This window comes from Hyphomonas sp. ske169 (assembly GCF_056850855.1).
In genome coordinates this window covers 739,041-1,197,282 of the sequence record NZ_CP096146.1, presented here as the reverse complement: position 1 = coordinate 1,197,282, position 458,242 = coordinate 739,041, and the positions used below count along the sequence as shown (strand labels likewise).

The 458,242-nt window shown below is 55.2% G+C and carries 433 protein-coding genes, 3 tRNA genes, 7 pseudogenes and 1 riboswitch (2 of these 444 only partly in view); of the genes and pseudogenes, 277 read left to right on the top strand and 166 right to left on the bottom strand.

Annotation, left to right across the window (positions count from 1 at the left end):
• Together MY069_RS05710 and recQ are read left to right on the top strand one after the other, a co-directional pair.
• Positions 1–282 carry the 3' portion of a PaaI family thioesterase gene (locus MY069_RS05710; RefSeq protein WP_482796108.1) on the top strand. 156 nt of this gene lie to the left of the window's left edge, so the window shows 282 of its 438 coding nt (coding positions 157–438); the start codon falls outside the window, past its left edge; its stop codon occupies positions 280–282.
• 54 nt (positions 283–336) lie between these two features.
• Positions 337–2,175, top strand: coding sequence for a DNA helicase RecQ (gene recQ / locus MY069_RS05705; protein ID WP_482796107.1), 1,839 nt, complete (start codon positions 337–339; stop codon positions 2,173–2,175).
• A 42-nt stretch (positions 2,176–2,217) separates the two neighbouring features.
• On the opposite strand, the gene MY069_RS05700 is transcribed toward recQ, so the two are convergent.
• Entirely contained in the window at positions 2,218–3,531 is a 1,314-nt protein-coding gene (locus MY069_RS05700) for an ammonium transporter (protein WP_482796106.1), read from the bottom strand.
• A 187-nt stretch (positions 3,532–3,718) separates the two neighbouring features.
• On the opposite strand from MY069_RS05700, the gene MY069_RS05695 reads away from it, so the two are divergent.
• Entirely contained in the window at positions 3,719–5,044 is a 1,326-nt protein-coding gene (locus MY069_RS05695; protein ID WP_482796105.1) for an MATE family efflux transporter, read from the top strand.
• Here the strand turns inward: MY069_RS05695 and MY069_RS05690 are convergent.
• Both MY069_RS05690 and MY069_RS05685 read right to left on the bottom strand, forming a co-directional pair.
• A complete protein-coding gene (locus MY069_RS05690) occupies positions 4,995–6,107 on the bottom strand; it encodes a quinone-dependent dihydroorotate dehydrogenase (protein WP_482796104.1) in 1,113 nt (370 codons plus the stop codon). The genes MY069_RS05695 and MY069_RS05690 overlap by 50 nt on opposite strands.
• Positions 6,104–6,463 (bottom strand): DUF952 domain-containing protein, encoded by a 360-nt coding sequence (locus MY069_RS05685; RefSeq protein ID WP_482796103.1) that lies wholly within the window; start codon positions 6,461–6,463, stop codon positions 6,104–6,106. Before MY069_RS05685 ends, MY069_RS05690 begins: the two co-directional genes overlap by 4 nt.
• Positions 6,464–6,583: 120 nt before the next feature.
• Here MY069_RS05685 and MY069_RS05680 point away from each other — a divergent pair, with 120 nt between their 5' ends.
• Both MY069_RS05680 and MY069_RS05675 read left to right on the top strand, forming a co-directional pair.
• Positions 6,584–7,204 carry a S24 family peptidase gene (locus MY069_RS05680; protein WP_482796102.1) on the top strand — a complete coding sequence of 207 codons (621 nt, stop codon included), beginning with the start codon at positions 6,584–6,586 and terminating at the stop codon, positions 7,202–7,204.
• A gap of 84 nt (positions 7,205–7,288) precedes the next feature.
• A complete protein-coding gene (locus tag MY069_RS05675) occupies positions 7,289–8,194 on the top strand; it encodes a LysR family transcriptional regulator (protein WP_482796101.1) in 906 nt (301 codons plus the stop codon).
• Between the two features lie 234 nt (positions 8,195–8,428).
• Here the strand turns inward: MY069_RS05675 and ttcA are convergent, their stop codons facing one another.
• The 3 genes from ttcA to rnhB all read right to left on the bottom strand — a co-directional run bounded on the left by ttcA (position 8,429) and on the right by rnhB (position 10,513).
• Positions 8,429–9,304: a tRNA 2-thiocytidine(32) synthetase TtcA gene (gene ttcA / locus MY069_RS05670; protein ID WP_482796100.1), complete on the bottom strand. Its 876-nt coding sequence runs from the start codon at positions 9,302–9,304 to the stop codon at positions 8,429–8,431.
• Positions 9,305–9,367: 63 nt separating this feature from the next.
• Entirely contained in the window at positions 9,368–9,883 is a 516-nt protein-coding gene (locus MY069_RS05665) for a GIY-YIG nuclease family protein (protein ID WP_482796099.1), read from the bottom strand.
• A 36-nt stretch (positions 9,884–9,919) separates the two neighbouring features.
• On the bottom strand, positions 9,920–10,513 hold the full coding sequence (gene rnhB / locus MY069_RS05660) for a ribonuclease HII (RefSeq protein WP_482796098.1): 594 nt from the start codon (positions 10,511–10,513) through the stop codon (positions 9,920–9,922).
• Between the two features lie 35 nt (positions 10,514–10,548).
• On the opposite strand from rnhB, the gene MY069_RS05655 reads away from it, so the two are divergent.
• Positions 10,549–11,520 (top strand): quinone oxidoreductase family protein, encoded by a 972-nt coding sequence (locus MY069_RS05655; protein ID WP_482796097.1) that lies wholly within the window; start codon positions 10,549–10,551, stop codon positions 11,518–11,520.
• Here MY069_RS05655 and MY069_RS05650 read toward each other — a convergent pair.
• Both MY069_RS05650 and MY069_RS05645 read right to left on the bottom strand, forming a co-directional pair.
• Entirely contained in the window at positions 11,517–12,419 is a 903-nt protein-coding gene (locus MY069_RS05650) for a M23 family metallopeptidase (protein ID WP_482796096.1), read from the bottom strand. The two genes, MY069_RS05655 and MY069_RS05650, sit on opposite strands and share 4 nt — an antisense overlap.
• The gene (locus tag MY069_RS05645; protein WP_482796095.1) at positions 12,420–12,629 is read right to left on the bottom strand and encodes a DUF2093 domain-containing protein; all 210 of its coding nucleotides are present in this window, start codon (positions 12,627–12,629) and stop codon (positions 12,420–12,422) included.
• Positions 12,630–12,786: 157 nt separating this feature from the next.
• On the opposite strand from MY069_RS05645, the gene recA reads away from it, so the two are divergent.
• On the top strand, positions 12,787–13,872 hold the full coding sequence (gene recA / locus MY069_RS05640; RefSeq protein ID WP_482796094.1) for a recombinase RecA: 1,086 nt from the start codon (positions 12,787–12,789) through the stop codon (positions 13,870–13,872).
• A gap of 104 nt (positions 13,873–13,976) precedes the next feature.
• Here the strand turns inward: recA and MY069_RS05635 are convergent, their stop codons facing one another.
• Complete coding sequence (locus tag MY069_RS05635) at positions 13,977–14,642, bottom strand: glutathione S-transferase (RefSeq protein WP_482796093.1); 666 nt, start codon at positions 14,640–14,642, stop codon at positions 13,977–13,979.
• Positions 14,639–15,595, bottom strand: coding sequence for an oxygen-dependent tRNA uridine(34) hydroxylase TrhO (gene trhO / locus MY069_RS05630; RefSeq protein ID WP_482796092.1), 957 nt, complete (start codon positions 15,593–15,595; stop codon positions 14,639–14,641). The genes MY069_RS05635 and trhO overlap by 4 nt, the downstream gene beginning before the upstream one ends.
• A gap of 291 nt (positions 15,596–15,886) precedes the next feature.
• Between trhO and MY069_RS05625 the strand changes: the two genes are divergently transcribed.
• On the top strand, positions 15,887–16,636 hold the full coding sequence (locus tag MY069_RS05625) for a hypothetical protein (protein ID WP_482796091.1): 750 nt from the start codon (positions 15,887–15,889) through the stop codon (positions 16,634–16,636).
• 21 nt (positions 16,637–16,657) lie between these two features.
• On the opposite strand, the gene MY069_RS05620 is transcribed toward MY069_RS05625, so the two are convergent.
• The 7 genes from MY069_RS05620 to MY069_RS05590 form a co-directional block, all read right to left on the bottom strand.
• Positions 16,658–17,833: a CaiB/BaiF CoA transferase family protein gene (locus tag MY069_RS05620; RefSeq protein WP_482796090.1), complete on the bottom strand. Its 1,176-nt coding sequence runs from the start codon at positions 17,831–17,833 to the stop codon at positions 16,658–16,660.
• A 69-nt stretch (positions 17,834–17,902) separates the two neighbouring features.
• On the bottom strand, positions 17,903–20,722 hold the full coding sequence (locus MY069_RS05615) for a phosphoenolpyruvate carboxylase (protein ID WP_482796089.1): 2,820 nt from the start codon (positions 20,720–20,722) through the stop codon (positions 17,903–17,905).
• A 101-nt stretch (positions 20,723–20,823) separates the two neighbouring features.
• Positions 20,824–22,335 carry an acetyl-CoA acetyltransferase gene (locus MY069_RS05610; RefSeq protein WP_482796088.1) on the bottom strand — a complete coding sequence of 504 codons (1,512 nt, stop codon included), beginning with the start codon at positions 22,333–22,335 and terminating at the stop codon, positions 20,824–20,826.
• Between the two features lie 103 nt (positions 22,336–22,438).
• Positions 22,439–23,170 carry a class I SAM-dependent DNA methyltransferase gene (locus MY069_RS05605; protein ID WP_482796087.1) on the bottom strand — a complete coding sequence of 244 codons (732 nt, stop codon included), beginning with the start codon at positions 23,168–23,170 and terminating at the stop codon, positions 22,439–22,441.
• The gene (locus MY069_RS05600) at positions 23,170–23,796 is read right to left on the bottom strand and encodes a CoA transferase subunit B (RefSeq protein ID WP_482796086.1); all 627 of its coding nucleotides are present in this window, start codon (positions 23,794–23,796) and stop codon (positions 23,170–23,172) included. The genes MY069_RS05605 and MY069_RS05600 overlap by 1 nt, the downstream gene beginning before the upstream one ends.
• Positions 23,796–24,494, bottom strand: a complete 699-nt coding sequence (locus MY069_RS05595) for a CoA transferase subunit A (RefSeq protein ID WP_482796085.1) — start codon at positions 24,492–24,494, stop codon at positions 23,796–23,798. The genes MY069_RS05600 and MY069_RS05595 overlap by 1 nt, the downstream gene beginning before the upstream one ends.
• An 88-nt stretch (positions 24,495–24,582) precedes the next feature.
• Positions 24,583–25,278: a helix-turn-helix transcriptional regulator gene (locus MY069_RS05590; RefSeq protein WP_482796084.1), complete on the bottom strand. Its 696-nt coding sequence runs from the start codon at positions 25,276–25,278 to the stop codon at positions 24,583–24,585.
• An 83-nt stretch (positions 25,279–25,361) separates the two neighbouring features.
• On the opposite strand from MY069_RS05590, the gene MY069_RS05585 reads away from it, so the two are divergent.
• Entirely contained in the window at positions 25,362–26,075 is a 714-nt protein-coding gene (locus tag MY069_RS05585; RefSeq protein WP_482796083.1) for a glutathione S-transferase family protein, read from the top strand.
• Positions 26,076–26,206: 131 nt separating this feature from the next.
• Here the strand turns inward: MY069_RS05585 and groL (MY069_RS05580) are convergent, their stop codons facing one another.
• The 5 genes from groL (MY069_RS05580) to MY069_RS05560 all read right to left on the bottom strand — a co-directional run bounded on the left by groL (MY069_RS05580) (position 26,207) and on the right by MY069_RS05560 (position 31,717).
• Positions 26,207–27,847, bottom strand: a complete 1,641-nt coding sequence (groL, locus tag MY069_RS05580) for a chaperonin GroEL (RefSeq protein WP_482796082.1) — start codon at positions 27,845–27,847, stop codon at positions 26,207–26,209.
• A gap of 48 nt (positions 27,848–27,895) precedes the next feature.
• Entirely contained in the window at positions 27,896–28,186 is a 291-nt protein-coding gene (gene groES / locus MY069_RS05575; RefSeq protein WP_482796081.1) for a co-chaperone GroES, read from the bottom strand.
• A 164-nt stretch (positions 28,187–28,350) separates the two neighbouring features.
• Positions 28,351–28,962, bottom strand: a complete 612-nt coding sequence (locus tag MY069_RS05570) for a pyridoxamine 5'-phosphate oxidase family protein (RefSeq protein WP_482796080.1) — start codon at positions 28,960–28,962, stop codon at positions 28,351–28,353.
• Positions 28,963–29,067: 105 nt separating this feature from the next.
• A complete protein-coding gene (locus MY069_RS05565) occupies positions 29,068–30,261 on the bottom strand; it encodes a serine hydrolase domain-containing protein (protein ID WP_482796079.1) in 1,194 nt (397 codons plus the stop codon).
• Positions 30,262–30,280: 19 nt separating this feature from the next.
• Positions 30,281–31,717 carry an MFS transporter gene (locus MY069_RS05560; RefSeq protein ID WP_482796078.1) on the bottom strand — a complete coding sequence of 479 codons (1,437 nt, stop codon included), beginning with the start codon at positions 31,715–31,717 and terminating at the stop codon, positions 30,281–30,283.
• Between the two features lie 144 nt (positions 31,718–31,861).
• Between MY069_RS05560 and MY069_RS05555 the strand changes: the two genes are divergently transcribed.
• The 16 genes from MY069_RS05555 (at position 31,862) to MY069_RS05480 (ending at position 43,949) form a co-directional block, all read left to right on the top strand.
• A complete protein-coding gene (locus tag MY069_RS05555; RefSeq protein WP_482796077.1) occupies positions 31,862–32,320 on the top strand; it encodes a hypothetical protein in 459 nt (152 codons plus the stop codon).
• A gap of 62 nt (positions 32,321–32,382) precedes the next feature.
• Positions 32,383–33,588 carry a DUF2336 domain-containing protein gene (locus MY069_RS05550; protein ID WP_482796076.1) on the top strand — a complete coding sequence of 402 codons (1,206 nt, stop codon included), beginning with the start codon at positions 32,383–32,385 and terminating at the stop codon, positions 33,586–33,588.
• Positions 33,589–33,693: 105 nt separating this feature from the next.
• Positions 33,694–34,188 carry a Na+/H+ antiporter subunit E gene (locus tag MY069_RS05545; protein WP_482796075.1) on the top strand — a complete coding sequence of 165 codons (495 nt, stop codon included), beginning with the start codon at positions 33,694–33,696 and terminating at the stop codon, positions 34,186–34,188.
• Positions 34,185–34,475 carry an MrpF/PhaF family protein gene (locus tag MY069_RS05540; protein ID WP_482796074.1) on the top strand — a complete coding sequence of 97 codons (291 nt, stop codon included), beginning with the start codon at positions 34,185–34,187 and terminating at the stop codon, positions 34,473–34,475. Before MY069_RS05545 ends, MY069_RS05540 begins: the two co-directional genes overlap by 4 nt.
• Positions 34,472–34,825: a monovalent cation/H(+) antiporter subunit G gene (gene mnhG, locus MY069_RS05535; protein ID WP_482796073.1), complete on the top strand. Its 354-nt coding sequence runs from the start codon at positions 34,472–34,474 to the stop codon at positions 34,823–34,825. Before MY069_RS05540 ends, mnhG begins: the two co-directional genes overlap by 4 nt.
• The gene (locus MY069_RS05530) at positions 34,822–35,442 is read left to right on the top strand and encodes a DUF4040 domain-containing protein (RefSeq protein WP_482796072.1); all 621 of its coding nucleotides are present in this window, start codon (positions 34,822–34,824) and stop codon (positions 35,440–35,442) included. Before mnhG ends, MY069_RS05530 begins: the two co-directional genes overlap by 4 nt.
• The gene (locus tag MY069_RS05525; RefSeq protein WP_482796071.1) at positions 35,439–35,891 is read left to right on the top strand and encodes a Na(+)/H(+) antiporter subunit B; all 453 of its coding nucleotides are present in this window, start codon (positions 35,439–35,441) and stop codon (positions 35,889–35,891) included. Before MY069_RS05530 ends, MY069_RS05525 begins: the two co-directional genes overlap by 4 nt.
• 2 nt (positions 35,892–35,893) lie before the next feature.
• Positions 35,894–36,439: a sodium:proton antiporter gene (locus MY069_RS05520; RefSeq protein WP_482796070.1), complete on the top strand. Its 546-nt coding sequence runs from the start codon at positions 35,894–35,896 to the stop codon at positions 36,437–36,439.
• Positions 36,436–37,968 (top strand): monovalent cation/H+ antiporter subunit D family protein, encoded by a 1,533-nt coding sequence (locus MY069_RS05515; protein WP_482796069.1) that lies wholly within the window; start codon positions 36,436–36,438, stop codon positions 37,966–37,968. The genes MY069_RS05520 and MY069_RS05515 overlap by 4 nt, the downstream gene beginning before the upstream one ends.
• Positions 37,965–39,482 (top strand): monovalent cation/H+ antiporter subunit D family protein, encoded by a 1,518-nt coding sequence (locus MY069_RS05510; RefSeq protein WP_482796068.1) that lies wholly within the window; start codon positions 37,965–37,967, stop codon positions 39,480–39,482. The genes MY069_RS05515 and MY069_RS05510 overlap by 4 nt, the downstream gene beginning before the upstream one ends.
• Positions 39,479–39,853 carry a hypothetical protein gene (locus MY069_RS05505; RefSeq protein ID WP_482796067.1) on the top strand — a complete coding sequence of 125 codons (375 nt, stop codon included), beginning with the start codon at positions 39,479–39,481 and terminating at the stop codon, positions 39,851–39,853. Before MY069_RS05510 ends, MY069_RS05505 begins: the two co-directional genes overlap by 4 nt.
• A complete protein-coding gene (locus tag MY069_RS05500; protein ID WP_482796066.1) occupies positions 39,850–41,628 on the top strand; it encodes a Na(+)/H(+) antiporter subunit D in 1,779 nt (592 codons plus the stop codon). The genes MY069_RS05505 and MY069_RS05500 overlap by 4 nt, the downstream gene beginning before the upstream one ends.
• Before the next feature lie 168 nt (positions 41,629–41,796).
• A complete protein-coding gene (locus MY069_RS05495; RefSeq protein ID WP_482796065.1) occupies positions 41,797–42,213 on the top strand; it encodes a Ros/MucR family transcriptional regulator in 417 nt (138 codons plus the stop codon).
• Positions 42,214–42,353: 140 nt separating this feature from the next.
• Entirely contained in the window at positions 42,354–42,854 is a 501-nt protein-coding gene (locus MY069_RS05490) for a PAS domain-containing protein (RefSeq protein WP_482796064.1), read from the top strand.
• Positions 42,855–42,948: 94 nt separating this feature from the next.
• The gene (locus tag MY069_RS05485; RefSeq protein ID WP_482796063.1) at positions 42,949–43,284 is read left to right on the top strand and encodes a helix-turn-helix domain-containing protein; all 336 of its coding nucleotides are present in this window, start codon (positions 42,949–42,951) and stop codon (positions 43,282–43,284) included.
• A complete protein-coding gene (locus tag MY069_RS05480; protein ID WP_482796062.1) occupies positions 43,281–43,949 on the top strand; it encodes a hypothetical protein in 669 nt (222 codons plus the stop codon). The genes MY069_RS05485 and MY069_RS05480 overlap by 4 nt, the downstream gene beginning before the upstream one ends.
• On the opposite strand, the gene MY069_RS05475 is transcribed toward MY069_RS05480, so the two are convergent.
• Positions 43,946–44,353 (bottom strand): SufE family protein, encoded by a 408-nt coding sequence (locus tag MY069_RS05475; protein WP_482796061.1) that lies wholly within the window; start codon positions 44,351–44,353, stop codon positions 43,946–43,948. The genes MY069_RS05480 and MY069_RS05475 overlap by 4 nt on opposite strands.
• Before the next feature lie 72 nt (positions 44,354–44,425).
• The gene (locus MY069_RS05470; RefSeq protein ID WP_482796060.1) at positions 44,426–44,782 is read right to left on the bottom strand and encodes a GntR family transcriptional regulator; all 357 of its coding nucleotides are present in this window, start codon (positions 44,780–44,782) and stop codon (positions 44,426–44,428) included.
• 135 nt (positions 44,783–44,917) lie between these two features.
• On the opposite strand from MY069_RS05470, the gene MY069_RS05465 reads away from it, so the two are divergent.
• The 4 genes from MY069_RS05465 to MY069_RS05450 are packed head-to-tail and all read left to right on the top strand — an operon-like array spanning position 44,918 to position 50,819.
• Complete coding sequence (locus MY069_RS05465; protein WP_482796059.1) at positions 44,918–46,294, top strand: efflux RND transporter periplasmic adaptor subunit; 1,377 nt, start codon at positions 44,918–44,920, stop codon at positions 46,292–46,294.
• Positions 46,295–46,305: 11 nt separating this feature from the next.
• Entirely contained in the window at positions 46,306–47,004 is a 699-nt protein-coding gene (locus MY069_RS05460; protein ID WP_482796058.1) for an ABC transporter ATP-binding protein, read from the top strand.
• Positions 46,997–49,465, top strand: coding sequence for an ABC transporter permease (locus MY069_RS05455; protein WP_482796057.1), 2,469 nt, complete (start codon positions 46,997–46,999; stop codon positions 49,463–49,465). The genes MY069_RS05460 and MY069_RS05455 overlap by 8 nt, the downstream gene beginning before the upstream one ends.
• Positions 49,458–50,819, top strand: a complete 1,362-nt coding sequence (locus MY069_RS05450) for an efflux transporter outer membrane subunit (protein WP_482796056.1) — start codon at positions 49,458–49,460, stop codon at positions 50,817–50,819. The genes MY069_RS05455 and MY069_RS05450 overlap by 8 nt, the downstream gene beginning before the upstream one ends.
• Positions 50,820–50,842: 23 nt before the next feature.
• Here the strand turns inward: MY069_RS05450 and MY069_RS05445 are convergent, their stop codons facing one another.
• Positions 50,843–51,292, bottom strand: coding sequence for a GNAT family N-acetyltransferase (locus tag MY069_RS05445; RefSeq protein WP_482796055.1), 450 nt, complete (start codon positions 51,290–51,292; stop codon positions 50,843–50,845).
• Positions 51,293–51,396: 104 nt separating this feature from the next.
• On the opposite strand from MY069_RS05445, the gene MY069_RS05440 reads away from it, so the two are divergent.
• Together MY069_RS05440 and alaS are read left to right on the top strand one after the other, a co-directional pair.
• On the top strand, positions 51,397–53,466 hold the full coding sequence (locus MY069_RS05440) for a S9 family peptidase (RefSeq protein ID WP_482796054.1): 2,070 nt from the start codon (positions 51,397–51,399) through the stop codon (positions 53,464–53,466).
• Positions 53,467–53,669: 203 nt separating this feature from the next.
• Positions 53,670–56,318, top strand: a complete 2,649-nt coding sequence (gene alaS, locus MY069_RS05435) for an alanine--tRNA ligase (protein WP_482796053.1) — start codon at positions 53,670–53,672, stop codon at positions 56,316–56,318.
• A gap of 5 nt (positions 56,319–56,323) precedes the next feature.
• Here alaS and MY069_RS05430 read toward each other — a convergent pair whose 3' ends face one another.
• A complete protein-coding gene (locus tag MY069_RS05430) occupies positions 56,324–56,794 on the bottom strand; it encodes an Lrp/AsnC family transcriptional regulator (protein ID WP_482796052.1) in 471 nt (156 codons plus the stop codon).
• A 134-nt stretch (positions 56,795–56,928) separates the two neighbouring features.
• On the opposite strand from MY069_RS05430, the gene putA reads away from it, so the two are divergent.
• Positions 56,929–60,573 carry a bifunctional proline dehydrogenase/L-glutamate gamma-semialdehyde dehydrogenase PutA gene (putA, locus tag MY069_RS05425; RefSeq protein ID WP_482796051.1) on the top strand — a complete coding sequence of 1,215 codons (3,645 nt, stop codon included), beginning with the start codon at positions 56,929–56,931 and terminating at the stop codon, positions 60,571–60,573.
• A 79-nt stretch (positions 60,574–60,652) separates the two neighbouring features.
• On the opposite strand, the gene ald is transcribed toward putA, so the two are convergent.
• Complete coding sequence (gene ald / locus MY069_RS05420) at positions 60,653–61,768, bottom strand: alanine dehydrogenase (RefSeq protein ID WP_482796050.1); 1,116 nt, start codon at positions 61,766–61,768, stop codon at positions 60,653–60,655.
• A gap of 132 nt (positions 61,769–61,900) precedes the next feature.
• Here ald and MY069_RS05415 point away from each other — a divergent pair, with 132 nt between their 5' ends.
• From MY069_RS05415 to MY069_RS05405, 3 genes are all read left to right on the top strand, one after another.
• Positions 61,901–62,362, top strand: coding sequence for an Lrp/AsnC family transcriptional regulator (locus MY069_RS05415; protein ID WP_482796049.1), 462 nt, complete (start codon positions 61,901–61,903; stop codon positions 62,360–62,362).
• 161 nt (positions 62,363–62,523) lie between these two features.
• A complete protein-coding gene (gene purU, locus MY069_RS05410) occupies positions 62,524–63,381 on the top strand; it encodes a formyltetrahydrofolate deformylase (RefSeq protein WP_482796048.1) in 858 nt (285 codons plus the stop codon).
• 30 nt (positions 63,382–63,411) lie between these two features.
• Positions 63,412–65,586 (top strand): FdhF/YdeP family oxidoreductase, encoded by a 2,175-nt coding sequence (locus MY069_RS05405; RefSeq protein ID WP_482796047.1) that lies wholly within the window; start codon positions 63,412–63,414, stop codon positions 65,584–65,586.
• Here the strand turns inward: MY069_RS05405 and mobA are convergent.
• The gene (mobA, locus tag MY069_RS05400) at positions 65,581–66,201 is read right to left on the bottom strand and encodes a molybdenum cofactor guanylyltransferase (RefSeq protein WP_482796046.1); all 621 of its coding nucleotides are present in this window, start codon (positions 66,199–66,201) and stop codon (positions 65,581–65,583) included. The two genes, MY069_RS05405 and mobA, sit on opposite strands and share 6 nt — an antisense overlap.
• A gap of 486 nt (positions 66,202–66,687) precedes the next feature.
• Between mobA and MY069_RS05395 the strand changes: the two genes are divergently transcribed.
• Both MY069_RS05395 and lacZ read left to right on the top strand, forming a co-directional pair.
• Positions 66,688–67,470, top strand: coding sequence for a 3-keto-disaccharide hydrolase (locus MY069_RS05395; protein WP_482796045.1), 783 nt, complete (start codon positions 66,688–66,690; stop codon positions 67,468–67,470).
• A 289-nt stretch (positions 67,471–67,759) separates the two neighbouring features.
• On the top strand, positions 67,760–70,939 hold the full coding sequence (gene lacZ / locus MY069_RS05390) for a beta-galactosidase, LacZ type (RefSeq protein ID WP_482796044.1): 3,180 nt from the start codon (positions 67,760–67,762) through the stop codon (positions 70,937–70,939).
• A gap of 51 nt (positions 70,940–70,990) precedes the next feature.
• On the opposite strand, the gene MY069_RS05385 is transcribed toward lacZ, so the two are convergent.
• Positions 70,991–71,536 (bottom strand): aspartyl/asparaginyl beta-hydroxylase domain-containing protein, encoded by a 546-nt coding sequence (locus MY069_RS05385; protein WP_482796043.1) that lies wholly within the window; start codon positions 71,534–71,536, stop codon positions 70,991–70,993.
• Between the two features lie 156 nt (positions 71,537–71,692).
• On the opposite strand from MY069_RS05385, the gene MY069_RS05380 reads away from it, so the two are divergent.
• Positions 71,693–73,717, top strand: coding sequence for a tetratricopeptide repeat-containing sulfotransferase family protein (locus MY069_RS05380; protein ID WP_482796042.1), 2,025 nt, complete (start codon positions 71,693–71,695; stop codon positions 73,715–73,717).
• On the opposite strand, the gene MY069_RS05375 is transcribed toward MY069_RS05380, so the two are convergent.
• A complete protein-coding gene (locus MY069_RS05375) occupies positions 73,714–74,631 on the bottom strand; it encodes a hypothetical protein (RefSeq protein WP_482796041.1) in 918 nt (305 codons plus the stop codon). The genes MY069_RS05380 and MY069_RS05375 overlap by 4 nt on opposite strands.
• 123 nt (positions 74,632–74,754) lie before the next feature.
• Here MY069_RS05375 and gcvA (MY069_RS05370) point away from each other — a divergent pair, with 123 nt between their 5' ends.
• From gcvA (MY069_RS05370) to MY069_RS05335, 8 genes are all read left to right on the top strand, one after another.
• Positions 74,755–75,696, top strand: a complete 942-nt coding sequence (gene gcvA, locus MY069_RS05370; RefSeq protein ID WP_482796040.1) for a transcriptional regulator GcvA — start codon at positions 74,755–74,757, stop codon at positions 75,694–75,696.
• Positions 75,697–75,874: 178 nt separating this feature from the next.
• On the top strand, positions 75,875–78,283 hold the full coding sequence (locus tag MY069_RS05365) for a TonB-dependent receptor (protein ID WP_482796039.1): 2,409 nt from the start codon (positions 75,875–75,877) through the stop codon (positions 78,281–78,283).
• 45 nt (positions 78,284–78,328) lie between these two features.
• Positions 78,329–79,525: a serine hydrolase domain-containing protein gene (locus MY069_RS05360; RefSeq protein WP_482796038.1), complete on the top strand. Its 1,197-nt coding sequence runs from the start codon at positions 78,329–78,331 to the stop codon at positions 79,523–79,525.
• A 47-nt stretch (positions 79,526–79,572) separates the two neighbouring features.
• Positions 79,573–81,153, top strand: coding sequence for a sodium/sugar symporter (locus MY069_RS05355; RefSeq protein WP_482796037.1), 1,581 nt, complete (start codon positions 79,573–79,575; stop codon positions 81,151–81,153).
• On the top strand, positions 81,153–82,235 hold the full coding sequence (locus tag MY069_RS05350) for a galactose-1-phosphate uridylyltransferase (protein ID WP_482796036.1): 1,083 nt from the start codon (positions 81,153–81,155) through the stop codon (positions 82,233–82,235). Before MY069_RS05355 ends, MY069_RS05350 begins: the two co-directional genes overlap by 1 nt.
• Positions 82,232–83,275, top strand: a complete 1,044-nt coding sequence (gene galK / locus MY069_RS05345; protein WP_482796035.1) for a galactokinase — start codon at positions 82,232–82,234, stop codon at positions 83,273–83,275. Before MY069_RS05350 ends, galK begins: the two co-directional genes overlap by 4 nt.
• A gap of 81 nt (positions 83,276–83,356) precedes the next feature.
• Positions 83,357–84,772 carry an ADP-ribosylglycohydrolase family protein gene (locus MY069_RS05340; RefSeq protein ID WP_482796034.1) on the top strand — a complete coding sequence of 472 codons (1,416 nt, stop codon included), beginning with the start codon at positions 83,357–83,359 and terminating at the stop codon, positions 84,770–84,772.
• On the top strand, positions 84,772–86,064 hold the full coding sequence (locus MY069_RS05335) for an MGH1-like glycoside hydrolase domain-containing protein (RefSeq protein ID WP_482796033.1): 1,293 nt from the start codon (positions 84,772–84,774) through the stop codon (positions 86,062–86,064). Before MY069_RS05340 ends, MY069_RS05335 begins: the two co-directional genes overlap by 1 nt.
• A gap of 38 nt (positions 86,065–86,102) precedes the next feature.
• Here MY069_RS05335 and MY069_RS05330 read toward each other — a convergent pair whose 3' ends face one another.
• Both MY069_RS05330 and MY069_RS05325 read right to left on the bottom strand, forming a co-directional pair.
• Entirely contained in the window at positions 86,103–86,672 is a 570-nt protein-coding gene (locus MY069_RS05330) for a hypothetical protein (protein WP_482796032.1), read from the bottom strand.
• Positions 86,662–87,180 carry a hypothetical protein gene (locus tag MY069_RS05325; protein ID WP_482796031.1) on the bottom strand — a complete coding sequence of 173 codons (519 nt, stop codon included), beginning with the start codon at positions 87,178–87,180 and terminating at the stop codon, positions 86,662–86,664. The genes MY069_RS05330 and MY069_RS05325 overlap by 11 nt, the downstream gene beginning before the upstream one ends.
• A 74-nt stretch (positions 87,181–87,254) precedes the next feature.
• Here MY069_RS05325 and MY069_RS05320 point away from each other — a divergent pair, with 74 nt between their 5' ends.
• On the top strand, positions 87,255–87,863 hold the full coding sequence (locus MY069_RS05320) for a TetR/AcrR family transcriptional regulator (RefSeq protein ID WP_482796030.1): 609 nt from the start codon (positions 87,255–87,257) through the stop codon (positions 87,861–87,863).
• 494 nt (positions 87,864–88,357) lie between these two features.
• Here MY069_RS05320 and gcvA (MY069_RS05315) read toward each other — a convergent pair whose 3' ends face one another.
• Entirely contained in the window at positions 88,358–89,314 is a 957-nt protein-coding gene (gene gcvA, locus MY069_RS05315) for a transcriptional regulator GcvA (protein WP_482796029.1), read from the bottom strand.
• A gap of 85 nt (positions 89,315–89,399) precedes the next feature.
• Between gcvA (MY069_RS05315) and MY069_RS05310 the strand changes: the two genes are divergently transcribed.
• The 3 genes from MY069_RS05310 to MY069_RS05300 all read left to right on the top strand — a co-directional run bounded on the left by MY069_RS05310 (position 89,400) and on the right by MY069_RS05300 (position 94,229).
• Entirely contained in the window at positions 89,400–91,049 is a 1,650-nt protein-coding gene (locus tag MY069_RS05310) for a tetratricopeptide repeat-containing sulfotransferase family protein (RefSeq protein WP_482796028.1), read from the top strand.
• A gap of 279 nt (positions 91,050–91,328) precedes the next feature.
• On the top strand, positions 91,329–93,635 hold the full coding sequence (locus MY069_RS05305) for a TonB-dependent receptor (protein WP_482796027.1): 2,307 nt from the start codon (positions 91,329–91,331) through the stop codon (positions 93,633–93,635).
• A gap of 141 nt (positions 93,636–93,776) precedes the next feature.
• Positions 93,777–94,229 (top strand): DUF3237 domain-containing protein, encoded by a 453-nt coding sequence (locus MY069_RS05300; protein WP_482796026.1) that lies wholly within the window; start codon positions 93,777–93,779, stop codon positions 94,227–94,229.
• 224 nt (positions 94,230–94,453) lie between these two features.
• Here the strand turns inward: MY069_RS05300 and MY069_RS05295 are convergent, their stop codons facing one another.
• Complete coding sequence (locus tag MY069_RS05295; RefSeq protein ID WP_482796025.1) at positions 94,454–95,632, bottom strand: DUF418 domain-containing protein; 1,179 nt, start codon at positions 95,630–95,632, stop codon at positions 94,454–94,456.
• Between the two features lie 551 nt (positions 95,633–96,183).
• Between MY069_RS05295 and MY069_RS05290 the strand changes: the two genes are divergently transcribed.
• The 7 genes from MY069_RS05290 to MY069_RS05260 all read left to right on the top strand — a co-directional run bounded on the left by MY069_RS05290 (position 96,184) and on the right by MY069_RS05260 (position 103,563).
• Positions 96,184–97,035: an SDR family oxidoreductase gene (locus tag MY069_RS05290; RefSeq protein ID WP_482796024.1), complete on the top strand. Its 852-nt coding sequence runs from the start codon at positions 96,184–96,186 to the stop codon at positions 97,033–97,035.
• 11 nt (positions 97,036–97,046) lie between these two features.
• Positions 97,047–98,039: an NADPH:quinone reductase gene (locus MY069_RS05285; RefSeq protein WP_482796023.1), complete on the top strand. Its 993-nt coding sequence runs from the start codon at positions 97,047–97,049 to the stop codon at positions 98,037–98,039.
• A 67-nt stretch (positions 98,040–98,106) separates the two neighbouring features.
• A complete protein-coding gene (locus tag MY069_RS05280) occupies positions 98,107–99,579 on the top strand; it encodes a carboxylesterase/lipase family protein (RefSeq protein WP_482796022.1) in 1,473 nt (490 codons plus the stop codon).
• A gap of 36 nt (positions 99,580–99,615) precedes the next feature.
• Positions 99,616–101,112, top strand: coding sequence for a BCCT family transporter (locus tag MY069_RS05275; protein WP_482796021.1), 1,497 nt, complete (start codon positions 99,616–99,618; stop codon positions 101,110–101,112).
• Positions 101,109–101,807: a CoA transferase subunit A gene (locus MY069_RS05270; protein WP_482796020.1), complete on the top strand. Its 699-nt coding sequence runs from the start codon at positions 101,109–101,111 to the stop codon at positions 101,805–101,807. Before MY069_RS05275 ends, MY069_RS05270 begins: the two co-directional genes overlap by 4 nt.
• A complete protein-coding gene (locus tag MY069_RS05265; protein ID WP_482796019.1) occupies positions 101,807–102,436 on the top strand; it encodes a CoA transferase subunit B in 630 nt (209 codons plus the stop codon). Before MY069_RS05270 ends, MY069_RS05265 begins: the two co-directional genes overlap by 1 nt.
• 41 nt (positions 102,437–102,477) lie before the next feature.
• Positions 102,478–103,563 (top strand): enoyl-CoA hydratase/isomerase family protein, encoded by a 1,086-nt coding sequence (locus tag MY069_RS05260; RefSeq protein ID WP_482796018.1) that lies wholly within the window; start codon positions 102,478–102,480, stop codon positions 103,561–103,563.
• A gap of 284 nt (positions 103,564–103,847) precedes the next feature.
• On the opposite strand, the gene MY069_RS05255 is transcribed toward MY069_RS05260, so the two are convergent.
• From MY069_RS05255 to trbB, 11 genes are read right to left on the bottom strand one after another with little or no spacing between them, the layout of a single operon-like run.
• Positions 103,848–104,162, bottom strand: a complete 315-nt coding sequence (locus MY069_RS05255) for a DUF736 domain-containing protein (protein WP_482796017.1) — start codon at positions 104,160–104,162, stop codon at positions 103,848–103,850.
• A gap of 3 nt (positions 104,163–104,165) precedes the next feature.
• Positions 104,166–104,402: a DUF2274 domain-containing protein gene (locus tag MY069_RS05250; RefSeq protein WP_482796016.1), complete on the bottom strand. Its 237-nt coding sequence runs from the start codon at positions 104,400–104,402 to the stop codon at positions 104,166–104,168.
• A 9-nt stretch (positions 104,403–104,411) separates the two neighbouring features.
• On the bottom strand, positions 104,412–105,650 hold the full coding sequence (locus MY069_RS05245; RefSeq protein WP_482796015.1) for a TraB/TrbI/VirB10 family type IV secretion system protein: 1,239 nt from the start codon (positions 105,648–105,650) through the stop codon (positions 104,412–104,414).
• A 5-nt stretch (positions 105,651–105,655) separates the two neighbouring features.
• Positions 105,656–106,648: a P-type conjugative transfer protein TrbG gene (gene trbG, locus MY069_RS05240; RefSeq protein ID WP_482796014.1), complete on the bottom strand. Its 993-nt coding sequence runs from the start codon at positions 106,646–106,648 to the stop codon at positions 105,656–105,658.
• Between the two features lie 4 nt (positions 106,649–106,652).
• Entirely contained in the window at positions 106,653–107,342 is a 690-nt protein-coding gene (trbF, locus tag MY069_RS05235) for a conjugal transfer protein TrbF (RefSeq protein ID WP_482796013.1), read from the bottom strand.
• 2 nt (positions 107,343–107,344) lie between these two features.
• Complete coding sequence (gene trbL / locus MY069_RS05230; RefSeq protein ID WP_482796012.1) at positions 107,345–108,670, bottom strand: P-type conjugative transfer protein TrbL; 1,326 nt, start codon at positions 108,668–108,670, stop codon at positions 107,345–107,347.
• Positions 108,671–108,673: 3 nt separating this feature from the next.
• Positions 108,674–109,381: a P-type conjugative transfer protein TrbJ gene (gene trbJ, locus MY069_RS05225; RefSeq protein ID WP_482796011.1), complete on the bottom strand. Its 708-nt coding sequence runs from the start codon at positions 109,379–109,381 to the stop codon at positions 108,674–108,676.
• An 11-nt stretch (positions 109,382–109,392) separates the two neighbouring features.
• The gene (gene trbE, locus MY069_RS05220; RefSeq protein ID WP_482796010.1) at positions 109,393–111,837 is read right to left on the bottom strand and encodes a conjugal transfer protein TrbE; all 2,445 of its coding nucleotides are present in this window, start codon (positions 111,835–111,837) and stop codon (positions 109,393–109,395) included.
• Complete coding sequence (locus tag MY069_RS05215) at positions 111,831–112,085, bottom strand: VirB3 family type IV secretion system protein (RefSeq protein ID WP_482796009.1); 255 nt, start codon at positions 112,083–112,085, stop codon at positions 111,831–111,833. Before MY069_RS05215 ends, trbE begins: the two co-directional genes overlap by 7 nt.
• Positions 112,085–112,384: a TrbC/VirB2 family type IV secretion system protein gene (locus MY069_RS05210; RefSeq protein WP_482796681.1), complete on the bottom strand. Its 300-nt coding sequence runs from the start codon at positions 112,382–112,384 to the stop codon at positions 112,085–112,087. The genes MY069_RS05215 and MY069_RS05210 overlap by 1 nt, the downstream gene beginning before the upstream one ends.
• A gap of 29 nt (positions 112,385–112,413) precedes the next feature.
• Positions 112,414–113,409 carry a P-type conjugative transfer ATPase TrbB gene (gene trbB / locus MY069_RS05205; RefSeq protein WP_482796008.1) on the bottom strand — a complete coding sequence of 332 codons (996 nt, stop codon included), beginning with the start codon at positions 113,407–113,409 and terminating at the stop codon, positions 112,414–112,416.
• A 305-nt stretch (positions 113,410–113,714) separates the two neighbouring features.
• Between trbB and MY069_RS05200 the strand changes: the two genes are divergently transcribed.
• From MY069_RS05200 to MY069_RS05190, 3 genes are all read left to right on the top strand, one after another.
• On the top strand, positions 113,715–114,554 hold the full coding sequence (locus tag MY069_RS05200; RefSeq protein ID WP_482796007.1) for a DNA -binding domain-containing protein: 840 nt from the start codon (positions 113,715–113,717) through the stop codon (positions 114,552–114,554).
• A 114-nt stretch (positions 114,555–114,668) separates the two neighbouring features.
• The gene (locus tag MY069_RS05195; RefSeq protein WP_482796006.1) at positions 114,669–114,914 is read left to right on the top strand and encodes a helix-turn-helix domain-containing protein; all 246 of its coding nucleotides are present in this window, start codon (positions 114,669–114,671) and stop codon (positions 114,912–114,914) included.
• Positions 114,914–116,227 carry a type II toxin-antitoxin system HipA family toxin gene (locus tag MY069_RS05190; protein WP_482796005.1) on the top strand — a complete coding sequence of 438 codons (1,314 nt, stop codon included), beginning with the start codon at positions 114,914–114,916 and terminating at the stop codon, positions 116,225–116,227. Before MY069_RS05195 ends, MY069_RS05190 begins: the two co-directional genes overlap by 1 nt.
• A gap of 252 nt (positions 116,228–116,479) precedes the next feature.
• On the opposite strand, the gene MY069_RS05185 is transcribed toward MY069_RS05190, so the two are convergent.
• The 10 genes from MY069_RS05185 to MY069_RS05140 form a co-directional block, all read right to left on the bottom strand.
• Entirely contained in the window at positions 116,480–116,707 is a 228-nt protein-coding gene (locus MY069_RS05185; RefSeq protein WP_482796004.1) for a Flp family type IVb pilin, read from the bottom strand.
• A gap of 185 nt (positions 116,708–116,892) precedes the next feature.
• Positions 116,893–117,270, bottom strand: coding sequence for a PilZ domain-containing protein (locus tag MY069_RS05180; protein WP_482796003.1), 378 nt, complete (start codon positions 117,268–117,270; stop codon positions 116,893–116,895).
• A gap of 331 nt (positions 117,271–117,601) precedes the next feature.
• The gene (locus MY069_RS05175) at positions 117,602–117,868 is read right to left on the bottom strand and encodes a hypothetical protein (RefSeq protein WP_482796002.1); all 267 of its coding nucleotides are present in this window, start codon (positions 117,866–117,868) and stop codon (positions 117,602–117,604) included.
• A gap of 135 nt (positions 117,869–118,003) precedes the next feature.
• The gene (locus MY069_RS05170; protein WP_482796001.1) at positions 118,004–118,153 is read right to left on the bottom strand and encodes a hypothetical protein; all 150 of its coding nucleotides are present in this window, start codon (positions 118,151–118,153) and stop codon (positions 118,004–118,006) included.
• Between the two features lie 155 nt (positions 118,154–118,308).
• A complete protein-coding gene (locus MY069_RS05165; RefSeq protein ID WP_482796000.1) occupies positions 118,309–119,061 on the bottom strand; it encodes a sulfite exporter TauE/SafE family protein in 753 nt (250 codons plus the stop codon).
• Positions 119,058–119,339 (bottom strand): lipopolysaccharide assembly protein LapA domain-containing protein, encoded by a 282-nt coding sequence (locus tag MY069_RS05160; RefSeq protein WP_482795999.1) that lies wholly within the window; start codon positions 119,337–119,339, stop codon positions 119,058–119,060. The genes MY069_RS05165 and MY069_RS05160 overlap by 4 nt, the downstream gene beginning before the upstream one ends.
• Positions 119,340–119,408: 69 nt before the next feature.
• Positions 119,409–119,837, bottom strand: coding sequence for a CBS domain-containing protein (locus tag MY069_RS05155; RefSeq protein WP_482795998.1), 429 nt, complete (start codon positions 119,835–119,837; stop codon positions 119,409–119,411).
• A 46-nt stretch (positions 119,838–119,883) separates the two neighbouring features.
• The gene (locus MY069_RS05150; RefSeq protein WP_482795997.1) at positions 119,884–120,402 is read right to left on the bottom strand and encodes an Hsp20/alpha crystallin family protein; all 519 of its coding nucleotides are present in this window, start codon (positions 120,400–120,402) and stop codon (positions 119,884–119,886) included.
• A gap of 396 nt (positions 120,403–120,798) precedes the next feature.
• Positions 120,799–121,266, bottom strand: coding sequence for a PAS domain-containing protein (locus tag MY069_RS05145; protein WP_482795996.1), 468 nt, complete (start codon positions 121,264–121,266; stop codon positions 120,799–120,801).
• A 259-nt stretch (positions 121,267–121,525) separates the two neighbouring features.
• Positions 121,526–122,377 (bottom strand): LysR family transcriptional regulator, encoded by an 852-nt coding sequence (locus tag MY069_RS05140; RefSeq protein ID WP_482795995.1) that lies wholly within the window; start codon positions 122,375–122,377, stop codon positions 121,526–121,528.
• A 115-nt stretch (positions 122,378–122,492) separates the two neighbouring features.
• Here MY069_RS05140 and MY069_RS05135 point away from each other — a divergent pair, with 115 nt between their 5' ends.
• The 7 genes and pseudogenes from MY069_RS05135 to MY069_RS05105 all read left to right on the top strand — a co-directional run bounded on the left by MY069_RS05135 (position 122,493) and on the right by MY069_RS05105 (position 130,768).
• Positions 122,493–122,855 carry a hypothetical protein gene (locus MY069_RS05135; RefSeq protein ID WP_482795994.1) on the top strand — a complete coding sequence of 121 codons (363 nt, stop codon included), beginning with the start codon at positions 122,493–122,495 and terminating at the stop codon, positions 122,853–122,855.
• Between the two features lie 36 nt (positions 122,856–122,891).
• The gene (gene groL / locus MY069_RS05130) at positions 122,892–124,520 is read left to right on the top strand and encodes a chaperonin GroEL (protein WP_482795993.1); all 1,629 of its coding nucleotides are present in this window, start codon (positions 122,892–122,894) and stop codon (positions 124,518–124,520) included.
• Positions 124,521–125,426 (top strand): type I pantothenate kinase, encoded by a 906-nt coding sequence (coaA, locus tag MY069_RS05125; protein ID WP_482795992.1) that lies wholly within the window; start codon positions 124,521–124,523, stop codon positions 125,424–125,426.
• A 33-nt stretch (positions 125,427–125,459) separates the two neighbouring features.
• Entirely contained in the window at positions 125,460–126,248 is a 789-nt protein-coding gene (locus MY069_RS05120) for a TerC family protein (protein ID WP_482795991.1), read from the top strand.
• Positions 126,245–127,225, top strand: a complete 981-nt coding sequence (locus tag MY069_RS05115; RefSeq protein WP_482795990.1) for a zinc transporter ZntB — start codon at positions 126,245–126,247, stop codon at positions 127,223–127,225. The genes MY069_RS05120 and MY069_RS05115 overlap by 4 nt, the downstream gene beginning before the upstream one ends.
• Entirely contained in the window at positions 127,222–129,588 is a 2,367-nt protein-coding gene (locus MY069_RS05110) for a DUF3772 domain-containing protein (RefSeq protein WP_482795989.1), read from the top strand. The genes MY069_RS05115 and MY069_RS05110 overlap by 4 nt, the downstream gene beginning before the upstream one ends.
• A gap of 146 nt (positions 129,589–129,734) precedes the next feature.
• Positions 129,735–130,768 (top strand): annotated as a pseudogene (locus tag MY069_RS05105) (IS110 family RNA-guided transposase).
• 295 nt (positions 130,769–131,063) lie between these two features.
• Here the strand turns inward: MY069_RS05105 and MY069_RS05100 are convergent.
• Positions 131,064–132,179: a mechanosensitive ion channel family protein gene (locus tag MY069_RS05100; RefSeq protein ID WP_482795988.1), complete on the bottom strand. Its 1,116-nt coding sequence runs from the start codon at positions 132,177–132,179 to the stop codon at positions 131,064–131,066.
• Positions 132,180–132,638: 459 nt separating this feature from the next.
• Here MY069_RS05100 and rimK point away from each other — a divergent pair, with 459 nt between their 5' ends.
• Entirely contained in the window at positions 132,639–134,030 is a 1,392-nt protein-coding gene (rimK, locus tag MY069_RS05095) for a 30S ribosomal protein S6--L-glutamate ligase (protein WP_482795987.1), read from the top strand.
• Positions 134,031–134,039: 9 nt separating this feature from the next.
• A complete protein-coding gene (locus MY069_RS05090) occupies positions 134,040–135,272 on the top strand; it encodes an MFS transporter (RefSeq protein ID WP_482795986.1) in 1,233 nt (410 codons plus the stop codon).
• A gap of 11 nt (positions 135,273–135,283) precedes the next feature.
• On the opposite strand, the gene MY069_RS05085 is transcribed toward MY069_RS05090, so the two are convergent.
• Entirely contained in the window at positions 135,284–135,727 is a 444-nt protein-coding gene (locus MY069_RS05085) for an SET domain-containing protein-lysine N-methyltransferase (protein ID WP_482796680.1), read from the bottom strand.
• A gap of 315 nt (positions 135,728–136,042) precedes the next feature.
• On the opposite strand from MY069_RS05085, the gene MY069_RS05080 reads away from it, so the two are divergent.
• The 9 genes and pseudogenes from MY069_RS05080 (at position 136,043) to MY069_RS05040 (ending at position 145,927) form a co-directional block, all read left to right on the top strand.
• Positions 136,043–136,357: a co-chaperone GroES gene (locus tag MY069_RS05080; RefSeq protein ID WP_482795985.1), complete on the top strand. Its 315-nt coding sequence runs from the start codon at positions 136,043–136,045 to the stop codon at positions 136,355–136,357.
• A 38-nt stretch (positions 136,358–136,395) separates the two neighbouring features.
• Positions 136,396–138,015 carry a chaperonin GroEL gene (gene groL, locus MY069_RS05075; protein WP_482795984.1) on the top strand — a complete coding sequence of 540 codons (1,620 nt, stop codon included), beginning with the start codon at positions 136,396–136,398 and terminating at the stop codon, positions 138,013–138,015.
• A gap of 252 nt (positions 138,016–138,267) precedes the next feature.
• Positions 138,268–139,651 (top strand): annotated as a pseudogene (locus MY069_RS05070) (transposase).
• A gap of 303 nt (positions 139,652–139,954) precedes the next feature.
• Positions 139,955–140,866 carry a hypothetical protein gene (locus MY069_RS05065; protein WP_482795983.1) on the top strand — a complete coding sequence of 304 codons (912 nt, stop codon included), beginning with the start codon at positions 139,955–139,957 and terminating at the stop codon, positions 140,864–140,866.
• Between the two features lie 242 nt (positions 140,867–141,108).
• Complete coding sequence (locus MY069_RS05060) at positions 141,109–142,557, top strand: hypothetical protein (RefSeq protein ID WP_482795982.1); 1,449 nt, start codon at positions 141,109–141,111, stop codon at positions 142,555–142,557.
• 44 nt (positions 142,558–142,601) lie between these two features.
• Entirely contained in the window at positions 142,602–143,492 is an 891-nt protein-coding gene (locus tag MY069_RS05055) for a hypothetical protein (RefSeq protein WP_482795981.1), read from the top strand.
• Positions 143,493–143,789: 297 nt separating this feature from the next.
• The gene (locus MY069_RS05050) at positions 143,790–144,542 is read left to right on the top strand and encodes a hypothetical protein (RefSeq protein WP_482795980.1); all 753 of its coding nucleotides are present in this window, start codon (positions 143,790–143,792) and stop codon (positions 144,540–144,542) included.
• A gap of 563 nt (positions 144,543–145,105) precedes the next feature.
• Positions 145,106–145,528: a hypothetical protein gene (locus tag MY069_RS05045; RefSeq protein ID WP_482795979.1), complete on the top strand. Its 423-nt coding sequence runs from the start codon at positions 145,106–145,108 to the stop codon at positions 145,526–145,528.
• A gap of 30 nt (positions 145,529–145,558) precedes the next feature.
• Positions 145,559–145,927, top strand: a complete 369-nt coding sequence (locus MY069_RS05040; RefSeq protein ID WP_482795978.1) for a hypothetical protein — start codon at positions 145,559–145,561, stop codon at positions 145,925–145,927.
• 185 nt (positions 145,928–146,112) lie between these two features.
• On the opposite strand, the gene MY069_RS05035 is transcribed toward MY069_RS05040, so the two are convergent.
• Positions 146,113–146,703, bottom strand: coding sequence for a UPF0149 family protein (locus tag MY069_RS05035; RefSeq protein ID WP_482795977.1), 591 nt, complete (start codon positions 146,701–146,703; stop codon positions 146,113–146,115).
• A gap of 139 nt (positions 146,704–146,842) precedes the next feature.
• A complete protein-coding gene (locus MY069_RS05030) occupies positions 146,843–147,478 on the bottom strand; it encodes a GGDEF domain-containing protein (RefSeq protein ID WP_482795976.1) in 636 nt (211 codons plus the stop codon).
• Between the two features lie 735 nt (positions 147,479–148,213).
• Here MY069_RS05030 and MY069_RS05025 point away from each other — a divergent pair.
• From MY069_RS05025 to MY069_RS05015, 3 genes are all read left to right on the top strand, one after another.
• Entirely contained in the window at positions 148,214–148,432 is a 219-nt protein-coding gene (locus MY069_RS05025) for a hypothetical protein (protein WP_482795975.1), read from the top strand.
• 340 nt (positions 148,433–148,772) lie between these two features.
• Entirely contained in the window at positions 148,773–149,138 is a 366-nt protein-coding gene (locus tag MY069_RS05020) for a PilZ domain-containing protein (RefSeq protein ID WP_482795974.1), read from the top strand.
• Positions 149,139–149,746: 608 nt separating this feature from the next.
• On the top strand, positions 149,747–150,721 hold the full coding sequence (locus MY069_RS05015) for a hypothetical protein (protein ID WP_482795973.1): 975 nt from the start codon (positions 149,747–149,749) through the stop codon (positions 150,719–150,721).
• Positions 150,722–150,764: 43 nt separating this feature from the next.
• Here MY069_RS05015 and MY069_RS05010 read toward each other — a convergent pair whose 3' ends face one another.
• Positions 150,765–152,774, bottom strand: coding sequence for a putative bifunctional diguanylate cyclase/phosphodiesterase (locus MY069_RS05010; RefSeq protein ID WP_482795972.1), 2,010 nt, complete (start codon positions 152,772–152,774; stop codon positions 150,765–150,767).
• A 279-nt stretch (positions 152,775–153,053) separates the two neighbouring features.
• On the opposite strand from MY069_RS05010, the pseudogene MY069_RS05005 reads away from it, so the two are divergent.
• From MY069_RS05005 to MY069_RS04970, 8 genes and pseudogenes are all read left to right on the top strand, one after another.
• A pseudogene (locus MY069_RS05005) lies at positions 153,054–154,391 on the top strand (IS3 family transposase).
• Positions 154,392–154,699: 308 nt separating this feature from the next.
• Positions 154,700–154,984 (top strand): hypothetical protein, encoded by a 285-nt coding sequence (locus MY069_RS05000; protein ID WP_482795971.1) that lies wholly within the window; start codon positions 154,700–154,702, stop codon positions 154,982–154,984.
• 143 nt (positions 154,985–155,127) lie between these two features.
• Positions 155,128–155,430: a hypothetical protein gene (locus MY069_RS04995; RefSeq protein ID WP_482795970.1), complete on the top strand. Its 303-nt coding sequence runs from the start codon at positions 155,128–155,130 to the stop codon at positions 155,428–155,430.
• Positions 155,431–155,905: 475 nt separating this feature from the next.
• Positions 155,906–157,693 carry a KAP family P-loop NTPase fold protein gene (locus MY069_RS04990; protein WP_482795969.1) on the top strand — a complete coding sequence of 596 codons (1,788 nt, stop codon included), beginning with the start codon at positions 155,906–155,908 and terminating at the stop codon, positions 157,691–157,693.
• Positions 157,693–158,457 (top strand): hypothetical protein, encoded by a 765-nt coding sequence (locus tag MY069_RS04985; protein WP_482795968.1) that lies wholly within the window; start codon positions 157,693–157,695, stop codon positions 158,455–158,457. Before MY069_RS04990 ends, MY069_RS04985 begins: the two co-directional genes overlap by 1 nt.
• 3 nt (positions 158,458–158,460) lie before the next feature.
• A complete protein-coding gene (qatC, locus tag MY069_RS04980; protein ID WP_482795967.1) occupies positions 158,461–159,777 on the top strand; it encodes a Qat anti-phage system QueC-like protein QatC in 1,317 nt (438 codons plus the stop codon).
• Positions 159,774–160,565 (top strand): Qat anti-phage system TatD family nuclease QatD, encoded by a 792-nt coding sequence (qatD, locus tag MY069_RS04975; RefSeq protein WP_482795966.1) that lies wholly within the window; start codon positions 159,774–159,776, stop codon positions 160,563–160,565. The genes qatC and qatD overlap by 4 nt, the downstream gene beginning before the upstream one ends.
• A 108-nt stretch (positions 160,566–160,673) precedes the next feature.
• Positions 160,674–161,708, top strand: a complete 1,035-nt coding sequence (locus tag MY069_RS04970; RefSeq protein WP_482793972.1) for an IS110 family RNA-guided transposase — start codon at positions 160,674–160,676, stop codon at positions 161,706–161,708.
• A gap of 385 nt (positions 161,709–162,093) precedes the next feature.
• On the opposite strand, the gene MY069_RS04965 is transcribed toward MY069_RS04970, so the two are convergent.
• From MY069_RS04965 to MY069_RS04935, 7 genes and pseudogenes are all read right to left on the bottom strand, one after another.
• Positions 162,094–162,495: a hypothetical protein gene (locus MY069_RS04965; protein WP_482796747.1), complete on the bottom strand. Its 402-nt coding sequence runs from the start codon at positions 162,493–162,495 to the stop codon at positions 162,094–162,096.
• Positions 162,496–162,522: 27 nt separating this feature from the next.
• A pseudogene (locus MY069_RS04960) lies at positions 162,523–163,473 on the bottom strand (serine hydrolase domain-containing protein); the annotation flags it as partial.
• 186 nt (positions 163,474–163,659) lie between these two features.
• Complete coding sequence (locus MY069_RS04955; RefSeq protein WP_482795965.1) at positions 163,660–164,058, bottom strand: VOC family protein; 399 nt, start codon at positions 164,056–164,058, stop codon at positions 163,660–163,662.
• Positions 164,055–165,044 carry a flavin-nucleotide-binding protein gene (locus MY069_RS04950; protein ID WP_482795964.1) on the bottom strand — a complete coding sequence of 330 codons (990 nt, stop codon included), beginning with the start codon at positions 165,042–165,044 and terminating at the stop codon, positions 164,055–164,057. The genes MY069_RS04955 and MY069_RS04950 overlap by 4 nt, the downstream gene beginning before the upstream one ends.
• Positions 165,041–165,478, bottom strand: coding sequence for a DUF1348 family protein (locus MY069_RS04945; RefSeq protein ID WP_482795963.1), 438 nt, complete (start codon positions 165,476–165,478; stop codon positions 165,041–165,043). The genes MY069_RS04950 and MY069_RS04945 overlap by 4 nt, the downstream gene beginning before the upstream one ends.
• A 144-nt stretch (positions 165,479–165,622) precedes the next feature.
• Entirely contained in the window at positions 165,623–166,417 is a 795-nt protein-coding gene (locus tag MY069_RS04940; protein WP_482795962.1) for a cysteine hydrolase family protein, read from the bottom strand.
• A 37-nt stretch (positions 166,418–166,454) separates the two neighbouring features.
• Positions 166,455–167,453, bottom strand: a complete 999-nt coding sequence (locus MY069_RS04935) for an alpha/beta fold hydrolase (RefSeq protein ID WP_482795961.1) — start codon at positions 167,451–167,453, stop codon at positions 166,455–166,457.
• A 222-nt stretch (positions 167,454–167,675) separates the two neighbouring features.
• Between MY069_RS04935 and MY069_RS04930 the strand changes: the two genes are divergently transcribed.
• From MY069_RS04930 to MY069_RS04905, 6 genes and pseudogenes are all read left to right on the top strand, one after another.
• The gene (locus tag MY069_RS04930) at positions 167,676–168,236 is read left to right on the top strand and encodes a TetR/AcrR family transcriptional regulator (protein ID WP_482795960.1); all 561 of its coding nucleotides are present in this window, start codon (positions 167,676–167,678) and stop codon (positions 168,234–168,236) included.
• A gap of 60 nt (positions 168,237–168,296) precedes the next feature.
• On the top strand, positions 168,297–169,391 hold the full coding sequence (locus MY069_RS04925) for a serine hydrolase domain-containing protein (RefSeq protein ID WP_482795959.1): 1,095 nt from the start codon (positions 168,297–168,299) through the stop codon (positions 169,389–169,391).
• A gap of 70 nt (positions 169,392–169,461) precedes the next feature.
• A pseudogene (locus MY069_RS04920) lies at positions 169,462–169,659 on the top strand (IS6 family transposase); the annotation flags it as partial.
• A gap of 275 nt (positions 169,660–169,934) precedes the next feature.
• Positions 169,935–170,969, top strand: a complete 1,035-nt coding sequence (locus MY069_RS04915; RefSeq protein WP_482793972.1) for an IS110 family RNA-guided transposase — start codon at positions 169,935–169,937, stop codon at positions 170,967–170,969.
• A gap of 536 nt (positions 170,970–171,505) precedes the next feature.
• Positions 171,506–171,955 carry a tetratricopeptide repeat protein gene (locus MY069_RS04910; protein ID WP_482795958.1) on the top strand — a complete coding sequence of 150 codons (450 nt, stop codon included), beginning with the start codon at positions 171,506–171,508 and terminating at the stop codon, positions 171,953–171,955.
• Between the two features lie 249 nt (positions 171,956–172,204).
• A complete protein-coding gene (locus tag MY069_RS04905) occupies positions 172,205–172,684 on the top strand; it encodes a hypothetical protein (RefSeq protein ID WP_482795957.1) in 480 nt (159 codons plus the stop codon).
• Here the strand turns inward: MY069_RS04905 and MY069_RS04900 are convergent.
• Both MY069_RS04900 and MY069_RS04895 read right to left on the bottom strand, forming a co-directional pair.
• Complete coding sequence (locus tag MY069_RS04900) at positions 172,681–173,769, bottom strand: hypothetical protein (RefSeq protein WP_482795956.1); 1,089 nt, start codon at positions 173,767–173,769, stop codon at positions 172,681–172,683. The two genes, MY069_RS04905 and MY069_RS04900, sit on opposite strands and share 4 nt — an antisense overlap.
• A gap of 135 nt (positions 173,770–173,904) precedes the next feature.
• On the bottom strand, positions 173,905–174,144 hold the full coding sequence (locus MY069_RS04895; RefSeq protein ID WP_482795955.1) for a hypothetical protein: 240 nt from the start codon (positions 174,142–174,144) through the stop codon (positions 173,905–173,907).
• 370 nt (positions 174,145–174,514) lie between these two features.
• Here MY069_RS04895 and MY069_RS04890 point away from each other — a divergent pair, with 370 nt between their 5' ends.
• The 9 genes from MY069_RS04890 to MY069_RS04850 all read left to right on the top strand — a co-directional run bounded on the left by MY069_RS04890 (position 174,515) and on the right by MY069_RS04850 (position 184,478).
• A complete protein-coding gene (locus MY069_RS04890) occupies positions 174,515–175,084 on the top strand; it encodes an antirestriction protein ArdA (RefSeq protein ID WP_482795954.1) in 570 nt (189 codons plus the stop codon).
• 41 nt (positions 175,085–175,125) lie between these two features.
• Positions 175,126–176,859 carry a ParB/RepB/Spo0J family partition protein gene (locus MY069_RS04885; protein ID WP_482795953.1) on the top strand — a complete coding sequence of 578 codons (1,734 nt, stop codon included), beginning with the start codon at positions 175,126–175,128 and terminating at the stop codon, positions 176,857–176,859.
• Positions 176,860–177,217: 358 nt separating this feature from the next.
• On the top strand, positions 177,218–177,541 hold the full coding sequence (locus MY069_RS04880; RefSeq protein ID WP_482795952.1) for a DUF736 domain-containing protein: 324 nt from the start codon (positions 177,218–177,220) through the stop codon (positions 177,539–177,541).
• 181 nt (positions 177,542–177,722) lie between these two features.
• On the top strand, positions 177,723–177,965 hold the full coding sequence (locus MY069_RS04875) for a helix-turn-helix domain-containing protein (RefSeq protein ID WP_482795951.1): 243 nt from the start codon (positions 177,723–177,725) through the stop codon (positions 177,963–177,965).
• Positions 177,962–178,462, top strand: a complete 501-nt coding sequence (locus tag MY069_RS04870) for a S26 family signal peptidase (protein WP_482795950.1) — start codon at positions 177,962–177,964, stop codon at positions 178,460–178,462. The genes MY069_RS04875 and MY069_RS04870 overlap by 4 nt, the downstream gene beginning before the upstream one ends.
• Before the next feature lie 151 nt (positions 178,463–178,613).
• Positions 178,614–179,657, top strand: a complete 1,044-nt coding sequence (locus MY069_RS04865) for an IS110 family RNA-guided transposase (protein ID WP_482795949.1) — start codon at positions 178,614–178,616, stop codon at positions 179,655–179,657.
• Between the two features lie 669 nt (positions 179,658–180,326).
• On the top strand, positions 180,327–182,039 hold the full coding sequence (locus tag MY069_RS04860) for a DUF3363 domain-containing protein (protein WP_482795948.1): 1,713 nt from the start codon (positions 180,327–180,329) through the stop codon (positions 182,037–182,039).
• A gap of 94 nt (positions 182,040–182,133) precedes the next feature.
• Positions 182,134–184,053, top strand: a complete 1,920-nt coding sequence (gene traG / locus MY069_RS04855; RefSeq protein WP_482795947.1) for an IncP-type conjugal transfer protein TraG — start codon at positions 182,134–182,136, stop codon at positions 184,051–184,053.
• Between the two features lie 2 nt (positions 184,054–184,055).
• Positions 184,056–184,478: a ribbon-helix-helix domain-containing protein gene (locus MY069_RS04850; protein ID WP_482795946.1), complete on the top strand. Its 423-nt coding sequence runs from the start codon at positions 184,056–184,058 to the stop codon at positions 184,476–184,478.
• A 155-nt stretch (positions 184,479–184,633) separates the two neighbouring features.
• Here the strand turns inward: MY069_RS04850 and MY069_RS04845 are convergent, their stop codons facing one another.
• From MY069_RS04845 to MY069_RS04830, 4 genes are all read right to left on the bottom strand, one after another.
• Positions 184,634–186,052 carry a DUF6538 domain-containing protein gene (locus tag MY069_RS04845; protein ID WP_482795945.1) on the bottom strand — a complete coding sequence of 473 codons (1,419 nt, stop codon included), beginning with the start codon at positions 186,050–186,052 and terminating at the stop codon, positions 184,634–184,636.
• Between the two features lie 127 nt (positions 186,053–186,179).
• A tRNA-Gly gene (locus tag MY069_RS04840) sits at positions 186,180–186,254 on the bottom strand.
• Between the two features lie 105 nt (positions 186,255–186,359).
• Positions 186,360–186,803, bottom strand: coding sequence for a low molecular weight protein-tyrosine-phosphatase (locus MY069_RS04835; protein ID WP_482795944.1), 444 nt, complete (start codon positions 186,801–186,803; stop codon positions 186,360–186,362).
• A gap of 11 nt (positions 186,804–186,814) precedes the next feature.
• A complete protein-coding gene (locus MY069_RS04830) occupies positions 186,815–187,849 on the bottom strand; it encodes an aspartate-semialdehyde dehydrogenase (RefSeq protein WP_482795943.1) in 1,035 nt (344 codons plus the stop codon).
• 121 nt (positions 187,850–187,970) lie between these two features.
• On the opposite strand from MY069_RS04830, the gene MY069_RS04825 reads away from it, so the two are divergent.
• Together MY069_RS04825 and MY069_RS04820 are read left to right on the top strand one after the other, a co-directional pair.
• The gene (locus MY069_RS04825; protein WP_482795942.1) at positions 187,971–188,342 is read left to right on the top strand and encodes a nuclear transport factor 2 family protein; all 372 of its coding nucleotides are present in this window, start codon (positions 187,971–187,973) and stop codon (positions 188,340–188,342) included.
• Positions 188,343–188,478: 136 nt separating this feature from the next.
• Complete coding sequence (locus tag MY069_RS04820) at positions 188,479–190,332, top strand: putative bifunctional diguanylate cyclase/phosphodiesterase (protein WP_482795941.1); 1,854 nt, start codon at positions 188,479–188,481, stop codon at positions 190,330–190,332.
• Positions 190,333–190,344: 12 nt separating this feature from the next.
• On the opposite strand, the gene MY069_RS04815 is transcribed toward MY069_RS04820, so the two are convergent.
• The 9 genes from MY069_RS04815 to MY069_RS04775 all read right to left on the bottom strand — a co-directional run bounded on the left by MY069_RS04815 (position 190,345) and on the right by MY069_RS04775 (position 198,704).
• On the bottom strand, positions 190,345–191,238 hold the full coding sequence (locus tag MY069_RS04815) for an ion transporter (protein WP_482795940.1): 894 nt from the start codon (positions 191,236–191,238) through the stop codon (positions 190,345–190,347).
• A 23-nt stretch (positions 191,239–191,261) separates the two neighbouring features.
• On the bottom strand, positions 191,262–193,655 hold the full coding sequence (pheT, locus tag MY069_RS04810; protein ID WP_482795939.1) for a phenylalanine--tRNA ligase subunit beta: 2,394 nt from the start codon (positions 193,653–193,655) through the stop codon (positions 191,262–191,264).
• Positions 193,652–194,269, bottom strand: coding sequence for a hypothetical protein (locus MY069_RS04805; protein ID WP_482795938.1), 618 nt, complete (start codon positions 194,267–194,269; stop codon positions 193,652–193,654). Before MY069_RS04805 ends, pheT begins: the two co-directional genes overlap by 4 nt.
• Positions 194,262–194,744 carry an ASCH domain-containing protein gene (locus MY069_RS04800; RefSeq protein ID WP_482795937.1) on the bottom strand — a complete coding sequence of 161 codons (483 nt, stop codon included), beginning with the start codon at positions 194,742–194,744 and terminating at the stop codon, positions 194,262–194,264. The genes MY069_RS04805 and MY069_RS04800 overlap by 8 nt, the downstream gene beginning before the upstream one ends.
• Positions 194,744–195,817: a phenylalanine--tRNA ligase subunit alpha gene (gene pheS / locus MY069_RS04795; protein ID WP_482795936.1), complete on the bottom strand. Its 1,074-nt coding sequence runs from the start codon at positions 195,815–195,817 to the stop codon at positions 194,744–194,746. Before pheS ends, MY069_RS04800 begins: the two co-directional genes overlap by 1 nt.
• A gap of 97 nt (positions 195,818–195,914) precedes the next feature.
• Positions 195,915–196,277 carry a 50S ribosomal protein L20 gene (gene rplT, locus MY069_RS04790; RefSeq protein WP_482795935.1) on the bottom strand — a complete coding sequence of 121 codons (363 nt, stop codon included), beginning with the start codon at positions 196,275–196,277 and terminating at the stop codon, positions 195,915–195,917.
• Between the two features lie 35 nt (positions 196,278–196,312).
• Complete coding sequence (gene rpmI, locus MY069_RS04785; RefSeq protein WP_070960108.1) at positions 196,313–196,519, bottom strand: 50S ribosomal protein L35; 207 nt, start codon at positions 196,517–196,519, stop codon at positions 196,313–196,315.
• Between the two features lie 397 nt (positions 196,520–196,916).
• Positions 196,917–197,459 (bottom strand): translation initiation factor IF-3, encoded by a 543-nt coding sequence (gene infC / locus MY069_RS04780; RefSeq protein WP_482796679.1) that lies wholly within the window; start codon positions 197,457–197,459, stop codon positions 196,917–196,919.
• A 66-nt stretch (positions 197,460–197,525) separates the two neighbouring features.
• Positions 197,526–198,704 (bottom strand): glycosyltransferase family 4 protein, encoded by a 1,179-nt coding sequence (locus MY069_RS04775; RefSeq protein WP_482795934.1) that lies wholly within the window; start codon positions 198,702–198,704, stop codon positions 197,526–197,528.
• Positions 198,705–198,796: 92 nt separating this feature from the next.
• Here MY069_RS04775 and MY069_RS04770 point away from each other — a divergent pair, with 92 nt between their 5' ends.
• Complete coding sequence (locus MY069_RS04770) at positions 198,797–199,549, top strand: alpha/beta fold hydrolase (protein ID WP_482795933.1); 753 nt, start codon at positions 198,797–198,799, stop codon at positions 199,547–199,549.
• Positions 199,550–199,609: 60 nt separating this feature from the next.
• Positions 199,610–201,040: a DUF1254 domain-containing protein gene (locus MY069_RS04765; protein WP_482795932.1), complete on the top strand. Its 1,431-nt coding sequence runs from the start codon at positions 199,610–199,612 to the stop codon at positions 201,038–201,040.
• A 46-nt stretch (positions 201,041–201,086) separates the two neighbouring features.
• Here MY069_RS04765 and MY069_RS04760 read toward each other — a convergent pair whose 3' ends face one another.
• Positions 201,087–202,331 (bottom strand): NAD(P)/FAD-dependent oxidoreductase, encoded by a 1,245-nt coding sequence (locus MY069_RS04760; RefSeq protein ID WP_482795931.1) that lies wholly within the window; start codon positions 202,329–202,331, stop codon positions 201,087–201,089.
• Between the two features lie 29 nt (positions 202,332–202,360).
• Positions 202,361–203,947, bottom strand: coding sequence for a lysine--tRNA ligase (locus tag MY069_RS04755; RefSeq protein WP_482795930.1), 1,587 nt, complete (start codon positions 203,945–203,947; stop codon positions 202,361–202,363).
• Between the two features lie 160 nt (positions 203,948–204,107).
• Here MY069_RS04755 and MY069_RS04750 point away from each other — a divergent pair, with 160 nt between their 5' ends.
• From MY069_RS04750 to MY069_RS04740, 3 genes are read left to right on the top strand one after another with little or no spacing between them, the layout of a single operon-like run.
• Complete coding sequence (locus tag MY069_RS04750) at positions 204,108–204,530, top strand: hypothetical protein (RefSeq protein WP_482795929.1); 423 nt, start codon at positions 204,108–204,110, stop codon at positions 204,528–204,530.
• A 3-nt stretch (positions 204,531–204,533) separates the two neighbouring features.
• Positions 204,534–204,971: a hypothetical protein gene (locus tag MY069_RS04745; RefSeq protein ID WP_482795928.1), complete on the top strand. Its 438-nt coding sequence runs from the start codon at positions 204,534–204,536 to the stop codon at positions 204,969–204,971.
• A gap of 1 nt (position 204,972) precedes the next feature.
• Entirely contained in the window at positions 204,973–205,191 is a 219-nt protein-coding gene (locus MY069_RS04740) for a helix-turn-helix transcriptional regulator (RefSeq protein ID WP_482795927.1), read from the top strand.
• On the opposite strand, the gene MY069_RS04735 is transcribed toward MY069_RS04740, so the two are convergent.
• The 3 genes from MY069_RS04735 to MY069_RS04725 all read right to left on the bottom strand — a co-directional run bounded on the left by MY069_RS04735 (position 205,188) and on the right by MY069_RS04725 (position 208,154).
• Positions 205,188–205,355, bottom strand: a complete 168-nt coding sequence (locus MY069_RS04735) for a hypothetical protein (RefSeq protein ID WP_482795926.1) — start codon at positions 205,353–205,355, stop codon at positions 205,188–205,190. The two genes, MY069_RS04740 and MY069_RS04735, sit on opposite strands and share 4 nt — an antisense overlap.
• Positions 205,356–205,424: 69 nt before the next feature.
• Complete coding sequence (locus MY069_RS04730; protein ID WP_482795925.1) at positions 205,425–207,422, bottom strand: alkyl/aryl-sulfatase; 1,998 nt, start codon at positions 207,420–207,422, stop codon at positions 205,425–205,427.
• A gap of 63 nt (positions 207,423–207,485) precedes the next feature.
• The gene (locus MY069_RS04725) at positions 207,486–208,154 is read right to left on the bottom strand and encodes a tetratricopeptide repeat protein (RefSeq protein WP_482795924.1); all 669 of its coding nucleotides are present in this window, start codon (positions 208,152–208,154) and stop codon (positions 207,486–207,488) included.
• 118 nt (positions 208,155–208,272) lie between these two features.
• Between MY069_RS04725 and MY069_RS04720 the strand changes: the two genes are divergently transcribed.
• The 12 genes from MY069_RS04720 to MY069_RS04665 all read left to right on the top strand — a co-directional run bounded on the left by MY069_RS04720 (position 208,273) and on the right by MY069_RS04665 (position 220,304).
• Positions 208,273–209,244 (top strand): oxidoreductase, encoded by a 972-nt coding sequence (locus tag MY069_RS04720; protein WP_482795923.1) that lies wholly within the window; start codon positions 208,273–208,275, stop codon positions 209,242–209,244.
• 48 nt (positions 209,245–209,292) lie between these two features.
• On the top strand, positions 209,293–209,631 hold the full coding sequence (locus MY069_RS04715; RefSeq protein WP_482795922.1) for an ArsR/SmtB family transcription factor: 339 nt from the start codon (positions 209,293–209,295) through the stop codon (positions 209,629–209,631).
• Positions 209,624–210,157, top strand: coding sequence for an SRPBCC family protein (locus MY069_RS04710; RefSeq protein ID WP_482795921.1), 534 nt, complete (start codon positions 209,624–209,626; stop codon positions 210,155–210,157). The genes MY069_RS04715 and MY069_RS04710 overlap by 8 nt, the downstream gene beginning before the upstream one ends.
• Entirely contained in the window at positions 210,157–210,558 is a 402-nt protein-coding gene (locus tag MY069_RS04705) for a DUF3052 domain-containing protein (protein WP_482795920.1), read from the top strand. The genes MY069_RS04710 and MY069_RS04705 overlap by 1 nt, the downstream gene beginning before the upstream one ends.
• A 66-nt stretch (positions 210,559–210,624) precedes the next feature.
• On the top strand, positions 210,625–211,341 hold the full coding sequence (locus tag MY069_RS04700) for a TVP38/TMEM64 family protein (RefSeq protein WP_482795919.1): 717 nt from the start codon (positions 210,625–210,627) through the stop codon (positions 211,339–211,341).
• Between the two features lie 175 nt (positions 211,342–211,516).
• A complete protein-coding gene (locus MY069_RS04695) occupies positions 211,517–213,049 on the top strand; it encodes a 2-isopropylmalate synthase (RefSeq protein WP_482795918.1) in 1,533 nt (510 codons plus the stop codon).
• A gap of 227 nt (positions 213,050–213,276) precedes the next feature.
• Entirely contained in the window at positions 213,277–214,317 is a 1,041-nt protein-coding gene (locus MY069_RS04690) for a rod shape-determining protein (protein WP_482795917.1), read from the top strand.
• A 48-nt stretch (positions 214,318–214,365) separates the two neighbouring features.
• Positions 214,366–215,226: a rod shape-determining protein MreC gene (gene mreC, locus MY069_RS04685; RefSeq protein ID WP_482795916.1), complete on the top strand. Its 861-nt coding sequence runs from the start codon at positions 214,366–214,368 to the stop codon at positions 215,224–215,226.
• Positions 215,223–215,774 carry a hypothetical protein gene (locus MY069_RS04680; protein ID WP_482795915.1) on the top strand — a complete coding sequence of 184 codons (552 nt, stop codon included), beginning with the start codon at positions 215,223–215,225 and terminating at the stop codon, positions 215,772–215,774. Before mreC ends, MY069_RS04680 begins: the two co-directional genes overlap by 4 nt.
• Positions 215,771–217,699, top strand: coding sequence for a penicillin-binding protein 2 (gene mrdA / locus MY069_RS04675; protein ID WP_482795914.1), 1,929 nt, complete (start codon positions 215,771–215,773; stop codon positions 217,697–217,699). Before MY069_RS04680 ends, mrdA begins: the two co-directional genes overlap by 4 nt.
• A gap of 2 nt (positions 217,700–217,701) precedes the next feature.
• Positions 217,702–218,865, top strand: coding sequence for a rod shape-determining protein RodA (rodA, locus tag MY069_RS04670; protein WP_482795913.1), 1,164 nt, complete (start codon positions 217,702–217,704; stop codon positions 218,863–218,865).
• 110 nt (positions 218,866–218,975) lie between these two features.
• Positions 218,976–220,304 carry a sodium-dependent transporter gene (locus MY069_RS04665; protein ID WP_482795912.1) on the top strand — a complete coding sequence of 443 codons (1,329 nt, stop codon included), beginning with the start codon at positions 218,976–218,978 and terminating at the stop codon, positions 220,302–220,304.
• A gap of 89 nt (positions 220,305–220,393) precedes the next feature.
• Here MY069_RS04665 and MY069_RS04660 read toward each other — a convergent pair whose 3' ends face one another.
• Positions 220,394–221,266, bottom strand: coding sequence for a delta-class carbonic anhydrase (locus tag MY069_RS04660; RefSeq protein WP_482795911.1), 873 nt, complete (start codon positions 221,264–221,266; stop codon positions 220,394–220,396).
• Between the two features lie 123 nt (positions 221,267–221,389).
• Positions 221,390–222,352 (bottom strand): prolyl aminopeptidase, encoded by a 963-nt coding sequence (gene pip / locus MY069_RS04655; RefSeq protein ID WP_482795910.1) that lies wholly within the window; start codon positions 222,350–222,352, stop codon positions 221,390–221,392.
• A 130-nt stretch (positions 222,353–222,482) separates the two neighbouring features.
• Here pip and MY069_RS04650 point away from each other — a divergent pair, with 130 nt between their 5' ends.
• Entirely contained in the window at positions 222,483–223,097 is a 615-nt protein-coding gene (locus tag MY069_RS04650) for a hypothetical protein (RefSeq protein ID WP_482795909.1), read from the top strand.
• Positions 223,098–223,120: 23 nt separating this feature from the next.
• On the opposite strand, the gene MY069_RS04645 is transcribed toward MY069_RS04650, so the two are convergent.
• Positions 223,121–224,785, bottom strand: coding sequence for a DUF262 domain-containing protein (locus tag MY069_RS04645; protein WP_482795908.1), 1,665 nt, complete (start codon positions 224,783–224,785; stop codon positions 223,121–223,123).
• A gap of 129 nt (positions 224,786–224,914) precedes the next feature.
• On the opposite strand from MY069_RS04645, the gene MY069_RS04640 reads away from it, so the two are divergent.
• From MY069_RS04640 to MY069_RS04575, 14 genes are all read left to right on the top strand, one after another.
• The gene (locus tag MY069_RS04640; protein ID WP_482795907.1) at positions 224,915–225,769 is read left to right on the top strand and encodes a fumarylacetoacetate hydrolase family protein; all 855 of its coding nucleotides are present in this window, start codon (positions 224,915–224,917) and stop codon (positions 225,767–225,769) included.
• A 22-nt stretch (positions 225,770–225,791) separates the two neighbouring features.
• Entirely contained in the window at positions 225,792–226,493 is a 702-nt protein-coding gene (locus MY069_RS04635; protein ID WP_482795906.1) for a hypothetical protein, read from the top strand.
• A gap of 268 nt (positions 226,494–226,761) precedes the next feature.
• Complete coding sequence (locus tag MY069_RS04630) at positions 226,762–227,919, top strand: Acg family FMN-binding oxidoreductase (protein ID WP_482795905.1); 1,158 nt, start codon at positions 226,762–226,764, stop codon at positions 227,917–227,919.
• Positions 227,916–228,383, top strand: coding sequence for a MarR family winged helix-turn-helix transcriptional regulator (locus MY069_RS04625; RefSeq protein WP_482795904.1), 468 nt, complete (start codon positions 227,916–227,918; stop codon positions 228,381–228,383). The genes MY069_RS04630 and MY069_RS04625 overlap by 4 nt, the downstream gene beginning before the upstream one ends.
• Before the next feature lie 96 nt (positions 228,384–228,479).
• On the top strand, positions 228,480–229,712 hold the full coding sequence (locus tag MY069_RS04620) for an EAL domain-containing protein (RefSeq protein WP_482795903.1): 1,233 nt from the start codon (positions 228,480–228,482) through the stop codon (positions 229,710–229,712).
• Positions 229,713–229,749: 37 nt separating this feature from the next.
• A complete protein-coding gene (locus MY069_RS04615; protein WP_482795902.1) occupies positions 229,750–230,607 on the top strand; it encodes a TIGR01459 family HAD-type hydrolase in 858 nt (285 codons plus the stop codon).
• 55 nt (positions 230,608–230,662) lie between these two features.
• A complete protein-coding gene (locus MY069_RS04610) occupies positions 230,663–231,094 on the top strand; it encodes a MaoC family dehydratase (RefSeq protein WP_482795901.1) in 432 nt (143 codons plus the stop codon).
• A complete protein-coding gene (ribF, locus tag MY069_RS04605; RefSeq protein WP_482795900.1) occupies positions 231,094–232,011 on the top strand; it encodes a riboflavin biosynthesis protein RibF in 918 nt (305 codons plus the stop codon). Before MY069_RS04610 ends, ribF begins: the two co-directional genes overlap by 1 nt.
• A gap of 150 nt (positions 232,012–232,161) precedes the next feature.
• Positions 232,162–235,107 carry an isoleucine--tRNA ligase gene (gene ileS / locus MY069_RS04600; RefSeq protein WP_482795899.1) on the top strand — a complete coding sequence of 982 codons (2,946 nt, stop codon included), beginning with the start codon at positions 232,162–232,164 and terminating at the stop codon, positions 235,105–235,107.
• A gap of 2 nt (positions 235,108–235,109) precedes the next feature.
• Entirely contained in the window at positions 235,110–235,649 is a 540-nt protein-coding gene (lspA, locus tag MY069_RS04595) for a signal peptidase II (RefSeq protein WP_482795898.1), read from the top strand.
• A gap of 11 nt (positions 235,650–235,660) precedes the next feature.
• Positions 235,661–236,134, top strand: a complete 474-nt coding sequence (locus MY069_RS04590; RefSeq protein ID WP_482795897.1) for a DUF3035 domain-containing protein — start codon at positions 235,661–235,663, stop codon at positions 236,132–236,134.
• Between the two features lie 45 nt (positions 236,135–236,179).
• Positions 236,180–237,541 carry a M16 family metallopeptidase gene (locus MY069_RS04585; protein WP_482795896.1) on the top strand — a complete coding sequence of 454 codons (1,362 nt, stop codon included), beginning with the start codon at positions 236,180–236,182 and terminating at the stop codon, positions 237,539–237,541.
• A 2-nt stretch (positions 237,542–237,543) separates the two neighbouring features.
• Positions 237,544–238,929, top strand: coding sequence for a M16 family metallopeptidase (locus MY069_RS04580; protein ID WP_482795895.1), 1,386 nt, complete (start codon positions 237,544–237,546; stop codon positions 238,927–238,929).
• A 57-nt stretch (positions 238,930–238,986) separates the two neighbouring features.
• A complete protein-coding gene (locus MY069_RS04575; protein ID WP_482796678.1) occupies positions 238,987–240,516 on the top strand; it encodes a BCCT family transporter in 1,530 nt (509 codons plus the stop codon).
• Here MY069_RS04575 and MY069_RS04570 read toward each other — a convergent pair.
• Positions 240,513–241,820 carry an AAA family ATPase gene (locus MY069_RS04570; RefSeq protein ID WP_482795894.1) on the bottom strand — a complete coding sequence of 436 codons (1,308 nt, stop codon included), beginning with the start codon at positions 241,818–241,820 and terminating at the stop codon, positions 240,513–240,515. The genes MY069_RS04575 and MY069_RS04570 overlap by 4 nt on opposite strands.
• 142 nt (positions 241,821–241,962) lie before the next feature.
• Between MY069_RS04570 and MY069_RS04565 the strand changes: the two genes are divergently transcribed.
• Positions 241,963–243,342, top strand: coding sequence for a class II 3-deoxy-7-phosphoheptulonate synthase (locus tag MY069_RS04565; protein ID WP_482795893.1), 1,380 nt, complete (start codon positions 241,963–241,965; stop codon positions 243,340–243,342).
• Between the two features lie 14 nt (positions 243,343–243,356).
• The gene (locus tag MY069_RS04560) at positions 243,357–244,775 is read left to right on the top strand and encodes an MATE family efflux transporter (protein ID WP_482795892.1); all 1,419 of its coding nucleotides are present in this window, start codon (positions 243,357–243,359) and stop codon (positions 244,773–244,775) included.
• Between the two features lie 23 nt (positions 244,776–244,798).
• Here the strand turns inward: MY069_RS04560 and MY069_RS04555 are convergent, their stop codons facing one another.
• The 4 genes from MY069_RS04555 to MY069_RS04540 all read right to left on the bottom strand — a co-directional run bounded on the left by MY069_RS04555 (position 244,799) and on the right by MY069_RS04540 (position 247,717).
• Entirely contained in the window at positions 244,799–245,065 is a 267-nt protein-coding gene (locus MY069_RS04555; protein ID WP_482795891.1) for an HU family DNA-binding protein, read from the bottom strand.
• A gap of 105 nt (positions 245,066–245,170) precedes the next feature.
• On the bottom strand, positions 245,171–246,085 hold the full coding sequence (locus tag MY069_RS04550) for a hypothetical protein (RefSeq protein ID WP_482795890.1): 915 nt from the start codon (positions 246,083–246,085) through the stop codon (positions 245,171–245,173).
• Between the two features lie 3 nt (positions 246,086–246,088).
• Positions 246,089–246,676: a hypothetical protein gene (locus MY069_RS04545; RefSeq protein WP_482795889.1), complete on the bottom strand. Its 588-nt coding sequence runs from the start codon at positions 246,674–246,676 to the stop codon at positions 246,089–246,091.
• A 15-nt stretch (positions 246,677–246,691) separates the two neighbouring features.
• Positions 246,692–247,717: an NADP-dependent oxidoreductase gene (locus tag MY069_RS04540; RefSeq protein WP_482795888.1), complete on the bottom strand. Its 1,026-nt coding sequence runs from the start codon at positions 247,715–247,717 to the stop codon at positions 246,692–246,694.
• Positions 247,718–247,882: 165 nt separating this feature from the next.
• Between MY069_RS04540 and MY069_RS04535 the strand changes: the two genes are divergently transcribed.
• Complete coding sequence (locus MY069_RS04535) at positions 247,883–248,800, top strand: Gfo/Idh/MocA family protein (protein ID WP_482795887.1); 918 nt, start codon at positions 247,883–247,885, stop codon at positions 248,798–248,800.
• A gap of 3 nt (positions 248,801–248,803) precedes the next feature.
• Complete coding sequence (locus tag MY069_RS04530) at positions 248,804–249,976, top strand: DegT/DnrJ/EryC1/StrS family aminotransferase (protein WP_482795886.1); 1,173 nt, start codon at positions 248,804–248,806, stop codon at positions 249,974–249,976.
• Positions 249,977–250,126: 150 nt separating this feature from the next.
• Here the strand turns inward: MY069_RS04530 and MY069_RS04525 are convergent, their stop codons facing one another.
• From MY069_RS04525 to MY069_RS04495, 7 genes are all read right to left on the bottom strand, one after another.
• Positions 250,127–250,816, bottom strand: coding sequence for an SOS response-associated peptidase (locus tag MY069_RS04525; RefSeq protein ID WP_482795885.1), 690 nt, complete (start codon positions 250,814–250,816; stop codon positions 250,127–250,129).
• Positions 250,817–250,838: 22 nt separating this feature from the next.
• Positions 250,839–252,248: an FAD-binding oxidoreductase gene (locus MY069_RS04520; protein ID WP_482795884.1), complete on the bottom strand. Its 1,410-nt coding sequence runs from the start codon at positions 252,246–252,248 to the stop codon at positions 250,839–250,841.
• A gap of 15 nt (positions 252,249–252,263) precedes the next feature.
• Positions 252,264–253,196 (bottom strand): L-threonylcarbamoyladenylate synthase, encoded by a 933-nt coding sequence (locus tag MY069_RS04515; RefSeq protein ID WP_482795883.1) that lies wholly within the window; start codon positions 253,194–253,196, stop codon positions 252,264–252,266.
• Between the two features lie 24 nt (positions 253,197–253,220).
• Entirely contained in the window at positions 253,221–253,922 is a 702-nt protein-coding gene (locus MY069_RS04510) for a VIT1/CCC1 transporter family protein (RefSeq protein ID WP_482795882.1), read from the bottom strand.
• A 69-nt stretch (positions 253,923–253,991) separates the two neighbouring features.
• Positions 253,992–255,206, bottom strand: a complete 1,215-nt coding sequence (locus MY069_RS04505; RefSeq protein WP_482795881.1) for a cytochrome b/b6 domain-containing protein — start codon at positions 255,204–255,206, stop codon at positions 253,992–253,994.
• Positions 255,207–255,209: 3 nt separating this feature from the next.
• Positions 255,210–255,917 carry a YceI family protein gene (locus MY069_RS04500; protein ID WP_482795880.1) on the bottom strand — a complete coding sequence of 236 codons (708 nt, stop codon included), beginning with the start codon at positions 255,915–255,917 and terminating at the stop codon, positions 255,210–255,212.
• Positions 255,918–255,974: 57 nt separating this feature from the next.
• Complete coding sequence (locus tag MY069_RS04495) at positions 255,975–256,595, bottom strand: YceI family protein (protein ID WP_482795879.1); 621 nt, start codon at positions 256,593–256,595, stop codon at positions 255,975–255,977.
• Positions 256,596–256,714: 119 nt separating this feature from the next.
• On the opposite strand from MY069_RS04495, the gene MY069_RS04490 reads away from it, so the two are divergent.
• Positions 256,715–258,484: an acyl-CoA dehydrogenase family protein gene (locus MY069_RS04490; RefSeq protein ID WP_482795878.1), complete on the top strand. Its 1,770-nt coding sequence runs from the start codon at positions 256,715–256,717 to the stop codon at positions 258,482–258,484.
• Positions 258,477–258,920 (top strand): GNAT family acetyltransferase, encoded by a 444-nt coding sequence (locus MY069_RS04485; protein WP_482795877.1) that lies wholly within the window; start codon positions 258,477–258,479, stop codon positions 258,918–258,920. The genes MY069_RS04490 and MY069_RS04485 overlap by 8 nt, the downstream gene beginning before the upstream one ends.
• Here MY069_RS04485 and MY069_RS04480 read toward each other — a convergent pair.
• The gene (locus MY069_RS04480; protein ID WP_482795876.1) at positions 258,917–259,549 is read right to left on the bottom strand and encodes a nitroreductase family protein; all 633 of its coding nucleotides are present in this window, start codon (positions 259,547–259,549) and stop codon (positions 258,917–258,919) included. The two genes, MY069_RS04485 and MY069_RS04480, sit on opposite strands and share 4 nt — an antisense overlap.
• Before the next feature lie 106 nt (positions 259,550–259,655).
• Between MY069_RS04480 and MY069_RS04475 the strand changes: the two genes are divergently transcribed.
• Genes MY069_RS04475 through MY069_RS04465 form a run of 3 tightly spaced genes read left to right on the top strand, consistent with a single transcriptional unit; the run spans position 259,656 to position 264,632 of the window.
• On the top strand, positions 259,656–260,315 hold the full coding sequence (locus tag MY069_RS04475) for a TetR/AcrR family transcriptional regulator (protein WP_482795875.1): 660 nt from the start codon (positions 259,656–259,658) through the stop codon (positions 260,313–260,315).
• Complete coding sequence (locus MY069_RS04470) at positions 260,308–261,495, top strand: efflux RND transporter periplasmic adaptor subunit (RefSeq protein ID WP_482795874.1); 1,188 nt, start codon at positions 260,308–260,310, stop codon at positions 261,493–261,495. The genes MY069_RS04475 and MY069_RS04470 overlap by 8 nt, the downstream gene beginning before the upstream one ends.
• A 5-nt stretch (positions 261,496–261,500) precedes the next feature.
• Positions 261,501–264,632 (top strand): efflux RND transporter permease subunit, encoded by a 3,132-nt coding sequence (locus MY069_RS04465; RefSeq protein WP_482795873.1) that lies wholly within the window; start codon positions 261,501–261,503, stop codon positions 264,630–264,632.
• A 76-nt stretch (positions 264,633–264,708) separates the two neighbouring features.
• On the opposite strand, the gene MY069_RS04460 is transcribed toward MY069_RS04465, so the two are convergent.
• From MY069_RS04460 to lysM, 4 genes are all read right to left on the bottom strand, one after another.
• Positions 264,709–266,931, bottom strand: coding sequence for a TonB-dependent receptor (locus MY069_RS04460; protein ID WP_482795872.1), 2,223 nt, complete (start codon positions 266,929–266,931; stop codon positions 264,709–264,711).
• A gap of 238 nt (positions 266,932–267,169) precedes the next feature.
• A complete protein-coding gene (locus tag MY069_RS04455; RefSeq protein WP_482795871.1) occupies positions 267,170–268,834 on the bottom strand; it encodes a hypothetical protein in 1,665 nt (554 codons plus the stop codon).
• Between the two features lie 238 nt (positions 268,835–269,072).
• Positions 269,073–269,744, bottom strand: coding sequence for a TlpA family protein disulfide reductase (locus MY069_RS04450; protein ID WP_482795870.1), 672 nt, complete (start codon positions 269,742–269,744; stop codon positions 269,073–269,075).
• 21 nt (positions 269,745–269,765) lie between these two features.
• A complete protein-coding gene (lysM, locus tag MY069_RS04445) occupies positions 269,766–270,212 on the bottom strand; it encodes a peptidoglycan-binding protein LysM (RefSeq protein ID WP_482795869.1) in 447 nt (148 codons plus the stop codon).
• Positions 270,213–270,378: 166 nt separating this feature from the next.
• Between lysM and MY069_RS04440 the strand changes: the two genes are divergently transcribed.
• Both MY069_RS04440 and MY069_RS04435 read left to right on the top strand, forming a co-directional pair.
• Positions 270,379–271,587 (top strand): acetyl-CoA C-acyltransferase, encoded by a 1,209-nt coding sequence (locus tag MY069_RS04440; RefSeq protein ID WP_482795868.1) that lies wholly within the window; start codon positions 270,379–270,381, stop codon positions 271,585–271,587.
• Between the two features lie 362 nt (positions 271,588–271,949).
• Positions 271,950–273,218 (top strand): glycosyltransferase family 87 protein, encoded by a 1,269-nt coding sequence (locus MY069_RS04435; RefSeq protein ID WP_482795867.1) that lies wholly within the window; start codon positions 271,950–271,952, stop codon positions 273,216–273,218.
• Positions 273,219–273,340: 122 nt separating this feature from the next.
• Here MY069_RS04435 and MY069_RS04430 read toward each other — a convergent pair whose 3' ends face one another.
• From MY069_RS04430 to map, 9 genes are all read right to left on the bottom strand, one after another.
• Positions 273,341–275,584: a S9 family peptidase gene (locus MY069_RS04430; RefSeq protein ID WP_482795866.1), complete on the bottom strand. Its 2,244-nt coding sequence runs from the start codon at positions 275,582–275,584 to the stop codon at positions 273,341–273,343.
• 68 nt (positions 275,585–275,652) lie between these two features.
• Complete coding sequence (gene msrB, locus MY069_RS04425; RefSeq protein WP_482795865.1) at positions 275,653–276,078, bottom strand: peptide-methionine (R)-S-oxide reductase MsrB; 426 nt, start codon at positions 276,076–276,078, stop codon at positions 275,653–275,655.
• A 43-nt stretch (positions 276,079–276,121) separates the two neighbouring features.
• Positions 276,122–276,577 (bottom strand): MaoC family dehydratase, encoded by a 456-nt coding sequence (locus MY069_RS04420; protein ID WP_482795864.1) that lies wholly within the window; start codon positions 276,575–276,577, stop codon positions 276,122–276,124.
• Positions 276,578–276,661: 84 nt separating this feature from the next.
• Positions 276,662–278,209 (bottom strand): acyl-CoA synthetase, encoded by a 1,548-nt coding sequence (locus tag MY069_RS04415; protein ID WP_482795863.1) that lies wholly within the window; start codon positions 278,207–278,209, stop codon positions 276,662–276,664.
• A 95-nt stretch (positions 278,210–278,304) separates the two neighbouring features.
• A complete protein-coding gene (gene thrB, locus MY069_RS04410; RefSeq protein ID WP_482795862.1) occupies positions 278,305–279,270 on the bottom strand; it encodes a homoserine kinase in 966 nt (321 codons plus the stop codon).
• Between the two features lie 3 nt (positions 279,271–279,273).
• On the bottom strand, positions 279,274–280,788 hold the full coding sequence (locus MY069_RS04405) for a spinster family MFS transporter (RefSeq protein ID WP_482795861.1): 1,515 nt from the start codon (positions 280,786–280,788) through the stop codon (positions 279,274–279,276).
• Entirely contained in the window at positions 280,788–282,263 is a 1,476-nt protein-coding gene (locus tag MY069_RS04400) for a spinster family MFS transporter (protein ID WP_482795860.1), read from the bottom strand. Before MY069_RS04400 ends, MY069_RS04405 begins: the two co-directional genes overlap by 1 nt.
• A 122-nt stretch (positions 282,264–282,385) precedes the next feature.
• The gene (gene radC / locus MY069_RS04395) at positions 282,386–283,114 is read right to left on the bottom strand and encodes a RadC family protein (protein ID WP_482796677.1); all 729 of its coding nucleotides are present in this window, start codon (positions 283,112–283,114) and stop codon (positions 282,386–282,388) included.
• Positions 283,072–283,893, bottom strand: a complete 822-nt coding sequence (gene map / locus MY069_RS04390) for a type I methionyl aminopeptidase (RefSeq protein WP_482795859.1) — start codon at positions 283,891–283,893, stop codon at positions 283,072–283,074. The genes radC and map overlap by 43 nt, the downstream gene beginning before the upstream one ends.
• A 171-nt stretch (positions 283,894–284,064) precedes the next feature.
• Here map and MY069_RS04385 point away from each other — a divergent pair, with 171 nt between their 5' ends.
• From MY069_RS04385 to MY069_RS04365, 5 genes are all read left to right on the top strand, one after another.
• Positions 284,065–284,484, top strand: a complete 420-nt coding sequence (locus MY069_RS04385) for a BLUF domain-containing protein (RefSeq protein WP_482795858.1) — start codon at positions 284,065–284,067, stop codon at positions 284,482–284,484.
• A 55-nt stretch (positions 284,485–284,539) separates the two neighbouring features.
• Positions 284,540–285,487 (top strand): hypothetical protein, encoded by a 948-nt coding sequence (locus tag MY069_RS04380; protein WP_482795857.1) that lies wholly within the window; start codon positions 284,540–284,542, stop codon positions 285,485–285,487.
• Positions 285,488–285,590: 103 nt separating this feature from the next.
• Complete coding sequence (locus MY069_RS04375) at positions 285,591–287,588, top strand: acetyl-CoA carboxylase biotin carboxylase subunit (protein WP_482795856.1); 1,998 nt, start codon at positions 285,591–285,593, stop codon at positions 287,586–287,588.
• Between the two features lie 66 nt (positions 287,589–287,654).
• The gene (locus MY069_RS04370) at positions 287,655–288,173 is read left to right on the top strand and encodes a DUF805 domain-containing protein (RefSeq protein WP_482795855.1); all 519 of its coding nucleotides are present in this window, start codon (positions 287,655–287,657) and stop codon (positions 288,171–288,173) included.
• A 97-nt stretch (positions 288,174–288,270) separates the two neighbouring features.
• The gene (locus MY069_RS04365; RefSeq protein WP_482795854.1) at positions 288,271–289,116 is read left to right on the top strand and encodes a hypothetical protein; all 846 of its coding nucleotides are present in this window, start codon (positions 288,271–288,273) and stop codon (positions 289,114–289,116) included.
• Here MY069_RS04365 and lipB read toward each other — a convergent pair.
• Positions 289,113–289,799 (bottom strand): lipoyl(octanoyl) transferase LipB, encoded by a 687-nt coding sequence (gene lipB, locus MY069_RS04360; RefSeq protein WP_482795853.1) that lies wholly within the window; start codon positions 289,797–289,799, stop codon positions 289,113–289,115. The two genes, MY069_RS04365 and lipB, sit on opposite strands and share 4 nt — an antisense overlap.
• Positions 289,800–289,874: 75 nt before the next feature.
• Here lipB and MY069_RS04355 point away from each other — a divergent pair.
• The 6 genes from MY069_RS04355 to MY069_RS04330 all read left to right on the top strand — a co-directional run bounded on the left by MY069_RS04355 (position 289,875) and on the right by MY069_RS04330 (position 296,644).
• Positions 289,875–289,959: transfer RNA gene (locus MY069_RS04355), tRNA-Leu, on the top strand.
• Between the two features lie 92 nt (positions 289,960–290,051).
• On the top strand, positions 290,052–291,428 hold the full coding sequence (gene mgtE, locus MY069_RS04350; protein ID WP_482795852.1) for a magnesium transporter: 1,377 nt from the start codon (positions 290,052–290,054) through the stop codon (positions 291,426–291,428).
• An 81-nt stretch (positions 291,429–291,509) separates the two neighbouring features.
• Positions 291,510–292,706: a lysozyme gene (locus MY069_RS04345; RefSeq protein ID WP_482795851.1), complete on the top strand. Its 1,197-nt coding sequence runs from the start codon at positions 291,510–291,512 to the stop codon at positions 292,704–292,706.
• Between the two features lie 49 nt (positions 292,707–292,755).
• Positions 292,756–293,928, top strand: coding sequence for an isovaleryl-CoA dehydrogenase (locus tag MY069_RS04340; protein WP_482795850.1), 1,173 nt, complete (start codon positions 292,756–292,758; stop codon positions 293,926–293,928).
• A gap of 86 nt (positions 293,929–294,014) precedes the next feature.
• Positions 294,015–295,427, top strand: coding sequence for an MBOAT family O-acyltransferase (locus tag MY069_RS04335; protein ID WP_482795849.1), 1,413 nt, complete (start codon positions 294,015–294,017; stop codon positions 295,425–295,427).
• A gap of 65 nt (positions 295,428–295,492) precedes the next feature.
• Positions 295,493–296,644 carry an alginate O-acetyltransferase AlgX-related protein gene (locus MY069_RS04330; RefSeq protein ID WP_482795848.1) on the top strand — a complete coding sequence of 384 codons (1,152 nt, stop codon included), beginning with the start codon at positions 295,493–295,495 and terminating at the stop codon, positions 296,642–296,644.
• Here MY069_RS04330 and MY069_RS04325 read toward each other — a convergent pair.
• Positions 296,630–298,435, bottom strand: coding sequence for a patatin-like phospholipase family protein (locus MY069_RS04325; protein ID WP_482795847.1), 1,806 nt, complete (start codon positions 298,433–298,435; stop codon positions 296,630–296,632). The two genes, MY069_RS04330 and MY069_RS04325, sit on opposite strands and share 15 nt — an antisense overlap.
• A 145-nt stretch (positions 298,436–298,580) precedes the next feature.
• Here MY069_RS04325 and MY069_RS04320 point away from each other — a divergent pair, with 145 nt between their 5' ends.
• The 6 genes from MY069_RS04320 (at position 298,581) to MY069_RS04295 (ending at position 303,670) form a co-directional block, all read left to right on the top strand.
• On the top strand, positions 298,581–300,188 hold the full coding sequence (locus MY069_RS04320) for a carboxyl transferase domain-containing protein (RefSeq protein ID WP_482795846.1): 1,608 nt from the start codon (positions 298,581–298,583) through the stop codon (positions 300,186–300,188).
• A 227-nt stretch (positions 300,189–300,415) separates the two neighbouring features.
• On the top strand, positions 300,416–300,700 hold the full coding sequence (locus MY069_RS04315) for an EF-hand domain-containing protein (RefSeq protein ID WP_482795845.1): 285 nt from the start codon (positions 300,416–300,418) through the stop codon (positions 300,698–300,700).
• Between the two features lie 159 nt (positions 300,701–300,859).
• Positions 300,860–301,162 carry an EF-hand domain-containing protein gene (locus MY069_RS04310; protein WP_482795844.1) on the top strand — a complete coding sequence of 101 codons (303 nt, stop codon included), beginning with the start codon at positions 300,860–300,862 and terminating at the stop codon, positions 301,160–301,162.
• A gap of 99 nt (positions 301,163–301,261) precedes the next feature.
• Positions 301,262–302,305 (top strand): acyltransferase family protein, encoded by a 1,044-nt coding sequence (locus MY069_RS04305; RefSeq protein ID WP_482795843.1) that lies wholly within the window; start codon positions 301,262–301,264, stop codon positions 302,303–302,305.
• A complete protein-coding gene (locus tag MY069_RS04300; RefSeq protein ID WP_482795842.1) occupies positions 302,302–303,096 on the top strand; it encodes an enoyl-CoA hydratase-related protein in 795 nt (264 codons plus the stop codon). Before MY069_RS04305 ends, MY069_RS04300 begins: the two co-directional genes overlap by 4 nt.
• 121 nt (positions 303,097–303,217) lie before the next feature.
• Entirely contained in the window at positions 303,218–303,670 is a 453-nt protein-coding gene (locus tag MY069_RS04295) for a hypothetical protein (protein ID WP_482795841.1), read from the top strand.
• A gap of 32 nt (positions 303,671–303,702) precedes the next feature.
• Here MY069_RS04295 and MY069_RS04290 read toward each other — a convergent pair whose 3' ends face one another.
• Complete coding sequence (locus tag MY069_RS04290) at positions 303,703–304,041, bottom strand: hypothetical protein (RefSeq protein ID WP_482795840.1); 339 nt, start codon at positions 304,039–304,041, stop codon at positions 303,703–303,705.
• A 107-nt stretch (positions 304,042–304,148) separates the two neighbouring features.
• On the opposite strand from MY069_RS04290, the gene MY069_RS04285 reads away from it, so the two are divergent.
• Positions 304,149–306,047, top strand: coding sequence for an acetyl/propionyl/methylcrotonyl-CoA carboxylase subunit alpha (locus MY069_RS04285; protein WP_482795839.1), 1,899 nt, complete (start codon positions 304,149–304,151; stop codon positions 306,045–306,047).
• 94 nt (positions 306,048–306,141) lie between these two features.
• A complete protein-coding gene (locus MY069_RS04280; protein WP_482795838.1) occupies positions 306,142–307,491 on the top strand; it encodes a DNA-packaging protein in 1,350 nt (449 codons plus the stop codon).
• On the opposite strand, the gene MY069_RS04275 is transcribed toward MY069_RS04280, so the two are convergent.
• Complete coding sequence (locus MY069_RS04275) at positions 307,488–307,931, bottom strand: hypothetical protein (RefSeq protein ID WP_482795837.1); 444 nt, start codon at positions 307,929–307,931, stop codon at positions 307,488–307,490. The genes MY069_RS04280 and MY069_RS04275 overlap by 4 nt on opposite strands.
• A gap of 3 nt (positions 307,932–307,934) precedes the next feature.
• Positions 307,935–308,843, bottom strand: a complete 909-nt coding sequence (locus MY069_RS04270; RefSeq protein ID WP_482795836.1) for a ParA family protein — start codon at positions 308,841–308,843, stop codon at positions 307,935–307,937.
• A 194-nt stretch (positions 308,844–309,037) separates the two neighbouring features.
• On the opposite strand from MY069_RS04270, the gene MY069_RS04265 reads away from it, so the two are divergent.
• From MY069_RS04265 to MY069_RS04125, 29 genes are all read left to right on the top strand, one after another.
• Entirely contained in the window at positions 309,038–310,147 is a 1,110-nt protein-coding gene (locus MY069_RS04265; protein WP_482795835.1) for a phage portal protein, read from the top strand.
• Positions 310,144–310,368 (top strand): hypothetical protein, encoded by a 225-nt coding sequence (locus MY069_RS04260; protein ID WP_482795834.1) that lies wholly within the window; start codon positions 310,144–310,146, stop codon positions 310,366–310,368. Before MY069_RS04265 ends, MY069_RS04260 begins: the two co-directional genes overlap by 4 nt.
• Positions 310,365–310,799, top strand: a complete 435-nt coding sequence (locus tag MY069_RS04255) for an HK97 family phage prohead protease (RefSeq protein ID WP_482795833.1) — start codon at positions 310,365–310,367, stop codon at positions 310,797–310,799. The genes MY069_RS04260 and MY069_RS04255 overlap by 4 nt, the downstream gene beginning before the upstream one ends.
• Positions 310,800–310,807: 8 nt before the next feature.
• On the top strand, positions 310,808–311,983 hold the full coding sequence (locus MY069_RS04250; protein WP_482795832.1) for a phage major capsid protein: 1,176 nt from the start codon (positions 310,808–310,810) through the stop codon (positions 311,981–311,983).
• 42 nt (positions 311,984–312,025) lie between these two features.
• On the top strand, positions 312,026–312,595 hold the full coding sequence (locus tag MY069_RS04245) for a head-tail connector protein (RefSeq protein ID WP_482795831.1): 570 nt from the start codon (positions 312,026–312,028) through the stop codon (positions 312,593–312,595).
• A complete protein-coding gene (locus tag MY069_RS04240; RefSeq protein ID WP_482795830.1) occupies positions 312,592–313,020 on the top strand; it encodes a DUF3168 domain-containing protein in 429 nt (142 codons plus the stop codon). Before MY069_RS04245 ends, MY069_RS04240 begins: the two co-directional genes overlap by 4 nt.
• 2 nt (positions 313,021–313,022) lie before the next feature.
• Positions 313,023–313,442 carry a phage major tail protein, TP901-1 family gene (locus MY069_RS04235; RefSeq protein WP_482795829.1) on the top strand — a complete coding sequence of 140 codons (420 nt, stop codon included), beginning with the start codon at positions 313,023–313,025 and terminating at the stop codon, positions 313,440–313,442.
• Positions 313,439–313,714, top strand: coding sequence for a GTA-gp10 family protein (locus tag MY069_RS04230; RefSeq protein ID WP_482795828.1), 276 nt, complete (start codon positions 313,439–313,441; stop codon positions 313,712–313,714). Before MY069_RS04235 ends, MY069_RS04230 begins: the two co-directional genes overlap by 4 nt.
• Positions 313,698–313,865, top strand: coding sequence for a phage tail assembly chaperone (locus tag MY069_RS04225; protein ID WP_482795827.1), 168 nt, complete (start codon positions 313,698–313,700; stop codon positions 313,863–313,865). The genes MY069_RS04230 and MY069_RS04225 overlap by 17 nt, the downstream gene beginning before the upstream one ends.
• Positions 313,858–314,235 (top strand): phage tail tape measure C-terminal domain-containing protein, encoded by a 378-nt coding sequence (locus MY069_RS04220; protein ID WP_482795826.1) that lies wholly within the window; start codon positions 313,858–313,860, stop codon positions 314,233–314,235. Before MY069_RS04225 ends, MY069_RS04220 begins: the two co-directional genes overlap by 8 nt.
• Positions 314,232–314,846, top strand: a complete 615-nt coding sequence (locus MY069_RS04215) for a phage distal tail protein, Rcc01695 family (protein WP_482795825.1) — start codon at positions 314,232–314,234, stop codon at positions 314,844–314,846. The genes MY069_RS04220 and MY069_RS04215 overlap by 4 nt, the downstream gene beginning before the upstream one ends.
• Before the next feature lie 8 nt (positions 314,847–314,854).
• Positions 314,855–315,499 (top strand): DUF2163 domain-containing protein, encoded by a 645-nt coding sequence (locus tag MY069_RS04210; RefSeq protein WP_482795824.1) that lies wholly within the window; start codon positions 314,855–314,857, stop codon positions 315,497–315,499.
• Positions 315,496–315,957 carry an NlpC/P60 family protein gene (locus MY069_RS04205; RefSeq protein ID WP_482795823.1) on the top strand — a complete coding sequence of 154 codons (462 nt, stop codon included), beginning with the start codon at positions 315,496–315,498 and terminating at the stop codon, positions 315,955–315,957. Before MY069_RS04210 ends, MY069_RS04205 begins: the two co-directional genes overlap by 4 nt.
• A gap of 76 nt (positions 315,958–316,033) precedes the next feature.
• Complete coding sequence (locus tag MY069_RS04200; protein WP_482795822.1) at positions 316,034–316,480, top strand: DM13 domain-containing protein; 447 nt, start codon at positions 316,034–316,036, stop codon at positions 316,478–316,480.
• Between the two features lie 70 nt (positions 316,481–316,550).
• Positions 316,551–320,234 carry a baseplate multidomain protein megatron gene (locus MY069_RS04195; RefSeq protein WP_482795821.1) on the top strand — a complete coding sequence of 1,228 codons (3,684 nt, stop codon included), beginning with the start codon at positions 316,551–316,553 and terminating at the stop codon, positions 320,232–320,234.
• Positions 320,235–320,270: 36 nt separating this feature from the next.
• Complete coding sequence (locus MY069_RS04190; protein WP_482795820.1) at positions 320,271–321,113, top strand: DnaJ C-terminal domain-containing protein; 843 nt, start codon at positions 320,271–320,273, stop codon at positions 321,111–321,113.
• A gap of 67 nt (positions 321,114–321,180) precedes the next feature.
• Positions 321,181–321,492, top strand: coding sequence for a PepSY domain-containing protein (locus MY069_RS04185; protein WP_482795819.1), 312 nt, complete (start codon positions 321,181–321,183; stop codon positions 321,490–321,492).
• A 10-nt stretch (positions 321,493–321,502) separates the two neighbouring features.
• Entirely contained in the window at positions 321,503–322,189 is a 687-nt protein-coding gene (locus tag MY069_RS04180; protein WP_482795818.1) for a response regulator transcription factor, read from the top strand.
• 109 nt (positions 322,190–322,298) lie between these two features.
• On the top strand, positions 322,299–323,624 hold the full coding sequence (locus MY069_RS04175) for an ATP-binding protein (RefSeq protein ID WP_482795817.1): 1,326 nt from the start codon (positions 322,299–322,301) through the stop codon (positions 323,622–323,624).
• Positions 323,625–323,673: 49 nt separating this feature from the next.
• Complete coding sequence (locus tag MY069_RS04170) at positions 323,674–324,108, top strand: cytochrome c maturation protein CcmE (protein WP_482795816.1); 435 nt, start codon at positions 323,674–323,676, stop codon at positions 324,106–324,108.
• A gap of 82 nt (positions 324,109–324,190) precedes the next feature.
• Positions 324,191–325,417, top strand: coding sequence for a bifunctional alpha/beta hydrolase/OsmC family protein (locus tag MY069_RS04165; protein ID WP_482795815.1), 1,227 nt, complete (start codon positions 324,191–324,193; stop codon positions 325,415–325,417).
• 83 nt (positions 325,418–325,500) lie between these two features.
• A complete protein-coding gene (locus MY069_RS04160) occupies positions 325,501–326,991 on the top strand; it encodes a Do family serine endopeptidase (RefSeq protein ID WP_482795814.1) in 1,491 nt (496 codons plus the stop codon).
• Between the two features lie 17 nt (positions 326,992–327,008).
• Positions 327,009–327,683 (top strand): response regulator transcription factor, encoded by a 675-nt coding sequence (locus MY069_RS04155; RefSeq protein WP_482795813.1) that lies wholly within the window; start codon positions 327,009–327,011, stop codon positions 327,681–327,683.
• Positions 327,680–329,074, top strand: a complete 1,395-nt coding sequence (locus tag MY069_RS04150; protein WP_482795812.1) for a sensor histidine kinase — start codon at positions 327,680–327,682, stop codon at positions 329,072–329,074. Before MY069_RS04155 ends, MY069_RS04150 begins: the two co-directional genes overlap by 4 nt.
• 8 nt (positions 329,075–329,082) lie before the next feature.
• Positions 329,083–331,785, top strand: a complete 2,703-nt coding sequence (locus MY069_RS04145; protein WP_482795811.1) for a bifunctional [glutamine synthetase] adenylyltransferase/[glutamine synthetase]-adenylyl-L-tyrosine phosphorylase — start codon at positions 329,083–329,085, stop codon at positions 331,783–331,785.
• A gap of 41 nt (positions 331,786–331,826) precedes the next feature.
• Positions 331,827–332,303 carry an EF-hand domain-containing protein gene (locus tag MY069_RS04140; RefSeq protein ID WP_482795810.1) on the top strand — a complete coding sequence of 159 codons (477 nt, stop codon included), beginning with the start codon at positions 331,827–331,829 and terminating at the stop codon, positions 332,301–332,303.
• Between the two features lie 99 nt (positions 332,304–332,402).
• Positions 332,403–332,951, top strand: a complete 549-nt coding sequence (locus MY069_RS04135) for a sigma-70 family RNA polymerase sigma factor (protein ID WP_482795809.1) — start codon at positions 332,403–332,405, stop codon at positions 332,949–332,951.
• Positions 332,951–333,409 (top strand): hypothetical protein, encoded by a 459-nt coding sequence (locus MY069_RS04130; protein ID WP_482795808.1) that lies wholly within the window; start codon positions 332,951–332,953, stop codon positions 333,407–333,409. The genes MY069_RS04135 and MY069_RS04130 overlap by 1 nt, the downstream gene beginning before the upstream one ends.
• Positions 333,410–333,412: 3 nt before the next feature.
• Positions 333,413–333,934 (top strand): periplasmic heavy metal sensor, encoded by a 522-nt coding sequence (locus MY069_RS04125; RefSeq protein WP_482795807.1) that lies wholly within the window; start codon positions 333,413–333,415, stop codon positions 333,932–333,934.
• Here the strand turns inward: MY069_RS04125 and MY069_RS04120 are convergent.
• From MY069_RS04120 to MY069_RS04100, 5 genes are all read right to left on the bottom strand, one after another.
• Positions 333,931–334,326, bottom strand: coding sequence for a GFA family protein (locus MY069_RS04120; RefSeq protein ID WP_482795806.1), 396 nt, complete (start codon positions 334,324–334,326; stop codon positions 333,931–333,933). The genes MY069_RS04125 and MY069_RS04120 overlap by 4 nt on opposite strands.
• Before the next feature lie 6 nt (positions 334,327–334,332).
• Complete coding sequence (locus MY069_RS04115) at positions 334,333–335,766, bottom strand: amidase (RefSeq protein WP_482795805.1); 1,434 nt, start codon at positions 335,764–335,766, stop codon at positions 334,333–334,335.
• Positions 335,767–335,836: 70 nt separating this feature from the next.
• The gene (locus tag MY069_RS04110; protein WP_482795804.1) at positions 335,837–336,448 is read right to left on the bottom strand and encodes a class I SAM-dependent methyltransferase; all 612 of its coding nucleotides are present in this window, start codon (positions 336,446–336,448) and stop codon (positions 335,837–335,839) included.
• Positions 336,445–338,598 carry a methylmalonyl-CoA mutase gene (gene scpA, locus MY069_RS04105; RefSeq protein ID WP_482795803.1) on the bottom strand — a complete coding sequence of 718 codons (2,154 nt, stop codon included), beginning with the start codon at positions 338,596–338,598 and terminating at the stop codon, positions 336,445–336,447. Before scpA ends, MY069_RS04110 begins: the two co-directional genes overlap by 4 nt.
• A 1-nt stretch (position 338,599) precedes the next feature.
• A complete protein-coding gene (locus tag MY069_RS04100; RefSeq protein ID WP_482795802.1) occupies positions 338,600–340,537 on the bottom strand; it encodes a methylmalonyl-CoA mutase family protein in 1,938 nt (645 codons plus the stop codon).
• A gap of 183 nt (positions 340,538–340,720) precedes the next feature.
• Here MY069_RS04100 and MY069_RS04095 point away from each other — a divergent pair, with 183 nt between their 5' ends.
• From MY069_RS04095 to MY069_RS04085, 3 genes are all read left to right on the top strand, one after another.
• Positions 340,721–341,713, top strand: coding sequence for an NAD(P)H-dependent flavin oxidoreductase (locus MY069_RS04095; protein ID WP_482795801.1), 993 nt, complete (start codon positions 340,721–340,723; stop codon positions 341,711–341,713).
• Between the two features lie 71 nt (positions 341,714–341,784).
• Positions 341,785–342,213 (top strand): D-Ala-D-Ala carboxypeptidase family metallohydrolase, encoded by a 429-nt coding sequence (locus MY069_RS04090; RefSeq protein ID WP_482795800.1) that lies wholly within the window; start codon positions 341,785–341,787, stop codon positions 342,211–342,213.
• Entirely contained in the window at positions 342,201–342,671 is a 471-nt protein-coding gene (locus MY069_RS04085) for a hypothetical protein (RefSeq protein ID WP_482795799.1), read from the top strand. The genes MY069_RS04090 and MY069_RS04085 overlap by 13 nt, the downstream gene beginning before the upstream one ends.
• Positions 342,672–342,698: 27 nt before the next feature.
• On the opposite strand, the gene MY069_RS04080 is transcribed toward MY069_RS04085, so the two are convergent.
• The 4 genes from MY069_RS04080 to MY069_RS04065 all read right to left on the bottom strand — a co-directional run bounded on the left by MY069_RS04080 (position 342,699) and on the right by MY069_RS04065 (position 353,574).
• On the bottom strand, positions 342,699–344,411 hold the full coding sequence (locus tag MY069_RS04080; protein ID WP_482795798.1) for an alpha/beta hydrolase family protein: 1,713 nt from the start codon (positions 344,409–344,411) through the stop codon (positions 342,699–342,701).
• A 372-nt stretch (positions 344,412–344,783) separates the two neighbouring features.
• The gene (locus MY069_RS04075) at positions 344,784–348,047 is read right to left on the bottom strand and encodes a TonB-dependent receptor domain-containing protein (RefSeq protein ID WP_482795797.1); all 3,264 of its coding nucleotides are present in this window, start codon (positions 348,045–348,047) and stop codon (positions 344,784–344,786) included.
• Between the two features lie 275 nt (positions 348,048–348,322).
• Entirely contained in the window at positions 348,323–350,263 is a 1,941-nt protein-coding gene (locus MY069_RS04070; protein WP_482795796.1) for an alpha/beta hydrolase family protein, read from the bottom strand.
• A gap of 134 nt (positions 350,264–350,397) precedes the next feature.
• Positions 350,398–353,574: a TonB-dependent receptor domain-containing protein gene (locus MY069_RS04065; RefSeq protein ID WP_482795795.1), complete on the bottom strand. Its 3,177-nt coding sequence runs from the start codon at positions 353,572–353,574 to the stop codon at positions 350,398–350,400.
• A gap of 481 nt (positions 353,575–354,055) precedes the next feature.
• Between MY069_RS04065 and uvrB the strand changes: the two genes are divergently transcribed.
• Positions 354,056–356,161 (top strand): excinuclease ABC subunit UvrB, encoded by a 2,106-nt coding sequence (gene uvrB / locus MY069_RS04060; RefSeq protein WP_482796676.1) that lies wholly within the window; start codon positions 354,056–354,058, stop codon positions 356,159–356,161.
• 148 nt (positions 356,162–356,309) lie between these two features.
• On the opposite strand, the gene MY069_RS04055 is transcribed toward uvrB, so the two are convergent.
• Entirely contained in the window at positions 356,310–358,277 is a 1,968-nt protein-coding gene (locus MY069_RS04055) for an ATP-dependent nuclease (RefSeq protein ID WP_482795794.1), read from the bottom strand.
• Positions 358,278–358,802: 525 nt separating this feature from the next.
• Here MY069_RS04055 and MY069_RS04050 point away from each other — a divergent pair.
• Complete coding sequence (locus tag MY069_RS04050; RefSeq protein WP_482795793.1) at positions 358,803–359,366, top strand: hypothetical protein; 564 nt, start codon at positions 358,803–358,805, stop codon at positions 359,364–359,366.
• A gap of 17 nt (positions 359,367–359,383) precedes the next feature.
• Here MY069_RS04050 and MY069_RS04045 read toward each other — a convergent pair whose 3' ends face one another.
• Positions 359,384–360,661, bottom strand: coding sequence for an aminotransferase class III-fold pyridoxal phosphate-dependent enzyme (locus MY069_RS04045; protein ID WP_482795792.1), 1,278 nt, complete (start codon positions 360,659–360,661; stop codon positions 359,384–359,386).
• 351 nt (positions 360,662–361,012) lie between these two features.
• On the opposite strand from MY069_RS04045, the gene MY069_RS04040 reads away from it, so the two are divergent.
• Entirely contained in the window at positions 361,013–361,216 is a 204-nt protein-coding gene (locus tag MY069_RS04040) for a hypothetical protein (RefSeq protein ID WP_482795791.1), read from the top strand.
• Between the two features lie 64 nt (positions 361,217–361,280).
• Here the strand turns inward: MY069_RS04040 and MY069_RS04035 are convergent, their stop codons facing one another.
• Complete coding sequence (locus MY069_RS04035) at positions 361,281–362,690, bottom strand: MATE family efflux transporter (RefSeq protein ID WP_482795790.1); 1,410 nt, start codon at positions 362,688–362,690, stop codon at positions 361,281–361,283.
• Positions 362,691–362,784: 94 nt separating this feature from the next.
• On the opposite strand from MY069_RS04035, the gene MY069_RS04030 reads away from it, so the two are divergent.
• On the top strand, positions 362,785–363,987 hold the full coding sequence (locus tag MY069_RS04030; protein WP_482796675.1) for a serine hydrolase domain-containing protein: 1,203 nt from the start codon (positions 362,785–362,787) through the stop codon (positions 363,985–363,987).
• A 50-nt stretch (positions 363,988–364,037) separates the two neighbouring features.
• Here the strand turns inward: MY069_RS04030 and fghA are convergent, their stop codons facing one another.
• Both fghA and MY069_RS04020 read right to left on the bottom strand, forming a co-directional pair.
• Entirely contained in the window at positions 364,038–364,877 is an 840-nt protein-coding gene (fghA, locus tag MY069_RS04025) for an S-formylglutathione hydrolase (protein WP_482795789.1), read from the bottom strand.
• On the bottom strand, positions 364,878–365,984 hold the full coding sequence (locus tag MY069_RS04020) for an S-(hydroxymethyl)glutathione dehydrogenase/class III alcohol dehydrogenase (protein WP_482795788.1): 1,107 nt from the start codon (positions 365,982–365,984) through the stop codon (positions 364,878–364,880). It abuts the gene before it with no gap.
• 198 nt (positions 365,985–366,182) lie between these two features.
• Between MY069_RS04020 and MY069_RS04015 the strand changes: the two genes are divergently transcribed.
• Complete coding sequence (locus MY069_RS04015) at positions 366,183–367,193, top strand: aldo/keto reductase (RefSeq protein WP_482795787.1); 1,011 nt, start codon at positions 366,183–366,185, stop codon at positions 367,191–367,193.
• 112 nt (positions 367,194–367,305) lie between these two features.
• Positions 367,306–368,202, top strand: coding sequence for a dienelactone hydrolase family protein (locus MY069_RS04010; RefSeq protein WP_482795786.1), 897 nt, complete (start codon positions 367,306–367,308; stop codon positions 368,200–368,202).
• A 13-nt stretch (positions 368,203–368,215) separates the two neighbouring features.
• Here the strand turns inward: MY069_RS04010 and MY069_RS04005 are convergent, their stop codons facing one another.
• The 12 genes from MY069_RS04005 to MY069_RS03950 form a co-directional block, all read right to left on the bottom strand.
• Positions 368,216–368,533 carry a helix-turn-helix domain-containing protein gene (locus tag MY069_RS04005; RefSeq protein WP_482795785.1) on the bottom strand — a complete coding sequence of 106 codons (318 nt, stop codon included), beginning with the start codon at positions 368,531–368,533 and terminating at the stop codon, positions 368,216–368,218.
• Between the two features lie 120 nt (positions 368,534–368,653).
• Positions 368,654–369,295: a hypothetical protein gene (locus tag MY069_RS04000; RefSeq protein ID WP_482795784.1), complete on the bottom strand. Its 642-nt coding sequence runs from the start codon at positions 369,293–369,295 to the stop codon at positions 368,654–368,656.
• A gap of 118 nt (positions 369,296–369,413) precedes the next feature.
• Complete coding sequence (locus tag MY069_RS03995) at positions 369,414–370,499, bottom strand: transporter family protein (RefSeq protein WP_482795783.1); 1,086 nt, start codon at positions 370,497–370,499, stop codon at positions 369,414–369,416.
• A gap of 55 nt (positions 370,500–370,554) precedes the next feature.
• On the bottom strand, positions 370,555–370,923 hold the full coding sequence (locus tag MY069_RS03990; RefSeq protein WP_482795782.1) for a hypothetical protein: 369 nt from the start codon (positions 370,921–370,923) through the stop codon (positions 370,555–370,557).
• A gap of 24 nt (positions 370,924–370,947) precedes the next feature.
• Positions 370,948–371,499, bottom strand: coding sequence for a P-loop nucleotide/nucleoside kinase family protein (locus tag MY069_RS03985; RefSeq protein ID WP_482795781.1), 552 nt, complete (start codon positions 371,497–371,499; stop codon positions 370,948–370,950).
• Entirely contained in the window at positions 371,478–372,128 is a 651-nt protein-coding gene (locus MY069_RS03980) for a putative ATP-dependent zinc protease (protein WP_482795780.1), read from the bottom strand. Before MY069_RS03980 ends, MY069_RS03985 begins: the two co-directional genes overlap by 22 nt.
• A gap of 47 nt (positions 372,129–372,175) precedes the next feature.
• Complete coding sequence (locus tag MY069_RS03975) at positions 372,176–373,798, bottom strand: GMC family oxidoreductase (protein WP_482795779.1); 1,623 nt, start codon at positions 373,796–373,798, stop codon at positions 372,176–372,178.
• Positions 373,799–373,808: 10 nt separating this feature from the next.
• A complete protein-coding gene (locus tag MY069_RS03970) occupies positions 373,809–375,098 on the bottom strand; it encodes a 3-hydroxyacyl-CoA dehydrogenase (protein WP_482795778.1) in 1,290 nt (429 codons plus the stop codon).
• 113 nt (positions 375,099–375,211) lie between these two features.
• Entirely contained in the window at positions 375,212–375,733 is a 522-nt protein-coding gene (locus tag MY069_RS03965; protein ID WP_482795777.1) for an REP-associated tyrosine transposase, read from the bottom strand.
• A 77-nt stretch (positions 375,734–375,810) separates the two neighbouring features.
• Positions 375,811–376,275: a thermonuclease family protein gene (locus tag MY069_RS03960; RefSeq protein ID WP_482795776.1), complete on the bottom strand. Its 465-nt coding sequence runs from the start codon at positions 376,273–376,275 to the stop codon at positions 375,811–375,813.
• Positions 376,276–376,740: 465 nt separating this feature from the next.
• The gene (locus tag MY069_RS03955) at positions 376,741–376,938 is read right to left on the bottom strand and encodes an RcnB family protein (RefSeq protein ID WP_482795775.1); all 198 of its coding nucleotides are present in this window, start codon (positions 376,936–376,938) and stop codon (positions 376,741–376,743) included.
• A 428-nt stretch (positions 376,939–377,366) separates the two neighbouring features.
• Complete coding sequence (locus MY069_RS03950; protein ID WP_482795774.1) at positions 377,367–377,879, bottom strand: hypothetical protein; 513 nt, start codon at positions 377,877–377,879, stop codon at positions 377,367–377,369.
• A 242-nt stretch (positions 377,880–378,121) separates the two neighbouring features.
• Between MY069_RS03950 and arfB the strand changes: the two genes are divergently transcribed.
• The gene (gene arfB / locus MY069_RS03945) at positions 378,122–378,556 is read left to right on the top strand and encodes an alternative ribosome rescue aminoacyl-tRNA hydrolase ArfB (protein ID WP_482795773.1); all 435 of its coding nucleotides are present in this window, start codon (positions 378,122–378,124) and stop codon (positions 378,554–378,556) included.
• Between the two features lie 6 nt (positions 378,557–378,562).
• Here the strand turns inward: arfB and MY069_RS03940 are convergent, their stop codons facing one another.
• Positions 378,563–379,177, bottom strand: coding sequence for a type III secretion system chaperone family protein (locus tag MY069_RS03940; RefSeq protein WP_482795772.1), 615 nt, complete (start codon positions 379,175–379,177; stop codon positions 378,563–378,565).
• Between the two features lie 188 nt (positions 379,178–379,365).
• On the opposite strand from MY069_RS03940, the gene MY069_RS03935 reads away from it, so the two are divergent.
• From MY069_RS03935 to MY069_RS03925, 3 genes are all read left to right on the top strand, one after another.
• A complete protein-coding gene (locus MY069_RS03935; RefSeq protein ID WP_482795771.1) occupies positions 379,366–379,908 on the top strand; it encodes a hypothetical protein in 543 nt (180 codons plus the stop codon).
• A gap of 138 nt (positions 379,909–380,046) precedes the next feature.
• A complete protein-coding gene (locus MY069_RS03930; protein WP_482795770.1) occupies positions 380,047–381,579 on the top strand; it encodes an acyl-CoA carboxylase subunit beta in 1,533 nt (510 codons plus the stop codon).
• A 12-nt stretch (positions 381,580–381,591) separates the two neighbouring features.
• On the top strand, positions 381,592–381,903 hold the full coding sequence (locus tag MY069_RS03925) for a DUF1330 domain-containing protein (protein WP_482795769.1): 312 nt from the start codon (positions 381,592–381,594) through the stop codon (positions 381,901–381,903).
• A gap of 24 nt (positions 381,904–381,927) precedes the next feature.
• On the opposite strand, the gene MY069_RS03920 is transcribed toward MY069_RS03925, so the two are convergent.
• Positions 381,928–382,557 (bottom strand): DUF2971 domain-containing protein, encoded by a 630-nt coding sequence (locus MY069_RS03920; protein ID WP_482795768.1) that lies wholly within the window; start codon positions 382,555–382,557, stop codon positions 381,928–381,930.
• A 63-nt stretch (positions 382,558–382,620) separates the two neighbouring features.
• On the opposite strand from MY069_RS03920, the gene MY069_RS03915 reads away from it, so the two are divergent.
• The 4 genes from MY069_RS03915 to MY069_RS03900 all read left to right on the top strand — a co-directional run bounded on the left by MY069_RS03915 (position 382,621) and on the right by MY069_RS03900 (position 384,375).
• Positions 382,621–383,013 carry a globin domain-containing protein gene (locus MY069_RS03915; protein ID WP_482795767.1) on the top strand — a complete coding sequence of 131 codons (393 nt, stop codon included), beginning with the start codon at positions 382,621–382,623 and terminating at the stop codon, positions 383,011–383,013.
• 82 nt (positions 383,014–383,095) lie between these two features.
• Positions 383,096–383,455 carry a DUF6249 domain-containing protein gene (locus MY069_RS03910; RefSeq protein ID WP_482795766.1) on the top strand — a complete coding sequence of 120 codons (360 nt, stop codon included), beginning with the start codon at positions 383,096–383,098 and terminating at the stop codon, positions 383,453–383,455.
• A gap of 23 nt (positions 383,456–383,478) precedes the next feature.
• Positions 383,479–384,003 (top strand): RNA polymerase sigma factor, encoded by a 525-nt coding sequence (locus tag MY069_RS03905; RefSeq protein WP_482795765.1) that lies wholly within the window; start codon positions 383,479–383,481, stop codon positions 384,001–384,003.
• Between the two features lie 12 nt (positions 384,004–384,015).
• Positions 384,016–384,375, top strand: coding sequence for a hypothetical protein (locus MY069_RS03900; protein ID WP_482795764.1), 360 nt, complete (start codon positions 384,016–384,018; stop codon positions 384,373–384,375).
• Here MY069_RS03900 and MY069_RS03895 read toward each other — a convergent pair.
• Together MY069_RS03895 and MY069_RS03890 are read right to left on the bottom strand one after the other, a co-directional pair.
• Entirely contained in the window at positions 384,372–385,265 is an 894-nt protein-coding gene (locus MY069_RS03895; protein ID WP_482795763.1) for a class I SAM-dependent methyltransferase, read from the bottom strand. The two genes, MY069_RS03900 and MY069_RS03895, sit on opposite strands and share 4 nt — an antisense overlap.
• Positions 385,262–386,077 carry a TrmH family RNA methyltransferase gene (locus MY069_RS03890; protein WP_482795762.1) on the bottom strand — a complete coding sequence of 272 codons (816 nt, stop codon included), beginning with the start codon at positions 386,075–386,077 and terminating at the stop codon, positions 385,262–385,264. The genes MY069_RS03895 and MY069_RS03890 overlap by 4 nt, the downstream gene beginning before the upstream one ends.
• An 88-nt stretch (positions 386,078–386,165) precedes the next feature.
• On the opposite strand from MY069_RS03890, the gene MY069_RS03885 reads away from it, so the two are divergent.
• The 3 genes from MY069_RS03885 to MY069_RS03875 all read left to right on the top strand — a co-directional run bounded on the left by MY069_RS03885 (position 386,166) and on the right by MY069_RS03875 (position 389,927).
• Positions 386,166–387,635 carry an OmpA family protein gene (locus tag MY069_RS03885; RefSeq protein ID WP_482795761.1) on the top strand — a complete coding sequence of 490 codons (1,470 nt, stop codon included), beginning with the start codon at positions 386,166–386,168 and terminating at the stop codon, positions 387,633–387,635.
• Positions 387,636–388,880: a hypothetical protein gene (locus tag MY069_RS03880; protein ID WP_482795760.1), complete on the top strand. Its 1,245-nt coding sequence runs from the start codon at positions 387,636–387,638 to the stop codon at positions 388,878–388,880. It begins immediately after the preceding gene.
• Positions 388,881–389,012: 132 nt separating this feature from the next.
• Positions 389,013–389,927: a M48 family metallopeptidase gene (locus MY069_RS03875; protein ID WP_482795759.1), complete on the top strand. Its 915-nt coding sequence runs from the start codon at positions 389,013–389,015 to the stop codon at positions 389,925–389,927.
• A 75-nt stretch (positions 389,928–390,002) separates the two neighbouring features.
• Here MY069_RS03875 and MY069_RS03870 read toward each other — a convergent pair whose 3' ends face one another.
• On the bottom strand, positions 390,003–390,356 hold the full coding sequence (locus MY069_RS03870; RefSeq protein WP_482795758.1) for a hypothetical protein: 354 nt from the start codon (positions 390,354–390,356) through the stop codon (positions 390,003–390,005).
• Entirely contained in the window at positions 390,353–392,014 is a 1,662-nt protein-coding gene (locus tag MY069_RS03865) for a S41 family peptidase (protein ID WP_482795757.1), read from the bottom strand. The genes MY069_RS03870 and MY069_RS03865 overlap by 4 nt, the downstream gene beginning before the upstream one ends.
• Before the next feature lie 287 nt (positions 392,015–392,301).
• Between MY069_RS03865 and rplK the strand changes: the two genes are divergently transcribed.
• Both rplK and rplA read left to right on the top strand, forming a co-directional pair.
• Positions 392,302–392,730, top strand: coding sequence for a 50S ribosomal protein L11 (gene rplK / locus MY069_RS03860; protein ID WP_482795756.1), 429 nt, complete (start codon positions 392,302–392,304; stop codon positions 392,728–392,730).
• 4 nt (positions 392,731–392,734) lie between these two features.
• Complete coding sequence (gene rplA, locus MY069_RS03855) at positions 392,735–393,427, top strand: 50S ribosomal protein L1 (protein ID WP_482795755.1); 693 nt, start codon at positions 392,735–392,737, stop codon at positions 393,425–393,427.
• 80 nt (positions 393,428–393,507) lie between these two features.
• On the opposite strand, the gene MY069_RS03850 is transcribed toward rplA, so the two are convergent.
• Positions 393,508–395,184 (bottom strand): M28 family metallopeptidase, encoded by a 1,677-nt coding sequence (locus MY069_RS03850; protein ID WP_482795754.1) that lies wholly within the window; start codon positions 395,182–395,184, stop codon positions 393,508–393,510.
• A 122-nt stretch (positions 395,185–395,306) separates the two neighbouring features.
• Here MY069_RS03850 and MY069_RS03845 point away from each other — a divergent pair, with 122 nt between their 5' ends.
• The 9 genes and pseudogenes from MY069_RS03845 (at position 395,307) to tuf (ending at position 411,477) form a co-directional block, all read left to right on the top strand.
• Positions 395,307–397,058: an amidohydrolase gene (locus MY069_RS03845; RefSeq protein WP_482795753.1), complete on the top strand. Its 1,752-nt coding sequence runs from the start codon at positions 395,307–395,309 to the stop codon at positions 397,056–397,058.
• Positions 397,059–397,368: 310 nt separating this feature from the next.
• Positions 397,369–397,884: a 50S ribosomal protein L10 gene (rplJ, locus tag MY069_RS03840; protein WP_482795752.1), complete on the top strand. Its 516-nt coding sequence runs from the start codon at positions 397,369–397,371 to the stop codon at positions 397,882–397,884.
• A 58-nt stretch (positions 397,885–397,942) separates the two neighbouring features.
• Entirely contained in the window at positions 397,943–398,323 is a 381-nt protein-coding gene (rplL, locus tag MY069_RS03835) for a 50S ribosomal protein L7/L12 (RefSeq protein WP_482795751.1), read from the top strand.
• 166 nt (positions 398,324–398,489) lie between these two features.
• Positions 398,490–402,608, top strand: a complete 4,119-nt coding sequence (rpoB, locus tag MY069_RS03830; protein ID WP_482795750.1) for a DNA-directed RNA polymerase subunit beta — start codon at positions 398,490–398,492, stop codon at positions 402,606–402,608.
• A 98-nt stretch (positions 402,609–402,706) separates the two neighbouring features.
• Positions 402,707–406,906 carry a DNA-directed RNA polymerase subunit beta' gene (rpoC, locus tag MY069_RS03825; RefSeq protein ID WP_482795749.1) on the top strand — a complete coding sequence of 1,400 codons (4,200 nt, stop codon included), beginning with the start codon at positions 402,707–402,709 and terminating at the stop codon, positions 406,904–406,906.
• 261 nt (positions 406,907–407,167) lie between these two features.
• Complete coding sequence (rpsL, locus tag MY069_RS03820; protein WP_070958849.1) at positions 407,168–407,539, top strand: 30S ribosomal protein S12; 372 nt, start codon at positions 407,168–407,170, stop codon at positions 407,537–407,539.
• 14 nt (positions 407,540–407,553) lie between these two features.
• The gene (rpsG, locus tag MY069_RS03815) at positions 407,554–408,024 is read left to right on the top strand and encodes a 30S ribosomal protein S7 (protein ID WP_482795748.1); all 471 of its coding nucleotides are present in this window, start codon (positions 407,554–407,556) and stop codon (positions 408,022–408,024) included.
• A 56-nt stretch (positions 408,025–408,080) separates the two neighbouring features.
• Complete coding sequence (fusA, locus tag MY069_RS03810) at positions 408,081–410,201, top strand: elongation factor G (protein ID WP_482795747.1); 2,121 nt, start codon at positions 408,081–408,083, stop codon at positions 410,199–410,201.
• A gap of 86 nt (positions 410,202–410,287) precedes the next feature.
• Positions 410,288–411,477 (top strand): annotated as a pseudogene (tuf, locus tag MY069_RS03805) (elongation factor Tu).
• A gap of 77 nt (positions 411,478–411,554) precedes the next feature.
• Here the strand turns inward: tuf and MY069_RS03800 are convergent.
• Positions 411,555–412,091: a carboxymuconolactone decarboxylase family protein gene (locus MY069_RS03800; protein WP_482795746.1), complete on the bottom strand. Its 537-nt coding sequence runs from the start codon at positions 412,089–412,091 to the stop codon at positions 411,555–411,557.
• Between the two features lie 116 nt (positions 412,092–412,207).
• Here MY069_RS03800 and MY069_RS03795 point away from each other — a divergent pair.
• Positions 412,208–412,283, top strand: a tRNA-Trp gene (locus MY069_RS03795).
• An 8-nt stretch (positions 412,284–412,291) separates the two neighbouring features.
• On the opposite strand, the gene MY069_RS03790 is transcribed toward MY069_RS03795, so the two are convergent.
• The 3 genes from MY069_RS03790 to MY069_RS03780 all read right to left on the bottom strand — a co-directional run bounded on the left by MY069_RS03790 (position 412,292) and on the right by MY069_RS03780 (position 414,413).
• Complete coding sequence (locus MY069_RS03790; RefSeq protein ID WP_482795745.1) at positions 412,292–412,885, bottom strand: hypothetical protein; 594 nt, start codon at positions 412,883–412,885, stop codon at positions 412,292–412,294.
• Positions 412,882–413,400 (bottom strand): RNA polymerase sigma factor, encoded by a 519-nt coding sequence (locus tag MY069_RS03785; RefSeq protein ID WP_482795744.1) that lies wholly within the window; start codon positions 413,398–413,400, stop codon positions 412,882–412,884. The genes MY069_RS03790 and MY069_RS03785 overlap by 4 nt, the downstream gene beginning before the upstream one ends.
• A gap of 62 nt (positions 413,401–413,462) precedes the next feature.
• Positions 413,463–414,413 (bottom strand): alpha/beta fold hydrolase, encoded by a 951-nt coding sequence (locus tag MY069_RS03780; RefSeq protein ID WP_482795743.1) that lies wholly within the window; start codon positions 414,411–414,413, stop codon positions 413,463–413,465.
• Positions 414,414–414,759: 346 nt separating this feature from the next.
• On the opposite strand from MY069_RS03780, the gene rpsJ reads away from it, so the two are divergent.
• The 27 genes and pseudogenes from rpsJ to rplQ all read left to right on the top strand — a co-directional run bounded on the left by rpsJ (position 414,760) and on the right by rplQ (position 428,939).
• Positions 414,760–415,080 (top strand): 30S ribosomal protein S10, encoded by a 321-nt coding sequence (gene rpsJ, locus MY069_RS03775; protein ID WP_070958857.1) that lies wholly within the window; start codon positions 414,760–414,762, stop codon positions 415,078–415,080.
• Positions 415,080–415,847: pseudogene (gene rplC, locus MY069_RS03770) on the top strand (50S ribosomal protein L3); the annotation flags it as partial. The gene rpsJ and the pseudogene rplC, both read left to right, overlap by 1 nt.
• Positions 415,848–416,122: 275 nt before the next feature.
• On the top strand, positions 416,123–416,764 hold the full coding sequence (gene rplD / locus MY069_RS03765; protein WP_482795742.1) for a 50S ribosomal protein L4: 642 nt from the start codon (positions 416,123–416,125) through the stop codon (positions 416,762–416,764).
• Between the two features lie 3 nt (positions 416,765–416,767).
• A complete protein-coding gene (locus MY069_RS03760) occupies positions 416,768–417,067 on the top strand; it encodes a 50S ribosomal protein L23 (protein ID WP_482795741.1) in 300 nt (99 codons plus the stop codon).
• A 9-nt stretch (positions 417,068–417,076) separates the two neighbouring features.
• A complete protein-coding gene (rplB, locus tag MY069_RS03755) occupies positions 417,077–417,907 on the top strand; it encodes a 50S ribosomal protein L2 (protein ID WP_482795740.1) in 831 nt (276 codons plus the stop codon).
• Between the two features lie 13 nt (positions 417,908–417,920).
• Positions 417,921–418,199: a 30S ribosomal protein S19 gene (rpsS, locus tag MY069_RS03750; protein ID WP_482795739.1), complete on the top strand. Its 279-nt coding sequence runs from the start codon at positions 417,921–417,923 to the stop codon at positions 418,197–418,199.
• Positions 418,200–418,201: 2 nt separating this feature from the next.
• Complete coding sequence (rplV, locus tag MY069_RS03745) at positions 418,202–418,591, top strand: 50S ribosomal protein L22 (RefSeq protein ID WP_482795738.1); 390 nt, start codon at positions 418,202–418,204, stop codon at positions 418,589–418,591.
• Complete coding sequence (rpsC, locus tag MY069_RS03740; protein ID WP_482795737.1) at positions 418,591–419,322, top strand: 30S ribosomal protein S3; 732 nt, start codon at positions 418,591–418,593, stop codon at positions 419,320–419,322. Before rplV ends, rpsC begins: the two co-directional genes overlap by 1 nt.
• Before the next feature lie 3 nt (positions 419,323–419,325).
• The gene (gene rplP / locus MY069_RS03735) at positions 419,326–419,742 is read left to right on the top strand and encodes a 50S ribosomal protein L16 (RefSeq protein ID WP_482795736.1); all 417 of its coding nucleotides are present in this window, start codon (positions 419,326–419,328) and stop codon (positions 419,740–419,742) included.
• Between the two features lie 2 nt (positions 419,743–419,744).
• Positions 419,745–419,951 carry a 50S ribosomal protein L29 gene (gene rpmC, locus MY069_RS03730; protein ID WP_482795735.1) on the top strand — a complete coding sequence of 69 codons (207 nt, stop codon included), beginning with the start codon at positions 419,745–419,747 and terminating at the stop codon, positions 419,949–419,951.
• Between the two features lie 9 nt (positions 419,952–419,960).
• Positions 419,961–420,206: a 30S ribosomal protein S17 gene (gene rpsQ, locus MY069_RS03725; protein WP_482795734.1), complete on the top strand. Its 246-nt coding sequence runs from the start codon at positions 419,961–419,963 to the stop codon at positions 420,204–420,206.
• Positions 420,203–420,571: a 50S ribosomal protein L14 gene (gene rplN / locus MY069_RS03720; RefSeq protein ID WP_482795733.1), complete on the top strand. Its 369-nt coding sequence runs from the start codon at positions 420,203–420,205 to the stop codon at positions 420,569–420,571. The genes rpsQ and rplN overlap by 4 nt, the downstream gene beginning before the upstream one ends.
• A 2-nt stretch (positions 420,572–420,573) precedes the next feature.
• Positions 420,574–420,894: a 50S ribosomal protein L24 gene (gene rplX, locus MY069_RS03715; protein ID WP_482795732.1), complete on the top strand. Its 321-nt coding sequence runs from the start codon at positions 420,574–420,576 to the stop codon at positions 420,892–420,894.
• Entirely contained in the window at positions 420,887–421,441 is a 555-nt protein-coding gene (rplE, locus tag MY069_RS03710; protein WP_482795731.1) for a 50S ribosomal protein L5, read from the top strand. The genes rplX and rplE overlap by 8 nt, the downstream gene beginning before the upstream one ends.
• An 18-nt stretch (positions 421,442–421,459) precedes the next feature.
• Positions 421,460–421,765, top strand: a complete 306-nt coding sequence (gene rpsN / locus MY069_RS03705; protein WP_482795730.1) for a 30S ribosomal protein S14 — start codon at positions 421,460–421,462, stop codon at positions 421,763–421,765.
• Between the two features lie 11 nt (positions 421,766–421,776).
• Positions 421,777–422,172, top strand: a complete 396-nt coding sequence (gene rpsH / locus MY069_RS03700; protein ID WP_482795729.1) for a 30S ribosomal protein S8 — start codon at positions 421,777–421,779, stop codon at positions 422,170–422,172.
• Between the two features lie 17 nt (positions 422,173–422,189).
• Positions 422,190–422,801, top strand: a complete 612-nt coding sequence (rplF, locus tag MY069_RS03695) for a 50S ribosomal protein L6 (RefSeq protein ID WP_482795728.1) — start codon at positions 422,190–422,192, stop codon at positions 422,799–422,801.
• Positions 422,802–422,803: 2 nt separating this feature from the next.
• Positions 422,804–423,166, top strand: coding sequence for a 50S ribosomal protein L18 (rplR, locus tag MY069_RS03690; protein ID WP_482795727.1), 363 nt, complete (start codon positions 422,804–422,806; stop codon positions 423,164–423,166).
• A gap of 10 nt (positions 423,167–423,176) precedes the next feature.
• A complete protein-coding gene (rpsE, locus tag MY069_RS03685; protein WP_482795726.1) occupies positions 423,177–423,764 on the top strand; it encodes a 30S ribosomal protein S5 in 588 nt (195 codons plus the stop codon).
• 18 nt (positions 423,765–423,782) lie between these two features.
• Positions 423,783–423,974, top strand: coding sequence for a 50S ribosomal protein L30 (gene rpmD / locus MY069_RS03680; RefSeq protein ID WP_070958875.1), 192 nt, complete (start codon positions 423,783–423,785; stop codon positions 423,972–423,974).
• A 3-nt stretch (positions 423,975–423,977) separates the two neighbouring features.
• Positions 423,978–424,460, top strand: a complete 483-nt coding sequence (gene rplO / locus MY069_RS03675; protein ID WP_482795725.1) for a 50S ribosomal protein L15 — start codon at positions 423,978–423,980, stop codon at positions 424,458–424,460.
• A 90-nt stretch (positions 424,461–424,550) separates the two neighbouring features.
• The gene (gene secY / locus MY069_RS03670; RefSeq protein ID WP_482795724.1) at positions 424,551–425,915 is read left to right on the top strand and encodes a preprotein translocase subunit SecY; all 1,365 of its coding nucleotides are present in this window, start codon (positions 424,551–424,553) and stop codon (positions 425,913–425,915) included.
• Positions 425,912–426,481 carry an adenylate kinase gene (locus tag MY069_RS03665; protein WP_482795723.1) on the top strand — a complete coding sequence of 190 codons (570 nt, stop codon included), beginning with the start codon at positions 425,912–425,914 and terminating at the stop codon, positions 426,479–426,481. The genes secY and MY069_RS03665 overlap by 4 nt, the downstream gene beginning before the upstream one ends.
• A 149-nt stretch (positions 426,482–426,630) precedes the next feature.
• Complete coding sequence (rpsM, locus tag MY069_RS03660; protein ID WP_482795722.1) at positions 426,631–426,999, top strand: 30S ribosomal protein S13; 369 nt, start codon at positions 426,631–426,633, stop codon at positions 426,997–426,999.
• Between the two features lie 12 nt (positions 427,000–427,011).
• Complete coding sequence (rpsK, locus tag MY069_RS03655) at positions 427,012–427,401, top strand: 30S ribosomal protein S11 (protein ID WP_482795721.1); 390 nt, start codon at positions 427,012–427,014, stop codon at positions 427,399–427,401.
• Positions 427,402–427,436: 35 nt separating this feature from the next.
• The gene (locus tag MY069_RS03650; RefSeq protein WP_482795720.1) at positions 427,437–428,480 is read left to right on the top strand and encodes a DNA-directed RNA polymerase subunit alpha; all 1,044 of its coding nucleotides are present in this window, start codon (positions 427,437–427,439) and stop codon (positions 428,478–428,480) included.
• Positions 428,481–428,516: 36 nt separating this feature from the next.
• Positions 428,517–428,939, top strand: a complete 423-nt coding sequence (gene rplQ, locus MY069_RS03645; protein ID WP_482795719.1) for a 50S ribosomal protein L17 — start codon at positions 428,517–428,519, stop codon at positions 428,937–428,939.
• A 96-nt stretch (positions 428,940–429,035) separates the two neighbouring features.
• On the opposite strand, the gene MY069_RS03640 is transcribed toward rplQ, so the two are convergent.
• Entirely contained in the window at positions 429,036–430,979 is a 1,944-nt protein-coding gene (locus MY069_RS03640) for a putative bifunctional diguanylate cyclase/phosphodiesterase (protein ID WP_482795718.1), read from the bottom strand.
• A 207-nt stretch (positions 430,980–431,186) separates the two neighbouring features.
• Here MY069_RS03640 and MY069_RS03635 point away from each other — a divergent pair, with 207 nt between their 5' ends.
• A complete protein-coding gene (locus MY069_RS03635) occupies positions 431,187–432,101 on the top strand; it encodes an SDR family NAD(P)-dependent oxidoreductase (RefSeq protein WP_482795717.1) in 915 nt (304 codons plus the stop codon).
• A 47-nt stretch (positions 432,102–432,148) separates the two neighbouring features.
• Complete coding sequence (locus tag MY069_RS03630; protein ID WP_482795716.1) at positions 432,149–433,159, top strand: histone deacetylase family protein; 1,011 nt, start codon at positions 432,149–432,151, stop codon at positions 433,157–433,159.
• Positions 433,160–433,298: 139 nt separating this feature from the next.
• On the opposite strand, the gene MY069_RS03625 is transcribed toward MY069_RS03630, so the two are convergent.
• Positions 433,299–434,033 carry an alpha/beta fold hydrolase gene (locus tag MY069_RS03625; RefSeq protein WP_482795715.1) on the bottom strand — a complete coding sequence of 245 codons (735 nt, stop codon included), beginning with the start codon at positions 434,031–434,033 and terminating at the stop codon, positions 433,299–433,301.
• A gap of 75 nt (positions 434,034–434,108) precedes the next feature.
• Here MY069_RS03625 and MY069_RS03620 point away from each other — a divergent pair, with 75 nt between their 5' ends.
• From MY069_RS03620 to MY069_RS03610, 3 genes are all read left to right on the top strand, one after another.
• The gene (locus MY069_RS03620; protein WP_482795714.1) at positions 434,109–435,098 is read left to right on the top strand and encodes an NAD(P)H-dependent flavin oxidoreductase; all 990 of its coding nucleotides are present in this window, start codon (positions 434,109–434,111) and stop codon (positions 435,096–435,098) included.
• Between the two features lie 75 nt (positions 435,099–435,173).
• On the top strand, positions 435,174–436,016 hold the full coding sequence (locus tag MY069_RS03615) for an SDR family NAD(P)-dependent oxidoreductase (protein ID WP_482795713.1): 843 nt from the start codon (positions 435,174–435,176) through the stop codon (positions 436,014–436,016).
• A gap of 410 nt (positions 436,017–436,426) precedes the next feature.
• A complete protein-coding gene (locus tag MY069_RS03610; protein ID WP_482795712.1) occupies positions 436,427–437,305 on the top strand; it encodes a fatty acid desaturase family protein in 879 nt (292 codons plus the stop codon).
• Between the two features lie 438 nt (positions 437,306–437,743).
• On the opposite strand, the gene MY069_RS03605 is transcribed toward MY069_RS03610, so the two are convergent.
• From MY069_RS03605 to rnhA, 4 genes are all read right to left on the bottom strand, one after another.
• The gene (locus tag MY069_RS03605) at positions 437,744–438,988 is read right to left on the bottom strand and encodes an RNA polymerase sigma factor (protein WP_482795711.1); all 1,245 of its coding nucleotides are present in this window, start codon (positions 438,986–438,988) and stop codon (positions 437,744–437,746) included.
• Positions 438,988–439,344 (bottom strand): YciI family protein, encoded by a 357-nt coding sequence (locus tag MY069_RS03600; RefSeq protein ID WP_482795710.1) that lies wholly within the window; start codon positions 439,342–439,344, stop codon positions 438,988–438,990. The genes MY069_RS03605 and MY069_RS03600 overlap by 1 nt, the downstream gene beginning before the upstream one ends.
• 109 nt (positions 439,345–439,453) lie before the next feature.
• Entirely contained in the window at positions 439,454–439,891 is a 438-nt protein-coding gene (locus MY069_RS03595) for a thioredoxin family protein (protein ID WP_482795709.1), read from the bottom strand.
• An 85-nt stretch (positions 439,892–439,976) separates the two neighbouring features.
• Positions 439,977–440,423, bottom strand: coding sequence for a ribonuclease HI (rnhA, locus tag MY069_RS03590; protein ID WP_482795708.1), 447 nt, complete (start codon positions 440,421–440,423; stop codon positions 439,977–439,979).
• A gap of 109 nt (positions 440,424–440,532) precedes the next feature.
• Between rnhA and MY069_RS03585 the strand changes: the two genes are divergently transcribed.
• The 5 genes from MY069_RS03585 to MY069_RS03565 all read left to right on the top strand — a co-directional run bounded on the left by MY069_RS03585 (position 440,533) and on the right by MY069_RS03565 (position 444,589).
• Positions 440,533–441,300 carry a competence/damage-inducible protein A gene (locus MY069_RS03585; protein WP_482795707.1) on the top strand — a complete coding sequence of 256 codons (768 nt, stop codon included), beginning with the start codon at positions 440,533–440,535 and terminating at the stop codon, positions 441,298–441,300.
• A 5-nt stretch (positions 441,301–441,305) separates the two neighbouring features.
• A complete protein-coding gene (locus MY069_RS03580) occupies positions 441,306–441,797 on the top strand; it encodes a hypothetical protein (RefSeq protein WP_482795706.1) in 492 nt (163 codons plus the stop codon).
• Positions 441,798–441,870: 73 nt separating this feature from the next.
• The gene (locus MY069_RS03575) at positions 441,871–442,647 is read left to right on the top strand and encodes an enoyl-CoA hydratase (protein WP_482795705.1); all 777 of its coding nucleotides are present in this window, start codon (positions 441,871–441,873) and stop codon (positions 442,645–442,647) included.
• A 239-nt stretch (positions 442,648–442,886) separates the two neighbouring features.
• Positions 442,887–444,116 (top strand): outer membrane beta-barrel protein, encoded by a 1,230-nt coding sequence (locus tag MY069_RS03570; RefSeq protein ID WP_482795704.1) that lies wholly within the window; start codon positions 442,887–442,889, stop codon positions 444,114–444,116.
• A 119-nt stretch (positions 444,117–444,235) separates the two neighbouring features.
• Positions 444,236–444,589, top strand: a complete 354-nt coding sequence (locus tag MY069_RS03565) for an Mpo1-like protein (RefSeq protein ID WP_482795703.1) — start codon at positions 444,236–444,238, stop codon at positions 444,587–444,589.
• Here MY069_RS03565 and MY069_RS03560 read toward each other — a convergent pair.
• Positions 444,586–445,488 carry a haloalkane dehalogenase gene (locus tag MY069_RS03560; RefSeq protein ID WP_482795702.1) on the bottom strand — a complete coding sequence of 301 codons (903 nt, stop codon included), beginning with the start codon at positions 445,486–445,488 and terminating at the stop codon, positions 444,586–444,588. The genes MY069_RS03565 and MY069_RS03560 overlap by 4 nt on opposite strands.
• Before the next feature lie 174 nt (positions 445,489–445,662).
• On the bottom strand, positions 445,663–445,965 hold the full coding sequence (locus MY069_RS03555; protein WP_482795701.1) for a DUF8200 family protein: 303 nt from the start codon (positions 445,963–445,965) through the stop codon (positions 445,663–445,665).
• A 207-nt stretch (positions 445,966–446,172) separates the two neighbouring features.
• Here MY069_RS03555 and MY069_RS03550 point away from each other — a divergent pair, with 207 nt between their 5' ends.
• The 11 genes from MY069_RS03550 to gcvPB all read left to right on the top strand — a co-directional run.
• Positions 446,173–447,489: an acyl-CoA dehydrogenase family protein gene (locus tag MY069_RS03550; protein ID WP_482795700.1), complete on the top strand. Its 1,317-nt coding sequence runs from the start codon at positions 446,173–446,175 to the stop codon at positions 447,487–447,489.
• A 117-nt stretch (positions 447,490–447,606) separates the two neighbouring features.
• Complete coding sequence (locus MY069_RS03545) at positions 447,607–448,980, top strand: pilus assembly protein TadG-related protein (protein ID WP_482795699.1); 1,374 nt, start codon at positions 447,607–447,609, stop codon at positions 448,978–448,980.
• Positions 448,981–449,192: 212 nt separating this feature from the next.
• Positions 449,193–450,467 carry a TadE/TadG family type IV pilus assembly protein gene (locus MY069_RS03540; RefSeq protein ID WP_482795698.1) on the top strand — a complete coding sequence of 425 codons (1,275 nt, stop codon included), beginning with the start codon at positions 449,193–449,195 and terminating at the stop codon, positions 450,465–450,467.
• A 39-nt stretch (positions 450,468–450,506) separates the two neighbouring features.
• The gene (locus tag MY069_RS03535) at positions 450,507–451,751 is read left to right on the top strand and encodes a hypothetical protein (protein ID WP_482795697.1); all 1,245 of its coding nucleotides are present in this window, start codon (positions 450,507–450,509) and stop codon (positions 451,749–451,751) included.
• A 155-nt stretch (positions 451,752–451,906) separates the two neighbouring features.
• Positions 451,907–453,127, top strand: a complete 1,221-nt coding sequence (locus MY069_RS03530) for a pilus assembly protein TadG-related protein (protein ID WP_482795696.1) — start codon at positions 451,907–451,909, stop codon at positions 453,125–453,127.
• Positions 453,128–453,191: 64 nt separating this feature from the next.
• Positions 453,192–453,279: riboswitch (glycine riboswitch) on the top strand.
• Between the two features lie 172 nt (positions 453,280–453,451).
• Entirely contained in the window at positions 453,452–454,600 is a 1,149-nt protein-coding gene (gene gcvT, locus MY069_RS03525; protein ID WP_482795695.1) for a glycine cleavage system aminomethyltransferase GcvT, read from the top strand.
• 13 nt (positions 454,601–454,613) lie between these two features.
• On the top strand, positions 454,614–454,985 hold the full coding sequence (gene gcvH, locus MY069_RS03520) for a glycine cleavage system protein GcvH (protein ID WP_482795694.1): 372 nt from the start codon (positions 454,614–454,616) through the stop codon (positions 454,983–454,985).
• A gap of 4 nt (positions 454,986–454,989) precedes the next feature.
• Positions 454,990–455,610, top strand: coding sequence for an FMN-binding negative transcriptional regulator (locus MY069_RS03515; RefSeq protein ID WP_482795693.1), 621 nt, complete (start codon positions 454,990–454,992; stop codon positions 455,608–455,610).
• Position 455,611: 1 nt separating this feature from the next.
• Entirely contained in the window at positions 455,612–455,980 is a 369-nt protein-coding gene (locus MY069_RS03510; protein WP_482795692.1) for a phosphopantetheine adenylyltransferase, read from the top strand.
• 3 nt (positions 455,981–455,983) lie between these two features.
• Positions 455,984–457,327 (top strand): aminomethyl-transferring glycine dehydrogenase subunit GcvPA, encoded by a 1,344-nt coding sequence (gcvPA, locus tag MY069_RS03505; protein WP_482795691.1) that lies wholly within the window; start codon positions 455,984–455,986, stop codon positions 457,325–457,327.
• Positions 457,327–458,242, top strand: partial view of an aminomethyl-transferring glycine dehydrogenase subunit GcvPB gene (gene gcvPB, locus MY069_RS03500; protein ID WP_482795690.1) — the 5' portion only. The gene runs 653 nt beyond the window's last position; the window shows 916 of its 1,569 coding nt (coding positions 1–916); the start codon lies at positions 457,327–457,329; the stop codon falls past the right edge of the window. The genes gcvPA and gcvPB overlap by 1 nt, the downstream gene beginning before the upstream one ends.

Here is a 458,242-nt window from a genome sequence, read left to right as displayed (position 1 = left end):
GCGCTGCATGGTGGGGCGATCGGAACTTTCCTGGAAATGACGGCGATGGCACAGCTGTTTCTTGTATCTGATGTGGAACGCCCCGCGCGCACGATCAATATCACCGTTGATTATCTCAGGCAGGGCCATGCCGAGGATCTGTATGGCCGCGCCCGTGTGATCAAACTCGGGCGACGCATGGCGTCTGTGACGGCAGAAGCCTGGCAGAGCGAACGGGACAAACCGGTGGCGGCTCTAAATGGGCATTTCTTGCTGAACCGAGCTGAGGCAAAGAAAGTATAGATTACCCGTTCTGATCGCTTGTTTTGCGCGGCGAGTCCTTTGAGACTAATCCGCATGACGTCGACTAATCATCTGACTCTAGATTCCGCGCGGGCGCTGCTGCAGCGGATTTATGGCTATGAGGAATTTCGCGGCCTTCAGGCGGATGTGATTGCTGATGTATTGGCGGGGCGCGATGGGCTCGCTGTCTTGCCTACGGGCGGCGGCAAATCGCTGTGTTATCAAATCCCATCGATGCTCCGCGAGGGCGTTGGCTTGATTGTCTCGCCATTGATCGCGCTGATGGCGGATCAGGTCGATGCTTTGAAAGCGCTGGGTGTGCGGGCCGAGCGGCTCGATTCTTCTCTGGATTATGAAAGCCGGGTCGCGGCACTTCGGGCGGCACGGAATGGCGACATGGATATGCTCTATGTTTCACCAGAAGGCCTATCCGGCGGCTTGTTCAATGCCTTGAGAGAGCTGAACGTCTCACTGATAGCCGTGGATGAAGCGCACTGTGTCAGCCAGTGGGGGCATGATTTTCGGCCAGACTATCGCGCTTTGGGACGGCTCAAAGATGCTTTTCCTGGTGTCCCGCGCCTCGCTGTGACCGCGACTGCCGACGCACGCACACGAGCCGATATTCTCGAGCAACTCGACCTCACAGATCCGTCGCTACATGTCGCGAGCTTTGATCGACCCAATCTGACTTTGGGCGCCGAGCCAAAGGCGGGGAACAAAACAGATCGCTTGGTCAGCTTGATCCGCGCGCACAAGGGCGAAAGCGGGATCGTTTATGCCGCCACCCGAAAAGGGACAGAGCAACTGGCAGAAGCTCTCGAGCGTAGCGGGATCGCAGCGCTCGCCTATCACGCAGGCCTGGAGGCAGACGTCCGAGCCGAACGTCAACGCCGCTTCCTGCTCGAAGACGGCTTGGTCATGTGCGCAACTGTGGCGTTTGGGATGGGCGTCGATAAGCCGGATGTGCGCTTTGTGATCCATGCTGATCCACCCAAGACGATCGAAGCCTATTGGCAGGAAGTTGGTCGCGCGGGCCGGGATGGGGAGCCTGCAGAGGGATATGCGCTGTTCGGGCCTGCCGACCTCCGTCGCAGCCTGATGTGGAGCCATGAAAGCGACGCCGAAGAAGCGATCAAACGCGTCCAGATCAACAAGACGCGACAGCTTTTTGCTTTGCTGAATGGCGAGGCGTGTCGGCGCCAGTCAGTCCGGCAGTATTTCGGTGAGGACACAGCAGAGCCTTGCGGCGTGTGTGACAATTGCCAGTCGGAAGCCGCCAACCATTATGACGCCTCGCGTTGGGCGCAAATGGCGCTGTCGGCGGTGTTGCGCTGCGGGCAAAAAATCGGGCGCGGACGTTTGATCGTGCATCTGCTCGGGCAGGCCAAAGACGGTTTTGACGAGGATCTCTCGCAACAATCGACCTATGGCGTTGGCACAGATCTACCTAAGACTGGCTGGAATGCGGTCTTCGATGAGCTGCTATTTACCGGCCTCTTAGCCGAGGGGGGCGAGGTCACGCGGCCCTTTATTTTCGTGCCTGATCATGAGCAGGCAAAAGCGGTTTTCCAAGGCGAACGAGAGGTGCTCTTGCGCGCAGATCCGACTGTGCGCCGAGCGAAATCGCGCGCCAGTAAGTCTTCTGCGGCGGCGTTTTCAGATCTTTCCAATCGCGACCGTGAGCTGTTTGATCTGCTCAGAAATTGGCGGGTCGAGATTGCGAAATCCAAAGGCGTGCCACCTTATGTGATTTTCCATGACAAGACGCTGGCGACGATCGCCACCGAACGCCCGATGGATCGGGGCGAGCTTCTGCAAATCTCGGGCGTGGGAGAGAAGAAAGCGGGCCGCTATGGCGACGATATCGCGCGCATTGTTCAAGAAGCGGCGTGAGCCATGGGGGCTAGCGTCTAGCCAGCCCCCGCTCGATTAGGCTTAGTGGCCGTAGGCTGACTCGCCGTGACTAGCTGTATCTAGACCCACCTCTTCGTCGCTCGCCGAAACACGCAGCGGCGTGATGAATTTGATGAGGAAGAGAAGCGCTGCGCTTGCGATTGCTGACCATGCGCAAACCGCCAGCACGCCGGTGGCTTGAACCGTGAATTGCTCGCCAATCGAGGTCTCGCCCAAGCCGGGGGCCATTGGGCCGACACCGGCCAAGAACGGGATAAGCAGCGTGCCTAAAATCCCGCCAACACCATGCACGGCGAACACGTCCAAACTGTCATCAATTTTCAGCTTGTTGCGGATCAGAATGACCGCATAATAACATGCCAGGGCGGCGATTGCGCCGATGATCATTGCGGCCATCGGGCCAACAGAGCCCGCTGCCGGCGTGATCGTTGCGAGGCCAGCAATCGTACCGGTTGCGGTGCCAACCAATGTTGGCTTTCCGAACTTCACCCAGTCCACAAACATCCAGACCAGAGACGCGGTCGCTGCGGAAATATGCGTGACCAGCATGGCCTGGCCCGCGCCGCCATTTGCGCCAAGCGCGGAGCCGGCATTGAAGCCAAACCAGCCGACCCAGAGCATACAGGCGCCGAGCATCACGAAAGCCGGATTGTGCGGCGGCCGCATTTCTTGCGGGAAGCCCGTGCGTTTGCCGAGCATAAAGACGAAGACCAAAGAGGTAATGCCAGCCGTCGCGTGCACGACTAGTCCGCCGGCAAAATCAGCGACGCCTTGGTCTGCGAGCCAGCCGCCGCCCCAGACCCAATGGCAAACCGGGGCATAGACCAGGACAAGCCAGAGCGCTGAGAAGAGCAGAACCGCGGCAAAGTTTACGCGCTCAACAAAAGCCCCAACGATCAAAGCTGGGGTGATGATCGCAAAGGTCATTTGGAACATTACAAAGACCGATTCTGGAATCGTGTCTGACATTGAATCGGTTGTTAGGTTGCCGAGGAAGGCATTTGAGAGTCCTCCCCAAAGCGCCCCTTTCCCGGGGAGGTCGCCATTACTGTCGCCGAACGCGATTGAATAGCCCACCGCAACCCAAACCAACGACATCAAACAGGCCAGGGCGAGGCATTGCATTAGAACAGACAGCACATTCTTGCCTTGGACCAAGCCGCCATAAAACAGGGCCAGCCCCGGCAAAGTCATAAACAAGACCAAGGCAGTCGATGTGAGCATCCAGGCTGTGTCGCCAGTGTCGGCGAACGCTGGCGCTGCAAAAATTGATAGGATTGTAAATAAAGCAAAGGTGCGTGCTGCGCGGACCGCCCCGTTATGTCGTGTTTTCATGTCTTCGCCCTCCCGAGACGATGACGGAGGCAATCGAAAAAATAGCGCCAACGACAAGGTTTGATGCGGCGTCCAGATGTATCTTGCGATGAGTTGATCGAATTTTATGCGGAGCTGCCCATTTGTTGGGCGAAAAAAGAGTCGACCAATTGCTGACACACGGTGCGGAGCAAGTTAAGCGGCGCGCATGTCAGACGCCACCTTATCCCGATCCCGCGTGATGCGGCTTGCCGTACCGGTTATGCTGGCCCAAGCCGCGATCGCAGCCACGGGCGTCGCGGATACAGCGGTTATGGGGCTGTATGGCGATAAAGCGGATCTCGCCGCGGTCGCCGTTGCCAGCGTGGCGTTCAGTTTCATCTATTGGGGCTTCGGGTTCTTACGCATGTCAACCACTGGGCTGGTTGCACAAGCCCTGGGGCGCGGGGATCAAGCCGAAGCGCGGGCGACCCTGCAGCGCGGCCTGCTAATCGGGGCGGCGCTCGGGTTCGCGATTTTTGCCTTGTCGCCTTTACTCGCTGGCGTCGTCTTCGCCCCGTTTGGCGCAGAAGCGGATGTTGTCGATCTGGCGAACGGGTATTTCGCAGCGCGAGTTTGGGGTGCGCCCGCTCTACTCACTCAATATGCGATTACCGGCTGGCTGCTCGGCACCGGGCGGACGGGTGCATTGCTCGCCATGCAGGTCGTGATGAATGGCGTGAACATCGCGCTTGATATCTGGTTCGTGGCCGGACTTGGTTGGGGCCCGGCTGGCATCGGGGCCGGTACCGCAATCGCTGAATGGGTCGCCCTTGCGTTCGGCCTGGTTTTGATCTGGCCAAGTTTGAAGAGAAAGGCGGGTCTATTCGACCGCGCCGCGCTGATCGGATTGTTCAACGCCAATCGAGACATTTTGATCCGCACCTTAGCCATGCTGCTCTGCTTTGCGTGGTTTGTGCGGTCAGGCGCGCAGCTCGGCACTGAATATGTCGCGGGAAATGAGGTCCTATTGCAATTCATCACCGTTGCCGCCTTTGTCTTGGACGGGTTCGCCTTCGTCGCAGAGAAAGAAATTGGTGAAGCTTACGGCGCGCGCGATCGGCGCAGACTGTTGCGGGCGATGCGGATCACAACGGAACTCGCTTTCGCTTTCGCGATTCTGATCAGTCTAGCCTATTGGATTGGCGGCGGCTGGGTAATCTCAACATTTATTAGCGATCCGGAAGCCCGCACAGTCGCGCTCGTCTACCTACCTTTTTGCGCATTGGTCCCATTAATCGGCGTCTTGGCCTATCAGTTCGATGGGTTTTTGCTCGGCGCGACCCGTGGCCAGGCTCTGCGTACCGCCGCGGCGGTGGTAACCGTGATCTATATCCCGCTGGATCTTCTTTTGCGGGATTCGTTCGGGAATACCGGTGTCTGGCTGGCTTTCTTGGGCATGTTCGTGGTGCGGGTTGCCGCGCATGGCGCGTTCCTGCCAGGGCTTATCCGGCAGACTGCAGATCAGCCCCAACAGCCGCCTCAACAGAACTAAACCCATCCGTCTTTAAGCAGACAGCGAGTTCCTCATTGAGCCGGGCGACCAAACCTGCACCATGATAAACGAGTGCGGAATAGAGCTGCACCGCATGGGCGCCCGCTCTGATCTTTCGATAGGCGTCAGCGCCAGATGTGACCCCGCCGCATCCAATCAGGTCAAATTCGCCCATCAGTTCAGAGGCAAACTCTTTCAGGACCCGCGTTGATTTTTCCATCAAGGGCGCCCCCGAAAGGCCGCCGGGTTGGGATTTGTCCGCGCTTTTGAGAGTTTCCGGCCGATCGAGCGTGGTGTTCGAAATGATCAGTCCAGACAACCAAGCCCCGGCGCTTCTGACCGTGTCGATGATGTCTTCGATTTCGCTGGTCTGTAGGTCCGGCGCGACTTTCAGAAAGACGGGTTTCCAGCCGTCCTGATCTTCGCCAATGTCCGTTTCGAACTTTTTCTGAGCCGCGGACTGGGCGGTGCCGCACCGCTCCAACAATTCAGACAGCGCCGACTTATCCTGCAAACCGCGCAAGCCTGGCGTGTTGGGGCTCGAAATATTGATGGTCATATAATTGCAAACTGGGTAGACCGCCGCGATCCCGGCCACATAATCGGCGATGAAGTCCTGGCTCGATTTATTCGCTCCAACATTTGCGCCAACTGGACAGGTAACCGAGGGCGGGGCGCGGCGCAGACGCCGAACAAAATAGTCGAGCCCATGATTGTTGAAGCCCATTCGATTGATCACACCCTGATCTTCGATCAACCGATACAAGCGCGGTTTCGGGTTGCCGGGTTGCGGGCGCGGGGTGACGGTGCCGCATTCGAGAAACCCAAAGCCAAACCGCGCCATAGGCGTGTGAACCTCAGCATTCTTGTCAAACCCCGCCGCGAGACCGATGGGATTCCAAAGCTGCAGCCCAGATCTCGGCAGCTTGATTGGCGTGTTCCAATGTGATGGCGCGATATTTGGCAGACCAATGCCGAGCTTTAGACCTTTAATGGTCGCCGTATGTGCCGCTTCCGGAGGGAGTTTCTTGACGAAAGGAAGGGCGAGGTCAGGTAGGCTCATATGTCTATGTCTTGGGGCAGTTTCGGCACGCCTTCAGTATCCAGATCTAATGTCCAGATACGCTTGGCGCCATCAATCCGCAAGGCAGCGTACAGGTGTGGGAACAATTGTCCCCCGCGGCTTTCTTCCCATCGGATCGGTCCGTTCATCTCTTCGGCAATATATTCGAGGAGGCGGACTTCGGTTTGCTTGAAGTAGTGCAGCGCGAGCGTTTCGGCGACTTGAGCGCGACTGGATAGGTGAACATATCCGTCGCCCTCATCGAGCGCAGTTTGAGTGTGTCCGAGCTGTTCAGCGACCTGCCAATCAGCAGCGCTTAAGATTTTATAGACGCGGGTTCGCTGTAACATCACCATAGCGCCGTCTTCACTCTGTTTTGTTGAGAAAATCAAGCTGCACCAGCTCAGGTTGATAAGATATTATTCCTATGTTAGGAAAATTTTCTTGAAAATTACTAGGTGCCGGGACTTTTTGTCATGCAGAACGGGGACGTATGGCGCGCATTAGACACAATTGCAACGCGGAACGGCCTGTCGCCGTCTGGGCTTGCAAAGCTCGCGGGGCTCGACGCAACCGCCTTTAACAAATCAAAACGCATCTCGAAAGAGGGCAGGCCGCGATGGCCTTCGACAGAAAGCATCGCGCGCGCGCTTATGGCTACTGGCGTGGATTATGTCGAGTTTGCTGTCTTGGTCTCGGGGCATTCGAGCCTCACGATGCCCGTAATTGAGTTTCCTGATGCAAGTGGAGACGATCTGTTCAGCGAAACGGGTATTCCAACCTCATCGCGCTGGGATCAGGCTGAGTTCCCCAGTTCAGAATTTGATGAGAGCTGTTTCGCTTTGGAGATTGTCGGAACTGGGTTTGAGCCAGCCTTTCGCGCGGGTGACCGGATCATCGCATCTCGGCGCACCGAGTTGCGGCGTCATGATCGGGTGATCGTGAAAACAACAGATCGGTCCCTCCATTTAGGAGCAATCGCTCGGCAAACCACTCAAAAGCTTGAACTTCGACCGCTTGTGGGTCGTGAACCAATTTCATCGCTGGAAACCAATCAAATCGATTGGGTGGCTCGTATTCTTTGGGCGAGTCAGTAATATTTCCGGTCAAACGGCCCGTTTTGAGGTTTTCGCGGCGGAATATGCTTGCGCAGATTATCCCTGATGTGAGAGGACGCCCTTATGGATTGGGACAAACTGAAATCCTTTCATGCCGCCGCAGAGGCAGGCAGCTTGACCGCCGCGGGTGAGCGATTGGGGATTTCTCAGTCCGCAGTCTCGCGCCAAATCGCGGCTTTAGAAGAGCATCTTGGCGTGTCCTTGTTTCAGCGTCATGCGCGCGGATTGGTGCTCACCGATGCGGGTCACACACTCCATCGCTCGACTGTCGACATGGCCACTGCTGCACAAGGAGCAAGCGCGGCATTGCGAGATCAACAAGATGTTGCGCAAGGCGAGCTGATCGTCACGGCGCCAGTAGCATTCGGATCGACTTGGTTGGTGCCGCGTCTCGGCGAATTTGTAAGCCAGAACCCGGAAATGCGAGTGGACTTACGTTTGGACGATCGCGAAAGCTATGACCTGCTCAAGCTCGAAGCGGAATGCGCGATCCGACTATGGGCCGCCGACAAAGCGGATCTGATCCAGAGAAAACTCGCAACCGTGGCGACCAATCTTTATGCTTCGCCAGAATATATCAAAGCGCATGGCATGCCGCGGACGCCACAAGATCTCGATAATCACCGGATTATTGCTTATGGCGCAATCGACAGCCCGCTCACGGCGATGAGTTTTGCTGAACGGGTCGGACGTGATGATGCAGGCCCGCGCAAAGCGGCGCTGACAGTGAATAATGTTCCGGCCATGCTGCGCGCCGTTGAGGCGGGCCTCGGGATTGCGGACCTGCCGGATTATATGGTCAGCGCTGTGCCCCGTTTGGTCCGCGTGCTTGAGGACTTTACCGGTCCGAGTTTTGATCTTTATTTTATCTATCCAAGTGATCTCAAGAGATCGAAACGTATTGGGGCGTTCCGAGACTTCCTAACTAGCCAAGTTGAGGCGTTTAGATCTTCACCTCTGCGTCAATGATTGTGACTTTTTGGTAATATATGCAAAAATGCATATCGATGATGCAGACAAGCATGTTGCATTTTCAACCAACCATCCCATATAGTCCTCGTGTTGAGGTTCCGGACACAGACCCAATCATTCCTCCGATTGGGCGTTTCCTCCCCCAGACGGAACCAAACTTTCAAGGCCTGGCTGCTTAGAGCGCCGGGCCTTTTTTCTTAGTTTTCAAGGCTTAAACTGGAATTCTGTGGCTTAGAACGGCACGCCGTCATCGCGTTCGCCAGCGTCACCAGGGGCAAGTGCCGCAAAATTAAACACCCTTGGATCGTGTAAATGGCTTGGCCGAACGGTGGCCAGCGCATGCGCCATCACTTGCCGGACACCAGGCTTTCGCGTCTCCCAATCGTCCAGCATCTGTTTCATCGCCACACGCTGCAAGCCGTCTTGAGACCCGCAAAGATTGCAGGGGATGATGGGGAACCTCATCGCTTGAGAGAATTTCTCCAAATCTGCCTCTGAGGAAGTGATGAGCGGTCTGAGCACCATCACGTCCCCTTCATCATTGAGCAGTTTGGGCGGCATCGCGGCAAGACGGCCGCCATGCACCAAATTCATCATGAAAGTTTCGAGCGCGTCATCACGGTGATGGCCGAGAATGATCGCATCGCAGCCTTCCTCACGCGCGATCCGATACAGAATCCCGCGCCGCAGCCGCGAACACAGGGCGCAAAAAGTGCGGTCTTCGGAGATCTTATCGGTCACGATCGAATACGTGTCTTCTGTTTCGATGCGATAATCGACGCCCACCTTATCAAGCCATTCCGGTAGCACATGTTTGGGAAAACCCGGTTGGCCTTGATCCAAATTGCAGGCGAGCAGATCCACCGGCAGCGCGCCTTGCCATTGCAGATCGAGCAAAACGGTGAGCAGCCCATAACTGTCCTTGCCGCCTGACAGGCACACAAGCCATTTGGGACGCTTTTCAGATTGGCGATCAATCAACCCATACGTATCGATGACTTGCAAAGCATTGCGGGTCAGCCGCTTGCGGAGCTTCTTGAAGCTCACGCTCTTGGGGACATCCGCAAGAATTGGCGGCACGGTGGAAAGAGAAGCGGTGTCAGGCATGTTGCCGCCTATGCCACGAGGCGCCCTCGCGGCTCAAGTGGGTTACAGCGCAAATCCTGGGGGCTAGGCGGCTTTGCCAGCGTTTCCGTAATATTCCCGCGCGCTCATTTGGCGCTTATCTGATTGGGCTTCGGAAACAGATTTTACCTCGGCGGATGGCTTCTTTTTATCATTGAGGCCGTAATATTCTTTTGCGCTCATCCAGCCATTGCGCAGGCTGGCATGGTTTGGCGCATCTTCAGTGCCGCGCGGTTTCAGCATATTATTGAGCTTTGGCTTATAGCGCCGGATCAAGTCTTCTTCGATCTTCTGCCGTTTATTCTCAGACCGGATGCACAAATAATGGCGCTCCGAAGCGCCTTTCTTGCGGGCCTCTTCCCAACGCTCATGGCCGTCCAGGCGGCCTTGCAGATTGGAGGCTTTGCCAATGTAGATCGGCTTTAGGAAGAAAAAGGCCGTGCGGCGGACCATGACATAGATCCCGCCCGCATCCGGCAATGCGCTAATCGATTTGGTGATCTTAAAGCGATACCGCCGGCTCGTTTCACCGCGCCAAACATGCCAACCATAAGGGATCATGGACCATCTCCAACCAATAATGGTTAATAAAAACGCCTAATTGGTTAAGGTTTCGCTAAGCATTGCGCGTCTGACCGGCGCAAAACTGGTGCGATGTATCGGGCAGGGGCCTAGGCGCTGCAGTGCATCCGCATGCGCGACCGTGCCATAACCTTTGTGACCAGAAAATCCATAAGCAGGAAAGTCTTGGTCATATGCCGCCATGAGGCGATCGCGTTCAGTTTTCGCAAGAATCGAGGCTGCGGAAATGGCTGGCTCTTTGAGGTCGCCTTTTATTATCGCCTCGGCGGTCGCGGGTAGATTTTGGGGTAGGGCGTTGCCGTCAATCAGGATATGAGACGGCGTTTTGCCGAGCCCATCGATCGCTCGTTGCATCGCCAGAAATGTCGCCTCACGAATGTTGAGTGTATCGATCTCATCTGGGCTCGCGTGGGCCACACACCAATGGGCGGCTTTCGCTTTAATCTCAGGCTCTAAGGCAAAGCGCTTCTTTTCGCTGATTTTCTTAGAATCGGTCAGCCCAAAAATTGGAGCACTTGGATCAAGAATTACGGCGGCCGCGGTCACTGGCCCAGCCCAGGGGCCACGTCCGGCCTCGTCTACGCCGCAGATCAAGTCTATGTCTATCATCCAGCAAGGTAACAATGATTCTAAGAAGGTGCGCCATGACTGAGCCATATGTGATCGAGATGACCGAAACGGGCGGCGTGGAGGTCCTAAAACAACAGGCTCGCGCCCCAAGAGCGCCCGGGCCTGGTCAAGCCATGGTGCGCCAAACGGCGTCCGGCCTCAATTTTATCGACACGTATCACCGCACCGGTCTCTACCCGGTGAAGCTCCCGTTCGTGCCAGGCTCAGAAGGCGCGGGCATTGTTGAGGAAATTGGCGAAGGTGTGACCAATGTGGCTGTTGGCGACCGCGTCGCCTATCTCGGCGCTGGCACTTATGCGACCCACTATACCGGATCTGCAGCGACGATGGTGAAACTGCCAGATGGGGTCAGTGAAGAAGAGGCCGCGGCGGTGCTGCTCAAAGGCCTGACCGCGTGGATGCTCTTGTTTGAAGTTCGCCGGGCTTCGCCTGGTGAAACAGCCTTGGTTTGGGCACCGGTTGGCGGCGTTGGATCCTTGCTCGTGCCATGGGCGACGGCGATGGGCGTTCGCGTGATTGCGGTCACCTCAAGTGAGGCAAAGGCGGCCCGCGCAAAAGAGCTTGGCGCGCAAGATGTCGTGTTCTCATCTGGAGACGTTGCAGCCGAAGTCCGCGGGCTTACCGGCGGAGCAGGCGTCGATGTGTCTTATGACAGCGTTGGGAAAACCTCAGCTGAGGCATCAATCGATAGCCTCAAGCCGCGCGGTTGGTGGGTCAGCTATGGCAACGCCTCAGGCCCCGCCGATCCTGTCGCGCCGACCACTTTGGGCGGCAAAGGCTCCTTGGTACTTACCCGGCCGGGACTGTTTCATTTTATTGGCGATGCTGAAAGTATGCGTCGCGGGGCGGCGGCCCTATTCGGCGCGCTGCGCTCTGGCACGATCAAAGCCCATATTGGCCAGACTTTCCCACTCAGCGATGTCGCAAAAGCGCATACGGCACTTGAGAGCGGAACAACCGTCGGTGCGACGCTGCTAAAGCCTTAGCCTGCATCAACCGGATCGAGCTCTAGGAGTAAAGCCGGATCGATATAGAAGTCTTTGCCGCGATCTTCGCTTGTTGAGTTTCGCCATTTGACCGCCCAATGCAAATGCGGTCCGGTGGTGCGGCCGGTATTGCCACTGGCGCCAAGCCGCTCACCAGCTGAGACCACATCGCCTGCCGAGACATCTACTTCGGACATATGCAGGAAGACCGAGATCAGACCATCGCCATGATCGAGAAACACAGTGCCGCCCTCATAATAAAGATCTGGATCGCCGAGCGTCACCGTGCCTGCGGCGGGAGCGACGATTTCTGTGCCGACTGGGATGGCGATATCATAGCCGCGATGCACCGACGTGCGCTCGCACGGCTCTCCGTCTTTGCCGACGCCGATATATTTGCGCGCAGGGCCAAAAGGCGATGAGGCCGGACCGGTTGATGGCCGGATAAAGCCATTGCGAGCACCTTGGCCGTCATGAAAGGTCTTAAACGCATCCTGCTTTTTGACCCAGCTGCGCCCGGCATGGGCTTTTTGTTCTTCGGTGCGCGCATCAACTTTATCGCAATCGAGCCCAGTAATTGTCCGGAACGGATCATCGCGCTCTGAAAGCGACAGGGTGATTGGCTCCGCCCAGCCGTCTTTATCGGTGATCAAGAATTCTAAAGCTTCGGTGCGGCGTAAGCCGATGGTCGCGAGCCCGTCTTCGGCGACGGGGACGTCGCGCAGCGCTTCCCCTTTTGATCCGGAAACCACCAATGTGCTCCCCGCCGGTGCCTCGCAGATGAGCAAGCCACCCTGCACGGCCTGGCCGGCGCAAGTGATGACGGCTTCGTTTGCGGTTGCAGGGGCGGGCAGGCCAAACCAGGTCAGGCCGATGAGCAGCCAGTCGCGTAGCAGCATTTATTCTGGCTCTGCCATTCGCGTCGCTGCGGCGGCAGCATCGATATAGGCCTCTTGGCGGTCCACGCTCCAGTATCGCAAAGCCGCGAGCGGAATTTTGCGGCCTGTCACGGCGCAGATCACGTAATCCCCAGGACTTAGCAGTTCCAGGTCTGCATCGAGATAACGAATCTTGGCCTCGCCGGGCTGTCGGTCAGTCTTTTTCAACATGGTGCCTAATATGCCTGACCTTGGCGGCAAAAGGAAGTCTACAAATCCGCAAGAAGTTTTTGCTTTGTTCTCGTGAACAAATGTGGTACATGGATGTCAGCTGGCGGGCTCGGGGCCATTCTTCGCCGAGTATGTTATAGACGAAAAGGAACGACTCATGTCCAAACCCAACCTGCAACTTGTGGATAAGGAATCCGGCGTGGATAAGCAGAAAGCTCTCGAAACAGCACTAGCCAACATTGACCGTGCTTTTGGTAAAGGCTCGGTGATGCGCCTTGGCGAACAAAAGGCCATGGATATTGAGGCGATCCCAACCGGATCGCTTGGCCTCGACATCGCGCTCGGCATTGGTGGGTTACCTAAAGGACGTGTGATCGAAATTTATGGTCCAGAAAGTTCAGGTAAGACGACCTTGTCGCTGCACATTGCAGCCGAGGCCCAGAAAAATGGTGGGGTTTGTGCCTTTGTCGATGCGGAACATGCGCTCGACCCGGTCTATGCGGGTAAGCTTGGCGTAGACCTTGATGATTTGCTGGTGTCACAGCCAGACACTGGCGAACAAGCGCTTGAGATTGCCGACACATTGGTCCGCTCTGGCGCGATTGATGTTCTGATCATCGACTCTGTTGCGGCGCTGACCCCGCGCGCAGAGATTGAAGGCGAGATGGGGGACAGCCTGCCGGGCCTGCAAGCCCGTCTAATGAGCCAAGCTTTGCGTAAGCTGACCGGCTCGATTTCTAAATCCAATTGTATGGTGATCTTTATCAACCAAATCCGGATGAAGATTGGCGTCATGTTTGGCAGCCCGGAAACCACGACCGGCGGCAATGCACTGAAATTTTATTCGTCTGTTCGTCTCGACATTCGCCGCATTGGCGCGCTGAAAGATAAAGACGAAGTGATTGGTAACCAGACCCGCGTAAAAGTGGTGAAGAACAAAGTCGCCCCACCTTTCCGGCAGGTTGAGTTTGACATCATCTATGGCGAAGGCATTTCGAAAACCGGTGAAATCATTGATCTCGGGGTCAAATGTGAAGTCATCGAAAAGTCTGGGTCTTGGTATTCTTATGGCCCAGAGCGGATCGGTCAGGGCCGTGAAAAGACCCGCCAATTCCTGAAAGACAATCCAGACATCGCTGATGAGATCGAGCTTGAAGTCCGCAAACGCTCTGGCCTCTTATCAGATGTCATGCTGAACGAAGGCGGCGGTCCAAGCGAAGAGCCGGAAGCAGAAGCGAGCTAATTCTCGCCAAAACTCCTAATATTAACAACGCGCCAATCGAACGGTTTGGCGCGTTGTTTTATTTTGCGAGATCGATTGAATGACGAGGCGGGCAATCGTGCGACTTAAGGGCGGGCCGGAAAAACCGGCTCGTCGTCACCAGTTTTCCATTGCGCATATTTGGGCATGATCTGCTTAAATCGCGTACTGTTTAGATGCGCCTCCAGCCAAGTCTGAAGATGCGGCAAGTCTAACTCATCGAACCAATTGCGATCGGTATTGGCGAACTGGCGAATGAAGGGGAAGATGGCGATATCGGCATAGCTCACGCGATCACCAAACAGATAGGCTTGCGAGGTCAGTTGAGCGTCTAGCTTTTCGAGAAAAGCCAGGCCGAGCGCGCGTTGTTCGTCGCGATTCGCACCTTCGTCCTCATAGCGGTTTGGATATTTGTAGCGATCAAGTGCGCGTTTAAACGGCCCATCACATTCGGCAATCAGGCGGTCCATCTCCGCGCGATCGCCTTGCTCCGGGGAGAGCCAATTTTCAGCATCATTTTGCGAGAGTGCCCAGGCCATGACGTCTAAACTCTCTTCGATCACCGATCCATCCATCTCCACGATGACGGGCACGGTGCCTTTCGGCGACGCTTCCAACATTTCGGATGGCTTATCGCGCAACACAACTTCGCGCAGGCGGCATTCTATACCAGCCGCCGCAATCGCCATGCGCGCCCGCATCGCATAAGGGCAGCGTCGAAACGAGTAGAGAATGGGCCGATTGGCGCTCACGCAGGGGCTTTCTTTCTAGGCGTCATAACAACATCGTCGCCAATATGGGTCTCGCCACGGGCTTTGGCGAGGCGGACTTGTTTTTGGCGTTCGCGCAAGGCGGACATTTTCTCGTCCGTGAACGTGCCAAAACAGCGCGGGCAAGAGACGCCCTCTTCGAAATGGGCGTGTTGGCGGTCGTCAGCGCTGACCGGGTGGCGACAAGCATGACACAGCTGATAGTCGCCGACTTCGAGCCCGTGCCCGACGCTCACGCGATCATCAAACACAAAGCACTCGCCTTCCCAAAGGCTGTCTTCGCGCGGCACGGTTTCCAGATATTTGAGAATGCCGCCTTGCAAGTGGAAGACGTCATCGATGCCGAGCGATTTAACATAAGAGGTCGATTTTTCGCAGCGAATACCGCCGGTGCAAAACATCGCAATTTTGGGCGTGCGGCCCTGTTTCGCGAGCTCTGCACGAAAATTCTCAAACCAGTCCGGGAACTGCCGGAAGGTCTCGGTCTCTGGGTCGATCGCGCCTTGAAACGTGCCGAGTGCAACCTCGTAATCATTGCGCGTATCGATCACGACCGTGTCGGGATCCGTGATCAGCGCGTTCCAGTCTTGCGGTTTGACATATGAGCCGACCAAACAGGTTGGGTCGGTCCCGGGCACGCCCATGGTCACGATTTCATTTTTCAAGCGCACTTTTAAACGCAAGAAAGGCATGGCCTCGGCATGGCTGTCTTTCCACTCAAGTGCCTCGCACCCCGGCAAAGCACGGATCGCCGCCAAAGCGTCATCCATCGCCTCGTCTGTCCCAGCAATCGTGCCGTTGACGCCCTCGGTTGCCAGCAGGATCGTGCCTTTAATGCCGAGCGCCGAGAGACGCTCAAACAAAGGCTCCCGCAGCGTTTCGGGATCATCGAAACGGACGAATTTATACAAGGCGGTGACGCGGATATCTGACATGGCTGCGGCTTATGCCAGAAGCGAGGCGGACAGAAAAGTAAGGGTTTCACCTAGGATTGCCTTGCCTTTGCCAGATTTGGCGCTTAAGGCCGCACGCTCTGCCAACCTGATCAAGATGAGGAGGGGTACATGCAGACAGTAATCGCAAATCGTAACCCCGTTTCTTTCTCTTAGATTCAGGACCCTTTCCAATGGGCAATTTTCAATCGGGTCGCCATGGCGACTCATTGCGCGCGTTTATTAGCGCTCCATTCATTTCAATTCAGCCGGAAAGGCTGGCAGGAGGTCTTCATGCGTGAGGACATGTTTAAAGTTATTGTTGAGCGCCCACGATGGGGCAGTCGCCATGCTGCCCGATCCAAGCTGCGTTATGACAAAGTTCCAGACCGGAAACACGCAACCGGGCATCGGATGGTGCTCGAAAGCGAAGGCTGGACCAAATGTTTGAATGAGAATCTGTCGCCGCTAAAGCGCTATCTCAACAAGCAGGTCGGTCGGCCCTGGGACAAAGTTTATAGCGAAATCAGCGAGCATCTCGACACAGGCAGCACGGTCAAGCAGCACGTCCGCGATCACTTGACGGATTTCATCTTAGTCAAAGTGACTGTGGCGCGGGATGGTAGCCTGATGGCGAGCAATCATTGGGGGCGCCCAATGCCGCCAGATCAGTGGTGGGCGAAGCTCTATATTGATCCAAAGGATGGTTTGATCAAACGAACCGACAAGCTGTGCCGCAAGCTCGGTGTGCCCCATTATCGTGACAAATTACGCGATGATCGCAAGCGCCGGTCCCGGGGCGAGTATGTTCACAATTTGCGCTGTCTGACCGACACGCGGATATTGTTAAAGCTCAAAGGTTGTTGGTTTCAGATCGATACTGATTATCCGCCGGAAGATCGGTTCGGTCGCCGTTTGCAAGGCCGGGAATTGGTTGCGGCCTTGTCGGCAGCCTCCGCCGAGCCCGTCCCGCGCTGGCGGATCATCGCGAAACATCAGCTCTCTAAAAAAGAGTTGAAGACGCAGAAGCTCTGCAATGACTGAAAGCTTGGCGGGCCCCGGTGTTTACAAGCCGAGGCTCGCCAGCACCGTCTCCGTATCGGCGCCGAGGCGCGGCGGATCAAGGGCGACATCGGCCGGCGTGGCGCTGAATTCAACTGGGTGTTTCATGCTGCGATAAGCGCCAGCATCCGGATGCTCGCGCGTTTCGAAGAACCCGACGGCGTTGAGGTGTTCATCGGTCAAGACATCGCCCATTTCATTGTAGCGCATGGCGGGAATATTGGCTTCGTCAAGCAATGTGAGCCAGTCATCCGTGGTCTTGAGCAAAGCGACCTCGCCGATAATCGCATAGAGGTCGGTGATGTTTTCGGTCCGCGCGGAATAGGTTGAGAAACGCGGGTCTTCGAAAACGCCATTCTTGCCGCCCAACTCGAAGAACTGTTCCCACTGTTTATCGGAATAAGGCACCAGGCCGATATAGCCATCTTTGGTCTTGTATGGCTTGCGATTGGCATTGATCGAGCGCGTATAGGCGAGCTTGCCATTCCCCGGCAGGAAGGTCTCGCCATACAGGTTTTCGACCATGTTGAAGAAGGTGAAGCTTTCCAGCATTGGAACCGAAACAAATTGTCCTTCGCCGGTCTTTTGCTTGTGGAACAGGGCTGCCAGCGTCGCATATGTGGCGAACAGACCCACGGTTTTGTCAGCGACCAAGCTTGGGGCGTATTCCGGGTCGGCGCCTGACCGCATCGCATTGAGTGAGGCAAAGCCCGAAGCGCCTTGGATCAGGTCATCATAGGCCTGACGTTTTTCATAAGGACCGCCAGCGCCAAAGCCCGCGCAGTGGACGTACACAATCCCAGGATTGATCGCTTTGACGCTTTCATAGTCCAAACCGAGACGGCCCATGCCAGCCAGACGGACATTGTGGAAGAACACATCGGCATCTTTCAGCATCGCCATAATCGCCGCTTTGCCGTCAGGCTCTTTGGCGTCGAGTTGGACCGATTTTTTGTTGCGGTTGAGGCTGGTATAGATCGGCCCGAGATCGCCAGTTGGCGAGGCACCGGCATAGCGCATCATATCGCCCGCTTTGCCTTTTTGACCGGCTTCAATCTTGATGACGTCGGCGCCGAGATCCCCAAAAATCAGGGTCGCAAAAGGACCTAACACGACCGAGGACATGTCGATTATTTTCACACCCGCCAAAGGGCCGGATCGCTGTGCCGCTTCACTCATGTTTTTCTCCGATCAATTTTGTTCGGATTTCAAGAGCTTCTCGCTGCGACAGGCAAGTGGTTTTTTAGCCTATCCGTATGCGCCATAGGCTTGGCAAATTGCCAGTGTGATTTGGTGCATCATCCGGTCGATTTCTTCGAGTGGTTTAATCACGTCGGCGTGGAGTTGGTCGTAGCCGTTCGCCGGGTTGCCAGTCATGTGTCCGGGCTCATTCAGATCGGCGAGCGTAACCTCTTCTTCGCGGGAGGCTGGGAAGATTTCGCAAAGCAGAGCTACGGCGTCGCCGATTTGCATGGTTTGGATCAAATTCATGATGTCGACCACGGAAGATTCATGGCGCCGAGACACCGTTGGCAATTGGCCAGCAAGCGAGAGGGCTTTCATCATTAGAGCCTGACGAATGGCGTGCAGCACGTGGACTGCGAGTCGCGATTCACGGCGCTCTTCCGAGCTTGGCGCTTGCTCCATGTTGGAGAGCATTGGATCGAATTTGCTGAAATCGATGCTGAACGTATTGGCGATGAGTTCGATCGAATTATTGGTCTGGCTCGATTGCAGGAGATAATAGATCCGCCGATAGGCCAGCGCTTGATCTGGTGTGTCCGCAAATTTGGACAGCGCCACCCAATAGGTCGGGTCATAGACGCTGGCATAGGCGCGCAGCACCGGAACGCTGGTGGCGGACCGGGCCATCGAGGCCAGTTTCATCAGTCCGCGCATCCGCGGCGATTCTTTGATCAGATCGTTCACTTGATCTTGCTCGCGGCGAAGGGCTGAGCCAATGCCGGCGGCTGTGTTTACCGGTACGCCCAATTGCTGGAGCGTCGCATTGTGAGAGATAGCCCGCAGCGATCTTGGCCCGGCGGGTCCGGTGGTGCGTCGCCGCTGACGTGATCCGGCTTTGACCAAAAAATTGGTCGCAAAATCATTCAGCAGGTGGCCATAATTTGGATTGGCAAACAGGCGTTCGTGCCAGCGTCGAAGCGCGCGATAGAAATCCCAAACTAAATCTGTGCGCTGATAGAACGGGTCGTCCGATGTGTCATTTGGTTCGGAAAGAAGATGATCGGCAAACGCATTATAGGTCGCGGCAGCCAGATCATCATTGGCGAAATGAAGGTATCCGTCGCCGCCTTGAAAGCTGACTTCATGGCGGATCGGAACGCCGCGGGCACGAGATTGCTCGCGGGTCCAATGGCTCAGCAAGTGATCGAAGCGTTGATCAAAGCTGCCAGGCCAAGCGCCGCGCCCCATGGACTCGCCATGCGTGTTAAAGATGAGCAGCGACAGGCCAGCATCGGCTTTTGCCACGGCGCGGCTGATCAGATTGTGGATCCGCTCAATCGCCATATCGGCCGATACTTGGCCGATGAAACGCCCGGCATCAGAAAAGCCGAGCTGAACGCTGAGATAGCCCCGCCGATTGAGATATTTCATATATTCAGGCTCTTCGAGTAGCTGCTCGATGAAGCGGCCACCGGTTTCGAGCGCTTCTGGCGTCTCAAATAGGGGCGAGATATCCAGCTGATGATCCACGCCATATTGCCGCGCCAGATAGAGCGCGCCCATAACCGTCGCGGGGTTTTCACTCTCCGCGATAAGGAAGCGAATAGTGGAATCTGAATCGATATGTTTCAGCAATTGCGCACACATCATGAACTGGCGTCGCGCGGTGGATTGCTCGAGGAACAGATCGGCGAAGTTTACATTTAGCGGCTGCTCGACGGAGGCGAAGTCGGAGAGCTTTTTAAGGGCGCTGCGGCCAAGGTCCCGGTTTTCCGTTTCCAAGCTAAGATCGCGGCTGATGACGGTTCGGATTTGCTCGGCATTGAGTCGTAGATGGATGCGGGCTGTCCCAAGCTTGAGCGCGTCGACTTTGGTTGCCAGCGCTAAGAGGTCTCGCGCCAATGCTTCGTCTGCTTCATTCGCCGCGAGATCGGTCAGCGCGGCGATGATCGGTTGCGCGCTGATCAGTCGGTCCGGTTGGGCTTTTGTCAGCTCATTAGCGGCGCGAACCAAATTGTCAGGTTGGGTCAGATCTTCGCCAAAAATTTCCGCTTCCGCCTCGGTCAAAGTCGCTGCGGCTTCAAGCTTTTCGCTAAGTGCCGTCAGTTCGGTTTGGGTCTCGCCAGTCGCTGTTTCTGCGAGTTCGCGCAGGTCGTTGACATAACGGCTGAGCTGCACCGCTTTTTCTTGCAGCCGGAGCGCAAAGGATTGTGACCAATGGATATCGGTGCGGCCGTCCAAATCATAACCAACCCAGCTGGCGAGCGTCGGAACGCTAAGCCTCAGCGTGCGCCATTTGTCGGGAAAGGCTTGCCGAGCGACATCATAAACGCGTTTCGCATAGGCAGAGAGCGCGCTTTGAGCGTTGGTGATCGTGGCTTGGGCTTCCTCGTGCTCCCCTAAAAGCGAAATTGATTTTGACCAGGCGCGTCCATCTTCCTGAACAGCTTCCCGCAAGGCTTGGGCGCTGGCAGCGGTATTGGTTGAGACATGCGCTGCAAATTTCGCGCGGACGCTTGGGGAGAGAGCAAAAGTTGGGTGGGCGGTGAAGACAACCCCGCCTAAAGGCGTTTCCAGCACCGATTTAAACTCATCCCAGCCGCTATCGGCTAAGCCTTGCAGCCTGGCTTGAAGATCCGCGCCATTGTCGTGCTGCTTTCGAAACCGATCAGCGCGAGCGAGGATTAGATCGCCAAAGACCGATTGGCTCGTCTGGCTTAAATCTGCGAGCGTCAGTTGGTCGGTCTCTAGTCCGCGAAACAAGTCTTGCGCATAAGCAAAAACAGAATTGGTTCGCGGGTCGATCGCGATCCGTTCTGCGTGCTGACGCAAAGCGGCTTTGGCATTTTCTACTGTCGGGGCGGGAGTGTCTAGCGCTGTCATTCTCGTCGTCTAGCGAGAATAAACTGAGGTTTCCAGTCCCTAGATCGGGCGCCCGCTATGCAGAATAGCTTTGCTATACGGTCGCGTTTTGACCTTTCCGCCTACGCAAACACGAATGTGTTCCGCTCATCGGCAAGCGTGGCGCTGACTTTCAGGCCAACCGGGCTTTCTTCTTCGAGCAGTCGCGGCATGGCTTCTGGCGCGGCGACCGCGATGAATCGCTCGCCGCTTTCTGTCCGCGCGAAGATGATCCCGCTCATCGGGCCGTCCTTGCCATAGGTGACGGTGTAAGTTTCGATCAGGCCTTCAGGGGCGGTATCCACCAATGCGGTTTTTTCGCTGGGTTTTGCCATCGGCTCCACGGGCGTGAACGTGTCTGGGCGCGTGGTTGACCAGACGCCGACCGCTTCTTTGGTCATCCAGCCGCCATTCGCGAGGACCAGCCCTGATTGACCAGGATGCGCCCGCAGCCAGTCTGTCATGCTGACGATCCCATGCATCGAATAATTATTTCCCGGACCGCCAAAGAAGGGCAATCCGCCGGTCAGTGTAAGCGGGCGGCTCTCTGTCTTATGATCAATGCCGAGCACAGCCATGGAACTGAACACCGCGCATGGAAAACACGAATAGAGATCAAACGCGCCGATTGATTCTGGGCTTGTGCCGGCCTGTGCCAGCGCCCGATGGATCGCGGTTTCCATCGCCCAAGACCCATCCAGGACGGGGCGTTCGGAGATATAATCATCAGACGCTTCGCCGCTACCGTGGAGATAGACGCGTTTGTCTGCCGCGATGCCGAGAGCCTCCGCTTTGTCCTCTGACATGATGATAAAGGCGCCGCTCTGGTTCACCGCATCCTGGGCAATGTGCCATTTGAGGAAGGGATCAGCGAACGGATAATTGGCTTTGCTCGGCGTTGCGAGAAAGTCTGCATCAAAGCGGCTCGTGTCGAATTGCGCGTGCGGATTGCTCGCGGCGACCGCAGCAAACTTTGCGAATAGGTCTGACATCTCAGCGCGTCGCCCCGATCGAGTCTGGCCATCGCGTGCCGCCATGGCGTTTTCGAACAGAGCATAGAAATAGGCGGGTGCGACAATCCCGTGTTTGATCTCGGGGCGCGACAGCAGCATCTCGCCCATGCCGCGATCTTCGACCTCGAGATCAGCGCTGTCTGCCCAATCAATCTCAACGCCGTGTTTGCGCGCAACTTTGGAGGCTTTGTTGGCCTCTGATCCTGTCACCAAGGCGCACTCAAATTCGCCGGCATGAATGCGGGCGGCCATTTCATTGGCGAGCTGTTGCGGGCTCTGTCCGCCAACCGCGGCATAAATTGCCCGGGACGGTGTCGCGCCAATGTCTCGCGCAATTGTCCCGGGCAGGTTGGAATTGTGGCCATGCGGGTGTCGGTCGCCGGGGACGCTATCTTCAAAGATGCGCACCACAGCGATCGTATCAATTTCGTTTGCAGAAATTCCAGCATCGTTCAAAGCGAGCTTGCTGGCCTCAACGCAAAGGCTTTTCGGTGATGGCGCCCCTTCTGGCCCAGCTGTGCCATCCCAATGATCTGTGACTTGGCCGACGCCAACTAAAACGGGCATTGCACCTTTCGGCATGACGGGCTCCCTGCTTTTATCTAGGCGAGGGATAGCTTGTTCCAGAGGCGGTTCAATCCGTGCCGTGGGGAAAACCTGGTGGGGTGTTGTTCGGCGCGCCGGCCTATTTCAATTGATAGAGCGACACATGCATATTGCTATCCTTGGTGAACGGCGCGCGTTGCCAGCTGCCCCAGCGGTCAACCAGTTCCATGCCTGCCAGTTCTGCCATCAAGTCCATCTCCGATGGCCAGATATAGCGCATCGGTAAGGGCGAAAGGCTCACGCCATCAGCTGTGATGTGAATGCGTTGATAGGCAATGTTTTGCGTGACGGGGTCGTGCTGGGCCGCCTCCAGCCAAACATGGTTGTAGCTCACATGTTTGGTGCGGACCGCTTGATGATTTTCGAACCTCTCGCGATTTGGCATGAAGGTCTCGACCAGGAATTTTCCGCGCGGGTTCAAGTGTTTGGCGACACTCTTGAAACACGAAACTTGGTCGGCCTGCGAGGTCAGATTGTAGATCGTGTTGAAGATCAAGAAGGCGAAATCAAACCGCTCACCGAGGTCGAAAGACGTCATATCGGCGACATAGGTCGGAATACGGTCACCGCCCGATTTCTCTTTCAGTTTGGCCAGCATTTCAGGTGATGCATCAAAGCCTGAAATCTCAATCCCTTGCTGCGAGAGTGGCAGCGCCACGCGCCCAGTGCCGATGGCAAGTTCGAGCGTACGCCCGCGCCCGGCCAGTTCAGCCAAAAGGGCAACAGCGTCTTCCGTCGTGCCGGGATTGTGGAGCGCATCATAAGTGTCCGCGTGGAGCTTTCCGAACGTCTCTGGTCCGAAGCCTTTCATCACACAATCGCTGCGGCGGTGCGCTCTCTGACTATGTCTTCGGTCACGTCTGGTGCCAGTTCAATGATTTTCAGACCGCCTTCGACCACGTCAAACACGCCGAGATCTGTTATGATCCGGTCGACCACGCCTTTGCCGGTTAGGGGAAGCGTGCAGTCTTTGAGCAATTTCGGCGCGCCTTTTTTATTATTGTGGTCTGTGATCACAATCACGCGGCCAACGCCTGCAACCAGGTCCATGGCCCCACCCATGCCTTTAACCAGCTTGCCTGGGATCATCCAATTGGCGAGATCGCCATTCTCAGCAACTTCCATTGCGCCCAGGATTGCCATCGCGATTTTGCCGCCTCGGATCATGCCGAAACTGGTGGCGCTATCGAAATAGGCGGTGTGCGGCAGTTCGGTGATGGTCTGTTTGCCGGCATTGATCAGGTCGGGATCTTCTTCGCCGTCATACGGGAATGGGCCCATTCCGAGCATGCCATTCTCTGACTGCAGCGTGACTGTCATGCCATCCGGGATATGGTTGGCGACAAGGGTCGGAATGCCGATCCCTAGATTCACATACATACCGTCTTCGAGTTCTTGTGCGGCGCGCGCCGCCATATCGTCGCGTGTCCAAGGCATTACGCTTTCTCCCGCACAGTACGCTGTTCGATCCGTTTTTCGAAAGTCCCCTGTACCAATCGGTGCACATAGATGCCCGGAATGTGGATCGCGTCTGGATCCAGCTCTCCCGGCTCCACAATTTCCTCAACTTCCATGACGCAGACCTTGCCGCAGGTCGCGGCAGGCTGGTTGAAATTGCGGGCCGTTTTGCGGAATATCGCATTGCCCGTCGTGTCGGCTTTCCATGCTTTGACGATGGCGAGATCCGCGAAGATGCCTTCTTCCAGAATATAGTCCTCGCCGCGGAAGGACTTCACTTCTTTCCCCTCGGCAATCACGGTGCCGACGCCCGTCTTGGTGTAGAATCCAGGGATACCAGCACCACCGGCGCGCATCCGCTCCGCCAGCGTGCCTTGCGGGTTGAACTCGAGTTCCAGCTCGCCAGACAGGTATTGCTGCATGAAGAGATCATTTTCGCCGACATAAGACGAGCACATTTTTGAGATCTGCTTGGTTTGCAGGAGCAGGCCTAGCCCGAAATCATCAACGCCCGCATTGTTGGAATAGATGGTCAGATCTTTTGTGCCAGCATCGCGAAGGGCTTGGATCGACAATTCTGGAATACCGCATAGGCCAAATCCGCCCGCGGCAATCACCATGCCGTCAAACAGGACACCTTCGAGCGCAGCGGCCGCGCTTTCATAGACTTTGCTCATGGCCTCTCGTTACGCGGCGGTACTTGCAAATGCAAGAGACTGGAGCGCGCATTTTGAGTGAACAGTTTCGCTCAGCGTGGCTGGGCGATCAATCTCCCGGAAAAGACCGCTCCAAGCGATCCAAATATTCCCGCAACATGGACACCCGCCTCGGCCGGAACGATCGCTCAGTGACCGTCATTTCGAGGATCCTGTCGATCCGAAATGATCGATACGCGGCGCGCATTTCGCACCAAGCGAGGACGACCAGCGATCGATCGAAAAAGACAATTGCCAGCGGTTGTATGGCGCGTTGAGTGCGGTTCTCCTCGACATCTGAATAATCGATCTCGATCACTTGCTCATTGCGCGTTGCATTGCGAAGCGCCTCAATGTCGATGGTGATTTCTGGTCGGCAATAAGAGCGTTTGGCATAGAGCACGGCATGCTCAAACTCCGCCCGCATCCGTTCGGGCAGAGAGGCTTTGAGTTTGGATAGTGCATTCTCCGCGGCTTTGGCGAGGACCGGGTCAGCCACTTGCACCACTTCGCGGAGGCCGAGCACTAAGGCTTCCATTTCATCGCGGCTGAACATCATTGGCGGCAGCGCCGGGTCTTCTTGCAATGTATAGCCATAACCAGCTTCGCCATCGATCAAGGCACCTGAGCGCCGTAGCGAGTCAATGTCGCGATAAATCGTCCGCAATGAGACCCCGAGTTCTTTTGACAAAGCATGCGCTTTGACCGGCGCCGGAAAGGTTCGCAGACACTGCATCAATTGAAGAAGGCGATCACTTTTGGCCATGACGGATCTTACCAAACACTCCTGACAGAAAGTGACAAGAGGGGCGTGCTAGCCGAATGTCAGCAGCAAGGACCAAACCTCCCATGATCAAACTCACCGTCTATCCCGCCGCCTTTGAAGAGCCGACCGCCAGCCCATTTTGCATGAAGTCGATGTGCATGTTGCAGGCCGCCGGTATTCCGCACGAAATCATTGAAACCGGCGATCCCCGCAAAGCCCCAAATGGCAAATTGCCTTTCATTGAGGTCGATGGCCAAGAAACGCCGGATAGCGAGCAGATCCGAGCCTTTATCGAAACCGTTGCCGATATCGACTTTGATGAAGGCCTGTCTGAACGCGAGCGCGGAATTTCTCGTGCCCTCATCCGCATGGTCGAGGAACATATTTATTTCGCGATTGTCGCCGATCGCTGGGGCGAGGATGACAATTGGGAATATGTCCGCGAGGCCTTTTTCAGCGATATTCCGAAGATCCTGCGCGGCTTCATCACCGGCCATATCCGTAAACAGGCCTTGGCGCAGGTCAAAGGACAGGGCATGGGCTTGCACACAAAAGAAGATCGATTTGATCGGGTCCGGCGAGACTTGATCGCAATCCGTGAGGTGCTCGGCGATAAGCCCTTCCTGTTTGGTGAGAACGCGACGGCCGCTGACTTTAGTGCGGTGCCAATGTTGCGCGCTGCCATTGTTACGCCGGTTGAGAAACCACTAGGGCGCTTCATCAAACAAGACAAAACGCTGATGGCCTATGTCGCGCGGTTTATGGATCAGTATTATCCGAAACCGGTTCAGGCTTAGCGCCAACAATCCAAAATGAAAAAGGGCGGCCCAATGAGCCGCCCTTTGTGTTTTTGTGGGCCTGCCGCTGTCGCAGCCATCTAGCCCCAAAATCAGTCCACCAGACTGATTTTTCGCTTTCATCGACCAGGCTAGAAGCCCATGCCGCCCATGTCTGGCATGCCGCCACCGCCCGGCATGGCCGGTGCGTCTGGCTTAGGTGCTTCGGCAATACCGGCTTCAGTGGTGATCAGAAGACCAGCAACAGAGGCTGCGTTTTGCAGAGCGGAGCGAACCACTTTCGCTGGGTCGATAACGCCCATTTCGATCAGGTTGCCATACTCTTCAGTTTGCGCATTGAAGCCGTAGCCTTTGCCTTTGCCGTTGCGGATTGTGTTGACCACAACAGAACCTTCGACACCGGCATTCTCAGAGATCTGACGCACAGGCGCTTCAAGCGCTTTTGCGACGATATCAATGCCAGCTTGCTCGTCATCATTTTCGCCAGTGACGTCAATGTTGCCAGCCGCTGCGAGCAGCGCTGTACCGCCGCCTGCGAGGATGCCTTCTTCAACCGCAGCGCGGGTCGCATTAAGGGCGTCGTCGACGCGGTCTTTACGCTCTTTCACTTCGATCTCAGTAGCGCCGCCAACTTTGATGACTGCGACACCGCCGGCGAGTTTCGCCAGGCGCTCTTGCAGCTTTTCACGGTCATAATCCGAAGAAGTATCTTCGATTTGCTTGCGGATCTGACCCACGCGCGCCTCGATGTCTTTCTTCGTACCAGCACCGTCAACGACAGTTGTGTCGTCTTTGGTGATGTTGACGCGTTTCGCAGTCCCGAGCATGTCGAGAGACACGTTCTCAAGCTTGATACCAAGATCTTCAGAGATGACCTGGCCACCGGTCAGGATCGCGATGTCCTGCAGCATGGCTTTACGGCGATCACCGAAACCAGGCGCTTTCACAGCAGCGATTTTCAGACCACCGCGCAGCTTGTTGACAACCAGAGTTGCCAGCGCTTCGCCGTCTACGTCTTCTGCGATGATCAGAAGTGGGCGCTGAGACTGAACAACAGACTCAAGGATTGGCAGCATTGGCTGCAGTGAAGACAGTTTGCTTTCGTGCAGCAGGATGAATGGATCATCGAGCTCAGCCGTCATTTTGTCAGCATTGGTTACGAAGTAAGGAGACAGGTAGCCGCGATCGAACTGCATGCCTTCAACAACGTCGAGCTCAGTCTCGAGAGACTTGGCTTCTTCGACGGTGATCACACCTTCATTGCCGACTTTTTCCATCGCTTTTGCGATCATGTCGCCAATTTCAGCGTCGCCATTGGCTGAGATAGAGCCAACCATTGCGATTTCAGAATTGTCTTTCACTTTGCGCGAATGGTGCGCGAGATCTTTGACAACTTCAGCCGCTGCTTTGTCGATTCCGCGCTTGAGGTCCATTGGGTTCATGCCGGCAGAAACGCGCTTCATGCCTTCGCGAACGATGGCTTGTGCGAGAACGGTCGCTGTTGTTGTGCCGTCACCAGCAACATCATTTGCTTTAGACGCAACTTCGCGCAGCATTTGTGCGCCCATATTCTCGAACTTATCTTCAAGCTCGATTTCTTTTGCGACTGTGACACCGTCTTTCGTGGTGCGCGGGGCGCCGAAAGACTTTTCGATGACAACGTTACGACCTTTAGGGCCGAGCGTGACTTTTACCGCATCAGCCAGTGTATCCACACCGGCGAGCATTTTTTCGCGCGCAGAGGCGCCGAATTTTACGTGCTTGGCAGCCATAATGCTTACCTTTCAAATAGAATGATTGGAAAAAATGGGAGGCGAGGCTTAGCCCTCGATCACACCCATGATGTCGCTTTCTTTCATGATCAGCAGGTCTTCACCGTCGATTTTCACCTCGGTGCCACCCCATTTGCCGAACAGGATTTTGTCGCCAGCTTTGACGTCGAGCGGAACGCGCTCATTGTCATCACCGATCGCGCCATTGCCAACAGCAAGGACTTCGCCTTCTTGCGGCTTTTCAGTAGCGGTGTCTGGAATAATGATGCCACCAGCAGTTTTGGTGGCTTCTTCAACGCGGCGGACCAGAACGCGGTCGCCTAGTGGACGGAACTTCATGAGCAAACCTCTTGTTCGTCAGTTCATTGTGTTTGTTTCGTTAGCCCGATGCGAGCATTAGCACTCACACCCCTCGACTGCTAACGATGCGCTGCAGTTAGGTCCGGCGGCCCCGCGCGTCAACACTTTGTGAAGAGATTTTTTAGAGTCGTCTGCGTTTAGCGTCAGCGCCCGAGTTCCTGCTTCAGGAAGGCATTCTCCTGCCGGAGCGTCTGCAGCTCTTCCACCAAAGGGGTCAGGCTTGAGGATAATTCGGCTTCGGTAAAGCGCGGTGTGATGAATTGAGGGCAGTTCCAATCGAACGCTTCCACGTCGATTGTGAAGAGGCGTTCGACCTTGCCTTGGCCTTCGACCGCGAGTTCTGAGGCGAGATCCGGGTTTGCATCCGCCTCTTGCACGCGGGCCTTGCCGAGGAGTTTCAGGCGGGCGCGATTGGGATAATCCATCAGGAAAAGAGAAACACGTTTTTCGGTCTCAAGATTTCCCACCGAAACATATTGGCGATTGCCGCGATAATCCGCGAACCCGATTTGGGTGTCAGACAAGAGTTTCAGAAATCCGCGCGGGCCGCCGCGGTGCTGGATATAAGGCCAACCGTCTTCTGAGACCGTCGCCATATAAAAACTGTCGCGCATGGCGATAAAGGCCGCTTCTCGATCACTAAAGCCCGATGGAGTAGGGCGCGCGGTCATCCCGGCATACATCTCGCGCGAGCCGCGCGCTTCTTGCTCGGCTTTCACGTGTTCGGTGAAGGCGATGTCTCCGAAATGTTTCATGGTGCGCTCCTATGACGTCCACCGATTTAGGTGCGCGGTGTCAGCCAGCAAAGTCCGGCTTTGCCATATCATCTATGCAGAATGCGCAAGAGCGGCGGCGTGCGCCTAATTGGCAGCTTCGGCGTCGATCGCAGCGGTCACAAGCTTAAAGAAGTCTTCCCGTTTCGCATGCTCGCCATCGACATCGCCTAAGGCTGTGGTCCAATTGCTGTTGGTCGCGATCACGAGATTGCGGCTTGGGTCGATGAAGATGCCTTGCCCGAAAATGCCATCAGCGGCGAAAGCCCCATCATCATAAGTCCACCATTGATATCCGTATCCATGACCCGGCTCGCCATACCCAATGCGCGTCGTCGTGGCGCGCTCTAACCAATCCTCTGGCACCAGCCGTTCGCCATCGATCTGCGCGCCTTCCAAGATGAATTGACCAAAGCGGGCAAAGTCACGAGTCGCCGCTTGAATACAGCAGCCGCTAATCTCGGTACCGTCATCGTTGAGCAACCATGAGGCATGTTGCTGCATGCCATACGGCTTCCATACTTTCTCTGAGAGATATTCCGAGAGCGTCCGGCCCGTTGCTTCGCCGACCAGGACGCCGATGAGGTTGGTCTCGCCAGTTGAATAGTTCCAAACCTCTCCCGCCGGATGAGCGCGGGGCAAGGTCGCCATATAGCTGACCAAGTTCGACCCGCCATCTTCGGCGACATGAAGATTGAACTTGGCGACGTCAGAGTTAGGATCCGTATAAGTCTCGTCCCACGCCACGCCCGACGACATGGTCAAAAGCTGTTCGACCGTGACATCGTCATAGGCGGAGTTTTCGAGCCCGGAAATATATTTCGAGACAGGGTCGCTCAAAGATTCGATATCGCCTTCTTTGACCGCGATCCCAACCAGGGTGGAGGTAAAGGACTTGGCGACTGAGAAACTGGTCCAACGCCCATCATTTTGGAAGCCTAAGCCATATCGTTCCAGCCGGATCTTTCCGTCCTGAAGGACGACCAGGGCGGCATGGCGCTGCTCGGTCATATAGGCATCGATATCAATTGGCAGTGTCAGCGCCGGGCCCTCTTCTAAGAGGCTGACCGTGTTGGATGTCGGGATTTCGCGGGCCGCCACGAGCATCGGGACGCGATCCATCATCCGAAATCCGGCATCGCGCTGGCTTTCGGTCCAGAACAAAACTTCTGCATCAGTTGGAAGACTGGTGATAAGGCGTCGCCAATCTGACCCGATCATCCACCACACCGCTGTGCTGAGCAGCACGAAAACGCCGAGACCTATGCCAAGTTTTTTCACGGATTTTCCTCCCAGGGCGTTACGATTTGGGTTTGTACGCCTCGTTTTTTAGATTCCATATCGGTGTTCGCAAAGCCATCCATAGGATCAAAATTGTCATGCCGGCCGCCGGCACGATCGCGATTTTATACGGCCCAAACGCGTCGACCAGCCAGCCCATAATCGCTGCGCCAAAAGGTGCGCCCGCCATAAATCCAAGCTGATAGATTGAGAGCACCCGAGCCAACTGATCTTTCGGGGCGGCGTCTTGAACAATCGAGCGGCTCATGGCGATCGAAACCACGGCCGATAGGCCCCAGGTGAAGACAATGGCTAAAAACGCCTCGTGTGGGATCCGAGTCATCATCGGCAGGATAGCGAGCGAGCCTAAAAGCTGCGCGATCAAAAGAAGGCGGCCCTGACGCTTGATGTTCTTAAACAAAGACAGCGCCACGGATGAGACGAATGCCCCGAGCCAGAACGTCACGAACATGTCTCGAATGCCATCGCCAGAAAGCCCGTAAACATCGCGATTGATGATTGGCAGCACGACTAAGAAAGCGCCGATCACGAAGATTCCAACCCCAAACATCAATACGGTCATCGCCCAGAGTTTGGCGTCGCCAGCAACAACTTTGAAGCCTTCGCCAATATCCCCAAAGGCGGCGCCGAAGCCTGAGCGGCCGGTTTTCACTTTCCGACCTTTCGCGAGCATGAAAGCGAGCAACGCGCCCGCAGCAACAACCGCGCCCTGAAGCGCCAATAAGAACCAACTATCAATTGGTCCGACGCCAAAGCCGCCAAGCCATTCTGGCATTTTGGTCATTTTGTCCGCATAGCCGCCCAGGATCAGGCCGGTTATCTGGGCCGCAAATTGAGCGAGCGTCGCAAAAGCGACGCCTTGCTGGAGAGTTACGCCTGAGCCGACCCGCTCGCGCCGTTCCACCACTTCGTTCAAAATCGAGTCGCGTGCCGGCATCATAAAGGCGCCAACCGTGCCGAGCGCCAAGCCATAGGCAATCATCAAAGGATAACTGAGATTGTCGGTGGCGAGCGCGAACGCCAATGCAAATGCCGGCAGCGCTGCGAACAAGTGCAAGATCATTAAAAGCGACTTGCCGGACGCCCGCTCTGCAATCACGCCACCCAGCAATAAGAAGACAACCGATGGACCAGACAAGGCGAGATTGGCAATGCCAAGTTCGGTGCCGCCGAGCCCCAATTTATTGGTGATCAAATAGGGAAACAGCACCATTTGCAGGCCAAAGGCGATGAACCAAGTGGCTTGGACAGACAGATAAGCAGGTAGCTCAATTTTGACCCCACGACGGGTTTTCTGAGCCATCATCGATTGCGCGGTTTCGAGCAAAGAGGCGCCAGCACTCATTGCGGAGCCCATGCCGCTAAGGGGAGAACGCGCTTCTTCCAGAATATCCGGATCTTCGAGGTCTTCAGCCGTTTCTGGCTTCTCGCTCATGCTTCTTGCCCTTGCTCCCAGCCGATTAAACTGTCGCGGGATTTGAGAACACGCAACAGGAAATGTCGGCGCAGAGCAAGCCTTTGTCTTGGAGCTGTCTGATCGGCGTGCTAGTCATATTTGATTAGATTAGGAGAGACATCCATGCGAGCCATGCGTCAGTTGGGGAGTTGGGGGCTGGCTCTATTCTTGATCGCCATGTTTGTTCAGGCGACGATTCATCCATTACCGAACCCGCCCGAGGGCAGCGTGAAACTGTTTGATCCGGCGGGACAGAACATCGTTTTTGCAACCATCGCGGCAAAGACTCAAATCGCTTTGTTCGAACCTACGGGCCGGGTGCTTGTCGCGATTGGCGAACTGTTGGCGGCGTTTCTGTTATTATTGCCGGTGACGCGCCGTCTTGGGGCGGGATTGTCGTTCCTGATCCTATCTGGCGCGGTTGCTTTTCACCTGATGCCAAACGTTTTGGGGCGCGAAGTGCCGCTATCGCTGGGTGCGGACACTCCAACAGATGGCGGGCAATTGTTTGCGCTGGCGATCGCGATGCTTGCTGCGAGCATGCTTTTATTCGTCGTCCATCCTGGAAAAGCTAAAACCTAATCTCATCGGATTGTTAACGAGTTCACGGCAAGGTTGTGCGGATTCACAGCCGGAGCGGGCCGATGAGCGAATTAAACCCAATTGACGACATGCCAAGCGAAACCGGGCATGCGCGCAAGATTTTGCTGCGCCGTTTGATTGATTATATTGCCTTGCCAGGCTCTCAAGTGGCGCCTCAAGATCGCTCTATGGGCGGCGACATTCTCCTCGATATGCTGTTTCATGCGACCGAAGAAGAGCGATTATTGTGCGCCAGCCGACTGGCTGTGATGAGCGAAGCGCCGCGCCGTGTGTTGCGGTATCTTGCACAGTGCGACCTAGAGATTGCGCAGCCCTTATTGGAGACAAGCGACGCATTCGATAGCTCCGATTTGCTTGAAATCATTGATCATGTCTCGATCGAACATCGGATTATGATTGCCAAGCGGAAGAAGGTGCCCGTTGCCGTGGCTGACCAATTGGCTAGGCGCGGCGAAATCTCGGTGGTCAAAGCGCTCCTCGGAAACAAGGGGGCAGAGCTTTCAGAAACAGCCGTAGACGTGCTGGTCAGTCGCTCACGCGGCGAAGAAGGCCTGGTCGAGCTATTGATCACCCGTCTGGAGCTTAAACCGGCCCAAGCGATGGCAATGTTTTGGTGGTCCGATCGCAATACGCGCCGTATCATTTTGCAGCGCCACGCGGCCGACCGTTCGGAAATGGTTGGCATGTGCGGCGACGTCTTCGCGATCGCTGCAAAAGAGGGCTGGGCAGATCCGGTGGCGCGCAAAACGCTGCAACTGATCGAGCGTCGACAGCGCAATCGTGCAGCCATCGAGCGCAGTCCATATGACAGTCTGGAACACGCCATCGAAGCTGCTGCAGTGTCCGGGATGACTCCCGAATTGGTTCAGGAGATCGGCTATTTGGCCGGAATCAAGCCGGTCACGAGCGCTAAGATTTTGAGCGATCCAGGCTCGGATGGCATTGCCGTCTTGTGCAAAGCAACCGGTCTCAAAAAACCGTCACTGAAAAATTTCTGGCTCGCCTTGAAGCGGCCATTGCAAGCCGAAGACGGCTCAGTCGATAGAATGTTTGGCTATCTTGAAGAAACTTATGATCTGCTCAGCGTCGCGAAGGCCCAAACCACGCTTCGGTATTGGAATTGGTCGTTGTCATCGGCGTTTTCACCCGACCGCTCGAACGATCCAAACGTAAGTTCCGATCAAGCAAACGACGAATCCGCATTCTCTACGGCGCGTCGAACCGCCAGCCTTGTTTTCGGCAAGTAGATAATTTTTCGCACATAAGTGGTCGGTTTTGACTGGCCAAAGGTTGATTCCAGCTCTAATTGCGCCTGTACCTAATTTAGTAAGAGATTTGGGAGCGCAGGGCGCGTGGGCTACTTTCTTGGATTGATTGTTGTTCTGGTTGCGCTTTGGACCGGCCTATCAGGTGAGTATACGCTCACAAAGCCATTGATTGCGTCTCTGGGGGCGGTTTCGATCCTTCTCTCTGCGATCTTAGCGTATCGATTTGATATCCTCGACCGCGAGGGATCGCCTTATGCCCGATTGCCGCAACTTCTGGCTTATTGGGGCTGGTTGGTGGTGGAGATCTTCAAAGCCAATTGGGTCGTGATCAAAGCCTGCTTGCGGTCGACCTTGGATATCAATCCGGCGCTCGTAAAAGTAAAAACCGCCTGCGAAAGCGATCTCGCGCGCACCGTGTTTGCGAACTCCATCACTCTGACGCCGGGAACGGTGAGCGTTGAAGTTGAGGGGAATAAAATCCTTGTCCACGCGCTCTACGAAGACTCAGCTGGGCCAGGGGCCTTTGACGAGATGGATCGCCGGTCTCGCGACGCTTGCGACGGGAAGGTGACGTCATGATTGGCGCCGCCGCGATTGCCCTTGTTGTCGCGATAGCGCTCATGCTCATCCGCGCTTTGAGCGGACCGACTCTGTATGACCGTGTGCTGGCGGTGAACTCGCTCGGAACCAAGATTATTCTCCTACTTGGCGTTATCGGCTTTCTCACTGGTCGACCAGATTTTCTCGATATTTCAATCCTGTACGCGCTGATCAATTTCGTTGCCACGATCGCCATATTGAAATTCTTCCGCTATCGCTCCTTCCAAGTCTCACTGACCCGCCGCGGGAAGGGAGAGCCAAAATGAACGTTGTGATAGAGCTCTGGGATGCGTTTCGTCCGGCCTTAGGTTCAGCGCTTTTATTGGCTGGCGCCCTGCTTGCAGTGATCGGCACAATTGGCGTTTTGCGTTTTCCGGACTTTTATTCTCGACTCCATGCCGCGAGTGTCACGGATACAGCCGCTGCAACGCTTGCGCTGGTCGGGATGGCATTGCTCGCGCCGAGTTTCGCCGTCGTGTTCAAGCTTGCCGTGGTGTGGCTGTTCTTGTTCTTGACCGGCCCGACCTCGTCGCATGCCCTTGCCAATGCGGCGCATACGGCTGGATTACAGCCATTGATCGGGCGCATCGGTCGTCAAGATGGAGGCGAGGAATGACCGGCTTTGAGGGCGCGACGCTCGCCATTGATTTGCTCAATATTACCTTGCTGACGATCTTGTTCGTGGTCGCGATCGCGATTGCGCGCTTGCGCAGCCTATTTGCGATTGTGATGCTGTCCGGGATCTATTCGCTCGTGTCGGCCACCTGGTTTGTCGCGCTCGACGCGGTCGATGTCGCCTTTACTGAAGCCGCTGTTGGCGCTGGCATTTCGACGGCGCTGTTTTTGGGCGCGATGGTCCTGACCTCGCGCACGGCAAAAGCTGAGAAGGGCGCGGCGCGGATTGTTCCGCTATTGGTTGTCATCGCAACCGGCGCCATTTTGATCTACGCGACCATCGATTTGCCAGGGTTCGGTGACGCAACATCCCCCGCCAATACTGGCGTCGGCGTTGATTTCATCGAACGGACCTATCCTGAAATCGCGATTCCAAACATCGTCACCGCTGTGCTCGCAAGCTATCGGGGATTTGATACATTGGGCGAGGTTGGCGTTGTCTTTGCCGCTGGGCTTGCCGTGTCTTTGCTGCTCGGGTTTGGTGAGCGGTCATTGGGCGCCAGCGTGCGCCGCGAGGATCGTCTGACGCCGCTCAAGAAAGATGAGGAGGAGTCATGAAGGGCGACCATCACGTCATTCTCCGCGTTGTCGCGAAAGCGCTGATTCCGATTATCGCGCTATACGGCTTTTACGTCCATTTTCATGGCGAATACAGCCCAGGCGGCGGCTTCCAAGCTGGCGTTATTCTGGCGGTTTGTGTGATCCTTTACTCGCTGATCTTCGGGATCGCGCCAACCATGCGCGCCATCACACCTGGCTTTGCGCGGTTCATCGCGGGACTTGGCTTTATCATCTATGTCGGCGTTGGTTTTTGGGCGCTCGCAATGGGCGGAAACTTCCTCGACTATGATGCACTGTTCCGGGAAGCGCCTGGCGGACATTTGGGCCAGCACACGGGAATTATCGTGATTGAGATTGGCGTTTTGTTTGCGGTTGCCGGATCGATGGTGACGATCTTCTATGCCTTTGCAGGCCGGGTCAGCGAAATCCGGGATGAGGACTGGTAGATATGCTGGAATTCATCCTCGAACGCGGAAACTATTGGGCGATCATTGGGTTGATGATGATCGGTCTGTATATCGCATTTGCGGCAACAAATCTGATCAAGCGTTTGATTGGATTGGGTCTTTTCCAAACCTCGATCATTCTGTTCTACACATCCTTAGCGCGGATCGATGGCGGCACCGCACCGATCCTGTTTGGCAAGGATTATAAAAAAGACAAAGGTCACGGCGACGGGCACGCAGACGGCGCCGATCATGCGGGCGAAGCCGCTGAGCACGGCGCGGCCGCAGTGGATGCTGCTTATGGCGCTGCCAAAGCCTATGGTGAAGCGGGAATGGAGAACGTCTATTCCAATCCCCTGCCGCACGTTTTGATGCTGACAGCGATTGTGGTTGGCGTTGCCACATTGGCCGTGGGGCTCGCGATCATTGTTCGCATTCGTGAGGCGTATGGCACGGTCGAGGTCGACGAGATCCGGGAAATGGATCTTGAAGTGGCAATTGCCGAAGCGGCGGCCGACGCAGAGAAAAGTAAGGCTGGAGCGGTATGATCGAGTTCATTTCCTCTCTGGTGCCTGATGCGCTTGCGGCACACGCGCCAGCATTGCTGATTGCGATTCCAATGCTCATGGCGCCGATTGCGGCCTTTATGCCGAATGGGCGGATCGCCTGGTTCTTGAGCGTTTTGGCAACTGGCTTTTCGCTGGTCATGGCAATCGTGCTTCTGTCCCAAGTTCAATCGGTTGAAGGCGGCGCGGTGATCTCATACGCGATGGGCGGTTGGCGTCCGGATGCGGGGATTGAGTTCCGCATCGATGCTCTGAATTCCATGGTTCTGCTGCTGGTCACGGCGATCGGTTTTCTGGCCGCGATTTTCAGCTGGCCCACCGTTCTGGCGGAAATTCGAGACGCCAAAACTGCAATGTTTTACGCAGCTTATCTGGTCTGCTTTACCGGCCTGACAGGCGTCGCATCAACCGGCGACGCGTTTAACCTATTTGTCTTCCTCGAGATCAGCTCGATCGCGACATATGTCCTGGTGGCATTGGGCGCTTCACGCGATCGTCGCGCTTTGCCGGCAGCGGGCAACTACCTGCTTCTGGGTACGATTGGTGCGTCCTTCTTCGTCGTTGGTGTTGGCTTCCTCTACGCCGCGACCGGCACGCTCAACATGGCGGAACTTTCGGTCCGTCTTGAGAGCGTTCAGGACAATAAAGCAGTCTTCGCGGGGTTCGCCTTCATCGTAGTTGGTCTCGGGATTAAGGCGGCCATGTTTCCGCTGCACCAATGGCTGCCGAATGCCTATGCTTACAGTCCCAGCTTTGTGACCATGTTTCTGGCCGCAACGGCAACGAAAGTGGCTGTCTATGCGCTGGTGCGGTTCCTATTCACAGTGTTTGGGCTTGAATTCGCATTCGAAGGTTCGACCCTGATTTGGATCCTGATGCCGATGGGCATTGCCGCGATGGTGGCATGCTCGTTCCAAGCGGTGTTCCAGACCGATGTGCGCCGGACGCTGGCTTACTCATCTGTCGCCCAGGTCGGTTATATGTTGCTTGGGATTTCGATCGGAACCGCTGCAGGCGTATCGGCTGGCCTGTTCCATCTGGTCAATCATGCCCTGATCAAGGGCGCATTGTTCATGGCGCTGGCCGGAGTTGTGCTCACCTATAAAGGCACGTCGCTACAGGATATGCGCGGCCTCGGACGTAGCTCGCCATGGACGATGACGGCATTTGCGATTGGCGCGGTGTCTTTGATCGGTGTGCCGCTGACCGCGGGCTTTCAATCCAAGTTTGCCCTTGTCAGCGCTTTGTTCGACCATGGATGGTGGTGGGCTGTCGCCGTGGTGATGTTCTCTAGCTTGCTGGCTGTTGTCGATATGGGGCGCATCCTGGAAGCCGTATTCTTCCGCGCGCCGACCAATCCGAACAAACGGCACAAAGAAGCGCCTTTGCTTATTCTGGTGCCGCTATGGATCTTGGCGCTCGCGAATATCTGGGTCGGTGTCCAAGGCGGCTTTGTTGCGGGACTGGCTGAAGATGCTGCAGCTGCATTGTTTATTGGAGGCGCATCATGAGTGGTGAACTCGCCATTGCTGCTGCCCTTGTGCTGCCGCTTCTGATTTGTGCCGGGATTTGGCTTGTCGGCCGCGTCCCTGATCTCCGCGAATGCGTCACTCTGGTCGGGGCAGGGGCATTGTTCTTTGTCGCCATCACCATTGCTTTGAAAGTCAGCGCAGGTGAGCCAGTTGAGTTGAGCTTGGGGGAGGCTGTCCCAGGCCTTGAATTCGCATTCCGGGCCGAACCGCTGGGTGCTTTGTTTGCGATCGTCGCGAGTGGGCTTTGGATCGTCAATAGCTTCTATTCGATCGGCTATATGCGCGGCAATCGCGAGCGGAACCAGACGCGGTTCTATATGTGTTTTGCGATCGCGCTGTTTGGGGCGATGGGCGTAGCGCTGTCGGCCAATCTGTTCACGCTGTTCGTGTTCTACGAAATTCTGACGCTCTCAACCTATCCGTTGGTTGCGCATAAAGGCGACGCGAATGCGCAGCGTGGTGCCCGCATCTATCTGATGACGCTGCTCGGGACGTCGATTGGGTTCTTACTGGTCGCAGTCATCTGGACTGGCGCCTTGGCGGGTAGCCTCGATTTTGTCCCCGGCGGATTGCTGCAGCAGGCTGAAGGGCTGACGCCCGTTGTCGCGAGCGCGCTGCTCATCCTATTCGCCTTCGGGGTCGGCAAAGCGGCGCTGATGCCATTCCATTTCTGGCTCCCCAACGCCATGGTCGCACCAACACCGGTCTCGGCGCTTTTACATGCGGTGGCGGTGGTGAAGGCTGGTGTGTTCACCATTCTCAAAGTGGCAATCTACATCTTTGGCGAGGAAATTCTCAATGCGACAGCGTCGCGAGAATTTATACTCGGCGTGGCGTGTTTTACGATTGTTGTCGCCTCCTTGGTGGCGATGACCAAAGACAATTTGAAAGCGCGCCTCGCTTACTCAACCGTGGCGCAGCTAGCCTATGTCACCTGTGGCGCGATGCTCGCCGACCCTGCTGGGTTCTTGGGTGGATCGCTACAAATCGCGGCGCATGCGGTGGGTAAAATCACGCTCTTCATGTGCGCCGGCGCTATTTATGTCGCCACGGGCAAACAGAATATTTCAGAGATGCGCGGGCTCGGAAAACGAATGCCGCTGATCTTTATCGCGTTCTTTGTCGCGTCTATGTCGATCATTGGCATTCCGCCGCTGGTCGGGGGCTGGCCGAAGTATGAATTAATGCAAGGCGCGGCGGATGCTGGCCTAGATTATGTGCCCTACATCCTGATCATCTCATCTTTGCTGAACATCGCCTATCTGCTGCCGATCCCCATATTGGCGCTGATGCCGCCGCCAAGCAGCGGGGAGCCTGCGCCGTATAAGCGACCAGGTGGCGCGCCTATGCTGACCGTGGCGGCGCCATGTTTCACGGCGTTCTTGTGTTTCCTGATGTTCTTTGCCGTTGGGCCCATGTCAGACTTCTTAGAACCTGCGGTCGGTGAACGTGTGCCGTCAGCCTATATGACAATAGCAGGGGGTCAGCCATGAACCTTCCTCCCGAACGCGATTCTAGTGGGCGGTTCGTGAAACCCGAACAAGACCTGCCGGCGCCAAATGATGACGATATGCATCCAATGTCGCGCTTGCTGTTTGGCTGGGTTAGCTCGCCGCGGACACCGCTAATGCTGCTGATCCTCACCGTCGTCATCGCCATAGCGCTGGTGCTGATCGACTTTGCCGTGAACCGTCACGAATATCTCGATTTCGCGAATGCCAATGGCTTTTACGCGCTTTGGGGATTTGGCGCGTTTGCACTTGCGGTGCTGTCCGGTTGGCCGCTGGGGAAATTACTGCGCCGCGATGAAGACTATTATGGCGAAGCCGACACCACGCCGCACGATGTGGAGCAAGACTCATGAGCGGGCTGATCGGTCAAATCAATCCGGGCCTATTGCTCATTCTTGTCGGCTTTGCCGGCTGTTTGATCCCAGTCCAGCGGGTGCGCCAAGCCATGATGGTCGCAACGCCCGTCATTGCAATTTTACTCTTGGCGATGGCCGAGCGCGGAACAGATCTAGCGACAGTTTCGACTGTGGGCTTAGATTTGGTGCTCTACAAGGTTGATAGTCTTTCATTTATTTTCGGACTGGCCTTCCTGATCGCTGCTTTGCTGAACGCGATTTATGCGCTCCATACAGACGATCGAATGCAAGACGGAATGGCGCTCGCCTATGCGGGGGCTGCGGTCGCGGCGACCTTTGCCGGCGATCTGATGACGCTGTTTATCTTCTGGGAGATTACCGCTGTTAGTTCTGTCTTCCTGATCCTGCGGGCCGGCACCAAAGCCGCTTATCAAGCGGCCATGCGCTATCTTGGCGTACAGATCTTCTCTGGCGTTTTGCTGCTCAATGGCCTGGCATATGTGTACAAATCCACCGGCAGCCTGTCGCTCGATGCGTTCACCTCTTTCGATCAGCCGGGTGCGAAATTCATCTTCGCGGCTTTTGCCATCAAAGCCGCCTTTCCGTTCCTTCATAACTGGCTGCAGGACGCGTATCCAAAAGCAACGGTTGTTGGCGCTGTCGTGCTATCTGCGTTTACGACCAAACTTGCCGTCTATGCCTTTGCCCGGATGTTCCCAGGGTTTGAGATGCTGATTTGGATTGGCGCGATCATGACGGTTTTTCCGGTCTTCTTCGCGGTCATCGAAAACGATCTGCGCAAAGTCCTGTCTTACTCGCTCAACAACCAGCTTGGCTTTATGATTTGCGCGATTGGGATCGGGACACCGCTCGCCATCAATGGCGCGGCGGCTCACGCATTCGCCCATATCATCTATAAGGGCCTCTTGTTCATGAGCATGGGCGCAGTGCTCTATCGCGTCGGTACAGCCAAGGCCAGCGAGCTCGGCGGTCTCTACAAATCGATGCCTTGGACCACGATCTTCTGTATCATCGGGGCGGTCTCGATTTCGGCCTTCCCGCTCTTCTCCGGATTTGTCGCAAAGGCGATGACAATGAGCGCCGTGGCGACCGAAGGTTATGTGATCGTCTGGCTGATGCTGTTGTTTGCATCTGCCGGTGTGCTTGAGCATTCGGGCATCAAGATCCCGTATTTCACGTTCTTTGGGCATGATAGCGGCATCCGCGTCAAAGAGGCGCCGTTCAATATGCTCCTGGCTATGGGTATGGCGGCGTTCATTTGTATCGCGATTGGACTGCCGACGATTGGCGGGTTTGGCTATGGTTGGCTGTATAATATGCTGCCTTGTACGGTGACGGCGCCAGCTGATGTTTGTTTGGCTTCGGGAAAAGAAATTAAACCGTATTCGCCATACACGCTCGATCATGTGCTGACCCAGTTGCAATTGCTGATGTTCGCCGTGCTCGCCTTTATTCTGCTCAAGCGGTTTGGCCTTTACCCGCCAGAAAAGCCGGGGACGATTCTCGATACAGATTGGGTCTTCCGCAAGCCCGGCTATGGCATGGTCAAATGGGCTGGAACAGTTTGGGGCAAAGCAGGCCCAGCCATGACAGCCTTCTTTGGGCGCATTGGCGCAAGCACGTTCGAGAAGATCGAGACGACGTTCAGTCCACGCGGCGCGTTGGCGCGAGGGCCTTTGACTTTGGGTATGGCAATGTGGTCTGCGGTTTTGTTGGGTGTGGTCATGTTGGTCGTACTGTTCGCGCAATAGATTCGGCACTGGGCGCGCGCGATCAACAAGTCTTTACCGGCCAAACAATGTGGCTTTCGCTCAATACATGAAGCAAAACGAGGCTTAATGTAGAATAGATCTGCAATTTTCCGTTTACTCCCCTCCGACACAGATCATATATATTTGTCGTTACAAAGGGGTACGTTAATGAGCGATAGTCTAAACCGCGACGACGCGGCGCCAGCTGTTATACTGGAATATGCGTCAGATATTGTGTCGGCATATGTCAGTAATAATCCAATCCAAAGTGAAGAATTGCCGGATCTGATCCGGGATGTTCATTCAACATTGGAAGCCTTGAAAGCGTCGAACGGAGCTGTTGCGACGCCTGAACCTGCGATCCCGATTAAGAAATCGATCACCGATGATTTCTTGATCTGCTTGGAAGACGGCAAGAAGTTTAAGTCTCTGAAGCGTCACTTACGATCCAAATATGGCATGAGCCCGGAAGAGTATCGTGAGAAGTGGGGACTGCCATATGATTATCCCATGGTCGCACCTAGCTATGCCCGTAAGCGATCAGCGCTCGCCAAAGAGATGGGGCTTGGAAAACTTGAGAAGTAGTTCGGAATCGAAACAAAAAACTTGATTCGATATCGAAATGAAAGTATTCGGTAATATAGGTTAAAAAATTATTGCATCTCCTCTTGCCTGGTGATTCGAACTGATTCATCACTGAGAATCGAATCACCACGGGGGTGGCAATGCGATCTATGTCAACGGATTTTCCGGGGCTTACGCGAGCACAATCAGACCTGATCCGACATTGGCGTGCCTGTTGTCGCGATTCCCTATTGCCGGTTCGCGAGCAATTGGATCCGGGCGAAATTCGGGCGCATCTGTCTGAGGTATCTATCGTTGAACTTCGGGAAGACGGCGATGCGCGATTCCGCCTCGTAGGGTCTGGTTTGCGCAACGTGTTCGGCCGCGACATGCGCGGCCAAAGACTCGCAGAACTGGACCAAGCCACATTCGAGATGTGGTCGCTTGGGCTCGAGCGTTCATGCGAAGAACGGGAGCCTGTTGGTGGGATGATTGAGCGGACGCAAGACACACATGCTTGGTTGCGTTTGCCGCTCCGACAGATGGGAAGCGCAGTCCAAATCCTCTGCCATGATGCGCTCATTCCAAATTCCCGCCTGCGCGGACTAGGCGGAGGCGAGTTCGACACTTCCTTCGCGGTAGGACGAAATTTAGCCGCCTGATTTTAATAGATTTAAATTCATTGATAGGAAAATATTCCTACACCTAATTCCTCCGTGCTAAGCTTTGCGTCCGCTAAGGCGAAGGAGGTGTGGCGTGGGAAGTCAACAAAGGATCGACAAGAACAATGCGCGGCTTGCCGCGAGTCTTGTCGGCTATGCGTTGGACGTAAAAGCTGAAGATATTTTATTGCCCGAACGGGGTCGGCGCGAATTGGTGCGCGCCCGCCAAATCGCGATGTATCTGGCACATGTGGCAATGAGTATGAGCCTGTCCCGGGTGGCATTCGCGTTTCAGCGCGATCGTTCAACCGTCGCGCATGCGTGTCACCGAATTGAAGAGATGCGCGACGATGCGGGCTTCGATTCTTGGCTCGAAACTCTCGAGCAAGGCATCATGACTTTTGCGCCAATGCTCTTGCAGCTGACATGAATCAGCGGCTGGTTCGTGCGTTGCAACGGGGCGGGGTTGCGGCCAAAACCCAGGCTGATGCTTGGAGTGTGTGGCGGTCGACAGATCGCAGAGGTCGGATCATCGGATCACTAAGCGGCGCCGATATCGAAGTCTTGAGGCTTCGCAACGATCTCAGGCCGTTTGGGGCTGAGTCTAACCAGGTTCTGATTTGGGCGGGGAGACGGACAGACAACAAGAATGCCCCCTTTCAAGCCACCGATCTTGTCGCGGTGCCTCAGCCCTATGCGCGCTCTTTGTTGGAGATGCTGATGACGAACTGCGCGTCTCAATCGCTGCGGGAACGTATCCGCAAAGCCTGCCAACAATTCACCTCCGACCTTGAGGTGATGGACCGGTCTGGCAATGCTGCCACGATGAATTGGCGCGGGCTCGCGCAAGGGCGCCGGGGCAAGGGGCAAAGCGTCATCCCTGGGCGGGGGAATTCACACGCACAAGCTGCGCGTGGGCGGCTTGCTCAAGTTCATTCGGTTTTAGGCGACGATGATTTGAGTTTTTTGCTCAAATTGGTTGTCCGCGAAGCGTCTCGATCGACCATTGCGAAGGCTTTTGCGCTTCGCCCTGCTCTCGCAGAACAACGTGGGCTTTCCATATTGCGGTCGCTCGCAGATACTTATGGCGTCTAAGCTGCGGCCGCCTGGATCCGCGCCAGCATTGAGGCGAGGCCATTTGAACGCTGCGCACTTAACGCGCCTTTGACGCCAATCTTTGTGAGGAATGCATCGGCATCAAAAGCATGGATCTCAGCCCGGGATGCCCCTGAGAAGAGGCGGATCAGGATTGAGATCAAGCCCGACACAATCATCGCATCGCTTTCCGCACGAATGTCGATCCGGTCACCCTCTGCGGGTGTCAGCACCATCCAGACTTGCGACGCGCAGCCGCGCACTTTCGTTTCTTCAGTGCGCTCGTTTGCGTTTAAAGGGGGGTTGGCTTTGCCAAGATCAATAATGTGCGCATAGCGGTCTTCCCAATCATCGAGAAACCCAAACTCGTCTTCAATCTCAGCGGCGCGATCTTCTAATTTCATGCCGCGCATTTGGGGGTGATGAGGCAAAAAGGAAAGCCCTTAGCTGTGACGGCGCGGGCTGTTGGGTCGCGCTTATTTTGCCAGCAATTCTGCGGGATCCAATTCGAGACGCTTGATTCGTTCTTGGATGCGCGGCCATTCTTCGTTCAAGAATTTTGCGCGTTCGCTCTCCAGCAGACGTGCCCGCGAGTTTGGGGAGACTTCCGCGCCGATCCCGCGGCGCTTGATCGTCAATCCTTCTTTGTCGAGCTCTTGGAACACTTTGGCTGCGGTGAGTGGGCTGACATTAAACTCATCCGCGACGCCGCGCACTGACGGCAGCAGTTCGCCTTCTGGATAAATGCCATCCAGCACCCGGCGAATAATGATGTCTGTGATCTGCCGGTAAATCGGCAAATCGTCATTCCAGACTGGGTTTGGTTGGCTCATCAGGATGGTTCCAATTGCTCTGGAAGCCTGTTTGAGCGGGCTTCGCGATGATGTTCAACCTATAGCATATTTTTCTTGTTGACAAGTAAACCAGAAGTGTGGTGTATTAGGTATGTAATACAGTGAGGCGATAAAATGAAACCGCTGCCAAAGATGAAACGTAAGGGCGATCGGCCAAACAAGCCCGTAGCGGTTTTACCGCATCCAGCGAGTGGCGACACGGTGCAGGCTAGTGGCTCAGGCGATGCAAGCATGGACCAAGCGTCCGTGCGTCAGCGCAGCCACAAGCCATTGCTAATCGGTGCTTCGGTTGCGGCGTTGTTGATCGTCGGCGGCGTGGTCTATGTGTCGGGCGGGCTGAACCCTAGCGCGACTGTTTCAGAGGCGCGGATGACGATCGGGACCGTGGCGCTTCGGCCGTTTGAAGAAAGCGTGCCGGTCAACGCTCTTTTGGTCCCAGAAAGAACGGTCTATTTGGACACTGTCGAAGGCGGCAGGGTGACGGTCCGGCATCAAGAAGATGGGACATTTGTGGCGGCCGGCACGCCGCTGATCACGCTGCGCAATAAGTCCCTCGAACTTGATGTGATGAACCGAGAGGCGCAATATACGCAACAGCTAAGCAGCTTGGCCCAAGCGCAAATCGCTTTCGATCAGAATATGCTTCGCTATGATCAAGACCTGATGAATGCCGAACTTGAGATCAATCTGACCCGGGCTGATCTTGACCGCCGTTTGCCGCGCGATGTCACGGGTGTGCCGCAATCCGAAATCGATCGCTTGCAAGCTGAACTATCGCATCGCGAGCGTAGCTATGCCGTGATTTCAGCCGCTAAAGAGCGCGATACGGCCAATGCCGCGCGCAATCTTGATCAACTCAAACAATCGGTTGCGCGGATGGAAGCGAGCATCGAATTGGTGCGAGAGAGTCTCGAGGGTTTGACGCTTCGGGCGCCCATTGATGGCGAAGTTTCGGCGCTGACCACCGAGGTTGGAGAGGTTTTAGCGCCTGGCGCCCGCGTGGCCCAAATAGACGAAACAGGCGCCTTCAAAGTTCGCGCACAAATCAATGAATTCTATCTCGGTCGGCTGGGGACAGGCCAATCGGCACAAACTGAGATTGGCGGTGAGGCGTTCGAGTTGTCCGTAGAGAAGATATACCCAACCGTGGAAAATCGTGAGTTTGCAGCTGATCTTCGCTTTGCTGCAGCGACCCCCGATGGTCTGCGCCGCGGTCAAAGTTTGCAGCTTAGAATCTCGCTTGGTGACCGCGCAGAATATCTCACGATTCCGACTGGTGCGTTTTACGAAGAAACCGGCGGCCAGTTTGTCTACGTCCTCAATCCAGCCTCTGATACGGCCACAAAACGTGACGTTGTGCTTGGGCGACGCGGCAATGATCAGATCCAGGTCATTTCCGGTCTCAGCGCCGGCGAAGACGTGATCACATCATCCTATTCGACATTTAGTGGGCGCGACCGCGTCCGCATCAAACAACCATCGCGCTCATAAAGGAGGAGCAGATGATACAGCTCAATAAGATCCGCAAAGTCTATGCAACAAAAGACATGGAAACGGTCGCCTTAAGAGACATCAATCTCTCCATCGAGGCCGGTGAGTTCGTCGCGGTCATGGGGCCGTCAGGTTGCGGCAAGTCCACCCTGATGAACATTCTTGGCATGATCGATACTGTCTCTGAAGGCCAATACTTATTCGATGGCGATGACATAACCGACTTCTCAGAAAAGAAGCTTGTGCAGATGCGCAAGGCCAATCTCGGCTTCATTTTCCAGAGCTTCAACTTGATTGATGAGCTGACCGTCGAGGACAATGTGGCCTTGCCTTTGCGCTATCTAAAAGTCCCGAAATCGACCCGCGAGAGCCGTGTTCGCGAAGCGTTGGAGCTTGTCGGGCTCAACAATCGCGCGCGCCACAAACCCTCTCAGCTCTCCGGAGGGCAGCAGCAACGCGTAGCGGTGGCGCGCGCGGTGATCGCTGATCCGAAACTCATTCTCGCTGACGAGCCCACGGGCAATCTCGACTCACAAAACGGAGATGACGTGATGGAGCTGCTGCGGCTTTTGAACGAGCAGGGATCCACCATTCTCATGGTGACCCATTCGGAAAAAGACGCATCCAAAGCGCATCGCATCATCCGCATGCTGGATGGACAAATTCAGGACGATGGACGCAACCCAGAAAAGGAAAAAGCTCATGCTTAAGCACTTCTTCCTCAGCGCTTTCTCGCACTATGCCAAGGCACCTATGACGACGCTCGTGAATGTTGTGGCGCTCGCGCTTGGGATTGCCTGTTTCTTCGGCGCGCTCGGGGTCTCATCATATTGGGGGCAGAATGATGCAAGTTTCGAAAACCGCGATCGCATCCGCCTGATCACGCAGCAATTCGTCTCAGAAGACGGCGATATGCGGGATAGCCCTATGGTCGCAGAACCGGTCGCCAAATATATTCGTGAAGATGTGCCGGAACTGGTCGCCGTTGCGCGTGTCACGACAAGTGACCCGGCGACCTTTTTAGTGAATGGCGAGCCGTTCCGGATTGAAACTGCGCTCACAAATACGGAATTGTTTGAAGTCTTCGATTTCGAGTTCGCGTATGGCAGCGCCGCCGCGATTCAGGAACGCCCTGGCGCTCTGGTCTTAATGGACAGTGTGTCTAAGCGTTTGTTTGGGAATGAAGATCCGGTCGGCAAGACTGTCCAATTTGGCGAGGATTTCATCCCCGTCGCGGCGGTCATCAAAGAGCCGCCGCAGCCCTCGCACTTTGGAACATCTGATCAGTCGATCCGCCCCTTCGAAGCGCTACAAGTTGTGCCCGCAGCGTCTGAGGATCCTGAAGAATGGTGGCTGGGCGTGACCAACTTTACTTATGTTCTACTGCCCGAAGAGAACACCGCCGCCGCCGAGCGCTCGCTTGACAACGCGCTCGTCGATTTCTCCGAGCGCCGAATTCCAGAGCAACAACGCGCGGCATTGATCCGTATTTGGTTCGGCACGATGACTCTCGAAGAAATGCAAACCAAAGTGCTGGACGGTCAGATCTTTAAAGACAATCGCAACGCCTTGTCTGTGACCAACATCTTGTTTGGCATGGGCGTCCTGATCCTGATTGTCTCCATCATCAATTATTCCAACCTCGCAACCGCGCAGGCTGCAGGCTACGCGAAAGAGGTCGGGATGCGCAAAGTGGTCGGTGCGTCGCAAACCAGTATCGCACTTCAATATTGGCTGGAGGCTTTCATTTTGACCCTGGTTGGCGCCGCGCTCGCAATTCTGTTGATCCTGCTCACCGCACCCGTGCTCAGCGCCCAGACGGGAATCGATTTGATCGCGGGGCTGAGCCAAAACAAATCTGTTGGGCTTTGGGCGCTTGGCTTGATCCTGGTCGTCAGCGTTCTCGCCAGCATTTATCCGGTGGCGCACCTCTCTCGCATTCGCCCGGTTGAGGCTCTGCGGTCTGGCAAAGTCAGAGGTGGCAACCGCCGGCTCACGGAACTGCTTGTCGGCATCCAGTTCGCTGCGGCGAGTGCTTTGCTGATCTTGGTTTTGGTGGTCGGGCAACAGAATGCGCATATGCGTGATCTTGTACTGTCGCCCGATGAAGACCCAGTCGTCATATTGGAAGGCCTCGCAGTTGAGGGTAATCATTCAGATGATTATCGGGCGATGCTGGATCAGTACCCAGCTTTGAAATCCGTAACACATATCGGCTACATGCCGTGGACGGATTATCGCAATATGATGAACACGTCGCCGACCAAGGAGCAGGATGGTACGGAGGCAACGAGCACGCGCTCAGATATCGGGTTTGATTTCTTCAAAACCTATGGCGCGAAACTCTTGGCAGGTCGGCTCTACGATCCTGAGCGCGATCAATATTGGCAGGCTTATCCGCAGGATTATCGGGGCGATTTCCCAACCGTTATAGATGCCACATATGCCGAAGCCCTGGGCTTTGCGACCCCTGAGGAGGCGATTGGTCAGCCGCTTTATATGACCCGCCAGGCAGTCCAGACCTTCGAGTGGGATCCAACTTTCAGAATTATTGGCGTCGTTGAAACGGTCCCGCTTGTCTATGGGATTGGGAATATTCGCTCAAACTTCTACGCCTTGGCGCGCTATAGCGGCGAGATGAATTTGATGATCCGCATCGATCGCAACCGGGTGCAAGAAGGCATTGAAGCGATTGAGACCATGGTGAAGTCTCGAGATCCAAACGCAGTGGTCAATCTGCGGTTCACCGACGATGAGTTCGAGCGCAATTTCCAAACCTATCAAGGCATCAATGTCGGCTTTATGGGGCTGTCTCTGATTGCTTTTGCGATTTCGACAATTGGGTTGTTTGCCATGGCGGTGTTCACGACGTTGCAGCGCCGACATGAAATCGGTGTCCGCAAAACGCTTGGTGCCTCGACCGGCGATGTGACATTGCAATTGGTGAAAGAGTTCACGTGGCCCGTCTTGATCGCCAATCTGATTGCCTGGCCAATCGCTTACTACGCCGCGAATGTATATCTGCATAATTTTATGCAGCGCATGGATCTGACCGTGATGCCTTGGATCATTGGTCTTGTGGTCACGCTCCTCGTCGCGTGGATTTCCGTCGGCGGGCAGGCATTCAAGGCCGCGCGCGTGAAGCCGGCAGAGGTTTTGAAAAGTGAATAAGCGCCTCTGCCTCTCCGCCGCGATGTTGGTTTTGGCTTCGGCCTGCGCCACGCAAACCGCCGATCTGAATCCAGACCCGCTCGCGGACATGCCCGAAAACTGGGAGGCCGAGGCGGCCAACGCGTCGCCAATCTCAACCGGGTGGCTCGCCGCGATGGATGATCCTAATTTATCCGCCCTCGTCGCCGAGGCGCTGGCGGCCAATCCCGATATCAGTAAGGCCAGAGGGCGTCTCGATCGTGCCCGCGCACTTCTTGGGGAATCCCGCGCGGCGCAAGTGCCCAGTGTGAGTGCGAGCAGTATTTCCCAATTGACCGAAGGGCTTGATGGCGGTGCTGACGACACGTTGTATGCGGCCAAGCTCACGGCGAGTTGGGAGCTTGATGTTTGGGGGCGGCTGGGCGCTGCGACAGAGGCCAGCGATTACGCTGCGCAATCAGTTGCGGCAGATTTTCAATCGGTCCGCCAGCTCGTGGCGGCCAATACGGCGCAAGCTTATTTCGCTCTGATTGAAGCCGAGCGCTTGGCAGAGGTTGAGCAAACAAATTTGGCGAGCTTGGAAGAGACGCTTGGGTTTGTCTCGATCCAATTCGAACGGGGTTTGCGCTCGAGTGAAGACATAGCGCTGATCCAAGCCGACGTCGAAACGGCGCGTGCTAGCCTCGATCAAGCCGAACAGGCGCAGCGAGACTCCGCGCGCGCGATCGAGATCCTTCTAGGCCGGTATCCCGCCGCTCGGCTTGCATTTGACGGGGCACTGCCGACGCTTCCCGAAAGCGCAGCAGTTGGGGTTCCCGCATCCATGCTTGAGCGGCGTCCGGATATCCGCGCCGCGAAACTCTCTTTATTTTCTGAGCATGCGAGGAGTGAAAGTGCGCGCGCCGATCTTTTGCCAAGAGTATCTACGCAAGCGAGTTTTGGCGGCAATGTCTCGACCATCGAAGACTTGTTCGATCCGTCCGCGCTCGCAGCGAGTTTTCTTCTAAATGGTGCGCAAGTATTGTTTGATGGTGGCGCCCGAAAATCGCGCATCGCCGCAGCGGACGCCGACCGCGAAGTGGCGCTTGTCGCGTACCAGTCGCGTGTTTTGGAGGCGTTCAATGAAGTTGAAACCGAACTCGATCGTGGCGCTGTTTTAGATCGCCGAGATGTCTATCTCACCCGTGCACTCGAAGAGGCCGAAGACGCCCTCCAATTCGCGCGTTTTCGGTATGAGCTTGGCGAAAGCGATTTGTTGAACGTGCTATCGATTCAGCAACGCGTTGCTTCGCTACAAGCGGCATTGGCGCGAACCCAGCGCGCACGTTTGGATCAATATGTCTCGCTTGCATTGGCGCTGGGACAAGAGATCTAGCTCCGTCGAGGTGCACGCATTTACTACGGCCCGATCAATCGGACTCGTTCATTCCGGCCGCGCCCGACTTTTGCGCGTTCTCGCCAGCCGAGCACCGTATAAGCTTCTATCGCTGCTGTATTCTGAATATCGACATCGAGTTGCAACGGTCGCCCAACAAAGCCGCGTGCAACTTTTAAGAGGCCGCTGCCGACCCCGCAAAAGCGCCAATCTTTGTCGACGAAAACATGTGGGACATAGGCTTTGCCTTGCTCAAGCGTCAAAAACCCGATGACGCCAGCATGTTTCTCAACCGCGACAAAGGCAACATTCGCCGACAAGGATTGCCGCAAGCGAATGATTTCATCGCGTTCCGGCCCACGCCAGGGGAAGGCCTTCAAACAGTCTTTGAAGATCAGTTCAATGCGTGGATAGTCTTCCCGCCGCCAATGACGGATCGACCAACCCGCACCCGGATGGGTCATCAAGCTCATACCTCAAGTCTAATCAAAAATTTGTGGCAAGGGAAAGGCGTTGCTTGGCGCGCGCAAACTAACTAGGCCTGAAGGTTAGGGAATAGAGCGCACGGGAGCACCAAATGTATTTAAAACGAACCATATTCGGTTTGATGGTTGGCGGCATGGCGATCATGCCCGCCCTAGCAGACGATGGGGCCGAAGATACGAGCCGCAAATTCACCGCAGAGCGCGTCTTCGATATTGAATACGCCTCGGACCCGCAAATATCGCCGGACGGTGAGACGATTGTCTATGTCCGCCGCTCGATGGACAAGCTTAGCGATCGTGATCGCGGCGATATCTGGACGATTGATGTCAAATCCGGTGCGCATCGTCCGCTGATCACGGGTGGCGCTTCTTCCGGTGCGCCACGCTGGTCGCCTGATGGCAGCAAGCTGGTCTACACAACCGCAACCGACGGCAAGCCTGACCTGCGGCTCTACTATTTTGACTCTGATCGATCGGTGTCCTTGGGCCAGTTTAGCGCTGGGCCGGGCAATGCCGCTTGGTCGCCCGATGGCAGTACGATTGCGTTCACCATGTTCACGCCCGGAAAGACGCCGAGCTTTGCAACGCCGCCTGCAGCTCCAGAAGGCGCAACTTGGTCAGAACCGGTTCGCGTGTTTGATGATTTGCAGTTCCGCTTTGACGGGGCTGGATATCTCAAAGAGGGCGCGACGCATGTCTACACATTGCCGGTCGATGGCGGAACGCCGCGCCAGATCACATCCGGCGAAGCTGATTTTGGTAGCCCGACTTGGCTTGGAAATGACACGCTTCTCGTGGTCGGCAATGACGCCGAAGATCGCGACCTCGATCCAATTGAAAGCGAGATTTATGCGGTCAGCCTAAGTGACCTTTCCAGCACCGCGCTGACGACTCGAGATGGCCCTGATTTCAGCCCGTCTGTGTCGCCGGATGGCTCCCAAATCGCCTATCTTGGTTATGATGATCTGCTAAAATCGTATCAGCAGGCAGACCTTTATGTGATGAATGCTGATGGCTCGGAACAGGTTGAGCTGGCAGCGGACTTCGACCGCTCCTTCGGCACCGTCACATGGCATCCGAATGGACGCAGCCTTATCGCCCAGATCGAGAATGCGGGCGTGCTGGATGTTGTTTCTGTTTCGATGGAAGGCGAGGTTGAGACGCTCGCCACCAATGTCGGCGGCACCTCGATTGGGCGCCCGTATGCTGGCGGATCTTTCTCCATCTCAGACACGCGACGCCCAGTGATCGCCTACACAGCAGGCTCACCAGACCGCCCGGCTGAAATCGCGGTGATGGGATCCCGCATCAATGACCGGGTCCTGACAGACCTCAATTCTGACCTGCTAGACCATCTCGACATGGCAAGGATTGAGGAGATCAAAGTCCCGTCTCGGCATGATGGTTGGGAGATTGAAGCTTGGGTCGCGTTACCGCCTGGGTTTGAAGCTGATGGCACGGCGCCAATGATTATGGAAATTCATGGCGGACCGTTTGCGATGTATGGCCCTTACTTTGCCAGCGAGATTCAACGCTTTGCGGCAGAGGGCTATGTCACCGTCTATGTGAACCCGCGCGGTTCAACTGGCTATGGCGCCGACTTCGCCATGGCGATTGATCTGGCTTATCCTGGCTATGATTATGAGGACTTGATGAGCGTCGTCGATGCGCTGATCGAGCGCAATTATGTCAGCGAAGATCGCCTATTTGTCACGGGCGGTTCAGGCGGCGGTATCCTTACCGCTTGGATTGTCGGCAAAACAGACCGGTTCGCGGCAGCGGCCTCTGTGAAGCCTGTTATCAACTGGATGACCATGGCTCTGTCGGCAGATATCGCGCAATTCGTCCGGCGCCATTGGATACGCCAAGACCCATGGGAAAACCCGGATGCGTTCTTGGACCTTTCGCCAATCATGCTGATCGAGAATGTCGTGACCCCAACCTTGGTCATGGTCGGAGAAGAAGACTGGCGGACGCCAACTTGGGAAGCGGAGCAATTCTATACCGCCCTCAAACTGAACGGCGTCGACACCGCTTTGATCCGCGTTCCAGGCTCCCCGCACTACATTGCTGGGCGACCGTCTCGCTTGATTGCCAAGACCGACAATATCATGGGTTGGTTCGCGAAGTATGACCCGGAAAAGCAAAGCGAAGACGAATAAGGAATGAGCCCGCGATTTCGGTCGCGGGCTTTTTCTTTGCGGGTATTGGCTTTAATGGTCTGAAAATATTGAAATATTTGAATTTTTATTGGTCTGCGTTTTTCTCTCTTCACCGTCAAAAACCAGTAGATAATTCGCGGGCATAGACATATATCCATGCGCTAGGGCGTTCTTGATGGGACGCATGGGCAAAAGGAAGTTCTATGACGAGTGTCAACGATCTACGCGAAGCATTTCTGTCCTACTTTGAAAGTAAGGGACATCTCCGCAAGCCGTCTGCGCCTTTGGTGCCAGAGAATGATCCGACTTTGCTCTTCGTCAATGCCGGCATGGTTCCGTTCAAGAACATCTTTACCGGCGCGGAAACGCCATTTGCCCCGCGCGCCGCGACTTCGCAAAAATGCGTTCGCGCTGGCGGCAAACACAATGATCTCGACAATGTCGGCTATACGGCCCGGCACCACACCTTCTTTGAGATGCTCGGCAACTTCTCGTTTGGCGATTATTTCAAAGACGATGCGATCGCGTTCGGCTGGGAGCTGGTCACCAAAGAGCTCGGCCTGCCAAAAGACAAGCTGCTCGTCACGGTCTTTGCCGAAGATGATGAAGCCGCTGCGATTTGGAAAAAGGTTGCGGGCCTGAGTGATGACCGCATCATTCGGATCGCAACGTCAGACAATTTCTGGTCGATGGGGGACACCGGTCCATGTGGGCCTTGTTCCGAAATCTTCTTTGATCACGGGCCCGACATTTGGGGCGGACCACCCGGAACCCCTGAGGAAGACGGCGACCGTTTCATCGAGATTTGGAATTTGGTCTTCATGCAGTTCGATCAACAATCGGGCGGCAAGCGCACTAATCTTCCCAAGCCCTCGATTGATACGGGTATGGGACTTGAGCGCATCGCGGCGGTTCTGCAGGGCGTGCACAATAATTACGAGATTGATCTTTTTCAAAATCTGATCGCGGCTGAAGAAGAGGTTTATAAGCAAAAGGCGAAAGGGGATGAGCTCGGCTCATTCCGAGTCATCGCAGACCACTTGCGGACGTCTGCTTTCCTGGTCGCGGATGGAGTGACCCCGTCAAATGAAGGTCGCGGCTATGTCCTGCGGCGGATCATGCGCCGCGCCATGCGCCATGCCCACATCCTCGGCGCGCGCGAGCCGGGCATGCATAAGCTTGTGCCTGCACTGATCACGGAGATGGGTGCCGCTTATCCTGAACTTGGTCGCGCACAAGCGGCGATTGAGAGCGCGCTCGAACAAGAAGAAAGCCGCTTTCAGCGCACGCTGGGACGCGGGCTGGCGCTGCTCGATGAGGCCAGCACAGACCTCGTTGAGGGTGATACTTTGCCCGGCGAAACCGCCTTCAAGCTCTATGACACTTACGGGTTCCCGCTTGATCTCACGCAAGACATTTTGCGTGGCCGCGGCATGAGCGTTGACGAAGCCGGATTCGATAGTGCCATGGCGCGCCAAAAAGAAGGCTCAAAAGCTGCCGGGTTCGCGTCTGGCGATGCCGCCTCTGGCGAAGTTTGGTTCCGAGTACGCGATGCGGTCGGCGCCACAGAGTTTCTAGGCTATTCAGATCTCGAAGCCGACGGCGCGCTGAAGGCGATGGTTGCCGATGGCGCTCCAGTCGAAAAGCTAAAGTCAGGCGATCAAGCTGAAATCGTGCTCGACCGAACCCCTTTCTATGCCGAAAGCGGTGGCCAGGCGGGCGATCATGGCGTGATTGCAACTAAGTCTGCGCGCTTCATCGTTCGCGATGTGCAAAAGCGGGCAGGGGATCTTCACGTTCATATCGGCGAAATGGTTGAGGGTGAACTGGCTGTGGGCGACACGGTCAGCGCATCGGTCAATGGCGAGCGCCGTACACGGATCATGGCAAACCATTCTGCGACGCATCTGATGCATGCCGCCTTGCGCGACATCCTCGGAGAGCATGTCACGCAAAAAGGCTCGCTGGTTGAAGAAGAGCGGATGCGGTTCGACTTCTCGCATGGCGCGCCGGTCACGCCTGCCGAAATCGAAGCGATTGAAGACCAAGTTAACGCTGTGATCCGGCAAAACAATTCAGTGGGCGTCGCTGTGACCTCGCCTGACAAAGCGATCGAGGCCGGGGCTCTGGCTTTGTTTGGCGAAAAGTATGGCGACGAAGTCCGTGTCCTCAGCATGGGCGCGGACCTGAAACAGGCCGACAAAGCCTACTCGGTGGAGCTGTGTGGCGGCACGCATGTCGAGCGCACAGGCGATATCGGCACATTCGTCATCCTGTCCGAAAGCGGCGTTTCAGCTGGTGTGCGCCGGATTGAAGTGGCAACAGGCGCCGAAGCGATAGCGTTCCTGCGCAGCCGAGCCCAGGTCGCGCTCGATTTATCCGATCAGCTCAAAGTGCCGCTCAAAGACGTCGCCAAGAAAGTCTCAAGCCTGAGCGAAGAGCGCAAACCTTTGGAGCGCCAATTGGCTGATACCAAGCGCGCGCTTGCCATGGCGGGTGAGAGCGGCGCACCGTCAGGGCCGGAAGAGATCAATGGTGTGAACCTGATCGCGCGTGTCGCGGAAGGCGTTGGCGGTAAGGATTTGCGAGCGCTGATCGATGAAGCCAAGGCGCAAATGAAGTCAGGTATCGCGGTGTTTATCGGTGTGAATGAAGGCAAGGCCGCGGTCGCGGTTGGTGTTACCGAAGATCTAGTTGGAACGCATTCTGCGGTGGATCTAGTACGTGTCGCATCTGCCGAGGTTGGCGGCAAAGGCGGCGGCGGACGTCCAGACATGGCGCAAGCTGGGGGTCCTGATGGTGCGAACGCAGAAGCGGCGCTTGAGGCCGTGCGGGCTGCGCTGAAAGGCTAGGGCACTCAAAGCACGTAAACGCTGGATTCCTTGACTTGTTCCATCACCGGAAAGCTCGAAGTTTTGTCGACGCCCGGCAGCATGGATATCGTGTCTCCCAAGAATTGGCGGTAGGCCGACATGTCCTTTGTGCGGACCTTGAGCAGATAATCGTATCCGCCCGCCATCATGTGGCACGACATGATTTCTGGTATCGCCTTCACGGCCTTGTTGAAGGCATCAAGCGATGCCCGTTTTGTGTTGGATAGGCTAACCTGCACATACACAATATGCGCTTTCTCGATCTGGGCGGGATCAAGGTCCGCTCGGTAGCGCCGGATCACACCGCTGCGCTCGAGTCGTTTAACTCGGTTCAAGCAGGGCGTTTTGCTCAACCCGACGCGGTCCGCGAGTTCCGAAAATGCAAGCCGACCCTCGAGTTGCAGCTCGCTCAATATCTTTTTGTCGAATTCATCCAAGGTCTCTATTTTTCGCATAAACTAGTCCATATGTTCAGAATGATCATAGAAAAAGATATTATGGTCTGAATAATTGGTGAAATACAGTCTCAAAGCTGCGCAAAGTCGGGCATTCTTAGCGACGAAATTGCTTAATTGATGCGAGCCTGACCATGCGACTTGCGCGAGACCCTTCGACCGCCTGCGAATATTCAAAATTGTCGGCCTATTATCTTAAGTCTGAGCCAGATCTCATGCGTGAGCTGTTGGGTCTGATTGAGCTCGATGCGCGCACCCGCACAGACATCGAGCACGAAGCTGCTGCCTTAGTGGCCGAAATCCGTCGATCGGGCAGTGCGAAAAGTGTGTTTGACGATTTGCTTCAGGAATATGGCCTATCCACCGAGGAAGGCGTGGTGCTGATGCGGCTGTCTGAGGCGCTTATTCGAACGCCTGATTTCGCAACCTCCCGCGCCCTCATTCGCGACAAGATTAGCGAAGCTGATTGGCGCGCGCATGCAGGGCAGAGCGATTCCTTCTTGGTCAACCAAGCCACGACTGGGTTAAGGTTCACGTCGGCTTGGATCGCGGCAACGGGAGGAACCGCGGGTTCAAATCTGCTCGCCAAGCTCGGCGACCGGGTCATGGATCGCGCGATGACCCAGGCCATGGCGCTCATGGGGAGGCATTTCGTTCTCGGACGAGACATCGAAGAAGCCGTGGCAAATGGCCGACAAGACGAACAGAATGGCGTTGCCCATTCCTACGACATGTTGGGGGAGGCCGCATACACTCATGCCGATGCGCAGCGCTATTTCGAGGCTTATCTCGGTGCGATAAAATTTTTGGCCAAGCGCGAAAACCCAACACGAACAGCGCTTCAGAAGAGCGGGCTCTCAGTAAAACTCTCCGCTCTCCACCCGCGCTATGAATACGCCAAACGCGAAACCTGCGTTCCGATTCTGGTTGAGCGCGTGGTCGAGATCGCGAGAATTGCGGCGGATGCCGGGCTTTGGTTGAACATCGACGCCGAAGAAGCCGATCGATTGGAACTATCGCTGGAGATATTCACACGCCTCCTCAATGAGCCTTCGCTCAAAGACTGGCCAGGATTGGGCATGGTGGTTCAGGCGTATCAAAAGCGGGCCATCCCGGTTTTGGATCATCTAGAGACTCTCGCAGAGAATACCCGCCGCAAGATCTCCGTGCGACTGGTTAAAGGGGCGTATTGGGATTCAGAAATCAAACGCGCTCAAGAGCTCGGGCTCTCGGACTATCCGGTCTTCACGCGCAAAGAGAATACGGATGTCAGCTACCTGGCCTGTGCGCGAAAGCTGCTGACGGGCTCAGAGCGTATTCTCCCGCAATTCGCGACGCACAATGCCCACACAGCGGTCGCGATTGCACAGATGGCGAACAAGGATCGCGCCGTCGAATTTCAGCGGCTGCATGGCATGGGCGCCGCGCTGCATGAGAAGCTGTTTCAACAATATGGCGTCCAAACCCGGATCTATGCGCCAGTTGGAAGCCATAAAGACCTGCTCCCGTATTTGGTTCGAAGATTGCTCGAAAACGGCGCCAATGGCTCCTTCATCAACCAAATGATGGCCGAAGACATCCCAGCGCATGAGGTCACGCGTGACCCGATGACACTCGTCGAGACAACAGGCGGGACACGTCATCCCAAAATCCCAACACCCGTCGATATCGTTGAACCGGGCCGCCTTGCGGCGCGCGGTTTAGACCTAACGCAATCTGAGACCGAGGCCGAATTCGAGCGGCGGGTCAGCTCGCCGGAAACCTATGAGGTCTCGAGCTTCGTTGGTGTCGAACAGGCAGGCAGATTAATAGAAACCAAGCATAGCCCGCAGGATGGTCGGCAACGCGTTGGCACGGTCGCATGTGTCCAGCCGGATGACGTGAGCAGCGCGGTAAAAACCGCTCTAGCGTCCGATTGGCCAACAATGCGGGCCGCTGACCGGGCCGGCATCTTAAACCGCGCAGCCGATTTGCTCGAGCAAGAGATGCCAACCTATCTCGAACTTTGCGTGCGAGAGGCCGGTAAAACGCTGCCGGACGCTGTCGCCGAAGTTCAGGAAGCCGTTGATTTTTGTCGCTATTATGCCGCGCAGGCGCGCCAAAGCCGCATCGCGGACCGCGAGGCGCTCGGCGTCGTGGCGTGTATCTCGCCATGGAACTTCCCGCTGGCAATTTATCTTGGCCAGGTTGTTGCTGCGTTGAGCGTAGGTAATACCGTCATCGCTAAGCCTGCGGAGCAAACGCCAATCATCGCTGCTAAAGCGACTGAGCTGCTCTATCGTGCGGGCGTGCCCAGACGCGCGCTGCAGCTCTTATTGGGCGATGGTGCCGCCTTGGGATCCGAGCTGGTCCGCCATCCTGATATTAACGGTATTTGTTTCACCGGCTCAACGCGAACGGCAAAGCTGATCGCTGGAAATCTAGCCGATACCAAACGCGGTGATACCCCTTTCATTGCTGAAACGGGCGGTATCAATGCGATGATCGTGGATTCAACTGCGCTGCTTGAACAGGCGGTGGAAGATGTCGTGACCGCCGCCTTCCAAAGTGCTGGCCAGAGATGCTCAGCCTGCCGCATCATCTGCGTTCAGTCGGACGTGGCGGATGCCTTTGTCGAGATGCTGACCGGCGCCATGCACACGTTGGAAATTGGGGATCCCAGCAAGCTCTCGACAGACATAGGCCCCGTGATCGACGCTTCAGCGAAACATATGATTGAAGATTACAAAGCCGAAGCGCGGCTCCGATATAAAGTGACTGTCGATCTTCAACCCGGCTCGAATTGTGCCCACGGTCATTTTGTCGGACCTTGTTTGATCGAAGTCGACCGCGTGCGCGATGTTGAACGCGAAGTGTTCGGCCCCGTCTTGCATCTGGTTCGGTTCGAAGCCGACCAGCTAGATGAGCTGATCGAGGAGATCAATGGGCTCGGTTATGGTTTGACACTTGGGCTACATACACGATTGGATAATCGTGTAGACGCGGTTGCGAAGCGCGCGCATGTCGGAAACCTCTACGTCAATCGCAACCAAATTGGCGCCGTTGTCGGTGTGCAGCCCTTTGGCGGTGAAGGGCTGTCAGGAACAGGACCCAAAGCGGGCGGTCCGCATTATCTGTTTGGATTGACGAAATCGAAGTGCGAGATCCAACCCTCGGCGACGCCGTATCCTCGCACGCAGAACGGCGTTGCTGAGACGGCTCCCACTCGCGAAATCACCAGCATTGCGAAACAGGCTGCTCTCATCTGGCAAGATCAATTTTCGCTTTCGCAAAGAATGGAATTGCTCCAGCAAATGTTCCCCAATCTGAATGCCGAAGAGCTTGCCTATAAAGAGGTGACCACGCTGCCCGGACCGACCGGAGAAGACAACACGCTTCATCTGCGCCCGCGCGACGTGATCCTGTGCTTTGGCGGCGACACTATTGAGCAAACCAGGCAGCAAGTGGCGCGCGCGCTCGCGTCAGGGGCATCGGTACTATTGGCGGATAAACGGCTTTCAGCCACTGTTCCAGCGGAGCCTTGGGCAAAACTGCCGCCTGGCCTCGTTCAAACGGTCGATTACGAAACCGGACTTGCCTGCGTAGATTTGGAAATCGATGGCGTGGTTGCAGATGGCAGCGCCCGCGCGGAAGTATCGGCATTGAATTGCCGCCGGCCAGGCCCGATCCTACCCATCCTTTCCGGGAGCGATCCGGTGGAGCGTTTCCTCAACGAACGAACAGTGACAATCAACACGACCGCTGCGGGCGGGAATGCGAGCTTGCTGGCGATGGATTGAGGCGATCGGGCACTGATCAGTTGGGTACAGAAGGCTAGCCTCTGCGCAAAGCTTTCCCTCGCAAATCCCAACCCGATCTCTAAGAGATCAACTCACTTGGTGCTCGCGTCTCGATACCGAGCGCTTCGCCGACGGCTTTATAGGTGAGGTGTCCTTCACACACATTCAGACCGTTCAAGAGATGTGGGTCTCGAGACAGGGCCTCTTTCCAACCGAAGCGGGCGATGCGTTTGGCATGGACAAGCGTTGCGGCGTTCAGTGCATAGGTGGATGTACGGGCGACGGCGCCCGGCATGTTCGCTACGCAATAATGGATGATCTCATCGACCTCATAGGTTGGATCGTCATGCGTGGTCGCGCGCGATGTTTCAAAGCAGCCGCCTTGATCGATCGCAACGTCGACGAGGACGGCGCCTTTTTGCATGGTCTTCAACATTGGGCGTGTGATGAGTTTCGGCGCCGCTGCACCTGGGATCAGGACGGCGCCCACGACCATGTCCGTGGTTTTGAGCAGTTCATCTAAAAGCGCAGGTGTCGAGCGGATGACTTTGGCGCTCGCCCCGAAATGTGCGGAGAGGCGCTCCATCACGCGATTGTCGCGCTCTAGAATGGTGACGTCGGCTTGCATGCCAACGGCCATTTGCGCGGCATTGAACCCAACGTCTCCGCCGCCAATGACCAGGACTTTGGCGGGCGCCACACCTGGGACGCCGCCCAGCAGGACGCCGCGTCCACCAGCGTTCTTTTGCAGGGCTGCTGCGCCGACTTGGATGGCCAGACGGCCTGCGACTTGGCTCATGGGCTTAAGCAATGGCAGATCGCCATCTTCGCTCGTGACGGTTTCGTAGGCAATGCAGACCGCGCCCGATTTGATCAGGTCTTTGGTTTGGTCTGGGTCGGGCGCCAGGTGCAGATAGGTGTAGAGAATTTGCCCGGGGCGTAACATGGACCGTTCGACCGCTTGAGGTTCTTTGACTTTGATGATCATGTCGGCGCGGTCGAACACCTCTTTGGCCGTGGTCACGATTTCTGCGCCATGCGCGCGATAGGTCTCGTCATTGGCCCCAATGCCCATACCAGCATTGGTTTCGACGAGGACTTGATTACCATCATTGACGAGTTCGGCCACGCTCTCGGGCGTGAGGCCGACACGATATTCGTGGTTTTTAATCTCTTTTGGGACACCGATCAGCATGGCAAACTCCTCTCATGGTTGCGCACGGTTTAACCGATTTGGCGCCGGATTTTTTCTCAGAATTCCCGAAACTGAGATATAAAGTCGGAAATAATTCGACAAAATCTGTATCGGGAGCTATTTATTCTCAACATGGATCAAATAGACCGAAAAATACTCGCGGCGCTGCAATCAAATTGTCGTCGTCCCATCGCAGAAATTGCTGAGCAAGTTGGCATGTCTCTTTCAGCCTGTGCGCGGCGGATCACTTTATTGGAAGAGAATGGATACATTGATGGCTATGGCGCTCGATTAAGTGGCGACAAGCTGGGCTTTAGCATGATCTTTTTCGTCGAAGTCTCACTCGATAGCCAAACCGAAGCGGCGCTCGCGACATTTGAGAAGGCCGCGAAACGCCGCCCCGAAGTGCTTGAATGCCATTTGATGACTGGCAATGCGGATTATTTGATAAAAGTCGCGGCGAACGACACCCGCGATTATGAGTCGACCTATCGAAAAGTGATCGCAGCCCTGCCGCATGTCAGCCGTATCCAAAGCTCGCTCGTGATGAAAACGGTGAAACCTTGGCTCGGTTATCAAGTCTCTGGAACGTAATTGTTCGGCTGGACCTCGTGATTGCGGGGCTCCGAGGCCAGTTGCGCTTCACAGAACGCATTGGCGATTGGCCGCTTTTGTTTTAGGTGCGATCCGCGAGCCGGTGGCGCGAAACCTGCGAGCGATGCAGCCTGTCTTGTTTCGATAAATGGAAGTCAAAAATGAAACCCTCCTGGATCCTTCTATTTACGTGCCCAGATGCCCCCGGCATTCAGGCCTTCGTTTCGACTTTCATTCATCAGAAGGGCGGATTCATCGATGATGCGATCGCCCATAGCGACCACGAAACAGGTCAATTCTCCTCTCGAATTGTATTCCGCGCTGCGGATGAAACGCCGCTGGATATTGAGGCGTTTAAATCTGATCTGACGAAAGAGGCCGAGCGGTTCAAGATGAATTGGTCCGTGACGTCGTCTGGCGAGAAGATGCCGACCGTGATCGCGGTTTCGAAATTTGGGCATTGTTTGAATGACCTTTTGCACCGCTGGAAAATTGGGGCACTTCCGATCGATATTCGCGCAATCGTGTCCAACCATGACACGATGCGGCCAATGGCGGAATTCTATGGCCTTCCGTTCCATCACATTCCGATCACTAAACAGACCAAGATGGAAAGCGAGGCGGAATTCCTCAGAGTGGTCGAGCAAGTTGGCGGTGAGCTGGTTGTGCTGGCGCGCTATATGCAGATTTTGTCTGATGGATTGTCCGCGAAATGGTCGGGACGCTGCATCAATATCCATCATTCCTTCTTGCCCAGCTTCAAAGGCGCAAAACCCTATCATCAGGCCTATCAACGCGGTGTGAAACTGATCGGTGCCACCGCGCATTATGTGACCACGGATCTGGATGAAGGCCCGATCATTGAACAAGATGTCGAACGCGTTGATCATTCTCAAACCCCAGAGCTTCTGGTAGAGCAGGGCAGAGACATTGAAGCGCGTGTCCTATCCCGCGCGGTGAAATGGCATGCCTCGCGACGTGTGGTCATGCTTGGTCAAAGAACGATTGTCCTGCGCTAAGGAAGGCGGAGCGCCAATCGAGGAGTTGCGATGAGCAAGGCGCAGATTGGCGGCGGTGCAAAGAAAATTCTGTACACGCTGGATACGGTCAGACGTATCGGCCTGCGGAACTCTGCAAAAGCGCTGTCTGCGAAGAACACGTGCAAGGCCTGCGCGCTCGGCATGGGTGGCCAGCTTGGCGGGATGACCAATGAGTTGGGGGAGTTTCCCGCGGTCTGCAATAAAAGCGTTCAAGCCCAATCAACAGATATTCAACAGCCCATTCCGGAAGAGATTTTCAATCACACGATCTCGGAATTTCGCGACCTCTCTCCGCGAGAAACTGAGCGATTGGGACGCTTGAACACGCCGATCTATAAGGCTGCAAATTCTGACACGTTCTCAGTAATCGATTGGGACGAAGCGCTCGGGCTTGCGGCGGCTCGATTGAGACAGGGCGATCCGGATCGAAGCTTTTTCTATTCCTCAGGCCGTTCGTCGAATGAAGCAGCGTTCGTGTTCCAGCTCTTCGCGCGTTTGTACGGCACGAACAATGTCAACAATTGCTCCTATTACTGTCACCAAGCGACGGGCGTGGGGCTGGGCGCGACGATCGGAACAGGCACCGCGACGGTCGAGCTTGCGGATCTCTCCAAATGCGATCTGATTTTCTTGATTGGCGCGAACCCATCCTCCAATCATCCGCGCCTGATCCATCAGCTCAAGCAGATTCGCGATCGCGGTGGCCAAGTGATTGTCATCAATCCAGCCAAAGAGCCTGGGCTGGTCAAATTCGCGGTGCCGAAAAGCCCCAAATCTCTGATCGCGGGCGGGACGGAAATTGCCTCGCTCTACCTACAGCCAAGAATTGGCGAGGATTTGGCCCTGTTCAAAGGGCTGGCCAAAGCCATCCTTGAAAAAGGTGCCCACGATGATGCCTTCATTGAGGCCCATACCGAGGGTGCCGACGCTTATTTGAACGATATTCGAAACACTTCGTGGGATGAGATCGTCGCGCGGTGCGGTGTCTCGCAGTCGAGTATCGAGCAGGCGGCAACTCTCTATGCGGACTCCAAGTCGGCGGTGTTTGCTTGGGGCATGGGCATGACCCATCACCTAAACGGGGTCGATAATATCGAAGCGATCGCAGCGCTTGCCTTGATGCGCGGCATGATCGCAAGACCCGGCGCGGGTCTGCTGCCTCTGCGCGGGCACTCGAACGTTCAGGGTGTCGGAACGATCGGCGTCAAACCGGTATTGGCCAGCGATGTGATTGCCAAAATCGAGCAGGCGTTTCACGTGTCTTTGCCCGAGAAGACGGGCATGGACACGATGGCCTGTATGGAAGCGGCGCATCGCGGCGAGATTGACAATGCCATCATCATGGGCGGCAACCTGTTTGCGGCAAATCCAAATTCTGCGTGGGCGAGCGAGGCCTTGTCGCGGATCCCGTTCAAACTGTTTTTGACCACCACGCTCAATCAAGGCCATGTCCATGACTGTGACGACAGTGAAACCCTCATTCTGCCGGTGACGGCGCGTGATGAGGAATGGGAATCCACCACACAAGAATCCATGTTCAATTTTGTCCGCCTGAGCGATGGCGGCATCGATCGCCTGGGCGGTGTGCGTCCAGAGAGTTTCATTCTGTCGGATTTGGCGAGCGCGATTTTGCCAGACGCACCGATCGACTTCCAAGCGTTCAAACGTCATCGCGAAGTCAGAAAAGCCATCGCTGAAATCGTACCTGGCATGTCGGACCTTGCGCATATTGATGACGCAAAGCGTGAGTTTCACATCCAAAACCGAATCCTACACGCGCCGACTTTCCGAACGCCATCTGGCAAAGCGCAGTTCAAGACGCACCGTTTCCCCGACGAACGGGAACAAGGGCGGTCTTTCACGCTGTCCACGGTGCGCAGTGAAGGGCAGTTCAATTCGATCATATACGAAGAAAAGGACTCCTATCGCGGCACCCAAACACGGTGGTGTGTGATGATGAACCCTGACGACATAAAAGCGCTCGAACTTGGCGACGGCGATACAGTCACTTTGCGGTCTGAGAACGGCGAAATGCGCGACGTGACGCCCTATCCATTCGACCTGCCACGCGGGGATGTGCTGGCTTATTATCCTGAGGCGAATGTTCTATTGGACACGGCGGTCGATCCGCGCAGCCGAACGCCGTCGTTTAAATATACGCGGATTGATATTCAGCGCTCATGACGCCTGCGCGGAGCGCAGGCATCGCTTCGCGTCTTCTAAGTGTTCGGGCGTATTGATGTTCAAAAACGCGTGGGCTGGCGCGTCAGAGAAATCGACGATTTCTGCGTCACAGATTTGAACCCATTCGTGCACGGATCGTACGCCCGCATCGATCGCCTCTTCTAGCTTAGGGAGGAGCTGGATTTCCCAGATGCCGAACATCGGATGCAATTGATCACCATATTTCGCGACTGCGGACGAGCCACTTCGGTTGAGCCTGTTCACTAGGTTCTCGGGAAAGAACGGCACATCGACCGGTGTCGCTAAAACCCAGGTTTGTCCTCGCGATTGCGCCCAGGACAAGACTGCGTGCAGCCCCGCCAGCGGACCGAGCTCTTCGGTCAGGATATCTGCAAAAACGGGCACATCATCGGGCAATTCCGGCGCTTGCTTAGCGTTGACGGCAATCGGCCCAGACGTTTGACAGCGCACGCGATCGATCATGTGCTGTATCAGCGTTTTCTCACCCAACACAGCATCGGCTTTCGGGCGTCCAAACCGCCTTGACGTCCCGCCTGCGATAATGGCGCAAGGAAGATCAGGTTTTGAGGCGTCCGTGACGTTCATGTTGCCCATTTAGGGTGTCATATCGGCCCAGCGCAATCCCACAAACCAAGCGCCCTCATGATGAGGCCGACTTTGGTCGGTTCAATTCGCAGTGCCGTCGAAGTCTCGAAAAATTTTGGAGCGGGCGATGCGCTTCCTGTGAAAATAAAACCTGTTTAAATACAGTTGTTTGAGTGCTGAGCATTGGTTTTTGTAGCCCAATTTGTATCCAAAATGTATCCCAAATTAAGCTCGCAGATTTCAATACCTGGAGTTTTGGAAGGTCTCCGTATTTAAGTGCGCATTGCATGAGCAGTTGCAACCTAACGCTTGAATTTTCCATTCCAAAGTTTGACTGCAACAATTAGCGAGGAGGAGACACCTATGCTCGATAAGACACAACCTCGAAGCAGACGGTCGTACTGGCCAGTGTCTAGACTTGTTTCGAATTTTCGAACCGATCAACATGAAACAAGAAGCTCGTCTGTTTCCACGAAACTACGGGCGAGTCGGATTGTGCAGGCTCTGTTTTTTGTTGCCGCTTCGTCGTGCGTCGCAGCGTGCGCGGGTACTTCAAAATCAAATGTCTCCGAGCAACCATGGGTCAGTCTTTTTAATGGAGAAGATTTGACGGGCTGGCAGGTCAAATTTGCGGGTCATCCTCTAGGTGTGAACTACAAAAACACATTTCGCGTTGAGAACGGATATTTGTCGGTGAACTATGACGAGTACGAAACGTTCGAAGGCGAGTTCGGGCACCTTTTCACAGAGCAGACATATTCACACTATCTGTTGAGACTCGAATACCGAATGCTCGGAGAGCAAACGCCTGGTGGTCCAGTTTGGGCCTTAAGAAACAACGGGATTATGCTTCATAGTCAGTCCCCCGCCAGTATGGAACTGGAGCAGCTATTTCCTCGCTCAATCGAAGTCCAACTCCTTAATGGCACAGAAAAAGAAGATCGCTTCAACGGAAATGTGTGCACACCGGGAACCCACATAGTGATCCAGGGAGAGTTGCAGACGCAGCATTGCATCGATTCAAGATCAAGAACCAACTTCGGTAATGCGTGGGTGTCTGTTGAGATTGAGGTGAGAGGTGATGAGTACATTCTGCAAAAGATAAACGGTGTTCCAACTATGCAGTATTCTCATCCCCAGATTGATCTAAACGATCCGGGGTTTCCAACGATCGGCCTTATTGACCGTGCCGTCATAGAGCAGGGCCACATCGCGATCCAAGCCGAAAGCCATCCCACGCAATTTCGAAAGATCGAAATTCTAATCCTCGATCAATAGCTGCACTTACAAAAACTCGGTGCGATCTTTGAACGGATTGATGTTTGTTTGGGGATCTTGAAGAGGCGCGAGAAGCACTTTGCGGGGTGGCTTTTTTTGGGGTGCTGTCGTCGTCTCGGTTCCAACGGCTTTGCGGATTGGGTCGTGATTCAGTGACTGCTCCCAACTAAACTCGACATAGAAAATAACTCACAGGCTGGAAAGATTTTTAGACGCTACGGCATTCGCGGTGTCAGTTAACGTCGTGGGCTCTTAACAGACCGGATTTTTCCAAGCCGAAGGGTAGGCCATGATTAGTGCTCGAATATCACTCACATTTGCAACAATCGCTGCGGCCTTAGCAATCTCCGCGTGTTCAACGTCGTCACTTGCGCCCACGCTGGAGGAAGAGCGCGTCGATTGGGAGAACCCTGAGATCATCTCTCGAAACCGAGCGGATACGCCAGCGACTTTCACCGCCTTTGAGTCCGTTGCGCTCGCTGAAATCGGGGATCGTGACCAATCTGAGTACTACCAATCCTTAGATGGACCCTGGCATTTTAAATGGAGTGAGACCCCGTCTGATCGACCTGTCGAATTCTGGCGAGAGGACTATGAGGTCTCGAACTGGGATTTGCTAGAAGTCCCGTCCAATTGGGAACTGAACGGATACGGACGCCCGCATTATGTGAACATAGACTATGTGTTCGAGCCCAATCAGCCGTTCATCCCCCACGAGATGAATAATGTTGGATCCTACAAACGCACCTTTGACGTTCCAAACTCGTGGGAAGGTCGGCGCATATTTGTCACCTTTGGCACCGCGAATTCAGCAATGTACCTTTGGGTGAACGGGCAGAAGGTGGGGTATAGCCAAGGCTCCAAACTTCCTGTCCGATTTGACGTGACCGATTTTGTTAGAACGGGTACGAATGACATTGCTGCGGAAGTCTATCGGTGGTCGGACGGATCTTACCTTGAGGACCAAGATTTCTGGTCGTTCAGCGGGATAGAACGCTCTGTCTTCCTCGAAGCAAGAAACGCGAACCATGTTGTCGATTTTTTTGCGCGAGCAACGCTTGAAGACGACTATACGACAGGCTCTCTGAACTTAGACGTAGACGTCCGGTCCAGCACAGGAAGCGTTGACGCCCTACAGCTTACAGCGGTCTTGTTGAACGGTGATGAGGAAGTATTCAAACAAACCCGTGCGATCGCTGTTTCGGGCGAAAGTGAAGTCGCGGCGTTCACAGCGAGCTTTCCTGAGGTGCGAAAGTGGACTGCTGAGACGCCAAATCTCTATACGCTTCGATTGACCCTTCATGATGGTGACGGAGAGCTATTAGAAGTTATCCAATCCGAAATCGGCTTCAGACGCGTCGAGATAAGAGACGGCCAACTCCAGGTGAACGGAGCGCCAATTGCAATTCGGGGTGTGAATCGACACGAGCACGATCCGATCACCGGGCGCGTGGTGTCGACTGAGACCATGATTGAAGACATTCGTCTGTTGAAGCAAAACAACTTCAATGCCGTGCGAACATCGCATTATCCAAACGATCCACGATGGTACGCGCTCGCTGATGAGTATGGCTTGTATGTCGTCGATGAGGCGAACATCGAAAGCCATCAGTACATGCAGTACTTTCCGAAAGAGTATCATCTTGGCTACAAACCGGAATGGGAGGAAGCGCACCTCGACCGTGTTCGCCGGATGGTCGAGCGCGATAAGAACCATCCTTCGATAATTCTGTGGTCTCTAGGGAACGAGGCGGGGATCGGTCCGACCTTCGAAAGAATGACAGATTGGATTCGTGATCGCGATCCATCTCGGGAGATCGTATACGAAGGAACCGGTCAGATTGACGGTCACAATCCGCATGACTTTCTCAACATCTACACTCCGATGTACGATACCGCGGCTGAAGCGCTTACCTATGCCGCGACGGACCATGAGCAGCCTTACATCTTGATCGAATACGCTCACGCCATGGGGAACAGTCTTGGAAACTTCCAAGAGTATTGGGATGTGTTCTACCAAGAGCCAAAACTGCAAGGCGGCTTTATCTGGGATTGGGTCGATCAGACTTTGCTGAAACACCGCGATGACGGATCGAAATACTGGGCATATGGCGGTGAGTTCGGACCAGGAAAAACCGATGGCAACTTCCTGGCAAATGGACTGATCCAACCAGACCGAACGCCGAATCCTCATCTTTGGGAAGCGCGAAAGGTTCAACAGCCCGTTGCGTTTACTCTGGCATCAAAATCAGACGATTCCAGAACGCTGAGCATCGAAATAGAGAATCGCCACGACTTCATTGACCTAACGGGACTTGATTTCGAATGGCTCGTCTCAGAGGAGGGAATGCCTTTTTCAAGCGGGGAGATGCCGGAGGTTAGTGTAAGCGCGAGTGACTCCCAAATTGTGGTGCTTGAGTTGCCAGAGCTGTCTTTCGACCCAGCAAAAGAATATCACCTTACGGTTTCAGCAATGGCGAAGTCTGGATACCAGATGGCTGTGCCAGCAGGACATGAAGTTGCATTCGAGCAGTTTGAGCTGACCGGTCGGGCGCAACGCGCTTCAGATACTTTTCCCGGCGAAGGCTTGTCCATCAATGATGCCGAAGGCCAAATTGAAATCATAGGGTCGGACTTTGTGTTGTCGATTAGTCGGGAAACCGGAGAAATCGTTTCTTGGGAACGAGCTGGAGCGCCGGTCATTCTTGCGCCAATCGTTCCGAATTTTTGGCGCGCTTCCACCGACAATGATCTGGGCGCCGGGTTGAATGAGGAGTTGGCGCTTTGGAATTCGATCTACGACGTAAAGAGCGCACTCAACGTGGACATCATCGAATCCAACGCAAATTCAGTCGTTGTATCCACGTCTCGCCTGCTTGGAGATTCCGGACAGGTTTCTCTGAAAATGGATTACGCGATTTCAGCGAACGGTGCAGTCAATTATACGATGGCGCTTGACCCAATCGGTACCAACTTGCCCGAGATTCCGCGTTTTGGAATTTCACTGACCGTGCCAAGTGAATTTGCAAATCTGAACTGGTTTGGACGAGGTCCACACGAATCTTACATTGATCGAAAGTCGAGTGCGCGGATCGGAAGATGGAGCGCGCGAGTCGAGGATCAACACCACGATTATTCCCGGCCACAAGAGACCGGAAACAAGACAGATGTTCGATGGTTGTCGCTGAGCGGTGATGATCAATCTGGTCTGATCGCTCTCGGAAAGCCCTTGTTCGACTCAAGCGCTTTGAGCTTCCCGAACGAAGCGCTCAGCTACGAGCCAGAGCTGCGCAAACACGGAGCCGACCTCGTCGCGACCGACACTATCACTCTAAACATAGACAAGTTTCAGATGGGTGTTGGCGGTGACAATAGTTGGGGCTTCAAGCCTCTAGACGCTTACAGGTTCGAGGCGAAGCCTTACGAATTCTCGGTCGAGTTGAGAGCGCTCAGTGCGAGTGAGGACTAACCGCATGAGGCATACTGGAAATTCCAGGTTTTCGAGAATCAGTCGGTCAACTCAGGAATTTGGAGGCACGTAATCAAATATGAAATTTATGCGCGCTTCTTGGCCCGCATTCATGACGCTGTGCGGTTTCTGATTGTTGATCTCATAAGCGTGCCCGACTTCCATCGTGAAGGGCTGTCCACCGATCACGTATCGAACGCCTGCATTCGAGACCAGTGGCAAATGGATGCGATGCCCAGCATGGAAGGATGGCAGGTGATCTACATGGGGAGAGATATTGCAGCCCGCATGAAGGCGCGCAGCCATGGCTCTCAGGATTTGCCCACCAGGCTCATAATGAGTGCCAATAATCTCGTTCATGAGTGGTTCGGCTACTTCGCCAAGCGTCGGCCATCCAAGATCCTTTTTCACCGTAACGTCGGGCCATGCATCGTCGCAAAACAAAAGGACGATCGAACTTGTATCCTTGTGAACATCATAGGCACTTTGTCGATGATCCTGTTCGAACCATGTCGATTCTTCGAGCGCGGTGGTGGCTTCGATAAGCCGATTAGCGTCGATTTGACCGAGATCCCGAAGTGATGCGCCGAAATCCATGAGAGCCTCTTACACTAGAATTGAAAACAAAAAAGCAGCTATTCCAAAGCTCTGCAACAGAAGTCTAACAGCATTCTTACGTCTCATATGGATGTACCACATTCGAGGTTTTTGGCAGACAGTGTAGAGAATACATCGAGCAGCAGACAGATCAAAATGACCGAACAATCGACAACCGACACACAAATCCAAAAGATCGTCCAGCTATTAAAGGAAGGTCGTCCAAAGGACGCCGAAGCATTGTGCCATTCAGCGCTGGCAGTATCGGCTTCCAATCCTTTCTTGATGCGTTTGCTTGGTCACGCATTCGTGCGCCAACGCCGTTTGGACGATGCTGAGCAACAATTTCGGTTGGCTTTGACTTTGCAACCAGAATTTCCGCCATTGTTGAAAGACTTGGGAAGTCTGTTGGCGACCAAAGGACAGGTAGACGAAGCCGAGAAACTGCTTCTCAAGGCCTCTCGCCTGGATCCAGGAAATGCGTCGATCTTATACAAACTAGCCGAGATACAAGCGGTGTCTGGCCAAGCTGAACTCTCAAACGAGACGCTGAGCGATTTTGCCGAAATCGACTCGCAAGGGGAAAAACTCATTATCAGTGGCGAACACTTGCGGGCCGGACGAGTTGCTGAAGGTGTTTCTTTGTTGAAAGAGCTCGTGCAGTCACATCCCAACAACGTGGATGCACTAAGACTGCTCGCAAGTGCGTATCGGATGCAGGATGAACGGCTTTCAGATGCTGAAGCCCTGTTGAGACGCGCTGTCGCACTCGCGCCAGATTACGTCGTCGCATGGCTTAATCTCGGTGCCTTGCTCCAGGACCAGATGCGTCCAATCGAGGCGATCACATGTTACGAAGCGGCGCTCAGGCATGAGCCTCAAAACGATATCGCCAAGGCGGGCATGGCTGGCGCTTTCGCATCGTCCGGACAGCCCGAGAAAGCTGTCGAAATGTTGGAAACGCTTACTTCAAGCGGCACTTCATCGGCGGGCATCGAAATGACGTTTGGTCACGTGCTGAAAACTGTTGGCCGGCAAGACGATTCTCTTCGAGCGTACAAACGTTCTTTGCAAATCGACCCTCAACTGGGAGAAGCTTATTGGAGCATGGCTAACCTGAAAGTGCATAAGTTTCAGGATGATGAAGTGACTGAGATGATGCAGTTACTGGATCAGTCACAAATTTCGGAAGCCTCCAGGGTACACGTAAATTTCGCATTGGGAAAAGCGTTCGAGGACCGCGGCGACTACGCCTCAGCATGGAATTACTATAAAGCCGGAAATGCGTTGCGGCGAAAACAGGTAAACTATGATCCGGTTGAAGTCGCAGATCTTCATGCTGGACTCGCATCGACCTTGACACCAGAGTTTATTGCTGAACGGCAGGAAGTTGGTTCCAAGAACGGAAAGGTAATCTTCATTGTCGGTCTGCCGCGATCAGGATCCACTCTCATCGAACAAATTTTGGCGAGTCACAGTCAAGTCGAAGGTACCGCTGAGCTTCCTTATCTTGGGAGAATTGCTGCCTCGATGGGAAGGTATCGGCAAGATGGCCGGTCTTATCCAGAAGTTCTGTCCGATCTCAGACGGATTGATTGGCGCGGATTTGGCGATGAATACCTTGAGTTCGCGTCACGCCACCGAACGACCGATGCACCGATATTCACAGACAAACTGCCAAACAACTTCTCACACATAGGTTTTGCTGCGCTTTGCTTGCCGAATGCGAAATTCATAAACACGCGTAGGTTTCCTCTAGATAGCTGTCTCGGAGTGTTCAAGCAGCTGTTTGCGAGCGGGCAGAACTTCTCTTATGACGAATTCGAGCTCGCGGAATACTACAAGGACTACGTCCGAATGATGGAGCATTGGCACACTGTTCTACCGGGCAAAGTGCTGGACATTCACTACGAAGATACTGTGCTGGATCTGGAAGCTCAAACGCGCCGAATTCTGGATTTTTGCGAACTTCCATTCGAAGAGCAATGCTTGGAGTTTTACCGAACCGAGAGGTCGGTTCAAACGGCGAGCTCTGAGCAAGTTCGCCAGCCCATTTATAAGGGTGCGCTTGGGCGTTGGAGCCAATACGGTCGAAACATCGAATTCTGGAAGGATTCGCTGCGTCCCATTATTGATGGTTTACCTGAACGCATTGTTTCAGCAGCGAAGTGGACCGACTAATAGGGCCAAACCTCCAAACCGTGAATCGCGTTGCGAACATCCATCGTCAAGTTCACCGAAACGAGCGGTTCGCTTTGCCGCAGATTGTAGATCGTAACTGTGGAGGGCGAGGAGCCTCCCGCAACTATTTCATCATCGATCACGCAGAGTCCGCGCGCGAATCCCTGACGCGCGATCCGGCTGTCGTCTTGCGAAACATTGGTTAGCGACTGAGGGTCATACGTCGCGACTTTGATCGCTCGGTCTTCTTCTCCAGATCGACTGGCGTATCGAACAGCGTCAGACTCGGTATCATTAAACAGGACGCCATCTCTGAAAGGTTGAGCATTATGAGTGCCGGACGGAAGTATGGCAGACATCTGTACGCGTTTTCCATTGAACAGCAGGAGACCGCCAGATTTTGTGCCACTGAAATAGAGCCCGCCTGAAGTCGCGAAAACAGAATTCAGGTGCAGTTTATTCAATGGAAGTGGACCATCTCCTTGTACAGGGTCGAAGACACTGCCTTTGAAATTCAGTCCATCAAGCTCAACGTGCAACGCCCATGAGAATGCGCGTTTTTTCAGATCAAACCCCAAAATAGTGTCGAAGCCTGTCGAGGTCAGAAAAAGCGTATCTTCATAGACGGAGATTTCGTGGCAATGCTTAAGGAATGAATTGCGCCAGGACCCGACGCGCTGAAATTCCGGGGTGTATGCGAACAACTCATCGCTTGCTGCAATCCAAACCAAACCGCCATGAAAAGCGATTCCGCGCAAACCGCGATCCCATCCTCGGCCGCGCCAATCGATGTCTTCTGTGTTCCAATCCAGTTTTTGTTGAACGGATTGGGAGTGCATGTCGAGCAAGTATATTCCGCCATGGCTTTCTCCTTGAAAGCTGCCGCGTACGACGGATGAAGCGATGAGTTTCATTTAGCTTGTGCGGCTCCGTTTTGGTGTGTGCTATGGTGAGTGCGCTAACTGACGCCGATTGACAAGGCGGATCAATTGGCCCTTGGTTGAAAAAAATGAACGCTAAGTTCAATCGAGGACGCCATGTCGCGAAAGCTGCCCCCCCTCAATTCGATTAAGGCATTTGAAGCGGCCGCTCGCCTTAGATCGTTTCGCGCCGCTGCCGAGTCACTGCGAGTTTCACATTCTGCGGTGTCACACCAAATCAAAAATCTGGAGCGGTTTCTCGATCAAGACTTATTCGTAAGGCATGCACGGTCTGTGGAGCTCACCAGCGCCGGGCATGACTATTTCCTGGTCGTGCGAGATGCGCTCGATAAGATTGAACAAGGAACCAAAAAATTCCTAAGACCGTCTCAGAAGGACATTCTGACTGTTCAAACCTACTCAACGATTGCCATTCGCTGGTTGGTTCCAAAGCTGGCAGAGTTCACGAAACTACATCCCGATCTTGAGGTCAGGCTTACGACGACCCAAGAAAACCCCAACTTTGGCAGCCAGCGATTTGATGTTGCGGTTATGATTGGCCGTCCAGATGAACCAGGCATCGCGAGCGAATACTTGTTTACACCTTTAATGTCGCCGGTTTGCGCGCCAACCTTGCTCAGAGGAGAAGAACCCCTCACCGAACCAGCCGATCTGGTGAATCATGACATTTTGCAAGTTCACCCCTCTGAACGCGATTGGCGCGTTTGGCTCAAAAGGTACAGCGTTGCCGAGATCGATTTATCAGCCGGTCTGAACTTCGATTCATATGATCACGCCCTAAAAATGGCTGCCCGAGGACTGGGTGTTGCGCTGGGAATGCAGCCCTATGTTGCTGAGGATTTGGAAACGGGTTTGCTGGTTCAACCATTCCCCGAATGTGCCGAACGAGCGCCGTTCAGCTGGTACATCGCACATCAGGACAGTCGGCGCATATCCAAAAAGGTGTCGCGGTTTCGCGATTGGCTGATCGCGCAGATCGGCGATGATCCTAATCTGTCGGAACATAGAATTCCCGATCTGGCCCGGACACCTGTCTGATCTCCATCCCCAGACAACGTAGCTGGTGGTGCGCACACTTTCTCCGGTATTGCTTTAGAAAATTAGACCAGCAGTGGACTTTTTTGTGAGGTGAAATCCTGCGCGCAACATGGTTCACTTTGTCGTGACGATGCCATCAGAGCATCGAAGAAAGTCTGTCGCTTCGGGGAGGAAGCTAATGAACCGCAAGAGCCCAACTCGCCTCAATCTGCTGTGTAGTGTTTCTATTTGTGCATTGGCTTTGTTGCCCATCCAAGCTGTTGCTCAAGAGTCTGACGACGCGGCTACCGAGGAGACCGCGCCTGAAGAAGAGGCGCGCATGCGCACGATCACCGTTACGGGGACGAAGCGTGAGTCGGATCTGCAAGATGTGGCGCAGAGCATCAGCGCCTTCACGGAAGATGATATCGACCGGCAAGGGCTCGATAACCTCGAAGACTATGTGAAGTCACTTCCCTCAGTGACGTTCTATACGACTCAGCCGGGACGAAACGAGATCATTTTTCGCGGGATCGCAAACAACACAGAGGAATGGCGAACCGACAGCTCCGTAGCTGTTTATCTGGACGAGCAGCCAATGACCTCCATCTCCCAGCAGGTCGACCCTCGAACGGTAGATATTGAGCGGATTGAATCGCTTCCCGGACCGCAAGGCACGCTGTTCGGCTCTAGTTCGCAATCGGGTACTTTGCGCATTATCACGAACAAACCCGATCCAACGGCTTTCACCGCAGATTTCGACACCGCTTTCAGCTACCTGGAGGAGGGGGAGCCTTCGTACGATTTATCGGCAGTGCTCAACGTCCCCTTGATCGAGGATAAGCTCGCAATTCGCGCAGTCGGGTTTACCGTGCAAGATGGCGGATACGTAGACAATGTGCTCGGCGCCTTTGACAGCAGCGGCGCGACCAATGCTGGAGTTGTCGAAGAAGACTTCAATGATTGGGGCGTCGATGGAGGCCGGATCTCGGCCCTGTGGAATGTAAATGAAAACTGGAAGGTCCTCGCTACCGGGTTGTACGAGAAGAGTCGAACCTCAGGTGACTGGAAGAGTGATCCAACGCTCGGCGAATACAAGATTGTCCGCTTCTTAGACGATCAAAGAGATGATGAGTGGTGGTCAACAGCGCTTACAGTCACCGGTGATCTTGGGTTTGCAGAACTCACCAGCGCTTCGGCTTACTTGGAGCGCGAGATTGCATACATCAATGATTCGTCAGTTTATGAGCAAGCTCGATCAGCCTACTTCGCGTACGGCTTGTATGACACGTTGACAGGGCTTGGTTCTGACCACCGTGACTTTAGCCGCACATTCAACGATCAGAATCAACAGCGCTTTTCTCAGGAATTGCGGTTGACCTCTAAGGGCGAGGGTCGTTTTCAGTGGATGCTTGGCGCATTCTACGAGGATGTAAACGACGAGTGGTTTTTCGGCGTTCGCACACCGCGTTTGCTGGATACCCAGTCTTGGCAAGTCGCGAACAGCTACGCTTATAATTACTACGCCTACTACGATGGAATAAACTTCCCGCTCGAAGAAACCGATGTTTACTGGGCGCAGTTTTACGACCGCTCCGTGACTCAGAAAGCAATTTTTGGCGAAATTACATATGATCTCACCGATAAGCTACGCGTTGCTGCCGGCGGTCGGTGGTTCGAATATGAACGTGATCGATCCGAAACGAACCAGCTTCCGCTGGGACTTCCGACATTTATCTCAACCGGAATTGATGACAATCTCGGGACGGATGCTGTTCAAAGCAAAGACAGTGACACAGTCTGGAAGCTTGGACTTCAATATGACATCGACGAAGATCGCATGTTGTACGCGCTCTATAGTGAGGGTTTCAGGCTCGGTGGCACAAACAGTTTGCGCGTCTCGAATGAGGGACTGGCGCCGCGGGAGTATGAGCCCGATACGCTTCGCAACTACGAAGTCGGTTTCAAGACCACCTGGTTTGACGATCGTGTCACACTAAATGCTTCGGCATTCAAAATGGAATGGGACCAGATTCAAAGTTCCATTTTTGGTGGCGGATTCCAGTGGTGGCAAAACGGTAACGTCAACGCTGGAACAGCCGAAACAACTGGACTTGAAGCCTCTGCCTGGGCGCAGGTAACCGACCGACTGACCTTGAACGGCAGTGTGTTCGTGGCAGATGCAAAATATACAGAAGACTTCGATCAGTTCGTCACGAGGCGAAAAGGCGAACCACTGCTTTTCGCGCCTGACTCGAAATTCTGGCTCGCGGCCGAATATACGATACCAGATGTCGCATTTGGAGCGGATTTATGGTTCCGCTACGATTATTGGCGCCAGTCCAAAAGTTTCCAGAACGCAGGGGATCCTCCCACAATTATCCCAGCATCAGAAAGCAGCGACTTCCAGGTCGGATTCTGGAAGGATGACGATTGGAATTTGACGCTGACCGTCAATAATGTCTGGGATCAACGGCAAATCTATTCTTTCGATCAGAGCGGCGAATTTTACGCCGACTTTTTCGGGACCAATCAGTATCGAAGCTTGATCAATTATAATCGGCCACGCGAGTTTACGGTTCGCTTGCGAAAATCGTTTGGGAAGTAACCTGAGCAGTTCCGGTTTATCAGTTGAGTGAAAGGCGGCGAGGTGATGCGTTCGGTCTCTACGGTTTCGTATTTGTGTGGAGCGCTCGCCTTGGCGGCGTGTTCAGGGTCCGGTGCGCAAGGCACGCATGATCAGGTGGAAAGCGTTGCTCAGAGTTTTCTTGATGAACGCATGACTGTGTTCGACCGGGTGGATGCGCCTGGTTGCACCGCAACGCTTTCTAGGAATGGGGTGACGTTGGCGTCAGGTGCGTATGGTTTGGCAAATCTGGACCATGACATTCCACTATCGACTGATAGCGTTTTTCGAGTTGCGTCAGTTTCCAAACAGTTCACGGCGTTTGCGATCCTCCTCCTCGCAGATGATGGTGCGCTAGACCTCGAAGACGATATTCGCGAATGGCTGCCAGAATTGCCTGATTACGGGCACGTCGTGAACATTTTACACCTCTTGGAGCATTCTTCGGGGCTACCCTATTATGGCGATATTGGGTTTCCGTACGAAGATGTACCAGACTATATTCGCGCGTCAGAAGGAGATGATACCTCCTACGGTAACCCGATCTTCTTGTCAGATTCAGAATTCTTTGAGCGCGTGCTCAAAGTCGAAACACTTCACTATCCTCCGGGCGAAAAGAGCTCGTACAATAATGTCGGATACTATCTCCTGGGCAAAATTGTCGAGCGAGCAAGCGGCCAACATCTTCGCGATTTCGCGAAGGAGAGAATATTCCAGCCGCTCGGAATGGACGATACTTTCTTCAACACCCATACCCACGTCACGGTAAAGCGGCGCGCGAGCCCGTATTTTCGATTGAAGGATGGCCGCTATATCGAGTGGCAGACGGATCTGAACTGGATCGGAGATGGGGGCTTGTTTACCACCGTGGATGACTTGGCGAAATGGGAAGCCAACTTTCAGGACAATCAACTTGGAGGCGGCGCTGATCTCATCGAGCTAATGGTGAGGCCGAATTCCAACCTTGAATATGATGATGATTTTGACACCGATGGCGGCGGCGGCGCAGCAAAAGGGCTGTTCATCGTTCCCACGGATTTCGGACTGGTTGCGGAGCACGGTGGTGCATGGGTTGGATTTCGCACGCATACGGAACGTCACCTGGAAAGCGGCTATAGCATATTCATGCTCTGCAACACGTTCGAAGCGGCGGAGAAGCTACCGGACCTCCCGCGCGGTATTTTAAAAGCCGCTATCCAAAGCGATCTCAGCCAGGACCAATGATGCTGACCTTGCGTCGCGCGTTGATAATAAAAATAGAGGAAGTGTAGATGGGCCTTGAAACGCTGGACTTGATTATCCTCGTTGCCTACGGCGTTGCGCTCGTTGGGATCGCTTGGTTTGTTTCGCGAGAAAAAGCAGGGCACGCCAAGAATACAGAAGACTATTTTCTGGCTGGGCGAGCGCTGCCCTGGTGGGCGATCGGGGCATCGTTGATCGCGGCGAACATCTCGGCCGAACAAATCATTGGAATGTCGGGATCGGGATATGTGGTCGGTCTCGCCATTGCTTCTTATGAATGGATGGCGGCAGCGACGCTGCTGATCGTCGGCAAGTTTTTCCTCCCCATATTCCTAAAACGAGGCATCTTTACCATGCCTCAGTTTCTTGAGCAGCGTTATGACGCACGGGTCAAATTCGTGATGTCAATCTTCTGGCTGGGATTGTACACGTTCGTGAACTTGACTGCGATCTTGTGGCTCGGTGCGACGGCAATCAACACTTTAACCGGCCTCAATGTGACGCTCGCGCTCGGAGCGCTGGCGGCATTCGCGGTGCTTTATTCATTATATGGCGGCTTAAAAGCGGTCGCACTGACAGACATTTTTCAAGTCGTGCTGCTGGTGCTTGGCGGATTGCTAATCGCGTGGATATCGCTGGATACTGTCGCGAACGGGGCAGGTCCCGTCGCCGGATTTCAGGTCTTGCTAGATAACGCTCCGGACAAGTTCGACATGATCCTTGATCGTCAGCATGCCGAGTACGTAAATTTGCCAGGCCTCGGCGTACTGATCGGCGGCATGTGGATGATGAATTTGTCGTATTGGGGGTTTAATCAATATATCATTCAGCGCGCGCTCGGTGCGAAGAGTCTAAACGAAGCGCAAAAAGGAATCGTGTTTGCCGCATTCCTGAAACTGCTAATGCCGCTGATCATCGTTATCCCAGGTATCGCCGCGTTTGTTCTCTCTCAAAATCCCGATAGCGCGGTTCAAGTCACGCGCCCTGATGCGGCCTATCCGAGTGTTCTTGCGCTTGCTCCGGTAGGGATCCGTGGGCTGATCTTCGCAGCTCTAGTCGCGGCGATCGTTTCCTCGCTCGGATCAATGATGAACTCAATATCAACGATCTTCACGCTGGATGTGTATAAGCCGCTGCATAAAGGAATCGAGAGTGAGCGGCATCTGGTTGGCGTCGGCAGAATTGCCAGCCTGACCGCAATCTTCATCGCCGTTTGCGTCGCACAACCATTGCTTGGCGGATTTCCTCAGGCATTCCAGTACATTCAGGAATTTACCGGCTTCTTCACGCCAGGCATTTGCGCAATCTTTTTGCTAGGCCTGTTCTGGAAGAGCGCCAATGGGGAGGGTGCCCTCGCCGCCGCACTCGGATCATTTCTGCTTTCCGTGGGCGGTAAACTGCTCTTTCCTGATATCCCATTTATGGACCGCGTCCTCTACGTGTTTTTTGCCTGCGTGTTCCTGATGGTGATCCTGGGCATTGTACGTCGGCGTGATCAGCACGGCGCCGTTGACCTCAAGGATGTCGATTTCAGTACGTCGACTGGTTATCTTGCTGGCTCAGCGATGATTGTGGGTGCGCTCATCGCTCTATACTGGGCATTCTGGTAATGCCAATTGAAACTGAGAAGTTTGCGTCTGTCTCTGGCGGAAAGTCCGTTTACAAACATACTCACCACAACGAGGACGGACGCAGAGTTTGGCTATACGGCCATAAGCAAGAAATCGAAGGCCCCATTAGCCCTGAGCTGGTGAGTGAGCCGGACGCAACGACATTGCGCTGGCACCCCCTCCGGCAGGAATGGAATATTTATGCTCCGGGCCGCCAAAACCGAACTCACAAACCAAGCTCTGCGAACGATCCGCTTGCAGCAGCGAAAACTGGCCATCCGCCGACGGAGATTCCGTTCGCAGATTTCGAAGTCGTTGTCTTCGAGAACCGATTCCCAAGTCTGAGAATGAGTGCGCCTTCGCGATGCGATCTTTCTCATGCAACGGCAACACGCTCCGCTAATGGCCGGTGCGAGGTCGTCGTATATGGAACCGACGAGAAGGGCAGTCTCGCAAGTCTTTCCCAAGCGAGACGTCGGTTGTTGGTCGAAGTCTGGATCGATCGATACAAAGCGGCGTTTGATGATGGATTGGAATATGTTCTGCCATTCGAGAATCGCGGCGATGAAGTCGGGGTTACACTCGCGCATCCCCACGGCCAAATATACGCGTTCGATTTTGTGCCACCCGTCCAGGCGAAGTTTGTCGATTCATTCGCTAATGGGTTTGACCTTGAGTCCGAGTTCACTGCGTGGGTTGAGGATTTTGGGGTCGCTGAACAAGGCGGCGTCATCGCGTTTTGCCCGCCATTCGCCCGGTTTCCGTTCGAGGTCTGGATCGCGTCTCGCCGTCGATGCGCTGGTCCTTGGGAGTATTCAGACGAAGAACGCGAGGCTTATGCCAGCCTGCTAGGGGAAGTAACGAAGCGTTATGACGCCTACTTCGGACGTGCCACGCCAACCATGATGAGCTTACACGCCGCACCGAGATCTGGCGCCGGCGGATTTCATTTCACCACGCAATTCTATCCGCTCCTGCGAAGTGCAGAAAAACTAAAATACCTGGCGTCCGTGGAGCAGTCGACAGGTGTCTTTACAATAGATGTCATGCCGGAATGGGCCGCGCGGGAACTGCGCGCATGAGTAATGCCGGTCAAGATGAGGTGCGAGTGTTCACACCAGGCCGTGTCAACTTGATCGGCGAACATCTCGACTATAATGGCGGCAAGGTTATGCCCGTCGCGTTGAGACTCGGCCTGAATATATCGGCTCGTAAGAACTCCGACGGGGTGCTCAATGTGTCGTCGGCCCAATTCAATGATCAAGTTTGTCGCGCGCTCGATGAATCCGCGAATGGGCATTGGTCCGACCACGTTCTGGGCGCGGTCAAATTCGCACACACAAAGGCACAAGGTTTTGACATTCGGATTGAAAGCACGCTGCCATATGGGTCGGGATTGTCGTCTTCGGCCGCGCTATCAGTAGGCGTCATCAAGGCGGTCCGAAGATTGTCAGATATGCCCATCAATGATTTGGATGCGGCCTTGCTTGCGCAGCAGGTCGAACACGAATTCATCGGCGTGCCGTGCGGTATCATGGACCAGATGGCGGTTTCAGTCCTCGACTCTGGCGATGCCATGATACTCGATACAGAGTCGCGCGAATTTCGTTTGCTCGAAATTCCTAGAGGCTGGCGCTTTGCGGTGCATCACTCTGGCGTCGTCCGATCTCTAGATGAAGGGCGATATGGCGTGCGGCGAGCGGAGTGCGAGGCAGCAGCACGCACGTTACGCGTCGATTTGCTGTGCCATCTCGAACAGCGAAAGGAGTTTTGTTTGGCCGCGCAGTCCACGCTCGCTCCGGAAGAGGTGAAGCGAACACGGCATGTGCTGTCGGAGAATGCCCGCGTTAAGGCTGCTGCAAATGCATTGGAAACTGACTCAATCGAGGCATTTGGTACGTTGATGAATGAAAGCCATGTCTCGATGCGAGATGATTTCGAGATAAGCACTCCTGAAGTAGACGCTGTGGTTGAAGCCTCTCAAGAAGCTGGCGCGTTCGGGGCGCGGATGACGGGCGGCGGCTTTGGAGGTTGTATCGTTTCTCTGGTATCAGAAGCAGCGTTTTCGAGTTGGAACGAGCGATTGATTGCGCTGGCGCCGGATTGCCGATTTATCTGCTGAAGGAATACGGTCAAATTGTTTTGCGAAGTTCAAAAGACGCTGCACGTCCGAAACTTAGAGAAAATCAGGAGCAGTCCGAACATGCGATACAGAAGTGACGCAATGGTGTTCCCATCTCTTAGAGCTTATATCTTTGTGGCGCTGAGTCTTTGCGTTTCCAATTGTATGTCCACGCCAGCTCAAGCCAAAGACACGCTTACCGAGCAGCCAAGCCAAGTAAAATCTTTGGCCGAACCAATCACTATCGATCGCGAGCAATACGCGGATCGCCTGCATGGATTCTGGCTGGGCCAGTCGATCGGCAACTGGACTGGACTGGTCACAGAAATGGATAAGATCGGCGGGGAAGGGGCGCCTGGCGAGTTCTACACGCGCGAAGATTGGCGCGGCCCCGACCAACCGGCGATCTGGAGTGATAGTCCGAGCGATCTATCACCGACCATCGATTTTGTGCTGCGCGGGCCGGACGAAGTTTGGGGCGCCGACGATGACACTGATATTGAGTATATCTACCAATCGGCGCTGCACGCTCATAAAACGAGTATGCTGACACCCGAACAAATTCGATCCGCCTGGATTGCGCATATTTATGACGAAACCGAGCCGACACCTTATGGGCCAGACGAGGATCGGTTCCAGAACTACTTGTGGGTCTCCAACCAACGCGCGCACGAGCTCATGCTCGCTGGTATGGCGCCTCCCGAAACCAGCGATCCGAAGAACAACCCGCATTGGGATATGATCGACGCGCAGCTGACGACTGAAATTTTCGGACTCTACGCGCCAGGGCGGCCCGACATAGCCTTGCAGATGGCGCATCTTCCGATCCGAACATCTGCGCGCGGCGACGCCGCTCTGGCCGCAGAGTTTTATGTCATCTTGCACGCGCTCGCTCCTACAGCCCCAGATGACCGCCCGCTGAAGGAAAGCCTGCAATCAATGGCATCCGCGGCGCGTACGCATTTGCCGAAAGGATCGTACACGGCTGCGATGTACGACTTTGTGAGAGAACAATATGAGTCCGGCGTGCCTTGGGAGACGGCTCGGGACAGACTCTATAAGCGCTACCAGGTGCAACAAGCAGACGGCTATGATGTCACCTCACGCGATTTGTATTGCAATGGCTGTTTCGCCTCTGGGATCAATTTCGGAGCCAGCCTGATCAGCCTGTTCTATGGCGAGGGCGACATCAAAGAAACGATCAAGATCGCGGCTCTGTGTGGCTGGGACTCCGACAACCCAGCGGCGACATGGGGCGGACTGCTCGGCTTTATGATCGGGAAAGGCGGAATCGAGGAAGCATTTGAGCAGGGCTTCTCGAGCCGGTTCAACATTCACCGGACGCGCAAAGGTTTTCCCAATGATGGCCTGGATGATTTCGACAGCATGTCACGCGTTGGCATCGAGATAACGGATCGCGCGGTTACGGAGCTCATCGATGGGCGTGTGAGTGAGACGACTTGGATCATTCCAGCTTTGAGTCCGGGAGAAGAGTAATGCCCAATCGTCGGCAATTCGTGACAGGCGCAGCCGCGCTCCCGTTTCTTGGCGCGTGCGCCTCAGCATCCCGGTCTCGTGTTTCACCCGCCATGCAACGCGAGATGTACGATCGCGCTTTGCAGATCGCGGAAACCAAAATTCGCGGCGGTATCGATCACCCAGTATACAAAAAGCCGTTTGTCGATGCGGCGTTCAGTGAGAGTATTTTCCTCTGGGATACATGCTTCATCGCTAGCTACGCAAAGTATCATCAGGACCGACTGCCGATCGGCCAAGCCCTGGACAATTTCTACGACCGGCAAGCGCCAGACGGTTACATTTGCCGCGAGTATACGGGCGCAGGTGAACCGTTCTGGCCGAAGGATCATCCGGTCGCCATCAATCCACCTCTGCTCGCCTTCGCAGAGTTGGAGCTCCATAGCGTTTCAGGTGATCGAACGCGGCTAGAAAAGAACTATGCCAAGCTCGTTCAGTTTCACGACTTTATTCGGGGGACTCTGCGGCAGTCGGACGGGCTCTATATCAGTGATGCGTTTGGCTCGGGCATGGACAATGTTCCGCGCTATCCCGATGGGTGGGAAGATGATGGGCAAGGCATTGCGCTCACCAATCTTCACCCTGAAATCTTCGTCTATGACGGGCTCAGTCCGAAGTGGAACCGACAAGGGCGAAGCGTCGATATGTCGGCTCAGATGGTCCTTTTCGCGAATGATTTGGCCAAGATCGCGCGGCTGATCGGGAGGGAAGAGGACGTGTCCGAGTGGCAGGCGATTGCGACCGAGACGGCAGATGCGATCAATGAGAAGTGCTGGAACGAGAGCGATGGTTTCTACTACGACCTTGGCTATGACCAGCAAATCCCGCGCGCTCATATTGGCGCGTACTGGATGCTGCTTGCCGACGCCGTTCCGCAGGAGAGACTTCCGAAATTTTTGAACGCGTTGAACGATCCAGCCAAGTTCAGCCGAAAGCTTCCGACCGCAACGATGCCTGGTGATTCCGACTTGTTTCAATCAGAAGGCGGGTATTGGCGCGGCAGTGTATGGGCACCGACCAGTTATATGGTGATCCGCGGACTTGAGGCAGTAGGCCGGCCCGATATGGCGCGGTCCATGGCGCTTCGGCTTTATGACGCGGTCGCCGAGGTTTATCTCGCGACGGGCACGTTTTGGGAGAATTATGCGCCCGACGCATTCGCGCCTGGTAATGAGTCACGCCCTGACTTTTGTGGCTGGAGCGCAATCTTCCCGATCACGCTGTGGCATGAGTATGTCGACCAGCGAACCTGATCAGTCGCGGGGCACGCTTTAATACGCAGGCACAGCCCTCAATGATCTTTTTTTTTGGCTGTTTTCCCCCTTCGGATGAAGGCAACGATCGGCAGAACGGGTAATGCGATTGCCCAGCCAGGAATCATGAGCTGCTTTGACAAAGTGATGAAATTGTTCGCGCCCGCCACTATCGGTGAAACTTCGGGGTACTGAAAGAGCATGGTCCACAGACCGATATTCTCTGCCAAATCGAGGACTCCAAACAAAACGGCTGGAGCCGAGGCGAACACCACCCAGCTACTCTGACGAAAAGCCAATGGTGCCCAAAGGGCGCAACAGAAACCTACGCAAAGCGGCCAAACAGTATCGAACAGTGTGGTTCTCGCATAAAATCCCCGTCCTTCTGCTCCAAGCGTTTCGAAATACTCGAGGACATCGGCGTGAGTGTATCCTACCGCATATCGTACATCGAGATGCGGCGCGCCAGCGCCATAAATCTCAAGAGGTCTGATGAATTGAAAATACATCACAATCAGAACAATCGTGACAATTAACATCGACATCGCGCGGGGCCACGAGGTGATCTTTCTTTGATATCGTGCGATACAATCTATTCTATCGAGCATCGATAAACCTCCGGGTAACGGCGTAAACGAGGGCCGCGGCAGTCAGCAAAAGCGCTACCCTCTTGCTGATACTCAACGTACTTGCGACCGACACCCACTTCGCGGAGACGTCTGGGTGGGTCGACGTGAACATGAAGAGAAAGCCATTCTCAAGGTAGTCCAACGCTCCAGCTGCGTAAGGGATGTAAATGGGCCACTTTGTGTTTCGTTTCTGAAGCAATGCGGAGAGTGCAGATGCGAATAACGTCGAGTAAATTATGGGATTAATCAGATCCAGAAGTTGAATATTCCGGTAAGCTTTGAAGCCGGCATCTCCGTAACTGGCGAACATAGTGCGCACCGTCTCCACGGAATACCCGAACTCGAAATCCAATATTCCAGTCCCGCCGCTCACTCGAGCTATTTCGCTCAGGTTCCAGGCAATCCCGGCAAATACTGCAATCTGCACGATCAACAGTCCGATCAAGAACCTGGGTTGGGACGTGTGACTGATAATGCGTTGAATCATATCGGCATGCCTCTTGAGCACAAAACTGACACATGTGTCGAGATTTATCAACACAATTGTCGTATATCGTTTGTATGAGTAAGACCAAAGACCCCCGCCGAGAGATGGATGCTATTACGCAGAACATCGTTCGAAGTCGCAAAGGGCTCCGGGCGCGCGAGGCAATCCTGGATGCCGCCTTCCGGTTGATTGCGAAGGGAGGACTAGGAACCCTGAACGTCAGCCGGATTGCGTCGGAAGCTGGAATTGGGAGGGCTTCTTTTTACAACTATTTTGACCACGTTGACGATGTAGCCCTCGAATTGTTTCGTCGAACCCAGATGCAAATGGAAGAAATGCTGGAGAGTATTCACCAGCAACACGAAAGGGGCGCGAAGCGGCTTCAATTGTGCTTGGACGAAATTCAAACCCGCCTTTCCAGCGATATCAACTTCCAGAAAGTATGTAGCGAATTGATGTCTGTGTCGGAGGCGGCTCGTGCTGAGTTCAGTGATGCTGTTCGTCCCGAACTTGAGGCGATGGTCGAAAGCGGAACGAGTCACCTGCAAAATGATGAGATAGACGCATTTCTTGATTTGATCAGAACGGCTCTCTTCGCCCCAAACTCAAGTCCGTCGTCTCGGAAAGGCAAGGTGGAACTCTTGCTGAGATTGTGCGGTGCTTCGAGGCTAGTTGATGGTTGAGATGCCTACTCATCACGTTTAAATCCAAATATGAACCCATTGAAACTTGCTGCGTTATAGGAGGCGGGTCAAACACCGCCATCGAAGATGTCCACTAGTCGATCGGACTTCCCTTCATTGCCCTTCCTCTCCGAGTGCATCGCAGAATGGCTTCATGAAATCCTCTGACGCCGCTACCGTATCGCTCAAGTCAGCGATCAGGTGGCGGCGTAAGGGATGCCGAGAAATGCTGCGATACCGTCGTCATTTGTAGTGCCTTCCAGACGTTCGTTGCCGACCTCCACCACAGGTCTGGCGGGCTCGATGGGAAGCATCGCGCAAGATACGAGAGTGCACGTGATCGCGAACAGACCCAATCGGCGCAGTAAGTGTGTCCGCATCATAATCGACCTCCCTCTTTTTCCGCCTCTGCGTACGGTTGATCTCACTCTCCCTCATCGACAGTACCCTGATGAATCGCAAACGATAAATGATTGCCCTTGCATGAATCCTGCTCACGTGCCGGACGGCGCGAGCATTGTATCGTCTATGAGCGGTGCGAGATGCGGATCTTCTGCGATCTCCGCTTTCAGCCAGTCGGTGAACAGTCGAACTTTCCGTTGACCTGATCGTTCCTTTGGGCAGGTCAGGAACCAGTGACCGATTGTGCGAACCTGATTTTCTGGAAAGAGATCGACGAGATGACCAGCCTCAATGTCCTCTGCCACGTAAGGCTGCATTGCGAGCGAAACACCCAGACCGCGCGCGGCCGTTTTCAGAGCATGATCATAACTGTCGAAACGCAGGCCCGCATCAGGATCAATTCCCCTGATATCATTGGCTTCGAGCCAGACAGCCCAGTCGTTGGCGGAAGGATATACCTGGAGAATTGGGTGCAGGGCGAGATCAGCGGGCCGTGCCAGTGGAGCTCCCTTCTTCCTCGCTGTCTCCAGATATTTCGGGCTACACACCACCATCATCCGGGGCGAGAATAGATAGTCGTAATGTAGAGCGTCCTGTTTGCGCTGGCCGATCATGACGGACAAATCGACACCATGCTCGCTGAAATCTGCGTCGATTTGTGATGTATTGAGACGCACTCGTAAATGCGGGCAGGCGCTCTGAAAGGCTTGAAGCCTTGGCATCAACCAACGCACAGCAAATGTGGAGTACATCTGGATGGTGAGGACGTTTTCAACCTCAGGACTTAGAAGCCGACGGGTCGCAGCGTCGATCCGGTCGAATGAATCGCGAACAACAGGATAGTACATCGCGCCGACCTCACTGAGCTCAACCGCTCGTGCCGTTCGAATAAACAGTTCTATGCCCAGACTGGCCTCAAGGTGTTTGATCTGATGCGAAATTGCTGATTGCGAGACTGCCAGCTCCTCGGCGGCGTCACGAAAAGACACATGGCGGGCAGCTGCCTCAAAGGCGCGCAGAGCAGTCAAGGGCGGAAGGCGTCGCTTCATAACCGCAATGAAGCATGAATAATATTCATCGACCAGATAGTATTATGATTTTGCCATCTGCGCTCAATTATCGGAGGAAGAAGGAATGTCCGATCGCGACTCAAACGGAATGGAATCTGTCGGTGCTCAGAAGGCCGAGCGGGACGCGCTCCGCGCTGCAGGCTCGCCGGAACTGCTTGAGGCTGCCGAGCACATGCTCGCTGGCGCGTTCGGAAAAGCTGAGCCGTTGTGTCGGCAGGTCCTCAGCCGAAATCCTCTGGATGTTAACGCGATGCGCTTGCTGGCCGAGATCGGACTAGAGGTAGGACGGCTCGAAGATGCCGAGGCTCTGCTCGAACGCGCGCTCGAACTTGCACCGGACTTCCATCTTGCGCGGGCGAGCTATGCGAATGTGCTCGCAAGACGGGGCAAGTTCGAGTCTGCGCTCACTGAACTCGATTTGCTACTAGCAAATGACCCCGACCATCCCGGCCATCTGGTACTCAAAGCCAACACACTTGTTAGGATCGGAGAACACGAAAAGGCAATAGCCCTGTACCAGCGCGTTCTCGGCCAAGGCGGATCCACTCCCGGAATTCAGATGAGTCTGGGCCACAGCCTCAAGACGATCGGCGATCAGGACGGTGCTATCCATGCTTACAACGCTGCGCGTGCAGCAAAAGAAGATCTCGGAGACGCCTGGTGGAGCCTAGCTAATCTAAAAACATTCAGGTTTTCGAACGAAGACATCGACACTATGGTCGAGGTGGCATCGCGTGAAGGCATAACGCGGGATGATTATCTTCACATCGCCTTCGCTCTCGGAAAGGCTCTCGAAGATCTCGGCAGATATGAGGAGTCCTTCAAGTGGTATCGGCGTGGCAACGCCATCCGTCGGCGGCTGGTTGGCTATAACGCAGATGAGAATGCAGCGGATATGCAGCGCATTGCCGACTATTTCTGCGTCCGTCGTATAGAAGACAGGAAAGACGCCGGACATCATGATCCCGCTCCGATCTTCATCGTCGGACTGCCACGCGCCGGCTCAACCCTTCTGGAGCAGATTCTGGCAAGCCACAGCATGGTGGAGGGCACTCAAGAGCTCGCGGACATTATCTCGATTGCACGGCGCATCGCTGGAAAGAAACGGGCAACAGATCCATCTAGATATCCCGGCGCGATCTCAGATCTTTCGGACAAAGACCTGACGGCGCTGGGCGAGGAGTACATAGAGCGCACCCGGATTTACAGGCAGGGCGCGCCGCATTTCATCGACAAGATGCCCAACAATTTCGCGCATATCGGACTGATCCGCCTCATTCTGCCTCGCGCAAAGATCATCGATGCAAGGCGCCATCCTATGGCTTGCTGCTTCAGTGGCTATAAGCAACTCTTCGCCAAGGGACAGAACTTCACTTATAGCCTTAGTGACATTGGTCGATACTACGCAGACTATGTTGGCCTGATGCAGCACTGGCATCGAGTCATGCCCGGGCATGTCCTGCATGTACAATATGAAGACGTGGTTCGCGATATTGAAGTTCAGGTTCACAGGATACTGGACTATTGCGGTCTGCCCTTCGAAGAAGGCTGCCTTCGTTTCTTTGAGAACCGGCGAGCCGTTCGCACCGCGAGTTCAGAACAGGTTCGCCAACCGATATACACATCTGGGCTGAACCAATGGGAGAATTTCGCCCCATGGCTGGAACCGTTGAAGGCGGCGCTCGGCGACAGACTCGCGGATGCTAAGACATAATTTTGTTCAGCCTGCCTATGTCTCTTAGATTGACAAAGATCATTGTTTTTATGGATTATTTTCTGAATAAACTCCGATCACCAGCCTGGGGCGCATGATTTTTTTTCAACCAATCATGATTATTCGTCTTTTGTCGCAAGAGCCAGACTGAGCTAGCGATTGATGCAGCGTGAAACGCCGCTGACAACTTGGCGGAGAAAAAAGCGCGACAAATTGCACATAAGGTCAGCCAAAAGAGCCTGGACCACAAGGCCCTGCTGATGAGGGAGGATAATCAGAATGGATAACGCAATGATCTCGAGGCGCACGCGTCTTCTCGGGCAGGCCTCTGTCCTGGCATTTGCAGGATTGCTCGCTGGCTTTCCCGCAATGGCGCAGATCGAGACCGCAGATGACAGCTCGGATATGAAGCTCCAGACTGTCACGGTGACCGCGCAAAAGAGGACTGAGAACCTGCAGGACGTTCCTGCCAGCCTTCAAGTTCTCGGCGGTTCGGAACTCGATGCTCAGGGCGTCAGCAATTTCGAAGACTATGTCGCTCTCTTACCGAGTGTATCTTTCGCAGGACAAGGGCCTGGGAACAGTCAGGTCTTTATGCGGGGCATTTCCTCCGGCGGAGACGGCAACAAGTCTGGTTCGAGTCCAAGCGTTGCAGTCTATCTTGATGATCAGCCCGTGACTTCGATCGGGCGTGTTCTGGACGTCCACATGTACGACATAGCTCGAGTCGAAGCTGTTGCCGGTCCTCAAGGCACGCTGTACGGCGCAGGGTCTCAGGCTGGCACGCTCCGCATCATCACCAACGCACCAAACAGTGATGGTTTCGAGGCAGGCTACGATCTCTCGGTCGGCACAACAGAAGACGGAAGTGAGAGCTACTCGGCTGAGGGCTTTGTCAATGTTCCCTTCTCAGATCGCGCTGCTCTGCGTCTCGTCGGGTGGACCTCCCGCGACGGCGGCTATATCGACAATGTCCCGGCCATGACAGCCTTCACGTTTGGTGGAATCACGGTCGATAATGCTCCTTTTGTTGAAGAAGACTTCAATACAGAAGACAATTACGGCGCGCGCGCTGCCCTCAGGATTGATCTGAACGAAAATTGGACAGCTACCGCCAAGGTCATGCGGCAAAGCCAGAAAACTAATGGTGTCTGGGACCACGATCCAGATGATATTGGTGACCTCGAAGTCGCCCGCTTCTTCGAAGACCGTGGCAAGGACGAATTCACTCAGGCAGGCGTCACAGTTGAAGGTGAGGTTGGCGGTTTGCAGCTCACCTATGCCGGATCCTATCTTGATCGCGAGGTTGAATATGACGTCGATTACTCTGCCTACGCTGAATACTCAGCCTATATCCCCTATTATACGTGCTACAGCTCCGGAACGCTGGACGCGGCAACATGTACGGATCCTCGCATCCAGTATGACAGTGATGACACCTATGAAACCATGACGCATGAATTGCGTGTTCAGAACGACGAAACCAACCGTTTCCGCTTCATAACAGGCCTGTTCTACCAGCAGGCTGAACATGATTACCTTAATATCTGGCACATCCCCTCGATTCCTGCTGATCGCAGCGTGAATGCCAACCCGCTGCTCAGCGGCTATCCTAATGATGCGTACTTCATCACCGACCAAGTTCGCACCGAAACGGAAACGGCGCTGTTTGGCGAGGTGTCTTTCGATTTCACGGACCGGCTAACCGGCACGCTCGGGGCGCGCTTCTTCGAGACAGAGAGCGATCTGGTGGGGGCGGTTGGAACTCTCTTTTCAGGCAGCCCACTGATCGATCTCTCTTCAGGGGAAAGCGGAGAGGTGTTCAAGGCGAATCTTAGCTACAACTTCACGCCTGACGTGTTGTTCTATGTAACGGTTTCGGAAGGGTTCCGCCCGGGCGGCAACAACAGGGCCTCGACCTCCAACATCCCGGCTGTTTATCAATCGGACCTCATCACCAATTACGAAGTCGGATGGAAATCCACTTTCTGGGATGGGCGAGCGCGTTGGAATGGCTCCGTGTTTCATATGGACTGGGAAGACATCCAGATTACGCGGTTTGATCCGGCTGAATCCTTTCTGGGTCTAACAGCCAATGTCGGCGCCGCCCAATCGCGTGGCATCGAGACAGACTTTTCTATCCTTCTGACTGAAGGATTTCAGGTGAATGGTGCTGCTTCGTGGATTGATGCCGAGCTGACGGAAGATTATGTGCGCAATCTCTCGACCGGAAATGTGGACGCTCCCACCGGTACCGAACTGCCAGATATCCCACGGTTTAAACTTGCCCTGACAGGTCGCTATGACTTCGAGCTGGCAGGTGTCGACGCGTTTGCGCAGGGCAGCTATCGTTTCGTCGGCGAACGCTATAATGACCTGTTCGTCGCGGCGCGTCAGGAACAGGATGCCTACTCGGTCGTCAACTTGTCTGCGGGTTTTGACCGGGAGACGTGGGGAGCAAGCCTGTATGTCACCAATGTCACCAATGAGCGCGCTGAACTAAATCGCAATGCCGCGACTTTTGATGAGCGAATAACAACCAACAGGCCGCGAACGGTTGGAGTGAACCTGTATCAACGGTTTTGATGAGTCTCCAGGCCCGTCAAGGACATGAGCGCCTTGGCGGGCCGTTTTGCACTTGAACGTACCGCAGCAGCTCATGAGACAGTCGAGGCTGCGCCTGAGATAGGCAATAGTGTGATTATGGTCTGAGGTTTCGAACATCTTATGCAACTCGTTCCCCTCATGAGGTTTCGCAATTCCCTGGCGCAGGTACAGGATATTGGCCAAACACCCTATGGTCGACGTATCACCTACATCACTGGTGAAGGCCGGTTCGAAGGCCCAAAACTGCGCGGTCGTATCCTGCCCGGCGGTGGGGACTGGCTCCTGAAAGGCGAAGATGGACTTTCCAGACTGGACGTCCGCAAAACCTTCGAAACTGAGGATTCTGCGCTCATCCATGTCACCTATACGGGACTATATCGCTTCAACGAAACGGTGACCGCACGACTCGAATCGGGACAGGCAAGCGATTTTGGTGACACCCTATTCGTCACGCAGGTGCAATTTGATACAGGCGATCGCCGCTACGCTTGGCTCAACGAAACGCTCGCCGTCGGACAAGGTCGAGAAACCTGTGACGGGGTTGAGTACCGTGTCTCCGCGATAATTGTTTGAGATATTCGTTGCGACCCGGTGTTTAATCTAGAGAACGGTTGAACCTGACCGGCTTGGCTGCTCTGCGGTTCGGTACTGCTGAGTAATGAGATCAGTCGAACGCGCGTTCAGCTGAGACGCGAGGCCTCGTTGTCCTCCCAATTTTCGTCAGAGCCGATCCCAACTCGAACTATGGGTCAGTTTTTCTGGTGCAGACCAAATTCCAGTTCGAATCCACATGCAAACTATTTTACACGGATAGGAAGATTGGGATTGAACTGGGTTGCAGCGCGCCAGATCCACTCCAGTGGACCATACTGAAAAAAGCGGAACCATAGATTTGCACCAGCGACTTGAATCGCGAAGCCAATCACCGCGATAAGTGCCATTTGCATCGCGGTAACATCATCCCAGAGCCCGAAGCCAAAATTGTAGAGAATCGGGACAAAAACTATCGATTGACCAATGTATAAAGTCAGGCTCATTCGACCAGCATTAGCGAGCGCAGAGAGCAATCTGCCGCGAAGCAAATACCAGACCTCAAAAAAAATCGCAGTTTGCACAATCATGAATATCAAATTGATCCACCCCGCAACCAGGTTGGACGCGTAAAAATTGGTGCCCCAATATGCGTTTGAGGGGAACAAGGAGACCAGCGCATCCTGGCTGCTATATAGAGCTATCGTGGCGCCGCCACCGACGATTATTATTACCCATCTGTAGAACTGAAATTTGTCTAGCTCGGTGAAAAATCGCGCCCGAGAAAGCATGTGACCGAGCAAAAACAGTCCCATGATCTGAGCCACGCGGCCGGATTCCAGCATGAAGATCCATTTAGACAGATTCCCGGATCCCAGATTAGCTTGAATGGACTCGCCAAGCTCCCCCCGCATGTAGGCCGCCATGGAGCTATCATTTGATGCTGACATTAGAGCTAAAACGCCATCCTGAAAGTGATAAGACTGCACGAGGCGAACGATGAGCGGCACATTGACCAGTAATCCTGTCGCCAGAACGCCAAGCACCCAGCCATTCTTCCGTTGATCGATCGGCAATAAAAGCAGTCCGGCTATGCCGAGGAGAACTAGAATGTCTCCTCGGTAAATCGCGGTGTGGAGGAGCCCGATTAGGATGAGCAGTGCCAGTCGCCACGCATACCGCGCAACAAATGATTCTCCGCGTGCGATTGCGCGCTCGGAGATGATAAAATGGCTTATACCAAAGCTTAGCGCGAACATGGCGAAAGCTTTTCCGGCGAACAGAAGAAACACGGTATCGAATACGGCTGTTGGTTTAGGGTCGAACCAGTGAAGTTCAAACAATTCAACACAATGAACAATAAATAACCCAAACACGGCGTATGAGCGATAGGCATCAATTTGCGTTATTCGATGGGTCGAATTTGTTGTCGAGGATGAGATCATTCAGCAACTGGTTCCTGGAAATGATTGCGCTGTCAAATCCGGTAACACAGAATGCGCCGGAAGTGTCAATGAAAATTGAAGGTGGAGTTTTCGCTGGCCGAGTGAGCATGTCGTGGGGAGGCGCAACGCGGCGGGACCCGACGCTTCAAGCTTCAAATGAACGTTTGCGCACCGGCTTAATCGCCGAGCCAGGAGGACTGCAGGCGAGAGCATGCTCCGCTAAAAGATTGACGGTGAAGGTTGAATAAAATTCAACTCAAGACGAAGATTTTAAATTCGTTTCTGATCGCACTCTGAGGTATCGTTTGGCAAGTTCATCGGAATACCTCGTTCGTGGAAGGACCAGAAACTATGATCGCCGCGCCTCAATTGAGTTCTTCTTGTGCTTCGCATGCTATGCACTGCAGGGTGTTACCGCGGAACAAGCGAGAGCTGATTGGATACAAGCCTAGAGCTCGTTTTGTGAATTCGGTTTTCTTTCAGCGCGTAACGCGTCCATTCGAACTTGGAACCCGCGTGCGAGATCGTCAGTTTGTCTCTCGGAACGACTTATGGCTGGATTAACAGGGGCGATCATGGACGGTTCACAAGCTTTCGAGCGGCCAGATAATCAACGCGGTGGGTCGGAAGAGTCGCTTGGCATTGCAATTGTGACTGGCGCAGCGTCGGGAATTGGCGAAGCGGTCGCACGCAAGTTGGCCTCAGAAAAATGGACGGTTCATATTTGCGACATCGACGCGAACGCTTTGAAGCGATTTTCTGATCGTCACCCGAACATTGATACTTCTGTTGCCAGCGTATCCAACCCCGCCGATGTTCAAAGCGTGGTCCAAGAGGTGCTGCAAAAGCATGGACGGATAGATGCCTTGATCAACAATGCGGGAATTTCCGGCATGACCGCTCCCGTCGAAGAATTCGATATCGAAGACTGGCGGCGCACAATCGACATTAATGTGAACGGTAGTTTCTATTTTGTCCGTGAAGTGGTGCCAGCCATGAAAGCGGCTGGAAAAGGCGCGATTATCAATATCGCCTCGACCGCCGCTTTGTTTGGCTATCCCCAACGCTCAGCATACGCCGCAGCAAAATGGGCGATCCTGGGATTTACCAAGACCCTCGCGATGGAACTTGGTCCCTTCGGAATTCGTGCAAATGCGATCTGCCCAGGCTCGGTCGAAGGACCGCGCATAGATGGCGTGATTGAGCGGGACGCAGCAAAACGCGGAGTCAACCCTGAGGACGTACGCCGCGTTTACGAAGGACAAGTGTCTATGCGCAAATTTGTAAGCGCTGAAGATATCGCAAACATGTGCGCCTTTCTGGCATCCGGCCAGTCTCGCTTCGTGTCTGGGCAGGTAATTGCTGTCGATGGACACACTGAATCTCTTTCCTTCCCCTTTTAGTGAGAACAAATATGAAAGCCATTTGGTTTGAAGAGTTCGGCCCCGCTGCCGATGTGCTGAATATTGGTGACCAACCGAAACCCGATATTGGGTCCGGAGAAGTTTTGGTCCGACTGAAGACCAGCGGCCCAAACCCGTCTGACGTCAAAAAGCGAAACGCGTCTTTTCCCAATCTCTTAGATGGCGGGCACGTTATTCCGCACAGCGATGGCGCAGGTATCATCGAAGCTGTCGGCGAGGGTGTGTCGAGTGACCGTGTCGGTGAACGTGTTTGGGTCTACCAGGCGCAATATGGCCGGCGGTTTGGAACAGCAGCAGAATTCGTCTCCGTCCCATCAGAACGAGCGCCCAGATTGCCTGATCAAGCCAGTTTCGAAATTGGAGCCTGTCTGGGGATCCCCGTGATGACGGCGCATCGCTGCGTGTTTTCCAATGGCGATGTTAAAGGCAAAACCATCCTTGTTACGGGCGGAGCGGGCAGGGTTGGATACTATGCCGTTCAGTGGGCCGCCATGGCCGGCGCAACTGTCATTGCCACTGCGAGCAATGAAGACGACAAAGCAGCCTGTATCGACGCGGGCGCGCATCACGTCGTCAATCACCGACAAGAAACCTGGCCGACGGATGTTCTCGCTTTCACAAATGGTGAAAAAATTGACCGCGTTGTCGAAGTCGAGTTTGCCACGAATATCGAAAACGTGCTGGAGATCATTCGAATTGGTGGCACCATCGCGACATACTCGTCTGGATCAAACCTAAATCCTGTTATTCCGTTTTACCGCATGATGTTCATGGATTTGACCGTGTACATGGCCATCGTCTACGCCATGCCCGAAGATGCCAAGAGCCAAGCGATCCACGACATCAATGAAGCGCTTGCGTCGAACAAGTTGAAACATCGGATCGCAGCGACAGTTCCGTTCGAAGACTGCGCGAGGGCGCATGAACTCGTTGAGAATAGCGCGACGCGCGGGTGCGTCGTCGTCACCATCGATGGTGACTAGCGGGTTGACGAGAGAAGCTTCAATTCCGCTTTCTGTTCTGAGCTTGCTTTGCTGGTTGGCAGCGTGCATGCCAACGCTACCCGGCGGCGCTCAGGCTGATCCACATGTTGAGGTATCGCAAGGACTGTTGCGAGGGACCGAACTTGGTGAGACGGGCGGCGCATTTTTGGGTGTGCCATTTGCAGCGGCCCCGATGGGTGAACGCCGCTGGCGCTATCCCGCCCCCCAGGAACCATGGGAAGGAACGAGGGACGCAGTTGCGTTTGCGCCTGCGTGCATGCAAGGCAGCTACATGACTGATTGGTACGCCGATGTGATCGGTGATTTTGGCGGCGAACCGGAAACTGCAGCCAAGCCAGTAAGCGAGAGCGAAGATTGCTTGTACTTGAACGTCTGGTCCCCGGACCTGCAACCGGATACTCCCTTGCCGGTTATGGTCTGGATTCACGGCGGCGGATACTCAGGCGGCTGGACCTACGAACCAAATTACATTGGCGACGCTTTGTCGGAACGTGGTGTCATCGTCGTGTCGATTGCCTACCGTCTCGGTCCCTTCGGCTACCTTGGACCAGATAGCACGGGTAATTTCGGCCTGATGGACCAGGTAATGGCGTTGGAATGGGTTCAGGAGAATATCGGGTCATTTGGCGGTGACGCCAATAATGTAACCCTGTTCGGTGAGTCCGCGGGAGCGGCATCCATCGGGACTTTGATTGTTACCCCCAAAGCAGCCGGACTATTCCAAAAAGCGATTCATCAATCTGGCGGGTTTGAATTCATCGAGGCATCAACTCATCGCGATATTAGGCCAGCGTTTGAAATCCTCACGGCAGCGCTCGCGCCTCTTGATCCAGCAACTGTCAGCGCATCTGATCTATTAGAAACGAGCCAGTCAGTGCTTTCGGATCATTGGTTTACGCCGGTGGCTGATGGTGCGCTCCTACCAGATCGACCCGACAATCTCCTCGCGCGACGCGAAGTCAATGCCGTTGATTTGATGATCGGAACCAATTCAGACGAGTGGTTGATGTCGCTGGATATGTCAAATTTGGAGGAGCAAATTGCCAATTGGGGCGATCGTGCGCCCGGTGCTACCGAGATGATTTCTGCACTGGTTCAGGAAGCTGGGATCGCCGGCGCGTTGGACCGGCTCGAAACGGCCCATCAAATGAGATGTCCGGGCGCGCGATTGGCCGCCGCAATGAATGCCGCTGGAAAGCAGGTATATATGTATCGATTTTCTCGCGTGCGGGCGTCCGAAATGGGAGCCAGAATCGGGAGTTACCACGGTGCGGAGATCCCGTATGTGTTCAATACGCACGATGATTGGTTACCCACCGATGCGGTCGATACAAAATTGACCGATCTGATGATGCAGGCCTGGGTGGAGTTTGCGCGATCCGGCGATCCAGCGCGTTCACTGGATTGGCCCGAATACGGATCCTCAGGGTCGCTCATTGAGTTGGGAGATCAGATTACAGTTTCAAAACCGCTCGATCGTGCTCTTTGCGATCACTTGGGTCGCATAGAGGCTGAGTGAGAGCTCATTAAGACCTCAACAAAATAGGATGAGATCATGACAGGCAAACCAGTTGATTGGGCAACATTTTCGCTTGCCGTTGCCACCGCCCTTGGCGTTGCAATCACGTTGATCCTGTTCAGTGACAGTCTGGGGCCAACCATCGTTGCCATTTATGACTGGACGGCTTTCAATCTGGGCATTGTCTATCAGCTCGCCGCCATAGGTGCGATGGCGCTCGCCATCTATCTGATTTTCGGACCATATGGCCGTGTAAAACTCGGCGCCGAAGATGATCAACCCGATTTCTCAACCCTAAGCTGGGTTGCCATGCTGTTCACCGCCGGTGTAGGCGGCGGACTCTTGTACTGGGCCGGAATCGAGTGGGCCTATTACATTGACTCTCCGCCATTCGACGCAGAGCCACGTTCCAATGAAGCCATCCGTTGGGCAACAAGTTATGGACTGTTTCATTGGGGACTGAGTGCCTGGTGTATCTACGGAATCCCTACCATCGGTCTCGCCTACGCCTTTTACAATAAGGGCGTGCCTTATTTGCGCTTCAGCGCATCAATCCTCGGAGATAAATGCAATACGTCCATATGGGGGAAAGTGATTGACCTGAGCTTCATGATCGGACTCATCGGAGGAGCCGCGACAGCGCTCGCATTGACGGTTCCAGTTATTTCAGCCGGAACATCCGAGCTCACAGGAATCGAACGCAACGTTGCGATGGACCTGGCGGTTATCGCCGTTTGTGTGGGTCTGTTTGGAGTCACAGTTTATCTTGGGCTTGAGCGAGGGATAAAGCGGTTGGCAGATGCGAACTTGTGGCTCGCTCTGATCTTCTTGGCGTTTGTGTTGATCGCCGGACCGACAACGTTCATTTTGATGATCGGTACTGAGAGCCTGGGCCATATGCTCTCCAATACCATTTCGATGATTACCTATGCAGACCCAGTCGAAAAGACAGGTTTCGTTCAGGACTGGACAATTTTCTATTGGGCCTGGTGGTTCGCCTTTGCACCCTTTGTCGGCATCTTCGTGACGCGCATTTCGAAAGGTCGCACGATCCGCCAAGTCCTCGCAGGAATGTGCGTTTTCGGCAGTATTGGGGCTTGGGCGTTTTTCATCATCTTTGGAAATTATGCGCTTCACCTCGAACTCACGGGTGTTTTGCCCGTTGTCGACATGGTCAACACCGATGCGGCAAGCGCGATCGCATCCGTCATATCCGAGCTCCCTTTCGGATCAATCGCGTTGGCAATATTCGTTGTTGTGACCACGGTATTCGTTGCAACCACCTACAATTCCGCGAGCTACTCCCTCGCTTCAGCGGCCACAAAATCGCTTCACGCGGGTGAGGACCCTGCCCAGTGGCATCGTGTTTTCTGGGCGATCGTCCTCGGAATGATGCCGATTGGCTTGATGTTCATTGGCGGCTTGAAAGTCGTCCAGTCTGCGGTGCTTCTCTCGGGACTGCCAATCGCGATAGCCGGCGGTTTTATGGCGAAAACTCTACTATCTGATCTACGCCAAGAGGAGCAAAAATGAGTAAGGTCTTTGAGAGTGCAGGGGCTGCACTCGAAGGTGTCTTGTTTGACGGAATGTCGATTGCCGCAGGTGGATTTGGCATTTGTGGGATACCTGAAAACTCAATCGCTGCCATTCGGGACGCAGGAACAAAAGAGCTCACGATCTACTCTAACAATTGCGGTGTGGATGGATTTGGCTTGGGCGTGCTGCTCGAGACCAGGCAGATCAAAAAGATGTGCTCTTCCTATGTCGGCGAGAATGACTTGTTCATGCAGCAATATCTCTCCGGTGAGCTGGAGCTGGAATTCAACCCGCAGGGCACGCTGGCTGAGCGCATGCGTGCCGGTGGCGCCGGTATTCCCGGCTTCTATACCAAGACCGGCGTCGGTACCGTGATCGCTGAGGGCAAGGAAGTGAAGTCTTTCAAAGGCGAAGACTATATCCTGGAAGAAGGCATCTTTGCCGACCTCGCCATCGTCAAAGCCTGGAAAGCCGACACAACCGGCAATGCGATCTTCCGCAAGACCGCCCGCAACTTCAACCAGCCTGCGGCCACCTGCGGCAAGGTCTGCGTGATGGAAGTTGAGGAGATTGTTGAACCGGGCGAGCTCGACCCGGACGGCATCCACATTCCGGGGATATACGTGCATCGCCTGGTACAAGGCGCGTTTGAGAAGCGCATTGAACAACGCACAGTAAGGGAGCGCGCCTAATGCCCTGGGATAGAAACCAAATGGCGGCGCGCGCCGCGCAAGAGCTTGAAGACGGCATGTATGTGAACCTGGGCATCGGCATCCCGACCCTGGTCGCGAACCATATTCCGGACGGCATGTCGGTGACGCTGCAATCAGAGAATGGCATGCTTGGCATGGGCCCGTTCCCGTTTGAAGGCGAGGAGGATGCTGACCTGATCAATGCTGGCAAGCAGACCATCACAGAACTGCCGCACACCGCCTATTTCGACAGCGCCACCTCTTTCGGCATGATCCGCGGCGGCAAGATTGCGATGGCCATTCTCGGTGCCATGGAAGTGGCTGAGAATGGCGACCTCGCCAATTGGATGATCCCCGGCAAACTGGTCAAAGGCATGGGCGGGGCCATGGACCTTGTAGCCGGCGTTGGCCGCGTTGTGGTGATTACCGATCACAACAATAAGAAGGGCGAGGCCAAGCTTCTGAAGGAATGCACTTTGCCGCTCACCGGCAAGAATGTGGTCGATCGGATCATCACCGATCTTGGCGTTTTTGACGTCGTCGCGGGCGGTTTCAAAGTGGTCGAGTTCGCGCCAGACGTTACGCAGAAGATGGTCGCAGAACGAACGGAAGCAAGATTGGTCGAGTAGGTGGCGCCTTGTCCAAAGCCGCAAAATTGGAAGGAGTTTCTATGACCATTTCGAATGCAAAAAGACTGCGCGTTGACGGTGATCAGGAGGTCATTTCAGAAATCAACGGCCGGGCCGGAATCATCTCATTAAATCAACCGACCACACTGAACGCTCTGACACGTTCTATGAATGAGAAGATCACTGCGTCATTAAAAAGCTGGCTGAATGACGACCGCGTCGAGCTTGTAATATTAGATCATATGCCAGGCAGCCGAGGGTTTTGTTCGGGTTGTGATGCGCCGAGTTTGGTGGCGATGGGCAAATCCAACATTCGCAAAGCGCAGGGCTTTTTAGCCGATCAGCAGAAGCTGATCCACTTCATAGCAAACTATCCAAAGCCATGCGTCGCCATAATCGATGGTGTCACCGCAGGTTCTGGAGCAGGTCTATCCACCCTCGCGTCACACCAAGTCGCCACTGAAAACACTTTGTTTGCGCTTCCTGAAACAGGCATGGGGTGGTTCCCAGGGTGCGGTGCGACTTGGTTTTTGCCGAAGCTCGAAGGAGAGCTTGGTACATGGTTGGCACTGACCGGCGCTCGTCTCAGAGGGGAAGACGTTGTTGCAGTGGGTTTGGCCTCCCATTTTTGCGGAGCTGAAGAAGTTGCAACGATGAAGGAAGGTCTGTGCAGGCGCGGTGTTGAGGCACTGGGATATGCAAAGACCAGGTTTGAGTTTTCGCTCCAAGATAAACGCTCTGAAATGGACGAGGCCTTTTCGGGCGATTCGATACTGGACATCTTGCGACGCCTGAAATCAGGCAGCCAATGGGCGAAAGCGCAAGCAACAAAAATTGAAGCTAAATCGCCTCTGTCCGTTCGGATCGCGCTAAGGCTTTTGCGAACGGGCGAGTATCTTGGGAGCTTACAAGATGGTCTCAAAATAGAGTACCGGATCGGCTCAAGACTGGTTCATTGTCGAAATTTCTATGAAGGCGTTCGTGCAACCCTAATCGACAAAGATCATGATCCTTATTGGCGTCCAGCTGGCTTGCGATCGATGACGTTTGATATGGTAGCGCCTTACTTCCGTCCACTCGATAAAAAGGAGCTGAGGCTCTCCGCCTTTAACTCTGTTATCCAATGATCTGCTCGTTGCGTTTGATTTCGTCAGGACTAAGCGAGCATATTCACTCTCATGCCGGCCTCTTTACTCTTTACGGTTCATTTTCCGCACCGCCAGCTTGCGCCTGAAACCCGGAAAATCCTCCAACCGGGTCGCCCAGAGATGGTGAGCAAGTCACGTTTTCGAGGACTCTGCAAATTCATGGTCGGAAATCACGGGGCTGGGTCATGAGTAACCAGATTGCGGCTATTTCTGCGCGACGGCTCTGCAGCATTGTCCCAGCTGATCGAGGTTGCGGCCTCTTATCAAAAGGGCTTCGATCGGGTCCAGACCAGGACGCCGGTGGCATCTGCTTTATTCTCGAAAAAGGCGGCTCTGACCGGACGCGCAAAACTCGGATCATCGAGTTGAACGGAGAGGTATGGTTTTTCTCCATCCTTGCTTTCTTCACGCCAGGCTGCGCCGAGTTCTGCTCCGCCCGCGTACACACGAAAGTCTGGAGCGCCTTCATTGGATTTCTTACTATTCGGCACGAGTTGCGCTTTGACATTGATCGTCATCGTCCGGATCGTGCCGGTATATTTCCCGTCCTTTGCGGTGAAAGTACCAATTTGTGCCATGAGTTAGTCTCCATTTTTGGCGATATTTGAAAGGGATTTGCGGGCGCGCTTGAAACCGGCATCTGAACCAAGAAACGTTTCAAGCATCGCAGGAACGAGCGCCTCAGGCTTTTCGGTTTTGCCATAGGTGCGCTTGTAGATTTCGGCATAGTCACCAAGCGCGCTCGCAAGCTCTGGGTCCAAAGCAATTGTCATTCGAACTGGAGTGCGATCGGGCAGTTGAGAAAGACGAAGAGACATGGCGTTTCCTTATGAGTGAGGGCGCAGGATGATGTCGCGGGTTACAATCACACGCACGGGCCATCCTGGACGAACCGTTATCGTTGGTTGAATATTGAGGTTGCGATCCACGACACGCTGCCCAGCCTGATTAAATGATTGACCACCACCATCGCGAATGGCGCGCGCGATATCGTCTTCGTCGTTCGAGCCAAGCTCTGCGCCGATGCCCAGAATGGTCGCAAGACCTGCAGCGACGAAAACCCGATCCCAATGGTGATTTGTTCGATCGCGAAGGCCGGCAAAACCTTGTATGTCAGCGCCGGGAGCGCTGATTTGAATGGACGACCCATCTGGGAAGATAAGTCGATCCCAAACAACCAGCGCTCGATCCTGTCCAAACGAGACTTCCGACTGATAGCGTCCAAGGAGCCTCGAGCCTTGAGGAATGAGCAGGTGGCGACCTGATACCGTGTCATAAACAGGTTGAGTTACTTGGGCGATGATCGTGCCTGGCAGATCGGAGTTGATGCCGGTGATGAGGCTCGCCGGAATCATCGTCCCGGCCATGACCTGGTAAGGCGAAACTGGATCCTCAATGCTTTGAGTATTGTAGATGTCCTGATCCAGCCGCTCGCTCGCAAAATCGATCTTTCGAGTTTGTAGGTTTGCATCTGGCGACGGTCCAAATCCGGCAGGCGCTTGCTGAGCCGCTGCGAGCGCCAGGAGTTCAGAGCCAAGCGGAGAGCTTGGTTGAGAATTGCCTTCAGGCTGTTGCGCGGCGTTTGCGCGGGCCTGAAGCGAAAAGAAAACAGGCGCTCTCGCAGCTTCTTCAGCCAATGCAGCCTCACGCATCCGAGCCGCTCGGGCCGCTTCATCTTCCGGGTTCGGTCGAAAGTCAGATCGTGGTTCCGTGATAAATTGCGGCTCCACGCCCAGCTTGCGTTCCGCGGCAAGAACCGTTGAGCCGAGATCGCCCGCGAGTGGCGGACCCAGAACCGGAGCCGGTCTGACATCGCTATAACTTACCGGCAAAGCAGACAACCCATCAGGCTTGCGGGTATTTTCCACATTATAGAGCTCCGGCCCGGGCGCGGCGCTGGCGGCCTTCGGAGGTTGCAGCGCGACGCTTGCGGCAGCGAACAGTCCGAGCACGCCAAGGCCCGCCCCGACCATCAGGACTTTGCGATTGATGCGTGTGACAGGTTTTGGGTCCGACCGGATTTTCAGCCGCTCTGCATGTTCATCAAACGGGATGGGCTCACTCATGATGCTCACCCGCCAAACAAGGCCGCAAAGCCGGTTCGCGGCTGGCCCTTTTGGATTTTCACGACAGTCTGATGCTTTGTTCCGAGGCGAAGCTCAGCCGCCTGAAACAAACGATCCACGACATAGTAGTTTGATCGGATACGATAATTGACGAGCTCTGCATCGCCGCCATCGCCAAGCACAAAGAGTGGCGGCATGTCGGTCGTCGCGATGCTCGCGGGCATCTGAATGAATACCTGGCGCCCGTCATCGAAAACGCGAACCGGTTTCCAGCTCGGCGTATCGCCGCTCAGGCGGTAGTCGAAATTGAGGCGGTCTAATGTGAGACCTGCCTCGACGCTCGAGGCGGCGCGGACCTCTGCTATTCCATTCCTGGACGTCAATTCGGCCAATTCATCGCTGGGATAACGCCAGGAGAGCGCCGCCATATAGCCGCCATTCACACTCTCGAGTTCAAGATGATAGGTGCGCCGATCGGTAGCGATCATGAGATTGGTGCGAATGCCAGCGCTGATCGGTTTGACCAGCACATGTGCACGCGTGGACGGTCCAGATCCAGACAATGTATCGCCCACGACCCAGCGCACCGTATCGCCCGCCGAAACAGACACCAGTGTTTCGCCGGGTTGCAATGCAATGTCCGAAACCTGACCAGGACTGGAATAGAGGCGATAAAGCGCGCCCTCTGTATAAGGGTAGATTTGAATGGCATTCACATAACCATCGACTGAGGGCTCGATCAAAGCGCTTTGCCGGCCTTTCGCAATGGCGTCACGCGGATGCACGGTTTCGCTATTCGCGCTGGATTCGATGCGTTTCATCTGACCCGGCAAAGGAAGTGGCTTTATCGTTTCGACAATTTCGACGGGACGCGGGTCGGCATCCATCACCAGGGACGCTTCCGCAAATGATTCCTCATTTACTGGTTCTAGCTCCGGCGTCGTTGCGCATGCCACCACGAGTGCGATGAGGCTGGTCGAGAGTATGGGACGGATCATTTGGCTATTCTCCTGTGACAAGGTCTTCGCCCCAATTGAGGCTGTGAACATAAAGGCCGAGCGGATTAGCCCGCAGGGCTTCTGGGGTTTTTGGAGCTTGGGTGATGATCGAAAAAAGGCCGGTAAAACGGGCAGCATCGATGAGCGCGCCATTCTCATAGGTCTTTTCAATCCAGCGGGCCTGAAAACTCGCATCTGAAACACGCACGACGGCGACGACATCTACCGTTCGGGACTTGCGTCCAACATCGGCAAAGGGATCATTGGCGCTTGCATATTCGCTAAGCGTGGTGGCCGCTTGCGCTGTCACATACTCATAGGCGGCGAGCCAATTTTCCCTGACCACGACCGGGTCCGTACTGAGCCCTCGGACCTTCGAAATGAAACCGGCCAGGTGATGCGCAATCTGAGCATCTTGAGGTTCATAGGCTTTCGTGGCCGGGCCAATGGCGGTCGCTGCGCCGGTCTCATCGACTTCAACAATGTAAGGCGTCACGGTCGATTGCAGGCTGCGCCAGACCAGAGCGCCGGATGTAGCAAATGTGAGCGCCAGGCACCCGAGCGCCATTAGTCGCCAATTCTTTGCCTGGACCCGCGCAGATCCTATCCGCTCATCCCAAACTTGCCCTGCTTTCTGATACGGCGTTTCAGGGAAGGGGCTTTGGCCATAATGAACCGTGCTTCTACGAAACATGTCTAATCATCCTTGTCTTTTAAGCTTGGGGCGGCGCCCGCGCTGCCGCGATCGCCATCATGGACGGCGCGCAGCGTCATGCCCGACGCCTGACTGACCCGCTGCTCGGTTTGGAAACGGCGCGCCCAGGCAGCTGGGCGGGCGGTTGAAGGGGTTGCAGATGTTGTACCGCCGTCGCCCGTCCTTGAGCCGCCGGTTGCAGACCAGGCTGCATCTCGCCCATTTTGATGGGCCTGGCGCATTGCTCGGATGGGTCGGCCAGCGGCGCGGCGCGCGGTATCAAGCCCAGCTTGTGCGACACCAGCAATTCCAGCTGCCGCAGCGCTCATTCCTGTTCGACCACTGGAGGCGCTTCCCATTGCATAAGCGGTACGCGCTGAGCCAGTAATCGAAGCGCCCGCTTTCATAGCTGAGGATACGCCCGACGCGGCCGTGCGGGTTGCGGCCAAACCGCCCGCACCAACGACATATGCGCCTGCTCCAACCGCGGCAGCGGTGCCGACGGCAGAACCAGCACCAAGCTGCGGCGCGCCTGTGATTAGGCCGCTTGCAATGCCCGGCGCAAAGACGCCCATCCAGAGAAAGACAATTGCCGCCAGAACCGTGCCCATGACTTGAGCAAGGGTGACATCGCCCGGGCCGCGGAACGCATCCGTTACGGATGCGAAAAGCGTTGAGCCAATACCAATGATAATGGCAAGCACCATCAGCTTGATGCCGGACGTGATGACATTGCCCAGCACGCGCTCTGCCAGGAAGGTTGTCTTGTTCCAGAGCGCAAACGGCACCATCACGAAGCCTGCCAGCGTCGTCAGCTTGAACTCCAGAATGGTAATGAAGAGCTGCACAGCGAGTACGAAAAACGCGACCATGATGATCGCCCAGGCGACGAACATGACAGCAATCATGATGAAGTTGTGAAAGAAGCTGATCGGTCCGAGCATGTCGCCGATCTCTGCGAGGAGGGGCTGGGCGGCACTGAAGCCCACACTCGCAATATAACCTGGGCGCATCAGATCGCCCGCGGTGAGCGCCCCGCCTGTGGCGGTAATCCCAAGCGCAGCGAAACTGTCAAAGATGATCGTAGAGAGCGCGGCGAAATTGCCGATGATGAAAGCAAAGAAGCCGACATAAAGGACTTTCTTTAAAAGCCCCGAGATCACGTCAGCATTCTGGCTAAGCGCCCAGAACAGACCTGCCAGGGTAATATCGATCGCGATCAGCGTGGTTGTCAGATAGGCGACATCACCGGCCAGCAGTCCAAACCCGCTATCAATATAGCGAATAAACGTGTCGAGGAATTGATCGATGACGCTGAGCTCAGGCATGGTCTAGTTTCCCAAGAAGCTCTGCGTGCGGGCTCGTCCGCGGGATTCTTCGGCAAGCTCTTTGGCACGGTTGAGAGCCTCGGCGCGGTAATGCGCGGCCATCATGGATTCGATTTGCATCAGCTGTTCGGTCTGCAGCGCCTCGATCTGATTGCCTGCTTGCAAGGCTTGAAGGTTGCCGGCAGCGGCCTGACTTTCACCAAGTAGCGCATTCAAGCTGTCACTATCCGCGCGCGAGCTTTCAACGATACCCGCTGTGACTGTCAGGCTATGTCGATACGCGGATCTCGATTGTCGCCAACGTCTGCGAGCATCTTGCATGAGGATCTGAGCATCTGGCGGCGTATCACCATAGGTCTCAGGATAGATTTCCTCATACTCACGCTCGACTTCCTGCACCCCATATCCGATGCCTTCGGCGCGGCGCATGAGATCTTCGATGCGCTGCATACGGGCACGGATGTCACTCGCAATGCTATCAGGAAGACGCTCCAGGTCGCGCGCCATATTTTCCAGCATTTCAATTTCATGGGCGAGCTGCTGAACCTGATTGGTAATTTCTTCCAGCGCGCGCACCGCTGACAGAATATTCTGCGTGTGGTTGGCGGGGTCATAAACGATGCCGCCACCGAATTGCGCCTCTGCTGTTTGAGGCGCGATGGCGAACGCCGGTATTGCAGCGAGAGCCACGGATAAGATGTGGGATTTCATGTGGACGTCTCCTATTCAGCCGCAATCAGGTTTGGTTGAGATGGTTTTCCGGGCCATTCGCAGATCAGGTCGCCGGCCCACGGCAAGCCTCTCGCGTGAAGCCAGGTTTCAGCAAAATCATGCGGCTCGCTCTCAGCGACGGTCCGATTGATGAGTTTCTGAGCGTCCGGGTCCGAGGTGCCGCAGAAAGCAAGCGCGATCGGACCAAGGCCAAGCTCAAAGACACGGCATCCGAGCGGGGACTGATAATAATAGTCCTGCTTGGGAGCAGCCTGAGCTATGAGCTCAATCTGACGCTCATTGAGGCCGAAGCTTTGATAGATCTTCGCCGATTGTGGCTCACGGGCGCGATCATTCGGCAAGAAGATGCGTGTCGGACAGGATTCAATCAGAGCCGGTGCAATGCTGGCATTCGCGATGTCGGCAAGTGACTGGGTTGCAAAAACGACCGCGACATTCTTCTTGCGAAGGGTCTTCAACCATTCACGAATTCGTGCCGCAAACACCGGGTCATCCAGAAATAGCCAGGCCTCATCCAGAATGAGCAAGGTCGGCTTCCCATCGAAGCGCGCCTCAAGACGATGGAAAAGATAGGTGAGCACTGCTTCGGCTGCAGCAGGGCTTGCCATCAGCGTTTCCATCTCAAAGCAGCAGATATCCTGAAGCTCCAGCGTGTCGCGATCGCCATCGAGCAAGCGTCCATGCGGGCCTTCAAGCGTGTATGGATGTAGCGCCGATCTGACCTCGTCATCCTGGAGCAGCAAGCAGAGGCCTGTTATCGTGCGCTCGGCTTTTGGAGCGCTCGCGAGTGACTGCAGGGCTTCCCAGATTGCGGCCTTGTGCTGGGGCGTCACTTTCAAACCTTCACGGATGGCGAGTCCGACAAGCCAGTCGGCTGCGAAACTTGCGGCCTGCTCTTGATCCACGTCTTTGAGCGGTTGCAGGTCCGGGCGGTTTGTGCCTCCCAGATCGACATGGGCGCCATTCATCGCGTGCGTCGACGCCCTGGCAGATCGGCCCTTATCGAAGATAAAGACCTGCGCATTTTCGTATCGTCGCCATTGCATCGCCATCAATGAGAGCAAGACGGATTTCCCCGCGCCCGTTGGACCAACGACCAGCGTGTGACCGACATCTTCAACGTGGAGATTGAGTCTGAATGGGGTCGCACCAGCGGTTTGGGCCTGGATGAGAGCAGGGGCGTCCAGATGAGTGTTCTGGCTTTCACCGGCCCAGACCGCGGAAAGCGGCACCATATGTGCTAGATTAAGCGTATGTAGGATTGGCTGGCGGACATTTGCGTAGACATGACCTGGCAGGCTCCCGAGCCAGGCATCTACGGCGTTCAGAGTCTCCTTGATAACGGTAAAGCCGCGCCCATTGATGATGCGCTCTGCGACCCGCAAATGCTCGTCGACTGTTCGCCGATCGCTATCGGCAACCGTAATGGTCGTCGTCACATAGCCATAAGACACAAGATCACTGCCGAGCTCTTGTAAGGCCTGGTCGGCGTCCAGCGCTTTGTTATCCGCGTCATTGTCAACCAGAGCGGCCTGCTCGTTAAACATGGTCTCGCGCAGGACCGTGCTGACCGATTTGCGCTTCGCAAACCAATGCCGACGTTTCCTTGAAAGGAGCTTTTCAGCTTCAGTTTTGTCCATTGCAATGAAGCGCGTCGCCCAGCGATAAGAGAACCCTTGCCGGTTCAGCTCATCCAAAATGCCGGGCAGGGTGGTTGCCGGAAATCCGAGCACGGTCAGCGTTCGAAGATGTGCATCCCCAATCATTGGCTCGAGTCCGCCCGCAAAAGGTTCATCTGCGAGAATTGCATCCAGAAAGACGGGAAGGTCTGGCGTTTTCACCGGATGGCGTTTGGTCGAAATTGTCGAATGGAGATATGTCAGCGTTTCGTCGTCGGAAAGTGGGGAAATCTCAGCGAGACAAGGCGCAAGCAAGTCGAACGTTCGCGCCGCTTGTTGCTGGAAGGTTTCGAGGCGCTGGCGCCAACCCACAGCATCCTCTTGTTCGGCGCGCGTGATCAGGGCTTTTTCGGCGCGGCCGGTTGCATCAGCTGGCGGCATCCAAAGCAGGGTTAAATAGTAAGTGCTGACAAACCGAGCTCCGGCTTCATCGTGAGCGAGTGCGCGTTCCTGATCTACCAGCCATGACGCAGCATCTGGAAAATCGCATTCGGGATAATCATGGGCTTCCTCACGCTGGGCTTCGAAGAAGAGTGCCCAGCCCGATCCAAACCGGCGCAATACATTGTTCACGCGCGCAGTGGTGGAAACGAGTTGATCCTCCGTCGAGCTTTCAAGGTCAGGACCGCGATATCGAAACGTGGTCTGGAAACTCCCATCCTTGTTGAGCACCACGCCGGGTGCGACAAGACAGGCCCAGGGCAGATAGTCTGCCAGAAGGCGAGGGGTGTCGGAAAACTCTTTCAGGTTCAGCATGAGAGATACGCCTTGTGCCGGGTGGAGCGGGAAGAAACGGCCATGAAGTCCGGATCCGAGCGAGCCATGAAGACGGCGGCTGAATGCCCAAGCGCCCAGAAGATGAGCCCCGGGATCCAGAGGCGAAGTCCAAGCGCGAGAACCGCGGCCAGGGTACCGATGGCGATGGCCGCGCTTCTTGGCGCGCCGGCCATCAGGATTGGCTCGGTCAAAGAGCGGTGGACCGGAAGCTCATAGCCGTCGCGCATCAGATGACGGCTCCGCCACCGAACGAAAAGAAGGTCAGGAAAAAGCTCGTCGCAGCAAAGGCGATGGACAAACCAAACACGATCTGAATGAGCTTGCGCATCCCGCCGGATGTCTCTCCAAAGGCAAGCGCAAGACCGGTCAGCGTGATAATGATCACCGCGACAATGCGCGCAACCGGGCCTTCGATCGATTGCAGGATCTGATCGAGCGGGCCTTCCCAAGGCATACCAGAACCGGCAGCCCAGGCCGGCGCGCTCAGCGCGGCGCTGAGGGCTAACACGGTCCCTAGCTTGGTCATTCGATGAATGGATCGGATATGATCAGTGATCATTGCGAGGCTCCTTGTTGAATAAGAGAAAGTGAGCGTCCAGCGAGCGGCTCGGTGTCATAGGACTCACCGTTAAACCCGAGCACGCGAATGGCTTCGGTGACGCGCCGAACACCATTTTCTCGCGACATGAAAACGACGACACTGATGGCTTCGGCAATCAACTCATGCGGCATGCGCGGCATGGCTTCGAGCGCCAGCTGCTCCAGGCGCCGCAGGGCGCCAAGAGCTGAATTCGCGTGTAGCGTTGTGAGACCGCCAGGGTGGCCCGTGTTCCAGGCTTTCAGAAGATCAAGTGCTTCCGGCCCGCGCACTTCACCGACAATGATCCGGTCGGGTCTCAGTCTCAAGGTTGAGCGGACAAGGTCTCTCAGCGTGACCTCATCACCTCTTGTGCGCAGCTGCACCATATTGGCGTTTTGGCAGTTCAGCTCGCGCGTATCTTCAAGAATGACGACGCGATCTTGCTCGATGTCGGGTTCGCCAAGCAAAGCATTGGCGAGCGTGGTTTTTCCCGAAGACGTGCCCCCTGCAATCAGAATATTCTCGCGGGCTTGGATGGACGCCTTTAATGACTGCGCCACCGCTGGCGCAATACTGCCTTTCTCAACATAGTCCTGGAGACTTAGCGGCGAAGAGGCGGGCTTGCGGATAGAAAAGCAGGGCTGCGTCGAGACGGGTGGTAAGAGCCCTTCGAACCGTTCACCGCCGTTCGGCAATTCAGCCGAGATGATAGGGGAGGTCGAACTGGCGCTTTCACCAATCGACGATGCGACGAGCCGAATAACGCGTTCGCGGTCGCCAGCACTTAAGGTGTCATCAGATACTGTAAGGCCAAGTCCGACTTGTTCGAGCCAAATGCTGCCATCCGGATTGGCCATGATCTCGATGACGCCCGGATCCTCCAGCGCAGCGCGCACCACAGGGCAGAAGGCCGTACGCAGCATCATTGTGCGCCGTGAGTCGGTCTCTGCATTGCGGGCGAGCTGCACCATCGGGGAGGTCCTTTCGCATTGATTGCGAGGACCAGACTGGAGGATAGATTCAACCCTGATGAGTGAGAGCGCGGGCCATTAAAAGTGATCGCGCGCCAATTCCTGCAACAGTTTGCAAACTAGATTTGATCTCGTGCGCCAGATTTCAAATTGAAACAATAAAATTGCGTCTCTAACTCGCTCAGGTTGAATCTCGATCTCAATCGTTAAGATCTAGTCTTGTTTTGTTAACGTTCTGGCCTGTCGAATGCCTCGCGATGGCATTTTCATTGCGGCGCACCTCTCTAGCTAGGGAGGCTGGGACAATGAAGACCTACACGCTAAAATCGGACGGAACTCTAAAACGCTATGACTATTTGTGGCGAATGACGCCGGACCGATGGGCCTGGGAATATCTTCGCCGAAACGAGGAGTTTCTTGACGATGCCAGATCATTCAGTCCGGACCACGTTTCGGAACGCTCCGTGTGCCACGGCATTCGGGTTCTAAAATCGCGCGTGCCGCAAACAGTGGCAGAGCGATGGGGCCTGATCATGATGCCCGATCCATCCAAGAACGCCATCGACGCAGACGTGGTCTGGAACGAAAAAGCGTTTCCAGATCAGGTTGAGATCAACGTCATTCCAAGGGGCGAAAATGAAACATGCGAAATCTATGATACCAGCGTCGTCCTCGCGCGAATATCGCACTTTACGGATTCTATCGGCCGCGAGTTTCTGCTGACCCGCGGCAATGGCTGCGTTTTTCAGACGCGGTGCCATGGCATTTCACTTCTCGGAATGGAGCAGGTTCGGATGAAGTTACAAATCTCTGATTTCGAAAGTTATGACCGCAAGGTCAAAGCCCAGCAGGAAGGCATGCGCGTCTTTGGGAACAATCCAGACGCCGAGCCGCCGAAATGGACCAAACGAACCCATATGCTGCGGGATGGGCTAATCGTGCTCGATTCCCTCAAGCTTGGCATGAGCCGCCGCGAGATTGCCATCGTCCTTTATGGCAAGAACAAAGTCGACGATGAGTGGCAAAGCGGGCATATGAAGGACGCTGTTAAATATCTGGTCCAAAAAGCCAAAGCGCTGCGCGATGGCGGATATTTGGTGGAGCTACTCGGCGGGCATGTCGGGCCCGATCGGGTGGCCGCTTGATCCAATAGGTGCGTACGAGGCGACAGAAACCCTATACGCGTTTCCGTATTAACTTGAAATATACGCATTATCGTATATATCCACTTTATTCGCGAACGCGTATGGAGCAAAACTATGTCTGACCTGGTTCGAAGCCCGCGAATGGCGGGCGATCTGGTGCGCAAAGCACGCAAAGCGCGCGGCTGGTCTCAAACCGAGCTCGCATCCCGTATGAATGTTCGTCAGGCGACCGTCTCCAAGCTAGAAGCCGGCGAGCCTGCGACACGCATGGAAGTATTCTTTGATGCGCTCACTGCGCTCAAGCTCGAACTCGCCGTCTCGACACGCAGCAGCGATGCCGACTTTGCGGACCTGTTCTAATGCCGCGTCGATCTCAGACCCGGCGTCTCAATGTGTTCTTGAATGCGCGCTTAGTCGGTCGCTTGGAGCAGGCAGCCAGCGGCGCCATCAGCTTTGCATATGATCACGAATGGCTGGCCTGGGAACATGCCATGCCGGTCTCGACGTCGCTTCCGCTAGCCGAACGAACATGGCGCGGCGCGGAGGTCGTGAATGTCTTTGAAAACCTTCTGCCGGATGCAGAACGCGTCCGACGCAATGTGGCTGAACGCCTTGGCGCTGAGGGAACGGATGCGTTTTCTCTTTTATCAGTGGCGGGTCGGGATTGTGTTGGAGCGCTTCAGTTTCTGGTCGATGACGAGGACCCGGGTCAGGCCGGCGATGTGCAGGGCGAACAACTGTCCGAAGCACAAATAGCCCAGTTGATCCGCGGACTCCGCGTCAATCCACTTGGTCTTGACCGCGAGGATGAAGACTTTCGGATCTCGATCGCTGGCGCGCAGGATAAGACTGCTCTGTTGCAAAAAGATGGTGTTTGGCATCGGCCGATTGGTACGACGGCCACAACGCATATATTGAAACCCGCCATCGGCGTCATCCACAATGACATTGATCTGAACGACAGCGTCCAGAATGAATTTGTCTGTATAGAGCTTTGCCGCGCGCTGGGCCTTGAAGTCGCCGAAGCGGCAATCGAAAGCTTTGAAGATCAGCTTACGCTAAGCGTGACCAGATTCGATCGGCTATGGACAGATGACGGTCGGTTGCTCCGACTTCCCCAAGAAGACTTTTGTCAGGCTATATCGGTTCCGTCGACGAGAAAGTACCAGCGTGACGGAGGACCCGGCGTCTTAGACATCCTGGAGCGCTTGAAGGAAAGCGATACGCCAAATGAAGACCGCATGGCATTCTTTCGGGCTCAAATGGTATTCTGGCTCATCGGAGCAACCGACGGGCACTCCAAAAACTTCTCGATCCAGCTGCGTCCGGGCGGGCGATTTGTGCTTGCACCCCTCTATGACATCATATCTGCGCAGCCGATTGTCGATGACGGACGAATCGCACACAATCGCTATAAGCTGGCAATGTCTTTAGGCCTGAACAATCGGTATCAAGTGATGCAGATCACTCGTCGCCACTTTGATCAAACCGCGGAAGCGGCGGGCTTGCCAAAAGGAACGGGGGCGCGACTGTGTGAGGAGTTGAACGCAGCGATCCCTGGCGCATTGGAAGCGATACGGGAGCTAGCTGATAACACGATTTCCGCAGCATTGATCGAGAGTATCGCGACGGGAGTCCAATCAAGAAGAGAATTGCTTGTTACGAACGACTAGAGATTTCCTCGCCAGATTGGGACTTTTTGGCTTGCGACCAATTTCTCCAATTTCCTGAAACCGGACGTTAGAAAACTGCTCATGTCGCTCTGGAAGAGTCAGCTGGAAGTCGAAGCCAAAAGGCTCGCGCTACCCGTCAAATACCTACCGAGCGGCGACCTATACGCACCATATCCATCCGCGGGTCATTTTCTTGATTTGCTAGCCAGATATGATCGGAACCCGACAATACCAATTGCCGCGCTAAACTAATTAGGCGCCGCGCTTTTTGCAGAATCGATTGGCCTCTTTGCCTTTCATCGCGCGCTTTACGCAATTATAGTTTTTGCGTTGGCGCTTGCCCAGTCGTGTCAATGAGCCGGTAAGAACAATCGCAATCAGGCCAGCGATCAACCCATACTCAATGGCACCTGTACCGCGTTCATCCTCGATGACTTCACGGCTCTGTCGACCGAAGAATAACTCTCTTCGATTGTACATAGTGACCACCCCAAACTGCCCCGCATCAAACCTAGCGCGTTTTGGTGAATAACTCGTTGAAAAGATGTCGCTATTTGAATATTTTCGGTGCAACGAATTGCGGAATCGTTTTGCCGGAACGCAGCAATTAGGGACTTTGTAGACGGCCGAAAGGCCTCGTGTAACTAGCTTGGAGCAAGAGAAAATTACCGGGATGCGTTTTCGATTTTTGCATTCGGAACGAATTCAAGCCCTGCATCAAACGCAGACTGCCAGATCACACGGGCAAATCGTTTCAATCCAATTCTGGAGGCATTGATGCGGACGACACGAGGCAGCGTCCCTCGACTGCGAAACCGAACGCGCGCACCTGATTTCGATATGTCGATGATCACACCTTCTCGCTTCTCGCCGCCTTTGGTTTCGACCGAGCAAACGCACCATAAGTCCTTTCGCAGACCTCGGCGGTTTTCGCCCCTCGGACGCAAAACTGGTATCGAGCTTTGTGGCGTACCGGAGTGGCGCGGCTCGCGAGGAACCGCGCGTTCTAGGTTTATTTTTGACTTAGATTTGGAGCCAAACATGAAACGTCTCTATACGGGCAACACGATACTCAGATTCCCGTTAAGGTAGAATTACTATAGTTATCTTCCCGGCGAGAAGTTCCTAATACCGGACATAAATAATCCGCAGACCAAAGCCAGTTGTAAACTCTCGACAACGCGGTCCTTACACTTTTAGAACACGCATCGAAATACGCGCTTATCTCTTTCGGTCTTTGACGATGGCTTGGTTCAAACCGTACCGGGACGCGCCATTATCCGATCGAAGCCCTCGAAAACGCCCATGCCGGCTGCCGTCGCCGGTTGCTTGAATCATAGCAAAATTCTCTTGATTGGAACCAGGCGAGCCGTGTTAGTCAGTCTGGGGAATATCGAAGAACGCATCCACGCCTTCGTCTTTTGAGCTGTTTTTTTGGAGCCAATCGTCTCGTTGGCGAAGCTTTAAAAGCTCTTTCAATGCCCGCTCGTCGCCCTTGGTCAAAATCTCCGCAAGGTCGTTTAAGGCTTCGATGGCGAACTTCGTCTCGGGAGTGGGCGCAATCTCTGTGGATATTCGGTGAGGCGACTTGGAGAATTTGGCGATCCAGGCCGAAAGGTGTTTGTATTGGGTCAGGCTCATATTGAATTCCTCGAGGAGCGAATCTAGGCGCGTAAGGGACTGAGTGGTGCTCATGACGTCGGCGACTTTGGCAAAACAGCGGCCCATATTTTCATGGGCCGCTGAGGATAACGTGCTAAGTCGCCAACCGGCTAACTAGTCGAAATACTCATAACCATCATCCGCGCGCGCACGATCTTGGCGGCGGTTTTTTCGGCCGACAGCCTTGCGGTCATCTGTTTTCGTTGGAGTTGTTTCTTTCTTAGGGGCTTTATGGGCCGGCCCTTTTTTCTTGATCCCGCTCATAGCGATCATCCTTTAAATTTCGTTCCGGAAACCGGAGCGAGCGCAGTTTTGGCGCAAGTAAAATCTACGCCTTGTCGGAACTCTTGAAAAACGAATTTCTTTCGCCTCAGCCATCGGCGTTTCAAATCGGACCAGCATTTCTGGTTGCGGACAGACTAAGCGGTCGCCCAGTTGATAATGTTGAAGACAGATAACAGACATATGATGACACCCACTCCGATTGTCAGCGTAGGTTTATGAATCCGTTTGATTGCGATAGCGGCCAACGGCGCCGCGATCGCGCCGCCGATAAGTAGGCCCAGAAACGCTGCGCCAAACTCCATACCGAGTGACGATGCGAACGCGATCGTCGCAGCGCTCGTCATGAAGAACTCAGCGGCGTTGACTGTGCCGATTGTCCTGGCCACGTCGCTGCCGCGGGCGACGAGATTCGAAGCGACGACGGGCCCCCATCCACCACCGCCTAAAGCATCGCAAAACCCTCCAATAAGGGCGAGCCAGCTGATCTTCTTCACAGCACTGACAGGGCGTTCGCGGCGCAATCCTCGCTCGATCACAATAACGCCCATGACAAGCAGATAAACGGCGATGAGTAGGCGCGCGAAACCAAGGTCGAGATGCGATGCGAGGATCGCGCCTGCAACTGCAGCGAGAGCTCCGACCGGGGCAAGTCGACGCAGCAACCGCCAGTCTACATTGCCAACAAGCGCATGCGATCCCCCAGAAATCGCAGTTGTGACAATCTCCGCTGCGTGCACATTCGCAGAAGCGACTGCTGGCGGCATTCCTGTAGCCATAAGCGCGGTGGTCGACGTAATACCGTACGCCATGCCGAGTGCGCCATCTATCAGTTGGGCGCAGAACCCGATGGCGACAAAAATCAGGAATGTCGTCTCAACCGGGCTCATGGGATCGCTAGCGTCTTATGGATGGCCATCATTCCCGGCCTTTTTTCCTTCGCCCCAGCGTCAGACGTCGCTCGTCCCGAATGGCGACCTTTTAGCAGCCAACCAATGGTCAGGCCGATGAAGAAACTAAGCGCGATGACGACGATACGCCGAGACTCCCAATCCCAGAACAGGAATGAGAGTCTGACCTGCGCGCTGTTCTGGATCGCGAAGATCGCGAGTAACGCGCCTAGCCCGACAGCGAGCCAAAGCCTTATCATGCTAAGAACATGCTTCATATGCTTGTCTCCACAAGAGAGATAGCCGCGCGTTTCAAGCTATAGGCCGGGTACAGCGAGGCATTTGCGTCAGCCGGAAATGTATTTCTGCATAGCGTCCGCATCTGCCTGGACCTCGTCGAGGCGCTGCTTGATGATGTCGCGTACACTGATGAAACCAGCGAGTGTCTTGCCATCGACAACCGGGACATGCCGGATCCGATTGGCGAGCATCATCGCCATGACAGAGGCGATCTTGTCATCGGCTTTGCAAGTGACGACATCGGTCGTCATCAGGTCTTCGACGTCGGCATCAAGCACGTCGTCCCCAGTGAGTCGCAGGCCGCGGACGATATCGCGCTCTGATACAATGCCTTTAATGCGCTCTCCATCGTCAGTGACGACGAGGGCGCCGACATCTTCTTCTTCGAGGCGTTGCAGGACATCACGAATACTGACGCCGGATGCGACTGTCGGCACGGCGGCGCCCTTGGTTTTAAGGATCGCTCGAATAGTCATCGAAACTGGACTTTCATATCTGTAAGGTCTGGATCGCCGGAGCCAATTAGGCAGCAGACTTGGCCGGAGATTTGATCTCAATTTTCCGGCGTTGATCAGCGGCTTCGGTCTTGCCGAGGGTGATGGTGAGAACGCCTTTGTCGAAGGTTGCGTCCACCGCCTCTTCGTCAGCATCTTTCGGGAGCGTGAAAGCTCGTGCGAAAGCACCATAATGGCGCTCCACGCGCATAGGCTTATCGCTCTCATTTTCTTTGACCTCGGTTTTCTTCTCACCCTTGATGGTGAGCACACCGTCATCGACCGAAAGATCGATATCCTGATCCGAGAGCCCCGGAAGCTCTACTGAGAAACGGTATTGTTTTTCAGTCTCGACCACATCGAGGCGCGGCGAAAAGTCAGAGCTGGCAAGCAGCCTTGTGCCCATGACAGGCAAATCGAAGCCGAAGCCCATATCGTCGAACCATCGGTCCATATAGTCATGAAGCGATTGCGGTTGAGGCGCTTTCGGGTCAGTGGTTGCGGGCGCGCGATTGCGCCGCCACGGGGTAAGTTCACGAATGTCCATCACCTTCTCCTGAAAATAAAAATGGAACCGCCAGGGAGCCTAACAGGCGCAAGCCATGGGTCGGGCGGCGTATTCAACTTAGGGAGAAAGCGTCCATCAGAATAACGAAAAGAGTTCAGCTCTACTATTCGAGTTTCCAATAGATCGCGAACATGACCCATTTCAAATTCGGATCGCATCCATTCGATCAATTCATTGGCGTAGAGGATGCCTTGGGGACATATTTGCAGGGCGTTCGGCGGCCAATCCGCCTCGACAAGCCATTGAGGCGGTGCCGTACGCCGAACGTTCGAGATCCGGCAAGGAGCCGATCGAGAATCGCGCGATGCCCCCAAAAAGCGCGCGCATAGGGTAGAGGCCTTCTCTCAAGGAAGGCCTTTATTCGTTTATCGTCATTCAGAATGAGATCGGGCTAGCGATGCCAATTTTCGCCATTAGCGCGCCATCGACCCCGTCCCAATCAATGGCGCGAATGGTGCTGCCTTCTGCGCCAACCTCGTCCATTGATCCGATGATCTCGGAGACCGTCCCATCATCAGGCGACAAGAGCGGCATCGCCAGCAATTCAAACTGCCGGGCGCTCGCATTCATCTGTTTGACAGATACTCGCACAAGCGCTGGCGCGATTTGCTCGACCGCTTTCCGCATACATTGGGCGAAAAACTCTTGAACACCACCAAGAGCCAGCGTTGCAATAGCGCGTCCGCGTTCCGCACCTAGAAATTTCAACAGAGCCGGATCAGCTTTGCGAATGATGAGTTCGCCGCCTTCCTCGTCCCCAGTCACCTTCATCTCAAACAGATATGGTAACCCGCGTTCGAACTGATCAGTTGCGAACTCTCCGATGTACGGACCATCGTCCACGCGACAGTATGTCTGAAAGGCAGCAAGGATCCGGGCATTGCGGGGTGTGCAGACAAGTGAGGCCGAAGCACTTAATCTCTGCCAATGGAAGGCAACGCCTAAGGGTCCGTCCGACGCCATCTCTGCTCCACAATCAGCCTGGGGCGAAAGGAACTTCGCCGCTCCAGGAGTTCGGAAAGACCAAGCCTTACAAGGATAAAGAGCTTGTCAGAAACGATTATTGTTCGGATGAGCCATCGGATATTCAAATGGTTGAAGCTTAGTCACTCACCAACGCGGCAAACTCCCGGAGACCGGAAAGCGCGGTTTCCAGGCTGTCGCTGTTTTCCTCCGTCGAGTAGACAGCATAGACCGGATAGGAAAATGCCGGTGCGCCGGACACACGCTGCAGACGGCCGTCCTCAATGTATGGCGCAGCAATCCGGAGCGGCAGATAGCCGGAAGCGGCGTTTTCCAGCAAGTAAGTGATCGCAAGTCCGCCGATATCGAGATAAAGCGGAGGGATTTTGAAATCAGGAAAGTTGAGCGCGTGATCGGCCTGAAATTCCGGTCCCCAATTGATGAAGACGTAACGTGCATTCAATTCGGGTTTTGGCGCCGGTTCGCTGGATACTCTGATCAATCGCTCTTCGAACAATTGCTCGATTTCAAGTCCCGGCCGCACTTCGGGTCGGTAGATCACTGCAAGGTCGAGTCGGCCGTCTGATACTGCCTGCAACATGTCGCTCGAATAGCCGAGTGTTGTTTTGATCGCCACGTCCGGCGCGGCCGATTGCATCCACGGCAACCAGGTCAGCAGAAACCCTTCCCACAGACTGATCTGACCGCCGACGGAAAGCGCTTCATCAAACCCGTCCGGCAATCCGACATCAAGCCGAGCATGTTCCCAGACTCGCATGATCGCAGCGGCATGGGGTTGAAACTGAAGCCCTGCCGGCGTTAGGGACGCCCCCTGTTTGCCGCGTTCGAACAATCGCCGCCCGAGCCGGTCTTCCAGCGCCTTGATCCGCATACTCACGGTTGACTGGGTCACAAACACCCGCTCGGCAGCCGCGACGAAACTTCCGGTTTCTGCAACCGCGAGGAAGGTGCGTGCCTGATCGACATCCATCAACACCTCCATGTATTGGATTATCGAATAGATACCCAAAAGAACATTCGTTGGTCAAATTAAAACCGAAGGTTCATTTTCAAATCGTTCCATCTTTATCTAGGAGACAGTCGCGATGACTGAGACGAACGTTCCGCAAAGCAAAGAGCAGATTCAAACCAACGCAGCACATAACGTCGCGCGTGCATTTATTCGTTCGATGGACGAATTCGCCGCCGAGAAAGATTACGGCGCCCTTGCCGCAAGACTGAAAAGAAACCGCAGAATAAAACTCCCCCGGTGGCCGCGGTTTCAGATACAAAGCGGTGGGCGAGCTCAAATTTCAGCGCCGCCTCGTTCTATTGCTCGTCCATCAGACCATTTGAAAACTGATGACGGACAAGACTATCGGCTCTCTGCCAATTCAAATCCCCAAACCGGATTGAAGCGCATGTCGCCTCTTGAACGCCGGACATGGCGCCGACGTCGCTCCCGATAAGCACCTCTATTATACAACGCTCAGGACGCAGAAAAAATGCCCTCCAAGCAAGTTCTCTTTTCCGACGATGCGCGCAAGCGGATGATGCGCGGTGTCGACAAGCTCGCAGACGCCGTGAAGGTCACGCTCGGCCCCAAGGGGCGAACCGTGTTGATCGATCAAGCCTATGGCGCGCCGCGTATTTCCAATGATGGTGTCACGGTGGCCAAATCGATTGAGTTGGAGGACCGGTTCGAAAACCTCGGCGCTCGCATGCTGCAGGAAGTTGCGATCAACACATCCAATATTGCTGGCGATGGAACCACGACAGCGACCGTACTCGCCCAGGCGATCACGCGGGAAGGAATGAAAGCTGTGGCGGCCGGTATGAGCCCGATCAACTTGAAGCGCGGCATTGATGCGGGGGTCGCAGCCGTCCTGGCTGACCTGAAGACCCACGCGACGCCGGTCTCCTCTACCGACGAGATCAGACAGGTCGCCACAATCTCGGCCAATGGCGATACTGAGATCGGCGGCATACTCGCTGGCGCAATGGAGAAAGTCGGGCGGGACGGCGCCATTACGATCGAAGAAGCGAAATCCATCGAAACCGGATTGCGAACCGTTGAGGGGCTGCAATTCGACCGGGGCTACAGCTCTCCCTATTTCGTCACCGACGCCGACCTCCTGCAGTGCATTCTCGAAGACGCTTATGTGCTAATTCATGAAAAGAAGCTGTCAAGTCTGCAGCCTCTCTTACCCGTTCTCGAAAAAGTAGCGGAGACAAAGCGCGTCCTTTTAGTCATCGCAGAAGACATTGAAGGCGATGCTCTTGCTGCGCTGGTTGTCAACAAATTGCGCGGCACTCTGAAAGTCGCCGCCGTAAAGGCGCCCGGCTTTGGCGATCGGCGCAAGGCGATGCTGGAAGATATCGCGATTGTTACTGGCGGCTCGGTGCTGAGCGAGGAGCTCGGCGTCAAACTTGAGTCAGTTTCGCTGGACACGCTGGGTCGCGCCCAGAAAGTGATCGTCACAAAAGACGACACGACCATTGTCGATGGCGCAGGCCAAGAAACAGCTATCGAAGGGCGCATCGCGCAGCTGAGACGTCAGATCGACGAAGCAAGCTCTGACTATGACCGCGAAAAATTGCAGGAACGGCTGGCAAAACTGTCTGGCGGGGTAGCAATCATCGAAGTCGGTGGCGCGACTGAGGTTGAAGTTAAGGAGCGCAAGGATCGCGTTGATGACGCACTGCACGCAACACGCGCTGCCACTGAAGATGGCATTCTGCCTGGCGGCGGCGTGGCGCTGCTGCGCGGTGCGGAAGCCCTCGTCGGCGTCAATGTCGCCAATGTTGATCAGGGCCACGGCCTTGAAATCGTCCGACGGGCTTTGTCAGCGCCATTGCGCCAGATCGCGCAGAATGCCGGGCGCGAGGGCTCCGTCATCATCGACAAGGTTTTGTCCGAAAAGCGCTATTCTTGGGGATATGATGCCCAGGCGAATGTGTTCTGCGATCTGGTCGAGGCCGGAATTCTGGATCCGGCTAAAGTCGTGTGTTCGGCGCTTCAGGACGCAGCCTCCATTGCCGGGCTCATCATCACCACGGAAGCAGCGATCGCAGCACAGCCGCAAAAGACCGGCGCGGGCGTCATGCCGGATTATGACGGGATGGACTTCTAAATGGCGGGACTGGAGAAGGCCCCGTCGCAGGAGTTGACACGCCGACACCGAGTTGTGCTCGACCGCGATGCTTTGAAAGCATTGGCGCCGAAATGCAGTTCCGTATCAGATCCAGTTCTCAGCTGGGTTGCGGGGCTGCTGAAAGAGCGGATCGCTGACATGCGCACCAGCCGCGCCAAGACCGCAAAGGCGCTGGGCCTCACCGACTGGCGCGCGCCCTATCTCATAGGACTTGCTGGAAGCGTCGCATCCGGCAAGTCGACCCTCAGCGCCGAGCTCATGAACCTCCTCGGCGAGGATGGCTCAGGTGAGCGCGTCACCACGGTCTCGACCGACAATTTCCTGCTGCCCATGGCGGCTCTGAAAGCGCGCGGCGTGCTGCCCCGGAAAGGGTTTCCGGAATCCTATGACCGGCGCCAGCTTCTGGCTTTTGTCGAAGCGGTGAGTGCGGGCGAGCAAAAAGTTAGGTGTTCAGTTTATACGCATGAGACATATGATATTGTTTCGGACAAGTTCAGGACCTTTAACCGGCCCGGCGCACTGATCGTTGAAGGACTGAACGTGCTGCAAACCCGCCGCGTTGCACCAACAGATACGGCGTTCATTTCAGACTATTTTGATGTCTCCATCTATCTTGATGCGGAGCTTTCCGTCCTTGAGGCCTGGTATGAGCGGCGCTTTGCCGATCTTGTCAGACGATCGGACGCAGAACATCCCTATTATGGGCAGTTCAAACTCTTAAGCGAAGCCGAGATAAGCCAGGCCGCCAGAGAGCGCTGGCGGGCTGTGAACCTCCCGAACCTTCAGAAAAATATCGCCCCTACGAAAACACGAGCAGACATCATTCTTCACCAGGACGCCAATCACCGCATCGACGAAGTGCGCGTCAGCAAACATTGGCTTTAGCCGCGCAGTATCTGCGGTTCCGGAGAGCTTATCATGATGGACCTTTTTCTACAGCCAGAAACCTGGGCGGCGCTCCTTGCGCTGACCGCCATGGAGGTCGTTCTTGGCATCGACAATCTGGTCTTTATTGCCATTGCGACAAATAAGCTCCCGGAAGATCAGCGCCCGCTTGCAAGGCGGATCGGTATTGGTCTCGCCCTTGGTCTGCGTCTTGTTCTTCTGGGCGCCATCGCCTGGATCGCGGGGCTCACGGCGACTGTATTTGATCTTGGGATAACAGGTGCACCAGGAGAACATGGCGCGCCAACCTTCGATACTGCTTTCTCCTGGCGCGATCTGATCCTGATTTCGGGCGGTGCCTTTCTGGTCTGGAAGGCCACGACCGAGATCCATCACAAGGTTGATCCCCATCCGGCGCCTTCTGTCTTCACACCTGGCAGAAAGACCTCTGCATTTGCGAGCGTTATTATTCAGATCATTTTGCTGGATGTGGTCTTTTCGATTGACAGCATACTGACAGCGATTGGCATGACCACGCATCTTCCAATCATGGTGACCGCCGTCATCATCGCTGTTGTGCTGATGTATGTGTCGGCGGGACCCTTATCGCGTTTCGTCAATGACAATCCAACAATTGTCATGCTGGCGCTCGCCTTCCTTTTGATGATTGGCATGGTGTTGATCGCGGATGGGTTCGGCCGGCATGTGCCCAAAGGCTATATCTATGCGGCAATGGCGTTCAGTGTCTTTGTCGAGGGCCTGAACCTGCTCGCCCGGAAACGCTCACGGCGAAGCCCCCCAGATGACGGGGCAGTTACATGACCGAGATTCAGAATGATATCGGCGCGCTCTATGCTTACGATATCGCAGCTTCCACGGGTATCGCCACGAAGCTCGACCCTGACAATCTGCCGACCATGCCCAAGGCGAAATCCGGGTATCGATGGGTACATCTGGATCTTGACCATGATGGATCGCGGCGCTGGATAGAAACCCATACCGATCCGGTCGTGGCGGAATCGCTTACGTTAGACGAAACGCGGCCCAGATGCGTCGCTCATGATGACGGATTGTTGCTGATCCTGCGCGGCGTGAACCTCAATCCCGCCTCCGATCCGGAAGACATGGTTTCGATCCGGCTCTGGGTCTGCGGTCATTTGATTATTTCAGTCAGGCGACGACGGCTCGCCGCGGTTCAAGCGCTTCGTGAGGCCATCGAAACACGGCGTGGCCCCAGCACGGTCGGCGCGTTTCTCGTCGCCCTCGCTGCCGGCATGACTGAACGCATGGCGCCGGTCATCGACGGCCTCGCCGATCAAGTCGACGCGCTTGAAGATGCGAGCCTAGACGCGCCGCAAGGTCTGCGAACGGAGCTTGCTAAATTGCGGCGCACGACGATCGCACTTCGACGCTACGTCGCCCCACAGCGAGACGCGCTTGGCCATTTGACGCTCGAAGGTCGTAGCTTGCTACAGGAACAAGAGATTATCGCGATGCGGGAAACCCTCGACCAAGTTACGCGACTGGTCGAGGAAATGGACGCCATTCGCGAACGCTGCGGGATCCTCCATGATCAACTGGCTGATAGCCGCGCTGAGCAAATGAACCATAATATGATGGTTCTTTCAATCGTCGCGGCGATCTTTTTACCGTTGAGTTTTCTGACCGGTCTCCTTGGCGTCAATGTGGGAGGCATTCCCGGCGCTGATAGTCCGCTTGCCTTCACCATCCTCTGCGTGCTCATGCTCTTCCTCGGCAGTGGCATCACCTGGCTGTTCAAAAGGCTGGGTTGGCTATGAGACTGATTCTTTCCATCACATGCCTGCTCGTATGCCTTGCTCCCGCCTTTGCGCAAAACAGTCAGTTGGTTGACGATGTCGGCACGCGGCGCGAAGCGCTGCAAATGATTGCCGCCGAGATCGCCTCCAATCCGGAACTTGACCATCTGGCCACTCGTGAAACCTTGCGCAGCCTTCGATCCGAAGGGATTGCTGCTGCGCGGCCCTTGCGCGAGCAGCTGGACGACTTGCAGGCGGATCTTGACCGCCTCGGCCCCATGCCGGAGCCAGGCGTGCGGGAATCAGAGGATCTGGCGCGAACGCGGGCTCAGCTTGTGTCAGAACTTAGTATTGTCGGTGACGCTGTTCGCCAGAGCGATGTCAACATCGCGCAGGCCTCGCGCTTGCTGGAAGACATCGCCAATCTTAGGCGAGTCGCCTTTTACGCTGATACATTCGCGAGAGGACCATCACCGTTGGCGCCTTCGCAATGGCGCCACGCACTCCAAAGCTTCGACGAGGGGCGCTCCAAGCTTCGTGCGCTAAACGAGGCGCCAAAGGATGAATCGGCTGACGTGGAAAACGCACCCAACGCCGACCTTCGGCTCTGGATGATGTTTGCCGCGATCGCAATCGCTATTGGACTATTCTGGCCAGTCCGACGCTGGACCGATCGCAAAGTGATCGATCATCTTGAACGGCTCGGTGTCACCCAATCGACGCGAACCGCGATTGCTGGCGCACGCACAGCGGCGCGCATCGTCCCTGGTATTCTTGGCGGATACATAATGCTCGAAACCGCGCGCGCTCAGGGCTTCGTGGATGGGCCGTTGCAGCCGGTGATGACAGCCTTGTGGTTCGGACTGATCGCGATCTTTGTCGTCGATGGTGTCGCCACTGCGATCTTTGCGCCGCGCGCTAGAGACTGGCGACTGGTTCCGGTTCGTTCGCGCGCGGCGGTTGCTATTCGTCTTATCCTTTGGGCGGCGACGACACTGTTTGTCGTGGACATCGCCCTCAATGCAGGGGCGACGGCGCTCGGGGCGAGTACGGAACTTACGCGGATCCAAAGCAGCATGTTGGCGATCATAGGGGCTGGTTTGCTGTTCCTACTGTGCAGAAAAAAACGCTGGATCCTGCAGGAGGATCACCAGGAATTCGCAAAGGACAGCCGTGGCACCTGGCGCCTCCTGGGGCAAGCTGGACAGTTCATCGCTATCCTGATCATTCTTTCGACGCTTTTAGGTTATGTGGCGCTGGCGCGCTACGCGATCACCCGGATCTTCTTCGTTATAGCGGTGCTGGGTGTTGCCTGGTTTGCGCGGGCGCTCGCCCAGGAAGGCGTGAAGGGTCTGCGACATCGTGCGGTCAAACGTGCAAAAGCTGACGAACTGATCGAAGAGCATGAAGAACATCTGATTTACTTTTGGATCGGTTTGATCGTCGATGTCGCTTTGATTGCGCTGGCGACACCTGTGCTTCTAGTCGTGCTTGGATTCGAAGTCTCTGAAGTTCGCGACTGGATCTGGGATGCGTTTTTCGGATTTCAGATCGGCGCGGTAACCATTTCGATCGCGCAGATCCTCTCAGCACTTCTGACTTTCGCGTTAATACTGCTTGGCACACGTTTTATTCAGCGCGGCGCCGACCGACGGGTTTTCGCACGCGCGACACTGGATGACGGGGTTCGTAATTCCTTCAAAACGCTGATCGGTTATGTCGGCCTCACGATTGCCGCTGTTTCTGCGATCGCCATGCTTGGCCTCAAACTGTCCAATCTCGCCATCATCGCGGGCGCGCTTTCAGTCGGTATCGGCTTCGGCTTACAAAGCATCGTCAACAATTTCGTCTCCGGATTGATCCTTCTGTTCGAGCGTCCCATCAAGGTCGGCGACTGGATCATCGTTTCGTCTGGCGAAGGTATTGTGAAGCGCATAAGCGTCCGGTCGACGGAGATCGAAACCTTCGACCGCTCGTCGATTATCGTGCCCAACTCCGAACTCATCGCGTCGTCGGTCACGAACTGGACACACAAGGACAAATTCAGCCGAATCATTCTTCCAATTGGGGTCGCCTACAAGGAGAATCCACGGCGGGTCATGGCGCTTCTCGACAAGGTCATGCGTGCCAATAATCGCGTGTCGCGGTTTCCTGAACCGATGGTTTTCTTCGCCGGATTTGGCGATAGCTCACTCGATTTCGAGATGCGCGTATTCATCCGCACACCGGATGACCGAATTCTGGTTCAGAACGAATTACGGGTGTCCGCCTTCGAGGCGTTCAGGGACGCGGACATAGAAATACCATTCCCGCAAAGGGATGTTCATTTCAAGCCTGCTCCAGACCAGAACGAAACGCCATCTCTAACAGACGTTCCATGCTGAATGTCCGCCCCGTACGCGACCGTGTTAGGGTGTTTCCCGTCTCTGAGCTAATGTCCGCTAATGATGCTGTGGACGGCGTGCCCCACCCAGCTCTACTGAGCTGGTAATGTGAAGGTATCCACACCGCCAACATTAGGAGCACGCCTATGGATAAGAGTATCACAGTTATTGGCCTAGATTTAGCCAAGTCGGTTTTTCAGGTTCACGGTATCAACACGGAGGGTGAGGTTGTCGTTCGTCGCAAACTCAGCCGGTCGCGAGTCCTCGCCTTTTTCAATCAGTTGGAACCGTGTTTGGTCGGCATGGAAGCCTGCGCAACAGCGCACTATTGGGGCCGTGAGCTGAGCGCACTTGGGCATGAAGTGAAGCTGATGGCGCCCCAGTTTGTGAAGCCGTATCTCAAGAGCCAGAAGAACGATATGCGTGATGCGGAAGCGATCTGCGAAGCCGTCACCCGGCCAACGATGCGGTTCGTTCCTATCAAAACACCAGATCAACAGGCGCTCCTTGCCCTGCATGGTGTACGCGATCATTGGGTGCGTTTATCGACCCGGCTGATCAACACATTACGGGCTACTTGGCTGAGTTCGGTATCGTCGCTTCCAGAGGGCGGATGGGCGTTGAAGCCATCCTCGACACGCTGGCTGACGATCAGGATGATCGCATCCCCGACCTGGCGCGGGAGTGCCTGCTGCCGCTCGCCAGCGAGCTCCGACACGTGAAGCGGCAAATCTTGGAAACGGATCGCAAGATCCTCAAGGCCCATAAAGCCAATGCCATCTGCCAGCGACTGGAAACGATACCCGGCGTCGGACCGGTCATCGCAACACGTGTGGTCGCTGAAGTACCCGATCCAAAGATCTTCAAATCCGGTCGCGCATTCTCCGCCTGGGTCGGGCTTGTGCCTAAACAGCATTCCAGTGGCGGGCGAGAGCGGCTCGGGAAGATCACCAAGAAGGGCAACCCGGAGCTGAGGCGCTTACTGGTTACTGGCGCGATGTCGATGATCATCCGAGCGAAACAGCTCGGCTTCACGAAGCATCCATGGCTTAGCCGTTTGCTCGAGCGTAAACCGATGATGGTGGTTGCGATCGCCATGGCCAACAAGATGGGCCGCATGATCTGGGCCCTGATGGTCAAAGGAGAGAAGTTCAATCCGGCAAAGCTAATGCCGGCATAAAGTCGCCGCGCTGAACAGGCGCAAACGAGATTGGTGAGAGCATAAGGAGGTCATGCAGACCCGTAGGTTCAACAAGTGAGGACAATCCACCTGCGAGCAAGCACCCTTGAGTGCGTGCTTTTGTAAGGAACCTCATCTTGCGGAACGCATGATGGCCAGCGGCGTCTGAATGCCGCTCGAATAGGCCGAACAGATGCCCGCTAACGGCCAACCTGCAGATGACCAACTAAAATCTCTTGCCAAGGGGCCGCCGTCCACAGATGCTCGCTAAGCGGCCACCCACGCCTACGTCGTATTAGTCCACATCGCTATCGGTTGGGCGCTTGAACGCCAAACCCTCGCGCACGTATTCAACCTGATGCGGATATGGAATTTCGATCCGTTCTCGATCAAAAACCTGTTTCACACTTTTGGTTAGGTCAGCTCTCACTTGAACAAACTCTCTTGTTGGAACCCAAGCGCGAAGCCGCAGCGTGATAGCCCAATCCCCTAATTCATGGACGCCGACCCAAGTCTCCGATTTAAGAGATACCAATGGGTGGTCGTTGGCCAATATTCTTAAGACCTCGAGTGCATGATCGAGGTCGGTATCGTAGTGAACTCCAAAGTACAAATCGAGGCGCCGCTTTACATTGCGGGTATGATTGACGATCGGGTTTCCCCAAACTTGATCGTTGGAATACAAAACGACTTTGTTATCGACTTGCTTGATAGTCGTGTTGAAGGGCGTGATTTGCGAAACTTCACCTTCTTCATCCGCTATCCTAACCCAATCTCCAATTCTGAATGGTCTGAACGCTGCTATCATAAAGCCCGCCGCGACAGCTTTGAGCGTATCTTGAAGCGCCAGCGCGATGGCTAGACCAACCGCACCCACCACTGCGATGAGAGATCCTGGAGCAAATCCAAACTGAATCATGGCCATGATGATTGCGACACCCAATATAGCGTATCGGATCATCGACGCTGCGAATCCGATCAGCGTGTCATCCACCCGGTTCTTGCCATGCGCCCTCTGGGCAAGCGATCGCAAAGAGTTGTTGATCCAACTTGCGAGCAATACCGCCGCAACGACAATCACGAGGCCCGCGAACGCCTTTGGCCAATACCCGACAATCTGATCAGCGAAGGTGAATCCGATCAGTTCCGAGCCGCCAGTCACGGCTATCAAAAAAACCAAAAGCTGAACGACGGGAGCGGCTAGGTCCCAACTCGATCCAACGAATAACTCTTCTGTAGCGTAGCGTCGTCTTCCGAAACCGCGAACAAGGCGTTTGGCCAAATACCCTATGAAATATGCGCCTAACCCGAGAGCGAACCCGATGATCACGAACCAGATTTGAGGTGCTATGGATTGCAGCCATTCAGGCCACGTATCGGTTGAAAACGGTATCGTCGCGAGCGAATTCATGCACCAGCAATAGCGCTACTGATTAGAAGTACCAATGATTTCGAACAACTAAACCGGTTAAAGTCTGATTTGCTCACACAAGAGAGATCTTTGGGCGGAGTGAGTATGGAAATCTGAGTCTCGAACGATTCAGATCGTAACTCGCCCCAAAAGTTTTCCTCCCCTTAAAAATTTGATGCAAAACTGAGATTTTGAATGTACGGAATCTGAGTCGCATTCCGCGATGTCTCAGAAGGAATACGCGTATGAGCGGTCTCAAGAAAAAGGGCCCTGCGCGACGTGCTTCTAAACGAGCACGACAGACCCAAACCTCTAACGAGCCAGAGTTGATCCCAAATAGTCGCCGGAGGCGAAAGCGGGATAGTTTGAAGGGGTTTTTCTTCGATTTAGAAGGGTAGTTGCTTTAGCGCTCGTACGCCTTTTCCATCTCATCTTGCAAGCATTCGATTGGACGAAACCATGTCTGACGCATTTACCCTTGGTTGGGAAGAATGGGTAGACCTACCCGATCTTGGACTTCCAGCGATCAAAGCAAAAGTGGACACGGGCGCGCGTACATCTGCGCTCCATGCCGTCGCCATTGAACCTTTCGGTCCAGCCGACAGTCCGCAGGTGAGGTTCCTGATTCAGCCCGACCCTCAAAATCCAAATTTAGAGCTGACCTGTTCCGCACGGGTGGTCGATCGCCGAGACGTCACGAGCTCTAATGGGGAAACAGAACTGCGATACGTCATCGAAACCGACGTGCGTGTCGGCAACCGAAGCTGGCCGATCCAAATCTCGCTCACCAATCGCGAAAATATGGCCTATCGCATGCTGTTGGGGCGACGAGCGATCGATGAAGACATGATCGTCGATCCGAACGCATCCTTTCTTCAGCCGAAACTAGGCTATGACGCTTATAAAGCTCTGCCCAAAAAGAAGCCGGTGCGACGGCCGCTCAGGATCGCACTGCTATCTCGCGAGCCCGATTCCTATTCAACGCGGAGATTCTTGGAGGCGGGGCAAAATCGCGGTCACGTGATCGAAATCATCGATACGCGCCGATGCTATATGAAAATTGGTGGGCTGCGCCCTGAAGTGCACTATGATGGTGAAGTTCTTCCATACTACGATGCGGTGATCCCGCGGATCGGCGCGTCAATCACAGCGTATGGAACAGCCGTCCTTCGTCAATTTGCCAGTACCGGAGCGCACTGCTTGAACAATGCGAATGGCATCATCGCATCACGTGACAAACTCCTCGCTCACCAGCTTTTATCGGATGCGCACATCGGGATGCCGGTAACCGCATTTGCGAGCTCCCCGAAGGATACAAAAGACCTTATCAATCTCGCCGGAGGGGCACCGGTTGTTGTGAAGCTCCTCCAATCGACGCAGGGTCGAGGGGTCGTTCTGGCAGAAACACGCAAGGCTGCGGAGAGTTTGGTGGATGCGTTTCGCGGGCTCGACGCAAACTTCCTCGTGCAGCAATTTGTATCCGAAGCATCCGGCGCGGATGTCCGCTGCTTTGTGATCGGCAACAAGGTGGTTGGTGCGATCCGACGCAAAGCGGCCGAAGGAGAATTTCGGTCCAACTTGCACCGAGGTGGGACTGCGGAGCCCATCAAGCTCACGAAAGCGGAGCGCGATACGGCGAGACGCGCCGCACGCACACTCGGCCTCAGTGTCGCCGGGGTCGATATCCTCCAATCCGAAACCGGTCCGAAAGTCTTAGAGGTGAACTCGTCACCCGGCTTGGAAGGCATCGAAACAGCCACGAGCATCGATGTGGCAGACAAAATTTACGAGTATCTCGAGTCTAGAGTGCGTCCTTTGTCGAAACATAAAGACGCGTTGCGTGCGAGTTAGAGGCGCCTGATGCACGCGATACGCCCAGTCCTTTCACTTATCCTCGCAGTTTGGTTCCTACAGCTTTCTGGCGGTATGCTCAGCGTTGTCACGCCGATCGGGTTGTCGGAAATGGGGACCTCATCGATTGGAGTCGGCATCATCGCGGGCCTCCACGCCGCCGGTTTTATGGCCGGGGCCTACTTATCTCCGCGTCTCATAGGGGAGATTGGAAACATACGGGTCTTCGCTGCTGGCGCCGCGCTAACAGCTGTCGGGGCGATCTCTCAAGGCTTATGGACATCTGAAATCGGGTGGGCGTTGGTGCGGTTTATTCAGGGCGCTACATTTGCTGGAATGTTTGCGGCCGCAGAAGCCTGGCTTGGTCGGGTCACACCTCAGCAACACCGCGGAAACGTCCTAGGCGTTTACAATGTCGCGGCTAAAGCGGCGCTGTTGTGCGGCCCACTCATCATTCTAGGAATGGCGCCATTGGATCCCAAAAACTTCCTGTGGTGCGGATTATTTCTTGCCGCGGCTTTGGTCCCGGTCTGCCTTACTCGGAGACAAGAGCCCCCGAAAGTGCCTTCGGGCCGATTACCGATCACGCGCTTGCTTAAGATCTCGCCGTCCGCGACGACGGGCGTTTTCATCGCCGGATTGGTCAATTCCGGAACCTTGGCGCTCCTGCCTGTGTTCGCTGCGACACTTTCAAGTGACGGGAACGCACTCACGACTGCGGGCATAGCGTATAGCGTCGCCAATATAGGTGGGCTCCTGAGCCAATGGCCTGCAGGTCTGATTTCCGACCACATGGATCGACGAAACGTTATTGCCTTTATGACACTTATCAGCGGGGGCGCGACGCTAGCGCTCTTCTTGCTCTCTGGTTCGATTCCCACTCCGGCAGTTTATCTACTCTTGTTTGTGTGGGGCGGAGGATCGCTTTCATTCTACGGTGTTTGCGTAGCACACGGCGTCGATCGCGTGTCCGACGAAGACATGACCGCGATGATGTCGATGCTCCTGATCGTATGGGCGTTTGGCTCAGTGGTTGGGCCGATTCTCGCAGGGTTGATTATGCAAAGTCCACTTGGACCATCCGGACTGTTCGCCTTTTCAAGTGGTTGTTTGGTGATTTTGTTTGTTGTGATGCTAATTCGCCGTATCGAGCGCGCACCTGTATCCGATGAAGAGCAATCCAACTGGCAACCTAGTTTGCCAGCCGGATTACCCGGAGGTGATCTTGATCCGAGGACATGATCCGTTGGCGATTAGTGTCCGCGGGCGAATAATCGACGTCCTCGTTTTTCTTGGATGATTATCGGCGAGAGTCTGTGTCTCGGACCTTGATGGACAATCGGACCGATCGTGAATTGACGATAGTCGCACGTCAATTCTTCACCGGCACAGATGTCACGCAGCGCTACGCCAACTTCTGGGTCACTGAAATCGATATTTGGGCGACCTGAATGGTTCATGTATCGACCCTCGTCAGAATCTAACACCATCAATCTCGGATCGCTCGGATGAGCATATGTATATCTTTCGAGGAACTCTCTCACGTGTTCCGGCTGTCCTTTGACATAGTCTGTTGAAAAGATCTGATCGAACTCTGGATCAAAATTCCAAACAAGCTCTCCATGCGAAATATGGTTCGCAGTAAATACGCCTAAACCCTCAATTGCAGAGGGGGCGAGGTAACACCGCACTGTCATCATGCGGACTCTCCATTTAAAGAACGCGCCGGCCGCTCTCCGGACGCCACAACAAGAGGAAGAAACTTCCTCGCGTGAGCAGGACGCACTTTTGCCTAAGCCTCAAAAAGTGCGTTTCTGCAAGCAAAATTTGACGATCCAGAACATTGCAACGAATTAATAAATCGGCCCGATTGACGAAAATCATCACGTACATCACATGCGAATGTGGCGTTAGCAGTCGCCGGTATAGAGTGCCAAAAAGGAGCGGGTTTCAGCCGTTAAAACCAACACGGTGCTCGCTCCAATCTGCTGTCTGGCAAGGAGTAAATAGCCATGACTTTCCGTCCATTACATGACCGTGTTCTGGTCAGTCGCATCGACGAAAGCGATACAACTGCAGGTGGGATTATCATCCCAGACACTGCCAAAGAAAAACCCATGGAAGGCGAAATCATTGCTGTTGGCAACGGCGCTATTGGCGACGACAATGAACGCATTCCGCTTGAGGTGAAACCGGGCGACCGCATCCTGTTTGGGAAATGGTCTGGTTCTGAGGTTACCATTGATGGCGAAGAGCTACTCATTATGAAAGAGAGCGATATCCTCGGTATCATCGAGGCCAGCCACGTGCGCAAAAAAGCTGCTTGAACCACCTTCAACATCTCTAATATTTTTGGGGTAAGACTATGTCTGCTAAACAAGTTGTATTCGGCGCCATCGCTCGAGAAAAAATGCTCAAAGGTGTCGACACTCTGGCCAATGCCGTGAAAGTCACGCTTGGGCCCAAAGGCCGCAATGTTGTCATTGAAAAGTCTTTCGGCGCGCCACGCACCACGAAAGACGGCGTTACCGTTGCAAAGGAAATCGAGCTTGACGATAAGCTTGAGAATATGGGCGCGCAAATGCTGCGGGAAGTGGCATCGAAAGCCAATGACGTCGCAGGAGACGGCACCACCACAGCGACTGTTCTCGCTCAGGCCATCGTTCGTGAAGGCATGAAACGTGTTGCCGCGGGCATGAACCCGATGGATCTCAAGCGTGGCATCGAAAAAGCGGCCGCTGAGGTGGTTGGCCATCTAGAGACTTCCTCGAAAAAGGTCTCTGCAAACTCTGAAATCGCTCAAGTCGGTACTATCTCGGCAAATGGCGATAATGAGATCGGTGACATGATTGCTCAGGCCATGGACAAGGTTGGCAATGAAGGCGTCATCACCGTTGAGGAAGCCAAGTCGCTCGAAACTGAACTCGAAATTGTCGAGGGCATGCAATTCGATCGCGGGTACTTGTCGCCATACTTCGTGAATGACGCAGAAAAGATGTCAGTGGAGTTGGAAGACCCGTTCATCTTGCTGCACGAGAAGAAGCTGTCTTCGCTCCACCCGCTTGTGCCCCTGCTAGAGAGGGTCGTCGAGGCTCGGCGTCCATTGGTCTTTGTGGCCGAAGACGTTGACGGTGAAGCGCTTGCAACCTTGGTGGTCAACAAGCTCCGCGGAGGCTTGAAAGTCGCTGCTGTCAAGGCACCTGGCTTTGGCGATCGCCGCAAAGCAATGCTGCAAGACATTGCGATCCTCACCGGTGGCCAGGTCATCTCTGAGGACCTCGGCATCAAGCTTGAGAACGTGACGCTTGATATGCTCGGCACTTCGAAGCGCGTAAACATCTCAAAAGATGACACCACCATTGTGGATGGCGCAGGAAGCAAAGCTGATATCGAAGCACGTGTTTCTCAAATCCGTCGTCAGATCGAAGACACGTCGTCAGATTATGATCGTGAGAAGCTGCAAGAACGTCTGGCCAAACTGGCGGGCGGTGTGGCCGTGATCAAAGTTGGCGGCGCGACCGAGGTCGAAGTGAAAGAACGCAAGGACCGCGTTGATGACGCACTCAATGCAACGCGTGCGGCTGTCGAGGAGGGCATCCTCCCAGGAGGCGGAACCGCACTGCTCCGCGCTGCGCAATCTATTACGGCCAAAGGTCTCAATGCTGACGAGCAGGCCGGTATCGACATTGTTCGAAAAGCGCTTGAGGCTCCGATCCGTCAGATCGCAGAAAACGCGGGTATCGAAGGGTCAGTCGTCGTCGCCAATGTCTTGGCACAAAACTCGGTAGCACATGGCTTCAATGCCCAGACCGAAGCCTATGGCGATCTTGTATCGATGGGTGTCATCGATCCCGCAAAGGTTGTCCGTTCCGCAATCCAGAACGCGACCTCTGTTGCGTCTCTGCTGATCACAACCGAAGCAGGTATCGCCGAACTTCCCAATAAAGAGGCACCAGCAATGCCTGCTGGCGGCATGGACTTCTAGCATCCGAACAGGTGATGCGGGTGATCGGATTCTTCGCCCGCGTCATCTTGGAAAGGGGCAGCCAAAGACTTCCATCCCTCCCCAGCCCCCCCAACTTGGCTGATCCGTTCCATTCCTCATTGCCACAGTCAGGTACTGCTTACAGCCGGTTCGTTCTCAGAGTCCGTTTTAGGGCGATGGTGTTGAAAAACTCCGAGTCAAAGTGGCCGAATTCTGATTCAGTGATTTTCGTGCAGATCGAGGAGATGCGCGATGATGGGACGATTGGACGAAGACGGTGCAAAGCTGTTCTATGAGTTCTCACTGGAAGAGATGGTTCCGGCAGATCATTTGCTGCGCAAGATTGGCCGCTTCCTCGATTTCGATGACATCCGGGCGCACCTAAAGCCCTTCTATAGTCACACGGGCCGCCCATCGGTTGACCCGGAACTTATGTGCCGGATGCTGATCGTTGGATACTGCTATGGCATCCGATCGGAGCGGCGCTTGTGCGAAGAAGTTCATCTGAACCTCGCCTATCGATGGTTTTGCAAGCTTGGCATTGAAGACAAGGTCCGAACCACTCAACTTTTTCCAAAGCACGTCATGGCCGGTTCCGTGAGAGTGACTTGTTTCGGAAACTGTTCGAGCAAGTCGTGTTGTGCTGCATGTCCGAGGGCTTGGTCAAAGGCGAGGGCTTTGCGGTTGATGCCAGTCTGATCCGCGCGGATGCGAGTGAAGACCGCGCTGTTGAGAAGGGCGAGCCTGTTGACTGGTCAGACCCAAAGATCGCTTCGCGCCCGGTGACAGAATATCTTGATGCGATCGATCAGACCGAGACTGAAAATAGCACGCCACGCAAGAAGGTATCCCTCACCGATCCGATAGCGCGTTGGACCGCTGCGGTTGGCGGCAAAGCCCGGTTTACCTGGTCAACCAATTACCTTTTGGATGTTGAGACATCGGTTATTATGGACGTGGAAGCCACGCCGGCTCATCGCACCGCTGAAGTCGATGCTGCGAAGCTTATGATCAACCGGACCGAGGATAGGTTTGGGCTCAAGCCCAAACGCCTGATGGGAGATGGAGCTTATGGTGCCGGTGAAATCCTTGCTTGGATGGTCGATAAAAGAAGATCGCTCCACATGTCGCGCTGCTTGAGCCGCCCGGCGCGCCGACGACAAACTTCACCGTCAAAGACTTCGTGTATGATCAGGACCGTGATCTTTACACCTGCCCGAATGGCAAAGAGCTGCGCCATCAACGACGAAACTATAAGGTGCCGCGATCAGGCATCACGAAAGACAAGAAACGAATGTACAGATCGAGCAGCTCAGACTGCGCGGTCTGTCCGCTGAAAGACAAATGCTGTCCCAACGCGCGTAACAAACGTGTTGGTCGATCCATCTATGAGCATGCCAGAGACGAAGTCAGGCGCCTGAGAGAAACGGATGAATACGAGCAATCGAGGCGAGATCGAAAGAAGGTCGAGATGAGCTTCGCGCATCTGAAATGCCAACATGGCTTGCGCCGATTACGATTACGCGGCCCCACTGGAGCCAATGACGAATTTCTCCTCGCTGCCACCACCCAAAACCTCAGAAAACTCGCCAGATACGCCCCGAAACCGTCTACCACCCTCCAAAACGCCGCGTGATACGGTCGAGAAGAGCGAACACCCTGCAGAAAAAGAGGCCTGAACACGATCGAAGAGGAAAGCCCGCGCTCTAGCAGCAGAGTTTTTCAACAGAATTGGGCGACTTAAGCCCCTGGGCTAACGTCTCCCTCTGCTCGCAAAGCAGTCGTTATCGTTATATCGGCTTAGTTCCTACTTAACCGAAACGTAGACCTAGGAAGTCGGCTTTTCAACGTATGATCTTGCGCTCCTTTGCGCCGCGCAAAGCTCGTTCAAGTCATAGTTCGTGGCGGTTGCCTTGTTCAATTCTCAGCGGAAGATAACATGCTGGCGAACCTGAATTGCATCGTCGAAGCTCATTTCGGCCAAATTTTGTGGGGACAACAAGGTATGCGAACGCTTCTGCCGCTGATGTGTTTAGTTCTTTTTGGGTCTCAGGCGTGGGCGCAAGCCATTCTACCTTTTGCACCGGGAGCACCCGAACGGGGCGCAAAAATAACTTGGACAAAAATGAGTACTCTCGACCGGAGTGGCGATTATCTGCGGTATGAGTTTGAGGATCTCACAATTTTTTGGCCCGCTCAGATTATTGAGCGAGACGAACCCAAATGTGATTACGGGATCGCACACCCCGAAATCTTGGTGAAGCTTAGGCCCGATACGAGAATAACCCGTGAGTTTTTGTGGGAGTCGTATCGAGACTTACTCGGGCGACATTTCCGACAGATATGCAGTGCGAGGGTTGCAGGCTATATTTCCGCGCGATTCTACTTCGACACGTTGTTCCTTCGCCGAAATGAGCTGTTCATCGGGGTGCCTACGGGGGGCGACCAGTTGCCATCGTTCGCTCATGCGTTCTTCAGGTATCAAGACCATCCCTTGGGAAGTTACAGTTTGGAGTCGTTTTCCCCCATTATCTTCGGGTACGAGGGCAAGTTTTCCAATGCGAGGTTTCATAGCCAGTACCTCGACCGTGTAGATTCGAGTACTGGTTTAACTGGGCGCCAATCACTGCAGGTCGGCTACGATAGTTTTCCGGACTTCGGTTTCTTCGATGTGCTTATTTGGGACCTGAACTATCGAGAGTACATGGTCGCGCGACAACAGGCAGAGGAAGACATGCTCACACGATTGATGGCAAGAGGCGTCGTCGAGATGTTTGGAACAGGACCCCGGGCTTGTTTTCACGATGGGAGTTGCGGGATCGAAGACGTGCCAGCCATCGTGATCAAGTGACCGCTCAACGCGGATGAAATTTGAAGCGGGGCTGGAGAAAACGGATTAATGTCGAGTGGAGGAACGCATTGGTGATGATGTCATCATGGAGACTGAGATTTGTGGTATGCCTGCTGTCCATAGCTGGTTCAGTCTTATCTGCGAATGCCCAGACTATACTCGGCTCCAATAACAACGCTCAGCAATGCCAGGTCGCGAATGCGTGGGTATCAATCGCGCGCGAGCTAGGTGGTGCCGGTGTTATGACTGGAAATATGGTCATGCAGACGGAGCGGCAGCGCATCGCCCCCGCTTTTGCAGATGACATTTTTCGACCGCACTTCGGAAAGAGGTATTTCGACCTCTCTAATTCAGATAAGCGCAAAATCGACAAAGCGCTTAGGCGATGCAGTCAGAACAATCGCAATTACTGGTACGGAACCGCTGGCGTCTCAGAAGCATTTCAAACTCGTACGGATCGTTATGACGTTGCCGGTTGGCGGGCGGAGATTCAAAAACATCAAGCCGGCGCAACTGTTCTCGCCGAAGCGCGCGTAGAGAATGACGCCGAAGCTGAACGACAAAGACAAGCCGAGATCATTCGGACAACCAATAAAGTCTGGACCGTCAATCGCGCAGGGGCGCTTCTGTTCGATCACCCGGAATATGCAATTCACGCGTTCAAATCCAACTCGCATGACTTCCGCCCAGCTTGCGATCCGAACCTCAATTCTTTCAACGCCTCCGTGGTCATCAAAGACCACACGCAGCGGCTGAGCAAAGAATACGTAGAATCAGTCATCGAGAACGGATTGATCCCAACGGTTCGATCCAAATGCCCATCTATCTCGGGCAACGTCGCGGCTCAGTTCTTTTTTGAGGGCGTACAGCTCGACAATATTGGAAGGCGTTTCCAAACCAGTTCGGTCAGCACGACATTCGACATGGTGGAGCTTCCTTTTCTCCGCGTTAGCACGCAGGCGAACCCCCCAAATGGAGTGCGCACGACAGGCGTATTCTGGTTCAATAATCATAGACCCGACGCCGATGTGCAATCGTACTATGAAACGCTCGTTGGTCTGCAGCACATCCGCCGGCAGGAGTTCAGATCAGATCAAGAGTGGGCGGCGGTGCAACAAGCAAGGGCTGACCGAGTGGCTCGTTTAGAGCAAGCGAAGAATGACGCAATCGAACTGGCAGGATTTAGTCTAAGCGGTGGCGGAGGCATCGGGCTTATAACCGGCGTTGAACCCGACACCTATTTTCGATCTCATTCCAGAGATCTTGTCGAGGCTGTTATGGGCTACTCTACAGCGATCGTTGAGCTGTGCCCCTCGTATAATATTCCTGGTGGCATCACACATGTGCAATATCGAACTTGGACCGTGAGCGTCGACCCGTACACGCGAGAAGAAACGAATAGCTCTGGTGGAACGATCCAGACGTTTTCCTGGCCTGCGGATTTCTTCGATCTCGTCGCGCGCGTCGTGAACGACAGAGACATAGATGTCTCCAACTGGCTCGCAAATGCGGATCGTACCATTTACTATCGAGATGTTCAGAATATAGTTTCGCATAAGGGCTGCGGTAGCTTGGGTCTCACAAACTACCACCACAACCTTCGAGACGTCTCCTACCGTGTGGGCGGTGATTGGAGCGATTTAACATCCGTCTTCAGACTGCTCGCAGCCGTAATGCTATCACCGCAATGACCCGATTTGTCATGCTGTTATGACGCTGAAAGGAATGAACTGAAATGATTAGATCGAAAGTGGTGTTCTGCGTTGCGATCGTATTGCCTTTTCTTTCGCTCATCGCGATTCCAAAAGCGGCGGCGCAGTCGAACAAGTGTGAAGCGGGTATCGGAAACTGGTCCTATCGTCTTACAGACCCGTACATCAAGAAGACCTTTCCAACGCCGGAACTTCGATTGCAAGGGATCTCGAATTGGGGCGAGTTGCGGCAGGTCGGCGACATCGCACGGCGAAGTGAACGGTGCGATAGTCCCCATCATAAGTTCAAAGTCGTTTCGGGTGTGTCAATGGTCATGCCAGGCGTGTTTGTATCCGGCGAGGTCTGCAGCGACGATTCAACGCTAATCTTCGAACAACACGGTGATGAAAGTAACGCTATCGCAGCGTTTCATTCTGCGGCTTCAGGATCGTATGAGTACAATAAAGCGAGAAACGCGCTGGCACACTGGTATTATCCATATCATTTAGGTGCGACGCAGCGGCTTTGGAACCACAACCGCGAACGAATTTTTCTGTATTCGGCATATCTGTCGCAAGTTTGTGAGCAATTGCCATCGCGGGTTCGGGTCGAGGCGCGGACCAACATCTCCCGCGGCCCGAACGGCCCACAGCGACCGACAAATGCCTACACTTATGACGTCATTTACAGCGGCGAGTTCTATCCAAACTCTGGGCGTATCGAGCTCATCGCAGATGACGAAGAGATGGAGCAGCAGGTGTTTGCGGCGCTTGAGGAAATGTGGCGTAGTCAGGCCCAACAACTCATTGAGTTCCAACGGCAACTTGATGTCGGCTTTGCCTTCGTTGCGCTTGGCGTGGCTGGAATTCATGCCACCAGTGAATGCAACCAGTTTCCGGTGGGGCACCCGGAAAGATCACCTCTATGTGACTGAGTATTAAACCAAGCAAAGGCCGATCAATCTCGTTCAGCGGGATTACTAAAACAACATTGAATACTATACGCGCGCCGTTCCGGCGAATTGCCGACGCAATCATCACCGAAAAAGAAAGCCCGTGGCATCAATATCGGCTCCCATGACATAGCTAAAAAAGCATGCTCTGGTTCGCTTGTTTCCTGTATACAGGAGACTCTCTATTGGATCTAGAGCGGCCCACAAAACCGTTTGCTTGAAGTACCAACGCAACGGAATTACCTTCTGAAGGTCGATATCGGTGAAGGCGTTCCATTGATGACCCAGAGAACCATTCAATGCCCCGAGTGCGGCGGAACGGGGCGCATTTTCGCGGATAATCCGCACCCATGCGGGCGTTGTTGGGGAAACGGCAGAATAACGCAATCTACCGAAAGAACGGGGGCTCGAAATCGAGGCAAGGCATCTGCACGTAATAAATCCCGCGCGTCGGTCCGGCAAAAAAAAGCTAGAGTGCGCTCAAAAAGTTCTGGCACAGGAGGTGTTTTGGCGGCGGCATTGATCTTGGGTTTGATTGCTCTGGTATTAGCGCAGCCAGATCGAGAAACGAGGCCGCAAAACGAAAACGTCGCTAGCCCTCGCACCGACTCCTCGATGGCACCTTGGGAGGTGCCCGGTCGGTATGTGTATCAAGGGCGCGCAAGGGCTTTAACGTCAGAGACGAACAAGGTTGCAGTGATTATCGATGATCAAAATGGCACACGCTACTTGATGAATATATCAACCTCATTGATATCAGGGTATGATGGTCATTCATTACAAACCGAGGATACACCTCCGAGAGTAACTGAAAGTCTGCAAAGAATTCTAGAACGACAAGATCAGCAAAACGGTGGCCCGTTTTCTCTTTGCGTCAGCACAACTCGTTTGAGTCCTATTCGATCTGGCTTGCTAGATCTCTCAGCAGACGCGCACAGTATCACCGGCTACGGCGATTGTTTCGATTCAAATGGCATCTCATTGGCACTGGTTGTGTCGGATGAGGCTGGAATGTTGCAGTGGAACAAGTGAGCAATTCAGATACTTGCCTAGTATGAACCGACCGGCACCATTTTTGCTGCAGAAATGGAATTGTCAAAGGAAATTTGAGCGATGCGGAGCGATCTACGTTGTTCGCATCGCTTGCCGAGCCCGGTAGTCAGATTGGAACCTCATCCGGTAGCGACAACTATATATTCTTGAGCAAACTTTCCGAGTTTGGGCTCGCTGAGGAGATTTTACTGGGCATCGATCTCCCAAGCACTTTGAGCATGAAACTCACGTCGTTCCGGCTCTCCGAAGGAGCGCCCGCATTCATACGATCATTGCTGGACTCGCTATAAAAAAGAAAACTGCCACTCAAGGCTTCTCAAGCCAGTTCATGCCCCAAGCGAACACCACACGCCAATCCGGATAACAGTCCAACTGGTATCACAAGCACATCTCTGGTAATATTTTCGACAAGTGGGGATGAAATGACAGATTGGTATGGAAAAGGACGGTGGGGTTCGGGGGATCGACCTTTATTCCCGGGTCCTGATCAATCGGCATATGATATCGGCGCGCAGCCACGGCGTTTTGAAGAAGAGCGCCGAATGCGGGAGCAACGCGAACACCAAGAGAAAGCGCGTAAACAGCAAGAAGAGTGGCGTCGAATAGACCGCGAACGCGCACAACAAATGACTCAAAGATCAGGAACGAGTTCCGGGAACGAAGAGTCGTTCGATCCAGATGACGATATAGACTTCGATACGTGGTTGATGTTCGCAGCAACGGGGGCGCTGACTTATTTTCTGATTAGAATCTGGGGTTGGGCGACGGCATCTCTGGCACCGAGCAATGACATACTAGCTGCGATTGTAGATCACGGTGTTTGGGGCGTTGCTCTTGTTGGTATTGGTTTGGGCATTCGATTTCAGGAGAGACTGCTTCCGATCGCAAAGGTGGTCTTGGTCCTGCTGGTGCTGTTCTTCGGATCGGCTATCTTGGTAGGGATTTACCGAGGCGTAACCGGTTAGAGTATCACGCAACTATACACGGGGGATTTCATGAAGTGTCACAGAAAATTATCGGTTGCGCTAACGGCGTTGGGGCTAACCGGCCTGCTTGCAGCATGCGGTGGGGGTGGCGGCGAGGCGCTGGAAGGCGCCTATTATCCACAGTTCGGACCCGGCGCGAACCGACTCGGCATGGCTTTGACCGATCAGAGTTGGACGTTTTCGGCCGATGGAACGGTGGTCACCACCTCAGAATCTGGCGCGCGTCCCTGGACCTATAAAGTTAGAGGCAAGAAGGTAGAATTGTCGGGTGCGAGCGATCGCAATGCCGGGGAGAAGCGCGTGCTAACCATTGGCGACAATGGCTGTATTTGGGATGGTCCCGCAAATCGGTCGGACAAGATTGCGTTCTGTCTATAGTAGTCCGCAGCTTTGATTTGCTGATGAGGTTATCCAGACAATCGACAAACCCGAAGCGCTCGCAGACACGATGAAATGGATGATTCTAACGCGAATGATCTATGACCACCTAGCTTAGCATCCTATTCAGGGCGACTTAGGTCTCTGGCTTCAAGACGCGGCTGGCTTGCAATATTGCTTGGCCACTATTGGGCATCAGCATCAAAGCCCCGCCTTTGTTTCCAATATGCGTCTATAGCGCTGACCGTAATGGGCAGTTCCTCGGTTATTGCATTCGCGATGACCGAAACTTCATCGGGATCGCGAGAAAACTCACTCATGGTATCGGGTGATGCCAATGCCATGATTAAACTGACCGCTGCACCATAATCTGATTCAAAGATCGATTTCCACGCTTCTGGCCGCATTTCAATCGCGGTCACGAAACCCTCCGCCCAGATCTCGCCTAGCAAATCTCCTGTGTGATCGGACATGATGATTGGTTCGAAGTGTTCTGGTTTTTCGGTCAATTCTAAAATTATTTGATTATAGCGTGCTATGACTAATCCGCAGATTTCCTCTGCTTCGTCGGGTCCTGAAAACGATGCACCTCGTTCGCCCCAGATCATGGGCATCCACTCGCTTGGCATAATCGTTTCCGGGCCGACCACGATTCCTGTCAAAAACCCATCCAAGACCGATACCGTCATCGCATCGTCACCTACCTTATCCGAAAGCAGGAAATCTTCGAGAATATCGAAGTCGTCATCTGAGAAGAAGGAGGTTGTCTTATCCATTTGTTCGCAACGCCATTGTTCAAGCAACTAAACAAGCCGGAAAGGTACACTCAAACCGAAAAGCATTCCATCTTAGCCGAAGCACAGCCGCCCGATCGGTACGTTTCACGCTTCTGAGGTTACTTCTGGTTTTGCTCGCCTAGGCGACGAGTTCGACCGCAGATTTTACAACGACTTGGTTTCTTCCGCGGGCTTTGGCTTCATAGAGCGCTTCATCAGCTTGTGAAACTGCGGCGTCAAAGCAACTGTTTGAATCGACGAAGGCAAGCCCAAAACTCGCAGTAACCCCAATAGACGCACCGTTAATCTCAAACCGCTCTGATTGGATGCGCAGGCGTAAGCGTTGCGCCACCGAGTGTGCTTGCGCTGAAGAGATATTATTCAGCAAGATGATAAACTCTTCGCCGCCCCAACGCCCCAAACGATCGAAGGGACCGCGAAGCTCTGAATGAGCGACTGCCGAGACAGTTTTGAGGACGTCGTCTCCAACAGCATGGCCATGAATGTCGTTCAAAACCTTGAAGCGATCGAGATCGAAAAGAACCACTGCCGCTGAAGTGCCAGAGCGTTCCATTCGCAGCTGTTCATCTGCAACAGCATCTTGAAATGCTCTGCGGTTTAAAACTCCCGTCAGTGGATCCGTGGTTGCAAAATTCTGAAGCGTTAATCGTGCCGCGTATTTCTGATGCTCCCTGAAGAACGCGAAGATCGTCATCGGTCCAGCGACAGCTCCGGCAATGCCAATAACCAGAGGTAAGAAATTTTGTGGTTGCATATGAAGCCCGATCTCCATGGCGATGCACGCATAAATGGTGACCAATGACATCGCTGAACAGCAAACGATGATGGGAAACGCCAATGCTTCTTTGGCATAAGTCCAGGAGAGGATAGTGGGTTGGGCTCGAGACGACATAATCTTGGACTACCATCAGTCTCTCAATTTTTCGCGGAGCGTGGAGGCTGGATTTCCTGTTGAGTATTAACGATTTTGGATCGATTTATCCGCTCTCGCAGCGTTTATTTGCTTGCACGTTAAGCAATTCCAGGTGCTTGCTTGATCTGCGTCTGAGACGTACAAACGCCCTAGGCCTAGGGGTGTCTATTTCAATGCATGGGACCTTCCAGTATCCAAATGCCGAGGATGTACATGGAGACTCTGTGCGCCTCTCACCAATGCCTGCAATCGCATCGGCATCTGCCGTTCCAGCAGTTGCGACAAGCGCTCTACGCTTGATTGAAAATCGAATTCATCGTCGACCAAAGTTAGGCCGTGATGGCGCGCGTCCAGTTGACACACTAAAATGGGCGACGGTACTCGCAAGCGCTAACTCCTGAGCGAATTACGAGAATAACTAGATCTTTCAAGTTAAAATCGGGCAAATCGTGCTCGCGACGGTGTGAGCATTTTGGAGTTCGCGCCGAGGCGAGAAAGGACTTCTCGATTCACTCGTTTTTCTAAAGCGGTGTACTCTATGAGCTGAACACGCTATAATTAGGTGGGTGGTTCTAATTGAAAAAAGACAAATTTCCTCCATGGCTCGTGTCCAATCCTGCGGATCCAGAACCGCTCGATGACGCTATGGTGTTGTCCGATTGGCTCGCATTGGTCCGAGAAGCGGCTTTTTCAGATGATCATATTTCGGATGAAACGCGAGCTGAACTCGCGGAGCATTTGGCACTTGCAGAGGCTGCGCTAAGGCGAGCGCACGCGGAACGCTCCAGGGATTAGTTGATTTCCACTGCCCCTCGAACGCCCTAGCGCGAGAGCGCAACTTCAAATTCGTTGAACATCGGCAGAACTGAGTACTTGCAATCACGTATTCTGCCGGCGGATGGTCCCTGCGGCGAGCCAGCTTGCTTGTGGGGTGTGCAATCTGAGTTGGGTTTCTTCGCGCAGGACCTGGAGGTTCGAACACGCGATCGGTTCCGTTGTCGGGCGTCAAGATCAAATATGGCGTCACGTCCTCGATTGATGCACAGAACAACAATCCATTAAGAGGAAGACTTTGCTTGAAACTCAACTTTAACGAGATTCATGATATCATTTTTCGTATGAAAAGAGCGAAATTATGTTTTCACCGAAGTCGAAGGGAAAGGTGAATCTGCGCCGGTTGAGCGCAGGTCTACCGCGTGAAGAAAACACTGAACCTCGATCCATCCCCGTTTTGCGTCCCTTGTCAGACAAGCGCCGGATCGCACGGAAGGATTTGTGGTGCGTTTGCCTGATCGAAACGAAGGGTGGTGAGAAACGCGAGGGCGTCATCATAGATGTTTCCAAGACCGGCGCTCGAGTACGATTTCGCTCCCGTGGAAAGCTGCCGAGAGTCGTTCGCATCAAAGCTTCGCGGATTGGATTGCGGAGATTCGCGCGGGTAGTTTGGCAGTCAACGTTTGATGCGGGGCTCGAATTTGTTCCCGACCACAAGGTTGGTTAAGTCGATAAATCGGCAAACCGAGCTTCCAGCTCGAATATGAATTACGCCGCATTGGTGATGTTATGCCTGCGGCCGATGGGTTAACTGAATTGCGGTTCTTTGATCAACATGAAATGTGTTGGTGTCGAACTGAGATGTCTGCCGGCTTTGACGTTCCGACGTTCAATCTCGTCGTAAACCATGAAAGTACCATCTGATTTTGACCAAAAACAGTTGGTCACGCGGTACCCCCTCGGGCAACTGGGCGCGATGAACCATAGGTCAAAAAAACGTCCTGTCGTTTTAGGTGCAAAACGAATGTCTCTCCATGAATTGCTCACTCGGATCCCCTTTGTTTTGCACCAAGCAAATATAAACCGTGAGTTGAAAAACTGTTACTTTCGAACGGACGGCTAGTGCAGCCCTCTCCGTTGGATTGCGCGACGCTTTTTGAGGGAATGGCTCGAAAAAGGATCGATGGGATCAGGGGTTCAATAAGGTCTGCATGGCGCTCTAAACGAATGCCAAAACAAAGGACGTCGTATGAACGCAATTCGTTGCAGATGTAACTTTAATTTCGCAGCTCGTGCGCTAGACTCACCAACACGCACACAATAGATCGCAAACCCATGACGGCTAATGTAAACAAGTTTGCTTTCGGGGCGCCTGAAACCGTTTCACCCAATCCGCGCGAGATGAAAGTGAAGCGGTTTGGTCCCGCCGGAACCATTGAAGTCGAAGTCATGATTTATCGCGGCGAACTTGCGGATTTGAGACCGTTGTTGATAGTCGGGTCAATTGACTTCCCGATGCCGCCCTCTGTCAAATTCTGTGAGCAAATGTGGTCTAAGGGCCTGCAGGTCATCTACATTAGACGTCCAGGGTTTGGCGGCGCTCGTGCGCTCCCCTCGGTTCTGCTCGATGAAAAATTGATCAATTCTGGCGCTACGGTCGCCGCAGAGGCCGCGCTGTTACTGAACTTTCTGGACGATTTATCCCTTCGCAACATTATTTTGATGGGCTTGGGAACAGGAAATTCTGTTTGCTACCGTCTCAGTCGCTTGAGCAAAAACGTTAGCCTTTCGATTTTTGCCAACCCCGTTTTCAACCAGGATATTCTAGAGGTGTTTCGGCCGCGCTGGTTTCAGACATTGCTCGGCCTCATTATGAAAACCAGGAGCGGCGTACGTATAGCCGAAGTGGGCCTCAAACATCAGTTGAAAAAGGACCCGGTCAAGTTTTACGATGATGTTCTGGAAAAATGCCCCGGAGATCGAGACTATATCGCCGAGAACCGTAGCGACTTGTTTGCGGCGAGCGAACTGTTCCTGAACGTGCAACCTGAAACGTTCTTCTATAACATCCGAATGACCCTCCTTCCAGATCGTACATTGAAAGACGGTTACTTCGCAGGTCTGAACGTCGTGGTTCTTTCCGGAGAAGAGACAACGGATATCTGGAAATCTGAGTTAAACCGGGAAGCTAAACGCTTATCGCTCCCGGTTGTTCTCGCACCCAAAGGAGATATTTTCGTGCCATACGTGTCTCCAGAATACGTGCTCTCGACAATAGCGAAGTACGACCAGTCTGCCTACTATACGTAGATCTCGATCGGTTAGGTTCCAAAAAATACTTATAGAATCGATTTCATGCGGCCGCCGCGCATGCGTTTTCGAGGCGCTTAATACAATCGGACGCGATCATTGGCTTAAAAAAGAAAAAGCCTTGCACCAGGTTGCACCCACGCCTGCGAACCTCTTCCAGTTGCCCGCGCGTTTCAACCCCTTCAGCTACGACGTCAGCTCCTAGTGCCGTGGCCAATTGAACGCTTGATCGAAATACCCCAGCAAACTTTGGATCTCGTTTGACATTGGTCACAATCGACTTGTCGACCTTAATCCGCTGAATTGGAAGCTCGGCCAGTCGCCGAACATTCGAGTATCCGACGCCATAATCATCCAAGGCAATACGAACTCCGCTTCGATTGAGAGTCTCTAGGTTTTCTCGGACCGTCGCTCGACTCGTGAGCCGTTCGGTTTCCGTTACCTCAACCCAAACCTGACTGGGGCGTACTTTGAAGCTTGAGAACTGCTCCAACATTGAATTAGCAAATCCGCGTGTTGCTAGGTCCACCGGTGAAACATTCAGCGAAATGCTGCCAACTCGTCCCTCATCCAGGGGAACGGACATTTGCTGCAGTGCCAATGCCCGAAGAAACCGGTCGACTTCGTCACCCAATCCACATTCTCGAGCGATCGAAAGGAATAATTCAGGATTCAGGTGCCCAAGTTCAGGGTGAAACCAACGGGCAAGCGCTTCCACCGAGACAATTCTTTGGCAAGATATATCGACGACAGGCTGAAAAGAAATCGATACTTGTTTCTTGAACTCGCCCGATAACAGAGACGACTGAATGGTCCGTCTCAACCGCGCAATCTTGTCGATTTTCTCCCCATAGAGCGATAGACTCGAGCGGCCAGATCGCTTTGCATCGTGTAGCGCGGCCGACGCATTGCGGCGTAAATCATCCAAGGATTCGGCGTCCTGAGGAAAACGAGACAATCCGACAGAACCGGAAACATGGATTATTCGACCGTTGCACTCAATCGGTCGATACACAAAACCCATACACTCACGCATGTCGAATTCAATTTTCTCCAGTTCGTCCGAGGAATCCCATAGCGTGTTATCGACGAGGATCGCGAACTCGTCACCGCCGACCCGCGCCGTCGATATGAGATTTGGAAGTTTGGTAAGGCGTTCGGAAACGATGCGGAGCACCTCATCACCGACAAGGTGCCCATATCGATCATTGATCCCTTTAAAATCATCCAAGTCCAACAATACCAATGAAACCGACCGAGTATCACCATTGGCTAGAAACCTAGATGCTTCCATATCATGTTCAAAGCCAGCCCGATTGCGGAGATTTGTGAGCGGATCTGTTTCCGCCATCGCGCGGAGCTCAGTCATCTTCTGTCGGACGCTGCGGTGTGCGGGTAAAAATATGAGCAATGCTTCCAGTAGAACGATGAATCCCGCGACCAAAAGCGTTATCCGTTGAAGCGTGTGGACCCAATTGGATTGCTTACGCGCCCGCTCGTCATATGTGGCAACAGCTTCTTCCAATCTTTCCAGAACCAAACCAGTTCCTTTGTACTCCAATTCATCAAAAACAGCTTGCGGATAACTAGCCCTGGGAACACTTCGAGCAAGCGTGATGTAGTCTTTGACTATCTCATCTGTTGACGGAGTTCGCGCTAAGTATAGTCTTCCGAGACTCGTTTCGCGCTCCGCGTCAGCCATCAATTTTTGGTGGGCGCCTTCAAATTCGTGCACCGCACGCGCCAATTGATCTGCGGATTCACGATCGCCACTGGCAACCGTATTTCGTGCGAAACGTATGATCTGTTGAGAGAGCATACGCTGCTTCGCGCTGAGAGCGATAACTTCCGCATCCTTTTGTGCATTCTTGAGCGCATAAAACTCGATGAAATGACTAACCGTCAACACCGAAAAAATCAGGATGAGCGCTACCGCATAACGCTTCCATAAAAAGTCCGGATTTCTAGTCATCATACAACTACCTTTGATGACATAATACCACCCAGGGTGGAAAAATATCGCAAAGTTGTGTGTGAAATTCGGTTGTTCCAACTAAGGATATTTTAGTGCTTAACGGGACAATAAGATGAATGCGGGGAATCCGTTCTGACGCCGAAAGCAGACACTGTGTTTGGGTAGGAGGGCGGACACGATTCAGCGCTCTAAAGCGCTGCTGTCAGCTACGTTGCGCTACGATAATGTCCGCCCAACGTAGCCGAAAAATAACCGCGGAAGTTATTGGCGCTGTAGCGGTTCAGCGACCGTGAGACACTTTGGTGGTTTTGCTTCAGGAGGATTTTTGGCTCATCGTAACTGACTCAAGGAGTGAAGATGAGCAAAAAATCCGAAAGTGCCGAACAGCACATAAAATCGGTGAAGCGCCGCACCAGGCGTAAATATTCAGCAGAAGAGAAGATCCGTATTGTCCTGGAAGGCATGCGCGGTGAACATTCGATTGCGGAGTTATGTCGCCGTGAGGGGATTGCCCAGAGCCAGTATTACGCTGGTCGAAGGACTTCATGGAGGCTGGGAAGAAGCGCCTGGCGGGCGACACTCAACGCGAAGCCCGCAGCGATGAAGTCGTGGAGATGCGCCGTGAGATGCGGGATCTCAAAGAGGTGGTTGCGGATCTCACTCTGGAAAACCGCGTGCTCAAAAAAAGCGTGATTGCGGATGGGGACGACGACATATGAGATACCCTGCATCTGAGAAGCTGGAGATCATCCATCTGGTCGAGCAATCGCATCAGCCGATCAAACGCACGCTGGAACAGATCGGTGTGTCACGCCCGACTTTCTATCGCTGGTATGATGCCTGGCAACAAGGCGGTGTCGATGCTCTGGAAGACCGGCGCAGTGGCCCCAAAGTGACCTGGAACCGGATCCCTGATGATGTTCGCGATGCGGTCGTCAAAATGGCCTTAGACCGCACCGATCTCAGTCCGCGCGAACTGGCTGTGACCTTCACCGATGAGAAGCGCTACTTCATCTCAGAAGCCAGTGTCTATCGCATCCTGAAGGCCAGAGACCTGATCCCGAGCCCCGCCTTCATTGTCATTAAGGCGGCGGACGAGTTCAAGGATAAGACCACGCGCCCAAATGAGATGTGGCAGACCGACTTCACCTATCTGAAAGTGATTGGCTGGGGCTGGTATTACCTCTCCACGGTGCTGGATGATTTCTCGCGCTATATCGTCAGCTGGAAGCTTTGCACCAACATGGCCTCCATCGATGCGCAGGAAACGCTGAACCTCGCCTTGCAAGCCTCTGGGCTCGATCAGATTACAGTCAGACACCGGCCTCGTATCCTCTCGGACAATGGGCCGTCCACGTCGCTGAGCAATTTGCCGACTGGCTTGCCGAAGAAGGCTTCACCCACACGCGTGGGGCGCCTTATCATCCACAGACCCAGGGCAAGATCGAGCGCTGGCACCAGACGCTCAAAAACCGCATCCTCCTGGAAAACTACTTCCTACCCGGTGACCTGACCCGTGAGATCGACGCCTTTGTCGATCACTACAATCATCGCCGCTACCACGAGAGCCTGAACAATCTCACGCCCGCAGATGTCTACTTCGGCCGCGGCGACGAAATCCTGCAGCAACGCGCCAAAACCAAACGGAGGACCATGAAACTACGCCGCTTGCATCACGCAAGATCTACTGATTAAACCAAACCAGATGAGCCAATCTCTCCTGATCCAAAAGCATCAGAGTGTCTCAACCGTTTGAAAACGGACAATTCGATTGTGCCATTGCAGGTGCAATTGAGAGCGCAGTTAATAGTAGAAAAACAAGCGCGAGTGCCCGAAAGAGCTTTGAAACGTTCATACTTTTGCCGTCCCTTTCTGTGTCCCGTGCAGTTTCCGGATCCGCCGACTTCCCAAGACCTTAGACGCCCCGATGGACATGGTCACTGTTTAACTTTGGCGCTCAGCTACTACGTATAAAACCAAAGAGCGCGCTATTGAGGTGATCAATGAAGAAGTTCCATGAAGAATACCGCTACACGCTTTGTTACGTGGATGCATCTGGTGGGTTTGTCGGTTTCTTCGTGACCGATAGTTTATCCGAGGCTCATAAATACCTCGAATTGCGAGGATGGCCCTCTGTTCCTTCAGATCGAAACCCGAATGTCATGCATGGGTCAGAATACATGCATCGTGAACGCGTCTTGTTGGACAGTGAACTCTTCGACGGCAAAATCGGCAGCAATGTCATCGCACGAAGCAAGCGCAAGAAAAAGTTCCTCGGGATATTATGATGCGAGCTCGTACAACGTGCCTTAATGTACAATACAGCCAGAGTGCCTCCGAACGTGGCTCCATTCCAATTCGACACTGCGCAGACGCTTCTGAAACAAAGAACTACAGTTTAGAATTGAACCTTTGAGAACGGAGTGAGCCAATGGACCGTCAAAGCGCAAAGACGCTTCAACACAAAGTCGAAGGTACTGACGTGCCGAGGTATGACAAGTTTATGAGTTACACCGACACGCAGGAAGCGATTGCTCGGATCGATGAGGTCCTAAACGAGTTCACACATTTTCCGCGTGCCAAACAACTCGCTCTCGTAAAATACAGTGCTGTTCATCACGGCATCCCATTTTCGCTACCAGCGGATTGCCAAAACACCTACGAAGAAATTGTCCGGAACAATAAATACAACGCGGCGCAGCAAATCGCGCGAGGCCTCTTCGGCCGAAAATAAGAGATCAACGTTCTGCGTCAGAGATCATTTTGGATTCAGCGAGCCCCAGAGTGCTGATTGTTCCTAATACCAGACATAACGGAAGTGTTTTTTGACAGTCTCCTAAGATCGGACATTACCTCTGCACGGAGCACAATGATCGGCCGCCCCAATAGAACCATGAGTGCATTCGAAGCGGCGTGAAGCGTCGTTCCATGGGGCGACTGCATCGCGGCGTGACGTGCGCACCAAGCAGCTCGGCCAACAAAATGTTCCTTCACGCGATTGAGGGACCCGACTCGGGTGCGGAAATTGTTCATGGGCTGTAAGTCTAGAGTTTGATTCTCAAGAATGCTGTCGTTCGCCGAGAGCTTACAAAAACATCTGACTTCACTCACAATAAAATTCGAATTTGCAAATAGTTCGGGTATCAGGACTATTGTAATTTCCTTACAATGAGTATCCTCACTGCTGCAGCTAAATAGAGATCAGGTAAATGTGGTCTGACAACGAAACGAGAGACGACTATCTCAATTTCGAAGACACGGTGGAAAGCGTCACCGACATTCTCCGACGGAAAGACCTGCATCCTCTATCTCTCGGCCTTTTCGGCGGGTGGGGATCCGGAAAGTCTTCCTTGCTGCAAATGGTGGCGGAAGAGGTGAAGAATGACGACGATGTGTTGATCATACATTTCGATGCATGGCGCTTCCAAGGGTATGATGACGCAAGGGCGGCCTTACTGGAGACAATCGGACACAAACTCCTTGATGAAGTTGCAGCTAATCAAAGCTTGCACAAAAAAGCGCTTTCACTTTTAGGCAGAATCAACAAGCTAAGAGCGTTGGGGTTGTTGGCGGAAGGGGCGGCTCTCGCTGCTGGGCTGCCAGCTTTTGGGATCCTCAATCGTGGGCTCGAAGGTTTTCGAGACGCTCTGTCTGGGAAAGGTGATGCCGAAGATCTCGCAGCTATGAAAAGCGCCGTCGGAGACGCCGAGGAAAAGGCGAAAGGTCTTATCAAACCCGCAGAGGTCACAACGCCCCCGCAAGAAATCGAGCAATTCAGAACGGAGTTAAACAACCTGCTTAATGAAATAGATAAGTCGCTTCTGGTTTTCATCGACAATCTGGACAGATGCCTACCTAGAAACGCCATTCATACATTGGAAGCGGTAAGATTATTTTTGTTTATGGATCGAACAGCGTTTGTGATCGCTGCCGACGAAGAGATGATTAGAGTAGCGGTACGCGAGCACTACAACGCTGGTAGCGCCAGGCTTACCACAGATTACTTGGACAAGTTCGTTCAATACCCAATACGCGTGCCAAGCGTCGGCGTGAACGAGTTAAAGTCGCTTTTAATAATGCTTCTGCTGTCGAGAGATGACGGACTGGACGACGAAACCATGAAGGCGTTGCGCAGGTTTTTCATCGAGCAGCTACAGCAAAGCTGGAAAGAACCTTTCCCAAGTCCCGATAAAATATTGACCTTTTTGAGTGACCACGCGCTCACGCCGGACCAACTAGTGCAGATTCGCGCAGCACATCAGGTTGCAAGGTCGACGGCGCCGATTTTGGCCAGCTCACCTGCGATTCAGGGTAATCCAAGAATTGTAAAACGCCTTCTTAACACTGTTTCTCAACGGCGGAGCATCGCCGAAAAGCGCGGGATCAATCTGTCTGAACTCATCATTCTGAAGTTGGTAATTTTTGAACGATGCACCAGTGCGTCTGCAACCAACGAGCTATTTCGACTCGTGATGTCATCGAGCTCAGGTACGGTAAAGGTCTTAGAAGACTGGGAGGCCAAAGGTGCTCTCCCCAGTGACCGCCCCAAAAGCTGGCAGGCTCATGACGAATTCATTTCGACGTGGTGCACTTTGGAGCCGAAACTTGGCGAGAAGGATCTACGGGCTGCAGTATATCTCGCCAGAGATATAAAACCTGTTTCAGCATCTAACCAAACCCTAAGCATGGAGGCGACGGAGGCGCTGAAAACCCTGACAGAAGCGAACTCAAGAACACGTCAGTCTACCAAGGAGGCGGTGGCCCTCATCCCAGGACCGGAGCGACTGCCAGTAATGAACGAGCTAATTGATCAACTGGATGCCGTTGAGGATTGGGGACGAGCGTTCAAAAAGCCTTGGGTTGGTGCTGTCTCATTAGCGATGGCTGACAGTCAGGCCGCTGAAGCTCTGAAAGCTCTAATCACTAGGAAATTTCCGAACGGTCCCCCGAAATGGACCAGAGTCGTTCTGGATGGTCTAGAAGAGGTTGAGTTCTAATGGGAACGTCAGCCAACAATCCAGGGCCAAACCCTAGATCACCATTGGTTCCGCCGCATGCGGACTCAACCCCAGACGAGCCAGTTCCTCCTCGTCCCGAACATGGTCTTCGCAAATTCAGAACCTCTCTATCAAAATGGGTGTCATCGGGTGGTGGTCGACAAGCTCTACCAGCCGCAGTCGCCAATTATGTCGGCGGCGCTCTAGGAGGTGCCTCCACTGGGACCAGGCGCTTTGGCGCTGCAACCAACGCGTCGGCTGCTGCGATCGCCGGGATGGCAGGATTAGGTGGGCTGGGCGGTGAACAAACGGGCGATTTGCAGGCCCAGCTCAGCGAAGCCATCGGTCAGCCAATTGAAGTCGCAGCTTCGATCATCGCTAGAGTGGTCGCACCAGACAATTCTGAAGGCGATCATGTGATCGCCGTGATCCAGGATTCAATAATCGAGGCTTGTGAAGACGCCGACGAGTTCGAACTCGATTCCATAAACGAAGACTTCCTTCGTGAGGTATTGATCCGAAGCTTGATTGAGATGATCTATCATGATCTGGCTGAACGAATTGGCGGCGCATCATTAGATAAGGCGGAATCTCCATCTGAGCGACAGGCTCGAGAAAACGAACTTCATGACTTCATCAGCGAGACAGTGGAACAGCAACTCGCTACCACGCCCTCGGATGAGTATCCGTTATCAGATCAAAATGGGATCAGAGATTTCCAGCTGACCTGTATCGAACGAGTTTTGGAGTCTTGGGAAGAGTAATAGTTGGTCACACGTGTCTATTGCAGTCCGGTTGAAGACAAACTGAGCCAAGCATCGGCTGACCGGGTCGTGCGCTTATTCGGTTCGGCATCGGAGCATTATCATGGTATCGGAAATCAAGTTAGACAGGACTTTAAACGATTATCCCACACTGTCCCCATCACTGCATTCGATTTTCTATCGATCGCTCTCAGCGTCGTTGCAGCGGATGAATTCGTAAATCGGCATGATCATGGAGATGACGGGTTTGGACGCGATCTTGACCTAACTGTTGCAATTGCGGCACCGGAGCGATGGCAAAACAAGCTTCAAAAGCTCAAATCACTTCTGAATTTTCTAACCGGAGACACCTGGAATATAAATCTTGTCCCGGGTGGTTTCACACCGCCACAATCGAAGGCTCGGCGACTGCTCTCCGATAAGATCCAAGTTCAAGATCGAAATTTGGTTTGCCTATTTTCAGGTGGGTTAGATAGCCTGATCGGTGCAGTAAATGCTCTCAACGATGATCAACTAAAGCCGTTGCTGGTTAGCAGAGCATCCACGGGTGACAACAAATTTCAACAAGATCTCCTGGAAAAACTAGATAATCCAATCCACTTCCATACCAACGATGCGCCAAGGCTGGCATTAAACAGCGATATTGAAAAAGAAGGAAGCACTCGCGCTCGGTCTCTTCTCTTTGTCGCATTGGCGGTCTGTTGCGCAGCGGCGATCTCAAACGCCAATGAAGGCGCGAACATCCCCGTATGGATTCCCGAAAACGGAGTCATTGCATTAAATGCCCCGCTCACGCCCCGGAGGATCGGCGCCTCAAGCACTCGAACCACCCATCCTCATTATATTGGGCTCCTGAATGAGATCCTGGCAGACTTTGGATTAAATGTACGCCTCGAAAATCCGTATCTGTTCGAGACAAAGGGAGAAATGATTGAACGATCCCCTTACAAGCACATCATCGCACCCCTGATCGAGCATTCAGTGTCTTGCGGCAAGTACAATCGCAATAATCAGCAATGTGGGGTTTGCGTCCCGTGTCTGATAAGACGATCAGCAAATTTCGCCGCCGGATTCGATGAACCTGACGGGCTATATGTCCACGAGGACATCGCCTCTATGGTTGGGCGAGATTCGAGCACAGAAGAAGATGTTTATGCTGTGCGCTACGCGCTTGCCTCGCTTTCGCAGCGCGATATGGCATCATGGGTGTTAAAGACGGGACCATTGTCGCCGACGGCGGTTGAACGACACGCAAACGTCGCTTGGAGAGGTTTGAACGAATTGCGAGACCTATTCGATTACTGGGGGGTTCCCAAATGATGGACTTTCACGCCCATCTCGATCTGTTTGACGATCCTCGCGCCTTAATCGCTCAGATTAAAGCAGAGGGCGTTTACGTGCTCTCTGTGACCACGACGCCGAAAGCATTTCCCGGCACCAAGAACTTGGCGCTAGGGTGCGAGCGAATACGCACTGCGCTAGGACTGCACCCTCAACTCGCGGCAGAACGAGAAGATGAACTCACTATCTTTGATCGATTGATTGGTGAAACCAATTATGTAGGCGAAATCGGACTCGATGGATCTAACGAGTTTAGGAGCACTCTGGCTCAACAACGTCGGGTGTTCCTTCATATTCTGCAGACCTGCGAAGAAAGTGGAGGCAGAATTCTATCTATTCACAGTCGAGGCGCCGCTCGTGAGATCATTGATCTGTTAAAGACTAGTGTTCACTTCAGCACGCCGATTCTCCATTGGTTCACGGGAACAAAAAACGAGTTTGTTGAAGCCGCAAGGGCTGGATTCTGGTTTTCCATTGGCCCTGCGATGCTTCGCTCCCAGCGGTTGATGGACAAAGCTGCTTTGATCCCCCGCTCGAAGGTTCTGTTAGAAAGCGATGGCCCATTCGCAAAATACAACGGAAGATCCCTTTCGCCTTTGGATACTTCGGCCGCAATTCCAATACTCTCGCAGATTTGGAACACTTCAGAGGATGAGGTTATTCTCCAATTGAAACGGAATCTAAGTGAGATTGGATCGATCGCGAGAAATCGATCCCAGAGACGTTTCTCCAATGAGCGTCCGAGATCGAAGTTGGCGGCGCCTTAAACTGCTGAGCTTACGTCTGCTTTTGATGCTGTGGACGGCGTGCCCCACCCAGCTCTACTGAGCTGGTAATGTGAAGGTATCCACACCGCCAACATTAGGAGCACGCCTATGGATAAGAGTATCACAGTTATTGGCCTAGATTTAGCCAAGTCGGTTTTTCAGGTTCACGGTATCAACACGGAGGGTGAGGTTGTCGTTCGTCGCAAACTCAGCCGGTCGCGAGTCCTCGCCTTTTTCAATCAGTTGGAACCGTGTTTGGTCGGCATGGAAGCCTGCGCAACAGCGCACTATTGGGGCCGTGAGCTGAGCGCACTTGGGCATGAAGTGAAGCTGATGGCGCCCCAGTTTGTGAAGCCGTATCTCAAGAGCCAGAAGAACGATATGCGTGATGCGGAAGCGATCTGCGAAGCCGTCACCCGGCCAACGATGCGGTTCGTTCCTATCAAAACACCAGATCAACAGGCGCTCCTTGCCCTGCATGGTGTACGCGATCATTGGGTGCGTTTATCGACCCGGCTGATCAACACATTACGGGGCTACTTGGCTGAGTTCGGTATCGTCGCTTCCAGAGGGCGGATGGGCGTTGAAGCCATCCTCGACACGCTGGCTGACGATCAGGATGATCGCATCCCCGACCTGGCGCGGGAGTGCCTGCTGCCGCTCGCCAGCGAGCTCCGACACGTGAAGCGGCAAATCTTGGAAACGGATCGCAAGATCCTCAAGGCCCATAAAGCCAATGCCATCTGCCAGCGACTGGAAACGATACCCGGCGTCGGACCGGTCATCGCAACACGTGTGGTCGCTGAAGTACCCGATCCAAAGATCTTCAAATCCGGTCGCGCATTCTCCGCCTGGGTCGGGCTTGTGCCTAAACAGCATTCCAGTGGCGGGCGAGAGCGGCTCGGGAAGATCACCAAGAAGGGCAACCCGGAGCTGAGGCGCTTACTGGTTACTGGCGCGATGTCGATGATCATCCGAGCGAAACAGCTCGGCTTCACGAAGCATCCATGGCTTAGCCGTTTGCTCGAGCGTAAACCGATGATGGTGGTTGCGATCGCCATGGCCAACAAGATGGGCCGCATGATCTGGGCCCTGATGGTCAAAGGAGAGAAGTTCAATCCGGCAAAGCTAATGCCGGCATAAAGTCGCCGCGCTGAACAGGCGCAAACGAGATTGGTGAGAGCATAAGGAGGTCATGCAGACCCGTAGGTTCAACAAGTGAGGACAATCCACCTGCGAGCAAGCACCCTTGAGTGCGTGCTTTTGTAAGGAACCTCATCTTGCGGAACGCATGATGGCCAGCGGCGTCTGAATGCCGCTCGAATAGGCCGAACAGATGCCCGCTAACGGCCAACCTGCAGATGACCAACTAAAATCTCTTGCCAAGGGGCCGCCGTCCACAGATGCTCGCGAAGCGGACGTTTGAATTGCTCGAACATTGGATAATTCCCCAATTTGGGAAACTATCGGTAGGCTTGCTTGATTTCTCTCCCATATTCGTTCGGGAGGATGACATCGAAACTTCGGTTTAATGCCTACGGAATCTTTGACCATTCCATTCGAGCGAGCTTACTTCTCGATCGATTATCTGAAACGAAATGACCGACCCGGACAAAGGGATTAGTTCTGCTCTTGCTGTATCTTTGTCTACAAATGGCTCTAACTGCGCTGAAAGCTCACCCAGCTCTGCCGTGAGATGCCCCTCTGGACTGGAGATATGCAAAGCACCCAAAACTGGGTGATGGTATGTCCCCGCATATTCTGACAGGGGCAGGCTCAATTTCCACACGCGGTCGGCGCGCTTCATGATTTCCGTCGACATTCTTGTTCTCGCGGCAGCGAATTTTTCTTGCACAGATTTGATCTGTTCGACCGTAGTGGGCAAGCCGCGCTCACGATCGTAAATGGCATTGGCAATCTCATCAGTCAAGATGGCTCCGGCGAGCGCTTCGTTGACAAAGACAGCGACCCCAATTTTGCGGTCCGGCATGTAGGAGATGTGCGTTCGATAGCCGGGGAAACCTCCGAAATGATGGATTAGCGTGTCGCTCCCGTAGCGCCCAACATACCAGCCGAGCCCATAAGCGTCGCGCGTCTAGGGACCAAACGGCTCGAGGACAGGCGCCAATGGCTGTCGGGATTGGATCAAAATTTCTTCCGGAACTATCCGTCTGCCTCCGACGACGCCACTCTCCACCAAGAACTCGAGCCATGTCAGGGCATCACGACCGCTCATGATCATTCCTCCGGCAGAGTGCATATTGGAATCACTCTTCACCAAATGGCTCACCTCCATAGATCCATCCGGCATCGACAAATGCGGTTTCGCGACGGACCACCCCGCTTCCTGAGCCACTGACATGCGCGCCGTTGTATGGCGCAGGGCCAGCGGTGTGATCACGTGGGTATCGATCAGATCCTGCCAGTCCGTCACTGTTGTTTGGGCAATCAGAGCGGCGAGCAGATTATATCCGTCATTGGTATATTCGAACTCACCGGGCGGAGCGGATTTATTTTCAACAGTCAGCGGAATTAACGACTGCACTTGGTCGGATGAAGTTACGCCAACATAGGCGCTGAGAAAGCCTATCGGGCGGTTCTGAAGTCCAGATGTATGGGTCAACAAATCCTGAACGGTGATCTGATCAGTTGGTAAACTCGCATCGAAATCTGCCCCGGGTGCGAACGCTTCTAATGAGTCATCCAAAGACAGGCCACCCTCACTCTCCAGAATTTGCATAGAGAGGGCAAGAAAAGACTTGGTCGACGAAGCGATATAAAAGGCCGTATCTGGCGTAACAGCTTCCCCGATCGAGACGTCCGCGAAACCGAAGCCGCGTAGATATGTTCCGCTCGGCGTGTAAACAGCCACTGAAATTCCGGCTTTGGTTTCAACCGCGGTAATCATGTCGCTAATGTGCGCATCCAGCTCCTGGGAGAAATCGAGATCAGGGTTCGCCCTGTCGGCGGTCGTTGCGCATCCAGACAGGAATGCAAATGTCGCAAGTGTGGCTAGTAAAGGTCGACACATTTCGTAGTCCTTCCAATTTTGAGAGTGGATTGAAAAATTTTATTGCCAGGCCAGCAACTCCGATCACTCTGCGCGACCGTCGATGCGCCAAGCTGGAAAACGCCGGGCAGAACCGGCATACATCAGGCAGACCTGGTTGTTGCTGGGGTCCAAAATGCGCGCTTCTCGCCAGCCCCAGGACTGATCCACAGGTTCTTGTAGAAATGTCAGACCAACCGATTTTAGTTCTGCGACCTTATCATCGAGCGCTTCACGGGTCGGAAAATCAAAATATACCACGACGCCCGTCGCTTCGCCCTGTAACACGCGATGACAGGAAAGCGTTGCGCCCCGTCCATCAGCAGACTCAAAGCGCGCATATCTCGGCGGAGCGGACACAATTTGAACCAGGCCCAGGGCTTTGTAAAACTCCACCGATGCGGTGTAATCCAAACATGGAATGGTGATTTGGTTCAGGATCATGACTCCTTCTCCTTTCCAGCCCGCAATTTCGGTTCAAAGTTTGGGTGCGATCGAAAAGAAGGTGAGTGGTCGATGAAACCGAACTTCATAGAGAGCCCGTTTTCGACGTACCGAACTTGCCGAATATGACACCGAATCAGCCGTTGCGCCCCAACTACGGTGTCGACTGCTACCCCGTCCCAGATGATCTCTGCCTGCACAGAAATGAACAGCAATCCGCCCGACTCGAAATCGACAAACAACAATCCCGCCCTCGGATCCATCACGAGATTGCCAATGGTGTTGAAGTGATTGTTCCCGGCATAGTCGGGAAAGCACAAAGTCTCTCGATCAACGACCTCGACAAATCCTGGCATGCCCCCACGGTGCGAAACGTCTGCACCGGCTTGACGACCTTGTGACCCGTCAGAAAATGACGATGCGATAAACATAGTATCAGCTGCTGCGATGATAGCCGCAGCGCGGTCATCGAGAACCGCATCGCAAGATGCATCGACATTGTGGTTCAGAGCTGGATCGATTGGCTCCGCGGTTCGGCGATGAATGTATTGCGGACAATTTCCAAATGTCTGTCGAACGCCGAGCCGCAGCGTTTCCTCGCTGCGTGACAAAAGTTCGGCGCTCATTCGATTTCGCCTTCGACTATGGAACTCCAATCCAAGCACGCCCACCGCCGACCCTACGGATAAGGACCCATGCAGCGGATCGAAAGGCGGCAGCGCAGACGAGACCTCCAGAATTTTTTTGTCCGGAGAAGAGATAAACCCATCGGGGCCCGCCAGTATGCTTGCCCAAGGCCAGCCTTTATCATCCTGTGCGCCGATGAATAACAAAGGCAACGCGTGGTAAAACGAACGGTGCTGCTCTGGCATGTGGTCGCGAACGACGCGCGGCGCGAATGACCCGATCTGATCCCGCACACCAAGACGTTCCTGGACAGCAAGCTCACCGGCATGAAAAATCTCTGACCGAAACTCTGCGCTCATTGGACTTCACCCTCGAACACGCAGTCGAACAATTCTCGATCGGCTTTTTCGATTCTCATATCATTGATACTCGCGCAGCGGGTTCGCATCAGACCGTTCGCGTCAAACTCCCACATTTCGTTGCCATAGCTTCGCCACCACTGACCGTCAGCGTCACGCCACTCATATTTGAAGCGAACCGCGATCCGATTGTCGGTAAAAGCCCAAAGTTCTTTTGAAAGCCGATAATCACGCTCCTGACGCCATTTGTCGGTCAGGAAGTTTCTGATCGCCAAGCGGCCCGTCAAGAACTGGTCTCGATTTCGCCACTCAGAGTCTTCGGTGTAAGCTAGCACAACACGATCTGGATCTTTGGTGTTCCAGGCGGCCTCAGCCGCAGCGACCTTATCTAGCGCAGTTTGTTCCGTGAACGGGGGGATCGGAGGACGGATCATGATCATGTCTTTCTTTTGGTGCAATTTTCTGCTCATCCCCGCGCAGGCAACTTGCGAAATAACTGAAACGAAAAACGCCTGCGCTGAGGGGAAACAACAAGCCTCGAAGGCTTAAGCGCAGGCGCTCAATCGAATGAGGCGAATTCACCCCACCTCTTCGATCTTGGCGATTGCATCGTCGGTGGTCCAAAGGCCATTGGCGACGAACCTGAAATTCACCAACGCGGCGAGATACCCATCACCTTCCGGAAGTTTTGCCGCTGCGGTTGCATCTCGCACAACTGCGACCTCGAACCCCTGTTCGAGAAGCTCGTATAGATGCGCCTGCGTGCAGAGGTTCGCCGACATACCAGCCAGGACAACTTTGCTTACACCTCGTTTGCGAAGCTGGAGCACAAGATCATTTTGCTCTGGGCCGTAAATCTTGTGCGGGCTAGTAATGATCGTTGATCCATCATGGATGTGCGGCTTATACTCCGGCATGAAATCAGATCCGGATCCATCAAAGCCGTCCAAAGAATAAGGGCCTTTTCGATCAAACATCCCGATCGAATGCATGAGATTCTCCAGCGGCCCTTCAAACCTCCAGCCATGGTCTGTCGGATAGTAATGATGAGGTGATATGAACAGCGGCAAATCGTTGTCTTTTGCCGCCTTCATGAGACGACCGATATTCTCAACCGTATTGTGCTCGGTAACACTCTCGCCAACAACGCCCCAAGTGACACCGTCTGGCGACAGAAAATCAATCTGAGGATCTGTGATGACGATCGCGGTCGCACCGGCAATGATCTGCATTTCTGATTGCGGCAAAGCCGGCTCCACAGGGTCGTCATATGGCGATTGCGCACTGGCGGTGATTTCCGCGCATCCCGTCAGCGCAAGGGCGATTGCCAAGGCTGCGAAGGCAGAGTGCATTTTGGTATTCGGGCGGGTCATGAATAACTCCAATATTCAAGAATGTGTGTTGGAACGGTCAGCGCGCGCTGACCTCTCGGTCGAGGAAGTCCATCATCTCAGTCGCGATGACCTCGCCATACTCTTCCAGAGCGAAGTGTCCTGTATCGAGGAGATGGAACTCGACATCATTCAAATCGCGTTTGTATGGGTGAGCGCCGTCAGCTGGAAAAATGTGATCGTTCTTGCCCCATACGATAAGCGTGGGCGGCTGGTGCTCACGAAACAATGACTGCCAATATGGATATTCGGCAACGTTCGTTGCGTAGCTCAAGAACATGTCCAGTTGGATGTCGTGATTGCCGGGACGGTCAAGAAGATACTGATCTTTGTGCCAGTTATCGGGGCTGACCATTTCGGGGTTGCCGACGCCATGCATGTATTGCCACTTGGTCGCATCCAGCGTGAGCAAACCGCGCAATGCTTCACGGTTTTCCTGAGTGGGTTCCGTCCAGTACGCCTTTATAGGGTCCCAAAACTCTTTCAAACCCTCATCATAAGCGTTGCCATTTTGGATGATGAAAGCAGTGACGCGCTCGGGTTTTTTTGCGAAGACGCGGTATCCAACTGGTGCGCCATAGTCCATCAAGTAGACGGCAAACTCCGAAACGTCCTTTTTCGCGAGGAACGAGTCCACAACATCAGCGAATGTTTCGAAGCTATACTCGAACTCGTTACGTCCAGGCATCTCGCTCGCGCCATAACCAGGATAGTCTGGCGCCAGAACATGATAGTCTATAGCCAATTCTGGGATTAAATTCCGGAACATTTGGGAAGATGTCGGAAACCCATGCAGAAGCAGCACGGTCGGCTTCGATCGGTCTCCGGCCTCGCGATAGGCAATCTCGACGCCATCAATCTCGATCGTACGGTAGTAGACAGTCTGGTCTGGGCGCTCGCTCGTCGCGGTATCCGCAACAGCCTGCTGCGCCACCAATGGCGCACCGGCACTTAGTAAGAGCGCCACCCCCGCGAGGCTCGCAGCGCCTCTTTTTACAAATTTGCTTGGATTGGTCATTTCTACGTCCCTTTTGTTGATTACTCGATCAGCACATTTACCGATCGGTTAATGTCGATATCAAGCTTGTACTGATCGGTCAACCTTTTTCGAGTCACTGGTTTATTCTGAGAACTGAAAACCAACCGTATTGCTAACCATATGCACACAAACGCGTGATATGGATTGCAATAGAAAACCCGATCTGGCATTCACCGATCGGTTACACAAAAGGGGTAAGATATGAGCGCTTCGAAACGAGATGACCTCGTCCAAAACGCACTAAAAGCATTTTACGCCGGCGGATTTCATGCGATCGGAATGGATCGACTGGCCAAGGAAACCGGTGTATCCAAAACCGCGATATACAAGCATTTTCGGACCAAGAACGACCTGATCCTGGCAACGCTCCGCTTACGAGACGAGCAGTTTCGAAATTGGCTGATACGACGTGCGGAGGCTCTTGAACAGGACCCGAAAGCGCGCTTACTCGCTGTCTTCGTGGCGCTCGGCGAATGGTTCGCGCAACCTGATTTTCGAAGTTGCATGTTCATCAAGGCGTCGTCCGAGTATCAGGATCGCGACGACCCCATCCATAATATCTCCGCTGAACACAAGCGACTGGTTCGAGACTATTTTGGACAGCTTGCGAAGCAAGCCGGCTTCAAGGACGCCGACCTGCTCGCTCGCCAGTTGCTGATGGTAAAGGAGGGAGCGATCGTACTGGCTCACCTTCATGGAGCGGACTCTACGACAAAAGACGCCATTGGGACCGCCAAGGCGCTCATTGATGTCGCCGAGTAAAATGGAGCTTTCAGTTCTGTCAAAGCGTCATCAGAACTCCAACTGAACAAAGGCAACACCGTGAACGGAATCATAGCGAATTTCTCGGCTTTAATTATCGGGCTTGTTGTTACCGCCTGCGCCCACTCGAAAACGAACGACGTCGAGGCGCAAGCTCCCCTGGACCGCCCAGAACTGGCGCAAATGGTCGAAACGTTTGCGGTTGAAACAAACTTCTCCGGAACCGTTCTCGTTGCAGACGCAGGGAATGTCGTGCTTGAGCGCGCCTTCAATATTCCAGAATTGGCTTACGACCCGATCCACATAGATAGTCGCTTTGCGATCGCATCAATCACCAAGAGTTTCACAGCTATTCTGACATTGCAGCTCGCAGAAAAAGGCATGCTGGATCTGGAAGATTCACTCAACACTCACTTGCCAGAACTCCAGGCGGAGTACGCAGATCAGGTCACAATTCGCCAGTTGCTACAGAACAGATCCGGGATATTGCACTACACCAGCTTGCCCAATTGGTTCGACGCGGAGCACAAGCGAACACTTACTCACGAAACCCTGATTCAAGATATTTCCCAGCTGCCGTTGAAGTTTGAGCCGGGCACGGACTACCTTTATTCAAATGCCAATTTCTATCTTCTCGGCATGGTTATCGAGGGGGTCACCGGCTTCCCTTACGAAGTCGTTCTGGCCGACAATATTCTAGATCCGGCAGGATTGATGGATACGGGCCAGATCTACTCGGCCAACAAGGCAATTGCACAAAACTACCTAAGGGAAGAGGACGGATCATATTCACATATATCGATTGCGAACCCTGGCTTGTTTCGCGCGACAGCATCACAATACACGACAGCGCGGGACCTTTTCCGCCTGCACATCGCATTGCAAGGCGAGACTCTGTTAAATGCTCGAAGCAAAGCCGAAATGTTCAACGCAGAGGTTCCGATGGCGTGGACTGTTGGCGCGCTACCTTTCGAGAACGATCAAACCTCAGGATTCCAATCGTACAATGGAGAACTTGTTGGCTACACCAGCATGATCACTCGTTTCCCAGAGCACAACGGCGCAGTAATAATCTTGAACAACAACAATGCCGGATACGAAACGCTCGCTAGACTAACCCTAGAGATAGCTGCACAGTTGTATGCGCCGAATTGAAAGGTTCATCGTACAGTGAGGAATTGTCTGCGGAAAGAGAGCCTCAACTGCAGTGCTCTAAGCTCGGCTAATGAGCAAGAACCCGTTTCGCTATTTCAAAACGTCGCCCGAGATCATCCAGCTTGCAGTGATGATGTATGTCCGGTTTCCACTTTCACTGCGTAATATCGAAGACCTAATGCGTGAGCGCGGTATCGAAATTTGCCATGAAAACGTTCGGCTCTGGGTCGATCGGTTTGGTCCGATCTTTGATGTGCCCCTAGAACGGTAGACGCCTTGAAGATACAATGTTGGTTTCAAACTCGATCACCGAGATTCTTGAGAGAGCTTAGATTACTCAAAGTGAACGCGAGCGTTCGCAATGCTGCCATCAACTGGTCTTGGCCGCGGTATGGAGCGGCTCGGATTTGAGGGAGCGTCTTTCTTATATCGTGCGCCACGCCACTTACGACCGCTTTTGATGCTGTGGACGGCGTGCCCCACCCAGCTCTACTGAGCTGGTAATGTGAAGGTATCCACACCGCCAACATTAGGAGCACGCCTATGGATAAGAGTATCACAGTTATTGGCCTAGATTTAGCCAAGTCGGTTTTTCAGGTTCACGGTATCAACACGGAGGGTGAGGTTGTCGTTCGTCGCAAACTCAGCCGGTCGCGAGTCCTCGCCTTTTTCAATCAGTTGGAACCGTGTTTGGTCGGCATGGAAGCCTGCGCAACAGCGCACTATTGGGGCCGTGAGCTGAGCGCACTTGGGCATGAAGTGAAGCTGATGGCGCCCCAGTTTGTGAAGCCGTATCTCAAGAGCCAGAAGAACGATATGCGTGATGCGGAAGCGATCTGCGAAGCCGTCACCCGGCCAACGATGCGGTTCGTTCCTATCAAAACACCAGATCAACAGGCGCTCCTTGCCCTGCATGGTGTACGCGATCATTGGGTGCGTTTATCGACCCGGCTGATCAACACATTACGGGGCTACTTGGCTGAGTTCGGTATCGTCGCTTCCAGAGGGCGGATGGGCGTTGAAGCCATCCTCGACACGCTGGCTGACGATCAGGATGATCGCATCCCCGACCTGGCGCGGGAGTGCCTGCTGCCGCTCGCCAGCGAGCTCCGACACGTGAAGCGGCAAATCTTGGAAACGGATCGCAAGATCCTCAAGGCCCATAAAGCCAATGCCATCTGCCAGCGACTGGAAACGATACCCGGCGTCGGACCGGTCATCGCAACACGTGTGGTCGCTGAAGTACCCGATCCAAAGATCTTCAAATCCGGTCGCGCATTCTCCGCCTGGGTCGGGCTTGTGCCTAAACAGCATTCCAGTGGCGGGCGAGAGCGGCTCGGGAAGATCACCAAGAAGGGCAACCCGGAGCTGAGGCGCTTACTGGTTACTGGCGCGATGTCGATGATCATCCGAGCGAAACAGCTCGGCTTCACGAAGCATCCATGGCTTAGCCGTTTGCTCGAGCGTAAACCGATGATGGTGGTTGCGATCGCCATGGCCAACAAGATGGGCCGCATGATCTGGGCCCTGATGGTCAAAGGAGAGAAGTTCAATCCGGCAAAGCTAATGCCGGCATAAAGTCGCCGCGCTGAACAGGCGCAAACGAGATTGGTGAGAGCATAAGGAGGTCATGCAGACCCGTAGGTTCAACAAGTGAGGACAATCCACCTGCGAGCAAGCACCCTTGAGTGCGTGCTTTTGTAAGGAACCTCATCTTGCGGAACGCATGATGGCCAGCGGCGTCTGAATGCCGCTCGAATAGGCCGAACAGATGCCCGCTAACGGCCAACCTGCAGATGACCAACTAAAATCTCTTGCCAAGGGGCCGCCGTCCACAGATGCTCGCCCAGCGGTCAGAACCTAACACTCCTTAATATCCGCTCCTGAACCGTATCGGAAAACCGTGCGGCGCGGGATCAAGTGGCATCGCGTCCAAACCCGCCAACCAAATGGCGGCCATCCGAAAAAGCCCGATCAAATCGTTTGTTCCGCGAGCCTGCTGAAGCTCGGGATGTTTAGATGAGTTATCGACAAGCGGCCGAAGATTTGAACACTTTCTCGTTCGCGGGTATCAATTCGTTCAGGCAAAAGCGGTGAGACGAGGCGGTATCGGAATGAGCAAATTCAAAAGCAGTATGTCAATCATCTCAGTGTTAGCGATGGTGTTCAGCTCGATTTTGGTCGCTTCTGCGCAGTCGGACGCTGCGGATAACAGCTTAGCTGAGATTTACTTCGAGTTGGCCGAAATAGGTCGAAGCCTCAACGGCGTGGATCAAGATGACCTAGACAACTACTTACAAGCTTGTGAGCGCGACCATGCACTCGCATGTAGAACAGCCGGATACTATCTTATCTCGGGAAAGCAGGTTCAGCGTGACGCCCAACGAGGCGTAAGCCTCTATCATAAGTCGTGCGATCTTGGTGACATAAACGGGTGCCTAGCGGCGTCGGCAGTGCATCGAAAAGGTGAAGGCGTTCCAAAGGATCAAAGCAAAGCCGCAGCAGCAGAGGCGAAGGCTTGCGAACTGGCAAAAAATACGGATCAGGAACGTATGTTTTGTTAGGAATTGAAAGATCAATATGACCGAAGCGGTCACACTTGTTTCAGCTCCAGCGGGTTCGCAATCTGGGAACTAGCTCCATAAGAATTCTCGGCGAATCTCCGCTGCAAACCCAAATCAGACGTCCGCTCTCGTCGTCTTTGCTGAAACCGAGAGAGACTGAGATGATATGAAATAAGGCGGTGTGGAACTGAGTCTTGACTGAATATTGATCTCAGCCCTTATTCGAATGATTGGAACAAGGGGATGTTCATGAGAATTATTTTGTTTGCGGCCGCATGTGCCTTGCTGATGTCCACTACGTCCGAAGCACAGCGGCGATCAGTAGATCGTTTCGTAACGTACACGCCTGTCGAGAGTGCCGCCCTCATCGATGGAGTCGAATATCGTGATGACAACGTGAAGGCCGGTCGTATCTATGTTTCGTCAGAATTGCTCGCAGGCTTACCTTTCGCATTTCAGATGCAAGAGCAGCGCGGAGGGATGACACGAACCGTTCCAGCCATTCGAGCGGAAGTTGCGTTCCAAGGCCAAAACCATCAGCTCAATGCCTACTATCATGGCGGAGAGTTGTCGTTCCAGTCAGCCATCCAAAATTATCGTGACCGCCAAAGCGTGATGGATGCGGTGGATGCGGCGATTACAGGCGGCTATTCGGTAAGGATAACTGTATTCGACCTGCAATCTGATCAGAAAGTCCTGATACATGACGGCGTGTTCGCAGCGCGTTAGTCGCGGCGATAATTGGATAATCCGCGAATGAAACGTGAAAACTCAGGCCCCTCGCATGACCACTGAGCAAATAGCGGATCGAGGTCTGATTGCAGGCGCCTGATCGTGCTCAGGCTGTATACATCGTAAGGCCCCTCTGAATTCTTGGCGCCAGAATAGAGATCTACCAGCGCGCGGTCGACAGCGATCGTCTCGCGATCTTCAACTCCTCCTGTCTGACGATTTGTCAGCGTGATGCTGACATTCTCGGTCCCATTAGGGGATCTGGAGCCGCATTTGTTGTGTGCGCGTTCAACATAGGCGAGCAGTACCGACGAACGATAAGGAAATTTCTGCCCCTCCTCGAGAGGCCGAGGCGACGGGGCTGGCTTCGTTGGCTCACTCGCCATGTAAACATCAAACGCCCATCCATCCCCCAATGGCCAGTTGTAAAGCGCTTTGTTGGATTGAAACCAGGCATTTCTCTCCGACTTTCGGGCTTCCGCTGCTGCGAGGAATTGACGACGCTCCGCGGCTTTTTGTTCAGCGATGCTGATCTCAGCCTGGGTTTTCATTCCGCGATTGTTGAATGCCAGCACATTGTTCCAAGCGGCCCCCTCAAACATCCGCGTTTGACTGACGGAGGGCGAGTAAGGCGATCCGAACATATGATGGAAGCTCGAGAACGCACGTTCTCCGCTATTGGCACGAACCTCTGCGGCTTCACCAATTGAGCCATCTCTCATGATTACCCGGTCTTTGAAATAGATTGCCGCACCAACCGAAACTGCATCTGGGCAGTACTGCGCAGCCAAGCGCTTCAAGAGTGGTTCTGGTAGAGCTGCACCCAGGTATTGCTTAGTCAGCTCGGTGTCGTTGGCCACATCAAATATGACAGAAAGTGAAAGTGTTTGAGATCGACCGCAGTGCTCGTCATCATCATAAGCCCCCCGATCTAGCAAATGCACTGTGAAATTAGAGCCTGTGTGAATCAGTTCTCCCGCGTTATGGAGGATGAATCTCGATTGCGCGTTGGCTGTGCCCAGCGGAAACCACATTGCGAGGCAAACCGTGAAAACGACAATCAATTGGATCCGGAGTCCCACGAGCGCTCTCCTGTTTCGTAACTGTACTTTGAATTGATTATATAAATCTCTGAATTGCAACGCCCTTCGGAAACGAGAAGATAAAAGCAATGAGTGCTTTCGTTCTGTTCCAAGAAACACGACTGCGCAGCTGGCTTATGCCCCAGCATCCCGCAGGCGTTGTGTTGCGATGGTGAATGCTTGTCGCGTCCGAGACGCATCCGTGCCGGTATTTGATCGGAGCGCTTCCAGCATGGATTCACACTCGGCCCGATTGTGGCGAATCTCCTGGGAGAATGGCTTGATAATACCGATACCCCAATTGTTCTTGAAAACGGCTTGTGCTGTCGCACCGTCGCCCTCGAGGCGGATATACTCAAAGTAGTTAGAAAGCATGGTATCGCCTCCGGTGTCTTGTCTTCCGCAAGTGTTAGAGAGCTGTCTGCAGATCGACAAGGCAAACTAGGGTTCTATGACTTAAGCCAGGAGCGATTTGTTGTGTCTCCTATTGCTCGCCCAGCAGAAAAAGAAGCCTAACCAGTCTCAAAAAAGTAGACCTTTCCCAGCAGTCGGTCTGGGGCGGACAGCGCGCCTGCCAGAGCGCGGTCGACCCGCAAGGGGAGCGGGATTGATATGTTCTAAGATCGTCTCGACATCTCCTACCTAAACCCTTGCGGTCCGCCCTTGTGCGCTCTGGCTGTCGCTCTTTCCTGCCGCCCCATCCCGCCTGCCGGGAAAGGAATGCGGGGCGCGACGGAGATGAGATATGAGCGCAACACCGCAGACACCAGCACCCCTTGTCGGGACCACCGGAGCACCTTTTAGGGACACCCCACGTATCTATGTCGCATGTCTGGCAGCCTATAATTCAGGTCGCCTTCACGGGCGTTGGATAGCTGCCGACAAGGGACAAGATCACATCTGGGCTAAAGTGCGCCAGATGTTGAAAGAGAGCCCTGAGCTGGGTGCTGAGGAGTGGGCCATCCACGACTATGACGGGTTCGAGGGCGCACCGATTTCAGAATATGCCGGGTTCGACTGGGTCTGCGACTTAGCGGAGTATGTCGATGAACGCGGCGAACTTGGCGCAAAAGTTTGCGAACATTATTGCGGTGATCTCGAACAGGCCAAAGCGGCCTTTGAGGATTATGCGGGCTGCTACAACTCACTCGCTGATTTTGCCGAAAACCTGACGCGAGAGACCGGCCCTAAGATTCCGGATGCGTTCCAGTACTATATCGACTGGTCCGGCATGGGCCAGGACATGGCGATGAATGGCGACGTGTTCACCATAGAGACGCATTTCGATGAAGTGCACGTCTTCTGGTGTCGATGACCAATTCCACCCCCCCCAAAAAAAATGAACAGGAGACCGCTATGGCTCAGCCAGAGCTCAAACACATTCCGCTTGATCAGCTAAAGGTCAGCAAGCTCAATATGCGTCACGGGCGTAAGAAGCCGGATGTTTCGGACATATTACCGTCCATCCGCGAACGAGGCATTCGCCAGACATTGCTCGTGCGCAAGGAAGGAAAAGGCTATGGCATCGTTGCCGGGCGTCGTCGTTTCTTCGCGCTGAAAGAGATCGCGAAAGAAACTGGCGACGTCTCGCTCATCCCATGCGCAGTGATGCCAGAGAACGATGCTGCCGCTGCGATCGAAGCCTCCGTCATCGAAAATATCGGGCGCTTGCCTGCGAGCGAGATGGAGCAATACACCGCCTTTAAACGCCTCGCTGACGAAGGTCGAAGCATAAACGAAATTGCGAGCTTCTTCGGTGTCACAGAATTGCTGGTCAGACGGGTTTTGGCGCTCGCCTCATTGATCGCGCCCATTCGGAGACTCTATGCAGAAGAAGAAATCGACCGCGCGACGATCCGGGCGCTGACCCTTGCGAGCGAAGCCCAACAAGCAGAATGGATCCGGCTCCACAATAGCGAAGACGAGCGCGCTCCGATTGGGCGAAACTGCCGCGCCTGGGTGACAGGCGGGGTGTCGATCACGACCGACAAAGCCCTGTTTGAGCTTGAGCATTTTGAAGGAGAGATCATCGGCGACCTGTTTGGAGACCATGGCGTGTTTGCCGACCCGGACGCGTTTTGGGCGGCGCAGTCGAAGGCGATCTCTGAGAAAGTCGATGCGTTCAAAAATGCTGGATGGCGCGATGTGATCTGTCTTGAACGCGGACAGTATTTCCAGAGATGGGAGCATGTGCAGACGGCGATGGAAGCGGGCGGGAAAGTCTTTGTCGAAATTCGCCACGATGGAACCGTTACATTTCATGAGGGGTATCTCACGCAAGCCGAGGCCCGGCGCCGGGAGAAATGTTCTAGCGATGAACCCGGCACTACGGGAGCGATTAAACCAGAAATGAGCGCACCGCTGGCTGAGTATGTACTGCTTCATCGCCATGGCGTCGCGCAAGCGAGCTTGCTGAAACGCCCCGCCATCGCGCTTCGATTGATGATTGCCCATGCGATGACGGGCAGCGCGCTTTGGGACGTTCGCGCCCATGAGTGCCGAACGCGAAAACCCGAAACGCGATCCAGCGTGGAAGCGAGCAAGGCGACTGGCGAGACGCAAACGGCTGGAGAAAAGGTCGACTCCCTATTCAAAGACAAGGGTGCAGTTAAACGAGCGCGCCGCAATTCTGATAGCTATCGTCTGGTCGAAATATTTGCCGCCTTGCTCCAGATGAGCGACGAAGACGTGCTCGATATAGTGGCCTATGTCATGTCTGAAACCCTCGAAGCGGGCGGCAGTGTTGTCGAAGCCGTTCTGCATGTTTGCGAGGCTGATCCATCTACATATTGGCAACCCGACGAGGCCTTCTGGACCTTGGTCCGAGACAAGCGCGCGATCAATGCCATGGTCGAACATATCGGCTCCAAAGCGCTTGCCGATAAATGCCGCACTGACACCGCGAAGGTTCAAAAACAGCTCATCGCGATCCGAATTGATGGGACCGGCTGCGACCCAAATTCTGACTGGCGACCCGGTTGGATGTCGGTGCCACCCCGCCGATATGTTGCAGATGCGCCTTCTCCCCCTGCTGATGCGTGGAAGCGTGTTAGCCGACTGTTCGACGCCATCAATGCTGGCGCATCGTAGCGACCATGCAGATTAAATGAAGCGAGCTGGACTTTGTGTCCGGCTCGTCTTGCGTTGACTGCCTCGATCCTTTGCCTCCGTCTTCCTTCGTCACTTAAGCGTGCTTTTTAGCCTCGAGACCCGTCTCTTGCCTGGAGGACCTGGCCGCTGAAACCGCATTCTGAAACGGGTCCAAGCAGGAATTTTCCCCGGCGCTGGCGCGCCTCCTCGCGCAGCAAAATTCCCGTTCTCCCGCGTGCTGCGCTGACGCTGCGCCCCGATGGGTTCAGAAGGCGATTTGAGCGGCCTTTAGGTCCGGCGTCGACGGGGCATGAAGCTTTTCCGAAGACACGCCAAAGAAACGAAAAGGAGACTTAAAATGGCAAACGCACTTGGTTATGTCAGCGAAACGAAAACCGGGTTTGAAGGTATGCTCGCCATGATGAATCTGTCAGCTTCCATCCGCATCGCGAAGAATGAGGAAAAGACCACTGACGGACAGCCCGATTATCGCATCTTCGCAGGTGAAACGACCACAGAAATCGGCGGAGGATGGCTCAGAAAAGCCAAAGCATCTGGCCGCGAATATGTATCGCTTACCCTGGCTGACCCACAGATTGGACCGCGCCGGATCTATGCAAACCTCGCCCCGGTCAGAGGTAAGAAAGGGCGTCATGTGATCCTCTGGAACCCGCGCGACTAAGCGAAACACATCGCTGAATCTGAGCCGCGCCGAGATCATTCTCGGCGCGGTTTTTCACGTTGTTGTGTTTGGTTAAGCGAGCAGGGGAAAAACCTATCCACTTCATTTTTCCGCTCCCGACTCCCCGCATAATCGCGCAACTTTCTCCCATCGACACCAAGACGAAACAGGGAGAACCATCATGTCTGAAACCACAAACCCAAAATCAGAGTCTCGCGATTGGCCAGAGCTTCTGACCGTACAGGAAGCCGCGAAATTCTTACGCCTTACTCGGTCCACGCTGGATCATTATCGCTGCGAAGGACGAGGGCCCATCTACCGCAAACATGGCGCCCGGGTCTTTTATCCAAAGCCTGAACTCATCCGCTGGTCAGAGCGAAACAGCTATGCCTCGACGTCGCAGCGCATTCGAAAAGACTCATGAAATGGCAGAGTTTGGGTGTGGGCTCGATCGCGATTGCTGCGCTCGTCCTCGCACCGTTCTTTGGCTATCAAAAGCGCTTGATCTGGAACCGGACTGCGAGTGCGCCGATCGGTCTTTATTGGGTGAAAGACGGCCCTATTACGCATGACCGTTGGGCCGTCCTTTCACCCAAAAGCGATGCCAGCATGTGGGCTCAAAAAAACGGATTTGTTGGCAAAGACTGGCCTCTCTTAAAAGCGATAGCAGGACTCCCAGGCGATAAAATATGCCGTGAAAATGAGATCATTCTCATCAATGGTGAGGTCCGCGCTATAGCGCTTAAGCATGACGATTTACAGCGAGATTTACCGGTCTGGAGCGGCTGTCGCATGCTCTCAGAAGACGAAATCTTCCTACTGAACGTACATCCAAAATCGCTCGATGGACGCTATTTTGGGGTCACAAAACGGAAAGACGTGGACGGCATTGCCGTCCTCCTCTTTGAAGTCCCGCGGTGAAGCGGTGCAAGCGTATGCAAAGCGATGCCAGGAAACGACAGGAATTGAGGGGCGAACCCGGTAGTGCTCATTTAAACCCGCCTGCACGCGGCCGCGAGTCCGGTCATTTCAGTATGCGCTATTGTGGCGGTTTTCGAGAAGGAGAACTGTTATGATCGTTTTTGCAGGTTTGGATATATCGCTGGAAGAGACGCATATTTGCATCGTCAATGCGGATGGAAAAACACTCAAAGAGGTCCGTGTTCCGACTGAGCCGGAACCTATTGCATTGGTCCTCTCACACTATGGGCATAAGTTGAAACGTGTCGGATTTGAAGCCAGTTCATTGTCGCCCTGGCTCAGTAATGAGCTGACAGCTAAGGGCTTTCCAGCGATCATCGTGGAAGCCCGTCATATGGCTGGCGCACTGGCGGCCATGCGCAACAAGACCGACCGCAATGATGCGCGCGGTCTCGCTCAGATGATGCGAACCGGCTGGTTCCGGCAAGTTCACGTCAAAAGCGATGAAAGCCACCGGATGCGTGTCCTGCTCGGTAATCGCAGGCTGCTTAAGCGCAAGTTTCTGGATGTAGAGAACGCTATTCGCGGCACACTCAAAGTCTTCGGCGTAAAGCTCAACAGAACAACACGCGGGCGGTTCGAAGAAGACTTGCGTGCCTTACTGGCCGATGCTGATCCGATGCTTCGGGCGCTGGCAGACAGTATGCTCAAGGCCCGCGCGGCGCTGTTTGAAGAGTTCCAGAAGTGCCACAAATTACTGCTTGATATTGCCAGGAATGATGAGGTCTGCAGGCGGTTCATGACAGTGCCGGGCGTGGGGCCTGTAACCGCACTCTCCTACAAATCCTGCATTGATGATCCAGCACGCTTCAGGCGCTCAAAGACAGTTGGCGCGCATCTCGGATTGACACCAAAACGTTATCAGTCCGGCAGTGTTGATTTTAACAGCCGGGTATCGAAATGCGGGGATCCCGAGACACGATGGCTGCTCGTGGAAGCAGCTAATTCGATGCTCTCAAATGTTCGGAGCTGGTCGGTTCTCAAGGCCTGGGGAACAGGGCTTCAGCGCCGTCTGGGACACCGCCGGGCCTGCGTTGCTCTTGCCAGAAAACTGGCTGTCATTCTGCACCGGATGTGGCGTGATGGTAGCGACTTTATCGCTTCCAGAGACGGTTTGAGAGCACGGATGGGCTGATCAAAACACAAAATTTTTTAGAACGAGGAACATCAAATGACCTGACATACAACATACGAAATTCCGCATAAGCGGAAGCGACCCTGACGGGCCGCGGAAGGGATGATCCCGTTATCTTGCCTGCACAGAAGACGGATTTTTCCGGCTTTAAAACAGTGCGCTGTTAGTGCTTCGAGGACGTTCTTTCCTGTCGAACCAAAGCATGTGCGAGGCCGCCAAGCGCTTCAGCACGCAGTAGTGCATGGACCGTCAGTGGCGCAGAGCCATTCAACACACCAAATAAGGGAATCTCTATATGAATCAGGATTATAAGCGACCCAGACGAGCGATTCAGGACTTGACGGAATGGGCGGGTTTAGTCAGGGCAAGATTAAAGCTCATGCACCAACCGGCGCATAAGATACTGTCTGCACATCGATTTTTTAGTGTCCTTTGCACGGTGTTGCAGTGCAAGGTTCGTTTGAATGCCCAGTATTCGCAGGGCTCATGCGTGGTGCAGGTCACATGAGCGAGGAGTTCGATTTTACGCCTCGGCTTGGCAGGATCCGCGATCGTGGGGGTGGGAGCGGTCGGAGCGCTCGCAGCAAAATCACGCGTGCGACAGCGCGGCTGAATCGTGGCCCCAGAAAGCCCGGCTTTACGGGCGCGCGAATTGGCCGGGGCAGTGCGGTGAAATTTACCGCCTCTTCATTGCCACGCTTTCGAATGCGCCGGGTGGTCGTCAAAGTTCATATCGCACGGGCGCGTGGTAAGAGTGGAGCAGGGGCGTTTCGAGCGCATCTCAGTTACCTCCAAAGAGACGGTGTCGATCGCGATGGTGCAGGCGGTGATGTTTACACCCGAGAAGGCGAACAGATAGATCGCAGTCGGTTTCTGAAAAACAGCCAATCGGACCGCCATCAGTTCAGGATCATTGTGTCGCCGGAGGACGGGCACGCGTTCGAAGATCTCAAATCCAATACCAGAGCGTTAATGGCGAAAATGGAGTCAGATCTCGGTCAGAAGCTCGATTGGGTCGCGGTCGATCATCACAATACCGGGCATCCGCACACGCATATCGTCATCCGAGGTCGTGACAGTCGAGGACGCGATTTGATCATCGCGAGAAACTATCTGACCCAAGGTCTTCGAAAACGCGCAGAGGAGCTCGCCACCCGCACGCTAGGACCGCGTCGAGACCTGGAGATCATTCGGGCGCAGCAAGCAGAGGTCTCGCACGACCGATTCACGACCCTTGATCGCAAGCTCGCAGAACTGGAACGCGATCACCGAATTGTCATTGAGCCCGCGTCCGGAACACGGGAGCGCTTCGATCGCAATCTGCGCCTGCGTCGACTGGCGCACCTTCAAAAGCTACATCTCGCAAAACCAGTCGGTCAGCAGCAATGGCGGATGAAACAGGGTTGGGACGAGACTTTGAAGTCGATGGGCCGACGCGGTGATGTCATCCGATCCCTCTCAGCTGAGCATAGCGCGCAACTCGAAAAGAACGCTCTTGAGTTTTGGAACGACAAAACGAGTCTCGAAACTGCTGTGCTGGGCGAGGTTTTGACATCGGGACCGGAAGACGAGTTACGCGATCGACGCTTCCTTATTGTTCGCGATTTTGAAGGTGGGCATTGGCACGTGCAGGGCGGTGAAGACCGCTCGCTTCCGGAAGGTGCCATCATCGAGGTTCAGGATCGCGCGGGCGAGCCGCGACCCGCAGATCGAACCATCGCCCAAATAGCTGAGAGAAATGGCGGGTTTTATTCGGCCGACCTTCACGCCTCATATGATCCAGCTTCAACCGCAGCTTACCGTGAGGCTCATAAGCGAAGGCTCGAAACCTTGCGCCGCGCCGGTCACGTAGAACGCCATTCGGATGGCACCTGGGATATTCCAGATGATTATCTGAAACGAGCTGCTGCTTTCGAACGCGCCCGCGGTGGCCCACAAATCGCTGTGAAGTCCTGGCTCAGCATCGCCGATCAGATCGAGTCTCGAGGTCCTGTCTGGTTGGATAACGTCAATCAAAATCGGGGGCCGGTTCTCGAAGCGGCAATTAAAAAACGACACCTCGTTCTGAAGGCTCGCGGATCACCAGACATGAAAACCATGGCGCATGCCGAGTTAAACGCCGCCGCCGAAGCGCATGCTTTGAAGACAGGAGAGGTCTATCAGCCGCTTTCTACCGGTGATCAGTTTCGAGGCCGCTACCAGGGGTACCTGGATCTCGGGCAGGGCAGAATGGCGCTACTAAGTAATGGTAAGGAATTCACCCTGGTGCCGTGGCGCCGCGACCTGACTCAACTACGAGGACGCGATCTGTCTATTCAGCGCACGCGCTCCGGTATCAATTTTTCAATGGGTCGCGATAGATCACGTGGGCTCAGCCGGTAGTTCGTTTTGCAGGCGTTTGCTTGCGCTCCAACTAGGCTCTGTGCCCGCGTTTCAGCAGATTGCATCGCATGTGTGAAATGCCTGTGAGCCCGCGATGACCCCTGCAAAAATTTTGATCGGTCAGATCATCATTGTCTTCGCCATTATTATCGGAACGCTCTGGGGCGCGACCCAGTGGGCAGCCTATCAGCTTGACTATCAGCCTGCCTTGGGTGTGCCGTGGTTCGTGGCACTGGATACGCCAATCTACAAGCCCTGGCGTCTGTTCCAATGGTGGTACGCCTACGAGGCTTACGCGCCGAAGATCTTCACCAAAGCGGGAATGATTGCGGCAAGCGGCGGGCTGCTCGGCACCGTTGCGGCAGTGATCGGATCGGTTTGGCGCAGCCGATACGAACGCAATGTCACGACTTATGGATCGGCCCGTTGGGCGGAGGAGGGTGATGTTCGCAAGGCTGGTCTATTGAAAAATGATGGGGTCTTTCTCGGGCAGTGGGAAGGAAAGTACCTTCGCCATACCGGCCCCGAACATGTTCTCGCTTTTGCGCCGACGCGGTCCGGCAAAGGTGTGGGGCTTGTCATCCCGTCTTTGCTGTCCTGGACAGGGAGCACCATTGTTCACGACATCAAGGGTGAGAACTGGGACCTGACGTCTGGATGGCGATCTCAGTTCTCGCGCTGCATTCGGTTTGACCCAACCGATCCTGCGTCACCCGGATACAATCCTCTCGCCGAAGTGCGCCTTGATATGAATGTCGTTCGCGATGTCCAAAACATTGCGGATATTCTTGTGGATCCCGAAGGCAGCCTAGAGCGCAGCAGCCATTGGGAGAAAACGGCGCGTGCACTGCTGGTCGGCGCGATCCTGCATGTTCTCTATGTTGAAGACGACAAAACCCTTTCCGGCTGTGCGAGGTTTTTATCCGATCCATCGCGGACGTTTGAAAAGACGCTTGGTGCTATGCTCAAAGCCAAGCATGCGCAGCATGAGGTGAAAGATACGATTGCGCAGGTTGCGCGCGAGCTTTTGAACAAGTCGGAGAATGAACGCTCTGGCGTGCTTTCAACCGCCATGAGTTTTTTAACGCTGTATCGCGATCCGATCATTGCCTCCGTAACTGGCGCAGGTGATTGGTGCGTAGATGATCTCGTTGATGCTGCGCGGCCGACCTCCCTTTATTTCGTTATCCCACCCTCTGACATTTCACGAACTAAGCCGCTTATTCGTCTGATATTAAATCAAATTCTGAAACGCCTGACCGAGCGGTTGGCCGGTGCCGGGCGACGTCAATTACTCTTGATGTTGGATGAATTCCCAGCCCTTGGTCGATTTCAGTTTTTTGAAGAGTCGCTCGGATACATGGCGGGTTTCGGGATCCGCGCGTTTTTGATCGCTCAATCTCTCAACCAGATTGAAAAAGCCTATGGCCCGAGCAATTCTATTCTCGACCATTGCCATGTCCGGATCGCATTTGCCACGAACGATGAGCGTACTGCCAAACGCGTATCAGAAGCCCTCGGCACAAAGACAGAGCTTCGATCACAGAAAAACTATGCGGGCCACAGGCTTGCGCCTTGGTTACCGCATATGATGGTCTCGCGCCAGGAAACCAGCCGCCCGCTCGTGACACAGGGCGAGGTCATGCAGCTTGCCCCCGACGAAGAGATTGTCATGGTTGCTGGGTGTCCGCCCGTTCGAGCGAAGAAACTACGCTATTTCAAAGACAGAAACTTCGTCTCGCGAGTATTGGATGCTTCGAGCCGGACGAACGCCCAGATACCAAAATGCGCTTCACACATTCCTGCGTTTAACCTGACGGCCGCGGCGGAGACGTCGAGCAAACAATTGCAGTTGGAGCTTCCGGACCGATCCGCTGACGTGGCGATCGAGCGCTCGACCCACGAAGGCGGCGAGAGAGATGCCGAGGATGGAGCCGAAGAGCCGTCCAATACGCGCGCAAAGCTCGCCGCTTTGGATCGCAGCGATGATGACGATTTCTTCCCCATGGATTGAACATGACAAAACCACGGATCAACATTCATATTCCAACCGATCTGCACGCATTGCTCTACGAGGAGTCACGGCGCCCCGGCGTGAGCAAAACGGCCATCATTGAAGCAGCGTTGCGCGCGTACTTTTGCCCTGACTCAAAGCTGGGATTGGAAGAGCGTTTACTTGATCGGCTGGATAAGTTCGACATTCGCCAGAGTGCAATGGAGCGGGATATCGCAGTCTGTCTCGAGACGCTTTGTCAGTTCGTGCTTTACTGGCTCACCCGGATGGAGCCGATACCGGATGGCGCACGAGATGCGGCTCAGGCTCTCGGGATAAAGCGGTATGATCAGTTTTTGCTTCAGGTTGCCAGAAAGCTGCAATCGGACGCACCGGGATCGACCGATCGTTTTCAGATAAGCGGTGGGGATGATGCCGGTCACTGACGAGGATGTCAGGCACGCCCGCGATGTCGTCGCCGAAATTATTTCGACGCATGACCCTAAATATGCCCCGCTTTTTGAAATCCTGGATAGCGAAGTAAAACGCCGCGAGACACGTGCTGAGCTGATAAAGAAGACACTCGCCATAACCGATTTGACTAAGATGCGTGAACTGCGTCGAAAGCGTCAAAGAAATCGCTCGGGAAGGGGTGGGTGATTTTACCAAGTTCTTTGGCGCGATAGGTCATGGAGCCGCCAGTTCCATATTCTGGGCGCTTATTTTCATGACCCAGAATCAGCATGCGTAACTCAAAATCGAGACCAGCTTCTTTCATGCGATCTTCAAAGGAATGCCGGAATGAGTAGAAGACGTGATCGGGCGTCTCGAACAGTTTGCGCCTCGCATACGCAGCGCTCACCGCCGCAGAGAATGCATTGATCTTGTCGTGATATTTCGGAAAGCCAGATGGCGCACGTTTCGCCGCCTCAAGCGCAACGCCGAGAAGCGGGATTTCACGAATAGATCCGGTATCGGTTTTTTGTTGTCGATCATCACGTTCAGCAATTCTGAGGTGTGGAACCTTAGCCTCTAAGCAAATGTCTTCCGGTCTGAGGTTGATCAGTTCGCCTGGACGGCAACCGGTCTCAATCGCCATGCACGTTATGAGAAACACCTCGGGACTCAATCCGTCCAAAGCGCCGGTCGCGAGGAATTTTTCGCGAACCCATTTTTGGCTGAATGGAAGACGCTTCTTCTGTTGTGACTTCTTCGTTCTGAAGCTCAAATTGCGAAACGGATTTTGGCGATCCTCTTCTCCGACGAATGTGAAGTACTTGTGATAGAGGTCTCGCATGTCGCCGAAATGCTTATTCGCGGTTTTGGGTGATTTCGGTTTCTGATCGGGATCGAGTGGGACGACTTGATCGTTCCACCATTTAAAGTAAGCGCGCGCATCGTCTCGGCTTATTTCACCGATTGGAACATCGCCGATAATTTCGATAAAATAGTTGAGTGAACGATCTTTCGTCTGCCGCCAGAGCTTGAGTTGTGCCGGTGATTTACCGCGAAGATTCGATATCATGATCTCGTTTTGATAGATCTTCATCGCTTCGCTGACACTTACAGCCGGTTCGTCAACACCGCCAAGCACAGCATCAACCATGACTGGGTTAAGGCGTCCGTCTGAGGTTTGATTTTGATCTACAGCCAGGACCCTTTTGACGATGTCCTCGATTTGGGAGGGATCGGCCAACTGGTCCATCGGGCGGAACCTGAAGCCCGCTGCCAGGGCGCGTGCTTTTGCGATCTCATATCGGGAACGGGCATGTTTGGTGTCCATACGTTCGCCGAGCTTTTCGAGCTTTAGAGACAGTTTGAGTTCGGCCCAATAGTCATCGTCGGCTTCAGCCAATTCGTCTCGTCGCACTTTAGCAACTTCGAGTGATTTTGTGTCTAGCGCGACGCGTATGAATTTTCCGGAATAGAAGGGTAAAAGGGCAGTCGGAACACGCCGATAATAATAAAACCAGCCATTCCTGCGTTTCAGGTATTTTTCTGTAACAAGCGTGTCAGACATGGGATAGTTGTAGCCCAATTTGTATCCTAATTGTAGCCCAAATTGGGCTACAAAGAGATCTTTCTGATCAAAGAACTTAAAAAATCCTGTGTAAACAGGGTGTTGTAGTTTGTATTTTAAGCTGTTTTGGAGCGGGCGATGAGATTCGAACTCACGACCCCAACCTTGGCAAGGTTGTGCTCTACCCCTGAGCTACGCCCGCGTCCTAATGGGTATGTCGGACGCTATCTCGCGACCGAAGCCGCCATAAACCGCAAAACAGGGGGGCGCGCAAGGGGAAAAAGCGGAGCTTTTCGGGGTTTTTACATCAGGCTTGATCGAGCCCGTCGAACAGCGTTTTCATCCGCGTGGTAATCAGGTCCAGAACCTGATCAAACCCATCATCGCCGCCATAATAAGGATCTGGAACGTCCTCATCGCCGAGGAATAGGTCTAAGCTCGCCGGCAGGCCATCGGGCTGTATCGCTTGCAGATCGGCCAAATTGCTTCGATCCATTGCAAACACATGATCGAACCGTCTGAAATCGTCGGGCTCCGCTTGGCGGGCGCGGAGGAGCGATACATCTATGCCGCGGGCAGCGGCGGCGGCGATCATGCGCGGATCCGGCGGGTTCCCGATATGCCACCCACCTGTGCCGGCGCTATCGATCTGCCAGTCAAGGCCGCGCTCGGCGGCCATCGCGCGAGCGATCCCGTCTGCGGCTGGCGACCGGCAGATATTGCCTAAGCAAACAAAGAGCAGGCGTTTCATCTATGGCGCGACTAAGCGGGGACGGCTTCCGGGGCGAGCACGCCACGTTTGATCAATTCTTCGCCAATCTGGACCGCGTTGAGCGCGGCACCTTTGCGGAGATTGTCAGAGACGTTCCAGAAGATGATCCCATTCTCAACCGTTGGGTCTTTGCGGACACGGCTGACATAGCTCGCCCATTCGCCGACGCAATCGACGGGCGTGATGAATTGGTCTTCTTCGATATTGTCGATCAATTGAACACCGTCTGCATTGCGGAACAACTCGCGGGCATCTTCGACACTTAGCGGATCTTCCAGCTCGACATTGACGGCCTCAGAGTGCCCGACAAAGACGGGCACACGCACACATGTGGCGACCAGTTCGATAGACTCGTCGACGATTTTCTTTGTCTCCATGCGCATTTTCCATTCCTCTTTGAACGAGCCGTCTTCCATTGGCACGTCGATTTGAGGGATGACATTGAAAGCAATCTGCTTGGAGAACACGTCCGGGGTCGGCGAATCATTGACGAACATGCCTTTGGTCTGTGTCCAAAGCTCATCCATTCCGGCTTTGCCTGCGCCAGAAGCGGATTGGTAGGTTGAGACGACGACGCGCTTAATACCGGCGGCTTGATGAAGCGGTTTCAGGGCAACGACCAATTGCGCGGTGGAGCAATTTGGATTGGCGATAATATTTTTCGTGCCATAGCCGAGGACGGCCTCACCATTCACTTCAGGGACGACGAGCGGCACATCTGGATCCATCCGCCAAGCACTCGAATTGTCGATCACGATCGCGCCTGCTGCAGCGATTTTAGGGGCCCACTCTTTGGAGACGCTACCGCCCGCAGACATCAGGACCATGTCGACTTGGCTGAAATCGAAGGACTCTAAATCCTCACATAACAGGGTCTTATCGCCATAAGAACACTTACGACCAACTGAACGCCGAGACGCAACCGCATGGACCTTATCGGCCGGGAAGTTGCGCTCATCCATAATGTTAAAGAGCTCTCGCCCAACATTACCGGTTGCACCTACAACTGCCACGCGCAAAGCCATTTGCTCGTCTCCTTCAAGAAATTCGTCCGCCCCTATGTCACGGGTTTTATTGCAGTGCAACTAAACGGACCTGTTGAAAAGAATCTGTTAAACACGATTTAGTGGCAAAGAGGTGGCGGCAATGCACGAAGACATCATCAATCGATACATCCAGAGCTATAATGACCGCGATATCGAGGGCATGCTCGATTGCGTCACCGAAGATGTGATCTTCGAGAATATCTCGAACGCGAGCCAATCGATGCGATTGGAAGGCCGGGAACAGATGGGCGAAGTTGCGCGTCTCTCAGGCAATGCGTTTTCCTATCGCCGCCAGCGCCTGATCAGCATCATTATCGGCGAAGGCAAGGCGGCCGCTGAGATTGAGTTTGAGGGTAAAGCCGCAGTGGACCTGCCAAATGGCGTGAAGGCCGGTGAGACCGTTAAGATCCGCGGCGCAAGCTTCTTTGAGTTTCGCGGGCGTTTGCTGAGCCGGATTGCCGATTATAGCTAACGGATCGGCTTACGTGCGATCTCACGAATGGCAGGTTTTTTAAGGGCTCATTGTCTTAATGAATGCCTACCAGTGCGGTTTTATTTAGGAATTCAACTAAAAATAGATTTTCACCTTAGTCTTGTACTGTGCTCGCATGAAGGTGGGACACGAACATAAGACCGACGCGGAACAGGGCGTATCCGATCGTCTTCGTTTGATCGCGCTGTGCACGGGCGGTTTGGGCCTTTTCATCAACTTCTTCGTTTGCGCCGTCTATATTTTTTCAGGCGCCGCGAACATTATGATGTTTAGCGAAGTGGCGATTTACGCCGTGCTGCTCACGACAATGACCGTCTGCGCGTATCGCCGATATCGGATCAGACAGGCTTTCACAGCCGGATTGCTGGCCATTTTCGCAGTGTTCTGGGTCGGCACATTTATTGAAGCGGTAACCGATCATTCAGCACCATTTGATTTTCCTTTGGTGCTTTTTGTTCCATTATTCCTGGTCATCACGCTGCATCATAAATTGCTAGTTGCAATGGCGCCCGTTCAAGCGGCCTGCGTGTATTTTTATACTTGTGAATTCGCCATATTGGACATTGGGCCGAATTGGTTGCCAAGCGACCAAAACGCTTATGCCTTGTTGATGGCCGCCTCCTCTGGTTTTTCGTTCATTGCTCTCGGTATCGTTTCTTTTGCGCGGGCGCGGACTGACCGCCGGATGCTAGAGCTGATCTCCGAAAAAGAGTCCCTGGCGTCCACGGATGGTCTAACGGGATTGATGAATCGCCGCGCCTTTATGGACGAGTTGCGAGGCCTTTGGTCGGCGCATGGTTCAATCCAGATTGCGTTTGTAGATCTGGATCATTTCAAACCCCTGAATGATCAATATGGCCATTCCGTCGGCGATCAGATTCTGTGCACTGTCTCCGACCGTATCCGATCTGTGCCCTTCGTCGCAGCCGCTGCACGCCTAGGCGGGGACGAGTTTGCGGTTCTTTTAACGCCGGAGGCTGCTGCTGAATCGATCGACGATGTGTTGTCTAATCTGCACCGGATGATCGTTTCTGACATTCGATGGGAATCGGGACTGATCACGATTGGCGCATCGATTGGATATGCGGAAGGTAATCCGCGGCGCCAGTCTTTATCTGGCCTATTGAGATCGGCGGATACGGCGATGCGGCGCGCCAAAGGCAGCCGTTTAGACTGGGCGATTTTCAACCCGCGGATCGACAATGCAGCGCTGGCGACATCGACCCTCGAAGTGGAATTGAAATCCGCGATCCAAAACGGTCAAATCAAAGCGGCGATCCAGCCAATCGCGGACGCAAAATCACGCGAGATCGTTGCCTACGAACTGCTGACACGCTGGACCGATAGCGGATTTGAGCGTGATCCGAGCCCAAAAGACTTTATCCCGATCGCCGAGAAGCTCGGCCTGCTAAATGAAATCCTTTGGGTCACGCTTGATGAAGCGCTCGCGCATTTGGATTTGCGGGAGCTAAGACTCGCGATCAATGTATCTCCGGCGCAGCTGCTGGCCTCTGATTTTTTAGATACGCTGCTGAGCGTACTGGAGCGCCACAATGTCGGGCCAAGCGCGATCACCATCGAGATCACCGAAGAGGTTGCGTTCCGCAATGTCGAACGCAATGTCGCAATCTTGGAGCAGGCACGCAGCTTAGGCATGTCTATCGCGCTCGATGATTTTGGCACCGGCTATTCTTCTTTGTCGATGCTCGACACATTGCCGCTCGATAAGCTTAAAATCGACCAGAGTTTTGTCCGCAAATCCGATCAAAGCGCACAGAGTAAGAGTATCCTTCTGGCGGCGATCCGCTTGGCAAAGCAACTTGGTTTGGAGTCTTGTGTGGAAGGGATCGAAACCCAGAAATTTGCGGCGCGTGTTGCGGTGCTCGGTGCCGATCACATTCAAGGCTATTGGCTAGGACGTCCGCAACTTGTGAAAGACGCCGAGCCGAAGCTTCAGATCGCGTCTTAAAGCGTCTTTTCGCTAGACTTGAGACTGGTCGCGCTCGGCTTCGAGCTCTTCAACTTCGCTCTCAAGCTCGTCGACTTCGGACTCAACCTCGTCCACGCGCTCTTGCAATTTCTTGATCTCGCGTTCGCGAAGCTCATCGGAGAATGCGCTAGCAAACACACCTGCAGGGAGGGCAACCACACCAATCCCGGCAAGCGAGATAATCGCGGCGAACACTCGTCCCAACGCCGTAACCGGATAAACATCGCCGTAGCCAACTGTGGTGAGTGTGACGATGGCCCACCAAAGCGCGCGCGGAATAGACGAGAAGCCTTCTTGCTGTTGTCCGCCCACACCTTCAATGAAATAGAGCGCAACCGCCGAGACGTAGACCAGCGCCAATGCCATTGCGAGCGTGGTCAAAAGCTGCGTGCCAGCGCGTGCAACCGTCGCGCCAAGGACGTCAAAAGCGGGTACAAAGCGGGCAAGTTTGACGAGGCGCGCCAAGCGCAAGACTCTTAGGACGATCAAGACATCATCGCCAACCCCAGCTGGTGTGAAGACAATCCACAAAAGCTCGGGCAGAAACGCGATTAGGTCGGTAATCGCGTATGGGGTCAGCATATAGCGCATTCGGCCACGGACCCCGCGATACCTTGGGTCTTCGCCTGCCACCCAAAGCCGCACGGCATATTCGACCGCAAAAATCGCGACAATGAAGAGGTTCAGATAATCAATGGCCTGCCGCCAGGCAGGCCCGATCGTTTGTTCAGTTTCCAGCGCCAGCGCCAAAAAGCTGATGAGAACCAGCGCAATGATAAAACTGTTGAGCACGGAAAGGCCGGTGCTCTGACGAGCGTCCGGTTCCAATTGGCTATACAGTTTGCTGCGAAGGCCGACGCCTGTGACGACGTGTTGCGTGACCATGCTCGTCCTTCTCCGTTGTGCCTCTATCCTCGTAGCACGCCGCCAGTTGATTTGGCGACTGCGGCGACGATTTTCTCAGAAATCGCTTCGATGTCCTGGTCTTTGAGTGTTTCACCTCGCGGTTGCAACGTGACCTCGATTGCAATTGATTTCTGACCAGGCTCAATGCCTTGGCCTTGATAGACATCGAACACGTCAACGGCTGAAATAAGCGCTTTATCTGCGCCTTGCGCTGCTTTGATGATCGCACCGGATGCCGTATCTTCGCTAACCACGAACGCAAAATCGCGGCGGACTGGCGTGAGATCGGCTTTGTTGAGCACCGGTTTGGTCTTCGTCGTCTTCGCCTTCATTTGAGGCAGCGCATTGAGGTTGAGTTCAAACGCATAGATCGGGCCATCAACTTTCAACGCTTTCAACACCCGCGGATGTAAGGCGCCGAAATGGGCGACTGTCACTTTCGGGCCGAGTTTCAGGCTGGCCGCTTGTCCTGGATGCCAATGCGGCTGGCGCACATCGCCAACTTGGAAACGGGCAGGGGGCTGACCGATGGCTTCCAAGATCGCGAAGAGGTCTGCTTTAGCGGCATAAACATCATAATCCTCGGCGGCGTTCCAATGACGAGCTTTGACCGGGCGGACAAGGCCAGCAACCACAGAGCGCTGGTCTTTCGGGCCATCACCTAAATAAATCGGTCCAGCCTCGAACAGTCGCAGATCGCGCTCACCATAATCGGCGCCGCGCTGCACAGCCAAAGCCAGGTTGCCCAAAATGCTTGGGCGCATTTGGTTTAGCTCGCTGGCAACGGGATTGGCCACGGTCAGGGCGTCGTCGCCGCCGCCGAACAGCTCTGAGAAGCCCTTCGGCATGAAGCTCCAGGTGACGGTTTCTAGGAAACCGCGCGAGGCGAGCGTGCGGCGTGCCGTTCGGACGCGATCTTGGATCGGTGTGGTTACGACCCGCTTGCCACCTGCCAGGGCCGGTAGCGATTCTGTGGGCAAAGCGTCGAAGCCTTCCAGGCGCGCAATTTCCTCGACCAGATCAGCGCTTTGATCGACATCAAATCGCCAACTCGGCACGGTCAAAAGCCAAGTTTCTCCAGTGTCTTCAATGCTGAAGCCGAGGGACTTGATCATCTTTTTCATCATGGCGGGTTTGATCTCAAGCCCGGTTAAGCGGGCCACATCGCCTTTGAAGAATTCGACGGGGTCAGTTCGGCGCGGGGCTTCGCCGGCAACCGAAATCTTCGAGGCTGCGCCGCCGCCATATTCTGTGATCAAGCGAAGCGCCAGGTGAACGCCTTCCACGCATGACATTGGATCAACGCCGCGCTCAAAGCGGTATCTGGCGTCTGAGATGATGCCCGTCGTGCGGCCGGTTCGCGCGGTTCGCAGCGGATCAAACCAGGCGCTTTCGATGAACACGTCTGTGGTGTCATCCGTTACAGCCGTGCTCTCACCGCCCATCACGCCGCCAAGGCCGATGACGCCGCTATCGTCAGCGATGACGCACATCTCTGAATTTACTTGATAGGTTTTGCCATCTAGTGCCTCGCAATGTTCGCTATCCTTGCCCAGACGCGCGCAGATCGACCCGGTGAGCTTCGCAGCGTCATAAGCATGCAAGGGTCGGGCGCGATCGAGCGAGATGTAATTGGTGACGTCAACGAGGAGCGATTTTGGGGTGATGCCAACCGCGAGAAGACGCGCCTGCAGCCAGTCCGGAGAGGGGCCGTTTTTGACACCTCTGATTAGCGCCCCGGCGAAAACTGGGCAGGCATGCGGATCTTCGAGCTTGATTGTGACCGGGCAGGCATAAGACCCGTTCACTTTGCGAACAGGGTCGTCGATGAATGTTCCGGCGCCCGCCGCTGCGAGGTCGCGCGCGATCCCTTTCACGCCAAGCCAGTCGGGACGGTTCGGGGTCACTTCGAAATCGATCACAGGATCGTTGAGCCCTAGCGCTTCTGCCGCGGGGGTGCCGAGTTTGATCGCGTCATCGAGATCAGCGATCCCATCATGATCTTCGCCTGCATTCAGCTCTTTGGTGGAGCACATCATGCCAGAGCTTTCGACACCGCGGATTTTGCGCGGCTTCTTATCAAGGCTGAAATCAAGCCCAGGAATATAGGCGCCGAGTGGGGCATAAATCGCGGTCATTCCGGCCCGGGCATTTGGCGCGCCGCAAACAATTTGCTTTTCGCCATCGACCGTGTCGACGGTACAGACACGAAGCTTATCCGCATCGGGGTGTGGTTCAGCTGCTTTCACCTTGCAGACGGTGAAAGCTTTCAAGTCTTCAGCCGGATTGGTGACGTCTTCCACCTCGAGGCCAGCTTTCAGCATGAAAGCCAAGATCTCATCCAGGGATGCAGATGTGTCGAGATAGTCTTTTAACCAGGAAAGGGGGAATTTCATTCGGATGCCTCTTGGGCTGGTATGGCGTCTAATTCGGATTGCAAATTGTCGAGGCCGATCTGTTCAAACAGATCGTCCTGTTGGGGCACGCATGCCTTGACGGGTTCGGCTCGCGAGCGACCAATTTTTTGGGTGATCCAGCAGCGCTCAAACACTGAGCAATAGCAGATTTCTAAACGCCAGGTCTGCGCGTCTTCGCTAATCTGATGAATATCTTCTGTGGTCAGAGCGCCAACCGGCCAAATCATATCGATGGGGGCGACGCTTTCGCCCGGTGCGAGGGCCCGTCCGACAACCGCTGACCAGGAGAGCTCAAACCCATCCGGGAGCTCAATCTGATCACCGCGAAAAGACTGGATCTTTTCCTCACCGACAAAGAAGTCCGCCGACTCGATCAAAGCGGGCCCAACGCCGCTATTAGTGATTTTGATCCCGACTGCTGTCACGTCGACGCGGTTGCTGACATAGCCATCAACTTGGAGCACTGGGTAGACCGCGCCATGTTGCTGCGCGCGCATGACACTGCCTTGGTCCCAGGCCATATAAACTGCCATGGCAGACGTGATCAACGCGCAGATGGCGACGAGGAATTCGACCTTGTTTCCGTTACCCATGATCCGCTCCCAGAGCCGCAAACCCCTTGGCAAAAGCTTCATCGCGTTCCGCTTTCAAGGCTGCAGGTGCGGCTTTTGCGAAGGCGTCATCTAGAATGCGCGTGACCCGGAAGGTCTCGAAGATCACGTCCATGTCCGGCGTCCAAGTGCCTTCGCGCCGATAATAGGCTTCATGCGCCTCGCGCCAGAAGCGGTATGAGAGGTCGCCTTCGCCTTCGAGCGCCGCCATTTCTGGCGTGACGGAAGAGAATGGCAGCGTTTGCATCGACACAGTTTCGATTTCGCAGACGGGGGTTCCGGCGCCATTGAGGCAGATCTGACGCTCGCCGATCTCGGCGTCGGGGCCATGGACGGCCGCTGAACAGGTGCCTGTTTTTACGCCAGCCACCACCAAGGCGGCCAAACGGTCCGCCAGTTCAGCGCTATCGCCAAACTTAAAGGTCTTCAGACCTTCATATGTTGGGCTGTCGCCCACTAGCTGAGGCCACCGCTGACGCTCGGCGTGAGCCAAGGTTTGAACCCATAATGGCGGGTCCAAGCGGCGTCGGCTTCGAAATAGGGACGGAGGTCCGGCATGCCATATTTCAGCATGGCCAGGCGATCGATCCCCATGCCAAAGGCGAAGCCCTGATACTCATCCGGATCGATACCGCAATTGCGCAGCACGTTCGGATGCACCATGCCAGAGCCGAGGATTTCCATCCAACGGTCGCCCGCGCCGATTTCAATTGTCTCGCCATTCTTCGTGTATTTCACGTCCATCTCAGCGCTCGGCTCGGTGAACGGGAAGAAGTGAGGGCGGAAGCGCGCTTCGACATCGTCGACTTCAAAAAAGGCTTTCACAAAATCGATCAGGCAGCCTTTGAGGTGCCCCATATGAATGCCTTTTTCGATCACCAAGCCTTCGACTTGGTGGAACATTGGCGTGTGTGTGGCGTCCCAATCATTGCGATAGACCCGGCCAGGCGCCAGCACGCGGATCGGCGGCTTCTGGCTCATCATGGTGCGGATCTGGACCGGCGAGGTATGTGTGCGCAGGACTTTCGCGTCGCCGCCTTCTGGCGTTGCCATGAAGAACGTATCGTGGGTCTCGCGCGCTGGGTGGCCTTCAGGGAAGTTGAGCGCGGTGAAATTGTGCCAGTCATCTTCAATGTCTGGGCCTTCAGCGACGGCGAAGCCCATATCGCCAAAGATCGCCGCGACTTCTTCAAACACTTGCATGACTGGGTGCAGCGCGCCGACATGTTCCGGCTTTGGTGGCAGCGTCATGTCGAGCTTTTCAGTTGCCAGCTGCGCTTCCAGCGCGGCATCTTCAAGCACGGTTTTGCGCGCTTCGACGGCATCGGCGACACGGTTTTTCAAGGCATTGAGCTTCGGGCCCATGTCTTGGCGTTCTTCTGGGCTCATTTGGCCCAGCGTCTTCATTAGGCCAGAGACGCGGCCTTTCTTGCCAAGCTCGGCAACGCGGACCGCATCCAGCGCTTGCAAGTCGCTAGCGCCGTCAATCGCTTTAAGCGCTTCAGATTCGATGGTTTGAATGTCGGACATGAAAAGCCCCGTTGGTCTGTTGAAGACAAACGGGGCCATTCCGACCCCGCTTGAAGCGGTCGGATTAGCGGAGAAATGCTAAGGTGTGAACCGGCTTTTAAGCCAGGGCTGCCTTGGCTTTCTCCACCAAGGCGCCAAAAGCGGCAGGTTCTTTGATCGCCAGATCAGACATGACTTTGCGGTCCATCTCGATCCCGGCTTTGCCAAGACCGCCAATGAAGCGGCTACAGGTCATGTTCTCATCATGCTCGCGAACAGCCGCGTTGATCCGCTGGATCCACAGGCTGCGGAAGCTGCGCTTCTTAACTTTACGGCCGACATAGGCGTACTGACCGGCTTTCCAGACAGCAGCTGTGGCGGTGCGGAACTGTTTCGACCGCGCGCCGCGATAGCCTTTTGCGGCTTTAAGGATTTTCTTGTGACGTGCCTTAGCGGGCACTTTATTCCGTGAACGGGCCATATCAGAGGCTCCTTCCTACAAATTCGGTTCAGATCTTATTTCAGGCCGTTCGGCAGAAACTTTTTGATGACACGCTGGGTATCGGCCTTCGCAACAACTTCAGTGCCGCGATTTTGGCGAATATATTTCCCATTATGGCTGATCAGACGGTGACGCTTACCAGCGACGCCATGCTTCAGTTTTCCGGAAGCCGTGATCTTGAACCGCTTTGCAGCGGCCTTTTTGGTCTTCATCTTTGGCATTTCGATCTCCTGTCGAGCACGAGGCTCTTAAGTTAGTCATTTAGAGCAACCAGGCATGCCGTTTTCGGCCCGGCCGCTGCGGAAGGGCGGGTTTAAGCGCAAAAGAAGTGGGAAATCAAGCTGAGTCTTCAGGCTATTCGCCGTTGCGCCATCGCACATGATCTGCTGTGCAAGATAACCCCGCGCGGCGATATGATTCAGATCGTTCGGATTCCGATGTAATCAACGGCGTGTGATAGGCTCTCACAGCCACGCATTGGCAGAATGACGCGGTTAGCAAAGGTGCGTCGCCCGATTTGCAGGCACGGTAATTTGAGACCCAAGGCACCGCTAATACTGCGAAGATGCCAACTAAGGCTAAACCGACGATCGCTCCCCGGCGGTGCGCCTTACGCATTTAGCGCGGCGCCATCACCATTGTCATCTGACGACCTTCAAGCTTCGGCTCGAGTTCGACTTTCATTTGCTCGTCAAATTCTTCTTTGACGCGCTTTAGAACTTCCATGCCGAGATGTTGGTGCGCCATTTCACGGCCGCGGAAGCGCAGTGTGATTTTGACTTTGTCGCCCTTTTCGAAGAATTCCGCGATCTTTTTCGCTTTCACTTCGTAATCGTGATTGTCGATATTCGGACGGAACTTGATCTCTTTCAGTTCCTGCGTCTTCTGCTTCTTCTTGGCAGCCGCTTTCTTTTTCTGCGCTTCATAGCGCATCTTGCCATAGTCAACGATCTTACAGGCCGGGACCTCTTGGTTCGGAGAGACTTCAACGAGGTCCATTCCGGCTTCACGGGCAGCATCCAAGGCAGCTTCGATGGGCATTTCACCTTGTTTTTCGCCATTCTCGTCAATGAGAAGGACGCGTGCGGCGCGAATGTCGCGATTGGTGCGAGGGCCGGTAGGTTTGGCGCGCTCAGGGCGGCCGTATGGTCTGCGGGCTATGGCTAATCTCCTATGGTTGCCAGTGTTTGCGTATACAATATGCCCTTAATCGCGGCATTTTTCAACTCAAGCTTTGTTAAGCAGCAAGCGCGCATAAACATTTAAGGTCGCTGTTTGTAGCTGCTTTTTGCTGTAATTTTCGCGAATATGAGCCTGACCTGCCGCCCCCATAGCCGCGCGCGCCTCTGGGCGCAAATGGATCAGGGTCCGAATGCACGCTGTCAGGGCGGTGACTGAGCCAGGCTCTGCACGCGTGCCGGTTTCGCCTTCGATTACGGTTTCTCGCTGGCCACCATGATCTGCGACGATGACAGGTTTGCCCATCGCGGAAGCCTCCGCCGCCACTCGGCCAAAGGCCTCGGGACGTGTCGACGGGGCAAGGACAATGTCGGCGAGCGCATAGGCGGCTGGCATATCGATTGTGTGCCCCGCAAGCGAAACCGTGCCGCCGAGTTTATGTGCGATGATTTTGTCTTCGAGCTCGGTGACGTATTTGTCTCGGCCTTGTGCGTCGCCAGTGAGGATCAAATGCAGCATCGCGCGTTCATTGCCGTCCAGCGCGCCCACAGCATCGATGGCGAGGGCCTGTCCTTTCCAGCTGGTCAGGCGTCCTGGCAGGACGAGGCGAAGACGGGGCTCGTCTTTCGGAACGCCCCACGACATCCGAACATCTTCAATCCGGTTGGGGGAGATGTTTTCCGGATCGAAGGCCTTTAAATCCACACCGCGGGGGATCGTAGTAATTTTCTCTCGCGGGATTTCGTGCACATCCATGATGTGCGCCGCGGTCCATTCCGAATTCGCGATGACCAGGTCGCCTCGCGCCATGACGGAGTTATAACGCTTCTTAAGCCCAGAGCGGCCGCTATATGCGCCGTGATAGGTCGTCACAAAGGGCGTCTGCGTGCGTTGTGCTGCGACATAGGCGCTCCAGCCCGGCGCTCGCGATCGAGCATGGATGAGGTCAACCCCGTGTTCCGAGATCAGGGCTTCGATCAAACGCGTGTTCTTACGAATGATCAGGGGGTTTTTGCTGGCAGCATTTAAGTGAATCAACTCGCCACCGGCTGTCTTCAGCGCTTTCTCTAGCCGCCCGCCGCTGGTGGCAACCAAGGCTCGCCCGCCAGCGCCGGTAATCGCCTCCGCCATTTCGACTGTCGTGCGTTCGGCCCCGCCCGCCGCCAGGTCAGGGATGACCTGTAGGATGGTTTTACCGGAAAGGTCGGGCCACGCTGATTCGCTCATGGCCGAAGTTTGACTGATTTGGTCGCTGATTGGAATGAAGAAGTTGCCAGCTGCGACGAGCAGTTGCAGTAGATGCACAAAGGAGGCGCGGCATGGAGCACCAAGACTTTGTATCCCCACAAGGGCGGCGATTGGCCTATCGCTATACCGCGCCGCGCTCAGGACTGACCTTCGTTTGGCTGTCTGGCTTCAAATCCGACATGAGCGGCTCGAAAGTGACCGTGCTCGAAGCCTGGGCAAAAACGCAGGGACATGGCTTTTTGGCGTTCGATTATTCCGGCCATGGCCTGTCTGGTGGCGCGTTCGAAGAGGGCACGATTTCCGCTTGGCGCGAGGATGCGCTTGCCGCGATTGAAGGGCTAACGACGGGGCCATTGCTGCTCGTGGGCTCGAGCATGGGGGGCTGGATGGCGCTTTTATCGGCGCTCGCCCTGAAAGACCGCGTGGCCGCCATGGTGCTGATTGCGCCAGCGCCGGACTTTACGCAAAAGCTGATGTGGCCGGAATTCACGCCTGAACAGCAGGCGGAGATCATGGAGACCGGGCAGACGCTCCGGCCTTCTGAGTATGGCGATCCGTATCCGATTACTCGCGACCTGATAGAAGATGGTAGGCAATGGGGACTGCTCGACGACCCAATAGCGCTCGGAATGCCGATCCGGATCCTGCAAGGTATGCAGGACCCGGACGTGCCGTGGGAACATGGGTTTAAACTGGTTGGGGCTTTGGAGAGCGAGGATCTCGTCTTTTCGCTGATCAAGGATGGCGATCATCGGCTCTCGCGGGAGCAGGATATTGAACGCCTGGTCGCGACGTGCGGGGAGCTCGCGCGGTTGGTGGCGTAGACTTGCATGCTTCGGCGATCTAAGCAGATCTCTAGGGCAGTGCGCCGATGGGAGGGCAGCATGAAGGTTTTCGCGAGTGTAACGGCGATCATTCTATTGGGAATTGTTACGGCGTGCGGAGGCGTGGAGACGTCTTCGGAAACGAGCGCCCCTTCGAGCACGGAGCAAAACAGCTCCGAGCAAATGCCCCTTTCCGAGGCCGAGGCGATCTTCGATTACGCCTATCCATTAGTGATCATGAAGATCAGTCAGGATTTGATGCTGACAGTGCCAATCCGGCCGCGCACAAACCCAAATCACTTTATCCACTTTCGGCGACTGGCTCAGCCTGAACAGCGCGCCGTTGTACTCGGTAATCGCAACACCTTGTACAGTGTCGGGTGGCTCGATCTGAGCGAGGGGCCTGTCGTGTTCCGTATCCCGAATATGGGAGATCGTTACTATGTGATGCCGCTCTTGGATGCCTGGACCAATACATTCGAAAGCTTGGGGTCACGGACGACGGGACAGGAGGCGCAAAGCTATCTCATTGCAAATGCTGACTTTATCGGTGAGGTTCCAGAGGGGCATACATTGATTACCAGCCCCACCAATATGGTTTGGATTACCGGACGGATCCAAGCAGACTCCGCCGAAGATGCTCAGGACGCGAGCGCTTTGCAGGACCAGTTCGAGCTGATGACGCTGCACGAGCTTCAAACAGGTGTCGATCCTTTCGAAGGCTTCGCGCCGCAATTCACCTTCGCAAAGGTCGGCCTTCCTGTCCCGTATTCGTTGCGCATGGATGTCGCCGAATTCTATGACACTTTCTTCGCGATGTGGGCTAAGAACAATGGTCCGGTCGCCGACCAAGAGATGGTCGATCTGATGGAAAATGCGGGAATCGTCTTTGGACAGGTGTCACGGTTTTCTGATCTAGCCCCTGACGCGCAAGCCGCACTTGAGGCCGGATTAAAATCCAAACAAGCGCAATACTCAAAGGCGTTTTACGAAGGAACCTCGCAAACCGAAAAATGGCTGTTCAATATCGATCCAGCGATGGGCGATTGGGGCACAGAGTTTGGACGGCGCGCCTATTGGGCAATGTGGGGTCTGGGGACGAACATCTCGAAAGATGCGGTTTACGGTGTCACGCAGCTTGATTCGAATCTGGCGCCGCTAAACGGACAAAACACCTATCGCATGCGATTTGAGGCGGGTGAGCTGCCGCCGACAAACGCGTTTTGGTCTGTTACCAATTATGACGCGGAAGGCTATTTGGAGCGGAACGCGATTGATCGCTACTCGCTTGGCAGCAATCACGCGCTCAATTTCAATGCAGATGGATCTTTGGAATTTCTGTTGTCGAACGCCGAACCCGCCGCGGATGGGGTAAACTGGGTGCCTGCGCCCGAGGGTGACTTCAAGACTTTGCTTCGAATCTATTGGCCCGAAGAAGAGGTTCTTGAGGGCCGCTGGGCGCTTCCAGACGTTGAGTTGGTGGAGCCTTAGTCGGAAGCTGGTAAGTTAAACGGAGTCCGTTTCAAACAGCGTTTGCTCAATAGCGTCTGACGATCTCGAAATCTCTGTCAGGGCGGTAGTCTTCGATACCCGCGGCGCGCTCGCCGGTGAGAATTTCCTTCGCCACAAGCTCCCCAACAATCGGGGCAAGAGACACACCGCTATGCATGATCGCGATATAGGCCGACGATCGAGCCGGGCTGCGCCCAAGCACTGGATGACCGTCGACGGGCAGCGGGCGCCAACCAATGTACACATCTTCAATCTCAGCGGCGAGAATGCCGGGAACAAATTGTTCCGCGATCCGTAGAATACGAAGCGCGTGTTGTTCGGCGAAAGCGGGCTCTGGAAAGCGGTTCGGACGGCCACGTAGGCGTTCGGCATGAGCGTCTGTATCTGGTGCCCCATCCTGCTCTCCGAAGACGATACGGCCATCTTCGCGCTGGTGGATATGAACGCCTGGCGCAACAATGATGCGATTGATCAGCGGCGGCATAGGCTTGGTCACAACAATCACGCCGGGTGTGCTTCTCTGCGGAATATGTATCCCGGCCAATTTCTGTGTCGCGTCAGGATCGGCGCCGGTGGCCAGGACTAAATCATCGACTTGCAACGGCCCGCACGAGGTCGTGAGCTCAACCCCGCCGACCTCCAATGTCTCGACGCTCTCAACGGCGCAGTCTTCTCGAATGACCGCGCCAGCTTTTTGGGCGCCATCAGCCAGCCGTCTTGTCGCCAAGACAGGATCGACGGCGCCGTCATTTGGCGAGAAGGCAACGGTTTCAGCGCTGCCAAAATCGACATTGAGTTCGAGCCTCGAGGTGGCATCGAGGTCGAGCATTTTTGCTGGCTCGCCCCATTCGACTTGTTCGGCAATTTGCTCTGCCAAGCGGCTTTGGCGTTCAGCAGACGGAAACCATTCAAGCGATCCACCCCAGCGCACCGGGATGTCTAACTCTGATTGCAAACGCTTCCAGCCAGCCAAACCAGATTGGTTGAGTGCATGATAGGTCCGGGGCTGCTTGGCCCATGTTGCATTGATCCAAGCAAACGTTCCTCGGCTGGCACGCTCAGCGAGTTTGCCGCGTTCGAGCAGCGTGACGGCGGCGCCGCTGGTCGCCAAATGATAGGCGATGGAGGTGCCGATAATGCCGCCGCCAATCACGGCGACATGCTTTTTCGAGGCGGTGGCTCGAGGGGCGCATGCTGTTAAGGACGCAGATGCGGCGGCGAGTTTGAGGAAGACGCGTCGGTCGACACCATTTCCATGACCCATACTCATCGCACCCCTCCGATCGACTAAGCCTAGTCCTACCGTGCGAGTGCGTCCTCGATCAACTGCGCCGTCTCTTCTACACCGTAGAGGGCGATGAAGCCGCCAAAGCGCGGGCCTTGGCTTTGGCCGAGCAAGACTTCGTACAAAGCCTGGAACCAACCGCGTAGGTTTTCAAACTCATGCTCTTTGCCGACCGTGAAGACCAGCGTTTGCAGCTCGCCCTGATCAGCTGGCGCGTCCCAGGCTCGGAGGCGGCTCGCCAAGTCTTCCATCGCGGCGCGCTCTTGATCATCGGGCGCGCGATAGGATTTGGTCGGCTCCACAAAGTCGCGATAATATTCCATCGCATAGCCGGCGAGCTTGTCCAAAAGCGGATGGCTGTCAGCGGATGCTTCCGGCGCATAGCGTGAGATGAAGCCCCAAAGCTGTTCGCGCGTTTCAGGGTTCGCCGCGCTCACCAGATTGAGCAGCAAAGCGAAGCTAACTGGCGAGGTCTCTGCTGGCGGATTGCCGCCATGGATGTGCCAAACCGGATTGCCGATTTGCTGTTTCGGCTCTTCACTCGGGAACTTCTCGAGGAAAGTGAGATACTCATCCACGGCTTTCGGGATGACGTCGAAATAGAGCTTCTTCGCCACACGCGGCTTTTGGAACTGGTACAGAGACAAGCTCTCTTGCGGCGCATATTTCAGCCATTCCTCAACCGCGATGCCATTGCCTTTGGTTTTGGAGATTTTGGTGCCGTGCTCGTCTAGGAATAGTTCATAGACATATTGCTGCGGCGGTTGGCAGCCGAGAATGCGCGTGATCTTGGAATAGATCGGCGCATTATCCTGGTGGTCTTTGCCGAACATTTCGAAGTCCACACCGAGCGCGGCCCAGCGCATGCCAAAATCAGGCTTCCATTGCAGCTTGGTATTGCCTCCGGTGACGGGAAGGGTGACGTCAGTGCCGTCCTCGTCTTCGAACGTGATCGTCCCGGCTTTTGGGTCAATCGCTTTCATCGGCACGTAAAGCACGCGGCCCGTGGTCGGGGAGATCGGCAAGAAGGGCGAATAGGTGGCTTGTCGCTCAGCCCCGAGGGTTGGCAGCATCACGCCCATAATCTCATCGAACTTTTCCAGTGCGCGTAGCAGCATCGGATCGAACGTGCCATCCTTGTAGCAATCGGTTGCCGACAAGAATTCATAGTCAAAGCTGAAACTGTCCAAGAAGGCGCAGAGCCGCGCACCCATATGCGCGCCATAGCTGTCATGCGTGCCGAACGGGTCCGGGACATCCGTCAGCGGCTTCTGCATGAACGGCTCAAGGCTTTCAGGATTTGGCACAGTTGGCGGCACTTTGCGCATGCCGTCCATATCGTCTGAGATACAAATCAGCTTGGTCTCATAGTCGCCGCCGGTCAGCGTTTCGAACGCGGTTTTCACCATCGTCGTGCGGACGACTTCGCCAAAGGTCCCGATATGCGGCAGGCCAGACGGGCCATAGCCAGTTTCGAAAACAACGGGTCCTTGTTTCGGTTTGCCCTGTTTCTCCATATTGCGCAGGCGTTTGAGCAGGGCGCGCGCTTGTTCGAACGGCCAGGCTTTTGCGGATTCTGCAAGCGATTGGAGATCACTCATGGATCGGGCTCCTTAGTTGAGGGCCGGGAGGTACCACTCCGAGCGCTGCTGTCAAAGGCGGATTCAGGCGTTTTGGCTAGTGTGCGTAAAAAATATTTGACATGTCAAATATGTTTAACCACATGTGGTGTACAAGATTTTTGACACAAGGAGGCGTCGAATGACGTTCAAAGAAAAATCAGCGTGGGTCATGTGCGTGGCGCTGATTGCAGCGGGTGTGTTCTATGCTTGGTCTGTTCTCGGGATCTGGCAGGCGGCTGGCGAAGTTCCGCCGCCAAACGTGCTCGGCCTTGCAGTCGGCGTGATTATTATCATCGCAATTGCGATCTTTGGGCACGCCGTGGCAGCGCTCGGCAATCCAATGGACGCCGAAGCGCCTGAGGATGAACGAGACCGTTTGGTTGTCTGGCGCGCGGGTAATCTCGGCGGCTTGTTGATGGGCGCACTGTCTCTGTGCGCTCTGTTTAGTTTCGCCGTGAATGGCGATGGAAATTTGCTGTTTCACAGCTTGATCGGTGCGCTGACGCTCAGCCAATTGGCTGAATATGCGCTGACCATATTGTATTATCGGCGAGGAGTTTAAGCCATGTCATTTTGGGAAAAGGGCTATCTTGCGACCGGGTTAGCCGTGTTGTTCGCGGGTGCTGGCTATTTTTACTTCGTCTGGCAACAGTCTTTAGTGTTGGGCCAGATCGCTCCGGCGAATTGGGCGACGTTCGGGACGTATCTTGTCATTGTGACGATCATTACGGTGGGAAGTTTTGTTGCGCTCGGAAGTATGGAAGCCCGTCGATCCGAAGATCCAGACACAGTCGGTGGTTTTGATGAGCGAGATCGTTTCGTGAATATGAAATCGCTCGCCGCGACCAGCTACATCACGAGTATCGGCGGATATTTCGCGCTGGTGGGTTTCTTGTTTCATCAGAATGGCGACTTGCTGTTTCATAGCCTGGTCGGCGCGCTCATGATTGGCGAAGCTGTGATGTGCTTCTTGCACGTCTTCAATTACAATCGGGCCTATTGATATGGCCAAGCGACCCCCGATTACCAATCGCGTCAAAGAGTTGCGCGAAGCGAAGGATCAGATGAGCCAGTCGGCACTGGCCAAGGAAATTGGTGTGACGCGTCAGACTGTGATCGCGATTGAGCAAGGCAAATACTCACCGAGCTTAGAAAGCGCGTTTCGGATCGCCCGGGTGTTTGGCGTCGGGCTCGAAGACGTGTTCGGTTGGGACGGCGATTAGAGGCCGGCTGGATGTCCTTCCGGAAGGCGCTGCAAACGGCGACGGGCCAGCAGCTCTCGCGACCGTTCGATCGTCACCGGATCGCCATGCTCGAGAATTGTGCGCTCATTTCGATCCCGCTTCGTGTCACGGCGGAACAATTTAGTGCTGATGAGGCGTTTCATATTGCTTCCCTTCGATTATCTCGAATGAGAAGCAATATTCGCGCCATAGGCGAGTTTTCTTAGCCCGTTTTACGGCGTAACCGTGTTAAACCAGAACTCCGGCTGATCGAGCGCATCAAACATTGCCGATACCGCGCCGCGCTTACCGCCAATTTTCATCTTCCCAGACGTGACCAATCCAAGCGGACCAGCCTCGCCTAAGATCAGGCGATCAAAATCTAAGCGATCCATCGTGACCGTCGCTGCGGGATCCTGGGCAGCGCCCTCGCGAGGCACAATGACAGCTTTTTCGACCAGGAGCGTGATCGTCTCTCCGGTATCTGTGAATTCGAAGACGATCGAGTACGGGTCTCGGTCGATTTTGGACGGATTGTAACGCGCGGCGAGGGCGTCAAACAAATCGATCGATGGTACCGCTTTCAAGAAATCCGCATTGCCAAGTTGCGGGTCGCCAACATTCGGAAGGCCGCGCCGCAGCTCCGCCGCGCCGGTGAGATAATAGCTCCGCCAGGCGCCACTCTCTGCCTGGAAGCCAAGCTGCTCATAGGTGGCCGAGAGCCAGTCGCGCGCTTCTTGGTTCTCTGGCTGCGCGAACACGAGATGATTGAACACTTCCGCGGCCCAACGATAATCGCCGGTCGAAAACGCGTTCTGGCCAATCTCTAAAACCGAGTCTGCCCCGCCCATCGCATCGACATAGCGGCTGGCGGTGACCTCATGAGGGAGGCGGTTATAGTTGGCTGGAACGCCGCCCCACCAACCGAAATAGTGCTGGTAGACCGCTTTCGCATTGTGATTGAGCGTGCCGTAATAGCCGCGGGTTGCAAAATCATCGGCTTGGAAGGCGGGCTCCTCAACCGCCTCAGCGGCTTCCACCATGGTCGCGCCCGCATTGGCGTTGCGCAGGGTTTGGTCATGGACATAGCGGTAGATGTCGCGCTGGCTTGCGAGGAAATCGGCGACATTTTCCTGACCCCAAGTCGGCCAATGATGTGACGCGAAGACGACATCGCTGGTCTCACCATATTCTGCCAGCACATAGTCAATCGCGCGGCTCCATTTCAGGGCGTCACGGACTTTCGCACCGCGCGGTGTGAGGACATTGTGGAATGTGGCGGTGGCGACCTCTGCTGTGCACAGCGCGCGCTTTTCGGGCAGATAGAACATGAACTCGGCGGGGGCTTCGGTGCCCGCGGCATCGATGAACTCGAAGGTTACGCCGTCAATTACGCGAACCGTGCCGCGACCTTCAATTTCTTCAGTCGGTAAGATGAGGCTGATTGTACCATTTGGCAGGCCAGGGCCTAGGCCTGACCCGACATGGGCGGTGGTCGAACGCGGTAAAGTGTTGCCGAACATGAGCGTGGACCTGCGGCTCATTTGGTTGCCAGCAATCAAATTTTCAGACACCGCGTTCTCAGAAAATCCAATTGGCGCAAGCACAGGCACACCTGCTGCAACGTCTTCGTCAGAGATCACGCCGCGCACGCCGCCAAAATGGTCAGCATGGGAGTGAGTGTAAAGCACGCCGGTCACGGGGCGCTCACCCAGCGTGTCATTGACAAGCTTTAAGGACGCAGCCGCGGTTTCGGTGGCAGTCAGAGGGTCGACGAGAATCCAGCCGGTTTCGCCTTCAATCACGCTCATGACCGAGAGGTCATAGCCGCGCACTTGGTAGACGCCGTCCATCACTTTGAACAAACCATGATGCGATGCCAACTGCGATTGGCGCCAAAGAGATGGGTTCACTGTTTCTGGGGCATCGCTGTCGAGGAACTCAAATTGCGGGATCGCCCAAACCACCGAGCCATCCGCAGCGAGAATGGCTTCATCTTCGATATAAGATAACCGGTCGCGGCGGGCGTCTTCGCCATCCGATCCGGGCGCCAGATCGAGGCGAGTAGCGAGGGACGCGTTGGCTTGCTTGGTGGCTTCGGTGGCGGTGCCCGGCGTCGGGAGGCCCGCTTCGATCGCGGCCGCGGACGGCTCCGGTGTTGGCGCAATCCCTGAGTCTTGGCCACAAGCCGCCAAAAGCGCTCCACTGAGCACCGTCATCCATATACGCATTTCTTGCCTCCCAATTATGACATTAGGAGTGCCTTAATTTTACAGAACCAGCAAGGCGGTGGATCAGAACCGATCGAGGCGGGTCGGCAACCCGTACTCCGTAAGACGGGTGCACGCCCAGGCATATTCCTTGGCGCAGGACTCTTGTAGCAACCGAGTGGCGGTCGGCCGATCGCGGCTCCCGCCCAATCCCATATACATCATATTCCCTAGCCCAGCGCAGCCGCCCGGGTCGTTGAGGCTGCAGGCTTGCTCATACAGTACGCGCGCGTGATCGAGATCAATCTCGCCGTCATCGCCTTTTTGAGCGGTATAGGCTTGCTGCATGCAAGCGCCGGCGTGGCGACCTTCAAGGCAGGCGGCGTCATAATGGATCTTGGCTTTTGCATAATCTTGCACGGTGCCATTGCCCCGCCTGTGCATTTCGCCAAGCGAGAAACAATTCCGGGCCCATTGGTCCTGCGGTAGGCTGCGGTCAGTGCATAGCTTCTCAAAGATCACCAGCGCCTCTTCCATCCGCCGTTCAGCCCGGGCCAAATCAACGCCGTCTGCGGGTTTGATCACATCGCGCCCCTCGGCCCCGAAGGTGAGCCGCGCGGCATCCCGCATCGCGCGCTCGGCAAAGTACTCATCGGCGTTCTTGGGCGTTGGCTGCGGCTTGCCAAACTGAGCGGATGCGGCGCCACTCATCATGGCCGCAGCGAGAAAAATGGCGAAAAGCCTAACCAGCATAAACCGCTCCAAATTCTGTTTCATGTGTAACAAGATAACTAAGAATGCGGCGCTTTTCTGTCGAGTCTTGCCACACAGTCTCTTGGCTGCCACCGTAAAGAAAAAGCGGAGAATTCCCATGTCAGCAGAAAATCAAAAACCCATCGGATCAGGCTTTGCGGCGAAAACGCCTGCAGCCGATGTCGTCAAAGGCATGGATCTAAGCGGTAAGAATGTGATCGTCACCGGCGGATATAGCGGCATCGGGATTGAGGAAGTTCGCGCCTTGGCAGGGGTAGGGGCAAACGTCACCGTGCCGGCGCGCCGACCAGATGCGGCGAAAGACGCGCTGGCCGAAGTTGACGGCCAAATTGAAGTTGCCAGCATGGACCTGGCAGATATCGCGTCAGTCCGAAAATTCGCCGATGACTATGTGGGCAGCGGCCGCGCGCTGGATATTTTGATCAATAATGCAGGCATTATGGCTTGCCCATTAGCGCGCGTCGGGCCTGGCTGGGAACGTCAGTTCGGCGTCAATCATCTCGGACATATGGCGCTCGCGCAGGGGCTCCTCCCAGCGCTTAAGAAGGCTGGCACATCGCGGCTCGTTGCTTTGTCTTCGACCGCGCATATTCGCGGCGATGTGAACTGGGATGACCCGCACTATGAGAAGAGTGAGTACGATAAGTGGGGCGCGTATGCGCAGGCAAAATCTGCGAATGCTTTGTTTGCGCTAGGTGCTGACCGCCGGTGGGATGAGTTTGGGGTGACAGCGTTTGGGGTCCATCCGGGCGGTATCTTCACGCCCTTGCAGCGTCATCTGAGCGTTGAGGAAATGGCAGCGCTCGGCTGGATGAATCCAGATGGCACCATCCCGCCTGCCATCCAAGCCATGTTCAAGACGCCAGAGCAGGGCGCCTCGACGGCGACTTGGGCGGCAACCTCACCGCAACTCGAAGGCCGTGGCGGGGAGTATTGCGAAGACTGCGACATTGCGCAGCTCGCGGGTCCTGAGAGCCAGCGCTGGGAACATGCGCGGCCATGGATCTGCGACGATGAGAAGGCCGATCGGCTGTGGGCGATGAGTGAAGACATGCTCGCCAATGCATAATTCAACTTTATGGTTGAATAATAATCTGAGCCGTGTATATTCATCCGTATGGTTGAATATATCGATGTCTTAAATCAAACGTTTCGCGCGCTCGCTGACCCGACGCGGCGCGCCATGCTGGAAGACCTGCGCAGCGGCCCAAAAACAATTGGCGCGCTGGCAGAGCCGTTTGCGATCAGTTTCGCCGCCACATCAAAACATCTCGGCATTTTGGAAGACGCCCGTCTCATCCGGCGAGAAAAGCAGGGGCGGGAACGCATTTGCCACTTACAGCCGGGCGCAATGACAGAAGCGCAGCGATGGCTCGACGAACATGCGGCGTTCTGGAGCGCGGCGCTTGATGATTTGGCCACAGCTTTAAAACAAGAGGATGATGCAAATGGGTGATTACGTGACCTATCCAGAGAGTGCGGTTTTGGAGATCTACCGCGATCTACCAGGCCCGATCGAGCGCGTTTGGGACTATCTAACCCAATCAGAATTGCGCAAAAAATGGCTTTGCGCCGGTGACGTATCGCCCGAAATTGGCGGCGATATCGTCTTCCACTTCGACCACACAAATCTCTCAAAACACCCAACCCCAGCAAGCCATGAGGGCGGAGGAGATCATCGGATGATCGGTAAGGTCAGGGTCTATGATCCGCCGCACCACCTCGCTTTTTCTTGGCCATCCGCTGAAGCCGATAAGCCCACAGAAGTGGTGATCAAATTGACCGAGATCGATGACGGGGTACGGCTTCACCTTCGGCATGAGAAGCTGGTCACATCTGAATACAAATCGGGTGCATCAGCGGGTTGGCACACACATCTCGATATTCTCGGCGATATATTGAGTGGCCAGAACGGACGCGATTTTTGGGACCATTTTTTGTCGCTTGAACAGGAATACCAATCGCGGTTGGCGGAGGCTTAATGGCGATTCCCGCAGGATATTCAGGAAAGCCGCTCTACCAAAAGCTTGGAATGAAAGCCGGAATGACATGTCTCGTTATCCGCGGTCCAGCTGAGTATGGATCTCTGATCGCAGGGGCGGATGGCGTGCGGATCATCCAGCGCGCTGCGCCCGCCGACTTGGTTCACGTCTTCTGTGCGCGACGTAAGGATATTGCGCCGTTGTTTGCCCGCGCAATTAAAAGCGTAAAACCTGGTGGCATGATTTGGATGTCATGGCCTAAGAAAAGCTGTCCACTGTTCTATGATTTGACCGAGCAAGACCTGCGCGATCACATTCTGCGCACAGGCTGGGTTGATGTGAAAGTCTGCGCGGTCGATTCAGATTGGTCCGGACTGAAATTTCTGAAGCGCAAAACTTAACTCATGCATGGATCCTAAATGCCGCTATGGCTTGACGTGATCAGGCACTCGGCGCAGGGATTTGCGATGTCTGGAATCGAGGTCAACGCAACGACTGAGCCTAAGCGCCGAAAGCGAAAGCTCTGGCCGGTATTTGCCGCGCTTGGGCTCCTTCTTTTCTTGTTTTTCTTTGGGCGCTATACCGAATTCCTAAACTTTGAGGCGCTTGAACGCGCGATCGGTGGGATTGCGGACGGACCGTGGGGATTGCCCGTATTGATCCTGACTTTCTGCGCATGTGCCTTTATCGGCGTTCCGCAATTTCTTCTGATTGGGATGAGCGTTTATGCCTTTGGCCCGCTTTGGGGCGCCATATGGGCTTGGGTTGCCACCTTATGCTCCGGCACACTCACGTTTTGGTTGGGGCGCCTGTTCGGTGAAGCGACATTGCAACGGTTTGGCGAAGGTCGAATTAAACGTTTCGCTGATTTTGTCGCAAAGAACGCATTTGTCGCGAGCGCCTTTGTGCGCAACTTCCCAACCGGTCCATTTCTAATGGTGAACATGGTGTTCGGCGCTGTTCGGGCGTCGTTTCTGCATTATTTGGGCGGCATGGCGTTTGGGATTATCCCCAAGATCGCCTTAGTTGCTTTCGGGCTTCAGGCGATCCAAGCGGCAGTACAGGGCAATGTCTGGCTCGCGGCGTTTGCGGCGATAGTCACAATTTCGCTATTCCTAGGCGGCTTCTTCTATGTGCGGCACCGGCGCCGCAAAGGGGAGAATATTGCGCTTAACGCAGAATAGCCTGTTGACACTGCCGCTTCATCGCCGCATTGCAGTGGCCATGCGCAAGAATTTGCCTCTTCTGGACCTACTCCTCCTTATCGGCCCCTGGCCGGTAGCGACGGCGTTGTAACGCGCGCGTCCACGGCCAGGGGATAGACCTTAAAAAAGTTTCTCACATCACCAGGCCAGACAGATGACCGATACCACTGATATTGTAATTTTCGACACCACGATGCGCGATGGCGAACAATCGCCAGGCGCATCCATGACGCATAATGAAAAGCTCGCCTTGGGTGAGCTGCTCGAGACGATGGGCGTTCACGTGATTGAGGCAGGTTTTCCGGCCGCATCCTTGGGCGATTTTGAAGCCGTGAGCGAAATCGCGCGCCGTTCCAAGAATGCCACGATTTGCGGCCTTGCGCGCTCTACACCCGGCGACATTGAACGTTGTGCTGCAGCAGTACGCCACGCTGCGAAGCCGCGGATCCACACCTTCATTTCGACCAGCCCGGTCCATATGAAGCACAAGCTGAAAATGGGTGCCAATGCTGTGCTTGAAGCGGTCGGGCGATCCGTCGCGCAGGCGCGCAACTTGGTCGACGATGTCGAATGGAGCCCGGAAGATGCGACGCGGACAGAATTCGACTTTCTCTGCAAATGCATTGATGCCGCGATCACGTCCGGCGCTACGACGATTAATATTCCCGACACGGTAGGATATTCCCATCCGGAGGAATACGGCAATCTGATCCGCCGCCTCCGAGAAGAAATCCCGGATAGCGACAAGGTGATCTGGTCGACCCATTGCCACAATGATTTGGGGCTGGCTGTCGCGAACTCGATCGCCGGCGTCCAAAACGGTGCGCGCCAAGTCGAATGCACGATTAACGGTCTCGGCGAGCGGGCGGGCAATGCAGCTTTGGAAGAGGTTGTTATGGCCTTCAATACGCGCCGTGATGACCTGCCGTTTACGACCGGCCTCGACACGACGAAACTGGCAACGGCGAGCCATATGGTGAGCCGGATCACCGGCTTCCCCGTCCAGTATAATAAGGCCATTGTCGGCAAAAACGCCTTCGCGCATGAGAGCGGCATCCACCAGGATGGTATGCTCAAAAACGCGGAAACCTATGAGATTATGAAGCCCGAAGACGTCGGGGTTTCGAAAACCAGCTTGGTGATGGGCAAACATTCAGGACGTCATGCGTTCCGAGATAAGCTGGAAAGCTTGGGCTATGAGCTCGATAAAGACAGCCTGAACGAGGCTTTTAAGCGGTTCAAAGACCTGGCTGACCGGAAGAAACATGTCTTTGACGACGATTTGATCGCATTGGTCGATGATCAGCTTTCGGCCATGGGCGAGCGGATTTCCTTTGAGCGTTTGCGTGTCGTCGCAGGCTCAGAAGCGCCACAAACGGCTGATTTGAGCGTCATTGTCGATGGCGAAAGCCATTCGGTGTCGTCGGAAGGAAACGGGCCAGTAGACGCGGTTTTCAACGCCATACGGACGATTGTCCCGCACGAAGGCAAGCTCGACTTGTTTCAAGTGAGCGCTGTGACGGGTGGAACCGATGCCCAAGCCGACGTGCATGTGCGCCTCAAGGGCGAGGGTATCATGGCCACCGGTAGATCCTCTGATCCGGACACGCTGGTTGCGGCTGCCAAAGCTTACATCCATGCATTGAACAAGCTTGAAGCCCGCCGCTTGAAGCGGAAAGCGGCCTAAAGGTTAACAAACGGGGCGTTTGCGTTAACGAGGGGTTTAAACCCCATCTTTCGCGAGATGTCCTTTAAATACTAAGAATTTGCCATGTGTACGGATCGTACGCATGGCAAATTATTTCTACTTGCTTTAATCATATCTAAACGGCATGAGGGTATAGGGCTGATCAGACTATCAATGCTGCGTGTTTCCAATTTCGGACCACGTATAAGAAAAAGCGGCGTAAAAAAATGATCGGAAGCCTACTCGGAGTTCTTTCCACGGACATGGCCATCGACCTGGGGACAGCGAACACGCTCGTCTATGTTAAAGGTCAGGGCATCAAACTCGATGAGCCATCGGTTGTCGCCTATATGAACCAAGGCGGCCGGAAAATGGTCTATGCCGTTGGTGACGATGCCAAGAAAATGCTCGGCAAAACCCCGCTGAACATGGAAGCTATTCGCCCCATGCGGGATGGCGTTATCGCCGATTTCGAAGTCGCCGAGGAAATGATCAAGCACTTCATTCGCAAAGTGCATAATCGCCGCGCCTTCGTTTCACCGCTGATCATCATTTGTGTGCCGAGTTCTGCAACAAACGTAGAGCGTCGCGCCATCCATCAATCTGCGCTCGCAGCGGGCGCTCGTGAAGTTCACCTGATCGATGAGCCGCTGGCTGCCGCAATTGGCGCTGGGCTTCCGATCGAAGAGCCAGCAGGCTCGATGGTCGTCGATATTGGTGGCGGTACGACTGAGGTTGCTGTTTTGTCACTTGGTGGCCAGGTCTATTCGCGCTCCGTTCGAGTTGGCGGCGATAAGATGGACGAAGCCATCATGAACTATCTGCGTAAGCATCAGGGTATTCTCGTTGGCGAGATGTCCGCTGAGCGCATCAAAAAGCAAATCGGTACGGCGATGGCGCCTGAGAATGGTGACGGGATGACCGTGACCGTGCGCGGCCGCGCCACCGGCGACGGTGTTCCGAACGAAGTCGAAATCAACGAAAAGATGATGGCCGAAGCGCTCGCCGATCCAGTTGGTGAGATCGTGGAGGCTGTGCGCATCGCGCTTGAAGCGATGCCGCCTGAGCTTTCCGCCGACATTGTTGACCGCGGTATTGTGCTGACAGGCGGCGGCGCGCTCCTGCGGAACCTGGATGTCGTGTTGCGTGAACAAGCGCGTCTGCCGGTGATGATCGCCGAAGACCCATTGAAATGCGTCGCGAATGGGTGTGGATTCGTCCTTGAGAACCTGTCGCGTATGAAGAACGTCCTGTCGCCAGAGGTTTGATCTGATTGACGCAGTTCCGGCGGCGTTCGTAGAGGAAGGAAGCAGCCCATGCCACGCAGCAGCGGCAAGGGATATCGTCAAAGACCGCTTCGACGGTATGGCTTCTTTATAGCTGTTGCAGGCCTGATGGCGCTGCTCTTGTTGCAAACATCACCGCGCCTAAGTGAAGGCGTTGAGCCAGTCCGAACAGCGGCCTCCGATCAGTTATTCCATGTCACACGCCCGAGCTTGATCGATCGTTTGAGCGGCGCGTCGGCCAAAGAACGCCAAATCTTGGAACTCGAAGCCCGCGTGCGCGAACTGGCGCAGTATAAGGCTCTGGCGCTGACCATGGCTGAGCGTCTCGAGGTCTATGAAGACATCCTAAATATGCAGGGTGAGCCAGGCGGGGCAGAAGTTACTGCCCGGATTATGGCCGAAACGAACGGCCCGTTTGCCGAAGCACTTTTGGCCAATGCGGGCGCCACCAACGGCGTCGCAGAAGGGTATTATGCGGAGAATGACCGAGGCCTAGTCGGTCGTGTGGTGCAAGTTGGCCAGCGCTCATCGCGTATTCTGAAAGTCACAGACTTCAACAGCCGCGTGCCCGTGATGGGCGAGGCGAGTGGACTTCGCGCGATCATGTTTGGGGGGCGTGATGGTTTAGGCCACCTCACGGATCTGCCTGAACAAGGCGCGTTTTTGCCAAATGAGCGGATTTTGACCTCAGGCGAAGGGGGATTGTTCCCGCGCGGCGTCGTTGTCGGACATGTGCGCGGCGATGACAGCAAGGATGTGCGAGTCGACCTCGCCATGCTGACGGGACAGCTGAGCTATGTTCGGCTCAAGCCGATCATCACGATCGCCCCGCCAGAGGAAAACCCAATCGAGACCGAGCTTTCAGCCTTGATGGAGGATGATCCGTCATGAACGGGCTGGGCGGGTTTGCAGATTCGCTGGCGCTGCGTTGGGAGAAGGCACGGCCACGATCTCGTCTGATCATTGGTGTTGTTCTCGTTGCGCTGATTGGGCTAGTTGGATTGACGCCTAAGTCACTGTTTGGGGTGCAATTGTCCTGGCCATATATCGGGTTAATCGCCGCGGTCGGTTGGGGCCGGTCGGGCATGGCTTTTGGGCCGATGATGTTCTTGGTCATATTCGGATTTGCGCAAGACGCCTCGCAAGCGCCCTGGGGCAGCCATGGTCTCGCAAATCTTCTCACTTTTGGTCTGTCAGTCGTCGTGTCTCAAATGGCCGACACCGAACGTTCCCCGATTCTGAGTTTTGTTCTCCCGGTTGTAACTTTGTTTTTCGGGATCACGCTCGTATGGCTGGTGGCGAGCGTTTCTTCGGGACATATTGCACGCGTAACCCCTATGTTGACGGCGTATTTTGCGACCTTGGTCGTCCATATGTTGATCGCCCCGCTGTTTGATCTCGGAATTCGCCCGAGTGTTTCGGGAGGGGCTGTTTCGTGAAGGGTACAAGGCCTGTTGATGCGATGTTCAATCGCCGCGCTTTGATCGCGGCGGGCGGCGGAGCGATGTTGTTTGGCGGCCTCATTACACGCCTGTTTCAACTTCAAATCATGGAACATGAGCGGTTCGAAGTGGCCGCCGCGGAGAATGGCGTTCGACTAGACCTCGCGCCACCGCAACGCGGTCGCATTCTAGATCGCTTTGGTCGGCCATTGGCTGCGCATCGGCAGGCGGGCCGCGTGTCCTTCGTACGAGAACAGGCCGAGGACTTGCCGCGCCTTTTGTCGAAACTCGCCGATCAGATCGAGATTTCGCCAGAACAACAGGCCCGCCTCATACGCGACTCCCGGCGCCAGGCGAGCTTTCAACCGACGACCGTGCGCAGTGAACTGTCATACGAAGATTTCTCCCGTCTCTCGGTCTTGGCACCAAGCATGCCAGGGCTCCAGGTCGAGATGGCGGCGACGCGGTCTTATCCGCGCGGGCGAGATTTCGCGCATGTGCTGGGCTATGTCGCGAAAGCCAGTGAAACAGACTTGGAACGGCTGAGCGAGGGCGCGAATGCGCAAGAGCGCGCGGCCGTGCGGCGCTTGTTTAAACACCCAGATATGCGCACGGGGCGTTCAGGCGTTGAACGATTTGCTGAAGAATGGCTGCGCGGCGAAGCCGGGTTCCGCAAGCTCGAAACCAATGCTGCTGGGCGTATTATCCGGGAATTTGATGATCCAAGCCTGGCCCCGAAACCGGGACGGGATCTTTATCTGACGGTTGATGCAGAGCTCCAGAAATTCGCCATCGATCGGTTCGGCAAAGAAAGCGGTGCGGCGGTGGTGCTTGATATTGAGACCGGCGACATCCTCGCCTTCGTTTCGACCCCAGCGTTTGATCCGAATGATTTTGTCAACGGGATCTCGTCCAAAGACTATGCGGTTCTCAGAGACGATGTGGAGTATTCGCCGCTTTATCACAAAGCCTATGACGGCACGTATCCGCCTGGATCGACGTTCAAAATGGTGGTTGCGGCCGCGGCGCTTGAAGCCGGTGTGATTAATCCAAATGAGCGCGTTTATTGCCCCGGCCATTACCGGTTTGGCAATAATACGTGGCATTGCTGGAAACGACGCGGGCATGGCTCGGTGAACATGCACTGGGCGATCAAAGGCTCGTGCGATGTCTATTTCTATGAAATCGCCAAACGAATGGGTATCGAACACCTGGCTGATGTCTCGAAAAGGTTTGGCTTCGGTCAGCGCTGGGAACTTGGTCTAACCGGTGGCCGGAGTGGCGTTGTGCCGAATGATGAGTGGAAGCGCGCGGCGCGCGGTGAGCCATGGTATGAAGGCGAAACGCTGAATATCGGCATTGGTCAGGGACAGGTTTCTGCTTCACCGCTGCAGTTGGCGGTAATGTCAGCCAGAATTGCCGCTGAGGGACGAATAATTACCCCGCGGATTATCGGCGAAGGGCCACGACCGGAAAGCGACATTCCTTTCGATGCGCCGCTCGACCCGGAATTTATGAAACGCATGAAAGCCGGGATGTATGGCGTCACCTCTGAGGCTGGCGGCACAGCCCTTCGGTCGGGTGATCTCGGGCTTGGCGGTCCACGACTGGCGGGTAAAACCGGCACCTCGCAAGTGCGCCGTATCTCAGCTGCGGAACGTGCGTCAGGTATTCTCAAAGGTGATGCGATTGATCGCCGGCTGCGTGATCACGCTCTATTCGTAGCCTACGCGCCGCATGACGATCCGAAATATGCCATCTCAGTGATTGTTGAGCATGGCGAGGGCGGTTCAAAAGCGGCGGCGCCGGTGGCTCGAGACATTATGGCTGAAGCGATGCGGCTCGATGCCCGGCGTTCACCAGCCTATACCCGCACTGCCGCTTTAGGCGGCAGCGGCGGTGTCGGTAGCGGAGGACCATAACCATGGTCACCATTCGCTCAAACACGCTTGATTTTTCGCGCCGATCCCTCCTCAGCCAAGTGCAGGCTCTGCCATGGGGCTTGATCTTGATGATCTGCGCTATGGCGATGATTGGCGTCGCGATTTTGCATTCAGCGACCTTCACCAACCCCGAGGAAGCTGGGCTGCCGGCCCGACAAGCAACACGCTTTGCCGTCGCGCTTTGCGTACTTTTGGTGACGGCATTGGTCCCGATCCGTTGGTGGTTTTGGGCCGCGTGGCCAAGCTATTTGGCGACCCTTGTGCTGCTGGTGGCTGTAGAATTTTTCGGCTCAACCGGCGGCGGCGCACAGCGCTGGCTGCAAATCGGACCGATCGGTGTTCAGCCATCGGAATTCATGAAAGTCACGCTGACCCTGGCCTTGGCCGCGTACTATCACAAAAGGTGGAATGATTATTCGGGCGGGTTCTTGATCCACTTGCCGGCTTTGGGGCTCATCCTGTTGCCCGCCGCTTTGATTTTTCGGCAGCCCGATTTTGGAACGACTTTAGCGCTCTTCGCGTCTGGCGGGATTTTGATCTTCCTGGCAGGGCTTTGGTGGCGGGTCATTATGGCGATGACGGTGGCGGCGGTTGCCAGCATTCCGGCGATCTATTTCTTCGTGCTGCAAGACTATCAGCGCGAGCGGGTCGACACCTATCTCGCGCAGCTGACCGGCCAGTCGGTCAATGTCATGGATGATGGCTATCAAATTGAGCAAGCGAAGATTGCTATCGGGTCGGGCGGCTGGACCGGAAAAGGCTATATGGAAGGCACCCAATCGCAGCTGGACTATATTCCTGAACAGCACACAGACTTCATTTTGACCGTGCTCGCCGAAGAGTTTGGGTTCCTGGTCACGAGCGGTGTTCTCGTTCTGTGGATGCTGATCCTCGGTTTAGGTTTGGCGATAGCGCTCAGGGCAGCCAGCCTGTTTGCGAGATTTGCGGCCGCTGGCGCGGTGATGACGGTCGCCTTTTATATCTTGTTCAATGTCGCGATGGTGCTTGGCCTTGTGCCCGTGGTGGGTGTGCCGCTGCCGCTACTTTCTTATGGCGGGACGGTGATGATTACGACCGCGGCCTGTTTCGGTTTAGTTGGCGCGGTTCATCTGGGCCGGAAAGATCCGATCAATACCGGCGTCTAGTTAGGCGGAATTCCGGCAAACAATCCTTCCTTTAAACCCAGCGATCACGTTGATTTTTGTGCTCTGAAGGCTAGAGTTTCGATAAAATCATTCCCTGGGAGGAGGTATTTATGGCAGCGATCGGTCGTAAGACAGATACGTGGGGCTCGCGCTTTGGATTCATTATGGCGGCGGTGGGATCATCCGTCGGCTTAGGTAATTTCTGGCGTTTCCCATTTACGGCAGGTGAGAATGGTGGCGGTGCGTTTATCGTCATTTATCTCGCATGTGTCGTCTTGTTTGGTTTGCCTGTTTTGATGGCAGAATATGGCATGGGCCGAAAGTCTGGCATGTCGGCTGTTGAAGGCGTCCATTCATTGGCGCGCGCCGAAAGTAAGAGTGCGAATTGGGGCTTTGTCGCTTGGGTTGGATCCTTAGCGGCCTTCTTCATTCTCACTTTCTATATGGTGATTTCAGCTTGGGTGATCGCGTTCATTCCGCAAGCTTTTTCCGGCGGTTTTGAAGGCTTTACGGCTGAAACCTCGGGTGCCAATTTCGGTGAAACGATTGGCAATCGCGGGCTAGTCTTGTGGTGCCTTGGCGGCTTTATTGCTGTGAATACATTTATCGTTGCGCGCGGGGTTAAGGGCGGTATCGAACGTGCGGCGACCATCCTCATGCCGCTCTTCTTCATTCTATTATTGGGGATCGTAGCGTTTGCGTTGATCAATGGGGACGGCGCGAAAGCCGCCGCATTCTTGCTGCAGCCGGATTTCAGCAAAGTGACCTTTAGCACCTTCCTGGCAGCCGTCGGACAGGCGTTTTTCTCAATCGGCGTTGGCTCGTGTTTGATGATCACCTATGGCGCGTACCTTTCGCAGGATACGAATATTCCGCGCTCCTCAGCGATTGTTGCAAGTGCTGATACGATGGTGGCGCTGATCGCTGGCTTTGCGATTTTCCCAATCGTGTTTGCGTTTGGTGCAGATCCAGCGGGTGGGCCAAGCCTATTCTTCGTGTCTTTGCCGATCGCGTTCGGGTCTGAGGCGATGCCAATGGGCAGCCTGATCGGCGGCGCGTTCTTCACCTTGGCGCTGTTCGCGGCACTGACTTCGTCGATCTCACTGATGGAAGTCGGGGTGTCCTGGCTGGAAGAACGCCAAGGGGTGAACCGTTGGGGCGCCGCTCTCGGCGTTGGCTTCGTCCTGTTTATGATCGGCGCTGGGTATGTCTATTCCGCCGACTATATCGACTTTGCCGATATGATCACGGGCACGATTATGTTGCCGCTTTGTGGATTGCTGGTCGCGGTTTTCTCAGGTTGGGTGTTGAGCAGAGATATGCTCACCTCCGAATTTGGGGAAGGGACGGTCATGAACCTGTGGCGGTTTGCCGTCCGCTGGATCGTGCCACCCGCCATTGGCGTGATCTTGGTGTTCGGAATTATCGACAAATTCTAACCCAATAGAGCGTTCAAAAAACAACCCCGCCTCACAATCGAGGCGGGGTTTTTTCTGAGTTCCATTCAAGCCGAATGAGGGTTCGTGCTTTATTGAATAGGCGACAGCAATTCAGGGGCGGTTACGAGTTGGCGGACGCCATGAGACTTACTTTCATTGAAGACATTGCCCTCGGCCGCCCATTTGTGCAGCGAGTTGATGTCGAGCTTCGCGCACATCGGACGAACATTCCATGTCACTTGAGCCGGTGAACATACCGCTTGGGTGTAGCTCGGGCCTGTGGTTGAGCCAGGGAAAGTGACGGGTGTGCCTGTATCGGATGGGATCATGCCGGCCTGATAGAAGCCGCCTTTTTCATCGACAACCGCTGCCATTTCGGTGAAATCGAGGGCTTCGGTATCATTCACAACCAGGAAGGTTTGAGCCTCGACCCGCAGAAGCGGATCTGTACAGCCTTCTGGTACGCACGCGCCAAGGCCTTCGCCGGGGGTTGCGTCGCAGGTGGTGTGGACCCAGTGGACTTCAATGGTTTGGCCTGGGACGACGCCTTTATAAGCCCCTTCCGATGGCGCCAGCTCTTCGGCTGTCAAATCGGCGGATTCGTTACAGGCATAGCCGCCATTTTCGGTGGCATCGACAAAGACGCTAAAGCCAGGACCTTTGTGTTCGGCATTTGTGTGGGTGTGGATGTTGCACAGGTTCATCGACGTCGAAGGCGGCGCTTTCGGGAAGGTCACAGTGTTCAATCCGGTCACGTTGGAAATGTCGCGCGGCGTTTGCGGGCCTGCGTCCAAGCAGAGTTCCGGCGCAGCAGCCTCAACCACTTCCACAACCTCTTCAGCGATTTCTTGTGTCTCTGTGGTGGCCGCTTCGACAGCGCCTTCTGGTGCGTCTGTAGTTTCAACATTAACACACGCGACAACGACCGCCACGGCCGAGGCTGCCAGCAATAGATGTTTCATTAAATGTCACTCCCAAGTTTGACCCAAGGGAGGTGGGACCGCAGGCCAAAAAGTCCAATATTAAATTGGACGATTTTGATAGGATCAGCCTACCACACCCTAATCATGTCATCTTGCGACAGATCACTGCGAACGAAACCGACGACCAAAATCACGGGTGCTGCGGATAAGTTTGTCGACGATACCAGGCTCTAGGCTCGAATGGCCAGCATTCGGTACGATATCCAACTCGGCGGTCGGCCAGGCCTTTTTCAGGGCCCAAGCGGACGATAGAGGTGTGACGACATCATAGCGCCCATGTACAATTTTCCCGGGTACATCTTTGAGTTTTTCTGCCGCCTGCTCGAGCAACCAGCCGTCTTTCTCGAAAAAGCCCTTATTGACGAAATAGTGACATTCGATCCGGGCAAAGGCGTCTGCGAAATCGTCTTCCTCAAACCTTTTCGGTCGGCTTGTTGGGCCTTGAATAGTGATTGTCTCACCTTCCCAGCAAGCCCATGCTTTGGCGGCATTTCGGCGCTGTACCTTGTCTTCGCCGGTGAGACGTTTGTGAAATGCGTGTAAGAGATCGCCGCGTTCTGCTTCGGGGATAGGCGCGACGTAGCGATCATAAGAATCTGGAAACAGGCGGCTTGCACCTGCCTGATAAAACCACTGAACTTCAGAATGGGTCAGCAAAAAGATCCCGCGTAGGATCAGCCCAAACACCCGATCAGTGTGCGTGACGGCATAGGAAAGGGCGAGGGTGGAACCCCAAGAGCCGCCGAAAAGTACCCATTTTTCAATTCCTAGGTGTTCGCGAACTGCTTCCATATCGCTGACCAGCGTCCAAGTATCGTTCTCGCGAAGTTCCGAGTGCGGGGTCGATTTTCCGCAGCCGCGCTGATCGATTAGGATGATGCGATAGACCGCGGGATCGAAGAAACGCCGCATTTCGGGGCTCGAACCGCCGCCCGGACCGCCATGAATGCCGATAACCGGAAGCCCGTTCGGATTGCCCGATTCTTCCCAATAAATCTCGTGGAGCTCGCTGACACGTAGAAACCCCGTGCGGCGTGCCTCTACAGGTGGATAAAGTTTGAGCATTTCTTGCCTTTGTTCACGACCTCTTCACCTATCGGCAGTTAGCTTATGAATAAAGGGTATGGACGGCGATTTTCTCATCTGTATGTGTTATTGCAGGTGAGGGATGATTTTATGCAGGTGAGACGCCCGAATGCGTAGTGTATTAGTTTCCATCCTTCTGGCAGCTAGCCTTAGCGGATGTGCCACTGTTTCTATGGTTGCGTCGGAAGCAACGGTTGAAACCAATTTGTCGGCTTCGCAAAGCAGTCTGCGAAACGTCTCAAATGCCTATACCGATCTTGCCGAGCGCAAGCTGTGGGTGGAGAAAAACACCGGTCTATTGGGATTTGCGCGGGTTCTTATGGACGGCGCCAGCGATGATGACTCAGCCCAAAGCTCATATGTCGCGTCGATTGCCGAAGCCGCAGAAGCGAGGCCTGACCAAGTGGCCTTGATCCAATCGGATATCGAAAGCGCTGCTCATGGCTTAGACGTCGCGACGATGGAAGCCGAGAAACTGTTCGGTGCTGGATTATCCGCCAAAGCGTTGCGCGCGGACTTGGTCAGCTATGAAAGCGCACTGGTGACGGCCAAAAAAGCGCGCCGCACCTTCGTTGACTCGCTCTCCGGCTTTGACACAGCGGAGGCGAATTCAGCTTCCGAAGCACTCTCAGCGCTTGATGTTAGCATCGATAAAGCCCGCGATGCGGCCGATACACTGGCTGATTATGCGGCCGACCGCAAACGCGAAGAATCACTCTCCTAGTCAATCAGATCCAGGCTTTTCGCTCACGATAGAGTCGGCATAGCCCGATCCAGCTGCCACGCATTTTCCATAATGGTTGAGAGATGTTCTGTGCGATTGCGCGTCACCTCAGGGGTCCAGGCCACTTTGTCTTTGATATCAAGGGTCAGCGCGAATTCGGGATCCCCTTGCGCAAAGTAGAGCTCGCGTTTCTCATCGAATGAAAGATTATCGGCTTTCTGATTGATGGCCGAGGACAGCAACGCAAAGTTTCCGATCGTATCGACCAAGTCACGATGCACAGCCGAGTTTGGCCAGGCATTCTTCCAGGGTGAATCGTCTGGTAGATTTTTCGGAAGCACATGTTCCACCGTTGCGCCATCGCCAGGACCGAGCGCTTTTCCACTCTCGATTTCGGCATTCATGCGTAAGGCGATGGCTCGCCGCTGCGAAAAAGCGCCGAAGCGGCTGCGCAACCGGTTTGAGATTTCGCGGCGTTCCTCTCTTGAAAGGGAGAGCGGGCCATTTTCTGCCAGCAGAGCGCGCGGATTGTCCGCACTATCGGCGATTTTTTGGTATCGTCGTTGCCGGCTACGCTGATCGGTGATCGCCATCATCGCGCCATACGCAAAGCGCTCTAAGCTTCTGAAAAAGGCGAAAGCGGTCTCTGGACTGCCATTATGATTCACCAGGAATTTAAGCGCTGGGGCACGCCACAATTGGTGATCGATCAATCGGAGATGGTTGAGGCACTCGTTCACTTTATCTGTCATATTGCCAAACGTGCCTTCTCCAGTTGAGATCGTCACATAGGCATCGACATAGGCAGGCAGTTCTTTGCTCAAGAATTGCCGTGCGCCGCCAGCGGTTTTATTGATCACTGCTTTGCGGAACTCGCTGGATCCCTTTTTTGCTTTTTTCGCGTAAAGCGTGCTGATCTGATAGAGCAGATCGTCAAATCCTGAGCCGCCCAGTCGCGACTCATGTTCCGACCATTCGCGAGAAAACTGCTCCGCTTCTTTCGGCGTTAAGTTCGCGTTTTCGAGCAAGTCGGTTTTGATAATGTCATGCGAGTTTGGTGCTTTGCCGCGTGTGTTCAATACCCGGAAAACATTGTAGCCGCCGTCCCAGTCTTCAACGACAACTTTCACGAGCAGAATCCTGTTCCGGATAGTGTCTGCCAGCGCGCGTTGCGCATCGGGGGACAAGTCCCGCACGGTTTTGGTGAAATTGTCCAAATTGCGCTTCATCCGCCGTTGACTCTCGCTCTCATTTGGCTCGGCATCAGACCCGAGAGCTGCGCCAGGCGTTTGGATCGCCTCACGGAAATAGGGACCGTCAATGTGGTTAAGGGAAATTCGCCAGGTCGGCTTCTTCTTGTTGTCGGTATCTGCAATCAAGGCATGGATTTCTTCTTTGCGTGCAGCATCCGGCTCCATATCGCGAAGAACGCTCAGTAAGATTGTCAGCGTCGTGAGGCGCTGCTGTCCATCAACGATGAGGAAACGGTCGCCATCTTTCACCAGCACAATCGCGCCGATGAAATGCTTTTCGCTCCCTTCGCTGACATCCTGTAGATCGGATAGAAGTGCCTGCGCCTCATTGGCTTCCCAAGAGTAGCTGCGCTGATAGGGCGGCATCGCCATTTCCATACCATTGCACAAAAGATCGGCGAGCGTGCTTTCTTGCGCGCGAAGGCCTTGTGTCATCTGAACTCTACTTTCTATTATCCCACCAATGAGAGGATCAGGGTTAGACTTCTAAAGGTCAGGCTTCAATTGAAACTCTCACAGAAATCATCCGGTTTCGTCCAATCGTAGCCAAGAGGTCACACGCCAATGAAATGGGTCAATGTAAACTTGGGAGGAACGACGCGCGCGGGCTTGGTCGAGGGGGATCAAGTTCGGCTGACAGAGGCTGAAGATCTGGTACATCTCTTACGAGATCTCCGGGCGGCTGCCGAGACCGCGGGGCGGGGCGGGCAGGTGGCCTTAGAAGAGGCTGAGATCCTTCAGCCGATATTGCGACCGCGTAAAATTCTGGGGATCGGCCTCAACTATTCCGAGCATGCCAAAGAGTCGGTGTCTTTCATGAAAAACACCGCGCCGAGCGTGCAAAAATGGTTCAACAAACAATCGACAGCCGCCAATGGCCCCTATGCGGACGTCCATCTGCCGGCCGTTTCAGAGCAATTGGACTATGAAGCGGAAATCGTCGCGATCATTGGAAAAACCGGGCGACATGTCCCAAAAGATCGCGCTTGGGAGATGATTGCGGGTCTGTGCTGCGGTTGCGACTTTTCCGTTCGAGATTGGCAGCGCGCCAGCCAGACCATGATTATGGGCAAGGGGTTCGACACGCATGCGCCGTTTGGGCCAATGCTAGTGACACCCGATGAGATTGAAGATTTTGGCGCGGTGGAAGTGCGCGGCTATGTCAATGACGAGTTGCGCCAAAGCGGTCATGCGCGGGATATGACGTTCTCCATCGCAGAGCAGATCGCCCATCTTACGGCTGCATTCACACTAGAGCCCGGCGACGTCATATTTACCGGCACGCCAGCGGGGGTTGGGGCAGGGTTTGATCCGCCAACATGGTTGAAAGCGGGAGATCGTGTGCGGGTCGAAATCTCAGGGGTCGGACATATCGAACACGAGATCGTCGCAGAGAAAAAGGTAACAGTCTTAACGTAGACGTAAGGGCAGGAGGCGCGCAATGCGACTGAACTTGCTTTTTTGGGTAGCGGCATTCTGTGGATTGGTGACAGCCTGTGGCGGATCATCAAGTCAAACCACGCCCGATATCAATGTGGCACCGACAGATTTCGCGCTCTTGCCATGCGGCTCGGGCGTCGGGGACCGGCCCTGCGCGCTGGTTGTGGTTGGTGGAAAGCGGATCTTGTTTGGTGCGCCCGCAGGCGTCACAGCAGGCCTGCACGAAGATGACCTTAGGCTATTGGATGCGGTGATGCTGTTTTCGCTTAGATCGAGCGATATTCAGGGCCTGGACGAGGTTCGAAACCGATCTTGGGACGCCGGGCGAGACACGCCATTATTGGTGGTCGGGCCGGAAGGGGTCGAGGGTTTTGTCGCGGGTTTGAACAAAGCGTATGAAATGTCTGACGCGCTTCGAGTCGTCGAAGATGGCATTCCGGTCGGGGGCTTTGATTCGGCAGTGCTTAGGGCGCACACCGGACGGCAACAAACGGTTTTCGATACCGGCGATGTTCAAGTTTGGCGGACATCCGCCGGGTTTTCGATCATCTATCGTGACCGTACCAAAGTTTGGCTGGATGCCTGCCGCGGGGACGCATTGCCGGTCGCAAGAGTGCATATCTGGTGTGATCCCGAACGGGGTGAGCATACCTGGCCGCTGCAGCAGCCAATCTTTGTCGATATCGTGGACGTCCCTGAATAAAGCGACGGGGTCCTGCTTTCGCAGGACCCCTGTCTCCCCCGAGACGCCCCCATCCGGTCAAAAAGTGACCGTGGACCGTGGGTGTGCCGGGATCAGACCTCTTGGGTAGAAATCTAAGCCGCCTGTGTCAAACCCGGGACTGCCAGAAGCCGGCGATCTTTTCGAATGATCACAACACTGTGGCCCTTTGGCCACGTTACCGCTTGACCAAAACACGCACTTATAATAGTAAGTAAGCTAACTAATTAAATTGCTAAGGATACACGTTATGATCAATCGACGGACTTTGCTGATGACAGGTGGTGCAGTGGCTCTGGTCGGAGGCGTGGGCGTTCTTTCCTCCGCGAATGGCCCTGGGCTCGCAAAAGCCAGGGCCCCTTGGCAGCAAGCAGGGGAGAGTTTCGGGGATCCTCGCCTCGACGCTTTGGCCTATGCGATCCTTGCGCCCAATCCCCACAATCGCCAGCCCTGGCAATTTGAACTCGTCGGCGAAGACCAGATCCACGTCTATGTCGATTTAGATCGGCGCCTGCCGCACACCGATCCGTTTGATCGGCAAATCACAATTGGATTTGGATGTATGCTCGAACTCTTGCGCATTGCGGCAGCTGAGCGCGGATATCAGGCCAGCATCACCCCGTTTCCGGACGCGCAAGCCTATCCGCGACTGAATCAGAACAGAATCGCGAGTGTTCGGTTCTTAAAAAGTGCAGCCGCCCAGCCTGATCCGTTGTTCGCCAATATTCTCGAACGCCGATCAACCAAAGAGCCTTTTGCTGCCGACCGAGCAGTGGAGCAGGCGACAATTGATCGGATTATTGCAAGTGGCGCTGGAAATCTCGACATCGGTGGCACGATAGATCCTTCGCAACGGGACCGGATGATCGCGCTCGCTCGGGAAGGATTTCAAATCGAGCTCGCGACGGATCCTACGCGCCGCGAAAGTGTCGATCTGATGCGGATTGGAAACCGCGAAGTGGTCGCCAACCCGGATGGCATCGATATGGGCGGTATCCCGATGGGATTGATGAAGATGACCGGGATCGTCACCCGTGAAGGGCTCGATACGCCTGGCAGCACGGCGTATAAGGAGGGGTTGAAAATGTACGATCCGATCATCCATTCTGCGCAAGGCTTTGTGTGGATCAAAGCCGAGGAAAACACGCGATTGAGCCAGCTCGAAGCCGGGCGAGCCTGGGTCCGGATGAATCTTGCCGCTCAGCAAGCAGGCGTCTGCGTGCATCCGCTTAGCCAGATTTTACAGGAATTTCCAGAAATGGCTGGGCCCTACGCGGCCATCCGAACCGAACTTGGGGTACACGAAGACGGCGTGATCCATATGCTGGGGCGTGTTGGCTATACAAAATTCCCCGCTGCCAGTCCGCGCTGGCCGCTGGAAAGTAAGCTGATAAACTCGGCCGCATGAGTGATTCAGACCCCAGTCGCCTTATCTTCGCATTGTTCAACGAGATCGGCATCATCAATCAGCTGAGCACAGCACGGCTTGCGCGAGTATTGGCGCCACATCTCAACCCATCAGAGTTTGGTGTCTTGAACCATTTCGCCCGCCTCGGGGATGGTAAGACCCCAAGCTATCTCGCCAAAGCGTTTCAAATGACGAAGCCTTCAATGACTGCGATTTTGGGGAAGCTCGAACGTAAAGGCTATGTCGCGATTGTCGGAAGCAAAGAAGACCGGCGGCAAAAGATTGTAACTTTGACTGAAGCAGGCCGTGCTGCTCGCAATAAGGGTATTCAAGCGATGGCGCCGCTCGCGAGTAAAGTCTTGGAGTCACAAGACTTTTCAGACCTGCAAGCGATCTTGCCAAAACTTCAGGCGTTGCGCGAATTCCTCGATCAGGAAAGAAATGTTGTGGACGGAATAAACTGAACTTGGCACGCGCTGCAAATCAGCCCTATTGCTACCAATTCGTTAACACTTGACGCCTATTTGTTAAGATTATCGTATTCACAGGGGCTGTGAGGAATGATCGCCTTGGTCTTTATATTATACGCCTTGATGGGGGCAGGAGCCGGTTGGGCGCTGTTTACATATGCAGCAATCGACCTGCAGCTCGCGATCGGTGCCGGTGCGATCATCACGGCGTTGATCGGCCAAGTGCACTTGTTTTCCACACGCTCAGGAAAGTCAGACGACCTGTCAAACCGGATCGATGCGTTTGAAGTTTCGCAGCGAGACACGGCGCAGCGAATGGATGTGATTGAAGCGCGCACAACCTCGATCGAGACGACGGTCAAACAAGAGCTGACAGAACGACGCGATGCTTTAGTCAGCGAGATGCGCCAACTCGAAACACTGATCGAGCGTCTGTCGCGGAGTTTTGAAACCAAGCTCGCCGACGCCGAAACCACCGGAGAGGTGGCGCCGCAGGATGATGCTGTATTGCGCCGAGTGAAAGATGCGCTCGAAGATGGTCGTGTTGATCTACACTTGCAGCCCATCGTATCGCTGCCCCAGCGACGCGTCTCTTTTTATGAAGGATTTACGCGTTTGCGGGATCCGGACGGATCCCTGATTCTTCCAGCTGACTTTCTGGATGCTGCGCGTCGCGCGAATTTGCTCGGCGTGCTCGACAATATGATGCTGTATCGCTCGGTGGAGGTGGTTCGCCGCCTCGCTGCGCGAGATCGCCGTGTTGGTGTGTTTTGCAATGTTTCTTCGCACTCGCTTGAAGATCCACACTTTTTTCCATTTTTCTTGAATCACATGGAACAAAACCGCGACCTTGCAGGTGCGCTGATTTTTGAAATTCGAGCTAGCCGTTTTGAGCACCGGTCCCGCCAGATGAGAGAAGCGATGGAGCGTTTAACCGCGCTTGGGTTCCGGTTCTCCATCGATCACGCGGAGAGCATTGATATTGATTTGCCGCGTTTGCAGGATGCGGGCATTCGGTTTGTGAAATTCAATGGCGGAGATCTGATCGACCAGCTACGCGATCCATTTGGGCCGCGCCCGAACTCATCAGCCGATCGCAAGATTTCAGGTGATGAAGTGGCGGCTGTCTGCTCGCGTTATGGCGTGACGCTGATTGCCGAGAAGATCGAAGAAGAAGTCAGCGTCGTGGAAGTGCTCGAATATGGCATTCCGTATGGGCAGGGACACATTTTTGGCGCGCCGCGGCCGATCAAATCATCTTTGATGGAAGAAACAGCGCCGCCAGCTGAACTGGTTCGGATGCTAACCTCGCGCGCGTCTTAAGATTGACGCCAGCATTGAGGGCTCCTAACTCGCGGCCATGACAGTACCACACTTTCCCGGCGGACTGGCCGCACTTTCGGATCAATATGACGCCATTCTCTGCGATGTCTGGGGCGTTATTCACAATGGGCGTTTCGCCTTTGAGGAAGCTTGCGAAGCTCTGGTGCGGTTTCGTGATCAGGGCGGCGCGGTCTGCCTGATCACCAATGCGCCAGTTCCCAAAGAGCAGGCCATCCGCCACTTTGATCCTTTGGGCGTTCCGCCAGAAGCCTATGACGATTGCGTGACCTCAGGCGACGCCACACGCGACGTGCTCAGCCAACGCGTCGGCGAGGTTTTCTGGCGTATGGGCGCCGATGAAGGTTGGGAGCACGACCGTTATCTTTATGAGGGCCTGGATCTTCAATTCGGAGATGAGCGCAACTCGAACACGGTCCTCTGCATTGGCCTGGAAGACCAAGTGAACGATCATCCCGATGATTATCGCGACAGGCTTGCAGAAGCTGCTGATCGCGAAATGGAGATGATTTGCGCCAATCCGGACATTCGCGTTCGCATTGGCGATCAACTTCATTGGTGCGCCGGCGCGCTCGCCAAAGTCTTCGAAGAAGAGGGTGGGCGGGTCATTTATCCCGGTAAACCGCACCGCCCGATCTACGATCTGGCATTAGCAAAGCTTGCCGATCTCGGTGTCGAGGCAGCGCCCGGGCGGACGCTTTGTATCGGCGATAGCCCAGCCACGGATATGCAAGGCGCGCTGAGCCACGGCTTCCATGGGCTATATGTCGGCACGGGCCTAAAAGAGCATGGCGTCAATTTTGAGCAAGAGGTCGCAGACCTGCTGGCAGACTATTCAGTGACCGCAAAATGGGCGATGCCGAAACTCACATGGTGACGAACCATGCAACACACTGTAACACGCCGTGAGCGAAAATGGAGACGTAACCGCCATGACGTATAAAGAAGGCTATAAGTTCGAGGACATGTCCATCGGAATGACGCATGAAACCGTGCACACCATTACCGAGAAGGATATCGATCTGTTTGCCGAAGTATCGGGCGACCGAAACCCGCTTCACATGGATGAGGAATTCGCCAAGCAAACACAGTTTGGCCAGCGGATCGCCCACGGTGCCCTGACGGCGAGCTATATTTCCGGCATTCTCGGCAATGATCTGCCGGGCCCCGGTTCGATCTTTGTCGGCCTAAACATGCGCTTCCGTCGGCCGGTCTATATCGGCTCAGAAGTGATTGTGCGGGTTGTCGTTACAGAGATGAAAGAGCGCGGCAACCGCGTGACCTTGAAAGTCTCTTGTAATGTCGATGGTAAGGCCGCGATTTCGGGCGAAGCGATGGTCATGGTGCCAAGCCGAGACGCCTAATGACGGTTATTGCCCATTATAAAGACGTTCCGAGCGAGGCTCGCGGATTTTCGATTGCATTGGGCAATTTTGATGGCGTTCATGCCGGGCACCGTGCGGTGATCGAGGGAGCTGTCGCTGCAGGCGGCACGCTCGGTATTGCGACATTTGAACCGCCGCCGCGTGCCTTCTTCCGACCAGATGACCCGCCTTTCCGGATCTACCGGCCCGCGCGGCGCAATGCGCGACTGGCTGAACTGGGCGCAGCGGCAATTTTCGAGCTGCCTTTCAATGCCGACATGGCGGCCATGACCGATGAAGCCTTCGCGCGCGATGTCCTCAAAGACGGGATTGGCGCTGCGCATGTCACGGTCGGGTTCGATTTCCGGTTTGGACGAGGCCGCATGGGCGATGCTGCGCGGCTGGCCTCGCTGGGCCGAGCCCTTGGCTTCGGGGTGACAATCATTGAGAAAATCGAAGCTTTAGGCGCGAAAGCCTCATCCACGGCCATCCGCGAAGCGCTGATCGCTGGGGCGCCAGAAAAGGCTGCAGAAATCTTAGGCCATGACTGGGTCGTCGATGGCACCGTGGAACATGGCGAGAAACGCGGGCGCACCATCGGGTTTCCAACCGCGAACTTGCATTTGGGCGAGCTGATCCATCCCCGGCATGGCGTGTATGCGGTGCGTGCGCGCCTAGCGGGTGAAGACGAATGGCGCCCTGGCGTTGCTAATTTTGGGCGGACGCCCACGACGGGCATTCGAGATCCTTTGCTCGAGACTTTCATTTTCGACTTTGACGGCGATCTTTACGGCCAACAATTGGAGATCGCGCTGGTCCGTTATTTGCGGCCAGAGCTAAAATTTGACGCCCTAGATGACATGGTCACGCAAATGCACCGTGATGTTGAAGACGCGCGGCTTCATCTGGCGGGATGACAGGCCCAGCGAGCCCTGCTAAGCGGGCCGCATGAACAGCGCCGCAATCATATCTATTATTCGAATTAGCGGCCCGGTCGCCCGCTCATAAGAGCTCGCGGCCGGGGACCTTTAGCCCTTTCTTCATACGCTGATCCGAAGACGACTGACATGGCCGAGACTGACAAACCGAAAAAACAAGAAAACCCGTACAAGGACACTTTGTTCTTGCCGACCACTGACTTCCCGATGCGCGGCGGCTTGCCGAAAGCTGAGCCGAAGTGGATCGAAAAATGGGATGAAATGAAGCTCTATGAGCGCTTCCGTGCCGACGCCAAAGCGCGCGGCGCTGAACCGTTCATCCTGCATGATGGCCCGCCTTATGCGAATGGCCCGATCCATCTCGGTACGGCGATGAATAAGATCATCAAAGATATCATTGTCCGCAATCACCAGATGCGTGGCTATGATGCCTCTTACCTGCCAGGCTGGGACTGTCACGGCTTGCCGATTGAGTGGAAAGTGGAAGAACAGTTCCGCTCAAAAGGCCGGACCAAGGATGACGTACCTGGCGACGAGTTCCGCCGCGCCTGCCGCGAATATGCGGCGGAGTGGATCGAGGTTCAGAAAGCCGGCTTCCGTCGCTGCGGCGTCGAAGGTGAGTGGGACGACCCGTACTTGACGATGAACTTTAACTCCGAAGCTGCGACCGTGCGCGAATTCTTGCGTGTCGCGATGGGCGGACGCTTGGTGCGCGGCGCCAAGCCGGTCATGTGGTCGCCAGTTGAACGCACGGCGCTGGCTGAGGCGGAAGTTGAGTATCACGACCGCAAAGTGCCAGTGATCTGGGTGAAGTTTCCGGTGAAATACGGCGCGCCTGAGCTCGCTGGGGCTAGCGTCGTGATTTGGACGACCACGCCTTGGACGATCCCTGCGAACCAGGCCGTCTCCTACAGCCCGAATATCGCCTACGGACTTTATAAAGTCGGTGATGTGATGACTGAAGAGGAACTTGGCTTTGCGCCTTACGCGGAAACGGGTGAGTTGCTTGTGGTCGCCGATGCGCTTGCAGAAAGCGTGCGTGACAATGCGAAGATTAAAGACTGGGAACGTGTCTCCGATGTCGACCCGGCATCGTTGAAAACGCTCTCGCATCCTTTGCACGCACTGGATCGGTTCTTTACCCACGACATCCCAATGCTCGCCGGTGACCACGTCACCGATGATGCCGGGACGGGCTTCGTCCATACCGCACCCGCCCATGGTGAGGATGATTTCAATGTCTGGGTCGAGTCTGGCCGTACGACACAGCAGATCCGTCAGATCGTCGATCCGGATGGCTGCTATATCGAAGACGTGCCTGCACCTCTCGGCGGGCTTGATATCATCCGCACCTCCGGCAAGAAGCGCGGCGAACAAGGCAAAGCCAATCCTGAAGTGATCAAAGCCCTCGCCGAAAGCGGCAACCTGCTCGCGCGCGGCATGACGACGATCCGCGACGCACACTCTTGGCGCTCGAAAGCGCCAGTGATCCGCCGGGCTACGCCGCAATGGTTCATCGCCATGGATACGCCTGGCAAAGACGGCTCCAGACCCCTGCGCGAAATGGCGCTTGAGGGTATTGAGCAGGCCAAATTCGTGCCGCCGACCGGATATAACCGTCTAAAAGCCATGGTCGCTGATCGCCCAGACTGGCTAATCTCGCGCCAGCGTAATTGGGGTGTGCCGATCACGCTGCTCGTCAATGAGAAAGGCGAGCCGCACACCGCTGCGTTGCCAGAAACCGAAGCGGCAGCTGTTAATGAGAAAATTCTCGCCAAGATCCGGGAAGAGGGTGTTGAAGGCTGGTTCTCCGCTGAGGTCAGCGACTTCCTCGACGACGCAACTGGCTGGGACAAGGTGAATGATGTGCTCGATGTCTGGTTTGATTCCGGCACCACGCACGCCTTTGCGCTGCGCGATCGCGGCATCATTGACGATGAGACAGGTGTCGCGGACGTCTATATGGAAGGCTCTGACCAGCATCGCGGCTGGTTCCAGTCTTCTTTGCTGGAAAGCTGCGCAACGCGCGGCATGGCGCCGTTCAAACAAGTCGTCACCCACGGCATGATTGTTGATGGCGAGGGCAAGAAGATGTCGAAATCGATCGGCAATACGATCGATCCGGCCGATTTTGCCAAACAATATGGCATTGAGATTCTTCGCCTCTGGACGGCCAGTGCAGACTATACCGAAGACCTGCGTATCTCGGATGAGATCATCAAAGGCGCGGTCGAGAATTATCGCCGCCTGCGTAATACGCTGCGCTATCTGCTCGGCGCGCTGGACGGCTACACGCCAGATGAAGCGGTGCTGCCGGTCGAAATGCCGAGCCTTGAGAATTGGGTCCTGCACCGCCTCGCGGAACTCGATGATCTTGTCCGTAAGGCCTATCACGAGCATGACTTTAAGCGCGTCATGGCGGCTTTGCTGAACTTCTGTTCGGTCGATCTCTCGGCGGTCTATTTCGATATCCGCAAAGACAGCCTCTATTGCGATGCGCCGAGCGACACGCGTCGCCGATCGGCCCGCACAGTGATGGCCGCGATCTTGGAGCGCCTGCTGGCTTGGCTTGCGCCAATCATGCCGTTCACGACTGAAGAAGCGTTCTTGTTAAGCGTTTTTGCCGACCGAGCGGACAGCGTGCACTTGCTGCAATTGCCGGAAACGCCGCTCGATTGGAAAGATGCGGATCTGGCTGCGCGCTGGGAGAAAATCTTCCGCGTTCGCCGCGTCGTGACCGGCGCGATTGAGATTGAGCGCCGCGAGAAACGGATCCGCTCCTCCCTCGAAGCCGCACCGACGGTTTATATCAATGATGCTGACTTGATGGCGGCCTATGAAGGCGAAGCGGCGGAGGATATTTTCATCACCTCACAAGCGGAATTGGTCGCGAGCGAAGCTCCGGCGGACGCGTTCCAATTGTCAGAGGAGGCGAGCGTTGCGGTGCTGCCCGGCCAAGCGAGCGGCATCAAATGCGCCCGCAGCTGGAAATATTTCGATCCGGCGACCGCAGATCCCGAGTTTCCGGATGTGACACCGCGCGATGCGGCTGCTATTCGGGAAGTCAGAGGTTAAGTATGACCAAGCCGTTCCGCTATGCCCTGTTCTTCTTAATTCCGATCATCGTGATCTTGGATCAATGGTCGAAATGGCTGATCCTAAACGAACCAAAGTTCAACGCTTTGGGGTGTTTGGATCAAACCCAGCGGTGCGGCCAGATTGACGTTTTGCCATTTTTTGATCTGACCATGGTGTGGAACCGCGGGATCAGCTTTGGAATTGGACAATCTGAGGGCCTAATGCGTTGGTTCTTGGTCCTGATGACGACGGCAATTGCGGTTGGATTTACGGTTTGGCTGTTCAATGCTGGGCGGCGGTTTACAGGCGTCGCGCTGGCTTTGGTAATCGGCGGTGCGTTTGGTAATGTGATTGACCGCATTCGATTTGGGGCCGTGGTGGATTTCCTCGATTTTAGCGGAATCTTCCGCCCATACTTTTTCAACTATGTTTTTAATGTTGCTGACGCGGCGATTTCTGTTGGTGCGGTCTTGCTCTTTGCTGACCAGTTTCTAATGTCGCGAGAAGAGAATACGGCTGGGGCCGTAAACGAGGAATAGGCGAGGACGCCATGAAGAAAACTGCTTTAATACTCTCTGCCGGTGTGGCGATTGGCATGTTGAGCGGATGTGCATCCCTCGGCGGAACCAATAGCCCAGATGAATTTCGGGTGGTCAAGAAGGCGCCGTTGGTGATCCCACCAGACTATAGCCTGCGCCCACCAGCACCCGGTTCAGGTCAGCCTTTTGAAGTCGATCCGTCGCGCGCCGGTACGGCGTCTGCGTTCGGCGCTGATATTGGACAATCGGCCAGCGCCTCAGAACGTGCTCTGGTTGCTGCAGCTGGGGCCAATGCGGTTAGCCCCGTAATCCGCCAACAGGTGGATTGGGAAGAAGCCAGCATTATCCGCAAATCTGCGAGCGTTTCTGATCGTGTGCTCAGCTCTGACGGTTCGGAACAAGAGACCGAAGATAGCGCCACGGGCGGCGAGGCGATTACGATTGAACGTGGCAGCGGCGAGCGAATTAAGCTGCCCGGGACATAAAGCGCCCTGATCAAAACACTTTGGGGCGCGCAAACGGAGAATGGAATGAAGTATAGGATTTCCGGCGGTTTTGCTGCCCTGGCTTTGCTAGGGAGCCCGGCAGTTGCGGACGACGCAACCAATGCCTGGGCCCCCGAAACGTTTACCCTCAGCAATGGTATGGATGTGGTGGTCTTGCCAGATCACCGGGCGCCGGTTGTCACGCATATGGTCTGGTACAAAGTCGGGGCTGTGGACGAAGATCCGGGCAAATCTGGCATTGCGCACCTGTTTGAACACGTGATGTTCAAAGACACTGACGATTTGGAAGATGGCGAGTTCGATTCCATCGTCTCTAGCCTCGGTGGACAGCACAATGCCTTCACCAGCTGGGATTACACCGCTTATCATCAGCGCGTTGCGAGACAACATCTCGGTCGGATGATGGAACTCGAAGCTGAACGCATGACCGACCTTATCATTGATGAAGATCCGGAAGGCAGCTTCATCACTGAGCGCGATGTGGTCCGGGAGGAACGCCGGCAGCGCATCGATAACAATCCAAGCGCAGTTTTACGTGAGCAAGTGCTGGCGGAGTTTTGGGAAGATCATCCTTACGAGATCACGGTGATTGGGGTGATGGATGAAGTCGAGGCGCTTACGCCCCAGGATGGCATCGATTTTTATCAAAAATACTATTCGCCCGAGAACGCTATTCTGGTCGTCGCGGGGGATGTATCAGGCGAAGAGGTTCGCACCCTCGCCGAAGAGCATTATGGGCTGATCGAACCTTCCGGCTTGGTCGATGGCACACGCAAATGGGCCGACGTCGAGCCGCTCAGCGAAACCCAAGAGATCGTCCACCGCGATCCGAAGGTGCGCCAGCCGGTTTGGTATCGCTATTTTAATGGCACCAGCCAGAAGCGAGATACAGATTTCGCCTATGCGCTCGATGTCGGCCTGGATGTGCTCGGCGGCGGCAATACAAGCTTGCTCTATGTTGCACTGGTCGAAGAGCAAAAGGTGGCTGTGAATGCGGGCACGTTTGCCTGGACTGGCCTTCACGATAATGGACCAGCTGTCATCTATGCGACGCCGAGCCCAGGGGTCACAATGGAAGAGCTCGAGGCCGCCGTCACCGCGGAGATCGCGAAACAATTGGACGCCGGATTCTCTGAAGAAGACGTGGTCAGAGTGCGTAACTCGAAAGCTGCCGAGGCGATCTATGCCAGAGACAGTCAGGAAAGCATGGCTAACTTGTTCGGCAGCTGGCTCGCAATTGGCGGTGAGATCGATACGTTGATGAGCTATCCCGAAGACATGCGCGCCGTCACCCCGGAGCAGGCTTTAGCGGCCGTACGTGCGGTGTTTGCCGATGGAAACAATTACATTGAGGCACAATTGCTGCCCGAAGAAGGGGAGCTTTAATCATGCGAAGCTCAATGATCTTTAGCGGCGCGGCGCTCGCGCTTTCTTTGGCGGCGTGCGCCCCTTCGACAGAAGGCGGCACAGACACTGGCGGTGATGCGGAAGCGACAACACTCGACGTTCAAATCCATGACGGCGAGTTTGCAACGATCCAGCAATTCACCACCCCTGGCGGCGTATCTGTTTGGTTGGTTGAAGAGCCATCCATTCCGATCCTGTCTTTGCGTATGGCGTGGAAAGCCGGCGAGACCAATGATCCGGAAGGCTTAGAAGGCCTGACCAATGCCATGGTCTATCACATGAATGAAGGGGCTGGGGAGCTTGACGCGCAAGCCTTCTTCAAAGGCATGGAAGAGCTGAATATGAGCTTCTCATGCGGGGCGTCGAATGAGAGCACGTTCTGCAATGCGTCCATGTTGACGGACAATGCCGACGCGTCTTTCGATATGATCGCACTGGCCTTTGCCGAGCCTCGCTTCGATGACGGCCCGTTTGAGCGGTTTAAGCGCGAACAAGAGGTTAGCCTGCAAACTCGTGAAACTAACCCGCAATATCTGGCCAGCCGGGCGCGCGCTGAGGCGCTTTTCCCTGATCACGCTTATGCGCGGGAAACCAGCGCTGCGAGTCTTGCGGCGCTGACCCAGGACGCGATGCGGGCGCAAAAAGACAAATTGATGGTGCAAGAGGGAATGCTTGTCACCGCGGTCGGAGCGATCTCTCCCCAAGCGCTTGCCCCGCTTATTGATGAAGCGGTTGCTGGATTGCCGGAGACAAGCGAAACCGCTGAAACAAGCGATGTTGTCCTGTTAGAACCGGCCGCTGATCCGGTTGTGATAGACCTGCCTCAACCGCAAAGCTTGGTGACGTTTGCAGCGCCTGCAATGACCCGCGAAGATCCCGACTTCTATACCGCTGTTGTGCTCAATTACACATTTGGTGGCGGCGGTTTTGAAAGTCGCCTTATGAAGGATCTACGCGTTGCGAAAGGCCTGACATATGGCATTTATACGCAAGTCAGCAGCCAAGAAAAAATCCAGCTCTGGAGCGGAAGTGGGCAAACCAAGAATGAAAGCGCGAGCGAATTCATTTCTGGGATCAAGGAAAACATGTCCACGATGGTCGCTGACGGCATGACCGAAGAGGAGCTGGCTGCGGCGAAAGCTTATCTCACTGGATCTTATCCGCTTGGATTTGATTCTAATGCCAAAATCGCGGCCCGCATGATGGGCGTTCGTTTGGATGAACTGCCGGTCGATTTCTTCGATAAAAGAAATGCGATGGTCGAAGCGGTGACGCTTGAAGATGTGAACCGCGTTGCAGTTGAATACCTTAACCCAGAGAATTTTACCTTCATTGTGGTCGGACAGCCTGAAGGCTTGGACGGCTAAGGTTTGACGGGGTTGCAGCTTTCTAAAGGGGCGCGGGATGGATCCCTGCGCCCCTTTGTGATTCTCGTCCCAATGACGATTTTCATCGCTGCCGCAATTGCTAGCTTGGTCAGTCTAGATGGCTTCTTTGCGGTCGCAACGGCGATGAATGATTGGATCCTCGCGACATTTTCAACCACGATTTCATGGGCGGTGTTCGGCTTTGTTCTGACCTGTCTTGCGGTCGTCTTCTCCCCACTCGGTAAAGTGACGATTGGCGGCACCGGCGCGACACCGATTTTGAAACCCTGGAGCTGGTTTTCGATCACGCTGTGCACAACGATCGCGACAGGCATTTTGTTCTGGGCGATGGCGGAGCCGCTATTCCACCTTTACGACCCAGGCGGTGCAGGGCGAGCCATTGAGGCGGCGAGCGCTGAAGCGCAGCAGTTCAGCTTGGTTAGCCTGTTCATGCATTGGACGATTTCGCCTTATGCGATCTATACCGTCGCCGCGCTGACCTTTGCGCTGGCCTATCACAATTTGGGTAAGCCGTACTCGGTGTCGGGGCCATTCGTGGCATTGCTTGGACGACCCCTACCGAGCCCTGTCGCCGCATTTCTGGATGCTGCCATTTTGTTGGCATTGGTCATGGGCATGGCGGCGTCTCTGGGCGCGGGCATGCTGCTTCTATCGGGCGGCATCGCCGATTTGACGGGATTACCCAGCGGTCCGCTGTCACTGGCTTTGGTGGCGGTCGGAATTGGCCTCGTGGTCTTAGTCAGCTCGCTCACCGGCCTGATGAAGGGCATTCGGGTCCTTTCGGTTACCAATATCTGGTTCTTTTTCGCCTTTATCGGTTTCGTTCTCGTGTTCGGGCCCACGGGTGAAATGCTGGGGCAGGGCAGCAAGGCGATCATTGGCTATGCGAGCGAGTTTCTAGACCGCTCATTGATGATTGGAGCCGCAAGCAGCGACCATGAATGGGCCGAGAGCTGGACCAGTTTCTATTTCGCCAATTGGCTCGCCTGGGCGCCTGTGACGGCGATGTTTTTGGGGCGGATCGCGCGCGGCTATTCTGTGCGCGCCTTTGTGCTGGTGAACCTGGTCCTCCCAGCTCTGTTCTCGATGATTTGGATGAGCGCGTTTGGCGTGTTTGCTATGCAAATTGATCTCACCCAGGACGGGGTGTTGAAAGCGTCGCTCGATGCGAGTGGGCCTGAATCTGTGATGTTTCGGGCGCTTGCCGAGCTTCCGCTCAGCGCCTTGATGATCCCGGTTTTGCTCTTGTTGTCCTTTATCTCTTACGTCACCGCAGCCGACAGCAATACCGAAGCGATTTCTCAGATTTGTAAGGCCCATACGCACGCGATGACGGAAGCCGATGAGACTGAACCCAGCGCGCCGCGGCTCAAGATACTGTGGGTCATTTTGCTGTGTCTGCTCGCCTGGATCATGGTTGCGTTTAGCGGCATTGATGGGGTGCGCATGCTCTCAAATGTGGGCGGGCTGCCAGCTTTGTTTGTCGTTTTGGGACTACAAGCCTGTTTGATCCGGATGATGTTTCAAGCAGCGTCCCTGAATGCGCCGCGAGACCCGAGCGTTTAGGCTTCCATTAGCTGTTTCAATTCACCTGCAATCGCTGTGAGGCTTTGCCGAATACGCTTCAGGCCGCCGCCTCGGCCGCGATGAATAACCAGGCGTTGCCATGGCAGATCATCCGCCTCTGCGCCGCGCACAACTAAATGCCCCGATCGTGGTAGGGCGCTGGCGAGGAGGGATTTGGACAGTGCAAACCCAGCTTGGTCGTCGAACGCGCCATTTCGAGCGTCAGCTTCAAAATTAGACTGCTCCGATCGACCCACAGCATTGAACAGAACCGAGAGGTCAGGGCGCTTATCGTCGCTAATCTGCTCTTGGATGACCTGATTGAGCAATTTCACCCCGCGTAGCGAGTAGATGTCGGGATGCATCGGCGTGAGCACACGATCGGCGGCTTCCAGCGCGCAACGGGTTAAGAAGGTCGCGTTCGGATTGGTGTCGAAAATGATCAGATCATATTCGCTGCGATAATAGTCGATCATGCGCCGAAAGTTAGCGCCGACAGTCGACAAATCGTCGGGCCGGGTCGCAAATGCGTATTTGGAAATCTCAAACTGACCTGAGATTAGATCCAGCCGCCCATCCGGCGCCCCAGTTCCGGTCAAAAGATTATGAGCGATCGTCTCGCGGCCGACCGGATCGAAGGGTTCGGTATTGATGCTAGACCAGCTTTCGCTCGGTGACGTCATATCATAGGCATGCAGTCTGGAACGCTCGAACAAGGAAATGACCGATTTATCACGGGCCGAGCTCGCGTCGGCATACTCCATGTCAAAGAAGGTTTCGGTCAGATTATATTGCGGGTCGAGATCGATCAGAAGCGTCCGTCCGCCAAGGCTGGCATGCCAGGCTCCGAAGACCTGACTAGCAATCGTCGTTTTACCGACGCCGCCTTTTAAGTTCATCACAGAGATGACCGGACAGCGCCGCTCATAGCGTTTCTTCACCGCGTCTACGAGCCGCTCGAGCGCGCCGTCATCCCCCAAGGAGTCAGTGAGCTGATCTGCGAGGGCGGATTTGAAAGGTTTCGACAATCGGGCATTATCGACCCGGATCGGAAACAGTTTCAGCCCGAGCCGCTGCGCTTGATCCAACTGCGCTTCGACAGCTTTGGACCGGATCGAGGAGGCAGAAACCAGAACCACCATCCCAAACGCGCTATCAATCGCCTCTTTTACCGATTCCGGATCGACCTCCTTGCTGCCGGGCGGGGTATACCAAGTCGGTATAGACGCGCGGCGCATGGCTTCGTGGACATGGAGCACTGAGTCCACATCACGATGACCATGAGCGATAAAGAGCTGCGACATTCAGACAATTCCGACTGGGAGGTGTTTTCTATTTGCTAGCCTGATTAGCCCAGATCGGCCACACTTTCATGTCATATCCGCTTTCGGGCGCTTGATTGTCGGTGATTGCCTGTGCATAAAGCGCGACCTTAAGGAGAAACCCATGACCTGGACGCCAAACAGCTGGCGCGACCGCCCAGCGAAGCACATTCCGGAAGACTATCCGGATCTTGATCATCTTGCCGATGTCGAGGCCCGTTTGGCCGCGTTTCCACCGCTGGTATTTGCCGGTGAGGTTCGGACCCTTAAACAGCGTCTTGCAAGCGTCGCGGCCGGTGAAGCCTTCTTGCTTCAGGGTGGCGATTGTGCCGAGAGTTTTAAAGAATTTAGCGCTGACAATATTCGCGACACGTTGCGGGTGATGCTGCAAATGGCGGTCGTGCTGACCTATGCCGCCTCAAAACCGGTCGTGAAAGTTGGTCGCCTCGCGGGACAGTTTGGTAAGCCGCGATCCTCGCCGATCGAAGAGATTGATGGTGTGACGCTGCCGTCTTATCGCGGTGACAATATCAATGGGATGGATTTCACGGAGGCCTCACGGACGCCAGATCCAGAACGTTTGATCAAAGCCTATTCGCAGTCCGCATCGACGCTGAACCTGGTTCGCGCTTTCTCACGCGGCGGTTATGCGGATCTTGCTAATGTCCACCAGTGGATGCTCGGCTTCGTCGATCGCTCACCACTTGGTGAACGGTATCGCGAGATGGCCGATAAGATTTCGGACGCGCTCGATTTCATGCGGGCTTGCGGCGTGACGTCTCAAAGTGTTCCACAAATGGCGCAGGTCGAGGTCTATACCTCTCATGAGGCGCTGCTCTTAGGCTATGAAGAAGCGATGACCCGGATCGATTCCACGTCTGGCGATTGGTACGATACGTCCGCGCACATGTTGTGGATTGGCCACCGCACACGGCAGGTTGATCACGCGCATGTCGAATTCTGTAAGGGCGTCAAAAACCCGATCGGCATGAAATGCGGACCGGGTCTCGACCCTGATGAGCTCATTCGGATCATCGAAACGCTCAACCCGGACGATGAAGCGGGCCGGATCACGTTGATCTCGCGATTTGGCGCGAATGGCGTGGAAGAGGGGCTAACCCCGCTTGCGCGTGCCGTAAAAGAAAGTGGTCGAACCGTTGTTTGGTCTTGCGATCCCATGCACGGCAACACGCTGAAGACCGAGTCAGGCTTCAAAACGCGGCCGGTCGACCATGTGCTCACGGAAGTTCGCAACTTTATCGACGTGTTGAACGCAGAAGGCTGCGTCCCAGGCGGGGTTCATTTCGAAATGACCGGCCAAGACGTGACGGAATGTATTGGGGGCGCGCAGGCGATCTCGGAAGCGGACCTGTCATCAAGATATCACACTCATTGTGATCCTCGCCTAAATGGCGAACAAGCTCTTGAACTTGCCTTCCTGATCGCTGAGAAGCTCCTTGAGATTAAGGACGCCTCCCCAATGCCATCACGTGTAGCCGGATAAGCAGGACTTTTACCATGACCCAGCGGGCATGGCCCGCTTGGGCGCGGGCCTCTGAAATTCTAGACCTTTTGCGGCTGTCAGGGCCGATTGCGATCTCACGTCTATCGTGGATGCTGATGGGCCTGACGGATGCGATCGTGCTCGGCCAAGTGAAAGGCCAAGAGCACGAGCTTGCCTTCATATTGAACTCGTGGCTGCCGATCGGAATCACGCTCGGCTTCGGCATGGGCATATTGCTCGGCGTCCAGGTGTTGACCTCCGAATTGGTCGGACGCGGGGAAGAACACCTGTCCGGCCGTGTGTTTCGGCGGGGGATGGTGTGGGCGCTTGGCATGGGCGTGGTCGTATCTGGGATTGTTTATCTATCGGCGACGCCTTTGTTCAACTTCCTGTTCGTCCAGATCAATCCGAACCAAGAGATAAGCGCGCTGATGACGCCGCAGGAGTTTGCGGATGAGACGGCGCTGATCACTCAGATTCTTTCGCTGAGTCTGCTTGGTTTCATGCTCTCAACCGTGTGCAGTTATTATCTCGAGGCGCTTCGCCGGCCGCTGATCGTGACGATCACCTCCTATCTTGGGGTTGGTGTGAACCTGGTCATCGATCTCGCTTTGGTGCTTGGTTGGTGGGGTATGCCGCAAATGGGCGGTGAGGGCGTCGCTTGGGCGACTGTCGGCTCGCGCTGGGCGATCACAATCGCGCTGATTGGATTTGCGCTCTGGCTGACCCCTGCGATGAAGTCATCCACGCCTCCGCCTGAAGACGAAGCCAAGCGCCAACTCACCGTCGGTGGTGGGACCGCGATCTCCAATATTGCCGAATGGGGCGGGTTCAACCTCACTTACACGATCGCCGCTTTTGTCAGCGTCGCTGCGAACGCAGTGTATGGCTACTCCGTGCAGGTCATGGGCTTCTGCTTCATGTTCTTCTTGGGCATTGGGACAGCGACCAGCGTGCGCGTGGCTGAGCATTATGGGCGCGGCGACATGCAAGGCGTGAAAGATGCCTCGCGGCTCGGCGTGGCAGCGACCTTTGTCCTGGGCGTGTTACTATCGCTTGTGATCTTGGTCTTCAAAGACGGCTTCGCTTTGCTGCTCGTCAATTCAGAGGCGAGCATCGACGGCACCATGCTGGCGGTCGCGATTTCGAGTCTGTTGATCTATGCGGCATTGGCGACGACGTTTGATGGCTTGCAGGCGACGGCCTCTATGGCGCTGCGCGCGCAAGGCATTGTTTGGTTGCCCTCAGCCATCCACTTGGCGTCGTTCTTCTTACTGATGATCCCGCTCTGCTACGTCATGGGTGTTTCAATGGAGCGCGGGGCACGCGGAATGATGGAAGCGGTCACGATCACTTTGCTGGTGGCGGGCGGATTGCAGTGGACCTTGCTAGAATGGAAAACGGCGCGCCGCGAAATGCGACACGCCGTTTAGTAGGATCGCTTTCGCGAGTGACCTTAGATGTCTTTGAGAGCACCAGCTGGTCGGAACGCAGCTGAAGTTTTCTCTTTGATTTTGATGGTCTCGCCAGTCGCTGGGTTGCGGCCTTCACGAGCGCCACGCGTTTTCGCAACGAACGTCCCGAAACCGGCAATAGCGACAGAATCACGGCTTTTTACCGCGCCTGCAATAGAATCAAAAACAGCGTCCACAGCACGGCCTGCCTCGGCTTGAGACATGTCAGCTGCTTCTGCGACTGCTTTGGTCAGTTCACCCTTGTTCATTGGGCTCTCCCTTAATTCAACGGCGGAACTTGCCGTTGGGGGCATTGTTCATGATTCGAATTGGCCGTGAATCCCGAAAAGCCAATAAATACGGGCGATTCAGCCTTATTTTGCCAAAATCCACCCTTCTTCGGTGGTAATTCTGTGGATTTCTCTATCAGAAATTGAATCCGGGGAATCGAACGCGGAGGCCAATTCGCCCGCAGAATCGAGCGATTCGAGGTGTTCTGAGAGGATTCTGACCTGCGCTTGGTCGAGGATTTCACCCGATTTTGGGGTGACTTTGACCGTGCTCGGATAGATTTCAGCGAACACACAATCGATGGAGTCCAGCTTTTCAGCGGTCAGCGACTGAAACCCTGTTTCAAATGGCCAAATTTGTGACCGCGCGATACGGCTGCGGAGAAAGCTGAGTGTGGGGATACCGAGCAGCGCTTGAGACCCGACTGCCCCAGACCCCAAAAGCTGCCAGACCGATTTTGGATTGGCTTTGAAATTTGTCTTGATCCAGCGCTCACAGAGGCGGTGCTCAGCTAAAGAGTCCTCCGCGGAGAAGTCTCCTTTCTTCATTGAGAGAGTCGAACACACCTGGTTCTTCGGGGTGCCCCAAAACGGATGCGGTCGCTGTGAAATGGCATCGTTCAATTCTGCCGCCAATTTGAACCGAGCATTGGAATTGTCGCGACACTCCTCAATCTTGGATGTGAGATAATTGTGCATGGCGCGCCAGGGCGGCGTGCCGTCTTTTTCCAATCCAATCGCGGCGGCTGTGCCAAATGGATAGCCCAGGGCAAAGTCAAACCCAATCAACACGCGATCCCCTCTCGATATCAGTCGATCTGCTAGCTCTGCGATCTGGGTTCGCGCTTCCAACCGCGTGCGAGGATTGCTGGCTGTGAATTGAAACGTGCCGTCTGTCGCTCGTGCCCGAACCCCCACCCATATCGAGTTTGCCCCCGTCACCGGTTTCGCGGCCGCGCTCCAGTCGACAATAATGTAAGCGTCAAAGAGACGGGTCATGGATCAGAAAGTTAGTCCGGCAATCGGCTCTAGCAGCACGCAGATTTGGTCGGTTTCGGCATGTTTGCTTTGTACTGTTTGCAACGCGCCCTCTCGCGAGGTGTACAGTCTGGCGAGTTCTGACTCCAAAAATTGGTGGCGTGTGCTGCTCAAATGGTCAGACGAGGATAGTTCTTTTTCGATCTCGTCGATCTCATCCCAGGACTCGACGAGAGCCGCGAGTGGAACGGTTTCTTCGAGGAAATGAAGGTGAATGGCGCGACGGAGTGAGATGTCCCGAATATCGAAAAGACGCTCTCTATTGCGTTCATAGACGGCGGTTTCGTCGAGCGCTGTGCGAAATAGGCGTTTCGAGACGCCGCCCCATTGTTCCCCGATTTCCAAAGAAGAGAAGGCCCGATCGAGGACCCGATCGGCGGAGGTTAGGATTTCGCCAAAGAACCGGGCCGCCTCACGTTCTTTGCGTTTGCGGCCCAGTCGATCTTGCACAAGTTCCGCCACCATTGCCCCGCCTGTCGCCAACAGAGCTCCAACAATCACCGCAAGCAGCGTGTCGAGATTGTCGATATAGTCGAAGACGGATTGGCGCATGCTGGCGGCTTGAATCTAGCTGAGTTTTACCAGCATCTTACCAGTATTCTTACCAGAGAAGAGCCCCATAAACGCGTTTGGCGCGTTTTCGATGCCTTCCATGACGGTCTCTTCGAACTTCATTTTCCCGCCTGTGATCCAGCTCACCATATCGCGTTGGAAGTCGGGCAGCATGTCGGCATGTGTCGAGACGATGAAGCCGCGAATTTGCAACTGTTTGCCGACGATTTGAATGACATTGTTCGGGCCAGGACGTGGTTCAGTGTCATTATACTGTGAGATCATCCCGCAAATCGCCATGCGCGCGAACGGGCGGGCGCATTCAATCGCCGCTTGGAAATGATCGCCGCCGACATTGTCGAAGTAAACATCGATGCCTTTCGGCGCTGCCGCCTGCAAAGCCGCAAGCAGGCCAGCATAATCGCCTGCTGCCCGGTAATCCACGCACTCATCTGCGCCGAGCGACTTCACCAAGGCGCACTTTTCGTCGCCGCCGGCAGACCCGATGACAGTGCAGCCTTTGATCTTCGCAATTTGAACAACCGCTGAGCCAACTGCGCCAGCCGCACCCGACACGAAGACGGTGTCGCCTTCTTTTAGTTCTGCTACGCGGAGAATTCCGGCATAAGCGGTTAGGCCAGGCATGCCGACAATGCCGAGAAAGGCGCTGTCAGGGAGTCCGGTATCGCCTGGTAGCTTTTGCGCCATCACGACTTCTGGCGCCGCGGTCCAAGCCTCACGCCAACCTGCCATGGATTGCACGAGGTCGCCTTCAGCATAGTCTGGGTGGTTCGACGCGGTCACGCGTCCAACCGCGCCGCCTTGTAACACCTCGCCGATCTGGAATGGCGGGACATAGCTTTCGCGGTCATACATCCGGCCACGCATATATGGATCAACTGACATCCAAGAATTGCGCACTTGGATTTGTCCGGCTTCTGGCGCGGGGACGTCATTGCTGACCATTGCAAAATCATCTGTTTGGGGTTCGCCAACCGGCCGTTTTGCAAGCGTCCAGTCATTTGAAGTGATCGCGGTCATTATAGGTCCTTCCTGAGGTTTCCTTAGCTATGTGGACGATACCGCTTGGGAAGCAAAGAGGCGGCTGAAAGAATTCGCAATGCCTTTTGATGGACCTTACCGATATGTTCAGTTGCAACTGATGCCGTCAAAGTGCGATGCAGCGGGCAGAGAGTGGAGTAGCCCATGTCAGCGTTAAAGACAGGACTCGTCGGGGCGGGTGTCTTTGGTGGATATCACGCCGGGAAGATCGCAGGATCTGAACAAACCGAATTTGTTGGCGTGTTTGACCCAGATCAAGGCCGCGCAGTTGAACTTGCAAGCAAGCATGGCGTAGAGGCATTTGCCTCGCAAGATGCGCTATTTGAAGCATGCGACGCCATCTTAGTGGCTTGCCCCGCGACTTATCACGAAGCGGTCGTTCGCGCAGCACTGTCGGCCGACTGTCATGTCATGGTTGAGAAGCCGCTGGCGCTCACAGGACACGCAGCAGATCAATTGGCGAAGCTTGCTGATGATAAGGGCCTGGTACTTCAGGTTGGGCATCAGGAGCGGTTTGTCCTCGACGCGATGGGATTGTTTGAAATTCCCGAAGCACCGATCAGCATCGAAGCCTGGCGCATGGGGCCTCCCGCTCCTGACGGCCGCGCTGGCGATGTTTCGGTAATCTGGGACCTGATGACACATGATCTCGATATGGTCGGCAAACTGATGGGGCCCGCGTTAAGCGTTGAAGCGACAGGGCGCAGCGCCCACACTGATCATATTGACGAAGCCACGGCGCGTCTAAATTTCGCGGTTGGACAGGCCGAAGTCACCGCCAGCCGCTGTCATTCTGAGCGCGACCGGCGCATGGTTCTGACTTATCCATCCGGCACAATCGCGATCAATTTCCTGACCCGCGAGATCGAAAACACAACCCCGTTTGAAGTCAGAGGGGACGTTTCTGACTCCATGCCAGATCCGCTGGGCGCGGCGGATCAGGCTTTTTTTGCGAGTGCGCTTGGGGCGCGCCCTTGCGCGATACCCGGGCGTGAAGCCGCCCTAGCTGTTCACATGGCCGAGCAAGCAGAGTTGTCGGCCCTTCATACAATAGGAGCCTGAGCGATGGCCTATTCCGACCCACACTCTTCTGCACTGATCGAGCTTCCTGCGGATGCTCCCATTCAATTGTTTGATCTGAAAACGCAGCAAGCGCAGATCCGGCCAGCGCTTGAGCAGCGCTGGATCGACATTCTGGACCATGGCCGGTTCATCGGCGGTCCGGAAGTCACTGAGTGCGAAGAAACTCTGGCCGAGTTCACTGGCGCGGCAGACGCGGTTGCTGTTGGGTCCGGCACGCAAGCTTTGGTGATGCCGCTTCTAGCCATGGGGATCGCGGAAGGGGATGCGGTTTTCATTCCGGGCTTCACCTATAACGCGACCGCCAACGCGGTTCTGCTGTCTGGCGGATATCCCGTCATCGTCGATATCGATCCGAACACTTTCAACATGGATCCAGCAGATCTTGTTCGAAAGATCGATACTGTAAAAGCCGAAGGCAAACTGACGCCTCGAGCGATTATGCCGGTCGATCTGTACGGACTGCCAGCTGATTATTCGGCCATTCAAGCGGTCGCAGATGCCCATGGATTGCGGGTGATTGCGGATGGAGCTCAATCTTTTGGCGGTAAAGATAATGGCCGCTGGGTTGGCAATATTGCTGAAATCACAGCCACCAGTTTTTATCCGACCAAGGCGCTTGGCGGCTATGGCGATGGCGGGGCGATCCTCTGCCAAGACAAAGACTTTGCTGAGCGTATGCGCTCCATCCGTTGGCACGGCACAGGCGACAATCGCAAAGAATCGGTGCGGGTTGGCATCAATGGCCGCTGCGACTCAATTCAATGTGCAGTGCTTCTCGAAAAACTTACTCTGTTTGATGCGGAGCGTGATCGCCGGATCGCTGCAGCGGCGATCTATAATGAGCGCCTCGATGGCATTGTCGGGCTCCAGACGGCACTTGAGGGGCAAGAAAACGGGTACGGGCTTTACACGGTGCGCGTTCCAAATCGGACCGCTGTTCGCGCGAAACTTTCCGACGCTGGGATTCCGAGCGGGATCTATTACGATATGGCGATCCATCAGATGCCAGCCTTCTCACACCTGGCCGAAGAAGGCAGCTTGCCGGTTTGCGAGGCAGCCGCGAAAGATTCCCTCAGTTTGCCGATGCACCCTTATCTCTCCGCGGAGCAGGTTCACAAAGTCTGCGATGTGTTGATCTCGGCGGTGAAATCTTAAACACAAATATTCCGCTGACCCCAGCGAAGGCTGGGGTCCAAGGAGAGACGGTTGCCATCATGACCGAGGGTAGACTTGGTCCATGGATACCTGCCTGCGCAGGTATCGGCGGATACTAAGGGTTATCACCTCGATCACGTACACCTCGGCTCAAACTTCCTCGGTCAATTCCAAACCTTGATTGCGGACATTGCCCACAGCTGGGCCGACGGCCCACGCGTGCATGGCATCGCTGGGGAATGGCTCAAACAGATCTTCGACATCGCGATGCGACGTATCCAGCCATCGATCATAGTCGCTCGGGTCCAAGATCACCGGCATCCGTGTATGGAGCCCGGCCATTAAATCATTGGGGCTCGTCGTCAGGATCGTAAAACTGTCGATCTCCGAGCCATCGATTGTCGCCCGGTCCCAGAGCCCAGCAAAACAGAACCAGCGCCGATTGCGCAAGCCGATGGCAAACGGCGTTTTCTTGCCCTTGGGGCCGGTCCATTCATAAAAACCGCTGACGGGAATGAGGCAGCGCTTGTGCCGGAAGCTGCCGCGAAACGTGTTCGACGTTGCCACGCCTTCGCTCCGCGCGTTGAAGGTTGAGAATTTTTTCTCTTTCAAGGGTTTGCGCCACCAACTTGGCACCAGTCCCCACATGGCCGGCGCTAAATGCCGCTCCCCGCGGGGCACATGTTCGTCTTCCTGAGCAATGCGTACAATGGGAGCGATCTGAGTTGGCGCGATGTTGTAAGCGGGATCGGGCGGATCGATGCCGGCATATTCGAATAGGTTGAGATAGGAGCTATATTCCTCCCAGCTCACGCCGTGGCGAAAGAATCGTCCGCACATTTTTGTCCCCAATTACTTTCGCCTAAGGCGCTTTCACCACCCGGTTCGGGTTCATTATTCCGGATGGGTCGAGCGCTTGTTTGATGGCTTTCATCGTTGCGGTCGCTGCCGCCGGTCTAATCGTTTCGAGCTCATCTCGTTTTAATCGGCCGACCCCGTGTTCAGCGCTGATCGAGCCGCCAAACGCCATCGCTTGCGCATGAACGATCTCGGTGATTTGCGCCGCTGAATTGCTAAGAACGGGACTGGCTGCGCCTTTCGGCTCGCAGGCAGAATAGTGAAGATTGCCGTCGCCCACATGTCCGAACGCGACGATTTCAGCGCCCGGGGAAAGGTCGAGAATGGCGCTTTCTGTGGCGTCTAAGAAACGCGGAATTTGCGAGACGGGCACAGACACATCGTGATTTATCGATGTCCCATAGGCGCGTTTGGACAAGGGGATACTCTCTCGAATGGTCCAAAAACTCTTCGATTGCGCGAGCGTTTCGGCGATCAATGCGTCCTCGGCAAGGTCTGACTCAAACGCCGCTTCGAGCGCTTGTTCCATGGTCTCGCGGGCATGCGTTTCTTTCGCCATGGAGATCTCGCACAAGACGCGCCAAGGCAGTTCAGACGGGTTCGGATCTCGCACATCCGGCATTTCAGAGCGGACCATCTCGATCGCATTTGCCGGAATGATCTCGAAGCTGGTCACCGTATCGCCTGCATGGTCTCGCACCAGCGCGAGCAGTTCGACGACGTTTTGGGCGGTTTTGCAGCTGATCCAGGCGGATGTTCTCGCAACTTTCGGGAAAAGTTTGAGGGTCGCGGCCGTGATAATACCTAGCGTGCCTTCAGCGCCTGCAAATAGGTGTTTCAGATCATAGCCGGTATTATTCTTCCGCAATCCGGACAGCCCATCCCAGATCTCGCCATTCGGCAAAACAACCTCCAAGCCAAGGATCAGATCCCGCATCATGCCATAGCGCAGGACGGCGACACCTCCCGCATTGGTCGAAATTAGCCCACCAATCGTTGCCGTGCCTTCCGAGCCCAGCGAGAGCGGGAACAACCGGTTTGCTTTGTCAGAGGCCTCTTGTGCGGCCACCAAAGGGGCGCCAGCTTCAATGATCATCGAATTGTTGAACGGATCAACGCCGCGCACCGTTTGCATCCGGCGCAGCGAGATCGTGATCTCCCCATGCGGCGTGCCGGCGTCGACCAGCCCCGTGTTTCCGCCTTGAGGTGTCACCGCAACGCCATGCTCGGCACACAGTTTTACAAGCGCTGAGACTTCTTTCGTCGAGGCGGGGAGGGCGAGGAATGGCGTTTGCCCGTGATAGGTGCCTCGCCACGGGGTCGAAACCTCCTCAAGGCTCTCGGCATCCATGCGCCAGCCTTTGTCACCGAGCACATTTTTTGCGGCGCTTAGAAAGTCAGATGAGAGGTCCATCTGTGCATCTTACGCTCAATTCGCGGCGCGCGTAAGCCGGTCATTTATCGCTTCGCCCAAACCACGCTTGGGGATCGGCGCGACCGCTATTTTTGAATGCCGTTGATCAAGCGCGCGCAGCATTGAAAACAAATTCGAGGCGGCTTCTGCCAAGTCGCCCTTTTGGGACAAGTTAAGCGTGGCCGAGACATCACCGAAACCGAGATAGGCTTCATCGGCCTCCGGCGCGTCCGCATTGAGCCTAAGTGTCGCGCGAGGCGCATAGTGGCGCAGCAATTGACCCGGAGATTGCGGTGCATCTGTATTCAGGGAGGGGCGGACCAGGCCGGGCCATAGGCGCTCTATCTCAGCTGGATCTAGGCTGCCAGGTCGCAGCAATGCGGGATGTTCACCGCGAGCATCGATGATGGTCGACTCGACGCCAGCTGTGCAAGGGCCGCCATCTAAGATGATCTCCAAATGCGCGCCTAAGTCGGCTGCCACGTGTTCCGGCCGGGTCGGGCTGATTTTCCCGCTCGGGTTGGCTGATGGCGCGACTAGCGGCGCACCGAAGGCCTCGATCAAACGCCGGGCTGTCGGGTGCGAGGGTAGGCGGAGTGCGATGCTGTCCAAGCCTGCGCGCGCGAGCTCTGACACAGAGCCAGTTGGAGCGACCTCCACGACAAGGGTCAGCGGGCCAGGCCAGAACGCATCTGCGAGGGTACGAGCAGGCGCTTGGAAAATACCTTCGCTGAGCGCCATCTCGATTGACGCCACATGCGCGATCAGCGGATTGAACCGGGGACGTCCTTTGGCCGCGTAGATCCTGGCGACGGCTTCTCCGTCGGCCGCGTTCGCGGCTAAACCATAGACCGTTTCAGTCGGCATGCCGACCAAGCCGCCCTGTCGAAGGACAGAGAGCGCTGAGGCAATACTCTCAGCTGTGTCAGGTAGAATGCGGGCGGTCATGGCGCGCTCTTATGGCGCGAAACGCTAAACCGCAACGCCAAACAGCCGTCCGACAAGAGCGGTCAGCGCCATCGCGGCGGCACCCCAGAACACAATTCGCGCCACCGCTCTTAAGGCAGGCGCACCGCCAGCGCGGGCCGAGAGTATCCCGAGCAGAGCAAGTCCGATCAAGGAAGATATTGCGATCGCGGCGCCGACATGGGCGTGCGGCGCGGCGACGGCGACCAAGATAGGCAGGGCCGCGCCGATGGAGAAACTCAGAGCTGAGGAAGCAGCCGCCTGTAAGGGGCGGGCTTTTGAAAAGTCAGAGATTCCGAGCTCATCCCGCGCATGCGCTTCAAGCGCACCGTGTTCCATCAAAGCATCAGCGACCTGACAGGCAAGATCTTTAGAGAGGCCACGCGCCATATAGATCTGCGCGAGTTCATCAAGTTCGCCGTCAGGATTGTCTTGTAACGCTCTCCGCTCTGTTTCTAAATCGGCCTTCTCGGTGTCCGCTTGTGAACTGACAGAAACGTATTCACCGGCTGCCATAGACAGCGCGCCAGCAACGAGTGCTGCGATGCCTGCTAGCAAGATGTCCTGGGCGGACGCCGCAGCGGCGGCAATTCCGATCATCAGACTAGATGTCGAGAGTATTCCATCATTCGCCCCAAGCACAGCGGCCCGGAGCCAACTGGTGCGGTGGATATAGTGCAGTTCTTCATGTGCGCTGATCAAGGTCATTTACATCCTCCCAGGACAGGCGATGGGCGCCAAGCTTGGGAGGTTTATAAACCGCGATTCCAAAGAGCGCTAATTTTTGCGCGTGGCCTCAACAATCACGTCGACCGTAATCTCTTCAGATACCCAATCAGCATTTGGATCTGATGATTGGCCAAGGTCTAGTGGCGTCCGTTCGACCACAGCCTGGCCTGTCATCCGCGCTGTATCTCCAGAAATACTAAGTGAGAATGGAAAGGCGGCGTCGACAGTGAGGTCTTTCAGTGTGAGCCGCGCTGTGGACGTGAAGGTGCCGTTTCCGCTGTCAGAAATGTCGATGATTTCAACTGTCGCGGTTGGGAAGGCGGCAGAATTGAACCATTCAGGCGACGGGAGGCTATCGGAATAGAGCTTCTGGCTGGCCGAGGCGCTTGTCATGCCGACGGTTACATCCACGTCCGCGTTTTGAGGGTTAGCCGGATCAAATTGGATGGCAGCGTCCCAGTTGGCGAAGGTGCCGGTAAACTCATTGCCGTCATGTAGGCCTGAAAAGGTGATGGAAGAGGCTTCGGGATTTACTGTCCAATTTGGTTCAAACGCCGCCTCTGTTGAAATTGGCCCATTTGCGCCTGAAAGCGATGACACAAGCGGCGGCGTCATCGTCACGAGTGCGAGAATAGCCAAGGCGCTGCCAAAAGCTGTTACAGCGCCGCGACCGGGCGCGGTGGGTCTCTCAGTTTTCCCAAACAAGCCCGGGATCATACGTTTCAGGACGCCTTGCTCGGCGCTGAGCTCATGCTTGATCGCGCCTGCAACATGAAGACCGAGCAGCGCTAACGCCACCCAAGCAAGCTTTGAATGGATGAAATTGACCGCTCCGCTCGCCGTTTCGGTTTTCAACCCTTCAACAAACGGGACATCCGGCCAGCTCAGGACAGAATAGAGCACGGTCGGCACATCAAGTTTGACGCTGACCGAGCTGTACAGCCAGCCGGTCAGGGGCAGGGCGATCATCAGGCCATAGAAGCCAAGATGGACGAAATGGCTGGCGGTTTTCTCCAGTTCGTTCATGTCTTCGGGCAAAGCAGGCGGCGGGTTCATCGCCCGCCAGATAATACGCGCAATCGAGAGCAGCAGGATCGTAATCCCAACCGATTTGTGCATCTGGTAAAGGAAATACTGGCCCGGAGCGCCATCCGGTAGGTCGGACATGTACCAACCCCCGAAGATCATCCCTAATATGGCGAGCGCGATCACCCAATGCAGCGTGATCGCGACGCTCGTATACCGTTCCGATTGCGCGCTCATGACCTATTCGTCCTGCAGGAACTCGCCTGAGAACTCAACGGTCACTTCATCACCAATATTTGGGATATAAGCGCCCATGCCAAACTCAGAGCGCATGACTTTTGTGCTTGCATCAAATCCGATCACATCGCGTTCGCCAAACCATGGCGGGTTCGCGACGCCATTATAGGTCACGTCCAAAGTGACAGGTTTGGTGACGCCTAGCAGCGTAAGGTCTCCGGTGACGGTCCCGGATAGGTCGCCAGTTTTTGTCGCCGAAGTGGAGACAAACGTGATCTCCGGAAATTCATCGGAGTTGAGCCATTTGGCATCGCGAGAGACATCCTCGTTCCAGCTCTCCCACTGACTATCAGCATGGCCGGCTTTGTAGTCGGCTGGATAATTGGTTTCGACCATCGCGGGATTGATCGTGAATGTGAGTTCAGAGCTTTCAGGGGTCGCCGGATCAAAATCGAGATCTGCATCGATATCGGGGAAACTGATCCGATATTGGGAGATTCCACTATTATGCCCGACCGAGACCGTCATAAACGCGTGAGACTTCTCAAGGGAGTAAGTGTCAGCGGCGACCTCTGCCAGAAGCGGATGGAGCTCAGCCGGAACTGCCTCAGTTTCAACAGGTGGCGTTTCCGCCGACTCAATTGTTGGCTCGTCGCTTGCGCCGCTACAGGCCGTCAGGGCCAGTGCCCCAAGGCCTGCGATAAATGACATTTTGATTTTCATGTTCGAAACTATCCCTTGTTTGGAATTCGATCTTGTTGGGGAAGCTTATTCTTCAGCTTGCAAAAATTCTCCAGAGAACTCGATTCTTACTTCGTCGGAGACAATTCCGGCCATTGAAGTTTGACCAAACTCAGAGCGATTGAGGACCGTTGAGGCGGTGAAACCAATGACGTCTCGCTGGCCGAACCAAGGCGGGTTCGCGACGCCGCCATAAGACACGTCCAATGTCACGGGCTTCGTCACGCCCAGAAATGTCACATCGCCGGTCACGGTGCCTTCAAATTCGCCAGTTTGCGCAACTGAGGTGGACGCGAATGTGATCACCGGGAATTCTTCGGCGTTCAAAAAGCGCGGATCAGTGCTGAGCTCTTCTTCCCATTCGGCTTTTCGAGCGGCGTCTGGATAGTTCGTGTTCAGCGCGCCGGGGTTGATCGAAACGGACAGCTGCGAATTCGTCGGTGTATCTGCATCGAAGACGAGATCGGCGTCAAAATCTGTAAAGTTGACCGTATATCCCGAGATTCCATTGTGCTTGACGGTCCAGGTCAGAAAGGCGTGGGTTTTTTCCAATTCATACAAACCAGATGCAACGCCTTCGAGCGTTGGGGTCGCTTGAGCGGGAAGGGAGAGGGCCAATAGGCCAGCTGAAACGGCAAGAATTCGCATGGGAGGCTCCTTTGCGTGTCAAAACATGCTGCGCTAAAACGTAGCGTGGCATTTCCTATTGGCTAGTCGCAATATATGAGACCGGGGATTATAACTCTTATGCCGGAGCTGCATGATCGATGACCTACACTGCACCTGCTACAGATATCGCCTTCGCCCTGACCCATTTAGCGGGACTGTCTAAATTTGAAGGCCATCCCGATTTTGAGAATTATGATGCCGAATTGATCGAGCCGATTCTCGATGAAGCTGGCAAGCTCGCGCGAGATATTTTGGCGCCCTTGAACCAAAGCGGCGATAAGGCCGGTGCGGTGCTGTCAGATGCCGGCGTGAAGTCCGCTCCTGGATTTGCAGAGGCCTATGCGGCGTTTCGCGATGGCGGTTGGATGGGGCTTTCAGCGCCGGAAGAATGGGGCGGGCAGGGGCTTCCAAAAGTGCTTGGTCTCGCGGTCATGGAAATGTTCCACGGTGCCAATATGGCGTTTGCGCTTTGTCCGATGTTGAGCTTCGGCGCGATCGAAGCGCTTTTGGCGCATGGCACGGATGAGCAGAAGGCGATGTATTTGCCGAAGCTTGTTAGCGCAGAATGGACCGGCACTATGAACCTCACTGAGCCGCAAGCAGGCTCAGATGTCGGCGCGCTTAAGACCAAAGCGATCCCGAATGGCGATGGATCCTACGCCATTTCGGGGCAGAAGATTTATATCACCTGGGGCGATCATGATGTCGCTGATAACATTATTCACCTGGTGCTTGCGCGCGTTCCGGATGCGCCAGAAGGGTCGCGGGGTGTCTCCCTGTTCATTGTCCCAAAGCGGATCGTGAATGAAGATGGCAGCCTCGGCGAAGAGAATGGCGTGAAATGTATTGGCCTCGAAGAAAAGGTTGGCATCCATGCGTCGCCAACCTGCGTTATGGAATATGAAGGCGCTCGCGGCTGGCTGATCGGTGAGGAAAATAAAGGCCTCGCTTGCATGTTCACGATGATGAACTCCGCGCGCCTGAATGTCGGCCTGGAAGGCGTCGGTGTCGGTGAGGCGGCGTGGCAAACTGCATTTGAGTATGCCCAGGAGCGCAAACAAGGCAAAGCCTCGGGCGTCTCTGGCGCGGCGCCAATCCTACACCACGCCGATGTGCGCCGCATGCTGACAACCATGCGGGCGAAAGTGATGGCGGCGCGGGCGATCTGTTACGCCACAGGCGTGGCGGCAGACCTTGCTGAAACAGGACAAAGCCCAGAAGAACGCGAAGATGCGAGACTCCGCGAGGAATTGCTGACGCCAATTGCCAAGGCTTGGTCAACTGATATGGGCGTCGAAGTCGCCTCGCTTGGCGTACAAGTGCATGGCGGCATGGGGTTCATGAACGAAACACTGGCCGCGCAGCTCTATCGCGACGCCCGGATTGCGCCAATCTATGAAGGCACGAATGGTATCCAAGCCATCGATCTGGTTGGACGGAAACTCTCGATGGCCGACGGCGCGGCGATGACCGCCATGCTGGATGAGATTGATCAAACCGCTCGCGACGCGCGTGAAACCAATGACCCGAACCTGGTCCAAGTTGCTGACCGCCTCAGCGCAGCCAATGAAGCGCTCAAAGAAGCCACGGCGTGGATGACGCGGACAATGGCTGAAGATCGAGACGTCGCGCTCGCTGGTGCCACGGCTTATCTGGCCTTAGCGGGCGACGTCATTGGCGGTCATTTTTTGACCAGAGGCGCCGTCGAGGGGCGCGCTGTTGGCGGACAGATACGTGGACGCATGACCGCGCTTGCGGGCTTCTATGCTGAAACCTCGCTCGCGGCGTCTCCGGGCGCTGTGGCCAGTATCACGCAAGGCGGTCAAGCAATGCTGGCGGAGTCCGAAGCTCTGTTCGGCATTGGGTGATCCGAGTCTGGTGACTGGCGTCCCTGAAATCCGCCCTTATCGCGCCGATGACCGCGCAGCTATTATCGCGCTCTGGCGCGACATTTTTTCTGACGAACCAGTTTGGAATGATCCGGATCTGACGATTGATCGCAAACAGAGCGTGCAGGCGGAACTGTTCTTGGTGGCCTGCTCTGAGGCCGAGGTGATCGGCACCGTCTTAGCCGGATTTGACGGCGTACGAGGCTGGGTGCATCGCCTCGCCGTACACGCAGATCATCGCCGCCAAGGGATTGCTGCTGCACTCATGGCGCGCGCCGAGGCCGGGTTGAAAGCTATTGGATGTCCAAAACTCAACCTCCAAGTGCGCGCCTCGAACGAGCAGGTGGTTCAATTCTACAAATCGCTTGGGTACCAGGTTGAAGCGCGGATCAGTCTGGGGAAGGCGTTAGATTAAGGCGCGTTCCAGCGTTTGATCTTTGACGAAATCTCAGGGCGCAGCCTTTCTTGCGGGTTCTCTTTTGCTGTGCCGAAATAGAAATAGCCTGCAACGCGTTCGTGGTGTTCGAGGCCGAGCAGCTCGTTGATTCCATCGCTAAAGGCGATCCACTCGGTGAGCCAGCATCCCGCCCAGCCACTGGCATTGGCAGCGAGTAATAGATTGTGACAGAGCGCACCGCAGGAGAGCTCTTGTTCCCAAACCGGCGTTTTATGGGTCACATCAGGCGAAGAAATGACTGCGATGACCACGGGCGCACGGGTGAAATAGCCCGCTGTATCGGCGAGCATGGTCTCGGTCGCATTCGGATCTTCTTGTTTCTGGATGTCGACCGCGCGTTTGTTGAACGCCTCTCGAGCAGGTCCTTCGAACACCAAAAATCGCCACGGCGCCAATCTCCGGTGATCCGGAACCCGGGCAGCCACCGTAAGAAGGTCATCAATCGCTTGTTGGCTGGGGCCCGGTTCGGTCAGTCCGCGTTTGCTGGTTGATCGCCGCAAAGCAATCAGGAGGCGTGCCTCGATACTGGATCGTGAGGGAAGCATGGCAGAGCCAAGCGGCGGAGCAGGCGGGAAGAGACGCGTCATACTTGGCACTTAGGGGCTTCGTTTAAAAACGCCAGCAAGAAAATATTAGTGAACACTGTTTACTTTTTGAACGGTCGAACTATTTCTTGTTCAAAGGGTCCATAAGATGACTGTAACCGTTTCCTCCCCCGCCGAACGGCGGCGTAATAAAATCCGAGCGCGCATCTTATCCGCAGCAGAGCGGGTATTTGCGCGCGAGGGCGCCGAAGGCCTTTCGATCCGCCGCTTGGCCGAGAATATCGATTACTCTCCAGCGGCCATCTACAAATATTTCAAATCGAAAGACGAATTGGTTGATGAGCTTAAAGAGACCTTCTTTGAGCTTATCCTAGAGAACGTAAATCGCATTGCCGACACATCCACGCCATTTGATCTACGCGCCCGCGATTGTGTGGCGACTTATGTCCGCATCGCGGTGGAAAAACCTTATCACTACGCGGCAGCCTTTGCTGGCGAAGCAGGAAGTGACGGGGCGGGACCAGTTGATGGCGAACCGGGATTCGAGCTTTCCAAAAAAGGGCAAGCGTTCAATGTCTTGCGCGGTATGATCGCGGAAGGCGTTCAGAATGGTACGTTTCGATCAGACATCGACCCGTCGCTAGCGGCCAAGTCGGTTTGGGCGTCGATGCATGGTTTGACGATGATGATCGTCCACATTCCAAGTTTCCCGGCTTTGAAAGCCGGTCAAGCGACGATGTCGCGCGAAGATTTTATCCCGTTTCACGCTGATCAAGTGGTCCGCGGATTGGAGGCACACCATGAGTGATCATATGCAAGATTATGAGATGACCGAAAAACAACCCCGTCCGAGCTTTGGCAAGGGTCTGGTCTTCATGCTCGTCTTGGTGGCAATCGTTGCCATGCTCGGGTATTTTGTGCTGCAAAACCGGTCCTTGGAAGGCCCATTGGTGCCGACCAGTCAGCCGGTGCCAATTTCGGTTGAAACCATCCCTGCAAACCTCGAACAGGCCTTCCGGACCGAAGAGAAGTTCACGGGCATTGTGACACCCCGCCGGACCAGCCAATTAGGATTCTCCGGCGGTGGCCGGATTGCCTCAATTCGCGCTGATGTCGGCGACAGAGTGGAGACGGGCCAAGTGCTCGGCTTGCTCGATACGCGTAGTCTTCGCGCGCAACTCGCATCAGCCGAAGCCATGGTGGCCGAAGCGAAAGCGGCCTTTGACTTGGCTGAGACGACAGTAGACCGCCAAATTGCACTGCTCGAGCGCGGACATGTCTCCAGTCAGGTGGTCGATGAGGCGCGCGCGCAATCGAACACGGCTTATGCTAGGATTGCGGCTGCAAAAGCGAATGCAGATACTGTGCGGGTCCAGATCGATTTAGCGCGGATCAAAGCACCGTTCGCGGGCACGATCACAGCGCGAATGTCGGACGAAGGCGCCATCGCCAGTCCCGGACAGCCGCTCTTCGAACTCGTCGAAACGGACGTGTTGGAAGCGCGCATTGGTCTGACCGCAGCACTTGCCGATACGCTCGACATTGGCGCGGTATATGATTTGGTCTCAAATCAAGGAACCGTTCCAGCGACGCTGAGATCTGTCACAGGTGTCATCGAAGCCAGCAATCGTACCGTCACCACAGTATTTGATATCAATGACCCGAATCTGGTTGCAGCAGGCGCGGTGGTCAGGCTCGGTATGGATCGCGAGATTTCCGAGCCGGGTCTTTGGTTGCCTGTGTCAGCGCTAACCGAAGCGGATCGCGGACTGTGGTCGATCTATAAGGTACGCCGCAACGGAGACGACTGGCAGGCGGAACCCGGCATTGTCGAAATCCTCCACCAGGATGGCGAACGTGTGTTCGTGCGCGGCTCAATTCGTGACGGAGATCGTATCATCGTCGATGGATTGCAGCGGATCACACCCGGCCAGCCGGTTACGCCAAATGATGTCAGCACTGTCGGTCTGGTTGCTGGGAACGGGTGATCGCAATGACGACTTTGTTCTATCGGCTTCCGCGCCTGACCATCCTTGCGGTGGTCGTGGCCCTGATCAGCGGTTTCTTTGCCATTTTAACACTCGGTCGCCAGGAAGACCCGACGCTGATTGAGCGCTATGGCTTCGTTCTAACTACGCTTCCCGGTGCAGACGCAGAGCGAATTGAAGCGACGATCACCGAGCCGATTGAACGGCGTTTACTCGAGCTGCCGGAGATTTCCGAGACGCAATCAAGCTCCCGCGCCAATATCTCTCAAATCTCGATCGAGATCGATGAAAGCCTAAATGCTGCTGAAGTTGATAATGCATGGACGCTGATCCGGCAGCAGGTGCAGCTGGCTGAACCAGACCTCCCGGACGGCGCGGCGACGCCGTTTGTGCGCCGAGTTTATGTTGGCGCGGCGACGATGACGGTAGCGCTAACCTGGGAAGGAGAGGGTGAACCAGGCCTTGCGGTCATGTCTCGCCTCGCTGAAGGACTGGAAGACAGGTTCCGCGACCTGAACGCGACCGAAGAAACTGAAATTATGGGACTACCGGAAGAGGAAGTCCGGATCATCGCCGACCCCGAAGCACTGGCCGCTGCCGGATTGTCGCTGAATGATGCAGCAAGGCTTGTCGCCGCCGGAGACGCGAAAGCTCCGGCCGGTGAAGTGCGCGGTGACCGCAGCAATGTCGGCCTCGAAATTGGCGGTGAGTTTGATGGCGTGGCGCGGATTCGCGCAATCCCGCTGGTACAATCCGCAAACGGCACAGCGCTCCGCGTTGGGGATGTGGCTGAGGTCGTCAAAGGCGTTGAAGACCCGCCGACTAAGCTTGCCTTCTCGAATGGGAAGCGTGCGGTGTTTGTAACCGCTTATATATCCTCAAATCAGCGCGTTGACCGCTGGGCCAACGCAGCGCGAGAAATGGTTGCGGAATTCGCGGCGACGGTTCCATCCGACATCTCGGTAACGCCGATATTCGACCAAAGCACTTATACCGAAGCGCGCCTGAACGGGCTCGCGCAGAACCTGCTAGTGTCCGCCTTTTTGGTGTTTGCGGTGCTGTTCTTTGTGATGGGGTGGCGCGCCGCAATCGTGGTGGGAATGGCCTTGCCGCTAACCGTGGCGCTGGTGCTGACCCTGTTTAAGTTCTTCAATTATCCGCTGCACCAAATGTCGGTGACGGGGCTGGTCATCTCGCTCGGCCTATTGATCGATAATGCGATTGTTGTGGTCGATGAGTATGACCAAGAGCGAATACACGGTCACTCAGTATTGGAGTCGATCGACCGGTCATTGAAAAAGCTTTTCGGTCCGCTATTCGCTTCAACCCTCACCACCGCACTCGCGTTTGCGCCAATTGCCTTCATGCCAGGCGCGGCCGGCGAGTTTATCGGCATGATCGGCACCTCGGTTGTGTTCTCGGTAATCATGTCCTTCGTCATCGCCATGACGGTCATTCCAGCGCTCGCCGGAATGTTGGATCGCCCGCGAAAGCCGGGCGAACGCAGCTGGTTCTGGCGAGACGGGATCAAGTTCGACATCATTACAGACGGCTATCGCTGGAGCATTGAACGGGTCCTGCGCAACCCGGTAATCGGTCTAATGCTCGGGATTGTTCCGGTCATGGTCGGGTTTTACCTGGCCGGACAATTGCCTAGCCAGTTCTTCCCGCAAACGGAACGGGATCAGTTCCAGCTCGATATCACGCTCAATCCGCAAGCGACGATCTATGAAGCGCAGGACATCGCGCAAGAGGTCAACACGTTCTTGCGCGATCAATATCCAAGCATTGAAGGCATTCACTTCGTCGTCGGCGAGCCAGGCCCACGGGTCTATTATAACAGCTTCAACAATACCGAGGGCGTCGCCGGCTATGCCAACGGATTTGTCCAGCTCGGCAACAATGAAACAACCCGCATTCTCGTGAGTGACGTTCAGGCGACGCTGCGGCGAGAATTCCCGCAAGCACAAATTCTCGCGACGCCGTTCGAGCAAGGCCCGCCGACCCCGGCCCCTATCGCGTTTTACATTCGCGGTGAAAACCTCGCCGTCTTGAATGAGTTAGGTAACCAAGCGCGGCAAATCTTGGCGCAAACGCCGGGCGTCACCTTCACCACCTCGCAATTGCAGATGGGCGCACCCATCGTCACGCTCGAAGCGGATGAAGCGGCTACCGCGATGTCCGGTTTGCGGCTCACGGGATTGGCGAGCGATATCCGTGCTGAACTCGAAGGGGTTCCAGCTGGATCAATCCTGGAAGGGATAGAAGAAATTCCGGTTCGCGTCATTGCGCCAGAAGACCGGCGCACCGAGATTGCAGACCTTCGGTCAAAGACGATCGGCAATGCAGGCCTCGGCGGGGGCACGCCGCTTTCAGCCTTGGGCGAACTTAAACTAGAGCCGCAAACCGCGACGATCCAGCGGCTCGATGGTCGGCGCGTGAATCAAATTTTTGCCTATATCGAACCCTATGCTTTGCCAGATCCGATCAATCAAAATTTCAAGCAAGCTCTGGAAGACTCCGGGTTCACCCTGCCGCAAGGCTATGACTGGATCGAAAGCGGCTCGGCGAGCAATCAGACCGAGGCCATGGCCAATCTGGCTGGCCTGGCCGTGCCGCTGGTTCTCGTCATGTTGGGGGCCGTCGCGCTCGTGTTTAACTCCTTCCGGATGGCGTTTTTGGTGATGGGGGTCGGGTTCATGTCCATGGGACTCGCGTTTGGCGGTGTTTGGATGTTCAACCTGCCGCTCGGGTTTAACGCGATCCTCGGCGGACTTGGCCTGCTCGGGATCTCGATCAATGGTACAATTGTCGTGTTGGCCCTGCTCACCGGCAACGAAGCGGCGCGAAGTGATGATGTGATCGCTCAGCGCGAAGTCGTGGTCGCTGCCACGCGGCACATTGTTGCCACCACGCTGACGACAATGGGCGGGTTTGTTCCAATCATCTTGCAAGGCGACGTGTTCTGGATGCCTCTGGCGACCGGCATTGCAGGCGGTGTCGCGGGCTCTGCGATTTTGGCGCTTTATTTCACGCCAGCTGTCTATCGGATCATGACGATGAAACCGATCCGGCGCCTGTTCCGACTGCTCAGCGGCCGCGGCTGGCAGCATCCAGCGCGCATACCGGCGGAGTAAAACGTGAAATTAAAAAGGCCCGCAGAATTATCCGCGGGCCGCAATCGCTTTTATGGACGTTTTTATCCTAAACGACTTAGAAATCGAACCGGAGTTCGATGCCATAAGTGCGCGGCTCGTTCACGAAGCCGGTTAGGTTGTTAAAGTCGATGCCGCCTTCAAGCACGATCTCATCGGTCAGGTTCCGAACAAAGCCCGACACATCCATGCCGCTGTCAGAGCGATAGCCAGCACGCAATCCGCCTTGCCAATATCCCTCCTGCAGGAATTCAACGCTGTCATAGAGGAAGAAATTGGTGTCGCCTTTATATGCCCAATCGGTGAAGGCGTAATATTCGCCAGCTTCAACTGGGAACGTGTATTGAGCGGTGAAGTTGGCAATCCATTCAGGCGCGTTCGGGAATGAGTTGCCTGAAATGTTAAAGGTCGGGCCGCCAAACGCGTTTAGAATCGGGTCGCCACTGGCATCGAAAGCTTGCGCGTCAAGGACGGTACACCCGCCGCCGCACCCATCGGCAATGATCACGTCATCTTTGAACTCAGTCTTGTTGTAAGACAGACCGGCCGTGATCAGCAGGTTATCGGTGACAATCGCTTCGAGGTCGGCCTCAAATCCGTAGCCTTCACTCTTATCTGCGTTGAACAGAGAGACGGAGTTATCGATACCGCCGACAATGGTCAGCTGCTGGCCGTCAATTTCATAGAAAAACACGTTGGCATTTGTCCGAACTCGATTGGCGAACAGCTCAGATTTGACGCCCGCTTCATATGACAACACGGTTTCACTGTCGGCTTGTGAAGGGGCGCCGAACCGTTGCTGAACGGTTGGCCCGCGGAAGCCTTTTGCGACTTTCGCATAGATATTGACGTCGTCTTGCAGCGCGTAAGTCGCAGAGGCATCCCAGCTGATTTGCTCGTCACCCAGTTCGCGCTCATCGCCTGTCGCGCGGAACTCTTTTTCGTCTTCGGTCCAGCGTGCGCCGCCAGCGACCGTTAGACGATCGGTGAGATCGTATTCTACTGAGGCAAAGATGCCGGTGCTGTCCGTGTCGAGCGAGCGCTGAGCGATCGTCAGAACGGTGCCGCCGGACAGAGAGTCGATGTTCTGCGAGGTGATGTTCACCTCTTCGCTGAAGATGAAGAGACCGGCTTGGGCGCGCAGCGGTCCGCCATCATCAAACGCAAAGCGCGCTTCATGTGTTTCTTGACGCAGCTTATCCACGCCGCCACTAGTTTCGCTTGGGAATGGGATAAAGCCCGGCCCAAAGTTACCTTCGCCAAGGAACGCCGCCCCGAAGCCGCCATCAATATCGCCGCGCGACAGGGTCTTGGCGGTCTCGTAGCCGTAAACATAGGTGAAATCTAAAGCGTCAGAGACTTCATGGTCCAAGCGCGCGGTGATGCCTGAACTGGTTTGCTCGAGGAAGTTGTCGCCATCTTGGAACACGGTTTCAAAGTCAAAGCCTGGTGCAAGCCCTTCGCGGCCAACTTCCAGTACGTTGGCCCGGAAGACGCGGGCGCTACTGTCATTCTGCCGGGCATGAAGGTTGATCAAAATGTCGGTCTTGGCGCTCGGAGAGAACAGCGTTTGGATACGGCCAGCATATTCTTCAAAGCCTTCGAGCGCGTCGCGTTCACCAGTGAATGCGTTGTCGACGAAATCATCACGCAATTGGATCAAACCAGAGGCCCGGAAGGCGAAGCCATCGCTTGGCCGGGCGCCGAACGCGCCTTCAAATTCGCGCGTATTGTATTTGCCGAATGAGCCACGAATGTAACCATTCGTCTCTTCGCCTGGTTTGACGCTATCAAACTTGATGATGCCGCCAGGGGTGTTGCGCCCAAACAGTGTGCCTTGTGGTCCGCGAAGGACTTCAATCGATTCTAAGTCAAAGACCGGGAAGCCTTTTAGGATCGGGCTCTCATACGGCACATCATCATAGACCAAAGAGACCGGTTGCGAGGCATTCAAATCGAAATCTGTGTTGCCGATGCCGCGAATATAGAAACGCGGGAAGGCGCGTCCAAAGGAGCTTTCGGCGATGACGCTCGGGACGCGAGCAGACAAGAAACGGATATCGGCGCCGCCGGCTTTGATATTATCCAATTTCTCGCCCGAAACGGTCGTAATCGAGATCGGAACATCTTGAGCGGATTCTTCAACGCGTTGAGCTGTTGTCAGGACCGGATCGAGGCGCCGAACCTCTGCGGTCTCAGAGTCTTGCGCCAAGGCGGGCGTCGCAATCAGACCTGTGATCACAATTGCGGCGGATACGTTGAGGGAGCGTTTGAGAGACATAAGCACGTTACTTTCTGCCAGAGACTGGGCTGCCAAAGGTTCAGGGCGTCTCGCCAAAAGACGCCTATCCGCCCGCAATTGACCGCCAATTACGGCTTGGGCAAGCGCTTGAGTGCGGTTGTGAGTGTAAAAAACCTTACATTGCCTGTGTGTGTGGCAGCCATGCCACTTTTGCATCAAAAAAGCGCGCCCCGAGGGACGCGCTTTCTGTTGAATTCATTGAGTGATTCGCTCGATCTCAATCCCAAGGATTGAAACGTGTGCGCGGTTTTAGAATGTCAGACTCGCCTTCTGCGTCTTGCGGGGCAGCGGACGGATCGGACGGGTTCTCAACGTTAATGGTGGATGCGATCGGTGCAACGCCAGCCGGCAGGGCGGGTTTGCCGTCGATTTCTGGGAGAACATCTTCTGTGGCATCGATGACGACTTTATCTTCCTCAGAGCTGCCCGCCCCGCTCGGGCCCGGGACCCCGGAAGCCTCTGTTTTTGCGGAAAGGGCGCCAAGTCCGAACCCAGCGCCGATCCCGCTTAAGCTGTAGGATTGCGGTTCTGCGGGCGCTGTTTCTGCTACAGCGGGCGTGTTTGGCTCGTCCGCCGCGACAGGCTCGATCATCTCTTCTACAATCTCAGCTTCTGGCTCAGTTGCGGCTGGAACAACAGAGGCGACCGCAAGATCGGGTGTTTCGGCCACTGGTTCTGACGCTTCTACAGGCTCGGATGCTGCTTCGGCCGGTTGCGAATCTTCGGCGGAAATCCCTCCCCACGTTGTCACTGTCTCTTTGACAGGTTCCGGCGCAGGTTCAGGCTCGGAAATTGTTTCCGCCTCAGGTTCCACTGGCGCAGGGGTTTCAGTTTCAATGGGCGCTACGAACGTGAACGCGTTTACCTGTTCGGCTTCAACCTGGTCGGAAGCCTCGGTCTCGACGACCGCAACCTCGTCTACAGAGCCTTGGCCTGCGGTGTCTTCAACCGCCTCTAAGCCAAACGGAACATACGGAGCGGGTTCGCTTATGGTTTCTTCTGCGGCGGCGATAATAGAGGCGGGTTCAGCTTCAATTGTTTCCGCCTCTTCTTGGGCAGGCTCGTTGTCATCACTGTCTTGAGATAGCCCTGCCGCCAAAGCCACGGCGCCCACGGCAGACGCAGCGGCTGTATCGAGCGGCGTCTCATCGCGCTGGTTCACTTCATCTGCAAGACGCGCCACCGCTTCTGTGACGTGATCTTCTGATTCAGGTTCGGCTTCTGAGGTGGGGTCAGCCATGTCAGAGGCGGGACCTTCTTCCTCTCCGATTGGTGCTGCCTCGAGCACTGTGTCCTCTTCAGGAGCGGCAGTCTCTTCGGCTTCGGTTGCTTCTGGTACTGCGGCGACCTCAATGGCGTCAGGCTGATCATCCGAGTTGGAACCGTCTTCTTCGGAAACAGTCTCAGTTTGCGCAGATTCGACAGAAATCGCCTCAACGCTCTCATCGGTCAAAACGCCAGTCTCATCCGCGGGGTCTTCTTGAAGCTCGACGCCTGTCTCCTCGTCGGTGATCGGATCATCCGTCGCGACGACATCATCTGCAGGCGCGTCTTCTTGCATGCCTGCCAGCAGCGTTGAGATCGCCGTTTCAGTGCCGCGAGCCACGCGCGCCGCTTCACTTGTCATCGCGGCGACGATTGCCGCATAGCTGCTGCCGTCGTCTGTAAGTGTGCTCGCTAATTCATCCGCGCTCGCGCGCTCAAGCTCTTTGCCATCCTTGGACGTGATCACCATTTCGTTCGGGGTTTCGGTTAGCGAAACGCTATAGCCCTCGGTCGAATAGGTAATGGTGCCATCCTCGCCCTCAGCCCAATCGAGCTTGGCGAGTTCGGTCATTTCGGCGAGGCGGTCGATGAGTTTTTTGGTTGAAGCGTGCAGCATTGGGAGGTCCGTTTCAGCGTGTGAACTTACAGACCTTTATTACCCAATTGATAGGCATGTTTGATAGGGGGGAATGTGAGAAACCTGATGAAATAACGGTTATATAGGCCTGTTTTTACGGGATTTTCGGACAGGTGTACGAGCTTCAATTACATGCTGTCAGAATATGTGATTAGAACGAGACGCCTCATCAGATTGCCCGCTGCAAATTGTGACGGTTGAGATCGGGTTTCTGGTGTTACGGGCGCGACCAATCGCGTCGCGTTTCTGCGATATCTTGCACAAAGTCTTTAACCGCCATGTCGCCAGCATCTGCCAATCCAGTCCGGAACCCTTGGACGGTCAGGTCCGGCGCAATGACCAAATAGGTTGGCGTCCAGCGAATGCGCAAAAGCTCTCTGATAGCGGCGTCCTCATCAATCACTGTTGGAAAGGACCAACCTTTCTCGTCGAACCACTCTGAAACTGAGTCATAGCTGCGATAGGCGCGGTGCGCGTGTTCCGCATTTGGCGGTGTATGGATCGACATAAAGTCGACGTCTGGATCTTGGGCCAGCGCACGTGAGAGCGCGGCGGCGTAAGTCGCGTCATTGCGGCTATCATGGCACCAGATCCCCCAGACTTCGATAACCGTCCAGCGCCCCTCTAAAAGGCTAGACGAAAAGCTCGCCCCGCTGGCGAGCGCACCGGTAAATTCCGGTAAGGCTTCGCCGAGGCCTTCATATGTATAAGGCCGGCCATACTCATCGCGAGGAACGTCCCCGCGGCTAAGATCTGCCGATGCGGGGATTTCGACGCCCGGACGGTAATAACCGGTAGCCGAATCGCCGCTTGTCGAGTCTGGCGCGGCGGCATCCGCGCATGCTGCGAGCCCGAGCGCGAGGATTGAAGTGCCTAAAAATCGCAGCATGAACGGTTCCTTTTGTATCGGTTAGGCGCCTGGAATGCGTAGAACCTGACCGGGATAAATTTTGTCTGGATGCTTCAGCATCGGCGTATTGGCATCAAAGATGTCCGGGTAACGCATGGCATCGCCATAATATTTCTTGGCGATTTTCGACAATGTGTCACCTGACTTTACCGTGTGCATGACCGACTCAGACACTTTCGCCTTTGATTTCACTTTCATTGAGTCGTCTACCTCACCAATACCGCTAACATTGCCAGCCGCGAGGATGAGCTTCTCCTTGGTTTCCTGATCCGGCACTTTGCCTTCCAGTTTCACCTGTTTGCCGTCGACGATCACATTGAAATCGCCGCCAAGCTCATCATCCAACCCGAGATCTTCGACCTCTTTGCGGATCGCCTTTTCGGCGACTTTGTTGCGATCAGCGATGATCTCTTTGCCCTTATTGAGCGCGAATTTGAATACACCCATTGTGTGTTCTCCCCTTTGTGGACCGGCAAGCTAGGCCGGATTCACACCTTCGTGAAGTGGTTTCCGCGACGTCGTTCCACTTTACGTCAACGTTACCCCTAGCCGGGGCTTGCTCGCTTCAGTAGGGTGCGCCGCAACATAGACCACTCACGGGAGAATATCTCAAATGCGCGAAGCTGTAATCGTTTCCACCGCTCGTACCGGGCTTGCTAAAGCCGGACGCGGTTCTCTTAACAACACGCACGGCATCACCATGGCCGGTCACGCGATCAAGCACGCGCTGGATCGTGCCGGTGTTGAGCCAGAAGCTGTCGAGGATGTGTTCCTCGGTTCAGCGCAGCCAGAAGGCGCGACCGGACACAATGTTGCCCGTAACGCAGCGCTCTGGGCAGGCTGCCCAAGCTCAACCTCAGGCGCGACCATCAACCGGTTCTGCTCTTCAGGTCTGCAAGCGATTGCGAACGCTGCACACACCGTGATCAATGAAGGCGCGCCTGTCGCGATTGGCGGCGGCGTTGAGAGCCTTTCACTGGTATCTCGTTCAGGTCACATGAACTTGCATCGCTACACAGAAGATCAGCTGATGGCGAAATGGCCTGCGATCTGGATGACCATGATCGAAACCGCTGAAATCGTTGCTGAGCGTTATGGCGTCAGCCGCGAAGCGCAAGATGAGTATTCTGCTGAGTCTCAGCGCCGAACTGCTGAGTTCCAAAAGCGCGGCCACATGGCTGAGGAAATTGTTCCGCTAGCAACGAAAATGATGCTCAAGAACAAAGAAACTGGTGAGATCACAGAAGAAGACGTGGTCTGTGACCGCGATGAGTGTAACCGCCCAGGAACCACAGCTGAAGCGCTTGCTGGTCTGCCGCCGGTCTTCTCTGGCGGTCAGCAAGTTCAGCAAGGCAAATACATCACAGCCGGTAACGCGTCTCAGCTGTCTGATGGCGCTGCTGCAGTTGTCGTCATGGAAGCGGAAGAAGCCGCGCGTCGGAATATTCAACCGCTCGGCCGCTTCATGGGCTTCAATGTTGGCGGTGTTGATCCAGACGAGATGGGCATTGGCCCAATCAAAGCGGTTCCGCGCTTGCTTGAGCGTCACGGCCTGAAAGTCGACGATATCGACCTATGGGAACTGAACGAAGCTTTTGCCTCACAGTGTCTCTATAGCCGCGACTTCCTCGGCATCGATCCTGAGAAGTATAACGTCAATGGCGGTTCAATTTCAATCGGTCACCCATTCGGCATGACCGGCGCCCGTTGCACCGGCTCAATCCTGCTGGAAGGCCAGCGTCGCAAGGCGAAATATGGTGTTGTCACCATGTGTATTGGCGGCGGCATGGGCGCAGCGGGCCTATTCGAGTTCCTGCACTAAGCCTGTGAACTGATCCGAAAACGCGATACACCAAACATCAAGTTAGGCGTGTCGTAAGTCCGGAACCAAAGATTATGCGAGGCCCAGAGCAAACGCTCTGGGCCTCTTTTTGTGGCCGCGCCAATACCAAATCCCCAAATGCAATCTGCTCCTGAAATCGACGTTCCCGACTGAGGACTTCCGGTCAATAAATTCAACAAATAGAAATTTTATATTTGAAATAATCGATAGAATCGCAAGCATATATAGGCAATGACTTGTATATGTTGTTTTTCTACTTTTCGTTGCCGTGGCGAGCATTGGCACTCGAGCTTTGCGGTTGTTGAGCCTGCTGGCCCCGCTCTTCAGGTTCGACGCATCAAATGAAATCGGCGCGGGACCTGACGTTTGCGCTCGATCGAGTCGAACGTGCGCTTTCCGAACAGCATCAACGGCATCATCTTCTTGGGGTCTCCCTGCTCAGCGCAATTGGGATAATTTCGCTTTCGGCGCTGGTCACATTTTTGACCACAGGAATCGCGTTCGGAGACCGCGGGGTCGTTGGCGGTGACTTTCTGGCTTTTTACACGGTTAGCGACTTGACCATTCAGGGTCGCGCGCTCGAGGCCTACAATCAGGACACGTTCAACACATTGATGCAGAGCCGCGCGCAAACCGGCGAACTGGGGATGATGTGGCAATATCCACCCGCCGCATTTTTCATCATCGCTCCCTTGTCGCTACTCCCTTACAAGCTCAGCTATTGGGTATGGATGCTGACGACCGCAGCGATTTATGCCCTGTCGCTTCGGCGGTTGATCAATGCTCACGAGTTCAATCATCAGAAACGGTTCATTGCGCTCCTCTTTTTGATCTCGGCTCCGAATGCCGTCGGTGTCATCATCAATGGCCAGATAAGTCTGCTCACGTCGGCCCGATTGATCAGCGCAGCATTCCGCCCGAGATCTGATTGGTTGATCGCAGGAATTGCCGCAGGGCTTCTCACGATCAAACCACAACTTGGCCTGCTATTGCCCGGCATATTTATTGTGGCCGGGGCGTGGAAGGCCTTTGGAACCGCCGCGGCGGTCACGATTGTGCTTCACACCGGTGCTTGTTTGGTCTTTGGGCCAGAGAGTTTCGTCTCATTCGTGAATGCGGTTGATCGGCTTCAGTCAGATATGTTGGGAGCAGGCGCCCTCACGCCATCCGTCAGCATGACGACCGTGTTCGGACAAATGCAAGTTTGGGGAGCGTCAAAGACGGTCTCTCTCGTGGCGCAATTCTCGCTGGCCATTAGTCTATTTGTCGTCATCACCTGGGAATGGCAGCGCCGCGCGCGGTCTAATGATGACCCGCTTTATCTAGCGACAATCGCCTGTGCGGGCGCGATCCTTGTGACCCCTTATGCGTACGCATACGAAATGGCGGCGCTGGCACCTGCGGGATTGTGGTTCGCCATTTCTCGCCACAGACTGAACAGGTATTCGATTTCCATTCTGAGCTTTTTTTGGGCTCTGCTCTCCTTGCGAAGAATAATTCCTCCCGATTTTGTCCTGCAATTCGCATTTTTGGCAAGCCTTGGGGCGCTTGGCCTCGCGCTCTACGCTTCGAGAGTCCACGCAAATATGAGTCGTGCCATCCATCGATAGGTCCGCATCTTGAGCAAAAACGTCAGCGTAAAAACCGTAAAACCCCGACCATTCGGCCGGGGCATTTGTTTGAACGATGTAGGTTTCAGCGGGCGCGAGGCCCGCTTCCATCCGGTTCGAACCTAGTCGAGCTCGACGTCGCCAGCCTTGCCAACCGCCGCTAACGCAAACGCATATTCAAGCGCGGTTTCTTTTAAGCCTTCGAACCGGCCCGAGGCGCCGCCATGGCCGGCTTCCATATTGATGCGGAGGAAATATGGACCCGCGTCCGGAGCTTCATTGCGCAGCTTCGCGGCCCATTTGCTCGGCTCCCAATAGGTTACGCGCGGATCGCTGAGGCCGCCGGTGATCAGCATAGCAGGATAGGGCAGATCAGTGGTTTGATCATACGGGCTGTAGGCCATCATCGTGTCATAGTCCTCCGCGCTGGTCAGCGGGTTCCCCCATTCTGGCCACTCTGGTGGGGTCAGAGGCAGAGTGTCGTCAGACATCGTATTGATGACATCCACGAATGGAACCGCCGCGATGATGCCTGCAAACATTTCCGGGTCTTGGTTGGCGACCGCGCCCATCAACAGACCGCCTGCTGAACCACCCATGCCGACCACATTTCCGCGGGTTGAGTAACCTTCAGCGATCAGGTGGTTACCGGCATCCACATAATCGTTGAATGTGTTGACCTTCTTTTTAAGCTTGCCATCGAGATACCACTGATAGCCTTTCGCCATTGATCCGCGCGGGTGCACAATCGCATAGACCATGCCGCGATCGGCGAGGGCGAGCGGCGTAGTTCGGAAGCGCGCTGATATGGTGATGCCGTAAGAGCCATAACCATAGAGCAGCATTGGCGCTGACCCATCAATCGCGGTGTCCTTGTGATAAAGGATGGTGACCGGAACGGCCGCGCCATCGCGCGCTGGCGCCAGCACGCGTTTCACGACATAGTCGCTGGCATCGTGACCGGACGGAACCTCTTGTTCCTTGCGCAGCACGCGCTCTTTGGTGGCGACATCATAATCGAAAGTTTGCGATGGCGTTGATGGAGACGAATAACTGATCCGCATCTGCGTCGTATCATATTCGTAGCCGATCGACGTTCCGAGCGCATAGGCTTCTTCTTCGAAGGCGATCGTCTCTTCATTGCCGGTTTCACGCTCGCGCACGACAATGCGCGGTAGGCCGTCTTTCCGCTCGAGACGAATGAGATGGTTTTTCAGAACATCCATGCCAAGAATGAGGGTGCCCGCCTCATACGGTACCAGATCCGTCCAGTTTTCCCGTCCGGGCGCGCTCACAGGCGTTGTGACGACTTTAAAATCGACAGAGTCGTCCGCATTGGTCGAAATGACGAAATCATCGCCCCAGTGCTCAACACTATATTCGAGGTCGTTTTCACGCGGAGAAATTACTTTCAGCTCAGGCGTCTCTGCGTCCGCTTCGAAATAGTGGACTTCAGATGTCGTGTGGCTGCCGGCGCTGATAAAGATGTACTCGCCGGATTGCGACTCGCTGACGCCGATAAAGAAGCCAGGGTCTTGCTCGCGATAGATCTCAGTCGATCCTTCGCTGCCAAGTTTATACATATGGACGGCGGCAGGACGGCCCTCATCATCGCGTTCAACCCAATACACACGATCAGAATTGGCGCCCCAGACGAAGCTTCCGGCGGTCCGTTCGATGACGTCCGGAAGCATTTCGCCGGTCTCGAGATTCTTGAACTTAATCGCGTAGAATTCGCTCCCCTGTTCGTCGACAGCATAGGCGATCAGCTTGTGGTTCGGGCTATGCTCAACATCGTTGAATGCGAAATAGGCTTTGTCTTTACCCATGGCGTCGCCATCAAGCAGGATCTCGTCTTCGGCCTCGGTATTGTAGATATCGGCCGCCGCCTTGCGCGCGATGATTGGATATTCACCGCCTGTCCGGTATCTCGTCAGGTAGGCATATGGCCCATGAACGGATGGCAAAGAGCTATCATCCTCTTTGATCCGACCGCGCATTTCCTGGAACAGTTCTTCCTTGAGGCCCTCTAGCGGTTCTTCGAGTTTCGCTTTGGTAAAAGCGTTCTCCGCTTCAAGATATTCGCGAATATCGGCGCGCAAGACGGTTGGGTCTTGCATCACTTGTTGCCAATTATCGTCTTTCATCCAGTTATATGGATCAATCCGCGTGCGTCCGACTTGTTCAATCGTCTTCATTTCGCGTTTTGCGATAGGTGGGGTCAGGGTCACAGAGGTGTCCTCAGCTTCAGCGGTTGGCGGCGGGGTATCCACGATGACTGGGTCGGTTTCAACCGCCGCTGTGGATGTACACCCTGCCAAAATGGCCAAACCGGCCGCGCCGGTCAGGAGAAAAGAAAGACGCATAATCTGCTCCGCTATTTATCGAATAGCGGTAAATTAACCACGTCTCGTCGGATGTCCAGCTTCGATCTTTAAGTTTCCACCGGGCGGAAGTTTAAAACCACGCCATTGATGCACCAGCGCTGACCGGTTGGCGGCGGACCGTCTTTAAATACGTGCCCCATATGCAGGCCGCACACCGCGCAGTGGCACTCAGAACGGGGATAGATCAGCTTGAAATCGGTCTTGGTCTCGACCACGTCTTCGCTGATCGGCTGCCAATAGCTGGGCCAACCAGTACCGCTGTCAAACTTGTGCTCTGATGACCAAAGCGGGGTGTCACAGCCCACGCAATGATAGATGCCGTCGCGCTTTTCGCTTTCGAAATTACCTGGCGAAAAGGCGCGCTCGGTGCCTTCTTTGACGCCAACACGATATTGATCGGGCGTCAGCAGCTCGCGCCATTCGGCATCGCTACGTTTGATTTTCTGAAGGCCTGACATGGGGGAAGACGACATGAGCGGGTCTCTCTATTGGATACCCGCTCAATATAGGTCGATTTTAGCCGTAGAGAACGGTGATTGTCTCAGCGACGCAGGCTGGACGCTCTTGGCCGTCAATTTCGATCGTGCATTCAGAGATCATCTGCTTGCCGCCGGCTTTGTCATTCACTTCTTTTACCGTTTGGGTCATGCGCAGTCTTGAATTGACCGGCACCATGTTTGTAAAGCGGACTTTATTGGCGCCATAATTGATGCCGCGGCTGACGCCTTCAACGCGCAGAACTTGTGGTCCGAACATCGGGATCAAAGACAGTGTGAGATAACCATGAGCAATGGTTGAGCCCAGCATCTGTTTGGCCATTTCTTCGTTTACGTGGATCCATTGATGGTCGCCCGTTGCATCGGCGAATGTGTTGATCCGCGTCTGATCGACTTCGAACCAATCAGAGGGGCCGAGGGTTTGGCCAACGAGGCCTTCTAAGTCGGCATATTGTACAGTTTTTGGATCGGCCATGAGTTTCTCCCGAGAGTTTGTTTCTTTAATGATTAGTGGCGCTTAGCGCCGGGTTCTGCAAGTGTTTCCTGAGAATGAGCTTGCTTATACGATACGGCTGTCTTTATTGCCCCAATACCGGTCTCGAACGAGGCGCTTATATAATTTGCCTGTCGGATGACGCGGTAAGTCTGGATCGAAATCGACTGATTTCGGGCATTTGATTTTGGCGAGGTTCTCTTGGCAAAAGGCCAGAAGCTCGTCGGCCAATTCATCCGTGCCTTCGATACCTTCCATTGGCTGGACCACGGCTTTCACCTCTTCGCCAAACTCTTCGTTCGGAACACCAATCACGGCGACATCGGCGACGGCAGGATGGGTAATCAGGATGTTTTCTGCTTCTTGCGGATAAATGTTCACACCGCCCGAAATGATCATGAAGGCCTTGCGGTCGGTGAGATACAGGAAGCCGTCTGCATCAACTTTCCCAACATCGCCCAAGGATGACCAATCATCATGTTTGGGATTAAGCGCACCTTTGGTTTTCTCCGGATCATTGTGATAATTGGGCGGAGCGGTGCCGCCAAAATAGATCTGTCCTTCTTCGCCTTGCGCCACTTCATCGCCCGCTTCGTCACAAATGTGCAGCTCGCCAAAGATCGGAATGCCCACAGTCCCCTTATGCGCGAGCCATTGCTCTGAATTGGCCCAGGTCATGCCATTGCCTTCAGAGCCCGCATAATATTCTTCGATCACCGGGCCCCACCATTCGATCATCTGCTGCTTCACCGGTACCGGGCAAGGGGCGGCGGCGTGGACAGCCGCGACCAAGCTTGAAACGTCGTATTTCGTGCGAACGGCTTCTGGTAGTTTCAGCATCTTCACGAACATGGTGGGCACCAGTTGCGTGTGGGTGATTTTATATTTCTCGACCAGCGCTAAATATTGTTCTGGGTCGAACTTCTCCATGATGACCAGGGTCATCCCGAATTTTGTCATCGACATGCACCAACGCAGCGGCGCCGCGTGATAGAGAGGTGCAGGAGAGAGATAGATGCCGTCCGGACCAGCTTTAAACAGAGCCTGCGCGATCATCGTCAGCGCGTTTGTGCCATCGATCGCTGTGTCTTCTGGCAGCGGTGGACGGATTCCTTTCGGGCGCCCGGTTGTGCCAGATGAGTAGAGCGTGTCAGAACCAGCCCGTTCATCAGATATTGGCGTGTCCGGCATGCCGGCGCGAACCCCTTCTAAGGGCTCATAGCCGGGGATCGGGCCGTCAATTGACCAATAAGCTTCCAAATCCGTGACACTTGTGACTTCCGCCGCGACTGCTTTGAGACCAGCTGACGCAATCAATAGGCGCGCGCCGCTGTCTTTGACGATGTACTCGACTTCCGGCGTGGTCAGTCGCGAAGAAATGCAGACGAAGTAGAGCCCGGCGCGTTGAGCTGCCCAGCAAATCTCGAAATAGCGCGGGCTGTTTTCAGCGAAAATCGCCAGCGTGTCGCCATGCTGAAGTCCAAGCGTTCGAAACGCGTGGGCGATTTGATTAGAGCGCGTCTCAAGCTCTTCAAAGGTTACGGTCTCCCCGCTGTTCGCCATAATATAGGCCGCGCGATTGGGGTCGGTCTTTGCGTGATGCGATGGATGCATGGCTCGTTTCCTCTCGCTGCCTCTTAATGGGCAGATCATGGATGCGAGATTAGCCCGGCCATCTGGCCTGTCCATTGGTGACTTAGGGAAAAGGGCTAGCCGCCATAATCACCAATCGAATGCGCTGTGCGGTGGAACCGCAGCCGGTCGGCATAGTCGAGCGGGTTTTTTGGCTTCACCAGCGCATCTTTCGGGGTGTCTGTCCAATCGATCAGACGGGTCAGGAAGAAGCGAAGCGCCGCCCCACGGCAGAGCAGCGGGAAGGCAGATTTTTCCTCTCCGGTCAGCTCACGAATGGATTCATAGCCAGCGATTAAATTGGTCGCCTTTGAAAAATTGAATGCGCCGTCTGGTTCAAAAGCCCAAGCGTTCACACAAATCGCCAAATCGTAAGCAAGCGCATCTGTGCAGGCGAAGTAAAAATCGATCGCGCCGGTGAATCGGTTGCCCAAGAAAAATGCGTTATCGGGAAACAAGTCTGCATGGATGGTGCCGCGCGGCAGTGTTCCGGTTAAGGATCCAGATTGGGCGATGGCGTTGAGGTCTTGATCGATCTTCTCGGCTAACCCGGTTTGTAACTCTTCAGCGTGTTGGGCGCGTCCGTCCCACAGGGCAGGCCAACTGCTTGCATCAAGACTATTCGCCCGTTCCATATCGAAATCGGAAGCAGCTTCATGCAGTTTTGCGAGCCCGGCGCCCATCTCGCGGCATTGGATGGCGTTTGGGACACGCGGTGACAGCCCCTGTAAGAAAGTGACAATGACGGCTGGACGTCCTGCCAGCGTTCTGAGTGCGGCGCCGTCGGACGCCATAACCGGCAGAGGACAAGAAAAACCATTTGCAGCCAGATGCTGTTTTAGCGCGATGAAATAGGGAAGGTCAGCAGGGTTCGCACGCTTTTCAAAAAGCGTGAGGATAAACCGCCCAGCCGTGGTCTCTAGGTAATAGTTTGAATTCTCGACGCCCTCAGCAATGCCCTTAAACGCAATCGCCTCACCGATCTCATATTCGGTGAGGAATTGCGCAAGTTCGTCGTCAGATACGTTTGTATAGACCGCCATAAATCAGGCTGTAGCGGGCGTCTCGTCTGGCGTCCACAGGTCACGTTTCATTGTCCGACCCATGAGGAAGAAATGCAGCGCTGCCCAGAGTAAAAACAGCGAGCCGACCGACACGCCAACCCGGTTTCCAACGGCGCGCGCTGGCTTACAGAAATTGTCATTATTCGCATTTGCTTCCGTCAACGCATCGCCTGACAGGGCCCCCTCTCGATCTTTACGAGTGGCGAGGAGCGAGCGCTCGATGCTACTGCATTGTGCTGCCGTTACAGGTGATTCAAGCTGAGCCAGTTGATACTTAGTGCCTTGGTCTGAAATCCAACCAACGGCTGGCGGTCCGAGACCGTAGCCAATCAAGTTCACGACGAAGAGCAGCAGCGCTGCTGCGGTTGCCCGCATTCTCGGCTCAACCAGCTTTTGCGTCACCGCAAACATTGGAGCGAGATATGTGTAGCGCAGGATCGCGGCAATGACGAGCACAGGGATGGCGAGCCAGATCGCTAGACTGCCGCTTGAAAAGGCAGTTGTGTTGTAACCAAAGATCATTAGTGGAACACATGCGCTCATGCCAATGGCCGGAAGCCAGCTGTCAGAGTTCGGATGGCGACCACGCACGCGGTCTGCAACAACCCCCGAGCCGAAGGTTCCAATGCCCGCCGCGATGCCTAGGAGACCGCCATATATAAGAGCCGCCGTCATCAAATCTAAACCATGGGCACGCATCCAGAACGGTGCCAGGAATTGCCCGATGCCATAGCCCGCGAAAGACGCCATCGCGCCGCCCATTGAGACATGCCAGAAGGTCGGCTTGCGAAAGACCTCGCCAAAGACTTTGAATGGGGATGGCATTTGCCGCGCTGCAGCTGCCGCAGCACCGCCCGGGTCAGAATAGCCGCGCGGCGGTTCCTTGACCGTCAACTTGAAGATGATCGCGCCAATCACACCTGGTAGCCCCATCCATATGAATGCATCACGCCAATCGAGGCCGCCTCGGGTCGCTATAAAGGCACCGCCCATCGCCGCGAGCATCGACCCGATCGGAATTCCTAGCGCAAAAATGCCAAGCGCTGATGAGCGTTTTTCGGGCGGAAAATAATCTGAAATCAACGAGTGTGATGGGGGCGAGCAGCCTGCTTCCCCAATCCCGACTCCGATCCGAGCCAATGCAAATTGCATCGTATTCTGAGCCATACCGCAGGCGACAGTCATGGCGCTCCAGGACGCCATTGCCAGGGCGATAATGGACGTCCGGTTCTTACGCTCCGCGAGCATCGCAAACGGAATACCAAGAAGTGTATATAGCACCGCAAAGGCGAGGCCCGACAGGATCCCGATCATGAAGTCCGAAAGACCGAAAGTCTCTCGAATTTGCTCGCCCAACACGCCGATCAGTGTCCGGTCGATGAAATTGAACGTGTAAACAACGATCAGCGCGAACAGGACATAAGCGCGGTAGCCGGAGCTGCCATAGCCGTCTGATTGCGATTCCGTAGCCGGGGTGTCGGCGACCGTATCGGCCATTATGCAGTCTCCACTTTCGCGACCATGTCTTGCTCGAGATAGCGAGAGGACATCCAGAAACAGAAAGCCGCGACCAGGAACCAAAGTGTGGTCACTGAGATAGACTGTTTCAGTCCAGCTGACCGTCCCTCTGCGCAGCTCGCGAGCTGGGCGTCAGTCAATCCATCGCGCGCGGCACAAATAGATGCACTCAAGCCTTCATCGCTTAGGTTCACGCCGGTGAAGACGTCACTCATGATGCCAACAAATTGTGGGCCGATGCCGTTACCGATAATGGAAACAATGATCAACAAAATCGCAATCGCGGTCGCCCGTGAACGAACTGAAACAACGCCTTGGCCGATATTGTACTGAGCGCCGAGATAGGCGTAGTGACAAATCGCGGCCACGCCCCAAACGATAAATACCACGGTCAGACTCGAAGCATAGAACGCGAAAATGTAAAGCGGCACCGCGAGAAGTAATCCAATCGCCGGGATCATCGCCACAGCGGTTTTAAACCGATGCGAGAATTTGTCGGTGAGATAGCCCCCGAGGAAGGTGCCGACTGCTGCAAGAGCAGAAAGCGGTGCACCGAAATTAATCGAGGCTTCCCGGACCCCGAGCCCGTGCTCACGAATTAGGAACGGGATCTGGAAGGTAAACAGACCGTAGCCAACAAAAGCGACCAAAGCTGCCCCCGCTGACATCCACCAAAAGCTGGGTTTGGAGGCCAGTTCTTGCAGTGTTTCTTTGGTTGAAGCTTTTTGCAGTTTCTGCGCATTCGGCGGATCGGAATAGCCGCGCGGGGGTTCTTTCACCGTAAACCAAAGAAGGGCGCCAATCACGACCCCGGGCACACCGATCACAACAAAGGCGATGCGCCAGCCCTCGACATTCTGCCAGTCTATTCCGGAGAACAAGATGCCGACCCCAATGCTATCAAGCCATGCGCCGAAGGTCGGTCCGCTCAGCTCGGCCAAAGGACCGCCAAAGAGGTAAGCTAAGACCCCGCCAAGCGTGACGCCCATGGAGTAAATTCCCAAAGCGGTGGCGCGGTTCTTTGCGGGATAATAATCGCCAATGATCGAGTTGGCTGGCGGCGTACAACCGGCTTCGCCAACAGCAACACCGATCCGGAACAGCATAAGCGTGATAAAGCCAGCCGCTATGCCGCAAAGGGCCGTCATGACGGACCAAAGAACGATACAAATCACGATAATATTGACGCGATTGAACCGGTCCGCGGCCATGGCAATCGGGAGTCCCATCACCGCATAGAAAATCGCAAACGGCCAACTGGCTAAGAGGCCAAATTGGGTGTCGCTTAAGTTAAATGTCGTGATAATCGGCTCTGCGAGCACCCCGATCAAATTGCGGTCAATAAAGTTGAGGGTGTAGACCACCATCAGTGCTAGTAGGACGTAGGTTCGGTAGCTCTTGGAGCCGTAACCCGTTTCATGCCCATTCGCCGCCGCGGCTGCGGTGTCGCTCATTCAAAGCCTCCCAAGCTACGCCTTGAATGGCGTATTTTTCTGTATTCTTATCAGGGTAGCTGTCCGGACGTCCCGTGCAAGTCTTTTCGCAGGGAGAGGCTCTCAATCCTTTTTTGAGGTCGCTAGATCAGGCCCTCGGACTTTAAGCTCGTGACCCCTTGTTTTGCTGCAATCAGGTGATCGTGCACCGTAATTTCAAGCGGGCTCAAGGCGTCGATCACCTCACGCGTCATATCAATATCTGCGCGCGAGGGCTTCGGATCGCCGGACGGGTGGTTGTGGACCAAGATGACCGCGCTGGAAGAGAGCTCAATGGCGCGCCGGGCAATTTCCCTCGGATAGACGGGGGCCTGGTCGACGGTGCCTTGTCCCATCAATTCATCAGCAATGATCTGGTTTTTTCGATCTAAGAAGAGCACTCGAAATTGTTCGCGCGTCTCATGCTGCAATTGTCCGCGTACATATGCGAGGAGGGCGGCCCAACTTGAGATGACGGGCTGTTTGGCGATGTGTTCGCGCGCGGCGCGGGTGCCGATTTCTTGTGTCGCCTTGAGATAAGCCGCGACAGTCTCGCCAACGCCGCTGACCACCATAAGAGCCTTTGGTTCCGCGGCTAATACGGCCGACAGAGAACCAAACTTCTGAAGCAAGGCTTTGGCGATGGGTTTGACATCTCGCCTCGGAATGAAGGCGAACAGGAGCGTTTCCAACAATTCGTAATCGTCGAGCGCTGTTGCGCCGCGCCGAATGAGTTTTCCGCGCAAGCGATCGCGATGCCCCTGCCAATGTGGTTTGGCGGTGGGTTCGCTCAAAGGCTCACTGTATGGGGCGTGTGAAAGCCTTTTGGCGATGCGGTGAAGATCTCACAGCCATCTGCCGTCACGCCTACCGAATGCTCAAACTGAGCCGAGAGCTTCCGATCTCGCGTCACAGCTGTCCAACCGTCGCTCAGGATCGCAGCATCCTTGCGGCCGACATTCAGCATTGGCTCAATCGTGAAGAACATACCTTCTTTCAACTCGGGGCCCGTGCCAGCGCGCGCGCTGTGCACGACATTCGGCTCGTCATGGAACAGCTGACCAAGACCATGGCCGCAGAAGTCTTCAACGACAGAAAAGCGGTTCTTTCGGGCAATATCTGAAATTGCGGCGCCGATATCTCCAAACCGATTGCCCGGCTTCACCGCTGCGATCCCCGCCATCAGGGACTCATAGGTGACATCCATCAAGCGCGAGGCAATCCGCTTGGGTTCACCGGCAGCGAACATGCGAGAATGATCGCCATGCCAGCCATCGACGATGACGGTGACATCGATGTTTGCGATGTCGCCATCCTTAAACGCGCGATCGCCCGGGATTCCGTGGCAAATGACGTGGTTGAGTGAGATGCAAGACGCATGGCGGTAGCCGCGATAGCCGATCGTCGCTGATTGGGCGCCGTGATCGTAAACGAATTCTCGGATCAAATCGTCGATATGTCCCGTCGTGACGCCGGGTTTCACTTCTCCGACTAGCATATCCAAACACTCAGCAACCAGGCGCCCAGCTTTGCGCATGCCCTCAAACCCTTCCGCATTATGGATGCGAATCTCGCCGGTGCGCATGGGGACCATAATATCTGCTTCGGTCATTCCCGTTCTACTTTCTAACTCATGTATTCGATAGGCCGTCTATATGGCAGCGATTGTCAAAAACTTCCAGAACTAATCAAGCTCACTCGTCCTACGGAAAACTGGTACTCGTTTAACACGTCCGGCTTGTATTGCATTGCACCATTTCAGGTCTGACCTATCCGAGAAGACATGTATCGTCTTGTTTATGTCAGTACCGCCAAAGAAGGCATCAGCACCGCCGAAATCGGCGACATCCTGGATGTATCGGCGTCGAACAATGACGAACGTCGGATTACCGGATTCCTAGCGCATAATGGACGGTACTTTATGCAGGCGCTGGAAGGCGAGCGGGAAGAAGTTTTCGAGATCTATGAACGTATCGTTGCGGATGATCGTCACTTTGGCGTCGTACAAATCCGCGGCGAAGAGATTTTGGATCGCGCTTTTCCGGATTGGTCGATGAATTATTTTCGGGTCGATGACCCCAAAGGGCGCACCATGATCGTTCGCCATGATGACCCAGTAGACGGATTATTGCCCAAGGATATGCCGCGTGAGCTCATGCATTTGTTTACGCGTTTCCTCGATATCGAGCCAATCCTAGCGTAAACGCATTAGAAACGGCTTTCTGACAGGGTGCTAAGCAAATGTTTGCGAGGGTCCTATGGGTCAGGAAACAAAAGCCATGATGGCGACTGTCGAAAAACTCGGCGAAGTTTCAGAAGCCGAAGCGCTTCGGATCGTCAATGAAACCTACAAAGACGGCATTGTTAGCCGCGGCGAGGCCGAAGCCTTGTTCCGGATGAATGATGTTCTCAAATCCACTGACATAGAGTGGGCGAGCCGGTTCCAAGAGGCCTTGAAAGACTTTCTGCTCACGCGCGAGCCGCCAGAGGGTTGGGTGACGGACGAGGAGGCTGATTGGCTTTTAGCGCAGATCAAGCTTGACGGCGACAAGCCGGGACTCGACGAAATCGATCTTTTGCTGACCGTGTTGCGCCATGCCAGCGGTGTTCCGGAATCGCTCGCGGTGTTTACGCTCGAAGCGATTAGCGACCGGATCATTGCTGATGGCGTCGCCAATTTGAATATGGTCGATCGGATGCGCCAAGCTCTATTTGCAGGGGCGGGGCAGGGCGGTCTTTGGGTGACCCAGCACGAGGCTGCGATCTTGTTCAAGACGAATGATGCGATTTGCGAAGCCCGCAATGCTTCGACTTGGAACGACATGTTTGCTCGCGCTGTTGGAAACCACCTTATGGCGCGCGCGCACCCGGAACCGCAATCGGTTAAAGACGCCCTCGCGCGGGAAGCCTGGCTGGAAGACACCAGCGTGAATCCAGGGCGCATCTTTGCCGGTATCGGCGCCTCTCTTGTCTCGGGCAGCTGGTTCAAGGCGCTCACAGGTAGTGAGAAAAAGGCCGCTAAAGCCCGCCAAGCCGCCGCAGATGCGGCGATCCGAGACGCCGAACGCATTGACGAGACCGAAAATGCTTGGCTGCTCGATAGTCTTGGCCGGGATGACAAAATCTCACCGGCAGAACGGGCGCTGATTGAATTTCTTAAAAAAGAAGCGCCAGGCTTTACCGAAGGTCTGGTTGAGGCTTCATAAAGCGGCTCTGAACCCTGTTTTACCAAGCGGCAGGCTCGACAAGCATTGTTGTGGCATCTAAGTCCGGCATCTAATGATAGATGTTCGACCTCGGGGCCTGTAAATGTTCAAAAAAATCCTGATTGCTAATCGCGGCGAGATTGCAGTTCGTGTAATCAAAACGTGCCGGCGCCTTGGGGTTCAAACGGTTGTTGTTTACTCTGACGCAGATGCTGGTTCGATGGCGGTCGAAATGGCGGATGAGACCGTCCATATCGGGGCATCACCTGCGGCCGAATCCTATCTGGTCATGGACAAAATCGTTGATGCTGTGAAGCAAACGGGCGCCGAAGCGGTACATCCAGGATTTGGCTTCCTGTCTGAGAATCCCGAATTCGCGAAACGTCTAGAAAAAGAGAAAATCGTCTTCATCGGACCGAATCCGCATGCGATTGAAGCGATGGGCGACAAAATCAGCTCGAAAAAGCTTGCGGCTGATGCCGGGGTCTCAACCGTTCCGGGCCATATGGGTCTGATCAACGATACCAAAGAAGCCGTCAAAATCAGCCGCGAGATCGGCTATCCCGTGATGATCAAAGCATCTGCAGGCGGCGGCGGGAAGGGCATCCGGATCGCCTATGACGATAAGGATGTCGAGGAAGGCTATCCGGCGGTGAAGGCCGAAGCCACCGCCTCATTCGGAGACGACCGGATCTTCATCGAGAAGTTCATTCTTGAGCCGCGCCATGTCGAGATTCAAGTGATGGGCGATAAGCACGGTAATTGCGTCTATCTGTTTGAGCGCGAGTGCTCGATCCAGCGTCGCAATCAGAAAGTGCTGGAAGAAGCGCCATCTCCGCTACTCGACGAAGCCACCCGCAAAAAAATGGGTGAGCAAGCAGTCGCGCTTTCAAAGGCCGTGAATTATGACAGTGCGGGCACTGTTGAGTTCGTGGCGTCCGGCAAGGATAAGAGCTTCTATTTCCTCGAAATGAATACGCGGCTGCAGGTAGAACATCCAGTCACTGAGATGATCACCGGCGTTGACTTGGTCGAGCAGATGTTGCGCTCCGCCCATGGCGAAAAGCTCAACCTGGATCAGAAGAAACTCAAGATAAATGGCTGGGCGATTGAGAGCCGCGTCTATGCCGAAGATCCATATCGGAATTTCTTGCCGTCGATTGGCCGTCTGAAGCGCTTTATTCCGCCTATGGAAGGTGCGCTGGCTGGCGGCACCGTTCGGATGGATAGCGGTGTGCGCGAAGGCGATGAGATCTCAATGTTTTACGATCCGATGATCGCGAAACTTGTCACCCATGGCAAAGATCGTGATCAGGCGCTGGATGTCCAGGCCGAAGCACTGGACCGTTTCCACATTGAAGGCATTCAAGACAATATGCCATTCTGTGCGGCGGTGATGGATGAGAAGCGTTTCCGGTCCGGCGATATCACCACCGCTTACATCAAAGACGAGTTTCCGGACGGGTTCCAAGGCACCGCACCGACGAAGCAGCAATCCATCATGCTGACCGTTGTCGCCGCTTATGTGCATGGCGTCTATGTTCGCCGCGCGAGCCAAACCACGGGTCGGATGTCGCCGGTTGAAGACCTGCGCCAAGACTGGGTAGTGATCCTGGGCGATGACTATATTCCGATCGTGCTGGAGCTCGGCGAGGGCGAAGCCAGCGTGAAAATCGGTAAAAAGAACCATACGTTCGTCACCGATTGGGTGCCGGGTCAGCCCTTGGTTGAAGGGGTCTTGGACGGACAATCGATTGCGGTGAAAGTTGCCGATCGAACCGAAGGCTACGTCGTTCGACACCGCGGCGTTAGACTGACAGCCCTTGTTTGCACGCCGTCAGTGGCGGAAATGCACAAACGCTTACCGGAAAAAGAGAAACCGGACCTGTCTAAGCTGATCATCTCACCGATGCCGGGCCTTGTCGCCTCAGTCGATGTCGAGCTTGGCCAAGAGGTTCAAGAAGGCGAAGCGGTTTGCATTGTCGAAGCGATGAAAATGCAAAACATTATTCGCGCTGAAGCGAACGGCACGGTCAAAGCCATAAATGTCGGCGCTGGAGATAGCGTCGCCGCTGATGAAATTATGGTAGAGTTCGAGTAGATCTGAACCCGGACATTGCGTCGTAAGCGAATTTAACTAGCTTGCCGGGAAACGGAGGTGTTCGCCATGGGTAGTCTTCTCTTCAATCCGAACGGACGCATTGCGCGGAACCGGTTTTTCCAAGGCATGGTCGTCGTAACCGTGGCCAGTGTCTTGATCGTCGCTGGAAACACGATGGTCAGTAAGACGATCGGGTTTTTAAACCTCGTGATGATCTTCCCTTATATTTGCGTCTTCGGGAAACGATTGCACGATGCGGGCACCACAGCCTGGTGGGTGCTCGTTATTTGGCTCGGGTCTATGCTCATTGCTTTCATTCTCGGCTTGGTATTGGGCGGCTTTTTCATGACGCCTGAAATGGTCGAAATCCAAGAAGAAATGAGCGAGCGGCTGGCGGCAGGAGACTTTGCTGGCTTTATGCGGGGCACGGAAATCTTGTCCGATAAAATGTTGCCGATGAACATTCTCACGACGATCGGGTCAAACCTTGTCCTGGCCATCATAGTCGGCGCTTTGAAAACCGAGCCGCGCGAGAACAAGCATGGACCTGTCCCGGGAACAAGCGGGCCGTCCACGTTTCAATAATTCCCGGATGTCGATAAATTATTATCGTTTATTGATAAAAAATTTGAACCGTGTATAAGCGCTACAAAGAAGAGCATACTTAAAGGATGATCTCGCCATGAGCGATGCCGCCGCCTCCCAGACTGCACTGGATCCAGACCGTCCGTGGATCGTTGATGAAGACGAGCTTCCAACGCGTATGAGTTGGTTGGACACTTTGTTCAATCCCGCTGGAAAGTCGCCCAAACTTCACTTCACGCGCGCCTGGACGGCGCTGTTCTTTACGGGCCTATTTGCGTGGATGGGCGTTGGATTCATCATATTCATTCTCGGGGTCGCCGGCGCTGACACGTCAGGGCTATCAGTATTTCATGGTTACCTGATCGCAGCCGTTCTCGCGCTCACATCGATCTGCTCTTACGTGGCGCATACGCGGCGCTTAAATCATGCCGGTAAAATTTCCCTACGGGCAATTATTGTGATCGTCCCGCTAATCATTGCGACTCTGGCTTTTGTTGGCGGAATGACTGGCAAAGCAGCTGAGTATAACAAGCTTTACGAAGCCCGCGCAGAGTTTCTAGAGGATCCTGCCGCCTGGCGGGAAGCCCGACTCGAAGAGCGCCGTGAACGACAAGCGGAAGCCGAGAAGGCGCGCGAGGAAGCTGAAGCGGCTCGCGAAAATGGCGAAGAGGGTGAAGACGCTGGCGAGAATCGCGGCGGCCAAAACGGTGGCCAACGGGGCGGTGGTCCAGGAAATTGGAACCAAGGCCCAAGCGCGGAAAATCCGCTGCCCAGCAAAGAAGCCTTCATTGTAAGACCAAACCTCGGCGCCTTTAACAATATCATCGTTGGGCTCAACACGCTGATCATGATTTGGAGCTTGCTCTGGGTCGCGCGCGTTCCGAATTTTGGAAAGAGCAAAGAAACCGACCCGTATGGAGAGCGAACGGCGCCTTACGCTTAAACGAGCGGGGCGCCGGGAACGGTCTCGACCTCGAACACGGTCTCGAACGCGCGTCTAAGCGCATCGTCCGCGTCGGACATGCCTACAGGCAGGCCAAGATCGACCAAACTTGTCACACCATAGCGGGGGTCATCGATTCCGCACGGGGTTATCCCGGAGAAGTGCTCTAGATCTGGCTCGACATTGAGGCTGATGCCGTGAAAGCTCACCCACCGCCGAAGCCGAATGCCGATCGCCGCAATTTTATCCTCGCGCAATTGACCGCCAGATTGTGTGCGATCAACCCAGACCCCAACACGGCCCGCTCGCACGTCTGCCTCAACATTGAAGACTCGTAGGGCTTCGATAATCCAGCGTTCGAGGTCAGCCACGAAGGCGCGCACATCGCGGCCGCGCTTAGCAACATCAAGCAATACATAAGCGACCCGTTGGCCGGGGCCATGATAGGTGTATTCTCCGCCGCGGCCAGCGTCGTAAACTGGGAATCGGCCTGGCATTCTCAGGTCATCGGCTTTCGCGCTGGTGCCGGCTGTATAGAGCGTCGGATGTTCCAAAAGCCAGATCAATTCAGGCGCACCTTCATCGCGGATCGCCCGCGCCCGCGCCTCCATTCCGGCCTTCGCAGCCTCGTAAGGAACCGGGGATTGGCTGATCGCCCATTCAACATTCGCGCGTTCTGTCATCTCACTGCATATAGCGAAGACTTTTTGCTTCACAATCGGTGCGCTGCCGCGTATATGGCCCGCTCTACCCGGCGTGCGGCCGTGGCGGAACTGGTAGACGCGCAGCGTTGAGGTCGCTGTGGGGCAACCCGTGGAGGTTCGAGTCCTCTCGGCCGCACCAATTTTTCAATAGTCAAAGTTCGTTGAAGCGGCGTCACAGAATGCCGCTAAAAATTGCTTGCGCGTGTCCGGCGATCAAGCCAAAGAAGCGCTATGAGCGAAAGGCCAGAAACCCAAGCAGAGATTGCTGAAGAGCGGCGTGAGTTGCTCATGGCGGAGCTGCGTGAGGCGATTGATGCTGGCGCGGCGAAACAAGTCCGTGCAATGCTTGAAGCCGAGCATCCAGCGGACGCTTCTGACTTTCTTGAACAGCTTTCAAGCGAGCGTTTTGAGGCAGTTGTAGATCTGCTTGGCGGCGAGCTTCCGGCGGAAATTTTGATCGAACTGCGCGAAGAATATCGCGAAGATGCGGTCGAGGTGATGTCTGACGAGGCGGTTGTCGACGCGCTAGATGAGCTCGAAACCGATGATGCCACAGCCGTTCTCGAAGACCTTGATGAGGATCGACGGGAACGAATTCTCGAAGAGCTAGAACCTGAAGATCGCGCGGTTCTGGAAGCGAGTTTTGAGTTTGAGGAAGACACTGCTGGCCGGTTGATGCAGCGAGAATACCTCGCCGCACCTGAGTTTTGGAGTGTCGGCCAATCGATTGATTTTGCACGCGATAATGCGGAAGCTCTGCCAACAGATTTCTACGAGATTTATGTCGTGGACCCGACCAATAAGCCGCTCGGCTATGTTTTGCTGTCACAGCTTTTGCGTACTGAACGCGACATCAAACTCGCCGACATTATGGAACCGTTCCATTCCGATATTCACGTAGATCAAGACCAGGAAGAGGTCGCATACCAGTTCCAGAAATATGCGCTCGCATCGGCTCCGGTGAAAGATCGTGATGGTCGATTGGTCGGCATGATCACCATTGATGATATGGTTCACGTCATTCAGGAAGAGAACACAGAAGACCTCCTCGCGCTGGCCAATGTGTCATCTGCTGACGGCTCAGATACGGTTTGGGAATCGGTCAAAGCGCGGGCGCCGTGGCTCGGGATCAATCTGATCACAGCTTTTATCGCATCGGCGATTATCGCCGTTTTTGAGGGAACCCTGGACCGGTTGGTCCAGCTTGCGATCCTGATGCCCGTCGTTGCCGCTTTGGCTGGAAATGCCGGCAGCCAAGGGCTCGCCGTGGCGGTTCGTGCGATTGCAGAGCGCGAGATGGAGGGCAATGCCGGGCGGCGCGCGGTGATCCGCGAGACGCTGACGGGACTGGTAAATGGCGTGATTTTCGCCATCGGGGTCGGGCTAGTTGCCTTGTTCTGGTTTAAGGATTTGAATTTGGCGATTGTGCTCGCAGTGGCCATGCTTGCGAGCTTTATTTGGGCCGGCGTATCGGGAATTTTGGTGCCGCTGACTTTGAAGCGCGTTGGGGCGGATCCGGCCGTCGCGTCTTCTGTGTTTGTGTTGACGCTCACAGACACGATGGCGTTCTTTAGTTTCTTAGGGCTTGCGACCCTGTTTTTGTTGTAAATTTACTCAAAAACGGGGCGGCGCGCAGCTTGCAGTCTCCTTCAGGTCTGACAGAATATCTGTCCCAAACCGGAGCAGGTGATGGCATTAAACATGCGCACATCTCAAGCGGGACTGGATCTCATCAAAGCATTTGAGGGATTCCGCGCGCGCTCAGAATTATTGCCCAACGGTCGCTGGATGGTTGGTTACGGGCACGTGCGCCGGGCAAAAAAAGGCGTTCGGGTCAACAAAACCGAAGCCGAGGCGATTCTGCGAGAATATGATCTGCCGCCGATTGAGCGATATGTGATGCGCTGCATCCTCGCGCCGATGACTCAAAACGAGTTCGATGCGCTGGTCTCGCTGGCGTTCAATATCGGGCCGAAGGGCTTTGCGGGCAGCGATGTCGTCGCTGGCATGAATGCGGGAAACCGTCTGGAAGCAGCTTCCGCCTTTGATCTGTGGCGCCGCGCCAAAATTGGCGGGCGGGTTCAAATCGTGGATGCACTCGTCCGACGACGCGCAGCCGAAAAGGCTTTGTTTTTGAATGCACCGGGACGTTTGCCAGTTGCCTCGTCGCGCTTGTATCGCGCCATGCACGACCTGGATGCCTTGCCCGCACCACCGCCGCAACGTGAGATTTTGGTCGAACATCACTCTGTCGAAGCGCCCGCGGCATTGCCGGAAATCGAACCGGATGAGGATATCCGCACGGCGACTGAAGCGGCCGCCGAGTCTGTTCGGCAACAAATGGTCAGGATCCTCGGCGAAAATCAGGCTGAACCTGAGCCTCAACTCCCCCAGCCAGACGAGGGAACAAGCGCGGAAGAGATCGCCGCTGCGGTCTCTGAACTCGCAGGAGAGACCGAAGGTTCGGGCGTACAAAAATCGGTTTGGCCGTCGCTCAGTGAACTGCCAAGCCCGGACGATGAAACCCCGCTTCCAACTGATGCACCAGGCCTCGAACCGATCGACGCCGCTGATGTCATCGACGACCTCGAACAAGTTGAAGTCTCTCAGGAAAGCATCGAGCGAGCGGTGGAGCTGAACCACACGATCGATGCAGAAAACCGGCGCGGATCGCTCTTGAATGCCTTACCGTTTGGATTGTTGGCTTTGATTGGTGCGGTCTTGGGCGGATATGGCGTGGCCATGCAATTTGGCTTGATCCAATCTGATCAAACGGTTGAATCGCCAATGGCGGTGTATATGCCGCCATTTCTGATCTTGCTCGGGATTTTGCTGTGCCTGGTCATGGCTTACTATTTCCTGCGCAGCCTTTCTTCAGCGGATTAGCTTCGATTAAGACATTGGCATCGAGGGTTGATCCGGCTAGACCTGCGCCATGATTCCGAACAGATATCCCACGCTTAACTTCGACCTTGGCGAAACTGCGGACATGATCCGCGATACCGTGCAAGGATTTGCCCAAAACGAAATCGCACCGCTCGCTGCGGAGATTGACCGAACTGACGTCTTCCCTCGGCACCTGCTGCCAAAAATGGGCGAACTTGGTCTGCTCGGCATCACGGTCGAGGAAGAATGGGGCGGGACGGGCCTGGGATATCTAGAACATGTTGTCGCGATGGAAGAGATTTCCCGCGCTTCGGCCTCGGTTGGGCTGTCTTATGGCGCGCACTCAAATCTCTGCGTCAATCAGCTGAGACGTTGGGGCTCGGATGATCAGAAGACTCGCTATCTCGGAAAGCTCGTTACGGGCGATCATCTTGGGTCGCTGGCAATGTCCGAGAGCGGTGCCGGCTCAGATGTTGTGAGCATGAAATTGCGCGCTGAGAAAAAGGGTGATCGCTACGTTCTCAATGGCACGAAAATGTGGATCACGAATGCACCGGATGCGGACACACTGATCGTCTACGCCAAAACTGAGCCTGAGAAGAAATCACGCGGGATCACGGCCTTCATTATTGAACGCGGGATGAAAGGGTTCTCGGTGGCGCAGAAACTCGACAAGCTCGGTATGCGCGGCTCCGAGACGGGCGAACTCGTCTTCGAGGATTGTGAAGTCCCAGAAGAAAATATTATGGGGCCGCTGAATGAGGGCGTCGAGGTCCTGATGAGCGGGCTCGATTATGAGCGCGCGGTGCTGTCGGCTGGGCCGACCGGCATTATGCAGGCCTGTATGGATGTTGTGGTGCCTTACATTCACGATCGCAAACAGTTCGGAAAATCGATTGGCGAGTTCCAACTCGTGCAAGGCAAGCTCGCCGACATGTACGTGCAAATGAACGCCGCGAAGGCTTATGTATATGCGGTTGCGAAGTCATGTGACCGCGGCGAGACCACACGCAAAGATGCCGCTGGCGCGATTTTGTATGCGGCTGAGACGGCCACAAAGCTGGCGCTCGATGCGATCCAATTGCTGGGCGGAAACGGCTATATCAATGAGTATCCGACCGGGCGTTTGCTGCGCGACGCTAAACTCTACGAGATTGGCGCCGGAACGAGCGAAATTCGCCGGTTCTTGATTGGCCGGGAACTGTTTGGCGAGACGGCTTGACCTGATTGCCATTGATCGCCGTTGCGATTGAGGCTACCGATCCATTGAAACACTAGGGGCACAGACCTGCAAAGGTTGCTGTCCCTATGGTGTTTTCTTCGGCGGCATTTTTATTTCTGTTTTTGCCCGTCTTTCTCGCCATCTACCTGCTTGCGCGGCGATGGGCAAACCTTGCAATCTTGCTGTTCAGCTTGCTGTTTTATTTCATCGGTGAGGGATGGTTTGTGCTGATCTTGCTGATCAGTATTACGCTGAATTATGCATTTGGTCTTGGCATTGGCCTAGAGAATAAACGCCGGAAGCTTTGGTTGGCGCTGGGCCTATGCGCCAATCTTGGTCTGCTCTTCTATTTCAAATACACGTTGTTTTTTGTGAGCCAGGTCTTGGGTTTCCCGGAGTCCGCACTGCCGGAAAAAATCCATCTTCCGATCGGGATTTCCTTTTTCACGTTTCAAGGCATTTCTTATTTGGTCGATGTCTATCGAGGGCAGGTCAAAGCAGAGCGATCGATCAGCCAGGTCGCGACGTATATTGCGATGTTTCCGCAACTCATCGCGGGACCAATCGTGAGGTATGGTTCGATTGCGGCGAGCCTGGTGACGCGTACAATTACGGCGCGCCATGTCTATTTTGGCATCGTGTTTTTCAGCGTTGGCTTGGCCGAAAAAGTCCTCATCGCTGACACCGTGGCTGAGATTTGCGATGCGATTTACGCCGCGCCGCCCAGCGAGTTGCACGTCTCTGCCGCTTGGCTTGGCGGCGTCGCTTACATGTTGCAGATTTTTTTCGATTTTTCGGGCTATTCTGCCATGGCGATCGGTCTTGGGTTGATCATGGGGTTCGAGTTTCCTCGGAATTTCAACTTTCCCTACACGGCACAAAGCATCACAGAATTCTGGCGCCGCTGGCACATCTCTCTTTCGACCTGGTTTCGAGAATATGTCTACATTCCGCTGGGCGGCAATCGCGTTGGTGCGGCGAAGACGCTTCGGAACTTGGTGATTGTATTCCTTCTCACAGGCATTTGGCACGGCGCCGCTTGGGGATTCGTCATTTGGGGGATCTGGCATGGCGCGTTCATGCTCTTGGAACGGATCGGCCTTGGCGCGATTTTGAAGCGGGCATGGATCGGCGTTCGCGTCACTTACACACTCTTGGTGGTCTATATTGGTTGGATCTTTTTTCGCGCGAACAGTGTCGAGCAGGCGTTCGAGTTTATAATCCGGCATATCACTGGGCCATCCGAAGGAATAACGGCTTGGGCCTATCTCAGTAATGAGGCAATCGCGGCGCTCGGAGTGGGGGCTATTTTGAGCACGCCCGCCATCATGATGCTGTCCCGACGCGTAATCGCAGCGCCGGAGTATGGTGCTTGGCGCGAGCGTTTTCCGGTATGGAAATATGCATCAGGACTAGCTGTTTCAGCCGTCCTGTTCGCACTCCCGGCCATCAAAATTCTGTCGGGCGCATATAGTCCATTCATCTATTTTCGATTTTGAGTGGGGAGCGTACGACGAGGCCTAACACGAGAATTCGCCCCGCCGCCTTTGCGATGCTCGCGATCATGCTCATCGGTCTGCTGATCCCTTCGGCGTTGATCCTTAGAAGCAATGAGGAAAACCTCGCCACATATCACGGACGCGCCTTAGCACCGGCGCCGGGAATCTCGGGGCTAGCAGAGGAGCCGAAAGAGTATTTCACGGCGCTGCAGGCCTGGCACGTGGATCGTATCGGCTTTGGTGTGCGGGCGGGACGTTTGTATCGGCGGGTGTCCTATGCCGTGTTCGCCGATTCACCGGTGAAGAATATCGAGCGCGGTGCGGATGATTTTGTGTTCTTGGTATCGCATGGTCAGGGCGCGCGGATGAGCAGTGTTGCCGACTCTTGTCCGGATAAAGCCGATTGGCCTGATATCTCAAATCAGATGGTAGCGGACTGGCAGGCAATTCAAGCGGCTTTCAAGACGCGAGGTATCACTCCACACTTGCTGATCATCCCGAGTAAAAAGACGTTTTATGCAGAGCGTTTGCCGAGGTCGGTGCCGCGCGCCTTGCGATCGAGGTGCCTGAATATGCGCGACCCTGGCCATCCGATTGAGCATCTCGCGCGGGTCCAGGATGGTTCGGTAATTGATGCTTATCCCGCTTTAGACCCGGTCAAAAACCGACCGCATTTCTATCCGCCCGAGAACTTTCATTCTGATGGAGAGAGTGCGATGCGGGCCGTGACCGCCGCATTGATGAAGATGGGATATGCAGTGCCTAAAGCAGGTGCCTTCCCCCAGTTCGAAACGGTTCCCTCGCATGCTGATTTAGCCGGTGTCCTTGGATTTCAGCGACAGATCGGTCTCAATGAACCGATTGGATTCGATAAGAAGGCACTCGAGCAAGATGCAACTTATCCCGAATTTATCGCGGCAGCGTTTGGACCTGGAGTTTACGCGCGACGCTATAAGAATGCGGACGCGCCGTTTAAGCGATCCGTCTTGTTGATCTCGAACTCGTTTGGGATTCGCATCGCGCCGTACTTCTCAAGCGCGTTTGAAACGGTCGATCAGATTAGCACCAATAAACTAAATTCCGTCGACGCTCGGGTGGGTCTGTTTGAGGAAATCGTATTTCGCGGAACCCATGATGAGATTGTATTCATTTTCCATGATGAGTCCTTGTTCAAAGGACGTCTTGGCAAATATGCGGAGGCGTTAGCGCGTCTGTAAAGCGCAGCAGCTCTCTTTCAGATGGCTGTCCTTGAGCGATTTCAGCGCGGCTGTGTATCCGGCTTCAACGGCTTGGTCATAGGCTTTCCAGTCACGGAGCTCGATATCTTTGAGCTCGGGTAGGATCAAGGTGTCGACCAGTTCGCGACCTGAATTGGGGTTCACGCTGACAGTTGCCGATCGCATCAAAAGACCAGCAATCGGTGGCGCGCTTGAGAAGCCGTGTTTTGCGACCCAGCCAAAAAATCCCGGCGCATTCACGAACTCGCTCGCGTCCAGACCTTCTGGAGCTCGTGCGACATCACAGCCGACGACAAATCCGCGCTGCAGCTCACGCATGACATCGGTGGGGAAATTATTGAGCACCGCGCCATCGACCAAAACCTCGCCATCATCGATGACGGGCGGCAAGATGCCCGGCAGCGAGATGGTCGCGCGCAAGGCACGACGCAATGCCCCTTGCCGGTGCACGCGATAGGTGCCGTCAGTCAGGTTTGTTGAAACCGCGAAGAACGGCATTTCGAGATCGCCAATCTCGGCGTCTCCAAAATGCTCTTTAAGCCGTGCATCGACGCGGCGGCCTTTGACCATGCCGACAACTGGAATGTTCCAATCGCCAAGCGGGTTCGACTCGACGAAGGCTTTGCGGATGCGGTGTTCGATTTCAGCATCATCCCAGCCCATGGCGACGCAACCCGCGACGACGGCGCCCATTGAGGCTCCGCCAGCGAAGTCGATCGGAATGCCGAGCTCGCGCATCGCTTTAACGACACCGATATGGGCATAGGCGCGGGCGCCGCCGCCGGAGAAGACCACGCCAACACTGCGCCCGGCAATGGTTCGCGCCAGTCGATCACAATGCGCGCCATCGATATGGTGCCAGTGGAAGACTCGGGCTGCGCCAGCTGCCCTTAGCCAATCGGCCGGGCGACAGGCGCGCCGCTGTTCGCCATGATGCAGCAGTAAAACATCGACCAGTTTTAATGATTGTGCGGGCGAGCGCTCTTCTGGAAACAAAGGATAGGAGGGTTTTGCGTCAGCGCGCGCTACAACCCAAATACGGTCGGCTTGGCGCATGGATAAGCGGTACCAAGCATTGTCGCCCATCGTGGAGATCAAGATCACCACATCATTTTCGGCTTCAAGCTCGTCGAAGAAAGCGGACGGTTTTTCGTCGCCTTCGGTCTCATTGACGACGTGTGATTTTACGCCGAGCTGTTTGAGTGATTTCTGCAGCGCTTTTGCGCGCAATTCGAGGTCGATTGTGGGTGAGGTTGCAACCAGTGCAAAAACTTTCGGGGCCGTCCGGCGATTGCGCTGATTTCCTTCACGCAGCCGGGATAGGATCAAGCGAATAATTGCCGTCAGGATTTCTGGTTCTGCGGAACTGAGGCGCTGAAAGCCTTTCCGGGAGATTTCGAGAACCTCGCTGTCACGTAGGGCATAGACGGAGGATGTATGCGGGACATTCTCGGGCGCACCATCGCCATTAAGGTCGATCCCGCCCTGGAACATCGCCATCTCACCGACAGGTTCACCCGCGCGGATATGGCCCATGAACTCGCTGCGGCCATCGCGCATCGCTTTAAAGGCACCAAATGAACCGGATAGAACAAAGAAGATAGATTCTGACATCTCGCCAGCGCGAAATAGGGGCCATCCGGCCGGAACAGAGAACCAGCGCGCCTCTTTGCCAGCCGCGCGCAAGGCCCGCTTCGGCACGTCTTCTAGGAATTTGATCGAAGCAAGGGCTGGAACAACGTCCAAACTCATGCCGCCAAACATACCCATTCTTAGCTCTCCGTTACTCTTCGCAAGCTTCTGCCAATATGGGGCAATTTAGTGAAGGATTTGATGACATTAGGTCACAAGCTCGGGATGACAGCGCAGACGAGCCCAGGTAAGGCTCATCAGAACACAGGCGGGAGGTGCTTTTATGCCGATCTTGAAGTCAAAACTGGATGTCGCGAGCACAGCTTATTCAGCCAATCGACGCGGCATGGAAGCCTTGGTGGACGAGCTAAGAGAAAAAACGGCAGCGGCGTCTAAAGGCGGATCTGAACGATCTCGAGAGCGCCATGTCTCTCGCGGTAAACTGTTACCGCGTGACCGGGTTGAAAAGCTGCTTGATCCGGCGACCCCGTTCTTGGAGATTGGTGCGCTTGCGGCGCATGGTATGTATGATGATGAAGCGCCAGGCGCTGGTATCATTACAGGCATCGGCCGGGTCGAAGGCCGCGAATGCGTTATCATCTGTAATGATGCGACGATCAAAGGCGGGACGTATTACCCGATGACCGTCAAAAAGCATTTGCGGGCCCAAGAAGTTGCGCTCGAAAATCATCTTCCTTGCATTTATCTCGTGGATAGCGGCGGCGCGAATTTGCCTCACCAGTCCGAGATTTTTCCCGATCGTGAACATTTCGGCCGGATTTTCTACAATCAAGCCAATATGAGCGCCAAAGGCATCCCGCAAATAGCGGCGGTGATGGGCTCATGCACGGCAGGCGGTGCTTATGTCCCGGCTATGTCTGACGAGACAATCATTGTGCGCAAACAGGGCACGATCTTTCTCGGCGGTCCTCCACTTGTGAAAGCGGCGACCGGGGAGGAGATTTCAGCGGAAGATTTGGGCGGGGCAGATGTACATGCGCGCCAGTCTGGCGTGGCAGACCATTATGCGGCGAGTGATGATCATGCGCTCGCTATCGTGCGCTCAATCGTCCGAACGCTACATGCGCCGAAGCCAGAGCCAGTGGGGCTCACGGAGCCGGCTGAGCCGCTTTATGATATCGCTGAGCTACATGGTCTCGTGCCGCAAGACCTTCGTGAGCCTTATGATGCGCGGGAAATCATTGCGCGTGTGGTTGATGGATCAGAGTTTCACGAGTTCAAAAAGCTATATGGCGAAACGCTGGTTTGCGGCTTCGCGAAACTCTACGGCATGCCTGTCGCGATACTGGCCAATAACGGGATCTTGTTCTCTGAGAGCGCTCAGAAAGCTGCTCATTTCATTGAACTCGCCGATCAGCGCCGGATTCCACTGCTATTCCTGCAGAATATTACCGGCTTCATGGTTGGCTCCAAATATGAAGCGGGCGGGATCGCCAAGGACGGCGCGAAAATGGTGACGGCGGTTGCCACCGCTTCGGTGCCAAAGCTGACCCTGGTGACCGGCGGGTCCTTTGGGGCGGGCAATTATGGCATGTGCGGACGCGCTTATAGTCCGCGATTCATGTTCATGTGGCCGAATGCACGGATCTCAGTGATGGGCGGAGAGCAAGCGGCGTCTGTCTTGGCGACCGTGAAGCGCGACGGCATGGAACGGCGCGGCGAAGATTGGCCGGTGGCAGATGAAGAGGCGTTCAAAGCGCCTATTCGCGAGCTCTATGAAGAGGAAGGTTCGCCTTACTTCTCGACGGCACGGCTATGGGATGATGGCATCATCGACCCGGCGGATACACGGCGTGTGCTCGGTTTAGCGCTGTCTGCGACATTGAACGCGCCGTTCAAAGATCGCGGTTTTGGCGTGTTCCGGATGTAAACCCGGGGCTCAAACTGGGGCGCTAGATTAAAAGTCGGAAAATCAAACCGCGTTGTAGGTGAGAGACGGACCGAGCGATCTGTAATAGGCGCCGCGACTCCGTCTCCCTTTCCGATTTTTCGTGAAACCAGCGTTAGCCAGGTTTCTGAAAGGTCACGGGTCAAGGTCCGCGTTATCGGGTCTCCTGAGCTCGCCACAAGGAGTGGTGAGCAATCAAGGAGGTCGTTATGACCCGTATCGCTATTCTCGGAATATCTGCCCTTTGCGCACTAGGCGCACATGCGGGGGAGAATATTCAATTCTCAACCGTCGACTCTGATGGAGACGGCGTCGTCTCCGAACGCGAGTTTGTAAGCTGGAAAACCTCACTCGGCGAAATGTCGCCGGCGGACGCGCTGGTTAAATTCATCGAAATCGACGTCGATTCCAGCGGCGATATCACCGAAGCGGAGATGGAAGCTGCCAAGGCGACGACTGAGAAGAAAATGGAGAAACTCTCGGACGACATGTAGCCCGGCATTCGCGTGGATCATGCTGCGTTACTCGTGAATCTGGGACAATGGTTGGAGATTACAAAACTGTAACTACAAGTGTAACATAATATGTTGTTACGGTTGTAACGCGTCGACCTCCAACGACGTAAACTCCAACGGTTCCAGGGAGGGACTATTATGAAACTCAAACGAGCAACAACAGTTGTGGGCCTCTTTGCAGCAAGTGCGTTTGCTGTTGCCCATGCCGGTTCACCTGCAGACTATTTCAAGAAAATTGATGCGGACGCGAGTGGCATGATCACACAGGCCGAATTCGTCGCCTATAAAACGGCAGACGGCAAATATTCTGCAGAAAAAGCGAGCGAAAAGTTCGCGAAACTTGCAGGCGATGACGGTGAGCTCTCCCTCGCCGAATTCGAAGGGGCGATGAAAAAAGCCAAATCAAAACATGGTAAAAAAAAGCAAGAACGCTCTAGCTAAGCTAATCTTGTAAAATCGTTCCAAGAAGCGTCCACAAGACCCGGTGGGCGCTTCTTTTATGCGCTTGTTTCCGCGCTGAAGTCCGACTAGTCGTGGGGCATGGCAAGCACACAAAACCGCTTCGACTTGGTTCGACTCGTATTGGCTAGCCTGGTCTTTTTCTACCACGCCATGGTTCTTGCCTCGATCGAGCCTGGCGGCGCACTTGAGCAAGTCTTGGCGACAATGGCCGAGCTCTCCATTCAGGGCTTTTTCATTGTATCTGGCGCATTGGTGTTCGGCTCTTATGAGCGATCTCGCGGGTTGGCGGACTATGCCAGCAAACGTGTGCGCCGCCTTTATCCCGCTTATCTGGTGGTGATTCTTGTGCCTGCCTTGGTGGCTGGCTTGGTATCGATACAATCGTTCGACGATGTTGCGGGAATATTTCGATATATCGGCGCGAACCTGATCTTTCTCAACTTCCTCGAACCTAATCTTCCTGGCTTCTTCGAAGGCCAGCGCTTCACGGAAGTGAACGGCGCGCTGTGGACCCTCAAGATTGAAGTCATGTTCTATATGACGCTGCCTTTGATCGCCTGGGTGCTGTCACGGCTCGGTCGCTATTGGTGGGTTGGCGTTGCGGGACTGATCTTAGGCGCGATGGTTTGGAAACAGACCCTGCTGGCGCTGGATGTTTCCTATGGCGCACAATTGGCGCGTCAGCTTCCCGGCCAAATGATGTTCTTCGCCGCCGGGATCACGCTTTGGAAAGTTTGGGACACTGCGCGCGCCTATCCGCGATTATGGTTCTGTCTCGGCGCGATCGCGTTGAGCCTGTCTTTACTGGTTCCAGGTCTAGAGGCGTTACGCCTGCTCGGGCTGACAGGACTGATTGCGGGCATCGCATTTTCGCCCGGGCCTGCTCTGAATGTCGCCGCGTGGGGCGATGTCAGCTATGGCGTTTACATCGTCCATTTCCCAATTGTGCAGGCTCTAGTGTCTTTCGGGGCGTTCACCCTGCTTGGTGTCTGGGGCGGCCTTCTTTTGTCAACCATTCTGGTATTCGGCGCGAGTTACATGTTATGGTGGTGTGTCGAAAAACCGGCACTTCGCCGGGATAGTCATTACCGAACCGTCGCGACACAGAGGACACCGTCATGAGTGAGTATGAAACCATTTCTTTGGACGCGACGCGCGCCGGGATCGCCATCCTGACCCTCAACCGGCCGGATAAGCATAATGCGTTCAACAGCCAGGTCATTGCCGAGCTAACAGACGCGCTAGAAACCCTTGAAGAGCAGGACACATTGCGGATGGTTATCCTGCGCGGGTCCGGCAAAAGCTTCTCAGCAGGCGCAGATCTCGAATGGATGAAAGCCGCGCAACATTGGACGCGAGAAGAGAACGAGCAGGACGCCATGGCGCTGGCAGAAATGTTGCGCAAATTGGCCGAGCTGCCGCAAATGACGCTTGCATTGGTGCAGGGCGCAGCCATGGGCGGCGGGGCAGGCCTCGTCGCGGCGTGTGATATTGCGGTCGCTGTGCGAAGCACAAAGTTCAAGTTTTCTGAGGTTCGGCTTGGCCTCACACCTGCAACCATTTCACCTTTTGTGATCAGTGCGATTGGTCCGCGTTGGGCGAAAGCGCTGTTCGTGACCGCCGAAGGGTTTGATGCGGACTATGCCGAGAAAATTGGCCTCGTTCAGTATGTGGTCGATGATTTTGAAGGCCTCGCTGCCATGGAAGAACATATTGCAGACCTTGCCATGGGCGCGGCTCCTGGGGCTATTCGCGATGCGAAAAACCTGGTGCTCGATTTTACCGGAGAACCGTTCAGCGCTGCGCTCAGCAAGGAAACCGCGAAACGTATCGCCGCGCGCCGGGTCAGTGACGAAGGCAAAGAAGGTCTCACCGCTTTTCTAGAAAAGCGCAAACCGGACTGGGCCAGCTAAACCGGCCCATCTGTCAGATTTGCCAGTATCAAAAAACAGACCTTTGACGAAAACTTGCTAATGAAGGTGCCAGCATAAGGTTTCCTCGCATTTGAGGGGTGTAGATGCCAGGGAGGAAACCTTGCACAAACCCCCTTATGTTCGAAATCTCGCCCTTGCCGCTTTGGCGCTGGGAACCTGTTTAAGCATGTCGGCCCAAGAGGCGGACCAAGACGACAGCACAGAAGCGGCGGGTAAGACCTGCTATGTCAGCAAATTCAAGTTTGAGAATGAAGGCGCGTATCAGCTTGATCTGTTCCAGGTCGGCACCCATGAGTATCCTGGTCGACTCTCCCAAGGAAAATCGCGCACCTGGGACATCGCGAAAGCCAATGTTGAAAACGGAACCAACGTTTTTCTGACCTATCGCATTCACCAGGGGGATAATTTAAAGCGTAGAAGTTGCCAAAAGAGCGGCACCAAGCTCCTTTACCATCCAGATGGAAACACTTGGGGATATTGGTCAAAGGGCAGCAGCCGTTACAATAATCGCTGCCGCTTCCGCAACAATACGTGCATCACCTCTGTCGATTGATCTTAGGACCCGAACTCGGCGCTTTTTCTGGCTTAGCCGCCGCCTAAAGCGCCGACTGGGAGGCCGAGGCCCTGTAAAAAGCTGAGCGTCGCCTCGACCGGGTTTATTCCGGTCATCGCCTCTATTTGGCCCTGGAAGACAAACACGACTACCCCCAACATGATGGCGTAGATCAAAAACTGCATCAGCGACTTAAGTAAGAACGCCCCGGCGCTGCCTGCGACCAAGCCGACGCCGCCAAGGATGAGCGCACCGGTCACTGGCGTCAGATCGCTTACATTCGCTGCTTGTGAATATCCGATATAGCCGCCGACGCCTGCGCCAATCAATCCTGCCAAGCTGCTAAGCCGTACGCCTGATGCATATGCCATTTGATTACCCCTTACGCTTTTCGCTGCATTAGCTTAGGCGGTAAGAAGAGGTCTGGGCAAGGCAAAATGACCAGGCGTATAAGAAACTGAACGGAGGGCGGCCGAAAATGATTTCATCGCTTCTGATTGCGAACCGTGGCGAAATTGCTTGTCGTATCATGCGGACCTGCCGCGCATTGGGCATTCGAACCGTCGCGGTTTACTCCGACGCTGATGTCCGCGCCAAACATGTGCGGGAAGCCGATGAGGCGGTCTGGATCGGCGCCTCGCCCGCGCCTGAGAGTTATCTTGATATTACGAGACTCATTGAGGCGGCGAAAATCGCCGAGGTTGACGCCATTCATCCGGGCTATGGGTTTTTGTCAGAGAATGCGACCTTCGCGGCCGAGGTCGCAAAAGCCGGTATCATTTGGGTTGGGCCCAAGCCTGAAACCATCGAATCTATGGGGCTAAAGGATCGCGCTAAGGCGATCGCGGAAGACGCTGGCGTGCCAGTGCTTCCAGGATATCGCGGCGAGAAACAAGACGCGAAAACACTTGGCAAGGAAGCAGAGCGAATCGGGTTTCCTCTATTGATCAAAGCCGTCGCTGGCGGCGGTGGTCGCGGCATTCGATTGGTGTCGAAAGCCAATGAACTTGCAGGTGAACTTGAAAGCGCTGTTCGCGAAGCGGAAGCCGCGTTCGGCGATGGTCGAGTGATGCTTGAGAAACTTGTTGAACAGCCTCGGCATATTGAAGTGCAAGTCTTCGGTGATCGTCATGGCAATGCTGTTCACCTGTTTGAGCGCGACTGCTCCTTGCAACGGCGCCGGCAGAAAGTGATTGAAGAAGCCCCGGCGCCCGGTATGCCAGCTGATGTCCGCAAAGCTATGTGCGACGCCTCGGTCAAACTCGCCAAAGCCGTGGGATATGAAGGCGCCGGAACAGTCGAGTTTATCGTTGATGGTGCAAAGCCTTTGGCGCTGGACACGTTTTGGTTCCTGGAGATGAACACACGCTTGCAGGTCGAACATCCGGTCACCGAAATGGTCACCGGAACAGACTTGGTCGATTGGCAACTTCGCGTCGCGAGCGGTGAGAAACTGCCCGCCAAGCAAAAAGATATCAAGCTGAACGGTCACGCGATCGAGGCGCGGATTTGTGCCGAGGATCCAGCCGATGGATTCCGCCCGGGCGCGGGCTTGATCGAAGAGTTCGGCATGCTCGCGGATACTGATAGCGATTGGCTCCGGTGGGAAGCAGGCTTTGAGAGCGGCGATCGCGTTCCGGCCGTACATGACTCGATGATCGCGAAACTGGTTGTCTTTGGTGAAGATCGAGATGCCGCAAACGATCGCTTGATTGATACGCTGGTACATCTGCAGCTGGTCGGTGTGCCGAGTAATATCGGCTTTTTACGACGATGCGCGATGGCTGATGCATTCGCCGATGGCACGCATCACGTGAACTGGATTGCCGAGCAGGGCGAGACGCTGACCGATGCGCCAAGCGAGCATCAGCACGCGTCGGTCATGGCGGTGTGCGATGTTCTTCTGGGTGATTCTGGCGATACGCCTTGGACGGTGCGCGACGGCTGGCGAATGAATGCTGCTCCGGTGATGAAAACCGCGATCTCGGTGGGAGAGGACGCAGATTGGTTCGACCCGGCGGACTATGACGTTGCCGAAGATGTATCCATGCCGCTGGTCACTGACTTGTCAGAGCGCCGGTTTGCGGTCACGACGGGCGGTGACAGCGTGCTCGTCGAAGTACCAGACTTTGAGGCGGAGGCTGAAGCGCTGGCAGGTGGCGATGCGGTCAAAGCGCCGATGCCGGGCAAGATCATTGCGGTAAATGTCGCGGCCGGTGATACGGTTAAAAAAGGCCAAACAGTCGCCGTGATGGAAGCGATGAAGATGGAACATTCGCTTACAGCGCCGCGCGATGGCACGGTCAGCGCGGTTGATGCCGAACTGGGCGCGCAAGTGCCGGAAGGACAGATTTTGGTGTCGCTCGAAGAGGTCTAGGTCTTCAATCCATGTGTTCAGACTAACCAAGAATTCTAATAAAAGCCGTTTTAAATCCGGTGTGTAAGTCCTGCTTTCTGGATCGGGTCCGACGATGTCGGGCGCGGGACTATATACCAGCATGGACGATGCGGACCGCGCGATAGCGCCGACCTGGGAAGACTGGTGGGACACGCGCTATCAGACCGACACTGACTTTACCCGCCAGCAATTGCTCGCGCTCCGTCAGTTTCCGTTCCTCGCGACCGCCCGGGATCCGCAGCGACCGCCGCCTGGGAATTGGCGGACATGGTTGTTCATGGGGGGGCGCGGCGCCGGAAAAACCAGAGCGGGTGCAGAATGGGTTCGGTTTTCGGCCCTGCATGGCGGCTGCGAACGGATTGCGCTTTTGGGGCCGACGCTTGGGGACGTTCGAGAGGTGATGATTGAAGGCCCTTCTGGCCTGCGGACGATTGAGCGACTGGAAGAGTGGCGGCCGGATTTCAACGTTTCGAGACGCCGGCTAGAATGGCCGAATGGGGCAATCGGATTGGTGTTTTCCGCCGAGGACCCAGAAAGCTTGCGCGGACCACAATTTGATGCCGCTTGGTGTGATGAAATCGCCGCCTGGCCGAAGGGCGAGGAGGCTTGGAACAATCTGCAATTTGCGCTGCGTTTGGGTGAGCGCCCGCGCTGCGTGGCAACCACCACGCCGCGGCCTGTGCCATTGGTTCGGTGTTTAATCTCGGATGGCGCGCGCCTGACCCATAGCCCCACGCGAGATAATGTTGCGCATCTCGCGGACGGTTTCGTGCAGAGCATCGAACAGGCTTATGCGGGGACGCAGCTCGCGCGGCAGGAATTGGACGGTGAGCTTCTCGATGAGATGGAAGGCGCGTTCTGGCGGCGGCGGGATCTGGATGCCGGGCGGGTCTCGGTTCCGCCGACCCAGTTTGAAGATATCATTGTGGCGATCGATCCTCCGACCACAAGCCATACGGGCTCTGATGCTTGCGGTATTGTTGCCGCGGGCCGGGCAGCTGCGGATGGCTTTGGTGAGAAGTGTTTTATTCTCGCGGATGGATCCGCACGGGGGCTGACGCCAACCGATTGGGCGGCACGAACCGTATCGATTGCCAAAGACATCGGGGCGATCGCAATCATTGCTGAGGCCAATCAAGGCGGGGAGATGCTCAAAACCGTATTTGAAAGCGTCGGCTGCACTTTGCCGGTGCACTTGCGGCACGCAAAGCTCAGCAAACAGGCGCGCGCAAGCCCTGTCGCCGCGCTTTACCAGCAAGGCAGCGTGGCGCATGTTGGGGCATTTGATGCGCTGGAAGACGAGATGTGCCGGTTCGGAACCGCAGGCATGACCCGGTCTCCAGATCGCGTTGATGCGCTGGTCTGGGCAGTGACTGTTTTGATGATTGATGGGGCAGGGGCGCCGAGAATAAGGGCGGTTTAGCGTCCGGTCCGAAACGCCTTCCGGCCGAGATACTTGTTCTTTTTGGGCGCGTCGGGTGTCGCCGTTTCGGTCGCGATTGGCGCGGGCTCTGCTGGTGCGCTTTCAGACGGTGAGACTTCGCCATTCAAAATCTGCCGCACATAAGACAAGGCAGAACTGCCCGTGTTCACCTCAATTTCAGGGGCGTTTTTGTCCAACCGGCGGGCTAGTAGTTTGACATGGTGCGGGCTCAACCCATCCAAAGTCTTCTCGAACACGATTTCGCCCAAAGCTGATTTCAGCTCGAGCAAATCTTCTCGCGTGAGGCCAGCGGCGATAACTTGCTTGCGCGCGAGTTTACTTGCAACCGATGACAGATCGGAGTCTTTAATTCGCGGAAACAGGCTTTCATTCGATAGTATCGCTGAAAGCGCCTCGCGTCCGTTATCTGATAAAGCCATGAGTTAAGCCGCTGCGTTGGTTGTCTGCGCGGCGAGTCGCGCTTGGACTTCCTGATATAGCATATTTACCGTGGTCAAAGCATCCCCAGGCCACTTTTGCGCAAGCGTTGGGTTGGCCCCGAGCTCGACCGGGTTCGCCGCAAATTCTGGTTTTTGCGGGATCACCGTTTGGAAAATGTCATACTCGCTATCCGGATCAACCGCGCCATCGCGCATGGCGTCTAGAACGATCGACTGATGCGAAGAGCCATCATATTTGGTCGGTAGCACAACCGGGCGATTGTTGAGCCCGCGCTTCTTCAAACTGTCGATAATATCGCCCGTAAACAAGTCGAGACCGAGCGTCGACATGAAATCAGGAATGGTCGGGACGATGATTAGATCTGAAGCTGATAGGGTCGCTTCCGTCATCGCCGAAATGCCAGGCGGGCAGTCGCAGATGACCACGTCATATTGTTTGCGCAAATCCGCCATGTCTTGCCGTAAGCGCAGACCAACACGGCCTTCAATTGCGGTCATCGAGTAGCCTTGCTCGGTGAGAATATAGATGAGTTCGCGCTCTGCGCGTCTCAATCCGGGCGTGGCCGGAACGAGAGATAAATCAAGCTTTTTACCCATAAAGGAAACGTCACTCGCCTGAGGCACGATAAATTTCGTCATATGGGCGAAACATTCACCCAAAAAGTTTTCCCGGAGGTAGTCGGAGACGTTTGTATAGTTGCGGATGGCGTCATACAGCCGTTCGTCGCCATTCTCTCCATATATCAACAAAGACGCATTGGCTTGGCTGTCGAGATCGACGACCAGCGTTTTATAGCCTTCGGCAGCGAAGGCTTCAGCCAGTGAAACGGTGGTTGTGGTTTTGCCCACACCCCCTTTGGAATTCGCAACAGATATAACGCGTCCGAGCATCGAGCCCCCTTTTAGATAGCCGCTTGTTTGCGTGAATTAATCGACGATGATCCTGCTAAAGCGAGGATCCAAACCCCTGGTTTCCCTCCAAAACACCGGAAAAAACTTAAGAAACTGGAAACCAATCCGACCGGGCTGAACAAGCCATAGTTTGGCTAGCGTTGAGATGAGTAGGAGGCCTCGAGCAAAACCCAATGAAGCTGCCTTGGTCAAACCCGAGTGTAAAAAGCTCACCCCCATTGGTCGCCCTGTCACATTTGCCGCTCGCGGCATGGGGAAAGACCGATCCTACAACGCTCGTCAGAGATGGATATTCAGGCAATGCCGTGGTGTATCGCTGTGTCCGCATGATCGCAGAAGCGGCTGCGACAATCGCCTTCAACGCCAGCGATGAACGCGTTCAAGCGATGATTTTGGAGCCCTCTGCCGACGAAGCAGGCCAAACCCTGTTCGAGCGGCTCTATACGGATATTCAAGTCACGGGGAATGCCTGGCTAGAGGCAGTGACCCTGCCGGATCAGGAGGTTCCCCGCGGCCTGTTTGGGCTGCGCCCCGACACGGTTCGCGTGCGCAAAGACAAAGCCGGGCAAATCACCGGCTATGGCGTAAAACTGAAACGGGGTGAACGGGTCATCGCGCGCGAAGCGGATGGGTGGTCGCCGGTGCTGCATTTGAAGCTCTATCATCCAGGCGACAGCACTTACGGGCTCTCGCCTTTGTCGGCGGCGCGCAAATCCTTGGATGTGCACAATGGCGCTGCGGGGTGGGCGAAAGCGCTGATTGACAATGCCGCGCGCCCTTCCGGGGCCTTGATGTATGGCAAGGACGGCGCCCGGCTCACCGACGCCCAGTTCGACCGGTTAAAGGATCAACTGACCAATGAGCATGCAGGCGCGGTCAATGCCGGGCGACCGCTCTTATTGGAAGGTGGGCTCGATTGGCAACCGATGAGCCTGTCGCCGGTGGAGATGGATTTCACTGAGACGCGCCATGCGGCCGCGCGCGAAATTGCGCTCGCATTTGGGGTGCCGCCGATGTTGCTCGGGATCCCCGGCGACAATACGTATTCGACCTATAAAGAAGCGCATATCGCCTTTTGGCGACTGACGATTCTGCCATTGGTTCAGAAAACGGCGAGCGCGCTCACGGTTTGGTTGCGCGGGCGGTTTGACGATGTCGAAGTGACCCCCGACCTGGAGCGAGCGCCAGCATTTGCAGCCGATCGGGAAGCGCTTTGGGCGCGTATATCCGCGGCGGACTTTCTCAGCGCGGATGAAAAGCGCGAGATCTTAGGGATCATATGAGCGTGGATAAGAAAGTCAGCCTCGCGCTACTCCTCGCCATCATCGCGGAATCAGCCGGTGGTTTATTGTGGGCAGGCGCCACGATCGAACGGATCGATGTTTTAGAACGCCAATCCGAGCAAACCGAACCGGTGCGCGAACGATTAGCGCGAGTTGAAGCGCAATTGGAAGCCATGCAGGCGCAACTCGACCGGATAGAAACCAAGGTTGAGAGGTTATGAGCGCGCTGGCGGTAGATCAGTTTCGCGCCGACCCCTCTGAGCGGCTAATCGAAGGTTATGCCTCGCTGTTCGGCGTCGAGGACTTATCTGGCGATATTGTGCGGGCAGGGGCATTTACCGGCATTCGGTCGCAAGCGCCTGTGCCGATGCTTTTGCAACACAGATCGGGCGCGCAAATCGGCAAGTGGGTGCGCATCGTTGAAGACGGTCGCGGACTGTTCGTCCGTGGACTGATCAATGCAAAATCGGCGGCCCTTCTCGTAGATCGCGGGTTGGATGGTTTGTCGATTGGGTTTCGGCCGCGCGTTTGGACGCTTCGGCCTGGCGGTGGTCGTCTGCTGTCCAAAATCGAATTGGTGGAAATGTCTTTGGTGGCTGAGCCGATGTTGCAAGCTGCCCGGTTCGAAGTGGTGTCTGGCTCGGTTCAATAGGAGAGAAAATGAGCAAAGAAGTGAAAGCGGTGAATGCAAGCGCGAAGGCGCTCGCAGCCGAGGTGATGGCAACGTTCGAGGCTTACAAACAAGCCAATGACCAGCGTTTGGCCGAGATCGAAAAAAAGAGTTCGCCCGACTCATTGCTCGATGAGAAACTGCGCAAGCTCGACAAACGGCTTGATTATCTCAGCCTGAAATCAGCTCGTCCGCCTGAAGGCGATGCGCAGGTGATTTCCAAGGAGCAGCAGTCGGCCTGGTCTCGATATTTGCGCAGTGGCGATGAAAGCGGGATCGCGCGGCTCGATATGAAATCTTATGCGGCTGGGAGCGATGCGCAGGGCGGATATTTGGCGCCGCCTGAACTCGACCGGATGATTGAATCGCGCCTGATGCAGGCCTCGCCCATGCGCCAGATCGCAACGGTGCGACAAACCTCATCGGGCACGTATCGCAAACCCATCGCGCTTGGACTTGGCGCGGAATGGGCAGGCGAGACGGAGAACCGGGTTGAGACCTCAACCGAAGCCTTCTCACTGCTCGAATTCCCTGCCGGTGAACTTTACGCGATGCCAGCGGCGACCCAAGCTCTATTGGAAGACTCGCTGGCTGACATCGATGAATGGCTCGCAGAAGAAGTGGAATCTGCGTTTAGCATTCAAGAGAGCATCGCCTTTATTTCAGGCGACGGCACGAACAAACCGAGGGGTCTGCTCGATTACCCAATTGTTGAAGAGTCAAATCACGCCTGGGGTAAGATTGGCAGTGTCTCAGGGAACTTCACGCAACCGACGGCTGGCGATCAGTTGATCGACTTGGTTCATGCGCCGAAATCTCAATTCCGCGTGAATGGGCGGTTTGTGATGAACCGGCGGACAGCGGCTTCGGTTCGGAAGCTGAAAGACGGCGATGATCGCTATATTTGGTCACCCTCTCTGAATGGTGGCGCATCGACGGTGCTCGGTTATCCGGTCACCGAAATTGAGAATATGCCCGACATTGGAAGCGGCGTCGCAGCAATTGCCTTTGGCGATTTCCGGCGCGGTTATTTGATCACCGACCGTCAGGGTGCGCGGGTCTTGCGTGATCCGTTCTCTCTCAAACCCTATGTGCTGTTCTACACGACCAAACGCGTCGGCGGCGGGGTGCAAAATTTCGACGCGATTAAAGTGATGGTCTTCTAACCAACTCCAGCAAACGCAGCCTTCCATGATGAAAGTGACGCTATGAGCAAACTGACGGTGATCGTGCCGCCGGGCGAACCCGCTGTGTCTCTCGCAGCCGCAAAAGATTATCTTCGCATCGGACATCCGGGCGAAGATGAGCTGATCGAAGGGCTCGTCCAAGCCGCTGAAGCGCGATTGGAACAAATTGCAGGTCTAGCGCTAGTTCGTCAGACTATGCAATTGATCTGGCACCAGTGGCCCAGCGAGATCGCGGGGCGAGGTATTCGCCTTCCCGTCTCGCCAATCATTGGCTTGAGCGCGGTGACCTTTCTAAGCGCCCAAGACGTCGAAACGGACATCACCGAGCGGTTCCACATCAGTTGTGGAAGGCTGTGTCTAAAACCCTGGAGCATGCTCGCGCGTTTGCATTCCGGTGATCGGGTTAGGCTGAACTTTGAAGCGGGATTTGGCGCTGCGAGTGATGTTCCTGATGACCTCCAAGAGGCGGTGCTGAGGCTCACCCTCGCGGCATATCGTGGGCGCCAAGCAGGATCAAATGCGGCCCAGACAAATGCTATTCCGCCCGAGGTTCAATCGATATTAGACGCCCGCCGACAGGTTCGGCTATGAGCGCGGACGGATTTTTTGCCGACAGTGCAACGAATTTGATTGAGGCGCTCCTCAACGCGCTTCGGGAAGATGATGCACTGAAGTCTGCGCTCGGCGATCCCGTGCGCTTGTTTGATGATGAGAGCCAGCAACCTCATTATCCGTATGCGGTATTAGAGCGTTCGGAGACCACCGATACGAGTTCATCTTTGGTCTCGAGTTTCGAGCACAATCTGCAATTCGCCACTTTCTCTCGATACGGCGGATTGCGTGAGGCTAAAGCTCTATTGGGAAGCTTGCGGGACACGCTAGAACGCGTGGTTCCTGTGCTCACCCAGCAGCGCATTATTCTCATCATCCCAACTTATTGCGACGTGATGCGCACGCAAAACCAACAAGTGTTTCGCGGCGTTTTGCGGGTCCGTATTCACACAGAGGAGATTTAGTCATGGCTGGCCAACGGGGGCGTGACGTCCTGATTAAAGTTTCTGATGGCAACATCCCTGAGGCGTTCGAAACGCTTGCGGGGATCAGGAGCACGGAGTTTGATCTGAACACGGCGAGGGTTGATGGGACCGCTGCGGATAGTCCGGAAGGCTGGCGGGAACTGGTCGCAGGCGCCGGTGTGAAAACGGCACGGGTGCGCGGTCGAGGTGTCTTCAAGGACGCGAGCAGCGATGACCGAATGCGCGATATTTTCTTTGCCGATGATATTGTTCGGTGGCAACTGATCGTGCCGGGAATGGGCGCGGTGACGGGGCCATTTCAAATCCGCGAGATCAAGTGGAACGGTGCCTATGATGGGGAAGCCGGATTCTCAATTGATTTGGAAAGCGCTGGGGCCCTCAAGTTCCAGGCCCTCTCATGAATAGAGCGAGGGGCGAGGTTGAGATCCAAATCGACGGCAATCCGCATGCGCTTTGCCTCACGCTCGGCGGGCTTGCAGAATTAGAAGCAGAGTTTGCGTGTGAGTCACTGGCTGATTTGCAGAGTAAATTGTCCAATCTCTCCGCGCACGGAATGCGCCGCGTTCTGGAAATTTTGCTGGTTGATCGCGAAGCCGGGATAGAGCTGAGCCACGTTTCGCCAGGCGCCGCGGCGCGTGCGATCGGAGACGCCTTCCATGCTGCCTTGGGCTGACATGTGGCGCGCGATGATCTCGCTCGGTATTGCGCCATCTGAATTTTGGTCGCTGTCCTACAAAGAATGGCGTTGGCTTCTAGAGACCCAAAGCGACAGCTTGAAACCAGATCAACTGATGGACCTGATGAAGGAGTTTCCTGATGGATGAATTCGAAGCAGGCTTAGACCGCGCGAGTGAAAGCTTGGCTCAGTTCGTCGACGGCCCTGGAGCGGCAGCTGCGACCGCGCTCGAGGAAGCGTTCTCGCGCGCGGGTCAAAATATCGAGCAAGTTCTCAAACAAGCGGCGCAATCGGGAGAGTTTGATTTTCAGCGCATGACGCGCAGCATTTTGGCAGACTTAGCGCAAGTGCTCGTTGAAGCCTTGATCGCGAGATCCGGCTTGGACCAAGTCGGGCAGACATTTAACTTGAACATGTCAGTGAATGATCAAAGCGGGTCAGGATCAGGTGTGGGGTCGATCGGGTCGATTGCGACGCTGGTCGCTGCCGCAGCCGCGCGCGGAGCCCGTTACGCATGAACGGATTTCATGATGTCCAATTTCCGATGCAACTCGCACTCGGCGCTATCGGCGGTCCGGAGCGACGGACTGAGGTCTTAACGCTTGCCAGTGGCCGTGAAGTGCGCAACGCCAATTGGTCACGGTCCAGACGGCGCTGGGATATTGGCGGTGCGATCACAAATTTGGCGCGGCTACAGACCCTGATTGATTTCTTCGAAGCGCGCTCTGGCCGCCTTTTCGGATTTCGGTTTCGCGATCCGCTCGATTTTTCCAGCGCGTTGCCGGGGGCGAATAGGCACCATTCTGATCAAGAGCTCGGCTCTGGAGATGGTGTGCAGACACGTTTTCAGCTCCGCAAGCACTCGGGCTCCTATGTGCGGGACATCCACAAACCCGTGCCGGGAACGGTTCTGATCGGGATAGATGGCGCGCTCGTGGATACTGGTTGGAGGCTCGATGCCGCATCCGGAACTGTGACGTTCGATACACCACCGAGTGAGGGCGCACTTATCAGCGCGGGGTTTGAGTTTGATTGCGCGGTTCGCTTTGAAAGCGACCAGATCCAAGCCGTCATTGAGGCGTTTGGGGCCGGGCGGGTCGCGAGCGTGGGTTTGATCGAGATTATTTAGAGAGCAAATTGAAGACGTTATCTTCTGATCTATTGGAGCGGTTACAATCCGATGCTCTGACCTTGTGCCTTTGCTGGTCTCTCGTCCGGCGCGATGGCTTTGAGCTGCGCGTCACTGATCACGATCGCCCGCTGAGTATCGACGGATTTGAGTTTGAACCTGGCGTCTCGATGGAAGGCGGGCGGTTTACGCAAAGCCTCGACTTAAGGCCGGGGCAAGCAGCTGCGGGGGGCGCCCTATCGAGCGATGCGATTGACATTTCCGATCTGAAGTCCGGCCTCTGGGATGGGTGCCAAGTCCAGGTAGCGCGCGCCGACTGGCAGCGCCCTGATCTCGGCATGATCCATATTTGGAGCGGATATTTCAGCGAAATCCAATATACGCCCGGTGGCCGATTTGAAGCAGAATTGGTCTCGCTCAAAGCTGATTTGGAGCGCCCGATAGGACGCGTCCTACAGAGACAATGCGATGCGCAGCTCGGCGATGAACGATGTCAGGTGGATCCTGCTGGCCGGTCCTGTGATCAGAGTTTTCAGACCTGCCGCGATGTCTTCGCGAACACCGACAATTTTCGCGGCTTTCCAGATATGCCGGGCAATGACTTTGTGCTTGCGGGGCCTGCTGCCAGCGGGAATGATGGCAGCAAGCGATGATCCGAGATGACATCATTGCCTCGGCCCGCGCTTGGATCGGAACGCCGTATCGACACCAAGCGAGCCGCATAGGTGTCGGCACCGATTGTCTTGGCTTGATCCGCGGGGTGTGGCGTGACGTGATTGGCGATGAGCCTGAGGTGCCGCCGCCCTATACGCCGGATTGGGCCGAGGCCTTAAAAGAAGAAACCTTGCTCAACGCTGCCCGTGACTATCTTGAAGAAATTCCGGTTGGAGATGCGATCGCGGGCGATGTGTATCTCTTCAGAATGGGGCTAGGCCATCCTGCAAAGCATTGCGCTATCGTCTCAGGTCAGGATCGGATCATTCATGCCTATTGGGGTCGTGCGGTGTGCGAAACCCGTCTGGTGCCGTGGTGGCGGCGGCGTATTGCGGGCGCATTTGCTTTCCCGCAAGCTCGCCTCACAGTCTGCGCACGCGCGCGTGAAATAGGGTGATTGGCACTTGTTCGAGGGGCTTTCTAGATGGGGTGGTGTCCGGGTGGACGACCACAAAACCCAAAGAGAGATAATCATGAATATTGCAAAAACCCTCCTCGCCGCAGTCGCAATCGGACTGACTGGAACAGCCATTGGCGCGCCGGCGCTGGCGCAAGCGACTGCCGAAGCCGCGGTTGTACAAGAAGCGAGTTACGAAACGTCCGGTGACTTCATTAAAAAGTCGAAGCGCCTGAAAGGGTCTTGGTCGGTCGAACAGCGTGATGGCAAAACTTTCATCGTATTCGCGGATGATTTTCGCGCGGCAAACGGACCTGATTTGAAAATCTTCCTGTCGCCAAAATCTATCGCTGATGCGACCGGAAAGAACGCGGTTGATGGTTCGATCAATATTGGTGAGCTGAAGAAAACCAAAGGCACACAGGAATACGAAGTGCCAGCCGGGATCAACCTTGCCGATTATGGCAGCGTGCTCGTGCACTGTGAAGCATACTCTGTCCTGTGGGGCGGCGGTAACTTGTAGCCGCAAAACATCAATCGAAGTTTCGAGACCGGTCAGTCCGCTGACCGGTCTTTTTTTGTGGGAGCATTCCTTGGGCGAAATCATCTTATCGCAAGTTGGGGCAACGGTTGGGGCCTCGCTGCTGCCAAATGGAGTAAGCGTTCTCGGGCAAACACTCTCCGGCGCGGCGATTGGACAAGCGATTGGCGGATTGGCGGGACGCGCGCTTGATGCTTCCATGCTCAGCCCGCGTGAAGGACCCCGGCTAAAATCCCTACAAATCATGGAAAGCCGCGAAGGGGCAGGCCTGCCTAAAGTGTATGGCCGGATGCGCGTTGGCGGGCATGTGATCTGGGCGTCTCGGTTCAAAGAAAAACGGAATGAACGTTCGGCAGGGAAGGGCGGTCCCAAATACGTCAATTACACCTATTCGGTAAGTTTCGCGGTTGCCCTGTGCCAAGCGCCGATCACACGAATTGATCGGGTTTGGGCGAATGGTGAGCTCTTCGATTTGGGCGCATATAATTGGCGCCTCTACAAGGGCGATGAAACCCAGATGCCAGATCCGCTGATTGAGGCGATTGAAGGTGCTGGCAATGCGCCTGCCTATCGCGGGACGGCCTATATCGTCTTCGAAGACTTGCCTTTGGATGCCTTTGGCAGCCGATTGCCGCAGCTCTCTTTTGAGCTTGTTCGAAGCGGCAATCGCGGTGAAGGCAGCCTCGCTCAAGCAGTCGAAGGCGTAAACATCATCCCAGCAAGCGGCGAGTTTGTTTACGCGACCAGTATCGTGAGCGAGCGACGGTTTCCGGGCATCGAAACACCGCTCAATCGAAACAATATCTATGGCCGCTCTGATTTTTCTGTTTCCTTGGAACAATTAAAAACCGATCTCCCGAATGTCCGTCACGCCGCGCTCACGGTGGGCTGGTTCGGCGATGATTTACGGGCAGGCGCTTGCAAAATTCGGCCAGGCATTGAGCAAACCGATCGCAGCACTGTCCCTTATGCTTGGACGGTGGATGGAATTGAACGGGATGATGCCTACCTTATCTCGCGCACAGACGGCGCGCCCAATTATGGTGGAACGCCAGCAGATCGCGCGGTGCTTGAAGGGGTGCAGGCGCTGAAGGCCAAGGGCATTGCCGTCACCTTATCGCCATTTCTGTTTATGGACATTCCGCCAGGTAATGCGCGTCCCGATCCTTATGGAGCTTCGGAACAGGCTGCCTTTCCTTGGCGAGGCCGTATCGCCGTGAGTTCAGACAAAACCGCCACGGCGCGTCGCGAGATCGAGGCTTTTGTCGGCGCGGATGGCGGTTTTGGGTTTCGCCATTTTATCTTGCACCATGCTCGCCTAGCCGCGCGCGCTGGCGGGATTGAGGCGTTTCTCATTGGATCCGAAATGGTTTCGTTGACGCGGGTTCGGGATGAGCAGGGGCGGTTTCCGTTCATTGAAGCATTGATCGAGATTGCCCGCGCTGTTCGCGCAATTGTTGGGCCGGGCGTCAAAGTCTCTTACGCGGCGGATTGGACGGAATATGGCGCCTATGCGCCAGGGGATGGCAGCGGCGATGTCTTGTTTCCACTGGATGAGCTCTGGGCAGAAGACGTGATCGATTTTGTCGGCGTGGATTGGTATCCGCCAGCAGGCGATTGGCGCGATGGCCGAGACCATGTGGATGCGCTTGCGGGCGCGATCTCAGCGGACTCGCCTGACTATATCAGAGCGAACCTTGAAGGCGGGGAAGCATATGAATGGTATTATGCGAGCTCAGCTGATCGCGATGCCCAGAAACGCACCCCGATCATTGATACTGCGCACGATGAGGATTGGGTCTTCCGCGCCAAGGATTTGCAATCCTGGTGGGAGAACGAGCACGTTTCTCGACCTGGCGGCGTTCGGGCAATGGCTGCAACCGCGTGGCAACCGAGTTCGAAGCCGATCCGGATGATCGAAATCGGCTTTCCTGCCGTCGACAAAGGTACCAACGCCCCGAACGTTTTCTATGACCCAAAGAGCAGCGAGAGCGCGTTTCCGGTCTACTCAAATGGCCTGCGAGATGACCTGCTGCAAAGACGGGCGCTGTCGGTTGCGGTGCCATACTGGTCGTCCAAGCCGGCGCTTGAGCAAGTTTTGGTCTGGGCCTGGGACGGCCGCCCTTGGCCTGATTTTCCAGCCCGTGAAGAGGTTTGGAGCGATGGGCCGAATTGGCAATATGGGCATTGGCTCAACGGCCGCTCCGGCCTGATGGAACTGTCTGAGGTTCTCGAGGACCTCGCAAATGACGCGGATGTGGAGATCGACACACGCGGTGTGAACGGGGTGGTCGATGGCTACACAATTGACGGCGTGACAAGCCTGGCATCGGCGATTGCACCGCTCATTGTCGCTCACAATTTTAGTGTTCGCGAAGATGCGTTGGGTTTGGTTGCTTTGGATGAGCCGTCGCTGGTCCAAACCGATTTATCGGCGCATGACTTTATCGAAGAGAGCCAGGTTGAGACGGTTGCTCTGCTGGATAAACAGCCTTCGGGTGTCTCGCTGGCTTATATTTCAGGCGATTTTTCCTATCAGCCGGCACTGGTCACTCAGAGATATCCTGGCGCTGATCAGAGTTTCGTCGTCCAATCATCTGTGCCGCTTGTGCTGAACGAGGCGCGTGCACGCTTGATCGCCGATGAGCAGTATCGGCGATTGAGCTTCACCGATACGCTGCAATTGGCGCTGCCGCCTGGGGCAGGGACAGCCTTGGACGTCGCGGATCTAATCAGCTTTAATGACAAACCATGGCGGATCGAACGGATTGAAGATCAAGGCCTGGCAAAACAGTTTCAGCTGCGCGAAGCCAATGAGCAACAAAGTTTGAACCGATCTGTCAGCCCGCCGAAACTGGAAGACCCCCTCCCGCAACACGTCATACCGGAAGTGGTGATCATTGACGGGCCGGCATTATCTTCGAACGAACCTGCAGGTCCCTATATCACCGCGAGCAGTTCGCCTTGGGTAGGCGCATTGCCGGTTCAAATTGGCAGCACGACCACAAGCTTAGTGCCGGTTGCGAGCGTCGAGCAGCCCGCCGCCATAGGCAGATTGAAAGCCCGCTTGCCATCTGGACCCCTCGGGCGATGGGACCGAGGGGGGATGCTCGATCTAGACCTCTCTGCGCAAGATCTCGCCTCCGCAGAGCTCGGTGCGGTGCTCTCGGGCGCGAACCGGTTGCTGATACAAAACAGCGATGGATGGGAGCTGATCGCCTGGCAGGAAGCGGAACTGATCGCGCCGGATGTTTGGCGATTGCAAACGCTGTTGCGCGGATTAGGCGGCACGCCAGTTCGGGCTGTCGAGCCGGGCGCATTAGCCGTTCTGGCTGATGAGCGCTTAGTGAAAGTGCCGCTCGATGACGAGCAAATGCAAGTCTCTCTGCTTTGGAAAATTGGAGAAGCTGATCCGCAAGCCTTCACCTTCGAAAACCGGGCCGCATTGCCGTGGCGCGTTGGGCATTTGTCGGCAAAAACCGTCGGTGACGAGGTTGAGGTCACGTGGAGCGCGCGCAGCAGCGAGTATACCAACAATTGGGCGCTTCCTGATGATCTTGAAAACAGCCGCTTTCGGGTCGAGGTTTACAATTTCAACACTCTGATCTCGCGGACCGATCAGGATACGCCATTTGCATTTATCCCGCTTGGTTCAGCGACCAAGGTCCGGGTCGCGCAAATCGGATTGCACCAGCGCCTGGGAGAATGGGTTTCAATTCCGCTGCCGCCACCTTAAGTGTGCAGCAGAATAGGCCAAAACACGTCGGGAAACATGAGTAGAGACCTGTATGGGATTTTAGGTGTTTCGCGAACCGCGAGCGAAGATGACATTCGCCGCGCCTATAAACGCAAAGCCAAAGAGAATCATCCAGACCTGCATCCAAATGATTCGGCGAAGGCTGAGATCTTCAAATCTGCCTCTTCAGCTTATGAGATCTTGAGTGATCGAGACAAGCGCGGACAATATGATCGCGGTGAAATCGATGCTGACGGCAATCCGACGGGGTTTGGTCAATCGCAAGGCTTTGGCAGCGGTTTCCCAAGAGGCGGCGGTTTTCAGGGCGATCCGTTTGAAGACATCCTCTCAGGCATGTTTGGTGGTGGGCGTCGGCGGCCGGGGCCACGAAAAGGCGCGGATATGCGCTACCGCGTTGAAATTTCATTCGAAGACGCCGTCACCGGGGCAAAACGGGAAATGACTATGGCGGATGGCCGGGTGCTGAATATATCCATCCCCGCTGGGATCGAGACAGGCCAATCGCTCCGCTTGAAAAGCCAAGGCAAGCCATCGAATAGCAGTGGTCCGCCAGGCGACGCGATTCTCGAGATTTTCGTTCGCTCCAGCAAATTGTGGACCCGCGATGGTAGCGATATTCGTATGAGCGTTCCAGTGCCGCTCAAAACCGCTTTGCTTGGCGGACAAGTCGATGTTGAGACCCCGATGGGGCCGATCGCGTTGAAGATTCCAGATGGCAGCAATTCAGGTGCGACCCTGCGTCTACGGGGGAAAGGCGTGCAAATCTCTGGAAAGCCGGGCCATCTTTACGCGCGGCTAGAAGTTATGATTGAAGATCCCAAGGACCCAAGCTTACGAGATTGGGCGAGGAAAAACTGAGCATGACTGAATTCCTGTCTTCATATTCACCAAGCATTCAGAGGATGTAGCGCATATGCAGGTCGTGATGAAAAAGACCGCTGCCATAATTGCGCTTGCTGCCCTGACAGCCGCTGCCTTGCCTGCCCAAGCGCAAGACCGCTTTGGCAACTCGTTTACAGCCGACGAAGCGCGGGATGCCCGAGATAAGGGCGACGTTGTTCCTCTGCGCGACATCTTTCGTCGCCTGAAAAGCCGGTTTGGCGGTTACCAAGTTGATGCAAACTTGTACAATCGAGATAGCGGCCAGGTTTATGTAATTGATTGGATGACAGAAAAAGGCGAACGAATCCGCGTAACTGTCGACGCCAAAACTGGACGAATATTGTCCACGAGCTAGGATAAGATCTATGAGAATTCTTGTTGTTGAAGACGAAGCGGATCTTCGCCGTCAGTTGGCCGATGCCCTGACGCATGCGGGCTATGCCGTAGATCTTGCCGCCGATGGTGAAGATGGTCATTTCCTTGGAGATACCGAGCCCTATGACGCGGTCATTCTAGATCTGGGCCTGCCAAAAATGGATGGCGTGACGATCCTTGAACGCTGGCGCGAGGATGGGAAGACTTTCCCAGTCATGATCCTTACTGCGCGCGATCGTTGGAGCGAAAAAGTGGCCGGGTTTGATGCTGGCGCTGATGATTACGTGACCAAGCCCTTCTACACCGAAGAAGTGCTCGCACGGCTTCGGGCATTGCTGCGCCGTGCCTCAGGGCATGCAGTTGCCGCGATTGAAGCGGGCGCGCTGCGCCTCGATACGCGCGCTGCGAGAGCCACGGTCGATGGCGAACCGATCAAACTGACTGCGCACGAATATAAAGTGCTGAGCTATCTGATCCATCATCAAGGACGGGTCGTGCCGCGCACAGAACTGGTTGAGCATATTTACGATCAGGATTTCGATCGCGATTCGAATACGATCGAAGTGTTTATTGGTCGGCTTCGCAAGAAAATCGGCAATAGCCGAATTCAAACCGAACGCGGGCTTGGATATCGGCTGGTTGTGCCTGAGGAAGAACGTTCTGGCGTTGTGACCTAAGGCGATTCCGCGTTAGTCGGATTGTATGGACGCGAACACACCTTTCAAAAATCGTTTCCAGCGTCTGTCATTGGCCAGGCGCCTCCTTATCGGTGCGCTGCTATGGAGCATGCTGCTTGTGATTGGCGGCGTGGTCGCGATTTCAGCTGTCTATCGCGCCGAAGCGGTGAACATTCTAGATGATGAGCATTCCGGAACGATCCAAACTCTGGTGCGCGCTATTCGCCCCTTAGAAGATGGCACAGGTCGTATTGAAGATATTGAAGACCGCCATCCGCTGGATCCGCGATTCACGGTCCCATTGTCTGGGAAATATTGGATGATGGTCGCGGTGGATGAGACGGGCGAACGCGTCGGCGATATCACATCGCGGAGCGTGTTTGACGAGACCATCACACTCCCCATCGGACTCACCCGAGATGCCCTTGCGAATCCAGGGCAAGTCTTAAGCGCAAATGGAGACGGTCCTGCCGACCAGCCCGCACGGTTCACCATGCAAGCCACGACCTACCCAGAGCGCGCCACGCCGGTGCTTTTGGTGGCGATTTCAGATCGGACGCTCACCATGGAAGGGGTCGATCGGCTTCGAACGATTCTCTTGATCGCTATGCTGGCTCTGGCCGGCGGAACACTGCTCGCGATGGCGCTGGGATTGCGCTACGCGTTACGACCGCTGGAGCGCATCCAATCCGATATCACTGAGATTAGGGAAGGGCGACAGGCGGCCTTGTCGGGGGATTATCCCGCTGAAGTGACCCCGCTCAGCGAAGAACTCAATAAATTGCTGGAGCATAATCGCGCGGTGGTTTCGCGCGCCCGAACGCATGTTGGGAACCTTGCCCATGCGCTGAAAACGCCTTTGGCGGTGCTCAGAAATGAAGCCACCGGCGAGTCGCAACTTGATCAAGTAGTTCAGCGGCAAACCCAAACCATGCACGAGAATGTTGATCACTATCTGCGCCGCGCACAAGCCGCCGCGCGCGCCGAAGCGCTTGGAGTTCGCACTGAAGTTGCTGAAGCCGCTCAAGGCCTGGTTCGGGTGATGAACAAGCTGTTCGCGCGGGATGGGAAATCGGTGACCCTAGATGTTCCAGAATCAATCTTTGTGCGCACGGAGCGGCAAGACCTCGAAGAGATCATCGGCAATCTTTTAGACAATGCGTGTAAGTGGTGCCGATCGAAAGTCTCGTTGCAAGCCACCCAAGTCGAGGGCGGACTGGTGGAAATCTATATCGATGATGATGGCCCGGGTCTGTCTCCGGATGAACGCGAAGAAGCGGTTAAGCGCGGCGTCCGGCTCGATGAAACTGCACCCGGAACCGGGCTTGGCCTGTCCATCGTTGCCGATATTGCGGGCATGAACGGGGGTAGTCTCACACTAGACGAGAGCCCGATGGGCGGATTACGCGCCATTGTCAGCTTGCGCCGTGCCTGACCAACGTGCCGCAGGGCGGGGTTGATCGGTTCAGTTTATAAACGACGCCATGAGAGCTCGAACCAAACGCCTTTATGCCGTCGGCGCTGCCGCCGTTCTGGTCGTCGCCGCTGTGGCCTTAGCTTCCACGGCGCTGCGCCAGCATGCAGACCTCTTCTACACACCAGAATTATTGGTTGAGCGCGGCATGCCTGAGCCCGGTCAACGTGTCCGTGTCGGCGGCTTTGTCGCGATCGGCTCACGCGCCATCGGCGAAGGAGCTGAAATGCTGTTCACGATTGAGGATGGATCCGGTGAGACGGTTCGCGTGTCCTATACCGGCCTTGTGCCCGACCTGTTTCGTGAAGGCGAAGGTGTGGTGGCGACTGGGCGCTTCGAAGCGGGATCGCAGGTTTTCGTCGCTGAAGAAATCCTCGCAAAACACGATGAGAACTATCAGCCGCGTGAGCTTGAAGGGCTCAATCGCCGCGATCCTGCCAGTTAGATCACAATAAAGAGACCAGTTCTTTATTGGCACAAGCTTCATTTCCAACCTATTTGCGGTTGAAGAGAGATGGAGTTTGAGCATGCAGAGCCAAACAGTTGAGTTTTCGAACGCCGCGGGAGATCCGCTATCAGGCGTTCTAGAGACGCCAGACGGCGAAACCGCGGGCTGGGCGATTTTTGCCCATTGCTTCACCTGTTCCAAGAAAAGCCTTGCGGCGAGCCGGATCGCGCGGGGACTGGCAGAGCGCGGGATCGGCGTGCTGAGATTTGATTTCACGGGGCTTGGCGATTCTGGCGGTGATTTCTCCACATCTGGATTCTCCTCAGATGTCGCAGACCTGCGGGCGGCGGCGCAATGGATGGCGGCCTCTGGGCGGACCGCCAGTTTGATGATCGGACACTCACTCGGCGGCGCGGCGACGGTGGTGGCAGCGCAAGACCTGGATGATGTGAAAGCGGTTGTAACGATCGGGGCACCGTCAAATGCGGGGCACGTGATCGAGCAATTCCGTGACAGCGTTCCCGTGATTGAAGCAGATGGCCGCGCGCAGGTGAACCTAGGTGGCCGACCGTTCACGTTAAGCCGGTCCTTCTTAGCGGAGATCGGCAAATCAACCGTGATTGATGCCGCCTCGCGATTGCGAAAGCCATTTATGATCTTGCACGCGCCTGGTGATGATGTCGTTAGCATCGACAATGCGACGGATCTCTTCTTGGCGGCAAAACACCCGAAGAGCTTTGTCAGCTTGGATCGCGCAGATCACCTTCTGACAGGGCGCAATGATTCCGCCTTCGTCATCGATGTGATTGCGGGTTGGAGCGCGCAATACACAGGAACGATCGCAATAGCCCAGGAAACCGAGCCGCAAGCCAATAAGGTCGTGGTGCGCGAAACAGGCCTGAATGGGCCGTATCAGAACGAAGTTGTGATCGGTGGGCGCAAATATTACTCAGATGAACCCAAGAGCTATGGCGGTGCAGATACCGGGCCTGACCCCTATGCTTGGGTGATTTCGGGCCTTGGCGCTTGCACGTCGATCACGATGCGGATGTATGCCAATCGTAAGAAATGGCCGGTGGATCGTCTGACCATTCGTCTTGAGCATGAGAAAAAGCATGCCGAGGACTGTGTCGACTGCGGTCCGCGAGACAAAATTGATGTTTTCACGCGTTATATAGAGATTGAAGGAGATCTCGATGACGACCAGCGTGCGCGCATGCTTGAAATTGCCGATAAGTGTCCTGTACATAGATCGCTGGAGAAGGGTGCAAAAGTAGAAACACACCTCGTCACAAAACCGGCTTAATGATCTTTAATGAGTGTTAGGCTGTTACTTTCGTAAAATTGGTACCAGATAGGTACAACACATCTTTGGAGGCATGGAAGTCGATGAAATTGTTTGGCATTTCCCGAAATGCAATGGTTGCAGGTCTTGTTGGAGCAGGCGCAATGGGAGCGCTATTGCTCGGTCCGCAATTCCCAAACGCCGACGCCAATCCGATCACGCTTGAGGCACCATCGGGCGCACCGGTCTCATTTGCGGACCTGATTGAGCAAGTCAGCCCTGCGGTTGTGGGCGTACGCGTCCGCACTGAAATGCAGCTCACCGATCGCGAACTCTCGCAGCGCGAGCGGTTCTTGGAACAGTTTGGCCTCACCCCACCAGAAGATGAGCCAGAGCCTCGCGAAGGCCGCGGACAAGGATCGGGTTTCTTCATTACCGGCGAAGGCCACATCGTGACCAACAATCACGTGATTGAGAATGCGGTCGAGATCGAGATCATTACCGATAATGGATCCGTGCTGGAAGCTGAACTGGTTGGCACCGATCCAGAAACCGATCTTGCGGTCCTGAAAGTGACTAATAGCGGCACCTATCCGTTTGTTGATTTCGGTTCGTCTAAACAGCTCCGCCGCGGCGATTGGGTTGTTGCCGTCGGTAGCCCGCTTGGCTTCTCCGGCACGGCCACCGCAGGGATTGTCTCAGCTCTTGGCAAGCCCGGCGATTTCCGCCGGTCACAACAATATACCGACTACTTGCAAATCGATGCGGCGATCAATCGCGGTAATTCGGGTGGTCCAACATTCGACATGAATGGCCGCGTTGTTGGCGTGAACACATGGATTGCGTCGACCACAGGCGGATCAATTGGTCTTGGCTTTGCGATTCCTTCGGAACTCGTCAATCAAGTGACATCTACGCTGATTGATAAGGGCAAGGTCTCGCGCGGTTGGCTTGGTGTCACCATCACAAATGTTGATGAAGACATGGCCGAAGCGGTCGGTTTGAAAGATGCCAAAGGCGCGATCGTGACGCGCGTGACGGATAATAGCCCAGCTGAAGAATCTGGCCTTGAGCGCGGCGACATCATTGTCAAAATCAATGGCCAGGCGGTGGATGATGCGACCATCACCACACGTGTGGTCGGATCGCTGCTTGCTGGGTCAACCAACAAGTTTGAGCTTTATCGAGACGGCAAGCGCCGGACAATCAGCGTGAAAGTTGGCGAACGTCCAGCCGGCCTAACCGCAAACGGCGTTGTCACACCTGACGGAGATGATTCTGCTGAAGGCGGCGATGGGCCGCTCGGCGTGTCGCTCACTCCGCTAGATGAGGAAGCGCGCGAACGTTTAGATCTTGATAGCGATGAAAAAGGCATGGTGATCACCGCGATCGATCAAGATAGCCCGCTTTATGAAGAGGGTGTCCGCGCCGGAATGGCCATTTTGGACGTTAACTACAAGAAACTCGACAGTATTGAGGTTCTCGAGCAAGAGTTGGAAGACGCTCGTGAGAATGGCCGAGACAACCTGTTGATGGCCATTCACAGCGAACGAGGCACAATTTTCCTGACCATCGACGTCAGCGAAGACGAGTAGATTTGAGGAGAGCCAATATGCACGTCCTGGTAATTGAAGACGATCACGAACACGCTCAATTTATTGAGAAAGTGCTGGCAGAAGCCGGGCACAGCGTGGAAACGGTCGATGATGGAGCAGGCGGTCTTTGCCGTGCGCGCGAAGATCAATTCGATGCGCTTGTGGTTGATCGCATGCTGCCTGAAAAGCCAGGACTGCAATTGGTTGAGGAATTCAGAAATGGGGGCGGTACGACGCCAGCATTGTTCCTCTCAGCTCTGTCAGACGTCGACAATCGCGTCGAAGGTTTGAAGGTTGGCGCTGATGACTATCTCGCCAAACCCTTCGCGCCAGAAGAACTCGTCGCGCGTGTCGAGGCCCTCGGTCGTCGTCAAACCACCAGCGAACCACCAGTCACGGTGTTGCGTGTTGGTGATCTTGAGATGGATTTGCTTGCCCGCAAAGTGACCCGCGGAGAGACAAAAATCGATCTCCAACCCCGCGAGTTCAAACTTCTCGAATATCTGATGCGGCATGCAGGACAGACCGTCACGAGAACGATGTTGCTTGAGAAAGTCTGGAACTATCATTTCGACCCCCAGACCAACGTAATCGATGTCCATATCTCTCGCTTGCGGGCGAAGATTGATAAGGAATTCGATCATCAGCTCTTGCAGACCGTCCGTGGTGCGGGGTACTGCCTGCAGGCATGATCTCTGGCCCTTTCGCGTTTGTCCGAACGACAACTTTTCGGCTCGCGCTAGTTTATTCAATTCTGTTCGCGCTGTTCTCGGCCGGGCTGCTGGCCTATTTGTTTCAGGCCACGGTCGGAACAATGCGATCAGAGGCCAAATCACGTCTTGAAACCGAATTCCTAGAACTCACGGTTGCTTGGGGTACAGGCGGCCCGGCGCGGCTCGAGCAATCCCTGCTTGAACGCGTATTGGTCGACCTTCGGGAGTTCACCTATCAGTTCGAAGAAGCGAATGGCCGGATCATTGTAGGCGATCTGCCAAGCATGCCGGCAGATCCGCTAGAAGAAATCGGGCGCCCCCGCGTTGTCCGATTTGAAATTGAGCGACCTATCGCAGGCGGCGGCACAACGATTACCCCAATTGAAGGTCGTATCGTGCGGCTCGGCGATGGCAGCACGCTGCTGGTCGGGATCAAAATGGATGAGCGGATCCGGCAAGTGAACCGGATCACCCGCGCGGTGGCGACCGCTGCCCCGATTGGGTTCATCCTGGCATTGCTCGGCGGATTCTTCAGTGCGCGTTACGCGGCCTCGCGGGCGGAAAGCCTGACCAAAACCGCAGAAGGCGTGATGTCGGGCGATCTCTCTTTGCGGGCGCCGGTTGGAGCCTCAGGAGATGAATTTGACCGTTTGGCAGAGCAGCTCAATGCGATGCTGGCCAAGCTCGAAACGCTGATGGCAGCAACCCGACATGCAGGCGACTCGATTGCCCATGATTTGCGGTCGCCCCTTTCTCGTCTTCGCAATCAGCTTGAAGCGCGCCTGCGCGGCCCCATCGATGAAATTTCAGCCCGCGAGACCCTGGGCGAAACGGTTGAGGAAGTCGACCGCGTCCTCGCGACGTTTAATGCCATTCTCAGTCTGTCGCGCGTCAATGCGGGGACCGAAGGCAAGCTCGAACCGCTCGATCTAACAGAACTCTGCGAAGAAATGGCCGAACTGTTCGAACCGGCCTGCGAGGATGCAGGCATCGCGTTCGACGCCTCAGTCGATTCTGAGCTTGAACTCAAAGGCGACCGCACGCTGCTCGCTCAGGCGATCTCTAACCTGCTCGACAATGCCGTGAAATACACGCCATCAGGCGAAAGCATCCGGTTCTCAGCAACCAAGAAAGATGCGGCAATTGATGTCGTCATTGAGGATACCGGCCCGGGGATTCCGGATAGCGACCTCACGCGCGTCAAAGAGAGATTTGTCCGCTTAGACGAAGCTCGCACGCAGTCTGGGTCAGGCTCAGGCCTGGCACTTGTGGACGCTATTGCCGAGTTTCATGCAGGGACGTTCACGCTGACTCGCGGCGATGAGAAAAGCGGTCTAAAAGCAATCCTATCGTTTCCAATCGCGAAATAGGGGCTGCATTGCTGAAACTAAAAGCGCTCTCCGAGCATCCGGAAGCTGCGATCGCCTTAGCGGCTGAGCATGCTCCTTATCTGGCCCAGCTTCTTAGAAATTGCGGGGAGGTGAGCGATCCTCAGAGCTTGTTGGGCGCTGCGCATGCATTGTGCACGCAAGTTGGAACCGTCGATACAGATCCGGCGCGTGATCTTCGTCTCGCCAAACAGCAGGCTCATTTAGCCATCGCCGCATCTGATCTCAGTGGCGCGTCGACCCTGGAAGAGACCACGTTCGAAATCACCCGATTTGCGGACGCCGCCGTCGAGGCCGCCTTGCGGGCCTCTCTTGCCGGCCGATCGCTGTCTGGCGAAGGTCTTTTCGTCATGGCGCTCGGCAAAATGGGGGCGCATGAGCTCAATTATTCAAGCGATATAGACGTTGCCGCCTTTTTCGACCCGGATCTGTTTAATGGTGGCGATTATGAACGGGGTGACGCCGCTGCGCGGGTCATTCGGAACATGACCACGCTTCTGCAGGATCGCACACCGGACGGCTATGTGTTTCGCACCGATTTGCGCTTGCGCCCAGATCCAAGTTCGACCCCGGTGGCCGTCTCGACGCGGCGGGCTGAGCTTTATTATGAGAGCATCGGCCAGAACTGGGAACGCATGGTCTGGATCAAAGGCCGTTGCTCTGCGGGTGATCGCGACGCGGCGGCGCGTTTCCTTCAAGCGATGCAGCCTTTTGTCTGGCGCCGTCATTTGGATTATTGGGCGATCGCGGATGTCCATGCGATCAAGAATATGATCAATGCAAAAGTCGGTGATAAGTCGCTCGAAGATGTGTCCGCAGACCTCAAACTTGGGCCGGGCGGGATCCGAGAAATTGAGTTTTTCGTCCAAACCCAGCAAATTATCTTAGGCGGCCGCCACGCCTCTTTGCGGGTGCGAGGCACTCAAGACGGTTTGCGCGAACTGGTTGCCCTGGGCGCGGTAAATGAAGGGGTCGCAGACGAGCTCAGCGCCGCTTATCGCGCTTTGCGAATGGTCGAGCACCGTATCCAAATGTTGGATGATGCCCAAACCCATTCCTTGCCATCCTTTGAAAACAGACGCGCAAGTGTGGCGGCGCTGTGCGGTTATTCAGAGCTTTCGCAATTTGATGCTGATCTCATTCAGTTGCGCAAATGCGTGCACCAACATTATCGCGAATTGTTTGCCGAAGAAGCTCGCAAAAGGGATCAAGCCGTTGAAGGGAATCTGGTTTTCACCGGCGTTGATGATGATCCGCAAACCGTCGAGACCTTGACCTCTCTGGGCTTCAACGATCCCTCCCGCGTCATCGAGAGAATCCGGGAATGGCATCGCGGAAAAACCCCAGCGACCCGGTCGACGCGCGGGCGAGAATTGCTGACGGCCTTCTTGCCAGACTTGCTTGCCGCGATGGGGGCAACTGGCGAGGCCGATGAGGCGTTCCGCCGGTTCGGCCGCTTCTTCGAAGGGCTACGTTCCGGGGTTCAGACGCTGGCTATGTTGGTCGCCGAAAAAACGCTCACAGATGACTTAGTCACCACCCTCGCGATTGCCCCGCGGATTGCGAATGTTCTGGCAAAGCGGCCGGGCCTGTTAGAGGCGCTGATCTCAGACCTTGATCGCAAACCGGTGCCAGAATTCGAAGCTGAAGAAGATTTTGAAACCAAGCTCAACCAAGTCCGCCATTGGCAAGGCGAGCGGGCCTTTTTGATCGGCCACCAATTGTTGCACGGCCAGCTTGCGGCTCGAGATGCAGCAACCCATTGGAGCGACCTCGCCGATATTTGCATTCGGAGCATGGCAGCGGCGGCGGAAGCAGAAACGGTGCGAAAGTTTGGACCAGCCCCAGGTAGCTGGAGTGTCATCGGATTGGGTAAACTGGGCGGTCGCGAAATGACCGCCGGGTCAGATCTCGATCTTGTGGTGATTTATGACCCGAAAGAGGGAAGCGATGCTCAAACCTGGTTTACAAGGTTCACACAGCGCTTGATTTCTGCGCTTTCTGCTGAGACTGGCGAAGGGGCGCTCTATGAAGTCGATATGCGGCTGAGGCCTTCAGGCCGTTCTGGCCCCGTTGCGACATCACTCAGCGCGTTTGAGCGCTATCATGAGACCAATGCATGGACATGGGAACACATGGCCTTGACCCGGCTCCGCCCCGTGGCAGGTGATGCAACGCTTGGCCATCAGGTTTGCGAGATAGCGGAGCGGGTCATCAATTCTGGCGACGCCGCGCAGCGCACAGCTGACATTCTCGATATGCGCCGCCGCTTGCTGCGCGAAAAACCCGCAAAAGGCCTCTGGGATTTGAAAATGCGCCAGGGCGGTTTGCTCGATCTCGAATTTGTCACACAGCACGCCATTCTAACATCACAAGTGCACCAGCCATTATCTCCAAGCCTGTTAGAAACGCACAAAAACCTTTTGGAAACGAGGGTTTGGTCGGATCGAGTCTATCACGACATGTCTGAGGCCTTTGTGTTTTTACAAGCCTTGCAACAAGTACAGCGCATGGCGAACGAGGAGGTGATCGCCGCGAGTGAGCTCTCAAACGCTCTGAAAAATCGCCTGTGCCGGGCCACGAATAGTCCTGATTTTGACGCGCTCTCGAGCCAATTGGAGCGGGTGTGTGAAACCGTTTACGCAGCTTTCTGCAAAAATATTGGAATACCGTCGACGGAGTCTTCTGACTGATACGTTTGATCTTTGAGTTCAAAAAGAAAGGACATTAAGTCATGAAGAAACTCACGATTGCAGCTTTGGTTACTGTTATTGTTGCTGGCGCGACTGTTACGGCGATGGCCGAACGTCATCGCGGCGGCCCCGGTTTGATGCTGGAACAAGTTGACGCAAATGCTGATGGCGCTGTTTCCAAAGCCGAGATTGATGCTCACCGCGCCGACAAATTCGCAAGTGCAGATACAAATGGCGACAATCTCGTATCAGCCGAAGAATTTGAAGCTTTCTCAATCGCTGAACGCGAGCGCAAACAAGCTGAGCGCCGGGCCAAACGGTTCGCGAAAATCGATGCTAATGGCGACGGCATGATTACCGCTGATGAGCACGCTGCGGCAGACGATAAACGTATCGATCGCCTGTTTGAGCGGGTGGATACTGATGGCGACGGTGTGATCACTGAAGCCGAACGCGATGCAGCCAAGGAGGCGATGAAAGAGCGTCGCGGAAAACGTGGCATGGGTCGTCGGGGATAAAATTGGGTCGGCGACCGGTTTCGGTCGCCACCAGATTGGTCAGCAAGCGCGAGGTATCCTCCCACTCGCGCTTGCTGCAGAATCCGCTACACTCTTCCTGTGTCAGGGCATTCCGAACTCGACCAAATCACCCGCGCCGCAAGCGGGGACAGGGCTGCTCAAGCGGCGCTGGTCAATCGAAATATGCCGATCGTTTTCCGTGTTGCTTACCGCATGTTGCAAGACCGCGCGGAGGCTGAAGACGTGACACAAGAAACCTTCCTTCGCGCTTGGAAAGCTCTACCGGAATGGCAGCCAAAAGCGAAATTCTCGACGTGGGCGTGTACGGTTGCGCTGAATCTTTGTCGGGACCGTTTGCGGAAGAAAAAGCCGGTCCTGATGGATGAACTGCCGGAACGAGTCGATTCGGCACTTCGACCAGAAGAGTATCTGGCATCGCAACAGGCCCTGCAGGGCATAGAGGCGAATGTCGCGGCGCTCCCTGAACGCCAGCGTGAAGCCTTATCGCTTTGCGCTTTTGAAGGAATGACCAATATAGAAGCTGCAGCAGCCATGGATGTCAGCGTTCGGGCGCTTGAGAGCTTGCTCGCTCGCGCGCGCCGCACATTGAAAGCTCGCATGAGCGATGCCTTGGCAGGAGACAAATAATGACCAGCGAGAACACATTTGTTGAGCGCGTGATTGAACTGATTGAGGCCTATGGCGCAGAACCTGGCGGCTGGCCTGAGGCTGAGCGCGAGGCTGCTGCGGGGCTTATCAAAGCCAGTCCCGAATTGTTCGAACAGGCGCTGACAGAAGCGAGAGCGTTAGATCAATTGCTCATGGGTGAGACGCTGCCTGAACCAAGCGCCGATCTAGCAGCGGCGATCCTGGCGGGCGCGCCAAATCCAGAACGGGCGCGCCAGAGTCTCCTTGGAGTCATATCGTCGGTACTATTCCCGCGCGGCGTGCGCTGGCCCGCCGGGGCAGCGCTAGCAAGCCTGGTCATGGGACTCGTCGGCGGCTACGCATACGCGTCTGGCGGAGCTGGTTATGACCAAGCCGATGCCGTTTATTATGCCGCGTTCGGAGTTGATAGCGATGAGACCTGGCTGGGTTTGGAGTAGGGCATGAGCGAAACGACTAATTCTCGTCTGCCGATCTGGCTCATCGTCTCTTTGATGGTGAATGCGCTCTTAGTCGGCTTGATCATTGGCGGCGGCCTTGGACAGAAACGGTCTGGCCCCTCTCCCTCAATCGCCGGGGACGAGCGCGCTTTGATCCGCGGAATTGACGACGCTGTCTCAAGCGATCAACGCCAAACCGTGCGCCGCGCTTTTCGCCGCGCGTTTGAAGATTCACGATCGGAACGCGTTGCGGTTCGCAACATTCGTCGTGAACTTGGACGCGCGCTGACGGCGGACTCTTATGATGCGGCTGAAGTGCAAGCGATATTTGAAACGCTTCGAGATGCTGAATCCGCGATGAAAAAGCGCATGCATGATGTATTGGCGGAGCAATTCGGCGAGCTGAGTGAAGATCAACGCCGAGCGATCGTACAAGATCTCAATCGGCGCGGAAAACGTGGCGGACCAAGGGGACCTGGGGGACGAGATCATCGGCCTCCCCCGCCGCCACCTCCGCGCGACTAGTCTTGGGATTTGTGCGCTAGCGCGCCTGCATTCGCTTCCCAATTCTGTCCATCGAACTTGTTGATGGTGACATCGAGATCCATCCAGCCGTCGAGACAGCGCCAGGTCACCGCAAACCCGTCCTGATTTGAACGCGGGACATAAAAGCTTTTCACGCCGCAAGTTTTGCAAAATCGATGTTTCGCCCCGCCGGTATTGAAAGTGTACTCGCTGAGGGCGTCCTCGCCCTTCAGAAGACGGAAGCGCGTAGCGGGCAGAATCACATGGATATTTCCGCTCATCGCGCAGATTGAGCAATTACAATCCTCAACTTCGAAGCTTTCCGGCAAATCGACTTCGAAGCGAACCGCTTGGCAATGGCATCCGCCGGTATGTGTTTTCAGGTCTGTCACGTCGATTTATCCAACCCAGAAAGGCGGCCTTTTATCGGCCCAAGGGGCCGCGCGTTCTAACTGTCCAGCGAGCTGATAGAGTTCCCATTCATTGCCCGTCCGGGCGCCAAACATCATGCCAATTGGAAGGTTTTCTGCACTCCAGTGCAGCGGCACGGACATGGCCGGTGACCCGGCTTGGTTCGAGATTGCACACCAGGGCGCAAAGGTCGTCACTGCGGCGGTGTAGGCGTCCATATCTGTTGGGTTGAGCGATAAAACCCCGGTCTTATCCGGCACCCGAGACATGGTCGGCGAGAGGACCATGTCATAGCCGCCATCGACCATGAATTGCTCATAAATCAAGCCTGCCGTGATCGAGGCTTGCGTGGCTTTCATCAGCTCTTTCATCGGGATTGAATTGCCAAACTCGACAAAGCGCGCAGTGACCGGCTCCATGTCTTCTGGGCCAAGCTGCCGCCCGAGGGCTTCGCCGCGCGCTTCCATGACCATTGCAATCGCCGCCGACACTGTGACCATCAGGCTTTTGCCTAAGACTTCGCCATCGAGATCAGGGCCTGCCGGTTCCACGTGATGGCCGAGATCTGCCAGGAGTTTGCAGGTTTTATCCAATCCCGCTTGCGCCTCAGGGTCGGGGGTCGTGCCATTTGGCGCGGTCGTCCAAAGCGCGATCTTGAGCGGTTTCGGATCGCTGTCCAGCGCGCTCAGGAAGGTGCTGTCAGGTTCCGGCGCGACGTAGCGCGAGCCGATTTCGCGGCCATGTGTGGCGTCGAGCAGAGCCGCATTGTCCCGCACCGAACGCGACACGGCATGCACCGTCGATTGGCCATTCCACCCTTCCGTCGTCGCCGGTCCCATCGGCGTACGTCCACGCGATGGTTTCATCCCGAACAGGCCTGTGCAGCCCGCCGGGATACGAATCGAGCCGCCACCATCGCTAGCATGCGCCATTGGGATCACGCCTGCCGCGACTGCGGCGCTCGCTCCGCCAGACGATCCGCCAGATGTGCGGCTGGTGTCCCACGGATTTACGGTGGCGCCATAGAGCAAGCTTTCCGTCGTCGTGGTCAGGCCGAACTCTGGGCTGGTGGTCTGGCCAAATAGGGTGAAGCCAGCTTGCTTATAGCGATCACATAAGACGCTGTTTCTGGTCGCGACATTGCCTTTGAAGGCCAGCGAGCCATTGGTGATCGGCTGGCCGTCAATTTCGAAGCCGAGATCTTTCACTGCCATCGGAACGCCAGCGAACGGACCATCTGGAACGCCTTCTGCGACTTGCTTTTCGCCGACTTCCGGGAACATGGCCGAGAAGCAATTGAGCTCTTCCTGCGCCGCTTCAGCGCGGGTCACGGCTTCGCTTAAGAGCTCACCTGCGCTGACATCACCCTTGCGCACCAGCGCTGCGAGCCCTGTCGCATCATAATTTGCATAATCGTCCATCTGACCCTCCGCCATCTCTGCTGATTGCAGCATGGCGCGGAAGCAGGCGCTTGAAAAGCCTGACGCCGGATCAGGCCTTCTCAAAGACGAGTTTTGTCCACTCGATTTGATTGGCGCGGTTCTCCGCTTGAATGGACTCTGCGCGTTCATGGAACAGGTTGATCAATCCATGCTGCGCGGCCAGGGCGATCGTCTCTTCGCCGGAGACGTCAAACATCCGCCGGCCTTCAGGTATCGGGCCATGCCGCTGGCTCATCAGGATCCGGCCATGTTGGCTTAAGAGGGGCGCAACATTGGCCATGGCCTCGACCCGTTCGTCCTTGGTGAGATGCATCCAAACCGCGTGCATCAGGATCATGTCATAGCTCTCACCTCTCGCCCGAAGAACAGGAATGCCGGGCAAGATATCATCGACCCAAGTGATGTTTGGATGCGGGTGTAACTTCGCCGCGCCGGTGCGCAGCTCATCTGTTGGTTCGGCAGCAACAACAATATGGCCGAGCGAGGCGAGCCAACCGGCATCGCGTCCGGTCCCCGATCCGATATCGAGAATACGTGCTGGCGGCTCCGGTATGAACTGCGCCCAAGGCGCGTGGATTTTTTCCGGCGATCGAGACTCATAGCGAACGAAGAGTTGGTCGACCTCATTGGCATAGCCCGCGTTTGAGGCGAGCTCGGTCATTCTGCCGCTTGCACGCCGTCATCGCCAGTTAAAATTTCCAACATCGCAACAGCGCTGTCTGCAATCACGGTGCCTGGTGGGAAGATGGCGGACGCCCCAGCGGCGCGGAGGGCGTCAAAGTCCTGGGGCGGGATCACGCCGCCCACAATGATTTGCGTGGCCGCGGCGCCTTCATTGCCGAGCGCGCGTTTCAGCTCTGGCACGAGGGTCAAATGACCGGCTGCGAGGGACGATGCTGCAACAATATCGACCCCGGCGGCGCGCGCGTCTTTGGCGGCTTCTTCCGGCGTTTGGAAGAGCGGGCCGATCTCGACCTCCCAGCCTAAATCCATGAGCGCAGACGCAACGACTTTCTGGCCGCGATCGTGGCCGTCTTGACCCATTTTCGCGATATAGATTTTCGGGCGGCGGCCATGCTTAGCTTCGAACGCCTCGGCCATGCCGATGGCCTCTTTGGCGCGGTCCGTGGTTTTGACCCCGGCGCCATAGACGCCTTTGATTGAGCGGATCACCGCCTTGTGGCGGCCTTGGCTGCGCTCAACCGCTTCCGAAATTTCACCGACCGTGGCTTTGGCGCGGGCCGCGTCGACGGCAAGAGCGAGCAAGTTGCCATCTGTGCCTGCAGCCGCATTAGCAATGGCTTCCAGTTTCGCGTTCACTTCCGATTGGTCACGGTCTGATTTAAGGCGCGCGAGCTTATCGAGTTGCATCCGCCGCACAGTCGCATTGTCGACTTTGAGGACCGGCACATCTTCTTCCTCGTCTAAGAGGAATTTATTCACGCCAACCACCGTCTGCTCACCGCTATCAATGCGCGCTTGTGTGTTCGCAGCGGCTTCTTCGATGCGCAGTTTCGGGATGCCTTCTTCGATCGCTTTGCGCATGCCGCCCAGCTTTTCAACTTCGGCAATATGCTCCAGCGCTTTTGCGGCGAGATCGTGGGTCAGGCGTTCGACATAGTAAGAGCCGCCCCAAGGGTCGATGGTCTGTGCCGCGCCGCCTTCTTGTTGCAAGAAGAGCTGCGTGTTGCGAGCGATGCGAGCTGAGAAGTCGGTCGGCAATGCGAGCGCTTCGTCAAACGAGTTGGTGTGCAGGCTTTGGGTCTGTCCGCCCGCCGCTGCGATGGCCTCAAGGCAGGTCCGGATCACGTTATTATAGACATCCTGCGCCGTGAGCGACCAACCGGAGGTCTGGCAGTGCGTGCGCAGTGAGGTCGATTTTGGGTTCTTAGGTGAGAATTCCTGACTCACCAGCTTGGCCCAGATCAGGCGCGCCGCCCGCATTTTCGCGACCTCCATGAACGTATTCATGCCAATCGCCCAGAAGAAGCTGAGCCGCGGCGCGAATGCATCGACATCAAGACCTGCGGCGACACCCGCGCGGATATATTCGATGCCGTCTGCGATCGTGTAGGCGAGCTCTAGGTCGGCCGTCGCGCCAGCTTCTTGCATGTGATAGCCGGAAATCGAAATCGAGTTGAATTTCGGCATGTTCTGCGAGGTGTAGGCGAAGATGTCCGAAATGATCCGCATGCTCGGCTTGGGCGGATAGATATACGTGTTGCGGACCATGAACTCTTTCAGAATGTCATTCTGAATCGTGCCCGCGAGCTTCTCCGGGCCGACGCCTTGTTCTTCGGCGGCAACGATATAGAGCGCCATGATTGGCAAGACGGCGCCATTCATGGTCATTGAGACTGACATCTGATCAAGCGGAATGCCCGAGAACAGCGTGCGCATGTCATAAATGCTATCAATCGCAACCCCGGCCATGCCGACATCGCCGCTGACGCGAACATGGTCGCTATCATAGCCGCGATGGGTAGCGAGATCGAAGGCCACCGAAAGGCCTTTCTGACCGGCCGCCAAATTGCGGCGATAGAAAGCGTTTGAGTCTTCGGCCGTCGAGAAGCCAGCATACTGGCGAACCGTCCAAGGGCGCTGCGTATACATGGTCGGGTAGGGGCCACGACCAAACGGCGCGAGGCCGGGATAATCGTCTAAGAAGTCCAGATCTTTCGTATCGCTTGCGCTATAAGCCGCCGCGAGATCAATGCCTTCTGGTGTTGCCAGGGTCCGCGCCCGCGGCGTGCTCGCGCCGGGAGATAGAGCGCCAAGATCGAGTTTGGTGAAGTCTGGGAACTTGCTCATCTTAGGATACTCCCAATTCTGCCAGAGCCACGGTCACTTCATGCACCACGTCGCTGCCCATGGCGATATGACGGTCAACACCGTCCGCCTCATGCTTGCCTGCCAGCCAAAGCGCCACGACCCCACCCTCTTTGAGGGCTTTTGCTGCGCCTTCAGCGTCGTCGGCATAGCGTTTGTCGCTGCCGCACAGGACAGCGATCTTGCACCCGCTGGCGCGATAAGCGGCGGCCAGCTCAGCCGTGCTCTTCGGTGGCACGGGTGCGGCTTTCGCGTCGATGCCGCCGGTCGCAAAGAAGTTGCGAGCAAAGTCCGCGCGCGCCGTGTGCTCCGCCAGCGGTCCAAGTGTCGCGAGGAAGATAGCGGGGCGAGCACCGGTTTTCGCCAGATGCGCCTCAGATCGATCCCGGAGGGTTTCGAATGGTTCCGCCAGACTCATCCATGTCATGGGCTCGGCGACTGTATCTTCGCCAGGTGCCGGTGTGAAATCTTGTAGAAGGGTTTTCAGGCCGATCGGGTCGACGCCGTCGCCTGGAGGCGGACTTGTCACTTCGGCAATTGGGGCCTCGATTTCTTCCAATAGAGGGAACTCGCTGACGCCGGTCACCGGGATCTTTCGACGCGCAATGTCTTTCATCAAAGCGGCGCGTTTGTCCGCGATCCGCGCTTGGATCTGTCCGGCGACGAGGCTTTCGATTAAGCCGCCTTCAGATTCAATTTTTTGGAATTCGGTCCAGGCCGCTTGCGCCAAGTCTTCACCCAGCGTTTCGGTGAACCAAGCTCCCCCGCTTGGGTCCGCGATCCGGCCGAGTCCGCTTTCTTCCATCGCCATGATCTGCGTGTTCCGGGCGATCCGGCGGCCGAGTTCTTCGGGCACGCTAAAACTCTCATTGAAAGCGCGGACCGAGATCACATCAGCACCGCCTGTCGCCGCAGCGAAACACGCCGCAGTGCCGCGCAACATATTCACCCAGGCATCATAGCGGGTCAGCATACGCGCGCTGGTCACAGCGTGGATTTTCATAGGCTGAGGTGTGAGATCCATTGCTTCTTGGACCCGCGCCCAAAGGCGGCGCGCGGCGCGGAGCTTGGCGATGCCGATGCCATAATTGGCATCCAAAGCCAGCTTGAATTGGATTTGCGGCGCGGCCTCAGATGCGGGCAGGCCCGCAGCGTCCAGGCGCCGGAGCAAATCAACGGCGCCGGCCATCAAGACGCCGAGCTCTTGGGCCTCGCTGCCGCCTGCTTCATGAACGGTTTGAGCTTCGACGTCGAGGCTGGTGGATTGTGGGAATTTCGCGGCCAGGATTTTGACCAGAGCGGCTGTCTTCGCCATCGCCGCTTCGACACCGCCGCCAATTTTTCCGGAATGCACTAATTGGCGAATAGGCGAGATGTTGAAGGCAAATTTTTGAGCTTCCGGCGCCTCTTGAGATTCTCCCCAAAGAGCCAAGAGCGCGGCGGCGCTCGCGCCTGAGCCGGCGCCACGATGGCCGAGACTGATCGCGGCAATATCAGCGCGAACGCCGTTCAAAGCCGTCGAAAGCTGTTGCAAATTCGTGATCACACAGCCTTTCTGGCCGGAGCACTCAATGCCAAGATGCACGGAGGTTACACCGCGTTCTAAGTCCCGCATGATTTCCTGGTTGGTGATCGCCGGGTCGGGATGAGCAAACATCTGACGAATGTCCCATGGCAGGAAGGGATCAGGCTCGGCGGCGCCGCCGCGCAGGAAGGGCGCCGCACCAGGACTACCGCGCAGATCACCGCTGCTGGTAAAGTCTGGTTCGCGGTAGAGGGGGCGGATCTGGAGGCCATCGCGGGTTTGGCGCGTGATCTTTTCAATCCCGCCGCCTTTCAGCGCTTTTCCAACGGCAGCGAGCCAATCGGCTTCGGTTGCGTCATCAAAGCCGTTCGAAAGCGAAAGCGTGCCATCTGCCATAAAAGCCAAACCCTTTTGGAAACTTCTCGCTTGCATTTCGCCCAATGCGGTGAGGCTGGCAAGGTTTACGCTAGGTCTAATCGCCGCAAGAACCTACCTTATTCCCTATGGGAAGGGCTTGCCTGAACCGGCTGCAATGCTACGTCTACGCTAACGTAAACGGAAAGCAATGAGAGACCCATTATGGCGCTACCTCCCGTCCTTCAGAATCTTCGCATCCCGGTCATTGGCAGCCCGCTCTTTATCATCTCAAACCCAGACTTGGTGATTGCGCAGTGTAAAGCCGGTGTCATTGGCTCGTTTCCGGCGCTGAATGCGCGGCCCGAGGCGCAGTTGGATGAGTGGCTCGATCGGATCACCACCGAACTTGCCGAATATGACGCGAAAAATCCGGATCGCCCCTCGGCGCCATTTGCGGTCAACCAAATCGTCCACAAGACCAATAACCGCCTCGACCACGATGTTGAGATGTGTGTGAAATACAAAGTGCCTGTGGTGATCACATCACTCGGCGCGCGGGAAGAAGTGAACGAAGCGATCCATTCCTATGGTGGCATCGTGCTGCACGACATCATCAACACGATTTTTGCCCGCAAAGCCTTGGACAAAGGCGCCGACGGCTTGATCGCGGTCGCCGCTGGCGCCGGCGGTCATGCGGGCACAATCTCTCCGCTGGCGCTGATCCAGGACATTCGCGAGTTCTTTGATGGACCACTCGCGCTGTCCGGAGCCATGGGCAATGGCGGCGCCGTTGCTGCTGCGCAGGCCATGGGCGCTGATTTCGGCTATATCGGATCGGCCTTTATCTCCTGCGACGAGGCCAATGCGGTTGATGGTTATAAGGATATGATCGTCGAAAGTGACGCCAAGGATATCGTCTACTCAAACCTGTTCACAGGTGTGCACGGCAACTATCTCGCGCCATCAATCGCGCGGGCCGGACTCAATCCAAATGACCTGCCAGAAAGCGATCCAAGCGCGATGAATTTCGGCTCAGGCGGCAATCAGGAAGCGAAAGCGTGGCGCGACATTTGGGGCTGCGGGCAGGGGATTGGCGCGGTGCAATCCCGCATGAGCACCGCCGCTTATGTCGATCAGCTCGAGGCAGAATATGTCGCTGCGATCGAGGCTTTGCAAAACCGGCGGGCCTTTAATCGGGCGGCGGTTACGGTTTAACTGCGCAGCTCAATCCCACCGAACTCGGTGAAATCTATCCTCGCTTCTGATTATGGAAGCGAGGATTTTTTGTGTGGTTTACATCGGCAGTGGAGGCCCAAAATCGGCTAAAGCCGAGTTGGCGATGGCGGAATTTCTCGATTCCAGAATTGGCCTGTCATTGTGAAGGTCGGTTTTGCGATCGCACTTATTGGCATGACCCGGCGTTTCTCGACGCATTGCAGGCGCTGCGGGATCAAACCAGAAAACCGATTGTGATCAACTCGGCGCATCGCTGTCCGCAATGGAATGCGACGGTCGGCGGCGCGCCACTGTCGCAGCATAAGCGGCTTGCGGTCGATATCGCGCTCGCCGGGCATGATCGTCAGGACCTACTGCGTCGGAGCCGTGCGCTCGGGTTTACCGGGCTCGGGCGCGCAAACTCGTTCTTGCATCTTGATCGGCGCCGCGTACCCGCCGCGTGGTATTATTCTGGGAGTGAGAGATTATGGCAGACTTGATTGGCATCACAGCAAGCGCGGCGGGGGGCGGGCTGTTCGGCTTGCTCGGCACCGCACTCGGGCGGGTGGCCGGGTTTTTTGAGAAACGCCAAACCATGGCGCATGAAGAGCGCCGGTGGTCGCACGAATTGAAACTCCTGGAATTGCAGCACGCCGCAGCGGTGCAAGAGACCGAAGCTGACCTCGCAATCGCGCGCACCGAAGGCAGCTGGGCCGGCCTCGAAGCCAGCCTCGCCGCCGAAGCCGCGATCGCCAAAAGCTATCGCTGGGTCGATGCGGTTCGAGCGCTCACGCGTCCTTTGCTGACGCTACTCTTATGGACCATCACATTCGCGATCTGGTTCACCGCCGATTTAGCCGGCCGCTCCAGCATCACGGAAACCGCAACCTTCGCCGCCACCGCCGCCACCCTATGGTGGTTCGGCGACCGCAGCGCGGGACTGAAGCGGGAGAGATAGCAAAAGGGCGGCTCGAGAGGCGACGGCCTATAGACCGCCCGGTCCGCAATCATTCTTCAAAAAGCTAATCATTTCAGAATAGAGTTTCGATGCGTTCTCGTAGTTTATCGTGTTCACGAAATGATCGGTATCCTCGAGGATAATGTATTTGTGCGGCTTGTTCAGTTTTTTGAGTTGATTCACGAACCGGTCACTTTGGTTGATTTGCACTCGTTGATCGTGTTCGCCGTGGATGACCAGGATCGGAATATTGACTTGCGCCACATAATCTAGCGGACTAAGGCCGCCTTCACGTTCACGGCGCAAGCTTTCTCTTGTCAGCCGGTTGCCGCTAAATTCTGCATTTGCGGCATCTAGATCGGAGACTCCGGCGCCGGCGATGGCACATTGATAAATTTGCGGCTGGCGTAGAGACGCGACCATCGCGGCGTAGCCGCCATATGACCATCCAAACATCGCTATTCGATCGGGATCGGCTAAGCCTTCTTCGACCAAATGAAGGGCGCCATCGTCTTTATCATCTTGGGCTTTGCCGCCCCAATCATTGAAGATCCCAGATGCGTGTTCCAGACCATACCCCACAGTTCCACGAAACCCGGGTTGCAGAACCATATAGCCATTATTGGCCAGCATTTGCGCCCACTCATCATAATTGATGTGTTCTGAAATTTCCGGTCCGCCATGGGGCATCACGACGAGCGGAAACGGCGCTGTTCCATGTGGCGGGGTCGTTAGATATCCTGGGATCGTCTGGCCGTCCCGCGCGGTCCAGCGAATAAAGTCCACTTTTCCAAGGTCCGTCGGCGTTAATAGTGGGTTGGTTGAGCCTAGAATTTGAATTGCGCCATCTTGATACAGGTAGGCGGTGCCTGGATCGCCATCGGCGATCGAATAGATAATCATGCGGCTTCCATCAAAAGATCGACTCAGAATGCTGATTTCTTTGCCTGGCAAAGCGGCCTGAAGACTATTAAACAAGGCTTGTTCATTGCCGTCGAGCCAGGCAATTTCTCGCTTACCGTCTTCGTAATATACAAAACCTGTAACATGACCCGGTCTATTTGGATCTGAAGAGAACCAACCCGCGCTAATATCAACATCGTCTCGGCGATAGACTTCCTCGACCAATTCGCCTGTTTTCAAGTCCATCAGGTACACGCCGGTCGTATTCTCTCCCTGATTAGACAATACAAACGCCTTATTAATGTCGAGAGGGTCGAGACCGACCACGCTAATGCTCCAAGCATCATCCAAGACGGGCCAGCGTCTCACCTCTCTCCATTCATCGCTGCCCTTGTTGCGAACATAGAATATGATCTCTCGGCTGGCAGGATCAAAAGCTTCTCCGGTGCGGATATCGCCGTCTTTGTCGAGCGTGAAATTACCAATTCGAGTACCGGCTTTTGCTTTTAGGCGTAAGCGATGTGTCTCGACGTCCATATAGTAGTAGTCTGGCGTCAATGCCTCCGAGAACCCTTGCCCTTCTCTGGGTGCGCCACCCAATACCCTACCGGTCGAGACGATGACGCGGTCGGGTTCGGCTTTCAGAAGACGCGCTTCGAGTGAAATGTCGGAAAATCGGAAGGGTTTGAATTCCCAATTTCCATCCTTCAACATCAACGTTGCCGATCGTGCGGCGTAAACACCCTGATTGGTGTCGATAATATCTTCTCGAACTTGCTGCCGAAAATTGACCCATAAGACTTCGTTGCTAATCCACGAAAAGGACTGAATATCCATCTTCGACGATCCGGCCGTGAAGGGCTGATCTTTCAATGCATCGACCTTTAGTATTTGGATTACGGGGTTTGCGTTTTTTGACGAGATGAATCGGTAGGCAACGTATTTTCCGTCAGGTGAAAGCCGCGCATTCGTGAACGTGGGTAAAACAGCAAAATAATCAATCGGTACTGGCGTTGCTTCCGACGTTTCCGCATTGAGCGGTGATGCTGGAAATACAGCCAAGATCGTGAGGCTAATAAGAAAAAGGCGATGGCAGATAGTTCTCATAGGGCAACTCATCGAGCTTTATCGGTGATACAGGTTGTGTTCGATCCGCTGGCGAAGCTTTCCGATTGGAAGGCTCCGCCAACGACATTGCATTGTAGGGGACTAGAATGATTTTCGGAGGTTCACGAAGATTCCGCGACCAAGATAGTCCTGACCAAACGGGACATTCGTCCCGGATGGATTTGTGGCTTCACCCGCATCAATTTTGTCGGGCTCTTCATCAAAAACGTTGGTCATGCCGATAATTGCAGTCCAAGTATCTTGAGTGTAGCGAACGGAAGCACTGTGAAGGAAATAATCGTCGATGAAATCTACATCGCGACAATCGACACCCCCCTCATCAACGCCGAGACACGTCTCCCCGGCGCCAAATTCATCTGTAAACTGCGCTTGTTGTTCGCCGACCCATGCTGTGTTCCAGGTAAATCTATAGTCGCCATAATCTGCGAACATCCGGAAAATGCCCTGCCATTCGGGGTCGTAGATCGTCCCTTCGAAGCGGTTTTCTACTGGATCCAGTCCAGGTGCACGCGTAACGGTGGTACGTTCGATCGTGTGATTGACGTCGACATCCACTCCCCAGCTTAACTCTCGCGCACCGATATTGAGTTCTTGTTCGTACAAGAGACCGAAGTCGATCCCGCGGGCGATCTCCGCATCCTGGTTGATGAACGGAACATCAAGCTCGGTAATAAATCCAGTTGCCGAGCTGCGGGTGATGAGATCGCATAGCGCTGACTGAGCGCTCGGTTGATCAATATAGCAATCATTGATGGCCGCTTGCGCGCCTTGTCGAATAATCGTGTCTTCAACCTCGATATCGTAATAAGTCAACGATGTCGTGAGATCGAATGCGTTGAAGAATGGCTGCTCGAAAACAAAGCCATAAGTCAGTGATTCCGAGGTTTCCTCGCCAAGGGCCCCACCTTTAAACGTGAAGACTTCTGTCGAAGGCGCGCCAGTCGTCGCACCCAAACTCGTAGGGTCGATACCTGCGGCACGACAGTTCGCTAAAAGGAGCGGATCTCTCTCGTCCTGCGTTGCATCATATTCTCCAAGTCCCGAAATGGCATCTTCTGGAACAATGCAGGGGTCTGTTAGATTCAAGAATCCGGACTGACCGAGTGTGAATTGTTCACGAAGGTTCGGTGCACGGAAAGATGTCCCGAATGAGCCTCTAAAGGTCAAATACTCGACTGGCCGGTACATGCCGCTTACTGAGTAGGTCCAGGCCGCGCCAAATGTGGATTCCTCCGTCCAGCGCGCTGATGCTTCAACTGTCAATTCCTCGGCCATCGGTTGCCCCGCGACGAGTGGAAGACTGACTTCGCCAAAGGCTTCGAGGAAATCTCGCGACCCGCTCGCGCCACGATCAGAAAAGAAGCCAACGATTTGCCCCAATCGAGCGACGTCATCAGGCTGTGAGTCCAAAGTGTCTTCCCGATATTCGACACCAATGGCGGCGCCGGCTTTGCCGCCGGGAAGATCAAACAATTCGCCGGTCGCGATACCTTGGAAAATAGTTTGCTCGATGATGGTATTGAACGTGCGATTTGAGATTAAATAATCATACTCTTCTTGGGTCGCTAAGTTTCCACCGCCTCGACCGTAAAGCGTCGGGGAATAGACATTAATCGGCACACATTTGGGGGTATTGTTGAATCCGTTGCCTTGAAATGGCACGCCGTCTTGATCCGGGATGCCGTCACCATTTCCGTCTAAGCCGCAAATGAAATTTCCTGGATTGTTCGGATCTTCAATTGTTGTCGCGACAGAGAGTGCCAATCGTTCATCATTCAAGGCTGTCGATCGAGATTGCCCTGTCGCGCGATCATAGCTTGCGGAAAACTCCCACTCCCAGTTCTCAAGCCCTAGGCCTTGCAACTGCATGTCGCCTCTAAGGCCGGCAACGGCACGGAACTGAGCAACTTCTGCTGTATTCACACTGTCTTCGCGTCGCAGCTTTATCCTTGCTTGTTGGCGAATGGCACGTGGGCCAGTATTTGCTGCGAAGGCCGCCGGTGTTGGCGCGCCGTCAAAGAATATTAGAGAGAGTTGGTCGTTGAATGCTTGGCCGCAATCCACGCCATTGATTCCGCACGGATTAAATGGATTTGAAGCCGGGGTCGCAATGTTAAAAGCGATTGTTCCCTGGTCCTGCTGTGTGAATTGTCGATTGGAATAGAGCGCTTCATAAAACACTGTCGTGTTGAGATCGTCCGCAAAGCCATATTCGCCATAGGTGAAGGCTGAAAATGTCTCAGTTTCCGCGATAACATCTTGAATTCTCTGTTCTGGCACAGCGGAGTTTTGATAGAATGGAGTTAAGATGTTTGGTGAAGAAATCCCGGTTTGAGGATCGACATATTCAAATCCGAACAAGCTGCTCTCGGAGTAATTTGGAACCCCGACATTCGTCGATCCTGGTGTATAATAAAGCGAGCCGAACTGACCAAATTCAGATCCGTAGGCGTCAAGCCAAATCCGGTTTATGCCGAATGCCAAGTTACACTCGATGGGGTCGAGGCCGACTCCAACATCTGCTGCGGCAATGTTCAGGGTACGTATTTCGCCTGTTGTGGTTTGCTCGACTGGCGTGACGCAGTCGCCAAAAATATCAGGGCGGTCGTTGAGTTTTAGGTTGTCCTGTTTTGACCACTCGGTTGCAAATCCCATGAAGCCGCGATCATTGCTGAGGCCCCAATTTGCCGAAACAAACTGGCTATTGCCACCACCACCTTCATCAAGGGGGTGATTCCAGGACCCTTCAATCTCGAAACCATCAAAATCCTTGCGGAGAATAACGTTTGTAACGCCGGCAACGGCGTCTGATCCATAGATCGACGACGCTCCATCCAAAAGAACATCAATACGGTCCACCAATGAGCTGGGGATCAAATTCAAATCTGGTACACCTGGCGCACCTTCAACTCCGGATGCTCCTAATCGGCGACCGTTGATGAGCACGAGCGTTCTGGAGGCGCCCAAGCCCCGAAGATCGATCGTTGATGCGCCCGGCCCATTTGCCAAAACAAATCCATTAAAGGATGTGTCAATCTGCAATCCCGTTGCGGCGGTACTCTCTTGTAGTAGGCTGGCGGCATCGACGAGGCCAATGTCCCGGCTAACCTCACCGCTGATTACTTGTACCGGTTTGATCGCTGTGAATTCAGATCTTTGGATCCGCGACCCGGTTACAACAACCTTTTCCTGGCGGGCTTCGTCATTCTCGTCGATCTCTTCGATGACGGTTACGGTTTCATCGTTGGTTTCTTGTGCCCAAACTGCTCCGGTGCAGAGGGTTCCTGTGAGCCCGGCTAATAGTGTTGTGGTAAATAACTTGTTTTTGAGAAGTCGATTTCTCATGACTTAGGGGCTCTCTCCAATCAACGGAGCATGCCTGCTCCTGGAGTCCGCTAGTCTGGTATTCAATCCAATACGCGCAGTATCCGATAATCAGCTCATTGATTTCGTCAATTCAAACATTGCAAAATTCTCATAATCATCAAGAAGCGGATCAGTATTGTGATGAAATTACCACAATTGCGAGCTTGATCGGCACGATTGCTCTTGGGAATGGGTAAATGACGGGATGATCTTGCGCGAAAAAGGGCGGCTCTGATAAGGCCGCCCTTTATTGGTCAGAAGTTACATTTGGTTTCGAAGAATTCTAAGAGCTCTGGAAACCAAGCGATGTTGTGCTCGTAGCGCCAGGGGCTATGAAACATATCTTTGATTTCAATATAGTCGTAATCAGCGTCATTTCGCTTCAAGTCGCGAACAAAGATCCGACTCTGATCAACTGGCACTGTGGCATCATCTTCGCCATGCACAACCAGCATGGGCATTGTGACGTCTTTAACCCGAGAAATCGCTGAGAAGCCGCTTACGGTTGGTTCCTGATACTTCCTCAAGAATCGGCTGTCGCCGATGCTGCCTCGGATTGGCGCGATGTCACTGATGCCCGCGCCTGCCACCGAGCAATTGAACGGCGTGTCAGGACGTGTTGCTCCTACAAAAGCGGCATATCCGCCATAGCTCCATCCAAAAATGGCGAGCTTGTCAGGATCGACCAATCCTTCATTCACAACGTGAAATAGGGAGTCCTCAATATCATTCTGCATGAGTTGTCCCCACTCATTATCGCCGGCTCTCCAATGCGCCAAACCATGGCCTTCTGAACCGCGATAATTGGGCTGAACGACCACATAGCCCTGATGCGCTAGCATCTGGGCCCATTCGTCATATCCGTAATAGTCGCGAACCCAAGGGCCGCCATGTGGCATCACGATTCCTGGAAACGGACCCTCGCCATCAGGAATGGTGACAAGCGCTGGGATTTCATATCCGTCCCGTGCTTGAGCCATTATGCCTTCAACTCTCGAAAGTGCGTCGGGTGTGATCGTTGTGTCAACGCTCACCACTTTCGATGCAGCACCATCCTTGATCATGTAATAGGTGCCGGGATCTCTTGGTCCGCTAACGAAAAATAGAACGGTCGAGCTGTCTTGTGAGATATTTATGATCGAGACGTTTTTATCCGGAAAGGATTGTTGAATGCTCGAGAAGATTGAGCCGATTTCCGGGTCTGTATAGTATCTCTCTCTGCGGTGATCGCCAGCATAGAGGTAACCGGTTATTGCTTCGCGATCGCTCAGGCGCGGGGATCTCAGGACGTTGAGAACGTCATATCCTTCGGGCTCGAAAACCGGCGTCCACTCGTCGGGATTGGCGACGTCCATTGTGAACAGGCCTGTATTGTCGCTTTCTTCCGTATCGGCGACAAAATACAGCTTGTTGGGCGCGTCGGGATCATGAAAGCCGAGCAGCTGGATGCGCTTTCGGTCACGCGCATCGCGGCGCGCAACTTCTTTCCACATGGTGCTCCCTTTTTCGCGAGCAAAAAGCAGTACCGCAGGACCATCAGGATCGTATCCTTGAGCGGTTCGGGGGTCTCCTTCCCAATCAAATCCGACCGCGGCGATGTCCGAGTTCCCTTTTAACACAAGTTCTCGTGCGCCAGTGTTTACGTTCACTTTGTATATGTTGATCGCCGTGCCCTCATTGACCGACATCAGGATGTGATCGAAATCGGTTCGAAGATAATCGACGATGCTACCTTGCGCGAGCAAAAGTGCCTGCTGTGCGACGGCGGAAGTGTTTCGATCGATACTTGGCGCCTTCAGAAGATTAACGGATTCACCCGTGTTCACGTTGAAAGCAAGATATCGATTGAGGGATAGAAGTTCTTTGCGGCGCTTTCGCTCTAAGCGAAACTCGATCACGATTGTCTCGTCATTCACCCAAGTGAGTGATCGAGGTTCAGCATCATTTCCAGTATCGAGTCTCCGGAGCGATCCAGCAATATCGTTGGTATCGAACACGACAACTTGGTACTCGCCGCCTCGCTCGGTGCGCTGAAGCATTGCCATTTTTGAACCATCAAATGACATTTCCAAGCTGCGGAAATCGGACTCATCTGCCCAAACCTCTACCGGTATCGTGGGTTCAGCTTGGGCTGCCATCGGAACGCTTGCACTGAAACCGAGTGCAAGCGTCGCAAAAAACGCTTTCATATTCATCGAATTTTTCCCTGACTCACTGCCAGGAAGAATAATCTGGAATCAGCGGCTGTGAAGCGAACACATGCATTTGTTACATACAAAAAGCCCGCATCAATCGATGCGGGCTTTTCGATTAGAAGTCGGTTTGTGTCTTAGAAGGACTTCGACACACCAACAAAGAAGCGACGTCCGAAGATGTCTGCACCTGACTGGATCGGCACGTTAGCCAAACCAAAGTTCGAGTCGATGCTGTCAATCTCGTCGAAGAGGTTGAGAACACCGCCACGAACAGACCAAGAGTCAGCCGTGTAAGACATGGTGAGGTCGTGCTGCCAGATGTGGTCTGTCAGTTCTTTCTCGACACATCCATCGATGCGCGCATTAGCGACGAGGTCAAAACACGCAGCAAAGGCGTTACCTTGGTCTGGGTTCTGGATCAGGTCACTGATGAAGCGTGAGCGGAAGTTAATCGCCCAATCTTTCCAATCCGCGCGGATTGTGGACACCGCATTGTACTCAGGGAAACCGCCGCCCAGCGTCAGCTGGCCAAGGTTTTCTGTCACTGTACCTGGAGTAACTTCGTCATTGTTTTCAAATGATTGAGTTAGAACCAGATCCCATGTCAGGTCGATCGGATCCTCAGTAAAGCGGGTCAACTCGTAAGCCGCGTTGATGTTGATATCCATACCACGCGAGGTGGTCGGTCCGAGGTTGATCGATGCTTCGTTAACGGCAACCAGGTTGCCTGATGCGTCCCGTGTTTGGAAGGCACAAAGCGGATCTGTGAGACCGACAGAGTCGAAACAATCACCGAGAATTTGGCCACGTGTCAGCTGACCAATTTGACCAGTAATCTCATACTCGAAGTATGTTGCTGCGACCTGGAAGTCGAACTCGTCAAAGAATGGCTGATCAAAGACAAACCCAGCAAACAGTGCTTCAGACTCTTCTGGCGAAACGCCTTGGTTACCGAAGTTACCAAATGCCACCGGCAGAGAAACAAACGCTGTTGTGGTTGGGTCGCCATCTCCTTGGTTCACCGTACCCAAAGTCGTTGGGTCCAGACCAATATCGATACAGTTCTGAATAACGATAGGATCACGTGTTTCCAGAGCTGGATCATATGCGCCTGTAGTTGGGTCAAGTTGCAGAGCGTTAACGACACATGGGTCGATCCGACTAGGTTGTACAAAGACCGTACCGGTACCGAACTGCTCACCAAGATCTGGTGCGCGGAATGAAGTACCGAAGCCAGCACGGAAGGTCAGATAGTCTGTTGGGCCATATTCACCCTTGATCTGATACGTCCACGCGGAACCAGAGAACTCTTCTTCCGTCCAGCGCGCCGCGCCTTCCAGCAAGAGTGACTGAGCCCATGGCTGGTTTTCCAGAATTGGAAGCGAGATCTCGGCAAAGCCTTCATAGATATCACGCTGGCCCGTAGCACCTAGGTCAGCATCAACACCTTGAAGAAGACCAAAGCGTGTAGAATCGCCTGGCGTAGTAACAACCTGGTCTTCACGATACTCCGTACCCAGCAAGAACTGCGCTGTTCCACCTTGTGGGAATTCAAACAGTTCACCCTGAACAAAGGCGTTGAAGACGAGTTGCTCGACTTCGGTCTGGACAGTGCCCACGCCGTAAGCAAATTCGTTTTGCTCTGGCGTTGCGAATTGACCCGCGACCAGGAATTCTGGGACGAATGGGTTCAATGGCACACAAGCCAGTGGTGCACGAACGGTATCAAATCCGAAGAACGCTGTACCGCCTGTTGCCGGGTTCGTACCTTGTGGTACTGAACAGGTGATGTCTCCGGTAGCTGGATCAACTGAACTGTTTAGGCCCTGAGCGATCCGGTCCTCATTGAGGAATCCAGTAAGTGCTTGGAAACCGTTGGATCGGTGCAAGCTAAGCGAAGCCTCGTAAGACCAATTGTCGGTGCCGAAGACATTCACGTCTGGCAAATCGCCACGGACGCCGAAGAGGCCGCGAGCCACGTCGATCTCCTGATCGACTCCTTGCTCGACACTGTAAACAAACAGACCTGGTCCCCCAAACGGGTTGAAAGGATTGTCTGCGGTAAACGGCAAAATCTCTTGTGCCGTGTTACGTGTTTCCAGCTGGCGATTACCATAGTTACCCTCGAAAAAGAGCGTCATGTCGCCATAAGTGTTGAGATTGTATTCGCCGACTGTGTAGATCGAGACGCGCTCGGTTGGCGGCAGATATGTGTCGCTCAGGTCTTGCGGGAATCCACGGGTAGCTGGATCGTTATCCGGACGGAAGAAGCTGACTGGTGGGCGGACGAAGAAACCAGGCGCACCTGCTAGCGGTGTTGATCCTGGTGTGATCGGACCGCCGAGTTCGCCGATGACGTTACCCACACCACCTACGATCGCAAATCCGGCAGGCGTACCTGAACATACGCGGCGTTCTGAACCGTCTGGAAGAACACCAATATCGACTTCACAAAACTGTGGGCCGATGTCCAAGTTGCCAAGAGAGGTCCCGGTAAAGCCGTTGGACACGCTGCTCACAGGGCCAAAGAAGGCCGACAGAGCGTCGCCACGGGTGATATCGTCCTGATTGTTATACTCAAGCGAGAAGCCGATGAAACCGCGGTCATTGTTTACGCCGGTGGTCAGTGACAGAACGTCGTTCGCGCCCCAACCGTGCTCGCTTTGAGACCGGAAGTAGTTCACTTCAACACCGTCAAAGTCTTTGCGCAGGACGTAGTTTACAACACCCGCAACAGCGTCGGAACCGTAGATCGAAGACGCACCGTCAAGCAGAACGTCTACTTGCGATACCAAAGAGCCTGGGATCAAAGAAATGTCTGGGTTTGCCGGAGCACCACCAACACCAATTGGTCCGAGGCGGCGACCATTGACGAGCACGAGCGTCCGTGCGCGTCCGGTAACACCAGATCCGAGACCACGCAGAGATGGCGAAACGTTACCGATGGTTGTAAAGGCTTGCTGCAAACCGCCGTTGAATGCGGTCGAAACACCGAGTGTGTTCTGCTGACCAGAAACAACGGTGGTGTTTGAAAGCAATGACTGAGCGTCGATCAGGCCGAGCTCGCGTGCTTGCTCACCATCAACGATTTGAAGTGGTGAAACCGAAGTAAATTCGTTACGCGACAGGCGGGAACCTGTTACGACGACTTTGTCTTGACGGGCTTCGTCATCTTCGTCGACTTCTTCAATTACGGTTACGACTTCATCGTCGGCCTCTTGAGCAATCGCTGCTCCAGCCCACAAACCACCCGCAACGCCCGCGAGTAGCGTCGTCGCAAATAGCTTCTTCTTCAGAAGATCATTAGTCATGATCTATCATCCTCCAATAAAATGAGCGCTCCCACTCCTAGGAGCTCCCTTCGATTTGCGACTAGAAAAACGCAGATTTTTCAAATACGCAGTGTGCCTGATTTAGCAGGTGACTCTGGATAGAGGTGAGAACGCGCGACCGTCAATTAACAGTTGCCAGATTTACCTCTATATGCAGCATGTCTCGCGATGGTGTGCTGATTTTGCCACATTTCTGTCGTATTGTGTGGGCGTTATTTTCTTGCGTATTCCGAAATGAGGGAAGATTTTGCGTCAGAGCGCTAAGTTCCGCACAAATCATTGGTTACTTGTGTAATCATATGCTGACAGAACTTGTCCGTATAGCTCGCTAAGCGCGCTTTAGAGCTATTGTTTCCGATAATGTTTAGGTTACATCCAGAGCTCAATTTCCAACGTGTCTTTGACAGAGGTCGCAAGATTGGTTTTTTCAACTGAGAACAATGGCGCCGCGCGCGATGCAGTGGGTGGCTTGCCGTCGAGCGAGTGGACTCCGCATCGGCCGGATCGGCGATGGGAAAAACTCGAAGGCGGGATCGAGCTCAAGGTCAGCTCACCCTATGCGCCAGCGGGCGACCAGCGTACCGCGATCCCGGAATTGGTTGAAGGCATTCAAGCCGGTGAGCGCGATCAGGTGCTGCTTGGTGCAACCGGCACCGGCAAAACGTTTTCAATGGCGAAGATCATCGAGGCGACACAGCGCCCGGCCTTGATTCTCGCTCCAAACAAGACGCTCGCGGCGCAGCTATACGGGGAGTTCAAGTCCTTCTTCCCCGACAATGCCGTCGAGTATTTCGTCAGCTATTATGACTATTACCAGCCTGAAGCCTACGTCCCGCGGCGCGATCTTTATATTGAGAAAGAGAGCACGATCAACGAGGCGATCGATCGGATGCGCCACTCCGCGACGCGCGCCATCCTGGAGCGGGATGACTGTATCATCGTGGCGTCCGTGTCTTGTATATACGGTATCGGATCGGTTGAGACCTACACGTCGATGACCCGCAAGCTCGAAGCCGGCCAAAGGATTGATCCGCGCGAGGTCGCTAAACTCTTGGTCGATCTTCAATATACCCGCAATGATATGGCGTTCCAACGCGGCTCGTTCCGGATGAAGGGCGATATTATCGATATCTTCCCGGCGCACTATGAAGACCGGGCGTGGAAACTGTCTTTCTTTGGTGATGAGCTTGAGAGCATTACGGAGTTTGATCCCCTGACCGGGCGCAAATCAGAGACGCTGCCCGCGATCAAGCTCTACGCGAACAGCCACTATGTCACCCCGCGACCGACCCTCAACCAGGCGATCGATCAGATAAAAGCTGAGCTCAAACAGACGCTGGCGCACTTCCAGAAAGAGGGCAAGCTGCTCGAAGCGCAACGGATCGAGCAGCGCGTGCAATATGACTTAGAAATGATGGCCGCCACGGGGAGCTGTAACGGGATCGAGAACTATTCCCGCTACCTCACCGGCCGGAAACCCGGCGAGCCGCCGCCAACCATGTTCGAGTATCTGCCAGACAATGCGTTGGTCTTCGTCGATGAGAGCCACCAAACCGTGCCGCAAATCGGGGCCATGTATAAAGGCGACTTCTCGCGCAAGCGCACGCTCGCAGAATTCGGCTTTAGGTTGCCTTCTTGTTTGGACAACCGTCCGTTGAAATTCGAAGAGTGGTCCGCTATGCGGCCGCAGACGGTGCATGTTTCGGCGACGCCGGGGCCTTGGGAGCTCGAGCGTACCGGCGGGGTGTTCACCGAACAAGTGATCCGCCCGACCGGCCTGCTCGACCCGGAAGTGGAGGTCCGCCCGGTCTCGACCGGCACCACCAACCAAGTCGATGACCTGACCGCCGAGATCCGCGCCACCACCGCAAATGGCTATCGCACCCTGGTCACCACGCTGACCAAAAAGATGGCCGAGGACCTGACCGAATACCTGAATGAGCAAGGCATCAAAGTCCGTTACATGCACTCTGATGTCGACACGGTGGAGCGGATCGAGATCATCCGCGATCTCCGCCTCGGCGCGTTCGACGTGCTCGTCGGCATCAACCTGCTGCGCGAAGGTCTCGACATCCCAGAGTGCGGCCTGGTCGGCATTCTCGATGCCGACAAAGAGGGCTTCCTGCGCTCCGAAACCTCGCTGGTCCAGACGATTGGCCGGGCCGCGCGGAACGCCGATGCCCGCGTCATCCTGTATGCCGACAAGATTACCGGCTCAATGCAGCGCGCCATGGACGAGACCGAGCGCCGCCGCGAGAAACAAAATGCCTATAATCAAGAACACGGCATCACCCCGACCACGATCAAACGCGAAGTCGCCGACATTCTCGGCGAGCTGGGCGAGAAACCCGGCGGCCGAACCCAGCTCAAAGGCGGCAAGTCGCGCCGCAAAGCCGTGGCCGAAGAACAAATCGCTTATGAACCCGGCCAAGGCCACAATCTGCAAGCCGTCCTCGCCGATTTGGAAAAACAAATGCGCGAAGCCGCCGCCAACCTGGAGTTCGAAGACGCCGCCCGCCTCCGCGACGAGGTGAAACGGTTGAGAGAAGAAGAGTTGGGGCTTTAGGGGTTATTGGAGATTAGACGGCTTGCTCCGCAATAGGAGACGAAGCGGGTAAGCTCTGAATTCCGAAATCTGGGTTCAAATATCGCAGCGCATCGATATCCGAACTCTCTTTTGAAGTTCACTTTCGAGTAGTTCGCGTGCGTTGCACTTAACTGCCCAGTTGATCTTCGGCCCAGTCTAGAACTGCATTCGCAGTTTTGGTTATCGCGTCATCAAGTATCAGAGTGCCGGTCGCGAGATTTTCTCTGAGGAACCTTGTGACATGCATCTTTTTGACGGTTGTGACCGAAAAGAACTCGGCAATTTCATCCTTATGGTGTTTTAGAACAAGTTTTTCCATTGAAGCAGCTGAATTGTCGAAATCGTGGAGTTCTGCCAATTGAGCATCTGAGTATTGCCACTTTGCCGCGTAAGCGGCTTTGGACTTTTTCCCGGGCTTATCGCTATCGAGGAAGACAGACGTTTTTCGCCCCCAACCAGTCAGAATACTGATGATCGGATCTAGCGCTCCCGCGCCCGTACCTGGAATGAGATTGAACTGAAGCTCCGAGGGGCGCTGTTGCGCCGCCAATGTGAAAACACACCAATCGTTCAATCCTTCGACTAGAAGCGCGTTCGATGCTAGCTCAATGTCGGATGGAGCGTAGTCAAGTTTCTCCAAAATCGGATAGAAGTAGGTGCGCTTGTTTGGGTGATTTCCCACGAATTCTCGATATTTCTGTGCCTCAATTTGAGTGGGGTTGGTTGAGAAGATCTCCGAGTTGTCCGGGTCTACAGCCCGGTTGGACACTATGTAAGCGCTATTAAGCCACTTTGGCTCAATCATGTGATGACTGTGAGTCGAATAGACTACATAGTTCTTGTCAGCTGCTAGGAACTCGAAGCTCTGAAGCAATTCAGACTGTGCCCGGGAATGCAAATTGGAGGCTGGTTCGTCGAACAAAAACAATACGTTTTCGTTCGTTTCTCTTCGTGCTCTGAAATGAGTGAAGAGTAGGAAGCAAAAAAACCATCTAAATCCCAAACTCCGATCTGCGAGCTTAAACTTCTGAGCGCCATCAACTACAAAGAATTCTGCGTAGATGGAGTCTGTTTCTTGTTCGTAGTTGACCGAAATTTCCACGCGCTTGTTTTCGTAGTCCCTATTGAAAATACGCTTCCAACTGGAGAAGACTGTCTTTGAAACTTCGTTCGCCGCCTCCAAGGCTACTTGGTCAACCAAAGACCTTTTTGTGCTTCCTAGGAAGCCAAACCAGGTCCATGTCGCTTCTTCCTTCTGTTTTGTCGCTCGAATGCGATTGACGATATGATCTTTAACAGTGAGTTCTTTTCCGAGGGATCCAACTATGTCGTTTATTAATTCGCGGAAATACCGGTTCTTGCTATCTTCTCCTTCAGTCTCCTCCAAATAGATTTTTTGAGGAAAGTCGAACAAGAAAGTTGGGAAATAACAGAACTTAGGAAACAGATTGCTGACGATTCGCACGCAAGCTAGCCATTCGTGCGAACTGTTTCCTCGATGGGATCTGGCCTTTCTTTGTTTGCCTGTTTTGGCCTCAAATCCAAATGTCCAATACCGGGTGTTTGCTTTGTGCTCTGAATTCACATACCTAATTACCTGCGTCACACTAAAACGTCGATCGAGACTTTCTCGATCGATGAAGATGTTTTGCTCGGACATCAATTGAAGTATGATATCTACCTCATTGTCCGTAAGCTCAAATCTGACCTGGATAGAAATCTCGTCGCTGAAGCTAGTGGCTTCATGACGCGGAATAATCTCCTCCAAATTGGATTTTGTGAACGGCCCCTCCAAAAGAGCATCGGTATCCGACTCTCCAGTATTGAAATAGTGGAGCGCCTCCAGAATTGTTGTTTTTCCGCTCTCGTTGAGCCCAATCAAGGTGAGGATTCTGTTTTTGCCTTTGGAGCCGAATGTAAGAGTTACGTCTTCAGCCCCTTTGAAATTCTTGATACGTGCAGAATGTAAAATCATATGAATACTCAAGGCAGGATTGTCGTTACTTAAGTCCATTAAAAGGAGTCGCCGTTTAGACAATTCGAATCGTGCGAGCGAGACTTTTTTTCGCCTCAATTTTTGAATCGGGCTTCCCATCACCCGGTCCTATGCGCGGCGGCGCATGGGCTGACGGGCTGTGTGATAATGCGAACGACGGTGCGCCGGAGGCTGAGCCAAAGGCGGACGCCTCTAAAAGGGGCGCGCGCATGGCCTCGTTCGCGTGATGAACCGGTCTTTCCACGATAGGCCCTCATCCTGAGCGGCGTCGAAGGATAAAGGGCCGGGCTTTCCGCAATTTGTCGTGAGCCCGCCTCGTCCTTCGACTTCGCTCAGGATGAGGCTGAAGGGGCGATCAGGGTGAGGCTTGAAGGAAGGTCCGCTCGTCCCGGGCTTGACCCGGGACCTCCAGCCTCGCTTCCGGATCTCATGACACGAGGTCCCGGATCAGGTTCGGGACCGTGGGGATGGCCCACGAACGGGAAATGAACCCTCAGACCGCTGCGCGTTCGAGGGGGACGCCTGCGCTGTGCGGTACCTTGGGCGGATTATCGATCCGTGAGAGCTGGATGCCATTCGCGCCGGTCAATCCGACCGGGTTCTGGCCTGATTTAGGGTTCGGGGATGCCAGATATTCGCGCCCTTCCGATTGAAGATCGCCGGCAATTGGCGGCTGAGGCGGAGCGGCGCGCGCGGGCCGGGGAGAGGCCGACTGAGATTGCCGCCGCGCTCGGGATTTCGATCACGACCTATGGGCGCTGGGCGGCGCTGTTTGGGTTTCGGCTCTGTGACATTGATCCCGATCATAAAATGGCGCGCGGGCTGCATCCGTCAGTGCCGACCAACCGGCCATCGGGCCGCTTCATGTTGCGCCACGGTCTGGGCGGACGGGTCAAAGGCTCAGGCCGCCCGCCGGGGATCAATTTGCAGGACGAAGGGCTGAGCTCTGCGGATCAGATCTTACGGGCCGTGCGCGCCGCTTTGCGGGCGGATGATCGCTCTCGCGCCGACCGTTTGATTGCCGCCTGGAAAGTCAAAGCTCGCCGCGCGCGGGATCTGGCGGCTTTAGAAGCGGAAGCGGCCTCAGAGCTCGAAGCCGGGCGGCGGCACGGGATTTCGGATGCTGAACTGGCTAAAGATGTCGCCGCTTTGCTGGGGCGAACGGTGCGGGCGGTGAAACGGCGCTAAGCGGTGGGGAGGCCGCTTTACTCGGCTGCGACCGCTCCGAACATGGCGGCGACGACCGGATGCGGTTCGAGCGTATCGCGGGCGGTTTTGATCTCGGTAAAGGCCTCGCGGGCGGCGGCGATGGTCATCTCGATATCGGCGTGCGTCATGGCCTGGCAAAGGAACATATTGTGCCAGGGATGGACATAGACCCCGCGCCGCAACATCGCTTCAGACCAAGCAAAACCGGTGCGGAAATCTGGATCATCTTCAAATAAGAAGAGCGGCATTTGCACGGGGCCAGTCTGGCGGAAGCCGATGCCGACACGCTCGGCCGCATCCGCAAGGCCTGTGCGTAGGGTCTCACCGAGCGCAATCATATGTTCCAAATAGTCGGATTCTCTGAGGATTTTGAGCGTTTCGAGCGCTGCTACCATGGGCACGGCGGAAAACCAGAATGAGCCAGTTGCGTAGATCGCTCCAGCGCCGTCCCGCGCTGTGTCAGATCCGAGCAGAGCCGAGATTGGCAAGCCATTGGCGAAACTCTTGCCCCATGTGCTGAGATCGGGACGCACACCGATCAGCTCCCAGGAGCAGTCGCGCGTCAATCGAAAGCCGGCGCGAATATCGTCGACGATGAGGAGGGCGCCAGTCTGGTCGCAAATCTCGCGGGCGCGCTTGGCATAAGCAGGGTCCGGCAGGGCTTGGTCGATAAAAGCGTCATGCTTGAACGGCGCGGCAAAGATTCCGGCGAGATCATCGCCTGCCGTTTTGACGGCGTCTTCGAGGCTGGTGATATTATTGTATTCATAGGTCTGGATATGCGCCCGGTCCTCTTCGATCACGCCTGCAGGGATCGGGGTGCACCAGGGGGCGGCGCCATGATAGGCGCCAGCGGCGACCAGGATGATCCGTTTGCCTGTTTGGGCCCGAGCAATGGTTTTGGCCATCGTGGTGGCGTCCGTGCCATTCTTACAGAACATCGCCCAGTCGGCATGGCTGACCATGTCGGTCATGGCCTCGGCCAGCTCGACCATGGCAGGTGAGGGACCCGTCATCGCATCGCCTTTGGCGAGCTGCTCGATGGCGACCTTGGTTACGCGCGGGTCTGAATAGCCGAGCAGGTTTGGGCCATAGGCGCACATATAGTCGAGATATTTATTGCCATCGGCGTCCCAGAGATAAGCGCCCTCGGCTTTGCTAAAGAATTGCGGATAGCTTTCCGGGAGGAGGAGCGTGGATTCATGGCCATAAACGCCATTTGGCAGAACCTTTTGGGCTCGCCGCTTTAAGTCCTGATCGATCTCGCGCTTCATCTTATCCTCCCAATCTGACCGGTGAGGACGATTAATGCGCGCCACCGGCTGCTCTCTATATATATGGATTGGATCATTCTGACCCCGATGACCAGCCTAAGGTCAGGCAGAGGGCCGGTCTGGGACCAAGGTTCGCAGGCTCATTTAATTGAAAACACGGCAATTTCGAAAAATCGTACATTTTAAAGCCTTGAAAACAAACGAATTTCAAAAATAATTACCGAAAAACGATATGTACTTATTGAAAAACAATAAGAGCCTTCCCAATTACCTTCCATCGGCGGAAACTAACTAACAGCTTCAACCCCCGTCGATCAGGCTAATCCCCTGATTTTAAAAAGGAATGAAACGATGAACCCGCAAGTCCGCGAAATAGAGCCAGCCCAAATCGCGGTGCCTCGCAACACCCTTGAGACGGCCCAAATCAATGCGATCCAGATCGCAAAATCGGTCGTCGAAATCAAAGCCCCAGCTCCCGAAACCCAAGAGGAGACCGGCACAAGCATGTTGGACAAGCGGCGTCGGCGTCGCGCTCGAATGAGCAATCGCCACTAAGTTTCATATCATACCCATAGAAAAGGCCGTCTCGCTCCCCTCCCGAGGCGGCCTTTTTTCTGGTCTAACCTCTCGGCGAGTTAAATGGCGCTTCGGCGCGGCGGCGCATAAGGGGGAATTTCATCCCTTTGTCGGGATCGGATCGACCGTCCTCGTAGCGGTTGACCAATCGATAAGCGAGCCAGAAACCGAGGATCCCAAATAGAACCCCGCCCACGGCTTGGCCAATGATGACGCCCGGCGCGCCGCCTAATGACGCGCCGACCGCGATGAACGGCACAACGCCGATTGTATTCTTGCTCCAGTTCAAGAACGTCGAGTAAAGCGGGCGCCGCAAATTGTTGAACGCCGCGTTCGAGACAAACAGCGTGCCGTTGAACAAGAAAAGCGGCGCGACGACGAGGGCAAACCAGAAGACAATATTGGCGCCATCTTCGCTGAGCTGGAAACTGTCTGAGATAAAGCCATGCGCGAGCATTAAGATCGCCCACATGGTGGCGACGTAAATCGCGGTAAACTGGACCGCCTTGATCAGGGCGCCGCGCACCCGGCCAAACTGTTTGGCGCCAAAGTTCTGGCCAATGATGGGACCGACCGCACCAGACAGGGCAAAGATCACACAAAAGGCGAGGGGGGTGAGGCGCCCGGTGACCGCCATCGCTGCCACAGCGCTGTCACCAAAATCAGAGATCGCGCGGGTGACAAAGCCATTGCCAATCGGCGTCGCGACATTGGTCAGCATGGCTGGAGCCGCGATGGCGACAATCGGCTTTAGGTCCATGCGGAAGCGCGGTAAATCGATCTTCGCGAAGCCGCCATAATGTTTGAAAATCGGATAGAGCGCGGTGGCAAGCGTCGCAAATCTCGCGGCCACGGAGGCATAAGCCGCGCCATCCAGTCCAAGTCCAACCCAGAAGATCAGGATCGGATCGAGGATCGCATTCACTGCGCCGGCGACGAGCGTCACGGTCATTGCCCGTCTTGCATCGCCATGCGCGCGCAAGATACCGCTGGCCATCATTCCGACTGCGGCAATCGGCATCGCAGCCACGACGATCCGAAAATATCGAACCCCCATCTCTTGGGTGTAGCCTTGCGCGCCGATCAAGCCGAGCAGGCTGGGCGCATAGATCCAGCATAAGAGGGCGAGCACACTCGTCACGACGATGCCGAAGAGAATTACACTGGTCGCGATCTTTCGGGCTTCGACTGGATCGCCTTGACCGAGCCTTTGCGCCACCAAGGCGCTGGTCGCAATCGTCATCCCAATCGAGACCGAAAATGTGAAGAACAGAACGGTGCCAGCAAACCCCACAGCGGCGGCGAGTTCTGCCTCACCGAGCATGGAGATGAAAAGCAAGTCGGCAAAGTCGACGAGGAATATTGAGACCAGGCCGATGCTGGCTGATGAGGCCATAATCACGATATGGCGCAACAGGTTACCCTGCAGGAAAATTGCTTGTTTATTTGCCATTCGTGATCCCTAGCGCGGGCGATCTGCCCCAAAGTCAGCCTCGCGCCGCGCCCGAAACCCTGCTTCTATTCTTGCACATATAGGAGGAGCCCCCATCATGAGCCAGGTGCAAGGTCATTGTGATCCACAATTTGCGCGCGTCCGCGAAGAATTTGAGCGTAATTTTGCTGAACGTGGCGAAGTCGGCGCGTCGGTGTGTTTGAGCGTTGATGGCGAAACCAAGGTTGATCTGTGGGGCGGCATGGCCAACCCGGATACTGGCGAGGCATGGCAAGAAGATACGGTCTCGATTGTGTTTTCCTGTACCAAAGCGGCGACAGCTTTGTGCGCGCATATTTTGATTGATCGCGGTGAGCTCGATCCGGCGGCGCTGGTTTCGGACTATTGGCCGGGCTTTGCCAAGAAGGGCAAAGAGAACACCACCGTTCAGATGATGCTCAACCATGAAAGCGCAGTGCCAGCCAATCGCGAGCCGATCCGCGAGGGCGGGTTTCTGGATTGGGATTACATGATCTCACGCATGGAAGATGAGGAAGCCTGGTGGGAGCCGGGGACCCGCAATGGCTATCATATGGTCAATTTCGGTTGGACCGTGGGTGAGCTGGTGCGCCGCGTCTCGGGCAAATCGCTCGGCCAGTTCTTTGCCGATGAAGTCGCCAGCAAAACCGGCGCAGATTTTTGGATCGGGATCCCGGATGATTTTGCCAAGCCAATCGCCCCGATCCGGCTTTATGAGCCTAAAGAAGGCGACGAGCCGACCGCCTTTACGGTGAAGCTCTTTACCGAACCGCAATCGATCCAATCGCTCTCCTTCCTCAATAATGGCGGCTGGAACATGAATGATCCGGAAGCCCATAAGGCTGAGATTGGCGGCGCGGGCGGAATCGCAAATGCCCGCGGTCAGGTCGCGTGGTATACGCCGCTCGCAACCAATGATGGCAGTTTAGTCTCAGCCGACCGCTTGGCGGCGATGACCCGCGTCACCACCGCTTCAGGGATTGATGCCACGCTGCTTCTACCATCGCGCTTTGCCTCTGGGTTTATGAAATCCATGGACAATCGCGCCTATCCGCAAGGCGACCAGAAGAGTGCGATTATGGGCGAAAGTGCGTTCGGGCATGTCGGCGCTGGCGGCTCGATTGGGTTTGCTGATCCAGAGTGCGGGCTCGCCTTTAGCTATACGATGAACCAGATGGGGCCAGGCCTGCTGCTCAATCCGCGCGGTCAAAGCGTGGTCGATGCGGCCTATCAGTCGCTCGGTTATCGCACCAATGCCCCGGGCGCTTGGGTCAAATAGAGCGGGGCTATTCTCGGTCGATGAGATCGCCAGGTTTGCAATCGAGCACCTTATCGTCTCAGTCGCTTGGCGTGCCATTCGATATGATCGCGCATGAAGCTCGCAACGAAATAGTAGGAATGGTCATACCCGGCTTGCATCCGGTGCGTGACTGTCTGACCGTGATTGCGGGCTTCTTGGAGGAAGAGGGTGGGGTCGAGTTGTTCGCCTAAAAACTGATCCGCCGCGCCTTGATCGATCAAGATATCCGCCTGGGAGGGCCTCTCCTTGACAAGCTCAGTCGAGTCATAGGCTTCCCAAGCGACTGAAAGCGGACCGAGATAAGCGGTCAATGCTTTTTCTCCCCAAGGCACCCGCGCGGGCGAGACGATCGGCGAAAAGGCCGAGCAGGTCTTGAACGTGTCGGGGTTTTTCAGGTGCAGCGTGATCGCGCCATGCCCGCCCATGGAATGGCCGGTAATCCCTTGCGCGCGCATATCGGCTGGGAAGTGCTCAGCGATGATGCCGGGCAATTCGTCGGTCAGATATTGATCCATTTTATAGTGCGCCGCCCACGGATCTTCAGTCGCGGTCAAGTAAAAGCCTGCGCCCTGGCCAAGATGATAAGCCTCATCATCAGCGACGTCGTCACCGCGCGGACTGGTATCCGGCGCGACAATCATCAAACCATGCTCGGCGGCATATTGTTGAATGCCGGATTTCTCCATCACATTCGCCCAAGTGCAGGTCAGGCCCGATAGATACCAGAGCACCGGAACCGGCCCATTAGCGGCTTGTGGCGGCGTGAAGACGGCAAAGCGCATAGTGCAATTGGTGATTGCGCTTTGATGATCGTGGACGCTGAGCGTGCCGCCGAATGAGGTCCAAGAAGAGACCAGTTCGAGCGTCATCTAATAGACCACGACCGAGCGGATGCTCTCGCCGGCATGCATCAGATCAAACGCATCATTGATCTTATCGAGCGGCATGACGTGGGTGATCATCGGATCGATCTGGATTTTGCCCTGCATGTACCAGTCGACGATTTTTGGCACATCGGTGCGTCCTTTCGCGCCGCCAAAAGCCGTCCCGCGCCAATTGCGCCCAGTGACGAGTTGGAAGGGGCGCGTCGAAATTTCTTTGCCCGCTTCGGCCACGCCAATGATGACGCTCGTGCCCCAGCCGCGATGGCAGCATTCCAAGGCCTGTCGCATCACGTCCGTATTGCCGGTGCAGTCGAATGAATAATCCGCGCCGCCGTCGGTCAGCTCGACCAAATGCGCGACGACATCTGCCGTCTCTTTCGGGTTGACGAAATGCGTCATCCCGAACTTTTCGCCCCATTCTTTTTTCGCAGGGTTGATATCGACGCCGACAATCTTGTCCGCGCCCACCATTTTTGCGCCTTGGATGACATTCAGGCCAATCCCGCCAAGGCCAAACACGACGACATTATCGCCCGCTTGCACTTTCGCCGTATTGGTCACCGCGCCGACGCCTGTGGTCACGCCGCAGCCGACATAGCAGGTTTTATCAAAGGGCGCGTCCTCACGGATTTTCGCCACCGCGATTTCCGGCAGCACCGTGAAGTTCGAGAAGGTTGAGCAGCCCATATAATGATAGATGGTCTGACCTTTATAAGAGAAGCGCGACGTCCCGTCCGGCATCACGCCTTTGCCTTGCGTGGCGCGGATCGCGGTGCAGAGATTGGTCTTACCAGACAGGCAACTTTTGCACTGGCGACATTCCGGCGTGTAGAGCGGGATGACATGATCGCCAGGCTTCACACTGGTCACACCGGCGCCAACTTCGCGGACAATGCCTGCACCTTCATGACCAAGGATGCTAGGGAACAGACCCTCACTGTCGAGGCCATCCAGCGTGTAAGCGTCGGTATGACAGATCCCGGTCGCCATGATTTCGACCAGGACCTCGCCGTCTTTGGGGCCTTCCAAATCCAGCTCGACAATTTCCAATGGCTGTTTCGCTTCAAAGGCGACGGCGGCGCGTGTTTTCATGAAAAGTCTCCCAAAGCTTTTCTGGTGAGCGTGTCTCCGCTCGATCGGTATGCTTTCGGGTAGCAACTTGAACAGGTGCGCACAAGAGAAGCGGCTCGGCAGGGTTGTAAACGTATCGAAACCGCGCGCGAAATGTCGATTAACGAACCCCAATCCACATGCTAGGCCGAGGCCGTACACTCACTTGGAGCCCTTTATATGCAGAACCGAAATGTCGGACCCTTTAGCGTCAATCCCGTTGGTCTTGGCTGTATGAACATGATGCACGCCTACAATGCGCCGATCGAGGAGGATGCGTCTGACAGATTGCTCAATCGCGCGCTGGATCTTGGGTATAATTTCCTCGATACGGCGACGATTTACGGCATGGGCGAAAGCGAGCGGCGGATTGGAAAATTCCTCAAACACCGCCGCGATGCGTTTGTTCTTGCCAGCAAATGTGTGCTCGGATTTGAAGATGGGCGCCGGGTCTTGGACGCGCGGCCCGAAAAGATCAAAGCGGCGTGTGATGCCAGCCTGAAACGTCTGCAAACTGATGTGATTGACTTGTATTACATGCACCGCCCGGATCGGAATGTGCCGCTAGAAGACTCGATTGGTGCTATGGCCGAACTGGTCGAGGCGGGAAAGATCAAGACGATTGGTCTCTCTGAAATGTCAGCTGATATGCTGCGTAAAGCAGCAGCCATTCATCCCATCGCGGCGATGCAGTCGGAATACTCCTTGATTGCGCGTAATCCTGAGATCGCCGTGCATCAGACCTGTATCGATCTCGGTACGACCCTGGTCGCCTTTTCACCTGTCGGGCGGGGCATGTTCTCGCAGATCCCGCAGGATCCAGACAATTACTGGGAAGGCGATATGCGCCGCGCTTTCTTCCCACGCCTGGCCGAGCCGCATTTCTCTGAAAATATGAAACTGATGCCGCTGGCGCGCGATATGGCTGAACGGCTTGGCTGTAGTTTACCGCAACTCGCCATTGCTTGGGGGCTCGCAAAAGGGCCGTCCGTTGTGTCCATTCCGGGCACTAAAAGCCTGGCGCATTTGGAAGATAATTTCGGGGCGAATGACGTTGTCTTGTCCGAGGAAGATGTCGCGGCCTTGGATGCTCACTTTGCCCCAGAAGCAATCGCGGGACCGCGCTATAGCAAAATGGGCCAAGACACCGTCACCACCGAGCTCTTCCCAGGCGAAATGGTGGCGGCTTAGAGCTGGTTCAGGGCGTTAGCCGCGTTGTCCCAACTTGCGTTTAACTTGAAGCGGTGGGCATCTGTGTCATGTGTTGGGGCTAGGAACGAGATTCAGAGCGAAGGATAAAACGATGTGCGATGACACGACCGAACGCGAACTTGAGGCTTATCTGAAACGCCGGGCGATGACGCGGCGCGGGTTTACGGTTGGCGCGTCAGCGACACTTGCTGCCAGTGGTCTCGCGCTCTCGGCTTGTGCGACACCGCCGCCTGCGCCTGGGACGATTACCGAATCTGAAGTCCGTGTGCCGACGCCAGATGGCGAAGTCGACGCGTTGTTCATTCACCCCGTCGAAGGTGCACATGCGGCCGTCATCATGTGGCCGGATATTCACGGCGTTCGACCAGCCTTCTTTGATATGGCACGCAGCCTCGCTGGCGCGGGCTACAGTGTGCTGGCGGCCAATCCCTATTACCGCACGCATTCAGGCCGCTTGTTTGGCGATGGCGAAACCATTCGGAGTGAAGGGGGGTGGGCGAAAGTGCAGCCGCATTATGAGTCGCTGACGCCGGCCAAGGTGATTACCGATTCCGCTGCGATCGTAGCTTGGCTAGATGCACAAGCGGCGGTGGATACAGGTCGCGGCATAGGCGCTATCGGCTTCTGTATGACCGGCTCTTGGACTCTGCGCGCGGCCGCCGCGGTTCCGAGTCGCGTGAAAGCGCCGGCCTCCTTCCATGGCGGCGGCTTGGTTACGGAAGAGCCGGACAGTCCGCACAAATTGGTGGAACAGATGCAAGGCGGCGCCTTGATCGCAATCGCTGAGAATGATCACGAGCGTGAGCCAGAGGCCCAAGGCGAGCTGATCTCAGCTTTTGCTGCGGCTGGTATTCCTGCTGAAATCGAAGTCTATGCAGACGCCATGCATGGCTGGGTGCCGACAGATTCTCGGGCGCATGATCCTGAGCTCTCAGCGCGGGCATGGGGACGGATGCTCGCTCTATTCGAACGAGAGCTCGGCGCGTAGTATCGAAACTGAATTAGGTTCCGGTCTTTTTCTTTGAAAGAGACCGCAAGGCTTTGATGGCTTTGGGCTGGTTTTCGCTTGGAATGCTGGCCCACAGGTCGAGCAACTCAGCGGTTAAATCGCCTGGGTGATGGTCGAGTAAAAAGCCTGGCGATGTTTGCAGGGGGCGCGCGAGCCGGTCGAGCCAGCTGGCTGAGAGGCCGCGCTGACCGTTTTCAAGCAATGAGATGACCGCCGCCGTCGTGCCAATGCTCTCGGCGAGGCTTTCTTGGGTAAAACCCCGGAACTCTCGCCAAGCTCGAAGGTGATTGGTCGGGTTCTTTTTGCTCATCTCAGTCTCTCGGGAGGGTCACGCGACTCTATCGATTCAGATTTGTCTTGTTGCATATTGCAAAGGGGCTGTATTTGCAATGTTATTCAATCACATTTTTTGGAACTGGACTCCGCTCCGCTATTGTTCTTCGTGAATCGGCATCTTCACGATTTTCTTTTGGTCGGGCTTTGGATTCAGCACATCTTCGATGGCCTTGCCGAGCTCTTCATAACTATTGATGGCGACATCGATGGGTTGCACGAAGGTCTGACCATACTCGATTTCGCCGGTATTTTTGTTGATGCGGCGGCGCTGCCCAATCACAGTTTGTCCGGGCCCTGCGCGGAATTCAACATGAATTTCGAGCCAGACCTCGCCATCCGCATCGTCGATTTTATGCGTTTTAGCTTTGGGTTGGAAATAGGCGACGTTTGAGTGTTTAGCGTCCAATTCGCTATATAAGGCAAACCCGATTTCGGCGGTGGCGTAGAAGATTTGCTTTGGCCATTGAGAAGATTCACTCGGATCTTTGGGATTGAACACAACGATGTCATCCTCAAGACCCGTGCTCTCATAGAGGTTCAGGCCGACGGTGAAGGCGTGCCAGAAAACCGATCGTGCATTGCTTACTTCTAGGCTTGGGCGGTCTGGGCTGTAATAGACGATCTTGTCGTCTTCTAGGTGCATGCGTGGCACAGATTTAACAAAGTGACCGACCTCGAAATCGAGCCCTTTCGTACCAATCACCACTTGCGGAACTTCATCTATGTGTACGCGCATTTCGTCCCCAGTTCGATTACGATTGCAGCCGAACGTCTCTGAGTTAACGTAGCACGCCATTCCGTCGGGTCAATTGGTCAGACCAAAGAGGCCGAAACTCCTTTGATCTGACCGAGGCTTAAAATGCTTTTTGCCATCCCAGAGTGAAGATCAAGTCGGTCTCGAGCTGCGGTCCGTTCAGATCGCGATGGACAGGCAGTCCGATTTCCGCGGCCAGACGATGTCCCTTTTGCCATCCGGACTGGCCGGCAAGATTAATCCCAACCAGCGCTTCGAGCGTTTCGCCGCCATGATTATCGGGGTCAGCGGTTTGCACCGGTGCGCGGACCAGCGCGTCCGTACCGGCAATCTGACCGACACTGGCAGCTTTCAACCGGCCTGAAAATGAGATCCAGGGGGCAGGTTCATAAGCGATCCAACCGGTCGCTTCGATCCGATCGCCGAGCGTGTAGCCTTCATCATTCTCATCCAAGCGAATGATAGCAGAGGCCTGTCCGCCATAATTCCATTTCCCGGTGCGCGAGAACGCGGTCAGCGACGGTTTGAGATCAAAGCTGCCGGACCCAAGTTGCATCGGATAAGGCAGACGCGGGCTTGGTGTGGTGCCCATTGGCGTCAGGATTTGATCAGTTTCTTCAATCGATCCTGTCGGCAGCGAGAGCGCGAGGCCGAGATTGATCTGGCGGTGCTCATAAGACCCGTCATCGAGCCCAATAATCGCGCCAATCGTTGTGTCGCCAAACCCTTCGGTCTCGGTTGTGAACTGGCTGAGCCGGGTCGCGCCCATTGGCCCTTGGAAGGTGATATGGTCCATCTCGCTGGACAGATACATGCCCATGGCCATCAGCGTGACACGATCGGTGAGACCGTACATGCCGCCGACCATGTGCATCTGCATCGGCATATTGGTTGGAACGACGCGCAGGGTTGGCGGCATCATCGGCGGATTGGCAAACGGGTTCGCGACGCCAGTGACAATCTCTTCCGGCGACAGGCTATCGGTGCCGTCGCGATTTCCGGACATATCCATATACATGTAGCGATAGGACGTCATCCATTCGCCTTTCTTGTGGCGGTGGTCGGCCATCACGCCAATCGGCGCGTGGTCTGACGCATAGGTGACATTGCCGCCATCGCCTTCATGGGCAGACGCGGGCAGGGCGGCGCACAGCAGGGCTGCGCTCGCAAAGAGTTTGAGTTTCATTGGTTTTACTCACAAAGCTAGTGGGCGCAGGTTGCGCCAAGGATTGGGAAATTATCTAAGCTTTGAGGGAAAGAGGTGGGCCATGTGGCGGGGCGCCAGGCCAAAGCGGGGAGCGCGGCGAGACCGGCACAGGCATCTGACTAGGCAGCGGCTCAGCGAAGACTTGCCGGAACTCTACTCGGGCGACCGCAGGCGGGGCGAGGGCCGCGGGAGCAGCGCAATCACCACAAGACGTGCCTTGGGTTTCTTCAGCGGGCGCGCCGGGGATCTCCATCTCGAGCGTCCGGTTCGAACCGGTGGAGCACATGAGTAGACTGACCGTTTCGCCAGGCGTGATACGGACATGCGCTTGGGCGCCATTGGCAAAATAACCAAGGCTCGCTGCAATCAGCAGCAGCAATCGGAGATAGGTCCAAAAACGCATTGGTGCTGATCTAAGCGGTCCGTATCAGCGCGTCCCTGTGGCCGTTTGTCCAGGCGGTGCCAGGCAGTACTGAGCCGCTGTTTCGATCAAGGCGTCAGCAGGTTTAGTCGCGGAATCGAGCACCAATCGATCCTCCGCCCAGGGCGTAAATTCAGCTTTTCGCTGGATCACGCGCTCCCAGCTAATTTCGGGCATGCCTTCAATATTCCGAACGCGGGCTTCGATCCGTTGCTTATGGATCGCTTCATCCGAACAAATCACTTCGACGACTTTCAGACACACGGCGTGCTGCTGCGAGAGATCCCGCCACATCGCTCGTGCTTCGTCGACCGGGTTCACCGCGTCGACAATCACTGACAGGCCTTGCGCTAGGTTCTCGCGCGCGAGGGTTTCAGCCACCCGATAGGCGGCAATTCCAGTCTTGGCCGGGTCGAGCCCGGAGCGCCACATCGCCGCTTCAATTGGATCAACGGAGAGAATCGCCGCCGGGAGGGCTTTGGCGAGCCCTTCGGCAATCGTGCTTTTGCCCGAACCGGGCAGGCCCGAGGTGACGATCAATCTTTGGCGGGTGGACATGCTTTCTTAGACGCAAATATCTGACGCGAGTCCACGGTGATCGCGGCATCGCCTAGCATATTGCGCCCGATCAGAAGCGGATAATTGAAGCCAGATCGATCCGCCAAATTGACTTCACCGTTCACCCGTCGCCCGGCAATACAAAGCTCCATCATCACGACAGGCCGGACGAAAGATCCCCCGCCGCGCCGGCGGATCGACACCCAGCGCGAGACAGGCGCGGTATAGATCCGTTCTTTGCCGCCGCGGCTGGTCAGCCGGAAAGTGATCGTCTCCGGCATCATGTCTTGCATTTCAGCGGCGGAGATCGGTGCGATTTCTGCCGCAGGCGGATCATCCGGCGCTTCGCCATTCACCATTTTGGTGCCCATCATTTCCATCGCGGCGTCTTCTGACTCGTTGAGAAACTCTGCCAAAGCTTCCGGTGACATCGAGTCGACATCTGGGACATTGGTCAAGATTTCTGCGTGGATGGAGGTCGTCTTGGCGCCGCTATCGAGCTTTGCGGTCATGAGTAAGCGGTCCGGCATAATCCGGGCATGCTCGATCCAGCCGCGCGTATGCAGCTCAGTTGCCTGCGCGGCCGCGCACAGATTGAACCCCAAAAGAAGAAGTGTCTTCCGCCACATTATGAGCGTCTCCTAGAATCGATTCCACATCGCACACATAGCGGGAATTATGGTGACTTTGAGGAAAGTAAATGGGCGCCCTTCGCGGCGATCATAATTGTTGGTGTATTGGTGTTGCCTGATGTGATTGTCGGCATCACCGAAGCGTCCATGATCCGCAGACAATCAATCCCGCGCACTTGCAGATTCGCGTTCACAACCGCCATTGGATCTCTGTCTGTACCCATCTTGGCTGTGCCAACCGGATGGAAGATGGTGGTGCCGATATCGCCAGCGGCGCGCGCGAGATCTGTATCGGGATAATCCGGGCCGGGGAGATGCTCGCTTGGCTGAAACGCTTGCAAAGCGGGCTGGGCCATCAATTTGCGCGTGACCCGAATCGCGTCGGCAGCGATTTGGCGATCCTCTTCGGTATCGAGATAATTGGGATCGATGATGGGCGGCGCGTCGAGCCCAGGGCCGCTGATCCGAATGCTGCCTCGGGACGTTGGCCGCAAATTGCAGGCAGCGACGGTAATCGCGGGGAAGCGGTGCAAAGGATCGCCAAACTTATCCAGCGATAGCGGCTGGACATGGAATTGAATATTGGCGCGGGTCTGCTCTGGTGAGGAACGGGTGAAGATGCCCAATTGCGACGGCGCCATGGTCAGCGGGCCCCGGCGCCGGAACAGATAGTCGAGCCCCATCTTGGCTTTACCGAATAGGGAATAATAGGTTTGGTTCAGCGTCACCGTATTAGCGACTTTATAGATCGCGCGCTGTTGCAGATGGTCTTGCAGATTGGCGCCGACACCCGGCAGATCGTGTTGCGGCGTGATGCCCGCGTCACGCAATACCACCGCTGGGCCAATCCCGGAGCGTTGTAGGATTTGCACGCTGCCAATCGAACCGGCGCACAGGATGACCTCTGCTTTGGCGCGAGCGATCTGGCGCTGGCCGTTCTGGACAAATTCCAAACCTGTCGCGCGACCGCCCTCGAGCACGACTTTGTCGATCAGGGCGCCGGTCTCGACCCGCAGATTAGGACGGTTCGCGGCGGGTTTTAGAAAGCCCCGCGCTGCGGACCAGCGCCGCCCCTTCTTTTGGTTCACATGGAAGTAGCCTGCGCCTTCATTGTCGCCGGTATTGAAGTCTGGCGTTTTCGGGATGCCCATTTCTGCGGCCGCATCGCCGACGGCGTCTAAGATGTCCCAGCTTATGCGCGGCGGTTCGACCCGCCAGTCGCCGCCAGCGCCGTGCATATCGCTGGCGCCGAGGAAGTGATCGTCGAGGTCGCGAAAGACCGGCAAGACCTGGTCCCAGCTCCATCCGGGCAGGCCCAGGTCGCGCCAATGATCATAATCCGCCGCCTGGCCCCGCATGGTGATCATCGCATTGATCGCAGAGGACCCGCCTAGGACTTTGCCGCGCGGATAGTTGAGCTTTCGACCATTCAGACCTGGCTGCGCCGTGGTCTCGAACATCCAATCGGAGCGCGGATTGCCAATCGCGAACAAATAGCCGACCGGAATGTGGAACCAAATCCAATTGTCTTTGCCGCCCGCTTCGAGCAGCAAGACTTTGATTTTGGGATCCGCTGAAAGCCGATTGGCGACCACGCAACCCGCCGACCCAGCCCCAGCGATGATATAATCATATTCGCCAGGAAACGGGGTTGCGGGACTTGTCATCAGCTAGTCATCAGCCAGGCTGTACGTCGATGAACCGGCCACCTTCAGCGGCGAGCTTTTTCAGCGTGTCACACGGCGCGAACCGGTCATCATCAGCGCCAAGTTTTTCCATCGTCGCCAGAACAGCTTCTGCGCCAACCATGTCGCCATATAGCATTGGGCCGCCTTTATCGGCCGGCCAGCCATAGCCGTTGAGCCAGACAATATCGATATCCGAGGCGCGCTGTGCCTTTTTCTCTTCGAGGATTTTCAAGCCTTCATTGATCATTGGATGGATGCAGGTCGCGATAATCTCGTCTTGGCCAGGCGCGCCGCCGGGGGCAACGCCGGTGACGTCAGCAATGATTTTCGCCGTCACATCAGACGGAATAGGACGGCGGTTCTCATCATAATCATAATAACCCGCGCCAGTTTTCTGACCGCGCCGGTCGAGCTCGCATAGCGCGTCGCGGATCGGGTTGGCTGTCGTCGCGCCTTTCTTCCAGCCAATGTCGAGGCCCGCCAGGTCTGACATTTGATATGGCCCCATCCGGAAGCCAAACGTGTTAAGCGCGGCATCGACATCCCAAGGCATGGCGCCTTGATAGACGAGCTTCTGAGCCTGCGCTTGACGCGCGAACAGGATGCGGTTGCCAACAAAGCCTGGGCAAACGCCGACAAGCGTCGCGACTTTGTTGATTGTCTTGGCGAGATCCATACTGGTCGCAATCACATCATCTGCGGTGTGATCGGCGCGCACGATTTCGAGCAGTTTCATAACATTGGCCGGCGAGAAGAAGTGCAGCCCGATGACATCTTCCGGGCGCTTGGTGACACTGGCAATCTCATCAATATTCAGCGCTGACGTATTGGTCGCGAGGATGGCGCCCGGCTTGGCGATGCGGTCGAGATCAGTGAAGATCTGCTTTTTGAGATCCATGTCCTCGAACACAGCCTCGATGATCAGATCGCAATCAGCGAAGTCTTCCATGCTGAGCGTGCCATTGAGACGGCCCATACGCTCCTCAACTTCTTCAACTGGGAAACGGCCTTTGTCGGCGCTGCGCTGATAATGCCCGCGCACGACACCGAGCCCGCGATCAAGCGCTTCTTGCTGGCGTTCCAGAATGGTCACCGAAATACCCGCGGTGGCGAAATTCATAGAAATGCCGCCGCCCATTGTGCCAGCACCGATGACGCCGACTTTTTCAATCTTACGACGCGGCGTGTTTTCAGGCACATCCGGCACCACCCATGCGTCGCGACCGGCCTGAGCGATATAATCTGAAACGTTCTGTGGGGTCATTGAAATAGCGGGCATAGGGTCGGCCTTCTTGGTTGGGAAATGTGTCTATGCGCCGACTTACAACAAGATGCGCCCGAATTGGAAGCGCTGAGCAAACCTGCCGTCGCGGCGTGCGGCATTGGGTCGAGCTAGGGCTCGCCTGCGGACCCGAGCGGCTTATTCGTCCATAAGAGGAAGCCATCATCTCGGAATTTGTGCCAAGTCGAATAGCGCCATTTGTCAGGATGGCTGACCAGCCCGTGTTTAACTGGATTGCCGTGCATGTAACCGATATGGCGTTCCAAATCGACCAGGTCGCGGATCTTATAATCCCAATAGCGGCGGTGCCAGAGCGGCTTCATCGGTGCCTTTTGGCGGGCCTTGTCAGCATCACTCAAAGAATCTGCGACCCGCCGCGTGAATCCGGACTGCAAATAGGAAATGCGCCGATCATAATCGAGATCATCCTCCGGCAAGGTCCAGATCATATGCATGTGATTGGGAAGGATGACCGTTGCGATCGTCTCAAACGGGTACAGCCCTTCCACATCGCGCGCGCTCTCGCCCAGAAACTGGGCGTGCCGAGTCAAAAGGGAACTGTCCTCATCCGCAAGGTTGAGGGTAAAAAACCAGGTCCGGTCTGGCCTAAATTGAGCTTCGTGGGCGTGCATAAAGACATACAAGCAAAGCTTGGGCCGATCCGGCAAGTTGCCGTAATGTCATTTCGGTCTCGTGTTTGGCGCGCAACTCAATCGCACCAAGTGGGTTTGACGGTTTCGCTGAGCCAGGGTTTGGACAGCCCGTCTTTCGCGAGCAGCCAGCCAATATGGGTGCCATCGAGATAGACGTGGGCGCGAGTGCGACCGAACCGGTCAGTGCCTTCGGGCTTGAAGGTGAGGGTTTGGGCGTCTGTGAACAGCTCTTTGGCGCGGGCTTCAACGTGTTGGCCGAGCGCATCTTCGGCGGCACACCCGGCGCTATTACCTGTCTCGGGACTGTCCCAACCGATCAAGCGCAGGCGGATGCGTTCGGTGCCGCGATCGGTAAGGCGTTGCAGCTCAAACGTGTCGCCATCAACCGCCAGGACATCGCGGACCGGCGCGCTGACGCATCTCGCATCAGGCTGTTCGCACAGGTTTTCCGGTTCGGGCGGGAGACCTGTCTGCGAGCAGGCGGCGAGGGTGAGCAAAGAGACGGAAATTAAGGCGCGCATGACCTCACTGTCTGATCGGGGACAAAAATGGTCAAGCGCTCATCGGGCTGTATAGACGGTCGCTGATTATTGATGGCCCAAAAAAGGAAAACCCCAGCCGGGTCTCGGCTGGGGTCCGTGAGCCGGTTGGCTCTTGAATCCTTGGCTGCGTTCAACATAGGCAGCCTTAAGACTGTGCTACGGCGTTTTTAGAGGCTGCTCCAAAAAAACCTTCACACAAACGGATCCAATCACCGTTCCTGGTTTCTCACTTGACATTGGATCACCTCCTTTCAGCTGTTGAACGACTATGTCCGGTGCTCATTCGCGTTCTCCGGACAATTCCAATTAAGCATGAGTCATGCCTAATGAAAGGTGAATGTCGGCGTCCCGACATAAAAATTTGATTTTTGCGTCAAGAAAACACCCGCGGACCTGGATCAGCGGGTGTTTTCGATTTGAGTGCGCCTTGGCGCTGGATTGGACCTAATTGGCCAGGGCGCCGATCACGAGACCGATAATGGCTCCGGTCGCAACTGAGGCGAGCACCGCATCGCCGCTATCATAGTCATGGACCCAGTGATAGCCGTGTGGCGGGTCATAAAGACCCCAATAATCATAGTCTCCAATGATGATCGTATTCGTGTGGTAACCGTAATGGCCGCCAATATAGTAGCTCGGCACATAGTGGCGATCATACACATACCGGAAGGTTGGCCGCGAGTAATAATAGAAGGGACGGTGTCCTCCCCAATAATGGGCGCGCGGCGAGTAATGCCGGAAATTGTGCCGACGATACTTGTTCCGATAGTGGTAGCCATTGTGATGCTGGCGATAATACCGATTGAAGTTGCGGTGATTACGATAATACCGATCGTAATTGTGGTGCCGGTTGTGGCGATAATCACGATGGCGGTAATGCCGGTCCCGATGACGGTAATCGCCTCGCGCATTGCGATAGCCTCGATTATATCCGCGATCATATGAGTTCCGGCGGATTTGCCGGTTCTCACGACGGTTCTCGATGCGACGTTCTTGACGTCTATCAGCCCGACGTTCTGCTCGGCGATCCTCTGCGCGGCGTTCCTGGCGGCGTTCAGCTCGGCGGTCTTCTACGCGTCGTTCTTGTCGCCGTTCAGCGCGACGTTCCTGGCGCTGCTCAAATCGGCGATCATCACGTCGCTCGGCCCGGCGATCCTCGACGCGACGTTCTTGGCGGCGTTCAGCGCGACGGTCCTGGCGTTGTTCGAACTGGCGATCCTCTCGCCGTTCTGCCCGACGCTCTTGCCTTTGCTCAGCGCGGCGTTCTTGTCGACGTTCGGCTCGACGCTCTTGTCGCTGTTCAAACCGGCGATCATCGCGACGTTCAGCCCGTCTTTCTTGCCGTTGCTCAGCGCGGCGTTCTTGCCGCCGTTCTGCTCGGCGCTCCTGGCGCTGTTCAACGCGGCGGTCGCCGCGCCGTTCAGCTCGTCTTTCTTGGCGGCGTTCACCACCCCGGAGTTCGCCTCGGTCCTGCGCCGCCGGACGGACGCGGAGATCTCGTTGAGGCGCGACCCCTCTTGGATCACGGCGGGCGTCGCGACGTTCTGATCGTTCCGGACGAATGCGCTCACCGCGCTCGTCATGCGTATGCTCAGAGAAAGGCGAGTTCCGATCGGTCCGATCGGCAAAGGCGACAGGAGCCAATAATCCGGCGCACAATGCAATCGCTGCGGCGCTTGAACTTAGTTTTGAGAGGATGGACATAGCAGCGTCCTCCTTTCTGAGTTAGGGCGCCCCCAAAAGGGCCCGCAATTTCGGCTGTTCGTGACAAGCCTTGATTGCCAAACTAGATAGGCCGCCTGAATTGACCCTGAACGGAGCTTTCATGTCCTCGCGCGATCACGTCTTTGTGACCGAAACGATCCAGATCCCCGAATGGGAGCTGCAGGAGCGGTTTATCCGGGCCTCAGGGCCTGGCGGGCAAAATGTGAACAAGGTCTCGACCGCGGTGCAGCTGCGCTGGAACGTGGTTGCGAGCTCCATTCCGGCAGCTGTGAAAGCGCGATTCCGCAAACGCTTTGGCGCCCGCTTGACCCAAGATGGCGAGCTGATTTTAGAGGCGAAAGACCATCGCTCCCAAGGCCTGAATCGCGAGGCCGCCCGCAAACGGCTCGCCGATATGGTCAAATCCGTCGCAGAAGCCCCGCGAAAACGAATTAAAACCAAACCGACCCGAGCCTCCGTCCGGCGGCGCTTAGATGGCAAGAAACAACGCTCAACGTTGAAGTCGTTACGCGGGAAAGTAACCGGCGAGGATTGACGAAGCCTATTGCAGTCGCGCCACAGGCTCTACGGTTTCAACCGCGCTGGTGTCGATTGATTCGTCTTCGAGGGCGGTTGGTTCTGGCAGGGCTTCTAAGTCAGATGCTTCGGGCTCCTGTTCGGCGCTGGCGAAAGCGCGTGAGACGCCGCGCCGGGCTTCTGAAATCCAGATCTGTTCTCCGATGGCCAATGTATTCAGTAGGTTTGACTTGATATTGGCCATAGTCGTGCCGTGATCGAGGATCATATAGCGGCTGATCTGATATCCCGTACGGTCTTTAATGATCGCGCTTATCGCGGCGTATTCGTAATTGATTTCGTTGGCGCGCTCAAAAGATATGGCGCCATCAAATGTCATCCAGATGTGTAAGCCCTGACAAGTGCGTTCGGCATTACAGGCCGTTCCTTGCATGAAAAAGCGAACGCCGTTCATGCCCATCGCCATGACCGCGACATTCTCTGGAATCAGTTCTTCCACCTCATGCCCTTGCGTTTCGACGATATACTCCAAATCATCGATCGAGACCGACGTCATCAGCCAGCCATCACGATCAGGCTGTTCCACTTCGTCTTGGGCTTGAGCCGTACAGGCGAGGGCAAGTGATGCGAGTCCTGTCATCCAGTATTTCATCTTAATAGCACCTCACGCTGAGACGGTATCATTTCACGATTTCCCATTCTCGTCACCTTGTCCTAACAAAATGGCAATCTTCAGGCATGCCGTTTTTCCATGAATGCGAGCCGAACACCGCGCTCAGGCCGGGTTGATGTGGGCTGTGTATTCCTGCAGCCATGATGAAACGCATCATGAAACCTCGAGCAGCCGCGCTAGCCCTTGCGGCGCCTCTGCTCTTCGCTGCTCCTGCTTTGGCACACCACGGCAAAGCAGACACGAAAGTGACAGGAGGGATAACCTTCCATACAGGCAATGGCAGTGTCCATTTGGGTGTTGGCCAGAACGGTTACAGTTCCATCGGCTACTCCACCGGACGGCATTATGGCCATAAGGATTACGGGTATCGAGGCGACTACCGGTACAATGACCGCCAAGCCTACCGTCAGGCCAAACGTCGAGCCATTCGTGCGTGTCGCCGGGCGATCAGAGATGAAGCGCATTATCGCGGATTCCATGATGTCGACTTTGAAAAGGGTCGTTATGCCGAACAAATTGGACCGCGCGGCTACCGCGTCACGTTCAATGAGGTCGAGTTTGAAACGCGGCGCCGGGATATTGAGCGCCCCGTGACCTGCATCGTCCGACGCGGCGATCAAGTTCGCGATATTTGGGGCATTCCAGAGCCCCGCCGTCGCGGCTACGGCAAACGCCATGATTACGGCTATTATAAATAGGCGATCTCACTTTCAGAATGAAAGCACGGACGGGCTTCCCCTTGGGGAGGCCCGTTTTACTTGCAGGCTGACTTGCTCTTCGCCACTCGCGCATTAAAACCCCGAGCAAAGACAATGGAATGTGCGAGGTCGGAGCAAATGCAGGATGTCATCGAAGCCCGAGAGGCACGTCGCGAAAGAGCCCGCCTGGGCGGCGGCGAAGCGCGGATTGCTCGCCAGCACGAAAAGGGCAAACTCACCGCCCGCGAACGCGTCGCTCTCTTACTCGATGAAGGCAGCTTCGAAGAAACCGATATGTTCGTCGAACATCGCAGCCATGATTTCGGCATGGAAAAACAGCGCATTCCAGGCGATGGCGTGGTCACCGGCCATGGCACGATTAATGGCCGTCTGGTCTATGTTTTCTCGAAAGATTTTACCGTGTTCGGCGGATCGCTGTCGCTCGCGCAGTCAGAAAAGATCGTCAAAGTTCAAAAGGCCGCTGTCAAAGTTGGCGCCCCTGTGATTGGCATTTTCGATGCGGGGGGCGCGCGGATCCAAGAAGGCGTCGACAGCCTCGCAGGCTATGCAGATATCTTCATGGAGAACGTGCTTGCCTCAGGCGTGGTACCGCAAATCTCGGTCATCATGGGGCCTTGTGCAGGCGGCGATGTTTACAGCCCGGCGCTGACCGACTTCATCTTCATGGTCAAAGATACGTCTTATATGTACGTCACCGGCCCAGACGTGGTCAAAACCGTGACCAATGAAGAAGTCACGCATGAAACGCTTGGCGGAGCCTCTGTGCATGCAGCTAAATCTGGGGTCGTTGATGGTGCGTTCGAAAACGATATCGAAGCGCTGACGCAAATGCGTCGCTTGATTGATTTCCTGCCTGGCTCGAACCGTGAAGAGCCGCCCATGCGGCCGACTTATGACACGATCGAACGCCAGGATGACAGCCTCGACAGCCTAATCCCCGACAATCCAAACCAGCCTTATGATATGAAAGAGCTGATCGAGAAGACCGTCGACGAAGGCGATTTCTTTGAAATTAGCCCGGCCTTCGGCGCCAATATCATTTGCGGTTTTGGCCGGATCGAAGGCTCGACAGTCGGATTCGTCGCGAACCAGCCAATGACGCTGGCGGGCGTGCTCGATATTGACGCGTCCCGCAAAGGCGCGCGTTTTGTTCGCTTCTGCGACTGTTTCAACATTCCGATCGTCACTTTTGTGGACGTGCCGGGCTTCATGCCGGGGACCAAGCAAGAATATGGCGGCCTGATCAAACACGGCGCGAAATTGCTGTTCGCCTATGCTGAAGCCACGGTGCCGAAAGTCACCGTCATCACGCGTAAGGCCTATGGCGGCGCCTATGATGTGATGAGTTCCAAACACCTGCGCGGCGACGTGAACTATGCTTGGCCGACCGCGGAGATCGCGGTGATGGGCGCCAAGGGTGCGGTTGAGATCATCTTCCGCAAAGACATTGGCGACGATGCCAAAATTGCTGAACATACGAAAAGCTATGAAGACAATTTCGCGAACCCCTATGTGGCGGCGAAAAAGGGCTATATCGATGATATTATTATGCCGCACTCCACCCGCCGCCGGGTTGCCAAGGCGCTACGCACCTTGCGCGGGAAAGAACTGAGCAATCCGTGGAAGAAGCACGATAATATTCCGCTTTAGGGAGGATGACTGTTGTCGGACACACCCGTTTATCTGGTTGCGAATATTTTCGAGATCTCGGACCGCGAAACCTATGGCATCTATGAGCGTGGGTTTATGCCTTTGCTGAAGAAGCATGGCGGTGAACTTGTGTCCGTCGATGAAAACAGTGAGTCGCTTGAGGGTGAAAACTCACTCGGTGGGCGAATGGTCATTCTCAGATTTGCAGATGAAGCCTCAGCCAAAGCCTGGCACACAGATCCCGATTATCAGGCTCTGGCTGAGCACAGGCGCGCGGCTTCGAACATGAATTTTCTTCAGTTGGTCCGCGGCTTTGAAGAGTGAGGCTGATTAGGCTCGAACCCAATCTTACCCCATCCCGCGAAATACAGATTTCCAGTCTCGGTTCTCGACCAGTGTCGAGCGATAGACATTGATTGAATGACCGGGCAGGGCGGCAAGGCTGGCTTTGACGCTGTCAGCGATTGAGACTGGCATCCAGGGGCTGAGGGTGATCCGCGTGACCAGAGACAGATCGAGCCTTTGCTCACAGCGATCAATATGCGGATCATCTTCGGTCATCAGGAAACGATACTCGCGCTCATCCGCGAACTGAACGCGTTTCAGAAACGGAATGCGGTCGGCGCTAGGGTGCATGGATTTGAGCTCAGAGATGGTGTGATAAGTGACATCGCCGTGCAGCAAGTCTTGGTTATCATCTTCGAATTGCTCAATCAGGCCGTCACGATCAAACCAGACACAGACACCCTCCATGCCAGGGGAAAAGACTTTCCAGTGATGATAGGTCTCATCCGCGCCGGTCAGGCACAGCGCCAGGACGGAGCCGCAGTCCTCCAATTGTCGAAACCGTTCCAGAGAGAAGGCATCATTACGGTCATCCCAGAAGGCTGGGTTCATGAAACTGATGGCGCGGCGCTGGATCATATCGATCAGAACCGCCAGCGAGGTATAGCGTCGAAGCGTGTTTTGGGTGTCCATGTTTGGCCCTGCGACGGTGAGTGGTCTTGATGGCCTGCCACGGTTTCGTTCATACGAAAAGACATGACCCATCTCGACGCCTTTACCGCCAGTCTCGAAACCGTTGCAGAGCGCTGTGAGGATGTTGTGCCGCCAGTCTATGCGGCTTTGTTTGAGCGGTTCCCGCAATTCGAGGAGTTGTTTGTGCTCGATATCGACCATGGCGCGCGCGGGCATATGTTGAATGAGGCGCTGATCATGGCCGAGGGATTGTTGAGCGATGATCCGGTGGCGATCAGTTTTGTTTCTGCTGAGCGCATGAACCATGAAGGCTATGGCATTGATGATGAAGTGTTTGAGGGCTTCTTCGCGGTGATGGCGGATGTGTTCCAATCGATTGCTGGAGAGGGCTGGTCAGACCCCATGGGCGCGGCTTGGGCTGAGGTGCGAAACAAAGCCGCTGCAGCAAAATTATAATTTCTTGCATCCAATTACGCGTTTGATTGCATCTTAGTTGGTGAGCCCGCAAAGAAGGGCGCAACGATAAGGAAGCAAGACCATGGACGAGATTTTAGTCCCGATTTTTTTATTCTTCGCGATTATCGCGATCGTTTGGTTGTACAGCCACTATAATTTCAAGAAACGCAGCACCGCGCATGAGACCTTGAGGCTCGCGGTGGAAAAAGGGCAGCAAGTCTCGCCAGAATTGGTCGAGCGGATGTCAGCGATGAATGATCCGGTCAAATCAGATCTGCGCCGAGGCGTGTTGTTGATCGCCTTTGGGGTTGCGTTCATCGTTGTGGGTACGATCATGCCGCATGATGAACCAGATGCGATGCGCGGTATCGCAGCGATTTCCTCCTTCCCGATCATCCTTGGGGTCGCTTATCTGGGGCTCTGGCGGTTTAGCCACGATTAAGCGCGCAGAGGCTTGGGGCAGAGGTGAAAACCGATATCGATCTCGCGCGCGAAGCCGCCTCCGGACAAGAGGCGGCTTTCGAAGCCCTCGTCCGGCGCTATCAAGGCGCGGTCCGAGGCGTTTGCCGGCGTCTCACCACGCATGCCGCGGACGCAGATGATGTGGCCCAAGCAGCGTTTCTGATGGCTTGGCGAAAAATTGGCAGCTATCGCGGCGGATCGTTTAAATCCTGGATTTGCACGATCGCCTACCGAGAGTTTTTGCAGGCCCGGCGGCGCAAGAAAATTGAAATCGAGTTTGATGAGAACGCCCATATTCTGGCGTTTGATTCATCGGCGGCGCGTTTGCCGGAACAGATGGATTTAGATCGGGCACTGAAGACGCTGCCAGAAAATCAGCGCATTTGCGTGGTCTTATGTGTGGCGACCGGGATGAGCCATGCGGAAGCGGCGTCTGCCACGGGGTTTCCGCTTGGCACAGTGAAGTCGCATGTTAATCGCGGGGTGGCGGCGCTTCGCAAACAGCTTGCCGCCGAGCACGTCGCGTGATGGAGTAGAAGAATGCAGACCGAAGAACGATATGATGATCTGACCGCACGGTTTGAAGCTCAGGATGAGGCGCTTCAGAATGAAGTCTTTGTTCAGAGCGTTATGAAGCCGATCCGTCGCCGCTCACGCTGGCGCGCGCCACTCCTGTTTGGTGCGGGTGGGATTGGGCTTGGGGCGGCTTTGTCCCAGATTGGCGGGGTCTGGGACGCATTTAAAGCGCGGACGCCGACGGAGTTTGAAGCGGAGCTTAGTCTGTCTCTGGATACGCTGCCGACGGCCGAATTCGCATTGGATACTCAAACCCTGTGGATGGGCGCAATTGCCTTCATGATTTTAAGCTGCACGGTTTTGGTGCTCAGCGAACGTACTTAGGACGCGCGCCACCGCGCACAAATCGCGGTTGGCAGCAGCCGATCATCCTGGACGTGCGGGATCGCCATTTCGCCCATTTCCATGACGCCGCCAAGATCCTGCAAATGCCCAGCAAGCGCTTGCGCCAATGCAATATGCGAGAGCCGAACCGCATAGGCGGTGAGAATCACAAAGAGCGGCTGATCTGAGAGCAGGGCGCGGACATTTTCCAGCAGAGCCGGCAAGTCATCTTCAAAGCGCCAAGTCTCGTTTTTGGTCCCGCGGCCAAATTTTGGCGGATCCAGAACAATCGCGTCATAGGTGTTGCCGCGGCGGATTTCGCGGGCGGTGAACTTGATCGCATCATCAGCAATCCAGCGGATGGGCGCGTCAGCGAGACCGCTCATCTCCGCATGCTCTTTGCCATAGCCGTTCGATTTCGGGCTGGCATCAAGATGCGTCACTTCGGCCCCGGCTTGAGCCGCAGCGAGGCTCATCATCCCGGTATAGCCGAACAGATTGAGCAAGCGGATTTTGCGCCCCGATGCCCGGATCTGATCTTGCGCAAAGCCCCAATGCACGCTGTGTTCTTGGAACAGGCCGAGATGGCGGAACGGGGTGCGCCGCGCATTGATCTTTAGCCCGCGCCATTCCATCGGCCAGGCGTCGGGCGCAGCGCGATTGATGAGTTGCCAATTGCCGCGATCATCATCGCCAGCCTTGGCATCAAAACGCGCATCGGCGGTCCATGATTCGACGGGCTTAGCGGGTGACCAAAAGGCTTGCGGATCTGGGCGGATGACGGTCTGAGTGCCGAACCGTTCCAGCTTATGCCCATCGCCGCTATCGAGCAGGGCATATTGGTCTGGGTTCCACTGATCGGCGAGGAAGAGTGTCGCTTCGGTCTTCATTCGGAAAACCCTCTTTGGCGCCAGCCTTCATACAGCATGATCGCTGTGGCTTGCGCGAGATTAAGGCTATCAGCGCCGCCGCGCATCGGAATCAAACACAGTGTATCACACGCGCTTTCTATCTGTGGCGGCAGACCTGCTTGTTCATTGCCCATCAGGATGAGGCTGGGTTGAACAAAATCGACCCCGACATGGCTGGTATCGCCGTTGACGCTTGCGGCAACCATATTCAGGCCTGCTGATTGTCTCCAAGTGTTGAACGCGGCAAAATCGGCCCGAGCGAGGGAGACGTCAAAAAGTGAACCCATCGACGCGCGGACCGCTTCGACGCTGTAGGGGTCGCAGCAATTCTCAATCAGAATCACACCAGCCGCACCCGCGCAGTCTGCGGTGCGCAGAATTGTGCCCAGATTGCCCGGATCGCGGCATTCATATAGCCCGATCCAAAGTCCGGGATCGTCGCTTGGAAGATCTTCGAGCTGCAAATCGCGCTGTTTGATTGCGGCGATCACGGCTTGCGGATTGTCCTTTCGTGCGATGGATCCGGCTAGCCGGTCGGGCACTTGAATCAGGCGGGCGCCTTTGTCTTGCGCCCGTTTCGCGAGCGCTTGGACATAGTCGCGCTCAGCCCCTGAATTGGAAACAATCAGAGTGTCCACTTGCCAGCCTTGCGCAAGCGCTTGCTCGATAAGGCGTGCCCCTTCGGCCAAAAAGAGGCCGGTCTCATTGCGGCCTTTTTTGCGCTCCAGGCTTCTCAAGAGTTTAATGCTCGGATTGCTCGCGGACGTGATATGATCGAAGCTCGGTTTCATGAACGCCCTGTAACACGCACTTGCCTGATTCCAAGGGATAAGGCAGGACTTGAAGGTTAATGCAGTCTTTAGAATAGGAGATTGCGACATGGGTGCCTATGACACAATGACTGCCGGTCTGAGTGGTGCAGCCTTGGCGGTATTGGGGATTGTCACAGTTCATGGCGAGTCCGAGTACCACCTGAATGCCGCACAGATGCAGGGTGAGTTACAGCGGCTTGCGAGCCAAGCCTTGGTCGATTCCGGTCAAAGCTGGGCGAGTGTTGAGATGACAGGACAGCGGGCGTTGATCACCGGCGCACCGCCATCGGTTGACGCAGCCGAGGCCGCAAGGCTCGCGGTTTTAACTTCCGCGGGACAAGGCGGAATGATCTGGGGCGGGGTTCTGTCCGTGTCCACAGAGTTCGAAGAAATCCGAGATTTACCATTCGCATCGCCCTTCGTTTGGCGCGCGATTAAAAGCACAAGTGGCGCGATCGTGTTTGTCGGCTCGGTGCCGAATGATGCCAGCAAGACCGCTTTGGCAGAACATGCCGCGACGCTGAGCAGCGATACGTTAGATGACCGGGCGCAATTGGCGTCAGGGGTGCCCGAAGGCGATTGGCTGGGCACCGCGAAATATGGCCTCGATCAGCTTGCATTATTAGACAGCGGCGAAGCGCGTCTGACCGACTATGAGCTCAAGCTGAGCGGGATCGCGATGCAAGATGCCGCGCGCATGCAGGCCACAGCCTCCATCGTCAACTTGTCAGCCCCGTGGATTGGCGTGTCTGACATTGAGGGGCCTAGCCATTGGCAAGCTGAACATGTCGACGGCACGCTCGTCCTCTCAGGCAGCTGCGAAACCGCTGAAGAGCGCGCTGAAATCGCGGAGATTGCCGAGACCTATTTTGACGGCCCAGTGATCGATCAAATGACGATTGAGAGCACGGAATTAGAACCCTGGATCCAAGGCGTGCGCCTCGGCTTGCCGCATTTCTCCAAGTTCGAAAGCGGCGAAATGCAATTCCACCCAGAAGGTGATGGATTCAGCTTTGAAGGCGAGGCGACGAGTTCAACGCTGCAATTCCTCCGCGAAGATATGAGCGAGCTAACCGGCGCCTATGCGGTCGAGATTGAGGCCGAAACGGTGACCGTCGAGCTGGATGAAATTTCCGGCGTGGATCTTGGCGATGACCCGCTTCAGGCCTGCCAAACCTCGTTCGACCTGATCATGGATGCGAACCAAGTTGTGTTTGAAACCGGCAGCGCCGCGATCTCTCGGGCGAGTGGTGAAACGCTTGATAAAATCATGGCGGTGTCTGGGACCTGTGCTGAGACATTGGTCTTCGAAGTCGGCGGACATACCGACAATAGCGGGGCGCCTGAGGCGAATACGGTCTTAAGTGAAGCCCGCGCCCAAGCGGTCGCGAATTACATGGGCGATACAGGGTTCGATCTGGCGCGTTTGCTTGTGCGAGGCTATGGACCCGATCAACCAAAAGCGGACAATGCGACAGCAGACGGTCGCGCCGCCAATCGCAGAATTGAATTTAAAGTTCAGGAACGGAGCGAGTAGATGCAGTGGTTAATTGCAAACATGTGGATGGTGCTCGCCGTCGCGACATTTCTAGGCTTGTTGTTTGGGTTCTCGTTTCGCGGACTGCTGGCGAGCAATCAGGTGCGGCGCGCCGGAATTGAGCGTGAGATCGCCAAGACCGAACTGACCCAAGCAAAAGCCGAAGTCGACGCGCTTTACGCCGCTCAGCGCAAGCGCAAAGAGGAAGCGGCCCAAGCGGTCGGCGGCGACGATACATTGCGCCAGGAACTCGACGAGCGCGAAACTCGGATCACCTCGCTTGGGGATGAGCTCGCCGCAGCGCGCTCAGAACTGGAAGCGCTGAAATCAAATGCGGATCAAGACAATGGACTGGTCAAATCTGCCGCTGGGGCCGCGGTTGGCGCTTTGGCCGGTGCGGCCTTGTCAGATGATAATGAAAAAGAATTAGCAAATCTCCGCGATCGCAACACTTGGCTCGAAGAGCGAGTGGTCGCCCTCGAAGCCGATGTTTCAGCCGCTGCGGCGATCGTTCCGGCAGCGAGCGAAGATCAGCAGGACGACGATCCTGCGCTTGAGAAACTCACTTGGCAGACGGCCTATTTGCGCCAACGAGTTGATGCTCTGGAGGCGAAGACGATTGCGTTAAACGAAAGTGCTCATCCAGCGGCGGTGGTCGCAGCTGCGGAGCCAGAATCTGAACCCGATCCGGCGCCGGAAAATCCAGAAGCTGATAATGATCCAGCAGCAAATGCCGCTGCCGATGAAGAGATGGCACGCCTGCGCTGGCGCAATCGCTATCTAGAAGGGCGGCTCGCCTATTTTGAACAGGCGGAAGAGGCGGTCGAAGAGGTTGCTGAACAGGCGGCTGAAGACGTGAGCGAAGCTGAGCCTGTCGAGCCAGAGCCAGAAACAGAGCCGGTTGCACTCGCGCCTGTTCCTGACACGGCGCCCGAAGAGGAGGCGCCAGCAGCTGAAGCTGCAGAAGATGTGCATCCGTCAGATGCTGTTTTGGCGGAACTCGAAGGCACCCAGCCTGAACAAGTCGAGAAACCGTCAAATGGTGGGGATGATCTCACCGCGATTACCGGCGTGGGGCCGCGGATTGCTGAAGTGCTAAACGGGCTCGGTATCTGGACCTATGAGCAGGTTGCGGGCTGGTTGCCGGAGCATGAGACTTGGATTGAAAACCATCTTTCATTCAAAGGCCGCGTGAGTCGCGAAAACTGGGTCGGCCAGGCGAAAGAGCTGCTGGTGGCGGCTTAACCGCGCCAATCGGCAGCTTCATACAGCATTCACGTGACGCATGCGATTTTATGTGCGAGCATTTGATTAACCACAGTTTTTGCGCTCTGATCCGTTCGGCGCTAAACTGGTTTTGTATTGGGAGACAGGACCATGAGCGATCTATTAATTACCGATGAAATGATCGAAACCGGCGACCGCATTGATGCGCCGCGCGACTTTCTAGACAAGGCGCCGCGCATGCGGATGTCACGCCGCGCGATGATCCGCGGACTGGCTTGCGGCACGATTGTCCCCATCGTCACCGGCTGCTCGACCAATCCGGTGACCGGCGAGTCGCAGCTCATCTTGCCTGGCTTTGACAATGCGTCCTTGGCGGCGATGTCGACCACTGCTTGGTCGGAAATGAAAAAACAAACGCCGCAAACCGGTGATAGCCGTCTGCGCAGCCGGGTTCTGACCACATGGGACCGAACCGCAAAAGGGCGCACAAGCGCGCTGAAAGACAAATATAATCAAGACGTCGCCTATGTGCCGGCCGAATGGGAAGTTGCTGTTTTCGATACCGATGACATCAATGCCTTCGTGATGCCGGGCCAGCAGGTTGGCGTGTATCGCGGGATCACCGAGCTGACTGAAAATGATGACCAGCTCGCGTCTATTCTTGGCCACGAAGCTGGGCATATTGATGGTCGCCATTCTGCTGCACGCGCCTCCGCGCAAGTGACAGCGCAAGTTGCCATGGTCGCCGGTCAGGTCGCCATCGCTCAATCTGAAGAGCTCCGCCAATATGGCAACACGCTCGCCGCGCTTGGCGGGGCCGCGATCCAGTTTGGGGTGCTGCTGCCTTATAGCCGCAACCACGAGCTGCAGGCTGACAAACTCGGCGTCGATTACATGCACAAAGCTGGCTATGACGTGACCCAAGCGCCGCGTTTGTGGGAGCTGATGGATAAGAAAAGCGCTGGTAATCGCCCGCCAGAATTCATGTCCACCCACCCCGATCCAGGCCGCCGCCGCAATGAGTTGATCAATTACATCAACGCCAACGGCTACGCGTTTATCTAAAGCGTGGGTCCAGAGTAATCTGAGAAAAAGCCCGCTCGTTGAGAGCGGGCTTTTGTTTTGGTGTTTGGTGTCGCGTCAAAGCGGCTGACAAGAAACGTCCGGAAGAGGGATTTCGGATTCCGATCCATCTTGCACCGCGAAGCAGATACCGTCTTTGACGAACAGATTGAAAATGATCGGCTTTTCTGGGCTTCGTGTCTCATACTCAGAGAGTTTTTGCGGGAGCACAGATACAGTCGAGCTTTCTTGTCCTCTATCGGCCCCAAGCTCAATCGAGGCCCGCCCCATGGCGGCCGCGAGACCAGACTTTAGCGCCGCCATTGTTTCGGGTTGCGCATCTGTCAGCGCCGCGGGAACCGCGGTTTGAGCATGCTGACACGCGCCCAAAGACAGGATTGAGAGACTGAGAAGGCAAGCGCGTTTGATCATGGCATTCTCATATCACGATTGTTTTTGATGAAGTCGTCTTGCGCACTCAACGCGGTGGTCGCAACTTCGGTCATGTTCGGCTTTGAGTGCACGACTTCGACGCTCGGCTTCGGGCTGATCGCTGGGCACGTACCGTTCTCGCGATAGTTTAGCGCTGCCGCAAATAGTGCTTCCGCCGGATCGCCAAGCTCCTGAGTGAAATCGTCTGCAACGACACAACCAGAGACGCGTTCGCCAAAGCCAAAGGTCGAATTGTTAGGCACGAAGCCATCGGAATAATCGCCGAAGCCTTTATCGTTCAAACCTCGGAATTGGATGGTGTAGTAGGTCTCGCCGCAATTATCGGTCGGATAGAAACCATAAGGTTTTCCGCAGGTGACATCGCCGATCAGAACGATTTCGACATCAATGCCGCGAAGCCCGTTGATCACCGCTTCACTCGCGCTGCAAGTCCCGCCCGTAGAGAGGATGAAGACCCGACCCAAATTCAGATTATCGAGCGGTGTGCCGCTCGCCAATGTGAGGCCTTGGCCCGTGTTGATGAATGGGATGGGGGCGTTTACGGCGCCGGTGACTGGGTCGACATTGCCGGCGTCTGCATTGAATTGAAGAAGCTCAAACGTTTTTCCATTGGTTCTCGCTGGGCCGGCAATCATGTAGCTCAGCTGGCTTGCAATGAAGAGTCGTCCGCCGCCATTATAGCGCAGATCCAGGACGAGGTCCGTCACCCCTTCATTGCTCAATTGTGTGATTGCATTGGCAATCGATTCTTCAGCAGAATTGGGACTGAATGTGTTGAAGAGAATGTACCCAACTTTGCCAGTCGCGGTATCGACGGTTCCGGTCCGGTTAACAGGAACTTCAACGATATCTGCGGATCTGATGTTAACCGTCCGAGACGAGGCGGCGCCAGGGTCTTGCACCTCAAACGTGTGCAATTCTCCGGTTGAGTTCGGGAAAAGCCCAGCATTGAGCGTATCGATTTCTGCTTGGGTTGAGCCGCCATTTACGAGATCGACGCCATCTACGGTCAAAATGCGGCTGCCGCGCACAAATTGCGTTTGACCATTCACGACTTCGGACGCCGGGGAGTTTGGTTCTGTATAGCTAATTCGATAATCGCGCGGCGGCGTGTTTGAGGCGACGACCAAATTGTAGCCATACCCAGCTTGAGCGGCGGAGGTTATTCGTTCCAGCCTGTCCGCAGTGGGTTCACTAAAGTGGAAGTCATCCAAGTCTTCCCCAGAAGGCGTGATCGCATTCGTCTTCAGAACCCCGAAATAGCTTCGACGATTGCTAAAGCCGTCCGGGTTTTGATCGGTGACTTGCTCGTTCCACAGATAGGTTTCTTCAGTCCAAGAGCGGAGCCAGAACAATTCTTCTGCGAGACTGCCGGCCTCATCTGGGAAGGCTTCACCGAGTATGTTCGTTCCGGACCGAGGGCTTGCGCATTGGTCTTTGAACATGCTCGCAGGTTCAAACACGTCTTGCGTCCAGGTCGGCGATTGAGACGGCGGTGGCGGCGGAGGTGGCGGCGGCGAAACTTGGGTTGGGGGCGTTGGGCTCGAGCCGCCTCCTCCGCCACAAGCCGCTAGAAGCGGGGCACCGGCGAGCAGCGCGATAGCAGAAGCAATCTTCGTAAAGTTCCGTGATGACATAAGCGCCTAACTCCATACGCTAATATTGTTATCCCCATACCTATATTGGGATCACATTCTGTCTGTGATTTGCAACCGATATCTGTATTTGCGACTGCAAAATTGAACAATCCTGCTTACGCTGCGTGCTTGACCGCTTGGATAGAACCTGCTTTAGGCCAGCGCTCACTCTTAGAGTGAACCAAAACCGTTTGTGGGAGGGGCAGCCAGCCCGAACCACGAACCCTCTAAACCCTGGCGTCTGGATCGAAAGACCACCAGACACCGCTTTTGCCAGAGAGGCTATCATGGCTAAGAAACTGCTGGGGCAGCTTAAGCTCCAGATTCCTGCCGGCGCAGCAAACCCATCGCCACCAGTTGGTCCGGCGCTCGGTCAGCGCGGCATCAATATTATGGAATTCTGTAAGGCGTTCAACGCCAAAACAGAGAAGATGGAAAAAGGCCTGCCGCTGCCGGTCGTCATCGACTATTATCAAGACAAGTCGTTCACCTTCATCGTGAAAACGGCGCCCGCATCTGTTTTGCTGCGCAAAGCTGCGAAACTGAAAAAAGGCAGCCAAGAGCCTGGCCGTTCTGTCGCCGGCAAAGTGACCCGCGCCCAGTGCCGCGAGATTGCTGAAGCGAAAATGGCTGACCTGAACGCCAACGATCTCGATCAAGCAACCAAGATCATTGAGGGCTCTGCGCGCTCAATGGGTCTCGAAGTGGTGGAGTAAGAGCATGGCTGGAAAACGTTACCGCGCAGCGGCTGAGACCGTTGATGTCGATACACTTTACAGCGTTGCAGATGCTGTGAAGCTCGTAAAGTCAAATGCCACATCGAAGTTTGATGAAACCGTAGAGATTGCTGTCAATCTCGGCGTTGATCCAAAATACGCTGACCAAATGGTCCGCGGTGTGGTCTCGCTGCCATCTGGCACCGGTAAAGACGTCCGCGTGGCTGTGTTCGCACGTGATGCGAAAGCAGACGAAGCGCGTGAAGCTGGCGCTGAGATTGTCGGTGCTGAAGACCTGATGGAAGAAATCCAAAACGGTAAGTCTGACTTTGACCGCGTTATTGCCTCACCAGACATGATGTCTGTTGTTGGTCGCCTGGGTAAAATCCTCGGGCCGCGCGGCCTGATGCCAAACCCAAAAGTTGGCACCGTGACCCCGAATGTCGGACAAGCTGTGAAAGATGCCAAAGGCGGTTCAGTTGAGTTCCGTGTCGAGAAACTCGGCATCATTCACGCTGGCATCGGCAAAGCGTCATTCACAGAAGATGCGATCGAAAAGAACGTTCGCGCCTTTATTGACGCCCTGATGAAAGCCAAGCCTTCTGGGGCCAAAGGCACTTATGTCAAAAAGATCGCTTTGAGCTCAACCATGGGCCCAGGTGTTGTCGTTGACACATCGGACGCGATTGCAAGCTAAGGCTTGAAGCAAGAGACAAATGATAAAGCCCGCTGATTGAAATCAGCGGGCTTTTTTCATGTCGGCAGTTTATGCGTGGGCTATTCGCTTAATTGCGGACCGTTAAACTGGCGCGCGAAGAAATCATCTTTGTTCCAAAGCGGGCGCTCTTCTTGATTGGCCAGGATCAGCGCGATTTTGGTGTTAAGATCCGCAAATTTCGCCGCCGCATCAAGACTGACATTCTCGTTCATCTCATCGGATGGGCGATGGTAATTCTTGGCAAAATGCTCGGCCCAAGCGGCCTCTCCACCATTTGCATATCCTGTCGCGAGAAAGACCGCGGGCACACCGATTTGGACCAGACGATAATGATCCGAGCGGGTAAAGATCCCTTGATCCGGCATCGGGTCTGGACTGAGCACCATTCCCATCTCTTCAGCTGCTTGACCGACAGCATCGGCGATCGTCGACCGATCGGAACCGAACGCGACCACGTCTTCGAAGTCATAGGTCAGGACCGGCATATCGAGATTGACATTGCCGACAATTCGGCTGGCATCGACGGTCGGGTTCTGCGCGAAATATTGCGCGCCGAGCAGGCCTTTCTCTTCTGCGGTCACCAGCAGCAACATGATCGATCGCTTCGGGCGTTCGCCAGCAAGGATCAAACGCGCTGCTTCGAGCAATGTCGCGACCCCCGCGGCATTGTCCAAGGCGCCATTATTGATCTTATCATCTTCGAAGGATTTCGAGATGCCGATATGATCCAAGTGGGCGGTCAGAACGATGACTTCGTTTTTAAGCTCCGGATCGCTGCCTTCGATCATGCCGATGACGTTGTCGGACTCGACGGTATCGAGGGTCGAAGTTTGGGTCATGGCGATGCGATAGGGCAGGGCAAAGCCTTCAACCGCGCCGCCTTCTGCTTCAGCCGCTTCCATAATCGCGTCAAAGTCTTGGCCTGCGCCTTCCAGCAGCTTGCGGCCACCTTCCATAGAGACCGATGCGCCGGCCTGAATGTTCGGCGCAGTTGTGTAGGTCGTGCCGTCGGGTTGTAGCCAGCTCATATTCGCTGCTTCTAGCCGGCCTTCGCCGACCAGACGCGCGAACGAATAGACTTGTTCGCGGGTGGGCGTTGCGAGGGTCACGCTGCCAATGGCGCCGCGATCAGAAGCTTCCTTGCCCTTTTGCGAGCCATAATAGGCCCGCTCTTCGGTTTGGATGCCTTTCGGGGTGCCGCCGAGTGTGACGATGATCTTTCCATCGACATCAAGCCCTTCATAGTCATTGCGTCCGAGATCTGGCGCAACAATACCAAAGCCGACAAAAACGGCCTCCGCTTCGACGGTTGCTTCAGCCGAGCGGGTTGAACCGAACATCACATAATCAACATTCTCTTCGACCTCTAATGGCTCGCCGGTTTCGCTATTGGTCACCGAAAACGAAAGCGCTTCAGGGTCGCGATAGCTACGGCGCAAGGGGACGGTTTGGAAATAGGTGCCATTGTCACCGGCGGGGGCGATGCCCAGCTTTTCCATTTCTGCTGCCGCATAAGCCGCTGCAGCATCATATCCTGCGGTGCCAGCCTCGCGGCCTTCCAGCGCGTCGCTTGCCAAATAGGTGATGTGGGCCCGGATGTTTTCCTTGTCGGCAGCGAGCGGCGTTGCCGCGGAGCTTGCGCTGGATTGATCCTGGGGTTCCGCGGGCTCGCTTGCGGGTTGGCAAGCGGCCGCGATGAGTAGCGCGCTTAAGGTGGCGCTCAGTTTGAGTGTCATTTGAATCAGCTCTCCCAATGTCTGAATGACCGCAAAAGACCGGGATCGCGCCGAAATGTCCAGTCAATCCTTGGATTGCTTTTTTAGATCAGTTCGGCAAGCTGGCGTCGGGAGGAAGTTTAATGATCAAAAGAAGTATGGGCGCCTTACTGGTCGCGAGCCTATTCGGCTGCGCAGCGTCTAATGAAAATGCCCAGCCAACAGCGGAAGAAGGGGCGAATGCCACCATCTATGCCGCCGCCAATGTCGTTACTCTGTCGGACGCGGGCGTGGTTGAAGCAGTTGCGGTTCAAGACGGCCTGATTATTGGGGTGGGAAGCCTTGCAGATCTGCAAGCAGATCTGCCTGGGGCTGAAACCGATCTTACATTCGAAACCCAAACAATTGTGCCAGGGCTGATCGACCCGCATGTGCATATGGGGCTCTCTTCGCTTCAATATGCAACGCCGCTAACCCCGCCATGGCCGATGGCGACACCGGATGGCATGGTGCGCGGGCTTCCAAACCGGGCGGCCTTCTTCGAGCGCTTGGCAGAAATCGAGGCGGCCGCCCCGGCGGGTGAACCGCTGATCATCTATGGCTTCCACAATCTGGTGCATGGCGATCTGACGCGCACCGATCTCGATGCTGTGACAACAGATCGGCCGCTGATCATCTGGCACTATTCGAGCCACGATTTTTACCTCAACTCGGCTGGTCTGGATTGGGCCGGGATAGACGCGTCTTTGCATGAACAATTTGAGGGCGTGGACTTGGATGCAGATGGCAATCTGACGGGCCGCATTTATGAGGATGCGATCCCGTCTTTGATGCATGCCATTGGTCCCATTCTATTAGCGCCAAACCGTTTGTCGGAGGGCTTAGAAGGGTTCTCTGCTTTGTTGCGCGCAGGCGGCGTCACCACCGTGGCCGATCTTGGCTATGGGATTTTCACCCTGCCGCTCGAGAATGCGAACATAGCGGGAAATTGGCGCTCGATCGATCATGCGGGCTATCGGCTCTATCTGGTGCCAGAGCATCGCGCCTTCCAGGCGGCGTTCGGCGACGAGCGCGTGACGCAAATCTTGGGTATGGTGTCTGGCGAGGTGGCGACGCCGGCGCCAGTTTTGCCGCAAGTGAAATTCTTCACTGATGCGGCGTTTTACTCGCAGACCATGCGAATTTCCGAGCCGGGATATCTCAGCGGGCAATCGCAAGGCAGTCAGGGCCTTTGGGTGCTGCAGCCGGACGAGATCGCGCCCACCATTCAGCCTTATTGGGATGCTGGGCTCGCGGTGCGCATTCACTCGAACGGGGATGCCGCCCAAACCGCGACCTTGGATGCATTGGCGGAGTTAAGGCCGTCAGATTCTGATCGAAAATTCGTGTTTGAACATGCCGGACTGTTTTCGCCCGAACAAGTCACACGCGCGGCAGAACTCGGCGCGGCGATTTCAGCGGCGAGCCATTATGTCTTCTATCTCGGACAGGCCTATCAGTCGCCGCTGGGGCCGGATCGCGGTGATTGGATCTTGCCGCTCGCAAGCCTCAGCGCGGCGGGCGTGCCGGTGACCTTGCATTCCGACGCCCCGCTCGCGCCGCCTTTACCGTTGCGGGCGGCCAGCGTTCACATGCTGCGCTCAACCCGCGAGGGCGCCGAACTCACCCCATCTGAGAAGCTCTCAGCCGAGGAAGCCTTGGAGTCGGTTACGATTGATGCGGCCTATGCGCTGGGGCTCGAAGATGAAATTGGCAGTATCGAGCTTGGCAAAATCGCAGATTTCACCATTCTAGACACGAACCCGCTCACACAACCGGGGGAGGCTTGGCCAGAGATTGAGGTCTGGGGGGTTGTGATCGACGGGGAAAAGCGTCCGCTGAGGCAGGGCGAATAAGAAAAAAGAACCCGACCCTTGACTTTTGTGAAATTAGGGCTTGCGCGCCTGTGGATCAAAGGTTAAGGAACGCGGCTTGCGGGAGATTGGCGATTCGTCGGTCTCCCGTTTCCTGTCCGAGACCATGGGTGGCTTTTTAAAAGTTTAAATCCCTTGATAGACGGGGTGATGCAGGTTGGTCTGTGATGTTTCACAGATTGGACTGGTCTGCGGATGCCCTGGGCAGGCGCTTGAAATGGCGTCTAGGCGTCATCGACGGCAACCCCAGGCGCCCGGATGGTCCGGTCGCCTTGTTTGAAGGAGATCCGTAATGGATAGAGCCGGAAAAGCCGAAGCCATCAAATCGCTCGAGGGCGTTATTGCTGACTCAGGCAGTGTCATCGTGGCACGTTATACCGGTCTTTCAGTTGCGGAGATGACTGAGTTCCGTAGCAAACTGCGCGAGCAGGGTGCGACAGCGAAAGTGGTCAAGAATCGTCTCTTTAAAAAGGCACTTGATGGAAAAGGCGGCGACGCGGCGAATGCCATGTTTGTTGACCAGACTGTCATTGCTTATGCTGAAGACCCAGTTGCTGCGGCAAAGGGTGCGTCAGAGTTCGCGAAAGATAACGAGAAACTCGTAATCGTTGGCGGCATGATGGGCGAAGAAATTCTTGATGCGGCGGGCGTTACAGCGCTCTCCAAAATGCCATCTCGCGAGGAACAAATTGCGACTGTTGTTGCACGCCTCTTGGGGCAAGCAAGCCAACTGGGTCAGCGTCTAAATGCACCAGGTCAAGGCCTGGCGGGCGCGATCAACGCCATTGGCGAGCAGGCAGCAGCGTAAGGTCAATTCCACAGCAAAGACCAGCAAACACATCAACCCGAAACAGGAAATCAGAAAAATGGCTGATATCGCAAAACTTGGTGAAGAGCTCCTCGGCCTCACCATTCTTGAAGCAAAAGAACTCAACGACTTTCTCGAAGAGCGTGGCATTAAAGCTGCGGCAGCTGTCGCTGTTGCAGGCCCAGCAGCTGGTGGCGACGCCGGTGGCGACGCCGCTGCTGAGAAAGACGAATTTGACGTCATTCTCACCGATGCCGGTGCGAAGAAAATCAACGTGATTAAAGTTGTCCGCGAAGTCGTGGGTGGCCTTGGTCTGAAAGAAGCTAAAGAGCTCGTAGAAGGTGCTCCGAAGCCAATCAAAGAAGGCGTCGCAAAAGACGAAGCCGAAGAAATCAAGAAGAAGTTCGAAGAAGCCGGCGCAACCGTCGAGCTCAAGTAAGCTTCTGCCCCATCCGGGGTGAGTACAGTGCGGGGTGGTGTGTGCGCGAAGCACCGTTTCGTCAGTAATTAGCGCGGCAAGGCCTGTTTGGCTTTGCCGCGCCCTCGCGTTCTAGGCGACACGCCGCTTTGGTCGACGGACTGAGTGGCAAAAAACGGAAGACAAGATGGCACTCTCTTTCACTGAAAAGAAACGCATCCGCAAATCCTTCGGCAAAATTCCCGAAGCCATCGATATGCCAAACCTCATCGAGGTTCAGCGCTCCTCATATGAACACTTCCTGCAAATGCACACACCGCAAGCAGAACGGACCGATGATGGTCTGGGCGGCGTGTTCAAGTCAGTGTTCCCAATCATCGATTTCAACGAGCGCGCGTCGCTCGAATATGTTTCGTATGAGTTTGAGCCGCCGAAATTCGACACAGAAGAATGTATGCAGCGTGACCTGACATATGCAGCGCCTTTGAAAGTGCGTTTGCAGCTGGTCGTGTTTGACATTGACGAAGACACTGGCGCCAAGTCGGTTAAGGAAGTCAAAGAACAAGAGGTCTATCTCGGGGATATCCCGCTGATGACCAATAAGGGGACGTTCATCGTGAACGGAACCGAGCGTGTTATTGTGAGCCAGATGCACCGGTCGCCAGGTGTGTTCTTCGATCACGATAAAGGTAAGACGCACTCGTCTGGTAAGCTGCTCTTCGCGGCGCGGATCATTCCGTATCGCGGTTCGTGGCTCGACTTTGAGTTTGACGCCAAAGACATCTTGAACGTTCGGATCGACCGGAAGCGGAAACTACCAGCGACCACTTTGATGATGGCGCTCGGCTATGACGCTGATCAGATCCTCGACATGTTCTACACCCACTCGATCTACCGTTTGGATAAAGCGGGCTGGATCACTGGGTTTAATCCAGATGCCTGGAAAGGCGTGAAGCCGACATTTGATCTGGTTGATGCCAAGTCTGGCAAGGTCGTGGCGCCGGCTGATCGTAAGATTACCGCGCTCGCTCTGAAGCGGATCAAAGAGGGCGGCACAGAAGAGCTGCTGCTGCCAACCACTGCGGTTGAAGGCAAATTCCTGGCGCGCGACATCGTCAACCGGAAAACCGGTGAGATTTATGGCGAGTCTGGTGACCTGCTGGACGAAGAGCTTCTCGCTGAGCTGCGTGAGCAGAAAATCAAAGCGATCGAAGTGCTCGATGTTGATGGCGGGGGCCGCGGCCCATGGCTGCGCAACACGCTGAAAGCTGACAAGAACGACACCCGCTTCGAAGCGCTGTCGGACATTTATCGCGTCATGCGCCCAGGTGAGCCGCCAACCCAGGAAGCGGCGGACGCTCTGTTCAATCAGCTTTTCTTTGATGGTGAGCGCTATGACCTGTCTGCTGTTGGCCGGGTGAAAATGAACACCCGTCTGAAAGTGGCTGTCCCGGGCTATGAGCCTGCCGAAGACACTGAGCGGACGCTCCGCAATGACGATATTGTCGGTGTCGCAAAGGTCATTTTGGATCTGAAAGACGGCAAAGGCGAAGTCGACGACATTGATAACCTTGGCAACCGCCGTGTGCGCTCTGTCGGGGAATTGATGGAGAATAATTACCGCATTGGTCTGGTGCGCATGGAGCGCGCGATCAAAGAGCGGATGAGCTCTGTCGACATCGACACAGTGATGCCGAACGACCTGATCAATGCGAAGCCAGTTGTGGCGTCTGTGCGCGAGTTCTTTGGCTCTTCGCAGCTGTCTCAGTTCATGGATCAAACCAACCCGCTTTCTGAGATTACGCACAAGCGTCGTCTCTCAGCGCTTGGGCCTGGTGGGCTGACGAGGGAACGTGCGGGCTTTGAGGTTCGCGACGTGCACCCGACCCATTATGGCCGGATCTGCCCGATTGAAACGCCAGAAGGCCCGAACATTGGTCTGATCAACTCGCTCGCCACCCATGCGCGCGTCAACAAGTATGGCTTTATCGAAAGCCCATACCGGAAAGTTGAGAATGGCAAACTGACTGATGAGGTCATCTATCTCTCTGCGATGGAAGAGCAGCTTTATAAGATTGCTCAGGCCAACACGCAGGTCGATGAGAAGGGTGAGCTGATCAACGAATTCGCTAACGCTCGTGTGAACGGCGAAGCGATGCTCGTGCTCAAAGAAGACGTTCAATATATGGACGTTTCGCCGAAACAGGTTGTTTCGGTGGCCGCAGCGCTCATCCCATTCCTTGAGAATGACGATGCGAACCGCGCTTTGATGGGCTCGAACATGCAACGTCAGGCCGTGCCACTGGTGCAAACCGATGCGCCGCTGGTCGGCACCGGGATGGAAGCCGTTGTGGCCCGCGATAGCCGCGCTGCGGTTGTTGCCTCCCGCCCAGGTGTGATTGAGCAAGTGGACGGCACGCGGATTGTTGTGCGCGCGACGGAAGATCTCGAAGGCAAGTCCGGTGTGGACATTTACCGCCTGTCGAAATTCCGCCGCTCGAACCAGAATAGCTGCATCAACCAGCGTCCGATCGTGAAAGTGGGCGATGTCGTCAAGAAAGGCGATATTATCGCTGATGGCCCGTCGACCGATCTCGGTGAGCTGGCGCTTGGCCGGAACGTGCTCGTCGCGTTTATGCCTTGGAACGGCTATAACTTTGAGGACTCGATCCTGATCTCTGAGCGTATTGTGCGCGACGATGTCTACACATCGATCCACCTTGAAGAGTTTGAAATCGCCTCGCGCGACACCAAGCTTGGCCCAGAAGAAATCACTCGCGACATTCCGAATGTCGGTGAAGAAGCTCTGCGGAACTTGGACGAAGCCGGCATTGTTGCCGTCGGTGCCGAAGTGAAAGCTGGCGATATTCTGGTCGGTAAAGTGACGCCAAAGGGCGAAAGCCCAATGACTCCGGAAGAGAAACTCCTCCGCGCGATCTTTGGTGAGAAAGCTTCAGACGTTCGTGACACCTCAATGCGTGTGCCTCCGGGCGATGCGGGTACAGTTGTCGAAGTTCGTGTGTTTAACCGCCACGGCATCGATAAAGACCAACGTGCGCTGCAAATTGAGCGTGAGCAGATCGAACAGCTGCAGGAAGATAAGGAAGACGAACAGTCTATCCTTGAGCGCAACACTTATAACCGTCTGCGCCAAGTTCTGACCGGCAAAGAAGCGGCCGCAGGGCCAAAAGGCTTCAAAACCGGCAAGATTTCTGCCGCTGATCTGGAAGAGCTGTCTGATCGCGACCTTTGGGAAATCGCGCTGAAGTCTGAAAAGGCTCAAGCCGAGATTGATGGACTGCGTGAGCAGTTTGACGAAGCCATTCGTGAGCTTGATGCGCGCTTTAACGACAAAGTCGATAAGGTTCAGCAAGGCGACGATCTGCCTCCAGGCGTGATGAAAGTCGTCAAAGTCTTCCTCGCTGTGAAGCGTAAGCTGCAGCCAGGCGATAAGATGGCCGGACGTCACGGCAACAAGGGTGTTATCTCTAAGATCAACCCGATCGAGGACATGCCATTCCTGGAAGACGGCACCCCGGTCGACATCGTGCTTAACCCGCTCGGCGTTCCATCACGGATGAACGTGGGACAGATTCTCGAAACCCACTTGGGTTGGGCGGCTGCCGGTCTTGGTAAGCTGGTGACAGAATCGCTCGAAGAGTGGCGCGCCAATAATGACGTGAAACAGCTCAAAGACACGCTTCAAAAAGTCTATGGCAATGACGAGCCGCTTCCGGAATCGGAAGAGGATCTGGTCGAGCTGGCGGGCAACCTGCACAAAGGTGTTCCGTTCGCGACGCCGGTCTTTGACGGTGCGCGTGAGCCAGACATTGTTGAGATGCTGGAGCGTGCGGGTCTGGATGGTTCAGGTCAGTCTGTCGTGTTTGACGGCCGGACCGGTGAACAGTTCAAACGCCCTGTCACAGTCGGATACAAGTATCTTCTCAAACTGCACCACCTGGTCGACGAGAAGATCCACGCCCGTTCAACCGGACCATACTCTCTGGTCACCCAGCAGCCTCTCGGCGGTAAAGCCCAGTTCGGTGGTCAGCGCTTCGGTGAGATGGAAGTCTGGGCCCTTGAGGCCTATGGCGCGGCGTACACATTGCAGGAAATGCTCACGGTTAAGTCGGATGACACCGCGGGGCGTGCGAAAGTGTACGAAGCCATTGTTCGCGGCGATGATACGTTCGAAGCCGGTATCCCGGAAAGCTTCAACGTATTGATCAAAGAGATGCGGTCACTCGGCCTGAATGTCGAGCTGATCGGAGACAATGACGGAGACTCAAACGTGGCGGCTGAATAGCCGTCGCGCCTTGAATTCAGGGTAGTAGAGTAAACAGGTTCAAAAGGTCGGATTTTCGGCGAGGAAGCCGACCAAACCCTCCCAAGGAGTGGAAACATATGCGCCAAGATGTAGCCAGCATTTACAGACAAAAAGAAGAAGTCCCGACTTTTGATGCGATCCGGATTACGATTGCGAGCCCGGAGAAAATCCGCGGCTGGTCATCCGGTGAAATCAAAAAGCCAGAGACGATCAATTACCGGACGTTCAAGCCTGAGCGCGACGGCCTGTTCTGTGCGCGGATCTTCGGACCGATCAAAGACTATGAGTGTCTTTGCGGGAAATATAAGCGGATCAAATATCGCGGCATTATCTGTGAGAAATGCGGCGTGGAAGTCACGCTCGCAAAAGTGCGCCGTGAGCGTATGGGACACATTGAGCTGGCCTCGCCGGTAGCTCACATCTGGTTCCTGAAATCCCTGCCATCCCGGATCGCTACATTGCTCGACATGACGTTGAAAGACGTCGAGCGTGTGCTGTACTTTGAGAGCTATGTCGTCACTGAACCTGGTCTGACACCGCTCGAGCCAAAGCAGATGCTCACTGAAGAAGAGTATATGGATCTTCAGGACGAGCACGGCGAAGACGCCTTCACCGCGATGATCGGTGCGGAAGCGGTCAAAGAGATCCTCGAAGGGCTCGACCTTGATCTGCTTGCTGATCAGCTGCGCGAAGACCTCGCGGAGTCGACGTCTGAGCTGAAGACCAAAAAATATTCTAAGCGTCTGAAAGTCGTTGAGGCCTTCCTCGCTTCTGGTGCCAAGCCAGAGTGGATGATCCTCAATGTCGTGCCAGTGATCCCGCCAGATCTGCGCCCACTGGTGCCGCTGGACGGTGGCCGCTTTGCGACTTCCGATCTGAACGATCTCTATCGCCGCGTGATCAACCGGAATAACCGTTTGAAGCGCCTGATGGAGCTGCGTGCGCCAGACATCATCATCCGTAACGAGAAGCGGATGCTGCAAGAATCTGTCGACGCTCTGTTCGACAATGGCCGTCGTGGTCGGACGATTACTGGCACCAATAAGCGTCCGCTGAAATCCCTTTCAGACATGCTGAAAGGGAAGCATGGCCGGTTCCGTCAGAACCTGCTCGGGAAGCGGGTCGACTATTCTGGTCGTTCGGTCATCGTGGTTGGTCCAACCATGAAACTGCACGAGTGTGGTCTTCCGAAAAAGATGGCGCTCGAACTGTTCAAGCCTTTCATCTATGCCCGTCTCGACGCAAAAGGCCTGGCTGGTACAGTCAAAGCCGCGAAGAAGCTCGTGGAAAAAGAGAAGCCTGAAGTTTGGGATATTCTCGAAGAAGTTATCCGTGAGCACCCGGTCCTGTTGAACCGCGCGCCAACGCTTCACCGTCTCGGCATCCAAGCGTTTGAGCCGAAGCTGATCGAAGGCAAAGCGATCCAGCTGCACCCGCTCGTATGTGCGGCGTTTAATGCTGACTTTGACGGTGACCAAATGGCGGTGCACGTGCCGCTGAGCCTTGAGGCTCAATTGGAAGCCCGCGTCTTGATGATGTCGACGAACAACATCCTGTCGCCAGCCAATGGTAAGCCAATCATCGTTCCGTCTCAGGATATCGTTCTGGGGCTTTACTACCTCTCGCTCGATAAGCCGCACGAGCAGGGCGAAGGCATGGTCATTTCTGATATGGCTGAGCTTGAGCACGCGCTCGGATCTGGCAAGCTTGCGATGCACGCCAAGATCAAAGCGATGTATCACACCAAAGACGAGAATGGCGACGATCTGTCGAAAATCATCGAAACGACTCCGGGTCGTTACATGATTTCAGACATCTTCCCACGTCACCACAAAATCGACCCTGAGCAGCTGCTCAGCGATGTGATGGTGAAGAAGAATATCGGGAAACTGATCGACGAAGTTTACCGTCACTGTGGTCAGAAGGCGACTGTCATCTTTGCTGACCGCTTGATGGCGCTTGGTTTCCGGGAAGCGGCGAAAGCCGGTATTTCGTTCGGTAAGGACGATATGAAAATCCCTGCCGCCAAAGTGAAGCTCGTCGAGCAAACCAAAGAGCAAGTGTCTGAGTATGAGCGTCAATATGCTGACGGTCTGATCACACGCGGCGAGAAGTACAACAAAGTTGTCGACGCTTGGTCGACCTGTACTGACAAAGTCGCGGACGCGATGATGGACGCAGCGGGTGAAGCTGCAACCGATAAGAAAACCGGACGCCTCGAAGAGACCAACTCGGTCTTTATGATGGCTCACTCTGGGGCGCGTGGTTCTAAGAACCAGATGAAACAGCTGGCGGGTATGCGCGGCCTGATGGCCCGTCCGGATGGCTCAATCATCGAGACGCCAATCATCTCGAACTTTAAAGAAGGTCTCACCGTTCAAGAGTACTTTAACTCGACCCACGGTGCGCGTAAGGGCCTCGCCGATACCGCGCTTAAAACCGCGAACTCTGGCTACCTGACCCGTCGTCTCGTTGACGTGGCTCAGGACTGTATCGTCACGGAAGACGATTGCGGTACGGATCAGGGCATCGAACTGTCTGCCGTCATGGAAGGCGCTGATGTGGTTGTCTCGCTGAGCGAGCGCATCCTTGGCCGGGTTACGGGCGAAGACGTCAAAGCACCGAAATCTGATGAGCTGGTCGCGCCTGCGAACACGCACATTGACGAAGTGTTGGCGCGCAAAATCGAAGATGCCGGCGTTGACCGGATCAAAGTGCGCTCGCCGCTGACCTGTGAAACCAAGATCGGTGTTTGTGTGTCTTGTTATGGCCGTGACCTCGCACGAGGCACAGTCGTCAACAAAGGCGAAGCGGTCGGTGTTATCGCCGCGCAGTCAATTGGTGAGCCAGGTACTCAGCTGACCATGCGGACCTTCCACATTGGTGGCGCCGCATCGGTGGCCGAGGAAAGCTCTGCTGAAGCGCAGGTTGAGGGTAAGATTAAGTTCGAAAACCCAACTTTCGTGACCCGTGAAGACGGACAACTGATCGTTACTGGTCGTCACATGGTTGTCTCGATTGAAGATGCTGACGGACGCACCCGCCAGACCTTCAAGCCAACTTACGGCACCGCGCTGTCTGTCAAAGACAAGAAGAAGGTCAAGCCTGGCGACAAGATCGCGGACTGGGATCCATTTGCCCAGCCAATGATCTCTGAAGTCGAAGGTACGATTCGTCTGGTCGATATCGTCGACGGTCTGACCGCTCGTGATGAGACTGACGAAGCAACCGGTATTTCGTCTCGCGTGATCATTGATGGTCGTGGGTCGAAAGGCGCAGATCTGCGTCCATCGATCATGATTGTGAATGATAAAGGCGAAGCGCTGGCGCTGCCAAACGGCAACGAAGCTCGCTACATGCTGTCACCAGGGGCCATTCTGTCCATGGAAGATGGCGACACGATCAAAGTCGGTGAATCAATGGCGCGTGTCGCAACTGGCGGCGCGAAGACCAAAGATATTACTGGTGGTCTGCCACGTGTGGCCGAATTGTTCGAAGCCCGCCGTCCGAAAGATCACGCTGTGATCGCCGAGATGGATGGCCGTATTCAGTTCGTTCGCGAATATAAGCAGAAGCGTAAGATCGCGATTGTGCCGGATGAAGAAGGCAAGGATGCGATCGAATTCCTGGTCCCGAAAGCGCGTCGTCTCGACGTTCAAGACGGTGATTATGTGAAGCGCGGTGATTATATCATCGACGGCAACCCAGCGCCGCAGGACATTCTTGCAACGCTCGGCATCGAGGCCCTCGCGGATTATCTCGTCGACGAAGTGCAGAAGGTTTATCGTCTGCAAGGCGTGCCGATCAATGACAAGCACATCGAAGTGATTGTCCGTCAGATGCTGCAGAAATTCGAAATCACCGATGCCGGCACAACCACGCTGATCAAAGGCGAGCATGTTGACGGTCTTGAGCTTGAAGAAGCCAATGCCGCTGTGCGCAAGTCTAAGAAAGCTGACCAGCGTGAAGCCACAGGTGTTCCGGTTCTGCTCGGGATCACCAAAGCTTCGCTGCAGACCCGCAGCTTCATCTCAGCCGCCTCGTTCCAAGAAACGACTCGCGTGCTGACCGAAGCGGCGCTGCAAGGCAAAGTCGATACGCTCGAAGGCCTGAAAGAGAACGTCATTGTTGGGCGTCTCATCCCGGCCGGGACAGGCGGCGGAATGCGCGAAATGCGCAAAGTCGCAGCCCAGCGCGACAATCAGCTTCGCAACAAACGCGAAGCGGCTGCGAAAGAGGCGGCTGCGTCTCTCCCAGCGCCTGAAGCGGCTGAGTAAAATCGAATTAAGCTTGGCGGCGGAGCTTATTGCTGAAAGCTCTGCCGCCAAGGCTTGACGTGGCCAGCGCGGGGCAGTAACACGCGCGACATGCTAGCTGGGCAGTCCCTTTGGGTCTGCCCGGTAATCCTTTTGGGGGTTATCAGTTTGGCGCACACTCGAAATTGAGCGGATGCAGGGCAGGGAACTCACGGCCCGTCTTGCGTCTCACCTGAAATTGGTCCGACAGGGGCCACGAAACTAGAGAGTATCAAGGCCCCTATGCCGACGATTCAACAGCTTATCCGGAAGCCGCGCAAACCAAAGCCGCAGCGCTCCAAAACGCCAGCCCTTAAGGGCAACCCACAACGTCGCGGTGTTTGCACCCGTGTTTATACGACCACTCCGAAGAAGCCGAACTCGGCGCTCCGGAAAGTGGCGAAGGTCCGCCTGACGACTGGGTTTGAATCGCTTTGCTATATTCCAGGTGAAGGCCACAACCTGCAGGAGCACTCTGTTGTTCTGATCCGCGGTGGTCGTGTGAAAGACTTGCCAGGTGTGCGTTACCACATCCTGCGCGGCGTTCTGGATACCCAGGGCGTGAAAGATCGTAAACAGCGCCGTTCGCATTACGGCGTTAAGAAGCCGAAATAAGGGAGGGCTATCGTATGTCTCGTCGTCACCGCGCAGAGAAGCGTCAGGTTCTGCCTGATCCAAAGTTTAAGGACGTTGTCCTTTCAAAATTCATGAACCAGATCATGCAGGACGGCAAAAAGTCGACTGCTGAGCGTATCGTCTATGGCGCGCTCGACCTGGTTGAGTCCCGCGCTAAGAAAGACCCAGTCGAGGTTTTCCACGAAGCGCTGGAAGCTATTTCACCAGCTGTTGAAGTTCGTTCTCGCCGGGTTGGTGGTGCGACTTATCAGGTGCCTGTTGAGGTTCGCCCAGAACGTCGTCAAGCGCTTGCCATTCGCTGGCTTGCTGCCGCTGCTGGCAGCCGCAACGAAAACACCATGCGTGAGCGCCTCGCTGGAGAGCTCATGGACGCTTCTCAAGGACGCGGCAACGCGGTCAAGAAGCGCGAAGATACGCACAAGATGGCGGAAGCCAACCGCGCGTTCTCGCACTATCGTTGGTAGATTTCACTTAAAGAGCTTCCGTTTCCTCCCGGAACACAACTACGAAGGTAAAGCCCATGGCCCGCGAATATCCGCTGGAGCGCTATCGTAACTTTGGTATTATGGCGCACATTGATGCTGGTAAGACCACGACGTCTGAACGCATTCTGTACTACACAGGTAAGTCGCACAAAATCGGCGAAGTGCATGATGGCGCTGCGACCATGGACTGGATGGAGCAAGAGCAAGAGCGTGGCATCACGATCACCTCTGCGGCGACCACCACGTTCTGGGAGCGCACAGAAGACGGCCAAACGGCTCAGACTGAAAAGCACCGCCTGAACATCATCGACACCCCAGGACACGTTGACTTCACAATTGAAGTTGAGCGCTCTTTGGCGGTTCTCGATGGCGCAGTTTGTGTTCTGGACGCAAACGCTGGTGTCGAGCCGCAGACGGAAACAGTTTGGCGTCAGGCTGACCGCTATCACGTGCCGCGCATCGTATTCGTCAATAAAATGGACAAGATCGGTGCTGACTTCTTCAACTGTGTTGAGATGATCAAAGACCGTACAGGCTCACAGCCTCTGCCAGTTCAGCTGCCAATCGGCGCTGAGAACGAGCTTGAAGGCCACGTCGACCTGATCACCATGAAAGAATGGGTTTGGGCGGGTGAAGATCTCGGCGCGACTTGGGAATTGCGTGAAGTTCGTGACGAACTGAAAGCCAAAGCCGAAGAAATGCGTGCGGAAATGGTTGAGCTTGCTGTTGAGCTCGACGAAGAAGCTATGGAAGCTTATTTGGAAGGCGAAGAGCCAAGCCAAGAAAAGCTGCGTGAGCTGATCCGTAAGGGTACGCTGGAAATGGCCTTTGTGCCTGTGATCGCGGGTTCTGCGTTTAAAAACAAAGGCGTTCAGCCAATGTTGAACGCGGTGCTTGATTACCTGCCGAGCCCGCTCGATGTGCCTGCCTATATGGGCTTTAAGCCGGGCGACGACACTGAGACGCGTGACATTGCTCGCTCTGCAGACGACGAGCAGCCATTTGCTGGCCTCGCCTTTAAAATCATGAATGACCCATTCGTGGGCTCGCTGACTTTTGTTCGCATCTATTCAGGTGTCATGACCAAAGGCGGCTCTATGCTGAACTCCACTAAGGATAAGCAAGAGCGCATCGGTCGGATGATGATGATGCACTCGAACAATCGTGAAGAAATCGAAGAAGCCTATGCTGGCGACATTATCGCTCTGGCAGGTCTGAAAGCGACAACAACCGGTGACACGCTGTGTGCGAAGAATGACCCAGTTGTGCTCGAAACAATGACCTTCCCAGATCCAGTGATTGAGATCGCGGTTGAGCCTAAGTCTAAGGCTGACCAAGAGAAGATGTCTGTTGGTCTGCAGCGCCTCGCGGCGGAAGATCCAAGCTTCCAAGTCGAGACTGACATGGAATCTGGTCAGACCATCATGAAGGGTATGGGCGAGCTTCACCTCGACATTCTCGTCGATCGTCTGAAGCGCGAATTTAAAGTCGAAGCGAATATCGGTCAGCCGAAAGTGGCTTACCGTGAAGCGATCGGCCGTGAAGCTGAAATCGATTACACGCACAAGAAACAGTCTGGTGGTTCTGGTCAGTTTGCGCGCGTGAAAATCACGTTTGAACCACTTGAAGCCGGTTCTGGCTTCCAGTTCGAGAGCAAGATTGTTGGCGGTAACGTCCCGAAAGAATTCATTCCAGGTGTCGAAAAAGGTCTCGGCATGGCGAAAGAAAACGGTCTGCTTGCTGGTTACCCAGTGACTGACTTCAAAGCGACGCTGACAGATGGTGCATACCACGATGTCGACTCAAGCGTTCTGGCGTTTGAAATCGCTGCCCGTGCCGCGTTCCGTGAGCTGAAATCAGAAGGTGATCCACGCTTGATGGAACCGATGATGAAAGTTGAAGTCGTCACACCTGAAGACTATATGGGCGACGTCATTGGTGACCTGAACTCGCGTCGTGGTCAGATCCAAGGCTCTGAGCCACGCGGCAATGTGACGGCGATCAATGCTTTCGTCCCACTGGTCAACATGTTCGGTTATGTTGGCGATCTGCGCGGCATGTCGCAAGGACGCGGACAGTTCACCATGCAGTTCGACCACTATTCTGAAGTCCCAAAGGCAGAGGCCCAAAAGATTACCCAGGAGCTGGCGGGCTAGCGATCGATCCAAAGACCGGCCTGGCGATCACCCAAAGGGCCCTTTGAACGAGTTTTGAATTCAGGCTGTAAGTACAGGAGAGTATAATGGCCAAAGAGAAGTTTGAGCGTACAAAACCGCACGTGAACATCGGCACGATTGGACACGTGGACCACGGTAAGACAACGCTAACCGCAGCGATCACAATGGTGCTGGCTGATGTTACGGGTGCTGAGAAGCGCTCTTATGAGGACATCGATTCTGCGCCAGAAGAAAAAGCGCGCGGGATTACCATCAATACCGCTCACGTTGAGTATGAGACGGAAAACCGTCACTACGCACACGTCGATTGCCCTGGACACGCTGACTATGTGAAAAACATGATCACCGGTGCGGCGCAAATGGACGGCGCGATCCTGGTTGTGAACGCTGCTGACGGCCCAATGCCACAGACTCGTGAGCACATCCTGCTTGCCCGTCAGGTTGGTGTTCCAGCGCTGACAGTGTTCATGAACAAAGTTGACCAGGTTGACGATGAAGAGCTGCTCGAGCTCGTCGAAATGGAAATCCGTGAGCTTCTGAGCTCTTACGAATTCCCAGGCGACGATATTCCGATCATTGCTGGTTCTGCGCTTGCGGCGGTTGAAGGTCGTGACGACAATATCGGTAAAGACAAGATCATCGAACTGATGGCGGCTGTGGATGACTATATCCCAACGCCAGATCGCCCGATTGATCAGGACTTCCTGATGCCAGTGGAAGACGTGTTCTCAATCTCTGGTCGTGGTACGGTTGTCACCGGCCGGTTGAGACAGGCATCGTCAAAGTTGGCGAAGAAGTCGAGATTGTTGGTATCCGTGACACACAGAAAACCACTGTGACCGGTGTTGAAATGTTCCGTAAGCTGCTCGACCAAGGTCAAGCCGGCGACAATATTGGTGCTCTGATCCGCGGGATCGACCGTGAAGGTGTTGAGCGTGGTCAGGTTCTTTGTAAGCCGGGTTCAATCACCCCGCACACAACGTTCGAAGCAGAAGCCTATATTCTGACGAAAGAAGAAGGTGGCCGTCACACGCCATTCTTCACCAATTATCGTCCACAATTCTACTTCCGTACAACAGACGTTACCGGTGTTGTGACGCTGCCAGCGGACAAAGAAATGGTTCTGCCAGGCGACAATGTGAAAATGAGCGTTGAGCTGATCCAGCCAATCGCCATGGACCAAGGCCTGCGCTTCGCGATCCGCGAAGGTGGCCGCACAGTCGGCGCGGGTGTTGTGGCCTCTGTCTCTAAATAAGAGACACAACCACACTTCAAATTAAAGAAACCCCGCAGCAAAAGCTGCGGGGTTTTTTGTTGGGGACGCGGGCAGCGCTAGTTTACATCCAGGCCGCGCGCGCCGCCCGCTTCAATATCGACTTCGAACGTTTCTAAGAACCGGCACACCATCATATAATAGCCGGTCACCAGGGTGAGCTCTTGGAGTTGCTCGGCGCCGAAATGCGCTAAGGCCGGCGCAAAGGTGGCGTCTCCGGCTTTCACATTCGCGACGAGATCGTCGACATAAGCGACCGCGAGCTGTTGTTCCTCGGTAAAGCCCGCCGCGTTCGGTCCAGCTCGTAAGGCGTCGAACAAGCCTTCGGTCATGCCAAGATCGAGCCCGATTTTTTCGTGCTGCGCGGTCTCATAGCCCGCCTTTGAGAGATAGCCGACCCGCAAGATTGCGCATTCGCGGGTGACGGGATCGAGTTTGCCTTCAAACAAGAAAGCGCCGCCAAGATCGACAAAGGGCCGGAGCAGGCCAGGGGCATGCGCCATCATTTTGAAGATATTTAGCGGCGCCAATTGGCCGATCAGATGTTTGGTTTTGTCGTCAAACGCGGTCTCGTCGGCATAGGAAATGCGGGCCATTATGGATCCTCCTGGTTTGCAGTCAGTCAAACATGCTTCTGAACCGTCTGAAAGGTGGATTTCCTGTGCTCGGCCATTGCATCTCTGATCGGCATGAGGCATTTAGGCGCCACTGGACGGGTGTAGCTCAGTTGGTAGAGCATCGGTCTCCAAAACCGAGGGTCCCGGGTTCGAGTCCTGGCGCCCGTGCCAGTTTTTCCTTAGGTCTCCATCACCGCTTCTAGCGCATCAATCTCGGCATCGAGTTTTTTCGCGGCGTGGGCGTTGAGCGCATAGATGCCGTAAAACACCGCCGCGATGATCCCGAGGCTGACCGACGAAATGGCGAGTGACAGCCAGACCGGAGCTCCAGAAGCGGCAGCCGATTCCAGCGCAGTGCCGATCGAGAACACGATCATGCCGGGAACGAAAGGCAGCAAATACCAGCGCCACACCGACTTTAGCGCATCGCGCTGGCGAACCAATTCATCGCGATGATGATTGGCGAGCGTCTGGGCGGATGTGGCATGCGGCGGGGTGTCGGCGGAGCCAATTTGGTGGAGTTTCCAGCTAATATAGACGGCGGCCGCCATGATCAGGATGGCGCCGATGCGAACCGACCAGACCGGGGCAGCCGCCGCGATCCAGCCAAAGGCGGCTATCACGATGATGGCGGCAAGATATTCGATCAGGTTGCGGCGCTTGATCCGCGATTGAAAGTGATCAGAACGAGCGGTTAGGTCAGAAATCGACATGGTGAATTTGTCTCCTTGGTCAGACGCCCAAAGATCACGGAGAGGATCATGGTCGGTCATTGCGATGTCTCCTTGAAGTCTTGAGCCAGTTTGCTTTTGAGGCGCGAAATGCGGGTCGCAATCGCGCCGGTTTTGAACCCGGTAATGTCGGAGATTTCGGCGGCACTGAGATCCTCTAAATAGAGCGTCAGGATCTGCCGGTCCGAAGTCTTGAGTTTGCGGATCCAGTCATGAAGCCTGGCCAGAGCATCATCGCGCTCAACCATCAGAGCGAGATTGCTTAAATCTGGTACATTCTCCGCCTCTTGCAGGTCGACCCGCTCTGCGGATTGACGGGCCTCGCGATGGACATGGCTCGCCGCGGTATTGTGAATCACGCGGTAGACCCATGTTTTCAGCGTGCACCGACCGTCAAAAGCCGCGAGACTTTTCCAAAGCTGGAAATGCATGTCTTGCAGCAAATCCCGACGGCGCTCCTGATGCGCTTCAGTTGCGCGCGCCAAGCGTTGCATGGCGTAAGCGAACGTGTCCGCGGCTTCGAGATAAAGCTGATTTACAGACGGATTAGGCTTCATACCCTTTTAGTCTGAGGGCAATCAGGTTTCTTACAAAAGATTTTTTTATTTTTGGGGGTGGGCTACAGATCGGCCAAGAATTTGTCTAAGGCGGCGTTGGTGGCTTCGGGCGCTTCTTGTTGGACCCAATGTCCGACGCCTGGAACGATCGTGGTGCCTCGGAAATCGTCACAGGCGGCGCCGGCCATTTCATAAATATCGACGCCTGGCACAAAATTCCGCACCGGATCTTTTTCACCGCCAATGAAGCACGTCGGCATGGAGAGATTTTTGCCGCGTACCGGTTCGGAATATTTGTGATCGAGATCGAGCGCGCGATAGCGGTTGAACGGGCCATGCCAGCCTGACTTGGCGAAAGCCTCCACATAGATGTCGAGATCCTTCTCGGTCAGCCAGGCGGGGAAGGGATCGGGATCGATTAGGCCGTCCAACATTTTCGCGTCTTCAGGCTTTTCCAGGGTCAGGCCGTCGGCAAGAGACTCGCCAGAAATGCTGTAATAGATTTTGCGCAGAGCGGCGCGTGGATCGGCGCCAAATTCGGCTTCGGGAACGCCTTCGGCCTGGAAATAAACCATGTAAAAGAACTTGCCAGCATGGACCATTTTCATCAGATCCAGCAATGAGACGTCGGAGGCGGGCGTATAGGTCACGCTCATCCCGGCAACGGCGCGGACTTTTTCCGGATAGAGCAGAGCGGTGGAATAGGTGATTGGCGCGCCCCAATCATGGCCGAACAAGATAGCGGGCTCGTCGCCTAAAGCATCAATCACCGCGGCCGTGTCGGCGGCCAGGTTCTTTAGCGCGTATGGCTCGATCTCTGCCGGGGCGGCGCTGTCACCATAGCCGCGGACATCCATGGCGGCGACGGTATAGCCTTGCTTAGAGAAGTACGCGACTTGATGGCGCCAGGACCAAGAATGCTCGGGCCAGCCATGCACACACAGAATGAGCGGGCCGGACCCTTCCACATGTACAGAGAGCTGCCCCGTGGGTGTGTCGATCATTCGTTGCATGCCGTGTCTCCCGATTGCTTAGGCTTATTTTAGGCCTATATTCAGATCCGCCAAATGATCGGTTAAAGCGAGTCTGATCGGATCGATTTCAGCCGCTCGACGCGCTCCGGATGATCGGGCGACAGGGGCGGGTTTTGTTGAGATTTCAGCCCCGTCACAGAATCTACACACCGGCCTGTTGACGCGGGCGATTGATTCCCGTATTGGCCACCATTCGCAAGTCAGGCTGTGCCGAAAATCGGCAAACGCTGGCAACCGAAACGAACAACTGGATTTCCTCGTATCTCGGCGCTCAGAGAGCTGTGCTGCCTAGATGTGTGGTTTTTACGTGAACGGACATCGCAGGATGGAAAAACAGAATATCAGGATCCGGCTGAAAGCCTTCGATCACCGCGCGCTCGATTTGTCGGCACGCGAAATCGTTTCGACTGCCAAGCGCACTGGCGCAGAAGTACGTGGGCCTATCCCACTGCCGACCCGCAAAGAGCGTTTCACAGTCAACCGGTCTCCACACGTCAACAAAAAGTCTCGTGAGCAATTCGAGATCCGTACGCACAAGCGTATTCTCGACATTGTTGACCCGACCCCACAAACCGTCGACGCGCTGATGAAGCTCGATCTGTCGGCTGGCGTTGGTATCGAGATTAAACTTGAGGGAGCACGCTAATGGCGCTTCCAGCTCAACGTTCTGGCGTGCTCGCCCGTAAACTGGGCATGACACGTGTATTTAGCGAAGAGGGCCGCCACGTGCCGGTCACTGTGCTAGCGCTAGATGGCTGTCAGGTTGTCGGCCTCCGCACCGAAGATGAGCGCGACGTGACCACCAAAAAAGGTGGCCAGGTCAAGCGCACCGATGGCTATACCGCTGTCGTGATGGGTGCTGGCGAAAAGAAAGCAAAGCGCACGGCGAAAGCCCAGCGTGAGCAATTCGCTAAAGCGGGTGTCGCACCTAAAGCAAAAGTTTCAGAGTTCCGTGTCAAATCTGACATCACTCTGCCAGAGATCGGCGCTGAAGTTCAGGCCGATCATTTTGTTCCTGGTCAAAAAGTCGACGTCGCTGGCGTTTCCATCGGTAAAGGTTTTGCCGGTGCGATGAAGCGCTGGAACTTTGGTGGTCTTCGCGCCACGCACGGTGTGTCTATCTCTCACCGTTCGCACGGTTCGACAGGTCAGTGCCAAGATCCAGGTCGGGTCTTCAAGGGCAAGAAAATGGCCGGCCATTATGGTGTCGACCGTAAGACGGTTCAGAACCTCGAAATCGTGCGCACAGATGTTGAGCGCGGCCTGGTTCTGATCAAAGGCGCGATCCCTGGCGCAGAAGGCTCTTATGTTGAGATCCGCGACGCGGTGAAGAAGGCGATCCACGCCGACGCACCAGCGGAAGGCTCTTTCAAGGCCCCGGCAAAGGGTGCTGCGCCAGCTGCTGACGTGAAGATTGAAGGCACTGCTGCTGACAATATCGTTCTGGTCGATGGCATTGGTCCTAAGACTGAAGAAGCTCTGAAAGAAAAAGGCCTCGGCACGCTTTCTGGTTTCGTGGCAATGGCTGATGATGAGCGTGCTGCGCTTCTCGAAGAGCTTGGTGTCGCAGAAGATGCGGCCAACGAAGATTGGGTCGGTCAGGCTAAAGACATTCTCGCAGGCGGTCAGCCGCGCGCGAAAGTCGACCAAGACCTGCTGAAGAAACTTCTGAAAGAGGGTGCTGAATAATGGAACTCTCCGTCAAAACTCTTGAAGGCAAAGCGGCTGGAAAAGCGACTGTTGATGATGCGGTGTTCGGGATCGAAGAGATCCGCGGCGACGTCATTCAGCGTATGGTTCGCTATCAGCTCGCCAAGCGCCAAGCTGGGACTCACAAGACCCAGGAGCGCGCCGACGTTTCTGTCACAACCAAGAAATATATTCGCCAAAAGGGCTCAGGTGGCGCACGTCACGGCTCTAAGAATGCGAACATCTTTGTTGGTGGTGCGGTTGCGCACGGCCCGCGCGTTCGTAGCCACGCGCACGCGCTGCCAAAAAAGGTCCGCAAAATGGCCCTCGCTCACGCCCTGTCGTCTAAGGTCAAGGCTGATGCCGTCCTGGTGCTCGACAAAGCAGAGCTGAAAGAAGCGAAAACCAAAGATCTGTCTGCAAAGCTCACCAAGCTTGGTCTGTCGAATGCGCTGATCATTGGCGGTGCTGAGCTCGACGCGAATTTCGCCAAGGCCGCTCAGAACATTCCAAATGTGGACGTTCTGCCAGCTGCTGGTCTCAATGTTTATGATGTGCTTCGCCGCAAGACTTTGGTCCTGACCAAAGATGCGTTGGAAAGCATCGATGCGCGCTTCAATGGCGCAAAAGCGGAGGCTTAATCCATGGCTGATATCAAGCCTCACAATTATGACACGCTTCTGTCTCCGATCATTACGGAGAAGTCGACGCTGGTTGCTGAAGAGAACAAGATCATCTTTCGTGTTCCGCTGACTGCCACCAAGCCAGACATCAAAGAAGCGGTTGAGAACCTGTTCAAAGTCGATGTCACTAAGGTCAACACGATCCTGGTGAAGGGTAAGACCAAGCGCTTCCGCGGAACGCTCGGCCGTCGGTCTGATTTCAAAAAGGCGATCGTGACTCTGAAAGACGGCCAGTCTGTCGACATCACGACGGGCCTGTAGGAGATTTAGATGGCTTTAAAGACATACAAACCTACTTCACCCGGTCGTCGCCAGCTGGTCCTCGTTGACCGCTCTGAGCTGCACAAAGGCCGTCCGGTGAAAATGCTCACCGAAGGTCTGACCAAGACCGGTGGTCGTAACAATAAGGGTCGCATGACAGCGCGCCACAAAGGCGGGGCTGCAAAGCGTCTTTATCGTAAAATCGATTTCAAGCGGAACAAGTGGGACGTGCCGGCAACGGTTGAGCGTCTTGAATATGATCCGAACCGCACTGCGTTTATCGCGCTGATCAAGTATGAAGATGGCGAGCTGTCTTACATTCTTGCACCGCAGCGTCTCGCAGTTGGCGACACGGTGATCTCTTCTAAGACCGCTGACATTAAGCCAGGGAACGTTCTTCCTCTGAAGAATATCCCAGTTGGTACGATCATCCACAATATTGAGATGAAGCCTCTCAAAGGCGCGCAAATGGTGCGTTCTGCAGGCTGCTACGCTCAGCTGGTTGGTCGCGACTCTGGTTACGCACAGATCAAGCTGACCTCTGGTGAGCTGCGCATGGTTCCAGATCAGTGCATCGCCACAATCGGCGCCGTGTCTAACCCAGACAATATGAACCAAGTCATGGGTAAAGCCGGCCGTAACCGCCACAAAGGCAAGCGTCCGCACGTTCGCGGCGTGGTTATGAACCCGGTCGATCACCCGCACGGTGGTGGTGAAGGTAAGTCCTCCGGTGGACGTCACCCAGTGACGCCTTGGGGTAAGAAAACACGCGGGCCAAAAACCCGCCGGAAACAGGCTTCGGATCGTTTGATCATCCGTCGCCGTAACGCGAAACGCTAGGGAGACGTAGAGAATGTCACGTTCCGTCTGGAAAGGCCCGTTTGTCGACGGCTACCTCCTGAAGAAGGCCGAAAAGGCGCAAGCGTCTGAACGTCGTGAGGTCATCAAGACCTGGTCACGTCGTTCGACCATCCTGCCGCAATTCGTTGGTCTGAATTTTCAGGTTCACAATGGCAACAAGTTTGTCCCTGTCCTCATCAATGAGGAAATGGTCGGACACAAGCTTGGTGAGTTTGCTCCAACCCGGACCTATTACGGTCACGGCGCGGATAAGAAAGCGAAGCGGAGATAGTCATGGGTCAAGCCAAGAATCCTCCAAAGCAGGCCTCAAACGAAGCGCGCGCGGTTCTGCGCATGTATCGTTCTAGCCCGCAAAAGCTGAACCTGCTGGCGCAGCAGATCCGCGGTTTGCCTGTGCAAAAAGCGATCGACGAGATGCAATTCTCTCGTAAGCGCGCTGCAGCAGACGTTCGCAAGCTTTTGAAGAGCGCGGTCGCTAATGCTGAAAACAATCACGACCTGGACATTGATAGCCTGGTCGTGGCCGAAGCCCATGTCGGCAAAAACCTGGTCATGAAGCGTATTCGCGCGCGTGCCCGTGGTCGTGCCGCTCGGGTCATGAAGCCATTCTCGCAGCTGACAGTTGTCCTGCGTGACACGTCGCAAGAAGCGGAGGCCGCATAATGGGTCAGAAAGTAAATCCAATCGGTCTACGTCTCGGGATTAACCGGACCTCTGACAGCCGCTGGTATGCCGATAGCGCGGATTTCGGGCGTCTTCTTCACGAAGACCTCGCGATCCAGAAGCATATCAAAAAGCGTCTCGGTCAGGCCGGTATCTCTCGGATCATCATCGAGCGTCCGCACAAGAAATGCCTCGTCACCATTCACACCGCACGTCCAGGTCTGGTCATCGGTAAGAAAGGTGCAGACATTGAAAGCCTGCGTCGTCAGCTGTCAAACATGACCGACGATGAGGTTCGTGTGAACCTGGTTGAAATTCGTAAGCCTGAGCTTGATGCAACTTTGGTTGCTGAAGACATTGCTCGCCAGCTTGAACGTCGCGGATCTTTCCGTCGGGCGATGAAGCGTTCGATCCAAAACACCATGCGTCTCGGCGCTGAAGGTGTGAAGATCATGGTTTCTGGCCGTCTTGGCGGTGCTGAGATCGCTCGGACTGAGCAGTATTCTGAAGGATCTGTGCCGCTGCACACGCTGCGCGCTGATATCGATTATGGCACAGCCGAAGCGCTGACCACCTACGGCATCATCGGCATCAAGATCTGGATCTATAAGGGCGAGATCATGGAGCATGATCCAATGGCTCGTGATCGCCGTGCAGAGACTTCTGGTGAGTCACGTGCGCGCTCTGGCAACCAGCGTGGTCCGGCTTCGGGCCCACAGGCAGGAGCATAAGAGATGCGTCAGCCGAAACGTACAAAATACCGTAAGGCGTTCAAAGGCCGGATCAAAGGCACCGCAAAAGGTGGCTATTCGATCGCTTTTGGCTCGTTTGGTCTCAAAGCTCTTGAGCCTGAGCGCGTCACCGCACGCCAAATCGAAGCAACTCGTCGGGCCGTTACCCGTGAGATGAAGCGTCAAGGTAAGGTTTGGATCCGTGTCTTCCCAGATACGCCGGTCACAGCCAAGCCAATCGAAGTTCGGATGGGTAAAGGTAAAGGCTCTGTCGACCGTTGGGTCGCTCGGGTTCAGCCTGGTCGCATCTTGTTTGAAATCGACGGTGTTCCGGATGAGGTTGCGCTGGAAGCGCTCCGCCTCGGCGCAGCTAAGCTGCCAATCCGCACGAAAATCGTCCGACGGATTGAAGGAATTTAAGCATGGCTAAAGCTGCTGATTTCCGTTCGAAGAGCCCGGATCAGTTGAAGGAAGACCTCCTGCAACTGAAGAAGGAACAGTTCAACCTCCGCTTTCAACAGGCCACTGGCCAGTTGGAAAAGACCGCCCGCATCAAGGTCGTCCGTCGCGATATCGCTCGCGTCCAGACCCTGCTTCGCGAGCAGGCCCGCGCGGACGCTGAGGCGTAGGAGTAAGATATGCCTAGACGTGTTATGGAAGGCGTAGTGGTCTCGACCAAGCAGGACAAGACCGCGATCGTGCGCGTGGAGCGTCGTTTCCTCCACCCGCTTCTAAAGAAAACCGTGCGTCGCTCTAAGCGCTACCACGCACATGACGAAGACAATGCTGCCGTCGAAGGTCAGACAATCACCATTCGTGAGTGTCCGCCGCGTTCGAAGCTGAAGCGTTGGGAAGTCATTTCCTCTGATGGAGGCGACGCATGATTCAGATGCAGTCCAACCTACGGGTCGCGGACAATTCTGGCGCCCGCCGTGTTCAGTGCATTAAAGTGCTGGGCGGTGCCGGACGTCGTTACGCGTCTGTAGGTGATGTTATCGTGGTCTCGATCAAGGAAGCGATTCCGACCGGCCGCGTAAAGAAGGGTGACGTGCGTCGTGCCGTCGTCGTTCGTGTCGCTAAGGACATTAACCGCCCAGACGGGTCAACCATCCGGTTCGACACCAATGCGGCTGTCCTGATCAACAATAACAATGAGCCGATCGGCACACGGATCTTTGGACCTGTTCCTCGCGAACTGCGCGCCAAGAACCACATGAAGATCGTCTCACTGGCGCCGGAGGTGCTGTAGCTATGGCTGCGAAGGTGAAAAAGGGTGACCGCGTGATCGTTCTCACTGGCCGTAATAAAGGCGCAGAGGGCGAAGTGTTGAAAGTCATTCCAGCTGAGAACCGTGTGGTTGTGCGCGGCGTGAACGTTGTGAAGCGTCACGTGAAGCCAAGCCAGGCCAATCCTCAGGGCGGTATCAACTCATTTGAAGCGCCAATTCACGTTTCAAATGTTGCGATGCTTGATCCACGGGACGGCAAGCCGACACGGGTTGGGTTTAAAACTGATGAGCATGGCCGCAAGACGCGCTTTGCCAAACGTTCAGGAGAGGCTCTAGATGTCTAAAGACTACACTCCTCGCCTCAAGAAGAAGTATAATGAGCAAATTCGTGCCAAGCTCAAAGAAGAGTTCGGCTACACGAATGATATGCAAATTCCGAAGCTCGACAAAGTCGTGATCAATATGGGTGTCGGCGAAGCTGTTGCTGACTCTAAGAAGATCAAGACGGCGCTGGCTGAGATGGAAAAGATTGCAGGCCAGAAGCCTGTCGCGACCAAAGCGCGTAAGTCGATTGCCGGCTTTAAGCTTCGCGAAGACATGCTGATCGGCTGTAAAGTCACGCTGCGTCGTGATCAGATGTTCGAATTCCTCGACCGTCTGACCAATATTGCTCTGCCACGCGTGAAAGACTTCCGCGGTCTGAACGGCAAGAGCTTTGACGGACGCGGCAATTTCGCCATGGGCCTCAAGGAACAACTCGTGTTCCCAGAGATCAACTATGACGATGTCGACGATATTCGCGGTATGGACATTATTGTTTGTACCACCGCCAACTCGAACGAAGAAGCCAAGAGCCTGCTCGCGCAGTGCGGCTTCCCGTTCAGAAACTAGCACTAGAGGAAGACTGTAATGGCTAAAAAGAGTGCTGTTGAGCGGAACGATAAGCGTAAGCGTCTGGTCGAGCGTTATGCCGCCAAACGTGAAGAGCTTAAAGCGATCGCGTTGAATGAAGATCTGCCTTTGGAAGAGCGTTTTAAAGCGCGTCTGAAACTGGCTGAGCTTCCTCGCAACTCCGCCCCGAACCGGGTGCGTAATCGTTGCGAAGTCTCTGGTCGTCCGCGCGGTTACTACCGCAAATTAAAGATGTCTCGGATTGCCCTTCGTGAGCTTGGCTCACTCGGGAAGATCCCAGGTCTCGTCAAGTCTAGCTGGTAAGGAGGGATATAATGTCGTTTTCTGATCCCCTCGGTGATATGCTGACACGCATTCGGAACGCGCAAATGCGCGGGATGGATAAAGTCGTAACACCGGCCTCTAAGCTCCGGGCACGTGTGCTCGAAGTGTTGCAAGGCGAGGGTTACATTCGTGGGTATGCTGAGATCGAAAAAGACGGTCACAAGCATCTCGAGATTGAACTTAAATATTTCGATGGCACGCCGGTGATCTCTGAGATCCGTCGCGTCTCGAAGCCAGGCCGGCGCGTCTACTCTTCTAAGAGTGACATTCCACTGGTTCGTAATGGGCTTGGGATTTCGATCCTGTCGACCTCGAAAGGCGTGATGTCTGACAACACTGCGCGTAACGAGAATGTCGGCGGCGAGATTCTGTGCCGCGTATTCTAGGGGAAGGGTGAACTAATATGTCTCGTATTGGCAAACTTCCGATTTCTGTCCCGTCAGGCACGACGGTCACGATCGAAGGTCAGCTGGTGAAAGCCAAAGGCCCGAAAGGTGAGCTCTCGCTTGAGCTTCCTGAAGTGATCTCGGCTGAGCTTGAAGGTGCAGAATTGCGCATCAATCCGCGCGACGATCTGGTCAGTGCGGCGAATGAAAAAATTCGCCTCAATGACGAGAAAGGCCGCAAGAAGATGACTTTTGCTCAAGCACTTGATCCATCTGCACGGACGTTGTGGGGCACTTCCCGCTCGAACGCTGCAAACTTGGTTCAAGGCGCAGCTGAAGGCTTCACGAAAACGCTTGAACTTGTCGGCGTTGGTTATCGTGCGCAAATGCAAGGCAAAGACCTGAAGCTGGCCCTCGGCTTCAGCCACGACGTGATCTACACGGCGCCAGACGGCATCGAGATCAAATGTGCGAAGCCAACAGAGATCGAAATCTCTGGGCCGAACAAACAGGTCGTTGGTCAGGTCGCTGCTGAGATCCGTAATTACCGCCGCCCAGAGCCGTATAAAGGCAAGGGTGTTCGTTATCAGGGCGAATACGTCCGCCGTAAGGAAGGCAAGAAGAAATAGTCATGTTGTCCTCACGCGAAAAATTCCTTCGTCGCCAGCAACGCTCCCGTGCCAAGCTCCGCAAAACTGCGGAAGGCAAAGCCCGTTTGTCCGTGGCACGGTCTGGCAAAAACATTTCTGCTCAAATCATTGATGATGAGCAGGGTGTGACCTTGGCATCTGCCTCCACTTTGGAAGCTGATGTTCGCAAAGGTCTGAAATCGACCAGCACCATGGAAGCGGCCGAAAAGGTCGGCAAAGTGGTTGCTGAGCGCGCGAAGAAAGCCGGGATTGAAGATGTTGTCTTCGATCGCGGTGGTTATGTGTTCCATGGCCGGGTGAAAGCCCTGGCAGACGCCGCCCGTGAGGGCGGTCTGAAGTTCTAGGAGAGTCACCATGGCTGAAGAAAGAGGTCGAGGCCGCGGACGCCGCAGAGATCGCGACGAAGAGCAAAGCGAATTCGTCGACAAACTCGTCGGTATCAACCGTGTCGCCAAAACCGTTAAAGGTGGTAAGAATTTTGGTTTCGCAGCGCTTGTCGTTGTTGGCGATCAAAAGGGCCGCGCAGGCTTCGGTAAGGGTAAAGCCCGCGAAGTGCCTGAAGCGATCCGCAAAGCCACTGAAGAAGCAAAGCGCAACATGGTTCGCGTGCCGCTTCGTGAAGGTCGCACATTGCACCATGATGGCCGTGGCCGTTGGGGCGCTGGTAAAGTCGTCCTCCGCGCAGCGCCTCCCGGGACTGGCGTGATCGCCGGTGGTCCGATGCGTGCGGTTATGGAAGTGCTCGGCATCCAGGACGTGGTTGGCAAGTCAATCGGCTCGTCTAACCCGTACAACATGGTTCGCGCGACTTTTAACGCCCTCGTCAATCAGGCGAGCCCACGTTCTGTTGCGTCGAAGCGCGGCCTGAAAGTTCAAGACATTGTCGGTCGTCGGACCGATGGCGCGTCTGAAGCTGGCATGGCCGAAGCGGCTGACGCGTAAGCAAAGAGGATCTGACCAATGGCAAAAGCAAAAGCCACCGTCACAGTGCGCCAGACCGGTAGCCCGATCCGTCGCGCGCCAGATCAGCGTCAAACACTGGTCGGCCTTGGTCTGAATAAGATCGGCCGCACCCGGACGCTGGAAGATACACCTGCCGTTCGCGGCATGATCAATAAGGTGTCTCACCTTGTTGAAGTCGTCGAGGGATAGACAATGAAACTCAACGAACTCTCTCCTGCAGAAGGCTCAACCAAAAAGCGGCACCGTGTTGGTCGCGGCGTTGGGTCGGGCAAAGGCAAGACCGGTGGCCGTGGTGTCAAAGGTCAAAAGTCTCGCTCAGGTGTAGCCATTAATGGCTTCGAGGGCGGCCAGATGCCGATCTATATGCGTCTGCCAAAGCGCGGCTTCACAGCCCGCAACTCGAAAAACCATGCTTGGCTGAACCTTGGCCTTCTGTCTAAGGCGATCGAAGCTGGGAAGCTGGACGTCAAAAAAGAGATCACGGAAGAAGACCTGGTCGCAACGGGCGTTATTCGCCGGTTGAAAGATGGTGTTCGTCTGCTGGCCAAAGGTGATGCGCCTAAAAAGGTGAAAATCACTGTCACTGGCGCCTCTAAAGCAGCGGTCGAAGCGATCGAGAAGGCGGGCGGAAAGGTCACTTTGACCGGACCTGTCCCGACAGAAAAAGCAGAATAATTTACTAGCTTTTTCCACTAAACGTCTTCACAAATCAGCTTTCGCCGCCAATCTTGGCGGCGAACGCGTTTCCGGGAGAAGGAGTCCCCCTTGGCCACTGCTGCTGAACAACTCGCGCGGAATATGAATTTCGGGACCTTTGCGAAGGCGAAGGATCTGCAAAGCCGCATTCTGTTCACTTTGTTTGTGCTGTTCTTGTACCGGCTCGGGACCTATATCCCGCTGCCAGGGATTGACCCGGATCAGTTTGCGACTCTGTTTGCCAGCCAAGAAGGCGGCATGCTCGGCAATATGAATATGTTTGCCGGCGGCGCGATTGAGCGGATGAGTATCTTCGCGCTCAACGTGATGCCTTACATCACCGCCTCGATCATCATTCAAATGATGACGTCTTCAGTGCCTTCGCTTGAGAAGCTGAAGAAAGAAGGCGAGTCTGGCCGGAAACAAATCAACCAATATACCCGTTATCTGACACTCGCCTTCGCGGTGGTGCAGAGCTTCGGGATCTCGATGGGCCTGTCAGGCGCGGCTTATGACAGCATGCCTCAATGGTTCTTCGTGCTGACCGCGGTGACCACGTTCACGGGCGGCACCATGTTCCTGATGTGGATGGGTGAGCAGATTACCGCTCGCGGCGTCGGTAACGGCATCTCGCTGATCATCTTTGCCGGCATTATTGCGGAGATGCCGCGCGCGATCTTCAATCTGTTTAGCGGTTCGCGAGAGCAGGGGATCAATGTCGTCTTTGTGGTCGGTGTTGCGGCGCTAGTTATCGCTCTGACCGTATTCATCGTGTTCATCGAGCGTTCGCAGCGCCGGGTTCTGATCCAGTATCCGAAACGCCAGCAAGCGGCCAACCAAGCGGCTCAAGGCCAAAGCTCATTCATGCCGCTGAAGCTGAACACATCTGGCGTTATCCCGCCAATCTTCGCGATTGCGATTCTAATGCTGCCTTTGACCGCGGTCGGTATTCTCGGCGGAAACACTGCGGTGGCCGCTGATGCGACGGCAGATGGCGGGTTCGTGGCTTGGATGGCGACAGCCTTCTCGCCAGGCAGCTGGACCTATATCATCACCTATGGTGTGCTCGTGGCGTTCTTTACGTTCTTCTACACCTCAATCATGTTCAATCCGGAAGAGACAGCCGACAATTTGCGAAAATATGGCGGGTTCGTTCCCGGCATCCGTCCTGGTAAAAACACCGCTGCCTATTTCGATTATGTGCTGACACGGCTCACCACGATTGGTGCGATTTACTTGGTCTTCGTCTGTTTGATGCCGGAAATTCTGCGCCGCTATGTGCCGGGCATTCCGTTCTATATCGGCGGAACCAGCCTGCTGATCGTGGTTTCGGTCACGATGGATACGGTGACCCAGATACAATCACACTTGATTGCCCACCAATATGAGGGTCTGATCAAGAAATCGCGGTTGGGAGGCAAGCGTAAAAAATGAATCTGATCCTGTTTGGACCGCCCGCGGCCGGTAAAGGCACGCAGGCCAAGAAACTTGTCGCAGAACGCGGCTATATTCAGCTCTCAACCGGGGACATGCTTCGCGCCGCCGTCGCGTCCGGATCTGAGCTCGGAAACAAAGTGAAGTCGATCCTCGAATCAGGCGCGCTCGTTTCAGACGAGATAGTGATTGCTTTGATCGATGATCAGCTTGATCAGAACAAAGGTGCAGCTGGATTTATCTATGATGGATTCCCGCGAACCGTTGGCCAGGCAGAAGCCTTGGACAATCTGCTCGAAAGCCGCGGCGAAAAAGTCGATAGCGTTATTCGGCTGGTCGTCGATGAGGCCGCGCTTCTGGCGCGGGTCACGAAGCGATTTGAAGAGCAGGGCCGCAAGGATGATAATCCTGAAACCTTCTCGGTTCGGCTTGAAAAGTACAATGCTGACACAGCGCCTTTGGTGCCGATTTATGCTGAGCGCGGGATCCTGCGTGAGGTTGACGGCATGGCGTCAATCGATGAAGTTAGTGGTGGAATCGACGCGGCCTTGAAAGAGGCTGTTTGAAGCTGCGTGAACCGCTGATTCAGTGGTTGACGTGGTAATTGTTGCGTCTATAACGACGCACTTCGTTAAGAGGATGAGTCTGCAAGCGTGCAGCGGTGTTTTTGCTGTGCGAACTGCGACTTTCTTTTTGAACTATTAGGAGACTGGCTTTGGCCCGTATTGCAGGCGTCAATATACCGACGAATAAGCGCGTTCCAATCGCGCTGCGTTACATTCATGGCATTGGCGCAGCCAAAGCCGACGAAATTTGTGAGAAGATTGGCATCACACCAGAGCGCCGAGTGGCAGATCTGTCTGATGCAGAAGTCATCAAAATCCGTGAAACGATTGATAGCGACTATATGGTAGAAGGTGACCTTCGCCGTGAAGTGTCGATGAATATCAAACGTCTTATGGACCTTGGTTGCTATCGCGGTCTTCGTCATCGTAAGCGCCTGCCGGTTCGCGGCCAGCGCACGCACACCAATGCTCGGACCCGTAAGGGCCCAGCCAAGCCGATTGCCGGCAAGAAGAAATAGGATCTTCGATAGATGGCCCGTCAGACAACCCGCGTTGCACGCCGCGCTCGCAAGAATATCACTTCCGGCGTCGTGCATGTAAATTCAAGCTTCAACAATACGATGATCACCATCTCAGACGCGCAAGGGAATGCCATTTCTTGGTCTTCTGCTGGCGCGATGGGCTTTAAAGGATCTCGTAAGTCTACGCCTTATGCGGCTCAGGTTGCCGCCGAAGACGCAGCGAAGAAAGCGATGGAGCACGGCCTTCAAACAGTTGAGGTCAATGTTCGCGGACCAGGATCTGGTCGTGAGAGCGCGCTGCGTGCGCTTCAGGCCGCAGGTCTGACTGTCACCGCGATCCGTGACACTACACCGATCCCGCACAATGGCTGCCGCCCACCTAAGCGTCGCCGCGTATAGTCCGTTATTAATCTGAATTTGCAGAAAGGCTGAGCATGACCGAAGCCGAAGACATGATCGTAAATGACCGTAACTGGAAGGCGCTGATCCGCCCTAATCGTCCAGTTATTGAGGGTGGCCGTGATGCGACCCGCGTTGCAAAGCTTGTTGTTGAGCCGCTTGAGCGCGGTTTCGGCACGACTTTGGGCAACGCGCTGCGCCGCATCTTGCTGTCCTCACTGCAAGGCGCTGCGATCACTGGCGTTCAAATTGACGGCGTTGTTCACGAGTTCTCTTCAATCCAAGGCGTGCGTGAAGATGTCACCACGATCATCTTGAACTTGAAGCAAGTCGCCGTGGACATGGTTTCTGATGCGCCAAAGCGCATGATCCTCAAAGCATCTGGCAAGGGTGAGGTCAAAGCTGGCCAAATCGAAACGCCAGGTGACGTGAAGATCCTCAATCCTGATCACGTGATTTGTACGCTCGATGATGGTGCAAACCTGCACATGGAATTCACCGTCGCGACCGGTAAAGGCTATGTGCCTGCTACCGATAACCGCCCGGAAGATGCGCCGATTGGCTTCATCCCGGTTGATGCGATTTATTCACCTGTTCGCCGCGTTGGCTATCAAGTTGAAGACACCCGTGAGGGAACAGTCCTCGACTATGACAAATTGACCCTGACAGTTGAGACAGATGGCTCGATCTCACCAGAAGATGCGGTCGCTTATGCGGCGCGTATCATGCAGGATCAGCTTCAGCTCTTCATCACCTTTGATGAGCCAGAATCTGAAAGCTCCAGCCAGACCGAAGAAAGCGATCTTGGGTTCAACCCAGTTCTGCTCAAGAAAGTTGACGAGCTTGAGCTTTCTGTCCGTTCTGCAAACTGCTTGAAGAACGACAATATCGTTTACATTGGTGACCTGATCCAGAAGTCCGAAGCGGAAATGCTCCGCACGCCGAACTTCGGGCGCAAGTCGCTGAACGAAATCAAAGAAGTCTTGGCCGGAATGGGCCTACACCTCGGTATGGATGTGCCTGATTGGCCGCCAGAAGACATCGAGGCGCTCGCCAAGAAATACGACGACCACTTATAGGAATGTCTGCCCGAGAGGGTACGCAAGGAGACTAAAATGCGCCACGGCATCGCACATCGTAAGCTGAACCGCACAGCCTCTCACCGGAAGGCGATGTTTGCCAATATGGCAGCCTCTCTGATCGAGCATGAGCAGATCGTCACGACTCTGCCCAAAGCGAAAGAGATGAAGCCGTTCATGGACAAGCTGATCACACTTGCGAAGCGCGGCGATCTGCACGCTCGTCGTCAAGCGATCTCAAAGGTTCGTGACGAAGCTGCCGTTCGCAAACTCTTCGACGTTTTCGGTGAGCGCTATAAAGACCGTTCAGGCGGTTATACGCGCGTCCTCAAAGCGGGCTTCCGCCACGGTGACAACGCGCCACGCGCCGTCATTGAACTGGTTGATCGCGACGAAGATGCTCGTGGCGCCGCGGACCGGGCTCGCCACGAAGCTGAGCTCGAGGCGATGGAGGACTAGTCTCCTCAGCCAGGCTCAGGTCAGGCAAATAAGATACAGAAAACCCGCGCCGAATGGTGCGGGTTTTTTCTTATGGCGATGTTGCCACATTCTGGTCTAAGCGACAGAGGCATCTCGGGCGCTGAGGATTTCCAAACAGGTCTCAGCCGGCATCGGCTTATAATGGTAATAGCCCTGGACGTATTTACAGCCATAGCGCTCGACTTCGGCGAGTTGGTCTTGGGTTTCCACGCCTTCGGCCACGACTTCAGCTCCTAAGGCGCGTGCGAGCTGGACGCTGGAGCTGAACACACCAGCATATTTCTTATCGTCCCCAACGTGGGCGATGATAGATTTATCGACTTTGACCCGGTGGATCGGCAGTTTGGCGAGGCGGTGGATGTTTGAATATCCAATGCCATAATCATCCAGCGCGATCCGGACCCCTGCGAGACACAGCGTTTGCAAATTCTTGTGTGCCATCGCCATGCTGCTCATCCGTTCGGACTCGGTGATCTCGACCCAGATCTGGTGGAAGGGGATATTATATTCGGCGATTTGCTTGAGCAGATTTTCGGCGAACTCATCGGCGCCGAGCTCGACCGGGGAAACGTTCAAAGAGATACTTTCGATCCAGCCTTGGCGAAGCGCTGGCCCCATTTCATGCAAGGCTATTGAACGCAACGCCGTTTCGATTTCTTGGCCGAGGCCGCATTCACGCGCAATCGTCAGGAATTCCATCGGATTGACCCACCCCAAAGTCTCATGATGCCAGCGCGCAAGCGCTTCCACCGATTTGATATTGAGCGTTTCAGTTTCAACGATGGGTTGGAAGTGCACCGACAAACCGGCCTGATATTCGCGTGAGAGTAGGGCAGACTGAATGGTACGCCGACGCAGGACAGCTTCATCGATCCGCTTATTATAAACCGATAGACTGCCGCGACCTGAATTCTTGGCGTCACGCAATGACGCAGATGCATTGCGGCGAAGGTCGGCAAGCGAACCCGCGTCGACCGGATAGCGCGAGACCCCAACCGAGCCGGAGACGTGGATGACCCGGCCTTGATAATTGATCGGGCGGTAAATCATGTCCCGCGCCTCGGTAATGTCGGCTGCGATGTCAGCGAGTTTCGCGTCCGCATTCCATTGAGCGGAATCAACCAAGATTGCGAACTCATCACCGCCAACGCGTCCTGCTGAGAGAATATTTCGAAGATGCGAAACCCGGTGACCGATCCGTTTCAGCACGGCATCCCCGGTCATGTGCCCATGCCGATCATTGATGCCTTTAAAGTCGTCGAGATCGAAAAGGATGAGGGTCAGCGCACTATCCTTTTGAGGGCGGTCGGACATTGCGGTTTCAATATCGCGATCAAACCCGGCGCGGTTGCGCAAACGGGTGAGCGCATCCGTCTCGGCATTAGCGCGGAGTTCAACCAAAGTCTTTTGGACCAAGCGATGCGCTGGCAGGAAGATAAACAAGGCCTCTAAGAGGACGACGACTACGGCGAGGAAAAGCGTAATCTGTTGAAGCTGTTGTGCCCATTGCGCCTGGCTTTGTACGCGTGTTTCAAAGGCAATCACCGCCTCGTCCAGGCGTTCCAAAACCTCTCCCGAACCTTTGGTCTTCAACTCATCGAGCAGGGCGCGAGGATACGCACTGTCAGGGATGGCCCGGGCAATTGAAATGAAGTTTCGAACAACCTCGTCGGTAGACGGCGTGCGCGACAGGTACAACGAGCCTAGGCTGGCTTCCTTGGCGGCGTCGTCCATCAAGCTGATATGCGTGGTCTCAAACTCATTGACCGTATTTGTAAGCGCTTCGACTGCGTCTTGGTTGCCACCAAGCGCGTAGTCTTCGGCGTAGAGAACGATCCTTTGAGACAGCACGCGTTGCGTCGCGCTAAGATTAATTACCGCGGCATCTTGCTTGGCTTTGGCGATCGCTTGCACTTCAATGAAGTGGCTGGCTGACAGGAACGCAAGGACGATCACGAGCGCTATACTATAGCGCTTCCAAAGTTGACCTGGGTCTTTGTCGAGATGCAACTTAAACAAAACACACTCCGATACGACTCAAGCCATACCACTTAAGGTAGAAAATAAAGTAAACGGAGATGGTTGAAGTTTCGCCAACGTCGAAAGCCAAGTGTTTACACTTCGCATCAAAGCCTTTGTCTTCGAGTTGCCCCGGCGTCTGCATTGGCAAGTTGGCGCGCCGATCCTACGCTGATCTGAAGCAACACGATGATTGGGAGGGAAAGCATGAAAGACTTTAGTGGCAAATTGGCGGTGATCACCGGCGGCGGCACCGGGATGGGGCGTGCGCTTGCCAAACAGCTCGCCTCTGAAGGGTGCAGCGTAGCGATGTGCGACATCTCTCAAGCTGATATGGATGAGAGTATCGCGCATGCCATGGATGGTGCGCCGCAAGGGGTGCGGGTGACGGGCTTTCTAGCTGATGTCGCAATCGAGGCTCAACTCAATGCCTTTCGCGATGATACGCTAGAACAACATGATACCGACCATATCCACCTTCTATTCAACAATGCTGGGATTGGCGGTGGCGGCAGCTTTGTCGACACGCCGCGCGATACTTGGGAGCGGACCTTTGGGGTTTGCTGGAATGGAGTCTACTATTCGGCGCGCGCCTTCCTGCCGGCGCTGAAACGGGCTGATGAAGGGCATATGATCAATGTCAGCTCGGTCAACGGTTTCTGGGCGAGCCTCGGGCCTGAAACCTCGCACACCGCCTATTCGGCGGCCAAGTTCGCAGTCAAAGGCTTCACGGAAGCCTTGGTCAATGATTTTCGAAACAATGCCCCGCATCTGAAAGCTAGCGTGGTCATGCCAGGCCATATCGGAACCAATATCGCGCTGAATACGATGCGGGAGTTTGGTGATCTGGCTGAGGATGACATTCCAAACACCGGCGATGACGACACCGCTGATGCGCAAGCCATCGGCGAAGCGTTTCGAGACAATGGCATGGATCCGGCCCAGGCGGCGGGTATCATCTTGCAAGGCGTCCGCGATGAACGCTGGCGGATCCTGGTTGGCCCAGATGCCGAAGCGCTCGATCAAGCCGTCCGTGATGCACCTGAAGAAGCGTACGAGCAGTCCTTCATGGAATCGCGCGTCGCGCCGATCTTACCGCAATTGGTGGCGTCTGAAGAGTAAGGCAATCTTCGTTAGAGTTTCCGGCGCGCTATGTTAGGGCTCCCTCTATGAAAGCCTTCTTTTCCGAGCATCAGTTTAAACACGCGCCCGCGGTTGAGCTTCAGAATGGTGAGCTTGTCCCGCATGCCGAGAGTGCGGCGCGAGTTGATGCGATCCTGAGCGCGCTCACGGATATTGCGGCGCCAACCGATCATGGGCTTGAGCCCATCCTCGCGGTGCACACGCAAAGCTATGTTGGTTTCCTGCAGCGCGCGCATGGTGATTGGGTGGCCGCGGGACGTCCTGGCGATGCTTTTCCTTATGTGTTTCCGGTGACCGGCCGGCGCCCGTTAAATCTCACGCGGATTGATGCCGAGCTTGGGCAGTATGCCTATGATTGCGGAACGCCCGTGGCCGCGGGGACGTGGGAGACCGTCTATTGGAGCGCTCAAAGCGGGCTCTCTGCACTTGATCACGTGATGAGCGGAGCGCGATCCGCTTTCGCGTTTTGCCGTCCACCCGGGCATCATGCGGGCGCGGACTATATGGGCGGCTATTCCTATTTGAACCATGCTGCGATTTGCGCAGAGTGCGCGCTCGCCAAAGGCGCAAGCAAGGTCGCGGTGCTGGATGTCGACTATCATCACGGCAATGGCACGCAGGGTATTTTCTATGCCCGCAATGATGTGCTGACCATCTCTCTGCATGCTGATCCGAAGACCGATTACCCTTTCTATTGGGGGCATGCCGACGAGGCGGGCGAGGGGGCTGGCGCAGGGTTTAACCTCAACCTCCCAATGCCGCGCGGGTCGCAATGGGCGGACTATCAGGTCATGCTGAGCCAAGCGATCGAACGCGTTCAGGCTTTCGCCCCGGATTTGCTGATTGTGCCTTATGGCGCCGATACGTTTGCCGGTGACCCGATCAGTTTTTTCGGGATTGAGACGGCCGAGTATACGGAGATGGCCGTAATGATCGCGGCACTCGATCTCCCGACGTTGATTTGTATGGAAGGTGGCTATGCGGTCGACGCGCTCGGCGCGAATGTTGCGGCGTTTCTGTCGGGGTTTGAGGGGTGATCCTATTTCCGCCGACGCCAGCGCAGGCTGGGGTCCAGGGACGAGTGTTTGCCAGCAAGACCGTTGGTGGAATTTTTCCATGGATACCTGCCTTCGCAGGTATCGGCGGTGCGCATGCCGCCCTCTTTGCAATTCGATGTTAACCCCAATGCGCCTTCAATGCCGCCGCCAATACATCCGCCCGCTCAATGATTGACCAATGCCCAGTCTTTTCCTGCTTGAGCAGTTTTGCACCGGTCGCGGCGCAGAACTTGTCAGCAATCTCCACCGGGACATAAGGGTCATCGACGCCCCAGAAGACCAGGCCGCGGTCCGGCAAGTTCTTTGTCTCAGGCCACCAGTCCGTGCCGACCGTCTTCGCAGATCGATAGAGGCGCAAGATCGCTTTCTTCATCTGCGGGGACCAATGGCTCGCTTCTTTCGAGGCGAGATCTGCCGGGATGCCTTGCGCATGCAGCGCTTTGCAAAGCTGTTCTTTGCGCGTGATCGCGGTGATGAGCTCGCCAAGGATTGGCGTCTGCCACATCCGCGCCATGGAGTGCCATTTATAGTCGGGGTGCGGTAACGCATTGGCGACGCACCAAGTTCGGACCAGGTCTGGCCTCAGGCTGGCGACGCGGATCGTAATGATCGCGCCCCAATCATGCCCGACCAAATCAACAGGACCGGATTGAGCGTGCGCCTTTTCAATCTCGGCGATGTACCATTCGACATAGTCTTCTTTTGTCGAGCCGAAATCGCGCGGGGTAGGCTCAACAAAGCCCGGCAGCGCCGGCGCGCGATAGTCGCTTGTCGCAAGCCCCAATTCAGACAGGAGCGGATCCCACATGCTCGGCGTGTCGGGAACCCCGTGCAGAAACAGCTTCATTGGCATCTCGCTTCCCCTAAGTCAGACTTGTTTCAGCGCAGTTTGAAAGACATTGTGCGCGGGAACAAGGAGGATATGCGCATGAAAACCGCCATTACGGAAATGTTTGGTATTGAGCACCCGATTATTCAGGGTGGCATGCACTATGTGGGTTTTGCAGAAATGGCGGCGGCTGTTTCGAATGCAGGTGGGCTCGGCATTATTACGGGTCTGACGCAAAAGACGCCCGAAGATCTCGCCAATGAAATCGCCAAATGCCGGGACATGACGGACAAGCCCTTCGGCGTGAACATCACCTTCCTTCCGACGCTCAACCCGCCAGATTATCCGGCGATCGTCAAAGCTGTGATCGACGGCGGTGTGAAAGTGGTTGAAACCGCGGGTCGTAATCCGTCTGAGGTGCTGCCGTATTTGAAGGATGCGGGCATCAAAGTGATCCACAAATGCACGTCTGTGCGCCACTCTTTGAAAGCTCAGGACATTGGTTGTGATGCGGTCTCTGTTGATGGTTTTGAGTGCGGCGGTCACCCGGGTGAAGACGACATTCCGAACATGATCCTGCTGCCGCGGGCCGCGGATGAGCTCGACATTCCCTTCGTCTCGTCAGGTGGTCAGGCAGATGGCCGATCTCTCGTCGCTTCGCTGGCGATGGGCGCGCAGGGTATGAATATGGGCACGCGTTTCATCGCGACCAAAGAAGCGCCCGTGCATGAGAATGTGAAACAAGCCATCGTCGCGGCCTCAGAGCTCGACACGCGGCTGGTCATGCGCTCGCTGCGCAACACCGAGCGCGTGCTGACCAATGATGCGGTTGAGCGTTTGATCGAGAAAGAGAAAGCGCTCGGTGATAAGATCAAGTTCGAAGATATTATCGATGAAGTGGCCGGGGTTTATCCGCGGATCATGATGGAAGGTGACATGGATGCGGGCGCGTGGTCGTGCGGCATGGTCGCTGGGCTCATCTACGATATTCCGACCTGTAAAGAGCTGATCGACCGGATCATGACCGAAGCAGACCAAATCATCAATGAACGCCTGGCGGGCTTTGTAAAAGGCAAAGTCAGCGCCTAATAGGTGTTTGAATAGAATAGATGAAGCGGCCTGCTGGGCGATCCCTCGCAGGCCGTTTTATATAGGAGACCCAATATGAGCGATATCCAAGGCCGCGTGGCCTTTGTCACCGGCGGCGCGAGCGGGCTCGGGCTCGCCATGGCGCGATCTTTCTTGAAGCGCGGCGCGCGCGTGATGCTGGCCGACCGAGACGAAGAAGGCCTTAACCGCGCGGTGGCGGAGCTCTCGAAAGACAGCAATGAAATCGCTTCGGTGGTTTGCGACGTTGCCGATGTCGAACAAGTCAAAGCCGCGGCGCAAGCGACCATCGATCATTTTGGCAAAGTCCATATCGTCGCCAATAATGCGGGCGTCGGCAAAGGCGGCCAGCCGGGTGAGATCCCGATCGAGGATTGGAAGTGGATTGTCGACATCAATTTGCTCGGCGTCGTCTATGGCGTGGAAGTGTTCACCCCGCTGATCCAATCGCACGGTGCGGGTGGCCATTTTATCAATACAGCCTCCATGGCGGGCCATGTCGCTCCGGGCGGCATGGGGCCTTACAATGCCACCAAATATGCCGTGGTCGGTTATTCCGAGGGCCTGAAAGCTGAATTGATGCCGCATAAGATTGGCGTCAGCGTTCTTTGCCCGGGTTGGGTGAACACGAACATCCACACGACGGGGTTCGGCGCACCTTCAAGCGAAATCACTGCCGATGACGCGAAAGATGATCCGCAGTTCCAGATGATGAATGAGGTGATCCGCGGCGGGCTCGATCCGAACAAAGTTGCCGATTGGGTGGCCGAATGTGTGGAAGCGGATCGGCTGTATATCTTCACGCACAAAACGATGAAAATCGGCATTGATATGAAATATGCCCAGATCCAGGCTGACTATGAGGCGATCATCGAGGATGGGCGGTTTGGCGAGGCGTAGAGGTCTTGCTTAGACCCGCAGACCCCAGCGTAGGCTGGGGTCCAGGGGCGGATGTTTGCTTTCAAGACCGCAGGTCGATTAGATCCATGGATACCTGCCTGCGCAGGTATCGCCGGATAGATTTTGGGCGCCAACACAACCCCACGCCTCGGAACCGAGAGAGATACGATCCCGTCCGATCTTCGCCGTTGGCTCAGGTGATGGACTGCCCAGACGGGGTAGACGCAGGATGAGAGGCCTTAAGCGCTCTAAAACAGACGCCGACCAATTCTTTGCAAACATTGTTTCTTCATTTGCATTGATGCGCTTAGGCAAATCGTTCTACGGGAGGTAGATCTTACTTCTAGATCAGTTTCCTCAAGGATCCACGTGTATGGGACGAACTTCGAGCTGCCCGAGCGAGACCGGTTTTGCCGCCGTTTGATTCAGAAAACACTCGAGCGGCTCAAAGCCCTGCGATCAAGCCGGCGTCTCGCGCGACCCTGTTTCGGTTTGCCGAAGATCGGTTGCCTGTCGCCATTTTCATCGCGCTTTTGGCGATTGACCTGATCGTTTTTGCGATGGTCTCGAGCTGGCCGCTCGTGCTCACCTGGGCGGTGCTTTCGGTCCCCGCAAAAGTTTGTATCGCGGCTTGGAACCATCACCATCAGCACGTACCGTTTTTTCGCTCGGCGGTGGGCAATCGACTGATCGAAATCGTCTTCGGACTACAGACCGGAGCGGTGTCAAATGTCTGGGTCTTGCATCATAATCTCGGTCATCATGATCATTACATGGATCAATCGAAAGACGATTCGGCCTGGCGTGCCCCGGATGGCCGTATCATGTCCGTGCATGAATATACGTGGCGGCTGGCTACCACCGGTTATGTCTGCGCATTTCGTAAAAGCGCCGACCATCCCGACATCCAACGGACGTTTCTATCTATGAGCGCGCTGCATATTGCCCTCTTAGTCGCTCTGGTCTGGATCAACGCGTTTAATGCGGTGGCCATCTTTATTGTCCCGATGGTGATCAGCTTTGTGATGACGTGTCGGCACACTTATGACCACCATGCTGGGTGCTCAGAGGAGGATGAATATGCTGCCTCGAACAATATCACACATCGCTGGTACAATATTCTCACCGGCAATTTAGGCTATCATACGGCGCACCATTTAAGACCGGGTCTGCATTGGTCAAAGCTGCCTGACTTTCACGCGCGCATCGCAGACAAAATTCCCGCCGCTAATTTTCGCGGTCCCGGTCTTCCGATGTCATTGCTCCCCGCGGGGTCAAAACAGGTCTAGAGGATAGGGCTGAGGGAGGCTCCTAAACTCGTCCCCCCTCCAACGGTCTCTAAGCCAATGACGCAATAGGCCTTAAGATGGTCAATCGAAATTTCTGCTCTGAGTCAGGCGCGGACACGCCAGTCTTAGGCCCTCATCCTGAGCGAAGTCGAAGAATAAAGGGCCGGGCTTCCCCATAGCCCGCCTCGTCCTTCGACCCTGGGCCTACGCCAGGGCAGGCCTTCGCTCAGGATGAGGCGTCTTGGAGCATTCCCCTGATACGCGTCCCCTCGACAGCCGCAGGCTGTCTGAGGGTCCATCTCGGGACCTGTTCGAGTGCTGTAAGTTCGGGAGGTGGATCCTCAGACCGCGAGGCGGTCGAGGATGACGCAAAGTTTCGAATGTCCGCATTGCCGAAGTGGGTATACCGCGTTCTGATACCCGGTGAAACTTGTGGGTCTATTGCGAGAGGCTGAGCTCACGGTCGATATGATCGGAAACCGGGGTCGAAACCTGGGAGGACTTCGCCGTCTCGCGCGCGGATTGAGCGGTGGCTAGATCCCCCTTCAGCTCTGCGAGCTTGGCCCACGCCAGGTGAAAAGCTGGGAGTTGATCTGCGCCGGGCAGGGCGGCGGCTTCTTGCAATCGGCACTCAGCTGCGTCGCTTTCCCCCGAGAGCATCAAACTCACCGCCCAATTGATCAGCACGGCGGGCGAGGGTGCTTGTGCATAGAGCAGGTCGTAAAACCGAGACATTGCCGGCCATTTGGTTTCGTTCCAATCGGCGGCTTCGGCGTGCAGCGACGCAATCCCGGCTTCGAAATGATAGCGGGTCAGTGCGGCGCTCGATTTTGCCGCTTCAAGCTGCTGGAAGCCGTCAAAGATCATCGACCGGTCCCACAGCGTGCGATCTTGGTGCTCGAGGGTGATGAGTTGACGGTCGGCCGACATCCGCGCGGGCAGGCGCGCCATTTGAAATAGCAGCAGCGCGTGCAGAGCATGGTGGCCAGCCGCCTCGCCGTCCGTCGCGGCGAATAGCCCGTCCGAGAGCCGCAGGGCTTCGCGGCAAATATCTTCGCGGAACAGATCCTCGCCGCGCCGGGGCAAATATCCCCAAGCGAACATCAAATAGATGGTCTTTAGGAGTTGCGGCAGGCGAGCCTTTAGCGCGAACCGGGTCGGGAAGCGGGCGAGCTCTCCGGATTGGCTTTTCAGTTTGCGTTTGGCGCGGGCAAGGCGTTGCGACAGCGCGTCTTCTTTCATGAAGAAGAGGGCGGCGGTTTCGGCCGCCGTGAAGCCGCAAACGGTTTTCAGCGCGAGGAAAAGCTGATCCTTTGGTTCAAGCGCTGGGTCGCAACAAAGCACCATTAGGTCGAGCTCTGGGTCGCTTAGAGACGGCGTGATCACATCTTCTTCTGAGGTCGCAAAATCCCAATCATCATCGACGCCAAACTCGCGGGACGAGCGGCGAATTCGGTCAATCGCGGCATTACCAGCAACCCGGCGGAGCCACGCCCGCGGATTGTCGGGAATACCTTTATACGGCCAGGTTGCGAGCGCTTTGACGATGGCGTCTTGAGCGACGTCTTCAGCCAGATCGACTTTCGCAGGTCCGAATTTGGAGACGAGGCTGGAGATCAACCAGCCTCGCTCCCGCCGGACGGTTTCGTCGAGTAATTGGTGAATGTAATCGGGTGCCGACATTAGTCTGCAGAGGCATCCGTCTGACGAATGATGATCGTCTCATTGTGCTTCATATGTGGGTGCGAACGGGCAATCTCGACGGCCTGATCATAATCATCGGCATTGATCACCATATAGCCGCCAAGGATTTCAGCTGCTTCGGCGAATGGGCCGTCATGGACTTCAATCGAGCCTGATGTGTTGGTGACGATTTTGCCGCCTTCATCCATCAGCTTCTCGCCGCTCGCATAAATGCCTTTGGCGCTCAACTCTTCGACCCAGCCTATATAGTCTTTCATTAGATCCATAAAATCGGCTTCACCCAAATTGGTGTAGCGGTCAGGTGCGTGGGGCAGCATCAAAACAAATTTAGCCATAAAAAATCCTCCCTCCAGAGGTCTTGCGTTTAAGATCCTGCGTTGGTGCCGGATCTGTCAACAAGACGATTGAAGAGAGGATTTCCTGACAGAGAGCCAGAAAAAATATTTAAGCCTGGTTCGCAGCCTCACTGATGGCGGCAGCAATTGCTGCTTCATCCATTGATTTATCGACGGTGCCAACCACTTCGCCGCTATCCATGTTTACAAGATAAAGGCGTCCGGTTTTGACTTTGTCTGGGAAGGTTGCCCGCATCGCGGCTGTGACCCCAAGCGTTTCAGCGTCGGCAAAGAAGGCATCCATATCTCGGCTGGTATAATCGATGGTTGCGAACTCGACGGCGTCAAATGTGTTGGCCGCTTGGACCGCTTTGACTTTCGGGTCGAGCGCTTTGCAGCTGCCGCACCAATCAGCATAGCTCATCACCGCCAGAATTTTTGTGTCTTCGGCAGGGCTTGTCACAGCGGCGCGTTCTGAGGCAGGGACATCGGCTTGGCCACAGGCAGCCATTGCAACCGCGGCGGTCGCCGCAAGAAATAGTCTCATGGGGAGTTCCTCTCAATTAGAGAGCATGGTCTATCACGCGGCCCGACATTCGGGGCTCACAATCACGTTATGAAATGAGGGTGGGTTATGAATCGCGGGCTTCTTCAGCGCCGAGGCGCGCAAGTTCGTCGGCTTTCTCATTGCCTTCGTCCCCGGCATGCCCTTTGACCCAGACCCATTTGATCTCGTGGCGGTCGCAAGCCGCTTCGAGCGCTTGCCAGAGATCTTTGTTCTTCACGGGCTTTTTCGCAGCCGTTTTCCAGCCATTGCGTTTCCAGCCATGGATCCACTTGGTCAGACCATCTTTGACATAGGTGCTGTCTGTATGCAGCGTCACGGCACTCGGCTTTTTGAGCGCATTGAGCGCTTCGATTGCCGCCATCAATTCCATACGATTATTGGTTGTATCTGGGTCGCTGCCATAAAGCTCTTTGCGCTTACTACCGGCAACCAGAAGTGCGCCCCAGCCGCCGGGGCCGGGATTGCCGCTGCATGCGCCGTCGGTCCAAATCTGTATGTCAGGTTTTGCCATAAAGGGTCAGGTGGGTCGATTTTGAAACACCGTCAAGCCAGCATTGCGGTGGGAAGCAGCGGTACGATTTATGTTGAATTTCGGGGTGCGCTTAGTTTAGGCAAAGCCCATGACTGCTCCCATAACTGCCGCGATTTGCCTGATTGGAGACGAGCTCCTCTCGGGGCGGACCCGAGATATCAACACACAGACCATCGCGCGGTTCTTGGCGCCATATGGCATTCAAGTGCGCGAGGTACGGATCGTCTCTGATGAGACAGACCAGATTGTCGGCGCCGTAAACGCGCTTCGGGCGACGTATACATATGTGTTCACCACGGGCGGCATCGGCCCCACGCATGATGACATTACCGCCGACGCCATCGCGGCCGCCTTCGGAGTCGAGATCGGTGAGCACCCTGAGGTCGCGAAAATGCTAGCGGCGCGCTACGCGGAAATGGACACCGAGTTCACCCCGGCGCGGCGGCGCATGGCGCGCATTCCGCATGGGGCGAGCTTGATCGAAAACCCCGTTTCTGGCGCGCCCGGTTTTCAAACCGGGAATGTGTTCACGCTCGCCGGTGTACCTAAAATTGTCGAAGGCATGCTGGGCGATATCGGCCATCGTTTGCAATCTGGCGCGGTCGTCAAAAGTGTGACCGTGCGCGGCAGCGATTTGCGGGAAGGCGAGCTGGCTGAGGCGCTTGAGGCGCTCTCGGACGCGTATGACGGGATCAGTATCGGGTCTTATCCATGGTTCAGAACCGTCAAAGATCATGGCGTCGCTTTGATCGCGCGCGGCACCGATGAAGCAAGCCTGGTTGAGGTTCAAAATGCGCTGGCAGATCTGGTCCGGGCGCAAGGCGTGGAGCCGGAAATCTTATCAGGGGAACAATAGAAGCGATGCGGACATATTTGACTAAAGGCAGCGTGATTGTCGGGACGGGACTCGCTTTTTTAGCGCTAACCCTCGCGTTTGGCGTCTGGATAGAGGCCTATGACCTTCACATCATCGATGAAATTAGCGATCCTGAACAGATTCGGGCGGTCGTTGCGGCGATGTCTGAACAGCAAAGGTCTGCGCATTGGTGGATGACCCTGGTGCTCGATTACTTTTATCCGCTGGCTTATGGCGGCTTTTTTGCCGGTACGGCGTTGCGGTTTTTTGGCAAAGCTGGGCCTTGGTTAGCGCTGCCCGCATTGATCTGTATTCCGGCGGATGTGATTGAAAACACGGTACAATTATTCATTCTGTCGGGCGATGACAGCCTGATTTGGTTGAAAGCGATTATGACGCCACTCAAATTGGCAACCTTTATACCCGCCGCGATCATTGCCTTGATTGGGCTCGGGATTGCCGCGTATCGCCGGTTTGGCAGAAAACGCGCCACATAGGCCCGAATGGCGCTTGGTTTCCGCGAGGGCGATTGCCGCAAGAGGCGTGAGAATATGACTGTCAGGAGATCCCATGTCTGAGAATATAGTTTTGGTTGAGCGCGATGGTCCGGTCGCGATTGTCACCATGAACCGTCCCGATGCGTTGAACGCTTTAAGCCGCGCCTTGCGCGCTGAAATCGTGAAAACCTTCGCAGCATTGGCCGAGGATGAGACAGTGCGGGTTGCCGTTCTGACCGGAGCGGGGCGCGCGTTCACTGCTGGCGTCGATCTCAAAGAAGCGGGGCAAACTGGGTTTGCGCTTGGCGCCGATGGCGGCGAAATCGACCTGGCCAAAGGCCTTGCCTCTTTTCCCTGGCCAATTATCGGCGCGATCAACGGATTCGCGATCACGGGCGGGTTTGAATTGGCGCTGATGTGCGATGTTTTGCTCGCGTCTGAGAACGCCAAGTTTGCCGATACGCATGCGCGGGTTGGGATTATGCCTGGCTGGGGGCTCAGTCAGAAACTGTCGCGCTTAATCGGGATCAGCCGCGCAAAAGAGCTCTCTTTCTCGGGGAATTTCTTGGATGCCGAGACCGCCGAACGCTGGGGCTTGGTCAATCGGGTGTACGGCGCCGACGAACTCCTCCCTGCGGCGGTCAAATTGGCACACGAGATGGCGACCTGTGATCCTGTCCTGCTGCGCAACTACAAACGAATCATCGATGACGGGTTTGCGACTTCATTCGGCGAGGGACAGGCGCTCGAAGTCACCAGATCTGCTGAACACGCTGCAGGCGTGACGGCACAAAGTGTCGAAGCGGCCCGCAAAGCCGTTACCGAGCGGGGCCGGACGCTTAATGACTAAAATGTGGCGGGGAGGCCGGTCTTAGGCGAAAATGAGACACCAAGAGGTTAAGAATCTGACCGTCCCTGTTGCAATTCCGCCTCGCCCTCTTAAAAAAGCGACTAGGATCACAATTCTTATGCAACCTGGTCTCGCGCTTGGCGTAAAAACTGCGTAGAGACAAGATCATACGGAATGGTCCGTAAATTCCTGCGGTCGTGAAACAATGGTGTTGTCACGGCAGACACAAGGGGAAGAGTATGAAAAAAACTCTCATGTGCGCATCCGCCGTAGCAGCATTTGTCGGAACGGGCTTTGTCGCTCAAGCCGACGACGGCTGGTATGGCCGCGCTGACATTGGGCAAGTCTTCGATGGTAAGCTTGACCATGATGCAGAAAACAATGTGCCGTTCACACTGGGCGGCGATTCTGATCCAGACGATCTATTGCTCGGTAGTCTTGGTCTTGGATACGCTTTCGACAACGGTTTCCGCGTCGAATCGACCTTGACCTATAAAGAAGGCGACCTGTCCGTCAGCAATGGCATTAATGGCTTTGGAATTCCTGAGAGCTCGGTCGGCCCGAATGGCGGTATCGTATACAGCGCTCACAAGGACGGAAGCCTCCAAACTTGGGAAGTTATGGTCAACGCGCTTTACGATTTCAATCGTGAAGGTACGTGGCAGCCTTATGTTGGTGCCGGTGTTGGTGCAGCTCGCCTAAGTGCAGACGCTCGCAACCTTGCAGCGACTCAAGTCAGCGGAACCGGAACACCTAGCGCTGTGTTTGGCGCAAACGGCTTTAACGACAGTGAAACTGCCCTAGCGCTGCAAGCGTTGGCTGGCATTGGCTATGCGCTGAACGACAACATGACAGTCGATCTCGGATACCGCCTGACGAATATCCAAGATATGACCTTCACTGGCGTGAACCAAATTGGGTCAGGCGTTGCTTATGACGCTGACTATAACGATCATGCGGTGACCTTGGGTCTGCGGTATGCATTTGGGGCGACACCACCGCCACCACCGCCTCCGCCACCACCACCGCCTCCACCACCACCGCCGCCACCACCACCACCACCGCCGCCACCACCGCCACCAACTGTGGCTGAGGTTGCTCCGGTTGCGCCTTGTTCAACTGTGAACCAGGCCTTCGTGGTCTACTTCGAGTGGGACCGCGCAGACCTGACAAGCCAGGCTTCTGCGGTGATCGATCAAGCGATTGCGAACATTCGCGACCGCGCAGATTGCTCAACCGGTGACGTAACGATTGTTGGCCACACCGACACATCTGGTGCGTCTGCTTACAACCAGCGTCTCTCAGCTCGCCGTGCGGCAGTTGTTTCTGATGCGCTGCAATCACGCGGCATCGATGCTGCAGCGATTGACACAGACGGTCGCGGTGAGAACGATCTTGCGAAAGCCACAAATGATGGTGTTCGTGAGCCTCTGAACCGTCGCTCAGAAGTGACGATCATCGTTCAGTAAGACGATTATCAACTGAATAAGGAAAGGCCCGGCCAAATTGGTCGGGCCTTTTTTCTTTGCGGTCGCGGCGTTCGGATGTAGATCTAGAGGCACTCACAATATGAGCACGGAGACGCGTGATGTCAGATCGAAAGTCCAGTTATGAGGAGTTTTGGCCGTTCTATCTGCAAGAGCATGCGCATCCACGCACGCGCCATTTTCATTATATCGGCACCAGTCTCGTCATTACGATCGCTGTGATCGCGATCAGTTTACAAAAATGGGTATGGCTGTTTGCCATGCCGGTTGCGGGTTACTTCTTTGCTTGGGTCAGCCATGCCTTTGTCGAGCGCAATAAGCCGGCCACATTCACCCATCCGCTCTGGTCGCTCATCAGCGACTTTCGAATGTTCTTTCTCTGGATTACAGGCCGTCTTGGCCCCGAACTTGAGCGGGCAGGGGTGTCGCAGCGCGAGGAAGGCGAAAACGCCTAGCTGAGATCGCCCCATTTTGTCAGCGCGGCGCGCGCGATTGGTGCTCCCCATTCTTGAACAAAATGACCGCCATCATCAATCATCATTGGATCTGGACAGTTGGCGATGGTGGCTTGCAGGGTCTCCATTTGGCGGGGGCCGAGCACAGGATCTTGCGCGCCGACAGCCATGAAGCTCTCCCCTTTCCAATCGTTCGACCACCAGGCGGCGGCGCGTTTTGAAGTCTCGACCCCCTCCATCCCTGGATCGGTCATGACCAGCTCGGGAAAGCGGCGCACACCGGCTTTGTAGGTCACGTCCGGAAAAGGCGCGGCATAGGCGGCGGCTTCCTGGTCGGTGAGGACCGGAGTCGCGCGCTGCATCAGGGCGGCGATATCCATATCTGGCTGCGTTCGGTTAAAGGCTCGCCAAGCTTCAAACCCTTCGCCAGGGGATTGACCGACAGCGATCGCGGTGTTCATGACCAATAAGCGTTCGAACCGTTCTGGCATCTCCATCGGCAACGTGAGTCCCAGTATTCCGCCCCAATCTTGGCAGACAAGGGTGATGTTTTTGAGGTCCAATGCCCGGATGAAAGCGAGCATCATGTTGCGGTGGAAGTGAAATGTGTAAACCGCATCCTCGGTGGGCTTATCGGAGCGACCAAATCCTAACCAGTCCGGGCAGATGACGCGGGCGCCGCTCTCGACGAAGACGGGGATCATTTTCCGATACAAGAAGGACCAGGTCGGCTGACCATGTAAGCAGAGAAAGGTTCGATCCGCATCTTGTGGGCCTTCATCGACATAATGGACGCGCAATCCTTCATAGCCTTCTAGGGAGTCGACATAATTCGGGGCGAAATCGAAATCTGGCAGCGCCGTAAATCGCTCATCAGGGGTTCGAACAGCTGCAATCATTGTGCGTTTCCTTCATCGTGTCGTTTGATCGTTTCTAAATTGCGGTCCTGGCGCGAAGGAAGGCAAGTTTTTTCGAAATGACGGAGGCGTCAGATTTCTAAATGCTGCGCACAAAAAAAGAGGGCCGCTTCAGATGAAGCGACCCTTCGAGGGAGAGTGAGATGAACAATTTGCTTACGATTTTGCCTCAGCGTTACAGCGCGCAAGATCCTTCGCGGAGAGGGTTTCATCGCCATTTGAGAATTCAGCCAATTTGCCGACTTCCTTGACGACTTTCTTACAGGTGCTGATGCGAACCGCTTTACGGTTAAGTTCAGCCACGCAGGTGTCAGCACTGCACTTCCAAAGTGCTTTAGCAGCGACAATCTTTTTGGTTTTCGGCATTGGCGATTCGAGTTTTGCAGTGAACGCGGTGCCCGCAAAAGCGGCGCCGGTCAGGGCAATGGCGAAAGAGGCGGCGGTTAGTGTACGGATCACGGGAGGAAACTTTTTGTCGATTGCGGTGATTGGCTCGTGTCGATGTCTTCATCTGACAGGAGTTAACATATGATCACTGAGCAATAAGTCAACTGTTCAGTGAATATAAGATGTGCTGCAGGTGCGAAATCTGGTGCCAGTTTCCGTCAGTAGCCGTTGAGCAGGCTTTGAGATATTGACGCGACGAAGCGGATTGCCCAGCGGCATATGGGATTTATCGTCGGAGCCGAAGGCAGGAGAGTTTCCATGGATTTCAATATCCCACAGGACATCGCGGACTATTTGGGCGTTTTGGACCAGTTCATCGAAGACGAGATCAAACCGCTTGAACAAGAAGATGATAATATTCGCTTCTTTGATCATCGCCGAGAATGGGCCCGCACGGATTTTGAGAATGGCGGATTGCCGCGACCAGAATGGGAAGCGCTCCTGCGAACAGCCAAACGCCGGGCTGACAAAGCCGGACATTTCCGCTTTGCGCTGCCCTCCGAATATGGCGGCCAAGACGGGTCAAACCTGGCCATGGCCATCATTCGTGAACATCTCGCCCGCAAAGGGCAAGGGCTCCACAATGACCTTCAAAATGAGCACTCGATTGTCGCCAATTATCCGCAAATCTTGATGCTGCGAGATTTTGCTCGTCCTGACCAAAAACACCTCATTCAAGACGCCCTTGATGGCAAATTTATCGCCACGTTTGGCCTCACGGAACCAGAGCATGGCTCGGACGCGACGCATATGGACACGGTTGCGAAACGCGAAACGCGCGATGGTGTTGAGGGGTGGCTGATCAATGGCGAGAAAATGTGGACCACCGGCATGCATGTGGCGACACATATCATGTGCTTCGTGCGAACAAGTGGAGAGGATGGCGATGCGCGTGGGATCAGTTGCTTGCTTGTGCCGGCCGATGCTCCTGGCGTGAAGATTGAAGAATATCTTTGGACATTCAACATGCCGACCGACCATCCGCGGGTCTCGCTGACTGATGTCTGGGTACCGGAAAGCACTTTGTTTGGACCGGCCGAAGGTGGTCTCGCGCTCGCTCAACACTTTGTCCACGAGAACCGGATTCGTCAGGCGGCAAGTTCGGTCGGGGCCGCACTCTATTGTATCGATCAAAGCGTTGACTACGCCCAAGCCCGTAAGCCGTTTGGCAAGCCGCTGGCGGTGAACCAAGCCATTCAATTCCCGCTGGTCGAGTTGGCCTCTGAGGCGGAGATGCTGCGATTGCTGATCTTTAAGACGGCCTGGGAAATGGATCAGATGACCAAGCCAGAAGTGGCGCAACGTCTGTCTGATAAAGTCTCAATGTGTAACTATCGCGCCAACAGATTGTGCTGCAATGCCGCCGATCGGGCGATGCAGGTGCATGGCGGCATCGGCTATTCACGACACAAACCGTTTGAGCATATTTATCGCCATCACCGCCGCTATCGGATCACCGAAGGCAGTGAAGAAATCCAAATGCGAAAAGTCGCCGGGCATTTGTTTGGCTTCATGGGCCCCAACAAACGCAATTAATTTCAATCAAATTTTCAAGGTTCCGATTGGGTTGTCTTAATCTCTGACGCTTAAAGGGACCGTTCTCGTACTAGGGGCGCATTGCGACTTCAAAAGAAGCGCATGAGGAGCCAGTACGTGAAACCTTCATCGCTCCGCGCCTTTTGGCGTGATCGAGGTGCGCAAGCTGCGATATTGTTTGCAGTCACCGTTCTACCCATCTTAGCTGTCGCAAGCATGGCCCTCGATGGCGCCAGGCAGGTGAGCATTAAGAAACATCTTCAATATGTTACCGACGCCGCGGCGCTTGCCGGTGCGCGATCGTTTAAGGCCGAATTTTCAAGTACGGTTGCCGAAAGTATCGCGCGAGAATCATTTACCGCCAACATTGCGAGCACGCATAGCGATGCGAACTGTAGTGTGAATCAAGTCGACGTCGACATGACGGAATTATCAGTGGAAGTCGACACAACTTGCACCATTCCGACCGTCTTTGGCGCGGAAGTTATTGGATTTGACGAGGTTTCGGTCAACGCCTCGTCAACGGCGGCGGCGCACCACAAGATTGCTGATGTTTCGATGATGTTCGATCTTTCATCCTCCATGAATGGCACCGAGTTGGCGGACTTAAAGATTGCTGCTAAGCGCGCGGCCGACATCATTATCGGAACAAATCCTGGGGTACGCGGTCGCGTCGCAATCGCTCCGTTTGCAACGGGTGTGAATGCCGGCGATTTCGGAAACAAAGCCTCTGGTCGTCTCCCTGGAACGGATACCGAATACGATAACTGGGTTAATCCTGGTGGCGTATTTTCCGAGCGCGTTTGTGTAACCGAACGGACCGGGGCAGACGCGTTTACCGACGCAGAACCTGTGAGCGGAAGCCTTGTCGGCGCCCCTCTTACGGCCGCTCAGGCATTCGCCTTGAACGCGTCGACAGGGCAGCCGCACACTTCCTCCGCTTTTGTTTGTCCCGATTCCCCCGTTCATCCGCTCGATGGCAATGCAACCTCTGTGAAAGCCGCAATCGACGGATTGCGAAGCTCTAGCATCGCCACGACATGGGGCGGCAATACAGCGGGACATATGGGCATTGCTTGGGCTTGGTATCTCATCTCCCCGAATTGGACCAATGTCTGGACGGATGTTAATTATGGTGGATCCGCTGCGGCCGCGCCCCATGCCTATGGTGATCCAAGCAAGCCAAAAATCGTCATTCTAATGACGGACGGGCGGTTCCAACACGGATTCCGGGCGCCGTTTTTCAGCCATAACCATACAACTCTGATAAATGCGTTGAATAGTGCGTCGCTGGATCTTTGCGCGGGCATGCGGGCAGACGGGATCGAAATTTACTCGGTTGGCTATGCGATCACAGGTGCCGTGGAAACGATGCTAGAAAGCTGTACAGGCGATCCAGCGAGAGTTTTTACAACCGATGTTTCATCCGAGTTGCAGAGTATTTACGAGCAAATCGCGAGAGATTTCCTCGGGATTGGCTTGACAAGCTAGGTCGGAAATCCAGGATAGTATCCTGTTTTTAAAAATATTTTGGAGCAAACCTAAAATCCTGCAATTAGAGTTAGAGTTTACGTTTTCGCAACCCGACCAGCCAAAATTCGTCGAATTAAGTATCAAAGTGTTTAGGCGAACCGATTAAAGCTCAATCCAACACGTACTAGGGGCACAGAGCGACTTCAAATGAAGCGCGTGGGAGCAAGTACGTGGTCTCGCCAAAATTCTGGTCACCCATGCGTGACACGAGCGGTCAGGTTGCAGTCATATTCGCGCTGCTGACGCTGCCCATACTGATGATGACGGCATTAGCGATCGACGCCGCGCGCCAAGTGAACACGCACCGCCATCTCGACATTGCCACGGATCTGGCGAGCCTTGCCGGCGTGCGAGCGATGGAAGATGCAAGTCTTAGCGATCAAGCGGTCGAAGCAATCGTTGAAAATTACTATTTTGCGCAACTGACATCGACCTATAGCGATCTTTCTTGCGGCACGCCGGAAGTCACTGTCGACCGGACGACCAGAACCGTATCGGTTGAAGGGAATTGCGCGCTGCCAACTATTTTTGGGTTGTACAGCCCTGCGTCTGACACAGTCGCGATTGCTCAAGGGGCCGTTTCTGAGACCGACTTAACCGAGCTTGAGCTCGCTTTGATCTTAGATGTTTCGCATTCGATGATTGGCCCGCGCGGCGAGGCTATGAAAGACGCTGCGAAAAATTTCGTTTCGACCCTATTAGATGACACAACCAAAGATCGTGTTCGGATTTCGATTGTGCCCTTCGCGACCTCCGTCAATGCCGGGATTTATGGCAATCGGGCCATGGGACGCTTTGATCATGATGATCGGTTTGGCGACGGCGTTGACAAAGTCTGCGTGCGAGAACGAGAGGGACCAGAAGCGCACTCGGATGCACGGCCAATGATCGGACAGTTCGTCAGAGAAAATATGAGCTCAGACCCCATTTTCAGGTGTTTGGACGAGAGTGTTTTGCCGTTGAGCAATGAACCCGATCCGATGCACGATTTGATTGACGGTTTAACGCCTGATTCCGGCGGCTCAGCGGGACAGGTGGCTTTGGCTTGGGCCTGGTACACACTGTCGCCGAACTGGCATTCGATCTGGCCCGCGGCCGCGGAACCCGCATCCTATGGAGAGCCAGACCTAGAGAAAGTCGTGGTCCTGCTTTCGGACGGAAAGTTCAACAAATATTATGATCTCGCTCCTTTCTCGGAATTATATGCCAGGGCGGAAGCCATCAGGGTTTGCAATGGGATATCCGACGAAAATATCGAGATTTATGTCGTGGACTATCTCGAATCGGGCGGCGGTAGCGGCTTGGAATGGTGGACGCCGACCGGCGTATTGCAGCGGTGCGCGAGCAGCGGAGAGCACTATTTCCGCGTCGTCGATAATGGCGACTTTCAATCAGTTCTAACTCGCATTGCCAGTCGCCTGAAATGGGCACGGCTAAAGGGTTAGTGCGAGCGGGTTTCAACGAGCAAGGGGTGGGTGGCAAATATGGATGAAGTGCAGTCCCAGCGCGCGCTGGCGCTGATCGTGAATTGGCAGCGCAATGTGCGCGCGAACACGGCGGTCCTGTTCGCGGTGATGGTTGTTCCAATTTTTATCGTCATGGCGTTCGCCATCGACAGTGCACGTCAAGCCAACGCGGCGCGCCATGTCCAATTTGCTTTGGATACAGCGTCATTGGCCGGCGTTCTCGCGCTGAAGGATGCAAGCCTTTCAGATGACGATGTCGAAAAAATTGCAATCAAAGCATTCGTGGCAAACTTGGACACGGCGCAAGGGGATCTCACCTGTCCTCGGCAACGCGTGCAAATCAATCGCGAAGATGTCTCTGTAAAAGTATCCGCAGATTGCCAATTCGATGCGATGATTGGCGGCAGCATAACGACGGAAACCGTATATGTGCGAAACGCCGCAAAAGCCAAAGCAAACTTGAGAAATCTAGACCTTGCTTTGATGCTGGATGTTTCCGGTTCCATGCACGGCACAAAGCTCGATTATCTTAAAACGGCAGCAAAAGACATGGCCAACACGATGCTCAACCTGAGTGCGGATGACCGTGTTCGTATCGCTTTGGTGAGTTTCAGCACATCTGTAAATGCCGGGGAGTATGGCAATATCGTTCAAGGGCTTCCGGTGTTGGATGATGAAGACGATGACGGGTTAGATAAAGTCTGCGTCTCCGAACGCGCTGGCGCTGAAGCCTATTCAGACCGGAGCCCAGCGCCGTTCCGTTGGATCGGAAACAAAGCCGAACGTTGTCCGCGCAGCAGTGTCGTGCCTTTGACCGACAGTGTGACAACTCTGACCCGTGCGATTGATCGGATGTATGCAGCCGGATCAACCGCAGGACATATCGCCGTTGCCTGGTCTTGGTACCTGGTATCACCAGAATGGTCTGGAATCTGGCCCGCGAGCTCTCGGCCGCTGGAATATTCTGATCCCGATGGCTTGAAAGCAGTCGTTCTGATGTCGGATGGAAGTTTCAATACTCAATATGAGCAGTTCGCTCTCGGCCGCAGTAAAATTCAAGCCACGAAATTATGTTACCAGATGCGCGCCAAAGGCATTGTCGTTTTTTCGGTCGCGTTTCAGGCGCCACCACCCGCGCAGGTCACTTTAAAAAACTGCGCGAAGGAAGAGGGCCGCTATTTTGAAGCCAATTCGGGAGAAGAGTTGCTTAAAGCCTATGCTGCGATTGCGAGCCAATTGTCAGTTTTATCCCTTTCAGAATAGCGCGCCTGTTCATTTTGACGCGCGGACCTCGTTCAATCACCGCTAACCGCCCGCTCTAACCCGGCCATTATGTTCGGGGGAATTGGCATGTCCATTGCTCGCCTGAGACGAGAATTTCAGGCGGGTGTGCCAATTTGGGTCGAAGGACGGGTTAGATGTTTTCACAGTGTCTCAATAAGTGGCGACAGGACAAAAGCGGCAATGTTGCGGTGATATTTGCGCTCGCGCTGGTTCCGCTCCTGATTGTCGTTGGTGCGGCGACTGATTTGTCGCGTCAGGTGAATGTCGACCGACACCTTCAATCCGCGATTGATGCGGCCTCTCTGGCGGGCGCCCGCGCGATGGAAGATGCCGCCCTGACCGATGCCGACATTCGCAATGTGGCGCTCAATTCGCTCAACGCCAATCTGGGATCCTCGCATGATGATTTAGCCTGCACCAATTCGCGCGTGAACATTGACCGAGACGCTGGCACTGTGCGGGTGACGTCAGATTGTACAATCGGCACGCTGATTGGCGGATCGATTACCCCTCACAGCGTGTCCGTTGCAAACGGCGCCACGTCGAAGGCGAATGTGACTAAGCTAGATCTTGCGCTGATGTTGGATGTGTCTGGCTCGATGCGCGGAACCAAGCTTGATGATCTAAAAACCGCCGCGATCACCGCCGCGAAAACACTGATCACGCCGTCTACGGGCGATCGCGTTCGGGTGTCTTTCGTAAGCTACTCTACAGCCGTCAATGCAGGCGCTTATGGCAATGCCGCACTTGGACGTCCGGTGAATGACGATCGTGATGGCGATGGCCTCAATAAAGTCTGCGTCTCTGAACGAACCGGGATTGCTGCTTGGGATGATGATGATCCCGAGTTCAATCGATGGGTCGGCGATGACGCCTCATCGTGCCCAAGCTCAAGCTTGCTACCATTGACGACAGATCTCGGATTGTTTGAGCGAGAAATCAACAAACTGACTGCTGGCGGTTGGACCGCGGGGCACCTCGGGGTGGCTTGGTCTTGGTATTTGATTGCACCAGATTGGAGCGCCATTTGGCCAGCGGCATCGGCGCCGCGCGATTACTCTGAACCGCACACGATCAAAGCTGTCATCTTGATGACGGATGGCAAGTTCAATCGCCGCTATGAGAACAGCCAAGGCAATAGCAATCAGCAAGCCCGCCGCATGTGCCGCGAGATGCGGGACGAGAATGTGCTGGTCTATGCCGTCGCGTTCCAAGCGCCTAACAATGCCAAGAATACGCTGAAAAACTGCACCGGTGATGATAGCCGCTTTTTCGACGCGTCTAATGGAGACGAACTGCTCGAAGCATATGCAGCCATTGCCAGCCAATTGTCCGCCCTGACAATTGTCGACTAAGCCTGCATCTCAGCCCGACATTTGACTTGTCGCGCCTCTGGATTCGGACTAGCTACAGCTCATTAAATCCGTTCCGGGAGAGAATCGAACTCCCGATCGCCGAAGGCGCAACCGCCCCGGAAACGCTCAGGCAAATGGACCGGAACGGGTTCAACACGCTGGAAAGAGGCGCGCAGAGTTGCGGCAGCCTCGCCGAAGGAGCAAGTCGCGACCGATGCTCATCCTGAGCGAAGTCGAAGGACGGAATCTCTCAGGCGCCAAGACAGCGGGGGCAGCACAGATCCGCTTCGTGCGTGACCTGTCCTGCTTTGGAAGGCGCCGCTATTGGCTGACCCAACGACTGAAACGCTGAGGCGCACACCGCTTTATGATCTACATGTAGAGCATAGCGGCAAAATGGTGCCGTTCGCGGGCTATGAGATGCCCGTACAATTTGAAGGCGTGAAACCTGAACACCTCTGGACGCGTGAGCATGCAGGACTGTTTGATGTCTCGCATATGGGCCCTTGTTTCTTATTTTTGAAAGACGGCATGGGCGAAGACGGCGCGCACGAAAAAATTGCCGCCGCCCTCGAACGCATCGTCCCGAGCAATATTGCCATCTTGAAACCCGGGCAAGGGCGTCTCTCTGTTTTGCTCAGCGATGAAGGCGGCATTCTTGATGACCTGATCATCACGCGCATGCCGGGCATCGACGGCATGCTCTATATTGTCGTCAATGGCGCGGTCAAAGCGCAAGACTGGGCGTTGATGGAAGAGAAGCTGAGCGATGTAGCGATGCTGCAAAAGGCAGACGACCGTATCCTGATGGCGCTGCAAGGCCCGAAGGCAGAAGCGGTTCTCACTCAGCACTTCCCAGAAGCCGCAGACCTCACTTTCATGCGCTGCGCCTATCTCCAAAAAGGCGATGAGAAAATTATGCTGTCCCGCTCCGGCTATACCGGCGAAGATGGTTATGAGCTGCTGCTGCCGAACAATGAGTATGGCCTCGGTCTCGTAAAAGACTTGCTGGCCGATGAGCGCGTCAAACCTATCGGCCTTGGCGCCCGAGATAGCCTTCGCCTTGAGGCCGGGCTTTGCCTCTATGGCCACGATATGGACGCGTCCCGCGATCCGATTGAAGCTGATCTTGGCTGGGTGATCCAAAAGTCGCGCCGCGAGCGTGCGGACTTCCCTGGCGCAGAGCGGATTTTGAAAGCGTTCAATGATGGCCCCGCGGAAAAGCGCGTCGGCATTCAGCCGCTCGAACGCGCGCCGGCGCGCGGGGGCACAGAGATCCATGTGAATGGCGAGCGCATTGGCGTGGTCACATCTGGCGGCTTTGGTCCCAGTGTCGATCGCCCAGTCGCCATGGGCTATGTCCGCGCCGATTTAACTGCGCCGGGTACCAAGATCGACCTCATGGTCCGCGGCAAAGCCCGCGCAGCAGAAGTCTGCGCGCTTCCATTCGTTCAACCAAATTACAAACGCTAACGGGGTGAGAGAAATGAGCACTTATTTTACTGAAGATCATGAATGGATTGCCGTCGACGGCGACACCGGCACAGTCGGCATTACCAAATATGCGGCTGAACAACTCGGCGATGTTGTCTTTGTCGAGGTTCCTGAGGCCGGCGCCAGTTTTGGCAAAGGTGACGACATGGCCGTGGTTGAGAGTGTCAAAGCCGCCTCTGACGTCTATGCGCCTGTTGCGGGCGAAGTGACCGAAGGCAATGGCGACCTCGCCGATGCGCCTGAAACGGTCAATGAAGACCCAGAAGGCAAAGGCTGGTTCTGCAAAATCAAGCTCGCGGACAAAGGCGATCTTGAAGGCTTGATGGACGCTGACGCTTACAAAACCTTCTGCGAGGGCCTCTAAGCCTATGCACCCGTCCTCGCTCTTCCACACAGATGCCGAAGCGGCGCGCGCCATCATTGCGCAAAACCCGCTTGCGACCATCGCAGCGAACGGACCGGATGGTCCAATCGTTGCGGTCGTCCCGGTTGTGTGGAGCGAGGATGAATGCCGCCTGATCGGCCATGTCGCGCGAACCAATGCGTTCTGGACGGCATTGCAAGACAAGACCCCAAACGCCACCGCTGTGTTCCGCGCTGATGACGCATATGTCTCCGCTTCGGCTTATCCGTCGAAAGCCGAGCATGGCAAAGTCGTGCCGACATGGAACTATATCGCTGCTGAGGCGCGTGGGCGTCTGACCTTCCAAACTGAGCTTGTAGATATCCGCGCGAGTGTTGCGGCGCTCTCTGATCAAATGGAAGCCGACCGCGACGCGCCCTGGGCCGTCACGGATGCGCCGGAGACCTATATCGACAAACTCGCCCAGGCGATTGTCGCGTTTGAGATTGAGGTCTCAGCGCTCAAAGGCGTACGTAAGCTTAGCCAAAACAAAAGCGAATCCGAGCGCGCAGGCGTGATTGCTGATTTGGCGCGCCAAACAGGCAGCCATGCGGCGATTGCTGAAGAGATGAGAGGGGAGAGCTGACATGAGCCTTGTTGCGATCCTCTTCTGCCTCTTAGCAGCGATCCATCTTTTGCCTGCGGTTGCGGCGCTGTCGCCGAGCCAACTCACAGCTTTGTATGGCGTTTCGCCGGACGATACGGTTCTGCGCACGCTCTTACAGCATCGCGCCGTGTTGCTCGGCTTGGTTGGCGCTGCCTTTTTAGCGGCGGCTTTCGTTCCAAACCTGCGCTGGGCCGCTCTGATTGGCGGGTCAGTCAGCATGATCACCTTCTTGATCATTGCGGCTTTGAATCGCGAGCTCATGGGCCCGCTCCAAAAAATCACCATTGTTGACGCGGCGGGTCTTCCGGTCGCGGCTATCTTGTTTTTCCTCTTAGCAAAGGGCGCTTAAGGCATGAGATATCTTCCTTTAACCCCAGACGATCGCGCGGCGATGCTGAATACGATTGGCGCCGCCTCGGTCGATGATTTCTATGAAGACGTGCCGCAAAGCGCGCGCCTGTCAGGCCAAATCCAAGGCTTGCCGGATCATCAAGGTGAGCTCGCGGTTGAGCGCCACATGGCAGGTCTTGCGGCGAAGAACCGGACAGCGAGCGATGGCCCATTCTTTGTCGGGGCGGGGGCGTATAAGCACCATGTTCCAGCGAGCGTGGATATGATCATCCAGCGCTCTGAATTCCTGACCACCTACACCCCGTACCAGCCAGAGATTGCGCAAGGCACACTCCAGACCTTGTTCGAGTTCCAGACCCAAGTGGCTGAGATGACGGCGATGGATGTTGCCAATGCCAGCATGTACGATGGCTCGACGGCGTGTGCTGAAGCCGCGGTCATGGCCTGCCGTGTCACCCGCCGTAAGAAAGTCGTTCTCTCTGGCGGCCTGCACCCGCATTATGCAGCGGCGACCCGATTGCTCTGCGAAGCGCAAGGCATTGAAGTAGTTGAACTGGCGCCCGCAATTGATGGCGAGTTGGAGCTTGCCAATCATGTTGATGACGCCACGGCTTGCGTGATTGGCCAGTCGCCAAACGTGTTCGGCACGGTCACCGATCTTTCACCCGTCGCCGATGCGGCGCATGAGAAGAAAGCGCTGCTGGTCAGCGTTTTCACCGAAGCCGTATCGCTCGGCCTGGTGACGCCTCCGGGCGAAATGGGCGCCGACATCGCGGTGGGCGAAGGCCAGTCGATTGGTAACCCGCTGACCTTTGGCGGACCTTATGTGGGGCTCTTCGCGTGTACGCAAAAACTGGTCCGGCAAATGCCAGGGCGCCTCTGTGGTGAAACGGTCGATGCCGATGGCGAGCGCGGCTTTGTTTTGACGCTTTCGACTCGCGAACAGCACATCCGCCGGGACAAGGCGACGTCAAATATTTGTACAAATTCGGGGCTTTGCGCCTTGGCCTTCACCGCGCATATGACTTTGCTCGGCGGCACAGGCTTTAAACAATTAGCTGAGCTCAACCATGAAGCGGCTTGCGATTTGGCCGATGCATTGGAAGCGGTTCCAGGTGTTGAAATCCTCACCCCGCGCTTCTTCAACGAGTTTGCGTTTGAGACCCCAGTTGATGCCGAAGCGGTGCTTGCCATGCTCGATGAGCGCGGCGTGCTCGGCGGCGTCCGCGTCAGCCGCATGCTCCCAGAGGCGGGCATGGGCAATGTCATCCTGGCAGCGGCAACCGAATGCACGACACAAGACGATATCGCGGCCTATGCGGCAGTCCTGAAGGAGGTGATCTAATGGGTATGCAATCAACTGGACGGCCCACGGCGCCTGTCTCTGTGATCGCTTCATCTGGCGCGACCGTCTCTGGCTCAAAAGGCCTGCTGCAGCGCGAGAACCTGATCTTCGAAGTTGGCGCTTGGGACAAGACGGGCGTCGATCTGCCAAAACCGGCAGGTAAGAAAATCCGTCTCGGCGGTGTGACCCGCAAGAACGAGACGAGCCTGCCGGGCCTGTCAGAGCCAGAAGCTGTGCGCCACTATATGCGCCTCAGCCAGAAGAATTACGCCATCGATCTTGGCCTCTTCCCGCTCGGTTCGTGCACGATGAAGCACAATCCGCGGCTGAATGAGAAAGCCGCCCGTATGCCAGGCTTTGCCGATGTGCACCCAATGCAGCCGCAGCGTACCGTTCAAGGCGCGTTAGAGCTGATTGATGAGCTTGCGACTTGGCTGAAGACACTCACCGGTATGCCAGCGGTGGCGATGAGCCCGAAAGCCGGCGCGCATGGTGAGCTGTGCGGGATGCTGGCCATTCGCCAAGCCCTCATAGCCCGCGGCGAAGGTGAGACGCGCAAACGCGTTCTGGTTCCGGAATCCGCGCATGGCACCAATCCGGCAACCGCCATTCAATGCGGTTTTATTGTCGATGAGATCAAAGCCGACGCGCGCGGCCGGGTCGATATGGCCGATCTTAAGTCGAAGCTCGAGAGCACGGACGATATTGCCGGGATCATGCTGACCAATCCAAACACGTGCGGTCTGTTCGAAACCGATATCAAAGAGATTGCAGACCTGATCCACGCGGCTGGCGGCTATTTCTATTGCGATGGCGCAAACTTTAACGCGATTGTTGGCCGGGTGCGCCCCGGCGATCTCGGCGTCGATGCGATGCATATCAACCTGCACAAGACTTTCTCGACGCCGCATGGCG

What these genes read in the sequence shown, in the direction of transcription:
- recQ (WP_482796107.1), top strand. Translation starts at nt 337, where the DNA reads ATGACGTCGACTAATCATCTGACTCTAGATTCCGCGCGGGCGCTGCTG.
- MY069_RS05700 (WP_482796106.1), bottom strand. Translation starts at nt 3,531, where the DNA reads ATGAAAACACGACATAACGGGGCGGTCCGCGCAGCACGCACCTTTGCT.
- MY069_RS05695 (WP_482796105.1), top strand. Translation starts at nt 3,719, where the DNA reads ATGTCAGACGCCACCTTATCCCGATCCCGCGTGATGCGGCTTGCCGTA.
- MY069_RS05690 (WP_482796104.1), bottom strand. Translation starts at nt 6,107, where the DNA reads ATGAGCCTACCTGACCTCGCCCTTCCTTTCGTCAAGAAACTCCCTCCG.
- MY069_RS05685 (WP_482796103.1), bottom strand. Translation starts at nt 6,463, where the DNA reads ATGGTGATGTTACAGCGAACCCGCGTCTATAAAATCTTAAGCGCTGCT.
- MY069_RS05680 (WP_482796102.1), top strand. Translation starts at nt 6,584, where the DNA reads ATGCAGAACGGGGACGTATGGCGCGCATTAGACACAATTGCAACGCGG.
- MY069_RS05675 (WP_482796101.1), top strand. Translation starts at nt 7,289, where the DNA reads ATGGATTGGGACAAACTGAAATCCTTTCATGCCGCCGCAGAGGCAGGC.
- ttcA (WP_482796100.1), bottom strand. Translation starts at nt 9,304, where the DNA reads ATGCCTGACACCGCTTCTCTTTCCACCGTGCCGCCAATTCTTGCGGAT.
- MY069_RS05665 (WP_482796099.1), bottom strand. Translation starts at nt 9,883, where the DNA reads ATGATCCCTTATGGTTGGCATGTTTGGCGCGGTGAAACGAGCCGGCGG.
- rnhB (WP_482796098.1), bottom strand. Translation starts at nt 10,513, where the DNA reads ATGATAGACATAGACTTGATCTGCGGCGTAGACGAGGCCGGACGTGGC.
- MY069_RS05655 (WP_482796097.1), top strand. Translation starts at nt 10,549, where the DNA reads ATGACTGAGCCATATGTGATCGAGATGACCGAAACGGGCGGCGTGGAG.
- MY069_RS05650 (WP_482796096.1), bottom strand. Translation starts at nt 12,419, where the DNA reads ATGCTGCTACGCGACTGGCTGCTCATCGGCCTGACCTGGTTTGGCCTG.
- MY069_RS05645 (WP_482796095.1), bottom strand. Translation starts at nt 12,629, where the DNA reads ATGTTGAAAAAGACTGACCGACAGCCCGGCGAGGCCAAGATTCGTTAT.
- recA (WP_482796094.1), top strand. Translation starts at nt 12,787, where the DNA reads ATGTCCAAACCCAACCTGCAACTTGTGGATAAGGAATCCGGCGTGGAT.
- trhO (WP_482796092.1), bottom strand. Translation starts at nt 15,595, where the DNA reads ATGTCAGATATCCGCGTCACCGCCTTGTATAAATTCGTCCGTTTCGAT.
- MY069_RS05625 (WP_482796091.1), top strand. Translation starts at nt 15,887, where the DNA reads ATGCGTGAGGACATGTTTAAAGTTATTGTTGAGCGCCCACGATGGGGC.
- MY069_RS05620 (WP_482796090.1), bottom strand. Translation starts at nt 17,833, where the DNA reads ATGAGTGAAGCGGCACAGCGATCCGGCCCTTTGGCGGGTGTGAAAATA.
- MY069_RS05615 (WP_482796089.1), bottom strand. Translation starts at nt 20,722, where the DNA reads ATGACAGCGCTAGACACTCCCGCCCCGACAGTAGAAAATGCCAAAGCC.
- MY069_RS05610 (WP_482796088.1), bottom strand. Translation starts at nt 22,335, where the DNA reads ATGCCGAAAGGTGCAATGCCCGTTTTAGTTGGCGTCGGCCAAGTCACA.
- MY069_RS05605 (WP_482796087.1), bottom strand. Translation starts at nt 23,170, where the DNA reads ATGAAAGGCTTCGGACCAGAGACGTTCGGAAAGCTCCACGCGGACACT.
- MY069_RS05600 (WP_482796086.1), bottom strand. Translation starts at nt 23,796, where the DNA reads ATGCCTTGGACACGCGACGATATGGCGGCGCGCGCCGCACAAGAACTC.
- MY069_RS05595 (WP_482796085.1), bottom strand. Translation starts at nt 24,494, where the DNA reads ATGAGCAAAGTCTATGAAAGCGCGGCCGCTGCGCTCGAAGGTGTCCTG.
- MY069_RS05590 (WP_482796084.1), bottom strand. Translation starts at nt 25,278, where the DNA reads ATGGCCAAAAGTGATCGCCTTCTTCAATTGATGCAGTGTCTGCGAACC.
- MY069_RS05585 (WP_482796083.1), top strand. Translation starts at nt 25,362, where the DNA reads ATGATCAAACTCACCGTCTATCCCGCCGCCTTTGAAGAGCCGACCGCC.
- groL (WP_482796082.1), bottom strand. Translation starts at nt 27,847, where the DNA reads ATGGCTGCCAAGCACGTAAAATTCGGCGCCTCTGCGCGCGAAAAAATG.
- groES (WP_482796081.1), bottom strand. Translation starts at nt 28,186, where the DNA reads ATGAAGTTCCGTCCACTAGGCGACCGCGTTCTGGTCCGCCGCGTTGAA.
- MY069_RS05570 (WP_482796080.1), bottom strand. Translation starts at nt 28,962, where the DNA reads ATGAAACATTTCGGAGACATCGCCTTCACCGAACACGTGAAAGCCGAG.
- MY069_RS05560 (WP_482796078.1), bottom strand. Translation starts at nt 31,717, where the DNA reads ATGAGCGAGAAGCCAGAAACGGCTGAAGACCTCGAAGATCCGGATATT.
- MY069_RS05555 (WP_482796077.1), top strand. Translation starts at nt 31,862, where the DNA reads ATGCGAGCCATGCGTCAGTTGGGGAGTTGGGGGCTGGCTCTATTCTTG.
- MY069_RS05550 (WP_482796076.1), top strand. Translation starts at nt 32,383, where the DNA reads ATGAGCGAATTAAACCCAATTGACGACATGCCAAGCGAAACCGGGCAT.
- MY069_RS05540 (WP_482796074.1), top strand. Translation starts at nt 34,185, where the DNA reads ATGATTGGCGCCGCCGCGATTGCCCTTGTTGTCGCGATAGCGCTCATG.
- mnhG (WP_482796073.1), top strand. Translation starts at nt 34,472, where the DNA reads ATGAACGTTGTGATAGAGCTCTGGGATGCGTTTCGTCCGGCCTTAGGT.
- MY069_RS05530 (WP_482796072.1), top strand. Translation starts at nt 34,822, where the DNA reads ATGACCGGCTTTGAGGGCGCGACGCTCGCCATTGATTTGCTCAATATT.
- MY069_RS05525 (WP_482796071.1), top strand. Translation starts at nt 35,439, where the DNA reads ATGAAGGGCGACCATCACGTCATTCTCCGCGTTGTCGCGAAAGCGCTG.
- MY069_RS05520 (WP_482796070.1), top strand. Translation starts at nt 35,894, where the DNA reads ATGCTGGAATTCATCCTCGAACGCGGAAACTATTGGGCGATCATTGGG.
- MY069_RS05515 (WP_482796069.1), top strand. Translation starts at nt 36,436, where the DNA reads ATGATCGAGTTCATTTCCTCTCTGGTGCCTGATGCGCTTGCGGCACAC.
- MY069_RS05510 (WP_482796068.1), top strand. Translation starts at nt 37,965, where the DNA reads ATGAGTGGTGAACTCGCCATTGCTGCTGCCCTTGTGCTGCCGCTTCTG.
- MY069_RS05505 (WP_482796067.1), top strand. Translation starts at nt 39,479, where the DNA reads ATGAACCTTCCTCCCGAACGCGATTCTAGTGGGCGGTTCGTGAAACCC.
- MY069_RS05500 (WP_482796066.1), top strand. Translation starts at nt 39,850, where the DNA reads ATGAGCGGGCTGATCGGTCAAATCAATCCGGGCCTATTGCTCATTCTT.
- MY069_RS05495 (WP_482796065.1), top strand. Translation starts at nt 41,797, where the DNA reads ATGAGCGATAGTCTAAACCGCGACGACGCGGCGCCAGCTGTTATACTG.
- MY069_RS05490 (WP_482796064.1), top strand. Translation starts at nt 42,354, where the DNA reads ATGCGATCTATGTCAACGGATTTTCCGGGGCTTACGCGAGCACAATCA.
- MY069_RS05480 (WP_482796062.1), top strand. Translation starts at nt 43,281, where the DNA reads ATGAATCAGCGGCTGGTTCGTGCGTTGCAACGGGGCGGGGTTGCGGCC.
- MY069_RS05475 (WP_482796061.1), bottom strand. Translation starts at nt 44,353, where the DNA reads ATGAAATTAGAAGATCGCGCCGCTGAGATTGAAGACGAGTTTGGGTTT.
- MY069_RS05470 (WP_482796060.1), bottom strand. Translation starts at nt 44,782, where the DNA reads ATGAGCCAACCAAACCCAGTCTGGAATGACGATTTGCCGATTTACCGG.
- MY069_RS05465 (WP_482796059.1), top strand. Translation starts at nt 44,918, where the DNA reads ATGAAACCGCTGCCAAAGATGAAACGTAAGGGCGATCGGCCAAACAAG.
- MY069_RS05460 (WP_482796058.1), top strand. Translation starts at nt 46,306, where the DNA reads ATGATACAGCTCAATAAGATCCGCAAAGTCTATGCAACAAAAGACATG.
- MY069_RS05455 (WP_482796057.1), top strand. Translation starts at nt 46,997, where the DNA reads ATGCTTAAGCACTTCTTCCTCAGCGCTTTCTCGCACTATGCCAAGGCA.
- MY069_RS05445 (WP_482796055.1), bottom strand. Translation starts at nt 51,292, where the DNA reads ATGAGCTTGATGACCCATCCGGGTGCGGGTTGGTCGATCCGTCATTGG.
- MY069_RS05440 (WP_482796054.1), top strand. Translation starts at nt 51,397, where the DNA reads ATGTATTTAAAACGAACCATATTCGGTTTGATGGTTGGCGGCATGGCG.
- alaS (WP_482796053.1), top strand. Translation starts at nt 53,670, where the DNA reads ATGACGAGTGTCAACGATCTACGCGAAGCATTTCTGTCCTACTTTGAA.
- MY069_RS05430 (WP_482796052.1), bottom strand. Translation starts at nt 56,794, where the DNA reads ATGCGAAAAATAGAGACCTTGGATGAATTCGACAAAAAGATATTGAGC.
- putA (WP_482796051.1), top strand. Translation starts at nt 56,929, where the DNA reads ATGCGACTTGCGCGAGACCCTTCGACCGCCTGCGAATATTCAAAATTG.
- ald (WP_482796050.1), bottom strand. Translation starts at nt 61,768, where the DNA reads ATGCTGATCGGTGTCCCAAAAGAGATTAAAAACCACGAATATCGTGTC.
- MY069_RS05415 (WP_482796049.1), top strand. Translation starts at nt 61,901, where the DNA reads ATGGATCAAATAGACCGAAAAATACTCGCGGCGCTGCAATCAAATTGT.
- purU (WP_482796048.1), top strand. Translation starts at nt 62,524, where the DNA reads ATGAAACCCTCCTGGATCCTTCTATTTACGTGCCCAGATGCCCCCGGC.
- MY069_RS05405 (WP_482796047.1), top strand. Translation starts at nt 63,412, where the DNA reads ATGAGCAAGGCGCAGATTGGCGGCGGTGCAAAGAAAATTCTGTACACG.
- mobA (WP_482796046.1), bottom strand. Translation starts at nt 66,201, where the DNA reads ATGGGCAACATGAACGTCACGGACGCCTCAAAACCTGATCTTCCTTGC.
- lacZ (WP_482796044.1), top strand. Translation starts at nt 67,760, where the DNA reads ATGATTAGTGCTCGAATATCACTCACATTTGCAACAATCGCTGCGGCC.
- MY069_RS05385 (WP_482796043.1), bottom strand. Translation starts at nt 71,536, where the DNA reads ATGGATTTCGGCGCATCACTTCGGGATCTCGGTCAAATCGACGCTAAT.
- MY069_RS05380 (WP_482796042.1), top strand. Translation starts at nt 71,693, where the DNA reads ATGACCGAACAATCGACAACCGACACACAAATCCAAAAGATCGTCCAG.
- MY069_RS05375 (WP_482796041.1), bottom strand. Translation starts at nt 74,631, where the DNA reads ATGAAACTCATCGCTTCATCCGTCGTACGCGGCAGCTTTCAAGGAGAA.
- gcvA (WP_482796040.1), top strand. Translation starts at nt 74,755, where the DNA reads ATGTCGCGAAAGCTGCCCCCCCTCAATTCGATTAAGGCATTTGAAGCG.
- MY069_RS05365 (WP_482796039.1), top strand. Translation starts at nt 75,875, where the DNA reads ATGAACCGCAAGAGCCCAACTCGCCTCAATCTGCTGTGTAGTGTTTCT.
- MY069_RS05360 (WP_482796038.1), top strand. Translation starts at nt 78,329, where the DNA reads ATGCGTTCGGTCTCTACGGTTTCGTATTTGTGTGGAGCGCTCGCCTTG.
- MY069_RS05355 (WP_482796037.1), top strand. Translation starts at nt 79,573, where the DNA reads ATGGGCCTTGAAACGCTGGACTTGATTATCCTCGTTGCCTACGGCGTT.
- MY069_RS05350 (WP_482796036.1), top strand. Translation starts at nt 81,153, where the DNA reads ATGCCAATTGAAACTGAGAAGTTTGCGTCTGTCTCTGGCGGAAAGTCC.
- galK (WP_482796035.1), top strand. Translation starts at nt 82,232, where the DNA reads ATGAGTAATGCCGGTCAAGATGAGGTGCGAGTGTTCACACCAGGCCGT.
- MY069_RS05340 (WP_482796034.1), top strand. Translation starts at nt 83,357, where the DNA reads ATGCGATACAGAAGTGACGCAATGGTGTTCCCATCTCTTAGAGCTTAT.
- MY069_RS05335 (WP_482796033.1), top strand. Translation starts at nt 84,772, where the DNA reads ATGCCCAATCGTCGGCAATTCGTGACAGGCGCAGCCGCGCTCCCGTTT.
- MY069_RS05330 (WP_482796032.1), bottom strand. Translation starts at nt 86,672, where the DNA reads ATGCTCGATAGAATAGATTGTATCGCACGATATCAAAGAAAGATCACC.
- MY069_RS05325 (WP_482796031.1), bottom strand. Translation starts at nt 87,180, where the DNA reads ATGATTCAACGCATTATCAGTCACACGTCCCAACCCAGGTTCTTGATC.
- MY069_RS05320 (WP_482796030.1), top strand. Translation starts at nt 87,255, where the DNA reads ATGAGTAAGACCAAAGACCCCCGCCGAGAGATGGATGCTATTACGCAG.
- gcvA (WP_482796029.1), bottom strand. Translation starts at nt 89,314, where the DNA reads ATGAAGCGACGCCTTCCGCCCTTGACTGCTCTGCGCGCCTTTGAGGCA.
- MY069_RS05310 (WP_482796028.1), top strand. Translation starts at nt 89,400, where the DNA reads ATGTCCGATCGCGACTCAAACGGAATGGAATCTGTCGGTGCTCAGAAG.
- MY069_RS05305 (WP_482796027.1), top strand. Translation starts at nt 91,329, where the DNA reads ATGGATAACGCAATGATCTCGAGGCGCACGCGTCTTCTCGGGCAGGCC.
- MY069_RS05300 (WP_482796026.1), top strand. Translation starts at nt 93,777, where the DNA reads ATGCAACTCGTTCCCCTCATGAGGTTTCGCAATTCCCTGGCGCAGGTA.
- MY069_RS05295 (WP_482796025.1), bottom strand. Translation starts at nt 95,632, where the DNA reads ATGATCTCATCCTCGACAACAAATTCGACCCATCGAATAACGCAAATT.
- MY069_RS05290 (WP_482796024.1), top strand. Translation starts at nt 96,184, where the DNA reads ATGGCTGGATTAACAGGGGCGATCATGGACGGTTCACAAGCTTTCGAG.
- MY069_RS05285 (WP_482796023.1), top strand. Translation starts at nt 97,047, where the DNA reads ATGAAAGCCATTTGGTTTGAAGAGTTCGGCCCCGCTGCCGATGTGCTG.
- MY069_RS05280 (WP_482796022.1), top strand. Translation starts at nt 98,107, where the DNA reads ATGCCAACGCTACCCGGCGGCGCTCAGGCTGATCCACATGTTGAGGTA.
- MY069_RS05275 (WP_482796021.1), top strand. Translation starts at nt 99,616, where the DNA reads ATGACAGGCAAACCAGTTGATTGGGCAACATTTTCGCTTGCCGTTGCC.
- MY069_RS05270 (WP_482796020.1), top strand. Translation starts at nt 101,109, where the DNA reads ATGAGTAAGGTCTTTGAGAGTGCAGGGGCTGCACTCGAAGGTGTCTTG.
- MY069_RS05265 (WP_482796019.1), top strand. Translation starts at nt 101,807, where the DNA reads ATGCCCTGGGATAGAAACCAAATGGCGGCGCGCGCCGCGCAAGAGCTT.
- MY069_RS05260 (WP_482796018.1), top strand. Translation starts at nt 102,478, where the DNA reads ATGACCATTTCGAATGCAAAAAGACTGCGCGTTGACGGTGATCAGGAG.
- MY069_RS05255 (WP_482796017.1), bottom strand. Translation starts at nt 104,162, where the DNA reads ATGGCACAAATTGGTACTTTCACCGCAAAGGACGGGAAATATACCGGC.
- MY069_RS05250 (WP_482796016.1), bottom strand. Translation starts at nt 104,402, where the DNA reads ATGTCTCTTCGTCTTTCTCAACTGCCCGATCGCACTCCAGTTCGAATG.
- MY069_RS05245 (WP_482796015.1), bottom strand. Translation starts at nt 105,650, where the DNA reads ATGAGTGAGCCCATCCCGTTTGATGAACATGCAGAGCGGCTGAAAATC.
- trbG (WP_482796014.1), bottom strand. Translation starts at nt 106,648, where the DNA reads ATGATCCGTCCCATACTCTCGACCAGCCTCATCGCACTCGTGGTGGCA.
- trbF (WP_482796013.1), bottom strand. Translation starts at nt 107,342, where the DNA reads ATGTTTCGTAGAAGCACGGTTCATTATGGCCAAAGCCCCTTCCCTGAA.
- trbL (WP_482796012.1), bottom strand. Translation starts at nt 108,670, where the DNA reads ATGCCTGAGCTCAGCGTCATCGATCAATTCCTCGACACGTTTATTCGC.
- trbJ (WP_482796011.1), bottom strand. Translation starts at nt 109,381, where the DNA reads ATGAAATCCCACATCTTATCCGTGGCTCTCGCTGCAATACCGGCGTTC.
- trbE (WP_482796010.1), bottom strand. Translation starts at nt 111,837, where the DNA reads ATGCTGAACCTGAAAGAGTTTTCCGACACCCCTCGCCTTCTGGCAGAC.
- MY069_RS05215 (WP_482796009.1), bottom strand. Translation starts at nt 112,085, where the DNA reads ATGCGCGACGGCTATGAGCTTCCGGTCCACCGCTCTTTGACCGAGCCA.
- MY069_RS05210 (WP_482796681.1), bottom strand. Translation starts at nt 112,384, where the DNA reads ATGACCAAGCTAGGGACCGTGTTAGCCCTCAGCGCCGCGCTGAGCGCG.
- trbB (WP_482796008.1), bottom strand. Translation starts at nt 113,409, where the DNA reads ATGGTGCAGCTCGCCCGCAATGCAGAGACCGACTCACGGCGCACAATG.
- MY069_RS05200 (WP_482796007.1), top strand. Translation starts at nt 113,715, where the DNA reads ATGAAGACCTACACGCTAAAATCGGACGGAACTCTAAAACGCTATGAC.
- MY069_RS05195 (WP_482796006.1), top strand. Translation starts at nt 114,669, where the DNA reads ATGTCTGACCTGGTTCGAAGCCCGCGAATGGCGGGCGATCTGGTGCGC.
- MY069_RS05190 (WP_482796005.1), top strand. Translation starts at nt 114,914, where the DNA reads ATGCCGCGTCGATCTCAGACCCGGCGTCTCAATGTGTTCTTGAATGCG.
- MY069_RS05185 (WP_482796004.1), bottom strand. Translation starts at nt 116,707, where the DNA reads ATGTACAATCGAAGAGAGTTATTCTTCGGTCGACAGAGCCGTGAAGTC.
- MY069_RS05180 (WP_482796003.1), bottom strand. Translation starts at nt 117,270, where the DNA reads ATGTTTGGCTCCAAATCTAAGTCAAAAATAAACCTAGAACGCGCGGTT.
- MY069_RS05175 (WP_482796002.1), bottom strand. Translation starts at nt 117,868, where the DNA reads ATGAGCCTGACCCAATACAAACACCTTTCGGCCTGGATCGCCAAATTC.
- MY069_RS05170 (WP_482796001.1), bottom strand. Translation starts at nt 118,153, where the DNA reads ATGAGCGGGATCAAGAAAAAAGGGCCGGCCCATAAAGCCCCTAAGAAA.
- MY069_RS05165 (WP_482796000.1), bottom strand. Translation starts at nt 119,061, where the DNA reads ATGAGCCCGGTTGAGACGACATTCCTGATTTTTGTCGCCATCGGGTTC.
- MY069_RS05160 (WP_482795999.1), bottom strand. Translation starts at nt 119,339, where the DNA reads ATGAAGCATGTTCTTAGCATGATAAGGCTTTGGCTCGCTGTCGGGCTA.
- MY069_RS05155 (WP_482795998.1), bottom strand. Translation starts at nt 119,837, where the DNA reads ATGACTATTCGAGCGATCCTTAAAACCAAGGGCGCCGCCGTGCCGACA.
- MY069_RS05150 (WP_482795997.1), bottom strand. Translation starts at nt 120,402, where the DNA reads ATGGACATTCGTGAACTTACCCCGTGGCGGCGCAATCGCGCGCCCGCA.
- MY069_RS05140 (WP_482795995.1), bottom strand. Translation starts at nt 122,377, where the DNA reads ATGGATGTCGATCAGGCACGCACCTTCCTCGCGGTTGCAGAAACCGGA.
- MY069_RS05135 (WP_482795994.1), top strand. Translation starts at nt 122,493, where the DNA reads ATGACTGAGACGAACGTTCCGCAAAGCAAAGAGCAGATTCAAACCAAC.
- groL (WP_482795993.1), top strand. Translation starts at nt 122,892, where the DNA reads ATGCCCTCCAAGCAAGTTCTCTTTTCCGACGATGCGCGCAAGCGGATG.
- coaA (WP_482795992.1), top strand. Translation starts at nt 124,521, where the DNA reads ATGGCGGGACTGGAGAAGGCCCCGTCGCAGGAGTTGACACGCCGACAC.
- MY069_RS05120 (WP_482795991.1), top strand. Translation starts at nt 125,460, where the DNA reads ATGATGGACCTTTTTCTACAGCCAGAAACCTGGGCGGCGCTCCTTGCG.
- MY069_RS05115 (WP_482795990.1), top strand. Translation starts at nt 126,245, where the DNA reads ATGACCGAGATTCAGAATGATATCGGCGCGCTCTATGCTTACGATATC.
- MY069_RS05110 (WP_482795989.1), top strand. Translation starts at nt 127,222, where the DNA reads ATGAGACTGATTCTTTCCATCACATGCCTGCTCGTATGCCTTGCTCCC.
- MY069_RS05100 (WP_482795988.1), bottom strand. Translation starts at nt 132,179, where the DNA reads ATGAATTCGCTCGCGACGATACCGTTTTCAACCGATACGTGGCCTGAA.
- rimK (WP_482795987.1), top strand. Translation starts at nt 132,639, where the DNA reads ATGTCTGACGCATTTACCCTTGGTTGGGAAGAATGGGTAGACCTACCC.
- MY069_RS05090 (WP_482795986.1), top strand. Translation starts at nt 134,040, where the DNA reads ATGCACGCGATACGCCCAGTCCTTTCACTTATCCTCGCAGTTTGGTTC.
- MY069_RS05085 (WP_482796680.1), bottom strand. Translation starts at nt 135,727, where the DNA reads ATGACAGTGCGGTGTTACCTCGCCCCCTCTGCAATTGAGGGTTTAGGC.
- MY069_RS05080 (WP_482795985.1), top strand. Translation starts at nt 136,043, where the DNA reads ATGACTTTCCGTCCATTACATGACCGTGTTCTGGTCAGTCGCATCGAC.
- groL (WP_482795984.1), top strand. Translation starts at nt 136,396, where the DNA reads ATGTCTGCTAAACAAGTTGTATTCGGCGCCATCGCTCGAGAAAAAATG.
- MY069_RS05065 (WP_482795983.1), top strand. Translation starts at nt 139,955, where the DNA reads ATGCTGGCGAACCTGAATTGCATCGTCGAAGCTCATTTCGGCCAAATT.
- MY069_RS05060 (WP_482795982.1), top strand. Translation starts at nt 141,109, where the DNA reads ATGACTGGAAATATGGTCATGCAGACGGAGCGGCAGCGCATCGCCCCC.
- MY069_RS05055 (WP_482795981.1), top strand. Translation starts at nt 142,602, where the DNA reads ATGATTAGATCGAAAGTGGTGTTCTGCGTTGCGATCGTATTGCCTTTT.
- MY069_RS05050 (WP_482795980.1), top strand. Translation starts at nt 143,790, where the DNA reads ATGACCCAGAGAACCATTCAATGCCCCGAGTGCGGCGGAACGGGGCGC.
- MY069_RS05045 (WP_482795979.1), top strand. Translation starts at nt 145,106, where the DNA reads ATGCGGGAGCAACGCGAACACCAAGAGAAAGCGCGTAAACAGCAAGAA.
- MY069_RS05040 (WP_482795978.1), top strand. Translation starts at nt 145,559, where the DNA reads ATGAAGTGTCACAGAAAATTATCGGTTGCGCTAACGGCGTTGGGGCTA.
- MY069_RS05035 (WP_482795977.1), bottom strand. Translation starts at nt 146,703, where the DNA reads ATGGATAAGACAACCTCCTTCTTCTCAGATGACGACTTCGATATTCTC.
- MY069_RS05030 (WP_482795976.1), bottom strand. Translation starts at nt 147,478, where the DNA reads ATGCAACCACAAAATTTCTTACCTCTGGTTATTGGCATTGCCGGAGCT.
- MY069_RS05020 (WP_482795974.1), top strand. Translation starts at nt 148,773, where the DNA reads ATGTTTTCACCGAAGTCGAAGGGAAAGGTGAATCTGCGCCGGTTGAGC.
- MY069_RS05015 (WP_482795973.1), top strand. Translation starts at nt 149,747, where the DNA reads ATGACGGCTAATGTAAACAAGTTTGCTTTCGGGGCGCCTGAAACCGTT.
- MY069_RS05000 (WP_482795971.1), top strand. Translation starts at nt 154,700, where the DNA reads ATGAAGAAGTTCCATGAAGAATACCGCTACACGCTTTGTTACGTGGAT.
- MY069_RS04995 (WP_482795970.1), top strand. Translation starts at nt 155,128, where the DNA reads ATGGACCGTCAAAGCGCAAAGACGCTTCAACACAAAGTCGAAGGTACT.
- MY069_RS04990 (WP_482795969.1), top strand. Translation starts at nt 155,906, where the DNA reads ATGTGGTCTGACAACGAAACGAGAGACGACTATCTCAATTTCGAAGAC.
- MY069_RS04985 (WP_482795968.1), top strand. Translation starts at nt 157,693, where the DNA reads ATGGGAACGTCAGCCAACAATCCAGGGCCAAACCCTAGATCACCATTG.
- qatD (WP_482795966.1), top strand. Translation starts at nt 159,774, where the DNA reads ATGATGGACTTTCACGCCCATCTCGATCTGTTTGACGATCCTCGCGCC.
- MY069_RS04970 (WP_482793972.1), top strand. Translation starts at nt 160,674, where the DNA reads ATGGATAAGAGTATCACAGTTATTGGCCTAGATTTAGCCAAGTCGGTT.
- MY069_RS04955 (WP_482795965.1), bottom strand. Translation starts at nt 164,058, where the DNA reads ATGATCCTGAACCAAATCACCATTCCATGTTTGGATTACACCGCATCG.
- MY069_RS04950 (WP_482795964.1), bottom strand. Translation starts at nt 165,044, where the DNA reads ATGAGCGCAGAGTTTCGGTCAGAGATTTTTCATGCCGGTGAGCTTGCT.
- MY069_RS04945 (WP_482795963.1), bottom strand. Translation starts at nt 165,478, where the DNA reads ATGATCCGTCCTCCGATCCCCCCGTTCACGGAACAAACTGCGCTAGAT.
- MY069_RS04940 (WP_482795962.1), bottom strand. Translation starts at nt 166,417, where the DNA reads ATGACCCGCCCGAATACCAAAATGCACTCTGCCTTCGCAGCCTTGGCA.
- MY069_RS04935 (WP_482795961.1), bottom strand. Translation starts at nt 167,453, where the DNA reads ATGACCAATCCAAGCAAATTTGTAAAAAGAGGCGCTGCGAGCCTCGCG.
- MY069_RS04930 (WP_482795960.1), top strand. Translation starts at nt 167,676, where the DNA reads ATGAGCGCTTCGAAACGAGATGACCTCGTCCAAAACGCACTAAAAGCA.
- MY069_RS04915 (WP_482793972.1), top strand. Translation starts at nt 169,935, where the DNA reads ATGGATAAGAGTATCACAGTTATTGGCCTAGATTTAGCCAAGTCGGTT.
- MY069_RS04910 (WP_482795958.1), top strand. Translation starts at nt 171,506, where the DNA reads ATGAGCAAATTCAAAAGCAGTATGTCAATCATCTCAGTGTTAGCGATG.
- MY069_RS04905 (WP_482795957.1), top strand. Translation starts at nt 172,205, where the DNA reads ATGAGAATTATTTTGTTTGCGGCCGCATGTGCCTTGCTGATGTCCACT.
- MY069_RS04895 (WP_482795955.1), bottom strand. Translation starts at nt 174,144, where the DNA reads ATGCTTTCTAACTACTTTGAGTATATCCGCCTCGAGGGCGACGGTGCG.
- MY069_RS04890 (WP_482795954.1), top strand. Translation starts at nt 174,515, where the DNA reads ATGAGCGCAACACCGCAGACACCAGCACCCCTTGTCGGGACCACCGGA.
- MY069_RS04885 (WP_482795953.1), top strand. Translation starts at nt 175,126, where the DNA reads ATGGCTCAGCCAGAGCTCAAACACATTCCGCTTGATCAGCTAAAGGTC.
- MY069_RS04880 (WP_482795952.1), top strand. Translation starts at nt 177,218, where the DNA reads ATGGCAAACGCACTTGGTTATGTCAGCGAAACGAAAACCGGGTTTGAA.
- MY069_RS04875 (WP_482795951.1), top strand. Translation starts at nt 177,723, where the DNA reads ATGTCTGAAACCACAAACCCAAAATCAGAGTCTCGCGATTGGCCAGAG.
- MY069_RS04870 (WP_482795950.1), top strand. Translation starts at nt 177,962, where the DNA reads ATGAAATGGCAGAGTTTGGGTGTGGGCTCGATCGCGATTGCTGCGCTC.
- MY069_RS04865 (WP_482795949.1), top strand. Translation starts at nt 178,614, where the DNA reads ATGATCGTTTTTGCAGGTTTGGATATATCGCTGGAAGAGACGCATATT.
- traG (WP_482795947.1), top strand. Translation starts at nt 182,134, where the DNA reads ATGACCCCTGCAAAAATTTTGATCGGTCAGATCATCATTGTCTTCGCC.
- MY069_RS04850 (WP_482795946.1), top strand. Translation starts at nt 184,056, where the DNA reads ATGACAAAACCACGGATCAACATTCATATTCCAACCGATCTGCACGCA.
- MY069_RS04845 (WP_482795945.1), bottom strand. Translation starts at nt 186,052, where the DNA reads ATGTCTGACACGCTTGTTACAGAAAAATACCTGAAACGCAGGAATGGC.
- MY069_RS04835 (WP_482795944.1), bottom strand. Translation starts at nt 186,803, where the DNA reads ATGAAACGCCTGCTCTTTGTTTGCTTAGGCAATATCTGCCGGTCGCCA.
- MY069_RS04830 (WP_482795943.1), bottom strand. Translation starts at nt 187,849, where the DNA reads ATGGCTTTGCGCGTGGCAGTTGTAGGTGCAACCGGTAATGTTGGGCGA.
- MY069_RS04825 (WP_482795942.1), top strand. Translation starts at nt 187,971, where the DNA reads ATGCACGAAGACATCATCAATCGATACATCCAGAGCTATAATGACCGC.
- MY069_RS04820 (WP_482795941.1), top strand. Translation starts at nt 188,479, where the DNA reads ATGAAGGTGGGACACGAACATAAGACCGACGCGGAACAGGGCGTATCC.
- MY069_RS04815 (WP_482795940.1), bottom strand. Translation starts at nt 191,238, where the DNA reads ATGGTCACGCAACACGTCGTCACAGGCGTCGGCCTTCGCAGCAAACTG.
- pheT (WP_482795939.1), bottom strand. Translation starts at nt 193,655, where the DNA reads ATGAAATTCCCCCTTTCCTGGTTAAAAGACTATCTCGACACATCTGCA.
- MY069_RS04805 (WP_482795938.1), bottom strand. Translation starts at nt 194,269, where the DNA reads ATGGGTAACGGAAACAAGGTCGAATTCCTCGTCGCCATCTGCGCGTTG.
- pheS (WP_482795936.1), bottom strand. Translation starts at nt 195,817, where the DNA reads ATGTCCGACATTCAAACCATCGAATCTGAAGCGCTTAAAGCGATTGAC.
- rplT (WP_482795935.1), bottom strand. Translation starts at nt 196,277, where the DNA reads ATGGCCCGTTCACGGAATAAAGTGCCCGCTAAGGCACGTCACAAGAAA.
- rpmI (WP_070960108.1), bottom strand. Translation starts at nt 196,519, where the DNA reads ATGCCAAAGATGAAGACCAAAAAGGCCGCTGCAAAGCGGTTCAAGATC.
- MY069_RS04775 (WP_482795934.1), bottom strand. Translation starts at nt 198,704, where the DNA reads ATGAGCGAATCAGCGTGGCCCGACCTTTCCGGTAAAACCATCCTACAG.
- MY069_RS04770 (WP_482795933.1), top strand. Translation starts at nt 198,797, where the DNA reads ATGGAGCACCAAGACTTTGTATCCCCACAAGGGCGGCGATTGGCCTAT.
- MY069_RS04765 (WP_482795932.1), top strand. Translation starts at nt 199,610, where the DNA reads ATGAAGGTTTTCGCGAGTGTAACGGCGATCATTCTATTGGGAATTGTT.
- MY069_RS04760 (WP_482795931.1), bottom strand. Translation starts at nt 202,331, where the DNA reads ATGAGTATGGGTCATGGAAATGGTGTCGACCGACGCGTCTTCCTCAAA.
- MY069_RS04755 (WP_482795930.1), bottom strand. Translation starts at nt 203,947, where the DNA reads ATGAGTGATCTCCAATCGCTTGCAGAATCCGCAAAAGCCTGGCCGTTC.
- MY069_RS04750 (WP_482795929.1), top strand. Translation starts at nt 204,108, where the DNA reads ATGACGTTCAAAGAAAAATCAGCGTGGGTCATGTGCGTGGCGCTGATT.
- MY069_RS04745 (WP_482795928.1), top strand. Translation starts at nt 204,534, where the DNA reads ATGTCATTTTGGGAAAAGGGCTATCTTGCGACCGGGTTAGCCGTGTTG.
- MY069_RS04740 (WP_482795927.1), top strand. Translation starts at nt 204,973, where the DNA reads ATGGCCAAGCGACCCCCGATTACCAATCGCGTCAAAGAGTTGCGCGAA.
- MY069_RS04735 (WP_482795926.1), bottom strand. Translation starts at nt 205,355, where the DNA reads ATGAAACGCCTCATCAGCACTAAATTGTTCCGCCGTGACACGAAGCGG.
- MY069_RS04730 (WP_482795925.1), bottom strand. Translation starts at nt 207,422, where the DNA reads ATGCGTATATGGATGACGGTGCTCAGTGGAGCGCTTTTGGCGGCTTGT.
- MY069_RS04725 (WP_482795924.1), bottom strand. Translation starts at nt 208,154, where the DNA reads ATGCTGGTTAGGCTTTTCGCCATTTTTCTCGCTGCGGCCATGATGAGT.
- MY069_RS04720 (WP_482795923.1), top strand. Translation starts at nt 208,273, where the DNA reads ATGTCAGCAGAAAATCAAAAACCCATCGGATCAGGCTTTGCGGCGAAA.
- MY069_RS04715 (WP_482795922.1), top strand. Translation starts at nt 209,293, where the DNA reads ATGGTTGAATATATCGATGTCTTAAATCAAACGTTTCGCGCGCTCGCT.
- MY069_RS04710 (WP_482795921.1), top strand. Translation starts at nt 209,624, where the DNA reads ATGGGTGATTACGTGACCTATCCAGAGAGTGCGGTTTTGGAGATCTAC.
- MY069_RS04705 (WP_482795920.1), top strand. Translation starts at nt 210,157, where the DNA reads ATGGCGATTCCCGCAGGATATTCAGGAAAGCCGCTCTACCAAAAGCTT.
- MY069_RS04700 (WP_482795919.1), top strand. Translation starts at nt 210,625, where the DNA reads ATGTCTGGAATCGAGGTCAACGCAACGACTGAGCCTAAGCGCCGAAAG.
- MY069_RS04695 (WP_482795918.1), top strand. Translation starts at nt 211,517, where the DNA reads ATGACCGATACCACTGATATTGTAATTTTCGACACCACGATGCGCGAT.
- MY069_RS04690 (WP_482795917.1), top strand. Translation starts at nt 213,277, where the DNA reads ATGATCGGAAGCCTACTCGGAGTTCTTTCCACGGACATGGCCATCGAC.
- mreC (WP_482795916.1), top strand. Translation starts at nt 214,366, where the DNA reads ATGCCACGCAGCAGCGGCAAGGGATATCGTCAAAGACCGCTTCGACGG.
- MY069_RS04680 (WP_482795915.1), top strand. Translation starts at nt 215,223, where the DNA reads ATGAACGGGCTGGGCGGGTTTGCAGATTCGCTGGCGCTGCGTTGGGAG.
- rodA (WP_482795913.1), top strand. Translation starts at nt 217,702, where the DNA reads ATGGTCACCATTCGCTCAAACACGCTTGATTTTTCGCGCCGATCCCTC.
- MY069_RS04665 (WP_482795912.1), top strand. Translation starts at nt 218,976, where the DNA reads ATGGCAGCGATCGGTCGTAAGACAGATACGTGGGGCTCGCGCTTTGGA.
- MY069_RS04660 (WP_482795911.1), bottom strand. Translation starts at nt 221,266, where the DNA reads ATGAAACATCTATTGCTGGCAGCCTCGGCCGTGGCGGTCGTTGTCGCG.
- pip (WP_482795910.1), bottom strand. Translation starts at nt 222,352, where the DNA reads ATGCTCAAACTTTATCCACCTGTAGAGGCACGCCGCACGGGGTTTCTA.
- MY069_RS04650 (WP_482795909.1), top strand. Translation starts at nt 222,483, where the DNA reads ATGCGTAGTGTATTAGTTTCCATCCTTCTGGCAGCTAGCCTTAGCGGA.
- MY069_RS04645 (WP_482795908.1), bottom strand. Translation starts at nt 224,785, where the DNA reads ATGACACAAGGCCTTCGCGCGCAAGAAAGCACGCTCGCCGATCTTTTG.
- MY069_RS04640 (WP_482795907.1), top strand. Translation starts at nt 224,915, where the DNA reads ATGAAATGGGTCAATGTAAACTTGGGAGGAACGACGCGCGCGGGCTTG.
- MY069_RS04635 (WP_482795906.1), top strand. Translation starts at nt 225,792, where the DNA reads ATGCGACTGAACTTGCTTTTTTGGGTAGCGGCATTCTGTGGATTGGTG.
- MY069_RS04630 (WP_482795905.1), top strand. Translation starts at nt 226,762, where the DNA reads ATGATCAATCGACGGACTTTGCTGATGACAGGTGGTGCAGTGGCTCTG.
- MY069_RS04625 (WP_482795904.1), top strand. Translation starts at nt 227,916, where the DNA reads ATGAGTGATTCAGACCCCAGTCGCCTTATCTTCGCATTGTTCAACGAG.
- MY069_RS04620 (WP_482795903.1), top strand. Translation starts at nt 228,480, where the DNA reads ATGATCGCCTTGGTCTTTATATTATACGCCTTGATGGGGGCAGGAGCC.
- MY069_RS04615 (WP_482795902.1), top strand. Translation starts at nt 229,750, where the DNA reads ATGACAGTACCACACTTTCCCGGCGGACTGGCCGCACTTTCGGATCAA.
- MY069_RS04610 (WP_482795901.1), top strand. Translation starts at nt 230,663, where the DNA reads ATGACGTATAAAGAAGGCTATAAGTTCGAGGACATGTCCATCGGAATG.
- ribF (WP_482795900.1), top strand. Translation starts at nt 231,094, where the DNA reads ATGACGGTTATTGCCCATTATAAAGACGTTCCGAGCGAGGCTCGCGGA.
- ileS (WP_482795899.1), top strand. Translation starts at nt 232,162, where the DNA reads ATGGCCGAGACTGACAAACCGAAAAAACAAGAAAACCCGTACAAGGAC.
- lspA (WP_482795898.1), top strand. Translation starts at nt 235,110, where the DNA reads ATGACCAAGCCGTTCCGCTATGCCCTGTTCTTCTTAATTCCGATCATC.
- MY069_RS04590 (WP_482795897.1), top strand. Translation starts at nt 235,661, where the DNA reads ATGAAGAAAACTGCTTTAATACTCTCTGCCGGTGTGGCGATTGGCATG.
- MY069_RS04585 (WP_482795896.1), top strand. Translation starts at nt 236,180, where the DNA reads ATGAAGTATAGGATTTCCGGCGGTTTTGCTGCCCTGGCTTTGCTAGGG.
- MY069_RS04580 (WP_482795895.1), top strand. Translation starts at nt 237,544, where the DNA reads ATGCGAAGCTCAATGATCTTTAGCGGCGCGGCGCTCGCGCTTTCTTTG.
- MY069_RS04570 (WP_482795894.1), bottom strand. Translation starts at nt 241,820, where the DNA reads ATGTCGCAGCTCTTTATCGCTCATGGTCATCGTGATGTGGACTCAGTG.
- MY069_RS04565 (WP_482795893.1), top strand. Translation starts at nt 241,963, where the DNA reads ATGACCTGGACGCCAAACAGCTGGCGCGACCGCCCAGCGAAGCACATT.
- MY069_RS04560 (WP_482795892.1), top strand. Translation starts at nt 243,357, where the DNA reads ATGACCCAGCGGGCATGGCCCGCTTGGGCGCGGGCCTCTGAAATTCTA.
- MY069_RS04555 (WP_482795891.1), bottom strand. Translation starts at nt 245,065, where the DNA reads ATGAACAAGGGTGAACTGACCAAAGCAGTCGCAGAAGCAGCTGACATG.
- MY069_RS04550 (WP_482795890.1), bottom strand. Translation starts at nt 246,085, where the DNA reads ATGACCCGTCTCTTTGACGCTTACATTATTGTCGACTGGAGCGCGGCC.
- MY069_RS04545 (WP_482795889.1), bottom strand. Translation starts at nt 246,676, where the DNA reads ATGCGCCAATCCGTCTTCGACTATATCGACAATCTCGACACGCTGCTT.
- MY069_RS04540 (WP_482795888.1), bottom strand. Translation starts at nt 247,717, where the DNA reads ATGACCGCGATCACTTCAAATGACTGGACGCTTGCAAAACGGCCGGTT.
- MY069_RS04535 (WP_482795887.1), top strand. Translation starts at nt 247,883, where the DNA reads ATGTCAGCGTTAAAGACAGGACTCGTCGGGGCGGGTGTCTTTGGTGGA.
- MY069_RS04530 (WP_482795886.1), top strand. Translation starts at nt 248,804, where the DNA reads ATGGCCTATTCCGACCCACACTCTTCTGCACTGATCGAGCTTCCTGCG.
- MY069_RS04525 (WP_482795885.1), bottom strand. Translation starts at nt 250,816, where the DNA reads ATGTGCGGACGATTCTTTCGCCACGGCGTGAGCTGGGAGGAATATAGC.
- MY069_RS04520 (WP_482795884.1), bottom strand. Translation starts at nt 252,248, where the DNA reads ATGGACCTCTCATCTGACTTTCTAAGCGCCGCAAAAAATGTGCTCGGT.
- MY069_RS04515 (WP_482795883.1), bottom strand. Translation starts at nt 253,196, where the DNA reads ATGACCGCCCGCATTCTACCTGACACAGCTGAGAGTATTGCCTCAGCG.
- MY069_RS04510 (WP_482795882.1), bottom strand. Translation starts at nt 253,922, where the DNA reads ATGACCTTGATCAGCGCACATGAAGAACTGCACTATATCCACCGCACC.
- MY069_RS04505 (WP_482795881.1), bottom strand. Translation starts at nt 255,206, where the DNA reads ATGAGCGCGCAATCGGAACGGTATACGAGCGTCGCGATCACGCTGCAT.
- MY069_RS04500 (WP_482795880.1), bottom strand. Translation starts at nt 255,917, where the DNA reads ATGTCATTTATCGCAGGCCTTGGGGCACTGGCCCTGACGGCCTGTAGC.
- MY069_RS04495 (WP_482795879.1), bottom strand. Translation starts at nt 256,595, where the DNA reads ATGCGAATTCTTGCCGTTTCAGCTGGCCTATTGGCCCTCTCCCTTCCC.
- MY069_RS04490 (WP_482795878.1), top strand. Translation starts at nt 256,715, where the DNA reads ATGACCTACACTGCACCTGCTACAGATATCGCCTTCGCCCTGACCCAT.
- MY069_RS04480 (WP_482795876.1), bottom strand. Translation starts at nt 259,549, where the DNA reads ATGACGCGTCTCTTCCCGCCTGCTCCGCCGCTTGGCTCTGCCATGCTT.
- MY069_RS04475 (WP_482795875.1), top strand. Translation starts at nt 259,656, where the DNA reads ATGACTGTAACCGTTTCCTCCCCCGCCGAACGGCGGCGTAATAAAATC.
- MY069_RS04470 (WP_482795874.1), top strand. Translation starts at nt 260,308, where the DNA reads ATGAGTGATCATATGCAAGATTATGAGATGACCGAAAAACAACCCCGT.
- MY069_RS04465 (WP_482795873.1), top strand. Translation starts at nt 261,501, where the DNA reads ATGACGACTTTGTTCTATCGGCTTCCGCGCCTGACCATCCTTGCGGTG.
- MY069_RS04460 (WP_482795872.1), bottom strand. Translation starts at nt 266,931, where the DNA reads ATGTCTCTCAAACGCTCCCTCAACGTATCCGCCGCAATTGTGATCACA.
- MY069_RS04455 (WP_482795871.1), bottom strand. Translation starts at nt 268,834, where the DNA reads ATGCTGCACGCTTCAACCAAAAAACTCATCGACCGCCTCGCCGAAATG.
- MY069_RS04450 (WP_482795870.1), bottom strand. Translation starts at nt 269,744, where the DNA reads ATGCTGCGATTTTTAGGCACTTCAATCCTCGCGCTCGGGCTCGCAGCA.
- lysM (WP_482795869.1), bottom strand. Translation starts at nt 270,212, where the DNA reads ATGGGTGTATTCAAATTCGCGCTCAATAAGGGCAAAGAGATCATCGCT.
- MY069_RS04440 (WP_482795868.1), top strand. Translation starts at nt 270,379, where the DNA reads ATGCGCGAAGCTGTAATCGTTTCCACCGCTCGTACCGGGCTTGCTAAA.
- MY069_RS04435 (WP_482795867.1), top strand. Translation starts at nt 271,950, where the DNA reads ATGAAATCGGCGCGGGACCTGACGTTTGCGCTCGATCGAGTCGAACGT.
- MY069_RS04430 (WP_482795866.1), bottom strand. Translation starts at nt 275,584, where the DNA reads ATGCGTCTTTCTTTTCTCCTGACCGGCGCGGCCGGTTTGGCCATTTTG.
- msrB (WP_482795865.1), bottom strand. Translation starts at nt 276,078, where the DNA reads ATGTCGTCTTCCCCCATGTCAGGCCTTCAGAAAATCAAACGTAGCGAT.
- MY069_RS04420 (WP_482795864.1), bottom strand. Translation starts at nt 276,577, where the DNA reads ATGGCCGATCCAAAAACTGTACAATATGCCGACTTAGAAGGCCTCGTT.
- MY069_RS04415 (WP_482795863.1), bottom strand. Translation starts at nt 278,209, where the DNA reads ATGCATCCATCGCATCACGCAAAGACCGACCCCAATCGCGCGGCCTAT.
- thrB (WP_482795862.1), bottom strand. Translation starts at nt 279,270, where the DNA reads ATGGCGGTCTATACAAACGTATCTGACGACGAACTTGCGCAATTCCTC.
- MY069_RS04405 (WP_482795861.1), bottom strand. Translation starts at nt 280,788, where the DNA reads ATGGCCGATACGGTCGCCGACACCCCGGCTACGGAATCGCAATCAGAC.
- MY069_RS04400 (WP_482795860.1), bottom strand. Translation starts at nt 282,263, where the DNA reads ATGAGCGACACCGCAGCCGCGGCGGCGAATGGGCATGAAACGGGTTAC.
- map (WP_482795859.1), bottom strand. Translation starts at nt 283,893, where the DNA reads ATGACCGAAGCAGATATTATGGTCCCCATGCGCACCGGCGAGATTCGC.
- MY069_RS04385 (WP_482795858.1), top strand. Translation starts at nt 284,065, where the DNA reads ATGTATCGTCTTGTTTATGTCAGTACCGCCAAAGAAGGCATCAGCACC.
- MY069_RS04380 (WP_482795857.1), top strand. Translation starts at nt 284,540, where the DNA reads ATGGGTCAGGAAACAAAAGCCATGATGGCGACTGTCGAAAAACTCGGC.
- MY069_RS04375 (WP_482795856.1), top strand. Translation starts at nt 285,591, where the DNA reads ATGTTCAAAAAAATCCTGATTGCTAATCGCGGCGAGATTGCAGTTCGT.
- MY069_RS04370 (WP_482795855.1), top strand. Translation starts at nt 287,655, where the DNA reads ATGGGTAGTCTTCTCTTCAATCCGAACGGACGCATTGCGCGGAACCGG.
- MY069_RS04365 (WP_482795854.1), top strand. Translation starts at nt 288,271, where the DNA reads ATGAGCGATGCCGCCGCCTCCCAGACTGCACTGGATCCAGACCGTCCG.
- lipB (WP_482795853.1), bottom strand. Translation starts at nt 289,799, where the DNA reads ATGACAGAACGCGCGAATGTTGAATGGGCGATCAGCCAATCCCCGGTT.
- mgtE (WP_482795852.1), top strand. Translation starts at nt 290,052, where the DNA reads ATGAGCGAAAGGCCAGAAACCCAAGCAGAGATTGCTGAAGAGCGGCGT.
- MY069_RS04345 (WP_482795851.1), top strand. Translation starts at nt 291,510, where the DNA reads ATGGCATTAAACATGCGCACATCTCAAGCGGGACTGGATCTCATCAAA.
- MY069_RS04340 (WP_482795850.1), top strand. Translation starts at nt 292,756, where the DNA reads ATGATTCCGAACAGATATCCCACGCTTAACTTCGACCTTGGCGAAACT.
- MY069_RS04335 (WP_482795849.1), top strand. Translation starts at nt 294,015, where the DNA reads ATGGTGTTTTCTTCGGCGGCATTTTTATTTCTGTTTTTGCCCGTCTTT.
- MY069_RS04330 (WP_482795848.1), top strand. Translation starts at nt 295,493, where the DNA reads ATGCTCATCGGTCTGCTGATCCCTTCGGCGTTGATCCTTAGAAGCAAT.
- MY069_RS04325 (WP_482795847.1), bottom strand. Translation starts at nt 298,435, where the DNA reads ATGGGTATGTTTGGCGGCATGAGTTTGGACGTTGTTCCAGCCCTTGCT.
- MY069_RS04320 (WP_482795846.1), top strand. Translation starts at nt 298,581, where the DNA reads ATGCCGATCTTGAAGTCAAAACTGGATGTCGCGAGCACAGCTTATTCA.
- MY069_RS04315 (WP_482795845.1), top strand. Translation starts at nt 300,416, where the DNA reads ATGACCCGTATCGCTATTCTCGGAATATCTGCCCTTTGCGCACTAGGC.
- MY069_RS04310 (WP_482795844.1), top strand. Translation starts at nt 300,860, where the DNA reads ATGAAACTCAAACGAGCAACAACAGTTGTGGGCCTCTTTGCAGCAAGT.
- MY069_RS04305 (WP_482795843.1), top strand. Translation starts at nt 301,262, where the DNA reads ATGGCAAGCACACAAAACCGCTTCGACTTGGTTCGACTCGTATTGGCT.
- MY069_RS04300 (WP_482795842.1), top strand. Translation starts at nt 302,302, where the DNA reads ATGAGTGAGTATGAAACCATTTCTTTGGACGCGACGCGCGCCGGGATC.
- MY069_RS04290 (WP_482795840.1), bottom strand. Translation starts at nt 304,041, where the DNA reads ATGGCATATGCATCAGGCGTACGGCTTAGCAGCTTGGCAGGATTGATT.
- MY069_RS04285 (WP_482795839.1), top strand. Translation starts at nt 304,149, where the DNA reads ATGATTTCATCGCTTCTGATTGCGAACCGTGGCGAAATTGCTTGTCGT.
- MY069_RS04280 (WP_482795838.1), top strand. Translation starts at nt 306,142, where the DNA reads ATGTCGGGCGCGGGACTATATACCAGCATGGACGATGCGGACCGCGCG.
- MY069_RS04275 (WP_482795837.1), bottom strand. Translation starts at nt 307,931, where the DNA reads ATGGCTTTATCAGATAACGGACGCGAGGCGCTTTCAGCGATACTATCG.
- MY069_RS04270 (WP_482795836.1), bottom strand. Translation starts at nt 308,843, where the DNA reads ATGCTCGGACGCGTTATATCTGTTGCGAATTCCAAAGGGGGTGTGGGC.
- MY069_RS04265 (WP_482795835.1), top strand. Translation starts at nt 309,038, where the DNA reads ATGAAGCTGCCTTGGTCAAACCCGAGTGTAAAAAGCTCACCCCCATTG.
- MY069_RS04260 (WP_482795834.1), top strand. Translation starts at nt 310,144, where the DNA reads ATGAGCGTGGATAAGAAAGTCAGCCTCGCGCTACTCCTCGCCATCATC.
- MY069_RS04255 (WP_482795833.1), top strand. Translation starts at nt 310,365, where the DNA reads ATGAGCGCGCTGGCGGTAGATCAGTTTCGCGCCGACCCCTCTGAGCGG.
- MY069_RS04250 (WP_482795832.1), top strand. Translation starts at nt 310,808, where the DNA reads ATGAGCAAAGAAGTGAAAGCGGTGAATGCAAGCGCGAAGGCGCTCGCA.
- MY069_RS04245 (WP_482795831.1), top strand. Translation starts at nt 312,026, where the DNA reads ATGAGCAAACTGACGGTGATCGTGCCGCCGGGCGAACCCGCTGTGTCT.
- MY069_RS04240 (WP_482795830.1), top strand. Translation starts at nt 312,592, where the DNA reads ATGAGCGCGGACGGATTTTTTGCCGACAGTGCAACGAATTTGATTGAG.
- MY069_RS04235 (WP_482795829.1), top strand. Translation starts at nt 313,023, where the DNA reads ATGGCTGGCCAACGGGGGCGTGACGTCCTGATTAAAGTTTCTGATGGC.
- MY069_RS04230 (WP_482795828.1), top strand. Translation starts at nt 313,439, where the DNA reads ATGAATAGAGCGAGGGGCGAGGTTGAGATCCAAATCGACGGCAATCCG.
- MY069_RS04225 (WP_482795827.1), top strand. Translation starts at nt 313,698, where the DNA reads ATGCTGCCTTGGGCTGACATGTGGCGCGCGATGATCTCGCTCGGTATT.
- MY069_RS04220 (WP_482795826.1), top strand. Translation starts at nt 313,858, where the DNA reads ATGGATGAATTCGAAGCAGGCTTAGACCGCGCGAGTGAAAGCTTGGCT.
- MY069_RS04215 (WP_482795825.1), top strand. Translation starts at nt 314,232, where the DNA reads ATGAACGGATTTCATGATGTCCAATTTCCGATGCAACTCGCACTCGGC.
- MY069_RS04205 (WP_482795823.1), top strand. Translation starts at nt 315,496, where the DNA reads ATGATCCGAGATGACATCATTGCCTCGGCCCGCGCTTGGATCGGAACG.
- MY069_RS04200 (WP_482795822.1), top strand. Translation starts at nt 316,034, where the DNA reads ATGAATATTGCAAAAACCCTCCTCGCCGCAGTCGCAATCGGACTGACT.
- MY069_RS04190 (WP_482795820.1), top strand. Translation starts at nt 320,271, where the DNA reads ATGAGTAGAGACCTGTATGGGATTTTAGGTGTTTCGCGAACCGCGAGC.
- MY069_RS04185 (WP_482795819.1), top strand. Translation starts at nt 321,181, where the DNA reads ATGAAAAAGACCGCTGCCATAATTGCGCTTGCTGCCCTGACAGCCGCT.
- MY069_RS04180 (WP_482795818.1), top strand. Translation starts at nt 321,503, where the DNA reads ATGAGAATTCTTGTTGTTGAAGACGAAGCGGATCTTCGCCGTCAGTTG.
- MY069_RS04175 (WP_482795817.1), top strand. Translation starts at nt 322,299, where the DNA reads ATGCTGCTTGTGATTGGCGGCGTGGTCGCGATTTCAGCTGTCTATCGC.
- MY069_RS04170 (WP_482795816.1), top strand. Translation starts at nt 323,674, where the DNA reads ATGAGAGCTCGAACCAAACGCCTTTATGCCGTCGGCGCTGCCGCCGTT.
- MY069_RS04165 (WP_482795815.1), top strand. Translation starts at nt 324,191, where the DNA reads ATGCAGAGCCAAACAGTTGAGTTTTCGAACGCCGCGGGAGATCCGCTA.
- MY069_RS04160 (WP_482795814.1), top strand. Translation starts at nt 325,501, where the DNA reads ATGAAATTGTTTGGCATTTCCCGAAATGCAATGGTTGCAGGTCTTGTT.
- MY069_RS04155 (WP_482795813.1), top strand. Translation starts at nt 327,009, where the DNA reads ATGCACGTCCTGGTAATTGAAGACGATCACGAACACGCTCAATTTATT.
- MY069_RS04150 (WP_482795812.1), top strand. Translation starts at nt 327,680, where the DNA reads ATGATCTCTGGCCCTTTCGCGTTTGTCCGAACGACAACTTTTCGGCTC.
- MY069_RS04140 (WP_482795810.1), top strand. Translation starts at nt 331,827, where the DNA reads ATGAAGAAACTCACGATTGCAGCTTTGGTTACTGTTATTGTTGCTGGC.
- MY069_RS04130 (WP_482795808.1), top strand. Translation starts at nt 332,951, where the DNA reads ATGACCAGCGAGAACACATTTGTTGAGCGCGTGATTGAACTGATTGAG.
- MY069_RS04125 (WP_482795807.1), top strand. Translation starts at nt 333,413, where the DNA reads ATGAGCGAAACGACTAATTCTCGTCTGCCGATCTGGCTCATCGTCTCT.
- MY069_RS04115 (WP_482795805.1), bottom strand. Translation starts at nt 335,766, where the DNA reads ATGGACGATTATGCAAATTATGATGCGACAGGGCTCGCAGCGCTGGTG.
- MY069_RS04110 (WP_482795804.1), bottom strand. Translation starts at nt 336,448, where the DNA reads ATGACCGAGCTCGCCTCAAACGCGGGCTATGCCAATGAGGTCGACCAA.
- scpA (WP_482795803.1), bottom strand. Translation starts at nt 338,598, where the DNA reads ATGAGCAAGTTCCCAGACTTCACCAAACTCGATCTTGGCGCTCTATCT.
- MY069_RS04100 (WP_482795802.1), bottom strand. Translation starts at nt 340,537, where the DNA reads ATGGCAGATGGCACGCTTTCGCTTTCGAACGGCTTTGATGACGCAACC.
- MY069_RS04095 (WP_482795801.1), top strand. Translation starts at nt 340,721, where the DNA reads ATGGCGCTACCTCCCGTCCTTCAGAATCTTCGCATCCCGGTCATTGGC.
- MY069_RS04085 (WP_482795799.1), top strand. Translation starts at nt 342,201, where the DNA reads ATGGCAGACTTGATTGGCATCACAGCAAGCGCGGCGGGGGGCGGGCTG.
- MY069_RS04080 (WP_482795798.1), bottom strand. Translation starts at nt 344,411, where the DNA reads ATGGATATTCAGTCCTTTTCGTGGATTAGCAACGAAGTCTTATGGGTC.
- MY069_RS04075 (WP_482795797.1), bottom strand. Translation starts at nt 348,047, where the DNA reads ATGAGAAATCGACTTCTCAAAAACAAGTTATTTACCACAACACTATTA.
- MY069_RS04070 (WP_482795796.1), bottom strand. Translation starts at nt 350,263, where the DNA reads ATGAATATGAAAGCGTTTTTTGCGACGCTTGCACTCGGTTTCAGTGCA.
- MY069_RS04065 (WP_482795795.1), bottom strand. Translation starts at nt 353,574, where the DNA reads ATGACTAATGATCTTCTGAAGAAGAAGCTATTTGCGACGACGCTACTC.
- MY069_RS04055 (WP_482795794.1), bottom strand. Translation starts at nt 358,277, where the DNA reads ATGGGAAGCCCGATTCAAAAATTGAGGCGAAAAAAAGTCTCGCTCGCA.
- MY069_RS04050 (WP_482795793.1), top strand. Translation starts at nt 358,803, where the DNA reads ATGCCAGATATTCGCGCCCTTCCGATTGAAGATCGCCGGCAATTGGCG.
- MY069_RS04045 (WP_482795792.1), bottom strand. Translation starts at nt 360,661, where the DNA reads ATGAAGCGCGAGATCGATCAGGACTTAAAGCGGCGAGCCCAAAAGGTT.
- MY069_RS04040 (WP_482795791.1), top strand. Translation starts at nt 361,013, where the DNA reads ATGAACCCGCAAGTCCGCGAAATAGAGCCAGCCCAAATCGCGGTGCCT.
- MY069_RS04035 (WP_482795790.1), bottom strand. Translation starts at nt 362,690, where the DNA reads ATGGCAAATAAACAAGCAATTTTCCTGCAGGGTAACCTGTTGCGCCAT.
- fghA (WP_482795789.1), bottom strand. Translation starts at nt 364,877, where the DNA reads ATGACGCTCGAACTGGTCTCTTCTTGGACCTCATTCGGCGGCACGCTC.
- MY069_RS04020 (WP_482795788.1), bottom strand. Translation starts at nt 365,984, where the DNA reads ATGAAAACACGCGCCGCCGTCGCCTTTGAAGCGAAACAGCCATTGGAA.
- MY069_RS04015 (WP_482795787.1), top strand. Translation starts at nt 366,183, where the DNA reads ATGCAGAACCGAAATGTCGGACCCTTTAGCGTCAATCCCGTTGGTCTT.
- MY069_RS04010 (WP_482795786.1), top strand. Translation starts at nt 367,306, where the DNA reads ATGTGCGATGACACGACCGAACGCGAACTTGAGGCTTATCTGAAACGC.
- MY069_RS04005 (WP_482795785.1), bottom strand. Translation starts at nt 368,533, where the DNA reads ATGAGCAAAAAGAACCCGACCAATCACCTTCGAGCTTGGCGAGAGTTC.
- MY069_RS04000 (WP_482795784.1), bottom strand. Translation starts at nt 369,295, where the DNA reads ATGCGCGTACACATAGATGAAGTTCCGCAAGTGGTGATTGGTACGAAA.
- MY069_RS03995 (WP_482795783.1), bottom strand. Translation starts at nt 370,499, where the DNA reads ATGAAACTCAAACTCTTTGCGAGCGCAGCCCTGCTGTGCGCCGCCCTG.
- MY069_RS03990 (WP_482795782.1), bottom strand. Translation starts at nt 370,923, where the DNA reads ATGCGTTTTTGGACCTATCTCCGATTGCTGCTGCTGATTGCAGCGAGC.
- MY069_RS03985 (WP_482795781.1), bottom strand. Translation starts at nt 371,499, where the DNA reads ATGTCCACCCGCCAAAGATTGATCGTCACCTCGGGCCTGCCCGGTTCG.
- MY069_RS03980 (WP_482795780.1), bottom strand. Translation starts at nt 372,128, where the DNA reads ATGTGGCGGAAGACACTTCTTCTTTTGGGGTTCAATCTGTGCGCGGCC.
- MY069_RS03975 (WP_482795779.1), bottom strand. Translation starts at nt 373,798, where the DNA reads ATGACAAGTCCCGCAACCCCGTTTCCTGGCGAATATGATTATATCATC.
- MY069_RS03970 (WP_482795778.1), bottom strand. Translation starts at nt 375,098, where the DNA reads ATGCCCGCTATTTCAATGACCCCACAGAACGTTTCAGATTATATCGCT.
- MY069_RS03965 (WP_482795777.1), bottom strand. Translation starts at nt 375,733, where the DNA reads ATGCACGCCCACGAAGCTCAATTTAGGCCAGACCGGACCTGGTTTTTT.
- MY069_RS03960 (WP_482795776.1), bottom strand. Translation starts at nt 376,275, where the DNA reads ATGCGCGCCTTAATTTCCGTCTCTTTGCTCACCCTCGCCGCCTGCTCG.
- MY069_RS03950 (WP_482795774.1), bottom strand. Translation starts at nt 377,879, where the DNA reads ATGACGAGCGCGGTGAGCGCATTCGTCCGGAACGATCAGAACGTCGCG.
- arfB (WP_482795773.1), top strand. Translation starts at nt 378,122, where the DNA reads ATGTCCTCGCGCGATCACGTCTTTGTGACCGAAACGATCCAGATCCCC.
- MY069_RS03940 (WP_482795772.1), bottom strand. Translation starts at nt 379,177, where the DNA reads ATGACAGGACTCGCATCACTTGCCCTCGCCTGTACGGCTCAAGCCCAA.
- MY069_RS03935 (WP_482795771.1), top strand. Translation starts at nt 379,366, where the DNA reads ATGAAACCTCGAGCAGCCGCGCTAGCCCTTGCGGCGCCTCTGCTCTTC.
- MY069_RS03930 (WP_482795770.1), top strand. Translation starts at nt 380,047, where the DNA reads ATGCAGGATGTCATCGAAGCCCGAGAGGCACGTCGCGAAAGAGCCCGC.
- MY069_RS03920 (WP_482795768.1), bottom strand. Translation starts at nt 382,557, where the DNA reads ATGGACACCCAAAACACGCTTCGACGCTATACCTCGCTGGCGGTTCTG.
- MY069_RS03915 (WP_482795767.1), top strand. Translation starts at nt 382,621, where the DNA reads ATGACCCATCTCGACGCCTTTACCGCCAGTCTCGAAACCGTTGCAGAG.
- MY069_RS03910 (WP_482795766.1), top strand. Translation starts at nt 383,096, where the DNA reads ATGGACGAGATTTTAGTCCCGATTTTTTTATTCTTCGCGATTATCGCG.
- MY069_RS03900 (WP_482795764.1), top strand. Translation starts at nt 384,016, where the DNA reads ATGCAGACCGAAGAACGATATGATGATCTGACCGCACGGTTTGAAGCT.
- MY069_RS03895 (WP_482795763.1), bottom strand. Translation starts at nt 385,265, where the DNA reads ATGAAGACCGAAGCGACACTCTTCCTCGCCGATCAGTGGAACCCAGAC.
- MY069_RS03890 (WP_482795762.1), bottom strand. Translation starts at nt 386,077, where the DNA reads ATGAAACCGAGCTTCGATCATATCACGTCCGCGAGCAATCCGAGCATT.
- MY069_RS03885 (WP_482795761.1), top strand. Translation starts at nt 386,166, where the DNA reads ATGGGTGCCTATGACACAATGACTGCCGGTCTGAGTGGTGCAGCCTTG.
- MY069_RS03880 (WP_482795760.1), top strand. Translation starts at nt 387,636, where the DNA reads ATGCAGTGGTTAATTGCAAACATGTGGATGGTGCTCGCCGTCGCGACA.
- MY069_RS03875 (WP_482795759.1), top strand. Translation starts at nt 389,013, where the DNA reads ATGAGCGATCTATTAATTACCGATGAAATGATCGAAACCGGCGACCGC.
- MY069_RS03870 (WP_482795758.1), bottom strand. Translation starts at nt 390,356, where the DNA reads ATGATCAAACGCGCTTGCCTTCTCAGTCTCTCAATCCTGTCTTTGGGC.
- MY069_RS03865 (WP_482795757.1), bottom strand. Translation starts at nt 392,014, where the DNA reads ATGTCATCACGGAACTTTACGAAGATTGCTTCTGCTATCGCGCTGCTC.
- rplK (WP_482795756.1), top strand. Translation starts at nt 392,302, where the DNA reads ATGGCTAAGAAACTGCTGGGGCAGCTTAAGCTCCAGATTCCTGCCGGC.
- rplA (WP_482795755.1), top strand. Translation starts at nt 392,735, where the DNA reads ATGGCTGGAAAACGTTACCGCGCAGCGGCTGAGACCGTTGATGTCGAT.
- MY069_RS03850 (WP_482795754.1), bottom strand. Translation starts at nt 395,184, where the DNA reads ATGACACTCAAACTGAGCGCCACCTTAAGCGCGCTACTCATCGCGGCC.
- MY069_RS03845 (WP_482795753.1), top strand. Translation starts at nt 395,307, where the DNA reads ATGATCAAAAGAAGTATGGGCGCCTTACTGGTCGCGAGCCTATTCGGC.
- rplJ (WP_482795752.1), top strand. Translation starts at nt 397,369, where the DNA reads ATGGATAGAGCCGGAAAAGCCGAAGCCATCAAATCGCTCGAGGGCGTT.
- rplL (WP_482795751.1), top strand. Translation starts at nt 397,943, where the DNA reads ATGGCTGATATCGCAAAACTTGGTGAAGAGCTCCTCGGCCTCACCATT.
- rpoB (WP_482795750.1), top strand. Translation starts at nt 398,490, where the DNA reads ATGGCACTCTCTTTCACTGAAAAGAAACGCATCCGCAAATCCTTCGGC.
- rpoC (WP_482795749.1), top strand. Translation starts at nt 402,707, where the DNA reads ATGCGCCAAGATGTAGCCAGCATTTACAGACAAAAAGAAGAAGTCCCG.
- rpsL (WP_070958849.1), top strand. Translation starts at nt 407,168, where the DNA reads ATGCCGACGATTCAACAGCTTATCCGGAAGCCGCGCAAACCAAAGCCG.
- rpsG (WP_482795748.1), top strand. Translation starts at nt 407,554, where the DNA reads ATGTCTCGTCGTCACCGCGCAGAGAAGCGTCAGGTTCTGCCTGATCCA.
- fusA (WP_482795747.1), top strand. Translation starts at nt 408,081, where the DNA reads ATGGCCCGCGAATATCCGCTGGAGCGCTATCGTAACTTTGGTATTATG.
- MY069_RS03800 (WP_482795746.1), bottom strand. Translation starts at nt 412,091, where the DNA reads ATGGCCCGCATTTCCTATGCCGACGAGACCGCGTTTGACGACAAAACC.
- MY069_RS03790 (WP_482795745.1), bottom strand. Translation starts at nt 412,885, where the DNA reads ATGACCGACCATGATCCTCTCCGTGATCTTTGGGCGTCTGACCAAGGA.
- MY069_RS03785 (WP_482795744.1), bottom strand. Translation starts at nt 413,400, where the DNA reads ATGAAGCCTAATCCGTCTGTAAATCAGCTTTATCTCGAAGCCGCGGAC.
- MY069_RS03780 (WP_482795743.1), bottom strand. Translation starts at nt 414,413, where the DNA reads ATGCAACGAATGATCGACACACCCACGGGGCAGCTCTCTGTACATGTG.
- rpsJ (WP_070958857.1), top strand. Translation starts at nt 414,760, where the DNA reads ATGGAAAAACAGAATATCAGGATCCGGCTGAAAGCCTTCGATCACCGC.
- rplD (WP_482795742.1), top strand. Translation starts at nt 416,123, where the DNA reads ATGGAACTCTCCGTCAAAACTCTTGAAGGCAAAGCGGCTGGAAAAGCG.
- MY069_RS03760 (WP_482795741.1), top strand. Translation starts at nt 416,768, where the DNA reads ATGGCTGATATCAAGCCTCACAATTATGACACGCTTCTGTCTCCGATC.
- rplB (WP_482795740.1), top strand. Translation starts at nt 417,077, where the DNA reads ATGGCTTTAAAGACATACAAACCTACTTCACCCGGTCGTCGCCAGCTG.
- rpsS (WP_482795739.1), top strand. Translation starts at nt 417,921, where the DNA reads ATGTCACGTTCCGTCTGGAAAGGCCCGTTTGTCGACGGCTACCTCCTG.
- rplV (WP_482795738.1), top strand. Translation starts at nt 418,202, where the DNA reads ATGGGTCAAGCCAAGAATCCTCCAAAGCAGGCCTCAAACGAAGCGCGC.
- rpsC (WP_482795737.1), top strand. Translation starts at nt 418,591, where the DNA reads ATGGGTCAGAAAGTAAATCCAATCGGTCTACGTCTCGGGATTAACCGG.
- rplP (WP_482795736.1), top strand. Translation starts at nt 419,326, where the DNA reads ATGCGTCAGCCGAAACGTACAAAATACCGTAAGGCGTTCAAAGGCCGG.
- rpmC (WP_482795735.1), top strand. Translation starts at nt 419,745, where the DNA reads ATGGCTAAAGCTGCTGATTTCCGTTCGAAGAGCCCGGATCAGTTGAAG.
- rpsQ (WP_482795734.1), top strand. Translation starts at nt 419,961, where the DNA reads ATGCCTAGACGTGTTATGGAAGGCGTAGTGGTCTCGACCAAGCAGGAC.
- rplN (WP_482795733.1), top strand. Translation starts at nt 420,203, where the DNA reads ATGATTCAGATGCAGTCCAACCTACGGGTCGCGGACAATTCTGGCGCC.
- rplX (WP_482795732.1), top strand. Translation starts at nt 420,574, where the DNA reads ATGGCTGCGAAGGTGAAAAAGGGTGACCGCGTGATCGTTCTCACTGGC.
- rplE (WP_482795731.1), top strand. Translation starts at nt 420,887, where the DNA reads ATGTCTAAAGACTACACTCCTCGCCTCAAGAAGAAGTATAATGAGCAA.
- rpsN (WP_482795730.1), top strand. Translation starts at nt 421,460, where the DNA reads ATGGCTAAAAAGAGTGCTGTTGAGCGGAACGATAAGCGTAAGCGTCTG.
- rpsH (WP_482795729.1), top strand. Translation starts at nt 421,777, where the DNA reads ATGTCGTTTTCTGATCCCCTCGGTGATATGCTGACACGCATTCGGAAC.
- rplF (WP_482795728.1), top strand. Translation starts at nt 422,190, where the DNA reads ATGTCTCGTATTGGCAAACTTCCGATTTCTGTCCCGTCAGGCACGACG.
- rplR (WP_482795727.1), top strand. Translation starts at nt 422,804, where the DNA reads ATGTTGTCCTCACGCGAAAAATTCCTTCGTCGCCAGCAACGCTCCCGT.
- rpsE (WP_482795726.1), top strand. Translation starts at nt 423,177, where the DNA reads ATGGCTGAAGAAAGAGGTCGAGGCCGCGGACGCCGCAGAGATCGCGAC.
- rpmD (WP_070958875.1), top strand. Translation starts at nt 423,783, where the DNA reads ATGGCAAAAGCAAAAGCCACCGTCACAGTGCGCCAGACCGGTAGCCCG.
- rplO (WP_482795725.1), top strand. Translation starts at nt 423,978, where the DNA reads ATGAAACTCAACGAACTCTCTCCTGCAGAAGGCTCAACCAAAAAGCGG.
- MY069_RS03665 (WP_482795723.1), top strand. Translation starts at nt 425,912, where the DNA reads ATGAATCTGATCCTGTTTGGACCGCCCGCGGCCGGTAAAGGCACGCAG.
- rpsK (WP_482795721.1), top strand. Translation starts at nt 427,012, where the DNA reads ATGGCCCGTCAGACAACCCGCGTTGCACGCCGCGCTCGCAAGAATATC.
- MY069_RS03650 (WP_482795720.1), top strand. Translation starts at nt 427,437, where the DNA reads ATGACCGAAGCCGAAGACATGATCGTAAATGACCGTAACTGGAAGGCG.
- rplQ (WP_482795719.1), top strand. Translation starts at nt 428,517, where the DNA reads ATGCGCCACGGCATCGCACATCGTAAGCTGAACCGCACAGCCTCTCAC.
- MY069_RS03635 (WP_482795717.1), top strand. Translation starts at nt 431,187, where the DNA reads ATGAAAGACTTTAGTGGCAAATTGGCGGTGATCACCGGCGGCGGCACC.
- MY069_RS03630 (WP_482795716.1), top strand. Translation starts at nt 432,149, where the DNA reads ATGAAAGCCTTCTTTTCCGAGCATCAGTTTAAACACGCGCCCGCGGTT.
- MY069_RS03625 (WP_482795715.1), bottom strand. Translation starts at nt 434,033, where the DNA reads ATGCCAATGAAGCTGTTTCTGCACGGGGTTCCCGACACGCCGAGCATG.
- MY069_RS03620 (WP_482795714.1), top strand. Translation starts at nt 434,109, where the DNA reads ATGAAAACCGCCATTACGGAAATGTTTGGTATTGAGCACCCGATTATT.
- MY069_RS03615 (WP_482795713.1), top strand. Translation starts at nt 435,174, where the DNA reads ATGAGCGATATCCAAGGCCGCGTGGCCTTTGTCACCGGCGGCGCGAGC.
- MY069_RS03605 (WP_482795711.1), bottom strand. Translation starts at nt 438,988, where the DNA reads ATGTCGGCACCCGATTACATTCACCAATTACTCGACGAAACCGTCCGG.
- MY069_RS03600 (WP_482795710.1), bottom strand. Translation starts at nt 439,344, where the DNA reads ATGGCTAAATTTGTTTTGATGCTGCCCCACGCACCTGACCGCTACACC.
- MY069_RS03595 (WP_482795709.1), bottom strand. Translation starts at nt 439,891, where the DNA reads ATGAGACTATTTCTTGCGGCGACCGCCGCGGTTGCAATGGCTGCCTGT.
- rnhA (WP_482795708.1), bottom strand. Translation starts at nt 440,423, where the DNA reads ATGGCAAAACCTGACATACAGATTTGGACCGACGGCGCATGCAGCGGC.
- MY069_RS03585 (WP_482795707.1), top strand. Translation starts at nt 440,533, where the DNA reads ATGACTGCTCCCATAACTGCCGCGATTTGCCTGATTGGAGACGAGCTC.
- MY069_RS03580 (WP_482795706.1), top strand. Translation starts at nt 441,306, where the DNA reads ATGCGGACATATTTGACTAAAGGCAGCGTGATTGTCGGGACGGGACTC.
- MY069_RS03575 (WP_482795705.1), top strand. Translation starts at nt 441,871, where the DNA reads ATGTCTGAGAATATAGTTTTGGTTGAGCGCGATGGTCCGGTCGCGATT.
- MY069_RS03570 (WP_482795704.1), top strand. Translation starts at nt 442,887, where the DNA reads ATGAAAAAAACTCTCATGTGCGCATCCGCCGTAGCAGCATTTGTCGGA.
- MY069_RS03565 (WP_482795703.1), top strand. Translation starts at nt 444,236, where the DNA reads ATGTCAGATCGAAAGTCCAGTTATGAGGAGTTTTGGCCGTTCTATCTG.
- MY069_RS03560 (WP_482795702.1), bottom strand. Translation starts at nt 445,488, where the DNA reads ATGATTGCAGCTGTTCGAACCCCTGATGAGCGATTTACGGCGCTGCCA.
- MY069_RS03550 (WP_482795700.1), top strand. Translation starts at nt 446,173, where the DNA reads ATGGGATTTATCGTCGGAGCCGAAGGCAGGAGAGTTTCCATGGATTTC.
- MY069_RS03535 (WP_482795697.1), top strand. Translation starts at nt 450,507, where the DNA reads ATGGATGAAGTGCAGTCCCAGCGCGCGCTGGCGCTGATCGTGAATTGG.
- MY069_RS03530 (WP_482795696.1), top strand. Translation starts at nt 451,907, where the DNA reads ATGTTTTCACAGTGTCTCAATAAGTGGCGACAGGACAAAAGCGGCAAT.
- gcvH (WP_482795694.1), top strand. Translation starts at nt 454,614, where the DNA reads ATGAGCACTTATTTTACTGAAGATCATGAATGGATTGCCGTCGACGGC.
- MY069_RS03515 (WP_482795693.1), top strand. Translation starts at nt 454,990, where the DNA reads ATGCACCCGTCCTCGCTCTTCCACACAGATGCCGAAGCGGCGCGCGCC.
- MY069_RS03510 (WP_482795692.1), top strand. Translation starts at nt 455,612, where the DNA reads ATGAGCCTTGTTGCGATCCTCTTCTGCCTCTTAGCAGCGATCCATCTT.
- gcvPA (WP_482795691.1), top strand. Translation starts at nt 455,984, where the DNA reads ATGAGATATCTTCCTTTAACCCCAGACGATCGCGCGGCGATGCTGAAT.